Origin of the sequence: Peribacillus sp. V2I11, assembly GCF_030817135.1 — a bacterium.
Classification (GTDB): domain Bacteria; phylum Bacillota; class Bacilli; order Bacillales; family DSM-1321; genus Peribacillus; species Peribacillus simplex.
The window spans coordinates 2370172-2831544 of record NZ_JAUSYW010000001.1 but is presented as its reverse complement, the minus strand read 5'-3'; the positions used below and the strand labels follow the sequence as shown (position 1 = coordinate 2831544).

Sequence of the window (461373 nt, the reverse complement as noted above, 5' to 3'; positions counted from 1 at the left end):
TCTGCTTCTATCCATTTCTAAAATGGCACGGAGTACGTACTATTATTGGGTAAACGCCTTCGGGCGTGAGGATAAATACACAGAAATTAAATCCCTTATCAAAGAGATATTCCATACGCATAAAGGGCGTTATGGGTATCGGCGTATCACCCTAGAATTACGTAACCGAGGTGCTCGCATCAATCATAAAACAGTTCTCCGATTGATGAATGAACTAGGATTGAAGTCATTAGTTCGCATGAAGAAATACCGTTCGTACAAAGGGAACATCGGCAAGATTGCGCCCAACATTCTAGCACGTGATTTCAAGGCGGCAAAGTCCAATGAAAAATGGGTGACAGACGTCACAGAATTCCATCTAGCTGGGGAGAAACTATACTTATCGGCCATTCACCTGTTTAATGGAGAAATCATCGCCTATAATATCGAATCTCGTCCTGTTTATCCGCTCGTTTCCAAAATGCTGAATAAAGCCTTTGATCGCTTGGAATCGAAAGATTCACCCATTCTCCATTCAGATCAGGGCTGGCATTATCAGATGAAACAATACTCGCATGATTTAAAAAAACATAACATTACACAAAGCATGTCCCGCAAAGGAAATTGTCTCGATAATGCGGTCATTGAAAACTTCTTTGGCTTATTAAAATCCGAATTACTCTATCTTCAAGAATTTGAAAGCATGGAGCATTTCAAACAAGAACTAGAAGAATATATCCATTACTACAATCATCAACGAATCAAAGTAAAATTAAAAGGCATGAGCCCGGTAGATTACCGGGTTCATGCCCTCAAGGCTGCCTAAGTAAATAAAGTGTCTAACTTTTTGGGTTCACTTCAGTAGTATCCTGGTTCTTTTTTTCATTCTTTCTCTTCATCCACATAAGGATCATGCTCATATCGAGGCAAATCCCCAAACGAGGTTTGAATATTTTCTTCAAAAAGTTCTTCCTTCAACTCTTCATATTGGGAGTTCGGATAAACCGTTATCTCTTTACCGTACATATCCACACCAACGAAATTTTCATAATCTTCGACATATCCGATATTTTCTTCGGACTCGACATACATATCTTCATAATCGTTTGGTGGATTTACAAAATCGGAAGGTGATTCAGATGTTCCATAGCTGGCAACATCCTGCCAAGAATCTTCCGCATCGTATGCAACCGATTCGTGCCGATCATCATAATCAAACCTTCCAAACGGCGGTCCCAGCACTTCCTCTTCGACCGGTCGATTGCCGGAAGTTTCCTGTGATGGGGTATGCTCGACACAATAAGTCGTGGTAGGGACGGCTTTCAAACGTTCAAGAGGTATTTCCTTTGAACAAACCTCGCACTTTCCATACTCACCTGCCTCGATGGCAGAAAGCGCTCGTTCAATATCCCTTATTTCATCCCGATCATGCTCGGATAGGGCCAAATCCTTTTCCCGTTCATATAACTCGGTTCCTTCATCTCCGGGATGATTATCGTAACTCGATAACTCACCTGTCGAATCCTCCAAGCTTCTTCTTAAATCGTAGCTGCCTGAATCATTTAATCGCTCTTCCAACTCTTGCTTCGTTTGCTGCAATTGCTGTTGAAATTCTTTTAGCTGCTGATTGGATAGCATGTGCAACATCCTTTCAAAATCGTTCTTCCCTCTAGTATTTCTCTCTTCCCGCCATTCCATAAAGGTACTTTTTACCTTAGGAATAAATTAATTCAGATAACAGAAGCTAACTTAGAAATTTCATTTAAGGAGGGCTTCCATTTGTATTTCTATAAAGAAGACTTAATCAATATGATCGTTCCCGATAAGCCTGATTCGAGTGCGGCAAAAGTACTTCAAGAAACGCTTGGAGGGTAATTCGGTGAAATGCGGACGATGATGCAGTATTCTTTCCAAAGCGCCAACTTCCGCGGCAAGGCTAAACAATATCGTGATTTACTCCGTGGTGTTTTCTTGGAAGAAATTAGCCACGTTGAACTTGTCCAATCAACCATCAACCAGCTGCTGAATGGTGCTGGAGGGGATTTGCCTGGAGATTCCGCTAACGATGGTGCCCCGTTGGATGAAGTCATCAAAGGCGGCGCCAACCCCCATCACTTCATCATCGGTGCGAAAGCATCCCTGCCCGTCGATGCCGGCGGCAATCCATGGAATGGATCATGGGTTTATGATCACGGTAATCTTGTAGCCAACCTTTTGAACAATGTCATGCTTGAATCTACGGGAGTCCTGCAAAAGTCCAGGATTTATGAAATGAGTTCCAATAAATCAATGCGCGAAACACTTGCATTTTTAATGGTTCGCGACAATGCCCACCAAAATGCATTTGCCAAGGCATTAGAAACTCATGGGGTTGACTGGGGGAAAATCTTCCCTGTACCAAACTATGATTTGAACAAATATCCTGAATGCCGCAAATATGTGGATTTAAGCTACCATAATGCCCAATTCAATTTCAGGTTGGATCAAACTCAAATCGGCGAAATTTTCCAAGGGGAGACACCGAGCCGAAATGGCGGAAACCTCGCTGTTACCGATCCGCCAAAAGGATTTCCTGTCCCTGAAATGCCGGATATGCCAAATGAACATAGCCCTGGCTTGAGTGATTTGAACAATTAAAAAAGAAGGCGAACACATCATTCGGTGTTCGCCTCCTTTTTTAATTATTGATATATTTCTCAAAAACATAGCCAAAATCTTTAACATGGTACTTTTTCCGGCTGTCCATCAACCATTCGAAAGCTGCCGAATTAATTTCCTTGAAACTTGCAGCCATTTGGCTTCCGTCAGTGCGAACCTGGTTCAAAGTAGAAGAAGCAAGGTTTACGCTTTGCTGGGCATATTGAAGGGCATACTCATTCTCATGGCAAATTTCCGATATTTTTACGAGTGATTTGAACAAGTCCTTTAATTCTTCAATGAATTTCTTATGGACATCAATGGAGAAAGTCTTTGCACCGATCGAAAATTTAATTTCCGCATCCAAATCCACGGTCCCCGCGGTTTCTAGCGTGGCGTTGGAAATAGTATACTGGCTGTAGCTATATCTTGTAAGTGTACGCTTTTTACTTATGGCACTTGCACCGTCCAAATGTATGAATGCTTGATTCGTGAAACAGTACTCATCGGTTTTCGATTTAATCAGGAAATAAATTTTTTCCCCATCCTCATGCATGATATAGTCATCTGCATCCACCTTGTCATAATCGGCAGGACTAATCACACTTCCAATATCACTAAGACCAAGGGCATCAGCCGCAATTTTCTTGAACATCCCTATTCCCCCTAAAATTAAGGTGAATTACACCTTATTATAAGTATTTATCCAATATTATCTCGTCTCGGATCGGAATTCCATCAAAACTGTAAAATGGTATTTCAGGCTTGATTTTCCGTGATTCTTCCACGGCGTTTTTAACGATTTCCGAAATGGCATAACCACGCTTTTGAAAAAATTTCATTGCCTGTAAATTATCGTTCGTTGTAATCGCTTTAATAGTATGGCAATTTTTTTCCTTAGCGATATTTTCCATCACATAAAGCAATGATGAGCCCACCCCTTGATTCTCATGCTCACTATTCAAAGAGATGATCTGACATACATGGTCGGATATTTTGTATGTTCCCAGCCCCGTGATTTTTTCATTCTCGTCCATCACCCCAAAACCTTCAAGTTCCGCATAATGAAACAAGCCTCTTGAAAAAACGACTTGAGTCGTCTCCCAGTGCTGAATGAAAAACTCCTTAACCGTATCTGCCGCAATCATTCTTTTCGCTACGATTTGCATAACCAATTACGCCCCCAAAGTTTCTATCTCTATGCCTATAGTATAAAATGCTTATGCTGATAAGGGAACATTTTATTCTTTACGACCTTCTAACAAAACATAATACCATTCATATTCAGATAATCAATATCAAAAAACGGGGTCTCGCGATGCTCGGCATCTTCCGGGATCAAGAAATAGTATCATCCTTAATGCGCTGGTTCCTTTTGGTGACCTCATCTTCGAATTGCTTGGTTTTCATTTCTTCCTTCTTTGAATATCTTATAATTGCCCTCATCGTAAAAATGGCTGCCACTAAAAAAATGAAGCAAGTTATACCAGCCGAGATATATTCAGTCTTGTCTTCTGGAAAGTAAAGAAACAAACCAAGTAAAGCATGATTGAGAAAGTCCATCCGATACATCCTTCCTGATAGGGAATTAAACTGCATTATCCCATTATATCAATTACCAGAACAATCCACTAGTGGGCCTAATCGACTAAAACCTAAAAAAACGAGAGGCACTGAGCCCCTCGATTCTCTTTTATTTATAAAATGGTGATCCCTTTAATGACCACGTCCACTGCAGGTTTGTCCCCCGCAACTGTCTCTACGTTAGCAATCGTATCGACAACGTCCATGCCTTCGACCACTTGTCCAAAAACAGAGTGTTTATGATCCAGCCATGGTGTGCCTCCTTGTTCCATATAAGCACTGATGATTTCTTCCGGATAACCTGCTTGCTTCATTTGCTCACCCATCCTGCTGTCCACATGCTGGGCTTGTACGACGAAGAATTGGCTCCCGTTTGTTCCCGGGCCTGCATTTGCCATGGAAAGAGCTCCGCGCAAATTGAATAATTGCATGGAGAACTCGTCCTCAAATGGAGTTCCCCAGATACTTTCTCCACCCATTCCAGTCCCTGTCGGATCACCGCCTTGAAGCATGAAATCCTTGATGACACGGTGGAAAATGATTCCTTCGTAGTAACCGTTTTCAGCATGTGTCAAGAAATTTTCCACTGTCTTTGGAGCCAATTCAGGGAATAGTTTAATTTTAATATCGCCCATCGTCGTTTGCATGATGACCGCTTTTTCATTTTCCAAAACTTCACTTGTTAATTGTGGAAAGTTTGTCATTGTACATAACCTCTTTCTTTTTAAAATAAAATGGCATGAAACACCATTTTTCATCTTCATTTGTACACTTTACACGATTTTCTTAAAAAAAGCATCTTTACGAAATTGAACAAATTCGCTGTGAAAAATCGTTGTTGTTATGTATCATGAAGGAAGTTAAAAGAAAGGTGGTAGGGAAATGTCAGAACAGGATTTTAAAATCGGCGATAAGGTTACCGCCATATATAAAACTGGAAAATATATCGGGGAAGTCACCGATATCAGACCTGCTGCATATCTTGTTAAAGTGTTGGCTGTCTTGAAGCATCCCATGCAGGGAGATCTTCATAACCCGAAACAAACGGAAGTGTCCATGTTCCATCAGCGGCGTGCTCTTGCTTTCAGGGAGCAAACCAATGTACCAAAGAATATGGTAAGGACCTTTGATGAGGAGATTCCTGAGTATCAGGAATCCTTAAGAGAAGCAGTTGAGAAAATGAAAGGCACTTTAAGCGAAGCCCAAACAGAGTGGAATGATAAAAGCTTACGGTTGCTTGAAGATCTAGCGGCGGATTATTTCAAATAAGCATGATAAAAGCCAAATCAGTAGTATATGATTTGGCTTTTATAACGCTAAATGATTCAATACCTTTGATAAATCAATGCGATCGCCAATTGTCGTCGGTTCATGGTTTTTCATATAACTTTTATCTTTCTCTACTAACATAAAGATATTATATGTCGTAATCGCATCATCCAGTGCCCTGTGATGCTTGCCTGTCCCTTCTTTGCCATAGGCCTGTACAGCTTTCCAAAGCCCGGTTTGATTTTGATCCCCGAAAAAGCGTTTATACTCCAGGCAAAGATCAATTTGTTTCCCTGAAAAAGGGAAATCCAATCCTGCTTTCTGACAGTTCTGGCGAAGCACCTTCATGTCCATATTTCCCCAGGTAACAATCGTCGTAGGGTGCTGCTCATCTATTTTCTTCAATAAACTAACCAGCTCCTCAAATGAAATCCCCCGGTCCACCTGATCCTGGGTAATGTTCAAGAACTTCTTGCATCTTCCCGTTAAATCTGGAAATTTCAATGGGTTAACAAAAGATGAGAATTGTTCCTGAATGGTCTCATTAATGACGGTGACTAAACCAACCTCAATGATTTCCGGATAAAACCCTACTGGATTGGCCTTTCCTTCCGGCATCGTAAATTCAAAATCAATGAATACATATTGCTGTTGTTCCTCCATTTTTATGACCCCCTTCATATTCCTGACATCAACATATAAACAAAAAATGGTTTTTTTCTCACGGGAATATTATAACAGAAGATTTAGAAAGTTTTTTCTTAGGATCGTAACACACCATTCGGATACGGCTCCTGCCGTCATACCTAATTTACCCAAAACTATTTATCGTCTACCTTACTTGGATTATGATGGATGAACGAACCAAAAGTACCATTTTTTCATCCCTTCATTCCAAGGACATACTAAAAATATATTAGTTAGGAAGTTGAACTATGCGCACGTATCTTGGTTATATCACGATTTTCCTCTTACTTCCCGTATTGATCCTTTTCATTTTCCTTTCCCATCAGGAGTGGTCCTTAGCGCAATCTCCCTATCATGTACTTGACGAGCGAATTCCCATTGAATCGATAGAATTGGCTCAGAATAGTTACATGAAAGCCGCAAATGGAAAGGTCATCAGTGAAATTTACACTGGTGAGAAACGGACTTACCTAAAACTTGAAGACATCCCCCTTTTCCTTGAAAATCTGTTCATCGTTACAGAGGATCAGAAATTTTATGGTCATGCAGGCGTTGACCTATCCGGCATAAGCAGGGCGCTTCTTATCAATTCACAAAATAATAACATAGAACAAGGCGGCAGTACCATAACCCAGCAACTGGCCAGGAATGTTTATCTTTCACATGATAGAACGTATAACCGAAAACTCAGTGAACTCATTTACACCTATCAGATAGAGCGAAAAAAATCAAAACCGGAAATCATGGAGCTGTATTTGAATGCCATATATTTCAGTAATGGAGCTTATGGTATCGAAGCTGCTTCCCAATATTATTTCAGTAAACCGACTGGAGAGTTTACCAAGGCTGAACTTGCCTTCCTGGCCGCAATCCCTAATAATCCGGAAAACTATAATCCTCTTAAACATTTCGATGCGACGAAAAAGCGTCAGGAGAGATTACTGAAACAAATAGTGGCCCAAGGTGATTTAGAACAGCCTAGTACGAAAAGCTTATCAAAAGTACGATTAAATTAGACTTGTCCACCCCGGTCGACTTATATCCTGATTTCGTGACGTATGTTCATCAGGAATTGAAAAATCTGGTGGCATCCTCCGAGGGTTTCGACAAATCTCTGCAAAGCCCTGATGTCGCTATACGTAAGCAGGAGGAAGCTGAGCTGGATAAAAAGGTCGAAAAGCTTTTGAATTCCGGGGTAACCATCCATACCGCACTCGATACTAAGCTGCAAACACAGTCAAAGACTGCTGTGCAATCAAAAATCGGTGTCAATGATATCGCGGGAGCTTTAGTGGTTATACAGCATCATACGCACGAGCTTGTCTCTTTGATTGGGGGAAAAGATTATAAAAAAAATTCTTTCAGTCGGACATACCAAAGCTATAGGCAGCCAGGGTCAGCCATTAAGCCACTTCTCGATTATGCTCCCTATTTAGAAGAAACGGATGCTGACATCAATCAGCTCGTTATCGGAGCAAGCTATTGCAGCAATAGCTATTGTCCAAAGAGTTATAGCGGCGACAGCTACGGAATGGTCACACTAAGAACTGCCTTCTCTCAGTCCTATAACACACCCGCCATAAGGCTTTTTGAAAAAACGGGGGTGGAAACGAGTTTCAAGTACCTGGATGCTTTCGACTTTAAAAAGGTGAGCAAGAAAGACCACCATACAAGTTCGGCCATGGGCGGATTCGAATATGGCATGAGTCCCCTTGAACTGACGAATGCCTATACTTCCTTCAATGACGGAAACTATCAGCCAGCGCGCGCCATTATTAAAGTTATCAAGAAGGTAAAGTCCTTTATAAATGGAAAGACCGCTCCAAGGAGATATGGAACAAAAGCACCGTAGCTAAGATGCGGCAGCTGTTCCATGAAACAACCCTTTCCGGGACAGCCCGTAAAGCCTACTTTCCTACAGATTATATCGGCGGTAAAACCGGTACGACCAATGTTGTGAAAGACATGTGGTTTGTCGGTCTGACAGCAAACTATACAACGGGGGTTTGGATTGGAAGGGACAAGCCATCCAAACTACAATCCATTTATTCACATACACCACATGTATTGATTTGGAAAGATATCAGCCAGACTGCCGAGTGAAAAAAGAAGGTGCCGAGATGGCACCTTCTTTTTTGCTATATGAGCAGACTTGCAATGACGCTGTTATAGAGCTTCAATCCCGCATAAGCGACTATTGAAATCAGTGCGGTCCAAACGAAGATTGGAAAGAAAACCATTCCCACTAGACTCGACAAATTCAGGCTCGGGCTTAACTTATTGACAAAATAAATTAAAGCCACAATATTCGTTGCAATAAAGATGGACCTAAGCCCGATGATGAATTGAACACTGAACAATGAACAGGTACGCCAATCACATATATGACAGATCCCTTTCTTACACTGTTCAGGGCTTTACCCTCCGAATCCTTGGAAAAGAATAATAAAGACAGCTCCAATACCGTATCGGAGATCAGCTTCAATGCGGCAAAAACCATGAAGAATAATAGGAGCAATACGATCAGCAGCGCCAGCTTAATGCCGGTTTCAGAAAAAAACTCCTGCATCCCTTGGTAGATTCCCAAATTTCCAAATAACTTGAGCATTTGCATTTCCCCATAAATGGCAAAGGAGAGGCTGAATAATAGAATTGAAATGATTGGTAAATAGCTAAGTAAATATGTGTTTTTCATGATTTCACAATCCATGTGTGTTTTATCCTATATTATGCAAGATAATCCACCATTCCACAATGGAAACTCTACTAATTCACCCTTGAAAAACTTTTTTCAATAAATTTTTCAGGACGGTTCCCCCTCCTTTTCTACCTATATATAAAACATCATTTAAGTTGGCCTTCACTGTTTTTAAAGCCATGCAAACCCACATAAATTGCGTTATACTTTTAAGCGAGACAAGTATTCGATAAAAAAATACATATTCAACGAAGATTTCCTAACGTCTAGGATTGCGCGAAAAAAGCATAATAAGACGACTGACTTCGTAAAAGGGGGGAGTTTATGTCTTTACTTCATTGGGCGGTATTATCACCGTTTCTATTAGCACTTATTGTACCAGTATTATACAAACTATTTCGACAAATACATACAGGATGGTTTGTATTGATTTTACCGATTCTCCTTTTCACCTATTTTTCAAGGTTCATTTCCTTGACCAAACAAGGGGATATCATCATGGAAGGGGCAACATGGATTCCTTCTCTCGGAATTCATGTTGATTTCTATGTAGATGGTCTAGGGCTTTTGTTCGCCTTGCTCATTACAGGTATAGGTTCACTCGTCGTTCTGTATTCAATTTTCTATTTATCGAAGGAGAAAGAAAAGCTGAACCAATTTTACGTCTTCCTTTTGCTTTTCATGGGAGCGATGCTTGGCGTCGTCCTATCCGATAATCTAATTGTCCTTTATTCGTTTTGGGAATTCACGAGTTTATCATCTTTTCTATTGATAGGATATTGGAATGAAAGGGAGCGTTCACGTTATGGAGCGCAGAAATCCCTGCTGATCACTGTGCTTGGCGGTTTAAGCATGCTTGGAGGCATCATTCTCCTTTCCATTATGGGGAACACATTCAGCATACGTGAATTGATTGCCCAAAGCGGGGAACTTATGGACCACTCGCTCTTCATTCCTGCACTTTTGCTTGTGCTGCTTGGCGCGTTCACTAAATCCGCACAGTTCCCGTTCCATATCTGGCTTCCTGACGCGATGGAAGCCCCAACCCCGGTCAGCGCTTACCTTCATTCGGCCACAATGGTCAAGGCCGGAATTTATTTGGTTGCCCGATTAAGCCCTGTTTTTGCAGAATCGGGATTATGGTTCTGGCTCGTTTCGATCGCCGGATTGATCACCTTGTTCTGGGGCTCATTCTCTGCAATCAAGCAGACTGATTTAAAGGGGATTCTCGCTTTTTCCACCATCAGTCAGCTCGGATTGATCATGTCGCTTTTGGGACTTGGTGCGGCGGCACTCCACTATGATTCTTGGGGGGGAAATATATACTTGGCAGCCACGGTTGCAGCAACATTCCACTTGATTAATCATGCGACTTTTAAAGGCAGCCTTTTCATGGTTGCAGGCATCATTGATCATGAAACCGGTACGCGTGATATCAGAAAGCTTGGCGGATTGATGCAGTTGATGCCGATCACTTTCTCCGTCGCTGTCATAGGTGCTTTTTCAATGGCTGGACTTCCGCCCTTCAATGGTTTTTTGAGCAAGGAAATGTTCTTGGCCAGCATGGTGAATGTATTGGAACTGAATATCTTCAATATGGAGACATGGGGGATCTTGTTCCCTGTGGTGGCATGGGTAGCCAGTGTATTCACTTTTATTTATAGCATGATCGTCGTGCTCAAGCCCTTTACAGGCAAACTTCAGTTACAACTATTGGAAAAGAAGCCCCACGAGGCACCGATCGGGATGCTGCTATCCCCGATCATCCTTGCTTCGTTGGTCATCGTTTTCGGCATTTTTCCAAACTTGCTATCTTCGTCGATCATTAAACCTGCGGTAGCCGGCATACAGCCAAGCTTGGTGGGTCCGGATTTCCAAGTCCATATCGCCTTCTGGCATGGATTCAATACTGAAGTATGGATGACCGTCGGCATCATAGCATTTGGAATTCTTTTATACAAAACGCTTCCGAAGTGGCAGAAGATCACTCAGTGGATTCCTGAACGCATATCCCTGAATGCTTTGTATGATAACGGGGTAAGAGGGCTCGAACGCTCAGCTTCCTCCGTCATGAAAGTATTAATGACAGGTTCGATTCGGACGTATCTACTTTCAATCTTCCTTTTCTTCATTCTTTCCTTGGGCTTTACGCTCTATTGGAAGGATGCATATAAATTGGATACAGTGAATTTTGCCCCGATCGGCATATATGAATTGGTATTGGCTGTGATCATCGTGATTGGTTCGATCGCCATTCTGTTTGCAAGATCCCGTTTAACTTCCATTATCATCTTAGGAGCCGTCGGTTATACGATTTCCTTATTTTTCGTTTTACTGCGGGCACCGGATTTAGCCCTGACTCAACTAGTCATCGAAACGATTTCGGTAGCGCTGTTCTTGCTCTGTTTCTTCCACCTTCCGTTAATGGCAAGCCGAAAGGAAGAACGAATGAAATTCAAGTTGAATAATGCCCTGGTATCCATTGGTGTAGGAGTCATCGTGACATTGATTGCCTTATCGGCTCATAGCAATAAACTATTTGATTCCATATCCAATTACTATCTTGAAAATGCTTATAAAGAAGCAGGCGGGAAAAACGTCGTAAATGTCATTCTCGTTGACTTCCGCGGACTTGATACGATGTTTGAAATCAGTGTCCTTTCCATCGCTGCACTCGGAATATTCGCGATGATCAAATTGCGTTTGACAGGGGGGAAAGATAAATCATGAAGCAAAATGACCTGATTCTCCAAACGGTTACGAAAGTCGCCGCCTTTGTTATCTTGCTGTTTGCGGTAGCCATTTTTTTAGGGGGGCATTATTCGCCAGGAGGCGGGTTTGTCGGCGGTTTAATGACTTCAGCCGCCATAGTCCTGCTGTTGCTTGCTTTCGACATTAAAACCGTCACCGGCATCTTGCCCATTGACTATAAGTTAATGATCGGTTCAGGCTTGTTCATATCAAGCCTGACCGTAGCCGGTGGGCTCGTGTTCGGTGTGCCCCTCATGACACATGTTTATCATTATGTTGATTTACCGCTTCTTGGGCACATCTCGCTTCATACCGCGGTACTTTTTGATCTGGGTGTTTATCTTGTGGTTGTTGGTGTAACGATGACCATTATTCAAACGATAGGGGAGAGTGAATAATGGAACTTTTAATGGCCATTGTCATTGGAATACTATTTATGTGTGCGACCTATTTAATGCTTTCCAAAAGCATTTTAAGAATCATAATCGGTACTGGGCTGCTCAGTCACGGCGCCCACCTTTTGATTTTGACGATGGGCGGTTTGAAAGGCGGTTCCGTTCCATTGCTAAGTGATGAAGCTGCATCCTATGTCGATCCGCTTCCGCAAGCGCTTATCTTGACGGCGATCGTCATCAGTTTCGGAGTCACATCATTTCTGCTGGTACTTGCTTATCGGACCTACCAGGAACTCGGTACGGATGACATGGAAGAAATGAGAGGTACGGAAGCGAATGAATAATCTTACTTTCATGCCTGTTCTATGGCCGCTTTTCACAGGCATCCTTCTCATTTTCTTTGCAAAAAAAATCAAGCTGCAAAGAGGGATATCCCTTTATTCCTCTCTTTTCGGCATTGCGATTTCCCTTTATCTAGTGTTTACGGTCCATACTCAAGGGATCTTGACTTTAGGTGTCGGCAGCTGGGATGCGCCATTCGGGATCGTGATCGTCGCAGATATGCTATCTTCGCTGCTGGTACTGACCACGAATATCATTGGATTGGCTATACTGCTATACTCGTTTTACTCCATAGGGGAGGAACGTGAAAGACATTATTATTATCCTGTATTTCAATTTTTGCTGATTGGTGTAAACGGTGCCTTCCTTACGGGGGATCTTTTCAATCTATTCGTTTTCTTCGAAGTCATGCTGATGGCTTCCTACGTGCTGCTTGTACTGGGAGGGACGAAAATCCAACTGAGGGAATCATTGAAGTATATTATCGTCAATGTACTTTCCTCTTCCTTTTTCGTCATCATGGTGGCGTATCTTTATTCAGTTCTAGGAACATTGAACATGGCGGACATCAGCCAGAGAATAACGGAAGTCAGCCAACCTGGAATCATCTCGGTGATAGCGATTGGCTTTCTGATCGTATTCGGTTTGAAGGGTGCCATTTTCCCGCTCTTCCAATGGCTGCCTGGATCCTATTATGCTCCACCCATTCCAGTGATGGCTCTATTCGGGGCATTGCTGACAAAGGTCGGGATATATTCCATTTTCAGGACCTATACACTCATGTTTTACCATGACCAGGATTTCACCCATACTTTCCTTGCGATACTTGCAATCTTGACCATCATCATCGGTGTCATTGGTGCGATAGCTTATTGGGATGTAAAAAAAATCATCATTTACAATATCATCATCGCTGTCGGGGTTATCCTATTCGGCATCTCCGTCATGAATGAACAGGCCTTATCGGGCTCCATTCTATATATCATTCATGACATGCTGATCAAGGCCACTCTCTTCCTGCTGGTTGGCATCATGATCAAAATCAGCGGATCGGATGATTTACGGGAAATGGGGGGCTTGATCAAGCAATATCCGGCCGTTGCATGGACCTTCTTCATAGCTGCCATTTCATTGGCCGGAATTCCGCCGTTCAGCGGTTTTGCCGGCAAGCTCCTGATTCTTCAGGGAGCTGCAGAAAAAGGGGCCTACTTTGGAATGGCCGTTGTCTTGCTTTCAAGCTTGATGGTCCTTTATTCCGTCATGAAAATATTCATGAATGGCTTTTGGGGAACTCCAAAAGCTGATTATGCCTTAACTAATGAAACGGTTAATAAAATGCTGGTTCCTGCCGTCCTCCTTGTCATCATTTCCGTTTTATTCGGAGTAGGAACAGAATCGATTTACCCATTCATTACACAAGCTGTAGATTCATTAATGAATCCCGAAATCTATAACAAAGCGGTTTTAAAGGAGTAGTGCCTGATGTCATTCCAAATTTTACTGAATGTGTTCCTTGCGGTTATCTGGATGTTTTTAAAAAATGAGTTTAACGGGAGCACTTTTATCATCGGATATTTATTGGGGCTCGGCATCATGTTCGTCTTCCGTCATTTTTTCAATGATCGTTTTTACTTGAAAAGGGTGAATGCCGTCGTTCTATTGCTGCTCATATTCGCAAGGGAACTCATACTTTCCAACATTAGCGTCCTTAAGGCCGTGCTTAAACCGAGCCTGGATATGAGACCTGGCATATTCGCATTTGAAACCGTGCTGACTAAGGATTGGGAAATTACGATACTATCGAATTTGATTACACTGACACCAGGAACACTTGTCGTTGAAGTATCGGAAGATAATCGGATTCTTTATATCCACGCGATGGATATTGCCGACAAAGATGAGGCCGTGGACAGCATTAAAAATACATTTGAAAAGGCGATTATGGAGGTGAGCAAATAATGTTCGATCTAATGCTTAAAATCGCGTTGCTCGGTGTTTCGCTTTCCATGATTGGATTCTTATACCGTTTAATCAAAGGGCCTTCCGTACCGGATCGGGTCATCGCACTCGATGCGATGGGAATAAATCTTATCGCAATCGTTGCACTTGCCTCCATTGTCATGGATACAAGCGCATATCTGGAAGCCATTCTTCTGCTCGGAATCCTATCATTCATCGGAACGGTCGCTTTCGCCAAATTCCTTGAGAAAGGGGAGATAATCGAAGATGACCGCAATCGTTGAAATCCTATCCGCCCTATTCCTATTAATGGGGGTCTTTCTCTTTTTAGTCTCGGCTTTCGGCATCATCCGGCTGCCCGACGTCTATACAAGAAATCATGCTGCCTCAAAAAGCTCGACACTTGGGATCATGTTCATCCTGATCGGCACCTTGTTATATTTTTATTATAAACATAGCCATTTCGATTTCCGGGTCGTGCTCGCGATCATCTTTATCTTCATGACCAGCCCTGTTGCCGGACACTTAATCATTCGCTCGGCTTATCATACTGGCGTAAAAATGTGGGATCGGAGTGTCCAGGATGATTTAAAGAAAACCCGGTGATCCCTGCCATTGCAAAAGAGCTGCCCTGATTACAGGTGCAGCTCTTTTCTGTCTCAATCCTTTAAAAATACCTGGTCGCCCACTCTGATTTCACCTGTTTGCATGACCGAGGCATATACGCCAAAATGATTTTCCCTTTCCTTGACGACAGTTTTCAGGAGTGATGGATCTCTATGGGAATCGCTTGGATCGACAGTTATGATCATACAACGCTCACAATACCTTTTGATCTCCAATTCCACTTCATTTCCGATCAGAATCCTTTTTCCGAACCATTGCTCTTCTAAAAAGGGCGTTTTATCCACTAAGGATAGCACCAAATTTTGCCTGAATCTCCTGCCATCCAGTTCTTTTCCCCAAAGCTTTGTCAATTCTCCAATCGAGGCATCACTGACAAGCAGGATGTTTTCTTCTTCAATCGCACCTAAAGGAATATGTGCAGGGTGATAAACAACCGGTGCTGCCTCCTGTTTTAACAACCGTTCCATTTCATCCCGAAAGGCTTCCTCTCCCCAAGTCAGCACGTTTCCTGAAGGGGTCTTCACTTTGATTTCCGGATATTGGTCAAGGGTTTCCTCACCAGAAAAAGCAGCTTGATAACGGACCATTTCCGGGACTTGGGTTATCGTCAGGAACTTCCCATTTTTTCCTTTAAAGGCATGGCTGCGATCTCCATATAGTCCATAGTCCATCACCTTCGTTTTCTGAACCTGTTCACCAGTGAATGACTTTACAGGATGACGGGTGATTTCTTGTATATGACCCACCAGCATAAAAAAACCTCTTTTCATACAATAGTCTACTGCCATATTATACTTAAACCGGACACTGTAGAATCATTACGCCACTTTATTGCATTTGTTCTTTTGACTCACTTTGACTTTGGTAAGTCGATAATGGCCAATGTACAGCGCGAAATGCAGATAAGATGATCCTCTTCATCACGGATTTTCACGTCCCACACCATCGTCGTCTTCCCGCGATGGATGATGTTCCCTTCAGCGGTAACAAAACCGGAACGGACGCCCCTTACATGATTGGCATTGATTTCAAGGCCGACGACAGCTTGTTTTGTGCTATCTACCAGCTGCATTCCGCCAAAGCTTGCAACGGATTCCGCAAGGGCAACGGACGCCCCCCCATGCAATAAACCATACGGCTGCCTTGTTCGTTCATCCACCGGCATCGTCGCAATGACTTTCCCATCACCGACTTCTTTCATTTCTATCCCAAGCGTGCCTATCAATGACTTTTCAATATTTCTCTCCATCCCATTACCCCCAACTCTCATGTGTTTTTCACCAAAAAATGAACCACTATTCATAATAGTATACATAAAAAGGATGACCCAAGTCTATCAAGTCATCCATCATTATGTGAATTCGATTATTTGGAGAGGATTTCTTTTAATTCAAACCAGCTGGTCAGTCTTGGAATATCCAATTCCCTGTTATAGGAGTTATCCATTGCATACACTTTCGTTGGAATATCCAATAAGGTTTCCAGCACTGCCGGTTTATCATCAAAATAATAATCCAATTCCAATTTGCGGATCGTATCAATTTTTTCATGATCCTTCATCCCGCAGTAAAAATGGTCATCCTTAACCGGAAAGCCGTTTTCAATCAGCCATTTTTTCGTCCGTTCACCATGCTCCGCTTTTCTGGCTGTGATGTAATAGATTTCATGACCATCGCGTTCAAGCTCCTTCAGCGTTTCCACTGCGCCCTCGAAAGCTGGACAGGATGAATAATACACTTCATCGGCAAGGCTGTTCCACATCTTGCCCCCAGCCTCTTTATCAAGCCCGAAAGCTTCATGGATCTCCAACGTCTTTAAAGCTCTGAATTTCGTTAACTCTATGTTCGTATTAAGCTTTTCATTATAAAGATGGAACGCGAACTCCCTCAAGTTAATAAGGGTATCGTCAATATCAAAACCGAATTTCATACCTTTCACTCCTATTCAAACATAAGCGGCGGCAAACTGTGATGCAAAGGAAATTTCCTTGTCCACCTGAATGGCCTGTAATCTTTCAATCTCGGCTTTTCTTTTTGGCTCAGCCATCTTAAGTCCAAGGAAGCCAGTATCCTCCTGCAGGATGCATCCAGAAATAAGCTCGGCCAATATATCGGCATCCTTCATGGCACAATTGAGTCCGAACGCACCTGTAGGCGTCATCGTATGGGCTGCATCACCCAATAAAGCAACGCCATTCCTTGTCCACGTTTCACAATAGCTGCTGTAAACATCCAATAAAATGAAGTCCTGCCAAGAACGGATATTTTCACACACAACCTTTTTTAATTCAGGAAAGGCAAAAAGCAAATCTTCAATGAACGGATCAAAATGCTGTTTTCGCAATTGGGGAAATGAACCATGTTCTATATTCCAGCCAATTTGGATGAAACCTCCAGCCTGAGTGAAGAGGGCAACCTGTGAGCCATTGACCAATGCCATCTTGATCGAAGGCTCCCACCCCTCAGGAGCAGGAATTTTTGCCCACAGTAAATCATAGCCATGTTCTTTAATCACGGCCGGTATTCCCGCTTTTTTTCGAACGATGGAAAATCTGCCGTCCGCTCCGATTATCAATGAACTTTGCACTTCCAGGTCATCTCCGCCATTTTGAGCCTTGACACCTGTAAACCGGCCCCATGTCATTCTGTATCAAGTCCGTAACCCTCGTATTCATCATCAATTGAAAAGAGTCCAGCTTTTCGGCTTCATGCAATATAGCTGTAAGCAGATGATTTTGAGGGACATGTATCCCAACATGATCGACAGGCCATTCTGGGAGTATCCTTTTAAATATGTGGCCCTCATGCCAATATTCAATTTGTTCCATCCTTAGCAAGCCAAGTCTTTCCACACTCTCGAATAAACCGTGCCTTTTAAGAATGCCCTCTCCTTCATCGTTCAAGAACTCGCCCCTGAACTCTCTTGAAACCTCAGGATGCCTTTCAAGCAATACGACTGAAATGTCCTGCTTGGCCAATAGGTAAGCAAGCAGGGCTCCTCCAGGTCCTGATCCGACTATGCATACATCTGATTTAACCACCATGCCTCTTCACCTGTTGTCTATTATTATTTAGGATAAGCCGTGATGCGCATGTCCTCACCAAACGTTTCCACGCCAGAGAAGGAAACATCCATCGCTTCATCCATCGTATCCACATCCATTCCAGTATACGGTGTTAGTGAGTTTCTCCCGCCCAATAGTTTAGGAGCTACATAAATCAAGTATTTATCGATGAGCCCTTCCCTAAGGAAAGAGGCATTCACTTCGCTTCCGCCTTCCAGCAAGACATCCGTAATCCCCTTTTTATACAGCTCTTCCATCAAATCCCTTAGATTCAGTCCTGTCTCGTTTTTGGGGACGAAAATGAATTCGATCCCTTTTTCACGTAAAATGCCCAATTTATCAGCAGATGCATTTTCCTGCGTTACGATCAAGGTTTTCGCATCTGTTACTTGTACAACATTGGCATCCAAGGGAACACGTAATTCACTGTCTAAAATGATCCGGATCGGATTTTTCCCTCCGCCCTCCGGAAGTCTGGTCGTCAGTGATGGATCATCGGCCAATACAGTCCCGATACCAACAAGAATGGCATCCACCTCATCACGCAGCAAATGAACGGAATGACGTGATTCTTCTCCTGTTATCCATTTTGAATGGCCCGTGTGGGTAGCAAGTTTTCCATCGAGCGTCATCGCATACTTCGATATGACAAATGGACGATTCGTCAGCATATTGTGAATAAAACGCTCATTCAGCCTTTGAGCTTCCTTTTCCAGGACGCCAACTTCCACTTCAATGCCCGCATCCTTTAGGATCGATATCCCTCTGCCGGCTACTTCCGGATTCGGATCTTGAGTAGCCACCACAACTCGCCGGACACCCGATTCTTTCACCAAATTGGCACAAGGAGGTGTCTTTCCATAATGGGAACAGGGCTCAAGAGTCACATATAGCGTTGCACCTTCTGCATACTCACCCGCCATTTTGAAAGCATGCACTTCCGCATGCGGTTCACCTGCTTTACGGTGGATTCCTGTCCCGGCTATCACGCCGTCTTTGACTATGACTGCCCCGACCACTGGATTCGGATTCGTCTTTCCTTTAGCACTGGCCGCCAGATCCAGTGCCAGCTTCATGTAATATTGATCATCATTCATACTATAGCTCTCCTTATACAATCAAAGTTGGCTTCTTTTGGGGAATATGTCCAGACTTCTTAACCTTTGTATCCAGATAGAAACTATTATCTTCCGTCAAACCGCCCCAAAGCGGAATATGGTCCTTTGCAGCCAGTCCATGCTTCATTAGGGCGTCCAGCTTTTTGGGGTTGTTCGTGATTAAAGTCACCGGATCCTCGCGCAGTTCCCTCAACACTCGAATGGCTCCCTCGTAAGATCGCGTATCATCTTCGAATCCTAAAGCCTCATTCGCCTCGACCGTGTCATAACCTTCCTGCTGAAGCAAATAGGCAAGAGATTTGGAAAACAAGCCGATTCCTCTTCCTTCATGGTCCGCAAGGTAAAAAATGGCCCCGCACCCATGCTCGGCTATCATCTTCATCGATTGGTGGAGCTGGTAGCCGCAATCACAGCGTTTACTTCCGAAGATATCACCTGTGTGACAGATGCTATGCATCCGGACAAGTGCATCCTCCGACTTTTTAAAATCACCGTACACCAATACGGAGGATTGCTGTCCAAAAGCGAGGTTGGCTTCCGAAAGCGAATCAAGCACCGCTTCCTTGTCATTATCCGCGCCGTCAAGCTGAAGCCATGTATACCATTGGAAAACCGTTGAGAAATCTCCTTGTTCAACAGGCAGGTTCACAGGCCCCACAAGGCATATATCAGCTTTTCCCGGGGTTTTGATGATATTCATTTTATCTATTAAAAGGTTTTTTGTTTCCTGGGTTATTTTCATGTTAACATCACCTATTTTATAATTTATAGTGTGCCTTCTCCTTACTTTAGGTAAGTAAGTATATTACTATACACTATACCTGTCAATGAAGCAGTTTACAAATAATAGTGTGTCTTTGATCGTAATTTTCAAGAAGTTTTTTCGCAAAAGCAAGTCATTCACAAACCGCTATCATATCGGCTGGCCTTTATACATATTTTAACGTATAACGAAAACGTGTCTATAGACAGACTTAAGGAAAGGAAGGTAACCTTTTGGAGGATTTCCCTTATTTTTTATATGACCCTATCCTATTTCCGCCTCACGCCGGGGCAATGAATAGGAATCGGGAACGGGAAGGAACATTGCGTCCCTACTCGGCAACCAATCCAGATCTGCTAGTTAAATCGGCAAAGACATCACAATCTTTAATGCTTGATGTAAAAAAAGTCATGGATACTTTAGCCACATCCAAGCCCTTCTCGAACCGGTTGATGACTGCTGCCCAAGCATCGAAAATGAGTGTCGTTATCGATATGATCCGAAAGATAGGAATTAAGAACGAACCTGATATCACGTATAACCCCGATGGGATCCGTTTTGATTTCTATCCTAAATCAGAGGAAGAGAATTGTCATATCATCGTCAGCTTGAAATGGAGGGATGTATAACGTCCAACACCTTTTTGGTAAAAAAACCGAAGCCTTTTTTCGGCTTCGGATATTGGGTTCATCTCGTTTTCGTTTCAAAGGTTTCAACCAATAGTGCAAGCGTTCGTGCCATGGCACCGGTAGCCCCCGCCGTGCACAATTCGGAGCTGCTCGAGGTTGTGGATGTTCCGGCAATATCCAGATGGACCCACGGAGTGTCTTCGGCAAATTCGCCGATGAAGGCCCCGCCCATGATCGCATGCCCTGCCCCTCCAGGTGAATTATTCAAATCCGCTATTTTACTATTGCGTACCCGCTCTTTATCCTTTTCGGTAATCGGCAATCTCCAAATGGGCTCCCCGGCCTCCTCTGAAGCTTTGACCACTTGTTCATAGAATTCCGTGTCATTTGTCATTGCACCCGTCATATCCATGCCCAGCGCCGTTATGACACCACCCGTTAAAGTGGCAACGTCAATAAGATAATCAGCACCATGATGTTTAGCGTAAGTCATGGCATCCGCCAAAACCAGCCGGCCTTCCGCATCCGTATTCAATACCTCTATCGTCTTGCCGCTCATGGCAGTGATCACATCATCCGGTTTGAATGCATCACCGCTGATCATGTTATCAGTGGAAGGAATGACAGCCACGACATTTTGATCCGGTCCTAATTCGCCGATAATTTCCATTGCACCTAAAACAGCTGCCGCACCGCCCATATCCGTCTTCATTCCAACGATTCCAGCCTTCGTTTTCAAGGAGTATCCACCCGTATCGAATGTGATGCCTTTACCGACCAACCCGATAACATCCTTCCATTCATCCTTACCTTGATACTTCAGGACGATCATTTTCGGAGGCTCGACCGAACCTTTATTGACAGCAAGGAGTGCGCCCATTCCCAACTTGAGCATATCTTCCTTCTCGAGGATCTCCACTTCAAAACCATAACGTTCGCCCAAGGCAGATGAATAATCCGCCAAATCCGTGGAAGTCAACAAATTGCCTGGTGTGTTGACCAATGTTCTGGCTGAGTTCGTCGCCCTTCCGAAGACTCTCCCTACATGAAGCGCGGCACCGACTTCTTCTTGGTCATATTCACTGTAAACCGTAATCGATTCAAGGCTTTTTTCGACCTGGTTCGATTTTTGCTTATATCCGTCAAATTTATAGGAAGCAAGTTCGAAAGCCTCGGAACAAGCATGCGCTGCGTCCAATGCATCCAGATTTTCAGTCGTGAATGTATCCAAAGCGATCGAAAGTGTCGTAATCTTGGATTCTTTAATCGTCTTACGAGCTTTTCCCAACGCTTCGCGGAGCGTTTCAAAGGATAGCTCCTTTTCCTTGCCCAACCCTACAAAAATCAATCTCTTTATGCTTAATTTACCTAATGTATGTATTTTGACCACTGATTTTTTCTTGGAAGAGATTTCTCCCGCTTTCACTAACTCCGTTAGCTGGCCGTCCAATCGTTCGTCCGCTTGTTTCCCTATGCCTGTGAATTTTACGGGTCTGTCAAATACGCCTAGAATCAGGCATTCGTCAATCAAATCTATATTCAAGGAATCTTTTACTGTAAACATTCTGCTACCTCCTCCATTCGATTACATTCATTATAACTAAATCTTCAAAAATTTTCGAATAAGGGCCGCGAAAATAATAATAACAAGGGATATTGTTTAGAATGAGTGACTTTAGAGTAATAGTATAAGAAAGATCATATTTATACTTATACCAGCAGGTAATAGACAGGACTGAATGGAACTAATAATAAGGGCCTTATTCCAAGCAGGATGTATTTACCCATATAAGGATTTCATCTTTACTTATAACTAGAAAGAAGGCTGATACTCTTGGAATTATTACTCAACTTCCCTTTAATCGCAGCATTGATTGCCATTTTCTTTGCACAATTCATTAAAGTGCCCATCCACTTCATAGCATTTCGTAAAGTGAACTGGTCACTCATTAACTCCACAGGCGGTATGCCAAGCTCCCACTCTGCGGCCGTGTCAGCCCTAACCGTGGCTGTAGGGATCGAAACCGGGATGGATTCCCCTGTATTTGCCGTTGCCGCGATCTTTGCAATCATCACGATGTTCGATGCAACAGGAGTGAGACGGCAGGCAGGAGAACAGGCAGCCGTCTTGAACCAGCTCGTTACCGACTTCAATACATTTGTCGAGCAAGCAAAGAACTGGCAGAAAAAAGCAGATAAACAGAAACAGCAACAATTAAAGGAACTGTTGGGCCATAAGCCAATCGAGGTATTTTTCGGAGCCTTGACCGGAGTATTCATTGCGCTGGCACTTCACTTTTTCATCTTTCAAGGGTAGGTGTTCAATTTGAAAATAATCTCTCTTTGCCCCAGCAATACGGAACTTTGCACATATCTAGGGGTTGAAGATCAGCTGATCGCCATCGATGACTACTCTGATTGGCCTGAAACCATACAGCACCTTCCTAAGGTGGGGCCCGACTTATCGATTGATATCGATCATGTAGAATCACTAAAACCCGATTTGGTGCTGGCTTCACTGAGTGTACCAGGCATGGAAAAAAACATTGAAGGGTTAAAAGGACGGAACATCCCTCATATCATCTTCAACCCGCAATCACTTGAAGATATCGCAAAAGATTTACTGACCTTGGGCGAGGCCGTGAATCTTAAGGAAAAAGCAGAGGAACAGGCTGCCCAATTCCGTAATGCCATCCTTCAATATAAACACGTCGCCGACAAAATCGAAACAAAGCCGTCCCTGTATTGGGAATGGTGGCCTAATCCCTTATTCAGCCCAGGGGGAGTCAATTGGTTATCCGAGATCAGCACACTTGCGGGAGGATATAACCTTTTCGAAGATGTCGACATGGCAAGCATACAAGTCACTTCCGAAGAGGTCCAAAAAAAGGATCCCGACCATATTTGCTTAGCTTGGGTCGGTGTCCCTTTACGAAAAGTAAACCCAGAACTGGTCAAGAAACGGAAAGGGTGGACCGATATGAAGGCAGTCCTGAATAACAATATACACATCATGGAAGAACCTTTATTCTGCCGGCCTTCCCCGCGTTTACTGGATGGACTGTCCAAATTGGCAAAGACTCTGCATCCTGAAGCCTACAAAAGCATGGCCTAAGGGTGTCCCAAATGAACATGACATCAAAAAGGCTGCCTCAATCGAGGCAGCCTTTCACTTTCCTTTTTGCCCATCATTAAAAAGCAAAGGAAGCTACATTCGCATTCAATGTTTTCTCAGCGATTTTCGGCTTGAATACTTGCCTGATCTTGGTTTCATTCAGCTTGCTTAACTGTTCTTCAGATAACTCGCCGCTCCCTTTTTGCACAACATATACTTCAAGGGTTTTCTTTCCCCAGTTCTCGTATACATCTTGTACCGTTTCGTAGTATAGGTCCAGGTGGTTTCCTTTGATCGCACCACCCTTGTCCGCTACAACCCCATATCCATAGCCCGGAATCCAAAGGATGGTTCCGAGAGGGAATACGGCAAGATCGGCGGCAATGGTGGAAAACAGATCCCGTTTCACCTTCACCCCTGAATAAGTGATTCCATAGGATGGGCTTTCCGGGTACTTTCCGGTTGATTCATAACCTGCTGTATATCCTGTAGCCAAAACTTCATGCTTCGGGTATTTCGAGAGCTCGATTGCCTCCGCTATCGTCGTTGGACCATTGCTCGTGGATGCCGATGCCATTAGCGTTGCCACTTGACCTCCACTATGGATGGCTTTATATTCGAGACCAAGCATTCGATGTCGTCTCATTTCCTCTTCAAAAGGATGATCTTCAGGCACGGCCCCAAAAACATGATTTAAGGTTGAATCGATGGCCAAGATAAATAATATGATAATAGCAACCCTCAAAAATAATGCCTTTACAATCTTCATATGTATTAGTTACACTCCTCTCACAAGGATATTTGTTCCCTTTCCAGAGTGAAAGTATTCATAAAGCATGAAAAGATCCAATTTTTCTTACAAAAAAAGGACCGTCCATAAATGACGGTCCTCCATTTCAAAACATTTGATATCCTTTATTCCTTAGAATCCTGATGACCACACCAGCTAAAACCGCACCAAGCAGCCCGCTTGATAAAATGATGATGTCTGCCGTATGCAAGGATGTAAGGTTCGTTCCAAGATTAGAAAAAGAGATTCCCGGATTTCTAAAATATTCTATAAGCTTTGTTTCATTGACAATGATGATGAAGACGATTGGAAATAAGATGACCATGATCCACGAAGAACGAAAGAGCATATTCAGCAAAAAGCCAATTCCGAAAAACAATATGAAAAATAAGAGTATTGAGATAATTAAAACAGGCAATGGCATGTTATTCTTGACCCTCCTTAAAAGCGACACCTTTAGTTTACTGAAAAAATAATTGCTGCGTCAACGCCTTATTCCAAATAATACCGAAGAAAAGATAATTACCCAAATCACATGAATAATTTATATGATGTATATCCAAATTGATCTCCTGGGTTCAACCCATCAAGCATCGTCTGCATTCTTTCCTTTTTAAAAGCTAAAAGCTGTTCCAATAGTAATGATTGCTTCCCCTCCTGCATGAGTAAATCAGGGTCATAAAATTTAGCTTCATATAATTCATCCAATTGAGCGGTTACTTCAAAACTGATCGGTTTAAGTAAAAATATCACCATATTATCACTTATATCCCCTTTGATGACTCCGCTTCTCACTCCTACAATGCCTTCGATTTCTGTATGAATACCCGTCTCCTCCAACACTTCCCTTACGACAGCTTCATCGACGGTTTCATCATTTTTGACAAAACCTGCCGGAAGCGACCATTGCCCTTTCAATCCGCCATACCTTTTGTTCACGACCAGCCACTCACCTTTATTAGATATCACAAGGCCGGACACTGCCAGCCAAACATTTTTGCATCGTTCCACAAAACCCACTTCCCCTAAATTCATTATAATTTGTGTAAACTCCAACCAGCAGAAAAACATAAGATGATGCCAAAGATAACTTCCTTGATTAAGCTTAGTATCCCCATTATATTCCACATGAGAAAAGTGCATACTCCTCTATGACACACTCATTGATGGATGAGATGCCAATGAAAAAGCCATTCAGGGACAACCCCCAAATGGCCATTATTGATCTATCGAAAAAATTAAAGGACGTTGAATTTACCTTTTTTAGCAACAAGGGAAGCTCCGCCAATCATTAACAATGCTCTGTTATCAACCATTTTCTTCATGAATGATGCAGTCTTACCTGTAACTTTCTTGCCGAATACAACACCAATCGCGTTGTCTTCACCAAGTGAACATACCGTTCCTTTGTTTTCGAAAGTGAACGTTTCAAGGTCGCTTTCGTTACGAACCAATTTAGTCAGGTTCTTCGCAATGACCTCTCCTTGCTGCATCGCGATTTGTGCAGTAGGTGGATATGGACGATTAATTTCCTCGTTGATGATCAAAGCGCAATCCCCTACGATGAAAATATCGTCATGACCCGGTGCCCGCATGTCCAGGTTCACTTTTATACGTCCGCGCATAGCCTCAAAACCGGAAGCCTCTATCACGGAGTTACCACGTACGCCAGCTGCCCATACAACGGTGCCCGCTTTGATTTCTTCCACTTCATCTTCGCCTTTTGCCACGATGATGCCTTCAGGAGTCGCCCCCTTGATCGGTGTACCGATTTTGAATTCCACACCTTTTTTCTCAAGGTAAGATACTGCATAATCCACCAATTCCGGATCAAAGCCAGGGAGGACGGCTGGTGCTGCCTCTACACAGTACATACGAACCTTTTGGAAATCGATGTCGTATTCTTTACAAAGTTCAGGGACACGGTTAGCCAATTCGCCAAGGAATTCGATACCCGTAAATCCTGCTCCTCCAACAACGATCGTCAAGCGGTCTTCATTCTTCTCGGCCTCAGTACTGTACGTAGCGAATTGCAATTGGATATGGTCACGGATTTTACGTGCAGTGTTCACATTAGAGATAGAGAAAGCATATTCTTTCAGCCCTTGGATTCCGAATGTTTCCGATTCAGGTCCAAGGCCAATCACTAAGTAATCATAAGAAATTTCGCCGTTTTCAAGGATGACTTTTTTGTTCGCTGTTTTCACTTCCAAAACAGAATCCTGGATGAATTTAACTTTGCTGTTAATAACACTTTTGATTGGATAGCGCACACGATCATGATGAAGCGTTCCAGCGGATGCTTCATGCAGCCATGTTGTTTCATAGTGGTAATCATTTTTGTTAACTAATACGATTTCTGCTTCATTTTGACCTAATGCCTTCTGTAAGCGTGTAACAGTCATCAATCCACCATAACCTGCTCCTAAAACAACGATTGTTGGCTTTTTCAAAAGTATTCGTCCACCTTTACGATATTTTCTTTTGATGCTTTCCATAACTAAAATATATTGTCTATCTTATTAATTTCCATTATAAAAAGCACTCTTATACATTTGTGACATATTTCACGTAACACTTCATAATTGTCATTAAAAATTCATAAAAATTTTACCAAATGATGTCTAAGTAAATATTAGTCTTTTTCCATACCTTTTTCAAGTAACAAACCGAACTTTTTCGGGTTAAAAACAAAGCCGGAAAACGTTACTTTTCATCCAGTTCCGAATCATATTTATACGATATGATTAACATTGGTAAAGAGTAATTTTACCCACTTATGAAAAAGGATAAAGAACATTCATCATGCAACCGCCCATATATAGTCAAAACTTTCTCACTTTTCTAACTTTCTCCGTTTTTTAAAAGATCATCTATGTTAAAATAAGAGAATAAATTTCAGCAAACCTAGTATATCGGAGGGATAACGTTGGAAGTTAATGAAAAAGTTTATGATATTACCATCATTGGCGGAGGCCCAGTTGGATTATTCACTGCATTTTATGGGGGAATGAGACAGGCATCCGTAAAAATCATCGAAAGCCTACCACAATTAGGCGGACAATTGTCGGCCCTTTACCCTGAGAAATACATCTATGATATCGCTGGTTTCCCCAAGGTGCGAGCTCAGGAGCTAGTGAATAATTTGAAAGAACAAATGGCAAAGTTCGAACAGGATGTTGTCCTTGAGCAAGCCGTTCAAGAAGTGGAAAAGCAAGCCGATGGAGTTTTCAAGTTAACGACTGATAAAGAAATCCATTACTCCAAAACGATTATCATCACAGCTGGAAATGGGGCTTTCCAACCCCGCCGCATCGAAATTGAAGATGCAAAAAAATATGAAAGCTGCAACCTTCACTATTTCATCGACGACCTCAATCATTTTGCCGGCAAAAAAGTGGTGGTCTTCGGAGGTGGGGATTCAGCAGTGGACTGGGCCCTGATGCTGGAGCCGATCGCCGAGAAAGTGAGCATCATTCACAGAAGAGATAAATTCCGTGCCCACGAACATAGTGTAGAAACACTTAAAAATTCAAAAGTTGAAATAAAGACTCCTTACATACCTTCAGAGTTGATTGGTACAGACGGACGGATCCATACAATTGTCATCAAGGATACAAATGGTGAAGATACAGAGACGATGGAGGTGGATGCAGTCATCGTCAATTACGGCTTCGTTTCTTCTCTTGGTCCCATCAAGGAATGGGGACTTGATATCCAAAAGAACAGTATTTTGGTGAATTCCAGAATGGAAACGAATATCCCTGGAATTTACGCAGCAGGTGATATTGCAACATATGATGGCAAAGTAAAATTAATTGCAAGTGGTTTTGGTGAGGCACCCACTGCCGTCAATCACGCCAAACAATATATTGACCCAAAAGCAAAAGTTCAGCCGATGCACAGTTCTTCCATGTTTTAAAATCACGCAAAAACCCGGCTTTCATAGCCGGGTTTTTTGTTGTCCCCAATTCCATGCTGTGGATAACTTTTTTACATAAGTTATCCACAGTGCTTACCCCTGTCATTCTAAGGGTAAAGAGCAGGAGAAGCCATGAAAGGGGAATGACCTATATGAATATTTTAATTGCAGGGCCAATGGAACGACCGGAAAGCAGATCATTGGGGATTTATCAAAAAATCCGTAAATGAATGTATACGGAATGATCCGGAAAGAGGAACAGGCTTAAACGATAAAAGAACTCGGCGGACATCCAATCCTTGCAGATTTAGAGGGAAATGTGGATAAAGCAGTGGATAACATGGAGGCAATCATTTTTGCCGCCGGATCTGGACCGAAAACAGGGCCGGATAAAACGACAGCTGTGGATAAGAATGGAGCCATTAAACTGGTTGATGCCGCCAAGAAGAAGGGTATCGAACGTTTTGTCATGTTAAGTTCTGCCGGTTCTGATAATCCGGAATAATCCCAAGAAGGAAAGCGCCATTATCTCGAAGCAAAGCATGATGCCGATGAACATTTAAAAGCAAGCGGGCTGACTTACACGATTGTCCGGCCGGTTGCTTTGACAAATGAACAAGCCAGCGGAAAAATCTTTGCGGATGAGAAGGTGTTTCATACTGATAAGTCCATTCCAAGAGCCGATGTCGCCGCCGTTCTTGCCCAATCAGTCACAGAGGAAATAACCTTCAATAAAACATTTAAGATTTTCAGCGGCACCCTCCCAATAAAGGAGTCCCTGAACAATATTTAAGCAGGCAGCCAAATAAGCATGAAAAAGGGGGGCACTTGTTAAAGTGCCCCCCTTTTCCAAAGTATTAGAGTTTCTTAGCAGTTCTCCGGCGTACCGGCGTTTTTTGCCGTTTTGAAAGAAGACCCGCAACCGCATGAAGCGATGGCATTTGGGTTTTCGATCGTAAAGCCTCCACCCATCATCGTTTGTTTATAATCAATTACCGTTCCATTCAATATATCTGCATCCTCGCCATCAACAAGGATCTTAATTTCAAACTGTTCCAGCTGGCTATCTTTTTCTCCGGGCTCTTGTTCAAAACCCATTCCGTAGGATAATCCACTGCAGCCTCCGCCTTTAACGGCCACTCTTAAAAAGGAACCCTCTTCACCATTTTGTTTCATCATTTCTTTTATCTGAAAAGCGGCAGCTTCCGTTATTTGAACAACTTCACTCACAATAAACCCCTCCTTCTTCTGATATGTGAGATAGAACTATTTCTCTTTATAGTATATACCAAAGAAAATCCCACGCTCAATTTTCCAGCTTGAAAAATTCATATTCCCGTACCTATTTTACCAACAAAAATTAGTTTACATTAAGAGATATAGGTATAACGGATTGATCTATTGGACCCAATCCTAAATTACAATAAGGAGGAAATCTTCATCGAAGGTATACATCCTCTATATACAAAAGCATGGAATGCCTTTCATGCAAACAAAAATCAACCACTAAAAAGGTACGGGCGCGTTTTGTAAAAGCAGCTAAATATGATACGGACTTTTGCTCCGTTTATGCTAATACAGCCGTTAACGCACTTTACTATAATATTTTTGTTTGCCCTCACTGCGGCTTTTCTTATTCCGGGGATTTCTCCCGGTACTTCCCCCTACTACGATGGAAATCATTATGGAAAAAGTCAGCTCCCAGTGGATTCCCCATCATTTTAGCAAGGAGAGATCCATTAAAGACGCGATCAATACATACAAGCTGGCGAGTTATTGCGGAGCTTTAAAAAAGGAAAAGCATATAATCCTTGCTGGAATCCGTTTACGGATAGCCTGGTTATATAGAATCAACCAAACCAAGGAACAAGAAGAAAGATTATGAAGTTCGCCCTAAAGGAATATGAAGCATCCCATTCAACAGGGGACTTCAGAGGAACCCAGGTATCCGAAGCCAGAATCACTTATCTCGCTGGCAACATCTCAAGAAGGATAGGAAATGAAAAGGCAGCCATCAAGTATTTTTCATTAGTGTTCGAAAGACAAAAAATGCCCGGGAAGCCTCCATCATCCAGATGCCCAGGGTCCGCTTTCATGAACTCAAGCAGAAACATGAAACATCCCACCCATTGCTGCTGCACTGATAATAAAAAGGGCTGTTCCTTCAGGAACAGCTATTTTATTTCACGTTGATGATTAAAACATTTCAAATTCATCAATGTACTTATATATTTTATCTACCAATTCATCCGTAGTGTCACCAAAAACCACTTCACCGTTTACAAGCGCATATAAGTTACTGGAGCATCTACCGCAATATCCCAGACAACCATATTCTATGATATCTAAATTCGGATCCCGCTCCAATCTTTCCAGGGCCTCCTGAGCGCCGCTGGCCAGATTGCTTACACAAAATTCAATAATCGGGTACATCGTTTCACCTCACAGTTACTAACAAACCATCTTATTACTTTTCCCAATTGCAGTCAATATTTACGCATAAAAAATCAGCCGATTTCAAGATATCGGTTGTGATTTCCTTTTATATTCGTTATACTTTTGTCGGGGTACGTAAAAGAAAAAAATGATCTAATTTTTTATTCTTACTACTAATTGGGGTATATATATTTAATTAAACTTTAAAGGGGACCATTTGGGGGAATCCTATAGTTAAATGCTAGTCAAATTTTTTCAAGAGATTAAATAAAGGGGAAAATCATATGAAGAATCTAGTCATACTTGGTGGCGGGTATGGTGGTATGCGCATGTTGCAAAGATTGCTGCCTAATCAGCTTCCTGAAAATGTGAGCATCACGCTTATCGACCGTAATCCTTATCACTGCTTAAAAACGGAATATTATGCTTTAGCAGCAGGTACCATTCCAGATCAGCACATCCGTGTTGCATTTCCTGAACACCCTCGCTTGAAGAACGTATACGGAGAAGTACTTTCCATCGATATGGAAAATAAACAAGTCATTATAGAAAATCAAGATCCTGTCGTTTATGATGATTTAGTCATTGGCCTTGGCTGCGAAGATAAATACCACGATATTCCTGGTGCAGACACACACACTTACAGTATCCAAACTATTGATAAATCACGCAGCACATATTCAGCTTTGAATAATTTAGGTGCCGGTGCAACCGTTTCTATCGTTGGCGGCGGACTGAGTGGTGTTGAGCTTGCAAGTGAATTGATTGAAAGCCGTTCAGATTTAAACGTTAAGCTATTCGACCGCGGACCGCATATTCTATCTGCTTTCCCAGAAAGATTAAGTACCTTTGTTGAATCATGGTTCGATAAACATACAATCGAAATCGTCCATCATTCAAATATAACGAAAGTTGAGCCAAACCTTCTTTATAATGGCGACGAAGCCGTTCAAAGCGACGTCATCGTATGGACAGCTGGAATTCAGCCAAGTAAGATCATCCGCGATATGGATATTGAAAAAGACCGTCAAGGAAGAGCTGTTCTGACTCCTCAGCATTTCCTTCCTAATGATGACAGCATCTTTGTGGTCGGCGACTGTGCGAGCCTGCCCCATGCACCTAGTGCTCAATTAGCGGAGTCCCAAGCTGAGCAAATCGTCCAAGTTCTTGTAAAGAAATGGGCAAATGAACCACTACCGGAAAGCTTCCCTACAATGAAATTAAAAGGAACATTAGGTTCCCTTGGGAAGAAACAAGGTTTTGGTCTTGTTGCTAATCGCCCAATCACCGGTAGAGTGGCACGCCTGATGAAATCAGGCATTCTCTGGATGTATAAATACCATAACGGTTGATTGCTACATTTCATAAACTGGCCCAATGAGCTGCATGTAGCTCATTCATGGGTCAGTTTTTCTTACTTCTTCCATTATATATCACACTTGCATCGTATATCCGTATTTTTCCATCGTTTCCACCACTTTTTTGAGACGCACATTTCCTTCTGCAATGATTTCACCTTCGATGAGGACCAGTGGATAAAATAAATCTTCTTCGATCATCTTCGCGGAAAAGTTCTTTTGCTTCAGCGTTTCTGGGGGATTATACATATCTATATAGGATATTTTGAATTTCTGCTCAGGAAACTTTCTCGTTAAAGCGGCTTCAAGCCACTCACAGGTATCTTTTGAAGAGGGGAGATTCACACAACTCGCGCAAATTTGCTCCGCTCCATACACTTCAATCTCAATTTCTTTCATTACCATACTCTTCCTCCTTCATTTTAGTATATTTGCTTCATTTTGAATAATGTTTAAAAACTTCACCTGTTTCCATCATACCAGAATAATATAGATTATATTTCCGCAAAGTTACAGTTGGATTTTTTACTACCTTCGCTTTATAATATGATTAGGAAAGGAGTCGATTGCAATGTCTGAACAAACAATGGAAGTTCAAGTTCAAGAAGTCCTAGATAAGCTTCGTCCGTTTCTTCTTCGTGATGGCGGTGACTGTGAACTAGTTGACGTAGAAGATGGAATTGTAAAATTACGATTACTAGGAGCCTGCGGAAGCTGTCCTAGTTCGACCATTACGCTAAAAGCTGGGATTGAGCGTGCCCTTCTTGAAGAAGTCCCTGGTGTAGTGGAAGTTGAACAAGTTTTCTAATAGCCCCTTAAATAACATGCAGCGTATGGATGAAGGATCACTTCATCTATACACGTTCAACCTTTTTCATGCAGTCCGGAACTTTTCCTGAACTGTAATAAAAATAAAGCTGACTCGGCTTTTGCCCTATCAAATGAATTGATACGGCTTGACGCGGGTCAGCTTTTTTATATGGACAGTAAATGAAGTGCGGCTCACGATTTCAAAAATTTCAATTCCTTTTTTTCCTGTTCTGAAAGGATTGCCGTATAACTGCCATCATTATCTATTTCCAATTCTTTCACAAGATATTCCGGAAATTCCCTCTTCAATCCAGTGAGCAAACTTTCGCTTTCTTCTGCGGATGCCAAGCATAATACAGTTGGACCTGCTCCGCTTAGGGCTGCACCAAATCCGCCTTCATTGAGGACAACTTCCTCAATAAGCGCTAAATGAGGGACCAACTCCGCTCTATATGGTTGATGGAAACGATCACTTTGCATCATTTCACCGACAAGCTTCCAATCTTTAGATAGAACTCCTGCCAGCAAAACATTTGCGGCTGCACTTCCGCTTATAGCATCTTTATAAGAAAGCGAATTCGGAAGGACATTTCTTGAATCCTCGGTAAGCAATTCAAAATCGGGAATGACAGCAATCACCTTAACTCCCTCGATCGGAAACGACACGACATCCGTTCTTTCCTCCGTATGAAGGCCCACAACCAATCCACCATACACAGAAGCCCCCGCATTATCCGGATGCCCTTCAAAGAGGGAAGCATGCCTATTCTTCTCCTCATCGGATAAATGAAGTTCACCAACGATGTTCGCCAATTCAATCCCCGCCACAATGGCAGAGGCACTGCTTCCAAGACCCCGTGCCAGTGGAATTTCGCTAGAGACGAAAAGCCGGCATGGGGAAAGTTCCTTTCCATAGGAAGCCGCCGTTTCCTTGGCAATTTGGACGATATAGTTACGGTCATCCCTTGGAAAACCAGACATTTCCTCTGAAAGTGGAACGACTTCCCAATGATCTGATGTAGATCCGTGTATTTCCAAGTAAAGTCCTAGCGCCAAGCCGATGGAATCGAATCCTGGTCCTAAGTTGGCCGTACTTGCTGGTACACGGATCAAGAACATCTCTGATTCCGCACTCATGCCTGTTTCATACCCTGCAGATGTTCTAAAATGACTTCTTCATCCATTGGCAGCAATGTCGGTTGAATCGTGCTTGTATCGACTGCCACATTCGGATCTTTCAAACCATTTCCAGTCAATACAGCAACAATCTTACTTCCTTTTTTGATTTCACCGCTTTTTAATTGTTTATAGATGCCTGCAATGGAAGCACATGATGCCGGCTCTGCAAATACCCCTTCTTTTTTAGCAAGGAAATGATAGGCTTCCAGAATTTCTTCGTCTGTCACCTCATCAATTTTGCCTTTGGATTCATTTGCTGCTTCCACAGCAAAGTTCCAACTGGCAGGATTTCCTATCCGGATGGCCGTTGCAATCGTTTCTGGATTTTCAATAATGCTATCCCGGACAATTGCAGCCGCACCTTCAGCTTCGAACCCTCTCATTTCAGGAAGGCCCGTTTGTTTCGATTCGTTATATTCTTTAAACCCTTTCCAGTAAGCAGTTATATTACCCGCATTCCCGACTGGAAGCGCCAAAATATCCGGTGCGGAGCCGAGAGCATCAACAATTTCGAAAGCCGCTGTCTTCTGCCCTTCAATCCGGTATGGGTTGACCGAATTCACAAGAGTTATCGGTGAGCTCTCACTAAGTGAACGGACGATTTTTAAAGCCTGGTCGAAGTTCCCTTCGATCGAGATGATTTCCGCTCCATACATAACGGCTTGGGCAAGCTTGCCCATGGCTATTTTACCTTCCGGGATGACAACGATACAGCGCAGGTTGGCACGGGCCGCATAAGCGGCTGCAGCTGCTGATGTATTCCCAGTGGAAGCACAGATGATCGTGTCGCTGCCCTCTTCTATCGCTTTGGCGACGGCCATGACCATTCCGCGGTCTTTAAACGATCCAGTTGGATTTGCCCCTTCATATTTTACATGTAAGTCGATTCCCCACTCTTCGGATAATCGATTCAGTCTGATTAAAGGTGTATTACCCTCCAAAAGGGTTAGTGCGGGTGTGTTTTCATTTACGGGTAAAAAATCTTTATACGTGCTTATAAGTCCTTGCCAGCTCATTTGATGTCCTCTCCTTCAACTCTGTATGTGCTCTTCACTTCTCTTACCATATTGTAATCATGTAATTTCTGTATTATTTGCTCAAATGCAGCCTTTGTGGCAGTATGCGTAACTAATACGATTTCGGAAGATTCCTTTTCATCCAGAGGCAATTGAAGGATTTTATCGAATCCTACCCCATGCTCGGCAAATAAATTCGTGATTTTGGCTAAAACGCCAACTTCATCTTGAACATGTAATCGAATGAAGAACTTAGCGAAAATCTCAGTGGCATCTTTTAATTGTTTCGGGTACTGAGGTGAAACGGCACTGCGGCCATTTACGCCCAGCCTCATATTCTTGATGACCGTCACCATATCCGAAACGACTGCAGTCGCAGTAGGAAGACTGCCAGCCCCCGGTCCGTAAAACATCGTTTCCCCTACGGCTTCCCCATAAACGTATACAGCATTATACTCATTATTTACCGATGCTAACGGATGTGCTTCCGGAAGAAGTGCAGGCTGGACACTTACTTCGACCCTATCCCCTGCCCTGGATGCGACGCCGATCAATTTCATTGTATAACCAAGCTTCTTACTATATCTCAAATCCTCTTCGGATATCTCGGTAATGCCCTGTACCTCAACATCATTCAAGCCAATGTTCATTGAGAACCCGAGTGTTGATAGGATCGCCATTTTACGTGCCGCATCCAATCCGCCTACATCGGCTGTCGGATCGGCTTCAGCAAATCCCAGCTCCTGAGCTTCCTTCAATACGTCATCATAAGCTCTGCCTTCCTTGCTCATTTTCGTTAAAATGAAGTTTGTCGTTCCATTGACGATTCCCATCATTTTCGTGATGCGGTCAGAGGATAATCCATCAACAAGACCGCGTAAAATCGGAATTCCCCCTGCAACACTTGCTTCATAGAATAAATCACATTGATTCTCGGTGGCCAATTCCAGCAGTTCCGGTCCATATAAAGCCATTAGGTCTTTATTGGCCGTAACGATATGCTTTTTATTTTTGATCGCTTCTATCAGATAACCGCGTGTTTCTTCGATTCCACCCATCACTTCTATTACAACATCAATCTCGGGATTCGAAAGGATATCCTCAGGATTGTCAGTTAACACTCCTTTATCGACCTCGACAAGCCGCTCCTTCGTCGTGTCTTTGACTAGTATCTTCTTAATGGATATGGAACAGCCCACTTGATGCATGAGCTTGTCCTGATGACTTTCAATGATTTGTACGACTCCTGATCCGACTGTACCTAACCCCAATAAACCGATCGAGATGGCTTTCATATTTTGGTTCCCCCTTAAAAACTGTTTGCCTGAAGAAAACATTTGTATTTGTATAGTAGACATTATAAGTTTAATTCATATAATTATCAATAGTTAGAAAAGATTGATGCACGAACTTTTTTCGTCCATCCCTTGAACGAGTAAGAACGGGTAAAGCAAATTTTTTTATGGGAAACCATTTTAATGATTATTATTTAACGCTCTTCAATGAATCATTTGTACCCATTACAATATGCGGCTTTTGCACGGGATCCATCCATTTCAGTAAACTGAGGACATTCTTTTCGGCTGTGGCTGTACATCCCGCCGTCGGCTTTGCAGCCCCTCTCCATATATGAAGAAAGATTGCACTGCCTTTTCCTTTTATGATGGGATTCGTATTATAATTGATGACCGCGCCATACCTATAGAGTTCATGATTCATCCTTTCAAAAGACTTCCATTTAACTGCAGGATTTCCTTTATAGGTCTTCCACTTGTTATAATCCTTGGATATCTGATCATCAATCCAATAGTCATATTTGGTCGCTTTCTTATAACTTATTTTCATTCCGGCCGGATTCGTTTCGCTTCCAAAGGCCGTACCAAATGGATAAATTCCAACCGGGGATTTCCCATCACCCTCTTTTTTGCTCTTCGTGAAGCCGTTCTTTCTAATGACACCCTCCATCTTATTCAATGCCCTGCGCCATTCCCCTTGTTTCTTCTCAAAAGTTTGGATCGTTACCTTTGTATCACTCATCGATTTACCTGTCACCGATACAACTTGGTTAACGCCTTTTCTCCTATCGAATTTCTTCAGAAGAGCTTTTTCATCGGTACTGAAAACCTCTTTTACATCTGCCATATTGATATATGCGATCTTTTTTGAGTGACAGACTTTATACCAGTTTCCAGTTCTCCCGCTTGCCGATAATTCTTTATTTTTCTTATAAGTTTTTAATGTTTTGCTTGCGGCCGACGCCTTTTCTTTCACATCCGCAGCAGACTTCATGACAATCTTGAATTGAGTCGCTTCGCAACTTGTTTTCGTTTCAGCTTTCGCAAGATTCGCTATTTGGATGATTAAAAGGGCTAAAAGGGCGGCCATCAACAATCTTTTCATGATCCCATCCTTCCGTAGTGATTAAATATCTAATTATTCTAAAAAATCTTGTTATCATCATAACATAGTAAATAAGGATGAATCATATTTCTTTCCCGTTTTTATCTAAATCCAGTCAATTTTAGGCAAATCATATTGCTTGGCCGGGACCTCAGCCAATTCATAAAAATGTTTGAGGAAGGACTCATATTGTTGGGAGGATTTCGTGATGGCAGATATTTTATCCTCCAATTCATTCGTCCTTGATTCCGACGTTTTTGAAAAGTACTCTTCCACCGTTTCAAAATAATGAATGGGAAACAGCACCCTCGAATATAACAACCGGGCTGAAAAGCTGGAGAACGGTTCTATGGATTGATATTCGTGAAAGAAATGGCCAATACCCCGCTGATGTGTATGCACATTTTGAAAATAGTATTCCCTCACCCATTCCGCAACATCCCTGGTTCCGTGGTCAAATACCCAATCGAATGGATTTTTGATCCACTTATTGCTTTTCCAGGTATCATGTAAAAAACGTTCATAACATACGGTTCCACTATCGACAATTTGCGGGGTATCATCAATTTCCGTGTCGACTAAATATTGAATCGCATTTTCACCTAGGACCATATAATAGGGAAAGGTTTCTATAAATAATTTTTCAAACTGGTTATCAGGATGGGCGTTGAGCTTATCCCGCCAAATCTTTTCTAACTGATCGATCCTTCGTTCCCAGAGTTCTTTCCATTTACCGATCCTTGAACATGTTCGAATCGTTTCATTAATATTTCTCCCACGCTGATGAAATCTTGCCAAACGTCTTCCAGGGTTGAAGTTTTTCGGACCTTCCAATGCCTGATTGGCAAGAAGGATGAATAATTGTTCATCCGCTTCCGAAACATAACTTCCATGATTGGCAAGGACAAAGGCGGATACGTGACGATCTCCTTGTGAAATCAGATGTTGAGACATTATATGCCGTTCAACTAATTCCTCCTGCTCCATATTTTCAATGGGAACGATGCTGTAAACCATATTTCCTGAACGGAAGCTTGGAAACCTGCTATTGGTTTCTTCAAGCTCCACCTGTATGCCATAATTATTAAAAATGATTTCTTCTATCATAGAATGGCCCCCTTCATCAAATGGATATAATAGAAATATTGGACATCATATACTTATATATATGTGGAATAACCCGTTTTCTGAATGATTATCGAAACCTTATTAGAAATTCGAATCAAAACATCCTTCATGGGTTTTCATTTTAATCAAATCAAACTACCTGCATTAGAACTATCACTTTAAATTATAGAGAAATGGGTGATGACATGGCTAATATTGAACAATCAATGTCTGAAAAAACGGCTCGAAGATGGCTAATTGAACGAGGAGTGAAATTGGAGGATATCGCTGAGCTTGTCATGTATTTACAATCTGGCTACCATGAAAATCTCCAAATGTCCGATTGCCTTCACAATGTCGAACGGGTCCTTTCAAAACGCGAGGTCCAAAATGCCATCCTTACCGGCATTCAGTTGGATATTCTAGCTGAGAAAAAACTGCTCGAGGAGCCTCTGCTGAGCATCATTGAAATAGATGAAGGCCTATATGGGGTCGATGAAATATTGGCTTTTTCAATTGTGAATGTTTATGGATCCATCGGCTTTACCAATTATGGTTTCATCGATAAACAAAAGCCGGGTATCTTAAAATATTTAAACGATAAAAGCACAGGTAAGGTGAACACCTTTTTAGATGATATCGTTGGGGCAATTGCAGCTGCCGCTTCAAGCCGGCTTGCCCATAGAACCGAAAATGCGGAATAGTGAACTTATGAAATTCACGACATAAAAAAACCAGGGCTGCATTCGCAGGCCTGGTTTTTTTCATTCGAAACGCCATAAGTCGAGGGTGTCCACCACATACGTCGGCTGCTCCTTATATTGCTTTAAGCGTTCTTTTGTCGTTACGCCAGTATGTACAAGCAATGTATCGATTCCTGCATTAATGCCGGCAAGGATATCCGTATCGTAGTTATCGCCAACCATGATTGTCTCCTCTTTAGGAACCCCTAATACTCTTAGTGCTTGCTCCACTATTACGGATTCAGGTTTTCCAATGAAAATCGGCTGTACCTGCGTCGAAACGGAAACAACGGAGGTCAAGGCACCATTCCCGGGCAAAAGGCCTTGCTCAGTGGGAATGGCAATATCACCATTGGTCGAAATGAAAACAGCGCCATTTCTTACAGCAAGACAGGCTTTTGACAACTTTTCATAATTGACGCCGCGGTCGATGCCCATTACCAGAAAGTCTGGATGCTCTTCCACAAGCTTCATTCCTTTTTCCTTAAGAGCCTCGATGATGCCTTCTTCACCCACCACATAGACCGATGCATCTTTCTTTTGTTCAGCTATGTAATTGGCAGTGGCCATGCTTGTCGTGAAAACCTGGTCATCCTCCGTCGATATGCCGATGCTTCTCAATTTATCCGCTACCTGTGCCGGAGTCCTGGATGAATTATTGGTGACGAATAAATAAGGGATACCCCTTTTCCTTAGGTCATTAATAAACCCTGCCGCTTCCGCAATTTGTTCAGTTCCGCGATACATGGTGCCATCCAAGTCAATTAAATATCCTTTATACGACTTCATTTGAATTCGCCTTCCTAACGCTTCTAGTTTTTAAAAGCTGAAACAGGTCCCAATTCATTTGTTAAATAGTTCCTCACCAAATCAGGGAATTTCTTGAATGCCTCGATATTTTCCGAAAATACGGCATGCAGTTCATTGTGATTCACTTCAATGAAGTCTTGAACCAGCATTTTCCTTAATGGCAAAACCTTTTTGAATTGTATCGCTTTTTCTTCTGAAATCACTTTTTCATCTTGAAGGATATCGATGATATCTTCATAACTTCCTGGATCACGCATAATAAAACCATCAATTACCGCATTTCCTACATCCAACACGGAATCGATGGAAGTTTGTATGAGCCTTTCAGCGATAAGTTCCGAAAGGTCTCCATCCCAATTATCATGCCCTTCAAAAAGTCCAAGCTGCTTTTCAAGAAAACCTAATATTTGTTCAATCTTTTGGCGGTCTACAAAGTACATTTTTTCCAGATCCTTTCTGATCTAAGATGATATAGGGAATCATTGGTTGAATGAGCGGCATAATTAAAACCCTGTGCCGAACCAACCTTATTCCTTGATAATACCATAGCTTCTCCCTTACTCTCAATTCCTTCAACCACAACCTTTGTACCATCCAATTACTAACAGGAGCAGATTCACTCCAACAAAACCAATTCACGATCCGATTTATATTCTTAACCATTTTCATTTAATCGATGAACACCATGATTGCGGGCGGCTCCTTAGGCATAATGAAGAGCGACGAAGTTCTCAGCCGAAAGCCCGAAAATGCCTGTTCCCCTATTGAAGTCACTTTGTTATGATGTAACTACAAATGTGAAGATAAGAAGGGAATGATACTATGGAAGATCGTTTTTATTTATACAATGACGTCGTCGATTCAAAAACCCGGTTCATAAGTTTCATGGGAGAGGAATCAAGATTCGATCTGGCCATTACGACAACCGATCGTTTTTATGGGAAGAAGCTTGTTCTAAATATGCAGAGTAACCGTTTCGCGATTATTGGACCTGATGATTTAGAAGAGGAAGGCTATCTTGAGCATGCCTTTCAGTTGTCAGAAGCGGAAGCCGAAGAACTAAGTCACTTTTTAATGGAAATCGTCTGAAAGCCGAAGTTTTTTTTCTTAAAAGGGAAACCTACTGAATGTACGATTACATGAGGGGGGATTACCTTGGGCAAAGAAGAATACCACGATTTTTCCAATGTCGAAAAACAGAGGGATTATTTAATTCCTGAAGAATTTCCCGAAGGACCTTTTGGATCATCCATAGCAAAAGATGCACCAGTTCAAAATAAAAGCACCCCATGGCAGGAAGGGCAACGATATCAAAGTGCCTTTAATTATGAAAATAAATCGTTACATGAAGGTATACCTCGAAATTATCCTGGTGCTCATCCGACACATGATGATTCAGAAAAAGATGAACAACCTCCATATAAAGGATATGGAAACTCTTAACATGGAAGGCCAGAGTGAATTCTGGCCTTATTTCTTTATTTTCTTCACGACGAAATATGGACAGCCAAAATTGCAGTATTCATATAAATATTCACTAAGCGTGCTTATTTTCGTATCGAAGGTCGCTTTCTGATTAGAATCATCAAAAAATCCACGCAGCCTCAATTGCCCGTAACCCCAATCCCCTACTATATAATCATACTTAGTCAAAATCTCACTGTATCTGGCTTTAAAAGCTTCTTCGTTATAGCCTTCCCTTTCATCCTCGATTATTTCATAGGTCATGTTATTGATGTTAATCATTGTTTTCACCTCTCATATATACATTCCTTCTTTAAATTATAACTGATTCCCCATCAATTACTAAGCGAAAAATAGAGAAATATGTTCATCCTAAAGTTACGGGGGTGTTATTGATGAAAAAAACGATAATAACGATAGGTTTAAGCTCGATTATTGCACTAACCGGATGTGCTGACAAAGAGAAAGATCAGGGGCTCGGTGCAAAAAACAATGCCGGTAACCCAACAAACGTGAATAATCCAACTCAATATTATGACGAGGATTATCGAAATAATGACAATAAAAGTGATGATTTCGGTTTTACCCGCACCAATAGTGCAACCATTGACGGCCGTAACATTTCCAACAAAGCTGCTTCCATTGACCGTGAACAACTTTCTGATGTCATTTCTAAACTGAGTGTTCAGATTCCAAATGTCAATGATGCCGCTACCCTCGTTACTGATGAGGAAGTGCTTGTCGTATATGATACCAATACCAAGGATCGGACGGAAACCGCAGACCAAGTTAAACGTACTGCCATGTCCATCGTGCCTCGCTACTATCATGTCTACGTCAGTGATGATTATCAAGCCCTTGCCCAAGATGTCGAGAATTTCTCTACATTGAAATCCGGCAGCAAAGGGATCGACTATACGATCGAACAAACCATCAAAAGAATGCTGAAATCGCCTCAAGGATATAAAATGAGTGACGAAGAAAATGAAAACGGAGAAATGGTTAACGATAAAAGGGATCATCACGATAACATCCATCAAAAAATGGATAACCGCTGAATAAAAAAGGACCGAATTTTTTTCGGTCCTTTATTTCACTCTATTTCAATAATTCTTCACCTTTGTCTTGCTTATGTTTTGCCGCAGCATTAACCTGTTCGTCCGCATGGTAGGAAGAACGGACAAGCGGACCGGATTCACAATGGCTGAAGCCTTTTTCCAATGCACGTTCTTTCAGTTCGGCAAATTCCTCAGGCGTGTAGTATTTCAGCACCTTTAAATGCTTTTTAGTCGGCTGCAAATACTGGCCGATCGTCATGATATCCACATTATTAGCCCTTAGGTCATCCATGGTCTCGAGGATTTCCTCCCGCGTTTCACCCAGACCTACCATTAAACTGGACTTTGTCGGGATGTCCGGATACAGTTCCTTGGCTCTTCTTAAAAGCTCCAATGAACGTTCGTACTTGGCCTGAGCCCGTACACGGTCGGATAAACTTCTGACAGTTTCTATATTATGATTCAGGATATCCGGTTTAGCATCCATCAAAGTCTTGATATTTTCAAACACCCCGCCCATATCAGACGGTAATACTTCAATTGATGTAAATGGATTTTTGCGTCGGATGGCACGGACCGTTTCAGCGAAAACTTCAGCGCCCCCATCCTTTAAATCATCACGGGCAACAGCTGTAATGACGACATGCTTTAAATTCATCAAAACCACGGAATCGGCAACACGCTCCGGTTCAGCCCAGTCCAATTCATTCGGACGTCCGGTTGTAACAGCACAAAAACGGCAAGCCCTTGTACAGATTTCACCTAAGATCATGAAAGTAGCCGTTCTTCTCACTGCCCAGCATTCGTGAATATTCGGACATTTCGCCTCTTCACAGACAGTATGAAGATTTTTCTCGCGCATCATATTTTTTAAACCGAGGTAATTTTCGTTAGTATTAAGCTTTATTTTCAACCAATCTGGTTTACGAAGAATTTCTTTATTTGTAGAAGACATGAAAATGCCACTCCATTCTATAGAAATTAACACACCCTACTTTAACAATAAAAAAGCATTTAGACAAGTTATAGTTGGTTTCCCATTATTTATTTTTCATGTTTATAGCTAAATCAGCAAAACTATAAAAGATGGATGGACTGATGTCTTTAAATATGGAGAATGTCATGAAAGGAGCCTGCCCCGTTGAAAAAATTATTCCTTCTTACCATAACTTGTTTGTTTATTTTGAATGCACCAGGCCAAGTGGCTAATGCTGCCGATACCCCAGATGCTTATGCCGGGAGAATGGAGCTATATAAAAACATGGAGGCCACCCTCCAAATCCCGTGGTATTACCTTGCTGGAGCTGATCAATATGAGCACAGCCTCAGGGCTGCACGAAGGGATTTAGAGCCGGCAAAGGGTTTAATAGGCATCCACATCGAGCCTTCAAAGTGGAGCGGGGCTCTCAATCCTGACTTAAACGACGTGAACCCGCTCACGATCACATTTTTTGATGGGTTGGGTCAGGATGGCAATGGTGATGGAAAAGCAGCTATCACTAATGATACCGATCGATTGTATGCTTTTTCGAAGCATCTCCAATCTTATGGTGCAGATGAAGATAATATCCGGATCGGCTTGTGGGATTATTATAAACGAGATAAAGCCGTCAGCATCATTATCGGCAATGCCGAGATTTATAAGAAATATGGCCGGCTGGATTTACAGGAAAAGGCCTTCCCGGTTCCAGTAAGGACCCATTATACGTATTTAAATACATGGGGAAGCGCTCGTGGATGGGGCGGAAGGAGAATCCATGAGGGCACTGATATTTTTGCGGATTATAGCCTTCCCGTTCGATCCACGAGCTATGGAATCATTGAAATGAAAGGCTGGAATAAATTCGGCGGTTGGAGAATTGGGATACGGGATTTAAATAATACCTATCATTACTTTGCCCATTTAAGCGGCTTTGCCAACGGGTTGAAAGTCGGGCAAATCGTCGAGCCCGGACAAGTCATCGGAGGTGTCGGCAGTACAGGTTACGGTCCTCCGGGAACTTCCGGAAAATTCCCTCCGCATCTTCATTACGGGATGTACAAAGACAACGGAATCACAGAATGGAGCTTTGACCCTTACCCCTATTTAAGATTGTGGGAAAGGAAAGACCTGGCTAAAAGGCAAAAGTGAGCGGCGTGAATTTTACGCTGCTTTTTTTTGATTCGAACATAAACCCCTGAACTTGATGCATAGGTATTAGTAAAGGGGGCTAAAGCGTGTTCCGAAAAAGATTTCGACCGAAGAAATTCAAAAAAAAGGGGCCTCTTCCCACCCGAAAAGTATTTCTCTATTCATTTATCCTGTTTATCATATCGAGCATCATGACTCTTTGGTACGTGGACAAATCAATCGAACCCGTGATCATGAGTGTAGCCGAATATGAAATCAAACGGATTGCAACGGAAACGATTCATGAATCGGTTGATGAGAATATAGCGAAGGTTGATATGAACAAAATCATCACCAACAACAAAGGTGGTAAGGACTCCAGTTCTTCCTATAGCTTCAATCCGGTCATATACAGTGAATTGCGGGCTAACATTACGAAGGATATTCAAAAGAAGCTTGGCATCAAACAGGGAAATCCTTTTAAAACAGGTTCAGCCAAAATAAATGATGAACAATATAATAGTGTGGTCTATTATATACCATTTGGTGTCGTGACCGGGAATAACCTCCTTTCCAATTTCGGACCTGAAATCCCGGTGAAAATGTCAGTCATCGGGAATGTTGAATCGGATTTGAGGACAAAACTGACAAACGCGGGCATCAATAATGTTTATTATGAATTGATTGTGGATTTTGATGTCAATATTCAAATCGTCATACCCTCTTTCACAAAGGAGACCAAAGTTAGTCAGGAAGTGACAGTCGGAAGCCTGCTGATCGAAGGTGATGTTCCAAGTTATTTTAGTAACGGAAACGGTTCGGTGGCACCTGCCATCATGAAGGAAAACAAGGAATGAAAAAACCAGCTTATCCTTGAGGTTAGGCTGGTTCTTGTATATTGAGACATTTCATGATAAGCAAATGCAGGTTTTTATTCAAGTCCACTTCACAGGGCTCTTTTATCTGCTCCCCATCTTCTTCAAGTATCCTTATCATGGGACGGTCTCCCATCCCCTCATTTTGAGCGGATACTACCCCTTCTCTCCCGCCATTCAATTCTACGGATAGGGTCGGCCAATAAAGTCATTAACTCTTTATTCCTTTTCAGTTCGACCATGATGTTTCGGACTATTTGAGTGAACTTGACGTTAGCCTGCTCTATCGTGAATGATCCATCAAGGTTCATTTTGTTTTTCATGCCCAGGAAAGTGGCTTCAATCGTATTAATGGCTTCTCTTCTTAGTTCCCCGGACACTCCCGGGCATTGGAATAATGTCATCCGCCCTGGAATCTTGAATGTAAACAAAGGGAATATTAAGGGACACCAGTCGATTGATCATTTTCTGCGTTAATGCAAGACCCTCGCACAATAGGATATGACCCTGCTCATTATAGATGTTTTTACTGAAGCCTTGTTCCAGGGCTTAGGGACTTTATAATAGCTAGCCTCATACTTGTACTCCATTTCCACATTCAATATTTGTAAATTAAACCGATCCCTTCCTTTATAAGATTATCGGAAAATCTCTTTATAAATGAATCTGTTTGAACATATTTATTGAAAAAATATCAGCACTTTCTTTGATAAAAAAATAAGCCCCCCTTCTGGAAAAAGGAAAGCCCACCTTTTCAAATCATTTTGATTAATGCCTCTTTACCAATCATTCCTGGATGAATTCCCTTTTCCACAGCCTCCCAGGTGACTGATTCAAGCGGCGCTTCCAATAGCTCTTCAATCGATTTAACTCCTGTAGCCCTCCCTGCAAGAATTTTACGATCTTTCAATTTATCATTCAGCAGTCCAACATCTAACGCACCGCACATTATATACCCTTTTTCGGACGCGATAGCAAGTAAATTCGTTTTGGGAAGTCGGACGGAAATGGCTAGGAATGTATGATTATCAAGAATTATTGGTATCATGTTAATCAATTGGTTTCGCCCCTCTCTCCCCCATACTTTATGAAAAAAAGGGCGAAACCGTGATTTAGCGTTAGGCGTTTGTGTATATTTTTTTCAGCTTCCATAAAAGGATATCCCGTAAGAATTCCGGTAATAGGTATTTCTTGCGATTGGAGCGCTGGATACTAGGAAAGAAGTGCCCAAACGTGAACATATCAGGTATGGCCAGTTTATAGGACTTATCCGTCTGCAGTTTCTCCCCTTTTATAAGTATCTCTTTTACGATTCCATTCTCCATTTCATTAAATTCAATTTGATCATAATGCATGACTCCCATGACTTTGCCGCGGAAACCGAAACCTTTCACCTGAATATGAGGCCACTCCTCATTTCTCGATTGTATTAAGATTTCTTTTAATTCATTCCCATTAACTTCAACGACGCAAGGATTGATCGGATGTGGACAAATTCTGTGAATATCCCCTTTTGTGACAGGTCCCTTCGGCAGCCCTTCGAGCAGAAGACCGGCATTCAAAAAGGAACAATCCGCCTGACTCCACTCCCTTAGGGCCTCCCCAAGGATTTCCGTCAAAGGATTTCCTTTGAACCAATCATTATCCAGTGCTTTTGGTAAGTCCACTGCAACCTGTTTTAGCGTTTCCCCTCCGGCCTGGTATATCTCTTCAATCCATGCCCGTTCATTCTCCAATTCCCAAAAGTCATTGGTATCATAAAGAATGGCACTCTTCTGGCTAATTTTCTTTTCCTGATTGACGGTCATTTCCACCTGTCCAACAAAGAAACCATATTTCCCTGCACCGCAAAGGAGTGTATCATTGATCAATTTACCCTGGTGGAGGATGTGGTGGGTATGCGCACCAAGTATGACGTCAATCTCCGGAAAGTCCTCTGCCATCCTCTCATCATCGTGGATGCCCAGGTGGGAAAGGATGATGATTACATCCGCCTCTGTTTTGACCCTTTCGAGCTGTGCCTTTAACTCCACGAATGGTTCTGTTATTTCCCAGCCCATCGCAGAATAAAACTTTTGAAAAAAGGCTGTCAAACCTATCATGGCAATCTTGGTGCCTTTTACCGTTGTATGTATCCAATATGGCAGCGCCCATTCCGGCCTTTCATTATCACCGTAATAAATATTGGCCGCCAAGACCTTGAACCTTGCATGATCATATAAGGAGTCTAACGCATCATGAGGTAAAGTTATCCCCTCATTATTGCCGATGGTCACATATTGGTAGCCTGCTTCATTCAGCAGTTCAATATTTCCTTTACCCAACGTACCTTCTGTATATGGATGCCAGCGGTCCACATGATCGCCTATATCAAGTATGATCGCTTCTTCTCCCGTTTCTTGATGAAGTTGTCTTCTTTCTTTAAGAAACTTATCAATACGAGGCCAATTCTCAAAATGACTATGGAGATCATTGGTGTGATATAAATAAATGATTTCTGACATCATTTCTCCTCCTCGTTTATCCTGTAATACCTTGGTATATAAGACGTAAACCAATGATTATCAGCACTATTTTCAACATATTTTCCAGCGAAGCGCTCTTTAGGCGCGTATTGATGAGTGCCCCCAATTTAGCACCGAACCATGCACCTGGAATCAGGGCAGAAGCATATGGCCAATTTACATTTCCAAGAGAAATATGCGTAATCGAATTAGTGATGGAAGATAGAAATACCATGAACATCGAAGTCGCCACGGCCATATGCGGAGGAAAGAAGAAAAGAAGCATCATGACGGGAACCATTAGGGCTCCACCGCCAATTCCAAATAACCCGGAGCTGAATCCCACGACAAAAGAAATCAATACAGCTATCAAGGGGTGGTAACCATAAGAAAATGAATGTCCATTTTCAGTTTTATACATCTTAACTATTTTCCCTTTTCCAGGCTTGAAAAGCATTGGCTTCAAACGATTTTTCACTAATAACACGATAGCCATGAAAACCATGAAAATTCCAAAGTACAATGAAAAAGCTTCGGCGTTAAGGTTTTTATTCACATAGGCCCCTATTATTCCACCAGGTGCACTGCCAATAAAAAAGATTAAGCCGGCCTTATAATCCACCACTTTGTGTTTTAAATAAGATAAAGTGGAAGATAAGCCGGTAAAAATCATGATTACGGTTGAAACACCTACGGCGACCTGAGGAGTCAGCTCATCGATAATATTTGTAGATGTACCTAAATATAAAAGAGAAGGCACAATGATGATGCCTCCGCCCAGACCGACAAGAGCGCCGATTGATCCCGCTAATAATCCAATACCCACTAATACTAACCATACCATGAAGAAATCCGCCTTTACCTGTTTGTGAGGATATTACCTCTCTAGCTTGTCACATCAGCTCTTTATTAATTATATAATTCCTCTTAAAACAAACCAAGCTGCTTAGGAGCCAGTCCTTCATATTCTATACCAAGCAACTCAATCATTTGTTTGGCATTATCAGCGGCATCTCCGCCTGAGTTATTATTGAACAGGACATATATCTCCTTGGATTCCTTTTCCAATATCCTGATTTTCTCTGCCCATTCAATCAATTCATGCTGATTATATCTATATAAGTACCTGACCTCACGCCAATTATCCCCCGAAGAAGCCCTTTGCCAACCATGCAGGTTACGGCCATGAAAGCGTATCAGGGTTTTATCTTTATCGGTGGCATGGGGAACGACAGGAATGGATCCCTCTCCAGCCTGCGGCTCATCACATACAGTATGGATCCAGCCTTCTTTTTCGATAAAGTCCAAAGTTTGCTGGACTACGCCGGGTCTGTACCAGCTTTGATTCCGAAATTCTATGGCAGCTGGAATATCGCCCATTTCAGCTTTGCACCATCGCAGGTAATTCACATTTTCACGTTTACAATCAAACCATGGCGGAAACTGAAATAAGACCATCGCGAGCTTGCCAGACTTCTGATAAGCTTCCAGAGAGTCGCAAAATGCCTTGAACATTTCCTTCTTACTTTCAAATGGGATTTCCCCACGCTGATGTCCCGTCATCCCTTGATACGCTTTAACGATAAACTGGAATGATGCTGGCGTCTCGGACACCCACTTTTCACTGTTCCTCTTGGGCTGGACTGCATAAAATGAGGCATCCACCTCCACAACGGGAAAATGAGCCCCGTACTCTTTAAGTTTATCACGTTGGGACACACCGCCATGATACAAACTATCATGATCACCCCAACCGGTCACACCAACATAAATCATCTGCATCATCACTCCTTCGGGACTGGCCCCATTTCCTGACTTCTTCTTTTGTCATTTTTTTACCCTTATTGAGCCATATCTAATCTTTGGTATAAGCGTGTTGAATATCAAAACAAAAAGCCTGCCAGACAGACCCGGCAGGCTTTTGTATGAATGTTATCCTTAATCGCCTTACAGGCAGGCCAGTCGGTTATTAGCCGATGGAGCCTTCCATTTCGAACTTGATCAGACGGTTCATTTCAACCGCGTATTCCATTGGAAGTTCTTTTGTAAATGGTTCGATGAAGCCCATTACGATCATTTCCGTTGCTTCTTGCTCAGAAATTCCGCGGCTCATCAAGTAGAACAATTGTTCTTCAGATACTTTGGAAACCTTCGCTTCGTGTTCAAGGGAAATGTTATCATTCAAGATTTCATTGTAAGGGATTGTATCAGATGTAGACTGATTATCCATGATTAATGTATCACATTCAATGTTGGAACGAGCTCCATCCGCTTTACGTCCGAAATGAACGATACCACGGTATGTTACTTTACCGCCCTGTTTAGAAATTGATTTTGATACGATAGTTGAAGATGTATTTGGCGCTAGGTGAATCATTTTTGCTCCAGCGTCTTGGTGCTGGCCTTTGCCGGCAATGGCAATGGACAATGTCATACCGCGGGCACCTTCACCTTTCAAGATGACAGCTGGATATTTCATTGTCAATTTGGAACCGATGTTACCATCGATCCATTCCATTGTTGCGTTAGCGTCACAAACCGCACGTTTCGTAACCAGGTTAAACACGTTGTTTGCCCAGTTTTGGATTGTCGTGTAACGGCAGTAAGCATCTTTCTTGATGACGATTTCAACAACCGCACTATGAAGGGAGTTAGTTGTATAAACAGGAGCTGTACAACCTTCTACATAGTGAACGGATGCGCCTTCATCAACAATGATTAGCGTACGTTCGAATTGCCCCATGTTTTCAGAGTTGATCCGGAAATAGGCTTGAAGCGGAGTATCCACTTTAACGCCTTTTGGTACATAGATGAAAGATCCACCTGACCAAACTGCTGAGTTCAATGCAGAGAATTTATTGTCAGTGGGCGGGATTGTTTTTCCAAAATGCTCACGGAAAATATCTTCATTTTCACGAAGTGCTGAGTCCGTATCTTTAAACACGATACCCAGATCTTCCAATTCCACTTTCATGCTATGGTAAACCACTTCCGATTCATATTGAGCAGATACGCCGGCAAGATATTTTTGTTCGGCTTCTGGAATTCCTAATTTATCAAAAGTCTGTTTGATTTCATCAGGAACTTCATCCCAAGACTTCTCTGATTTCTCCGAAGGCTTAACATAGTATGTGATTTCATCAAAGTTCAGGCTCTGCATGTCGCCGCCCCATTGAGGCATTGGCATGTTGTAAAAATGCTCCAATGATTTCAAACGGAAGTCAAGCATCCATTGCGGTTCATCCTTCATTCGAGAAATTTCTTCCACGATTTCTTTTGTCAGACCACGCTTTGAACGGAAGATGGAAACATCTTTATCCGCAAAGCCATATTTATAATCGCCGATTTCAGGCATTTTCTTTGCCATAGCTCGTATTCCTCCATTTCAAATGGCTGAATTACAACAGCTCATTTTAATTTAATTATTCCTTCAATCCCTTTTCCATGGCTTTCCAAGCTAGGGTCGCACACTTGATTCGGGCTGGGAATTTAGAAACACCTTGAAGGGCTTCAATATCCCCAAGGTCCATCTCATCGTCGTATTCTTTTCCCTGGATCATTAAGGAAAAAGTCTCGGACATCGCTAGAGCAGTATCAACGTCTTTGCCCTTAATGGCCTGAGTCATCATGGAAGCCGAACTCATGGATATCGAACATCCATCACCATCGAATTTAACATCGCTGACCTTGCCATCTTCAATCTTCATCGTTAAACGAATCCGATCGCCGCAGGTTGGATTATTCATATCGATTGTCATGCTTCCATCTTCTAGCATGCCCTTATTACGTGGTTTCTTATAGTGATCCATAATGACTTGACGGTAAAGTGTATCTAGGTTATCAAAAGACATTACTGAAATACTCCTTCGTTTTAACAAGCCCGGACACGAGCTTATCAATATCTTCTTCCGTGTTATATAGATAGAAACTTGCTCTTGCTGTCGATGATACATCAAGCCATTTCATTAATGGCTGTGCGCAATGATGACCGGCACGGACAGCAATTCCATCTGCATCAAGAACGGTAGCGACATCATGTGGATGTACATCATTAATATTAAAGGTTACTACACCCGCACGCTTTTCTGCATCTTTAGGACCGTATATGGTCAGCCCTTCAACTGCTGACATTTTCTCCATTGCATAAGCTGCGAGCTTATGTTCATGCCGTTCAATATTATCCAAGCCGATTTCTTCCAAGAAATCAATTGCAGCTCCAATGCCGATGGCTCCGGCAATGATTGGGGTACCGCCTTCGAATTTCCACGGGAGTTCTTTCCATGTAGACTCATATAAACCTACAAAATCAATCATCTCTCCGCCGAACTCAATCGGCTCCATTTTTTCCAGAAGCTCTTTCTTGCCATATAATACCCCGATACCTGTTGGACCGACCATTTTATGACCTGAGAAGGCAAAGAAATCACAATCCAAATCACGGACATCCACTTTTAGATGCGGCGTGCTTTGTGCCCCGTCCACAACCATTACAGCATTGTGTTCATGGGCAATTTTTGCGATTTCCTTCACAGGATTGATAACACCAAGTACATTCGAAACCTGCATGATGGAAACGATTTTCGTTGCATCCGTAATTGTAGCCCTCACATCATCAAGGGAAATCGTGCCATCCACCTGAAGCGGAATATACTTCAGTACAGCGCCTTTTTCTTTGGCAAGCTGCTGCCACGGAATGATATTACTGTGATGCTCCATGTAAGAGATGACGATTTCGTCACCCTCTTTAACATTTGCTCCACCGTAACTTCTTGCTACAGTATTTAAAGAAGTCGTCGTGCCTCTAGTGAAGATGATTTCTTCTGTAGAAGAAGCATTAATGAATTTACGTACCTTTTCACGTGCACCTTCATACGCATCCGTAGCCTTTGTTCCTAGTGTATGCACCCCGCGGTGAACATTCGAGTTGTAACCGCGGTAATATTGCTCAATCGCTTCAATCACTGCAGCCGGTTTTTGAGAGGTTGCAGCACTATCTAAATAAACTAATGGCTGACCATTGACTTCTTGATCTAATATTGGAAAAAGCTTACGAATTTCGTATGGGTTCATTACTGTACTTTCCTTTCAATGACCGCTACTAATTGTTTTTTAACTCCCTCAATTGGAAGCTGGTTAACAACAGGGGCCAAGAATCCGTGAATGACAAGTCTTTCTGCTTCTTTCTTTGTAATACCACGGCTCATTAAATAATACAGTTGAAGCGGGTCAACACGACCGACGGAAGCAGCATGACCAGCCGTTACATCATCTTCATCAATCAAGAGGATTGGATTGGCATCTCCGCGTGCTTTTTCACTTAACATCAATACGCGTGATTCTTGTTCGGCATTAGCCTTTGTGGCACCATACTCTATTTTCCCAATTCCATTGAAAATGGAGGAGGCGGCGTCTTTCATGACACCGTGCTTAAGGATATAGCCCTCAGAGCGTTTGCCAAAATGAATGATCGCTGTCGTAAAGTTCTGTTTTTGTTCCCCGCGTCCGACTACAACGGTTTTAGTATCACCGTGAGAGCCATCGCCCATTAGATATGTTGTATTATCTGAAATCGTATTTCCATCGTTCATCAGTCCAAGTGCCCACTCAATGCGAGCGTCACGTCCTGCCACTCCACGGCGGTTAACATATGTCGTGAAGCCTTTTGAAAGGGTATCGACCGCCCCGTATTCGACTTTGGCATTCGCATTTGCAATTACTTCCGTTACGATGTTGGCAATCCCTTCGTTAGACTCAACCGTTGAGAAGTAGTTCTCTACATATGTGACAGAGCTATTATCTTCCGCTACGATCAAGACATGGTTGAAAAGTGTAGTATCTGGATTATCCAACAGGAATACCGATTGAATCGGCTCTTTGATTTCTACATTTTTTGGTACATAAAGGAATGCTCCCCCATTAACTAATGCAGCATGAAGTGCTGTTAAACGATGTTCATCTATTTTAACGCCGTCTTTCATGAAATATTTTTGCACGAGCTCAGCATGGTCACGGGCCGCTGTTAAAATATCCGTAAAAATGACGCCTTGTTCTTTCACATTTGCTGACAGATTGATATGTGCCGGCGTATTATTGCGTTGAATGTATAAGTTTTCATTTTCTTCAATGATGGATTTAATTTCTTCCGGAAGCTCCTCTAAAGAGGCAAAAGCTTCACTTTCAACCGTATGGGTCTTGAAAGAAGTAAAATTCCATTTATCGATCTTCGTTTTATCCGGTTTTGGCATCGGGAGCTTTTCTAATTCAGAAAACGCTTGAATCCGAAGCTCGGATAGCCAAGCTGGATCATTATTTTTAGTTGAATAGGAGCTTATATCCTCTTGTTCAAACGGTAATTTCGTTTCTGTAGTCATTGCAAATCCTCCTACTTACGCTTCTTCGCCAACAGTTTCGTCTTCAATGCCCAATTCTTGTTTAATCCAGTCATAACCTTCCGCTTCCAAGCGGGCAGCAAGTTCAGGACCGCCTGATTTTACGACACGTCCTTGCATCATAACATGTACGAAATCAGGAGTGATGTAATTTAATAGACGTTGGTAGTGAGTGATGATCAAGCATCCAAAGTCTTCTCCGCGCATTTCGTTGATTCCTTTTGAAACGACTTTAAGTGCATCGATATCTAGACCTGAATCAATCTCATCCAGGATTGCAATTTTAGGTTGGATCATCATTAATTGAAGAATCTCGTTGCGTTTTTTCTCTCCGCCTGAGAAACCTTCATTCAAATAGCGTTGCGCCATATCTTCATCCATTTCAAGGAATTCCATTTTTTGGTCCATTTGACGGATGAATTTCATCAATGAAATTTCATCGCCTTCTTCACGGCGTGCGTTAATGGAAGAACGTAAGAAGTCAGCATTTGTAACACCGCTGATTTCACTTGGATATTGCATAGCTAGGAATAGACCTACACGAGCGCGCTCGTCTACTTCCATTTCCAATACATCTTCACCATCGAATGTGATGCTTCCGCTAGTTACTTCATATTTAGGGTGACCCATGATCGCTGATGATAAAGTGGATTTACCAGTTCCATTTGGTCCCATGATCGCATGGATTTCTCCACCTTTGACTTCAAGGTTTACCCCTTTTAAAATCTCTTTACCTTCAATTGATACGTGAAGATCTTTAACCGTTAATGTAGAAGCTGACATAATAATACCTCCGTGAACTAATTCCAATTTTATTACCAGAAAGTAAAGATTACTTTCTTAACTATAATTTACGTAAAAGCATTCTCACTTTATTCTCATTCCAATTTTATAACAAATCCAATTTGGAATCAACTAAATAGATAGAGGTTTCCACTTCTTCCATGTTAAAAACCTGTCCTATTCTTACAATACTAACAGATATAGCCTGTTTACTGCATATACATACTTATTTTAGCTTTTGTTAAAATTATCTTATTATTCGGCAAATCTTCGTCCTTATTAATATATGTGCGATGAATTCAATTGCAAGGTATGAATGTTCCGCTTTAAAAAGAAAAAGATCGGACTGTCAGGCATTATGTAAGTTCATCCAATAAGGAAACCCCTTATTTTATGGACCATTTACCATTTTACCTCTACAGACCGATCTTTTAAAGAATTCTTTTATATGCTTAGCCGTGAATTTTGCGTTGTAGGTCCTGGACCATTTTGTTGCACTTTACATGTTCCCTATCCCGTTCTTTCTCAACCTCGATACGGAGGTCTAAGTTTCTACTGTACTCACTGTAGCCAATCCCATGTGAAGACTGCATCGCCTTTTCCATTTCGCTTGTTACATTTAAATCTAGAGTATTGATAGTGAACCATCCTTTCAAATTTGTGTATCATTTTATTACCTTCATCATCTCTATACCCTTCACTTTCATGATTAAACATGAAAAAACGACCTGAATTAAATCAGGTCGCCATTCTTGAATCATTTATCCGCCGGTACAACTGCACCATCGTATTCTTTAAGGATGAAATCTTGAATTTCTTTAGAATGCAATACTTCTACAAGCGCTTTTATTGCTTCTTTATTTTCGTCACCTTTGTTTACTGCAATGACATTCACATATGGTGATTCCGAATCTTCAATTGCAATCGAATCTTCAATCGGATTCAAACCTGCGTCAATTGCATAGTTGGAGTTGATCAAGACAGCATCGCCTTCGCCGCTCTCATAAATTTTAGGAAGCAGTGCCGCTTCATATTCAGCATCGAATTTAAGGTTTTTCTTATTTTCAACGATGTCTTTAGTTGTAGCCGTCGTTTTATCGATGCCTTCTTTCAAAGTGATCAGGCCATTCTTTTCTAAAAGGGATAAAGCGCGTCCATGATCAGCGACAGAGCTGCTCAAAATGATTGTTGCCCCATCAGGAAGTTTATCGATGCTTTTATATTTTTGTGAGTATAGTGCTATTGGCTCGATATGGATTCCGCCAGCATTGACGAAATCATATCCATTTTCTTTAATTTGCGCCTCTAAGTAAGGAATGTGCTGAAAATAGTTAGCATCCAATTCCTTATCATTCAACGCCTTATTCGGTAAAACATAGTCCTGGAATGTTTCGATTTCCAATTCGATTCCTTTTTCTTTAAGAAGCGGCTTAGCTTCCTCGAGGATTTCAGCATGCGGAACATTGGATGCCCCTACAACTAATTTCTTCGATTCTTTCTCCGTATCACTGCCGCTTTTATCCTTTTCACTTCCACAAGCAGCCAAAGCGATAGATAACACTAAAATTAATGCAAATCCTAAAAACTTTTTCATCCTAGTCATCTCCCTTTATCTTTTGTCCAATTTAGATGTAATCACATCTCCAATAATTTGAATTATAAAGACGATAATTAGAATAACGACAGTCGCTACAAGCGTAACGTCATTTTGACTTCTTTGATAGCCTTCCAAATAGGCTAGATTACCAAGCCCGCCAGCGCCGATGACCCCAGCCATTGCGGTATATCCAACCAATGCGATCGATGTTACCGTGATCCCGGAAATAAGGGCAGGCATCGACTCTGGAAGAAGGACCTTCCAAATGATCGTGCTCGTTTTTGCCCCCATCGATTTAGCGGCTTCAATTACACCTTTATCGATTTCACGAAGGCCGATTTCGACCATACGCGCATAAAATGGGGCCGCACCGATAATAAGTGCCGGCAGTGCAGCGTTCTCTCCAATCATGGAACCGACAAGCGCTTTAGTGAAAGGAATGAGCAGCACGATCAAAATAAGAAATGGAATGGAACGGAATATATTAACGACAGCACTCATGACCCCGTTGACTGCCCGGTTTCCCCACATATTCCCCTTCCCTGTCAGGAACAGGATCAATCCTAATATTATGCCTATAAAAAAGGTTGCCACTACAGAGACGCTTGTCATGTAAAGCGTTTCTTTCGTTGCTTCAATAATGTCTTCCCAATCAACATTCGGCAATAATTCTTCAAGCATGAGTAATCACCTCCACGCCTACCTGCTGTGCTTTAATGAATTCGATTGCGCGGAGCATTTCATCCTCTGTGCCATCAAGATGGATAAACAATGTTCCATATGAACCGCTTCTTGTTTGGGATATCTTACCTTGAACGATATTGACATCCAACTCGAAGTTACGTACAAGCTTGGTGATCAACGGGCTTTCTGCATGATCACCTACAAAGGTCAATTGAATCACTTTGCCTGCAGGATAGCGTTCGAGCAAATGGTCCATCGTTTCTTTCGTTTCTTCTGGTTCCGTTACTTGTTGCACGAAACGCTTCGTCATTTGTTCTTTAGGATTCTTGAAAACATCCAGGACAGGACCCTGTTCAACAACTTGCCCGCTTTCCATCACGGCGACGCGATGACAGATTTTACGTATTACATGCATTTCATGTGTTATCAAAACGATCGTCAATCCCAGGCGCTGATTGATGTCAACAAGCAATTCGAGTATTGAGTCGGTAGTCTGTGGATCCAATGCAGAAGTCGCTTCATCACAAAGCAGCACTTTAGGATCATTTGCCAGAGCCCTGGCTATCCCCACCCTTTGCTTTTGCCCTCCGCTTAATTGTGAAGGATAGGCCTTTTCCCTGCCTTCCAGTCCGACTAACTTGATCAATTCGTTCACACGCTTGGTTCGTTCAGTTTTAGAAATTCCTGAAATTTCCAAAGGGAAAGAAATATTCTCCTGAACGGTCCTTGACCATAATAGATTGAAATGTTGGAAAATCATGCTTATTTCTTGACGGGCCTTACGGAGCTGAGCCCCTTTAATTTTTGAAATTTCCTTTTCAGCCACCACAACGGATCCCTCTGTGGGTGTTTCCAATCCATTGAGCATTCTGATCAAAGTACTCTTCCCCGCCCCACTGTAACCGATGATACCGAAAATCTCGCCTTTATTTATTTCAACATTCACATTATTTACAGCCTTGATCGTCTCACTGTTTCCTTTTCCTGTACGGAACAGCTTACTGACTTTCGTCAATGTAATCATTAATCCTCACCTCTTTTTTTATCCAATAAAACCTATGAACTTAGTTGATTTCTCTACATTATTAGTCTGTTTCTCATATCATTTTTCCCCAAAAAAAAGAAAAAACCTTTCTGCATGAGCAGAAAGGCAGGTGAAGAAACAGGCCTTCCTCTCATCTTCCAAAGTGATTAAACTTTGTGTGAATTGGCACCTTTCCAAGGAATTTCTCCTTGTCGGTTGCCGGGTTTCATCGGGCACATCCCTCCACCTCTCTTGATAAGAGCTAATATATAGAATATTTGTACATCATTAAGTTCTTTAGTATGGTGAAATTTTATCATAGATAAAAAAGGAGCGCAATGTATATTATTTCTAGTACAAGAATGAACAGGAACTTTGCTTAAACCGTTTTGGAAGTCAAGGAGACGATATTCGTCGCTTTTTCAATTGCCTGTTCCAAATCTTCTATTAAATCCTCTACATTTTCAATCCCAATGGATAAACGGACTTGATCAGCACGCACACCCGCTTTCGCAAGACCCGCCTCATTCAATTGTTGATGGGTCGTACTGGCTGGGTGGATGATCAAGCTCTTCGCATCCCCAACATTCGCTACATGGGACCATAATTCCACCGAATTGATAAGTTTTGCCCCAGCTTCGCGATTACCTTGTATCCCAAATGTAACGACAGATCCAGCTCCCTTTGGCAAATATTTATCCGCAAGGGCTTTATCGGGATGATCCTCATCACCAGGATGTGAAACCCAAGTCACCGCAGGATGGTTTTTTAAATATTTAATGACAGACTTGGTGTTTGATAGATGCTCTTTCATCCTTACATGCAGCGTTTCAAGTCCAAGCGTAAACTGGAAAGCACTTTGGGCACTTAACGCAGGACCTAAATCACGGAGTAACTGGACTCGGGCTTTCGTTATGAATGCTGCAGGTCCAACTGCCTCGGCGTATACCAGACCGTCGTAACTTGGGTCGGGCTCCGTGAAGCCAGGGTAGTTTGGCGAGTTCCAATCGAACTTCCCTCCATCCACGATGACACCGCCTAGCGTCGTTCCATTTCCCAGAAGCCATTTTGTAGCGGAATGGATCACAATATCCGCTCCAAAGTCAATTGGTCTGCATAGATATGGTGTCGCGAAGGTATTATCAATGATTAAAGGTATGCCTGCATCATGGGCGATTTCCGCTACCGCTTCCATATCGAGCACCCTCAAACTTGGATTTCCGATCGTTTCAGCAAAAATGGCCTTAGTTCTTGGCGTAATCGCCCTTTTGAAATTTTCAGGGTCATCGGGAGAAACGAACTTCACTTTGATTCCATATTTAGGAAGAGTATTTTCAAAAAGGTTATACGTACCGCCATATAATGTAGAGGCTGAAACAATCTCATCCCCTGCAGCCGCAATATTCAGGATTGAAAGTGAGATGGCAGCCATTCCGCTTGATGTTGCCAATCCGCCGATACCGCCTTCCAATAAGGCCATTCTTTCCTCAAAAACGCTGACCGTTGGATTATGGAGTCGTGTATATATATAGCCATTCTCCTTTAGGCCAAATAAATTCGCTGCATGGTCGGTGTCTTTGAACAAGTATGCATTGCTTTGGTAGATAGGAACTGCGCGGGCACCTGTTTCATCAGCTTGCAGACCGCCATGAACACTCAATGTTTCGAAACGCAACTTTTTCTTTGACATTTGATTTCTCCTCTTTTTCTATGGATTTAGTTGGAATTATATGAAATCTGGCCTTTTATAAACAAAAAAACCACTTCAATTAGAAGAGGTTTCAAGAACACACCTCATCTACCAGAGCCAACACTCTGCTGGAATTAGCACCGTATATAAATTTATACCGGTTGCCGGGCTTCGTCGGGCCAGTCCCTCCGCCACTCTTGATAAGAACTATTAAATTCTGCCGTTACTTAATTCAAAATATAGCATTTTGGAATAAATCAGTCAATGAATTGTTAGAATATTCTTTGTTTAATTTCAATCTCTCATTCAAATGTCCGCAACAAAGAAACCAACCACGGTTCTGATTGGTTTCTCAGCTGATTTCCTTAAGCAATCCGTACAAATAAGGAACGGATTGAAAGGCATATATTTTTGTGTGCAGCTGTCCTTCTTTGAAAAGCAATAAACAAGGAACACTTTCGATTTCATATGATTCGGCAATTCCTTGGACATAGTTCATATTCATTTTGCCTGTCTTCAATTCCGGGAAAAGCTCCAAGGATATCGATAGCATCTTGGAGGCAACCTGACAGGTGCCGCATAAAGGCGTATATAAATATAAGCAAAAGGTTTCCCCATTTTCAACAGCAAGCTTACACTCTTCTTCTTTCCATTCCTGCATCAATTAGTCGTTCACCCTTTGACTTAAAAATTTCATTTTCACATTCAAATTGGCAGATAGAAGCACAGTTGCGATATGATGTTCGGGTGAGCTTTCCACTTCTTTGTACATTTTATTAATATACAGGTGGTTCGCTTCCGGCATTTCCCTTCGGAATTGCTTCCGCAGCTTTTCTCCTGATTCATCTGCGTCAAAAAGGAGATAAACATCACGGTCCATCAATTCATCCACTAATTCATCCAGCTTAGTTAATGATATGGTCCCATTCGTACATCTTATTTCCACATCTTCATTTAAAACGGAGGCAACTTTTCTTCTATCGGAACTGCCTTCTACAATGATCACTTTATCGAATTCGCCCCACTCCATGTCATCACTCCATCTCACGAATTATGTGCGCAACTGCCACTGTACAAAATGAAAAAGAGAGCAGGCCTTTTCAGTCCCCCCTCTCCTTCTTTTTAACCGTTGATTAAACTCTCATATTCTTCAGCACTCATCAGATCTTCAATATCACTGCTATTAGATGGTTCAAGCACGACCATCCATGCCTTTTCATAAGGAGACTCATTTACATATTCAGGGTTGTCACTTAAATCTTCGTTTACTTCTACAACCTTGCCACTGATAGGAGCATAAAGCTCAGAAACGGTCTTAACGGATTCAACACTTCCAAATGGTTCGTTCGCTTTCAATTCATCGCCGATTTCCGGAAGCTCAACGAATACGATGTCCCCAAGCTCGGACTGGGCGAAAGCTGTAATTCCAATGCGCACTGTTCCATCTTCCGTTTTGACCCATTCATGTTCTTTAGTGTAACGAAGTTCTTTTGGTGTTGTTGTCATCATTAACCCTCCATATGTACATCTTATTTTATCTATTCCATTATAAGGTAGATTGTTTGTTTAAGTAAGGAATTAACCAAATATTTTGTGAAATTTCAGTTCCAAACCTGTTCGAATTGCTCTTCTTTGAAACCTACCGTCACTTTGGTTCCATCCGTAACAATCGGCCTTTTCAGAAGCATGCCATCTGTGGACAATATATCAAGCATCTCTGCTTCAGAAGCTTCTTTCAGCTTATCCTTTAAGCCCAGCTCCCGATATTTTTGACCGCTAGTATTGAAAAACTTCTTCAATTCCAAATTGCTGATTTTATATAGTTGTTCTATTTCAGTTCGCGAAGGCGGATTTTCAGCTATATGGATCGCTTCATATTGCAGTTCATGATTATCCAGCCACTTCTTCGCGTTACGGCATGTGCCGCATTTTGGGTACCAATATAATGTTAAGCCCATCATTTCACCACCTATCAATAGAATACCCGTTTTCAGCGCGCAATACAACGAAATGTCTTTTGAATTTCCAATGCTATTTCATCAAAGGATTTAAAGGGTTGTACAATTTGAACGCTGCCTCCAGACTCGCTTTCCGCAGGAGTCTCGCACACCGTTCCAATCTACTTTGTTTTAAAATTTAGATAGAACCCCTTTTGTCTACAAACTGAAGGGAATGCCTTTAGGGCATTCCCTTTAAAGATTCTGATTCATTGCTTAAAGAGCATATTTTTCCGTTTCGATTACCTTGACGGAAGCTTCACGTTTTTTCGCAATGACATTGATCGGATTGTGTCTTGTCAGCTTGCGGAGCGACGAAAGCATGATGCGAAGAGTATCGCCTGTTTCCACCGCAATTAACGTTTCCTTTGCATGCTGTTCTATTTCATTGAAAGCTTCCTGAACGAAGATTTCAGTGTAAAGCACTTTTTGCTTGTTCTTCTCCAGACCTGTAGCTGCAATTGCTTTTTCCGTACGTAATACCACGGATTCCGCTGCATAGGCAAGGGATGCGATATCAGCAATGTTGGAGAGGATTTCTTGTTCTTGATCAAGATTTTTGCCGTATTTCTGTGCAGCAAGGCCAGCTGCCAAAATACCGATTTTCTTAGCGTTTCTAACAAGCATTTTTTCTTGCGCCAATGGTTCATCGCCAGGTTCTTCCGGCATCATCATCATTAATTCTTCTTGCAGGCCTTGAGCCTTTTGAAGAAGCGGCAATTCCCCTTTAAGTGCTTTCTTCAGGAAAGTTCCCGGGACAAGCAATCGATTGATTTCATTGGTACCTTCAAAGATCCGGTTAATACGGGAATCACGATATGCTTTTTCAATTTCATACTCCTGCATGAAGCCATAGCCGCCATGAAGCTGTACGCCTTCGTCCGTAACATAATCCAATACTTCGGAAGCGAAGAATTTATTCAATGAACACTCAATGGCATATTCAGCGATTGCAGCCGCCATTGATTTCCCATCTTTCACTTGCTCATCCGTCAATTTGCTTTGTCTTTGATCATAAAGGCCAACGGTACGGTATACAGAGCTTTCTGCTGCATAAATTTTAGATGCCATTGTTGCAAGTTTTTCTTTCGTCAAGTTAAAATTGGAAATTTTCGTTTTGAACTGTTGACGTTGATTCGTATAAGCAGCGGTAATCTCAAGGGCACGTTTAGATCCGCCGACAGCACCGACGCCTAATTTATAACGTCCGATATTCAGGATATTGAAAGCGATGACATGCCCTTTTCCGGCTACACCCAAAAGGTTTTCGACTGGTACATGTACATCTTCGAGGATTAAAGTACGTGTAGATGAGCTTTTGATCCCCATTTTCTTCTCTTCAGCTCCAGTTGATACGCCTTCATAATCACGCTCGACAATGAAGGCGGAGAATTGTTCGCCGTCGATTTTGGCGTATACACAGAAGACATCTGCAAAGCCTGCATTTGTAATCCATTGTTTTTCACCATTTAAAACATAGTGTGTTCCTTCTGCATTCAATTTCGCTGTCGTTTTTGCTCCCAAGGCATCGGAACCTGAGCTTGGTTCCGTTAAGGCATACGCAGCAATCTTCTCACCCGTAGCAAGTAATGGGAGGTATTTTTTCTTTTGTTCTTCATTCCCGAATAAAACGATCGGCAAAGATCCGATACCTACATGTGCACCATGCGTAATTCCGAAGCCGCCTGCAAGTGCCATTTTTTCCGTAATCAATGCCGAACTGATTTTATCAAGACCCAATCCGCTGTATTCCTCAGGAACGTCAGCACCAAGTAAACCGATTTCACCTGCATGCTTCAGTAATTTAACGGAACGGTCAAATTCATGGTTTTCCAAATGTTCAACCTGCGGCAGAATTTCATTCACTACGAAATCCTCGGCAGTTTTGGCAATCATTTTATGCTCATCAGAATAATCTTCCGGTGTAAACACTTGATCATACGTAATATCTTCTACTAAAAAGGCTCCGCCTTTAATGAGGTTATCTGTAGTTTGTTCGGACATGTTATTTCCTCCTAAGTATTTAAGATAGTAAACCCGCCGGAAGCATGACAGCTTCCGGGAGGGGGGATTACGCCAATAATTCAAATACTCCAGCAGCACCCATTCCGCCGCCGATACACATTGTCACGACTCCGAACTGTTGGTTTCTGCGCTTCATTTCATGAAGCAGGCTTAATGTCAATTTTGCTCCTGAACATCCTAGTGGATGGCCTAAGGCAATGGCTCCGCCATTCACATTGACAATCTCTTCATTCAATCCGAGCTCACGAATGATTTGAATGGATTGGGAAGCAAAGGCTTCATTCAATTCAAATAAACCTATATCGGATAACTCAAGGCCCGCTAGCATCAAAGCCTTTGGAATGGCCGCAATCGGTCCGATGCCCATAATTTCAGGCGGCACTCCTGCTACAGCAAAGGAACGGAACTTACCCATCGGTTTCAACCCTAATGAAGAGGCCTTTTCCCCATCCATGACCATGACCGCGGCTGCACCATCACTCGTTTGTGATGAATTCCCTGCTGTTACGGATCCTGTAACAGAGAATGCGGGTCTTAGTTTTTTTAGCACTTCAGCAGTCGTGCCTGGACGAACGCCCTCATCCTGTGTAAAAGTAAATGATTTTTCCTGTAACTTAAGGTCTGGTCCCACTGAACGAAGGGTTACGTCAACCGGTACGATCTCATCCGAAAACTTTCCTTCTGCAATGGCCTTAGCCGCCTTTTGATGACTTCTAACAGAAAATGCATCTTGATCGTCACGGGAAATGCCGTATTTTTTTGCAACGGCTTCGGCAGTGTGACCCATACCCATATAATATTCCGGTGCCGTTTCCGCAAGTCTCGCGTTCGGACGTGTTACATGGCCCATCATTGGCAAAAGGCTCATGGATTCCGCTCCGCCTGCAATGACTGTATCACTTTGGCCGAGCATGATCCTTTCCGCCCCATAAGCGATACTTTGCAGCCCGCTTGAACAGTAACGATTAATCGTTATGGCCGGTACTGTATAAGGCAATCCTGCCAACGCTCCAATGTTACGCGCCATGTTCAATCCTTGCTCCGCTTCAGGCATTGCACAACCGATAATCAGGTCATCTATGGTGCCTTCATAATTCCCTGCACGCTTTAACGTTTCCTTTACAACAAGAGCCCCTAAATCATCAGGACGTACACTGGCAAGAGAACCTTTTTTCGCTCTTCCTACCGGAGTCCTTGCTCCAGCTACTATTACCGCTTCTTTCATGAGGATCCCCCTTACTCATTTTTAAGCTATCGATCTATTAATCTTCCGTTTTGGCTTAACTTCATCTATTCATCAATTACGGAGTGGTTTACCTTTAACAAGCATGTGCTGCATCCTTGCCTGGGATTTCGGAGTCGAAATCAGTTTTAGGAATGCTTGTTTTTCTAGGTTCAAGATATACTCTTCATCTACTTCCGTGCCAAATGGGAGTTTTCCCCCTGCAAGGACGTATGCAAGCTCTTTGGCTATGACAAGGTCATGTTCTGATAGGAATCCTGAAAGGCGCATGGATTCCGCCCCTAATAGAAGTGCGGCATATCCCGTTTCACCTACGACAGGGATCTTTGTGCGGGCTGGAGCGGTATAACCTTGTTCATGCATGGAAAGTACCGCCTGTTTCGCATCATATAGCTGATGATCCGCATTCACGCTTATTCCATCAGCTGAATTAAGGAAATTATTCCCTCTTGCTTCCTCAGCGGAGGTCGAAACTTTTGCCATGGCGACCGTTTCAAATACTTGGTTGGCCACTTTCTGCAAGTCGAAGTCGACACCCTTCGGCATATTCCTCAACGTCTTCACATAAAGTTCTTTAGTCCCGCCGCCGCCTGGGATCAAACCTACACCGGCTTCCACTAGTCCCATATACGTTTCAGTCGTTGCCTGGATGCGCGCAGCCGGAAGGGATACTTCAGCACCCCCGCCAAGTGTCATATTAAACGGGGCAACCACTACAGGAACTGCACTGTACTTAATTTTAAGCATCGCCTTTTGGAATTGGCTGATGACCATATCGAGTTCAAAAATATTGTCATCCTGCGCTTCCATCAACATCATTGCAATATTAGCGCCTACACAGAAATTCTTGCCTTGGTTTCCGATGACCAGGCCTTTGAAATTCGCTTCCGCTTCGTCGACCGCCGCATTGATCATTTGAATGATATCCAGACCGATTGCATTATTCGGTGAAGTGAATTCAAGAAGAGCCACTCCATCGCCGATATCCATCAAGCTTGCACCACTGTTTTTCTTGATTACGCCTTTTTGCTTCTTGATCGCTTTAAGATTGATCACCTTAGGATTTTCGACAAGTTCTTTATAATCACCATTATCATAATAGTGAGCCATGCCATTTTCTTCTTTATAGAAAGAAGTGATGCCTTTAGCGAGCATATCCTTCACCCATTGCGGAACGGTGATGCCTTCAGCTTCCATTCGGGCTACCGATTTTTCTACACCTATCGCATCCCAGGTTTCAAAAGGACCTGTGGACCATCCGAATCCCCATTTCATCGCTTGATCGATCGCCACGATATCATCCGCGATGTCCCCAAGCAGCTGGGCAGAATATACAAGCGCCGGATTCAGAACATTCCAAAGTAATTGTCCGGCACGGTCTTCGCTATAAACAAGCGCTTTCATTTTATTTTCCAAGCCCTTGGCCTGTTTTAGCCATTTCAATGGAAGGCGTTTTTAATCTTTTTCGTGCATCATATTCAAGGGTTTCGGGATTCAGTTCAAGGATTTCCTTGCCTTTTTTCAAGAAAAATCCTTGGCCTGACTTGCTTCCAAGCCACCCATTCTTAAGCATTTCATTCATGAAATCAGGTATTTTGAAAACGTCTTTTTCTTCTCCATCCACCTGGTCATATACGTTTCTGGCAACATGTGCAAAGGTATCCAATCCAACTACATCAAGTGTCCGGAAAGTCGCGCTAGTTGCCCTTCCAATCAACGGACCCGTAACCGAATCGACCTCACCAACACTGTATCCGCCTTTTTGCATTTCCCGCAGTGTGACCAATAAACCATAAGTTCCAATACGGTTAGCAATGAAGTTAGGGGTATCCTTGGCTTCGACGACACCTTTTCCCAGTACATCTTCGCCGAATCGTTTCATGTATTCGAGCACTTCTGGTGAAGTTGCTTTAGTAGGGATGATCTCCAACAATTTAAGATAACGCGGCGGATTGAAGAAGTGTGTTCCCAGGAAGTGCTTTTGAAAGTCCTCCGAACGTCCTTCCGCCATCGCTTCGATTGAAATTCCAGATGTATTCGATGAAACGATGCTTCCTGGTTTACGATGCTGATCAACCTGGGCAAACACACTTTGCTTAACCTCAAGTTTCTCAACGACCACTTCGATGATCCAATCGACATCCTTTAAGCGACTTATATCATCTTCCAGGTTTCCCGCCTCGATCAACGCAATGTTTCCCTTAGCCGAAAGCGGAGCTGGTTTCTGTTTTAAAAGTTTCGTAATCGCAGTTTGGCTGATGCGGTTACGCACTTGTTTATTATCTAATGTCAGTCCCTTTTTCTTTTCATCCTCAGTGAGCTCACGAGGTACAATATCCAATAATAAAGTCGGAATGCCGATGTTAGCAAGGTGTGCAGCAATCCCTGATCCCATAACTCCTGACCCTAGAACAGCAGCCTTTCGTATTTTGTCGAACCAAGTTCATATCCCCCTTACACAATTTATTGAATGAATGCTCATTCATTTTTAATTCAAAAAAATTTTGAATATTTTTTCTTATTACTAATATAGAATATATTTGGAAATTCCGCAATGATTAAAACAGGAAAAAAAATATTTTTTTCTCCGAGTTCTTTTGGTTATTTCTCCTCCGTTCAGTAAAAAATAACCGGGCAGGAGGTGACTTATATAATGAAGCGTAAAGATAATCCTTCTAAAGCAGCAGTAAGCGCAGCAAGCGTTAAAGGCAATGCCGGCCCTGGCGCTGAACGTCAACATGGAATCAATAAAGTGAACAGCCAGAACAATCAGTTCAAAAGATAATCCTTTGAGCAGCCGTTCCGTTTCCGGGGCGGCTCTCGCTTTCTATTTCTTGAATAGTCCTTTTAAAACGAAAGCAATATTGGCCGGTCTCTCCGCGAGGCGGCGCATGAAATATCCATACCAATCCGTACCATAAGGAACATACACCCTTACCTTATATCCTTCTTTAGCAAGTTCCAGCTGCTTTTCATTGCGGATGCCATATAACATTTGAAATTCAAAGCGATCCCGGGGAATTCCGTGTTCTTTGACCAAGTCCCTCGTATAATCAATGATTTTATCATCATGTGTGGCAACAGCTGTGTAATTGCCATTTTGCATATGCTTCTTGATGATTTTCTTAAAATTCTCATCCACATCTTTTTTCTCGGGAAAAGCCACTTCCCTTGGTTCTTTATAAGCCCCTTTAACAAGTCTTAGATTCGGATGGTATGCATCCAGCTCCTCAATATCCTTCTCAGTCCGATACAGATAAGCTTGGATAACAGTCCCCAATTCATTATATTCAGACTTTAGGTTTTTGAATACATCCAAAGTTGGCTGACAGCGCGGAAAATCTTCCATATCAAGCGTAACGAAAACACGATGGGCTTTAGCTTCATCTAAGATCCTCCGCATGTTATTCATTACGACTCGTTCGGACACATCCAAGCCCATCGAAGTCAGCTTCAGGGATAACTGTGAATCCAGTTCATTTCTGCCAATCATGTGGATCGCTTCGATGCACTCATCTGCCATCTTCCTTGCTTCTTGTTCATCTTCAATGAATTCACCTAAATAATCAATGGTGACAGCAAGTCCTTTCCGGTTAAGATCTGCAATCACTTCACATGCCATATCCAAGGATTCCCCTGCCACGAAACGAGACGCTCCAAACCGCAGCCCGTATTTTTTCGCTGCCTTTGTCATGCCTTTGTTCTTTGATAAAAAAAGGAATAGATTTTTCAATATACCTTCCATCTGCATTCCCCTCCAAATCATTTTGGAAAATAGATGCACAAGATTATTTTACCATTTAATTCAATTTTCAGATATTTAGAATCAAGAATAAAAAAAATTCATGAAGGGAAAATTAAGCTCGTTTAAAGAACACTTAAGGAGGTAGAATGATGGAACAGCAAAATTCGTTTACCAGCCAACAGCAGTCCACCGGCTTTATGAAGCAGCCGCCGGAAATGGTTTCTGTGAAAGATAGCTTATACTTGACCGATATGCTTGCATGGAATCTGAACGCGGTCAAAAAAGCGCATTTTTTTGCCACACAATGCAAGGACCCGCAAATCATTGATGCATTAAATCGGTGCGGTCTCATGCATCAACGCCATTACGATACCATTTTGAAACATTTGAACCCGGACCAAATTCAGGGTCAACAACAATACCAGTAAAGGAGGGTTCTTAATGCCCAATGAAAACAAAGTCCAAAATCCAGAATCTCCCGTGGCAAAGACACCGCAAATGAATGACAGGGATTTTATAAATGATATGCTCTCAACTGAAAAGTACTTTTGCAACTCCCTTTCCGTTGCCCTGCATGAAATGAGTAACCAAGCATTATTCCAAGACATTTTCTCCGTTTCCAAAGAAAATCAGGAGATGCAGCGTGAACTCTATAACCTTATGTTCGAAAAAGGCTGGTATAGTTTAGAAAAGGCGCAAGCGACCAGCTTAAGCCAATCGTATCAACAATTTTCCGGTTATAAAAATCAATTTCCATCTGGAACGAACATTCAATAAGCGGGTGGATTCTGCTCCTTTTGTTTTTTTGCTACAAATAAAGCCGGCCCATGTAGGGCCGGCTTTATATTTAGATATCCGTTGAAAACATATACTTCTTATAATGATACCGAATGCTGAATATTAAGCCCATGGCCATCATGTTCCCCATTAGCGAGCTTCCTCCATAACTGACAAATGGAAGCGGAATCCCCGTAATCGGTAAAAGGCCTACAGTCATGCCGATATTTTGAAAAACGTGAAACGTCAACATGCTTATAACGCCAACACAGATATATGTATAGAAGTTATTTTTCGTGTCCATTCCCGTTTTTGTTATGTGGTAAATCAATAAGAAAAACAAGGAAATAATGATGCTTGATCCGATGAAGCCGAATTCTTCACCGATGATGCTGAAAATGAAATCCGAATGACTCTCAGGTAAATACACTTCCCTCGAACCGATTCCCTTGCCTGTGGTTTGGCCGGAGCCGATGGCCAGTAAGGATTTGGTTAAGTGATACCCTTCAGAGCTGGCATAATTATATGGATCCAGCCAGGAATAGATACGGCCGAATTGATAGGATTTTACCCCTAGGTATTTTTCCAGGATCTCCGGCTTCCAAAGAACAAAGTAAAGGACCGTTGTAGCGACGACAATTCCTCCTGAAACGATCGGCAGCAAGATCTTCCATGTTACCCCTGAAATGAAAATCATTCCAAGCATGATTGACATGATGACAAGCGAGGTACCCAAATCCGGCTGTTGCATGATTAACAATAAGGGGGCACCGGTCACAAGACCGATTTTAATAAGCAGCCATATATCCGTTTGAATCGTTTTCAGCGTGTTTTTGAGATGATGGTTCGAGATGACATTTGCTAAAGCTAAAATCAGGAAAACCTTCATGAATTCCGATGGCTGAATCGAACCGATTCCCGGAATGATGTACCAACTTTTCGCACCATTCCGGACAGGAACGATGGAATCTGGCATAATGATCAGCAAAAAAAGCAAAAATAATCCGAAGCCATAGGCATACCAAGAAATTTTTTTCAACTGATCCGAATCCAGGGTGATGAACCCTAATACGATTCCGATTCCTACTATATACCAAAAAATTTGTTTAATTAAGAAGTTTTCAGCGTACTGTCCAGTCGTTTGGGCACTATAGATTGCTAAACAACTTCCAACACATAATAACAGCAATATTGTGACCAAGGAAAAATCTATTCGTGATGAAAATTTATTTTGTTCTACCATACTTAACTCTCCCTTAAAAAGGCTCCTGCGATACTTCTATAAATACACTTATTCATTATACTTTAAACAAATAAAATCACAACTATATAGAAGAATAGTTTACAGGCTTCATGGAGTTATTTCCATGAAGCCTGTAGGCAGGGGGAGCTATGCTTGTGATTCCTTTGATTTTCTCCGTTTCAGCAATCTGCTGACCAATCCATGGCTTGGGGAAAAGAGAAAGGCCAATCCGAATAATATGGCGGCCGCCCCCACCATGCAACCTGATATCGAGGCATCCAAAACGGTGGCTGAATAGTAGCCGATGACGGAACTTAGCAACCCGACCCCGATACTGACCAATATCATGCGGCTTAAACGGTCTGACAGCAGATAAGCCGTTGCAGCAGGTATGATGAGCATTCCAACTACTAAAATGGAACCTACACTATCAAAAGAAGCTACAGTTGTCAGTGAAATGAGGCTCATCAATAAGTAATGAAAGAACAGTACAGGAATTCCCATTGCAGCTGCAAGTGATGGATCAAATGACACGAGTTTAAACTGTTTGAAGAAAAGGAAGATCAGTATGAGGTTCAGGATAAAACAACTGCCAACTATCCAAACGGCTTTTGGTCCAGCTTCGATTCCCGCGATTGTCATCGTGTTCCAGGGAGTATAGGCTATTTCGCCATAAAGGACATGTTCCAGGTCAAAATCTATTTGTTGCGTATATAAGCTCACGAGCACGATCCCCGTTGCAAAAAGGGAAGTGAATACAATCCCGATCGCTGCGTCAGATTGAACGCCCGACGATTGGAAAAGCTGGATCAAGAATACGGTAAGCAAGCCGAGCGCAGCAGCCCCGATCAGCATTGGAACCGAATCGCGGGTCCCCGTTATTAAAAATGCCAATACGATTCCCGGCAAAACGGAATGACTGATGGCATCCCCAATCAACGTCATTTTCCTGACTATCAAAAAGCATCCTAATACACTGCAAGAACCCGCCACTAATGCTCCGACTAAGATAATCCAAAAATCATTCATGATGAGTGGCTCCCTTTCCTTCTATCCTGTTCGAGAGAATATTTCTTTTTCGTCGATACCCTTCTCCATATAGATGAAAGCACTCCGCGTTTAGGTGCAAAAAGCATGGAAAAGAAAAACCATACCGTCGCGGATAAGACAATTAACGGTCCTGTTGGCAAATCATTGACCGATGTACTGATCAACGTTCCAGACACACCGCTCAACATTCCGAATACACCAGACAGGATGACCATGATATGCAGCCGCTCCGTCCAATACCTCGCAGAAACCGCAGGAGTTATCAGTAAAGATGCCATCAATACGACGCCTACTGCCTGGATACCGATCACTACAGCTGCCACGATCAGCATCATGATGAAATAATCCAGAAAAACAACCGGCAATCCCATCCCTTTAGCAAACCCAGGGTCAAAGGACAGTAATTTGAATTCTTTAAAAAATACGGTACAAGTGAAAATGAGAATAAAGGAAACTGTCATCATCATATATACATCGGACATGACCATTGACGCCGTCTGCCCGAATAAAAAGGTATCCAATCCACTCTGGTTTCCGTACTCGCTCTGCTGGATCTGCGTAAGCATGACAATTCCGAAGCCAAAGAAAGAAGATAAGACGATTCCCAAGGCCGCATCCTGCTTGATCTTACTGTATCTCGTAAGCACACTGATCAAGAAGACAGCCACTAAGCCAGCCAGGGCAGCACCTATTAGAAAATAGGAAGTGGATTTCACTCCAGTTAACATAAAGGCGACACAGATACCAGGTAACGCTGCATGTGCGAGCGTGTCGCCAAGCAAAGACTGCTTTCTGAGGTAGGCAAAGCTGCCGATGACCCCGCTGCTTAATCCGAGAAACATCGTGCCAAGCAATATCCACCTTGTATTTGGATCAGTTATAATATCCAGTATGTTCATCGTGTACACCTCATTTTAATAAAAGGCCGGACTTAGTGTCTGGTAGTATTGCTAGGCGGCCTCCATATGTTGCCTGTAAGTATTCGGGAATGAACACTTCCTCTGTCGGACCTATTTTCATCACCTTTTTATTCAATAACATCGTCCAGTCGAAATATTCCTTCACGGTGGATAGGTCATGATGCACAACCAGAACGGTTTTGCCTTTTTCCTTCAATTCCATCAGCAATTGTATGATTGCTTTCTCTGTTGCTGCATCCACCCCTACGAACGGTTCATCCATAAAGTAAATATCCGCTTCCTGTGCCAATGCACGGGCCAGGAATATCCGTTGCTGCTGTCCACCTGATAGCTGGCTGATCTGGCGGTTAGCGTATTCAGCCATCCCCACCTTTTCAAGACACTCCATCCCCTTCTGCCTCTCGGACTTCCCTGGTCGCTTCAGCCATCCGAGATGACCATATCTGCCCATCATTACGACATCGAGTGCGTTGGTTGGAAAATCCCAATCCACTGACTCACGCTGTGGTACATAGCCGATACTCTTCCTCATCGATTTATAAGTCGAACCCTTTATTGTGATTTGCCCCGATATTTTTGGGATCAATTCGAGTATTCCCTTTATCAAAGTGGACTTCCCTGCTCCATTGGGGCCTATGATACCGATTAAATTCCCTTTCGGCACCTCAAATGAGACATCTTCGACAACCGGCTTCTTATGATATGCAATCGTTAAATTCTCGACCTTCAAAGCTGCTTGATTCATAGTTTCTCCCCCTTATTTCAAAGCACGGACGATGGTGTCGGTATTATGACGGACCATCCCGATATACGTTCCTTCTTCCGTCCCTTTTTCACCCATTGCATCCGAGAACAATTCACCGCCGATTTCAACTTTGTGGCCCTGCTTCCCTGCACCTTGAATGACAGCCTCGATAGCCTTCCTTGGTACGCTTGACTCAATGAAAATCGCTTTTATTTTGTTCTCCACAAGATAATTCCGCATATCAGTAACATCTTTTGATCCATATTCCGATAATGTATTGATTCCTTGGAGACCCCTTACGTCCAGGCCATATGACTGACCGTAGTATCCAAAAGCATCATGTGCTGTAACGAGCACCCGTTGATCTTCCGGAATTTTATTAATTTCATCTTGAACATATTTATCAAGTTCCTCCAATTGCAGAACGTACTCTTCATAATTTTCACGAAACTCCGCTTCATGGTCCGGATCATTGGCAATCAACTCTTTCTTGACTGTGTCCGCCGCTACGATCCAAAGCTTTACATCAAACCAAACGTGGGGATCATGTTCCGTAGCACTCACTTTGCGAAGCTGGTTCTCCTTGAAGTCCTCCGTTACGGCAATGGTCGGTTTATCCTTGCTCATCATTTCGAATATATCCGTCATTTTCCCTTCAAGATGCACACCGTTATAAAAAATCATATCAGCCGAATCCAGTGTCTTCACATCACCCTGTGTCGCTTTATATAGATGGGGGTCGACTCCCGGTCCCATTAAACTGGTGACCTCGACATGTTTACCGCCGATATTCTCGACCAAATCCCCAATCATTCCCGTCGTTGTAACGACGTCCAACTTGCCATTGCCGTTATCCTTTTCGGCCGTATCATTGCCGCACCCTGTTAAAATCAGCAATGCAGCAAGCACGCCCCCAATAGATTTTAGAAAACCCATCCATATTCCCTCCCTTTTTCATCTCTCTAAAATAGTTTGCCATGTGCAAAACTAAGTGTAAATTTTTTTACATTGTCGTAAATGCTAAAAAGTTTCCTATACACAACTTAGTTTATACTATACACAAATATACAAAAAAAGTGCAACTATTTTTCAAACATTTCAAAAAGGCCAATGACTTTTACACACAGCAAAAACTGTCTGGAATCTCTACTAGGGAGCTTCCAGACAGTCAGTCATTTCTATGGAACGTAACGATGAAATTATAATTATATTACGGAGTTTTAATGGTGAATATAAACTAGGGGAGCTATTTCGGGACGATGGGAAATTCACGAGTAAATGCACAGATTTCACGAGTAAAGTGGCAAAATTCACGAGTAAATATGTGGATTTCACAAGTAAAGTTCCAAAATTCACGAGTAAACGCGGATTTCACGCGAAATGCCGCGGAATTCTTGACGGGCATCCGGCATTCCATAGGCATTGCCACTCATTTTTCCTGTTTCAAGGAAATTGCCAAGTACGCAAATCCCAATTCGATTCCGCAAAGCACAAACAGGGTGATTAAAGTTTGGAACATCATGATCCCCTCCTCCTCTAAGATTTAAACCAATCTTAAAGGATGAAACCCATACCAGAACAAGACCTTATTTGAAGAATTCTTCAACAGCCTCACCCTGTTCTCTTTCTCTGAAATGGGTTTCATACTGTACAATATAAAAAAAGAAAAAACGGTGATACCATGACAAATATTAAAGAAATTGCTCAAAGTGCTGGTGTATCTGTCTCAACAGTGTCTCGTGTATTGAATGATCATCCTTATGTAAGTCCCGATAAAAGAAAGAGCGTTTTAGAAGCCATCGATCGTTTGAATTATTCGAGAAACATCAACGCCATTCATCTTTCAAAAGGCAAAACTAATCTTATCGGCATCATCATCCCCTTCAACAATCACCCATATTACGGGGCAATCGTTAACGGAATCACTAAACAGGCAAATGCAATTGGCTGTCATATCGTCATCTTTCAAACAAATTATGACAGAGAGAAAGAAATCCAGGCCTTGAATATGCTGCAAATGAAGCAGCTCGATGGCATTATCGTTTGTTCAAGGATTTCGGAAATGAAAATCTTTTTGGATTATCAAAAATACGGACCGATCATCTTATGTGAAGATACAGCCCAGGCTGAATTCTCATCCATCAGCATTGATCATTATGCAGCTTTCTCCTGTGCCCTTGAGTACGTGATCGCTAAAGGATATAAGAAAATTGGATACAGCCTTGGCCGTAAAAAGAGTAGAAATAGTTCTCATCGTACAAAGGCCTTTAACGATATCATGAGTAAACATCAACTGAAAAACAATAAAGAATGGCTATTTGAAGGCAGTTACCACATCAAAGACGGTGAACAATTGTTTCAGGAATGGAATTCAATGTCAGATAAACCTGAAGCCATAATCATCACGAATGATGACACGGCGGCAGGCTTCATTCTTACCGCTAAGAAATCGGGTATAAGGGTACCGGAAGATGTGGCCATTCTCGGCTTCAATAATGATAGCCTTAGTGAAATGCTCGACATCACGACCATTTCCTTACCGCTGGAATGGATCGGGAAAATGGCAGTGGACTTATTTGAGCATCCTGAAGTGGTCAAACATGTAAAACTGGAATACGCCCTAATTAAAAGGAGGACCGTCTAGTTATCAGGATCCTTTATTTTAGTATATCGACGACATTTGAATTCTTCCTTACTGCCATCATTCAATGACTAGGGAAAAATAACCACACAAAATAATCATTGCGATATCCTAGAAGTTATTTTATAATTTTGATATAGTAAAGTATACTCAGTTACTAGCAATCTTCTAGCGATTGCATGAATTTCGAGTACAATCGTCCGACGTCATTTACAAGCTGGCGCAACGATTTTAGAAAATTGAATACTTCCTCATTTACCGATGAGTTAGAGGCTGCAGCTTATAAAAGTAAAACGGACGAGATTCTGGAAAATTAAAGACTCCGTTTGAAAGGATAAGTTGCCGAAGTTAGGGTATATTCCATGTATATTCTTGCTGGCGGTGTTACCGAACAGGAACACCACTGTCACGTTTTTTCAAAAAGCGTGGGGAGCTATCTTCGGAAGGATAAACGGGTTTATTATAAACAGCCGTCGATCTTTTTCGACTGCTGTTTTTTTATTTTTCGTTCCCTTCCAATAAAAAGGAGTGTAACATCAATTGTCAAATTCACAATCAGCATCAAGCCCTACCGAACTTAAAAGGAGCCTGAAAGCGCGTCATTTAATGATGATTTCATTAGGTGGAACGATTGGAACAGGTTTATTTTTAGCAAGTGGCGGTGCCATTCATTCAGCCGGTCCCGGCGGTGCCTTGGTGGCATACGCGATTATCGGCATCATGGTTTATTACTTAATGACAAGTCTTGCAGAAATGGCAGCGTTCATGCCAGTGGCCGGTTCGTTCCGTGTCTATGCATCCAAATTCGTCGATCCGTCTTTCGGTTTTGCGATTGGTTGGAACTACTGGTATAACTGGGCAATCACCATTGCCGCCGAATTGGCAGCCGTTGTCTTAATTATGAAGTTCTGGTTCCCGGATAGCCCTTCATTTATCTGGAGTGCCATTGCGTTAATCACTATGTTTCTTATCAATTACATGTCAGTTAAAGGTTTCGGGGAAACAGAATTCTGGTTTGCCATGATCAAAGTCGTGACAGTCGTCATTTTCTTGATCACGGGTGTTCTGATCATTCTCGGAATCATGGGTGGGAATGACCCAATTGGTTTTTCAAATTTCACAATGGGCGAAGGTCCCTTTAACGGAGGGTTCTTCACGATTCTAGGCGTATTCATGGCTGCCGGCTTTTCATTCCAAGGAACGGAATTGCTTGGAGTGACTGCTGGTGAAAGTGAAGATCCAGAAAAAAATATCCCTAAAGCGATCAGATCCGTTTTCTGGCGCATCCTCTTGTTCTATATCCTTGCAATTTTCGTTATTGGAATGATCATTCCGTTTACGGATTCACGTTTATTGAGTCAAGATGTTGCCGTAAGTCCATTCACGCTTGTATTTGAACGTGCCGGTCTTGCATTTGCTGCATCCATCATGAACGCGATCATTTTATCATCCGTACTCTCTGCCGGTAACTCTGGCATGTACGCTTCAACCCGTATGCTATGGGACTTGGCACGTGATGGGAAAGCACCGAAATTCCTTGGCAAGTTAGATAAAAGAGGAGTACCCGTAAATGCACTAATCGTGACTTCTTTAGTTGGCTGCGTTGCATTCTTAGCTTCGTTTTTCGGAGATGGCGTCGTTTATATCTGGTTATTGAACGCTTCAGGCATGGCGGGGTTCGTCACCTGGGTCGGGATTGCGATTGCCCATTATCGTTTCCGCAAAGCCTACGCAGCTCAAGGCCTTGATATGAATGATTTACCATACCGGGCAAAGGGCTTCCCATTCGGGCCTATATTCGCACTTGTCCTTTGTATAATCATTATCATCGGACAAGGATACCAAGCTTTCAGCAGCGATGGGATCGACTGGAATTCAATGTTTGTTTCCTACATTGGCTTGATTCTATTTTTCGTCCTATGGTTCGGCTATAAAATTAAGCATAAAACGAAAATCATTCCCCTTGAGGAATGTGAACTTAAATCAAAATAATGCGAAAAGGACCTGTTCTTCTCTAATCGGAGAAGAATAGGTCCTTTTTTCATTTCAAATGATAAACACGGCATTCATATGGACGCAGGGTTTTGCTGGAGATGCCTTCTTCCTCTTGATCATAATTACCGATCAGCCTTGTAGCAGAATAAGCATGCAGCTCTTCAGGCAAAGTATAGGAGGCCTGCTCTTCTTTAAAGTTGCATAGTACCAACAGCTTTTCTTCTTCAAACGATCTCGTGTAGGCAAATATTCGTTCATCATCCGGCCAAAGCAGTTCAAAACGGCCATAAACCACGATTTCATGTTCCTTGCGTAATTGGATAAGCTTTTTATAAAAATGAAAAATGGAATTCGGATCATTGTAGGCTATTTCTGCATTAATCTCGGGGAAATTGGGATTAACCTTAATCCAAGGAGTCCCTTTCGTGAATCCTGCGTTCCGGGAGTCATTCCACTGAATCGGTGTCCTCGCATTATCCCTGCTGCGGGCGTGGATGGCTGACATCATCCGCTCTTTTGACCAGCCATGTGAATGGACGAGTTCGTCATATGAATTCAATGTTTCGATATCCCGGTATTCATCAATGCTCTCAAATGCAACATTGGTCATGCCCAGCTCTTCCCCTTGATATATATAGGGTGTCCCTTGAAGCAAATGAAGACAAGCCGCAAGCATCTTTGCGCTTTCAATACGATACTTTCCATCATTACCAAACCTTGAGACAACCCGGGGCTGATCATGGTTGTTCCAGTATAAACTGTTCCAGCCATCCCCCTCCAAACCAGTCTGCCACTTGGAGAGTATTTGCTTTAAATCGGTTAGCTTCCATTTATCGTTACTCCATTTCCCTTCCGGTCCGCACCCCAAATCCATATGTTCGAATTGAAAGACCATATGTAGCTCACCACGATCTTTACCTGTGAACAATTGCGCTTCCTCCGGGGTGACGCCTGGCATCTCCCCAACCGTAATCACGTCATATCCAGAAAGTGCCCGTTGATTGATTTCCTGTAAAAACTCATGTATGCGCGGCCCATTGAGGAAAAAGATGCTTCCATCACCATACAGCTTTTCATGATGAACGGCTCCATCTGCATAGCTTTGATCTTTTGAAAGGAAGTTGATGACATCCATCCGGAAGCCATCGACACCCTTATCCAGCCACCAAGTCATGATGCTGTATATCTCTTCACGGAGCTTAGGGTTCTCCCAGTTTAAATCCGGTTGTTTCCTGCTGAATAAATGTAAATAATATTCATCGGTTCCTTCATCATATTCCCATGCTGAACCTTTAAAAATGGACTCCCAATTATTTGGTTCTTTCCCATTCCTGCCAGGTTTCCAAATATAATAATCACGTTTCGGATTATCTTTTGAGGATCGGGATTCCTTGAACCAAGGATGTTCATCTGAAGAATGGTTGACCACCAGGTCCATCATGACTTTCATTCCACGTTCATGAACCGCCTTCAGCAACCTATCGAAATCAGCCATGGTCCCGAATTCAGTCATGATTGATTTATAATCACTGATATCGTACCCATTGTCATCATTGGGAGATTGATAAACGGGGGATAGCCATATCACGTTCACTCCCAGCTCTTGTAAATAATCGAGCTTCATCAAGATCCCGTTTATATCCCCTATCCCATCGCCATCACTATCCATAAAACTCCTTGGATACACTTGATACACAACTGCCTCTTTCCACCATGCTTTGTCCATGCCTTTCCCCCTCTTTGGCCGCATTGATATAATCATTACACCAATACCCCTATTATAAAGGGGAAAACTTCAGAATATTCTACTTTTATTCAGCTATTCCCGTTTGAATCATTTCAATATCCAGATCCACCTCGATTGGAATATGGGGATATGCCTTCTCCCAATGTTTCTGATCGAAATTTCTTGTTTTACTTTTAGCGTGATCACCGATTGCAAGCGGATCTATATTGTTCTCCTGAAACATGGTTACCATCTCATTTAATTTTTTACCAATGACATGCTCGGCCCTTGCCTCTATTGTGTTCAGGTCGACCGCTTTGCCCAAATCATAGCCTTGGACCTCTAGCAGACTCGCTTTTAATTTCACTCCAATCCTGACCTTGGGGTCTTGATTGGCATTCGAAATATGATAATGGACACGTGACTCCACGTTATTGATATCTGTAAAGTCGTTTTCCTTCCATTTAATTTCATAACTCCCCAACTTAAAGTTTTCACTAAGGACTTTAAATAAAAATCCGTCCTCATAAGGGATATATTTACCGATATAACGATCCTTTTTAAACAAGGCGACCCCTTTTACCCGTATTTGGTCTTCTGCCGTTTCCAATAAGGGCAAGACCGGATCGATTCCTTTACCATGACACGCATATAGATACCTGTGTAAATCTACATCAGGCAAATTAGTCCTTATATTCTGTTCGATCAGCTCTTTCACTTGAACCCCTGGAGTTTTAATCAACTTCGGCTCCATTTTAACTACATCCTCCGCTTTGCCATGAACGACCGCTAAATACAAATCCCTTCCCACCATCGGGTCACGCCTATATGTATCGACATAATCATTTAACCCCATACCAGCCAATTCTGTACCATAGAGAATGACTGTCAGTCTTCCACCGACAATCGGAAATGGTGTTTTTGCATTTTCCTGCTGGCGGGCTGCCTTTATATCATGGGAGATCGCTTCATATACTTCTTTACCTAGATCTGCTTCCTCACCAGGCTGAGGAACGCTGACAACAACCGTACCTTTGATTTGTTTGTCTCCGGCATCATCATAACCTACGACTTCAGCAATTAAAACGTCTTCCAATATTTGCTTTTCCACACCGCACGCCGTCATCAAGTAACAAGCTAATGTAATCAAGAGGAGTTTGATTTTCATGATTTATGCCCCCTAACTTTATAGACGATCGACTGCCATATGAATAAGAGAGGAAGATACAAATAAATGATATAAAAACCTATTTGCGAACTGATTGTGTTAAACCTATCGATTCTATAGCGATTATCCAAAAAAATGCAGGATATTAAGATAATAAACAGAATGAAAACTACCATCTTTTTCTGTCTAAATCCAAATACTCTTTTCGCTGTCCTGCTTGCTGCCCAAACCCCTATGCAAACATTCGGCAGCACCATGAACAGCCAAACGGAAATACCTATGTATTCGAACCTTTCAATGAATGGAAGGTCTGCTATTTTCCATAACGTCAAAGTGGCCCAAATTACATCTTTCAGCTGATCTTGATGATAGTAGGCTAATGAAACAATAATCGATACCATATATACCGACATAGTAAATAACGCCCCTAAGTGAGCCCACTTTTGAGATTTTTCACGATTTTTAATGAATGGGTAATAAATCAGGAGTAATTCAAAACCAAGGTAATTCAGGGTCATTTTCTTACTGGACTTCATGATTTCCAAAAAGGAGTGATCAAGAAAGGGACCCAAATTTTCAAAGTGGGCGTACTTCAATGGAAAATAATGCAAAAGGAATAGTGGTGATCCGATAATAAGCCCGATTATACAAAAACCAGTAATGACCCTGAACCCTCCGCTCACAAAACTATACACAAGAATAAGAATAAAGGTTAATAACATCAGGACATTGACACCAGGGAACATCCAAACCTGAATGACTTCTAAATAAGTCCTGATTAGAATGATGGAGATCATTATAAAGTAGAGGATGAATAAAATATTGAAGGCATTTCCTACCCATTTACCAAACAAATCTTTGTGGATGGCGATCAAATCAAGTGTTTGGGGGCCCCTGCCTAATAGCTTGAAACACATCCAAAGCAGAACATTTATGATTAACCCTGATATAAGGACCGCTATCCATGCGTCTTGACCAGCCTCTTTCGCTATGACCCGTTCAAACCCCAATATCCCTACTCCAATCTGCATGCCGGGCATGAGGAAAAAAACAAAAAATGGGGATATTTGTTTAGTTTCATTTGGTTTTAGTTCCATACCTTCTCACCGCTTTCTACGCCTTATTCATCAATATCGCTGGGGGGGTTTGGAGTTTCCGCCTCCTTCCTTATCCTTAGCGGATTTTCCGTCCGCAGAAATTGCGGGCGCTTTTTCTGCTTTGAAAAAGGGAGGCGAATCAGACTATCTTTAAAGTCATGAATTCTTAACGGGTAAAGAGGGTCTAAATATGGACTGCCAAGCGAAGTCAATTTCAATAAATGACTTAAAATGAATGCACTGCATAAAGCTATTCCAAACAATCCGTATAACTGGGCAGCAATTAGAAATGGGAAGCGGATAAGGCGAATCGTATTACTGATTTGGTAAATCGGCACCGTAAATGAAGCCAGGGCAGCCAAAGCGACAAGCATCAGCAAGACATTACTGACAAATCCCGCTTCCACAGCGGCTGTACCGATGACTATACCGCCAACAATGCCGATGGTGGAGCCAACCTTAGCTGGCAGCCTGACCGCTGCTTCCCTCAGCAATTCGATTGTCCCTTCCAGCACGATCGCTTCCAATATCGGCGGAAAAGGAATCACGCCCCTGGACGATATTAAGATGGGTAGCAAATCCGTTGGAATCACTTGATAATGATACGTTAAAACGGCAACATACAAAGGTGATGACAAAACGGAAAAAAGCACTGCGAAAAGCCGAATCAAACGGAATGAAGTACCGAGATTCCAAATTTGAAAATAATCTTCAAATGACGAAAAGAACGAAATGATGGTATTGGGACCAACTAATGCATGAGGAGACCCATCCAGCATGATCCCTATTTTCCCTTCCGATAATACACTGGCCAGATGATCAGGCCGCTCCGTTTCAATCAGTTGCGGAAACATCGAATTCCGATTATCCGTGATCATCTGGCTTACAAAAGAAATATCGACGATCGTATCATATTCTATATCTTCTATTCTCTGCATGACTGTCTTAATGATCTGTTGATTTACTATCCCATCTATGTAGAGTACCGCTAACCTTGTTTGCGAGATGCTCCCGACCCGAAATTCCCTGGACTGCAATTCAGGAGTGGGCAACCGGTTACGTATCAGATTCAAATTCGAATCAAGCGATTCAACAAAGGCCTCCTTGGACCCAACGACCGTATACTCCGACTCGGGTGTGGAAATTTGCCTTTTCACACTGTGAACACATGGAATCAGCAAACACATTTCATCATCTTTCTTGTATTGAATCATGACCGATCCGGCCAATACCAACCTTTGAATGTCTTTTATATCAGCCGTCAATTTCATATCTTCCATCGGAATATCGCCTTTTAATTGCTTTAGATCTTGCTTAGGTTGATTCGAAATGACAGCCAGTACTTGTTCATGGAGCTGTTGTGCACTAACCAGTGAATTGAAGTAGGAGAGGGTATAGCCATCATCATCCGGGAATCGGAAGGTAAGAAAATCATTAGATGCTTTAAACTTTTTAAGGAGTTCCTGAAAATCCTTCGAATTTACCTGATAGGATGCTGCATCCATTTCCCTCCTGCCCTTAAACAACCTCACCATTCCACCCCCATTACCTATCGAAAATTTTTAGTTCACTCGATTATTGTAACCACCCTATTTAAAGTTAGTCATGACCCACCGATATCCTTAAAATAGGAAAAGACCTATCCGGCATCACCGGATAAGTCTTTTCGTCTTAATTCAATAACGATTACCAATTACCTTGGACTTGGAAAAATCCGGGTTACAAGTTCACGGAACTCTTCAGCAAATCCTGCAACGGGTTTTCCATTCTCGATATCATTCGCATACCCTTTCATTCTTTGAACAAAGTCCGGGTTTGCCGAAACATAAACTTGGTCTACCGATGGATCGGCTCCCCTTACTGCATCAGCAACCTTTTCTTTAAGATCATTCGGGATATCCTTATCCCCACCATCTTTTAATACTGCCCCTACATAGGCAGTATTATCAGTCACGATGACATTTGCATCACTTACTTCCTTCAAGGCTTCGACTCGATTCGAGATATCCTCGGAGACCCTCATATCGTTTATGCCATTATCATCATTATCATCATTAACATTTTGCCTTGTGTCGCTTACATTCATCGGATTATCTAAATTATCCTGATGAGTACGATTCAGTCCAAGATTTTCACTGGCATCTTCTTTATCATTAGGTGAACAACCTGTAATCACTAAAGCCATCATCGCACTTGATACCATCGCTTTATAATTCATTTTCTTCACTCCTCCAAAATAATTTACTATTAATATTTGTGAGGAGACGATAAAATATTCAGAAGAAGTGACCTTCAAGCCGATAATTCCAACCAAAATAAAACCGACGAATACCAAACTCATCGCATCCTTAGGCTAATGGCCCAGGCTGTTTCTTTTACAAAGCTCTATGAAACATTATTGTGGAACAAGATTATTCGGGTGGTGACAGTGGACTCTCTTTATAAAGCTTTACCTGAAGAACCAAATAAGCCTATTTTACCAATAACCGTTTCTTTCACCGCTTCACGACCAAGACTTATATATTTGCTAGCATCGTATACTTCAGAATCTTGATTTAATATGTCTCTAACAGTTTTTGTAAACGCAAGATGATTATCTGCATTCACATTAATTTTTGCAGTTCCTAACGAAATAGATTTTTTTATTTGTTCAGTGGGAAGGCCTGAAGCACCGTGTAAAACTAAGGGTATACCAATTGTTTGACTAATCTCTTTCATTTCTTCAAAACCTAGTTTTGGTTCTCCTTTGTAAAGGCCATGAACAGATCCAAGTGCTGGAGCTAAAAGGTCAATACCAGTGAGTTTAACTAACATCTCACAATCCTTTGGATCTGCATAGATAGAACCTTCTGAGACTGCATCATCTTCTTTCCCACCTATACTTCCTACCTCAGCTTCAACCGATACTCCACGTTCATGAGCGTATTCAACTACCTGCTCGGTTAACTTCACATTTTCTGCAAATGGTAAACGGGATGCGTCTATCATAACTGAAGTAAACCCAGCATCAATGGCAGCTTTACAATTTTCTACACTAGAACCGTGGTCCAAGTGGAGTGCTACTGGAACAGTTATATTCATTTCATTCATAAGTGCTTTTACCATTGCAACAGCTACGGAACAACCACCTAAATAACGAACTGCTCCTTCCGTTACCCCAAGAATGACGGGTGATTTTTCTTCTTCAGCACCTCCTAAAACAGCTTGCGCCCATTCAAGGTTATGTATGTCGAAATGTCCTACTGCATAACCTTCCTTTAAAGCCTTGATTAGCATTTCTTTCACTGTAACTAATTCCATTTTCCCACCTCGAATAAGTGAATGTTTGCCTTTAGAGGTTCATACGAATAAACTTCAGCATCAATGTATTTTTATTTGACATAACATGCAGAACAACTAATAACCAGACTTAATATTAATTACCAAAAAAATCCACTATACCTTGTTTCTATTCATTCTTAATTCAGCTTAGCTAAAATTTCTCTAATAAAAGCTGGCTCATCATTCGGAGTCCTTGAAGTAATTATGTTTTGACTTACGACAACTTCTTCATCAAGGTATTTTGCTCCACTATTTATTACGTCATCACGAATACCTTTATAACATGTAATTTCTTTACCGTTAAGGATATCCGCACTTATCATGACTTGTGGGCCGTGACAGATTCCGGCTATCACTTTCGATTTGTTATGCAGACCCTTAACGAAATCAACTGTATCCTGATTAACTCTTAATTCTTCTGGTGCACTGCCACCAGGTATTATAACAGCATCAAAGTCATTTGCGTCAGCTTCACCAGCTGCTAATTCAGTTTGATAAGAGACTGTATTTTTCTTCCCTTTGCATACAACACCTCTTGCATTACCGATAATTACAGTTTCATGACCCGCTTTCTTAATTTCTTCATAAGGGTTTTTCATTTCGGAATCCTCGAAATCTGATGCTAGTAGAAAAGCTACTTTTGCCATTTTTATAACCTCCAAGAGATAAAGTTATTAGAAAAGAAAGCCTCTACCCTATATATATTGGTAGAAGCTTTATATGAACCTTTAGACTGAACTCTCTTTTTTTAATTAAACTTCCGCACTAAACATTCTTTAGATGTAGGAAAAATTCATAAGCCTCATTTTCTGAGTATCCTTCATGCACGACTTTAGCAACAGCTTGAATCATTTCTTCTGGATACGCAGATTGGAAAATATTTCTCCCCATATCAACTCCTGCAGCGCCACCTTGAATGGAGTTATATGCTAAAGCTAGTGCATCTTTCTCATGAATTTTTTTACCGCCAGCAACTACTAGTGGTACTGGACAAGCTGCGGCTACTTTTTCAAAATCATCACAATAATATGTTTTAACAATTTGAACTCCAAATTCAGCTAGCATTCTTGTAGCCAACAAGAAAAATTGAGGAGTCCGTTCCATTTCCTTTCCAACAGCTACAACACCCATTGTAGGAATGGAATATTTTGAACCTAGGTTAATCGCTTTATTTAATTCTTCAATTGTTTCTTTTTGTCCATCAGCACCAATAAAAGTTTGAATGGCTATTGCGCTTGCATTCATCTTAATTGCATCATCTATATCTACAACCATCGATTCGTGACTTAAATCATCTTGCAAAATGCTCGAACCTGATGATGCTCTTAATGCAATTGATTTATTAAATGTCGGTGGTACACTACTTCTAATTGCACCTCTAGTTCCCATCAGACAATCAGCATAATTTGCTAACTTAGGAATTAGAATATCTAATCTTTCTAGCCCAGATACTGGTCCCATGAAGTAACCATGATCAAATGCCAGCATTACTGTTTTCCCAGTTACTGGGTTGAAGATTCTTGATAATCTATCCTTCATTCCCCAATCATAATTAGCAGCACCCTTTACATGAAAATTACCATTATTGGCAAATGCTATCTCCTCTGAAAAGTCTTTCGCCGCTTTGTTTCCTATATTATCCGCCATTCTGATCTTCCTTTCTTTACTATATTCTAATAATTATTATTAAAAATCGTATTCGTTTGTATTTTCTTTTGTGAATACTATTCTTTCAGGCAATATGATGATACCAGAGTCTTCTGCTTCGTAATCATAGCCTTGAACTGTGTTAGGCTCTACTTTTACTTCTCCAAGCTTAGGGACATCAATAGTACCTCCAACTTTTAATTCATTTCCTTGTGCTAAATGATACGCAATGTAAACGGCTAGTGCACCTTGATCTTTAACATCCCATAAACCATGATTTTCAATTGTTTCATTTTCAATATATTGTCTCATTGAATTAGGAGAAGCAAATCCAGTAATAACCACATCTTCCTTGTTTAAACCTTTATTTTGTGCTGCTTGCGCCATAGCAGGAAGAGCAGTTGAATCAGGACAGATGATTACATCAATATCAGGATAGGTATCTAAGATACTTTCTCCCTTTTGTAGAGATACCTGTTCGTTTCCTTCCCCGAATTGCTTTGTTACAATTTCCCAATTTGGATATTTTTCATCAATATACTTTTCAGCATAATCAACCCATGAATTTTGGTCTGGAACAGTTGGACTTGAGTAGAACCAAGCAACTTGTTGTGGCTCATCAGGATTTTCAAGTTGTTTTGCAGCCATGTCAACAAGCATGGCACCCAAAATGTCAGGTGTTCCTTGATTTATATAGGCTGATCTATATTTTGGATCAACATCTGAATCCCAAGTGACAACTTTAATTCCAGCATCTAATGCTTTTTGTAATGCTTGATTTAATCCATCTGAAGAAACAGACGAAATTGCTATTGCATCAGCACCACTATTAACTGCACTATTAATAATTTGCACTTGATTTGCAACTGTTCCTTCAGGGGCACCATCATACTTAACATTAAAACCAATTTTTTCAGCCATTTCCTGTGCACCGTCATTCCCAGATTCAAAGAAAGCATTCCCTGTCATTTTTGGGATAAAGACTACTTCAATATCACTCGCATCTTTTTCTCCCTTTTCTCCATCAGTACTGCTTCCAGCATCCTCGCTATTACAAGCTGCTAATAACATTGTTGAAATTGCCAGACCAGTGAATACTTTGAAAAATTTTGATTTACGCATTCAGATTACCTCTCTATCTTTCTTAAAATTTAGTAACCTTCTAACATTCAACTTAAATTTTTGACCTCCCATAAATGCTACTGAAATAATCAAGAGCATCCCTGTTGCTAGTCCTATATATTGTGTTTGGACCCCTCCCATTTGCAATCCTAGTTTTAAGAAACCAATGATTATGCTTGCAAGAGCCGTCCCGGTAACACCCCCTTTACCACCTGTTATTAATGTTCCTCCTAATACAACGGCAGTTAAGATTGGCATTAAATATTCAGCGCCAAAATCTGCTCTAGAACTACCCAAATATGAAGTTAAAATAATCCCTGCTATTCCTGCACTTAGCCCTGATAATACATATGTACTAGTAATTATTTTCCTCGTATTGATTCCAGAGTACTCTGCAGAATTTTGGTTAATTCCAGTTAAATAAATATATCTTCCATATCGCGTCCGATGAAGTAGCACGTAAGCAATTAGCAGCATGACAACAAAAATGATAACTGAATGCGGGACTCCCCATAATTCCCCATTCGTTAGGTTGATAAACCCTTGTGAAAATCCGGAAATCCCTTCATAAGTACTTGCTCCGGACATTCCAACCAAAACTAAAGCAATACCGCTATATAAAAGCATCCCGCCAAGCGTTATGACCATCGCTTGAACCCTTGCATAAGCAATTAGAACGCCATTCAGCAAACCACATAATCCACCGGCTAATACTGCAAGAAGAGCTGCACCCCACATATTCATTCCGTAAACTTGAGACAGAAGACCCGTTACCACAGATGTTAATCCGATAATGGATCCACCAGATATATCGATACCTCCAGTAATGATGACAAAAGTAACGAAGAAGGCAATGATTGCGATCCCTACAAAATCGTTAAAGCTATTTAATAGAATTTTTATATTCCAAAATCTCGGGTTAATCAGACCAAAGATCATGATTTCTGCAAGTAAAGTAGTTAATAAGACTAAGTTCCATTTGGGTATTTTTTTTAACATCCTAATCTCACACCTCCTCCTTGTAGTTTAGTATCCTTGCATTTAATCTAACCTTTCTTGTTCTATTGTTAGCTCGGCGTGCAATTAGGACATCAGCAACAACAATGATAATTAATAAAGAACCTGAAATAGCGGAATTCCAGAATGCAGGGACCTTCAAGAATACTAAAGCAGAGTTGATGGAACTCATGATAATCGCTCCAATTGATGCCCCTATAACGGACCCAATACCTCCGCTTAAGGATACTCCCCCAAGAACTGCTGCAGCGATTACAATCATTTCGATTCCCAATCCAGCAGTCGTTGAAATAAAGCCAATTTGGCTGGCAAATATTAGCCCAGCAATGGAAGCTGAAACACCTGAAATGACAAAAGCAATAACTTTGTATCGATCAACAGGTATTCCAATTAATACGGCACCATCCTCATTATCACCAATCGCAGCGAAGTACCTTCCTTTTTTACTCTTGGATAAGTAAAAGTGAACGAGAATAACTGCTAAAATGATAATGATCGTTAATATATTTATTCCGAACACATTCATCTGTGAAATGTGTTTGAAGTTGTCTGGAAGATTCTCAACCCACTTTCCATTTGTAAAAATCACTTGGGTTACCCTGACAATTTCGAGCATGCCAAGGGTCATAATAAATGAAGAGATTTTTAATTTAGTCACTCCTAATCCATTGATCAATCCAATAACAGCGCCTATTGTGATCGCTATTATTACAGCCAGGAAAATACTCCCGCCATCTCTAAGAATAACTCCACTAACTGAAGCACTTAGACCTAATACTGCACCGATAGAGATATCGATTTCGCCAGTCAATAAAACAAATGTCATCCCTACCGCAAGCACGATATAAAGCAAACTATTCTTAGCCGCATTGTGTATGTTTCCTGAAGAAATAAAATCAGAGTTAACTAAACCTACAATCACAAACAGCAAAACTAAGAATACCAGCGTTCTAAATTCTCGATGCTTTGTCATACTTTTGACTTTAGACATGTCTTTCACTTCCTTTATAAGTGCCAAAAGCCGCGCTCATCACATTAGTTGCATTTATCTCATCAAATCCTAAACAAACATTACAGGTTCCCCGATAAATGGCATATATTCGGTCACTAATTCTTTCAATTTCCTCCAAATCTGATGAAATGAGTAATATGGAGTATCCCTGTTCTTTTAATTGAGTAATGATGGAATAAATATCACTTCTGGCAGCTGCGTCAATTCCTCTTGTTGGTTCATCCATGATGATGATTTGTGGATTTGTTGATAAAATTCTTGCTATAACAACCTTTTGCTGATTTCCTCCAGATAAGGATTTAACCTCATCATCCTGGCTGCTGATTTTAATACTCAATTTGTTAACATACTCATCCGTGATATCTTTTTCAAATCTTTTATCAATGAAAAATCGGCGTTTTTTTATTACTTGTGCTGTAACATTACTACTTATAGAACTTATAGAAAAAATCCCGTTCAAAAACCTGTCTTCAGGTATATAAGCTAAACCGCTTTCAATTGTTTCACTAGCAGATAAATCTGTGATATCTTTTCCATTCAAGAAGATTTTTCCGCTTTGGACTTTATTCATTCCATAAATGGCCTCTGCAATCTCAGTTCTTCCAGCTCCAACAAGACCAGCTAGACCAACTACTTCTCCTTTATATACATCAAAGCTAATATCTTTGAAGCCGTCTCCACCTAATTTTTGTACCTTAAGTATGGGTTCTTCCTTACTTCGATCCAAAAATTCCCTTTTAAATGTTTCGTTTCCACTCCGTTCGCTATCCAAAGGTAATAATCCCTTGATTAACATTTCCTTTGTAAAATCATTTACCTTTCCTTTAAGAGTCACTTTTCCATCTCGCAATATAACGGCATGTGTTGAAACTTGAAAAACTTCATCTAATCTATGAGTTATATAAAATATTCCTACACCAGAGGATTTTAATTTTTCGATTAACTTAAACAAAGACTCCGTTTCAGCAAACGTTAATGAAGAAGTTGGTTCATCCAATATGAGAACCTTCGCATCTCTTAGGATTCCCTTAATAATCTCCACTTGTTGCTGCTCTGCTATTGATAAGGAAATGGCAAATCTATTTAAATCTAGATTCCAACCTAATTGTTCAATTAACCTTCTTGCTTGCTCTCTTACTTCAACTTTATTCTTACTAAATCCAATCGTTAGATTTTGCTCGACAGTCATATTTGGAAATAGCAGCGGTTCTTGTGGAACCAAATAAATTCCTTTACTATGGGCGATCGAAGGATTAAAATGAACGACCTTTTCCCCATTAATTTCTATACTTCCTTCATCCGCTTTATAAACTCCCGTAAGGATCTTCATCAACGTACTCTTTCCAGCTCCATTACCGCCTATAATCGAAATCACTTCTGACTCGCTGATTTCTAGAGAAACACCCTTTAACACTTTATTTTGATTAAATGACTTCTGGATATTTTCAAATTTCACTAGCTGTCTTAATACTTCCATAAAAGATCCTCCATACTTTCTCAAAATATGTCTATGTATGTAGTTTAAACAACTTTGATTTGTAACCGTTTTCTTAAGGATACTTCAGTTATAATTTAATACATTTTATTAAGTAAGCATCATTTTATTCACATTTTAACTATTTTGATTATTCAAAAAATACTATTGATTTTTTAAGTGATAATAAATTTCAAAACTGAATATACATAAAAACGGCTTAAAATATACGTTTATTCTTATTCTCCCGCTATGACAAAATCGTTAACATTTTATATTTATCTTGTTATTATTTTTAATTTTTCAAAACAAATATTTATAGATGAATATTTTGTTTAAATCCAAATAATGATAAAAGAGTGATGAAAAATGACATATGAGAATGACTTAATCGTAAAAATTGCTTGGCAGTATTATATTGAAGGATTGACTCAAAATGAAATCTCCAAATCTCTAAACCTATCTAGAATGAAGGTGATTAAATACCTCGAAAAAGCCAAAACAAACAATGTTATACAATTCAAAATTAACTTAGAAGAATTGGATAATCTGACGATCCAAAATAAGATTAAAGAAAAATACAATTTGAAGGATATTTATATTGTCCCAACCTCCCATGACAATACAGTTGACAGTCTTACAATAGCTGCTGCTCAATACATTGAAGATCGAATTACAAGCGATACAATGATAAGTATAGGTTACGGAGAAGCAGTATCGAAAACCCTGGGACACTTACAAATATCCACTAAATATAAAATTACTTTTGTATCTTTGTCTGGCGGCGTAAAGTTCTACATGCCCACAGCAATAGATACAAGTTCCGATTACTATACGAATCCAAAATATAATCACTACATTGTTCCTACTCCCCTACTCGTATCTTCAAAAGATATTGCAGATCATTTGCTAGAGGAAAAACCGGTAAAAAAAATATTGGAAATGATTCCTTATTCGAATATTACCGTAATAGGAATTGGTGCTCTTAATGATCGAGCGACTTTAGTTAAAGAAGGATACCTAAATGCGAATGATTTTGAAATTTTAAAAACAAAGGGCGCCGTTGGCGATTTACTAAGCCAGTTTTACGACATAAATGGTCATGTTCTAGATTTAGATTTTCATAAAAAGCTGATTAGTACTGAAATTGATGTATTAAAATCACTTAATCATGTTGTAGCAGTTGCAGGAGGCCTTGATAAAAAGGATGCAATAATAGGTGCACTTAAGGGGGGATGCATAGATGTACTTATTACTGATGAATTGGTAGCTCAAAGTTTGGTTTAGGGAGAACTTAAATGTTTCAGTAAATCATTGAAAGGAAGGTAATTATGGAAAAATACCTAATGGCTATAGATGCTGGAACCGGCAGTGTTAGAGTAATCTTATTTAATACATTAGGCCAGGAATTGTGTGTCGCTCAATCTGAATGGACGCATAAAGAGGATACGAGATATCCAGGATCAATGGATTTTGATATTAATCAAAATATCAAAATCATTACTGAACTAATAAAGGAAACCATTACAAAAAGCAAAGTAGCTCCAAAAGATATTATCTCTATATCAACCACAAGTATGAGGGAAGCGATTGTCTTATATGACGAAGAAGGAAAAGAATTATGGGCTTGTGCAAACGTAGATTCGCGGTCAAATGATGAAGTTTATAATCTTTATAGCATAAGCGATTCAATAGAATCTGATCTATATAAGGTATCAGGTCAAACATTTTCCTTAGGAGCTATTCCTAGGATCCTTTGGATAAAAAATAATCTGCCTGAGACTTATAAAAAAATGAAGTATGTCACCATGCTCAATGACTGGATTACCTATCGTTTATCAGATGTCATTTCAGTAGAACCTTCAAACGGCTGTACAACCGGGCTATTTGATATTAAAGAAAGAGTTTGGGACTCTGTATTAGCTAACAAAGTAAATCTAAGGGAGGACATTTTTCCAATTGTTCATGAAAGTGGAACAGTTATTGGAAATGTCACCGAAAAAATGGCAACGCTTACAGGTTTAAGTCCAGAAACTTTAGTTGTTGCGGGTGGTGGAGATGCCCAGTTAGGATGCATTGGTGGTGGAGTTGTCAACGAAGGAGATGCAGCCGTTTTTGGGGGGAGTTTTTGGCAATACGAATTTACCACGAATCATGTTGAAATCGATGACGAATGTAGAGTAAGAATTAATTGCCATGCTGTACCCAATACTTGGCAGTATGAAGCAATTGCATTCTTCCCCGGTTTAGTAATGAGATGGTTTAGAGATTCTTTCTGTGAGCTTGAAAGGCATATTCAAAATGAAACAGGAGAAAGTATTTATTCACAAATGGAAAAACGAGCACGTAACATACCAGCTGGCAGCTACGGTATGCTATGTACATTTTCCAATATAATGAACTATAAGGCTTGGAAACATGCAGCCCCAAGCTTTATCAATTACAAACTGGACTCAGAGAAATTTAATAAGGCAAGCTTTTACAGATCTATTATGGAAAATGCCGCCTTTGTAACAAAAGGAAATATTGAATTGGTTAATGAAATAACAAATACATCTCCTGAGTCCATTATTTTTGCTGGTGGTGCATCAAAAAGCGATTTATGGTGTCAAATTGTTTCCGATGTACTTAACAAACGATTAATAGTCCCCGTAGTTAGAGAATCAACTGCTCTTGGTGCTGCTATTTGTGCCGGAGTAGGTGCAAAAGTTTATAACGATTTCGATGATGCGATTTCAAAAGTAATTAAATTCGAAAAAACGTATTATCCAAATCACGAGAATAACGTAGTATATGAAGATTTATATAAAAAGTGGAAAGATATTTACAAAAAACAACTAGAATTAGCAGACAACGATTTAACAGAACATATGTGGATAGCACCTGGATTAAAATAAAGGCTGTTTCGCAACTGTGTTGCTTTTAAATGATATTTACGATGATCAAGGGTTGATTTCCGGTTGCAAGTACTCGCTTTCCGCGGGCGGTCCAGGAGCCTCCTCAGTGATTTGCACTTGCGGGATTCTCCCTCAACACGCTTCTTCCGCAGGAGTCTCGCATATCCGTTACAATCAACATCAGCTCGAATTTGTAACTTGCAAAAACAACAAACTCTACGAAAAGAGCCAAAATAAATATATGGAGTGATTACAATGACAATTGTTAACGAGAATGAAAGAGAATATAGATTTGGAGATAGCGGTCCAAAATATCTTTTAAAAGGACCAAGAATGAATTTTGGAATTGTTGTTTTAAAGCCCCGACAAGATTTCCCTGCCCATTATCATAATATCATGGAAGAAAACTTCTTTATCCTCGAAGGGGAATTAGAAATACATATTGATAATGAAGTTTTCACATGTAAAAAGGGAGATTTTATCCATGTTGAACCAAAAAAAGTTCATTATTTAATAAATAAAGGGAATACAGACTTTAAAGCTGCCTTTATGCTTTCTCCTTACCAAGAAAAAGATAAAGTTGAAGTAGATTATAAACCAACTGTTTGATTTTTGAAGTGGTCAAATGTGCGGGGCAAATGATCTTTCGAAGTCCATCATCACTACTTATGTATAAATGAATAAGGTTATAAAGAATAACTGACACTTAGTGATTGCTCGTTTCAAGAGAACGTAGTGAAAGATTAATTTCCTTTTTTTTCAAATGTCTGAACTAACGCAAATATTGGTTTAGCCATTTTTTCCATAATTTCAAGATATTCTGTCGGGTTTCTTTTAAATTGGTTGATTCCCCCACAATAGATCTTTCGCAGAGCTGGACCTTTTTACTTCTGCTGTAAAAGTGTATAGGCTTCAGACCAATCGGCTGCACTTCCTATACGGTAAGTATAGGATGTATTTGGGGTTAATCCTTCCATGATGGCTTCATGAATTCTCATTTAACCTGCACCAAGAGCCACTATTCCGGTCCAAATTGCATACCAGTTCCCATAGGCAGAGTTTTTATCGCCGATGACAAAAAATAAAAATTAATAACCATACCAGCAATCGTTATGAAAGAAGGTAATAATTTCGGAAAACCCTCGGTATACTTTAAACTTGTCGCCCATACCACTTCAAATAATCCTGCAATCACCAATTGAATCCAAGACAACTTTTTTCCCTCCAATTACAGAAAAAGCCCGAAAGGTCATAAACCATGACCTCCCGGGCTTTTTTCCCTCCGTGTACGCAGATTCCTGCGCGTTTCTCTTGGACCATTCCGGTAAAATTCAACCGAGGAACTCTAGAAACTCCTTATTTCCATACTATATCATGTACATTTCAAATCGGGCAAACGCTTATGAATCACTTCTGTTTCTAAGCTTCCACTTGTCACCTTTAATTGAAAACCAAATATTTTTAAAGGGTTCAGGTATTTCTTTAGCCGCATCAACCGTATATTGTATGGCCTCTTTTTTATATTGAACATCTTCAGTGATTTCATGCTGTGTCATGGTGAGTTGGTCCGTCTCCGATTTAATCTGATCCGTTTTTGCCTGAATGCGTGTAACGGTTTCGGTCACATTATCAATAGTCGGTTTGGAATCCTTAAATGTTTTAAAAGCAAAAAACGCTAAATAGATAATCGATCCGATAAAGAGGGCAAGACTAATATATACAATGACCACCTATGATTCCTCCTTTTATTTTACCTTTACTATACCCGAATAATTGAGCGGAAAACGAATCCCCATGTATTTTCTTTTATGCCTGGTCATATTATTGAAAGAAAAGGGAGGAATGAAAATGAATCAAATGCCTCTGCTTAAAGCCTGTTTTAAAGCTGGAATACACTTCATTAGACATATGACCATTCAGCAGGCTGCCACTATTGCAGGAATCATTTTTTTAATCATTCATCCAGAAGTTTTTAGCCCCATTTGGCTTACATTGGCAACCTCCGTCTTGATTCTGCTCCTGCTTTGAAGATTGTTGTCAACCCCTTGAGTGACCTCCAGCATCTGTTATGGATTTCTTCACTAACATCGGCATCCAGATCAGGAAAACACCAAGAATATGCACCAACATTCTTCTCTTGATCTATAGAAGAATGTTCCTGTACGGATCGGTGGCCATCTTTTGATTGATATAGTCATCAGGTAGGGACCTGTCATGCGTGACTCGATTAATGAACATAAAAAAAACGCGTCGTATAAATTTAATCAAACGATTGATTAAAAAGGCATCTGCCTTGAAACCCTTTGTGTCAGCAGAACTTCCCTCCCCCTTCATTTCATTTACATTTTATCAAACGTAAAACTATTAGAAAATTACAAAGTTTGTGTATAATTAGGCTATATTCATTAATTCTCAAGGAGGAATCATAGTCATGGATACTCTCATTCAACAGTTCAGGAATTTGCCCACCACGGCGATTTCTGATGCAATGGAAGGGTTGAGCAATCTGGAATCGGCGATTAAACCCTTAAAGGAAGAATTTCATATGGCCGGACGAGCTTTGACCGTACAGATGCCCGTCGGTGATAATTCAGCCGTGTTAAAAGCAATCGGCGAAGCAAAGGCTGGGGATATAATAGTCGTTGACAGCAAAGGTGATACATACCGGGCTATAGCAGGAGACTTTGTTGTCGGCATGATGCAGACCATGGAAATTGGCGGCCTCGTTGTCGATGGAGTCATTCGTGATCTTGAAGCCATTAAAGAAATGAATTTCCCTGTTTTCAGCAAAGGGACGACGGTTGCCTCAAGCGGCAAGGCTGGAGTAGGCCAGACCAATATCCCCATTTCCTGCGGAGGTGTCACCGTATTTCCAGGGGACATTATCGTAGGGGACATAGATGGCGTCGTGGTCGTTCCGCAAGCCATGGGTGAGGAAATCCTGATCAAAGCAAAGGATAAAATCATGAAAGATGAGCAGCGTTCTGTAAAATATGCAGGGAAGCCTGAAGAAATAAGGAAGTATATTGCCATGATGACCAATAAAGCATGATTTAACATATATAAAAAACAGGCAGGAAGCGATGGCTTCCTGCCTGTTATTTTCATTTATTTATCGGTCTTATCTTCCTTTGAAGCTTCCTCATCATATGTGTAATCATAATCAGTAGGGTCTATCGGTTTAAAACCATTTGGAGTATAGAAACGGAGTAAGTCGCCGTTCACTACTTGGTCGGATAAATTGAGCATCGTTTCAGCTCTCTTTTTATAATTGAGGATCTCATCATTTTCCTCTACCAATTCCCCTGTTTTCGTATCGTAGTATTTCCCTTTAATGGAAGTGACATCCGGTGTTACAAAATCACCATTCCTGAAAGGTACCACTTCATTATGATCTTTTGACAATAAATCCGAACCGAATTGTACATAATCTTTAGATTCGATTCCTAACAGATGCAATAAAGTCGGGAGAAGGTCAATCTGCCCTCCGTATTGGTGCATATCCCCGCCTTCAACACCTGGAACATGAATCAATAATGGTACACGTTGCAATTGGGCATTCTCAAATGCGCCAACATCCTTGCCAAGCACTTTTGACATGGCTTCTTTATGGTTTTCGGAAATACCATAGTGATCACCATACATAACGATTACCGAGTTATCATATAGACCGGATTCCTTCAGATAATCGAAAAACTCTTTAAGCGCCTCATCTGCATAGCGTGCAGTCTGGAAGTAACTATCAACGGAAGCATCGCCTGTCGTATGCTTACCGATTGTTGCTTTTTCCTGGTCCATGGCATATGGGAAATGATGAGATACCGTTATGAATTTTGTATAGAAAGGCTGTTTAAGCGTTTCTAACATAGGAATCGATTCTTTAAAGAAAGGCTTATCCATTAATCCGTAACTTAGTACTTCTTCTTTATTTTCCATATTATAATGGTTTGCATCGAAGAACTGATTAAAACCAAGGGACTTATACATATTATCCCGGTTCCAGAAAGATTTATAATTACCATGGAACACTGCGGATGTGTATCCTTGCTGTCCTAAAATCGCTGGTGCTGCTTGATACGTATTTTGGGATCTATTAGTGAATGCTGCCCCCTGCGGTAAACCGAACAGGGAATTTTCGAGCATGAACTCGGCATCCGCCGTTTTACCTTGGCCTACTTGATGGAAGAAGTTATCAAAGTGCATGAAATCTGACTTATCTGCTGCAAGTGAGTTCAAAAATGGAGTTACTTCTTCCCCATTCAACTTATAATCGATCAAGAAATTCTGCATGGATTCCAAATGCAAGTAGATGACATTCTTACCTTTAGCTGCACCAAAATACTTAGGGTTCGGTTCAGCGCTTGTTGCCTTCGTATAGTTGACCACTTCTGCGATATCCGTGCTATTTGCAGTCGCACGCTGAGCGTATGTTTTAGTATTCTGGACGGCATCATAAACCGTATAGTTGAACATGCCCAAATATTTGACGATATAGTTCCGGTCAAACGTTCTTGATAATAATTGCGGGCGATCCTTTTCAGCAAGTCCTAAATTGATGGCGAAAATTGCAAGTCCCGCTAGGTAAACCATTCCAATTGTACGGCGTTTGACTTTGAAGTCTTCCACTTTAAAGTCCTTGAATCTGTACAATATGATCAAAAGAACCGTATCAAGGAAATAAAATACATCATGGGTTTTAAATAATTCTAAAATACTCGGTCCTAAATCACTGGCATTTTGCACTTGCGTCAAGGTTGGCAATGTAATGAAATCGGTAAATGAACGGTAGTATACAATATTGAAGAATAACCATAAGGACATCAATAGGTTCAACCTGATGATCCATTTGAACGATTTTTTCCCTTTTGCCAATAGTGCCAGGCCAAAGAATAAAATGGCTGAACTAATCGGATTTATGAACAGTAAGAACTGTTGCAGGCCATTTTCAAGACCTAAGTTAAATTCAATTCGATATCCAATATAAGTTTTTATCCAAAACAAGACTACCGCAATAAAGAAAAAGCCTATTATGTTATCTGCAAATAAATGCCGGCTTTTTTTAAGAAAATTATTCATGCTTTCACCTCTATTAATCTAGTGGTTTATTTATATAAATTTTTACATACTTACAAAAGACGGAAAATCCGAAACCTTATAATAGCATTCTTACACTCGGATAGTCAAGATTGTGAAAACCACTTTTGTCACATCCATGACTCCTATATCCAGAACACTTTTTTAGCTTATGAACAACCTTTGAAAAAATAAACAGAGCTTCGCCCGTCTCGAATGCCCAGCGCACCTATAACAAATATATAGGAACTCCATGTCTTAATCCAATAAATATCACCGTAACTTTTTGGGGTTATTGCGGATGACAGTCACTATTTAATTTCACGTCCTTCAGGCTTTTACCATTATAAACGACTCTTTATAAAAAAACCAGTACATTACAAAATATGTAAAGATATAAATCTTCAATTATTGAAAGCTATTGAAATTACCAGGATTTCTTTCCCGATAATTCGACAGTTTAAAATGGGTTGCCGGTTACATGGATGCCTCTCTCTTCCGCACTTTTGATACCCCATTCAAAGTCGAAGCCTGCAAAAGTTTGCCCCGTTTATTATTGCGTCCTGCTGCTCTGAAATCCCATAAAATAACAAATGTAATTCGCGTAATATCGACATCATTCCCCTCCTGCTTATTTGATTAGCTTTTTTTAAATAATTTTTTTCCAAAAAAATTAATCCACCCAATTCTCCCCTATAATTTGAAGTGATTTGAAGTGATGATCCTATTATTTTTTATTTTTACTTTCCAGGAGAATTTATCATCCATAAAAGATTCAATTTACCAAAGTTCACTTAAATTACAATTTTTAAACCCCTTCTGGAACCGGAAGGATGCAAATGACATTATAATAGGAAGAAACTGAATTTTTCCATATTGGCTGAAGGGTTATATTCTTCCGAAAGGAGCCCATATGAGCCATAGCAGTACAAAAGGTGTGATTATGGGCCTTGTCCTTTTCTTTCCCCTTAATTGGGTTGTAGGGGGGCTTATAAGCTTACCTGTGTTTTGCAAGGATTCTTTTCGTCCCCTTTGTTAGTATATTTGTTTTATCCAGCTTTATTATAAAAAATAAAAAATCCTGCCCTCGATCGAGGACAGGATTTCAGTTTGTAGACAAAAGGGGTTCGGAATTAAAAAATTCTGAACCCCTTTTGAAATTCCCTTTGAATTTTCGCCTAAAGTTAAGAGATTGGGGCTCTACGAGCCCACTATGTTAGGCCATTTTTGGACCTCGCCATGTCCAATTGGCCATCTTCTTTTAAATTAATGGCAGCGAAAGTAAGCATCGCCTGCATCGACAATTTTTTAAGTCCCCTTAAAGTAGTCCAACGCATACCATGCTTTTCTTTTGCATCTGCGAATACACGCTCAATCGTTTCTTTACGTTTTGCATATATAGGTTTTACATCTTGATGATGACGCAGATGATCTGCTTCTTCCACATGTGTTTGCCAGATATGCCGTGTCACCACTTTTTGACAGTCTTTGCTTTCTGTACACCGAGATAAAAATGAGCATGTTGTACAAATTTGTTTTGGCGATTTGTACTCGCGATAGCCCTCTTTATTTGTTGTTGAGTACTTTAAAGTTTCGCCCGAAGGGCAAAGGTAACAATCAAAATGTTCATCGTATACATAGTCCTGTTTGCGGAAAAATCCTTCTTTGGTGCGAGGACGTGTATAAGGTAAAGCCGGTATGATTTCTTTGTTAAATAGGTAGCTTGTAATCGCTGGTGTTTTATAAGCTGCATCTGCGGCAACGGCTTCCGGTTTTCCAACTTTCTCAATCACTTGTTCAACTAGTGGCTCTAAGATCTGACTGTCATGTGTATTTCCAGGTGTTACAATCGTTCCCAATACAAAACCGTTGCGGTCTGCGGCCGCGTGGAATGAATAGGCAAACTGTTTTGTTCGTTCATCTTTCACATAGTAGCCACTCTCAGAATCCGTTGTACTTTCTTTAATCTCTTTGGTCTCTTCTTTATCAAATTTATCTGGTGGAAAAGGCTTTTTTCCATGGTTTTCACGATCTTGATTGATTTCTTCTTGAAGACGTCCTTGATACGCTCGTGTTTCTTTACGAACGATTTTCTTTTCAAATTTCCGTTTATTCGCACTGGCTTTCACATGTGTGGAATCCACGAAAACGTGTTCAGCACTTATTAACTTTTTATTAGCAGCTGTCATTAAAATGCGATAGAAAATCTGTTCAAATAGGTCTGTATCTTTAAAGCGTCGCTCATAATTTTTCCCGAACGTAGAGAAATGAGGTACTTTATCATGGAAACCATAGCCTAAGAACCAACGGTAAGCCATATTGGTTTCAACTTCTTCAATCGTTTTACGCATGGAACGAATACCGAAGGTATATTGAATGAAAGTCAGTTTAACTAAAATAACTGGATCAATACTTGGGCGTCCTACCTCTGAATACATATCTTTCACCAAGTCATAAATGAAAGTGAAGTCAATGGCAGCCTCCATTTTACGAACCAAATGGTTCGGTGGCACCAGTTGATCTAAAGTAATCATTTCAAGTTGATCTCGCTGAATAGAATCATGTTTAGAAAGCATCCTCATCACCTCAAGTTTTAATACTTCTATTTTAAAACAAAAATGACTCCAGGCAAAAGTGTTCTATCTAAAAGGTAAGACAAAGTTGATTGGAACGGAAGGTACGAGACTCCTGCGGGAAAAGCGCGTCTAGGGGAGACCCCGCAGGCGAAAGCCGAGGAGGCTCCCCGACCGCCCGCGGAAAGCGAGTGCCTGGAGTGGAAATCAACGTCCAAATTGTACAAGCCATAAAAATAGACAAACTCGATTTTCATCGAGTTTGTCTACAGTCTGAAATCCTGCCCTCGATCGAGGACAGGATTTCCTTTAACCATATTTATATTACTTAATGCCTTCTGAAACTTCTTTAACCATAGCGTCAACAGATTCTAAACCGCCGCCTGATAAGTACCAGTAGTTAGGGTCTAGATAAATGATGTTACCTTCTTTAAATGCTTTTGTATTTTTCACAATGTCATTTTCAACAGTTTTTTTCGCTGCAGCTCCATCACCCGCAACCGCATCTCTGTCTACAACGAATAGGTAGTCAGGATTCTTTTCAGCAATGTATTCGAAAGAAATACTTTGACCATGTGTCGATACTTCCAATTTATCATCCACTGCAGGTACTCCGAATACATCATGGATGATTCCAAACCTTGAATCCGGTCCGTAAGCACTTACTTTTCCACCGCTGGCAAGAACGATTAAACCAGTTTTGTCAGTTGGAGCTTTTTCTTTCAACGCATTGATGTTTTCTTCAACACTTGCCAATTCTTTAGCTGCTTCGTCTTCTTTATCGAAGATTTTACCCAAAAGTGTTACGTTTTCTTCAAATGATTCCATATACTTTGTTGTATCTACACCCACAAAAACAGTAGGGGCAATTTTGCTTAATTCTTCATATGCTTCAGATTGACGGCCAGAAATAAGGATTAAGTCAGGAGCGATTTCGTTGATTTTTTCGAAGTCAGGTTCTTTTAATCCGCCGGCATTTTCAGTTGTACCTTCATATTTAGAGAGGTATTTTGGAAGGCCATCATGTGGAACGGCTACCACTTCCACACCCAATTTATCAAGAGTATCAAGAGCACCCATATCGAATACAACGACTTTTTCTGGGTTTGTTTTTACTTTCGTTTCTCCTAATTGGTGCTTAACTGTAATTTCTTCGCTTTTAGCACCTTCTTTTTTCGCGTTTGATTCTTCTTTTTCCTTATCTGATCCACAAGCTACAGCCACTACAGCCAGCATTGCAACCAAAAGCAGTAAAGATAATTTCTTAATCATTATGGTCACCTCGAAAAAATTTTTATTAAAAATTACATATTGAATCCTTACCTTCACAGAGTTCACCTTCATCACTTTCCCTGCCATATGAACAGGAGGCGGCTAAAGTCTTCGGCGCCCGCCAACTCTTAACTGCCTAAGAAGCGTACGAGGTGATTCTGGGACGGCTACGAATACTGAAGTAATTTAAAACCAAATGGAATCGTCTTACGTGAAGTACACACAGATCTTATTGTCATTGATATTTTGGATTTCAATATCCATATCATAGATTTCCTTTAATACATTGGAATTGATGACTTGTTCGGTAGGTCCATTATGAACAACCTTGCCATCCTTCAACGCGACAATATAGTCGGAATAACAGGATGCAAAATTAATGTCATGAATGACGATAATGACCGTTTTCCCTAATTCATCGGCCAATCTCCTCAATACCTTCATGATTTGGACGGAATGCTTCATGTCAAGATTGTTCAGGGGTTCATCAAGAAGTACATATTCCGTGTTCTGAGCAATAACCATGGCTATGAAGGCCCGCTGCTGCTGCCCGCCGCTAAGCTGGTCAAGGAACTTATCCTGCATGTCTGCAAGATCCATATATTCAATCGCTTCATCGACATATTTCCAATCCTCTTTAGTCAGCTTGCCTTGTGAATACGGAAAACGGCCAAAGGCGACGAGTTCACGAATCGTTAATCTGATATTGATGTGGTTAGCCTGCTTTAAGATGGCAATCTTCTTCGCAAGTTCATTGCTATTGAATTTCCCCATATCCTTACCCTCGATCAGGACCTCTCCTGAATCCCGGGTAATGAGCCGGCTGATCATCGAAAGGACGGTACTTTTCCCCGCTCCATTGGGACCGATGAAGGATGTGATTTTCCCTTTCATTATTTCAATGGAAACATCCTCGACAACCGTTTTACTATTATATTTTTTGAATAAATTTTTCACTTCTACCATGATTTATTCTCCTTTAATAGAAGATAGATGAAATAGACACCGCCGACAAAGTTGATGATGACACTCAATGTTGTAGTGAACGTGAAGATCCTCTCCACAATGAATTGGCCGCCGACCAGGGCAATCACACTGATCAGCATTGCACCCGGGATGATATGTTTATGCTGATAGGACTTAATGAATTGATAAGCCACATTTGCAACAAGCAATCCAAGGAACGTGATTGGACCGATCAGGGCAATCGAAATGGAGATTAAAACCGTAACGACGATTAAAACCCGCTTCGTGACAAAATCATAATCCACACCCAAGTTTATGGCTTGGTCCCTCCCTAGGGACATGACATCTAAATACTTCAAAAATCTCATGAAATATATCATTGCCGCTATCATGAGGATAATAGCTAATGTTAACAGGTCCGTGTTGACATTATTGAAGCTGGCGAACATTTTATTTTGAATGATTTGAAATTCATTCGGGTCAATCAATACCTGCATGAATGAAGACATGCTGCCGAATAAGGTTCCGAAGATGATACCGATCAGCAATAGGAAGTAAATATTGCGGTTTTTCTTGAACATGAACTTGAACAGCAGGCTGGAAAAAATAAGCATGGCCGCAAGTGTAATCAGGAAATTGAGATTTTTATTCATGATCATGATATGCGTTGAACCGAAGAGGAAAATCACTCCCGTTTGAATCAGCATATACATGGAGTCCAACCCTAAAATGCTTGGTGTCAGGATTTTATTATTCGTGACCGTCTGGAAAATCACTGTTGAAAAAGCTATAGCACAACCAACCACGATGATGGCGATGATTTTTATAACCCTTCTCGGCAGTGCATAATCCCAATTCGGTCCAAGGTCCCAAAAGATATAACCTGCCGTTAAAGCTGCTGCAAGAACAGCCAATATAATGATCCTACTTTTATTATTCATATGCCTTTCTCCTCAGTATCAGATAGATAAATACGGCGCTCCCTATGACACCAACCACGAGTCCGATCGGGATTTCAAATGGATATATGAGGATCCTGCCCAGAATATCGCAGATCAATAGGAATACTGCCCCTAGCAATGCTGTATGAGAAAGACTTTTTTTCAAATTGTCACCAAGGTAAAGGGATACAATATTTGGTACGATCAATCCTATGAAAGGAATCGTTCCCACCGTTAACAAAACGACAGTTGAGGATAATGCCACGATGATCAGCCCAAAATTGACTATAAGCTTATAATTGAGTCCTAGATTGATAGCAAACTCCTCACCCATCCCTGCAACAGTGAATTTATTGGCAAAGAAGTATGCGAGAATGACTAGAGGGATACTTACATATATAAGTTCGTACCTTCCCGACATGATCATCGAGAAATCCCCATTCATCCAAGTGTTGAGGCTTTGAATCAAATCATATTTATAAGCAAAGAAAGTCGAGATGGATCCGACGATATTACCAAACATCAAACCAACCAATGGAATGAAAATCGTATCCTTATATTTCACTTGATCAAGAATTTTCATGAACAAGAATGTACCTGCCAAAGCGAATATGAAAGCGAATGCCATTTTCTCAATAAGTGCCGCCGATGGAAAAATGATAATGGCAAGTAGAAGTCCAAGCCTTGCAGAATCCATGGTTCCGGCAGTCGTCGGGGATACAAATTTATTGCGGCTCAATTGCTGCATGATCAGACCGCTTATACTCATTACAATACCGGCAATGACTATGGTCACCATTCTGGGGAAACGGCTTTGCAGCATGATTTGCACTTTATCATCACTTAGATCCAATAATTCCAGGGGAGTAATATCTTTTACACCAATGAATAATGACGTAAATGATAAAACAATTAACGCCATGACTAAATATCTTATCTTCATCTACATTTCCTACTCTTCCTATCTCAGTTATTACAGCGATAATATTTGTAATTAAATATATTTGAATAAAGACTATCACAAAGTCACCTATTGAAATGGAAATCATGAAGCTGCAATAGTTACAAAGTTCTTCCATTTGTGATAATGAGATTCATTATCAGTCATTCTTATTCTATCATTTCTTAGACATGTGTCAATATATACAAGGGAATTACTTTGATAAACCCCGGCTAGTCATATTGTAATGAATTTGGATGAACCAATCATGCATTTCGTTAAAGGAAGTGATAAAATCAAAATAACAAATATTTACTCTTCCAACGAAAGAAGCGATATGATGAAAAATTTGCTATCCAAAGTGTTCTCAAAAAAGACGAAAATCCAGATTGAGTTTTGCCAAAATAATCTTGACCGCTTCCTTAATGAACAAACAGTTGCCGATTATGGTAAGTTCTTAGCGAATCCAAGGATTCAATATAAGGAATATGAATGTTTGAGTGAGTGTAAACTTTGTAAGAAAACCCCCTATGCGAAAGTGAATGGCCAGATAATGAGTGGCGAAGATTCACAGGATCTTTTAAATCAGTTACATGATGAATTGAAATGATACGTGCCAAGCAAATTGCTTGATCCGTATCATTTTTACTTCCTACCTGTAATTATAAAGAATACAGGTGATGAACATCTATTAAAAGGAATTGCGAAGTGTGCTCTGGAATCATTAATCTAGTCGTTACTTCCTGTTTTTTACTATTTCCTATGTTTTCACTGTATAAATAGCTTAATATATGATAATTTATGGAAAAAGATAGACAGGAGGACGTCCATGAAAAAAATCATTCCTACCATCGTATCAGTCGTAACACTAGGTCTTGTCACTGGATTGCCTGTCCCCATAGCCGAAGCAGAAGAATTCACCCCTTATTATGGAAATGGTCCAAGCTACATTCAACCGGATAACCTCTCCCACCTTTTCCCTGACCCTAATGTATCTTTCAAGACCCCTGCCTTTAAACAAAACAAGATCGCCTTTACGAGCCAGGAAGAAATGTTGGATCATATCAAGTCCCTCTCCCATAAAAACAAGAACATCCAGGTCATGACGATAGGTAAATCCACAGAAGGACGCGACATCCCGATGCTTCTTTTCAGCAAGGATTCAAAAGGACTGAATAAGGGTTCCCATAAACCATTGATTTGGATTCAAGCTCAGATCCATGGCAATGAACCTGCTTCAGGTGAATCAACTTTAGTCCTTGCACAATGGCTGGCTGAAGGCAAGCTTGGTGATGTCCTCGATAAAGTGAATGTTGCCATCGTCCCACGCGTCAATCCTGATGGTTCTTATTATTTCAAACGATATACCGCAAATGACATGGATGCCAATAGGGACTACTTAAAAGTGGAGTATCCTGAAGTACAGATGATTCATCAGTCAATCGATGATTATGAACCGGAAGTCATTCTGGATGTACATGAATATACAGTGAATCCCGTTCCCCTCAAAAAGGTGGGGGCAAATGGATCGATCGCTTCCTATGATTTACTCATCTCCTCAGCCAAGAATTTAAATATTCCCGAACGGCTTCGAAAGGCTTCCGATGAACTGTTTTTACCTAATGTTTTTAAAACATTGGAAAAAGAAAAGCTTTCCTATCACGATTACTATACACTGGCTACTTCCGATGATGGAGTCCTTACCGCCACAGAAGGAAGCACAGAAGCCCGGATTGGCCGAAACGCCCTCGGTTTGAAAAATACAATGACCTATTTAATTGAAACAAGGGGAATCAATATCGGCCGTACGGATTTTAAACGACGTGTTTTTGCACAAGCTACAGCACAGGCAGCATTCATCAAAACGGCAGCCGAACAGGCCAGTGAAGTTAAAAAGGCCGTTAAACAGGCCGAAACTGAAGTCGTGCAAAAAGGGCGAAAAGCAAATGATAACGATAAAATTGTCATCACCAGCGAAAATAAATTGGTTAAGGATCAAAAATTGACAGTAGTCGATTTGGCGAATGCTAAAATGGTCGATGCCTCCATCGATTGGCTGGATTCTACCGATGCCTACCCTACCCTTGTTAGAGATCGTCCGACAGCCTATATCCTGCCACCCGAATATAAAAATATCGCCAAGAAACTTCAGCTATTGGGAGTAGAACTGAAAAAATTAAAAAAACCTATGAAAGTAGCTGTTGAAAGTTATAGGGTCAAGGATTTAAAAGTTTCCGGTGAACTGGAAAGCGGACATTCCACAAGGGAAGTCACTACCACCGTCACTTCAACAACCCGGGATTTCCCAAAAGGAAGCTTTGTTTTCGACATGGCCCAACCTGATGCCAACTTCATCTCCCTTGCCCTCGAACCTGAAGGCATAGACAGCTATGTGACATTCAATTTCATTCCGGCTGACAAGGGAAAAGAACTGCCGATTTACCGCTATATGCTGCCATCTTCCTTACCCGTTAAATGATGCATAGTATCTAAATGACGCTTTGGCAGCTTTCATTGCCAAAGCGTTTTTAATTTCCACCCTCCTTTAATCATGTGGGACGATATGCCTGACATGATTTCTTGAATGCAACGACAAGTTTTGAATATACATATAAACGGAAAAAGTGTTTTTAGAGGAGGAAAGTCTTTGAACCAACATGTACAATTGGAAATCAACCGCCTTGTTCATCGCTTGAAACAAGACCAATCCGCTGATGGTTCGTGGGATTATCCCTTTGAGACCGGGATAACGGCAGATGCCTATATGATTATTTTATTGAAAATTTTAGATATGGAAGATGCTCCTCTTATAGAGGCTTTAGTAAAAAGAATCGAAAGCAAGCAAACGGAAAACGGTTCATGGAAACTTTTCCAAGACGAGAAGGACGGCAATGTTACGGTTACTATCGAGGCTTACTATGGCCTTCTTTTTAGCGGACTCCGCAATAAGCACGATCCCCATATGAGGAAAGCCAAACAATTCATTCTTTCCAAGGGTGGCATCAAACAGGCCAAGATGTTAACGAAAATGATGCTTACTGTCACCGGACAATATCAATGGCCGCGGCTATTTCCCATTCCTCTCGAAGTGGTCTTACTGCCTCCAACCTTTTTCGTCAGCATTTATGATCTTTCCGTATATGGGCGGGTCAACATGATTCCATTGCTATTGCTTGGCCATAAAAAGTTTCAGCTCAAGACCCTGGACACTCCAAGTTTAAAAGATTTATTTCTAATGAGGGAGGACCGTTCCGAAGAGCATAGGTGGGAAGAGTATCGTACCGAAGAATATCGTTCCTTCTTCTCCAAACTTCAAACAGGCGTCAAAACTTTGATTGGTTATCCGGATTATTTGCATTCCTTAGCCTTGGATTCAACGAAAAGGTTCATGCTCGACAGGCTGGAGCCAGACGGGACACTGTACAATTACTTCGGTTCTACCTTTTTCATGATCTTTGCCCTCCTTTCAATTGGATATTCGAAAAAGGATCCAGTGATTCTAAAGGCAATTGCCGGTCTGAAGGGAATGGCCTGCTCCATTGAGGGACACACACATATCCAATTCACAACGCCCCATGTTTGGAATACCTCCTTAATAAGCTACGCCCTTCAAGAAGCGGGCATACCTTCCAAAGACCCAATGGTTAAGGCCGCAAATCAGTACTTACTGTCACGCCAGCATTATATGTATGGAGATTGGCTGATCCATAATCCTAACGCGATTCCAGGCGGCTGGGGGTTCTCGGATTTCAATACCATGAATCCGGATGTCGATGATACGACTGCCTCACTGCGGGCGCTGGCTAAGCAACTGCAAGCAAAACCGGATATTCGGGACAGCTGGCAGCGCGGTGTCTCCTTCACGATATCCATGCAAAATGATGATGGTGGATTTCCAGCCTTCGAACGGAATAACGACCATAAATGGCTGCACCTCCTTCCTATAGAGGGTTCGAAATATCTCCTGACTGACCCTTCTACCGCTGATCTGACAGGAAGAACGCTTGAATTCCTGGGGAACTATACAAATATGAAGAAGCCGGAAGAAGTCAGTAAAAGAGCGGTGGATTGGCTATTGGAAGACCAGAAGCATGACGGATCCTGGTATGGGCGCTGGGGCATCTGCTATCTATATGGCACATGGTCTGCACTGACCGGCATGAAGGCATCAGGGCAAGCCACTGGACATCCATCCATCCAAAAAGCCTTAACTTGGTTGAAGAAAATTCAAAATGAAGATGGTGGCTGGGGTGAATCTTGTTACAGTGATATCAAGCAACGATATATCCCCCTCGGAGCAAGTACACTGACACATACTGCTTGGGCTGTGGATGCGTTGATATCGGCATCCGATAAGCCGACAGCCGAAATCGAAAAAGGCATTGCCTATCTCATCCGTGCAGGTCAACAAGAAAGCTGGACCAATGATTATCCTGCAGGCCAGGGAATGGCAGATTTTTTGTATATCCATTATCATAGCTACCGCTATATTTATCCACTTTTAACCTTAAGTCATTACAATAATAAATTCCTGATGACTTAATCGCCAGTGTTTTTTTATCATATAAAGGTGAATATGTGGATTACCTGTGGAAAAGTAGTGAATAACACCGGAAAGTTATCCACAATCCGAGGTTATCCACATTCATTTATCCGTAAAGTGCTAAATGCAAGAAAAGTTGTTGATTAATTCATTTCGAATATGTAAGAATGACTAGTTTTATACAGGATTTGTGGATAGGTTGGGGATGATCACTATTATGTGAAAACTTTATCAAGTTTATCACTATAAAATTCTATGGCATTCGCATAAGATTGTATTTCTCGATCCTTAGAGGTTTCGGCTATTATCTTCAATAGAGATTCCATTGCAAGATCATGTTGGCCCAGATTATAAAATGACATGGCCCTGAAGACCAATAAAGCCTTATCCTCAGGAAACTTCGCCAGCCCGGATTCCAATGTCTGTCTTGATTTTTCATACTCCCCTATGGTGCGATATGTGCTCCCCAACCCTAGGTAGGCCCCTTTTGCATCCTCCTCCGGCAAACCTAATTTGAGTGCCGCTTCATAATAGGGCACAGCCTTTACCTCGAGCCCGAGAATATCCAAACTCCAGGCACACTGGTACTGGATGACTGCATCCATGGGATTTTCCTTTGCCAGATCCATCAATAACCGATTGGATTTTTCGAATTCTTTCTTCCCTCTTAATGACAGTGCCTCTTCTAAATTTCCCATTGCATTTTCCTCCATTCAATAAGATTCCTTATTGCCCCTATTCGCGATTCCTCTTTTTAATTCCTTCTTAATCATTTATATCTCTAAGCACCCTCTCCAAACACAGGCAGGAACTAAAATGCTGTTACTGGAGGTGATTTAATGGGCGGAATTTCAATTAGTTTATGCATGTTTTTAAGGATGAGGAAACTTCACTCCCTAACTGTCTTGGCAATTTTAAAAAAGGATCTGCCACTTGGCAAATCCTTAACATACACTTAAGGTTAAGATCAAGATCATTCATATATCACAGATTACTATCGACATGTCATATTGATTAATCATCCAACTGGTTTTTCAATATTTTTCCCGTGGTGGCATCTACCACTACATCATATTCCTTTAGTCCTTGTTTTATTTCCAGCTCGTACACAAGGGTGCCATTCTCCGAATCCAGCTCAGCATCCGTCACTTGGCCATCCACCGCTTTCAAGGCAATCTTTTCAGCTTGATCACTGCTGATTTTTGCAGCTTCCACCGCTTGTGTACTCATATCCTCATCGTCACCGTCTTCCATCTCCTGAGAAAGAATCTCTCCTTTTTCAGCATCAACGTCAACGTCTTGATAGCCTTCTTTCGTTTTAACGGTCATCTCATAGGTCATCGGCTGGTCCCAATCCTTTTCAAATTGAGTAACTTCCCCGCCTAGTTTTTCTGAAATCATTTTGACAGCCTCATCCTCGGATAGGTTCCCCTTATTGACTGCATATACCGCCGTTCCAGCAGCACCGCCGAAAAGCAATACGGAAGCCATGGACACCGTCATGATTACCTTTTTCCTTTGAATGATACCTTCTTTTATCGCACTCCACCGTTTTTTCATGAATGAATTCCTCCTTTAAGTTGTTACCTTAATAATAAGCACCCTTCATGAAACGAACATGAGCGTTAGATTAGAATTTGATGAGAAAGAATAAGAGTCACCAACGTTCCCTCTCCCACTTCGCTTTGAATCTCCAATTTACCGTCGAATGACCCGACAAGCGTCCGGGCGATGGAAAGCCCGAGTCCATTGCCTCCCGTTTTCCTTGCCCTCGATGAATCCACGCGATAAAAACGTTCAAATACATGAGGGAGATGTTCTGGTGATATCCCTGCGCCGTGATCTTTCACACCGATGTGAATTTCATCGGCCTGCCGTTTTATCATGATCTGTATACTAGATTCACTGTATTTCATTGCATTGTCCAATAGGATGACAATCACCTGTTCAAGTTTACTGGAAATGGCCATTGCATATATTTCCTTAAACTCTGATTCTATCGTTATTTCACGATTCCCCGTCCTTCTGAATGTTTGGGCAATCCCTTCACAAAACGAAATAAGTTCTATTTTCCCTTCTACGTCTGCTGAAGGTTCCGTTCGGGAAGCTGACTGCAGTAGATGTTCCGTCAGTTTTTTCATTCGGACGGCTTCATGATGGATTGCCTCCACCGCCTCTTCCTGAATCGCCTCATCCTTCATTCCCCAGCGTTTCAATAGAGAGGAGTAGCTTTCAATGACCGTAATAGGTGTTTTCAATTCATGTGAAGCATCTGAAAGGAATTGCTGCTGTTGGTTATAATTCCGCTCCAGCCTTTCTATCATCCTGTTAAATGCCACTCCCATCACCTGCAGCTCGTCCTTTGATTGATCCGATAGCGGTATCCGTTTGAATTCCCCGCTTTTCTCAATATCCTTCATCGTTCCGCTCATGATCGATATGGGTTTGAGAATTAGATTGGCCATCCACTTACCGGCAAGAATGGATAAAAGAATGACAAAAAGGGATGCACCGCCTAAAACGAGGGCAAGCGTCGATAAATTATCAAAGAGGGTATCCTGCGGCTGTGTGACCTCGATCATCCCTAGCTTCTTCCCTTCATCAGGATAAGGGTAACGGTAGGTCAATACATATTCCCCGTCAGCTTTGGTAAAATCATATCCGTTCTCGTTAATGGCTTTAACCGCAAGCCCCTTAAGGTCCTCTTCATCCGTAAATGTTTTTACCAACCTTCCATGAGTGTCGAATATCCTCACCATTCCATCGTCCGGGATATACGGCTCCATTAAATCGGAATCACTGGAAATCAAATCTTTCGTCAGGATATTTTCTTCAATTAATGAAGCTTGGTCTTCAAGCAAATCCCGTTCCCTCTCCACCGATATCCAAAGAAAGGCGATTAAAACGATGATACTCAACAATATAAGCATGACGCTTAAAAAAAGACTGGAATACAATTGGATTTTCGTCCGAATCTTCATACTTGCTCCTTCATGCTGTAACCTACACCGCGATAAGTATGTATGAGCTGCAACTCAAAGGGATAATCTATTTTCTTGCGTAAATAACGGATATACACATCAACCACATTCGTATCCCCTGCAAAATCATATCCCCATACATGGGTCAGGATTTGCTCCCTCGAAAGTACTTGATTTTTATTTTGCAAAAGATAAACCAGCAAATCGAACTCGCGGGAGGTCAGCTCAATCCTTTTGCCTTGCCTGTGAATGTCCCTTGTTCCAAGGTTCAACTTCAGATCATGGATCTTTAGTTCATCCACTTCCCCTTCTGATTGGCTCTCCCGTACATTGGAACGAAAACAAGCACGGATCCGTGCCAGCAGCTCTTCAATTTCAAACGGTTTCGTTACATAATCATTCGCACCATGGTCCAGGCCATTCACCTTGTCTGGCACAGCATCCCTTGCGGTTAGAAGGATGACCGGTGTCGATCCATTCTTTTTCCGGTAACGCCTAAGTACTTCTATGCCATTCAACTCGGGCAGCATCACATCCAATAAGATTAAATCCCACTCTTCGGCTTCTGCCCTTTCCAGCCCTGTCTTTCCGGTAAAAGCCGATTCTGTTTGATAACCCTCATGATTAAGTTCCAGCTGGAGAACCCTCGCAATTTTTTCTTCATCTTCTATTATTAAAATTCTTTTATTCATGATTATCACCACCTACCCCTTAGTGTACTGAAGAAATATGAAAATATCATGAGAAATTGAACACTCCGCATAAAAATCCCATGAAAAAATGACTATATTTTTTCTATATCATGCCTTTAAAAGGTCATAAAAAAGACCCGATGTAAAAAGTCCAAGAGGGTCTTTACAGACACCATACACAGATTCCTCCCAATCATAAAAAATTTCCCCATAGCTAAATAATAAGCATAAGTATCAATGGCTAACCATAATAAAAAGACTATGGAATATTTCCATAGTCTCTACAAAATGGGGTTCGGAACGGTCTCATCCCGAATGAGAATTTTTACCTTGATTTTAAAACGAGACTTAGTCTTACTCCATAGTTTTTACTGTGTCATATGGGATGAAGCCCTCTCTAGTTTGAAGAAATTTGCGACACTCCTGCCGAATAACTGGCTCGCCGGGACCCCACAGCAGCTTGCGGAAAGGGAGCGGATTTTTCTGAAATCAACCGGAACGTTTAATAATGATCCATTTCATTCACCGCTCCAATGCAGGTCAATGAATTCATCGCGTCCCGATTTCGCACGGTCCGCTTTATAATCATCTTTGTTTTTTTTATGATAGCCTTGATGGTATTCTTCGGCAGGATAAAAGGTTTGGGCCGGAAGGATTTCCGTTACGATGGGTCTCTGGAATTTCCCGCTGGCCGCTACATTTCCTTTCGCCTCAAGAGCCAGCTTCTCTTGAGCTTCATCATGATAGAAGATGGCTGTCCGATATTGACTGCCCCTGTCATGGAATTGACCGCCATCGTCGGTTGGATCAATTTGCTGCCAATATAGTTCCAGCAATCTTTCATAAGGAAATAACTGAGGATCGAAAGTGATTTCCACGACTTCATAATGCCCCGTAGTTCCCGTCTTCACTTCCTCGTAAGTCGGGTTTTCAACATGTCCTCCCGTATAACCGGATACGATCCCCCCAATCCCCGGTTGTTCTTCAAATGGTGTCACCATGCACCAAAAACAGCCTCCAGCAAATGTAGCCTTTTGCATAATGATCATCCCCTTCCCTGTATGTAATAAAAATTAATATACCATATTCCTATCCTGACACTGTGCTTTTTTGATTTGCGAAGCCGCCATTACATGCGCCAAAAGGGATTTACCCTTTGATCAATCTTTTGACCAGCCCTTTTCCTTGAATCTTACAATAGCTTCGACGCGGTTGCTTACATCCAATTTATCAAGGATGACCGATATATAATTACGGACCGTTCCGTTAGTCAAATAAAGCTGGCTTGCGATTTCCTTTGTGGTCTTACCATCCGCTATCAATTTGAGCACTTGGCACTCTCGTTCAGTCAAAGGGGTTTTCTTCTTCGAAAGCCATATCCACCAGCTCAGGAGCATAAATGCGCCGACCATCCATGATGACACGGATCGAGTTCGCAAGTTCATCACTTGGGCTATCTTTCAGCAGATATCCACCTACCTCTGCCTTTCTGGCTCTTTCAAAATACCCAGGACGTGCAAAAGTGGTCAAAATGATGACTTTGCATTGGTGGCCCTGATCCTTGATCTCCTCAGCTACATCAAGCCCAGTTTTAACTGGCATTTCAATATCGGTTATACAGATATCCGGCTTTAATTGATTGACGAGATTCATTGCTTCTTCCCCATTGCTCGCTTTTCCTACAACTTCCATATCACTTTCCAAATCAAGGATGGAACCTAATGCGCCAAGCAGCATCCGCTGGTCTTCGGCAATTACGATTCGAATCAATGTTAATCCCTCCTATCCATTATTTTTTATAGCATTCGGAACCCTTATATAAAGTGTCATTCCATCTGTTGATTTAATATCCAGGCTGCCATTAACGAATTCGAGCCTTTCTTTCATTCCTTGAAGCCCATTGCCTTTAAAAAACTCTGATCTATGTGAAAGCCCCACTCCATTATCCTGTACTGTGATCGTCACCCCTGTTTGTAATTCTTCGATGACGATATTACAGCAGTCGGCACCGCTATGTTTGACGATATTGGTGACGGCTTCTTTCAAGCACATGCTTAAAACCGTTTCAACAAGCAAAGGGGTATCTTGCAATTCCGTGGTGCCTTCCAAATTGAATTCTATCTCTGCCGCTTTCAATATTTGCTTGACCCGGATGATTTCATCGCTAAGCTTTGCCCCGCGCATTTCCGACACCATTTCACGTACTTCCTTGAGTGCCGTCCTCGCCGTTTGACGGATATCCTTGATTTCCTTCTTGGCCGAATCCGGATTTAAATCGATCAATTTCCCTGCAAGGTCACTTTTCAAGCCAATCAAAGACAGTTTTTGTCCAAGTGTGTCATGTAAGTCACGGGCAATCCGCTGACGTTCTTCCATTTTGCCAAGCTCTGATATTCTTTTATGTGCGTCCTCCAATTGTTCTTCCAGCCTGCCCCGTTTATTCCGATTATATGTGTTGAATGGGAGCAGGATCACGCCTACCACACAAATGAGCATAAAGGGAAATTGCGAAAAGAAAGTAGGGTCTTTCATGATGAAACCAATATTGACAGACACGATGGTAGCCAATAGCTGGATCGAATATAATACGAAAAAACCAACCTTATTTTGAACATTCCCAATAAAGAATGCTAAAAAAAGCGAAAAGTAAATGTAGCTAAAAAATATGGTCATGGATATGGATATGACTATTTGTATCGCCGTCCATACGTATACGGGCCATCCCTTCGAAACGAATGAGAGACCATATGATATGAAAAACAAAATGATCATGACGATTCCAAAGACAATCTCCAACATCGAAGAAGATTTGAAAATGAAATAAAAAGGTAGGATACAAAAAATGATCCAGACATAAGGGCTCAGCCCTGTGTTCTTCGGAAAGATATGATACCAACTTTGCATGGCGCCGCCTCTATTTCTTTTTACCCTAGTATATACTAAGGAGTTTCATCAAAAAACCACCCAATGGAAATTGAATGGTTTTTTGATGAACTATTTATTTTTCTTGAAGACTTGGACGTTTATTATTGATTTCCACCTTTGATTTTGTTTCATTCAGACGTTCCTTAATCTCTTTAAAACTTACAAACGCCTTGTTTTCTCCATCATAAAGGCGGAAGCGAAGCGATTTTAAACTTGAACTAAGGGTGATTGTCGTTGCCTGCTGCAAAGGCAGGGTGGAATCATGGACTTTTTCCAGATTATAGTTTGGCACTCTTGGACTAAGATGATGCACGTGGTGGAAACCGATATTACCGGTTACCCATTGCAAAACCTTTGGAAGTTTATAATAAGAACTTCCATCAATGGCAGCCTTCACGTAATCCCATTCCGATTCCTCTTCGAAATAAGAATCTTCGAACTGATGCTGTACATAAAACAGCCAGATGCCAAGTGATCCCGTTACAAAAAGCATCGGTACCTGAATCATCAGGAATGCCTGCCATCCAATAGCCAAGCATAAAAGACCATAAATTGCCACGATTGCTGCATTTGTCAAATACGTATTCATCCGTTCTTTCTTTTTAGCGCCTTTTTTATTCAGACGGTTCGATACAAGAAATAGATAAAATGGACCTAATCCAAACATGACGATCGGATTTCTATATAAACGGTAAGCCAGACGCCCCCAGAATGAAGCGGCGATATATTCATCAACGGTCATGATCCAAATATCTCCTGTACCGCGTTTGTTTAAATTACTGCTTGTTGCATGATGTATGGAATGGCTATGCTTCCATTGCTCATACGGAAATAATGTAACGATTCCACTGATTGTACCCAGGATGCCATTCGCTTTCCTGCTTTTGAAAAACGATTGATGACAGCAATCATGGAAAATGATGAAAATCCTGACTACGAATCCTGAAGCCAGGACGGCCAATGCAAGGGTCAGCCAGTATGAAATGGTTAAGCTTTGATAAGCTAAAAACCAAAACATGAAAAATGGCGGAAATGTATTTATAAGCTGTTTCACACTTGATTTAGTATTGGATTTTTCAAAGGGGGCAATATCTTTTCTCAATTGTTTTTGATTATGATTACTCATGATTTCCTCCTCATAATATATAGGAATGGAGTGTTTAAATGGATTGGTTCCATATTTCGAAAAACTTTGGCCGCATCTCTTCTTTAAGTATAGGAACAATAACCGATTTTCTATAGTCATAAACGTCAATTCCCTGCCATGACACTTGTCATATACTTGTCCGCTTCAACACTTTCCACACGTATTTTTTCCTCTTTCGTCATTTTTACACTTCAAAAAAACGATGAATTCCAATCAAACTGTTTCCAAGAAAAATGCCTGACATTTATTCGATCAATAAAAAAAGATCCGCCGTTTTGGCGAACCCATTTATAACTTGATCGCATAAACCCGTTCTGGACGTCCTACCGTGCCATATGTTAAATCGGCATCAATTTTTTCCTCTGACATCAAGTGCTCCAGATAACGCCTTGCCGTTGTCCTGCTCACCCCGATCTCCTTTGCCACTATTTCGGCTGTTAACCCCGGGGAGGATTTCCCCAACACAACCATCACCTTCTCCAAAGTCATCCGATCGATCCCTTTTGGCAGTGAAGTTTGTTCCCTCTCCTTTTCTTTCATTTCCTTTCGCAAAAGCTTATCCACCTGTTGCTGCGTTACTGGAAAATTGCCCTTTTCCAATTCAGACAGTTTAATGTGATACTCTTGATATCGGTGTAAGGACTGCTTGAATCGTTCAAATGCGACAGGCTTGATAATATAATCAAATATGCCGATTTTGATGGCTTCCTGGACTTTTTCGATTTCTTTAGCCGCCGTTATCATAATGACATCCATTTGTTTGCTTTGCTGCTTGATTTCTTTCAGGATATCAAGCCCATTCATATCCGGAAAATACATATCGAGCAGCAATAGATCCGGCTGCATGATTTCAATGAAGCTTTTAGCCTCGTCATAGCCTGACGCGATCCCGATCGTTTGAAACCCCTCAAGCTTTTCGATGAATAGCTTTTGTATCTCGGCAATCCGCAGGTCATCTTCTACGATTAATACTTCTATATCGCGAGTGGCCATCATTTAATCCCCCTCTGTTTTTTGGTATGGCAACAGTAAAAATCGTATATTCTCCTTCTTTCGTCGAAAAAGTGATATATCCACCTAATCCACCAATCGCTTCCTGAACAAGGCTCAAACCTATACCTGAATTGGTTTGATGGCTTTTCGTCGTAAAACCGTTCTGGAAAATCAGTTCGGTAACATCTGAATTCATCCCTTTACCATTATCTTCAACCTCTATGATCAACTCTTTACCCAAGTCCGTGACGAACAACGATACCCTTTTTTCCTCCCTTTCGTTTTCCCTTACTGCCTCGAAGGCATTATTGATGAGGTTGCCGATGATCGTCACTAATAAATCCCGATCTATTTCGGACGGAATATCTTTAAAACTGCTTTCTCTATCAATTGTAAAATCAATTTTCAGCTCGCTGGCTAAACTTACCTTACCTAAGATGAACCCAGCAATGATCGGATCAGGTACTTCCTTCATTAGAAAGTGAATGAAGCCTTGGGTGACATCCACTTCTTTCGATATGAAATCCATTGCTTCTTTATATAAACCGAGTTGAATCAAACCTAGCAGAGTATAGAGCCGATTCGAATATTCATGTGTCTGGGCCCTCAGCCCTTCTGCATATGCCTTTACATGTGACAGTTCTTGAAGGAGATTGGCTAATTCCGATTTATTTCTCAAACTTGCAACTGCACCGATGATTTCACCCTGTCCATTCAAAATGGGGATCCGGCTTGCCAAAAAAACTTCACCATCAATCATGAATTCCTGATCATACTCGGCCCGTGCCGTGCTGACTACATCAAGCAAATGTGTATGCGTTATGACTTCTTCGATTTTTTGCCCGCGAAGCATGACGTCTTTAGGGATATGAAGGATTTTATGCGCCGTTTCATTGACGACCGTGATTTTCCCGTGAACATCAATGGCAATGATGCCTTCATGAATGGATTCCAAAATGGCATGCTTCTCTTGAAACATCCAGGCGATTTCTTTCGGCTCCAGACCCAAAATCGCCTTTTTTATATTGAATGAAATGAAAAAGGCTATCAATAATCCGCCGATTAATATAAAAGAGATGATCCAGACTATCTTTCTTTGTATACTGGACAATTCTTTTTCAATATCATCCTGAAGGTAGCCAACGGAGACTACACCAATGACTTTTTCATTTTCGATTATCGGGGATTTTCCCCTAATGGAAGGTCCCAATGTCCCAGTGGACTCCGTGATGATGGATTTCCCATCCCAAACCTCGGCGTTATCCCCCCCTACCATTTTCTTCCCTATCAAGTTGGGATCTGGATGGGACAGCCGTGTTTCATTCTCATCTCCTATTACTATGAATTCCGCATCGATCTGCCTGCGAATTCTTTCCGCGATGGGCTGAATGATTACAGAAGGATTATCCGTTCGAAAAGCTTGTTTAATTTCAGGCAGCAAAGAAATGGTCTGGGCAACCGACAATGCTTTTTCCCCTGTTTCCTGCTTCAGGTTATTTTCCAGGATATTTATGAAAATAACTTCAAAGATTCCACCCATTAAGATGATTAACGTACAGATGCCCAGCATCAACTTGGTGTGTAAACGCATTCAATCACCTCTACTTACATCATATAAAAAAAAACCCCTTTAAAAAAGGGGTTTTTTCACAACATTCAGAAAATGATGGTTAACCTTCAATATTGATGACAACATCCTTCCCTCTCTTCTTAAGTAAAACCGGAATGAGCAGCCATAATGCCGTTATGATCAGGAATGTCAGGGAAAGCGGCCGAGTGAAAAACAAACTGTAATCACCATCGGATATCGTCAGGGCCCTGCGCATATTATTTTCTATCATCGGTCCTAAAACCAGTCCTAATACCAACGGGGCGATTGGATAATCATTTTTACTTAAGAAATATCCCAAGACCCCGCATCCCAGTAATAGCAATAAATCATAAGTAGATACTTGTACCGCATAAACGCCAAAAATGGAAATCGCGATAATGATCGGAATCAAATATTTCTTTGGCGTTTCTATGATTTTCGCAAATACCTTAACGAGCGGGAGATTAAGGATGAGAAGCATAAGATTCCCGATGAACATACTGGCGATAAGTCCCCAAGCCACCTGAGGATGGTCCTCGAATAATAATGGACCTGGCTGAACATTGTACATCATGAGCGCACCCATTAAAATCGCCGTTGTACCGGAACCCGGAATTCCCAGCGTCAATAATGGAATCATCGCTCCGCCAGAAGCCGCGTTATTGGCCGTTTCAGGACCAGCCACTCCAGCGATCGCCCCTGTACCAAATCTCCCGGGTTTTTTTGAAATCCGTTTTTCCATAAGGTATGAGAAGAAAGACGCAAGAGTAGCCCCTGCACCCGGCAGGATTCCTATAAAGAAACCTAAGAGCGACCCCCTCGCAATGGGCCCCGCAGATTCCTTGAATTCTTCTTTGGAAGGAATCAAATTATTGATCTTTGCAATTTCCCCATCATCCTCGTCTTTTTCCAAGATTGTCTTGAATACTTCTCCAAGGGCGAATAGACCGACTGCGATCGTCAGGAATTCGACCCCTTGATACAGCCAAGGAATGTCGAATGTAAAACGGGCGATCCCGGATACATTATCAATGCCTATCGTCCCGATCAACAAACCGCAAACCGTCATGATCAGTGCCTTGGTTACGGATTTTCCCGCGAGGCCGCTGACTGCCGCCAACCCTAGAAGCATGAGCGAAAAATACTCAGCCGGACCGAATTTAATGGCAATCGTCGATAATGGCTGAGCCAAGGCAATCATGGCGATAAGGGTGACGATCCCTCCGACGAAGGAACCGATTGCCGAAATGGATAATGCACTGCCGGCTCTTCCCTTCTTCGCCATTTGGTAACCATCCAATGTGGTGACGACAGAAGAAGATTCGCCAGGTGTATTCAATAGGATTGAAGTTGTCGATCCTCCGTACATCGCTCCATAATAAACACCTGCAAGTAAAATGATGGCGCTTGTTGCCGCTTGCTCTGGTGGAAGTCCCCCAGTAATCGAAGCGGTTACCGGAATTAAAAGAGCCACACCGCTCATCGGGCCGATCCCCGGCAAAACGCCGACAGCCGTACCGATCAATACTCCGACAAATGCAAAAAGTATGTTATACCAGGTTAGTGCCGTTTCAAACCCATGAATTAAATAATCAAAAGTGCCCACTTCACATCCCCCTTCCTTTTATGAAAACCAGATTGGCCACCCCGGCAGTGTCCCCTTTAAAACATTCACGAATAAATAATAGATGATCCCGGAAAATCCTGCGGAAATGATGAGCGAGGTCACCCACTTATTCCGTTCCATCGTTTGAAAGCAAACAAACAAAAAGAGAAAGGTCGTAATGACATATCCTATCGTTTCCAATGTCAAAATATAAATCAAGGTGGAGAGCAGAATGATGATAAAGGGCTTATATTCAAGCTTTTCCTTACCCGATTCCTGCACCTTGCTCCGAAATGCCTCATAGAATAGGCGAATACTTAAAACAGCAAGAACGAGCCCCAATACAAAAGGGAATATGTCCGGTCCTACCGAACTTCCATAAGAAGAACTGGCCAGTTTCCTGCTTCCTATCATAAACAGCACTCCGACAGCCAGAAAGGCTACAGATGCAAAGCGGTCAAATTTAACATCCATCATAATCCCTCCATTTCAGAAAATAAAAAGAAGGTGAAAGCACCTCCTTCTTCTCGATTATTTTTCCATCCCTAAAGCTTCTAATAATTGCTGCACCTGTTTCTCCTGTTCTTCTAAAAACTTGCTGAATTCTTCACTATTTTTATATTCTTGTTCCCATCCTTGTACTTCCACTTCCTTTTTCCATTCAGAAGTTTCAACTAGCTTTGCAATGGTTCCGTCCCAAAAGGTTTTGGCTTCATCAGACATATTTTGAGGTCCAAAAACGCCTCTCCAAATCGTGAATTCAGCATCAACACCCTGTTCCTTTGCCGTCGGAATGTCCTTTAGATCACCACCCAAACGTTCAGTCGAGGTTACGGCCAATACTCTAATCTTTCCTGCTTTTAAAAATTCCCTGACACTGGATGCATCCGTTCCGATCACATCTGCATTTCCGCCAAGCAATGCCGTAATCGCCTCCCCGCCACCGTCGTATGAAACGTACTTAAGTTCAGTTGGATTCAAGCCATATTCATAGGCTGGCAGAATGGAAATCAAATGATCCATGGATCCCGGAGCCGATCCTCCTGCAAAGGTCAACTTACGCGGGTCTTTCTTCACCGCTTCCAGCACTGATTTCAAATCCTTGAATTCAGAATCCGCCTTTACCACTATCGCCCCATAATCTTTTGTCAGCTGCGCCAAAGGAGTCGTATTTTTATATCCATAAGGACTGTTGCCTTCTTTTTTAAGGTTATTGATGATGACAGGCGGTGAATTCACTAACAGCATGTCATTGTTATCCGCTTGCTGTGTTGCATAATCCGCCATGAAAACAGCGCCCCCGCCACCTGGTTTGTTTTCGACGGTCAATGGCTGGTTCACCAGTTTCGTCTCACCCAAGACCTTTGTAAATGAACGGGCGGTTAAATCCCATCCACCGCCTGCGCCCGAAGGAGCTACGATCGTTATGGCTTTTTTCGGATAACCTGTACTTTCTTTCTTTTCTCCTGATGTATCCGAACTGCTGCATGCACCTAAACTTAAAGCTAACGAACCTGCCAATAGTACCGCTGAAATCTTTTTACGAGAAAACATGATAATCCCCCTTTTGAAAGCGTTTTCTTAATTCTACAAAAATATCTTCGTTTTCTTTGATTGCCCAACTAAAATGCATAAATTCCATAACTTCCATATTGTTCATAAAGTTTTATGGGCGGACATGGGGAAAAGGCCCGCCCATTAAGAGCAGCCCTGCTAGAATAATATTTTTGATAGATATACGACCATCGTTACCGTTATACAGCTGAATAAAGTCGACATCAATACCGCCTGTGCCGCATACTCCGGATGGTTGTCATATTCCAAAGCGAATAATGCGCTGTTTCTTGATGTTGGAAATGAGCTTGCGATAAACAATCCCTGAGCGACAGTCCCTTCCAAGCCCAGCATGAGAATGATCAAGAATGCGATGGATGGTGAAAGTATTAACCGTCCAATCAAGCTAAGGATAAGCGGGAGCGGGAAATGCGTTATTTTCAAATAGGCACTCTGTGCACCCAATGTAATCAATGCAATGGCTATGAAGGCACTCGCGATATTATCAATCGGGGTCCATAAGAACAGAGGAATTTCGAAAGAAGCAGCCTGTAATAGAAAACCGAGTAATAGAGCATAAATGACGGGGTTCTTCAAGAACTCACGAATGGCACCCTTAGCACTTTTTGTATGGACGGAAACGGAATTCATCAATCCATAAGTATAGGTCAACAGGTTTTGAAAAATGATCACGATGACTTGGATCGACAGGCCAAGGGGATTCCCATGAAAAACCATCTGGCTGACCGGTAACCCGAAATTAGCCGAGTTATTCAAGACTACACTATTTTTAAACGTGGCAGAAAGACTTTGATCAAACCTGGCTAGTTTAGCTACCACTGTACTCACGATGATGAGGCTTACTGCTTGAAGAGCAAGGAAGCTGAATATCTGGACGATCATCCCACCACCCATGTTGCTTTGATAGATATTGACAAAACTAATGGCCGGCATGAGCAGGAAGTGATTCAATTTAGACAGTGTATTCATATCCAACTTGAATTTACGATGCAAAATGGCCCCAGCCCCTATAAGGAAAAAGACCGGCACAATGACATTCAATACGATCAGTAACAGGACACTCACTTGACTTCCTCTCCATTCCTTAGGCATATTCCTGATGATTTACATCTCCCATCTATCATAATGCCGGGATAACCATAATTAAAATACCAATAAATTATCGTTAACCATTCAAAAAAGGAATGATAAAAAAGCACAGAGGTTTCTGTGCTTCCTTTTAAATATCACGCATGAAATCAACGTCTTTGACAAATTCGACAAACTCCTTGACCAGTTTTAATTCCAGTGACTTTTCATGATATAACATCCACGTATTCCTGATAAGGGGATTGCCATGCTTATCCTTAAGGTCCATTTGACGGAGACTTTGGTCTTTCTCCAATAAAACACTGGGAAGGATACCATATCCCAGGCCATTCTTGACCATTTCTTTGCATGTATCACCTTTATCCACTTCCATCCCCACCAAAGGAGGCCCAGAAAAATTGTCTCTCCACCAATTATCGATCATGGTTTTCAAAAGAGCATCTGTCCCATAATCGATCCTCGGCAAGAACGGCAGGTTCCGGGCTTCGATTTCTTCCTTGGAAGCAATACAAATCGTTTCCTCAAAAAGATGATGCCTTGATCCTGACCATTGATAGTCCCCCCGAACGATCCCGACATGCACTTCCTCCTTATAAATGAGGTTCAGCACTTCTTTACTCCATCCGGTTGTCACATGGAAATCCACTTTAGGATATCGCTCACGAAATATTTTCAGCAGGCCCGGCAATTTATGCAGCGTAATATAGTTGGAAACACCAAGCCGTAATGTTCCACTGATCTCCTGGCCCATATTGAATGCTGTCTCTTTTATCTGCCGGAGCCTGATCAGCATCTCATCTGCACAGACTGCCAAATATTCCCCTTGAGGGGTGAACTGCACTCCCCTTGTACCACGCTCCACGATCTTTAGATTGAATTCCTTCTCGATTTGTTGAATCCGTTTCGTTAAAGAAGGTTGCGAGATATATAAACTTTGCGCCGTTTTAGTAATATTCTTGTTTTCATGCAACACCTTTAAAATATGCCAATCCCGTTCGTTCATAACCCTTCCCCCGATACGCTTTTCCTTGAATGTTTTATCCAAACTGTACCACAAAAGGCCTGTTGGATATATCCTTTTACAAGTACAAAAAAAGCCCAGGCCATGCCGGCAAGGACTTTCCCACAAGCATCTCTCAAGCGGAGGACGCTCAGTCATTCAATTGAATTCTTTCAGGGCATGTGTAGATATTCAGTGAATCATTACGAATGAACCCGACCGTGGTGATTCCCAATCCTTCAGCCAACTCCAAAGCCAATTCGGTTGGAGCAGATTTCGAGAGTATCAGTTCACAGCCGATTTTCACCACTTTCAAGAGAATTTCTGATGAAATCCGGCCGCTGAACACGATAGCTTTCCCTTCTATCGAAATGCCATTTTTCAAGCAATGGCCGTATATTTTGTCCAAGGCGTTATGCCGCCCGATATCCATCCTGCTTAATACGAGGCCATCGACATCACATAATGCGGCATTGTGGACTCCGCCTGTATTCTGGAAGGTGACAGCGGAATTTTGTAAATCCTTCATCAAGCGAAAGCAGTCATCAGGAGTCAGTCTCACCGAAACATTATCCATTTTCTTGGCAGTCAATGCATCATTCACAAAGACGAACCCTTGTCTGCTCATTCCGCAGCATGATGTAATATACCGCTTATTTTGAAAGTCCTGGAAGTAGGGATTCACTTTATCTGTCTTCACATGAACAAAGCCTTCTTTTTCCTGGACCCAGATTTCTTTTATCTCATCATATTTTTTGATGATGCCTTCCGAAGCCAAATAGCCAATCACCATATCCTCGATGTATTCAGGTGTACAAACCATCGTGACGAATTCCTGGCCATTTATTTTGACAGTAACGGGATACTCCGTTACGATCGTATCCTCCGTCCGCTCGATGTTACCTTTGGTTATCCGGATGATGTCCCTTTTCATTTCAATCGCTTTCATGTTCCCACTCCTTTTAATATCCAGGAGCCAATTGACCAATATGTAAGGACATGGTCAATGCCCGTTGAGTTTGTCAGCTATATTCTTATCAAATACAAATACGGAAATCGCTATGTTCTCTTTGATTTTGATGTCTGAAAACAAATGGACCAGTTTAGCTCCAACCAGTTCTTCCATTCCATCAGGAGGACTCTCCGAATACACATCCTGAACCATTTTGGTTCGCGCTGAATGGACCATATCCCTTCCTTCCTCTGATCTTGATATGAACATTTCCGTAGGAGTCAAATTCCCATATAACGTAGAAACGGCCATATTTTCCACGAATACCGTGTGTATGCGTTCTGGTCCTTTACCGAATAGTTCCTTGCGCAGCTTACGAATCATATCATTGAATTCATGGATAACTTTTGACACCGTTACGTCACTCCAATTCAAGAAAAATAAGTTCTCAATTTTCTTATCATAAATCAAAGTGAAGAAAAACGAAAGGAATTTGGGAATGATAACCTCTTTCCAGGATTGTTTCTTTTCATAATTAAAGGTATAATATCAATGATGAAAGTTGGGAGCACAATAGTGTACTGTTGTGTCCTATCTTTTTTAAAATTATCCATTATGGTATGGATTGGTATATTGGCAAGCTTTGCTATTAAACTATTCCACCATGACCTACATTTCCGTTCAGAGCCGGAGGTGTGATCATGGTGGTTTTTTGCGTGTTTTTGGCTATAAAAGGGGGAAATATAATGAGCGATTCAAACATCACCATCAAAATCAATGGGAAGGATTATACCGCTAATGAAGGAGCGACAATACTGGAGGTCATCAACCAAAATGAGATGGCCCATCCACAGATTTGTTTTGTTCCTGAAGTGGATCCGATCCAAACGTGCGACACATGCATCGTCGAAGTTGATGGGAAACTCGTCCGATCATGTTCAACAAAAGCAGTGAACGGCATGGATATAGCCTTGGACTCAAGCAAGGCAAAAGAAGCCCAAACCGAAGCCATGGATCGGATCCTGGAAAACCATTCTTTATACTGTACTGTATGTGATAATAATAACGGAAATTGCAAACTGCATAACACAGCGGAATTAATGGAAATTGAACATCAAAAATATCCTTACACACCGAAAGTGGAATTGGGTGCCGTCGATATGTCCCATCCATTTTACCGCTATGATGCCAATCAATGCATCGCATGCGGGCAATGTGTCGAAGTCTGCCAAAACCTTCAGGTCAATGAGACGCTGTCCATCGACTGGGAAGCAGAACGTCCTCGGGTAATCTGGGATGAAGGAACGGAAATCAATGACTCATCCTGTGTAGGCTGCGGACAGTGTGTAACCATTTGTCCATGTAATGCATTAATGGAAAAATCGATGCTGGGTGAAGCTGGCTTCATGTCAGGTTTGAAAAACGATATGCTTGAACCAATGATTGACCTTGTCAAAGAAGTGGAACCTGGATACAGCGGAATTTTTGCCATTTCGGAGATTGAAGCGGCAATGCGTGATACACGGACGAAGAAGACAAAAACGGTCTGTACGTTCTGTGGGGTAGGATGCACATTCGAAGTCTGGACAAAAGGCCGTAAAATCCTTAAAGTCCAACCTACTCATGAAGCACCCGTCAATGCGATTTCCACATGTGTGAAGGGAAAATTCGGTTGGGACTTCGTAAACTCGGAAAAACGTTTGACAAAGCCCCTGATTCGGAAAAATGGAAGATTCGTTGAATCAAGCTGGGATGAAGCACTTGATTTGGTCGCATCCAGACTCGGTTCGATCAAACAACAATACGGCGGAAATTCAGTAGGCTTCATTTCCTCATCCAAGATCACGAATGAAGAAAACTATGTGATTCAAAAACTGGCACGGCAAATGTTCAAAACGAATAACGTCGACAATTGCTCGCGTTACTGTCAATCCCCAGCAACAGACGGACTGTTCCGTACAGTCGGCATGGGCGGAGATGCTGGTACGATCAAAGATATCGCCGCAGCAGGTCTTGTCATCATCGTTGGGGCTAACCCGGCAGAAGGACATCCCGTACTGGCAACACGCGTTAAACGGGCACACAAGCTTCACGGACAAAAACTGATCGTAGCTGACATTCGCAAAAACGAAATGGCCGAGCGTTCCGACATCCATATCAGTCCAAAACAAGGAACAGACCAAGTTTGGTTAATGGCGGTTACAAAATATATGATCGACCAAGGCTGGCATGATCAAGAATTCATCAATGACAACGTTAACTTCTTCGACGATTATAAAGAAGTACTTGAAAAATATACCCTGGAATATGCAGAAACACACACAGGTATTTCAAAAGGAACATTGATCCAAATAGCCGAAACCATTCGCGATGCAGACGGAACATGCATTCTCTGGGGAATGGGCGTTACACAAAACACCGGTGCTTCCGATACTTCGGCTGCAATTTCCAACCTGCTATTAGCCACAGGTAACTACCGCCGCCCAGGAGCGGGAGCTTATCCGCTTCGCGGCCATAACAATGTACAGGGCGCTTGCGATATGGGCACCCTGCCAACATGGCTTCCGGGATATCAGCATGTTACCGATGACGTGGCACGTACTAAATTCGAAAAGGCTTATGGAGTGAAAATCGATGGCAAACCAGGCTTGAACAATATTGAAATGCTTAAAGCGATAGAAAAAGGCGACATGAAGGCCATGTATCTTGTAGGTGAAGATATGGCACTTGTTGATGCGGATGCAAACCATGTAGATAAAGTGTTATCCGGATTGGATTTCTTTGTTGTCCAGGATATTTTCCTTTCAAGGACAGCCCAATATGCCGACGTGGTATTGCCCGGAGCTCCATCTCTTGAAAAAGACGGAACGTTCACCAATACGGAGCGCCGTGTACAGCGTTTATATAAAGCCCTTCCCACTATGGGAGATTCTAAAGCGGACTGGGAAATCACTCAAGAGATCGCCAACCGCTTAGGTGCAAATTGGAACTACACTCACCCTAGTGAAATCTATGATGAAATGGCAAGCCTGTCACCGATATTCAGCCAAGCGAATTACGATGTGCTGGAAGGATGGAACAGCTTCCTGTGGGGAAGCCATGATGGATCAAACACGCCGCTTCTATATGTGGATGGCTTCAACTTCCCTGATAAGAAAGCACGATTTGCACTGGCTGACTGGGTAGAACCTCATAAATTCCCAGAAGAATATGACCTTCATATCAATAATGGACGCATGCTGGAGCATTTCCATGAAGGCAATATGACGAACAAATCCAATGGAATCCAATCGAAAGTACCTGATATTTTCGTTGAGGTTTCACCAGAACTTGCAAAAGAACGTAAAGTCAATGATGGCGGACTCGTTCGCTTAGTGTCTCCATTCGGGGCCGTTAAATTAAAAGCCCTGATCACAGACCGTGTTAAAAATAATGAGCTATTTTTACCGATGAACTCCGTCGATAAAGACTCTGCCATTAACTTCCTGACTGGTCCTATCTATGATCAACGCACAAGCACGCCTGCTTATAAACAGACGATGGTCCGCATGGAAGTATTAAGCGCAAGCGGAGACATCCCATTACCGGGTACCAATCCACGGAACAAAAAACGTCATCCTCAAAATGGTGTCGAGGTTGAACGTAAGTGGGCCCGTCCAGGGTATGTTCACTTAACGGATAAATAAACAGGGAGGGTGAAGATCATGGCAGCTCCTATTACGGAAATCCATAATCCCATTACTGAGGAAGAAATGAAGCTACAAAAACTAGAAGAACTGAAAACGCTGATCACCGATAATGAAGATGCATTGAACAATATGTTTAAAATCGTCAATGAACTGAATGATTCGGGAGTATTTGAAGCCGCGACCTCCATGCTTCAAGGAAAAGAACAAATTGCGAAAATCGCTCTTCAACAAATCACTAGGCAACCTGTCACAAACCTGATCAATACCCTCATGGGGGCAACAGGAGCCTTGATGAACGCCGATGCCGCACAATCCACGAAACTGCTTAACAGTGCACTTGCAGGAATCGATGAAGGAAACAAATTCCTTCAGACCGATAAGAAGATCGGTGTAATGGATTTAATGAAAACATTGAATGATCCAGACATAAACCGGGCGATCGGTTTTGGCGTCCACTTCCTAAAGGGAATGGGCAAGGAACTAAAAGAATAGAATCAGGACAAAGACTCAAGAGAAGCATCTTTTGAGTCCTTTTTCTATCTTGTAAGACGAACTTGTCTAAAAAGAGAAGACCTTCTTATTTTATTAATACCTACAACTATTATACTAGGCATGTTTTTTCGTTAAAAATAGGTATTAAAACCTAATATTTTATATTTTTTAAAATAAAAGTAAATTTATATGAATCATTAGCTTGGAAAACAGTACAAGATCAAGTTCGTAATGGCTCGTAATGGCTTAGTTGCTGCAAAAGTAAAACGAACAACTGCTGAAAGTGTAGCGTATTGGATAAGATTAGCATTGGAGTGGATGATTTAATGAATCAAGAAGAAAAAATTAAGGAATTAGAATATGAATTGTTTTTATTGAAGCATGCATTTTTTAAATTACATGATAGTATGGCCCCGAATTTAAAGTCCAGGTATTATGAGTTATTATCACATGGCTTTACAGAGCAAGAGGTTAGTGAGTTAGATAGAATTTTCATGTAGGTTTACGGCACAAAAAATTATCCCTCAAAGGAAGATATGAGAAAAAAATGGCGGATATAAAAAATATGGATATTGAAGAATTACATATTGCCTCAGTAAAAAAAATCTTATTAGCTTATCAAGCTGATGGAGTTTTCCCAGTAATAGATATTATTTTGGAGGATTTTCAAAATGTTGATGTAGATATAGAGAAATAATTTAAGGTCATTCATCAAAATAAAGGCTGTACACCTTCCCCTTATTCACACCACGGCTTGTCAGATTCAAGGACTGTAAGATTCTCGTTGCACTGGATGCAGAGGAAACGCATAAAGAATCCCTCAACTGCCGATTCGTTATATTCGAGCCAATTAGATAAAAATAATCTCGTAAAGCCTGGATATGTGCAGTTTTACTGGATTGTAGGCATTGAGGGCAAAGCCATGTGCCATGTCTTCTAAATAACTGATTTTCCTTGCAACTCTCGCATATCACTCCTTTTATTAGGTCCTTATCGGTAAGATTGTATCGTTCCAGGATGGAAAAGTCCGCATCGATATGGTGTTTATTCTTTAGGCGAACTGCTTTCTTCAAATCTTTTTCACTTAAACTGGAGTCTGTTATGGAATCTTCCATTTGCTTAATTTTAGATGGAAGTGCATCGCGATGGATGACTTTATAGTGGAGTTTATGGTTTTCAGGAGCTGTACGGATGATTGTTTGGGGATTACTGATGACTATTAATGAGAGGATGGGCAGTGAGCGAAAACCGTTTTTCAAGAACCAATTCGTCAACTGTGATTCCTGGCGGCTGACTTGTATGATGGGATCTGGAAATGCCGTCTCTTTTCCTTCTATCGTTCGAATGAGCTGATTGAAATGCGGATCAAAATAGATTGCCCCTGCAATGTTCTTCACTTCAATGATAAGCGCATATTTTTTGGAGACTAATAAGGTATCCAATTGAAAAAATCTTGATTGATCCTGCAGCCTTAAATCGTGGAAGATGAAATAGCTTTCCGGTTCAAGAAAGCTTAATGGAAAATCAATGGAACATTCTCCTTTATAGCCCGCTTCCCTTTTTTTGAGATCGTTCATGATTACGGGGATTTTAGGGTGATTCGGAGGTAACCTGCACGCTAATGCACGTAATTTACGTATGGCAAGAGGAACTTTTCGCTTTTTTACAATCAATTTCATCGCTCCAATCTAGGTTTCTCCCAAAGGATTCTACAGCAGTAGAGAATATTCCTTTAAATGATGGCGATTGTATAATTCATCTGCAAAAGCGGGAAATATATCTTCGAAAATAAAGATATATCATCGAAAACTCCTGATATATCTGTGAATTATTCGATTTATCGATTTTTCGACAAAAACGAATTAATTGAAAAAAAACAAATAAAAAACCACCAATATATGTATTGGTGGAGACGGTGGGAGTCGAACCCACGTCCAGACATAACGGCACTTAAGCTTCTACGAGTGTAGTCGATATATTCGCATTTCGCGAACTCATTAGCCTATCGACAGGCGGCAGAGCAGCTAGTCTGATTGGTCTCTTCCTTCATCCTCAGACGGTGGATTCCGGCGTATCCCACTTAGAGTGAGTCCCTTACCCTACCACGTGGGCCATGGAGGGAGGAACAGCTATCGACTGTTATTAAGCAGCGAAAGCTAGGTTGTTGTTTTGTTTGCCAGTTATAGGCGTTGACGTTTTAACGAGGCCGATCCCCTCGACTCGCAACTTAAGCTCGAACTATCCCTGTCGAATCCGTAACGTCCCCATGATAGAAATGGAGCGTACGAGAGAAGAAATAGTCAGCAAGTTGGCTGATATTCAATTGTCATCGGTACAGGATTAATTATAACAGATTGGTTCAAAAAATCAATTGTAAGGTCTTGGCAGTTCTACATCTTCTGACGATCACGGAAAGCACGTTCAATATCACGCTTCGCTTCCTTCTTCTTCAGGTCATCACGCTTGTCATATTGTTTCTTCCCTTTTCCAAGTCCGATTAAAACTTTGGCAAAGCCATTCTTTAAATACATTTTCAACGGGACGATGGTGTAACCTGTTACTTTTGTTTCACCGATCAGTTTACTGATTTCTTTCTTATGCAAAAGAAGCTTCCGTGTCCGCAAAGGGTCATGGTTAAACTGGTTTCCCTGCTCATAAGGGCTGACATGCATATTATGGAGATACACTTCACCATTTTCTATTTTAGCAAAGGCATCCTTCAAATTCACTCGGGCCGCCCGGATTGCTTTGATTTCGGTCCCTTTCAAAACGATACCCGCTTCAAACGTTTGTTCAATAAAGAAATCATGATAAGCTTTTTTATTTTGTGCTAGTTGTTTACCTGAGCCTTTTGGCATCTAACTCTCCCCTTTTTACATCCAATCGCGGCGAGAGGATGAAATGATCATCCCCCCGCCTCAATCTTTATCTCTTTTTTGGTTTTCTCTTGCGCTTGGCAGCTGGCGCATTTTCAAAGAATTTTTTCTTCTTTTTCGGTTTTCTCTCAGAAGAAGGCTTTTCTCCATTACGGCCGCTGCCTTTTCCTTCGTTACGTCCTGCATTGCCGCCTCGGCCACGTTTACGTTCACCTGAATTGGCTTTGAATATCTTTTTCTCGCCAGATGGACGCGGACGGCTTACCTTCATGCCGATAATTTCAAAATCGATGGCGCGTTCCTCTTTATTGACGTTGGAAACACGGACGTCGATCTCATCGCCAATCCGGAACACATTACCGGTACGTTCCCCGATCATTGCAAGCTGACGCTCATCGAAGCGGTAATAATCATCCGTCATGAAGCTGACATGGACAAGTCCTTCAATGGTATTCGGCAATTCTACGAACATCCCGAAATTCGTTACCGAACCAATGATCCCGGTATATTCTACGCCGATTTTATCAAGCATATATTCCGCTTTCTTCAGATCATCCGTTTCCCGTTCAGCATCGACTGAGCGACGTTCACGTTTCGATGTATGATCGGCAATCTCAGGTAAAATGGCATTCCATTTCTCCTTCGTAGCTTCATCTAGTTTACCCTCCACCAAGTAAGTCCTGATCAACCTGTGCACGATTAAATCCGGGTATCGGCGAATCGGCGATGTGAAATGTGTATAAAATTCAGCTGATAACCCAAAGTGGCCTAAGCTCTCCGGATCATATTTCGCCTGTTGCATGGAACGAAGCATGACGGTGGATATGACCGTTTCTTCCGGTTTGCCGGCAACCGCCTCAATGATTTCCTGTAACGCCTTAGGATGAACGTCATTGGCCGATCCCCGTACAATATATCCGAAATTCGTAATGAATTCGAAGAAACGCTGCAGTTTTTCCGGCTTGGGATCTTCATGAATACGGTAAATGAACGGGACCTTAAGACGGTGGAAGTGCTCAGCAACGGTTTCATTGGCCGCAAGCATGAACTCCTCAATCAGCTTTTCCGCAACCGACCTTTCACGTAAAACAACATCAGTGGGATGGCCCTCTTCATCAACGATAACTTTCGCTTCATTGAAATCAAAATCGATCGCACCGCGGTTCATCCGGTTTTTACGAAGGATGGCCGCTAACTTCTCCATGTCCTGGAACATCGGCACCAGCGCTTCATAACGTTCAAGCTGTTCTTCATCCTTATCCACAAGGATTTTGTTCACATTGCCATATGTCATACGTTCCGTCGTCTTAATGACACTTTCAAAAATCTCATGGTTGACGACTTGGCCATCCGGCGTGATTTCCATTTCACAAGATAGTGTAAAACGATCGACTTGTGGATTCAAGGAACAAATGCCATTCGATAAACGATGGGGAATCATTGGAATGACCCTATCCACCAAATAAACGCTCGTCCCCCTTTCCAAAGCTTCCTTATCGATTAGCGAGCCTTCCGTCACATAATGGCTGACATCAGCAATATGAACACCCAGCTTGTAATTGCCATTTTCAAGTTTAGAAACAGTGACCGCGTCATCCAGGTCCTTTGCATCCGCTCCATCAATCGTGACCAAAACGTCATTGCGCAAATCCCTGCGATTGCCAATTTCACTTTCTTGAATGGTATCCGAAACGGCATTGGCTTGCTCCATTACGTCATCCGGGAACTCCATCGGCAAACCATATTTATGGATCACTGAAAGAATATCTACACCAGGGTCATTTTTATGCCCAAGAATCTCAATGACTTCGCCTTCAGCACTTACGCGTCCTTCAGGATAAGAAGTAAGCTTGACGACAACCTTATGGCCCTCTACGGCTCCATGTGAAGCATTCTGTGGAATGAAGATATCGTTTGCAATCTTTTTATCATCAGGGATGACGAAACCAAAACTTTTACTTTCGGAGTATGTACCGACCACTTGAGTAATTCCGCGTTCAAGTATTCTGATGACCGTGCCTTCTTGCCTAGAGCCAGATGTTTCCGAAGATACCCGTACCATGACGACATCTCCATGCATCGCTGTGCCCGTTTCATTTGGCGGAATGAAAATATCATCCATTCCTGGGTTATCTTCAGGCGTCACAAAAGCGAATCCCTTTGCATGTCCCGTTAATTTACCGCGAAACAAATTCATTTTTTGCGGCAGGCCGTAACGATTGCTCCTCGTTCTGACCACCAATCCCTTTTCTTCCATCTTTACTAAAGCCTTAACGAAATTCTTGAAATCTGCCGAGTCTTCGATTTTCAAAGCCTCTTCCAGTTCTTGTACCGTTAACGGCTTATACGCTTCATCCGTCATATATGTCAGAAGCTTATTAATATGTTCTTGAATGTTATCTTCCATGAAAACCCTCCTATTCAGGGTATGATTAATTTGTTATTCGGACCAATCCAGACTTTCTAAAAATTCCAATACATCTTCATGCAACTGGTTTTTTTCTTTATCAAGAGTTATGACATGACCGGATTCTTCATACCACTTGACTTTTTTGACCGGTGATTCAATGGCATCAATGATAATGTCGGCACTTTTTGGATTGATAACATCATCATGCCGACCCTGCACGACAAATGTCGGCGCGTAAATAAGGTCGACGTGCTCTCTTACATCCGTTATCAATTCCTGAAGGGCTTTCAATGTATTCATGGGTTTATCGGCAAGGAGATCCATTTCAAGCTCTATTTGCTCTTGAGTTTTTCCTTCATACTTCTTAAATTCTCTGGCGTACTCCAATACTCCTTTAAACATCATTTCTTCACTTTTGATATACATAGGCGCACACATTGATACGATACCCTTTATAGGTACAGTGTAACCTAATTTGAGAGAAAATACGCCTCCTAATGAGAGTCCGGCAACAGCAATTTCTTCATGGCCTTTGCTTTTCAGAAAATCGTATGCCATCATGACATCTTTCCACCAATCTTCAGGACCCGTTTTCACCAGCTCTTCTGGCGGAACGCCATGTCCTTTATAGTGCGGGGCATGGCAGGTGTATCCCTGTTTCTCCAAATAACGGCCCAGCATCCGCACATCCGCTGAATTCCCCGTAAATCCATGTAAAAGTAAGACAGCTCTTTTTCCTCCTTCAAAAGTAAAGGGCTGCTGCAGCTTGATTTTCATGACTTTAAACTCCTTTATCACTAAATAGAATTAAAAAAATCCCTATCCTATAATTAAGTACTAAAATCACTATATCTATTCATGCAACTATTGTGCAAAGAAAAAAGCCTAGCTATTTAGCTAGACTCATTTTTGATCCATTACACATCAAAGAATGCAACAAGTAAAGTTAAAGCAAAGAATAAAATCGCCAATACTATCGTTGCACGATGTAAAACCAGGTCCAAACCGCGTGCCTTTTGCTTTCCGAATAGCTGCTCAGCACCACCGGCAATCGCACCCGATAAACCAGCACTCTTACCTGATTGAAGCAATACCGTCACAATGAGGGCGATACTGACAATCACTAAAAGCGTTATGAGAAATGCATGCATGCAATTACACCTCCTGAAGAACCAATAAACAATTACTTTAACTTTACCACACCCAATAAATATCCACAATCTTTGTTATACTATGATGGTAAGAATTCCTAAAAATCCATAGTCATTTATTTCTTTTTGAAACAAAGTTTGAGATAATTTGGATAAATAGAGAAAGAGGTGTCAACATGTTTAAGTCCATACTTCGGATTCTTGATCTCCTGACCATCCTATTCTCGGCGGTTGCCGGCTATTCTTTATGGACAGGCGGAAGCAATCTTATCAGTGTCCTATTAATCATCCTATCACCGCTTTTATTGCTGCTGGCAAAGTATCACGGAAATCGATACCTATTATTTGCTGCATATATCACGACAACCGTTTATTTTACTGCTATTATTTATAATGGACTTTCCAATAGCGGTACCGACTTTTTCCAATCCAGCTTCAATGTCCTCCTGATCGGGGCAGCAGCCGCCTTGCTGAGCATCATAGCAGCGGTCATTGGTTTTGGGACCAATACTCTTACGATTCTTTGGTTATCGCTGCACGCCCTTATCACATTCGAGACAATCAGGATGTCGTCAGGTTTCCTTTCGAACTTTTGGTCTGATCCCGTCGTGGAAACCGCTGTCCGTAATGATTATCCTTTTTTGTTGATGGTCGTCTGGATTGGCTTATTTCTTGATAAATATCAAAGTGAATTAACAAGGGATTACTTATCACGATAATTTTTCAAAACTACTTTTATTGGAAATCTTATATTAAAAGCAAGGGGCCATTAAAATATGTTAAAACCTATATTTGCAGCATCTGCTCTATCATCTTTCATTATATTGTCCGGATGCTCATTCGACCAATCAAACGAGGATAAAAAAGAGCCAAAAGAAGAACAGCCGAGCTCCCAGGATACGGAGACAGAAACTGATAAGAATGATGATTCAAAAGAAACGGCCCAACGCCAGGTGGAAGTTGATGAAACGGCTGAACCCGCACAGGCTGGCCTTCAGACGTTAGCCAACCCGGAAAGCATACCTGTACTTGTCAATAAACAATACAGCCTGCCGGAAGATTACAAACCTGATGACCTTATCTATCCAAAAGTGGATTTCATCTTTCAAGATGAAATTGAAAAAAGAATGATGCGAAAAGAAGCGGGAGAAGCGCTTGAAGAGATGTTCCAAGCTGCCGAAAACGAAAACATGCACTTTGCCGGTGTTTCCGCTTACCGTTCACATCAAACGCAAATCGCCGTCTTTAACAACTATGTGGCTAAGGACGGGGAAGAAAAAGCGAAAACCTACAGTGCAATGCCTGGGACAAGCGAGCATGAAACGGGTCTAGCGATTGACGTCACGACCCATGACGGTGCATGTGCCGCCCAGGACTGCTTCGGTGACACGAATGAAGCGGCCTGGCTTGCTGAGCACGCCCATGAATACGGATTTATCATCCGCTACCCGGAAGGAAAGGAAAACATCACAGGCTATAAATACGAACCATGGCACATCCGCTATGTCGGTGTTGATGCTGCAACTGAAATTTTTGAAACGAAGAGTACATTAGAAGAATACTATAATGCCGTACCAGTTGAAGCTGTGTCGAATAAATAAAAAAAAGGTGCCCGGATGCGGCACCTTTTTTTATGAAACGGTATTAATCAAACGTTTGATTAATACCATTTATCAGCCCTGAACCAAACTCGGAAAATTGACCGGACGAATTCCCGCTGACTTTATAAGCATAAAAAAACTCCCATTCAATGTGGATTGCACATTGAATGGGAGGGGAAAAGAAATTACTATGCAGAATCCATCTTCCCGTCAGAAGCGGAATCCAAAATGATTACTTCTTCAAGTTATAGAAAGATTTCAAGCCGCCATATACAGCCAAGTCACCAAGCTGGTCTTCGATGCGAAGAAGCTGGTTGTATTTAGCGATACGGTCTGTACGGGACATTGAACCCGTTTTGATTTGTCCTGCGTTTGTTGCAACGGCGATATCAGCGATCGTTGCATCTTCCGTTTCACCGGAACGGTGGGAAACGACTGCAGTGTAGCCTGCGCGTTTAGCCATTTCGATTGCATCAAACGTTTCAGTCAGTGTACCAATTTGGTTCACTTTGATCAGGATGGAGTTACCGATGCCTTTTTCGATGCCTTCAGCCAATTTTTTCGTGTTCGTCACGAAAAGATCGTCACCAACAAGTTGAACTTTAGAACCGATGCGTTCCGTTAAAAGTTTGTGGCCTTCCCAGTCATTTTCATCCAGGCCATCTTCGATGGATAGAATAGGGAATTCATTCACTAGCTCTTCATAGAAAGCAACCATTTCTTCGGATGTAACACCATTGCGGCCTTCGCCTGCAAGATCATATTTGCCAGTTTCTTTGTTATAGAATTCAGATGAAGCTACATCCATGCCAAGGTAGATATCTTCGCCAGCTTTGTAGCCAGCTTTTTCAATTGCCTCGATGATGACTTGCAGTGCTTCTCGGTTTGAACCAAGATTTGGCGCAAAGCCGCCTTCATCGCCGACTGCCGTATTCAAGCCTTTGGCAGAAAGGACAGATTTCAATGCATGGAATACTTCAGCACCCATACGAACTGCTTCTTTGAAGCTAGGAGCGCCTACAGGAAGGATCATGAATTCCTGGAAGTCAACATTGTTATCGGCATGTGATCCGCCGTTAATGATGTTCATCATTGGAGTTGGAAGTTGTTTCGCATTGAACCCTCCAAGGTAACGATACAATGGTAAACCTGAAAATTCCGCAGCAGCATGGGCAGCAGCCATTGATACGCCAAGGATTGCATTAGCTCCCAAGTTTCCTTTGTTTTCAGTGCCATCCAATTCAATCATTGTAAGGTCAAGGCCTGCTTGGTTCGTTACATCCAAACCGATGACAGCTTCAGCAATGATATCATTTACATTATCGACTGCTTTTTGTACCCCTTTACCCAGGTAGCGAGATTTATCTCCGTCACGAAGCTCAACAGCTTCGTGTTCTCCTGTTGAAGCACCTGATGGTACGATTGCACGTCCGAAGTATCCGGACTCTGTTTGGATTTCTACTTCTATTGTTGGATTACCACGTGAATCTAGCACTTCGCGTGCATATACATGTTCGATATACGGCATTATAAATCTCTCCTTTTCCTATTCACAATTTTATTTAGATAATAGGGATTTTCCTGTCATTTCAACAGGTTTTTCGACTCCAAGCAAATCAAGCATCGTTGGAGCTAAATCGCCTAGAATACCACCTGTTCTTAATGTTACCTGATTTTTAGTGATAATGACAGGCACGGGATTCGTAGTATGGGCTGTCATAGGGTTGCCTTCAAGCGTTACGACTTCATCAGCGTTCCCATGGTCAGCGGTAATGATTGCTGTACCGCCCTTTGAGACGATTAAATCGACAATCCTGCCTAGGCATTCATCCACTGTTTCAATCGCTTTAATGGTAGGCTCAAGCATCCCTGAATGACCAACCATGTCCGGGTTGGCAAAATTCAAGAGAATGGCATCAAAGCGGTCAGCCTCAATTTGTTCCACCAATGCATCCGTTACTTCATAAGCACTCATTTCCGGTTGTAAATCATATGTAGCGACTTTCGGAGAATTAATTAAAATCCTCTCTTCACCAGGAAACTCCTCTTCACGTCCGCCGCTCATGAAAAACGTCACATGAGGATATTTTTCAGTTTCAGCGATACGAAGCTGGGTAAGCTGGTTTTGGGAAAGTACTTCCCCTAATGTATTATCAAGATTTGTCGGATTAAATGCAACATATCCGTCAACTGTTTCTGAAAAATGTGTCAAGCAGACAAAATGGAGATGCTTAGGATGTCCAGGGCCGCGGTCAAATGAGCGAAAATCCTCATTCGTGAACGTATTGGAAATCTGGATCGCCCGGTCTGGACGGAAGTTATAAAAGATTACGGCATCATCATTTTTAATCGTTGCCACCGGTTTACCGTCTTCCGCCGTTATAACTGAAGGTATCACGAACTCGTCAAAAATACCATGTTCGTACGAATCGTCGACACATTCCATCGCAGAAGAATATGCAGGGCCATCACCATACACCATCGAACGGTAGGATTTCTCCACACGTTCCCAGCGTTTATCACGGTCCATCGAATAATATCTTCCGGATATGGTAGCAAACTGACCAACACCGATTTCCTTCATTTTCGCTTCCGCTTCCTTAATATAACCCTGCGCCGTTTTCGGTCCGACATCTCGACCATCTAAAAATGCATGTACATATACATTTTTAACTCCTTCTTTAGCAGCCAATTTCAGCAAGGCATACATATGATCAATATGACTGTGCACGCCGCCATCTGATAGAAGACCGAAAAGATGAAGGTCCGTGCCTTTTTTCTTGGTATGGCTCATGGCATCGACCAAAGTTGGGTTTTGTGCAAACTCGCCTTCACGGATAGCCAGGTTCACACGGGTCAGACTTTGATAAACGATCCGCCCTGCCCCGATATTCAAATGCCCCACTTCCGAGTTACCCATTTGACCGGCAGGCAAACCGACCGCTTCCCCGCTTGCAGTTAAATGGGAATGAGGATACTGTTCCCAATAACGGTCAAAGTTCGGTTTTTTCGCATGAAAAACAGCATTTCCCTTTTCTTCGTTGCGGCAGCCAAAACCGTCTAAGATGATAAGTGCCACAGGCGACTTACTCATAGTGACCAGCCTCCAGCAATTGTAAAAACGAATCGGTTTTCAAGCTTGCACCGCCAACCAACGCACCATCTATATCAGGTTGTGCCATGTACTCTTTAATATTCTCAGGTTTTACACTGCCACCGTATTGAATGCGGATGGCTGCAGCTGCTTCATTTGAAAATTTATCGGCAACAACGGAGCGGATATGCGCACAAACTTCATTTGCATCTTGAGCAGATGACGATTTTCCTGTTCCAATCGCCCAAATAGGCTCATAAGCAATAACGGCTTGTTTCAATTGATCGTCAGATAATCCTGCCAGGCCCTTTTCAATCTGGCTGCCTACGAAATCATTCGTTTCGCCAGCTTCCCTTTGCTCAAGTGTTTCGCCGCAGCAAACGATTGGAGTCAATTGGCGGGCAAAAGCGGCATGAGCTTTTTTATTAACGGCTTCATCCGTTTCATTGAACATTTCCCGGCGCTCAGAATGACCAAGTATGACGTAGGATACACCAAGGTCAGCCAATGCGGTTGGGCTGATTTCTCCTGTGAAAGCACCGCTTTCTTCAAAGTGCATGTTCTGCGCCCCGATTTTCACATCGGTTCCTTTTGCTGCTTGAACCAGCTGATCCAAAAATAAAGCTGGAGCACATACAACCGTATCGATTACATCTTGCTTCGGAATCAAATTGCTCACTTCTTCTAAAAAGGCAGTCGCTTCAGATAGTGTTTTATTCATTTTCCAGTTTCCTGCAATAATCGGTTTACGCATTTGGTTTCTCATCCCTTCTAAAGTTGAAATATGTAACGGTTTAATCTTATTTATCGTTCAAGGCCACAACGCCAGGCAATTCTTTGCCTTCCATGAACTCAAGAGATGCACCGCCGCCAGTTGAAATATGGGACATCTTTTCTGCCAAGCCAAACTTTTCTGCAGCTGCGGCTGAATCCCCTCCGCCTACAATGCTGTACGTACCTTCTGCTTCCGCCAATGCTTCGGCAACCGTTCTCGTTCCATTCGCAAATTTATCGAACTCGAATACACCCATTGGCCCATTCCAAATGACAAGCTTAGAACTTTTGATTACATCCGCAAATAATTCACTTGTTTTTGGACCGATATCAAGACCCATTTTATCATTAGGAATAGCATCGATATCGACATTCTCTGTCTCTGCATCAGGTGAAAATTCAGCCGTTACGACTGCATCGATAGGCAAATGAAGTTTTACGCCTTTTTCTTTTGCACTTTCGATGAAAGATTTGGCCATTTCTATTTTGTCCTCTTCCAATAAAGAATTACCGATTTCATGACCTTGCGCTTTAATAAATGTATAACCCAGGCCACCACCAATGATCAAGTGATCGACTTTTTCCAAAAGGTTTTCGATAACGCCTATCTTATCCTTTACTTTTGCCCCGCCAATTATAGCTGTAAAAGGACGTTCTGGATTGGATAGGGCTTTTCCTAGTACAGAAAGCTCTTTTTCCATCAGCAATCCGGCAACAGCTGGGAGATGGTGTGCTATTCCTTCAGTTGAAGCATGTGCACGATGCGCAGCTCCGAATGCATCGTTAACATAAACATCAGCCAATGCAGCAAATGACTTCGCCAATTCTTGATCGTTCTTCTCTTCTCCTGGATAGAAACGAACGTTTTCCAACAACAGGATCTCGCCATTTTGCATGTTATCGATGATTGATTGAACGGTCTCGCCGTAAGCTTCTTCTGCCTTTTGCACATCTTTGCCACTAAGTTCGCTTAGTCTTTCCGCAACAGGCGCTAAACGCAATTCTTCAACGACTTGTCCTTTAGGACGGCCAAGGTGGCTGGCTAAGATGACTTTAGCTCCTTGTTCTGTCAGATAGGAAATCGTCGGCAGTGCAGCTTTGATTCTCGTATCATCCGAAATCTTTCCGTCCTGCATCGGCACGTTGAAATCAACACGGCAAAATACGCGTTTCCCCTTTAATTCAATATCTCTAATCGACTTTTTATTCATAATCCAAGAACCTCCTTAGATATTGTTATCATATTTTTGATTCTTTTAGCCAAAAAGGGAGAGGGTAAATTTCCCAACTCCCCTTTTCTCTTTTTCATTATAGTCGGTTTCCAGGAAATTATCCAAAAACAAGAAATGTAAACGCTTGACTGATTAATGACTTACTAATAATATCATCTTCTGCCAAGTTTTTTTAGAGTTATGATAAAAAAAACCTCACCTTGGTGAGGTTTTTTATTATTCTAATTACAATCCTTTTTTAGCCAAATAGTCGATTAGATCAACAACACGGCTAGAATATCCTGTTTCATTATCATACCAAGATAATACTTTAACCATGTTTCCTTCCATTACCATTGTGGAAAGGGCATCAATTGTAGATGATGATGGGTTACCGTTATAGTCAGTTGATACTAGCGGAAGTTCGCTGTACTCAAGAATTCCTTTTAATTCGCCTTCAGAAGCCTTTTTGAATGCTGCATTCACTTCTTCAACTGTTGTTTCTTTTTCAAGCTCTGCAACAAGGTCGACTACAGAAACGTTTGGAGTAGGTACGCGCATTGCCATACCATTCAATTTCCCTTTAAGTTCAGGAAGAACAAGTGCAACAGCTTTTGCTGCCCCAGTTGTTGTAGGAATGATGTTCTCGGCAGCTGCACGTGCACGGCGGTAATCTTTATGAGGCAAATCAAGGATTTGCTGATCATTTGTATATGAGTGAACAGTAGTCATCATACCACGTTTGATTCCGAATTGTTCATGAAGCACTTTAGCAAATGGAGCCAAGCAGTTGGTTGTACAAGAAGCATTAGAGATTACATGGTGGTTTGCTGCATCATATTTGTCTTCGTTTACACCCATGACAATTGTGATATCTTCATCAGATGCAGGAGCAGAGATGATTACTTTTTTCGCGCCAGCTTCTAAATGCTTAGCTGCATCTGCACGTTTTGTGAAACGTCCTGTAGATTCTACAACTACTTCTACTCCTAGTTCACCCCATGCTAATTGTGCAGGATCACGTTCAGCCAATACTTTGACTTTATGACCATCAACTACAAGGTAATCCCCATCAACTGTTACATTTTCATTAAGAGAGCCATGAATTGTATCGTATTGAAGAAGGTGCGCTAACATATTAGCATCCGTTAAGTCGTTAATAGCAACAATCTCCACCCCAGGATTACTCAATGCTGCACGAAATACATTACGACCAATACGTCCAAAACCATTAATACCAACTTTTACTGCCATGAAAAATTCCTCCTTTTAAGTTCGCAAATATATTAAGGGGTGTAATTCCCCTGAATTAACTCTTGTGCCGCCGCTTCATCCGTGATCAAAACGGTTGATGAAGGTGCGCCTTTCATGTAGGAACGGATAGCCTTTGCTTTAGTTTTACCACCTGCCACAGTTATCACTCGCTTTTCAGGGCTAAGATCATCTAACTGGATGCCGACTGTCAAAACTTTATGAACAACTTTGCCGTTTTCATCGTAATAATAACCGAATGCCTCTCCTACAGCATTTCCATCTAACAGCTTCTTTAACATTTCTGGCGAAGAATTTCTTCTCTCTGCCATCGCCATGGCATCACCGATTCCATGAATGATCATATCGGCAGATTTGATTTGGGAAATCACTTCTTTAATTGCAGGTTCCTTCTGAAATGAAGCATAAACCTCACCGCTTAATTGATCGGGTACATATAACACTCTATATGAGGCTTGTGCCTTCTGTGCCATTTTTTCGACAATCGTATTGGCCTGATTCTGCACTGCTTCACCAATTCCCCCGCGGGCCGGGACAAATATCAATTTCTTCGACGCTTCATCAGGTGACAACGAATCAGCCACTTCGGCCATTGTCGATCCGCCAGTAACAGCAATGATATTCTTTGAGTTCCATTCTCGTCTCATACGGTTTGCACAAGCTTTACCCAATTCTTTTTTCACCCATGGGGTCTCATCACAATTTCCTGAGACAATAATGACTTCATCCACTTGTAACAAATCCTGCAATTGCTTTTCCATTATGTCTATACCCATTACTTCACGCATTATTCCTTCTAACTTATCCAGGATTTCAATCCCTTCATCAGTCAGCGTCATGCCAGAGCTGAATATGTTAACCAGGTTCTGACTTTTCAGAAAATCAACCTCGCTCCTAAGCGTCCGCTCTGTCAAATTAAGGCTCACGGACAGACTGCGCCTTCCAACCGGCTGCATCATTTTGATATAACGCAGGATATCATATCTTTTTTGCATAACCATAAGGAAATCCGGTAATAATTTTCTTTGTACCTCGAGTAATGTACGCATATTTTAAAACTCCTAAAAAGTTTAGTTGGACATTTAATGTCCCGCGTAGTCATTTTCTGTCCCACCTAAAACAAAAAAATATTCCTGCTACATATTTTATTCTAGCAGGAACGGAATGTTTCTTCAAATGATTTGAAAAATTATTTTTCCAAAAGACGATTTAGAGCTGATTTATCAACATTTCCGAATTGAACGATATCATCTTTCCATTCTACTACAGGAATCATCAGCCCGAATTTCTCAAGTAAATCATCATCGGAATGGATATCGATTTCCTTATAGCCTATGCCTGACTCCTCTTTCACTTCTTCCAGTACCTGCTTGGCTTTATCACATAACGGGCATTTATCCCTACTATATAAAACAAATGCATTTGATTCCAAACCACTCATCCTTTTCAGTCATACCTTTTTCGTTTAGATGAAGAAGGGATCCCTAATTGTTCCCGGTATTTGGCAACGGTCCGGCGGGCCAGGATAATTCCATGCTCCTCTTTCAACCGTTCTGCCAGGTCTTGATCCGAAAGCGGCTTTTGTTTATTTTCCCCATTGATGGCTGCCTGTAGGCTCTTTTTTGCTTGCATGCCCGACATATCCTCATCAAGGCCGACTGACTGTAAAGAAGCAGTGAAAAATATCCGCATCTCTATCGTGCCAAATGGTGTCTGCACGTATTTCCCTTTTACCGCCCGGCTTACTGTGGACTCATGTATACCAAGTTCGTCAGCGACTTCTTTCATCGTCATCGGCTTCAAAAAGTTCAGGCCATGATGAAAGCACGCCGGCTGTTTCTCGACGATGCACTGAATGACCTTCAATATAGTTTCTTTTCTCTGTTGAATCCCTCTGGAGATCCATTGGTATTCCTGCCACTTATCTTGGATAAACCGTTGAACACCCTGATCCTTATGGCTCTTCATTCGGTTTAAATACCCTTTATCCACATTAAGATTGGGTGTGTTACCATCATAATTCCCGACAAGCAGCATGCCATCCCGAACTTCCACGACCACATCCGGCACTATATAAGAAGGTTTTTCCTGAAAAAAGAGTGAAGCCGGACGCGGGTTCAACGTCTGGACATAATCAAATACTTCTTGAATCTCCTTCATTGTAACACCGATTTTCTTACTTAGGTCTTTCCAGCGCTTTTCAGCAAAACCGAGGAAATGGTTTTCTATGATCGATTCAGCCAGCAGATTCACCCCTTCAGCTTTCACCTGAAGCAAAAGGCACTCTTGAAGATTTCTCGCTCCAATTCCATGCGGCTCGAGTTGCTGTAAAATTGAGAGGCTTTCTTCCAAAACGACCGGGGATATGCTTGGGATACATATATCCTCCAGCTGAGTCCTCAAGTAACCGTTTTCATCAAGGTTATGAATTAATAGCAGCATTGCCTTCTGCTGCTCACCGGAAAGCTGCTGGTGATTCACCTGTGACATGATATGCTGTTCAAGCGATATTGTATCTTCACTGATCTGTTCAATCCAGTAGTTGGCATCATACGTATTCTTAAGAGTCCGTTTACCCTTTTTCCGGTCAAAAGTTGGCTGAAATAAAGCAGATGTTGGCTGATCTATGGACAGTAATGGATTCTCCACCATTTTATTTTCTAAAAAGGCCGATAGCTCCTGCGAGGAGTATTGCAGCAATGTAATAGCTTGCATAAGCTCCTGGGTCATTGCCATCTTTAATGTTTGCTGTTGAAAAAGTCCTGCTTTCATATTCATACTCATCGATTCATCCCTCCCCCACTCCATTTTACATTATCAGGAGAAAATTCTACACAAAAACCCATGAAAACGCTTACGTTTTTTTCTGAATAGTTTATTTGTTTTTAAATACTATATGTTAGAAATGCAAATTTAACAACTACTTTTATTAAAAAATCACCATTTTCCAATAGTGTGGGCGAATATTTTCAAGACAGGACTGACATTCCAGGATTCGATGAAATATTACGGAAAACGAGTAAATTCACCAAAAATCTTAGGGAACAACCTTAAAAATGACCAATAAAAAATCCCCCACTTTATTAAGCAGAAGATTGGTAATGCCCTCGGCAGGAATCGAACCTGCATTTCAAGCTTCGGAGGCTTGCGTTCTATCCGTTGCACTACGAGGGCGTAATAGAAAATATTTTTTCAACAGACTTCATTATATGATAGAATCGCCTCCTTTGCAAGGGTTATCAGGTTTAAAACTTCGTCATTTGGGTATTATGGGTAATGTGGAAATTCATCCCTGTGCGGCATAATATATAAAGTAATCTATCAGGAAGGAGCCTTAGCCAGAAAATTGTCGAACAAATTATCCATTATAGGGTTTGTTTTGTTTGACCTAAATTGACCAAAAAGTGTATCATACATACATAAAGAATTTAAAATGATTCTCTTAATCGAAGGAGGAAATGAACATGAATTTAATTCCTACAGTTATCGAACAAACAAGTCGTGGGGAGCGTGCCTACGATATTTACTCCCGTTTATTAAAAGACCGGATCATTATGCTAGGAAGTGCAATTGACGATAATGTTTCCAACTCCATTGTTGCTCAATTACTTTTTTTAGAAGCGGAAAATCCTGAAAAAGATATCACTCTATACATCAACAGCCCTGGTGGAAGCATCACTTCCGGTATGGCCATTTACGATACTATGCAATATATCAAACCTAATGTATCCACAGTATGCATCGGTATGGCCGCTTCCATGGGTGCTTTCCTATTGGCCGCTGGCGAAAAAGGCAAACGTTATGCGTTGCCAAACAGTGAAGTCATGATTCACCAACCACTTGGAGGAGCTCAAGGTCAAGCTACGGAAATTGAAATTGCTGCCCGCCGTATCCTTCACTTGAAAGATAAACTGAACCAAATTTTAGCAGAACGTACTGGTCAACCTATTGAAGTCCTTCAAAGAGATACGGAACGTGATAACTTCATGACTTCCGAAAGAGCTCTTGAATATGGCTTGATTGACAAAGTCATCACGCGCAGCATCCTTGATGATAAAAAAGACTCTAAATAATCATGCACCAAAAGGCTCCGGAGATCGCCTTAAGCGACTTCCGGAGCCTTTTTTACATCATAAAAGAAAAGGATGCACTTTTAGGCACCCTTTTATTTTAACCCTCTTGCTGAACGAACTCTTCCAATGCCTCTAACGCTTCTTTTTCATCGCGTCCTTCGACGATTAACTTCACGGACACGCCAGAACTGATGGCAAGGCTCATTAACCCCATTATACTTTTTGCATTCACTTTCTTTCCTTCTTTTTCAAGAAAAACATCTGAATGAAAGCGGTTAGCTTCTTGTACAAAAAGAGCCGCCGGCCGCGCTTGCAAACCCGTTTTCAATTTTACCTCAACTTGTTTTTCCACCATCTTGATCTCCCCTGTTAGCTTTATTTTTTCGCAGCAATAGCCTCTCCCCCACGGAGCCTGTCAGCTATTTCATCAATCTTTCGTAATCGGTGATTAATCCCGGACTTACTGATGGTTCCCCCGGACACCATTTCCCCAAGTTCCTTTAAGGTTATATCCTGAAACGCTATCCTAAGCTCCGCAATTTCCCGAAGCTTATCCGGTAAAATGCTTAGTCCTACCGTATCCTCGATATAATGGATATTTTCAACCTGGCGCAATGAGGCCCCGATCGTTTTGTTCAAATTGGCTGTTTCACAATTCACAAGCCGATTCACTGAATTACGCATATCACGGACAATCCGCACATCTTCGAACCTTAATAAAGCTGAATGGGCGCCAACTATGCTTAAAAACTCGGCTATCTTTTCGGCTTCTTTCAAATAAATGATGTACCCTTTCTTGCGTTCAAGCGTCTTGGCCTTCAATCCAAACTTATTCATTAGCTCACAAAGGGCATCATTGTGCTCTTTATAAAGTGAGAAAATCTCAAGGTGATAGGAAGACGTTTCCGGATTATTTACCGACCCTCCCGCAAGAAATGCACCTCTTAGGTATGAACGCTTACAGCATTTCTTCCCAACAATAGTATCGGATATATCATGGAGAATTTCAAAGCCATCGCCTAAAATTTCCAAATCGGTTAAAACCCGCTGCCCTCCGGATGACATCCTGACAATATATACATTATTCTTCTTCAGCTTCATCTTTTTACGGACCAACAGCTCGACCTGGACCTCATAACTTTTTTTCAGCAGCGTATAAATCCTTCTGGCAATCGCAGCATTTTCAGTTTGAATATCCACAACAAGCTTCCGATTAGAAAATGAAAGGGATCCGTTCATCCGGATAAGCGCACACAATTCCGCTTTACCGCAGCAATCCTTTCCCTCTAATGTAGTAAGCTCTTTTTTCGTTTCTGAAGCAAAAGACATCCATTTCACCCCCAATCGAACGCAGGTAATCTATTTTTATCAATCAAAAAACCGCCCCCGCTTATATCTACGGTACTATGTGGCTTTTTGTTTCATTTACAAGCATATTATAAAGCAAATCCGCCACTTTTTTCGTGTCATGGCGTATTACATTCCCTTCATAGCTGAAAATGCGTTCTTGTATGATTTCAAGCCCCATCCGTTTTAAACCTTCCACATCAAACATGACCGGTTTAGCATATTCAGCTTGATAACGTTGCTGAATCTCGGTTGGTATTTCCTCATTATTAACAAGTATCCTGTCAATATATGCATTTCCCATATGGTCATATATCGCTTTTATATGATCGCTCGCGCTATAATCCAGCGTCTCGCCGGCTTGTGTCATCAAATTGCAAATGTACACCTTCTTAGCCTTGGAACGGCCAACCTCTTCTCCTAAACCAGGGACAAGTAAGTTAGGCAGAATGCTGGTATATAGGCTTCCTGGACCTATGACAATAAGATCAGCCTGCTTGATTTCCTGGATAGTTTCACTAAGCGGCTTTATATGATGAGGAGACAGAAATACTTTTTTTATTTTCTTTCCTGAGAAAGGGATCTTGGATTCTCCTGTAACAATCGTTCCGTCATCCATCTCCGCATGGAGAACCACACTTTGGTTGGCAGCCGGAAGCACTTTACCGCGGACATTAAGAAATTTACTCATTTCCTGGATCGCATGGACGAAATCCCCGGTCAACGAGGTCATTGCCGCCAGTATCAAATTCCCCAGCGAATGCCCGGACAACTCATTTTTACTCTGAAAGCGATGTTGAAACATTTGTTCAACAAGGGGCTCTACATCCGATAACGCAGCCAGTACGTTACGAATATCACCCGGAGCGGGAATATCCATATCCTCGCGAAGGCGGCCTGAACTTCCACCATCATCAGCTACCGTTACGATTGCCGTTATATCCACCGGATGCTTCTTTAACCCTCTCAACAAAACGGGAAGGCCGGTTCCCCCTCCAATGATCACAACCTTAGGTTGTTTCTTTTTTACTGACATCTGCTTTCCCCTTACTTTTATCGATATCGCGATGTGATACTTGAACCCTGTAATCCTTTTTGAAGTGGTTTGAAATATACTCCGTCAATGCTACAGAACGGTGCTGCCCGCCTGTACACCCAATCGCAACAACAAGCTGTGCTTTTCCTTCACGCTTATAATATGGAAGCATGAATGCAAGCAGATCGGTCACTTTTTCCAAGAACTTTTGCGTCTCACTCCATTTTAAAACGTAACTTGACACTTCCTGTTCCATACCAGTCCTTTGCCTCATATGGTCAATATAATATGGATTTGGCAGGAAACGTACATCAAACACAAGGTCGGCATCTATGGGCAGGCCATGCTTGAACCCGAAGGACATGACATTGACTGTAAAACCGACACTTTTATCCGCAGAAAATTCCAAAGCGATTTTCTCCCTCAATTCGCGCGGTTTCAGTTGGGAAGTATTAAAGATCAACTGAGCCCTACCCTTCAATTCGTCCAAAAGTTGCCGTTCCATTTTAATGCCTTCCAATGGCCGGCCTAAAGGAGCAAGGGGATGGGTCCTTCTCGTTTCCTTATATCTGCGGACCAAGGAATCATCATCAGCTTCAAGAAAAAGGATTCTTGGTGATACTGCAGCTGTGTCCGTTAAATTATCCAGTGCAAGAAATAAGGAATCAAAAAACTCCCTCCCCCTCAAATCCATGACAAGGGCCACTTTATTCATCTTATTCCCGGAGTCCTTCATTAACTCCAAAAACTTTGGCAATAGCGTGGGCGGCAAATTATCGACGCAAAAAAAGCCGAGGTCTTCAAAACTTTGAACCGCCACTGTCTTACCTGCTCCGGACATTCCGGTAATGATGACCAATTGCGTTTCACTCATCTGCCCTGTACTCATAGTTTCTCCGCCCCCATGTATAGCAATCTTTTTTATATGTGAAAATTAACCTGGATCCAATCGGTAAGAAAGTAGCTTAAACTCAGGTGTATAGGTAAAGGTTCCATAAATGATCCCACTTCCATGAACCATATAGTCCAAGATGTGAAAGTCACCTTCAGCCATCATCAGCTCTTTAACATCTTCAACCGGATGCCAGCTAAGTTCCCCTTCTTCACAAACATCCACATTTATACCATCGGAATCCGTTGCAAAGAAAGTGAACATCATCCATTCCGACAAAACCTTATCTCCGTCCTTCATAATGAAGGTGAAAATACCTTTGATGGAAGGGTTTTTTAAATAAACGCCCGTTTCTTCGCGATATTCCCTAATACAAGCATCGCGTACAGATTCCCCAGGCTCCATCTTGCCGCCTGGAGCTACCCACCATCCGCGTCTAGGTTTTTTCAATAAGAGGATTTGATTATCTTTGATCAATACACAGTTTGTGACACGTTGCACGTTCTTCACCTCAATTGGCTCTGCTCGACTATAGAAACCTTCACCCCCCCGTGTTGAAGAGATTCAGTTTATATCCTTAAACCGCCGCTAGATATCCATTTGGCGATTTACAAATGCTAATAGTTCAAACAAGTTGTATTTTTCATCTTCTTACCATTATGAAAGATATATATATGTTTAGTATATCTTATCATTATACTATTTTTGAAATGAGCTAACAATAAAGTAAACTTCCTGCATTGGGGGAATATTCATTCGCAAGGAAAACGGAGGTAAGTCTTTATCCTGCTTAACTCCTATTCTTCTCCACTTTCGCTGCCTAAATGCAAAGGGTTGGCTTACTTCACATTTAAAACCATTTGAAAACACCCTAAAAATTGGAACTAAAGATATAGTCTCAAAGCAGGAAAACAAAAAAAAGACACAGAAACTTAATCTGTGTCCTTAAACGTTTATAATTAATGGGGGTCAACTTCTACCCATACTATACCCAATCATTATTTCACACGTGTTACAACATCGTTAAAACGGAATTACGATTGTATATTTTTGTGAAATCAAGCCTTTGGCTGCAATTTTTCTTGAAGTTCCTCAACAAAATGCTGAGCGGATTGAGCGGCAATGCTACCATCGCCTGTAGCTGTAACGATTTGGCGCAATGTTTTTTCACGAACGTCACCAGCTGCAAAAATACCAGGGACGCTTGTTTCCATCCGATCATTCGTTTCAATATAGCCTGTGGAATTCAAGATACCCAAGTTCTCAAATGGTTTGGTTAGCGGAAGCATTCCGATATAAATGAATACACCGTCTGCGTCCATCACTGTCTCTTCTCCGTTTTCAGTGGAAACTAGAGTGACACCGCCGACTTTGCCGCCTTTTTCATTGATTTCCTTCAAAGTATGATTCCAAATGAAGTTAATTTTCTCATTGGCAAATGCACGATCTTGAAGAATCTTTTGAGCACGAAGTTCGTCACGTCTGTGAACGATTGTCACTTTTGAAGCAAAGCGGGTTAAGTACACACCCTCTTCAACAGCAGAGTCTCCGCCGCCGATAACGAACAGTTCTTTTTGCTTGAAGAATGCACCATCACAAACAGCACAATATGATACACCGCGGCCGCCCAATTCTTTTTCGCCAGGAACGCCGATTTTCTTGTATTCGGCACCGGATGAAATGATGATTGAACGTGCTTTGAATTCCTTGGAACCGGCTTTGATCGTTTTATACTCTTCACCGTCAATGATTTCCTTAACATCCCCATAGGCATACTCCGCACCGAATTTCTTTGCATGGTCAAACATTTTCGTTGAAAGTTCAGGTCCGAGTATAGTCTCGAATCCAGGATAATTTTCAACTTCCTCAGTATTGGCCATTTGCCCGCCCGGTACTCCGCGTTCTAACATCAAGGTTGAAAGGTTCGCACGTGATGTATAGACAGCCGCCGTCATCCCTGCAGGACCAGCTCCAATAATAACAACGTCATAAATTTTTTCAGACATGTTTTCACTCCTCCATATTCCATTACAAATGGAACCTTCACTACGGTTAGTGTTCCCTACCTATTATCCTATATAACAAATAATTTTTCGTCCAAATATCTGCTCATCCCAGTAAGTTTTGAACCAACTTTACATACTTCGATAAGGTGGAAACCGATATGAAATGTTTGTCTGCGATTGCCTGTTTGCTCGCCTTCTCATTTTTAAGCTGATTCCACACGTATTCCACCGCAGATGCCCAGCCTGCTGGATTATTTAACTTCTGCTCGGATTTCACCGCTTCGATGAAGACGGAAAACCACATTAAATAGAGCCCGGCCTCATTTAACTGTATCGGTTGGAAATGCTGATATAATAACTCAGCTGTGCGATCGGCAAAATCAATCGGTGTTAATTGGCGATCTTTAGCAGGAACTTGAACAAGTTCGGCATAATCACGTTCCAAATCAGTGAAATTCTGATTTAGGTTGAGGACCTGGTTTTTCAATAGCTTCTGTTTATGAACCGAATGTTTCAGAAGGAAAATGGCAAACAGCCTTTCTTCGATGAATTCACTTTCCAGCCTTTTTATAATTGAAGGAAAATGATGTTCAAAACCATCAGAAGTTGCATTCATATCTCCCCAAGGCTCCATGCCTTCCTTTTCCGGGTTCATTTCCACGACCTTTTTCCATGCCTTTTTGGCAGCCTGTTCATGGCCTAAGTGGTAAGCGGAAATGGTAAGCCAATAGTAGAAGGTTCCATCTCCCTCGAACCCTTGCTTTTGGAGGACTTTCAGCCATTTATATGCAGAAGCATAGTTTCCGATCAAAGCGAAGGTCGCTCCAAGCTTGAAACGATGTTCAGATAGCATCGGCCGAATTTTCTCCAGCATCTGTATGAGCTCTTCAACCTTTGCTTCATCCTGTTGATAATGGTGAAAAACAACAAGGTTACAAAGTGCATGCAGGTTTCCCGGACTTTTTTCCAGTACCTCATCAAGTGTTTCAAAAGCTTCATTTACTTGACCGAGATAGAAATAGGCAAGTGCCAGGTTATTATAAGCGGACCAGTAATCCTCGTACTCGGCAATCGTTTCTTTCAACACTTCGATTGCCTTCGGAAAATTGCCTGATTCAAGGTACTCACGGGCTTGTTCCTGTTTGGTAATGAGCCCATCATGCTTAAAGGGATTTTCTTCTGACTCATCCGACTCAAAAGTTATCAGTTCAAGCAGATCCTCTGCGTCATCGCTGAACTCCCCGTCTTCTTCTTTATCAAGATAAGCACTGGCGTGACGATAAGCCTCCTTGAACATGCCTAAGTGGGCATAATTATTCGCCAGGAAGTAATGACATTCCGACATATAGGGATCCATCACATCCAAGATGTTTTCCAAGAGGTTGTTTGAATAATTATATTCACCGATTTCCGAGCAAGTGATTGCCAATTGACAGGCTATCATCGGTTCAGCAGGTTCAAGTTCCAGCGCACGTTCAAGGTATTTTTTTGATTTAGGTAACTCTCGTCTATGATAAGCTTTTAAACCCTTGGTGAAGTAATACTCACCTGTTGGGTGAAAAGTTAGAATTTTTGCCTGTTGGCCAAATTTAGAGTCTTTACTCATGTAATCCTCCATCTACAAGTTGATTAACCATAGTATTATAACATATTGGTGTAAATTTGCCGAACAATTCAAGAAAATGGAAAATGGAATTACCTTGCTTTCTTTAAGAAAAAATTGAAGTATATTCCTAGTCAAATGAGAAGTCAAGATCGCTCTCATAGTCATAAATACACAAAAACGCCCTCCTATTGACGGAGGGTACAGTTAGTAGGCAAAAAATATCTCTTTCATCAATGATGTTCCCGAACAAAGCAACACTTTCAAATCTCAGGTACGGTTTCTACCAAAAGTTTGTAGCAAAAGCTGATTGAAGAGGAAAGTGCGAGACACCTGCGGGGAAAGCGCGTCTAGGGGAGACCCCGCAGGCCAAGCCGCGGGCAGACCGCCCGCGGAAAGCGAGTGCCTGGAGCGGAAATCAACGTCCAAATTGTACAAGCCATAAAAAAACTGAAGACAAACTTGATTTTCATCGAGTTTGTCTTCAGTCTGAGCCCTCCTATTGACGGTGGGCAATCACCATTCATTCGGTTTCTTTCGGTTCATCCTTATCGGCATGTCTAGCCTTCAATACATCAAGCACTGCTTGGAAAGGCAGCTCCTGCTCCTGAAGAAGAACGAATAAGTGATAGAGGAGATCGGCACTTTCCATCGAAAGTTCCTCTGCATCACGGTTCTTGGCAGCAATGATCACTTCTGCCGCTTCTTCACCGACTTTTTTCAGGATCTTATCAACGCCCTTATCGAATAGGTAGGTAGTATATGAACCTTCAGGCATTTCCGATTTTCTTTTTTCAATCAATTTTTCCAATTCCGTCAAGAAAGTCACATTCGCCTTCACGTCTTGTCCGGCTTCACTGTTTTGGTAAATCGTTTCGCTAAAACAGCTTGTTGCCCCTGTATGGCACGCAGGACCTGCAGGAACGACCCGAACGACCAATGCATCTTGATCGCAGTCATACTTCATTTCGATGATTTTCTGGGTATTACCGCTGGTTGCTCCTTTATGCCATAATTCATTGCGCGAACGGCTGAAGAAAACCGTTTCACCTTTTTCAATCGACAATTGCAGTGATTCTCGGTTCATATAAGCAAGTGTCAGCACTTCACCGGTTCCTGCATCTTGAATGATTGCCGGTATCAGACCTTTTTCGTCGTATTTAATAGTTTCAAGATTCATCGTACAACCACTCCTTGTTGTTTGAGAAACGCTTTGACTTCTTTGACGGATGTTTCTTTATAATGAAAAATCGATGCGGCTAATGCTGCGTCGGCTTTACCTTCTTGGAAGGCTTCCTGGAAATGCTCAGCGTTACCTGCCCCTCCTGAGGCGATGACCGGCACTGAAACCGCTTCGGATACTGCTTTTGTCATAGCGATATTAAACCCTTGTTTCTCGCCGTCACAATCCATGCTTGTCAATAAAATTTCACCTGCACCGCGGATTACGGCTTCCCTCGCCCACTCGATCACATCCCATTCAGTCGCTTTCCTACCGCCGTGGGTATATACGCGCCATGAACCAAGCTCTTCTTCATATCGGGCGTCTATGGCGACCACGATACATTGGGAACCAAAATAATCAGCACCTTCATTAATTAAATCAGGGCGCAGAATGGCTGCTGTATTTAAGGATACCTTATCGGCACCAGCCCTTAAGATCTTCTTCATATCCGCCAATGAATTAATACCGCCGCCCACCGTGAACGGGATTGCCAAGCTGCCCGCTACCGCTTGAACGACGTCGACGATCGTTTCCCTGCCTTCATGTGATGCGGAAATATCCAGGAAGACAAGCTCATCGGCACCTTCTTGGTCGTAAAAGGCTGCAAGTTCGACAGGATCTCCAGCATCCCTAAGGGAAACAAATTGTATGCCTTTGACTACGCGCCCATCCTTTACATCGAGACATGGAATAATTCGTTTAGTGAGCATTTAACCACGCACCTTTTCTAGTGCTTCTTTTACAGTGAAACGATTGGTATAAAGTGCCTTGCCAATGATTGCCCCTGCAATGCCATGGGCTTCATACTCCTTGAGGGTGATAAGGTCTTCGAGTGAACTGATGCCTCCCGAAGCAATCACGTTTTTACCAGTTGCCGCCGCCATGGCCAATATCCCTTTCACATTCGGACCTGAAAGCATGCCATCCGTCGCGATATCAGTCACGATAAAGGTCTCTGCACCAGCATCGGCCAGTGATTTACCAAGATCTATCGCAAGGGTCCCAGACGTTTGAAGCCAACCATGAGTGGCAACCCTGCCATCCTTCGCATCGATCCCGATTGCGATTTGGCTTCCATATTTCCTAATCATATCTTTAGTGAAATCAGGATCTGAAACGGCCGTGCTGCCTAGAATGACACGTTCCACTCCATTATCCAGGTAATGGGCTATATCCCGTTCCGTACGGATGCCGCCGCCGATTTGAATGCGGGCCCCTAACTCACTTGCAGCTTTAATTACGTATGAATCATTGATGCGTACTCCCTCTTTAGCTCCGTCAAGGTCGACCATATGTATCCAATCGGCTCCTTGGTCAGCAAAGCTTTTAGCCATATCGAAGGGGGAATCGCCATAAACGGTTTCCTGATCGTAATCTCCCTGGATCAAGCGGACGCATTTGCCTCCGCGCATATCAATCGCCGGGTAAATAGTAAAGTTGCTCATGCTTCTTCCTTCCCTTCCACTAATGACAGATAATTTCTCAAAAGTGACATGCCCATCTTCCCGCTTTTTTCCGGATGGAACTGCATGCCGAATACATTCCCTTTACCGACGATCGCCGGCACTTCCACATCATACGTCGCCGAAGCGGTAACGAATGATTCATCCGTATCGACGTAGTAAGAATGGACGAAATAGACATGTTCCTCTTCCAGCCCATCATTCACTGGTGACGCATGTTTAAATTCAAGGCGATTCCAGCCCATGTGCGGCACTTTATAAACCTGGTCATTCGCATCCACGCCTTTAAAACGAACTACTTTTCCTGGGATGAGGGATAATCCTTTTGCCGGTCCATTTTCCTCACTTTCATCAAAGAGAAGCTGCATACCAAGGCAGATGCCTAATAGATAACCTCCATCGGCTACATATTCCCTCAGGAATTCATCCAGCTTTTGTTTTTCCAAGAGACTCATAGCATCCCTGAAAGAGCCAACGCCGGGAAGTATGATCCCTTTCGACTTTGAAAGTTCTTTTGGGTCATCGGAAATGAAAGAATCGGCACCAAGGCGCTCAAGCCCTTTACTTACAGAAAATAAATTCCCCATGCCATAATCGACGATCCCGATCATTTACAACATTCCTTTCGTCGAAGGGATGCCTTTGACACGTGGATCGATTGTCGTAGCTTCATCCAATGCACGTCCAAGCGCTTTGAATATTGCTTCGATCATATGATGTGTGTTGTGACCGTAATGAACGACTACATGCAGGTTCATCCTGGCTTCAAGAGCGAATTTCCAAAGAAACTCGTGCACCAGTTCAGTATCGAACGTACCGACCTTTTGCGAAGGAAACTCAGCCCGGAACTCCAGATGCGGACGATTGCTTAAATCGATGACAACCTGGGCGAGCGCTTCATCCATAGGTACGAAAGCATTTCCGTAACGCTTTATCCCACGCTTGTCTCCAAGGGCCTCCAATAACGTCTGCCCCAAGCAAATGCCAATATCTTCAGTTGTATGGTGATCATCCACGTCTGTATCCCCATTTGCATCTACTGTCAAATCAAACTTCCCGTGTTTCGTGAACAAATCCAGCATATGCGTCATAAACGGAACGCCCGTCTTAATGGAGGAATTACCTCCCCCATCCACACCAAACTTCAAACTTATTTCCGTTTCATTCGTCTTTCGCTCCACACTAGCAAAACGTTCCATTACAACTCCTCCTCAACGGGGTAAGACCCCTTTTCCCAAGATGTAAAAGCATGTCAAAAGTCTTTATATCATGATTTCACTTATTTAATAATTCAGGACTTTTCCCTGGATTCATTCACACCACGTGATTCAATGGCACGGGCGTGAGCCTCAAGTCCTTCCATTCGGGCAAATGCTGCGATTTTTTCTGCATTTTTGCGGAAGGCCGTTTCACTATACATGATGATGCTCGATTTCTTTTGGAAATCATCCACATTCAGCGGGCTGGAAAAACGGGCGGTTCCATTGGTAGGCAACACATGATTGGGACCTGCAAAGTAATCCCCGACGGGCTCCGAACTAAAGCGGCCAATGAAAATTGCCCCGGCATGGCGGATTTCAGCCATGATTTCAAGTGCATCTTTGGCCACAATTTCCAAATGTTCCGGTGCAAGTTCATTAATCGCTTCAACAGCTTCCGCCATATTCCCGCATACAACGATTCTTCCATAATCCCTTATGGATGCTGCAGCAATATCATGGCGTGGAAGTAACGCCACCTGCTTGGTCACTTCTGTTGCCACTTCTTCTGCAAGAGAAGTTGACGTCGTCACCAAAACACTGCAAGCTCGGGCATCATGCTCCGCCTGTGATAGCAAGTCTGCCGCAACTTCCGAAGCGATGGCTGATTCGTCCGCCAATATCGCTATTTCACTTGGACCTGCTATCATATCAATGGCGACATCTCCGAATACTTCGCGCTTCGCTAACGCCACATATATATTTCCCGGACCCACTATTTTATCCACTTTCTTAATCGTTTCTGTCCCATAAGCGAGAGCAGCTATTGCCTGAGCCCCGCCAACTTTATAGATTTCCTTAACTCCTGCAATTTTGGCAGCTGCCAAAACCGCTGGCGATAATTTCCCATCTTTCCCCGGAGGAGAAACCATAACGATCCGTTCCACCCCCGCGGCCTTCGCAGGCAACGCATTCATCAACACTGACGAAGGATATGCCGCTGTGCCTCCAGGAACATAAACACCTACAGCATCAAGAGGTGTCAATTTTTGTCCTAGCATCGTTCCCGTATCATCAGTCGTAAACCATGAATTTCGAATTTGTTTCTCGTGAAACATTCGAATATTATTCGCAGCTTCTTGAATAATGTCAAGCTGCTCAGCAGTTAAGGCCGCTGTCGCTTCTTCCATTTCCTGTTCCGATACAAGTAATTCCCCTGGGCTGACACCATCGAAACGTTCGGTATAGGTATGTAAAGCGGCGTTTCCGCTTTTCCTGACATCATAAATAATATCCTGAACCGCTTTTCTTTGATCGGCAGTACCTGCGTCAACCGAGCGTTTCAGTGAAATCCCTTCAGCAAACCGTTCTATTTTCATACCTTCACCTCATTAGCGATTCTTTACTATTCAATAATTTCTGCTAGCCGTTCAACGATTTCGGTAATCCTTGCTTCTTTAATTCGATAGCTGACAGGGTTTGCTACCAGCCTCGAAGTCACATTGGCGATTTTTGCATATTCCACAAGACCGTTTTCCTTCAATGTCCGCCCCGTTGAAACGATATCGACGATTCGTTCAGCTAAACCAATTAACGGTGCTAACTCAATAGACCCATTCAACTTTATAATTTCGACTTGCTCCCCCTGCTCGCGAAAATAACTGGAGGCAACATTCGGATATTTACTGGCTATTTTGGGGGCGATGTCACTTATTTTCGTACCAGGAAGTCCAGCTACAGCTAAATAGCAGGCACTGATTTTCAAATCAAGTAACTCATAGACATCACGTTCTTCTTCTAACATGACATCCTTCCCTGCAATTCCAATGTCAGCGACGCCGTGTTCCACATAGGTTACGACATCCATCGGTTTAGCTAAAATGAACCGCAGATTCTCCTCTTCCACTTCAAGGATCAATTTCCGGGAATCATCAAACTCGGGAGGGAGACGAAAATCGGCCCTTCTTAATAGCTCTGCCGCTTCTTCAAATATTCTCCCTTTCGGCATCGCAATCGTTAAAAAGCTATTATTCATCTTTTCCATTCCCCCCATTCCCTACGAATAAATGAACTTCAGAAAATGTCCGTGTAAAAGCATCGACATTTTGGACGACTGTAATATCTTGAATCGTTACCAATTTCCCTTCGGAGCGCTTTATTCTTGCAAATTCAATTGCTTCAAATCTCCGTTCTGGACTGAATAAAATACATTCTGGTGCGACAGGCTGGATCGGCTCCCCAAGAGCTTCTGCTAGACGATCAACCCGGATTGCAAAACCTGTGGCCGAAGCATTCCAGCCGAACTTATCAAGCAGATTATCATACCGGCCGCCATTGCCGATTGGCGAACCCACTTGTCCGGCATACACTTCAAATAAAGTTCCCGTGTAATAACTCATATGACTGACCAATGTTAAGTCGAAGCTCACATATTGTTCAACGCCAAATTCTTTCAGCTGCGCAGACAATTCCTTCAGTTCAGCCAAAGAATCTTGCCCTTTATTATTTTCAACCAACCCTAGCGCCTTTTTCAGGGTTCCTTCACTGCCCCTTAATGAGGTAAATTCGATAAGCCGTTTTTTATCAATGGATGAAAGCGGCAGTGATTTAACATGCTCGCGGTAACCAACATAATTCTTTTCATACAAAAACTTCCTTAATATAGAGGCTCTTTCCTCCGTACCTAGAATGCTCAAGAAAAAGTCTTGCAGAAATCCAATATGTCCAATGGAAATCTTAAACTCCTGAAGCCCGGCAGCCTTTAGAGCATCCGTAAGCAGGGCAATCATTTCAGCATCGGCACTTATGGACTTATTTCCGATACACTCAATACCAATCTGTTCGAATTCTGCCGGCCTGCCTCCTTCACGCTGCTGTGCCCGGTATACATTCGCGGAATAGGCCAGGCGAAGCGGAATTTGCTGTTTTAACAGTTTGGATGCTGCGACCCGTGCAATGGGGGCTGTCATCTCTGGACGGAGTACGAGCGTATGCCCCTGGGAATCAAGAAGCTTAAACAACTGTTGATCCAATATTGCTGAAGCCTCGCCAATTGTTTCATAATATTCCAAAGCAGGCGTTTCAATAAATTGATAGCCCCACTTCTTGATTTCATCACTCATTTTATTTCTGGCCGACACTTTCGTTTCATACAGCACTGGCAATGTATCTCTCATGCCTAACGGTTTTTCAAACATAAATGGCTTTGTCACGACTGCACATCCTTTTGAAATATTGATTACTATCTATATCCAATCGGTACGCCTATAGGCAAAAACCGATGCACCCATTCCTTATTTTGTTTATCTCTTTATCTTTCCAAGGTTTCACGCTTAAATCCAAATTTCGGATAATATTTAATAAAAATAGTACCAAATTAAATGACATAATCATATAAATACTCAAAATAATCTATTAAAACACTTTAGTTCGCTAATATGGTAGCAGGTTGAAGTTATTAATAGTTTACCCCTGCCCCCACCTTACGTCAAGGAAAATATGCCCCTAATCCCATTACTTCAATACCACGGTGGTCTTGGATATTCTTCATGATCGGTTTAAGTCCTATCGGAAGGAGTTATACCTTTTTCCCCTGATAATTCTTCCTATCTTTAGCCATTCATCGTTTTTAATGTATACCTTTTGGTTTAGCTATTTTATAATATTTAGGAGTTTGGTAATATTATAAATTTTTAGGGGTAAATGGGAATGAAGAAATATTTTTCATTTTTTGTGGCACTTATCGTTCTTTTTTCACTGGGTTTAAGCGGAACGAAGGGTTTTGCGGCAACTAAGATCAACCAGGATGAGCTAAATGCATACCTTTCTGAAGTTAGAATGACGCAAGAAGAATTGGAAGAGTATTTATCCTATTACGCCTTAACGTTGAATGAACTGGAATCGGTAGAAGAGTTGCGTGATACATTAGGACAGACCGTCACTCCTGAGACCTTACAGAATCTACTTAAAGAATATGAAATGACAGAAGCTGAACTTACGGAATTATTAATAGAATACGGCGAACTGGAAGAGGGGGATTCCATCATCGATACCTTCCATTTCATTTACGACATTGAGGATATCATCGATTTAGAAATGGGTTATGATGAGGAAGAGATGGAATATGATGAGGAAGAGATCATCGATTTAATGGATGGTCTCTTTACTGAGATCGGCCTTACAGACGAAGAGCTCGACAGATTCATGAACCATCTTTCACCTATCGTCGAAGACCCTTCTTTTGAAGATCGTTTAATGGCGATCTCCGATAGGATGGATCAACTCGAGTATTTTGAAACAATTGATGAATTGTCTGCAGAACAAGTAGCTGAATTGCTTTCTATATATAAAGATCTTCAAAGCTTGCTGCAAATTCAATTCAAATTCGCCTTAATTCAGGATGGTGTCACGACAAACCTATCCCTTGAGGCTTTATTCCAGCTTAAGGAATTGACGAATGCTAGTTTACTAGTTTCCATTTATGATTTAAACGGCAATTTTTTGCTAGATTTCACATTGACAGGTGAAATGATCGGTTCCGATTTAGTGAAAGAAACCGGTAATGACATTAAACAGTCCACTCAGGTCATTTCTAAAGTGGTTGAGGTAAAAAAAGAAAAGAAGAAACCCGCAAAACCTGAACATAAAACGGAAAAAGGCGGAGTGCTTCCTAAAACGGCTGGTAATTACTTATTCGGTGCTTTAATCGGTTTAGTGTTGATGGGTATCGCTTTCGGATTAATTAGAAAAGCGAGACTCACTAATTAAGATGAGCAAAAATAGGCAATCCAGGCATAAGAAAGAATGGTTACTTATCACTGCTGTTTGCTTTTTAACCTTAGGTTTTTATTTTACAACGACAAACGCCTATACGCTGTTAAAAGGCTATGCCCTATATAAATGGAAATCTGACACAACGGAAGCGACGGCTAAACTCCCCGAACCGAAGACGAAAGCAGATGTTCCCGATGGGCTTGAACTATATGAAGATCGACCGGAGACAGGTGATTTGATGGGTGAGCTTTATATTCCAAAAATCGAGGCATCACTCCCAATTTATCACGGAACGGACGAAGATGAACTCGAAAAGGGCGTCGGTCATTATGCGGGGTCCGTCCTCCCCGGTGAAAAGGATAATTCCGTTTTATCCGGTCACCGAGATACAATTTTCAGAGATCTAGGTGAAGTCGGCGAGGGCGACTTGCTGATTGCCAAGACAGAAGCCGGTACGTTTACATATAAGGTGAGGAAGGTTCGTATCGTCGATGCAGATGACCGTACCGTGATCGTTCCCAAGCCTAAAGCCACGCTTACAGTAACAACCTGCTATCCTTTTTCATATATTGGTAGTGCACCGGAAAGGTACGTATTGGTTGCCGATTTATTGAAATCGGAAATAGATAAATGAGATGCGGGGCTGAAGTTGTTCAGCCCCCTCTTCACAAATCTTTAATAGATGATAGGATGACAATCTCAATATGGATAAACAGGCACAGGAAAGGTTTTTTCGAATTTTAAAAGAAACGTATGAAGCGACTGTGAACCAGGAAAATGTATCAATCAATGAAGTGATAGAGCATCTAAAGAATGAACTGACTCCGTTATACCCAAAATGCCATTAAAAAGGACCTGCCGCATATATGGGCAAGTCCCTTTTTTCATAAGGAGGTTTGCTGCTCTCTCTCAAGCATTTCCTCTTTGGTATATATGATTTTCATTGGATTTCCCCCGACGAAAGCTCCCTCCGGAACATCCTTATGGACAAGCGTCCCCGCAGAGACAATCGCCCCATTACCAATTGAAAGTCCTGGAAGAATGGTTGAATTCGCTCCAATCAATACTTCATCACCAATGACTACATCTCCTAAACGATATTCATGAATCAAATATTCATGAGCAAGGATCGTCGTATTATAGCCTATGACAGTATTTATTCCAACCGATATTTTTTCCGGAAACATCACATCCGGCATGACCATCAAGGCAAACGAAGTATGCTTCCCGACTTTCATATGTAAAAACGTCCTGTATAGCCAATTCTTCATGCCCAGAAATGGCGTATAGCGCGCCAGCTGTATCACCACAAAATTCTTTACGACTTTCCAGAATGGAACGGTCTTATATACATGCCATAGTGAATTGGCCCCTTCAACTGGATAGCGGGACGTGCGTCTCATTTTCTTGCCTCCGTGAGCTTTTCAACCTCAACGATATTCAATAAATCTGCCATCTGCTCAAGCATATAATCAGGGTGATAACTTTCCAGGAATTCACGGCCTTTAATGGACCATGAAACCCCTGCCGTTTTTGTACCTGTATTTTTCCCGCCCATAATATCATGATAACTGTCGCCAATCATGATCGCTTCTTCAGGAACCGAACCAAGTTGATTTAAGGCTTTTACCAAAGGCTCTGGGTCCGGCTTTGCCTTTTCCACCTCATCCAGCGTGACCACCACTTCAAAGAATTGATCCAGTTTGCTTAAACGCAGGCCCTTTTCGACGACATCACGCTTCTTTGTCGTAACGACTGCCAATTTATAGCCGCTCTGCTTCAATGTTTGAACGGTTTCGAACACTCCGTCAAATTGTGTCACAAGCAAATCATGGTTCTTCCAATTATGCTCCCGATAGTATGCGATCATTTCATCCACTCGTTTTGGATCAATGGAAGAGAAAGTATCAACCAAAGTCGGTCCGATAAATGGAATGATATCTTCCCGATTGAACTTTCCAGGACAAAAGTGGTTTAAAGTTTCTGTAAAAGAGGCGATGATCAATTCATTTGTATTGATCAACGTCCCATCAAGATCAAATAATAATGTAGTTATGTTATTGTTCATATACAGCTTCCTTTCTCTGTACCCTGTCAGTCCGATTCCATATATACGCAACGGCCATCGTTAAGACAATGGCAGTGAGTACCCGAATAAGTAACAACGGCAAGACCGGAATCCCCAACGGAATAAAAATCAGTGTGTCTTCTACAACAGCATGGCAGGCAACTAAAAAGATGAATGCAATCGTCATATCCTTCTTCGAAACATTATCTTCTTTAGCCGCTTGGATCATTACGCCTGCCCCATATGCCAAACCAAGAGTCAGGCCTGTAACGAAAGGCATGGAAGCATTCGGCTTCATCCCCAGTACCTTCATGAAGGGGGCAAGGGCTTTCGAGAAGGCTTCCAGCCATTTTAAATCTTTCATGATTTGAACCGCCACCATGAGCGGAATAACGATCACCGCCAGCTGGGCGATTCCGGAAAGGGCCTGGATGACCCCATGTAAAAGGATTGCACCCGCTCCGTTAATCTCTGCAACCTCCCCGATAGCCACTCCTTGGGCCATTTCAGATCCGCCCTGCCAAACAAGATTGATGACGACCGCTGACAAAAGCGCAAGCCCTATCCGTACTGTTAGGATGATCCACAGCTTGACACCGGTTTTCATCGCTACACCTGACTCGATCAATAAATTATGTGAAAAAGATAGCATCATAGCGATAATAAAAACTTCTTTAACAGTTAAATCAAGCGTTAATATGCCAGCGATCGCTGCGTATAAATTCAGGAAATTCCCTAACACGAGCGGAATTGCCGCATCCCCCGGAAGACCGATGAGATTCATCAAAGGCGCTATCAAGTTAATGATGAATGGCAAGACAGGCGTATATTGAAGCACAGTGACGATCAGAGTGACTGGGAATATCACTTTTCCCAAAGACCAAGTTGTATTCAAACCTGAAAGAAGTCCCTTTTTAATCGATTCTACCAACACTATGCCCTCTCCCTTTACACATATTCCCTATGCATCTAAATATCTTTTGTCCGCATGCCCGCGTACCCTTCTATAGACCACTAAAGCAATGGCTACAACTACCAACACAATCGAGATCACTTGTGCGATACGCAGCGATTCCGTCAGCATCAAACTATCCGTCCGCAATCCTTCAATGTAAAAACGGCCGATGGAATACCATAATACATAGGTTAAAAATAGTTCCCCCCTGCGCAAGTTCACTTTCCGTAAACTTAAGAGGATAATAACACCGACAATATTCCAAATCGATTCATACAAAAAGGTTGGGTGATAATACGTACCGTTTATGTACATTTGATTAATGATGAATTCAGGCAAATGCATATTTTCCAGGAATGACCTTGTTATTTCTCCCCCATGCGCTTCCTGATTCATGAAATTACCCCAACGGCCAATCGCCTGCCCCAACAATAAGCTCGGTGCAGCAATATCCGCCAACTTCCAGAATGAGACTTTCTTGACCTTGGAAAAGACGATCGCAGTCAGCACCGCTCCAATCAACGCACCATGTATGGCAATTCCGCCATTCCATATTTTTATGATATCCCCCGGGTTTTGTGAATAGTACTCCCATTGGAAGATTACATAATAAATACGGGCACTAATGATCGCGATTGGGACAGCAAACAAAATCATGTCCGTAAATATTTCCTTATCAAGACCTCTTCGCTCTGATTCCCTTAAAGCGATAATAAGACCCAATAACACACCGAAACCGATGATTAGTCCATACCAATGTACCTGGATGGGGCCTAGATCTATTGCTATTGGATTCAGCGGCTGTATTCCTTGTTCCATTTTGTCCCCTCTTTTCCTATAACCTTTTAAAATTCATCATGTTCCGGATCTGCAATGGCATGGTTCAAGCGATCTGAAAACTGTTCTGCAGCATTTACTCCCATTCGTTTCAGGCGGTAATTCATGGCTGCCACTTCAATGATAACGGCTAAATTTCGCCCTGGACGGACAGGCACGGTAATTTTCGTCACTTCCGTATCGATGATTTTCATTTTTTCTTCATCAAGACCAACCCGGTCATACTGCTTGTTTTTTTCCCATAGTTCCAGATTGATGACGATTGAGATCTTTTTATTGCTCCGGACTGCACCAGCTCCAAAAAGTGTCATTACATTAATGATTCCCAATCCTCTTATCTCAAGAAGATGCTCGATTAAATCCGGCGCATTCCCGACTAGCGTATCTTGGTCTTCCTGCCTGATTTCGACGCAGTCATCGGCTACGAGACGATGACCCCGTTTCACTAATTCCAAGGCTGTCTCACTTTTACCGACTCCGCTTTTCCCGGTGATCAACACCCCTAACCCATAGATATCCACCAATACACCATGAACAGCAGTGGTTGGTGCCAACCTGCTTTCAAGGAAATTGGTCAGACGGCTGTATAACCTTGTTGTCTTCATAGTAGATCTCATCACAGGAACGGATTCCCGCTCAGAAGCTTCGATCAATTCTATCGGCACTTCCTGACCACGCGTAATGATGATGCCTGGAGTAAAGTCCCTGCATAACTCTTCCATCCTCTGAATTCGTTCCGGTTCATTCAACCGATTAAAAAAGGACATCTCCGTCATACCTAAAAGCTGTACTCGATCCGCGGGATAATAATCAAAAAAACCGGCTATTTCAAGTCCGGGACGAGATAAATCACTCGTGACTATTGGTCGGTTAATTCCTTCTTCCCCACTGATAAGTTCTAGGCCGAACGCTTCTACTATATCCTTTGTACGGACTTTTGCCATATATCTTTCCTCCTTTTGGAGCGATGCTATTTTTTGAGATACTTTTTCTATTTTAGCATTTTTCTGTTAATAACCAAACAAAGCATTATCGATTTATTGTTTTTTTATTCACTTTAACCGGATGACGGCAGTGGGAAAGTCCCATAAATAGGAAAGAGACGAGAGGAACATACATGGTCCTTAGACCAAAATAAAAGAAAGCCCGCCAGTTTATATTGGCGGGCTTTCAGACTGTAAATAAACTCGATGAAAATCAAGTTTGTCTACAGTTATTAAGGTTTTACACAATTTAACCTTGATTTCCACTCCAGGCACTCGCTTTCCGCGGGCGGTCCGGGAGCCTCCTCGGCGCCTTTTCGCCTGCGGGGTCTCCCCTGACACGCTTTTCCCGCAGGAATCTCGTACCTTACGTTCCAATCAACTTTGTTTTAAAATTTAGATTGAACCCTTTTCTGTTTCTTCAGGAAACCGTTATCGCTGAGGTCTTGGTTTCTGCAAAAACATGAAGCACAGGAATCTCTTCTTTAACCGTCTTAAACTTAAGGATCTTCTGAACCACATCACTTTTCTCTTCGATGATGGTCATCCCTTCCAAAGTAACATTAAAGCTTCCTAAATTTGATTTCAACTCTCCTTCGATTGCCTTACCTGGCGGTAGGGTCAGCTGGACTTTTCCAGTGACTGACTTAGCATGGATCGAATCGCAATCCATCCCTGAATTCGTACAGATGATTTCCCCATTGAAAGTTTGGACATCCAATTTCTTGAAGTAACCACCGGCATTAATCGCTCCATTCAGGGTCTCGGCTTCCAAGTCATTAAATTTGGTATCTGAAATGGTGATCATCCCATTACCTGTTTCAAGCTCACACGAATCACCCGTACACTGCATGATATGAATGGCACCATTCGCCGTTTTCGCTTTAAGGTTCTCTGATTTCAATGATTCAGTCGTGATTGCTCCATTGAACATCCTTACATGAATGTCCTCATATTCCTTCATTGGAATGTACATGATCGTATCAACCTTTATGGATTTTTCACGAACCTTGAACTTCAATTTTCCATTTTCAATCGTAAAATCGACCTCTTCTAAAAAGTTTTTCCTGGCTTCTTCTATATCTTCCGCACGGTATACCTTAGCTTGGCATTCAACCCGGACATCATTATGGTCCCATGCGGCAATTTTTATTTTCCCATTTGCTATATCTACATCAACTTCATTCAGGAAATCCTGGTCATGCTGGAAAATATGACTGACCTCCACAGATTTCCCGAAATTGAAATCAAGGTCCATTTCTTTGATTTTCTTAAAAGCACTTTCAACGAAATCAATAATCTTTTCTTTCGATGACTGGATATTCTTCTTAAACGTATCCTGAGTGCTTTCTTCGCTTTTCTTGTCCACGACTACCGTCGATAATTCATTTTGCAATTTCTGTTCTTTAGCTTCACTTTCCTGACTGGCTTTATCTAATTCTTCCAATAGGCCCATGGCTTCTTCCGCTGATAACTTTCCATCCTGAATCATTTCTAAAATTTTCTTCCTTTCCTCCTGCATGAACATTCCTCGCTTTCTTCTAACATTTTATTCATACATACGCCTAGATATCTAAAAAGTTTCATAAATACCGTTTTTCCCGTCATTCGACAAAGGGAAATGACAATTTCCGAAAAGGAAGATGTATGATTTCCCCGGAAATATCTTGTTTTCCTATTCTTTAATCAAATGATTGATTAAATGCACACCGTCATTTTTCTACAAAAAAACAAGCCTGATGGCTTGTTTTTTTAAGCATGTTCATGCTCAGTTTCTTTTTCTTCAATCCAATTTTCCATGCGGATTTGATCACGGGTAAGTACAGGTTTTAAGTATTTTCCCGTATACGATTCGGAAACTTCACATATATTTTCAGGTGTTCCATAAGTGACAATCGTACCGCCCTTATCTCCGCCTTCCGGTCCCAGGTCAATAATATGGTCCGCCGTCTTGATGACATCCAGATTATGCTCGATCACCAAAACTGTATCCCCATTGTCAACCAGCCGCTGCAGAACCTGGAGCAGCCTTGCTATATCGTGGACATGAAGTCCGGTAGTTGGTTCATCCAAGATATAAAAGGAGCGCCCAGTGGAACGGCGATGCAATTCAGAAGCAAGTTTCACCCTTTGCGCTTCACCGCCAGATAAAGTGGTAGCAGGCTGTCCAAGCTTGATATAACCCAAACCAACGTCAAAAATCGTTTGTAGCTTCCGTTTGATTTTTGGGATATTTTCAAAGAAACTAACGCCTTCCTCGACTGTCATATCGAGAATGTCGGATATGTTTTTCCCTTTATATTTCACTTCAAGAGTTTCCCGGTTATAACGTTTCCCATGACAGATTTCACACGGGACATAGACATCAGGGAGAAAATGCATTTCAATCTTGATAATGCCATCACCACGGCATGCTTCACAGCGGCCGCCCTTCACATTGAAACTGAACCTTCCCTTTTTATAACCGCGGATCTTTGCTTCATTAGTCGAGGCAAATACGTCACGAACATCATCGAATACACCCGTATAGGTAGCTGGATTCGACCGTGGGGTTCTGCCGATCGGTGATTGGTCAATATCAATGACTTTATCTAAATGTTCAATTCCCTTGATCTCACGGAAATCGCCTGGTCTGGCTTTTGCCCGATTCAGCTTTTGAGCCAATGATTTATGGAGGATCTCATTCACTAATGTACTTTTCCCTGATCCAGAGACTCCTGTAACGGCTGTAAAGACCCCAAGTGGGAATTTCACATTAACGTTTTTCAAATTATTTTCCTTGGCACCTTTTATCTCAATGACACGGCCATCATTTTTCCGGCGTTCCAATGGCAATGGAATGAATTTCTTCCCTGCTAAATATTGACCCGTTAAGGATTTAGGATTATTCATGACCTCTTCCGGAGTACCAGCGGCCACGATTTCTCCTCCATGCGCTCCTGCTCCAGGACCAACATCGATCAAATAATCCGCAGCAATCATCGTATCTTCATCGTGCTCGACAACAATCAGGGTGTTGCCGATTTCGCGCATATTCTTCAATGTTTCGATCAATCGATCGTTATCCCTCTGATGCAGCCCTATTGAAGGTTCATCCAATATATAGAGGACTCCCGTCAATCGGGAACCGATCTGCGTCGCCAATCGTATACGCTGCGCTTCACCGCCTGATAATGTTCCCGCCGCCCTGCTCAACGTCAAATATTCCAAACCTACATTAGCCAGGAAACCGAGCCGCTCACGAATTTCACGTAAAATCAATCTCGCAATTGCAGCTTCCTTTTCAGTCAAATCAAGCTCATCGAAAAATACTAACGCATCTTCCACTGATAAAGCTGTCGTTTCGCTTATATGGACTCCTTGAATGAGCACGGAAAGACTCTCTTTCTTCAATCGATGACCCTTACAGGTTGGACAGTGATGTTCTGACATATATTTCTGCATTTGCTCACGAATATAATCTGAACTCGTCTCCTTGAAGCGCCTTTCGATGTTTCTTAAAACTCCTTCAAAAGGAATATATCCTTCTTGCACTCTTCCAAAATCATTTTTATAACGGAAATATATCTTATCTTTACCTGAACCAAGCAAGACCTTATCCATTTTCTCTTCCGGTAAATCTTTAACGGGCACATCCATATCTATCGCATAATGGTTAGCTACCGCTTCAAGGAGCTGTGGATAATATTGGGAACTCGTCGGCTCCCATGGCGCAATCGCATGTTGACGGAGGCTTAAATCCTGATTCGGGATGACCAGATCACGGTCCACCTCAAGCCTCGCCCCCAAGCCATCACAATCCAAGCAGGCCCCAAACGGGCTATTGAAGGAAAACATTCTCGGCTCTAACTCTTCAATCGAAAATCCGCAGTATGGACAAGCATGATGTTCACTGAACAGCAGCTCTTCCTCACCCATGACGTCAATGATGACTTTGCCTTCGCCAAGCTGCAAAGCACTTTCCAAGGAATCTGCAAGCCTAGCCATGATACCCTCTTTAATGACGATCCGGTCTATGATGACTTCAATCGAATGTTTTTTATTTTTTTCGAGAGTGATCTCCTCACTGAGATCATGCATTTCCCCGTTCACACGAATGCGGACATATCCTTGTTTCTTAACTTCCTCCAAAACTTTTGCATGTGTCCCTTTTCTGCCTGAGACAAGCGGTGCCAATACCTGAAGCTTGGTTCGCTCAGGGTAATCAAGAATGCGGTCCACCATTTGCTCAATCGTTTGTGAGGTGATTTCAATATTATGGATCGGACAAGTCGGTCTTCCGACCCGTGCAAATAACAGCCTTAAATAATCATAGATCTCCGTAACAGTCCCTACGGTTGAACGAGGATTTCGACTGGTCGTTTTCTGGTCTATGGAAATGGCTGGTGACAAACCTTCAATCGCATCGACATCCGGTTTATCCACTTGGCCTAAGAATTGACGAGCATAAGCGGACAGTGATTCTACATAACGTCTTTGCCCTTCTGCATAAATCGTATCAAAAGCCAAGGAAGACTTTCCAGATCCGGATAATCCGGTCAGCACAACAAGTTTGTCTCTCGGTATCGTGATATCAATATTCTTTAAATTGTTGGCCCTGGCACCTTTTATCACAATTTTATCCATTGCCATGTTTCGTCACCCTTCCGCTTTTAACTCTAGTAATAAATCACGCAGCTCGGCAGCTCGCTCGAAGTCCAGTGCCTTTGCCGCTTCCTTCATTTCTTTTTCCATGCTTGCCATCACTTTTAAACGCTCTTTTTTAGGAAGCTTCGCGAGGCTTGGTGCAAGGTCTTCCTTATACTCTTCGCTTTCTTCGGCTACATGAGTCGCCCTTATGGAATCACGGATATCCTTTTGAATGGTTTGAGGCATTATTCCATGCTCTTTATTATAATTTTCCTGGATTTCACGGCGCCGTCCCGTTTCATTGATGGCAAGTTCCATCGAATTCGTGATGCGGTCTGCATACATGATGACGTGGCCGTTGGCATTACGGGCTGCACGGCCCATCGTTTGAATAAGCGAACGTTCCGAGCGAAGGAAGCCTTCTTTATCGGCATCCAGAATGGTCACTAACGACACTTCCGGAATATCCAGGCCTTCCCTTAAAAGATTGATTCCAACGAGTACATCATATTTGCCCATTCGCAGTTCCCGGATGATTTCTATCCTTTCCAAGGTCTTCACTTCCGAATGAAGATATTGGACCTTGATGCCGATTTCCTTTAAATAATCAGTTAAATCTTCGGACATCTTTTTCGTCAAGGTCGTAATGAGCACACGCTCGTTCTTTTTGACGCGCTCCTGTATTTCACCGATCAAGTCATCTATCTGGCCTTCAATCGGCCGCACTTCTACCGTCGGATCCAGTAATCCGGTAGGACGGATGATCTGCTGAACCATTTCCGGCGTATGTTCGAGTTCATATGGTCCCGGAGTTGCCGAAACGAATATGGATTGATGGACCTTTTTTTCAAATTCTTCAAATCTTAGCGGTCGGTTATCTTTTGCAGACGGCAGACGGAAGCCATGATCGACGAGCACTTGCTTACGCGCCTGATCTCCATTGAACATTCCGCGGATTTGCGAAAGGGTTACGTGCGATTCATCCACGACCAATAGGAAGTCCTCTGGAAAGTAATCCATTAAAGTGTATGGTGTCGCACCTGAGGGACGAAGGGTTAAATGGCGGGAATAGTTCTCGATCCCTGAACAAAAGCCCATCTCCCGCATCATTTCCAAATCATATCGGGTCCGCTGCTCCAAACGCTGTGCTTCAAGGAGTTTTTCATCTTCCCTTAATTCCTTCAATCGCTCTTCCAGTTCCGTTTCGATATTTTGAATGGCTATCCGCATTTTCTCTTCGCGGGTTACGAAGTGGGAAGCCGGGAAAATGGCGATATGTTCACGTTCACCGGTAATTTCACCAGTCAGGGCATCGACTTCGCGGATACGGTCAATCTCATCCCCGAAAAACTCGACCCGTACGCAATGTTCATCACGTGAGGCCGGGAAAATTTCGACCACGTCGCCGCGAACGCGGAAGGTCCCCCTTTGGAAAGCAATGTCATTCCTCTCATATTGAATATCCACGAGTCTGTGCAGTAAGGCATTCCGGTCTATTTCCATGCCTGTTCTGAGGGAAACGACCATCTCCCGGTACTCTTCAGGAGAACCGAGTCCATATATGCACGAAACACTGGCAATGATGATGACATCTTTCCTTTCGAACAAAGACGAGGTTGCCGAGTGACGCAGTTTATCGATTTCATCATTGATGCTTGCATCTTTTTCGATGAATGTATCCGTGGATGGAACATAAGCCTCTGGCTGGTAATAATCATAATAGCTAACGAAGTATTCAACGGCATTATTAGGGAAGAACTCTTTGAACTCACTGTAAAGCTGCCCTGCCAACGTTTTATTGTGGGCAATGACAAGAGTCGGTTTATTGATTCTTTGAATCACATTGGAAACGGTGAACGTTTTCCCTGTCCCCGTTGCCCCCAATAACGTCTGCATTTCCTTGCCTTCCTTAATCCCTTCGACCAGCATTTCAATTGCTGCCGGCTGATCTCCTTGAGGAGAGTATTTTGAGACTAACTCAAACTTATCCTTCACCAAGCATAGCCTCCTATTGAAATATTTTTATATGAAAACGGGACATGCCTATATCCCTTCTATTTATTCCGGTTTAATAAAGCTTATATACACATTCTACCACAATAGCCTTAAAACAAACCAGCAATAAGCGAACATCCATTCTATTTTTTGTTTTATGGACTTCATGATGTAGTGAGGGGAATGACAAGTTTAAGTACAAAAAAAGCACCTTTGGTGTCAGGCGCTCTTGGATGTACGTTTCATCATTCTTTTTGATAACCAAAATCCCACTGTCAGGGATAAGGCATCGACGATGATCAATAAGTTTGTATGCGTATAACCTTTATATGCGGAAGCTGTAATCAAGGCAACAGTTAAAACAAGGCCCACGACATTGTTATAGGTGACTCTTGAAAATAGCATGACAAGTAGACAAGGAAGGAAAAGGGCAGAAAGAATTTTAATCATTTTTTCATCTCCTTTATAAGAGAAAAATAGAGTAGTTTCAGTTTAAATGATTATGAAGTTTTTTGCCAATCAATTTCCCACTTGATTTTCAAGGCATCATCAGAGGAACATTCCACACATCCAACAATTATGCCCATTAAAAAAAAGAGGCAAACCCCTTTAAAGGAAAGTTTGCTTCTTTTCATTCCAATCAATATGGATCCGCTTCATGTCCTTTTCTAACGGCGTCCTCAGGGTTATCCGTCCCACCCAGAGGTTTTGAGGAGTCCGTATGTTCAGAAGCCGAGGCCAGTCCCTCTTTCAATCTGCGGCCATACTCTTCATCGGCCTCTTCGGCTAGTGCTATCATTTTTTCCTGAATGCGCTTGTCGGCGGGAGCCAATGCCGCCACTAAATTTGAAATTAAATCGTCCTTTTCCCAATCCTCGAATTCACGGAATGTTTCACCAGCCTGTTTCGTATTGTTTTGGCGATCGATTGTCTCACGAACAAGTTTCCCTTCCACCATAGGTGTATACTCCTTGCCCGTCTGCTTGGCTTCTTTCAAGCCGCCGACAGTTGATGGTTCGTAGTTGATGTGGGGGCTTTGGCTGCCTCTGCCAACTTCATATTGCATCTGTCCGCCGGTCTGATTCGTGGCTGTTGGTTTCTTTGGGGCATTAATCGGCAATTGCAGATAATTCGCGCCAACACGGTGACGTTGTGTATCGGAATAAGAGAATGTACGTCCCTGTAACATCTTGTCATCAGAAAAGTCCAGTCCATCCACTAGGACACCCGTGCCGAATGCAGCCTGTTCGACTTCAGTGAAATAGTCTTCAGGGTTTTTATTCAATACCATCGTACCGACATGCAGCCATGGGAACTCATCTTTCGGCCAAATCTTCGTATCATCCAGCGGATCAAAATCCAACTCAGGATGATCATCATCACTCATGATCTGTACGTTGAGATCCCATTCAGGATAGTCCCCGCGTTCGATCGCTTCATATAGATCCTGTGTGGCATGATTGAAATTCGTAGCTTGAATTTCATTTGCCTCTTGCTGTGTCAGGTTCTTAATCCCTTGTTTCGGTTCCCAGTGATACTTGACAAGCACGGCTTTCCCTTCCTCATTCACCCATTTATAAGTATTGACCCCTGATCCTTGCATCATGCGGTAGTTAGCTGGAATGCCCCATGGGGAAAACACAAAGGTAACCATATGGAATGTTTCAGGCGAACTCGAGCAAAAATCGAAAATCCTCCTGCCGTCCTGAATATTCGTGACCGGATCCGGTTTGAAGGCATGAATCAAATCCGGGAATTTCATGGCATCTCGGATAAAGAAAATTTTCAGGTTATTGCCTACAAGATCCCAGTTTCCATCTTCCGTATAAAATTTAACGGCAAATCCCCTGGGATCACGTAACGTTTCCGGGGACGTCCCTCCATGAATAACAGATGAAAATCTCACGAATACCGGAGTTTTTTTACCTTCTTCCTGAAAAACCTTCGCTCGCGTATATTTTGAAATCGGCTCGTCCCCCGCTTTACCGGTCGGAACGAAATAACCATGTGCACCTGCACCACGGGCATGCACAACCCGTTCAGGGATACGCTCCCTATCGAAGTGGCTGATCTTTTCCAGGAAATCATAGTTCTCAAGTGTACTAGGACCTCTGTTCCCTACAGTTCTAAGACTCTGGTTATTCGTTACCGGGTGTCCTTGCCTGTTCGTTAATGTTTCTTTCGGTTCATCATTTGTTTTTTTGGATTTATCAGACAAAAAAATCCCTCCTTTGTTAATAAAAGCCATAATACTACCATACTTTCCCCTATTCCCTATATTTCACTCTTCAATCTTCAAATTTAATAGAAATTAGTTAAATAAGTACTTTTCCCCTATGTATCGATGATCATATTTTCATGCCATTAACAACTTGAATCATTTAGTAGAACTATGGAGTAAGCATACCCATTTTTATATATGTCAACAGCACCCCATTATAATGAACCAAGGATAAATAATTAAAAAAGCGGGGTGCCTTCATTGGACGAATCAATATTAGGCAGACTTGGCAGGATGATGACCGGAAAAACCAGTCGTTGGGTTGTCATTGCTGTATGGATAATTGCAGCAATCGCATTAACCTTCATTATTCTTTCGTATTCCGGGTTGCACTTTGGTTCAATGGGCTCATTACTGCTCTTGGTGTGTTAATGGACACATACATTATGCGCCCTTTCCTTGTTCCTGCAATCACCGCCCTACTTGGCCGCCGTGCTTTTTGGCCGAGTAAAGTGAACAATCAAGAAGAGAAAGAACATGCCAATTAATGAAGGTAGTCAGCTTTACTCTTCTTCATAAGAAAAAACCCTGTGTCCCATAAATGCACAGGGTTTTTCATGTTTTCTAAATTAAGGAAAACTTTTAGTTGACACTATCGCTTCCACCTCATATAATTACATTAAGTTAAGATATCTCAAATTAAAGATATATAAATTCGAGATTAATAATAGGAGGAATTAACATGACAAATACAAAATGGACAGTCGACCCGACTCACAGTGCTATTGAATTTTCCGTAAAACATATGATGATCGCTAAAGTGAAAGGGAGTTTTAATAAGTTCGAAGCAAGCATTCTAGCAAACCCATTGGATCTAACAACTGCAGAAATCGATTTTACCGTTGATGTGGCCAGTATTGACACGCGCAATGCAGACCGGGATAATCACTTACGTTCCGCTGACTTTTTTGATGTAGAAAAAAATCCTACATTAACATTCAAATCAACAAAAATCATGAAAACGAATGAAGATGAATACGATGTAACTGGAAATGTGACTCTTAATGGAATCACACAAGAAGAAACTTTCAGTATAACCTTCGAAGGCCAAGGGAAAGATCCATGGGGAAATGAAAAAGCAGGATTTAGCGGAAAAGGGAAAGTTAAACGCAGTGATTATGGTCTTACATATAACGCGGCATTAGAAACAGGCGGCGTACTGATCGGCGATCAAATCACGCTTACCATTGAAATCGAAGCAGCTAAAGAAGCTTAATGAAAAGAAGAAGCAGCCATCCCTAGGATGGCTGCTTCTTTCTGCATTTACCGGATTTACGAATTCCTCGTTTTATAAAGTAAATAAATGAAGTATGGTGCCCCGATGCTCGCTGTGAAGACACCAGCCGGTATTTCCAAAGGTGAGAATAAGGTCCGCCCAATCAAATCCGCCACCATAACCAGGATGCCGCCAAGCAAAGCTGAAGCGGGCAGTAACACTCCAAAACTCGAACCAACCAGCCTTCTGGCCATGTGGGGTGCCATTAATCCCACAAAGCCAATTCCTCCAGCAAAAGCTGTGGAACCTCCAATCAAGGCCGTACTGATCATTAATAATGTAAACCGTTGTTTTTGTAAATGTCCCCCAAGCCCTGTTGCAAGGTCATCGCCTAGCTCCTGTAAATTAATATTTCTGGCATACAGGAAGGCGATTAACAGGAAGAGAATCGTCCATGGTGCCAGTACAGCGATATTATTCCAGGTGGAGTTGGACACTGACCCCGTGATCCAAAGGTTTGCCTGGCTAGCTTGATAAACTGGGCCAAGAATCATCATCATCGTAGTGAGTGCCTTCATTAAAGCCATCACCCCAATCCCGATCAACACAAGCCTTATCGGGGGAACTCCATTTTTCCAGGCTAAGGAATAAACAAGTAAGGCCACGACTGTCGCCCCAATGAAAGCAGCTAACGGCAGCCAATTGATGCTCACTGTTAAAGAATGATTCTTATCGCTGAAAATGGCCAAGAATCCAACGACCGCTACAGTCGCTCCTCCTGTTATCCCCAAGATATCAGGCGAAGCAAGTGGATTTCGAATCATCCCTTGAAGGATTCCTCCAGCTACAGCAAGGCCCATCCCTACCAACAGGGCAACAATTATTCTAGGCAGGCGGAAAGATTGGATAATAAGCCGATCGCTATCCGTCCCCCCTCCGATAAAGACCTGTAGGACACTTAGCGGATTTATATTCATTTCACCCACTCCAGTACTGATCACAAACACTAGTGAAGTGACTAAAAATAATATGAAAATCACGATCATAGCTTTTTTATCCATCAAGAATGATATTTTTTCATTAAACAAACGAAAGCTCTTATATGACTTCATCGGCCGCTGAACCCCTTTCTAGCTATATAAATAAAGAATGGGGTCCCGATTATGGCTGTCATGACTCCAACAGGAACTTCTCGGGGCATCAGGATATACCTGGATATGACATCGGCTGCAATCAAAAGCACCGCCCCGAAAAGTCCAGAGAAGGGAATCAACCAGCGATGATCGATGCCTACTATAGAACGGGTAAGATGGGGAACGACGATTCCTATAAAGCCAATCGGACCCGCAACAGCTACTGATCCGCCAGCGAGCAGGATGATTGCCAGCCCCATAACCAGTTTAAGGAAAACTATATTCAGTCCAAGACCTTTTGCAACATCTTCACCCATGGATAACACATTCATTTTACCGGACATGATCAAGGCAAGGCCCCAACCTGCGACAAGATAAGGCAGGACGGCAACTAAATTGTCTAGACTTCTGCCGGAAATGGATCCGGCAAGCCAGAATAGGACTTGCTCCAAAAGAGCCTCATTAGAAACAAGAAGACCTTGTGTAAGTGAAGCTACCATGGCCGTCATGGCTGCACCAGCCAATGTCAGCTTCATCGGTGTCAAGCCGCCGCGTCCCATGCTTCCAATCATATATATGCTTATCGCAGCTATGGCGGCCCCTATGAATGACAGCCATGTGAATACTTGAAGATTGCTTATCCCAAAAACTGTGACCCCAGTGACAACCGCCAATCCCGCCCCGGCGTTGACCCCGAATATATCTGGAGAGGCAAGGGGGTTTTTAGTTAGCGTTTGCATCAAAACCCCCGAGATGGCCAAACTTGCACCAATTGCCGAAGCAATCAGGGCACGCGGAAGTCTGACTGATTGAATGACAATGTGTTCATTCGTCCCATTGAAGTGGGTAAAAGCATCGATGGCCAATTTCCAGGTTGTATCTGTATAACCGTATACAATGCTTGAGCACAGTAAAAACAGCAGCAAAAGAATGGTAATGAACATCCCCATCCATTTCTGCCATGAATTTTTTAATAACATATCCAGTTACCTTTCCAATCACGTTTGTATATCATTATTTAATTCAATTGTACTGGCGTTAACAGGATTATGTCAACGGATTTGAGAATCATTTTCAATTATATATTGACAGAAAAGTATATTCATTTTATGATGATGCTGTTAAGTGCGAATGATTATCATTCGCTGAAAAATTGGGAGGGATACATAGATGTTTAGATTTAAGTCATTATTAACGATTTTTACAATACTTGCAGTCTTCCTTTTAGCAGCTTGCGGGAATTCGGATGAGAAAGCCGATGGAAATAAAGCTGAAGACAAGAAAGAAGATAAAAGCTACACAATTGAGCATGCCATGGGTACTGCCGAGTTGAAAGAAACACCTAAAAGAGTGGTCGTTCTAACAAATGAAGGCACTGAAGCATTGCTTGCTTTAGGAATTAAACCTGTTGGCGCCGTTCAATCATGGCTTGGTGACCCTTGGTACGACCATATTAAAGATGATATGGATGGGGTCGAAGTTGTTGGTGTTGAACATGAAGTCAACTTAGAGAAAATCGCATCACTGAAGCCTGACCTGATTATCGGAAGCAAGATACGCCAAGAAGCTGTATATGATAAATTAAATGCAATCGCCCCTACCGTTTTTTCGGAAACGCTAAGAGGAGATTGGAAAGAAAACTTTAAACTATATGCAAAAGCCTTGAACCTTGAAGAAAAAGGTAACGATGTAATTGCAGAATTCGATAAACACACAGAAGATCTTAAAGCTAAATTGGGTGATAAAGTAAATCAAGAAGTTTCCATTGTTCGTTTCATGGCTGGAACTACTCGCATTTATTACACAGATTCATTCTCTGGAGTGATTTTCGATCAATTAGGATTTAAACGTGCAGAACAACAGAAGGAACTGTTCACTGCAGATAATAAATTAGGTAACCTTGCCATTGAGGTAGGGAAAGAAGTCATCCCTAAAATGGATGGAGATATTCTCTTCTACTTCACTTATGCTCCTGAAGGGGACAAACAAGCACTAAGCACAGCGAAAGAAATGACTAATGATCCACTTTGGAAAAACCTTGATGCAGTCAAAAATGGAAATGCCCATGAGGTTAGCGACGCAACATGGAATACAGCTGGCGGAGTAATTGCAGCTAATAAAATGTTGGACGATATAGAAAAGATCATGCTTGAAAAGTAATAATACAGGTTTGAGATCCTGCTGAAAAAAGCCTTTCTCGATATAATTCGAGAAAGGCCTTTTATTTTAATGTGCCATTAACCCACTTGTCCGCTTTCCTTCAATTGATCGTCAACGAATAAGAGGCCCAATTCGTAATGCTCCCCGTCAAATAGAGCTCTTTGTACAAAACGAATCTGTTCATTATTATCGATGACCTCAAGCTTGCAATGTGCCCGGTTTATTTGGAGCGCCCTATATAACTCTTCTTCTTCCCTGACGACGACCCCATTTATTTTCGAAATGACCTCGCCTTTTAGCAACCCCATTTTATCTGCCGGAGATTGAGGGATAACGCCTAAGATCTGGACACCCAGCTTACTTTTCGAAAAATAAAAAGGAAGCTTTTGATCCATTGCCTTTTGGGAATAATGCAGGAATTCACGACCGAGGATTGCTAAAACGGCCGTTATTATTGCCAATGGAGGGTACCAGTAACCAACTGCCGCCAATAGCGTAATCACAATTCCCAATGCCCCTACCTTTTTACCTTGCGCCCTAATGGCCAGTACCGGGAGCGTCCCTTGAACTTTTTGCTTAAAGCCGATTAAAATGGGCAGTACGATCGGCGACAGGGACATGTCCCCGATTGAAAAAACCGGATACCATTCGAAAGGCACCGGAAGTTGTCCTCCCGGAATCATGACGAACATGGGAATTAGCCAGATTCGCTGTGAAACATACACACCTATCGGCTGCCCCCTCTTGGATACCTCCAACTGAGGAGAGACCTTTTTACTCCCATTGCCAACAATCAAAAACCCTTCAGCAATCAGTAATAACCCTATTAAAATGACAAGTGTCGGATATACGGACCGATCCAGCTGATTAAAGGCATCCTGAAATAACGTCAGCTTGATATCTCTATCATATAAAAAGAAAAGGATAAAGAAGGTGAGCCCCACTGTATAAACAGGGGAAACAAACCTCTTCTTCATGGATAGCATGGACAAAACCGTAACCACTAACATGATGAACAGCGCCGCCATAGGAATGGCCAGTCCAGTAGCCAGCGTGAGTAAGGAAAGGATCAATCCCCATACAAATCCTTGAGGTAACATGGAACGCAGCTCCATGGAAAAACTGTAAATCTTCGTATTAAAATCATGGCGTTCCCGTTTAACGCGAAGATAGCCGATGAATAAACAATAGGCAATCGAAACATAAAGCAAAGGATGAAGGAAGAATTTTCCTAATCCCATTAAGCATGCAATCAGCCAATCCGTTGTCAATTTCTTTCCACCATCCTCAAAAGTAATCAAAATTTTGTCAAATTTCGTTCTGGTCAGTTACCTCCTATTCTATCAAAAATGTAACCTTCATGCCTATTAAGATGCAGAAAAAGTAGCTTTCCCTTAAGTTTCTTCTATAACTGCCTTCATGTTCGCAGGCAGGGCTCGATCAAATGCAAAAAAGGCACCGCTCCTGGGGAACGGTGCATCAAGTTATTTCACTAAATAATTCAAAGCCGTGCGTAACTGAATATCATTATCTTCATCCTGGATTTTTTCCAGAATGGCGGATTCCAGATGTGCTGCGGTTTTAGCGTCCAGCTTACCCGTCACTTTCAGGCCAAATTGTTTTTGGAATGCTTTTACTGCGATTTCTGTACTCCAATCATAATACCCATCCTCACGACCCGGTTCAAACCCAAGCCCTTTCAGAATGCTTTGGGCATACTGGATTTGTTCATCATTCATATCCCGCTGCAAGACCTTCTCAATGGCCAGCTGATGGGCACCAAAATAATCCGGCTGTTTAACTTTGATTGTCGGTTCGATCCCTTTTTTATGGATCCAGTTCCCTGAAGGCGTCAGCCACTTATATAACGTAAGTTTAATCTTACTGCCATCACCCATAGGAACAGCTTGCTGTACTGTCCCTTTCCCGAAGGTCTTCTCGCCGACCAATGGATAGCCTCCAGCCTCTTGCATCGCGCCGGCAAGGATTTCCGAAGCTGAGGCGCTGCCTTTATCCGTCAAGACGGCAATGGGATAACTTTTCGCTTTCTTAAGGCTTGTAAAAAACGATTGTGTTTCCCCCGTTCTTTCCGCAATTTGCAAATAGGGCTTGTCTTTTGTGATAAACTCGCCAAGAATCGTTTCCACACTAGAAAGAAGGCCACCTGGGTTGCCGCGTACATCTATGACCAAGCCCTTGATTCCCTTCTTTTCCAGCTCCTTCATCTGCTTTTTGAAATCACTCGCAGTATTTTCCGAGAATGTGGTCAACTCGATATAACCGATTTGTTCTCCGGCGACTTCCTTAATTGATGAAAATACGGTATCCAATGGAATTTCGGCACGCACCATATTGAATTCAAGTGGATTATCCACTCCTGCCCGCTTTATTTCCATTTTGACGGGTGACCCTTTTTTGCCGCGGATTTTCAGGCGTGTTTCATATAGATCCAAACCTTCTACACTCTCGCCATTCACCTTAAGGATCTGATCTTTCGGCTTTAATCCAGCTTTTTCAGCAGGCGAATCTTTGTAGGGAGAAACAATGATGACCTTACCATCTTCCATTCCTATTTCAGTCCCTATCCCTTCAAAAGAGGAGTCCAGGGTTTCGTTGAACTGCTTAGCGGTCTCCTTGTCCATATATACGGAATAAGGATCCTTCAGCGCTGACAGCATGCCTTGGATGGCACCCTCCACCAGGTTGGAACCGTCCACCTGTTCTACATACTGACTTACGATCAAACCGTAAGCTTGTTCCACTTTTGCCCATTCCTTATCCTTCAATATTGTCTGGCTCTCATCCTTTGCTTCATTCTTTGCTGGGAAGCTTGTCCAATATATGCCCCCCACTGCTCCAATGGCTAGTGATATGATGATTGCTAGAGGAAGTACCCATTTTTTGACCATATTTATCCCCATTTCTGACCTGATATGTATTTCACTATATGAGGGGATTGGAAGGAATATGCTTATAGAAAATGATGAGACCACACAAAAAAACAGACCAGGAATTTATCCTGGTCTCAGACTGTAGACAAACTCGATAAAAATCGAGTTTGTCTATTTTTATGGCTTGTACAATTTGGACGTTGATTTCCACTCCAGGCACTCGCTTTCCGCGGGCGGTCGGGAAGCCTCCTCGGCTTTCGCCTGCGGGGTCTCCCCTAGACGCGCTTTTCCCGCAGGAGTCTCGTACCTTCCGTTCCAATCAACTTTGTCTTACCTAGATAGAACACTTTTGCCTGGAGTCATTTTTGTTTTAAAATAGAAGTATTAAAACTTGAGGTGATGAGGATGCTTTCTAAACATGATTCTATTCAGCGAGATCAACTTGAAATGATTACTTTAGATCAACTGGTGCCACCGAACCATTTGGTTCGTAAAATGGAGGCTGCCATTGACTTCACTTTCATTTATGACTTGGTGAAAGATATGTATTCAGAGGTAGGACGCCCAAGTATTGATCCAGTTATTTTAGTTAAACTGACTTTCATTCAATATACCTTCGGTATTCGTTCCATGCGTAAAACGATTGAAGAAGTTGAAACCAATATGGCTTACCGTTGGTTCTTAGGTTATGGTTTCCATGATAAAGTACCTCATTTCTCTACGTTCGGGAAAAATTATGAGCGACGCTTTAAAGATACAGACCTGTTTGAACAGATTTTCTATCGCATTTTAATGACAGCTGCTAATAAAAAGTTAATAAGTGCTGAACACGTTTTCGTGGATTCCACACATGTGAAAGCCAGTGCGAATAAACGGAAATTTGAAAAGAAAATCGTTCGTAAAGAAACACGAGCGTATCAAGGACGTCTTCAAGAAGAAATCAATCAAGATCGTGAAAACCATGAAAAAAAGCCTTTTCCACCAGATAAATTTGATAAAGAAGAGACCAAAGAGATTAAAGAAAGTACAACGGATTCTGAGAGTGGCTACTATGTGAAAGATGAACGAACAAAACAGTTTGCCTATTCATTCCACGCGGCCGCAGACCGCAACGGTTTTGTATTGGGAACGATTGTAACACCTGGAAATACACATGACAGTCAGATCTTAGAGCCACTAGTTGAACAAGTGATTGAGAAAGTTGGAAAACCGGAAGCCGTTGCCGCAGATGCAGCTTATAAAACACCAGCGATTACAAGCTACCTATTTAACAAAGAAATCATACCGGCTTTACCTTATACACGTCCTCGCACCAAAGAAGGATTTTTCCGCAAACAGGACTATGTATACGATGAACATTTTGATTGTTACCTTTGCCCTTCGGGCGAAACTTTAAAGTACTCAACAACAAATAAAGAGGGCTATCGCGAGTACAAATCGCCCAAACAAATTTGTACAACATGCTCATTTTTATCTCGGTGTACAGAAAGCAAAGACTGTCAAAAAGTGGTGACACGGCATATCTGGCAAACACATGTGGAAGAAGCAGATCATCTGCGTCATCATCAAGATGTAAAACCTATATATGCAAAACGTAAAGAAACGATTGAGCGTGTATTCGCAGATGCAAAAGAAAAGCATGGTATGCGTTGGACTACTTTAAGGGGACTTAAAAAATTGTCGATGCAGGCGATGCTTACTTTCGCTGCCATTAATTTAAAGAAGATGGCCAATTGGACATGGCGAGGTCCAAAAATGGCTTAACATAGTGGCTCGAAGAGACCAAATCTCTTAACCTTTGGTCAAAATTTAAAAGGGAATTTCAAAAGGGGTTCGGAATTTTTTAATTCCGAACCCCTTTTGTCTACAAACTGAGACCAGGAATTTATCCTGGTCTGTTTTTCATTTGATATATTGGGTATTAAATATTTATATAGTTTAATGGATTAACAGCATTTGACTTGCTATAATTCCATGGGCCTTTATGTAGCTCAAAGTGTAAATGCTGACCATATGAATGTCCTGTATTACCCATGATGCCAATTTGTTGGCCTTTGGCAACAACAGAACCTTCGCTTGCCTGTCTAGAATTTAAGTGTGCATACACAGTAGTCCATTGCTGACCGCCAATTGAATGGGTAACGAAGATGACGTTACCGTATGTACTTGAGAAGTAAGAACGGCTTACGACTCCGTCCGCTGCCGCTACAACTGGAACCGTTCCACTAGCAGCAATATCGATGCCCGCATGCTGTTTATTCCAACGTACACCCATTGTTGAAGATACATATCCTGCACTAGGTCTAGTGAAAGTACCCGATGATACTGCTGGCGCTTGACTTACATTAGCCGAAATTTGTGAAGATGATGGTGCTGATGATGAACTGTTGCTTTTTGCACTATATCCTGAAGAAGTGGATTGTTTTTTTGTTTCCGATGCTTGTGCTGCCGCTTGTGCCGCTTCTTGTTCTGCACGTTTTTTCGCTTCGGCTGCCGCTTTTTTACGAGCAGCTTCCAATTCGGCAAGACGTTGATGCTCTAAGCTGATGGCTGATTTGATGGCTTTTTCTTGAGCAGCAAGATTCGCTTTTTCTTCCTCTAGGCCCATCTTCTCATGTTCATGCTTTTCAGCTTGTTGCTTTAATTTCTTAACCAATGCATCCTTTTCTTGCTTCTGCTGTTTTTGTTGCTTTTGAATCTCCAATAGTTCAGCTTTTGCCACTTCTAAACTGGCAAGCTTCTTTTCAACTGCGTTTTGCTTTTCTTCCAAATCCTTTTTATCCAGCTCATGCTGTTTTAAAATATCTCGGTCGGCTTCAGCGATTGTCGCTACAGCTCCGACACGGTCAACTAAATCTCCAAAACTGGATGATCCGAATAATACTTCAAGGTAGTTCACGTCCCCGCCAGTCTCCTGGAAAGAAAGTGCCCTTTCCTTCAATACTTCATTACGTTTGGCGATCCGCTCTTTTAATACTTTTATCTCTTCTTTCAATGCCTCGATTTCTTTTTTCGTTTGTGTAATTTCAGCATTTTTAGCATCGATTTTTTTTGCGGACTCTGCAATTTTCGCTTCAATGGCAGCGATTTGGTCTTCTGCTGTCATTTGCTTATCCTGCAGGTTATCGATTTTCTTCTCCGTTTCGGAAATATTCGATTCAATACCCGAACGTTTTTCCTGGATGGATTCTTTCTGTTTTTCTAAATTAGAGATCGACTCGGCATAAACCGAAGGTGCCGCTAAAATGCTTCCCAACCCGATCATAATGGAGGCATTCATGGCAATGATATTTTTTTTCAACGTTTCATTTCCCCTTTCAACCCGTTACATCCTTGCCTTGTAACGTCTCTCTATTTATATCCGGCTTCTTTTGGCTTTCGAGTAAAGATACACTTTTATACTTTCAAGAACTTCCTGACGGACATCAAGCTGCCCCATATCCCGATAACGGCACCAATTACGATGAGGATGGCCGAAACTTGATAAATAAACGGATTTGCAGGCAGGAAATCTATGAATTTGAACGTAATCTGCGGTGCTGCATATTTATAAAGATTGTAGTAGAGTACTGCAATCAGACCTATGGGAATGATGGAACCGAGGACTCCCAACCAGAGTCCCTCCAAGAAGAATGGCCAACGGATGAACGTATTCGTTGCTCCTACCAATCTCATGATCTCGATTTCTTTTCTTCTGGCTACAATGGTAATTTTAATCGTATTCGAAATCAGGAACATTGCAGTAAATAGTAAACCTACAATAAGAACGATCCCTATGTTTCTAGCAATATTAACAAAGCTGAATAGTTTCTCGACGTAGCCTTGTCCATATTTAACACTTTGGATATACTCAAAACCTTCGATTTCTTTTGCCACCTTGATGACATCTTGCGGAGATTTCGTTTTGATAACATAAACGTCCCTTAATGGGTTATCTTGTTCAAATGGTTTAAACGCCTCACCATTATCTCCTAAATCATCTATTAAATTAGTAAGCTCTTCATCTTTTGGAGAGAAAATCACTGATTCAATGCCGTCAATCTCCGTAATTTGCTTACCGATAGCTTTTATATCGTCATCATTCGCCGCATTATCAATATGTGCACGAACTTCGACATCTTTCTCCACATTTCCCGCGATATGATTTAAATTCATCATGAGCACTAAAAAGACGCCAACCAATGTTAGAGTGACCGTTACTGCACTGACTGAAGCAAACGTCATCCATCCATTACGGCCAATATTTTTAAAACTTTCACGGAAGTGACGGAGCAATGTTCTAAATTTCATATCCGTAATCACCTCGATGTTCATCGCGAACTATTTTTCCACTTTCAATGGCAATGACACGTCGTTTAATATTGTTGACGATGTCCCTATTATGAGTGGCCATGACAAGTGTAGTTCCGCGTTTATTAATTTCTTCAAATATGTTCATGATTTCCCATGATGTTTCGGGATCAAGATTACCTGTTGGCTCGTCGGCTATGACTACCTTAGGGTCATTGACGATAGAACGGGCTATTGCAACCCTTTGCTGTTCCCCACCAGATAACTCGGAAGGCAGCATTCTTGCTTTATGTTTAATGCCAACCAGATCAAGGACTTCCATGACTCTCTTTTTGATTTCTTCTGGTTCCTTTTCAATAACTTCCATGGCAAAAGCAACATTTTCATATGCAGTGAATGTTTGAAGGAGTTTAAAATCTTGGAATACCATACCGATATTACGGCGGAATAGAGGAACTTTCGAATTGCGGATACTTGGCAGGCTAAGGCCATTGACCAAGATATTGCCGCTTGTAGGCTTTTCTTCCCTATACATCATTTTGATGAAGGTCGATTTTCCGGCACCGCTCGGACCCACTACATAAACGAACTCGCCTGCCTTTATTTTCACATTGATTCCATTAATGGCAATTACGCCATTTGGATATGTCTTTTTCACATCTATCATTTCTATCATTCTAAAACCACCTAATTTGCTTGGATTATCACTATGTACCTACAGCTTTTTCGACAATTTTCACTGAAATCTGACAGGAATCTCTCTTACTTGAGCACAGGAACATTATAACATCATATTTTGTCAAATTAAGCATAAAAAATATTACAGTTTCATTTCAGTTAGACATATATCAACATCTATGTAATAATTCCAGGATTTGATTGCTTGATAAGGGATTAAATATGAGTTTTTTCGAGGTTTAATGGAGGCTAAATGAAACGTCCTGCTAAGCAGGACGTTTCATTAATCATTACTTATGTCCAGCAAGCCATTCAGCGACCATGCTCGCTTCCTTGCCCTGGATTATTCCTTTTGGCATTCCACCTTGGCCATTAGCAATGACTTTTTCGATGTCTTCTTTCGATAGCTTCGAACCGACCTTCGTTAAATTCGGTCCAACGCCACCTTCAAGATTCACTGCATGGCAACTTGAACATTTGTTTTCATAAATTTTTGCGGCATCACCAGCACTTGCCGTAGTCGTTTCATTATTTTCACTTGCAGGCTCTTTATCTGCAGCATCATCGTTCCCACCGCATGCAGCCAAGGCCAAAGAAGTACCCAAAACTAAGGCTAACCATTTCATTTTCATTGAATTACCCCCTCCGATTTATACTAGAACAAGAACATTATACCAATTTCAATCCAGTTTAAAACCCTCCCCGAGTACCTCCGATGCGTCCATTACAATTACAAACGCTTTAGGATCAACGAGTTTCACCAATTGTTTCAATTTGGTGAATTCCGACTGGTCTATGACGCACATCAAAATTGGACGAGTATCATCCGTATAACCGCCATACCCGGATATGCCTGTGACGCCCCGGTCCAGCTCATGTATGATAGCATCCCTTACTTCCATTTCTTTATTCGTGATAATTAGTGACATCTTGGACCGGTTCAATCCAATCTGGACGAGGTCGATCGTCTTGCTTGTCACATATAATCCTATTAATGCATAAAGCCCCTTTTCAATATCAAAAACAATGGCAGCACTTAAAACGATGATTCCATCAATGACAGCCACACAGGTCCCTAATGACAGATGGGTATACTTATGGAAGATCTGTGCCGCTAAATCGGTCCCCCCTGTGGAACCCTTCCCGCGAAAGACGATCCCCAGCCCAAGCCCGACCATCATCCCCCCGCAAATCGAACCAAGCAATGCATCATTCGTCCAAGCATCCCAATCCTTTGTCAGAAATACCACTAAAGGCAAAAACAAGGTTCCAATCAGGCTTTTGGCTCCGAAATGTCTTCCAAGAATAATAAGCCCTGCGATGAACAAGGGGATATTAAAACCCCAAAGTACATAAGCCGGCTCCCAACCGAGAGTTGAATCGAGAATCGTGCTAATCCCGCTTACCCCGCCAGATGCAACCTGGTTAGGCAGTAAGAATACATTAAAACCAATGGCAATTATGGCCGAACCGACAATCACCAATCCATACTCCATTAACTTTTGAATTAAAGGGTGCTTCTGCTCCCGATATCTTTTCCTCATTTTGCATAAGTCTCCTCGAACCATCATTATTATCTAGTATTGGCCGAACGAGGTAGAGCATCCCTTTTCAATCCTGTAAATGTCAGCCAGAAGATTCGTTAAAAAGGGAATCATAAAAAAAGCCGGACCGGGGGAAAGCGGTCCGACTGGCTGTTCTTATAATTTTGAACGCAAGTAAGCATCAATGAACATATCGATATCCCCATCCATGACTGCTCCCAAGTTTCCGGTCTCCGCACTGGTACGGTGATCTTTAACCATGGAATACGGGTGGAAAACATAAGAACGAATTTGGCTACCCCAGCCAATTTCCTTTTGCTCACCACGGATTTCATCCAAATCCGCTTGTTGCTGTTCAATTTCACGTTGATACAATTTGGCTTTCAGCATATTCATGGCTTGGGCCTTGTTTTTGATTTGAGATCTCTCGTTTTGGCACGTTACCACAGTGTTCGTAGGTATATGGGTGATCCGGACTGCCGAGTCAGTTGTATTGATATGCTGACCACCTGCACCACTTGCCCGGTACGTATCCACTTTCAAATCTTCCGTGCGGATTTCTATATTGATCGTTTCATCGAATTCCGGCATGACTTCACATGAAACGAATGAAGTATGGCGTCTCCCTGAAGAATCGAAAGGAGAAATCCGGACAAGACGGTGTACCCCTTTTTCCGCTTTCAAATAACCATAGGCGTTATGGCCTTTGAAAATTAAAGTGACACTCTTGATTCCAGCTTCATCACCTGGAAGGTAATCAAGGGTTTCCACTTTAAAGCCTCTTTTTTCACCCCATCTTGTATACATACGAAGCAGCATGGAACCCCAATCCTGGGACTCCGTTCCGCCTGCACCAGGATGCAGTTCAAGAATGGCATTTTTCGAGTCATATTCTTCACTTAGTAAAAGTTGAAGTTCAAAGTCATTCATCTTTTGTGAAAGAATCGTGATTTCTTCTTCCAGCTCAGCCAAAAGTTCTTGATCATTCTCCTCTTTCACTAATTCATATGTCAAATCCAGATTTTCATATGATTCATTCAGATCGGACAATTGATTGACTTGTTCCTTCAAAGCATTCGTTTCATTGATGACAGTTTGTGCTTTTTGCTGATCATTCCAAAAATCGGGATGTGTCATCTCATTTTCAAGCTGTGCGATTCGTGCCTCTTTTTCATCTAAGTCAAAGAGACCCCCTAAAGTCCGTTAATCGTTGCGCTGTCCGTTCAAGTTCATTTCTTATTTCTGCTAATTCCATTTCTATTCACCTCATTAAGTATGTTAAAAAAAATCCCTGAAGAAGGATTCGCTTCATTACAAATAAACCTCTTCAAACTATATGCAAATATATTGCTTTATGCAAACTAAACATGAAAAGAGGCGGCAAGCCTTACACTTAACCGTCCCATAATCATTATACACCTAACTTTAGCCTAAATTGCCATGGCAATTCTTATATTTTTTTCCGCTGCCGCATGGGCATAAAGCGTTTCGGCCAACGTCTTCCTTTTTACGGGCAGGGGCTTTTTTCACTTTTCCCCCGTCTTCTTCCTTCGGATTGACCGCTTGTCCTTTTATGACTTCCTTACGCTCCAAATTGTTGCGGATTTCAGCCTTCATGATGTATTTGGCGACTTCATCTTCCATTGAAGCAATCATGGCCTCAAACATTGCGAAACCTTCTGATTGATATTCACGTAACGGATCGATCTGGCCATAAGCACGAAGGTGGATCCCTTGGCGCAATTGCTCCATTGCATCAATATGGTCCATCCACTTACTATCGACTGCACGAAGAACGATTACTTTTTCGAATTCACGCATTTGTTCTTCAGATAGCTCTTCTTCTTTTTGGTCATAGCTTTCTTTCACTTTTGCTAAAATGAACTCAACCAATTCCGATTCATTTTTCCCTTCCAAATCAGCTACAGTGATTGAACCTTCATTGAATAGGTTACCATTCAGGTAATCCACAAGGCCTTGTAAATTCCAGCCTTCCTCATCACCCATTGGTGCAAACGCTAAAACATTTCGCTGGATGGATGCCGTAATCATCGTTTCGACGATTTCACGTAAGTTCTCACTTTCCATGACATCGAAACGCTGTTTATATATAATTTCCCGTTGTTGACGGAGAACATCATCATACTGCAGTAATTGCTTACGTGAATCGAAGTTATTGCCTTCGACCCGTTTCTGTGCGGATTCAACGGCCCTTGTCACCATTTTACTTTGAATTGGCTGGGAATCATCCATTCCAAGGCGTGCCATCATGTTTTTCATGTTATCCGAACCGAAGCGGCGCATCAATTCATCTTCCATTGATAAATAGAATTGAGTGACCCCTGGGTCTCCCTGACGGCCGGACCGACCACGCAGCTGGTTATCTATACGCCTGCTTTCATGACGTTCCGTGCCTATGACAGCAAGGCCCCCAAGCTCCTTGACACCTTCACCAAGCTTGATATCTGTACCTCGCCCTGCCATGTTCGTAGCAATCGTAACCGAGCCTTGATTACCTGCATTCGCAATGATTTCCGCTTCGCGCTCATGGTTCTTGGCATTCAAAACATCGTGAGGGATTCCTTTTTTGGATAAATAGGCAGATATGACTTCAGATGTTTCGATGGCAACCGTACCGACAAGCACAGGCTGCCCCTTTGTATAACGTTCGGCTATGTCTTCCACAACAGCCTTGAATTTCCCATCGGTTGTCGCGTATATAAGATCTGCCCTGTCATCCCTAATGATATTCCTGTTTGTCGGGATCGCAATGACATTCATATTATAAATATTGCGGAATTCCTCTTCTTCCGTTTTGGCTGTACCGGTCATACCTGAAAGTTTTTCATACATCCTGAAATAGTTCTGGAATGTGATCGTCGCAAGAGTCATGCTTTCATTTTGAATTTCAAGTCCTTCTTTCGCTTCGATCGCCTGGTGGAGACCTTCACTGTAACGGCGGCCTTTCATCAAACGGCCAGTGAATTGGTCAACGATGACTATCTCGCCTTCCTGGACCACATAATCCACATCCAGATGCATGGAAACATGCGCCTTTAACGCCTGGTTGATATGATGATTCAAAGTAACGTGATTAATATCGAACAAATTATCGATATTAAACGCTTTTTCTGCTCGATTCATCCCATCTTCCGTCAGCTGAACACCTTTTGTCTTTTCATCATATGTGAAGTCCGTTTCTTTTTTTAAGGTTCTCACAAACGCATTGGCCTGGATATAAAGCTGAGCCGATTTTTGTGCGGAACCGGAAATGATCAATGGCGTTCTCGCCTCATCGATCAAAATCGAATCGACCTCATCAATGACAGCAAAGTGCAGCGGGCGCTGTACCATTTGTTCTTTATATAACACCATATTGTCACGAAGGTAATCAAAACCTAACTCATTATTCGTACTGTACGTAATGTCCGCATTGTATGCGGCTTGTTTTTCTTCTTTGGAATGACTGTTCAAATTCAATCCGACGGTCAAACCAAGGAAATCATACAATACACCCATCTCGGTGGCATCCCGGTGTGCCAAGTATTCATTGACAGTAACGACATGTACACCTTTACCGGTAAGCGCGTTTAAGTAAACCGGCATGGTGGATGTTAAGGTTTTACCTTCCCCTGTTTTCATCTCGGAGATATTTCCATCATGAAGGGATGCCCCACCCATGATTTGAACACGGTAAGGGTATAGGCCCAGAGCACGCTTTGCCCCTTCACGCGCAACTGCAAAAGCCTCGACAAGCAAATCATCAACGGTTTCGCCATTTTGATAACGCTCTTTAAACTCACCCGTTTTGGCACGCAACTGTTCATCCGATAGCGCAGCCGTCTCATCAGCCAGCGCTTCGACCTGATCAGCGATTTTTTCTAAACGTTTGATTTCTCGCTTATTCGGATCAAAAACTTTATTTAATATATTAAGCATTCAATAACGCTCCTCTATTATGGTAATGATCGTTCAATGACAAAATTCATATAAGTAAGAAGAAACACATCTTCTATTATTACTAATGCACGCTTAATTTTACCACTTCTATCCTAGAGGTACAACTTCATGTCACTTCCCTGGTATAGACCTGAATTCAATTCTTGCGAAAAACAATGGATAAATGAGGAGTAAAACTGTTAAAATAGAAGGAAGTATAAAAAATATGTTGCAAAATCCCCCACTATTCCATATGCAAACGAGAATTTTCCATAACCTTCCATCACTAGATGCTGCCTGTGCCCTCTAGCGATAGCATGTCAAGGTAATCCAGCCTTACAGGCGTCATGTTTTGAATGATAAGGTGGGCACTGTAACTTAATAGCGGAATATAAATAGAACATGTTTCGAGGTGGTATTGATGATTGGTGAACGTGTAAAAAAACTGCGAGAAGAAAAAAAAATGTCGATGACTGAACTTGCCGATAAAGCGGGTGTGGCAAAGTCCTATTTAAGTTCGCTCGAGCGGAACTTACAAACGAATCCTTCTATTCAATTTCTAGAAAAAATCTCCGCCGTACTTAACATTCCTGTTGATGCCCTGCTTTATGATGCTCCAAATAAGGAAACCTTGGACACTGACTGGATGAAAATCGTTGAGGAAGCCATGATTTCGGGTGTTTCAAAACAACAATTCAGGGAATTCATCGAGTTTAATAAATGGAGAAAAGATAAAGAAGAGTAGAGTGGTAGTGCACTAGTTTACCTACATAATCCTGAAGAATACAGTTTGAATAAGCTAGACTCACTAGAATCTCAAGGAAGAATGAACCCTATAAGCAGCTACTGAATCGAACCACTGTTTATAGGGATGTTCCCGAACTTGTTCGGAACCTATTTTCCATCGTTCTCCTCTAATGTAACCCCAAGGCTTGCCCGTTTCAAAAAAGCACTGATTTCCTCTTTTTTGAAACCCATGCTCCTTGCTTCTGAAATCAATTTCACCCATTCTTGATCCATTTCCACATTAGCCACCTCTTCTACCTCCTAAAATACTCTTTGTATTTCAGGCAGACCAGCCATCATAGTCACAAGGACCTTAGACCTATGCCTTTGCGCCCTCATCTTTCAATAAGCTTGCCTTAGTCGTGGTATTTATTACCAAATATATTACTTGCAATCATATTATAACGGATACACATTCCATATATTGCTATTTTATGTCGGTAATCCGCATAAATGCAAAAACTTTTATCCGACAAAATATTACAATATTAAGAAAATTAAAAGTTTAGGTGATTTATCATGGACTAATTCAATTTCGTTTTTTGTATAATAGTAAAATATTGCTCTTCTTAATATTTCGTTGGGGTGTATTGATTCTCTCAATTGCAAGTGCATCCAGGGCTTTTTGCGCAGTTAAGTCCTCACCGCAGGTCGGGCAAAGCCACTTTCCATATTCCGCACTGCTAAAAGAGGACCTATGGCATGTATGGCAATTGTTTCGATAAAAGTAATCCAACCCCTCTGCACCTTGATCAAAACGTTTTTTATAAATAACCAGTTGTTCTTTTTAAAGTACCAACAATTCGAGTATAGTGCAAAAGATAAGGGTGATTAAATTGGTAAAACTGACCACTTGTCTTAATAAAGAACTAAAACTGTTCTTTAAAATGGATTTTTAATAAATTTTGTATTCTTTAGAGAACAAAAGATTACTTTTCTAGTAAATTCAACAGCCAATGAATTCTATCAACATACATTAAAAAAGCACAACCCGGGGGCTGTGCTTTTGATCTTAAAATAATAATTAACTAGGTTCAATCAATCCATAGCGTCCATCTTTTCGACGGTACACTACGTTTGTTGTATTAGTATCCGCATTCGTGTAAACGAAGAAACTGTGACCAAGCATATTCATTTGTAAAATCGCTTCTTCACTGTCCATCGGCTTTAAATCAAAGCGCTTATTGCGGACCACTTCAATATCATTATCGTCTTCGAATTCATCCACCACTTCGTCAACTTCCGTATTGAAGGCGAATGCATCGGGTGTAGTCGATAGATTGTTCCGGAACTTACGATTGACCTTCGTTTTATGTTTACGAATTTGGCGTTCAAGCTTATCATTGATCAAGTCAATGGCAGCATACATATCCGCATTTTCCTCTTCAGCGCGAAGAACCAAATTCTGCATAGGAATCGTCACTTCGACCTTTGATGTATTATTGTTCACTTTTAAATTCACTAACACATTTGCATCTGGTGTATTGTTAAAATATCGTTCTAACTTGCCAATTTTCTTTTCGACGTATTCTCGAATTGCTGGAGTTACCTCAATGTTTTCACCGCGTACGTTGTAATTCATAAAGTGAGTCCTCCTTAAATTAAGACTATACAGTTAGATTCTACAATACCCCTCCGGTTCCCTTTAGAAACACATCATGAAATATGTCGAAATAATGAAACAATTGTCGGAAGGTCTGGAAAGGGTTGATGTCTGCCCTAGCTTCATTATATCAAATGCTATGCCATAAAGAAAAAATTAAGCCTATATTATTTACAGAAAATTTAAAAATAATTAACATAAAGACCGTTTGGAATCCAAACGGTTGGGTAATCAATTTCTTTTATCGTAGAACATGCCATCCACTGATGGACTTTCATACGGGTTCGTGTGTTTATTAGATGATCGTTTCTTCTTATTTATTTCCTGGATGTCCCGCTGTATCTCCTGCTTTTGGAGCTTCAGCAAGTGATCGACCTGTTTGTTAAGCAACACTGTTGCACGGCCCAGCTGCTGCTCTTCGACAGTAAAAGGCGGTTTGATTTGAGAAAGAAGACCATCTCGTTGGTCAATCAGCTGTGTGACCCTTCCTATTTTATCATCACGTTCTGTAATCTTGCATTCTTCCAGAACGGCAAGTAATTCAGCAGTCAAATCACGAAAGGCTCGAATCTCCATTACACTTGACCGCTTTGGGAATCCACACCAAGCCGTCAAGAGACATTGATGAATTGAAGTGACTGATAGATCAATTGCTGATTTAAACCGTTCCGCTCCTTTAGCTTTGTCACTTCATAAATCAATTCCGCTATTAGCATTTCAAGGTTTTCCGTTTCTTCAGGTCCTGTCAGTTCCGTTACGGTATGGTATGGATGGAGGCCGGCTGTCCCACCGTACCCTTTCAAGAAATTCCTCGACTGCCCTTTCTCTTTCCTTATCCGTTTGACTGATCGCTTTAATATGCTTTTGTTCCGAAATCAGCAGGGCAGTAATTGCCTCGGTATCATTTGCTTTCAAAATGGCCGTTTTTCTTATCGACAATTGATTGAAGCTTTTATGAAGCCTGATCAATTCCTCAAGCGATCCGATGATGTTCCGTGCAGACATTTTGCTGCCTCCTCCTCTCATAAATGAAGACGGCAAATGGCTCCGTCCCTTCATTCAAGCTTTTTCATTGAAAATTCATTTCCGGTAAAAATCGATGAGACCCTTAGCCGTTGATTGTGCATTCAATTTATAATTCCCTTTTTCAACTTGGATTTTCAGTTCGTCCACTTTTGCTTGTCTTGCAGCAAGAATCGGAGATGATTGCTGCATTTCTTTTGCTGCTGAAGAAATTTCAACTTTATCCAAGTATTTGACCTTGGATTCTTTGATATTCTCCGTTTTATTGGCTTGAAGATTATAAGGGTTAACACCTGTCATACCGACGTTATTGATTTTCATATTCCAGATCCTCTCCTTCGGTCGATTTAATAAATTCCATTATGTTTCGATTCCTTTACACATGAAAATGGCTTAGTACTGTGTTATTCTCCCTATCTTTATTATCGACAAGGAATGGACCTCTTTAATTGTTTCCTGTAATCTTTCCTTCGACATCCATTGTCGAATATTGTTCTCAATATCGAATATTTTAACAAATACCGCATCATGTTTCCATGATTCTTCCTTTTTGATCATCCTTCATGTAGTACGTATTTTTTTTCATTTCCTTGAATTTCAGTCAGGCGTTTTCCTCATTTTCAAATGCCTGCAAATCCGATCGCAGTGAATCGCCGCATTTGCCGCATAACCTTCCGTACTTGATGTTAGCGCCGCACTTCTCACATGGAATTCCTAGATTAGGAAACTGCGCCAGCTTTCCGGTTCTCACAAATTTAATTATTAACGTTTCTTCAACGCCAGTGCCCTTAACCACCTGCATCATGGACACCGTTCTATTTATGAATATATGCATACACTTTATCATATTGGGCTTCTTCTTCTTTATAACAGGCATCGCATACATCACGGAATTTCGTCATAACGAATAACGAATTACAGTTTGGACAGTTGAATACTTCCATCTAGGCCCCCTCCTTCACCATCACAGCGATTATTCTTCAGTACTGTATATATCGAATAATCCCAGCGATACTTTAGGATGTTCATTAAAATAAACTGTTTCACCTAGCCAGGGTGATGGATGATACTTCTTTGGCCCCAGCCGTTATCAATGCTTTGGCTGCATGCCTGAGAGTTGTGCCTGTCGTGTAAATGTCATCGATGATCAAAATAGATTTATGATCCAGCAAATCAGATTGCATGACCTGAAAAACCTGCGGTAATGACATTCTCTCTTGACGTGATTTTTTTGATTGTTTTTCCGAATGGATTCTTGTCAAGGTCTCAACCGTGTGAAGCCCAAGAAGATCTGCCAAAGCCTGACCCTGGTTGAATCCCCGCTCCCTAAGCCGTTCATGACTAAGCGGGATGACCGTTACCAGATCAAACTCCATGTCCTTTAACCTTTCTTTCAAAAAAGGGACGAAAACCCCAGCTAATGCATAGTCCCCACGGTACTTATATTTAGCAATAATATCTTTTAAGTATTCATTATAATGAAATAGTGATATGTTCTTCGACAAATAGCCTCCCCATTCCCTATTCCTGTCCCATCTTGAACAATCCAGACAGAGGTCACCGTTGGTATGATCCCCACCCAGCTCCCTTGAGCACATTGAACATGTTTCTCCGGTTATCCTATTAAGTTTCCCCTCACATCCTGCGCAGATTGCCCTTGCCTCGGCCCGCGCAAAAAGGCTCCTCCATGTCAATGCTTGCTTCATTCCTTCATCACAAACAAGACATCTATTCATCCAGCAGCCCCCTTTTCATGGCATCTTCATTCATCATTTGTATATGGTGTATCGCCTCGACCATCGCTTTACTTTTACCGTAATGAAAAAAGGTGATCGTCCCGGCAGGGTTAGCAAAGCTTCTTCCTACCCTGCCAGCTATCTGAACGAGTGCACTATTAGAAAACACTTCATGTTCAGCACCAATCACGGCTACTTCCAACCGCTCAATTGTCACGCCGCGTTCCAGGATGGTCGTGGTCAGTAATCCTGGAACCCTTCCATTCCTTAGTGCCATTACTTTTTGTTTTCGATCAGGGTGCCGGGAGTGGACAATCGATAATTTAGGGGACAGCTCTTGAAACATCGGAATGACCTGCTCCATCACTTGAATGCTTGGAAAAAACAATAGGAAGGGGATATTCCGCTTAAGGCGTTCACTTACCCATCCGTTGATTGCGGGGGGAATCTTTTTTTGAAGAAATAGTTTTTGCCAATTGCCGCTCCACTTCATTTCAGGGACCGGGATTGGCTGGCGATGATAACGGGCCGGGATAATGACGGCTTTCAAACTGCCGCTTCGATATAGCCGCTGCATCCGTTTCGAAGGTGTGGCGGTCAAGTAAATGGTTGCAGCAGAAACCTTTTTCGATTTATTAACCGCATAATGCAGCGAATCATCAATTGAGTAGGGAAATGCATCGACTTCATCAACGATGATGACATCGAAAGCTTCAATAAAACGGAAAAGCTGATGTGTCGTGGAAACGGTTAATGGCGAAAAGCCATGTCGATCGGCACTGCCTGCATAGAGGGTCGCGACTTCAATGGCAGGAAAAGCCTTTTTTAACCTTGGGGAGAGTTCGAGAACCACATCGGTCCGCGGTGTTGCCAAACAAATCCGTTTCCCGGCATGCAAAGCTGCCTCAATCGCCGGAAATAGGACCTCCGTCTTCCCTGCCCCGCATACAGCCCAGACCAGAAATTCATCTTTTCCCTTTACGGCTTCAACGACACAGTCGGAGGCATTTTGTTGACCTGCCGATAAAGTGCCTGCCCACCTCATCACATTGTCAGGAATCGTAAACTGAATGCCGGGACCGGTCCACCTATAAAGCTTTGCACATTCACTGACCCGTCCCATCATGATGCATGAGCGGCAGTAAGTGCAATCTTGATTGCAAATCTTGCAAGGGAATGTATAAAACAAAGTTTGATCTTTGTTACCGCAGCGTACACAGTGATAACTGCCGTTCCCGGATTGCACGCCGCAGGTTTCCGAGACATACCCATTCTTGAGGTGCTCTGCGAGGAGTTCTTGGGAGAAGGGGATTTCGAAGGCCAAAAGATGTTTGCCGGTGAGATGGTTCTGAAGTTTCGTGGAATAAGGGGGGGAAATGCTCATTTTTTCCAAACTGCAACCTCCATTTCTTAATAAATTACACTCCTCCTTATCATTCGCTTTTTACTCCCGGATTCCTTTTTGCTCCATAAAAAAATGCCTTTCACTTAGGAAAGGCGTCACAGCTTAAATTTTATACCAGCCCATCCCCATTGAGCCTTCACCCAGATGCGTTCCGATTACTGGACCGAAGTAGCTGATGTCAAATTCGACATTTGGGAACCGAGCTTCAAGTTCGGCTTTCCAGTCTTTAGCTTCACTTTCCCGTTTTGCATGAATGATGACGGCTTTATATTTCTCGCCGCTCGCCGCATCTTCTCCAAGTAAATCGGCAATCCGTTTCATCGCTTTTTTTCTAGTACGGATTTTTTCGAATGGGACGATGACTTTATCAACAAAATGGAGGACCGGCTTCACTTGAAGGAGACTGCCAATCAATGCTTGGGCACTGCTTAAGCGGCCGCCGCGCTGCAGATGGGATAGGTCATCTGCCATGAAGTATGCCCTGACCGATGGTTTCATTTCTTCGAGCCTGGCCATGATTTCTTCAGCACCTTTACCATCAAGTGCCATCTTTGCCGCCTCGATCACGTAAAACCCCTGTACCATGCAGCTGATTTCCGAATCAAAGGCATGAACCCTAATTCCCTCGACCATTTCACCTGCAGATACTGCTCCTTGATACGTTCCGCTGATGCCGCTCGATAAATGAATGGAAATAACATCATCATATTCGTTTTGCAGCTCCTCGAACTTCTCGACAAACTTCCCGATTGGAGGCTGTGAAGTGGTCGGCAATTTCTCCTGCCTCTTTACTTCCTCATAAAACTCGTCCGCAGTAATATCAACTTCCTCCCGATAAGCTTCATTGGAAAAAATGACATTAAGCGGCATCATATGTATATGTAAACGATCACGTATTTCCTTAGGTATATATGCAGTGCTATCTGTTACGACTGCGGTTTTCATAATAGTACCATCCTTATAAAAATTTACTCTGTATCATATTCACCATTCTATCTGAAAATGCCTTAATTTGCATTAAGTAGCATTCTGCATTACCAAAAATATGAAACCATAAATTTGAACCGAGTCATCCTTCCAACAAAAAAATCCAGCCCTTCAGCACGCATTGCGGAATCTGAAGAGCCGGACTTATCAAACGCTTTAATTACTTCACTTCCACCCAGCCATTTTTAATAGCTAGGACAACCGCTTGTGTACGGTCATTCACATTCATCTTCTGAAGAATGTTACTCACATGGTTCTTGACTGTTTTTTCACTGATATATAGAGTTTCGCCGATGGCACGGTTACTTTTCCCGTCCGCTAAAAGTTGAAGCACTTCACATTCGCGTCGAGTCAATAGGTGAAGCGGCCTCCTGATTTCTATTGTATGTATGGAATCACGATCAGCACCCTCTTCAGCTGCTAAGCGGCGATATTCTTTAACTAAATTATGGGTCACCTTCGGATGAAGGTATGAGCCTCCTTCAGCAACTACACGCACAGCATCAATCAACGCATCTGCGTCCATTTCTTTCAACAGATAACCTTGTGCTCCTGTTTTCAATGCGTGCTGCACGTAGTTTTCATCATCATGAATGGAAAGGATGATGACTTTTGTTTCAGGGTAACGGTTCACGAGCATTTTTGTTGCTTCGACCCCATTCATGTTCGGCATGTTGATATCCATGATAACAACATCGGGTTTATGTGTTTCAACGAGATCCATAGCTTCGCTTCCGTCATCACCCTCGGCAACAACATCAAAGGATGATTCAAAATCTAATATGCGCTTTACGCCTTCACGGAAAAGCTGATGGTCATCGATAATGATGATACTAGTCTTCAACGGCTTCTTCCTCCTAGTTTCTATTTAATATGTCTATTCTCTATAATTTATAAATGGTAGGGAATTTGTATAAATACCAAAGTGCCTGCCCCCGGTTGTGAATCGATCGTCATTTCACCTTCCAGCAGCTCGACTCTTTCTCTCATTCCTACCAACCCAAATGAACCTTCTTTTTGAATCGAAGAGTCAAACCCCTTTCCATCATCTTTCACGACGACGGTCACCATCTCCTTGGAAATGGACAGTTTAACTTGAATCTGTTTTGGGTCAGCATGCTTTAATGAATTTTGTACAGCCTCTTGAACCAGCCTGAATAAAGCGACCTCCATATCGGAAGGAAGCCTTTTGACCTGTCCAAGGTTGACGAAATTCAGATTCACACCATTATTATAGTCTTCGGTCGTTTGCAGGTACTTTCTGAGGGTTGGAACAAGGCCTAAATCATCAAGCGCCATAGGGCGAAGGTCATAGATGATTCTGCGCACTTCATATAAAGCATTCCTTACCATGACCTTTAAACTCCGGATTTCCACTAACGCTTCATCAGGACCTCTCTCCCGTTGCACTCGTTCTATCAGGTCTGAGCGCATCATGACGTTTGCCAGCATTTGCGCCGGACCATCATGAATTTCCCGTGAGAGCTTTTTACGTTCCTGCTCCTGGGCTTCGATTATTTTCAGGCCGAAGTCCTGTTTGCGTTTCGCTTCTTGAAGGGCTTCCCCCACAAATTTAAGATCCTGTGTCAAATAATTCTGCACTACCGATATTTGCGAGACGAGATGCACCGCTTTATCGATCGTCTGCTGTAAACCCCTTAACCTCAACTCAAGCTCATCCCGGCGATTACGGAGCTCTTTCTCCAATTGCCGGTTAATTTGTAAATCGACTTGCAGCTTATGTGCCCTTTCATAAGCATCGCGCACCTGTTCTTCAGAAAAATGGTTGAAGTGCATACTGACTTCTGAAAGCCTTTTTCGAGCAAACCTGGCTTTTGAATCCAGTGCATCGCTGTCGGTTATCACAATGGCAACCCTGATTTTCACATCATCAAGCTCTTTTGATAATGACTCGAAATCCTTTCGGCATTGTTCGCCGATATCAAAGACTTATCAAAGACTCATCTTACTTTCACTCACAGTGCTCACCATTGTTTCTAAGATCTTGTCCAATGCTTTAGCATCAACCTTTTTTATGGACATTAAGATCCCTCCACTTAAATCAATAGACTTAAACAATTTATTGTCTTAAAGACTATGTATATGGAAAAAAGTTCTTTCCCTTTTTCATGAATGGTTAAATTTCAGGAAACTTTTGTATGAAGTAACCTTCATGAACATATTGTACCAAAAAAAGATTAAAAATACGTTAATTTCCTTTTGTGATTTCCATAAAATGTACATATTTACTATACATCTCATATTCCCGGCCATTAAGTCTGCCTATTAAGGCAGAAAGCCTTTTCTATTATCCTAATGCAAAATATCCTTTTCAACCAAATGGGGATATTCCGCTCCATTGATTATCATATGAAACAGATGCATTTATTAAATGGCAAAATCCTTGAAATGAGAGGACACGTTAAGGTAAAGCCAGGATAATGACACAGAACTCAAGTTTTTCCTACAATGTTATTCTTTTAAGCATAATGACCAGCTAATAACAATAACAGGCAATGAAATTAATTATAACACGTACAGCTTTATCTTATATTAAAGTTTCTTTACACATGCGGTATGTAAATGAATCGTCATTGCCACTTTTTCCGCAAAGCCTTATAATAAATCAACTAATAGGAAGTACGAAGGTGGAATAGTAATGCTCACTCAATATTTAACGGTGGCAGGTCGCGGCGAACATGAAATCGTCATTGAAAAATCCCGTTTTATTTCCCACATCGCCCGGGTTGAAACCGAAGATGCCGCACAGGCCTTTATCCAGGAAATCAAGAAAAAGCATAAAGATGCTACACATAATTGTTCAGCCTATATGATCGGGGAACAAAATCAAATCCAAAAAGCCCTCGACGATGGGGAACCGAGCGGAACGGCAGGCGTCCCTATCCTAGAAGTGCTTAAGAAAAAAGAACTGAAAGACACCGCTGTTGTGGTCACACGGTATTTTGGCGGAATCAAACTTGGTGCTGGCGGTCTCATTCGCGCATACAGCAAAGCGACTTCAGAAGGAATAAATACCACTGGTGTGGTCATCAGAAAACTAATGCGGGTCATTTCGACAACCGTCGACTATACCTGGCTTGGAAAATTGGAAAACGAATTGCGATCTTCCATTTATCAAATAAAGGAAATTCAGTACCTTGATCAGGTCAATATCCTTGTATATGTTGAGGAAACGCAAAAAGAGACATATACCGCTTGGATTACAGAGCTGACAAATGGTCAAGGCCACATCACTGAGGAAGAAATGCTTTATTTGGAAGAGGAATTCGCCTGATATACTCCTGCATATTTTTCCTTTTTTATGCTGTAATATAATTGAAAAGAAATATTTATTTTACGAAATTATTAAATCATTGTAAAATTAGGTGTAATATATGACGAAATATAAACTGCAGGATTCGAAAAATAGCGATATATGTCTGATGTTCGTTATTTAAAAGGAGAAGAAAAAGATGTCTACTACTAGGCGTGTTTATAAAATTAAAAAAACAAAGAAAAAAAGGCGAAACCGGCTTTGGTTATTGCTTGTTCCCCTGCTGGTACTTGGTCTGGGAGCTTCTACGTATGCAGCAACCCTGTATATGAAAGCCCAGAATGTATTCAGTGATTCTTATGACCCTGTGGAAGCATCAGCAAAGCGAAATGCAGCGATCGACCCGCTCGAAGATAATTTCTCGATCCTTTTCATAGGGATCGATGATAGTAAGGACCGTGACTTAAAAGGAAATTCCCGATCGGATGCTTTAATTCTGGCCACATTCAATAAAGATCAAAAATCTATAAAACTATTAAGCATTCCACGTGATTCCTATGTGTACGTGCCAGCCAAAGGCGTAACCACGAAAATCAACGCGGCCCACGCAGCCGGCGGACCAAAGGCGACGATGGACACCGTAGAGGAGTTATTCGATATCCCTGTCGATTATTATGTTCGCATGAACTTTAATGCTTTCATCGATGTCGTAGATTCATTGGATGGTATCGAAGTCGACGTCCCTTATGAAATAAATGAAATCGATTCACATGACAAAAAGAATGCCATCCATCTCGAAGAAGGATTACAGACCGTTGATGGTGAAGAAGCATTAGCGTTTGCACGGACACGTAAAAAGGACAGTGATATCCAACGCGGTGAGCGTCAGCAGGAAGTCCTAAAAGCCATCATTGCCAAAGCGACCTCTGCCGGATCACTGACGAAATATACAGACGTAATGGAAGCTGTCGGTGACAATATGACAACGAACCTTAAATTCTCGCAAATGAGAGGTTTCATAAAATATGTAACTACCGATAAAGGACTCAATCTTGAAACCATCAAACTTGAAGGTCAGGATTCTACCATTAACGGGACCTATTATTATCAGCTGAACGATACATCAGTAGCGAACACTAAGCTATTGCTTCAATCCCACTTGAACCTGGGACCGAATGAAGGCAATCAAACCGAAGCCGCTCAATCACAAACACAAGAATAAAGTGAAACCCCCACTCACTCATGAGTGGGGTTTCCTTTTTTTGAAGCGTTCGCCTGCATATAGCTTAACTTATATGAAATGACATGCTTCGCAGACAGCCTTAAATGATCCACACTCAATACAGCAAAAAAGCCACCAACCGTTTCTTTAAACGGTTGGTGGCTTTTCATTCACTAGCAAAATTAGCTAATCTAGTAATCTATTTCCAAAACATCATGGCTTGTTTTTAAAGTTGAGCATCTTAAGCAACGGCTGGTAGTTTGAATTGACCAAACCAATTTTCTCCACAAAAATCTCTATGATCAGCAGGAGTCCCGTCACAAGGATCAAAGCTCCCCACATCGTTGCAAATGAAAAGATTATCGCCGCTAAGCCAAAGCAAGCAGCTAAAGCGTAAATGAGCAAGACAGTCTGCTTATGAGTGAAGCCCAAGTTTATCAAACAGTGATGTAAATGGGATTTATCAGCAGCCGAGATCGGCTGTTTATTGACGACCCTGCGGATAATCGCGAAAAATGTATCCGAAATGGGAACACCCAAAATGATGATCGGTACGATCAATGAAATCATCGTAACGTTTTTAAACCCTAGCAGGGACAGAACGGCAATGATGTAACCTAAGAATAATGCACCTGTATCTCCCATGAAAATCTTTGCCGGATGAAAGTTATATTTCAAAAAGCCAAGAGTGCTTCCAATCACGATCAATGCGACCATAGCAACAAATAGGTCCCCTTTAATAAGGGCCATTGTAGCAATTGTCACTAAAGCGATCGTTGAGACACCGCCTGCAAGGCCATCCAGTCCGTCTATCAGGTTGATTGCATTAATGATGCTGACGATCCACAAAATTGTGATCGGTATACTTAAAACACCGAATTCAAGTGTATCGGTAAAGAACGGCAAATTGATGAATTCCACTTCAAGACCGCCCCATAATACGATGATGAGGGCCGCCAAAACCTGGCCCAGGAATTTGGGTGCAGCTCTTAATTCAAAAATATCATCAGCCATCCCGATCAAAATGATGACAAGGGCTCCCACCAGAAGGGGCAACTGCCCCCGAAAGTCATTCATGAAAAGTAAGAAGGTAATGAAAAAACTCAAAAATATAGCTAAACCGCCCATGCGCGGCATAATTTTACTATGCACTTTTCGCTCATTCGGTTTATCGGTAGCTCCTAATTTAAAGGCCAGCTTTCCGACAAAAGGAGTCAAAAAAATGGATAATAAAAAGGATACCAACAAGGCCCCTATTAACATCAAGAACCACCTCAATTCCACTAAAAATCTAATACCCGTAACGATCTATTTGAAAACCTATATATAAATGCTTATTTTAATTTTTCATCCTCAAATAAACATTATATACGTTTTCGGCTAAAATCTCTATAGAAAAGTTGTTTTTTGCAAATTTTTGTAAATCCGACCCTATCTTTGTCAGGTCCTCGGATTTTTTTAATTCTATGGCATTGCAGATGGCCAATTTCAGCTGTTCGACATTGCCGATATCCGTAATCCAGCCCTTGCTCCGATCGGGAATCAATTCCTGTACACCGCCGACATCACTTGTGATTGCCGGAAGCCCCGATCTTGCCCCTTCAAGTAAAACCAGTGGAAAACTTTCGCTTAAGGAAGTCAATAATGTGATATCCCCCAACGGGTAGATTCGATCTAAATCTTCACGATACCCTAAAAAGTACACGTGATCGGATAACCCCTTTTTCGAGACCATCTCTTCCAGAGCGGTTCTCCTGCTCCCGTCCCCTGCAAGCAACAGCTTTACATGGGGGAATTCCGATACCACTTCACTTAATGCCGCTAAAGCAAATTCATGACCTTTCACCGGCTCAAGCCTTGCAGGCATGATGACGATGAAATCGTCTTTCCCAAACCCGAAATCTTCTCTTTGAAGCGGGAAAGGCAATTCCTTTTCAAAGTCAATTCCGTTCAGGATCTTTGTTATTTTGGACGAATGGATTCCTTGGTCAATCAAGTCCTGCCTAAAGCGGTCGGAAACTGCCAATATATGATCGGCATATTGAAATGACCTTACATGAAGGCCCGTAAACAATTTTCCTTTTACACCCTGCCCCAAAAAGTCATGATGAGGTGAACTATGAACAGTAAGAAGCCAAGGGCATTTAACGAGGCGCTTTATGAAGGCACCATATATATTCGCCCGCGGACCATGTGTATGGATGATGTCTATATTATTTAGACGGATAAAGTCCCTTAAAGGTTTCAAAATTGAAAGGTCATATTTGGAATGCTGCTTGAAAAGTTCGGTTTGTATCCCGGAGGATATGGCCCGCCGGTAAAGTTCACCATCTTCAAATAAACCAAGCAAACACTCTTCTTTATTCAATTGGTTCAGTAAGGACATAATATGAAACATACCGCCGCCAGTTTCATTACCAGCGTTTAAGTGCAAGATTCTCATCCAGTCCACTCCTTATGTTCAGGAACGCTGTACCGTTTTCCTTAACCGCCTAACCTTTAATACGAATCTTGGCAGAGCAAGCATCCGTTTCCACCGTGAAGGTTGCTGGATCAATCGGTACAACCATTCAAGACGCATCTTTTGCCAGAAAACCGGGGCGCGGTTCACCTTTCCCGCAAGGACATCAAAGCTTCCCCCAACTCCCATGAATAACCCCCTTACTGAATAACGCATAGTGCTTGGAAACCCATTTTTCCTGCCTAGGGAACCCTAATGCAGTCAATATGATGTCAGGTTCAAGTTCCGCTATCGACTTAGGCAGGGTATCATCCTTGATATCGATGTAACCATGGTTGTATCCCACCAACTCGAGTCCAGGGTATGATTCTTTTACCTTCAGGGCCGCTGCTTCAATCACGTTTTCCTCCGCTCCAAGCAGGTATACTTTCAGCGCCTTTTCATCAGCGACCCGAAATAATTCATTCATCAAGTCGAATCCTGTAATCCGCTCTTGTAAAGGTTGATTTAGCCATTTAGAGGCCATAATAATACCAACGCCATCCGGAGTGATGTAATCAGCCGATATAATGATGTCTTTATAATCCTGATGTTCATTTGCATACTCAACTATTTCAGGATTTGCCGTAACGATAAACGTTTTTTCCTGATTCATCAATCTTGGATAGACCATTCCATTCATGAATTCATCCATATTGCTATCAATGAATGGTATGGATAGTATCTCAACAAACTTTTCTGTCATTTCACTTCAGCCTTTCATATGTACTATACATCTAAAGGGTGGGGTATTATTCAAGAAATTTTTTCATACACATCATAGAACGTGATTTTTGATTCAAAGGTGGTTAATCAATTGAAGTTTATAGAAAAACAATCGCTACCCATTCTATTTCTGTGCCTGCTCGTCCCATTGGCAGTGCCTCACCCTATCGCCGGTTACATGGCAACGGCGTTGATGCTCGTTTTTATCGGTATAAATAAAAAAAACCTGTTATTAATTCTATTCATTTATTTCCCTGCCCGTCCCTTATTGATGGAACTGAATAGCGGCTTAACCTATACAGGTGACCTGATCATCCTCACCTTATTCATTTCTTCGCTTATTGAAAGATTCAAAAAGGACGAATGGCAATTGTCGAAATATCATTTTACTGCGCCCTTTTGGTTGTTTTGTTTAATTGGTGCCGGGGCTGCACTCATAAACGGAGTGGGAATCCTCCCCATCCTATTTGAACTCCGTGCATTGCTTATTACATTCTTGCTTCTTTACATTATCGGTGAATTAAATCTAGAAAGAAAGGATATCTTTCGCTTTTTGAAGGTAATCCTAATATTTACAATCTTACTTTGCCTGCATGGCATAGTGGAGAAAATCTTTTCACGTACGATCCTGCTTCCCCAGGCATGGGAAATGTGGAATGTTTCTCCAACAAACCGGATGAGGATTTATGGAGCACCTGCCAATCCCAATGTATTTGCCTTATTCTTAAGCATCCAGTTATTCCTTAGTTTCTTTCTATTTCAGTCGCTGAAAAAATATAAATGGATCGTCTTTCTGGCAGCCATCCTGCTTTCCGGAACGTTACTGCTTACCTATTCTCGGGGCACGATGATTGCATTCGGGTTCGCGGCGCTTGTCTTTATAATATGGACTAGAAATAAACCATTTCTCAAATATGCTGCAGGAGCATTTTGCCTCGGCCTGCTTCTTATTTATTACCCAGTTTTATTTGCATCAAGTAAAGTGGAGGTATCTGCATCGATTCCCATGGAAAATGTGGTAATTGGCAGCACCCCCTCGTCTGAAAACGAAAATGCGCTCTCCAATCGTTTTTCAGAAATGTTCTCTGATAAGACTCTGCACCAGAGTACAGAATGGGGCCGGTTATATGTCCTAATCAAAGGAATTGAAATTTTCAAAGATCACCCAATAATCGGTACAGGGCTAGCGACCTTCGGAGATTCAGCCACACTTTCCTTTTCCTCACCAATTTATCGGGAATACCAAATTGGAGAAAGGATGTATACCGATAATCAATATATCCAGATTCTGGTCCAAACTGGTGTACTGGGCTTTCTTGCCGTTCTTTCATTCATCTTTTTTTCTTGCCGTAAAATCCTTAAATCGGGAAATGGCACTTTGGCAGCGTTCGCCATCTGCCTGATGTTGGCCGCATTATTAGCAGGACTTTTCTACAACATTCTCGAAGATAAAACGTTTACGCTGTTATTTTATAGTTGTTTGGGATTCTGTTTACAGAAGGACATCAATTTAAAGGATTGAAAATATGCCTACTCTTTCACATGTCATTAAATCGGTAGGGCTCGTCACTATTATTGCGGCCATTGGAAAAGTCCTCGGATTCGGGCGGGAATCGATAATAGCCGCCTATTTCGGGGCATCATCAATGGCAGATGTTTTTTTCGTGGCAAGCCTCATACCAACCATTCTTTTTACGGCTCTCGGCAGCGGTCTTCAGGCCGGCGTTATTCCTATTTATTTGGAAAAGAAGGCGGATAACCCGTTGAAAGCTGATGAGTTCATCAGTGTTTTAGGTTCATTTTTTATGCTGGTAGCCGGAGTCATGACCATTGCCTGCATGGTTTTCATAAAGCCGCTCGTCATGTTGACAGCCCCGGGTTTCTCTGATTCAGAGCTTGCCCTGACTGAGTCACTGACCCGGATCATGCTGCCAAGTTTACTATTTTTCACGCTTTCTTACATGGCGACAGGGATCCTCAATGCGAATAAGCGTTTTATTCTGCCGGCACTCACTTCAACTGCACAAAACACGGTCATTATTGCAGCCACCGTATTGTTCGCTGCTCCGTTTGGGATTGAAGGGCTGGCTTGGGGGTTTGTGTTCGGTGCAGCAAGCCAGTTCCTTATCCAATACCCATCACTGAAGAAATACGGAATCCGGCCCATCGTCTCTTTCCTGCCTCATAAACGGCAGATCGTACAAACACTGTTCACCTTTTATCCAATCATTATCGCCGCTTTGGCGATCCAGTTGAATAGTGTCGTCGATCGAATCATTGCGACTTCACTCGAAACCGGAAGCGTATCGGCCCTGAACTATGCTAATCGCCTGCTGTGGCTGCCATTAAGCATTGTCCTCACGCCGCTGATTACCGTATTGTACCCTTCAATCGTCGAGCGTGCGCTTATAGGCTATCAATCTTTCCTTAATTTGACCTTAAAGGGGTTGAAATCGCTATTATTTTTAGCGATTCCGTTCATGGTCGTCATGTTAATCAGCGGAAAAAGCTTAATCACTCTGGCTTTCCAACGCGGGGCTTTCGATGCTTCAGCAACCGAAATGACTTATAGGGCATTCATCTTTTATTCAGCTTGCCTCCCGTTCTTTGCACTGAGGGATTATCTGATGAACTCCTTCTACGCCTTGAAGAAAACGAAAGTGGCCATGTATTCCTGCCTGATTGGCGTATTGCTTAACGTCCTGCTTAGCTGGGTCTTATCACGTTATCTTGGCGTAGGTGGAATCGCTTTAGCATCGGGGATTTCCATGCTCCTGCAATCTCTCTACCTTTTCGTCTATCTATGGCTGAAGACAGCAAGAGAGGACAAGGCCGCTTTCAGGGATGTTTTTCAGGAAAGCAGCAAGCTGGTCATCATCGGAACCATCATTTACGGACTCACTCTCTGGATCCATCCGCTTACTCTAAAATTGCCCATCTTCATGGAATTAGTGATCATCTCGCTGCTGGTATTCGGATTATATCTCGCATTATCCATTCTTTTTAAAGCAAGCAGCCTGCAAGCGATGAAAAGGATCAAATCATCAAAGTAATACATTAGAAGAAGGAGTGCCATTATGGAAATTTTAATCACAACGATTTTCAGCTACCCTCATGAAGGGGGGCTATCGAGCCATATCACTACGTTAAAAAAGGGTTTAATGTCGCGGGGCCATAATGTGGACATATTATCTTTCTCTCAATTACCACCTTTCAAGAGGAAGATGCTCGCCCAGGCTCCAGGATTTTTATTAAATAAAGTAAAACAGGGGAGCGGCCAGCTTTTCAATGACCGACAACGCCAAAAATTATTGGCTTCATCTATTAAAGCCTTGAAAAAGAACTATGATGTCATTAATGCTCAAGACATTTTCGCAACGCTCGCCTCCATCGAATCCGGGATACCAACTGTGCAAACCGTCCATGGGTATTATTCATTCGAGGCAGTCAGCAGGGGTGCCCTTCTTCCGGATAGTGAAGAAGATTTGATCATTCGCGAGCTAGAAAGAAAAGCTTATCAGACTGCTGCAAAAGTTGTGACGGTCGATCAAAGGATCAAAGACTATATAAATCACTTGGCACATATAGAGGCGGATACGATCAAGAACTTCATTGACGTGTCTGCTTTCAAACCGGAAATGGCAAAGCGGGAGCAAACTCGCCGGGACTTTCAAATACCCCTACATAAAAAGATGCTTTTCGTTCCGAGAAGAATGACGGAAAAGAACGGTGTCATCTACCCGCTCCTTGCTCTGCCGGAGGTACTGGAAAACCATCCTGAAACGGTATTGGTATATGCAGGTACAGGAGAACAGCGAAGCCGGCTTGAGGACACCGCAGCCAGGCTCAAAATATCAGATTCCGTGCTTTTCCTTGGTTCAGTGCCCTTCGAGAAAATGCATAACCTCTATGAAGCATCGGACATCGTACTCATCCCAAGCGTTCATTCCCACGGGGTGGAAGAAGCTACTTCCATTTCTGCATTAGAAGCGATGAGTTGCCGCTCACCCGTCATTGCAAGCGCGATTGGAGGTTTAAAGGAGATTCTCATTGATGGTGAAGATGGTCTGTTAGTAGAGGAAAAAAATAAAAAAGCACTTGCACAAGCCATCTCCATTTTGCTTAAAGACACTAAATATGCAACAAAGTTAGCTGCGAAAGCAAGATATAAAATGGAAAGCGAATACTCCCATCTTACCGCTGCCGAACGGTTTGAGAAAGCTTATGATGAAGTGCTTAACTAAAAAAAGCAGACCCGAAGCTTGGGTCTGCTTTTCACTATCATACCAGTGCTGAACTACGCCTTTTCATTTGATCTTCACGGTATTTTTTCTGTTCTTGTTTAGACATGGCGTTATATTCTTTTAAGAATGCTTCATATTGCGGCATTACTTCGTTCATGGCCCCGTATGCCTTTAACTCTCCATATTCAAGCCATAAAGCCTTTTGGCAAAACTTCTTCATCTGACCGATTGAATGGCTGACAAAGAACATCGTTTTGCCCTTCGCCTTAAATTCGTTCATCTTCTCTAAACATTTTTCAGCAAAGTTTTTATCCCCGACAGATAAGGCTTCATCAATAATCAGGATATCTGGATCGATATGCACGGAAATGGAAAAACCAAGCCTGGATTTCATACCGCTTGAGTAGGATTTCACCGGTTGGTCAATGAACTTACCAAGTTCTGAAAACTCAATGATCTCAGGCTCAAGTTCTTTAATCCGATTTTTATCGAATCCAAGCATCAGCATTTTCAGCTCGATGTTTTCCCTGCCCGTCAACTGATTATTCAGACCCGATGAAACGGCAATCAAAGCCGTTTTCCCGTTAGTTTGGACATTTCCGTCCGTAGGCGGGATAATGCCTGCAATAATATTGGACAATGTGGATTTACCAGATCCGTTGACCCCGACAAATCCTATTACATCGCCCTTTTCTGCTTCAAAACTTACATTCCTAAGAGCAAAATACTCTTCCCCATAGCTTTTGGGCAAAAGGAGATCCAATAATTTTTCCGAGTTTTTATTATATAATTTATATTTTTTCGTTATATCTTTGACTATTACCGATTTTTCCAACTTTTCTCACTTCCAGTTTACTTAAAGTCAACAAAGCGATCTCTAAACCTGACATGCAGCGAGGAACCTATCAAAAACAAGATGATAATGGCTGCCCAGAAATAAAGGGTATATTCCCAATGCTCTATCAGATACCATGATTCCCCCAACAATGAAGCTCGATACCCATCCACGATATAATATAGTGGATTCAGCTTCATGATATTGACTATGATAGGGTGCTCCTTAGCATCCAATACCCAAAGGATTGGTGTTAAATAAAACAAGACTTTCATTAAGGACACGATTATATTATGAACGTCACGAATAATGGTTGATAATGTTGAAGAGATTAAGCCAAATGAAAATAACAGCGCAACCGTCGCGGCAACATAATACGGAAGTTGTATGATATAAACGGTTGGGAGGTATCCAGTAAAACTTAATAGGATGATGATGACTCCCAGCAGCATGAGATGCTGATACAACTTAGCAAAGATGACATACGAAGGAATGACACTCATCGGAAAGCTCATCTTGGATACCATATTCAGTCGGGAATAGACGGATTTGGACGTTTGGGTCATTGAAGGATTCACAAAAAACCAGACAACGATCCCTGCCATCAGCCATGGAAGGAAATTTTCACCGCGATTTAAGATTATAAATCCGAATACAAACCAATAAATCGCAATCTGTATCATCGGATTGATGATTTCCCATAGGATTCCCAGGTAGTTATTGCTGTTGGCACTTTTCATCTCATAAACAGATAAACGCCTTACCAAATAAAAATTATTGATTTGTTCTTTTAAAACGGTCAAAGCTGAACTCATAAATTAACAGACCTTCCTAAAAACACTTTTTCTACGACACGGCGTGAAGCCTGGCCATCCTCGAGTGAACAAAACCGCTCGTGAAAATGATTGATATCATTGGTATTTTCATATTTCATCGTCTTGATACTATCAATGACCGCATCTGATGTTTTTACTAACAAACCAGGTGCATTCTTTTCAAAGTCAAAGTAAAACCCGCGAAGCTTGTCCCTGTAATTTTCAATATCATATACATAGAAAAGCATCGGACGCTGTAAATTTGCGTAATCAAAGAATACGGATGAATAATCAGTTATTAATAAATCCGAAATAAGATACAAATGACTGATATCTTCGTAACTGGATAAATCATAGGCGAATCCTTGATACGCCGATAAATCCAAGTTCTCAGAAACCAAATAATGAAGACGGAGCAAAATGACATACTCCTCCCCCAATTCCTGTTTCATGCGATCCAGATCCAATTTTATTTCAAACTTATATTTTCCTTTGCTATAAAACTCATCGTCCCTCCAAGTTGGGGCATATAAAATGATCCTTTTCTCTATTGGTATACCCAACTTCTGTTTCAATGAGTCGATTGTATCACGATTATTCCCATTGTAAAGTATATCATTACGGGGATAACCGGTTTCCAGAATTTTAGAAGTATCGACATTAAAGGCACGGGCAAAAATTTCACTTGAATAAGCGTTCGGTGAAATTAAATAATCCCATTTACTTGATTCGGCATGGAAATTCTCTTTATATTTATCCGTCGTTGTTCCAGGCATATGAACTTCATTCATATCCGCTGCAAGTTTCTTTAATGGAGTACCATGCCACGTTTGCAAATAGATCGTGTGCTTCGGCTTCGGGATCCAAAGCGGGAGCCTGCTGTTCGTTACCCAATAATGGGCTCTTGTCATTTTGAGCAGCCAACTAAATGAAAAACGATTGAGATATGGGATGCCTGCCTCTTCGAAATGAGCTGTATATCTTTTATCTACGCTCCAATACATTTTATATTCAGGATGGTGACTCTGCAAGTATTCATAAATAGCCCGGGGATTGCAGCTATACTGCTTGCCCAAAAAGCTCTCAAAAATAACAAGCTTCCGGTCCACTGGCAATACTGTGCCCGCCAATGCAAAAGCCATTTTATACCCTCTTAAAATAATTGCTTTAGCCTTATTTTTAACTAGCGATAGAAAGGAAGGTCTCTTTGAGGTTTGTATTTTTTCATTTGACATATCCGATCTCCCTTTTTATTGATTATTGATATTGGAACCATGCTAATAAATCGAATTAAAAATAAGCTCGCCCAATAGAAGGGAGAGCTTATTTTTGGTGTACTTCTAACAGCTACTCCAAAGACTTTATTGCCAGTCCCAAATTATTTGCCACTGTTGTATAAAACTCCACATTTTTCTTATTATACGTCATCTTATTTTTCAGGATCCTTTTAATATTCACCAATTGATAATCATTGTAGCGAATGAACACCGTAAATAATGACTTTTCCATTTTATCAATTTCATCTAATGAAACAGTGAAATGGCCTCTATTGCCTTCTATTTGAACTCCGCAATTGATTTCATTGTCAATTCTTGTTCTATCACGTATCAATACAGAATCTATGTTGTTTATATCATCACCATAAATCTCAAAACTTTGGTGGTAGACATTATCCATGATATAAGAATCCAGTGCACGGGCAAGCATCGGTATCCTTACGTAGCGATATTCTTCCTCCAGAAATGGAAGTTCATAATAAGGTAAGCCATCTTTTATATGGTATTTTTTATTGGAATCTCTCTTTAACCATTCAAACAACTTTACGAAATCATCAATACGATCCTCCATGAATAATTCAAGTGCCAATTTATAAATAGGTACTTTAAATTCATTCTTGAAGTCATATGACAAGTTTTTCGCAGTTTCGACAGCTTCCCCTAATATTTCAATAAAATCTTCTTTATTCTTGGATTTCACAAAGGTTTGACTGTCGAACGTTTTTAAAATATCGTACTCATAAACCCGGTTAAGAGCCACCCTTTTGAATTCAATTGCAATATCTTTGGATTGGATATACTTTATTATTTCAACATCCGCTTTTCTTTTGTCCAACACATTCGTAACACGTGTTAAAGAAGCGGAGTTTTCCGACGTTCTATTGACATAATAAATAGGTTTTGTAGTAGTTGATACTGCTCTGACTTTAAAGAAAACATCTGTAAAAAACCATTTATCTTCACCGAATTTCATATTTGGAAAACCAATATCATTTTCTTTAACCATAGGCAGACTCATCATCCTGGCCGTTGGACCCATATGATAAAAAAAGTGCGGAACATCCAAAGGGGTGATGCTTCTTCTTTCTTTAATGGAAGCAAACTCACCGATAACACTCTCTGACTCAGATTCGACTTTTACCGTTTTGCCAACTACATAATCATCACCGGTTTCCTCCAGGATGTTATAGAGGCTTTCCAGTCCATCATGGGCAAGCCAGTCATCCGCGTCTAAAAAAGTTATATATTTGGATGTTCCCAATTCTATTCCAATGTTTCTGGGGGTCCCAGGTGACCCATTATTTTCTTGAAGGGTAACAGAACAGATATTTTTATATTTAGCTGTATACTCTTGAATGATTTTATTGGTGCCATCAGTCGAACAATCATCAATGATGATATATTCAATCTGATCTATGCCCAGGGTTTGATTTATTACTGATTCAATCGTTTTTCTGATGAATTTTTCAGCATTGTATACAGCAGTGACTACAGTGACTTTTTTTCCTTTTCCTAAAAATTTATTTCTTAAGCTTACAGGATTATTTTTTATTGGAATATTACCGCTCTTTAAAAGTTCCCTCGCCTTTTGACGTACCAAGAAATTCATACGATCCCTCTCCTTTTATGACTAGAGGTAACATAGATGTTTCGACCAGGCAGCCAGTTCACCAGTTACTTAAAGGCAACAATACCCTTTATTTAAGAAATCAATCATTAAAAAATTTATCCACGATTCTCTGTGTAGCTTTACCATCCTCTATTCCACAATACTTCTCTCTAAATAAACCATATCTCTCTTTGTATTGCATGTTTATTTCATCGATATTGGTAATAGTATCGATAATCTCCTCAGTTGTTTTTAAAAATGGACCTGGTGCTTCCTTTTCAAAATCCATATAGAATCCACGGATGTTATCTCTGTAATCTTCCAAATCATAAGTGTAGTACAAAATCGGCCGAGCAGTATTAGCAAAATCGAACATCACTGAAGAATAATCCGTAATCAATATATCAGAAATCAAGTAAAGTTCCTGAATATCTGAATAATTGGATACATTTATTACGAAATCCTCAAATTCGCTCGGGATGCTGAGATTATTACTTATAACAACATGCATCCTTAACAACAGGATATATTCATCCCCTAGTTCTTCCTTCATTCTTTCCAAATCAAATTTCAACTCGAAAATAAATTTATTGTTTTTCGAAGTTTGATTATCCCGGAATGTAGGAGCATATAAGATGACTTTTTTCCCTTTTGGTATCTTCAGTTTTTCCATCACTGACTTGGCAATTATTGAAGCATCTTCCCTGTAAAACAAATCATTTCTTGGATATCCCGTTTCTAATATTTCCCCTTCATATTTGAAAGCACTTCTGAAGGCTTTGGATGCGTATGGACTTGGTGATATTAAATAATCCCAAGTTCTCGTTGCACCATGCACTCGATTTAAGTACCCATCGTCTCTTCCTTGAATATTGTCTATATCAAATAGCATTTTTTTCAAAGGGGTACCATGCCAAGTCTGAATATATGTCGTTTCCTTCCTTTTGCTTAAATAGGTAGGGAAGTTTTGATTATTTATCCAATAACCTGCTTTGGCTAAATAATAATAGTATTCCGGACTTAAGCGTTTTATCAACTTCGTATTCTTTCCTTTTATTGGTAAATTACCATTATATACCCAAACTTTTTTATATTTATTATCCCTTTTGACCAGTTCTTCATAAATATACTTGGGGCTATCGGCGAATTGCTTCCCTATCCCACTTTCAAAAAGAATAAGGTTCCGGTCAACCGGGATAAGCATGGACATAATTTTATAAACTTTTTTCATGACAGGGAAATACTTTTCACTTTTCCTAAATCGATTCATAATGAGTTTTGATATCGGATGGTTATATAATTTGATTAGTGAATTCTGATCTTTTTCTGCATTTTGAATCACTTCGAATATCCTTGAATTAGAATGGACATCGCGATATTTAATAAAACGGTTGGCCTTATCCATATACTTTTTCTTCATGACAAAATCAGTGTTGGCATATTCGGCTAATACACCTAACAATTCATCCAATTCATCAACGATTTCACCCGGAAGATCCTTATCCAAATCCAAATGTGACGGTCTTTTCCCTATGAAACGATCTCTATCAAATTGATAGTAAATAACCGGTTTATGCAGGAAACTAAAATCAAAAGCTACACTTGAATAGTCCGTAATCATAATCGCACTTTCCTTAATTAATCTTTGGACATCCACTTCACCCTGACTAATCACCCGAACTGGAGCATCCTTAAAATAAGACGTGAATTTCTGCATATTAGGGTGAAGGCAAAAAATGATTTCAAACCCATTGTTTTTAGATAACTCATGTAAAACCGGGTGATTCACTAATTTCTGATACCTTTCAAAATACTCGCTTTCCAAAAATATTTCATCGGATGTAATCCAATCTCTCCATGTTGGAATGATCAATAATTGCCGCTTTGTTAAAACATCATCCTTAAACAGTGAGTCGAACCTAGAAAGTCCTGTTGTGAATACTTCCTTTTCGTTGTACCCAAAATCAGTTACAATCATATCCTTTTCGAAGTCTGAACTTACTAGAAAAACATCCGTACTAAAACCGGAGACTGCATTTTTCCCGTAGTTTGCCACCATATTTTTAGTGCCCATAACACCATGTTGAAGAAATACCTTAACTCCCTTAACACGATTTTTAAATTCAGATGTTCTTAAAGGATATAAATAATCCGGATGATGTGATGATATAATACGTGTCGATTCCATTGTCTTTTTAATATGGTCCTTTGACTTGAAATAAAGTATATTTCCAAAGGGCTCGACGTTTTTGGCTTCCACGGAATTTTCTTCTATTACATAATACACTTCTTTTTCAGGGTGGTTTTCCCTCATATATTTAAAAAAGTGATATCCGGTATCCTGGGCTTTATAAGTTCTTTCACCAATTAGCCAGACATCCTTTTTCTTTTTAAATAAAGAAAGAAATCGCCTCCACCCCATCATCCTTTTTAAATATCGATAACTTTCTGTGGAAAAGTTAAACACTTCCAAAGATAAATTGGATGCTTTAAACGTATAATATGGATTGACGATAGCAACTCCATTATTCGAACTGACATCGGTCTTTTTAGTAAATAATTTAGATCTGGTGGTTGGTCTTCCGACGCGTACCATTTTCGGCTCTTCCTGATCATTTAAATGTAATTTCATGTAAATATCATATACATCATCTTCCAAATCCGCACTGACTAATTGTTCTAAATCCAATCTCAGATCATATATATAACGATTCAGTCCATATTTCTTAATATTCATTTCCTTATTATGAATAAAAGATATATTTGCCTGATATTCTTTGTCACTTTGCCTTCCTTTTACTAGGCCCTCACCTTTTATGATTGTTGAATGCTTAGTGAAAATTTGACCATTTATTTGCATGGTTTTCGATTTATTTTTGATTTTTTCAATTTGAGACTTAATCGAAACTTTAGGAGTTTTATTGAAGTAAAGAGATAAATTCCCTTTATTCGTTATAGAGAATATGCTTCGTTTATCTTCATAGGTGTAAATACTCAAATTGTTCGTGTACGTTTCCTGGAAACGCCCTAGACGAATTGGGTATTCGATATTAACCTGTTCGTGCACTTCTACATATTCAGCTTTATGTTCGATACTAAGTATTGTTTTTTTGCTCAGCTTTTCAACTGGAACGGAAACCTTTATATAACAGTCATAAACAGTCGGTTCATCATCTGCTAATTTCCGCATTAAATCTTTCAAATCTACTTTAAACTCAAATTTAGATGAACTCACCGATTCAGCTATTTTTATTTTTTGATCTTCGTTTTCCCTAGAATATAGCCATAGTTCTTTTGCGCAATAATGTTCTATTGAAAATTCCCCTTTTATCAACAGCGTATTTTCCTCTTGCACAATGGTCAGAACTTGTTTCAGCTTAATTTTAGGAGCTTTTTTTGCTTTCCCTTTTCCAAGAAGCTTTTTAATCATTTTAGACCACCTATAACAAATTATTATTTAAATTAAAATCAATCATTCCATGTACTTTAAAATCATAAACTTTTTTCGGTTTTTCCTCAATATCATTAAACAGACAGGTAAACTCCCTTATATTCCCTGCAATTCCTCCAATGGACAAAAAATACAATATTGGGTAGTTCAATATTAAACAGGAACCATGCTAAAACTAAAAAAACATTCCGTAAATATCGGACCTCCAAGGAAGGACTGCCGTAAAAATCATTTGCACGTCCTTCCATGTTGCCAGAATGGAAAGGGAATAGCAAAAACATGTCTTTTAATTGTAAAGAAGTCTTCTAGACATCAAAGTGAACGCTTTCAAAACAGGGATTATAGGCTCAATTCAACAAACTGTTATTACTTGCGCTTCATTAATTGGGCTATTAAATGTTAAGCGATAGATTGATGGCCTTTACATGACCCATCCTCTGTCTTCATACGATCCTGCCACTTCACCTTCACTATTTGAAAACAGGGATTTATGAAGCTCTTCTAGTTGTTCTCTCCTAAACGTGGTAAAATTGTGAATGGCTTATTCTGATTGCAGAAAGAATGAAATATTTCTTATAATATCGTTCATCAGCTTACTTTTAAAGTAATGTGATGAAAATTATTTTTAAATACCATACAGTATAAACCATACATTTCTATAGACACTTTATTATGCCCTACAGAGTAATACTAATTAGTCAACGTTTAATTTTAACTTTAAAAATAATATTTACAATAATCATCAATGTAAAAAAATGTGGTTTATTTGTAAAAAAATTGTGGTTTATTTGTAAAGCTATTAAGTTATAATTAGTAAGAGAAAGTCATTGCCTAAAAAATATATGAAAACAACAAGCAGAATTGAAATGCTAGTTGCCTGTTTCATTGTTCCATTTCATATTCTAATAGACCAAATATATATTAATTTGATTGAATAACAGTTTAAGAGTTTTAAAGGAGGAATAAAAATGAAGAAAGTAATCACTTACGGAACCTTTGATTTGCTCCATTGGGGTCATATCAATTTATTAAAACGCGCTAAAGATTTAGGGGATTATTTGATCGTTGCCATTTCCACGGATGAATTCAATGCTTTAAAAGATAAAAAAGCTTATCATAGCTTTGAAAACAGAAAAATGATCCTTGAATCAATTCGCTATGTGGATGAAGTTATACCTGAAGACAATTGGGAACAAAAGAGGGAAGACATCGTTCGTGAGGGTGTAGATATCTTTGTAATGGGTGATGACTGGAAAGGCCAATTCGATGAATTATCCGAAGTTTGTGAAGTGGTCTACCTACCAAGAACAATCGGCATTTCGACTTCCCAAATTAAAGATGACCTTTTACAAGTTACTAATGGCTAAAGAATTCGCGATAGGGATTTATCTTTTTTGTTTCAAAGTTTTATTCTCTATCTTTAAACTTTTCCCTTTATATGACAAAACGACCTTTGTCACATCATTCGGGGACAATTGCCAATATATCGCAGATGAAATGGACAAGCAGGACATTTCCGTTCAAAAAGTATTTTTAATGAAATCGAGCAGCTCTATACAAGTTAAGGACGATGGGGAAACCATCGTCCTTCCGTTTGAATCAAAAAATATCATGGCCATGATCCGATCGATTTATCATCTGGCTACATCAAAATGGATTATCATCGATAATTACTTTGGCTTTCTTTCTGCTATTGCATTCAAAAAGGAAGTGACATGTGTCCAAGTGTGGCATGCGGCCGGTGCCGTTAAGCAATTCGGGGCAAAAGACCCTTCCATTCAAAACCGTTCAGCCGGTGCAAGGAAAAGATTTTTAGATGTATATAATAAATTCGATTATGTTACGGCAGGTTCAGAGAGAATGGCCGAGATTTACCAAGAAAGTTTTCAACTACCGGCATCCCATATCCTAAGGACCGGGATACCTCGGACCGATTTCTTTTTTAATGATGAATCAAAAAGAACTGCCCGTAATGCTTTACTGGCCAAATATCCAGAACTTGAGCATAAGAAAATCATGTTATATGCCCCTACATTTCGTAATGACGGCTTGAACAACGGAGAGATTGCACTTGATTTGGAATTGCTCTACAAGGAACTTCAGGGCGAAAATTATGCGTTATTACTAAAACTGCATCCCGCTGTAAAGGCAGAGCATGATTTACAAGATAAATTTCCGGGATTCATTTACCCTGTCAATAGTGAATTTCACGTTAATCACCTGCTGATCAGTACGGATCTTTTAATAACCGATTACTCTTCGATTCCATTTGAATTCTCTTTTTTGGGAAGACCCATGATATTCTTTGCATATGACTTAGAAAAGTATGTGCAGGAACGGGGATTCTGGGAGGATTACTCTTCTTCCATGCCCGGACCCGTGGTATCTACCACTGAAGATCTTTTAAGGGAAATCCGTACCGCCGATCATTCATTAATGAAGATCGCTTCCTTTAACCAAAAATGGAATGAATACTCCAAGGGAAATTCAAGCGGGAATTTAGTTGATTTCCTTTTTAAATAAAACCACCCACTTCATAAAACGAAGTGGGTTTTCATTTTTTTCAATATCGTCTCAATGAAAAAGCACACCCTAAAAACAGGGACATTTTTACAGAAAATGACAAACGAAAACATGAAACTCCACTATGTGAAAAAAGACTCATAATATAGAAAATATTGTAGATTACAATACTCAACCCCCTCCAATATAAACCAGTAAAATACTACTATTTCCCCCCTGTAACAAAAATGTAATATGTTTAACTTCATTTAATTTGTTAGAATAGGGAAAAAGACATATTAGAGGTGGAAAACCGTGAAAAAAAGTGTTGTCGCATTTTCGACATTAGCCATTTTATCTTCGACTTTTGTTTCTCCTGCCCTTGCCGGTACATATACAGTCAAAAGCGGTGATAACTTAAGTAAAATCGCCCAGAAGCATAATACGACGGTAAAAGACTTAAAACAGCTTAATAACTTAAAATCAGACTTTTTGAGAATCAATCAAAAATTAACTACACCCAACTCCGAAACCACATCAAATGCTTCTTCAGTTTCCGTGAAAAAAACAAACAAAACCACATATACCATTGTTTCAGGTGATACCTTAACCAGGATAGCAAACAAGCATAACCTTACACTTGCTGAATTGATGAATATGAATAACCTAAAATCAGATAGAATTTATGCAGGTGCCAAACTTATCGTATCCAAATCAACCACCACCACTACCATTGATTTACCCGGCAGCTCCAAACCATCCAATGTTACACAGACCCCAGCCAATTCGGCTACATACATTGTGGTAAAAGGTGATACTCTTTCCAGGATTTCAAGAAAAACCAACTTGACTGTAGCACAGCTTAAATCAATCAACTCGTTGAAGTCCGATTTAATCAGAGTGGGTCAAAAACTAAAATTAAGTAAATCGGCAAGCACTGCCCCTGCAGATAAAAACGATGATGGAAAAGTGGAAGCCCCAAGTTCGGGGAACAATGTGGCCAAGCTCGTTTCCGAAGCAAAGAAATTAATTGGTACACCTTATTCGTGGGCGGGTGCCTCCCCATCAGGTTTCGATTGCAGCGGATTTATTTACTATACGTTCAAGAAGGCTGGGTATGAAGTTCCCAGGCTTTCATCTTCCACATATTATGATATGGGTAAAAAAGTTACTTCACCGAAAAGCGGCGACCTTATCTTCTTTGCAACGGGTTCCCATAAATCAGTGGTAAGCCATATGGGAATCTACTTGGGCGACGGGGAATTCATTCATGCCTCATCAAGTAAGGGAGTAACAATCAGTACTACTTCAAACTCTTATTTCAAAAGTAAAATCATCGGTTATAGAAGTTTATAAGATTTACTTGCCAGACTTTCTCTTAGAGTCTGGCAATTTCATGTAAAAGAATCATAGTTTTTTTTGCCGTGGTTATACAATTAAGGAAAAATTAGAATGATGTGCCAACGAAGGAATTCGGTTTCTGAGAATCCTTCGTTTTTTTTGAATGAAAAAAGGAAAATATGCACTCTAACTACAAAAAGAAACTATTCTATTTTTGACAAAAAAAAGGTATAGTTAAAAATACCGACTAGGTACTTTTTCACACCTTCCATTTTGTGGGATGGTTAAGGGAGGAATATTAAATGAGATCCGAACATAAAAAAAAGAAAAAGAAACGCAAAGCGTTTAAAATAATCGGCTTCACCCTTCTTATCCTTTTCATTGGCGCAGGTGTTTATGGCGCTTCAGTTTATAAATCATTAGCAGGTGCGGTTCATACTATGCAGGGTACAGCGCATAAAACGGATAAGCGTGTAGAGGACATCAGGTTCAAAAGCAAAGATCCATTTTCATTACTGATTCTTGGTGTGGATGAACGGGAAAATGACTCAGGTCGATCAGATACGATGATTGTCATGACGGTTAATCCTAAAAAAGAATCGATTGAGTTATTGAGTTTACCGAGAGATACGCGTACAGAGATCATCGGTAAAGGTATCAATGATAAAATGAACCATGCCTATGCATATGGCGGAGTTGCCATGTCGATAAATACAGTGGAAGCGTATTTGGATATTCCAATTGATTATTACGTTAAAATGAATATGGAAGGCTTTCAGGATATTGTGAACGCAGTTGGCGGTGTCACGGTCGATAATGATATGGACCTTGCCTATAAAGGATATACCTTCAACAAAGGTACGATCGACTTAAATGGTAAAGAGGCCTTGATTTATTCCCGAATCCGTAAAGAAGATCCCCGCGGGGATTATGGACGGCAAATGCGGCAACGCCAGGTTATCCAAGCTGTCATGAAAAAAGGGTCAAGCCTATCAACACTTACCAATTATGACGATATATTCGAAGCTCTAGGTAAAAACGTGGAAACCAATTTAAGTTTCAATGAAATGTTGAGTATCCAAAATAACTACAAATCATCCCTCAAAAATATTGAACAATATACACTTGAAGGTGACAATCAACGGGTAAATGGCGTTTGGTACAACATCGTTCCAGAAGATACAAAGCTTGAAGCCCAAAATCGTGTGAAAGCACATCTGGGATTATAATGGATGGAGGATGGCTTTTATCAGTCATCCTCTTTTTTTACCTTTTTCTCAATCCTTCATTTGTTTAAAGTAATCGGAACGTATCACTTGATCACTCAGATCAATCTCCTTTTGGTCTGCTGGTGAAAACCCATCGACCTTGCCTTCCCCATTTATTTTCATTTGAGAACCATAATCCCCTTTTAATATCAAAGCATCGCCCTCTTCGCCATTCAGCATGCTCTCTCCAAAGTATGAAGAACTCTTAATATTGAACAGATCATATAGAGTTGGTAGAATATCGATTTGGCCCGCTACCTTATCAATCGTTCTTCCTTCCATATCCTCCTGATAAATGATCACGGGAATGGGCATATATTTTTCAATCCACTCTTCATCGCTAATTTTACTGCCGTAATACGCTTCAACCTCGTGTTTATCTTTTAAGAATAGCCCATCATGATCTCCGTAAATGACAATCACGCTGTCTTTCAATTTCCCGTCATCCTTCAACTTCTTTACAAAATCCCCGATGGCCGAATCTGTATAATGAATTGCTTCAAAATATTTAGTCAGGTAACTGTTCTCTTTTCCAACTTCAGGCTTCAATGTTATCTGTTCCATCGGTAGTGAAAAAGGTACATGGCTGGTCAAAGTAACGAAAAAAGCGTAATAGGGATTTGGTTTATCTTTTAAGAAATCATAGCTTTGATTGAAGAAACTGCGGTCTCCCAAGCCCATCGAAATCATCTCATCATGCTGCATATCCTCTATGGAAAGATAATCATCAAACCCTAGCGAAGGATATGCATGCTGCCTATTCCAAAAGTCTTCTTCATCTCCGTGGAAAGCCAAACTTTGATAATCCGACTTCTTTAATTCCTTAGCAAGACCCGGAAAATCATTATAAGGGAATCGAAAAAAGGTCGCGCCCTGCTTTAAAGGAAATAGTCCGGTATTCACGATAAGCTCTCCGTCAGATGAATTTCCAAATACCGTCTGTGGATATACATGAGGGAAGTACAAACCCCCTTTCGCCAGTTCATTCATGAATGGCGTGACCTCCTGCCCGGCACTACTTTGGAATAGCGGAAACGCCTGTAAAGATTCCACCTGGATGATAATGAGATTCTTCCCCTCCAACGAGCCTGAATGGGCATTTTCCTTTCTTTTCTTTTTATTGAAGTAATCAGAAACGGCCTTTTTTTCTTCCGAAGTCATTCCATGCCTTCCCGAATCAGTAAAGTAGGCATAAGTATCCAATGCGTGATGACCGATCGGGCCCCAGTTTCGTAAGAAGGTATTCGCTTCATAACGCCGGGTTATATCTACTTTGTCGATAAAGATATTTTTGACCGGCTTTAATCCTGCTATCATCAGGAATATTACGGCCGGTACAAGTGCCATATGCTTGAGGGGGTATTTTTTCTTCACAAATGACTCAGCAATTGGAATGCTTACCAGCAGAAAGATTGCATCCTTCATTTCCATCATACTGAATATACTTTCACCAAGCCCATTCAGATTGCTTTTTTGCATCCACATATAGGAAGTTATAGGTGTCGAATAATAGCGATAAAACCAGATGTCCCCAAGAAAAAAGATCATGATCGAAAGAAGGAAAACTGAAAAAATGAAGCCCTTTACGATCCGATTTGGTATCATTTCCTTCAAATAAACAATAAAACCTGCAACACCGGTGATTATCGTAATTATCCCAATAGAAAGATCGTTACCCATCCTATCATTCGTATAAATGAAAAGTATGGCCACGATTGAAAATGACACTATCTCAAATAGCCTCTCCTTCAATCGTTGATTCAGGTTATTCTTCATGCTCCTGCCACTTTCCTCTTCATTATTTCCAAGCCTTGGTTAAGCCTGATTGCGGAAGATTACTTATAAATATTACTTAGCGTTGCCATTTATGAGAAATTGCACACCGAAAACAGCATAAATATTTGGTACTAATGACTTCCCTTATAAAAAAAGCCTCATCACTAAAAGGATGAGTGCTTTACTTTGGCACTCCGGCAAAAAAGATACCGGTTGCCGCCAGATCATGCCGATGTTTTTCTACTTTCTCTTCCATTCAAAAGCAATCTTCCAACCTTGGTCAGGAATCGATTCCGCCAACATATCTCCTTCCTCGAATAAGAAACGCCATGGCATGCTTGAAAGTGCCGGAATCTCACCAAGCTCTGTAAGATCGAATGCCTTTTTCGCGAGAAATTTTCCATCTCCATCCACTAACAGTAAATCCACGATATCAAACACGACAGCTTTCTCTAATGAATTTCGTAGAAAAGCCACTATGATTACATCATCTTCCACCCTAGTCAGCTTTATTCCGGAAATTGAAATTTGGTTCGGTTTTAATGCAGGCAGCCTTTGATGATGGAATTTAAATACATATTCCTCTTGCTTGGAAGTTTCCCACTCCTTGTGAAACATCAGGGAAGTATGAACGGCGTCATCCTGATCTAGTAACTCATGTACATCTGAAGCTGCATTATCCCTTTTTCCATATAAACTCATCGTTCCTCACCCTCCAAAGCAGCTGCATCTTCCTGATTGCTTTTCATATATTCCATAAAACGGATGCTTATCTCTGACTCAATTTTACTTAATAGAAGGTTGAATTGACTTAGAGCGACTCCTTCAAACACCGTATATGGGTCCTGCTGACCGTATCCGCTTAAACCAATGACTTCCTTCACACTGTTCATTTCATCTAAATGGTTCATCCAATTTGTATCAATATGCTGCAGCATGAAAGCGCGCAGCTGGTTTCCCCATTCCACATCGTCTTGAAAGATCACCAGTCTCGATTCCAATTCACCTAAAGCATTCAACACTTTTCCTTCAACTATATGACCTTCTAAATCCTGCAAATCAATTGCTTGCCAACCCAACGAAAGGAAAACAAGGGAAAGCTCTTCATTAAAGGCAGAGGGATCAGGTTCCGCTATATGTTCAGGGTAATGTTTCACTGTGAGCCGAGTAATGTATTTCTCGATATATCCAAGTAAAATGGTCGACATCCGTCCAGGCTCCATATCAAGAATCCTATCTCTCATTGCATAGATGATTTTACTCTGCTCATTTAATGCATGTTCTAACTTCAATAAATGGTAACGGCTTGATTGATGCATCCGCTCTACCGTTTCCTGAACCATTTTAATGAATTTATCGGGAGCAGGGCCCAGCACCAATCCATTTTCATCCGTTTTGATTTTCTTGATATAACGTTCGATTTCTTCTTCATCATAGTAATCAAACAAATCATCTTCCAAAGAAATGATGAATTGTGTTGAACCAGGATCACCCTGCCGGCCGGAACGTCCTCTTAGCTGCATATCGATCCGACGGCTCTCGTGTCGCTCTGTACCGATAATATGAAGGCCGCCCAATTCCTTGACATCATTCCCAAGTATTATATCCGTTCCTCTCCCAGCCATGTTCGTAGCCAGCATCACTTGATTTTTTTGCCCGGCATTCGCGATGATTTCCGCTTCATCCTCTTCCGTCTTCGCATTAAGGATATGATGTTTAATTCTCCCCTTCTTTAGTTGAACCGAAATTTTTTCAGATTGCTCAATGGAGGTCGTTCCGATCAGAATAGGTCTGCCTCCATCATGAATCCGTTTTACTTCGGTGACGATTTTGTTGATTTTGCTGGTTTCATCTTTATAAATCAAATCAACCTCATCAACTCGAATAATAGGCTCATTCGTTGGAATTTCAATGACAGGGAGCTGATATATTTCCCGGAATTCAGATTTTGACGGCATGGCACTGCCGGTCATCCCAGACATTGAATGATATAATCTAAAATAATTTTGGACGGTAATCATAGCCTGTGTTTCATTCTCTTCGGAAATCTCCAAGCCCTCTTTTGCCTCAATCGCTTGATGAAGCCCATCACTGAAACTTCGCCCTTCCATCACCCTGCCTGTGAATTTATCGATGATTGCAATCTTGCCATCTATGATAATGTAGTCCACATCCAATTTCATGATTGCATGGGCTTTTAGCGCCTGAGTAACATTATGTAATAACTCTTGATGTTCCATTCCATACAGATTATCAATTCCAAAGGCCTCTTCAATCTTGGAAGCCCCTTGATCCGTGAAAAAGGCAGACTTTGACTCGATGAAAACCTCGTAATCATCATTTTCTATAAATGTCTTCATGATTTGTGCCGTGATCTGGTGGAGCTCGGTTCCTTCGCTTGCCCTGCCAGCAATGATTAATGGTGTCCTCGCTTCATCAATCAAGATGCTGTCAATCTCATCGACAATGGCAAATCGGTGTCCTCTTTGAACCTTATCTTCTCTTCGGTAAACCATATTATCACGCAAATAATCAAAACCGAACTCAGTTGCCGTTCCATACGTGATATCTGCCGCATACGCTTCACGTTTTTCGGAAGACCTCATTTGGGAAATGTTCAAACCAACCGTCAATCCTAGAAATTCATGAACTTGTCCCATTAACTCTTTATCACGTCTGGCCAAATATTCATTGGCCGTTATAATATGGACACCATTCCCGTACAGTGCATGTAAATAGCTAGGCAAAGTAGAGACAAGCGTCTTCCCCTCGCCCGTATTCATTTGTGCAATGCCCCCTTCACTCAGGACAAAACCTCCTGCAAGCTGAACATCATGGTGCCTAAGATTCAGCACTCGTTTAGAAGCCTCGCGCACGACCGCAAAGGCATCAGCTTGTATATCCAATATATTATCGCCTGCATCCAATACGCTTTTAAATCTATCCTTCATTCCGCATAATTCTTGATCTGAATATCTTTTATATTTACCCTCTTGCCGATTCACATCTTCTACCAACTTATAAATTCTCTTTAAGTCTTTTGAGCTTTCATTGAAGAACTTTTTCATACTGGATAGCATAGGGTTTTCTCTCCTATTATTTCAATTGAACTTTAATGAAATTATATCAGTTATATATTTACTGTTTATAAATTATCGCCTTCATATTGTAATTATATAGAAATTCTTTCTTTTTTTGAAAGATTAAATTTCGCAAAAATCGACTGGATGCCCGTCCATAAAAGGCTAAAAAGATTAGCATCACCCTTAATATCAGGAAGGGGTTTTTTTATCGATTTAAACAAATAATAGGAAGACTTTCACCCAATGGAGGATTACTGATGAATAAGACATCCAAAAAATTCATTCATAAACTTGCACAACAGCCTCATCAATTAGGATTATTCATTCTTATCTGCCTTATTTGCATGAGCTCCCCTATTCAAGCAGAGACAAAAAACCCCAAGAATGTCATATTGCTGATTGGAGACGGCATGGGGGTAGGGGCAATAGAAATTGCCCGGCAATTTGAATATGGTAAGACAGGTGTTTTACATTTGGAAAAACTGGAGCATGTTGCCCTGATGCGCACGTATTCCGCCAATAATTTCGTCACTGACTCGGCAGCAGGAGGGTCCGCGATTGCCACTGGTATAAAAACCAACAATGAATCAATCGGTGTCGATGCCAATGGTTCCGAGGTGGATAGTATATTGGATGCATTTCAGAACAATGGAAAAAAAGTCGGGATCATCTCGACCAATATGGTAGTCGATGCCACACCAGCTGCCTTTGGTGCAAGTGTGCCTAACCGCTGGACAGGTGGCGCAAATATCGCGAGGCAGCTCTTTGATAACCGGATCGACGTCATTCTCGGCGGAGGTTCCAGCTATTTCGAGGCGGATAAACAGAATGGCGAGGATTTAATCGCTAAATTTAAACAAGCTGGCTATGGAATTACTACCACTAAAGAAGAACTTAGTTCCTTTAATAAATCGGAAAAACTTTTAGGATTATTTCACCCAACCTATATGAATTTTAAACTGGATAAAGAAGTATTACATTCTCAAGAACCATCTCTGCCCGAAATGACATCCAAAGCGATGGATATTTTATCCCGGGGTGATAAGGGATTCTTCTTGATGGCCGAAGGTGCTCGTATTGACCATATGGAGCATGCAGCCGATATCACTGGAATATGGAAAGAAACGATCGAATTTGACCAAACCGTGAAAGAGGTTGTAAACTGGGCAAAAAATCAAAAAGATACGTTGATTGTTGTACTTGCAGACCACGAAACAATGGGGACCTCCGCTTCTGAAACAATGGATATCACTGCATTGAAAAAAATCAAGGTTTCATCTGAATATATGTCCAAACAGTTTACATTCGATAAAAATAATGAAATCAATCCAAAAAGTGTCGTTTCCACATTCAAGAAGTATGCACATATATCCCTTACGGATCAGGAAGTCGATCAATTCATCGATAACGTAAGAAAAAATAGAACGCTTGTCTATCCACAGCATCAAATTGATTGGGAAATCGGAAGCACCATCGCCAGGCATCATAAGGCGGGTGTAGCTGATCGAAGCATACGGGCGGCCAGCTCCACAGGAGGGCATACAGCCAATATGATTCCCGTTTTCGCCTCGGGTCCAGGCAGTGAAGCCTTTGATGGAGTCATTGAAAATACGGATATTTCGAAAATCATCACAAAAGCCGCCGGTGTTCCGTTCACACCAGGTCAGCATAATTCAAAAGAGGAATGAATTCATTCACTCCTCTTTTAAATTCTATCTCATTAACTGGTTTTCGGTATTCAATTTCTATTGAAGCCCGTTAACTCAAGTTTCGGGGCATTTCCCCACGAAATTGTGCGACATCCCTGAGTTTAGTGGTTTTACTCGTGAGTTTGGAGCGTTTACTCGTGAGTTTGGGGCGTTTACTCGTGAATTCGCGCCTTTTACTCGTGAATTCCCGCCATTTACTCGTGAGTTCGCGCCTTTTACTCGTGAATTACGCTTTACTCATGAGTTTATGCCGTTTACTCGTGAGTTTGGTGAAGAACCTTAATACCATTTATACAAAAAGACGTCATAATTGACGTCCACTCACTCATTTTTTTACATGTTTTTTTAAAACATACCCAATTTGGCCTCCCTTTTTCACTTTATACCATTCATCTTGTTGAGCCAGGATCGTTACGGCTTGGTCCCTGTATAGATTCCCGACCGTTTCAGAAGATGCATTTCTATTTTCTTTAATATATAATTCGTTTGCTGTTACTATTCCTGTCGTCTTCCTAATGGAGATTTTCGTTGAAATGGTTTTCTGATTGTCACTCTCATCCTTAGCGGAGATTGTCACCGTAAACATCCCGTTGGACATATTTTTAAAATCCCAGGCTGCGGATTGCCTGCCTTTATTGAGCTGTCTTTCAGAAAGGATGCCCACAACCTTACCTTTACTGTTCTTAATTTCCACTGTTACATTAGCGTTTTCATTAATTGTATACGTTATGTTCGCTTTCTCGGTACTATAATCACCCGATGTATTGACATCGGTGATTTCCGGTGCCGACGTATCTCTACTGATCTTAATCGCCCTTGTTGCCAAACCTTCATTCCCGCTTCGGTCCATTGCTGATATTTCTGCTTCATATGTACCGTTACTTACCGCTTTTGTGTTCCAGATTGCTGAATGGGTACCCTTTTTCATTGTTTGGTCACGGACTGGGGTAGCTAAGGCTTTCCCTTTACTATCTCTAATCGTGAGTGTTACCACAGCATCCTCTTTTAGGGAGTATATGATTCCTACCTCATCATTTAAATGATCCGTCTTCGCTTTCATGTTTACTGAATTCGGTTCCGCCTTTACGACAAGATCCGTTTTAGATCCAGCACCTGGTCCATATTCCTTTTCGATAGTTGTGTCAGGATAATAAAACCCCAAAATATCTTGATATGATTGTCCTGCTTCCGCTCTGTTTTTCGCCCCAAACTGACTTAGCCCGACACCATGCCCATATCCTGACCCTTCAATAGAAATTTTGGAAGGACTGGAGGATGAATGGTCAACCAGATAGCTTTTCATCACCTCTTGCCCCACCATGCCCCTGATTTTGGAAGCTGCTACATTAGTAAGCTTAACCGTTTGCTGCAAAAGTTTCCCCCTGTCATCAACGAGATCCCTTACAAAGAAATTCAGTTGGATGGAGCCTTTCGTAACACGGCCTCCCGTTTTTTCATCTGTAAATGTTAATAAGGGAATCTCCGTTATTATAATATCTTTCTTCGCATATCCATTATTCTTCAGCCAAACCTTCAGCTTCGGCACAACCGTTTTATCTTTTTCCTCTACACTTGTCCACCATTCTTCCGGTTTAGATAAATCTATTTTTGACAGGTCGATTTGCTGCTTATCCAGCGTTATCTCCCAATTGGTTTTCGGATCATAGAAATCTTCTTTTATAGATAAATATGCAAGGGGGTTGCCTCTTGACCAAACATTTGAATTCGATTCGGTCATTCCTCCATTGCTTGAGGAAAAGAACGCTTCGATTATTTCGCCATCATGTTTGATTACCAAGCCCTTTGTCTGTTCAATGGCTGAATTAGTTCGATAGTGACCGGCAGCCCCGCCATATACTTGGTAAGAAACCGTATCATCAATTATTGTGGATTGATGGCGAAGTGCATAAGTTCGGGCGGCGATCGCCTGTGCTTTTAAGGCTTCAGCATGCCATAGTGCGGGCATCTCCAACGGGACAACGCCCTTTAGATAATCTTCCATGTAAACATGATTGATTGGCCGGATGTAACCGTCCTCCGCTGTAAATGAAAATGAGCCTTGATAGGGACGGCCGTTTATGGACAATGAAGCATCAGGTTTAACTGGCATTACCTTAAAGGAAGCATAAGATCCCGTTTTCTTAGAATCTTTGTAAACGGCAAGTTTAGCCGACTCCACTTTCAAAGTCAGATTTTCACCCGCCTTGATGATTATCTCCCCCCCTGAAGTACGGTAGTCCGCGTTTGCCGTTATTTTGACGCTGGTTCTATTCCCCAAATAATTCTTCAGTTTCACTTCCATCGTTGTATTCTCTTCCGCTGCCGTTGCTTCATGAGAAGGAAATGCAAAAAAAATGATAAAGAAAGCGATAAACAAATACTTTAAACTTTTCATTCCTTTTCCTCATTCCTATTCCATTTATCTTACAAAGATTTTTGAATTAATCCTGTTCAATCCATTGTCCATGAGGAAACATAACGGCCTGGATGTTGTCACTGCTGCAGAAATCATGATTTCAGGAGCACATTGGGATCGCGGGCACACTTGTAGGTTACTGAACTCTCTTTTACATTCTGTATGTACGACTCATTATCCTTCAAATCCAGCTTTATTGCCGTAACAAATTGGAATCCACAACGTGTGAAAAAATAAAAGCAGGACATGGAAGAAACCATGTCCTGCTTTTTGATGGTAAATGCTTGCTGCATTTTTACCCATTTCTGATGGGTGACTTTTTTTTCACTTCAAATACTTCTTCAACACCGGTTTCATATGATCGACAACGACATGGCTGCCGCCTCGTTCTTTTACATCTTCAATCATCCATGCCATGAGAAGTTCCGGGTCTTCTGTGTCCATGGCAACGAACCAGCCATTCTCTGTTCCGTCAGCATTTTTGGATGCCTTGATTTCAGCAGTTCCCGTTTTGGCAGCGATTTTGATGCCAAGGTCGTTTATTCCATGTCCGCTTCCCTTAGGATGTTCCACTACTTGTGTCAGCATCTTGGTGACCTGATTTGCTTGGTCTGCTGATATCGCATTTTCTTTCCATATTTTCTTTTCTATTTTATCTCCTGTTATTAACGAAGGTGCCAGGATGTTTCCTTCATTCAAGAAGGCTGAATAGGTCATGGCGAGATGGAGCGTGCTCATTTGGACTTGCGCTTGACCATATCCAGCATCTGCCAAGCGTCCCTCGCTGTCGATCTTACCGATGCTCGATGCTTTGATCGGATAAGCGTAATTCAAAGACTCATCAAATCCGAATGCCTTGAGTCCATTTGTGAATTTTTCCTTTCCAAGCCCCAAAGCTTTTTGGGCAAAGTAAATATTGTCTGAATAAATTAATGCCTTTTCCATATCGATTGGAACACCGGGGTCCGAAACCCTTGTAATGGAATGATCTTTCCATGTCGATTTGGCCCACGTTTTCCCTTGGATTTTAATCGACTCTTTCGGATCCACACCATTCTTCAAAGCGATTGCCGCGGTGATGGCCTTAATGGTTGAACCAGGTGCAAATGTCGAACTGAAGCGGTTTAGAAGTGGTTTTTTCGGGTCTTCTTCAAGCGCTTTTTGTTCCGCCTTTGTTATCCCGAAAATATATTTATTAGGATCGAATGACGGACTTGAAACAAGTGCAAGCGTTTCGCCTGTTTTCGGATCAAGTGCCGCTGACGATCCAGCTTCGTTCTTATATTGCGCGAAGATATCTTTTTGAAGCTCGGCGTCGATGGTCAATGTAATTGTTTCTCCCTCTTCGGCAGGCTTTTCAGCAATCACTTTTTCTTCGCCATCTTCGGTTTTAATAAAAATTTTACCGCCAGGTTCACCTTTAAGCCGCGCTTCCAACACTTCCTCAAGACCTCGCTTGCCAATAACGTCACTTGCGGTATAACCTTTTCCTTTCAATTTCTCCAGATCTTCGGCCGATGCCTCACCGACATATCCAATTAGATGGGCAGTAGCCTCTTTATATGGATATATACGTTCTTCCGTATTATTGATAGATACCCCAGCAATGCTCAATAGCTTTTCCAAGGTTGCGGTATTATCATTTGACATTTTCTTGATGGGCACGAAATAGCTTGGCTTTACCCATGATTGTTTTAATTTCTGATTCACTTCGTCGGTGGACATATTGAGGATTCCAGCGACCTTTTTAACCGTTTCGGATTCGTTGGCCATTTTCTCTGGCACGATTCCCACTTCTGCTACCGTTCCATTCATGGCAAGGCCGCGTTCATTTCGATCGACGATTTCCCCGCGAATGGCTGGATACGATTCAACCGATACCTTCTCGCCAGCTTCCAATTGAGGGAATATATAGCTTTCATCCCACTTGATGTACCAATTTTCTTCATCGCCTTCCCCTTCCTTGACAAGTGTCGCTTTATGGTCAGAGCTGACAGCACCCGCCATAGTGGACATGTCAACGGTATATGAAAGGCTTACCGTTTCTCCATCTTTATGATCTTTTTCTTCTTTTGGCTGTTTATAGTCCACCTTTAATTGGTCGGCTTCTATGCCCGTATAGATTTTTTCATAACGCTTCGCAAATTCATCCGCACTGATTTTCTTCTTTGTCTCAGGTGACAGATACTCGTACATCTTCGCAAAATCCTGTTTATTCCAAAGCTTCGTATATGCCGCAAAGCGATCTTCCGGACTTGGCTCATCCGAGCATCCGGCCAGAAACAATACGCTCATCAACAATAAGCTGGAAACTAAAGCTAGTTTCTTCATGATTTCCTCCTAATGAATAGTTAGAATGATATACCTATAGTTTAGCAAAATATTAGGGGAATGGGGGATTTTGCATGCCGAATTTCTTCATTTTTCTAATTAACCATGTTTTTTCTAAAACAAAAGTCCTGTACATAAGCTGTACAGGACTATAGACTGAAGACTAATTAGAAGAAGAGCCAGTTGATTTCAGAAATCCGCTCCCTTACCGCCTACTATCTGCCAAGCCTCTTCACCGCAAGCATCTAGCGGGGTCTCGGCTAGTCAGTTATTCGCAGGAGTGTCGCAAATTTCTTCAACCTAAAGAGGGTTTTATCTATATAAAAAAACAAGGATAACCAAGTTTGGGTGAGGCCATTCCTAAAACCCCCTTGTCGACAAACTAAAGCATTCTTTTTTTCCGGCTTTTTTTCTCTTGCAGCCATTTTTTCAAGAAGAAAAAGCCCAAGATGCCAGAAATGACTAGACCGCTTGTCGTAACAATGACAGCTATCCACTCGTATAAGGTGTAATTCATATAAGCCTTCCACGGTAACTTCCCTTTCCAATCTTCAATATATAGGTTCATTCCGAATATCCCGGAGACAACCGTATAAATCGTTAGTATTTGCAAGAGATAATTACTGCTTTTACCAGACAGTTTATCCTGATTTTGATAAAGGTAGGAAAGTGTTTCCTTCACTTCATTATAGAGAGGGGTAATCCTGAAGGTTTCATCCGTTTTTTTGAATAGCTCCTTACCGATAGCCGTACTATTGACTTCAGTGAATAAGTACTTTGCAGTAAATTCAGTGATCATGAAAATCAGCTGTTCCGTATCCGATTGATCTTTTTCCACATCTATCTGTGAATGCTCATGAGCCAATTTGAGCAGTACGATCTTATAATAGAAGAAAAGCAACACTGTATAAAAATGCTGGCCATACATTTCGCTTGCCAGCTCCTGTTCCAGTTTACCTGTCGCTTTCGTGACACACGCGAAATGATACATGCTTGTTACATAATAGGTTTCCTTGCCCCACCTGTCATATACCCTTTCTTGATAATACTTTTCTATATAATCAGGGTTTAATGCGCCTATATATGGCTCACCATCATTGTCATACCCGTTCAGCTCACTGATCCGGAATAAGTCATTTTTAGAAATATCACGATTCTCAGGGAATGCAATATAACTGATCACGTACATTCTTTCATCGATGAAGAAAGGCAAACTGCCAAAATATGTCGGATCCGCTTGTTCTTCATCCATATATTCCTCAATTGGCGGCAATAGTTCATTGAAGATGAAATCCTTCACCTGTTCATACTGATTTTCACGACAGCCGACTTTCGTTTTTTCCTCATCATCAGCAATCGGTTCGAGGATTCGGAATGTATCACCAAAATAGAGCACATCATCATGTGAAAGCCCTTCAGGTAAAGTAACACGAAGATTCATCATCCCAATATGAAATGGGCATATGAAGATATCTATAGAGTTAATAATAAATGGGGTATTTAGATAGGGTGATTCGAAGGTACAATCAATATCCAGTTTTTTTGTGAAACGCCGCAAGCCTTCTTTCTGTTTCGCATTACCCGGAAATAAAATCGGCTCGATGTAAGGCATGAAATACTTTTCCAATTTACGGTGCGAAACTTTATGGCCACCGTAAAATTGATTTTGTTGTTCCATATCTTTCAAGTTCAAAAATACGAAATTGTCCTCAATCAACTTCTTCACAAACTTTTCAATCATATTTCCTTCAAGCGTAAATGGAAAAATGTACTGCTGGAAAGTTCGCTTCGTGGGATCACTCTTTACTTTCACTTCCATAAAATATATTCCTCCGATTAAACTGCTAAAAACAGGTTTAATTCATCTGTTTCTTATATTTACCCATGTATATACAAACAAAACGAAACTATTTTAGAAATAAAGTGGACAAATTATCCAAACAAAAAAAAAGATCCCCCAAGCAAGTGCTCGGGGGCCATCGAAAAGAGTTCTTCAACCCTCTTCACTTTAGGGTACTAGAAACTGATGTTTCTAATGAAAAATCCGATATTCGGACCATTTTAGCATTTATTTTAAGTATGATAAAACACGAAATTCCTCCATATTTAGGATTTACCACGTATTATAATCTAATTAATCCTTATATACAGGGATTCACAGATGAAAATATAACTATAGGAATAATTACAAAATTTTTATCATGGAAATCACGTTTTAACTAAAAAAAAGATGGGTAAATAAAAAAAAGCAAAGGAGAGACATCATGAAATCCAATAGCAATAAACAACACTTTAAATTCTTTGAAAGAACAAATAACGCTAAACCAAGTGCACGGAAACAAATGAGCGATTTCATCAAAAGGAAAATGAATGCTCAAAACTCTCATTTAAATGGTAAAAACTCATGACATGTGGGATGTCATGAGTTTTTATCGTTAAAATGCGATTTCATTTCCCTGAAGGTTGTGCTTCACACATTTCTTGATACCGATTACATTCAAAAAATGTTGAATTTTCTTCATCGAGGTTGCCTGATATTCATCTACAATCGAAAACTCTTTAAGATAAGCGATTTTTTCTTGTACATCTGTATCTATATGATCTTGGCTGAATTCTTTTTCATCTGATTTTTGGCATGTGTACACCACAGCTTCACCAATTTTCCTAGTTGCCTTATCAAAATAAAAAGAAAACACAATGGCACATTCATCATCGTAAAAAGAGGGCTGAACTTTCATATTAATATCAATCATTAACCTTACACCTCTCTCCGTTTCGTTATTTACACTATAACAAAATCATTAAAAGGAAATAGGCGTTACAAACTACGTTCACGTTTCTTCCACACCTACCAAATGGACCTTACACTCCCCATTCATAGATAATTATAACTACAGGAATATGCGCAAAAGAATAATCATTTAGAATAATAAAAAAACATCTTCAATTGAAGATGCTTGAATGATTAATAGAAAGCTTCATTACTTATTTATATAAACCTGGAAGTTCTGCGTAAAGGCCTGGTAATTCACTTGGGACAATAACAAAAGCAGCGATGATAAGAAAAGATACGACTAATGCTTTAGTACTTTTTTTCATAGGTCATTCCTCCTTTTCTTTTAAAAAAATATTGGATAAAATAGAAATTAATTCTATAGTTATATTTAACCACACTTCTTAAAACCATATATTTCGACTAAAGAATCTATTTAAACCGTTCAGGACCTGTACATACCGCTTTCACCGATTTTTCATAACAAAATATAACTCTAGGCATATTTTAAGGAGAATCAAAATGGATTTTTTTGCAGTTGGACAAAAGATCAAAGAGCTACGTAAACAAATCGGGCTTTCCCAGGAAGAGTTGGCATCCGGTATTTGTACTCAAGCACAGGTCAGTAAGATCGAAAAGGGCGATGTCTATCCATATGCATCCACTCTCTATTTAATTTCCCAACGTTTAGGCGTTGATGTAAACTATTTTTTCGATATTGGAATGACCCCTAGGCTGGATTACGTGGAAGAAGTGATTTACCAATTAAAAATAGCCAGAAGAACACGAAATTATGAGGAAATGCAGCAAATTGTAAAGGCTGAGGAAAACAGTCCCCTCTTTCTTCAGAATAAAAAGAATCATCAATTGATTCTTTGGCACAAGGGAATATACGAATATGAAAAAAATAAAGATTTAGATAAAGCAATAGAATTCATTAATCAGGCCATCGCCATTACTCATACGACCGACAAAATTTATTCGGAACGGGAGCTTGAAATCTTAAGCAGCCTTGGTGTAATGTATGTTGCCGAAGAACAGTACGAAAATGCATTCGCCTTGTTAAGGAAAGCTTTAGATCACTTGAAAGCCCTGCCCTTTTTGACTGATAAAACGCTAAAGACACGACTATCCTATAATTTTGGCAGAGTGTTAACACGCCTGGTCCGATACGAAGAGTCCATTGCCTGCTGCCAAGATGCCATAAAGTGGTGCCTCGAACATGATCAATTATATGCTTTAGCGGATTTACATTACCATTTAGGTTACAATTTTGAACTCGTGGGTAACTTTGATGAGGCAAAAGAGTACTTGGAAAAGTCAGCGTTTCTATTCAAATTACAAAAAAATCATACCTTTGTTACATTCATCAACAAAAAGTTGGACAGTTGGAAGAACGAAATGAAAATAAACTAATTCTTTAATTTATAGCCATTCCCCACGGGAATGGCTCTTCCAATTCACCAAGAATATGTATAATCTCACACTCATCATTTCCAAAACCTCTATTCTACATTTTAAATTCCAAGCCAAAATGAAGTATAATAAAGAGATGCTTCAAAAACGCACTTTTAAAAAAGTTCCGGACCCTCATCACTTAATTCTGTGAAGAGTGATGAGGATGAAGGATTTGAGGCAAGGTTAACATGAAGGCCAGTTATTCCTGTTTATATCCGAACCGCTTATATTCAAGGGGATTTTTGACGATATTGACTTTTACAGGGTTTTTATGAATATACGGCTAGAAGCAGTGATGGTTTGTTCAATTAAATGGATTAGAACGTAAAGAGAACGGCCATGGAAAAAGTCCGGCATTCGATCTCGGGACTAAATAAATGCACGGCCCACGAGTGTAAAATCGGCTTGACTACGATAAGTTAAAGAACTGATGGTTCATGATCATACAAAAATATAATTTTGGTAAACAGGGCTTGTCCCTGAAGGAGGAGAGTATGGAGCGGGAGTTGTTATTAGTTGGGGAACGGCTGGCGGAATTTTTGGAGGCCGGGAATCCGGAAGATTCGGACGTGGTGAATCAAGGGCTCCAGTTATACCGTCAGGGGCTCGTTGATATTAAAGAAGAAACGGTGGATACGATTGCGGCTGAGGTACAGGATGAGACACGCTTCAAGGCCAGGCTGAATCTGCTTTTCCCTCAGGATGGAAGCTGTACTTGTGATTCAAGGTTCATTTGCCGGCATCAAATGGCCGTTTTCTTTTCTGCGTATTCAGAACACGCCAGTGTTTCCGAATGGCTGAGCGAATGGAAAGCACCAAAAAGCACCTCAACCTCCCAAGCACTGCAGCAAGTGAAACGGGCGAGTGAATTACTGAAACAGGCGGTAGGGAAACCCATCACCTTAGATAAAAGCTATCCATCATGGAAGCAATTCGTGAATGATGCCTTTGCGGAACATGTCGAGCCTCATATAGGCGAGCCTACTTATATGATTGAAAATCATATACAAACTTACTTTAAACGCCTTAGCTCAAAGGCTCCGATGGAAAGGGAATGGAAATTGCTTTATCATTTCGTTACGCAATTTTGCACGATGCAGCAGACACTGAGAATGATTCAGCTGCATAAAAGTGAGACGCAAACGATCAGGGTCTTTTATGCTCTTGCCGTCGACCTGGCAGAAGAGCTGCACGAAACGGTACAGCCGCTTAGCAGGCAAGCGAGGCCCTTCGCCTTTGATCCATTCGTTTTCAGCATCAAGGAAGATGTAGCTAGATTACTGGATGGAGGCGAAGGTCTGGAATACGAAAAGATCGACCTCTATCGGGAGATATGGAACTACTTATTCTCCAACTCCTCATGGCGTAAAGAGGAACTGGAACGAATCAATAAAGAACTTCCCGAGAAGTATATGGGCACCACTGAGAGGACGTCCTATTCCCTCGCAGCCATTCACCTATCCCTTTTGGAGAACCATGATAAACAAGCGGTTGATCTTCTTCATGAATTGAAGAGGGACGCCTGTCCATACATTTTTTATTGGCTGGATCTACTGGCTGAATCAGACAACCGGTCACGGGCCATCCCTTTCATTGAATTCATCAATAATAATGTCCAGGAGTTCCTTGCCGGTTTATCCGATTATTATAAACGGGTGGATTTCGTCAGGACCTTTACGACTTTAATTAACAGTTGCTGTTATAAATTAAAACGGACCGATTTGCTTGAGAAATTTTACAGGGCCACCCTTCCGCACAGCTATTGGAACTATGCAAATTTCCTTTTTGAACAAGGACAATATAAAAAATGGGTGGAGATGCATATTTACTCAGAAATCAGCATTGACTTAATCAGCAGTGAATCCATCAAAGAAGTGGTCTCAAAAGAACCGGAATTAATCCTGCCACTTTATTATCATGCGGTCCAGGAAAAAGTTTCTTTGAAAAATCGGCCTGCTTATAAGCAAGCTGTCCGTTATTTGAAAAGGATGCGCACCATCTATAAAAAGAGCAAAAAGGAAGACGTATTCGAACGTTATATACTTTATGTAGCAGATTCAACCAAACGGCTTCGCGCTTTCCAAGAAGAACTAAAAAGGGGTAAGCTTATCGATGTTTAATCAAGGGAAATTAAAAATCAAAATAGCGGCTCTCGAAAACGGAACTTACGCCCTTGGTGTCGTCAATGAAGAGAATACCTTCCTCACTACGAACTATATACGCAGGCTGTTATTCAACTGGGATGACGCAAGCTTTTATGGTACTAAAATGACTACCGATATTGTGGATGGAAATCAAGTATTCATTCTTGACGCCTGGGGACTTCTCAACTTTTTTGCGAGGGAAAGCTTTAACTCCTTCATAGAATGGGAATGGTCCGAGATATCCTCCCTTTGCCTGTCGGCAGCGCCCGTTCTTCATGAATCCATTGAAGCTGGAATCCCCGTACCGGATTTCACTAATCTTCAATTGGACTCCATCGGCTGGAAGCTGCCGGAAGAAGTGGAAGAGGAATTCGTCCCTTCCTTTTGGGAAGAAGAAATATCTTTGGATCTCCCTTCACCTGAACTGGAAACCAACCGTACTTTTATCGAAAAGTGGTATAACGGTGCCGCTAATATGTATTTAAAAAACTATTCACCCATGCAGCATAAATGGAGTGAAGCGGTCGGGGCATTAAAGGATACACGGCTTTCTCCCGAAGAATTGCAGGCCTTTTTTGACAAAGACAGTTGGCAGGAATGGCTCGGTACCCAGCCCGATCCCAAACCATTCACTATAGGTCTCCGTTTAACCGAGCCTCCTGATGGTAATGGGCCTTGGATACTCGATGTTACCCTTCGCTCCAAAAGGGATGAGAATATCATTGAAACATATACAGGAAAAAAACTGCCGCGCGGCTGGAATAAGTATGCAAGTGAAGTGGTGCGTGCTACGAAGCGCTGGCAACTCGTCGTGCCATGGCTTGGGGAGAATGGCCGTCTGAAAAGGGAGATTTCGGAAACGGATGCATGGGAGTTCTTGACCGACGCAAGCGAAAAACTCCTGTTTCTTGGCGTCGAAATTCTCCTTCCATCGTGGTGGCTTGCCTTGAAGGAGTCCTCATTGAAGGTGAAGGCAAAAGTGAAGAGCCAATCGAACCGCGGCCCTTCTTATGTCGGGTTAAAAGCTTTAATGGACTTTGATTGGCGGTTCTCATTAAATGGCAAAGAGCTCACTGAGGCGGAGTTCGAGGAGCTCGTCAATGAAAAAAGGCGGCTTGTCTTCATCCGCGGCCAATGGGTCAAGCTTGACCCAGCTTTCATTAAACAAATTCAGGAGCTGATGGAAACAGCTAATGAAAAAGGCATCCAACTGACTGACTTGCTGCAGCAGGAACTGTTGAATGGCGTAAATGAAGATGGCGATATCGATTCTGAAAACGACGAAATGCTCCGGATTCAATTTGAATTGAACCAGGAGCTCCGTAAAATGGTGGGAAGACTCCGGGAAACCAAAAACATATCCATCCTGCCCGTCCCTAATGCACTTCAAGGTGATTTACGCCCCTATCAAAAACTTGGCATGAGCTGGCTCCTTTTTTTAAGGGAGCATGGTTTTGGTGCTTGTCTAGCCGACGATATGGGACTAGGAAAAACCGTCCAGATGATTGCCTACCTACTTCATGTGAAGGGCAAAGAAGGATCCGGTAAAGAGCTGCCCATTGCCCACAAGGACGAACAAAAGAGTGAACCGATCATTGTCGAAGAGGATGGCAGCGCAGAAAGCAGTGATGAGGCTGAGGTCATTACCACTGCCCCCGAATCCGTTGCTGTACAATCTGCGCTCATCGTCTGCCCGACATCTGTCCTTGGCAACTGGCAAAAGGAATTGGAAAAATTCGCACCATCACTTAAAGTCCACCTTCACTACGGATCGAATCGTGCTAAAGGTGAAGCATTTACTAAACTGGCAGCCGTTCATGATATTGTCTTAACATCATATGGACTGACCCACCAAGATATGGCTGAACTGGCCTCCATCCATTGGAGCAGCGTAATCCTTGATGAAGCACAAAACATCAAGAATGCCCAAACGAAGCAATCCAAAGCGGTCCGCAAGCTAAATGGCAGACATCATATTGCCTTATCGGGTACGCCGATGGAAAACCGTTTAAGTGAGCTATGGGCGATTTTCGACTTCATCAATAAAGGTTATCTCGGAACGCTAGGCCAGTTTCAGGAAAAATATGTGGCGACCATTGAGCGTGATGAACAGAAGGATAAAATCAAGGAATTGCAGCGTTTGATACAGCCCTTTTTGCTTCGCCGTACAAAACGCGATAAAGAAGTCGCTCTTAACCTTCCGGATAAGCAAGAACAAAAGGAATTCGTACCGCTTACCACCGAGCAAGCTTCGTTGTATGAACAACTGATAAAAGATACATTCACTGATATCGAACAACTGTCTGCCTTTGAAAGAAAAGGCATCATCCTTCAGATGCTGAATAAGCTAAAGCAACTTTGCAATCATCCAGCTCTTTACTTAAAAGAGACGGAAAAGGAAAACATCATGAAGGCGCCTAACCGATCAGGCAAACTCGAGAAGCTGACTGAGCTTATCGATGCTGTCCGCGAACAGGATGAAAGCTGTCTCATTTTCACACAATATATCGGGATGGGCAATATGATTAAAGAATTGCTGGAAAAACGATATGGCTTTGAAGTTCCATTCCTGAACGGGAGTGCGAATAAGAAGCAGCGTGATGAAATGATCACCCGATTCCAAGATGGGGAATTCCCTATTTTCATACTCTCGTTGAAAGCAGGCGGCACTGGGCTTAATCTTACAGAAGCAAACCACGTGATTCACTATGATCGCTGGTGGAACCCAGCTGTTGAAAATCAAGCCACCGACCGTGCTTACCGAATTGGGCAACAGCGTTTCGTTCACGTTCATAAGCTAATATGCACAGGGACCCTGGAAGAAAAAATCGACCAGATGCTTGATAAAAAGCAAGCCCTGAACGATGAGATCATCAGCAGTGACAACTGGATCACCGAACTTTCCACAGAGGAAATCAAGGACTTGGTTGCTCTTCAATAACCCGCTCTACGATATGGTGAATGAGGGCAGGTTGTTAGCTTATCAAGTCAAAAAAAGGGAGAATGCATATCGTATATGCATTCCCCTTTTTTTATACATAAGCGTCCTGTAACTTTTAAACTCTTGAATACCTGGCATGGTCTAGTTCGAATACGTTTATCTGATTCAAAAAAGCGATTTAACCATATAAAGAGCTGTGATCCAAATGATGATTGCAGAAATTTTATTTAATATTACAAGGAGTTTGCCAGATGTATCAACCCTTTTCAGCAATCGGCCCGCAAGACATAATCCATGGAACCAGCACCATGACACAAAGATGCACGTTATGGTGAAAATCATTTTATCTTTTCCTGAATAAACAAGTGAGCTCGAACCGATAACACCTATCGTATCCAAGATTGCATGTGGATTCAGTAGTGAGACGGATAGAGCGAATACAATTTGTTTTTTGGTGGACATCTGCATAGATTGGGCACCTGACTGTGAGTTCGATTTGGCAAACCAAATCTGAAACCCCATATACAATAAAAATATAACTCCGATTATGATTAATGCAAGGCGCAACCAATCATATTGCATGACAATCAACGAAACACCTAAAATGGCTAACAGAATGAGCACTGTATCACAAATGGCAGCTGTGATCGTTGCTGGCAATGCTTTTTTTATGGTAGGTTGGATTGCTCCTTGATTAAAAATGAATACATTTTGCACTCCCAACGGAAGTATAAGCCCTAAAGCCAATAATAATCCATGAAAAAACGGTCCCATACAAATACCCCCTCCCCTCATATTCAGTATAATGAAAAAAACAGAGGATTGACCATCCAATTGGTTGGTTTTCAAACCAACCAATTTATAATGAATATAGAACATGAAAGGAGTGGTTTTCGTATGTTTATCGAATGGAGACCAAACCGGACTTCCGACCAATCACTTCACCTACAAATAGCAGAATGGATCAAACAACAAATTACACGAGGGGAATGGCCAGTTGGTACTAAGCTTCCATCACAACGCTCATTGGCCGATTCTTTTGGCGTAAACCGAAGTACCACCATCACAGCCATAGATGAGTTGATTGCAGACGGATTATTGGAGACTAAGGTTGGGTCCGGCACATTCGTTTCGAACAATACATGGAATGTGCTTGTCTCCAGCAAACAGCCCGACTGGAAAAACTATGTCCGGAATGGCCTTCATGAACCTAATTTAAAAACGATTCAGGACATTAATCAGTATGAAACGGACACCTCCATCATCAGATTAGGTACGGGCGAACTATCTCCATCTCTATTGCCTACAAAACAAATTGAAAAGACGTTGCGATCCACTTCTTTTGATGCCCACTCTTTAGGTTATTCCGAGCCCAAGGGTGATAAGAGGCTTCGCCAATGTATAAGTGTTTATTTAGAAACTAAAGGGATCAACGCAAGTCCTAGCTCCCTCATGATCGTTTCTGGCGGGCTTCAGGCACTCCAGTTGATTTCAGTTGGTTTACTTCAAAAGGGATCGATGATTTTACACGAATCCCCTTCTTATTTAAATTCCGTTCACCCTTTTCAATCTGCGGGCATGCACTTAGTAGGTTTATCAATAGAAGGCCGGGATAGTATCCCGACACAAATAAAGCGCATCAATGGAAGGAAGAAAGCGTCACTGTTTTATACTGTTCCAACGTTTAACAATCCAACAAATACTACATGGACAAAAGAAGAAAGACTAAACCTATTATCACTATGCAAAAAAGAACGGATCCCTATTATTGAAGATGACGTATATAGTGATTTGTGGTTTGAAAAGGAACCACCTCCGCCCTTAAAATCCCTTGATGCAGATGGTGGCCTTGTATTGCACATTGGTAGTATGTCCAAAACATTAAGCCCCGGATTGCGTATCGGATGGATTGCTGGCCCAATAACTGTGATTGAACGATTAGCGGACATTAAAATGCAAATGGATTACGGTTCCAGTGCACTTTCCCAACACCTTGTGGCAGAATGGTTAGCAAATGGTCAATATTCAAAGCATTTAGAGTGGCTAAGGCATGAGTTGCTAGCACGTAGAGATTTTACATTAACTCTTCTCAATCAATATTTTAAGGGACTGGCTGAATGGCAAATACCTCGAGGCGGATTTTATATATGGTTAAAATTATGCAAACCCATCGTGAGTCCAAACCTTTTCAAGCAAGCGATAAAGGAGAACATACTTCTTAATCCAGGGTACATTTACGAACCAAATAACCATACACATATACGGCTTTCATTTTCATACGCCTCGGAGGAACAATTAGCTTATGGCATCCAAACCCTTTCAAATATCATTCGGCAGTTGGTTTGATATCTTGAAGGATTGGAGACGCTCATCATGTTGAAACAGTAATGGAGCTGCCGTGGCAGCTCCATCCTTATTGAGGAAAGTATCTTTTCGAATTACGTTACACTTAACGGAAGTCTCATACCTTACAATGCCCTGCCCAAGAAAGTTTTAGAAGATGATATCACGGAGTAGCAGCTTTCATTTTTACGTTTCGCTCTTTTTGCTGGATGATGAAAAAAGAATGGTGATTGCCATGATTGATCATGATATGATCGAGGAGTGCAGTAAGCGCCTCACCCTTATTCGTCTGATATGTCTCTAAACTTTCCTCAATGATGATTTTTCCTTGGTGGGGGTCATAATTAATAGATGTTTTAGCACCTCTTTCAAAAAAAGAAAGGGTTACCTCCTGACACAGAGGAAAATCCTGATAGGGTGAATCTGAGCGGGGATCCTTTTCAAAGGGAGAATTGACGTGCTGGAGTGCATCAAAGAAACTCGGCTTTGTAAGATATGACCTGTCGCTTCCTCTCCTTTCGAATTTCACTGTAATTCCACGATTAGTTACTTTATTGCTAGATTTCTTCTTATAATTCATAGATACCCTCCTTTTAATGGATTCTTTATACCTAATTCTTTTATCCTACACCATATACCTGCCGGATAATGAAAATACTTCCTCAATAATAGATTTCCATATTAGCACGGTGAAAACTCAGCAAACTACTCCATAATCACCACGAAAGAATTCAAAATCCGGGAATCTTATTACGCAAAAACAGCCCCCTTGGATAAGAGGGCTGCCTTTCGTTATTTTTTTGCTTTATTGATGTTAAAGGATTTCTTCGATTCATTTCCTGCAAGATCGGTCACCTTAAATTCAAACTTATTGTTGCCTGATTTAAGCGGCAGCTCCAAATCCTCTATCTTCTTCTTATAGGCACGCATTTTGTATGGTTCCTTGAATTCATGATAGAATACTTCGCTTCCGTTCAGGTAAAGGCGGATTTCATCGAAATTATCTTCTACCGTCACGTCCACTTTTGGATTTTTGCCTTTGACTCCCACAGTTTCCGGTACACCTTTAACTTTTAAACCTGGCTTGGTTGCATCGATCATAATCGTCCGTTTAAAGGAAACCGTGTTATCCCATTTATCGGTTGCTTTAACCGTGAAGCTTTGGACACCATCTTCAAATTTCTTTTTATATGAGAATTCATATTTATTATTCGTCTTGTTATACGTTGCTGGTACCGTTTTATTGTCGATTTTAAATTCCTTTATTTCCGAGGCTTCTTCAATTTCTCCTGTTATTTTGATTTTATTTTTATTGTTCACGCTCAAGGCTTCAGGACTCTTGATCTTTACAGCCGGTGCATGATTATCGATTGGAGCTGAATCACTGGCTAATTCGGTTTCAGCCGTTTTTTCATTACCTGCAAAGTCAATTGCCACAACCTGAACCTTTTCCCCTTTTACATCAGGTAGGGTGAATTGTTTCGCATTCGCCGGGAGCGGTTCTTCCATGATGGATGCTCCATCGACTTGTACATCGTAATAAGCAAGCCCTGAACCATTCAAATTATCCTTACCTTGGATGGTTAATACATTGCCTTTTTTCGAAATCTTGACTGTCGGCTTTACCGTATCGATTTTGATAGGCATTTTAAACGTCTGCCATTTTGCACCCTCGTAATCTATCATCGCTTTGATCTCAAAATAATAGACCCCATCCTTAACGAGTGCATTATTGATTTTACCGTCCCATTTACGGGCCGGATCCAGGGTGTATGCGGTCCCTTGTCCGCCATCATAATAGTCCTTACGTACATGATTCTCTGTGCGAAGTTTCCGGATTGATATGTTTTCACCATTCAATATATTGTATTCTACCTTTTTCGCATTCCTTAAGAATGATAGGACCGGCACGAAGTCATCCTGTGCACCATCACCATTTGGGGAAATCGCAATATTTTTTCCATTGAATGTTTTTCCGGCGGGGTCATAGCCAAGATAAGTGAAATCTTCGCCAGCTGTCGATACTCCTCCTGCCATGCCATAGAAAGACTCTTTGTCATATTTAGTGCCATCCAGGATCGGGGCTTTGTCCCACTCCCCCTTAAATCCTACATACGGTACATGCAGTTCCGGATTCGTATCTGCCGGATCCTTCAATGAAATGAACCCTTCAACGAAATATCCGTTTGGAAAGACCTTGTCAATGTCTACAAGGGTCTGAAGGTCATCGCCAAGTACCTTTGCATCGGAAATATCCACTTTCACTTCGAATGTAACCGATTTTTTTGCTGGAACGGCAATCTTATTTGTATTTTTATTATTGATTTTAATCGAAGCGTTCTTAATTTCCTGTGCTTCCAGCTCATTAGCGGAATAACCCAGTTGTCCCTGGATTGCATAGTCTGTTTGTATATTTCCTTTTACATCATACTTGACCGCTTTGTTGCTGAAGTTTTCAACCTTTAAAGTAAAGGCGAACTTATTGCCGACCTCCTTCATTGCAACCTTCGCTTCTTTCGTGAATGCCTCGGTCACGACAGCAGGTGTGGACAATGCGGATTGCAGCTGCATGACTCCGGCTCCCTGACTGCGAGGCGAATAAGGGTTTTTCCAGTCAAGGGCCTTATTGACGACACCCTGATCCGTTAATGGTTTTGATGTATTCATCATCAGGTTCTTAGCTAAATTTGCCCGGGCAGCTCCGTCTAATTTAAATTCTTTATCCACTCTTTCAAGAACCAATGCCGAGCCGCCGGAAACATGTGGTGCCGCCATCGAAGTACCGCTCATCATTCCATATTCATCGTTGTTCAGCGTCGAATAAATTTGTCCGCCCGGAGCAGTGATTTCTGGTTTGAAATCCAAGTTCGGTGCCACTCCCCATGAACTGAATGAGCTCATTTTCCCTGCTTCTGGATTTACAGCTTTTGTTTTATCACCATTAAAGGTAATCTTCACCTTTTCTCCATCCGTTAAGGCCGCTTTCAGCTTTGCACCATCCGACTTCAACATGAACAGCTGTGGAATAGTGATGCTTGGATCTGTGGCCATGGAAATATATCCGTCAGCATTATTGTAAATAATGACTCCTGTCGCTCCTGCTGCCTGGGCATTTTGCGCTTTTTCTATAAAAGAAAGCGTGCCGCGTTCGATGAGGGCGAACTTGCCTTTAACATCCACTTTGGAAAGCTCCTCTGGCGTCCCAAGACCTGCAGCCACCAAGTCATGTGTTTTATCCGTTAATACATTGGGATGTACGCTTGAAGCCGACATGAACGGAGCTTTTCCTGCTTGTCCGTTTATATCATAAGTCGCTGCATCCAAATCCATATAGTTATTCTCTACCGATGCCACTTGTACCGAATCATAGGCAAGTCCAGGTGAACCTGAAACGCCAATATCCGGGTTCGAGGCTGATGGGTTTGCAAATCCATTTCCAAAGTGTGCCGAGTTTCCTGCCGAAATCGACATGAGTATCCCATTATCAACAGCTCTGGATACCGCCTGCTGCTCCGGATCTTCTGCCGATACAAAACCTGCAGTGGAGCCAAGGCTCATATTCAGCACATCCGCCCCAAGGATGATGGCATCGTCAATCGCCTTAATATATATATCGCCCCATGTTGTCTGCATGTCGGGATCATTCCCGAAGACCTTTAAAGCAAGCAGCTGGGCTTCAGGAGCAACCCCTTTAATGCCGCCATTCTCTTCATCTCCATTGGCACCAGCCGTACCTGCTACATGCATTCCATGCATGGAAGCCCCTTCACCAAGGTCAAGGATTTCTTCATTTTCATCCATGTAATTGTATCCATAAGGAACCTTCGCCGTATAATAATTGCCTAATAGATGGCTAGATTCCTTCATCCCACTAATTTCACTTTCAGTCAGTTCAGCCTTATTCTCGTCGTTCAGGACCATATCACGGTGAGATGGGTCGATCCCAGTATCAATAATCCCGACGACCATCCCTTCCCCTTTATATCCATATTCCCTCCAAGCTTCCTGGGCTTGGACAAGTTCTTTACTATAAAGCATCTCGGGTTTTTCTACAGGACGTTCATATTCATTCACAATATGTACTTCTGCAACTTCAGGCATGGCTTCCACCTTTTTGATTTCACCATACTGAAGTTCACCACTGAACCCATTGACGACTGTCGTAAAACTTTCAAGTTCCTTGAAAGCTATTCTTTTCTCTTTCACCTTTTTTTTCAATTTCTTCTGATTAGCTAGCTTTTCGGACTTTAATTGTTGTTTCTTATTTTTCGATAGCTGTTTAAAAAGTTTCCCTTCTTTCGAAGCTGTTTCTATTGCCGGGGCTTCCTTCATCTCTACGATGACCCTGACCTTCTCGTTGCTTTTGTATTTCTTCCCCAAATCATTTTTCTTCAGCTTTATAATACTTTCTTGATTCTTCTTCCCAGCTCCATCCGAACCGGTCGGGGGAGCTGGGAGCTTGGTTGCGGAAACGCTTGCAGTAAATACTAATAGAAAGATTGCTAGAATGGACAAGCTACGTTTGATCAATGAACTTTCCTCCTCTAAAATAATCAATTTTTGGAATATTCTTACTGAGTATAAAAGTATCACAACTTTTGGGGTGATTTTAAGAGGTAATAGTCACTATTTTCCTATTTCGAACTAGGATTTTGTTATTATTTTTCATATTTTAATAGTTTTGCAAGCTAAACGACAAAAAGATGGTGATGTTAAACTAACATCACCCCTTTACTTCTAGTTTTTCATTCTTGGATCCAAGGCATCGCGCAGCCCATCCCCCATAAGGTTAAAGCCGAGTACCGTAAGCATGATCGCAAGACCAGGGAAGAGGACCGTCCATGGTGCTTGAATGATGAACGCCCTGGAATCGGCAAGCATTTTTCCCCACTCTGGTGCCGGCGGCTGTGCACCGAGGCCGAGAAAGCCGAGTGCTGCACACTCAATTATGGCAGTTGCAATCGCCAGGGTACCTTGAACGATAATTGGTGCAAGGCTATTCGGAAGGACGTGGTGAAGGAGAATGCGGCCATCCCCCATTCCAATTGCCTTCGCAGCCGTTACATATTCCTCTTCTTTTACCGTTAAGACCCGTGAACGTAAAAGCCGGCCGAATATCGGGACATTGACGATGGCGATGGCAATAAGTGCGTTGCGAAGGGAGGGTCCCAAAACGGCTACTACTGCAATGGCAAGCAAGATACTTGGAAAGGCCAGAATGACGTCAAAGACCCTCGATATGATCGTATCTATCCACCTGCCGTAATAACCGGCAATGATTCCCAAAAACGATCCAACCACGACAGACCCTGCTACAGATAAGAAGCCGACCCCTATTGATATGCGCGAGCCATAAATGACCCGGCTTAAAATATCACGGCCAAATTCATCCGTTCCAAACCAATGCTCCGCAGATGGGGCCAAATGCTTATCACTTAGCTTTTGCCCCTCAAATGAATAGGGTGCTATAAGGGGCGCGAAGATGGCGATTAAGATGAAAAATGTAACAATTCCCAGACCGACAATAGCTACCTTATTTTTCCTGAAGCTTTTCCATCCTTCCTTCCAGGGAGAGATGACTATTTCCTCTGCCTCTTTGGGAGGAAGGTTTGGCGATGTATTCGTTGCTAATCCAGGCATGAGTTTCCCTCCCTATTTATACTTAATCCTAGGATCGATCGCTGCATACAACAAGTCCACAACCAGATTAATCATGACAAACAAAAAGGCGATGACGAGAATTCCGGATTGTATCACCGGATAATCCCGAGATAGTATTGCATCATAAATATATGTACCGATACCCGGCCATCCAAAAATGTTTTCCGTTAAAATGGCTCCGCCTAAAAGTAATCCCGTCTGCAGGCCGATAACCGTAACCACTGGAATCAGGGCATTCTTAAAGGAGTGCTTATAAACAACCCAAAACATTCTCATCCCTTTAGCACGAGCCGTACGAATGAAATCCGATCTCATAACTTCCAGCATGGACGAACGTGTCATCCTTGCAATAATGGCCATCGGAATTGTCGCAAGCGCAATCCCCGGCAAAATGAGATGTTTGATCACTTCGAAAAATTGATCGACCCTGCCCTGCATGAGTGTATCTATCAAATACAGACCGGTTATGGCCTCAACGGGATCCCTGATATTGTCCCGCCCTGTCGTCGGAAGTAAATCCCACTGAATGGAAATGATATATTGCTCCATTAATCCCAGCCAGAATATAGGCATGGACAAACCAATCAAAGCAATCACCATGGCGACATAATCAAACCATGAGTTTTGGAACCAAGCTGATATTATCCCTGCATTCACACCTATGACAACTGCGATGATCATGGCGATCAATGCCAGCTCTATCGTTGCCATTAAGTATGGCCCAATTTCTTCCGAAACCGGACTATTCGTTTTTAACGATACACCCAGATCACCCTTTAACAGGCCTGATAAGTAATCCCAAAATTGAATGAACCAAGGTTTATCCAGACCAAGTTCCTTTGTCATTGCAGCGACTGCCTCTTCTGTTGCTTGCTGCCCTAGAATCACCTGTGCTGGGTTTCCGGGTATCGCCCGAATCATCATGAATACAATAAACGCCATTCCGAGTAACACTGGAATGAGAGATCCTAAACGTCGTACGGTATAGGAAAACAAAACAATCACCCGCCTTTTAAATATGGGTCCTTAGAAGCGCCCTCGATCATTTTGAAATGCATTCCATAACAAAACCGGGAAGCATGCAAGACTCCATACTACCCGGTTCGTACGGTTAATTTTCTAGAGAAACATTAACAAGGGATTGTGAACCAGTTGGATGTGGAACAAACCCTTTGACCGTCTTAGATCCGGCTAGCTGCGGTAAAGAGTGGACAAGAGGTACCCATGGTGCTTCATCATGGATGATTTCCTGGGCTTTTCCATATAACTCATTACGCTTGGCTTCATCTGCCGTTGACTGAGCTTCGATCAATAGGTCATGGACTTCATCGTTTGCATAGCGGGCATAGTTGTTGGAGCCGATATTATCTTTATCCAATAACGTATAAAGGAAGTTATCCGCATCTCCATTATCGCCTGTCCAGCCCATCATGAAGGATTGGGCTTCACCAGCCTGCACTTTCTCTAAATATGCAGCCCATTCGTACGAAACGATATTCGCTTCGATGCCGACTTGCTTTAGGCTTGCTTGAATGGCTTCAGCCACTTTTTGACCATCTGGCATGTATGGGCGCGGTACCGGCATTGCCCATAGGTCCATTTTAAATCCGTCTTCAAGTCCAGCTTTTTTCAGCAGTTCTTTCGCTTTTTCTACATCGTAATCATAGTCTTCGACTTTGTCATTGTAACCAGAAACTGATGGCGGCATAGGATTCTTGGCAGGCTCTGCTGTGCCTTCATAAAAATTATCAATGATTTCCTTTTTGTTGATCAAATGCGAGATGGCTTGACGCACTTCTTTCTTGTCGAAAGGTGCTTTCTCAACATTGAAAGCAAAGTACCCGACATTCATGGATGCACGTTCGAATATTTGCAATTTTTCATCTCCTGTAACTTTACTGATATCACTTGGGTTCAACCCGTCCATCAGGTCGATTTCACCCTTGATTGCAGCATTTAAACGCGCAGAGTTATCTTTAATGACCTTAAACGTGATTCCATCAAGTTTTGGCAGTCCATCTTGCCAATAGTCATCGTTTTTCACCACTTCAATCGTATCGCCAGGTTTCCATGATTTGAATTTGAAAGGACCTGTACCAGATGGATTTTTAGTGAAGCCGTCACCCTCTTTTTCAATTGCAGCCGGACTGGCTATTGCAAATGTAGGCATGGCAAGGTTTTTCAGGAACGGCGCCTGCGGACGGTTCAACGTGAATTCCACCGTGCTGGCATCGATTGCTTTAACTTCTTTAATCACATGGCCTTCATCACCTTCAAATCCTCCGAACATGGACGCATAGTAAGCGAATTTACCCTCATCCTTACTTTGTGCCCAACGTTGAAAGTTTTTTACGACCGCATCTGCATTGAAATCCGTACCATCATGGAACTTGATGCCGGTTTTCAATTTGAATGTGTATGTTTTTGCATCATCGGACACTTCCCATGATTCTGCAAGACCTGGATTGATTTCCGTATTATCTTCCCCATATTTCACGAGCGTTTCAAAGATCTGCTGTGTGACGATGAATGATTCCCCATCGGTTACGATAGCTGGGTCAAGACCGACAGCATCTCCGCCTTTACCGTATATCAATACGCCGCCCTTCGCTTCACTCGAACCCCCTTTACCCTCATCTTTCTCTTTTGATGTAGACGAGGAGCATCCCGCAAGCGCTAGCGAAAGAGCCAGGATACCAGTTAGCAATAATGCCAATGTTTTCTTCATATTCTTCCCCCTTATTATTTGCGAATTTATGTATACGTCGTGTCAATTGTATAAATGACAAGCAACGTAGTGACCAGGTTTATGTTCATTCAGGATTGGCTTTTCCGTTTGGCATTCCGCCATCGCCTTCGGACACCTCGTATGGAATGGACAGCCAGCAGGCGGGTTTGATGGGCTTGGAACATCTCCTTGCAGGATTACCCTATCACCCTTGTATTCCACATCCGGGATCGGCACGGCTGATAATAAAGCCTGCGTATATGGATGAAGCGGCTCTTCATAAAGTCCTTCACTTTCCGTCAATTCAACTATATGCCCAAGATACATGACACCGACACGGTCGGAGATATGCCTTACCACTCCAAGATCATGGGCAATGAATAGGTAGGTCAAATCAAAATCTTCCTGTAAATCCTGCAACAGATTCAAGACCTGGGCCTGAATCGACACATCCAGCGCAGATACCGGCTCATCGGCAATGATCAGTTTCGGGTTGACTGCAAGTGCCCTCGCGATGCCAATACGCTGCCGCTGGCCCCCGCTGAATTGATGCGGATACCTTTTAGCATGGTAACTGCTTAATCCAACAACCTTAAGGAGTTCCTGTACACGGGCCTTTCGCGCCTTTTTATCTTTAACCCCATGAACGATGAGTGGTTCTTCCAATATTTTTTCAATAGTATGCCTGGGATTGAGGGAAGCGAATGGGTCCTGGAAGACCATCTGCATTTCACGGCGCATCTTTCTCATTTCACTGGAAGATAAAGCTGTCAGGTCCTTTCCTTCGAAATAAACATTACCCTCACTCGGCTCAAGCAATCGAAGCAATAATCTTCCCGTCGTCGACTTTCCGCAACCGCTTTCACCGACAAGTCCTAAGGTTTCCCCTTTATAAATGGAAAAAGACAAACCATCCACTGCCTTGACCTCTCCAATGGTCTTTCCTAGAACTCCTCCTTTAATCGGAAAATGCTTCTTTAGGTTTTCTACCTTAACCAATGTTTGATTCATGCAAGGCAACTCCTTTCCCATCCTCATACAGCCAGCAGCGTACATGCTGTCCCTCATCGAATTTCAAAAGAGACGGGGTCTCATTTATACATTGCTCCATGGCATGGGAGCACCGAGGGGCAAACTGGCACCCGAGATTGCTTGTCCCAGGTTTGGGCACATTACCCGGTATCGAGTAAAGACGCTCTTTCTTCATTCGCATATCAGGAATCGACTGAAGTAAACCGACGGTATACGGATGCTTAGGGTTTTGGAAAATCGTTTGCACATTTCCTTCCTCTATTACCTTGCCGGCATACATGACAATGACACGTTCACACATTTGCGCCACTACCCCAAGATCATGGGTAATCATCATGATTGCCGTGTCAGTTTCTTTATTTAAATTCTTCATTAACTCTAGGATTTGTGCCTGGATCGTCACATCCAAGGCCGTTGTCGGTTCATCGGCTATAAGGAGTTTCGGCTCACAAATCATGGCCATTGCTATCATGACCCTTTGTCGCATTCCGCCTGAAAGCTGATGCGGATATTCTTTGAGCAATTCCTCGGCACGGCCAAGTCCAACCAGCTTCAACATTTCCACCGCTCTGTGGCGGGCCTGTTTTTTGTTCCATTTTTTATGTATCCGAAGCGTCTCGACCAACTGCTCGCCAATAGTGAACACAGGATTCAAGCTTGTCATCGGTTCCTGAAATATCATCGCTATATCATTCCCGCGAATTTTTCTCATTTTCGCTTCAGAGGCATTTGCGATGTTCTCTCCTTTAAAAAGGATTTCCCCCTCCACCTTACCAGCCGGTGAAGAAACCAGACCCATGATGGACAGAGAAGTTACGCTTTTTCCGCATCCCGATTCTCCTACAATCCCTAAAACCTCACCAGGATTGACGTGAAAATCGATTGAATTCACGACAGGGATCACCCCATCGTCAGTACGAAAACTGGTTCGCAGCCCATTAACCTTAATAATTGGTTCGTCCATCAAATCACTTCCTATATATAACTTTTTTTCCAATTATATTATTGGGTTTATTATTGCATCAAAATTAAAATATTACAATATATTTTCTAAAAATTCTAATTTAACAGAATTATTTTTTTATTTTTTCTATTTACACACATTTTGGCACAAAAAAAGACTGCTTATTTGCAGTCTTTACAAGGGGGAAATTAGATAACTCGATTTTATTGAGGGTAAATCGGGGTTTCCAGCGGGGAAGAAGCTATATTAGTTTTGGGGAATGAATGGCTGAAAATGAATTATATATACTACTTTAAAGTTTTACTAAATAGTGTTGAAACTCTGTTCATTTATTTTCATTATGGTCATATAAATACTTTTTTTTGTGTTTCCAATTGAGTAAGCATCATTGAATCCGTCCTTATATTCATTATTAGAAGTTTTCACATGGGTCTTCACCACGAATAAATCACTAAGTTTTTTCCACTCTTACATATTCTTAAAAACAATCTTGCTTCCGTCTTTAGGCAAGCTATCATACCCAACCTCCACGTAACACTATAAACCAATATGTTCAAAATCCTTGGGCTTAACATCAGTTTGTTTAGACCCAATGAATTGAACTCTCTCGGCGACCACTTCAGTTACATATACATATTTACCCTCCTGATTTTCGTATCTCCTCGTTTGCATTCTGCCAGTTATGCCGATTATGGCACCTTTTTTACAATATTGAGCAGTATTTTCAGCCGACTTTTTCCATATGATACACTGTACAAAGTCTGCCTCATAGTTACCGACAGTATTACGGAAGTTCCGGTTGACCGCTAACGTGATATTGGAAACAGCCTTGCCATCGGGTGTGTATCTTAATTCGGGATCCTTCGTAAGCCTGCCGACGAGGGTAACTTGGTTAATCATTTTTTCACTCCTTCCTCTTTAATATGCTTTAATCATACTCTTTCTTCCATCGATAAAAAAATGAAGGAAATGGCCTTATTACACCCTTTTTCTTCATAAAAAACCGTTTGAATGGATGCAAAATCATTTTTTATCGATTAAGATCAGTTGAAAAACGAATAGTTAACAAAATTAAATATTTTGCAAATTTTTATTCCATCCTTCATAATTTAGACAAATGTTGGGTTTTCATTTCATTAAGGGACTTTTTTTTAGTATGATATAATTACCTTTAAAAGGATTAATCGATATGTACATTTCAAAAATTACAATTAAGAGAGGTAATTACCGCTCTTCTGGGAAGAAACGGAGGAATTAGATGAAATCATTTAAATTGATCACGTTGCAAATTGTTACTGAGAATTTAAACTTGATTGATATTGCATTAACAGATGGACTGATTATAAATAAAGAAAACGATGCTAGAACATGGTTATTGGAAGCCTTTGTAGAAGAAAGCCATTTCAAGGAGCTTGAACCCTCACTTCCCAATATTGACGGAGAGGTGTATATCCAGGCCGTCATTACCAAAAAGGACAATGAACCGGCTTTGTTTCACACTGTTTTACGCACTATAAGAAAAGTGGGCAACCATTATAGCCTTTTATTCGTTGGTCATATCCAAAAAACACGGAGTAAATATGCAGAACTCCTTCTTGAAGATTTGGTTCAAAAAGGTCTATCCGGCGATGAATTATTAAAAGAGTTCAAGCAAAAAATCCGCTCAAAGCCTAAATTGGCAACTAATAAATAAAAACCCTTCCCTTAATTCCCATTCCCTAATCGAATGCACAGAAAAAAGACTGACTTAGACGAATAAGGATATTAATCCTCTTCTTGCCTAGGCCAGTCTTTCTCATTCTGTGCTAATTACTTATTTTTGTCATCATTTTTATCATCGTCTTTAATCAAGTCATCGGCATCATTATCGATGTTATCATCAACGTCATTGTCGTCGTTATCAAGCACTCCATCATCGTTATCATTCAAGTCGTTATCATCCTTGCCGTTGTTATCATTTACATCATTGTTATCATCATCAATGATGTTGTTATCATCTTCTGGTGCGGGATTGTTGTCATTATCATTAGTTCCACATCCAGCAAGGAACATAATAGATAATAAAGATCCCCCAATTAGTGCAAAAATTTTCTTCATCATTTTTGGCAACCTCCCTTCTTTCTTTATCATTAGCTATTTTGCCCGAATGTGAAAATAACTTGCGCCAAATTTTAAATTTAAAAAAGAAAATCCGCTTAGCTCATATTTATTGGAACTTATTCATTAAAAAATGCCGGACATTTTAAAATGTCCGGCATTCAAAGGGAGAATAGAAAGTTCTAAAAACCGCTCTTGCTTTAAAAAGGAAATGCAGTGCTTTTTATATACACCGCTTCACGCTTCCTTAAACCATTTTTCGAGAAATATAATTAAAATATTCCAATTCCCTTTCGTGGAAAATGAATGCACTTCTTATTTGTCACCAAAAGCAAACATGATATCGGCTTCACATGCTGTTTCTCCATCTACCGTTGCCACTGCTTTCCCTTTACCCATTGACCCTCTCATACGCACTATTTCCACTTCCAAACGCAGCTGATCACCTGGTTTAACTTGCTTTTTAAAGCGGCAATTATCAATCCCTGCGAAAAATGCAAGCCGTCCTTTGTATTCTTCTTGTTTCAAAACGGCTACAGCACCAACTTGCGCTAATGCCTCTACAATTAAAACACCAGGCATAACTGGATAATCGGGGAAATGACCATTAAAGAATTCTTCATTTGCAGAGACATTCTTCAATCCAACCGCTCTTTTCCCTTCATCTATTTCTATGATCCGGTCGACTAATAAGAATGGGTAACGATGTGGGATAATTTCCTTTATTTGTGTGATATCAAGCATACTTGTTCCTCCTATGACTTAAATATTTCAAACATAACGTAAACTCGCCCCTGCTATGAAGACAGAGGCGTAGTTGCCATGTAATATAAATCCGATAACGACAGCAACTACCTCGAAAAACATGGAACTAAGCGCCCTTGTTCACTATATCAATAATATGGGTCCATGTGGATTTTTGGAAAACATCCATTGCATTTCCTCCACCAATCACACTGTATCCTAATAGTGCCCCGGATAATACAGCAATGAAAATCAATCCGATAACAATGAGTAAACGAAGCCAAATTGGCAAAAGACGGACCTTGATTCTGCGATTCGGTTTCGTCTCAACTTCCTTTATCTCTTCTTCAATTTGTTGTCTCATTACACGATTTTGTTCCATATAGAATGTGAAAGCTCCTTTTAAGAAAACTCGCCGACTGATTTTCCCTATAGACCAGAAATTCAGCAGCTATGCAAAATGATCGGCACGGATGATTCTCTTTGTTATGAATTCATTATAACCGATTTGCTCTAATTCCGCAGGGAGACATTTTATTTACCAGATACTTTAACGGATTCCATTGACTAATCCGCTCATTTGATCAGCCATCGTTACCGTCCGGGATTGAAATTGATAAGACCGCTGAACATTGATTAGATCCGTCATTTCTTTGGAAAGATCGACATTCGAGGCCTCCAGAGTGCCTTGACGGACTGCTGCCTGGTTGCGGGAATCTCCTGTTAATGAAGTCATGATATCGTCTTCAGTGACACCCAAGGCATTGAAGTTTTTGGGAAGGCCAGGTAAATTTCCGCCTAGCCGCTCAAGGAACTGCGGTTTCTTTACCGAGACGATTCCGAGCCCAAAACTCTTTTCTCCATATTCTTCCGTATCCACTATCAATAAGCCATTTTCCGAAATCTTAATGTCTTTAATATTTCCCTCAATGAGGATCGGTTCACCATTTCATCAAGGACTTTATTTCCGGCAGAGGTAACGAGCATCATTTGGTCGTTAGCATTAGAAGATAAATAAAAGGCCCCATCCCTTGTAAACCTTGTATTGACCCCATTATCGTCCTGAACGCTTACGGTGAAGAATTGGTCCTCACGGATGAATGCAGCATCAAGGTTGCGGTCCGTCGTCTTTAAGGCTCCCTGAGAAAGCACCAATTGAGATTGGCTTATCATAGCACCGTTCCCTGCCGGATGCCAGATGTGGTCAACCTTCCTTTTTCCTTGGTCTCACTCGGTTGATTATTGAAACTCGTTTGGGTCTTTTTGTAGGCAGTCATGTCCACATTCGCAATTATTACTTAGTTGATCGATTTTACTTTGAAGTTGGTTCAGCGTATTCGTCGCCGTCATCATGGTCCGATTCATGGATTTTCCCCTTCCATGTTCAAATTTCCAAAATCATTTTTCCCCTGCCGTTCAATTAAAGCCTGCCAACTTCATTGACCGCTTTATCCAAACTTTTATCATAGGCTTGAAGAACCTTCTGACTCGATTCAAAAGCATCATTTCCGTCATCGTTCTCGATTGGTCAACATTGGAGCCTTCAAGAAAGCCTTGCTTAGTAGCAAAACCGACATCCTCAGCCGCGTATGCGCTAGGTAAATCCCTATCATTCACAGCCTTATATAGGCCTTCCCCATCCTTCATGAGCTGTAATGATGGATCATCCGAATAACCGATGCCCATACGTGCGGTTTGAACATTTCCTTCCAAAATAACACCGTTTTCCGCTACTGTGAACTGATCGCTATCAAGCTTGATCCTTTCATTATTTTCGTTCAATACATAATGACCGGAAGACGTAGTCAGATAACCTTGCCCATCCAAAGTGAAACTGCCGTTACGCGTATAACGGATAGCACCATCACCATCTTGGACAGTAAAAAACACCGACCCTTGCCGACCCGTTTCTTCATTGATCGGAAGATTTTCATCAACCAAGGAAATATCCGTATTAAGCTGGGTTTCCTCCAATAAAGGATTCGCGTCCTGTACATAAACGCCCGTACTGAGCCCCCCAACCTGGGATAAGTTAGACATGCTCAATTTGTTCTCCGTAGGAACCGTTTTACCACCTATGTTGCTGATAAGCATTTCCGGAAAAGACCTTACACTCATTTGATCCGCTTTTATAACCTGTTGTATTCGCATTGGACATATTGTTTGTGAGCAATTCTGTGCGCCTTTGTTGTGTAAGCATCCCGGAAGCAGCCGTATAAAAACCTCTTAACATCTTCTTCACTCCTCAATCTACATAACTTACCCCGTTCAAGTTCTCATATTTATCTTATCAGTCATGAACATCAGTATCTTAAGGAAAAGGAAAAGCATTAGGCAGAAGAATTTGTCTGTATCGTAGGCTAGGTCAGATTTAAAGGAATGGTGTTAAATTCTCGACAAAAGAAGAGGGCCTATTGCTCATTGTACTAGAACTGCACGCACTTTCACTATGCCTCACGTTTGCCTGAACCTTAGACCCCTATCTTATGATGCGGATTTCCATCCGCTTTTTAGTTGAATTTGTGCCGTGGCAATTTATCCATATTATCAAGCATGATGCCAGTTCCGATTGCTACACAATCCATTGGCTGCTCGGCAACGAGTACTGGGACCTTAAGTTCTTCGGCAAGGAGTAAATCAATCCCGTGAAGCAATGCTCCCCCACCTGTTAAAATGACGCCGCGGTCGATTATATCAGCAGAAAGTTCTGGAGGCGTCCGCTCAAGTACGCTTTTTGCAGCTTGTACAATGATGGAAACCTGCTCGCGAAGAGCTTCCTCAATTTCTTGCGAATTGACCGAAATGGTTCTAGGCAATCCCGATACCATATCGCGTCCACGGATATCGATGACTTCATTACGAGATCCAGGGAAGACGGTTGCAACCTGGATTTTAATGTTTTCCGCTGTACGTTCACCAATCAGGAGCTTATACTTCCGCTTGATATAATGTAAAATTTCATTATCGAATTTGTCACCGGCCATTTTAATGGAAGAAGATGTAACGATATCCCCCATTGAAAGAACGGCAATATCCGTTGTACCCCCGCCAATGTCTACGACCATATTGCCGCTTGGTTGAAAAATATCCATACCGGCACCGATTGCAGCCACTTTTGGTTCTTCTTCAAGAAATACTTTCTTTCCGCCGCTTTTTTCAGCAGCTTCTTTAATCGCCTTTTGTTCGACACTTGTTATGTTGGTCGGGCAGCAGATTAAAATTCTAGGCTTTGAAAGGAAGCCTTTCACATTCAATGTATTGATAAAATGCTTCAGCATCGATTCTGTTACATCAAAATCCGCAATGACACCGTCTTTTAAAGGACGGATTGCGATGATGTTTCCTGGAGTACGGCCTACCATTTTACGAGCTTCTTCCCCGACGGCAAGAACACGGTTCGTATTCTTATCAATCGCAACTACCGAAGGCTCATTTAACACAATTCCTTTACCTTTGACATGTATAAGAACATTGGCTGTTCCAAGATCTATCCCAATATCTCTAGCAAACATTTCTTAAATCCTCCTTGAATATCCTCACATATAACCTACTTCTGTCCTAATTGTTTATTTTACCATATTGCATTGACACAAGTAAGTATGAATTATAAATAAACACTAATATAGACTATTTTTTCCTATTTTGCCAATTTGTAAAAAAAATCGATGCCTTATGTACTATCTTGCCGTATTTTCCCATAAAAAAACCCGGCATGGAACCGCAATCAAGGTTAAGAAAAAAGCTGACACTCACTTTCATGTCCCTTTATTCATTCCCCGATTGCCCGATTCACTTCCAATTGCCGGGATGATTCAAGTATCATTTAACGATTTCTTCTTCTCTTTCAGAACGTTTATATTTTAATTTTGTCGCTTCTCCACCTCTAAGGTGACGAATGGATTTATGATAATCCAATATATCCTTCACTTCGTTAGCCAAATCAGGATTAATTTCTGGCAGCCTCTCAGTTAAGTCTTTATGCACTGTGCTTTTAGAGACTCCGAACTCTTTTGCAATGACGCGGACTGTTTTTCTAGTTTCCACGATATACTTTCCTATCTTGATAGTTCTTTCTTTGATGTAATCGTGCACACCACTCGACCTCCCCAAATTGGATGTGAGAAGTGTGAAATGAGATTCGTATTTTTCGAATCGAATACCGCTGCCCTATAAACAATGAAAGATAGAATTATTCACCTATTAGATAATTTGTAATAAACGATTCCTCACCTCAAACACTCTCTTTGCATGGTTTATAACATCTTATTAGCTTGGTTAAGAATATATGCCTAATGGGACAGGAGGTTTGGATTTATTTCTGATTTTCATCTGTTTATTTTCATAAAGCGCAAATTATTTCCCGAGAAATTTGTCAGAAATTCAAAGATTTCAGCATATTGGCCAATATTTCCCCGAAAGAAAAAAAGGAAGCCGCTCAAAGTGAACGGCTTCCTTTTACCAAATTTTCAGTTGTTGTCATTCGTAACGCTCTAGGTTTTTGTTTTGATTTTATTAAAAATCTTAATCTTAATTAGATTGATTTAACGAATCTTTTAAGGAATCGCTTTCTTCAGTTGTATCTTCACCAGGGATAGAGCCTTCCTCATCAGTGCCACTTTCTAAATCAGTGCTCTCGTCAGTTTCGTCAACTGCAGGCGCTTCTTCCGTGCCAGTTTCAGATTCTTCGACTGCAGGTGTTTCTTCTTTATCAGCTTCAGATCCTTCGACTGCAGGTGTTTCTTCTTTATTAGCTGAATCTTCAAGTTCGCTGCCTTCGGCTTCAGTTGCCGATTGAATCGCAGAAGCTTGTTTATCAACAAAATCAAGTGGGTTTAACGCTATGTTATCTTTTCTGATTTCGAAGTGGACATGTACGCCAGCCTCTTCATTGATTTGGCTTTTTCCAGCAGTAGCAATTGCTTGTCCTTGTTTCACTTTGTCACCAACTGCAACCTTAATGTCTTTAACAGATTGATAACGAGTAACCACGCCATCTTCATGCTCTACTTCAACTAAATTTCCAAGTAATGCATCGTCTTGAACTTTCGTTACATTTCCACTTAGGGAAGCTTTTACATCGAAAGACTTTCCATCTTCCATTGCAATGTCTATACCTTTGTTTTGCTCATATCTATTGTTGTAGAAAACCAATGCTTCTTCTTGTGCCTTTTCATCCGCATTCACATCATAAAACTGTTTCTTGATAACCGATTTGTCTGCATCGGCTACAGGCATCTTGATTGTCTCAAGATTACTATTAACCTCTACAGAAGGCTGATCATAGTTTTTTCCTGTTTCAGCTGATTCCTCTTTGCCATCTTTAGCTGAATCATCAAAACTATTTTGTAATAAGAAGGCCGCGGCTAAGATTATGGCTGCACTTGCGATATAGATTGCTGATAATGCCCAACGTTGTTTTAGTATACGTCGGATTGTGGAAGTTGGTTTCTTTTCTTCCTCTCTCATATTAATCACCTCAGCAATCATTCTGAACATTTTGTTAAGATTATATACATTCAGGAAAAAAAATTTTTAGATTTATTTTGTGGAAATGAAACCGATTTTATTCGTAGAATGGTAAAATGTTTGGTATCTTACTGTTGAAGGATGTTTAAATCATGAAAAAAGCTTTTAAACTTGTGTTAACGTTATTGCCTTTTCTATATATGATTGCCATTTGGATAATGTCGAGCAACCCCGATGATATGATTCTTGATCTTCCCTCATCCTCAATTGACCGATTTATCAAAGAGGCACTTCATCTGGTCGAATTTGCCCTTTTGTATATATTATTAGTTTCAGCCCTTGCTGCAAACCAAAAACTGAAACCTGGTTTAAGCCTGTTGGCGGCCCTTGTAGCTTGCCTTTACGGAGTGATTGATGAATACCACCAATCTTTCGTCCCATACCGATCCTCTACATTAATAGATGTCATTAAAGATATCATTGGGGTAGCTGCAGTCTATTTTCATGTCCAATATCATTATTTCAAGCGTGAACGAGGCTTTTTGACCATTATAGAAAAATTAAACGAAATAAAATGAGAGATGGGAATCCCCATCTCTCATTTTTTTGCCGTCATCGTATTCAGCCACTTACTTGAAGACTGAACTTTGACGCCTTTATAATAATATTTCACGATGTCTTCATAGGTTTTCCCTTCCCTGGCCATGCCATTAGCACCGTATTGACTCATTCCAACTCCGTGTCCGGATCCTTTTGTCGTGATGACAATCTGGTTGCCTTGACGCTCCCAGTCAAAATCGGATGATGTCAGCCCGAGCTTCTCACGAATCTGTTTTCCTGTCATTTTCTTTCCTCCGATTTCCACTACACCTACGCGATTACCTGATGTTCTTTCAATGACAGTTCCTATCGAGGTTCCCGAAGAAAGACTTACACCCAGTTTTTTTTCAAAATCTGCAGTATCGACTACAACTTTATTATAAAATTTTGGTGATTCTTCTTTATCCCACGGACTGGATACACTTTTTAAATAGGGGAAATCAGCTTGCCAATAGTCCTCGGAATTCTCCGTATAGCCATTGCTGGTAGAAAAAAAAGTGGCTGTAATCGGTTTTCCTTCATAGGTTAATATTTGACCCGCCGTTTCTTTTATGGCCTTGTCAATTTTTTGTATCTTCGATTTATAATCAGAGCCCCACTCTTTTTTCAGCTCATCATCATTCTTATAAACTTGATGCATGACCGTATCGCTTACATCGGCACCATCCGGCAAGCCTAATCGACTTTCGCTTATGAGCTGATTGACAATGTAGGTCCTCGCTGTCAATGCTTGTGCCTTCAGCGCTTCTTCTTCAAAATCCGCTGGCATTTCAGCTGCAACCACACCAGTCAGGTACGATTCAATCGGCAGTTTTTCAATCTTTTTTGCAGATGTGCGGTAAACGGCAACTTCTACGGAACTCATATCATTTGCAGCTACTTCTTTACCTTCATTCTTCACTTTCTTTTCTAATTGTTCGGTCAACTGCCCACTTGTCTTATCATTTGAAAATGGAAGCACAAGCACTGCTGGAATCATGATAATTACGAATGCTACTGCTATGAATAGTACGATCATCGGTTTGATTGCTTTCAAATTCCTGAGCCTCCCTACACTTGTTTTCTCTGCCGTATAATCGTATCCAGCAGGTATCTTTACATAACAAATGTATGTCGAAGGACAAGCTTTTATGAATAGAAAAACGACAACTAATTAACTGCAGGCGATGAAACCGGAACAAGACAAAAAAACCATTCACGGTTCAATGACTCGAACGTGAATGGTTTTATAAGCCTTCTTATGCGTTTAAATCTGCAATTTTTTTTGTTTCAGCAGGTACATCTTCGTTAATACGTTCCACATCAGCACCTAGAGATGCCAATTTACCATGGAAATTCACGTATCCTCTGTCAAGATGCTTCAATTCTGTAACACGTGTAATGCCATCTGCAACCAATCCAGTCAGGATGAGCGCTGCCGCGGCACGTAAATCTGTTGCAGCTACTTCAGCACCTTGAATATTAGTTGGTCCATTAACGATAACGGAACGACCTTCTATTTTAATATTGGCATTCATGCGACGGAATTCCTCAACATGCATAAAACGGTTTTCGAAAACGGTCTCCGTAATCATACTTGTTCCTTCAGCACGCAGTAATAATGCCATCATTTGCGATTGCATATCAGTCGGGAAACCAGGATGCGGCATTGTTTTGATATCAATGGCCTTCAAGGTTTTTGGACCGATAACGCGTAATCCATCTTCTTCTTCAAGAATTTCAACGCCCATTTCCTCCATTTTAGCAATAAGGGAAGTAAGGTGTTCAGGTACAGCTCCTTGAACAAGAACATTACCGCCAGTAAGAGCGGCCGCAGTCATGAATGTACCAGCTTCGATACGGTCAGGTATAATCGTATGTTCAGTGCCATATAATTTATCGACACCTTCGATTCTCATCGTACCAGTACCGGCACCTCTGACTTTGGCACCCATTTTATTAAGGAGATTCGCAAGATCTACAATTTCAGGCTCTTTGGCCACATTTTCAAGAATAGTTATACCTTCAGCAAGTGTCGCTGCCATCATGATGTTTTCAGTGGCACCCACACTCGGGAAGTCAAGATACACTCTTGCACCCTTAAGTCTGCCTTCTACTTCGGCATCAATGAAACCATTGCCGACCTTCACTTTTGCTCCCATCGCTTCAAAGCCCTTTAAATGCTGGTCGATAGGACGTGATCCGATGGCACAGCCACCAGGAAGAGCAACGCGGGCCCGGCCATTCCTTGCTAATAATGAGCCCATCACCAAAACGGAAGCTCTCATTTTACGTACATATTCAAATGGTGCTTCTTCTAATAACTCTCTTGATGCATCTACAGTTACTTGATTGTCATGAAAGGCAACATCTGCATTTAAGTTGCGCAATACTTCATTGATTGTATATACATCGGAGAGCGTAGGAACATCTTTAATGATACTTTTCCCATCACTTGCTAATAATGTTGCAGCGATAACTGGCAAAACGGCGTTTTTAGCACCTTCTACTTTAACTGTCCCGCTAAGCCTTTTTCCGCCGCGGACGATGATTTTTTCCAAAAGTATTCCCCTCCGCGTCCATTTTCTCTATATTAATATTCAAACGTTATGATTGGTGTGCCAACTACAAAGTTCGTTCGGTCACCCAATCCTTCTGTCCGTAGCCCAAACTGCAAATTTAATTTTTCTTTTGTCAAAGGTTGTTTAAACAATGTTGAATGTGCAGATATAGATGTAAAGTTTGTTTCATGCACACTCTCAATTTCCCTTGCTTGGAACATATCTAACAGGTCTTCAGCTTTAGAGTTTAAAACCGAATCCATATTATCATTGATAGACCCTTTAATACAAGAAAAAATTGAAGGAGTCCCTATAAATAGGTCATTCACCCTGTTTTGGAACGTAGCAGTAAAAAATGCCGCATTGGCTTTCTTCCACTTTTCCCCCTTCACTTCGTAAATGACATAGGTAACTTTATCAAATTTCTCTTCCGTTGTCATTATTTTGATAGACTCGGTCAGACCTGAATCGACATTGTAAGTTAACGCCTCAGCCTTCCAGCCGGAAGCATCATCTTTCCGGTGCCATTGAAATTGAGGGTATTTTCGTTTTAAAGCTGTAACTTTGCTTTCAAACTCTTGTTTAGTTGTAATCTCTTTATTTATTTCTCTAGCGAGTACAGACCAATCCCCTATGTCTAAATCTTTATCATCTTGTAACAGTCCCACCAATTTAACTATATCTGGTTTACTTTCTGCCACAATCGTACTATTCCCAATTAAAATCACCATCAAACCAAGAAATACTATGTATGTTAACATTTTTTTATTTAAAAAATACATGTTAAATCCCTCCCCTTTTACACATTCTTTCCATAAGGAGAGAGATCATACTTCGAGTTTTCCGACAATTGGTGACACCTTCCCCTTAAACTGGCAGGAAGCAAAAGCGAATACAAGAGTAGAATCATATTTTGCTATAAGAAAAGTCTTACAGCTTATCAGTCATTACTAAACATATACGGGAGTTGGTTTGCAAATCCCAGGTAGTCAAGGAAGAAATTACTTACAGCTGAACCGATGGCAACCGTTAATAAAATATATAAAACCCTGGCCTTGATGACGGAATTGGATCTTAACATTTTATCAAAATGTAATGCCTGTAAAGCCCACCAGGTAACTGCGATGAAAAACAAGTGTGCAATTATTCCCGTTAAAGCCTGCTGTCCCATTGCTGAAAACATGTACATACCTCCTAAAAGACACCCAAATTCTATTCTAACACAAAACCCCTACATATTTGGAATTTAAAAGGAAGAATTACAAAATATCTTTTTAAAACTGTAAATAGAGGCTTGATCCAATGGAACAAGCCTCTGATACAGGCATTATATCATTTACTCGAAATAAAGTCTGTAAATTCGCCAAATTGATCATGAATAAAATCAAAGGCAATATTTGGCGCCACCCCGAAAAGTATGGTGCCTATTACGCAAAAGATCAACACGATGTAAAGACCCGGACGAATTTTAATGACCTTCTCTGAATGAATGGGCCGGAAAAAGACCTGCACCAATAATCCGAAATAATACACATAGGACACAATGGTACCTGCAATCATGATTCCCGCAAGGACAAAATGCCCAGGCTCCGTTATGAATGTTCCAAGAAAAATATTGAGTTTGCCAATGAAACCTGTCGTCCCGGGAATTCCAGCAAGCGACAGAATGAATACGGTCAATACAATGGCAAGATACGGTGATTTCCTCCCCAGTCCTGCAAGAATGCTAATATCTTCTGACCCACTTTGACTGGAGAGCAGCTGAATGACTGTAAATACACCGATATTCATTAATACATAAGCCATTAGGTAAAACCAGACAGTATCCAGCAGGAAATATCCCCCGCCCAATGTTGCCACCGCCACAAGCAGGTAACCCGCATGAGCGATGCTTGAATAGGCGAACAATCGTTTTAAATTTTGCTGCCTTAACGCAACCACATTTCCAATGATGATCGTAAGCCCCGCCAATGAAGCTATATAGATATTATTTTTTTCCAAAAAGTCGAGCGCTCCGAAGGTATCACCGGAAGCTGTTAGGAACAACGAAAGAAAAATGCGCAGGATGATGACGAAACCCGCCATTTTCGAAATTACACTCAAGAAGGCTGCGACCGGTGTCGGTGCCCCCTCATAGACATCCGGCGCCCACATATGAAATGGAGCGGCAGCTATCTTGAAGGATACACCGATAAATACCATGAAGAAAGCGAGGCCCATAATGTATTGCAGCTGGCCGTCCGTCATCCCGGCCATCGTACGGCTCATTTCGCCCAGATTGACGGAACCGGTCACTCCATATAAATAGCTCAGCCCGAATAAAGTGATGGCTGTGGAAATGCCTCCGTTTATCACATACTTCATGGACGCTTCGTTGGACTTCCGATCATGCTTACGTATTCCGACTAATATATAAGATGAAAGTGAAAGAAGTTCCAGTCCAACGAACAGGGTAATCAAATCACCGCTTGAGGACATGACCATCGCTCCCAGCAAAGCGGTCAGGAACAGATAATAAAATTCCCCCCGGTGCTCCCGCAGCCCCTCTTGCGGTTCATATCCTTCAGCCAGAAGGATGATTAGGGCCGCTCCGAATAATAGTAGCAGCTTAAAAGCTTTTGCAAATGAATCTAAACGAAACGTATCGGACAAGATACTGACTGTCTCAAAGGATAGCAGGCTAACCAGTGACAAACATGCCAAAATGATTCCGGTTAGCGCGAGCCATGCCAGTTTTCTCCGATTAAAGTGCTTCGGCCAGAATAAATCCAATAACGAAAGAATCATGGCCGTTCCAAGGATGATGAATTCCGGCATCATCGCTCCCCAATCATAAGAAAGCATCGTGTTCCAATCCATCCTTCATCGCCCCCCTAGAGCAAGTATCATGGCTTCAATCGTTCCTTGAAGAGGACCGCCTAACAAATTTGGGTATACCCCAACAGATATTATCAAACCGAGAAGTACCAATGCCGGCAAGAACTCCCAGCTTCCAAGTTCCCGTTTCTCTTTTTCTATCAAGCTATCATTTTTCCCGAAAGTCATCAGCATGACCGCCCTCAGTACATAGACAGCGGTTAATACCAGCCCGATCACCCCTATTGCCGCAAGCAACGGCTGACTCTTGAATATGCCAAGAAATACCATGAATTCACTGATGAAGCCGGACATTCCAGGCAAACCAAGTGAAGCCATCCCGCAAGCTAACATGAACCCTGAAAAAATCGGCATCGACCTGGCCAATCCCCCAAGCTTAGGAAGCATGGTGGTTCCCGTCCGCTCGTACAACACACCCACCAAGAAAAACAACAAAGCAGCAATTAGCCCATGTGAGATGACTTGAAAAATAGCTCCCTGAATGCCTGCTTCATTCAATGCTCCCAGCCCCATCATGACGATACCCATATGTGAGATTGATGAGTAGGCTAAAACGAGCTTGAAATCCGTTTGTACCAATGCTAGAAATGCACCATATAAAAAACTGAGCACCCCAAACAGGACAACGGTAAAGGCCAAGCTTTTGTATTGTTCAGGAAATATCCCCATTCCAAACCGGATGATTCCGTATGCCCCTATTTTCAATAGTACACCCGCATGTATCATGACTATGGATGGAGGTGCTTCTGCATGGACCCGCACCATCCAGCTGTGAAAGGGAAAGACGGGCAGCTTTATCGCAAATGCAACGAGAAAGGCGAGACATAAACCATATTTCATCGAACCGGATATGGGTGCAAAAAGCGAAACACCGCCCATTGTCATCATCTGTGTCAATGCCGCAATGTTGGTCGTCCCTGTCCTGGCAAACAAAATCAAAATGGCCACCAATAAAACAGCCGAACCAATGCCGTTATAAATCAGAAAGCTATAAGAAGCTTTCTCCCTCTCCAGAAAGCCCCACCTACCAATTAAAAAGAAAGCAGGAATTAAAGTCATTTCAAAAAAGATGAAAAAAAGGATCAAATTTTCTGCCGTGAAGACACCGAGCATTCCAATCTCCAAGATCAAAAATAACAAATAATACCCTTTCCACTCTTTTTTTATATAAATGGATGCGACGGCGGCCAGTGATGAAATGATTGTTGTCAGTAATATGAAGATGAGACTTAATCCATCCAGCCCCAACTCAAAGTCAACCGTGAAAAGCTTGGGATCATACATCTCCAAATTCCCAAACCTGATCCAATTCAACTTAATGTCAAATAAGGACAGGGCCACACCCGAATAATATTGGCTGCATAGAAAGAACGATAGGAAAAGGGGAGGCAGTGTTCCGAAAAAGCCAAATTGTTTAATCGTCCTTTCCTCTTTTTTCGGCATAAGGGCAACCATGATTATGCCCAGCAGCGGTGAAAACACTAAAAGCGAGAGCAAATAGACATTCATCTTAGATACCCCCCAGTTACTGCAAAAATCACCAACAGTACCGCAAGTCCCAGAAAGGCTATCATGCCATATTGCTGTACCTGTCCCGTTTGCAGTTTAGACCCTATTTTCCCCAATCCTTCTATTGAACTTATTACAGTGGAAACCAGACCACCGACAATGAACCTTTCAATATAAGATAGGAATATACTAAAGCCTTTGATTGCATAGCCTGCAGTAAAATGGTAAATCTCATCAATATAATACTTATTTTCCAAAACCCTATATACCTCGGAGTTTTCTTTGACAAGCCATTCCCGAGGTAACTTCTTTTTTGCGTATATCATATAAGCAAGGTATATCCCGGCCAGCGATACAAGCACGGCCAACAACATTATCCAAACGGGCCCCTCACTATGGCTGGCGCCTAGAAGAGTTTCATTTCCCTCCACAAGCCACTCCCCAAGGAAAGTTCCAAACCACGGTGTTTGGATATATCCAACGATTACAGCAAGCAAAGCCAATGTAAGCATGGGAATTAACATGTTGGAAGGTGATTCCTTGACCTGTTTTACTCGACTGCGAGAATCGCCTGCAAAGATCATGAAAAACAGCCTGAACATATAAAACGCAGTTAAGAAGGAGGTAACCACAGCTAGACCAAACAATATATAACTACCATTCTCCCAGGCTGCCATTAGAATTTCATCTTTACTGAAAAAACCCGAGAGCAACGGAAACCCCGATATCGCTAAAGTGCCAGTCAAGAACAGCGGCCCAGTCCAATTCAACTTACCCCATAGGCCGCCCATCTTTTCCATATCCTGTGTATGTATAGCGTGAATAACACTGCCTGCTGCCAAAAACAGCAATGCTTTAAAAAAGGCATGGGTCATTAAATGAAACACCCCGGCCACATATCCCGAAGTACCCAAAGCAAGCATCATAAAACCAAGCTGAGAGATTGTCGAATAGGCCAATACACGCTTAACATCCTTTTGCACGATGGCAATGCTTGCGGCAAATATGGCTGTAATTCCACCTGTTATTGCTACGACCTGCATCGCTGCTTCACTAGCCATGAATAACGGGAACATGGCCGCCACCAGGTAAACCCCTGCAGCAACCATGGTTGCTGCGTGTATCAATGCGGAAACCGGAGTCGGGCCTTCCATTGCATCCGGAAGCCATGTGTGAAGAGGAAATTGTCCAGACTTCCCAACCGCACCGATAAAAATCAATATAGCAATTAAAGTGAGTTTTTCACTTGATATCATGCCCGATTGAACGGCTTGAAAGATCTCTCCATATTCAAAGCTGCCTGTTTCCCAGAATAGAAGAATGATGCCGATTAAGAGCCCTACATCCCCAATCCTGGTCATGATGAATGCCTTCTTCGCTGCAGCCTTAGCTTCCAGTTTATAAAAGTAAAACCCAATGAGCAGGAAAGAACCCACCCCGACCAATTCCCAGAAGATATAAAGTTGTAATAAATTGGGTGCCATGACAAGTCCAAGCATGGCAAAGGTGAAGAAGCCCAGATAAGCATAAAAAATGGAGAATCGCACTTCACCCTTCATATACCCCTTCGAATATATCTGGACAAGCAGGCTGACAAGGGAAACGACCACAAGCATCAAGGCATTAAGCTGATTGATTTCGAATCCAGCTGTAAGTTGCGTCCCTCCGAAGGAAAGCCAATCTATCGATATATTATAAGTAGGTTCTTTAAATCGTTCTATCAGGACAAGCAACGATAAAACACACGAAGCCAATATACATATTATTCCTATAAAAGCCCCTCGTTCCCGCAACCGCCCGCCTGATAGAAGCAGAACCAGAAACGTGACGAGTGGAAAGATCGGTATGAGCCATGCGTGCTCCATCATCGTATCAAATCCCCTTCTTCATTTATATAAACCTTCAATGCTTCATAATTTCCATTTCATCGACATTGACCGTCTTCCGATTGCGATAAAGGGACATTAGTATAGCCAACCCTACAGCTGCCTCAGCCGCAGCGATCGTAATCGTGAATAAGGAAAAAACTTGACCCGTAATGGATGGCGTTACCCCGAATTTACTGAAGGCAACTAAATTGATATTTGCAGCGTTCAGCATCAGCTCGATTGAAATCAAAACAATGACCGCATTTCTTTTCGTCAAGGCCCCATACAGCCCTATACAAAATAAAACGAGTGCCAATACAAGGTAAGCCGACAAGGGAACTCCCGTCATGACCGATCCTCCTCCTCCTCATCATCTTTTTTAGCCAATACGATGGCACCGACTAAAGCAACAAGCAGGAGTACCGACATCACTTCAAATGGAATCACATATTTTGAAAAAAGTTCGATTCCTATTTGCTTCGTATTTTCCTCATGCAAGGCAGTTGGCTGTACAGGTATATCCAGATTATAAATCCCCAGATAAACCGCCACGGCAAACCCAGCAATCGCTGCCAGCAAGGAGAAATTCCCCCAGCCCCCTTTAGCGGGTGCATCATTTTCTTGGTGTTTTGTCAGCATAATCCCGAATAGCATCACGATCGTAATTGCCCCTGAATAAATAAGGATTTGGACAATGGCGACAAACTCGGCCGAAAGCAACATATAAATGCCTGCAATGCCCAAGAAAGTAAAAACAAGTGCAATTACCATGTGCACCACTTTTGTTAAGGTAATCAGCAGCACCCCGCCTACTATCGCGACGAGTGCCAAACCAATAAAGGCAATTAATTCACCCGACAAACTCATACTTTATTCACCTTCCGGATATTTTCATCATTTTCATCCAACCACTCCAGATTTTTAAATAGATGATCACGGCTATACTCGGCCAGCTCGAATTGATTCGTCATCACGATTGCTTCTGTAGGGCAGACCTCCGTACATAAATCACATAAAATGCAAATCTCGAAATTGATGTCATACGTATCGATGATTTTCCCTTTTTTCGACGGGTCCGGATGTTTCTTACCAGTTAATTGAATACAATCCGTTGGACAAATCGTCACGCATTGATTGCATACAATACACTTTTCAGGATAGAATTTTTGGATTCCGCGGAATCGGTCAGGGAGTGGAAGCGGCTCATTCGGGTAGTCATAGGTCACTTTTTTCCTCGTCAAGTTCTTTAAGGTATAGGATAAACCTTTTGCTAAACCAAGCATATAAATCCCTCGCTTTCCGACCAGCTTAAGTTTCTAAAAAAGGTTAATCAATTCTTTTATTAGTGCCGTCAAAAATATATTTGCTAATGCAACAGGAAGCAGCACTTTCCATCCGAATTCCATCAATTGATCGGCCCTTATACGAGGGAAGGTTACACGAATCCAGACCAATACATAGAATACGGCACTGAACTTCAGACCGAACCAGACGGCTGCCGGAATAAAATCCAAAAACGGAATAGAATTCCATCCCCCTAAAAATAATACAGTGGTTAGCGTTGCCATTGCAAACATATACACATATTCGGATAACATAAAGAAGGCCCAGCGAAATCCAGAGTATTCAACATGATAGCCTGCAACAAGTTCGGATTCCGCTTCCGGAAGGTCAAAAGGAACCCTGTTCAACTCGGCAACCGATGCAATAAAAAATACGATAAACGCAATCGGCTGAAGAAAAATGAACCAAACCTTTTCCTGGGCTGCAACTATATCATTCAAGTTTAAACTGCCTGTAATGAGGACGATTCCCACTAGCGACATCACCAAAGGGATCTCATAAGATATCATTTGCGCGGCTGCCCTCATTCCGCCAATCAAAGAATATTTATTATTGGATGCCCAACCCGCAGTGACGATGCCGATGGTCGATATGCCGGAAATCGCAATATAATAAAGCAGTCCGACACCTATATCAGCAAATTGGAAGGCATCGGTGAACGGCAAGGTGGCAAGGACCATGAAAGCCGGAGCAAAAGCAATTACCGGAGCTAAAATATATAACGGCTTATCAGCTTTTTTGGGTATCGTGTCCTCCTTGATCAGGAGTTTCAAAACATCAGCAACGGTCTGCAAGAGACCCCATTTCCCACCAATTTGGTTTGGGCCGACTCGCATCTGCATGAATCCCATGATTTTCCGCTCTGAAAGGATTCCATAGGTCACAAACCCTAATACGACGAACAGGAGCAGGACTGCCAAACCAAAAAAAATGCCAAAATTCAGTAGACTTGGAGCGGAGTGGAGAAGATCCTTGATCATTTATCCATCCACCTCCCCTAAAACGATATCGATTGCACCTAATATCGTTATCAAGTTCGCCATATTTTCCCCTTCCAATAATTTCGGAAGAATTTGCAGATTATAAAACGACGGTCTTCGAAATTTCAAACGGTATGGCTCCTTTTTCCCTTCACTCGCGATATAACAGCCGATTTCCCCTCTTGGTGATTCAATTCGGACAAATGCTTCACCCTTAGGAACCTTTATTATTTTAGGAACCTTAGCAAGGATCGGCCCTTCTGGAAATTGCTCAACAGCCTGCTCGATGATTTTCAGTGATTCTTCGATTTCTTCCATTCTGCAGTGATAGCGTGAAAAGGCATCACCCTCTTCTCTTATAGGAACATCAAATGTGAACCTGTCGTAAATGGAATATGGTTCATTTTTTCGTAAATCCCATTTCACACCTGTACACCTTAAGTTGGCACCGCTAAGCGAATACTGCAAGGCTTCTTCCTTCGTATAGATGCCCACCCCTTTTACCCGATTAACAAAGATTTCATTCCCTGTCACAAGCTCATGGTAACCGACAAGCTGCTCCCTCATATAAGGGACAAACTCGGCGACCTTCGCAATCCAGTCTTCAGGAGCATCCCATTTCACACCTCCGACACGCATATAATTGAATGTAAGGCGTGCCCCTGACAATTCAGTCAATAAATTAACGATCATTTCACGTTCTCGAAAGGCATATAAGAAAGGGCTGGTCGCACCTATATCCAGCAAGTATGTACCCCACCAGACAAGGTGGCTTGCAACTCTGCCCAATTCCATTGCGATAACCCGCAAATATTCTGCCCTATCGGGAATCTCCACCCCCATCATTGTCTCAACAGCATGGCAAAGCACATAATTATTTGTCATTGCCGCTAGATAATCGAGCCGATCGGTATATGGGATTATTTGTGTATATTGCAGATTTTCCGCTAGTTTTTCCGTACCGCGATGCAGATACCCAATGACAGGTGTAGCCTCTTTTATAATTTCACCGTCAATCTTGATGACAAGCCGAAAAACACCATGTGTACTCGGATGCTGCGGCCCGACATTGAGAAGCATTTCTTCCGTCCTTAACATTGGGCTTACACCTCCACATCATAAGGCTGATAATCTTTTCTAAGGGGATACCCTTTCCAATCTTCACCAAGTAAAATCCGCTTTAAATCAGGGTGTTCATAAAAGTTAATACCTAATAAATCATACGCCTCACATTCTGGCCAATTTGCTCCTGACCATAATGGGACCAATGATGGAATAACGGGAGAATCCCTATCAAGCTTCACCTTTAAGGCAACTGATTGGTTCATTTTGAATGAATGTAAGTGTACATAGATTTCCATATGGGATTCAAAATCCGTACCATGAAGTTCCGATAAATACGAAAAGTTAAGCTGTTCATCGTAACGCAGAAATTTTGCTATTGAGAAATATGTATCCGGATTAGCCACTAAAGTGGGTACATCTTTTGATAATCTATTAATATAGTGCTCTAATAATGCCCCTTGTCCTACATGGCTTTCAATAGCAGAAACAATTTGATCGAGTTTCGACTGATTTGGTGAAAGTTCGCTGGGGGTGTTAACTTCCTTGCTTTCCTTTACAGCAGTCCTGTTCTTCGCAGCCGCCGCCGCTTTCGCTTTGGCGGCGGCTGCCGCTGCCTTTTGCTTCGCTGCATCCATTTCGACTTCCGGTTTAACAGTCGCTTCCTCTTTCGACCGTTTTCGGGCCAGTGCGGCTGCTTTTGCCTTGGCCGCTGCCGCCGCCTTTTGTTTCGCTATATCCATTTCGACTTCCGGTTTTTCCTCACTTTTAGCTTTCGACCGTTTTCGGGCCAGTGCCGCTGCTTTCGCCTTGGCCGCTGCCGCCGCCTTTTGTTTCGCTATATCCAATTCGACTTCCGGCTTTTCCGCATCATCTTCTTTAGCCTGTTTTCGGGCCAATGCGGCTGCTTTTGCCTTGGCCGCTGCCGCCGCCTTTTGTTTCGCTATATCCATTTCGACTTCCGGCTTTTCCTCACTTTTAGCTTTCGCCTGTTTTCGGGCCAGTGCCGCTGCTTTTGCCTTGGCCGCTGCCGCCGCCTTTTGTTTCGCTATATCCATTTCGACTTCCGGCTTTTCCGCATCATCTTCTTTAGCCTGTTTTCGGGCCAATGCTACAGCCTTAGCCTTGGCCGCTGCCTCTGCCTTTTGCTTTGCTATATCCGTTTCGACTTCCGGCTTTTCCGCATCATCTTCTTTAGCCTGTTTTCGGGCCAGTGCTACAGCCTTCGCCTTGGCCGCTGCCTTTTGTTTCGCTAAGTCTTCCTTTTCACTCATCTATATCACCCGCTTTCCGGTTTTCGCCTCGTAACGGATTTTTTCTTTTAATTTATTGATCCCATAAATAAGTGCAGCTGGGTTTGGGGGACAACCCGGTATATATACATCGACAGGTACAATTTGATCTACCCCCTTGACCACTGAGTAAGAGTGAACATAAGGCCCACCAGCAGTTGCACAGGATCCCATTGCAATAACCCATTTCGGTTCTGGCATTTGTTCGTATAATCTGCTTATTATTGGAGCCATTTTTTTCGTTACAGTTCCTGAAACAATCATCACATCCGATTGTCTGGGTGATGTCCGAAAAAATGAACCAAATCGGTCCAAATCATAATGAGAGGAGCCGACACCCATCATTTCAATTGCACAACATGCCAAACCGAAAGTCATTGGCCAGAGTGAGTTACTTCTAGCCCATCCTTTTATTTGTTCAAGTGTGGATAAAAAAATACTATGGCGCATTTCTTCCATTTCTTTAGGGGTAAGTTCATCCAACTTCAATTCCACTTTAACACCTTCTTTTTCCAAGCGTAGATTAGCCCTAGCATAAGGATCAGGACAAAAAACAGCATTTCAATCAGTGCAAACAGTCCGAGTTCATCATAGGCTACCGCCCATGGGTAAAGAAAAACCGTTTCTACGTCAAATATGACGAACATCAATCCAAATAGATAATACCTGACATTGAATTGAACCCTTGAATCCTGAAAAGGCTCGATTCCACTTTCATAAGTCGTATATTTCATATCTGTCGGTTTATAAGGCCTTAGCAGTCTACCTAGAAATAAAGCGATCACAGGTAATAAAATGCCGAGACAAAGGAAAACAAATACAATTAAATAATTATTTTGGTAAATATGCAGCTGTCCCATGTTCATCTCCCTTTATGGATAAATCATGTTAAATGGGTACAATTTAAATTTGCTTGTCTTCTTTTTGGATACCGTCTTAAATATTATGCAGGGTAACATTCTTTTAGAAGCAACGTGAAAGGAGGCGGGTATGAAGAAATAATTGTAAGCGTATACATTATAACATTAGGATAAAAGCATGTCGACGAGTTAAGGTTTAAAATGGAAAATACTTTACTCTATAATTCGACGTTTTTTTCCTAATTCCGATATTCAATGTCAATAATCCTCAAAAACCTTTTGGATAAAAAAACACCTGATCTTACCACGAATGGCTTGATCAGGTGTTTTCATCAATTAAAGTTATCGCATTTCTGCAATTTGGATACGGTTGATTGCACGTTTAAGCGCTAAATCAGCCCTTTTGGCATCATTTGATCCATCATTGTTCTGCAATCTTTGTTCAGCACGGGCTTTTGCTGCTTGAGCACGTGCAAGATCGATAGTTTCAGCTCTTTCAGCAGATTGAGCCAAAATGGTTACCACATCAGGGCGGACTTCCAAGAAGCCACCATTTACAGCTACATAGTCTGTGTTGCTTCCATTTTTAAGACGGACAGCACCGATGGTAAGAGGAGCTACAGTTGGAACGTGTCCAGCCATAATTCCCAGCTCACCACTTTTAGCTTTAGTGCTTACCATTTCAACTTCTGCATCATATACTGGGCCATCGGGAGTAACAACATTGACTTTAATGGTCTTCATTTCATTCCCTCCTAGGTCCCTTTAATTAAGCCATTTCTTTTGCTTTAGCAACAACTTCTTCGATGCGGCCAACTAGACGGAAAGCATCTTCAGGAAGTTCGTCATATTTTCCAGCTAGGATATCTTTGAATCCTTGGACTGTTTCTTTAACTGGTACATAAGATCCTTTTTGACCAGTAAATTGTTCAGCCACGTGGAAGTTTTGTGACAAGAAGTTTTGAATTCTACGAGCACGGGCAACGATTACTTTTTCGTCTTCGCTTAACTCGTCCATACCCAAAATCGCAATAATATCTTGAAGTTCTTTATATTTCTGTAAAGTTGATTGAACTTGACGGGCTACTTTATAGTGCTCAGCTCCAACGATTTCTGGGCTAAGAGCACGGGAAGAAGAAGCCAATGGATCAACTGCTGGGTAGATACCCATTTCAGAAAGCTTACGCTCAAGGTTAGTTGTTGCATCTAAGTGGGCGAAAGTTGTAGCTGGAGCCGGATCCGTATAGTCATCGGCAGGTACATAGATCGCTTGAATGGATGTAACAGAACCTTTATTAGTTGAAGTGATACGTTCTTGTAATTGACCCATTTCTGTAGCAAGCGTTGGTTGGTAACCTACCGCTGAAGGCATACGGCCTAGAAGGGCAGAAACCTCTGAACCTGCTTGAGTGAAACGGAAGATGTTATCGATGAAGAAAAGAACGTCTTGTCCTTGTTCGTCACGGAAATATTCAGCCATTGTCAAACCACTTAGAGCTACACGCATACGTGCACCTGGTGGCTCGTTCATTTGTCCGAATACCATCGCTGTTTTCTTAATAACACCAGAATCAGTCATCTCGTAGAAAAGGTCATTTCCTTCACGAGTACGCTCACCTACACCAGCGAATACAGAGATACCGCCGTGCTCTTGTGCGATGTTATTAATAAGTTCTTGGATAAGTACAGTTTTACCAACACCAGCACCACCGAAGAGACCGATTTTACCACCTTTGATGTAAGGTGCAAGTAAATCTACTACTTTAATACCCGTTTCAAGAATTTCAACTGTTGTTGATAAGTCCTCAAAAGTTGGTGCTTGTCTGTGAATTGGATCACGACGCACTTCTGCTGTAAGTGGTTCAAATAGGTCAATGTTTTCCCCTAATACGTTGAAAACGCGGCCTAGAGTTACTTCACCTACAGGAACGGAGATTGGAGCTCCTGTATCAACAGTCTCTGCACCACGAGTCAAACCATCCGTGGAAGACATTGCTACAGTACGAACTGTATTATCACCTAGTTGAAGGGCTACTTCAAGAGTTAGTCCTGTACCAGACGCTGTATTTTCGATTCTTAACGCATTATAGATCTTAGGAAGTTGTCCGTCTTCGAATTTCACGTCAACAACCGGACCCATAACTTGAGTAACGCGTCCTATATTCATCGTTTTCCCTCCTAACGTTGCTTATAACGACAATCAAGTTTATGGAACGGCCAGCATATCGTCCGGGCCGACCGTCCCTTTAATAATTTTATTCTAAAGCTGCTGCGCCGCCAACAATCTCAGTAATTTCTTGAGTAATTGCGGCCTGACGTGCACGGTTATATTGCAATGAAAGTGAATCAATCAATTCTTTCGCATTATCGGTTGCATTTTTCATTGCAGTCATACGTGCAGAGTGCTCACTTGCTTTACCATCTAACAAAGCACCATAAATTAAACTTTCTGCGTACTGAGGTAGTAATACCTCAAGAATTTCTTCTGCATTCGGTTCAAATTCATAAGAAGTCAATGCTGCATTGGAAGTATTAAAGTCAGCTAAAGGAAGGACTTGCGTTTCCGTAACATCCTGCTGGATTGGGCTGACATAATGGTTATAGTACATATAAAGCTCATCACACAGTTCATTTAGATACAAATTCACTGTTGATTTAGCAAAGGAGCTAATGTCAGCGAAAGATGGCTGATCAGGAACACCAATTACTTCAAGCTCTACGTGCATATTACGGCTGACAAAGAAATCACGGCCAACCCTTCCGATTGCGATAATGACGAACTCATCATTGGATTTATGGCGTTCAAGAATAGTTTTATGAACGTGGCGAAGGATACTACTGTTGTATGCTCCTGCCAATCCGCGGTCCGATGTGATTACCAGGTAACCGGTTTTCTTCACTGGACGTGAGACAAGCATTGGATGAGATGCACCCGTACTTCCGTTCGCAATACTTGATACTACTTCTTGAATTTTTTCCATATATGGAACATATGCTTTAGCATTAGCTTCAGCACGGTTCATTTTAGAAGCAGATACCATCTGCATCGCTTTTGTAATTTGACTCGTCTTTTTCGTTGAAGTAATCCGAGACTTAATATCGCGTAAAGAGGCCATTCATTCTCACCACCCTTTATAAATTAGTTAGACCTTATTATTCAGAAATAACGAAGTTCTTTTTGAACTCGTTAATTGCAGCAACGATAGCAGCGTCTTCAGGAAGACCTTTAGTTGTGCGAATGTGATCTAATAATTCTGGATGAGAACGATCTAGGAACACATAGTACTCTTCTTCAAAACGAAGGATATCCGATACTGGAATATCATCTAAATGACCTTTAGTTAATGCATAGAAAATCATGACTTGTTTTTCAACTTTAATTGGTTTATTTAGATCTTGCTTAAGAACTTCAACTGTACGAGCACCACGGTTAAGTTTTGCTTGAGTAGCAGCATCAAGATCAGAACCGAATTGAGAGAATGCTTCCAATTCACGATATGAAGCTAAGTCTAGACGTAATGTACCAGCAACTTTTTTCATCGCTTTAATTTGTGCAGATCCACCAACACGGGATACGGAAAGACCAGCGTTAATCGCAGGACGTACACCTGAGAAGAACAAATCAGATTGTAAGAAGATTTGTCCATCTGTGATGGAAATAACGTTTGTTGGAATGTAAGCAGAGATATCGCCTGCTTGTGTTTCAACAAATGGCAGCGCAGTAATTGAACCGGCACCTAAAGTGTCATTCAATTTAGCTGCACGCTCAAGTAAGCGAGAGTGCAAGTAGAATACATCCCCAGGGAATGCTTCACGACCTGGAGGACGGCGAAGAAGCAAGGAAAGTTCACGGTATGCTGATGCTTGTTTAGAAAGATCATCATATACCACTAAAACGTGCTTGCCAGAGAACATAAACTCTTCACCCATAGTCACACCAGCATATGGAGCTAGGTATAAAAGTGGTGCTGGTTGAGAAGCTGATGCAGATACAACAATTGTGTAATCTAGTGCACCATTTTTACGTAGTGTCTCAACTGTTCCACGAACTGTTGATTCTTTTTGACCAATAGCAACATAAATACAGATCATGTCTTGGTCAGCTTGGTTAAGGATTGTATCGATCGCAACTGATGTTTTACCAGTTTGACGGTCACCAATGATTAACTCACGTTGTCCACGTCCGATTGGCACTAGAGCATCGATTGCTTTAATCCCTGTTTGTAATGGCTCATGAACAGATTTACGGTCCATAACACCTGTAGCAGGGCTTTCGATTGGACGAGTTTTTGTTGTAGCGATCGGACCAAGACCATCCAAAGGTTGTCCTAGCGGATTCACGACACGTCCGATTAATTCTTCTCCAACTGGCACTTCCATGATTCTTCCTGTACGGCGTACTTCACTGCCTTCTTGAATGTCTCTGAATGGTCCAAGAATAACAACACCTACGTTATTTTGCTCAAGGTTTTGTGCCAATCCCATTGAACCATTAGAAAATTCTAAGAGCTCCCCAGCCATTGCATTATCTAAACCATGAACGCGAGCGATACCATCACCAACAGTGATTACTGTACCTACATCGCTTACTTTAATTTCCGACTGATAGTTTTCAATCTGCTTTTTAATCAGCGCACTGATTTCTTCAGCTTTGATGCTCATGAATTTCACCCCTATCTGTGAATATTAACCTAATAGTTGTTTGCTAAGGCGATCAAGCTTCCCTCTTATCGTTCCGTCATAAATACGGTTACCGATTTGAAGTTTGATGCCGCCAAGAATATTGCTATCCGTAACATTAGTGATACGCAAATTTCGTTTGCCGATTTTTGCAGCAAAAGCTGAAGACACAGCTTCCGCTTCAGCTTCAGTTAAAGGATTAACTGTATAAACAGTCGCATCCGCAACTGAATTTTCTTCATTCGCAAGTTCAATGAACTCTTGTGCCATAGCAGTCACTTCATCTGTACGGTGACGCTCTACCATTAACATTACAGTGTTTTGAACGGAAGACGAAAGACTTGCAAATGCATTTGCAAGCAATGTGTTTTTTGCACTGCTAGTCATTTTAGGATGAGCCAAGAAGTTTAATAGCTCTTTATCATTTGTGAAAACTTCATTCACTATGCGAAGCTCTTCTTCAAGTTGGTTAATGAGATTTTGCTCTTTCGCAATTTGGAAAAGAGCTACAGCATAACGTCCTGCTACAGTTATATCGCTCATTTACCTTCTCCTGCCTCTTGAATATATTCATTGATTAGTTTTTCTTGATCAGCTGATGAAAGTTCTTTCTCAATCACCTTAGATGCGATCATAACAGATAAAGAAGCAACTTGCTCACGTAAGGCGGCAACTGCTTTTTCTCTCTCTTGAACGATTTCACGTTTTGCTGATTCTTTAACACGTTCAGCCTCTGCACGCGCTTGATTAATAATATCTTCGCGTTGTGCTTCGCCTTGTTGCTTAGCATTCTCTATAAGTTGTCCCGCTTCAGTGCGAGATTGCTTTACGATTTCACGCTGTTCTTCTAAATACTTCAGTGCTTCTTTTCTACTAACTTCAGCTGCTTCTATTTCATTTGCAACATGCTCTTCACGTTCTTTCATGATGCCCATTAACGGACCCCATGCAAACTTCTTAAGCAACGCTAACAAAATAATAAAGATTACAAGCTGGTATATGATATCCCCACCATTAAAGTGGCCTGCTTGACCAAGAACAAAATTGCTTGTTAACACGCTCGATTCACTCCCTTCATGAGATTCACTATTGAAGTTCTGTATTTTCAATTGACAGTATCACTGTCATAAATGTTCACTTTAACACAGAGCAATGGCGAAGGGTCTCCTTGGATCATCTTCGCCATTATTGAACTTTTTCAAGTTACCTTATTTACCCATAACAATAAACGCGATAACTACAGCGATGATTGGAAGTGCCTCAACTAACGCAATACCAACGAACATTGTAGTTTGAAGCATACCACGAGCTTCTGGCTGACGAGCCATCCCTTCAATTGTACGCCCAACGATAAGACCATTACCAATACCCGCACCTAGTGCACCTAATCCAACTGCGATAGCAGCAGCTATAAGACCTAAAGAACCTGTCATGATAAATTTCCTCCTTGAAATGTTGTTTTATTTTTTCATCAATATAATGTTCAAAATGAACAATATTTATAATTAATGGTCGTCACTTACTTTATGGGAAAGATAAACCATCGTTAACATAGTAAAGATAAAAGCTTGAATGGAGCCGACAAAGATACTAAATCCTTCCCAAGCTAACATTGGTAATGCAGCAGTAGCTGCACCCAAAACACTACTTGTTCCTAGTCCAGCAAGTAAAGTTAATAGTAACTCACCCGCATAAATGTTCCCGTAAAGCCGCAATCCTAGAGTTAACGTATTAGCGAACTCTTCAATGATCTTTAACGGAAACAAGAAACCCATTGGTTGGACATAAGTTTTGGCATAATTTTTCATACCTCTCATCTTGATACCATAATAATGAGATAAACCCATTACCATAACTGCCAAGGTTAAAGTTATTGCCGGATCAGATGTAGGTGATTTCCACCAAAGCTGTTCTCCTATTACAATCGAGAACGGCAATCCTAACATATTTGAAACAAATACGTACAATATTAACGTCATTCCCAACATAAGGAACTGACCACCCGTACGCCAATCCATATTGCTGTTGATGATGTTTTTCACAAAATCCATAACCCATTCGATAAAGTTTTGGATTCCTGTTGGCTTCATCGCAAGTTTACGAGTTGCTGTAACAGCAATTATGAAGACAATGAGACTTGCGATAGTCATCATAAGAACATTAGCCAAGTTGAAATGTATTCCGGTATCCATAAATTCCCACATAGGAGCTTCATGATTCAACAGTATTCACCTCTCTTCTTTACTACCTACGTATGTTTTGCATAAAATAATCTATCATAATGACAAAGTAAACTGTCATTAATCCCACAACCACGCAGACCACTTGAAACTCATCAGGATATCTCAATGCAATAATTGCAGCTAAACCCGCTACAGACATTCTAGTTAAACTACCAAGGGAGCGCGTTTTCTTACCTTCGGCAACCTCTTGAGCGAACTTTTTGTTTTTTTTGACCATTGACCAGAATATAAATAGGCTGAAGGCAGTTCCAAGCAATAATCCTTGGAAGACTGAATCATGTGAAGTGAAGCCCACCCCAAGTACATAAATACCCATTAAATACAACATGTATTTTAGCTGCCTATTGAACATTTTTTCCAATTCTAGCATTTTGTCATGTAATCTCCCTAGAAATATTGTAGTATCTGTGTTTAGCTAGGAGAATTTGCCCGTAACAAGTCCAAATAGAAAGTCAAAAACTCACTTCTATTTGACACGTTATTAACGTATGAAACCCCTCTCATTTTACATCCTTAGTTAGCATACAATAGGCAAGAATCAATGTCAATGAGTGGTTAGTGAAATTTGTCACAGGTTTGTAATTATTAACGAATTGTTCACAAATTATCTTTTTTATACTATTGACATCCTTTTTATTTTACATATTGTCCTCTGTTCACTCAATAAGTAACGTCTTTTCTATCCGATCTTCCCTTCCGCCCCTTCTCGCAAAGATTATCGCTTTATACACTCCTTTGGGCGGCAAGTTCTTTTTCAATACATCTTTTTTGATCAAACCGGCAGGTGCCGATCTCGACCAATCCAAATATCCAGCGAATTTCAAGCTATCTTCCTCATAAAGGGCAATACCGAATTCTTCAGCCCCACGCGGAAGGTACATCTCGTACCGATATGTGCCTTCCTTGTCCCCTTGACCAAAATCAAATCCCATTATCCTTGGATAATCAGGCTCTTCTTTTACATATAAATAAGGAAGGGATATTCTTTTGGTTCCTTCCATTATAATGAGGTATCCATCAAAGACTCCCTTTTTAAGCACGGATGGGTTGACCTGCAGTCCCACTTTTATCCGTTTCTTTTCCTTTGGATTCAAAGTAAGGGATTTTGGTAATTCCCAAGTCAGTCCCGTCTCTTTTAATGGAACCATGAAAGAATACTTCCTCCTTTTCGTTCCGGTATTTTCTATGACTATCGTTTCATGATGCTCTTCAATTCCTTCTTTTTTTGTATACATCCCAAAGGACAATGAGCTTGGATTCAAGAGGGTGTCCGCCTTTAGGGCTTCATCGACCTGGATGCGTCCAGCCCCCTGCTCATATGTGTGGTACAATTGGTTTGCAGATTTCCTCAATGGCTTGGAAGTGCTCATCAATGCAGATTTCACTTGATCAGGAGTCCATTCCGGGTGTTTTTGCAAGATTAAGGCGCATGCTCCTGCAACATGCGGTGCGGACATACTTGTTCCATCCAGGGACATATATCCTTTAGGAATGGTGCTTTCAATTTCCACTCCCGGCGCCAATATGTCAGGCTTTATTCCCCATGATACGGTTACCGGTCCCCTGGAGCTAAAATCTGCGAGCCTATCCTGCTCGTTCTTATAAACAAATTGAACGGTTTTGCTCTGCCCTTGCTCCATGATTTGCTTAAGCTGCAATCCATCTCTTCTATTAATAGAAGCAGCTGGGATGCTCATTTCTTTTTCCAGGCTTCCAGTAAAGGTCCCGCTCGTATTATTATAAACAATTACCCCTTTAGCACCGGCCTTTTCTGCATTGGATACTTTCTGCTGAAAGGTAAGAGTGCCACGTTCCATCAAAACAATCTTATCCCGAACATGTTTCAGTTCCTTTTCATTACCCAGTCCCCCATATATGACATCCTCGGAAAACGTCAGGTTCCATTTTTTAGAGCCTTGAAATAAGGTTAAATGCGATCGGTATTTTTTCGATCCAAGGCCGTACATCATATACGGAACCCTTAAGGGAGGAGTCGATGCCCCAACGGAAATCGCTTTTTCCGCTGTTCCGGGTGAGCCGACAGTCCATACAGCCGGACCGGAATTCCCGTTGGATGTCACGGCAACTATGCCGCTTTCCACAGCCTTATTCAACGCAAGGGAGATAGGTAAATCAGGGCCATTGACGTTATTACCAAGAGAGAGGTTCAATACATCCACCTTGTCCTTCATGGCTGACTCAATAGCTGTCAAGACTTGATCTGTATCTCCTGCACCACCTGGTCCCAAAGCTCTATATGCGTAAATCTCCGCTTCTGGTGCAACGCCTTTCATTTTTCCATTGGCTGCAATGATGCCTGCCACATGAGTACCATGTAATGTATCAAGTTCGCCTTGATTTTTGGTTTCCATCGGATCTTCATCACCATCAACAAGATCCTTCCCTCCTTTATAAGCACGTTGCAAATCTGGATGTGTATAATCGATGCCCGTATCGATTATTCCTACTTTTACCCCTTTCCCGGTGATCCGGTGATTCTCTTTATCAAAGAAACCCCTGACCCTGCCTCCTCCTATGTATGGGACACTTTTATCCAACACGGCTTGATAAACGGATACTTCCGTTACAGCCTGAATTTCATCCTCCTTTTTAAGTTGTTCTATCTCATTCATTTTCCCATGAAGGGAAAATCCATTCAGGGCAACTGAATAAACATTCCGTAATTGAAGGGATGGATACTTTTCAAGCAGTTTTTCGATCCTTTTCCGTTGAAACGCCTTATCCATCGTAACAACAACCGTTACTTCCTTAGATTCAGATAGTTTTGGTAAAGGCGGCAGAATGACGGATGCCAATCCCTTTTCATTTTGATAAATAAATATAAAAATGAAAACAAACACCATGAACGTTTTCTTTCCCAACATAATCATCCCCTTAGCAGTTATCTTTTCTCAACAACCTTGGAGTATGCAAATAAAAAAAGGAAAAGCGCGTGGCTTTTCCCTTTTTATGAGTCAAATCTAGTTGGTGGCATGTTCACTTGCTTAAAATAGTAACGGATGGCTTCAGCTATGCGGACCGAAGCATTTCCGTCCCCATATGGATTTGAAGCTTTGGACATTTTTTCGTGCACCTCTTGATCGGTGAGCAATTCATGTGCCAAATTATATATGGTTTGTTCATCGGTACCAGCCAATCTTAAGGTTCCAGCAGCAATCCCCTCAGGACGTTCGGTCGTATCCCTTAAAACTAGGACAGGTACACCAAGTGACGGTGCTTCTTCCTGGATTCCTCCAGAATCAGTCAAAATCAGAAAGGCTCTTGAAGCGAAGTTATGGAAATCCAATACATCAAGCGGTTCGATCAAATGAACCCGAGGATCGTCCCCGAGAATTTCGTTTGCCAATTCCTGAACAAGCGGATTTAAATGGACTGGATATACCACCTGAACGTCATCATGTTCAGCAATGATTCTCTTTACGGCCCTGAAGATATTCCTCATGGGTTCCCCTAGATTTTCCCTGCGATGGGCGGTAAGCAGAATGAGCCTGTCTTCTCCAAGTCCATTTAATACCGGATGGGAATACGTGGACCGTACAGTCGTTTTTAAAGCATCGGTTGCCGTATTTCCCGTTACGAATATATTATCCTTCTTGTTTTCGTTTAGCAGATTCTCCTCCGCTTTTGATGTCGGCGCAAAATGCAAATCCGCCATCGTACCGGTAAGCTGTCGATTCATCTCTTCCGGATAGGGGGAATACTTATTCCATGTGCGCAGCCCCGCTTCTACATGCCCAATGACAATTTGATTATAAAAAGCTGCCAGACTTGCGACAAACGTTGTGGTTGTATCACCGTGTACAAGAACAATATCAGGTTTAGCTTCCTTCATTACGGAATCAAGACCATTTAATGCTCTTGTTGTAATGTCAGCAAGCGTTTGCCTTTCCTTCATTATGTCCAAGTCATAGTCCGGCTGTATGGAAAATAGTTCGAGAACTTGATCTAACATTTGGCGATGCTGAGCCGTAACAGCAACGATTGGCTTGAAATATTCTGGGTGTTTTTGAAATTCGAGTACTAAGGGAGCCATTTTGACAGCTTCTGGTCTCGTCCCGAAAATGGTCATGACTTTTATCGGTTTGTTCATTCGTGACACCTCAGTTTCTTTCTTATTTTGTGCCGAATAAACGATCTCCTGCGTCTCCAAGGCCTGGAACGATATAACCGTGTTCATTCAGTTTTTCGTCAAGACCTGCAATATAAATATCAACATCAGGATGGGCTTCTTTTAATGCTTCCACACCCTCTGGAGCTGCAATCAAACACATGAATTTAATATTGACTGCACCGCGCTTTTTAATGGAATGGATCGCTTCGATGGCTGAACCGCCAGTGGCTAACATCGGGTCAACGACAATACATTCCCTTTCTGCCAAATCACTTGGCATTTTCGCATAATATTCAACCGGTTTCAATGTTTCAGGATCACGGTAAAGACCAACATGTCCGACCTTTGCGGCAGGAATCAGCTTAATGATTCCGTCCACCATCCCTATGCCTGCACGTAAAATCGGAACGATCCCCACTTTTTTACCAGAAAGCATTTTCACTTTCGCTGTGCTTACAGGCGTTTGGATTTCCACCTCTTCCAACGGCATATCCCTCGTGATTTCAAATGCCATCAATGATGCAACTTCATCCACTAGCTCCCGGAATTCTTTTGTTCCTGTATTTATATCACGTATATAGGCTAATTTGTGTTGAATTAACGGGTGGTCAAAAACATAAACTTTTCCCATTTAGCATCTCTCCAATTCCATTGCTTAGTTTTGCGCTCTTTTATGATTTCCCTAATCGAATAGAAAAATTTTCGTGTCTTTTAAAATTCACTTCAACCTATTTTACAGAAAAATGTTTCAATCTTCAATAAAGGTTTAGATTTCAGACCTATTTTCACTATTCGGATTCTTCTAACACGATGACCTTCATAAGGCACAAAAAAAACCGCTCCCTTTAAAAGGGAGCGGCTCCGATATTACAATGAAGGATATAATTCAAATTTGTTCGCTAATGATTCAACACGCTGTTTTGCTTCTTCAAGTTTAGCTGCATCTTCATTATTTTTCAAAACAAGTCCGATGATTGCAGCTATTTCATCCATGTCTTCCAATCCGAAGCCACGTGAAGTCACTGCCGCAGTCCCAATACGAATACCGCTGGTAACGAATGGTTTTTCCGGGTCATAAGGAATCGCATTTTTGTTCACGGTAATACCGATTTCATCCAAAACATGCTCTGCGATTTTTCCCGTTAATCCAGTAGAGCGCACATCAAGAAGAATCAAGTGATTGTCCGTTCCATCAGAAACAAGGGTGAACCCTTCTTTCTTCAAACCTTCGCCCAAACGTTTAGCATTGTCGATGATTTGTTGTGCATACACTTTAAAGTCAGCTTGAAGCGCTTCGCCGAATGCAACAGCCTTAGCGGATATAACATGCATCAATGGACCGCCTTGAATTCCAGGGAAGATGGATTTATCGATCTTCTTACCGAATTCTTCTTTACAGATGATCATCCCGCCGCGTGGTCCGCGAAGTGTTTTATGAGTAGTAGTCGTTACAAAGTCAGCATAAGGAATTGGACTTTGATGTAATCCAGCCGCAACTAAACCTGCAATATGCGCCATATCGACCATTAAATAAGCCCCGACTTCATCTGCAATTTCACGGAATCGCTTGAAGTCAATTTCCCGTGGATATGCACTTGCACCCGCTACGATCAATTTCGGTTTGTGCTGACGCGCTTTTTCCAATACATCATTGTAATCGATACGGTGATCTTTTTCGTCTACACCATATTCAACAAAATTGTAGTTAACGCCACTGAAGTTAACTGGACTTCCATGTGTTAAGTGACCACCATGCGAAAGGTTCATCCCAAGCACTGTGTCACCAGTTTGAAGCACTGTAAAGTAAACGGCCATATTGGCTTGAGCTCCAGAGTGAGGCTGTACGTTCACATACTCCCCTCCAAAAATTTCTTTCGCACGCTCACGTGCTAGATCTTCAACGATGTCTACATACTCACATCCGCCATAGTAACGTTTTCCAGGGTATCCTTCTGCATACTTATTAGTCAAGACCGACCCTTGCGCTTCCATGACAGCTTCACTCACGAAGTTTTCAGAAGCAATAAGCTCAATTTTACTTCTTTGACGCCCTAATTCCAGTTGAATTGCGTTAAACACTTGCTCATCTTGCTTTGCTAAACGATTCATTCCGTAATTCCTCCTCAAATTGTGCGTGATTCGCTTTTTAGTATTTATGTGCAACATGCTTTCAAAAAAGCATGAAAAAGCCTTACCAATAATTATTACAAAATTCTACTCCATTTTAACATGTCTAATTTAGAAGTGATAGTCTAATTTTATCGAACATTAAATGTTTTTTCATTTAAAAACGTTCGTATTTAACATTGAAATTATGATAAACAGCTCTTTCACCCTATATTTCATGAGCGAAATCACCATTCCATTAGCACTACAAAGTAAAGATTTTTCTTGTGAACCTTATCTTAAGCTTTACGATTTTGCTCGCATTTAATCAAAAAACAGCATTCCCCATCCGAGAAATGCTGTATCACTTACCCATTAAGTACAACCCTTGTTTTCAGAGATGTCCTGATAAACGGCCCGCTCCCCGCCAATCAGTTTCGGGCGGGTCTTTGCCATGGTCACATGTGCATGTCCTATTTCTTTAATGGCAGAGCGAATTGGAACCGCCACATGCTTCAGGTGCATGCCAATGAAGGTGTCCCCAATGTCCATCCCCGCATCCGCTTTGATATGTTCAACGACGACAGCATCTTTCCATTGCCGATAGGCGTAAGTCGCCATCGATCCCCCAGCTGTTCTTACAGGTACAACCGAAACTTCTTCATAATCATATCGAACCGCGGTTTCCCTTTGCAAAACCAGGGCCCTGTTTAGATGCTCACAACATTGATATGCAACCTGAACACCCGTTTTTTCTTGAAAATCCCTAACTACGGAAAAAATCATCCCCGCAACATCGAGCGTCCCTTCAGTACCGATCCTTTTCCCGATCACTTCACTTGTACTGCAGCCGATTACCAGTAGCTGTTTCTCTTTTAAAGCTGTCTGTTCTTGAAACTCATGTAATAGTTCCCGAAACTGGTTTTCCCATATCTCAAGCTCATTTGAAAATGTAGCATCACTTGTCATGAAAACGCATCCTTTCAATAAGAAAACTTGTTATCGGAAAAAAAGAGGGGTCTCTCTAGATCCTTTTCAAAAACCATAAGAATTAGCTGTGCTTACCTTCATACTCCGCGATCTTACCGATCCTGTTCTGATGACGCCCGCCTTCAAATTCCGAAGTCAGCCATGTTTGTGCAATTTCCCTGGCAAGACCCGGGCCAATGACTCGTTCCCCCATCGCTAACATATTGGTATCATTATGCTGGCGGGTCAATTTCGCACTATAGACATCATGAACCAATGCACATCGTATTCCTTTGACCTTATTAGCAGCAATGCTCATTCCGATTCCAGTTCCACAGATTAAGATTCCCCGATCGAACTCACCCCTTGCCACTTTTTCAGCAACCGGCAAGGCATAATCAGGATAATCCACCGATGTACTGCATTCACAGCCAAAGTCCTCAAATGGAATCTGTAACTCATTCAATAAATTCTTTATTTCTTCACGGATATGTATACCACCATGATCCGAAGCAATCGCAACTTTCATCATAATCCTCCTCTAGCTTTTTCATTTGATTTTATTGTGTCACAAAATTATGAAAAGATAAAGGATGTCCACCCTTTTTCCCCGCAAAGAAGCAGGAAACCAACTCGGGTTTCCTGCTGTAAAAATGTCAAATGTGAAAGCGGGTACTGGTCCCGTTCAACTTTTCCGCTTTCACTTTAAGTTCCATTGCCGATTTTTCGACATTTTCCATGACTATGCTTGTTCACTTATCGTAGCCGTCACTTCTTCCGCTCCAGCAGATGTTTTTTCTGCGATAGCAGCCACTTCTTGGGACTGCCTTGATCCTAACACTTTGCATTTGACGGTCAACAAGCTTAGTAATATCTTTTACTGCAGCGACCACATTATGTACCCTGTTTATTCTTTAAGCCTTTTGACTAATTCTTCTATTAATTCCTGCAGCTCCCTGAACGTTTCCCGATAAATGCCTTCAGAACCGCCAAACGGATCTATTATGTCTCTATCATATTTATCGTCAATAATGAATTCTTTTAAAGTAAAAGTCTTATCGATCATTTGAGGGTATGCACGGGTAATGACCGATTTATGCCCTTCCGTCATGGTGAAAATATGAGTCGCCCACTCCATTTCCTTTTCGGATAAAGGCGTTGAATGATGATTATGCACTATGTCATTTTCAACCAATACATTTTTGGCATGCATCGAAGCATCCTGGCCTGATGAAGCATACACGCCTGCGGACTTCACTTCAACACCCGCAATATTTTTATTTTTCAATATCGCTTCTGCCATCGGGCTTCTGCATGTGTTACCTGTACATACAAATAATACTCGGATCATTTTTAACGCCTCCTTTTTTATTCATTATAAGCTATCGCCCGTTTATTATAGATAAAAAAAATCACTCTCATTATATCCGAAGAAAAATAAAAAACCGCCCCGTTAATCGGAACAGTTGAGGAAGGAATATGTATTCAAGTTGATCAAAAATTGAACAATAATTTCAATCCAAACGCACACAGGATGCTTCCGCCAAGAATCTCACTATACACGCCAAGCAAACCCTGCATTTTTCGACCCAGCAAAAGCCCTGCCCACGTTAATAGAGTGGCAGCAAACCCAAAACAAAGAACGGTTAATATCGTTTTTGCACCGTAAATCCCCAATGTTAACCCTACCGAGAAGCTATCCAGGCTTACCCCTAAAGCAAAAATGAATAGACCTTTCCCGACAGGAGCCAGCATCTTATTTTCCATGGCACCAACTCCATCCTTTTTACCAGGGATAAACATCTGTATACCAAGAATGATCAACAATAGACCGCCGGCATATGTAGCAAAGGTCCCGAATTTTTCTGAAATGAAACGGCCTGCCCCCATTCCAAGCAAGGGCATCCAAATATGAAAAATTCCTACTGTCAGCCCTATAAAAAGTATTTGCCTCAACCTTAGCCTAAACATTCCCATTCCAAGGCCGACTGAAAAGGCATCCATTCCCAAAGCGAATGCCATTAGCAATAAGGTGATGATTTCTCCAGCAAATGTATTCATTCCAATCCCCCTCGGACGTGCCTACTACATGTTATGCATGTCCGAAAAGAAATAGAAGGATAAATCAGTCCTTATTACACATGTTCCTTGATGATTTGATGACCTGCAGCCTTCTCAAGCCGGTTCATGACCGCAGCTCCTATTCCATTGTCAGGAAACATTTCACTAAAAATGACATCGACCTTCAGCTCGTCAAACTGTCTTAAAGCATCATATAAGCCTGTCGCAACAGTATGTAAATCCGCTAATGAACCCGGGACAACCACATAATCCGCCTTATAATCCTGTTGATGTTCATAAGCCGTTATGATGCCCACCTTTAACCCGTCACTTCTTTTTTCATCCACAAGCTTCTGAAGGAAAGCTTGATTACCCTTGACTAAATATAGAGGGGCCTTCGGAGCATAGTGGGTATATTTCATGCCCGGGGCTTTTGGCGCCGTTTCCTGATTCTTCAAAGCGACATCTTGTCTGACTTCCCCTATTACCGCTTCCAGCTGTTCCAGGGTCACCCCGCCAGGCCTTAAAATAACAGGGACTTCCACAGTGCAATCAAGTACCGTGGATTCTACGCCCACACCCGTAGTCCCGCCATCGACTATGCCTGCAATCCGGCCCATCAAGTCATCTTCAACATGTTTTGCTGAAGTGGGGCTTGGTTTCCCAGAAGTATTTGCACTTGGAGCCGCAATGGGTAAATCACTTGCACGAATAAGGCCGAGGGCAACCTGATGATCTGGCATCCTGACAGCGACCGTGTCCAATCCAGCTGTCACAAGATTTGATAGTTGGCCCGGTTTTCGTTTCATGATCAAAGTCAAAGGACCCGGCCAAAATTCTGCCATCAACAACCGGGCCTGTTCAGGAATCTCTTCTACTATATCTGACAACTGGTCATCGGAGGCTATATGAACGATTAAAGGATTATCACTCGGACGCCCCTTTGCTTCGAACACTTTTTTGACCGCCTCGTCATTTTTGGCATTCGCACCTAGTCCATAAACGGTCTCTGTAGGAAAAGCAACCACTTGATTAGCCTTTAATAATTCAGCTGATTGTGTAATTTGGGGATAACTTTGTAAATTATCCACATTTTCATCCACTGACCAAATTTTCGTTTTCATCTTGAACACCATCGCCTTTTAACATTTCTTATTTTATATAATCGCTTTATATGAACGATATTTTCAACTTATCGTACTAATTTCACTTAAAAGATACTTTGAAAGTATAAAAGAAGTATACACATAATTCAAGTGTTATCCACAAATTGGGGATAACTATATCGAATCCGTGGATAAGTTTGTGGATATTAATGATTAATGACAGACTTTTTTGATTTTTTGTTAATAACCCTGTGGATATGTTTTCAAAATTGTCTGATTTTAAAAAAAGAGGGCAGCTGCCCCCTTTTTAAAATAGATCATTGAAGATTTCTGCAAACAAGGACTTCACTTCCACCTCAGGCTCCTTTTCCCCTTCATATAATTGTTGACCTTGTTCATTGGATGCCGCAAGTTCAACCTTGTTTTCTTCAACATTCCCTTCAATGACTTCCTCTGTCACTTGTTCCTTATCTTTTACTTCTGTCACTTCTTCTTTTGCCTCTGGCTCTACAACCTCTTCTTTTACCGTTTCTTCCGGTACTTCCTCTTTTACGCTCTCCTCGATTACCTCTTCTTCAACTACTTCCTCTGCAACAGGTTCACTCTCTTCATTCGTTGCAGCATACGCCGTCCTTTCCGAAGTCAAAGATCCTTCACCTTCATCCTCAACAATCGGACTTTGACTTACAGCAGTCCCATTTGAAAAATCCAAGAAACACAATGGGGGAAATAACACACACCACCAATTAGCGCCTTCCCCTTCACCAAGTGTGATAATCACGGCTTCATAATCCCCTGCCGGATATAAATACTGCCCGTAGAGTTTTGTCGGAAATTCCGCTTGTCCAAAATCCACTTTTACTGACTGCTCCAAACCCTGTTCCTTAATAACTGCCTCAGCCGTCGCCTGGATATCCGGTAGATGGGAAGTGATCACATCCCTCGCTTCATCCAAAGAAGTAAGCTCCTCGACCCACTTTGTGATATCTTTATTTACCTCATCCCTAATCAGCCGTTTAACCGCTTGATCCTCTTCTGCATCACTATTAGCGAGTATCCGCAGACGAATCGCCTCATCCGGGATTACCTTCGTATCTTCTGCACCAACCATCTCCGCTTTAGGCATATATATACTTACGATCGTTCCTATAGTTAAGATTAATAGATAAATAATGGCTAAATGTTTAGTTTTCATCGCCTTCGCCCCCTCACATGAATTAGTCTCACCATTTTCCAGCTATCTTAAACTAGTAAAAATAAAAAAAGTTGATAGCTGGAAAAATAGATTTCAGAGAATAATGAGGGTTGTATCCCTTAAAAAATCCGTCTCACATAAGGGAGACGGATCATTTTAATACAGCAAAGACCATTCGATCTTTCTCATTAATGTCATTCACAATGGATACTTCCGCGGCAGGAAAGGTTCGCTTCAATAAATCGGCAACCGCCTTACCCTGTCCAGCGCCCACTTCAAAACCGATCAGCCCAGGCACCTTTATGATCAGAGGTAACTGCTCCATAAAGCGGCGGTAAAAATCCAGCCCATCGATACCGGCAAATAATGCACGATGTGGTTCATGACCCGTTACGACTACTGACATGGATTTATGATCAGCATCTGGTATATATGGCGGATTCGATAAAAGGATGTCCACCTGCTGGTTTATCTTTATGAAAGGCTGAAGCAAGTCACCTTGCATGAACTGCACTTCGGCACCGAGTGATTCGGCATTTTTCCTCGCCACCTCAAGCGAAGGTTCCGCTATATCCGTGGCCGTCACCAACAAGTTTGATTTTTCAAGTTTCATCGTTATGGCGATTGCACCGCTGCCTGTCCCTATATCAGCTAAACGGAGCTTCTGTCCCTCCATAAAGATGGCCGGGAGTTTACGTAATGTATAATAAATCAATTCTTCTGTTTCAGGTCTCGGTATAAGCACTTCTTCATTCACAAAGAAGGTCCGTCCATAAAAATCTTCACTGCCGATTATATATTGGATGGGCGTTCCATCAGCATGCATCTCAATAGCCGCCTTAAATTTCCCAAAATCGGCTTCACTAAGCTCCTCATGAAGGTTGGCCAGCATTTGCGAGCGAGTTTGTTTTAAAAAATGCTGTAACAGGATTTCCCCAGCATTGGCATCACGATCATTTTCCTTTAAAAAAGAAGAAGCCCATTTAAGGGCTTCAAACACTTTCACGGCAGAATTACTCATCGGCATTTTCCAGCCTTGAAGATTGGTCTTCCATGATTAATGCATCAACGACTTCATCCAGTTTACCTTCCATGATTTGATCCAGCTTTTGAATCGTTAAACCAATACGGTGGTCGGTAACGCGGTTTTGCGGGAAGTTATAAGTTCGAATCCTTTCGGATCGATCGCCCGTTCCAACAGCAAGCTTCCTATTTTGATCATATTCCGCCTGTACTTCACGATGGATTTTATCGTACACCCTGGCACGCAAAACCTTCATTGCTTTTTCTTTGTTCTTGATTTGTGATTTTTCATCTTGACAAGATACAACCGTATTAGTCGGGATATGAGTCAAGCGCACCGCTGACATTGTCGTATTGACACTTTGCCCTCCAGGACCGCTTGATGCAAAGGTATCGACACGAACATCCTTATCATGGATTTCAACTTCCACTTCCTCAGCTTCGGGTAAAACGGCAACCGTCGCTGTAGATGTATGAATCCGTCCGCCTGATTCAGTTTCAGGTACTCGTTGAACGCGGTGTGCTCCATTTTCGAACTTCAATTTTGAATATGCGCCATTGCCATTAATCATAAATATGATTTCCTTGTAGCCACCCAGCCCTGTAGGACTTGCTTCAATGACTTCAGTCCGCCAACCCTGCACCTCAGCAAAACGGCTATACATTCGGTATAGACTACCTGCAAATAAGGCCGCCTCATCTCCGCCTGCCGCTCCGCGGATCTCCATGATTACGTTTTTATCATCGTTAGGGTCTTTCGGAATAAGCAATATTTTCAGTTTATCCTCAAGGCCTTGTATGGTCTCATCAAGTTCATTGATCTCTTCTTTTACCATTTCACGCATATCCGCATCAAGTTTCTCCTCCAGCATCGCCTTCGCTTCCTGGAGTTGCTCACGAACCGCTTTATATTCTTTATAAGTCGATGCGGTCTCTTGAATGCTGGATTGCTCCTTAGAATATTCCCTTAGCTTCTTAGAGTCATTAATGATCTCCGGGTCACTTAATAGTTCATTCAATCTTTCATATCTATCTTCTACTGCTTGCAATCGATCAAACAAATTATTCACCTCATAAATTTTCCAAAACATCTGAAACGAATTGGAAGTAATCCATCTTTTCTAACTATAAATAAGTAGTTCAGTGCCCCAGCTCAGTTCACTTCTAGGTTAATTATAGTATAGGTGAATAATCAACGTCAAAGAGGATTCAAAAATGTCGTTATTTCTTTAATTTTACATCTATATTATATTGAGGAACAGCCCTGTTTATAATGCCTTGTATTCGCTGCATTTCCTCATTTCTTTCTTTTTCCGTCTTGATTTTGCCTTTATCATGGACCGTAACATGTATGGTATTTCCATTAAACCAAACGGAGCCCGCCTCATAATCGGTTTCCGATTCTATGGCTCCTCGGATATCATCAATTTGCTGCCCCATGGATGGTGAATTATTGGATGTATGATGCGGTGTATTGAGGATTTGATCCGATGGACGTTCCGCTTCATTGTCCCAATCATTATTGGATACACGTTTTAAACCATTGCCAACAAAATCCCTGCCATCCCGGGATTGATCCCCATATTCCGAATCATTATTTATTGCATTGTCATTTTGACCGCATGCAGTTAGTGCAGCAAGCAAAACGGCCGTCATAATAAGCAGTTTCGATTTCATATTTTTTCCCTCCATTTTGACTGGTTAAGAAGAACATTTCCTCGTTAGCCTACCCAAAATGGGGCGATATTTATCTTTTATTTCCCTTCCATGTATTGGTCATACCACCTGAATAACTCCAGCAGTTTTTCCACCCTTATTATAATTCCCAGCATTTCTTCATAAAAAAGCACCCTACGATCTCATTGGATCATAGGGCACCATCATTCAAATATGTTCTTTAATCCCAACAGCCAGCTTACCCGGAACTTCGTGATGATGGCGACAGCGGGGCTCGTATGATTCCGATGCACCCACAAGGATGATCGGCTCATCATAGGAGGCAGGCTCCCCATCTATCAAGCGCTGTGTCCTGCTCGCAGGTGATCCGCACACTTCACACACAGCCTGCAGCTTGGTCACCGATTCTGCAAGCGATAATAGAACAGGCATAGGACCGAATGGTTCACCTCTGAAATCTTGATCGAGTCCAGCCATAATCACTCGATAACCGCTGTCCGCAAGATGCTGGGCAACCCCGATAATTTCATGATCAAAAAATTGCACCTCATCTATTGCAACGATATCCAGGGGCTTGTCCAAATACTTAAAAATATCCGTTGAATGGGTAATCGGTTTTGCCATCACAGAAGAGCCATTGTGTGATACGACAGCCTCTTCCGCATAGCGATTATCAATAGCTGGTTTAAATACAGCTATTTGCTCTTTAGCAAATTGAGCACGGCTGACTCGTTTAATCAATTCCTCAGATTTACCTGAAAACATGCTTCCGCAAATAAGCTCGATCCAGCCTGTTTGTTTCATTACATACATGGAAACAGCTACTCCCTTCCACCTGTCGATCCCTTGGCCATAATTGAAGTCGACCCGGCTTTATATAAATTCTTACTTGTTTATGGAAAAGAAAAAACAGGCAAGAAGAATACTTGCCTGTTTTTTAAAAAGTCCGGCTTATTTAATACCGTATTTTTTGTTGAAACGATCAACACGTCCGCCAGCTTCAGCGAATTTTTGACGACCAGTATAGAATGGATGGCACTCTGAACAAGTCTCAACTTTGATCTCTTCTTTAACTGAACCAGTTTCAAAAGTGTTTCCGCAAGAGCAAATTACTTTTGAAAGCTTATAATTTGGATGAATTCCAGTTTTCATTCTTTTCAGCTCCTTATGCCCTGAATCATTCGAAACAGAGTTATATACTTCAAGTTGAGGGAAAAACCCTCACATTTATTGTAAAAACACATGAACTCATTATAACAACTTAAGACTAGTTGTGCAACTGTTTGTTTCTTACAGGGTTTAAGAACGTTTTACGCCCGCTGGCCCCTTTTTCATTTCTGACATTTCTTCATCCAGTTTACTGAAAAATTCTTCATTACCTTTTGTCTGTTTTAGACGGCGAAGGAATTTCTCCGAGAAATCAGGTGAATCTGACATCGTTTTCCTAATGGCCCATAGTTTATCCAGGCGATCTTTCGGAATTAACAATTCTTCTTTACGAGTGCCTGAGCGACGAATATCAATTGCCGGGAAGATGCGTCTTTCGGCAAGGGCACGATCTAAATGCAGCTCCATATTGCCCGTACCTTTAAATTCTTCATAAATGACATCGTCCATTCTCGAACCCGTATCTACCAAAGCTGTAGCAAGGATCGTCAGGCTGCCGCCTTCCTCGATATTCCTCGCCGCACCGAAAAAGCGTTTTGGACGGTGGAATGCAGCAGGGTCAATACCCCCTGATAGTGTACGCCCGCTCGGCGGAATGACAAGGTTATAAGCACGGGCAAGTCGAGTGATGCTGTCCATTAAAATGATGACATCCCGTTTATGCTCCACAAGGCGCATGGCTCGTTCTAACACCAGCTCAGCCACCTTGATATGGTTTTCCGGCACTTCATCGAAAGTTGAACTTACCACGTCTCCTGCAACGGAACGTTCAATGTCTGTCACTTCTTCCGGGCGTTCATCGATCAACAGCACAATCAATTCCGATTCGGGATGGTTTGTGGTTATCGCATTGGCAATTTCTTTGATGAGCATCGTTTTACCGGCTTTTGGCGGTGCGACAATCAGACCACGCTGTCCAAAACCGACCGGTGCCAGAACATCCATAATCCTGGTTGATAAGTTCTTCGGTGTCGTTTCCAGTTTAATTTGCCTGTTTGGATACAGCGGTGTTAAACCTGGAAAGTGGACACGTTCTTTAGCTGATTCCGGATTATCGCCATTGACTGCTTCAACATGCAGCAATCCATAATAGCGCTCATTTTCTTTTGGAGGCCTTACCTTACCGGACACTTTATCTCCATTTCGCAAATCGAATCTGCGGATCTGTGAAGCAGAAATATAAATATCCTCCGAGCTTGGAGAATAATTAATTGGACGCAGGAAACCGAAGCCCTCTGAAGGGATGATCTCTAAAACGCCCTCCATGAATAGGAGACCATCCTGCTCAGCTTGTGCTTTCAGGATAGCGAAAATAAGTTCCTTTTTTGAAAGTTTGCTGTAATAGGAAACTTTATATTCACGCGCGTGCTCATAGAGATCCTTTAGTTTCATGTTTTCTAAATTAGAAATAGTTAAATTCATTATGACACCACACTTTTATTAATTAAACGTTTTCACCCATACTGAAAAAGAAATGGTTTGTTAGATGGAAGAAAAACCGCAATCCATGTACCCGACCAGAGTTTTCTTAGAAAGGATGATACATTTTTACATGTAAAGAAGAAAATTATTTGAAGGCTTCTTGAAGTTTGGAGTGAAAGGGCAGATTTTAAATTATTAATAGTAGACCAAGCTTTATTTTACTTTTTTTATTTTAATTATTCAACTTAAATTTTTTAAAAGAGAAAGCGAGCGATGAAACCGCTCGCTTTTTAAAAGTGATTTTTCTAAAAAACGCTATCAGTCGATCAAACCATTCGGTTTAATTTTAAGACTGTGACGCCCATCAATGAATCGAACGGTACCAGATTTAGCACGCATGACTACGGATTGTGTTTCGCCGTAATGCCCTTTAAATTGTACACCGCGTAAAAGTTCTCCATCAGTCACACCTGTTGCAGCAAAAATTGCGTCATCTCCGCGAACAAGATCTTCCATTCTGAGGACTTTTCCTAATTCAAGGCCCATTTTCCCACAGCGTTCCACTTCTTCATCACTATGAGGCACCAGCTTACCTTGAATTTCCCCTCCAAGGCATTTCAAGGCAACGGCTGCAATAACTCCCTCTGGAGCTCCGCCAGATCCGAATAAGATATCAACCCCGGTAAGATCGAAGGCCGTATTTATGGCTCCTGCTACGTCTCCATCGTTGATCAACTTGATACGTGCCCCTGCCTCACGAAGTTCATGAATGATCTTCGAATGACGATCACGGTTCAATACTGTTGCAACCACGTCTTGGATATCTTTATTTTTTGCCTTGGCTACCGCTTTCAGGTTGTCCAACACGGAAGCATTGATATCAATCTGACCAACAGCCTCGGGTCCAACGGCTATTTTATCCATATACATATCCGGGGCATGAAGCAAGTTCCCCTTATCGGCTATCGCCAATACAGCCAATGCATTCCAGCCGCCAGATGCCACAATGTTCGTTCCTTCTAGAGGATCAACCGCAACATCCACTAGTGGCCCAAGACCAGTACCAAGTTTTTCGCCAATATAAAGCATTGGCGCTTCATCCATTTCCCCTTCACCGATTACAACCGTTCCTTGCATGGGAATAGTATTGAAAACATCACGCATTGCAGTTGTTGCTGCATCATCTGCTTCGTCTTTCTTTCCTCTTCCCATCCAACGAGCTGAATTCAGTGCCGCCGCCTCTGTTACGCGGACAAGCTCCATCGATAAACTTCTTTCCATTTCCGGTTCCCCCTCATGTACACTAGCATGATTTATTTATATATTAGTATAACACATTATATCATATATAGTAACACAATGAGGTAACAAGAAAAGGGATCAGCTTTTAAGCTGCTCCACTTCTTCTTGCGTCATTTCTTCACGCCAAATCGTCGCTCCCAAACCTGAAAGTTTTTCAACAAGATGGCTATAACCGCGGTCTATATGTTCAAGCCCGGTCACTTCTGTAATCCCTTCAGCCATTAAACCGGCAATTACCAAAGCTGCTCCGGCACGTAAATCGCTTGCCTTCACTTTTGCCCCATGAAGTTGGACAGGACCATCGACGATGCCTGCTCTGCCCTCGACTTTGATCTTCGCATTCATGCGTCGCAGTTCATCAATATGCTTAAATCGTGCCCCGTATATCGTATCGGTCACCATGCTAGAACCGCTTGCTTTTGTTAAAAGGGAAGTGAAAGGTTGCTGAAGATCTGTTGGGAATCCAGGGTAAACCAACGTCTTGATATCAACGGATTTATATTTTTCTCCCGGTGAGACAAATATCTGGTCATCACCCGTTTCAATATTAATCCCCATTTCCCTTAATTTGGCAGTCAACGACTCCAAATGCTGGGGAATGACATTATCGATCAGAATTCCTTCACCGACAGCAGCGGCTAAAATCATGAAAGTACCGGCTTCAATCCGATCCGGTATGATCGTATGCTTGCACCCATGCAAACTTTCCACACCATCAATACGAATGATATCCGTTCCAGCACCCTTTATTTTCGCTCCCATATTGGTCAACAATGTGGCAACATCGATGATTTCCGGTTCTTTCGCAGCGTTTTCAATCACAGTGCGGCCTTTGGCCAAAACAGCGGCAAGCATGATGTTGATCGTTGCCCCTACACTAACGACATCCAAATATATGCGTGCTCCCCGTAGCTCGTCCGCCCTAAGGTAAATGGCTCCTTGTTCATTCGTCACTTGTGCGCCTAGTGCTTCGAAGCCCTTAATATGCTGATCTATCGGACGGGGCCCTAAATGGCAGCCTCCAGGCAAGCCGATCACTGCCTTTTTGAATTTACCAAGCATTGCCCCCATTAAATAATAAGAGGCACGTAACTTCTTGACCCTTCCATTGGGAAGAGGCATTGAAATCATCCTGCTAGGGTTGACTGTCATTTCTCCTTCATCAAAGGATACCTCACCGCCAATTTCCTCCATTAACTCTTTAAGCATCTGTACATCCGAGATATCAGGCAGGCCTTCAATCGTTACGGGAGAGTCCGCTAAAATTGTTGCTGGAATAAGGGCAACCGCACTATTTTTTGCTCCGCTGACACGAATGCTTCCCTTTAGAGGGTAGCCACCGGCAATTTTAAGTTTTTCCATAATAAACTCCCTTCCACGCTAAGCACTTAGAAGCTACTTTCAAAAAGTAATATTTTACCACAAAGGAAATTGCATAATCCGACAACATTTACTATCTAGTTCTTTAGTTTACACAGAAGTGGAAAATTCATGTAAAAAAAGATGAAAATTTCTAATTTATGTTAATTTTATTAAAAAGGTGCAATCTATAGCGACTTAGCGGCAAGGCATTATGCTTCAGTGCGTGAATTCCAATCGTTCAAGAAAGCTTCAATCCCTTTATCCGTTAATGGGTGGTGGAATAATTGGATTAAAACTTTATAAGGGATCGTTGCAATATGTGCCCCTTTAAGAGCCGCCTCTGTAATATGCATAGGATGGCGGATGGAAGCTGCAATGATCTCAGCGTTGATATCATGGATCGCAAATATGTCAGCAATATCCGAAATTAAATCCAAACCATTTTGGCCGATGTCATCCAAGCGTCCTAAAAATGGAGATACATAAGTTGCTCCTGCCCTAGCTGCCAATAATGCTTGGTTGGCACTGAAAATAAGCGTGACATTTGTTTTGACACCTTGTTTTGTAAGTGCTGATACAGCCTTCAAGCCGTCCGGAGTCATTGGCACTTTAATCGTGATATTAGGTGCAATCGCAACGAGTTCCTTGGCTTCAGCCATCATTCCTTCAAAATCAAGCGCAATGACTTCAGCAGAAACGGATTCCTTAACAAGGCTTGTGATTTCTTTTAGCCGGTCATGGAAAGAAACTCCCTTTTCTCTTGCAACAAGGGACGGGTTAGTCGTAACACCTGCTAAAACGCCAAGTTCGTGCGCTTGTTTGATTTCTTCCATGTTTGCTGTATCTATAAAGAATTTCATAAAATATCCTCCGTATGTAATCGATTTTTTATTTCTCTATATGCCTCTGAATTCTAATTTTTCGAAATATAGATCCTGGATTCAGCCCTGCATCTAAAAGAAACCATTAGGGGGGAACCCCCCAATGGGAATATTGCCTTTATCATTATACGTTTGAAATTATGCTTTGCCGTTTGAACCGAATTCACGTATTTTGCCGATGACAGTTTCTTTAATAGCTTCACGGCCAGGAACCATGTATTTACGAGGATCGTACACTTCAGAATCGTTATTCAGAATTTCACGAACCGCTTTTGTGAACACAATTTGATTTTCCGTATTCACATTGATTTTTGATGTTCCAAGAGAAATCGCTTTTTGGATATCTTTCGTAGGGATGCCTGTACCGCCATGAAGAACAAGAGGTTTGTTCGTTAAGTCCCGTACTTCTTCCATTTCTTTATAGCCTAGGTTAGGTTCACCTTTGTATGGCCCGTGAACGGATCCCAAAGCTGGAGCAAAACAGTCGACATTCGTTTCTTTAACTAACTGTTCACATTCTTGAGGGTCAGCATATACGACTCCATCAGCGATTACATCATCTTCTTGTCCGCCAACCGTGCCCACTTCCGCTTCAACCGAAACATTCCGTGAGTGAGCGAATTCGACAACCTTCTTGGTTGTTTCGATATTTTCTTCGATCGGATGATGTGAAGCATCGATCATTACTGAAGTGAATCCGGCTTCGATAGCTTCCTTACATTTATCAAAACTTGAACCATGGTCAAGGTGAATGGCCACAGGAACAGTGATTTTCATGTCTTCCAACAATCCTTGAACCATCATGACAGTCGTTTTAAAACCACCCATATGACGGGCAGCACCTTCGGAAACACCAAGGATGACTGGAGATTTTTCTTGTTCTGCAGCAGCTAGAATAGCTTGAGTCCATTCAAGGTTATTGATATTGAATTGACCTACCGCATATTTTTCATCAAGGGCTTTATTCAGCATATCTTTCATAGAAACTAAAGGCATTTGATTTCCTCCTACTAGTGGATGTTATAATTTTTTAAGTTATTTCTTTCTAGATATTCCCTAAAACCAACGTAGCATACGCTTATAAATCAGAATATCTCTCCTCTTTTAGCATATCAATACATCAAAAAAACAGCAACAATTACACTATACCAAGCCTCAAATTTAATTCCAAAAAAACACGGCCCATCTAAAAAAAGATAGCCGCGGCAAGTTCTCCGTCAATAATATTAAATTTTCAAGACCGTTAACTTGATTGAATCGGCAAGTATTCACGAACGGCTTTTCTAATATCATCAATATCAAACGGCTTTGCAAAATGTGTCATTGCCCCTAAATCCTTTGCTTCTTGAATCATATCAAGTTCACCATATGCCGTCATGATTATGACCCGGATGTCCGGATCGACGACTTTCATCCTTTTCAAGATCTCAATGCCATCCATTCCCGGAATCTTCATATCCAGCAATACAAGATCAGGTGAATGATTATTTAGCACTTCCAAGGCTTGAATGCCATTAGCGGCTTGAAATGTTTCATACCCTTCTTTATGTAAAACCTCGTTCAATAAAATACGAATCCCGAATTGATCATCAACAATCAATATTTTCCCTGGCATTTTATCACCTCTCCCCTTCCCGATTCATCTATTAAATATATTAGCCTATTCGGCCATAGTACCCGAAAAAGGGTAGTTACATAGAAATTGCGTTAAATTACTTGGGTCTAACGCATTTATACCATTCATGATTTCTATGTTCATATTCGATAATTGTAACAAAATTCCTGCTGTATGGCTAAAAGGAATTTTAATTTTTTTGTTTTTTCGACCGATTTAGTAAATTCAGCCCTTCCGGATCAAAAGCCCTGAAACCTGTCAATGCAAAGGAAAGTCCTTTATAATAAGTATATTATTTTTAAAGGAGTCCCTAATCATGTTAAAAATTTTCTCGACACAGATCAGCGGTTTATTTAAAAAAATGATTGAAAATGAAGCCTTTGAAATGGAAGATGCCGGACGCTTGCTGGCTCAGGCTGCGGTTGGGGATGGTTCCGTTTTCATTCACGGTTTTAGTGAAATGCAAGGCGTCACTGCCGAGGCTTTGGATGGGGCAGAACCCTTTCCTAAGGCAAAAAGATATGAATTAGGAGAAACTATTTCCAGGGAAGATCGATTTCTTATATTCAGCCGCCATTCGGATGATTCAGAAGCAGTGTTGCTGGCAAAACAACTAAAGGAAAAAGATATCCCATTTGTTGCGGTTTCTACCTCCGTCGCTTCTGAGGAAGACTCTCTTTTGGAGTTGGCTGACGTTCATATTGATTTACGCATACAACGGGGATTGATTCCCGATGAAACCGGAAATCGATATGGGTTCCCTACCCTCATTGCCGCACTTTTCGCTTATCATGGGATTAAGTTCACTCTTGAAGAAATCATAAAAGAATATGAAGATGAAGAATGATAAATTCATCTAAAAAAAGGGTTCGGAAAACATCAAATGATGTTCCCGAACCAACTGACCCAACGAAACGCCTTCAACTCCTCAGGTATGATTACTATCTAAATGTCATAACAAAGTTGATTGGAGAGGAAGGTGCGAGACCCCTACGGGAAAAGCACGTCTAAGGGAGACCCTCGCAGGCGCAGGCCGAGGAGGCTCCAAGACCGCCCGCGGAAAGCGAGTGCCTGAAATGGAAATCAACGTCTAAATTGTACAAGTAATAAAAAAACTGTAGGCAAATTCGATTTCATCGAGTTTGCCTACAGTCTGAAACAGCCCATGGGCTGTTTTTTTGTTTATTAAAGATTTTTGCTGCGCTTTAATGACATACCGACAAAGTCACGGAATAGCGGCTGTGGACGGTTTGGACGTGACGTGAATTCCGGATGGAATTGAGACGCCACAAACCAAGGATGATCTTTCAATTCAACGATTTCAACTAGACGACCATCTGGACTTGTACCGGAGAACACGAATCCTGCCTCTTCCATAGCCTGACGGTAGTGGTTATTGAATTCATAACGGTGACGGTGACGTTCATAAACAACCTCGTCATTATACGCTTCGTATGCTTTAGTTCCTTCGATAAGCTTGCATGGATACAGACCCAGACGCAGTGTACCGCCCAAATCTTCTACATCCTTCTGCTCAGGAAGAAGATCGATGATTGGATCTGGAGTATTTTCATTAATTTCAGCTGAATGTGCTTTTGGCAATCCTAGGACGTTGCGTGCATACTCAATGGACGCCAACTGCATGCCTAAGCAGATTCCGAAGAACGGTGTTTTTGTCGTGCGGGCAAATTCGGTCGCTACAATTTTCCCTTCGATTCCACGATCTCCAAAACCGCCAGGGACAAGGATTCCATCTGCATCTTGAAGAAGTTCAGCAACATTTTCCTTTGTTACATCTTCGGAATTCACCCATTCGATTTCAACATCTGCATCAAATGCATAACCTGCATGCTTAAGTGCTTCCACTACGGAAAGATAAGCATCTTGCAATTCAACATATTTTCCGACTAAGGCGATTTTCGTTTTCTTTGATAAAGATGTAACCTTTTTAACTAGTTCCTTCCAATCTTCCATATCCGCATCGCCACAGTCCAATTGCAAGTGATCACAAACGATTTGGTCCATATTTTGTGCTTGAAGCGCAAGAGGGATGGAGTAAAGTGTATCCGCATCAAGACATTCGATAACAGAATTTTTATCGATATCGCAGAATAAAGCGATTTTATCCTTCATATCTTGTGAAATCGGACTTTCTGTACGTGCAACGATTATATTTGGCTGAATTCCAAGACTGCGTAATTCTTTTACACTATGCTGTGTCGGTTTTGTTTTCATTTCACCAGCAGCTTTGATGTAAGGAACCAGTGTACAGTGGATATACATAACATTATTGATGCCGATATCACTCTTGATTTGGCGAATCGCTTCTAGGAATGGTAGAGACTCGATATCCCCTACAGTACCGCCAATTTCAGTGATGACTATATCGGCATTCGTTTCATTACCTGAACGGAAAACCCGTTCTTTAATTTCATTCGTGATATGGGGAATGACTTGAACCGTTCCACCTAGATAATCGCCACGGCGTTCTTTTCTCAGGACGGTTGAATAAATTCTGCCTGTAGTCACATTGCTGTGTTTACCAAGGTTGATATCAATGAAACGCTCATAGTGCCCCAAATCCAAATCCGTTTCCGCACCATCATCCGTTACAAACACTTCACCATGTTGATATGGACTCATCGTACCAGGATCCAAGTTGATATAAGGGTCAAACTTCTGGATCGTAACATTCAATCCCCTATTTTTTAATAATCTACCTAAAGAAGCGGCCGTTATCCCTTTTCCCAAGGAAGAAACTACTCCACCTGTCACAAAAATATATTTTGTCATCTTATATCCTCCTATAGAATGTTTTCTTCCAATTCTGTTCATCACATCATTAAATCGGAACCTGAATCAAATCTTCCGCCACATGAGCGGTTAAAAGCTAAAAACCGTAAACCAGTACAAACCATTAATCACTTAAAGGTCTTTAGTGAGAGTCATGCAGGATACATGAACAAGAATAAATTTCCTTAAATGACAGTAAACATAAATAGGTTCTCTATAGTTTTTACAATTCTACGAGAAATCATTTTTAAAAAATAAAAAAATGATGTCATTTATTCATTCCATCATTAAAAACAAAAACGCTCCGCTTACAATAAAAGTAAGGGAGCGATATAATTTAATCATTGTGTCCTTTTTTAAGGAGCCCAAAAATGATTCTACAAATTTCGCCTCAAAAAGTCAAGGGCGATTATTTATTTCTCATCCTCTTTATCCAAGTCATCCAAGTCATCTGCGTCTTCGTCCTCATCATCTTCCAGGACAAATGCATCATCTTCGATTATTTCTTCTTCCAAATCGTCGTCATCATCCACGTCATCATCCAAAAGCACTTCGTCGATGACTGGAGAACCTAGAATATCATCATCGTCATCATCTTCATCCTCATCCAGATCATCGATATCTTCTTCGAAGTCAAGGTCTTCGTCTTCAAGTTCATCGAAATCGTCGATAACGACAGCAGCCTTTTTAGCTTTCTTTTTCTTTTTAGGTTTTACAACATGTACGACTTCTTCTTCGATTTGGTCAACCGGGTACCATGTTTTCAATCCCCAGCGGTTGTCCCCAAGTGAAGTGAAGCGGCCATCCACATTTAAATCCGTATAGAATTGTGCAATTTTCTTTTCCACTTCCGCTTTAGATAAATGGTGCAGCGAAGCTAATTCACTTATTAAGTCTTTAAATGGAATCGGTTCATTTCTTTCCACCAACAAATCATATGCCATCTCTATTAAGGACATTTCCAATAATTGCTCTTTTGAGTATTGTTTTAAACTCAAATTCCGCACTTCCCTTCTCTATTCAAACACTGAATTCCGTGTTTTTTCACATAAAAAAAATAATCTAAAACAGTAGTTCGGTAAAATAACGACAATTCCTGCTAGACATATACTCCATTATAAACAATCTAAATGGGTTTATGCTAGTTCTATATGATACTTTCACAGATTTACCTCATTGTCTATCATTCACAGGAAACCAAAGGCTAAAGATCATTCCTTTTTCTTTTTGGATTTCTGACGATAGGCTGCCGTAAAAAAGACAACAGTCAGGATAAAAAAAGAAATGGCACCCAATTGATGTTCATACAGCTCAAATAAAAAAATGATGGCAAGAATGTAACCTATGATTAAACCAATCATTTTCAGGTTCATTTTCTCAACTCCAATAGGGCTGATTCTTCATTTTTGCCCCTTTTCCAAATAATTATAAGGTAAAATCTTCACTTTGTTAAAAAAAGACGGAATTTATTAAAAAAGAGGCCCCTAAACGTTCGGAGCCCCCTTCTTGGTTTACATATTTCTTCGATATTGACCGCCTACATCATATAGCGCCCTCGTTATCTGACCCAGACTGGCCACTCTCACGCAGTTCATGAGTTCAGCAAAAATATTTTCCCCATTCATGGCTGCCAATTTCAGTTTAGTCAGCGCCTCATCCGTGAACTCCTTATTTCTTTCCTGGAATGCCCGGAGATTTATGATTTGCCCTTCCTTTTCTTCCTTTGTAGCACGGGCAATTTCCATGCTGTTCACAGCTTCTTCGGAAGGAGGATTTGGGTTCAAATACGTATTGACACCAATGATCGGCAATTCTCCCGTATGCTTTTTCATTTCGTAATGCATCGATTCATCCTGGATTTTCCCGCGCTGATACTGCGTCTCCATTGCACCCAGCACACCGCCCCGATCATTGATGCGATCGAACTCTTGCAATACGGCCTCTTCAACCAGATCCGTCAATTCCTCTACGATGAAGGCACCTTGCATCGGGTTTTCATTTTTTGAGAGACCATGCTCCTTTGTAATGATCATTTGTATGGCCATTGCCCGGCGCACGGATTCTTCAGTAGGCGTCGTGATGGCTTCATCGTACGCATTAGTATGCAAGGAGTTACAGTTATCCTGCAGTGCCATTAAAGCCTGAAGTGTCGTTCTTATATCATTGAAATCAATTTCTTGCGCATGAAGCGAGCGCCCGGAAGTCTGTATATGGTATTTGAGCTTCTGACTACGGTCATTCGCACCATATTTATCCCGCATGACCGTCGCCCAAATCCTTCTTGCCACCCTCCCGATAACCGTATATTCCGGATCGAGCCCATTTGAGAAGAAGAACGACAAATTCGGGGCAAAGTCATCAATATTCATTCCGCGACTTAAATAATATTCGATGTAAGTAAAGCCATTCGCTAATGTAAAAGCCAGCTGTGAAATGGGATTGGCACCCGCTTCTGCAATGTGATAGCCAGAAATGGATACAGAGTAGTAGTTCCTGACTTTCCGATCGATGAAATATGCTTGAATGTCCCCCATTAACCTTAAAGCAAATTCCGTAGAGAAGATGCATGTATTCTGGCCTTGGTCCTCTTTCAGAATATCCGCTTGAACAGTTCCGCGTACCGTTTGAAGGGTATAAGCCTGCACTTCTTCCGCTTCGGCATCCGTAAGGGGACGGCCTAACTCTTCTTCTTTCCGTTGAATCTGCTGATCGACTGCCGTATTCATATACATGGCCAAAATGATTGGCGCCGGTCCATTGATGGTCATGGATACAGAGGTTGAGGGGTGGCAAAGATCAAAGCCTGCATACAGCTTTTTCATGTCATCCAACGTACAGATGCTGACTCCGCTTTCCCCTACCTTTCCATAGATATCAGGCCGGTGATCAGGGTCCTCGCCATATAAAGTTACAGAATCGAAAGCAGTACTTAGCCGTTTAGCAGTATCATCCTTTGACAAATAATGAAAACGCCTGTTGGTTCGGTCGGGCGATCCTTCACCGGCAAATTGCCGCTTCGGGTCTTCCCCTTCACGCTTGAATGGAAAGACTCCCGCTGTGTAAGGAAAGAAGCCCGGAACGTTCTCACGGAATACCCATCCTAAGATCTCTCCATAATCCACATATTTAGGCAGTGATACTCTCGGAATCATTAAACCTGATAAACTTTTAGTTTTCAGCTTTGTGACGATTTCTTTATCCCTGACTTTCGTTACAAACTGCTCCCCTGCATACTTTTCTTTTAAATCCATCCATCCAGTAAGGATTTTTTTAGATTCAGGTGATAAATTCGAAGCGGTTTCCTTTTTCAGTTTTTCTAAAGAAGCCACCATATCGCCGTTGTTGTCATTTTCCTTAATTGCATCAATTGCTCCTTCAAGCTGGAAAAGCCTCCGGGCAATACGTACTTGTTCAGCCGCACGCTTATGATACGATCTGACCGTATCACTGATTTCACGTAAATAATACCGACGGTCAGTAGGAATGATGACATTTTGCTTGTAAACATCCGCTTCTTTTAAAAAGGACGTACTCCAACCCGTCCCTGATTTTTCATTGAGCTTCTCAATCAGTGCAGCGAATAATGCATTGGTGCCTGGGTCATTGAATTGGGAAGCGATTGTACCGTATACTGGCATTTCAGATGGATCTTGGTCAAAAAGTGTACGGCTTCTTTGGTATTGCTTTTGAACTTGGTTTTTTGCATCCTCGGAGCCTTTGCGCTCGTATTTGTTAATGACTATCAAGTCTGCATAATCAATCATATCGATTTTTTCAAGTTGCGAAGGAGCACCGAATTCACTCGTCATTACATACATGGATACATCGCATATCTCGGCAATTTCTGCATCTCCCTGACCAATTCCGCTCGTTTCAACGATGATTAAATCGAAGCCAGCTGCCTTCACGACTGAAATGGCATCTTTTATTGCCAAAGATAACTCACTTTTTGAATGGCGCGTGGCTAGGCTCCGCATATAAACACGCTCAGAAAAGATCGAGTTCATTCGGATCCTGTCACCAAGCAGGGCACCGCCCGTTTTCTGTTTGGTCGGGTCTACAGATAGAATGGCGACTCTTTCGTCTGGAATTTCGTTAATGAACCTTCGTATCAATTCATCAGTCAATGAACTTTTTCCAGCGCCGCCAGTCCCTGTTATTCCCAGAACAGGAACCTTCTTTTCGGAAGTCTTGATCTGCTCAAAGAGACTCTCCACCGCGGCCGCTGATTCCTGTGAAGCATCCAGTCTATTTTCGGCAAAGGTAATAAATTGGGCAATGGCATTTGTTCCCCCAGCAATCAATTCATCAAAACGTTCCTGTAAAGATGGTTTGACTGTCGAGAAATCACACTCTTCCATCAAAACGTTTATCATTCCTTGCAGCCCATATTCCCGCCCTTCATCAGGCGAAAAGATACGGGCAATCCCATAATCATGGAGTTCTTTAATTTCCCTTGGGATGATGACCCCACCACCGCCGGCAAAAATCCGAATGTGCTCGGCTCCCTTTTCCTTCAACAGGTCATACATATATTTGAAATATTCCACATGTCCGCCTTGATAGGATGACATCGCTATCCCTTGGACATCTTCCTGGATGGCCGCATTCACGATTTCTTCCACCGAGCGATTATGTCCCAGGTGAATAACTTCCGCGCCGCTGGACTGAAGGATCCTCCTCATGATGTTGATAGATGCATCATGTCCATCAAATAAACTCGAAGCTGTCACGAATCTGATATGGTTTTTCGGTTTATACACCTCAACTGTACCCATTGAGCTCCTCCTTATTGAAACGAATTTATTTCAGTGTTTTTCTGAAGCGATATATTTTGAATCAATAATTGCGTCTGCAATTCAACATATTCTTGAAGCGTATACTCTTTATGCAATGCCCATCTTCTAAAACTCCACATCTGTCCCTGAACGAAAATGTTATGGGAAACAAGACTTATTTGTTTTGCCGTCAACAGGAGCTCCCCATTCTCAACACATTTCGTTATGACCTTTTCAAACATGCCGACCATCCGAAGTTCTTTATTCAATACATAAGGTAAAGCATCTTTCGTCAGTGCTTTCACCTCTTGATACATGACCAGCACTTCGTCTTGCATATCATCCATCACTTTATAAAAATAGGCGATCGTCAGCTTCAAGCTTTCAAGTGTCCCATCGCTCTGGTCTATTTCTTTCTGAAGCTTTTCCTGGACTTCATCGTAGATAAAGTCACAGACGAGGTATAATATATCTTCCTTGGTTCGGATATACTCGTATAGCGTGCCAATACTAAAGCCAGCCGCTTTGGCTATTTCCCGGGTTGTCGTACGGTGAAATCCCTTTTCCTTAAAAAGGGTCACCGCCCCTTTAATCATTTGTGTACGCCTTTTTTCTACCAACCGCTCATCCTTCACCGACGCAAGAACTTCTCTTTTTTCCATTTTCAAACTCCTTTTTGAATCCCATCATTTCATTTCCAAAGAAATTGAAAAGGGTATTCCGGCAAGGGTGGGTGCCTCATCGGAAAACCTCAATTTCAATCCTATTTAGTAATCATCCGTGAGATGACCAGCTTTTGAATTTCCTGTGTACCTTCGTAGATTTGAGTGATTTTCGCATCACGCATATACCGTTCTACAGGATAATCCTTTGTATATCCATAACCTCCAAAGACCTGCACGGCTTCTGTCGTCACTTTCATGGCTGTATCTCCAGCAAAAAGTTTGGACATGGCCGACTCTTTTCCATATGGAAGGCCCACAGATTCCAACCATGCAGCCTGATAGGTTAATAGTCTAGATGCTTCGACACCGGTTGCCATATCCGCCAATTTAAAACCGATTCCTTGCTGTGCAGAAATTGGCTTGCCGAATTGGACGCGCTCTTTTGCATAATCCACCGCGGCATCCAATGCACCTTGGGCAATCCCAACGGCCTGGGCTGCAATTCCGTTACGTCCGCCATCAAGTGTCATCATCGCTATTTTAAAGCCCTCTCCTTCTTTACCAAGGAGATTTTCTTTAGGCACTCGGCATTCATCAAAAATGATTTCCGTGGTCGGTGATGAACGGATCCCTAGCTTCTTCTCTTTTTTGCCGACACTAAAACCCGGGAAATCTTTTTCAATGATAAAGGCACTCGTTCCTTTTTGTTTCGATTCAGGGTCAGTCAAAGCAAAGACAACATAGGTATCAGCAATCCCGCCGTTCGTAATGAAAATTTTTGAACCGCTGATGATATATTCATCACCTACTAGCTTTGCAGTCGTTCTCATACCGCCTGCGTCAGAGCCTGAGCTGGGTTCAGTCAGGCCGTATGCACCGATTTTTTCACCCTGTGCCATCGGGCGAAGGTATTTTTGTTTTTGTTCTTCAGACCCAAATTTATATATCGGCCATCCTGCAAGGGAAGTATGGGCTGATAAAGTCACTCCAGTAGAAGCGCAAACGCGGGAAAGTTCCTCAATCGCTATGCAATACGCTAAGTAATCACTTCCAATTCCGCCGTATTCCTCTGGCCACGGAATCCCAGTCAATCCAAGTTCAGCCATTTTATCGAAGATCTCACGGTCAAATCGTTCTTCTTCATCCCTCTCGGCAGCAGTCGGAGCCACTTCATTCTGAGCAAAGTCCCGCACCATTTTTCTGATCATTTCATGTTCTTCCGTTAGTTTAAATTGCATGACTATGCCCCCCAAAATTTTTCGTAATTATAGATTCTTACTGATGACCATTCTCTGTATTTCACTGGTACCCTCATAAATTTCAGTTACCTTTGCATCCCTGAAATAGCGTTCGACCGGATATTCCGTCGTATATCCATAGCCTCCGAACACTTGGACTGCTTCTATTGCCACCTCGACAGCCGTCCTCGAAGCGAATAGCTTAGCCATTGCCGCCTCTTTACCACATTTCAATCCCTGCGAGCGTAAATAAGCCGCCTGATAGACCAGTAATCTTGAAGCTTCTATATTCGTTGCCATTTCGGCCAGTTTGAAACCAATCCCTTGCTGTTCCGCAATAGGTTTGCCGAATTGCACCCTGCCTTTTGCATATTGGACAGCATGTTCCATGGCACCCTCAGCAATTCCCAGCGCTTGAGCAGCAATCCCGATCCTTCCAGCATCCAAGTTGGCCATTGCAATCTTAAAGCCTTCACCTTCCTTGCCAAGGAGATTGGCTGCAGGGACTTTCATATCCTCGAACGTTACCTGCACGGTGCTCGAGCCATGAAGGCCCATTTTACGTTCATCTTTACCGATGATTAAGCCTGGGATTCCTTTTTCCACGATAAAAGCGGAAATTCCCTTGCTACCCTTCTGAGGGTCGGTTGAAGCAAAAACAATAAACACATCCGCTTCCCCACCATTGGTGATAAAAACCTTGGACCCATTTATTCGATATTCTCCGTCTTCCTTTACTGCCACTGCCTTCGATTTCAAACTTGCAGCATCGGAGCCTGAGCTTTGCTCAGTCAAGCAAAATGCGCCTAAATATTTACCAGCGGCTAACTTAGGCACATACTTCCGCTTCTGCTCTTCCGTTCCAAAATAAACGATTGGATTTGTTCCAACAGAAGTATGAACGGACAGTATGACACCGAGAGTTGGACTAACTTTGGAAATCTCATTGATGGCGATGATATAAGACATGAAGTCCATACCCGCGCCACCATATTGTTCTGAAATCGGTATTCCCATCAAACCAAGCTCACCCATTTTTTGCAGAATCGTTTTTGGAAACACGCCTGTTTCCATTGCCTCGATATGAGGGGTAATCTCATTCTCCGCAAAAGCGCTTACCATTTTCCGCATCATTTCCTGTTCTTCTGTAAACTTTAAATCCATCCTTCATTCCTCCCTAGCTGCACATCTTTCTATGATTGGTTATATTCGTAAAAGCCCCGTCCTGACTTCTTGCCTAGCCATCCAGCTTTTACATATTTCCTTAACAGGGGACACGGTCGGTATTTATCGTCTCCGAACCCTTGGTGAAGGGTTTCCATTATGTATAAGCATGTGTCGAGCCCAATGAAGTCAGCTAGCGTAAGCGGGCCCATCGGATGGTTCATTCCTAGCTTCATCACATCATCAATCGCCTCTTTAGTGGCAACGCCCTCATAAAGGGTATAAATGGCCTCATTGATCATCGGCATCAAAATCCGATTCGCTACAAAACCCGGGAAATCATTGACTTCCACCGGTACCTTGTTTAAGGTTTCGGCCATATTTTCAACTTTTTTATACACTTCATCCGCTGTAGCAAGTCCGCGGATGATCTCAACAAGCTTCATGACTGGCACTGGGTTCATAAAATGCATGCCAATTACCTTATCCGGTCTTTTCGTGGCAGCTGCTATCTCTGTAATCGGAAGTGAAGAAGTATTGGATGCAAGAATTACATGTTGTGGCGTGATTTCATCCAACTCCGCGAAAATTTTTGTTTTTATCTCCATATTTTCCACAGCTGCTTCAATCACTAAATCAACCTCAGCTGCATTTTTTAAATCCGTCGACGAAGTCAGCCGAGAAAGTGTTGCATCTTTATCCGTTGCTTCCATTTTCCCTTTTTCAACTTGCCGGGATAGGTTCTTGGTAATTGTCCCTAAGCCTTTTTCTACGTATTCATCTTTTAAATCATGTAAAAGAACCTCATAACCGCTCATTGCGCAAACCTGGGCAATGCCAGAACCCATCTGTCCCGCGCCAATGACCATCACTTTTTGAATGCTCATGAAAATCCCTCCTCATTATCTATGAAACTATCATCCTTGCTTTGGCACTTCGATTAGTATGGCATCTCCCTGTCCGCCGCCACTGCAGATCGCTGCGATGCCTAATCCTCCTCCACGGCGTTTCAATTCATGCATCAGTGTGATGATGATGCGTGCCCCGCTAGCCCCGATTGGATGACCTAATGCAACAGCCCCTCCGTTAACATTCACTTTTCCCGGCTCAATGGTGGCAATTTTCCCACTGGCGAGTGCCACAGCTGCAAATGCTTCGTTCACCTCAAATAGATCAATATCCTCTATCGATTTACCTGTCTTCTTCAGGAGTTCATTTATAACCAAACCTGGAGTCTTAGGGAAGTCCTTCGCCTCTACAGCCACTTCAGCATGAGCTAATATATAAGCAAAAGGCGTTTTCCCTTCTTTTTCCGCACGTTCCTCACTCATCAGTACAAGTGCTCCTGCCCCATCATTGACGCCTGGTGCATTTCCTGCCGTTATGGTGCCCTCGTTATTAAAAGCTGGGCCTAATTTAGCTAACTTCCCAGCAGATGTATCTTTTCTTGGGGCTTCATCATGTTCAATGGTGATTGGTTCGCCTTTTCTAACCGGGACGTGTACGGCAACGATTTCTTCTGCAAGAATGCCGCCATCGATGGCTTTTATCGCTTTTTGATGACTTTCATAAGCCCAGCTATCCTGTTCCTCCCGGGAGATTTCAAGATCCTCGGCCGTGCTGTTTCCGTAAGTGCCCATATGAACGCCTGTAAAGCTACAGCTAAGTCCATCCGAAATCATGGTATCCTTCAGCTGTGCATCACCCATCCTTAAGCCCCATCTCGCTTTTGGAAGAATATATGGTGCATTGCTCATCGATTCCATCCCGCCTGCAACAATGATTTCTTCTTCACCTAAGCGGATGATCTGATCAGCCAATGTGACACTACGAAGTCCTGATGCACACACTTTATTGATCGTTTCCGTTTTCACTTCCCAAGGCATGCCGGCATGACGGGCCGCCTGCCGTGACGGTATTTGTCCTTGGCCCGCTTGAAGTACATTTCCCATGATGACCTCGTCTACCTGGCTGCCTTCAATCCCTGCCCGCTCAAGTGCCTCTTTGATTGCTATTCCGCCAAGCTGTGATGCCGTCAAACTGCTAAGACCTCCGCCAAATTTGCCAAAAGGTGTTCTCACACCGCTAATAATCACTGTTTTTGCCATCATTATTTCCCCCTTTAAGTAACATTGATTGAACGCTCGCTCAATATGGAGTTAAAAAAATACTTTTGTAAGCGCTTAATATTATCTTACATAATTTTTACATAAATGAAAATATTTTGTTTGTGAATAATGAAAATATTGCCTGCTTCCATTTGATCCATTCCATTTAGGAGAAGCAGGCAATTCCATTTAAAATTAAGAGGCAATCGATTTGTTTTCACCAATGACCGCTTTTTCGAGTAGTTCGGCTACATCATACGTTTTAACATTTTCCTCAACTTCTTTTGCTTTCGTCCCATCAGAAAAGCATGGTCAGGCAATACGGACATCCTGAACTGATCACTGTTGGGCTGACTGCCAGCGCTTGTTCGGTACGGGCCACATTAATGCGGTTTCCTGTTTCCTCTTCCATCCACATCAAACCGCCCCCAGCTCCACAGCACATACCCTTTTCACGGTTACGCTCCATCTCAATAAGTTTCACACCATCAATGGATTGTAAGATTTCACGCGGCGGGCTGTAAACTTCATTGTACCTTCCCAAGTAACAGGAATCGTGGAATGTAATCGTCTCATTCACCGGATGCTGAGGTACCAACCTGCCTTCACTGACAAGTTTGGCTAACAGTTCAGTATGATGATACACTTCCGCTTCCAAGCCAAAATCCGGATACTCATTCTTGAAGATATTGTATGCATGCGGATCGATCGTTACGATTTTCCTTATATCATTCTTCTGGAATTCTTCTATATTTTTCATTGCAAGTTCCTGGAAAACAAACTCATTACCCAATCGACGGGGGGTATCCCCTGAGTTTTTCTCCTTATTTCCGAGAATTGCAAATTTGACGCCCGCTTCATTTAATAATTTAGCAAAGGAAAGGGCAATCTTCTGGCTACGGTTATCGTACGATCCCATTGAACCTACCCAGAATAAATACTCGAATTCTTCGTCTGCCTTTTGTAATTCCTTCACGGTAGGGACGCTGACATCTTCCCGAAGGGTTCGCCAGTCTTCCCTCTCTTTACGGTTCAGTCCCCACGGGTTTCCTTGACGCTCAATATTCGTCATGGCACGTTGCGCATCAGGATCAAGTCTGCCCTCTGTCAACACTAGATAACGGCGCATATCGATGATTTTGTCGACATGTTCATTCATTACCGGGCATTGATCTTCACAGTTCCGGCATGTGGTACAAGCCCAAAGTTCTTCTTCCGTAATGACTTCACCAATCAGGCTCGGACTGTAGGCTTCGGTTGCTGCAGCAGATTCCTGCGCCCCCTGCGCAGCACCAGCCAAAGCTATCTTATTTCCCTTCGTATTTCCAAAAACAAAAGATGGCACCCATGGCTGCTTCGTTGTAACGGCAGCGCCTGTATTTGTTAAATGGTCACGCATCTTGATTATGATATCCATCGGTGACAGCATTTTACCGGTACCTGTAGCCGGGCACATATTCGTACAGCGCCCGCACTCCACACAGGCATAGAGGTCCACCATTTGATACTGCGTCAAATCTTCGATATATTTGGCACCGTAATATTGATTGCCTTCTTTGTCGAAAACCTCTTCTTCCAAATCAACCGGTTTCAATTTCCCCGGATTGTCCAGGCGATTCAGGAATACATTTATCGGACCGGCAATCAAGTGAGCATGCTTAGATTGCGGGATATAAACAAGGAAAGATAATATGATCAGTAAATGCAGCCACCAAGCTACATAAAAAACGACTGTTGCCGCTGTTGTCCCCATCCAGCCGAATAGGAAAGCGATGCTTGATGCGACTGGCTCTGACCAAGTTGCATCGTGTCCATGCCAGATCATCCCCATTCCATTCCCCAGTAATACGGTAATCATGATACCGGTTATGAAAATGACAACCAAACCTGCTTTGAAATCCCTTTTCAAGCGAACGAGCTTTTCGACATAACGGCGGTATGCCGCCCATAGGATTGCAACAAGAACGGTAAGCGTCACAATTTCCTGGAAGAAAGTAAAGGCCGGATAAACAGGGCCAAATGGTAAATGCCACCCCGGTCTTAAGCCTTTAACGAAAAAGTCAAGTGCACCAAATTGCACTAAGATGAAACCATAAAATAACATGGCATGAATGATCCCGCTCTTTTTATCTTTAAAGAGCTTCTTCTGTCCAAATACATAAACCCCTATTTTAACAAGACGATCTTTCACACGGTTATCGAATTCCACTTTTTTGCCAAGCTTTATATAAGCTATTCGAGTCTTTATCAAATAGACAAACAAACCGGCGGCGTAAGCGGTTACAAGCAGGAACGCAACTAAGTTGATCCACAGTAAACCATTCATTTCCATGCAGTCTTTCCCCCTCTTTGGTAAATTGTAAAATTGGCATTTTTCTGAAATTTGATTAATTCCATTATATAATGAATGAGCATTCAGTCAACTTTTTTCTTTCTAAAACTATTTAATTTTTCTGGACCTTAATTATTAATTCGACAATTCCGTCTATTACCCTTCTGCATTCTAAAAAAATGAGGCCCCTTTCCCCGCTTTTTAATGGTTACTAACAGGGAATTAGAGCAAAACTAAATATAATCATTTAGGGGGGATTTTTTTTGAAGATAATCACTACGATTGCCTCTATAATTTTATTGATCTTCTCTTGGTGCTGGGTTGATCTTAAGGTAGGGCATAAGCGATATTTGAAGCACGCAACCAACATTAAATTTCCGCCTCGGAACAGCGACATGACTGTATTCACATCAGGGAAAATCCTGTTTGATGATTATATGAAGGAAGTCAAGCAAGCTCGGGATTCCATCCATATCCTTTTTTATATTGTAAAAAATGATAAATTCAGCAAGGACTTTTTGAAGTTACTGCAGTCAAAAGCGGAAGAGGGCGTGGAAGTGCGGCTTTTAGTCGATTGGGTAGGAGGTAAAAAGATGTCCCGCCAAACCATTGAGGAGCTAACTAAATGCGGAGTTCATTTTTCTTTCAGCTTTAAACCGAAACTCCCCTTCCTTTTCTATACCATACAAAAAAGAAATCACCGTAAGATCACGGTGATAGACGGAAAAACCGGCTATCTTGGCGGCTTTAATATCGGTAAGGAGTATATAAACCAAGGGGAGAAGCTGAACCCTTGGAGAGATTACCATTTAAAAATGACCGGTGAAGGTGTAAAGGACCTTCAGGAAGTCTTCCTCTCGGATTGGTTCTATGATACAAACGAGGATTACAGGGGAACACCTGCCTATTTCCCGACATTAACTCCCGGGACGCAGGCACATCAGTTTGTCGTCACGAATGGCAGTGATCTTGAACAGTCACTGACACACATGATTAAACAAGCCAATAAAAAAATCATCATCGGGACTCCATACTTCATTCCCAGTGAAACTTTATTTCAGGAATTAAGGGATGCCCTTGCACGCAATGTTTCCGTTACGGTCATCGTACCTGAAATTTCTGACCATGCCCTTGTCAAGGAAGCTTCTTTTCCCTACTTCCGGGTACTATTGAAAGAAGGGGCTGAAATCATGCAATTTCAAAGAGGGTTCTACCATTCTAAAGTGATCCTGATTGATGATATAATGTGTGATATCGGTACGGCTAATTTTGATAAACGCAGTTGTTTTTTAAATAGTGAAATCAATTGCATCGTATATGACCGGACTTTTATAGAAGATGTAGAGAAGGAATTGGCAGTGGACCTGGCCGAATCGAAGCCGCTAAACGATGACGCGCTTTCCAACATGAATGTAGTCCGTTCAGCAAAAGAATCGCTGGCTTCCATCCTTTCACCTTTTCTTTGACATCCCGTGCTCAAGGAGAAAAATATAATGAAAATAAGATTTGGATTTGTATCCAATGCCACCTGTTTATGGGAGGCTTCTCCGGCTAAGACACTTACTTTCAAGCGACATAGCACGCTTGGCACAGAAAAAGGAATGGAAAAACTCCTGGATGTGACAAGGCAGAACATTGAAAATACCCTAAGGGTCCTTCAATATAACACGGCACACCAAATAGAAATATACCGGATGTCCAGTTCCATTGTTCCTTTAGCCACACATCCCGAAATAGAATGGGATTTCGTCACTCCTTTTAAAAAAGAATGGAAACAGCTTGGCGATTGGGCCACTGCACACAAGATGAGGATCAGCTTTCATCCCAATCAGTTTACACTGTTTACCAGCCCTAAGCCCGAGATTACACAAAATGCCGTAAAAGATATGGAATTCCATTATAAAATGCTGGATGCAATGGGCATTGCGAACACCTCTTTCATCAATATCCATGTCGGTGGGGCCTATGGTGATAAAGAGTCCGCCCTTGTAAGGGTTCATGACAACCTTAAATCGCTGCCTATGCACGTCAAGGAAAGAATGACTTTGGAGAATGATGATAAAACCTATACAGCATCTGAAACCTTGAGCGTATGTAAGAGGGAAGGCATCCCACTTGTATTCGATTACCACCATCATCTCGCAAACCCTTCAGATGAGCCGCTTAACGAGCTGCTCACCGAGGTGTTCACCACTTGGAGTCTGGCAGGGGCGGTACCAAAGATTCATATTTCATCCCCAAAATCGGCAGGTGAATTTCGCTCGCATGCAGATTATATCGATTCGGACTTCATCATGCCCCTTTTTAAAGTGCTTAAGGATCTTGGACAGGACGTGGATTTCATGATCGAGGCCAAGATGAAGGACCGGGCAATGTTGCAGCTGATTGAAGATATAGCTAAGGTTCGTGGTGTAAAAAGGGTGAGCGGTGGTGCCGTCAAGTGCTGATTAACCTAAAAAAAAGCGGCTGTTTTGCTAGAAACAACCGCTTTTTCCATTACATTTTTTCCGGTGCAGAAACCCCGATTATAGCTAGTGCATTCTTTAAAGTAATTTGGACGGATTTGACCAGTCCTAGACGTGCCTTGCTTCTTTCCATCTCTTCAACATCCAAAACCTTATCTGCATTGTAGAAACTGTGGAATGTAGAGGCCAGGTCGAATATATAATTCGTCATGCGGTGAGGCATCCGTTTTTCGGCTGCTTCCGCTATTGCCTGCGGGAACTCTCCTACTTTCTTCAAAAGCTCCACTTCTTTTTCAGTAGATAGGGCAGAGAAATCAGTGACTCCTTCATAGCTGATCCCTTGTTCCACACCTTGTCGTAAAATGCTGGAAATACGGGCGTGGGCATACTGTGCATAATAAACCGGGTTTTCATTGGACTGTGATACCGCAAGATCCAAATCGAAGTCCATATGAGTATCCGCACTTCTCATCGCAAAGAAATAACGTGTTGCATCCAGTCCTACTTCATCAATAAGGTCACGCATCGTAACTGCTTTACCTGTACGCTTACTCATCTTCATTTTCTCGCCATCCTTGTACAGATGAACAAGCTGGATGATTTCCACTTCAAGCTGCTCGCGTTTGTACCCTAATGCTTCGATCGCTGCTTTCATACGCGGTATATAGCCGTGGTGGTCTGCACCCCAGATATTGATCAGCGTTTCAAAGCCGCGCTCCAATTTATTACGGTGATAGGCAATATCCGGAGTCAGATATGTGTAAGACCCATCCTGCTTAATGAGCACCCGGTCTTTATCATCGCCTAATTCCGTAGAGCGGAACCATGTTGCCCCATCTTCCTCATAAACATGGCCCCTTTCCCTCAACACTTTGAGTGCTTCATCAATTTTACCGTCTTGATATAGAGAGGTTTCGGAGTACCATACATCAAATCCGACACGGAAATTTTCCAAGTCCGTTTTCAGTTTTTCCATTTCATATTTCAAGCCGTACTCACGGAAAAATTCAAAACGTTCCTTTTCATCGGCATTTACAAATTTATCACCAAATTCACTTGCGAGCGTCTTACCGATGCCAATGATATCTTCGCCATGATAACCGCCCTCCGGCATATCCTTTTCGAGGCCGAGTGCCTGGAAATAGCGGGCTTCTATGGAAATGGCCAAATTATTAATTTGGTTTCCTGCATCATTGATGTAGTATTCACGTGAAACATCATAACCTGCTTTAGAGAGGATATTGCATAACGTATCACCTACTGCTGCACCGCGGGCATGACCAAGATGGAGATCACCGGTCGGGTTCGCGGAAACGAACTCCACTTGGATTTTTCCGCCTTTCCCAAAGTCACTTTCCCCATATGCTCCATCCACTTCCAAAATGACAGGAACCAATTCTGTCAAATAGGAATTATTCATGTAGAAGTTGATGAAACCAGGTCCTGCAATTTCAATTTTTTCGATGGATGCTTTTGAGTTGTCAAAGTTTTCGATGATTGCCTCTGCTATCATCTTTGGCGCTTTCTTTGCAATCTTGGTCAATTGCATGGCCATATTCGTGGAATAATCTCCGTGTGTCTTATCTCTTGGCAGTTCCAATACAACATTTGGAATCTGCTCTTCCGTTGCTAAACCCGCTTTAATGACTGCCGCTTTAATCTCTTCTTTCAGTTTTTCCTGTACCTCTTTTACTATATTCATGCGCTATGCTTCCTCCTTGTAGGAAATCGTCATCTCATATTGACCGGGTTCGCTTCCCTGCATATGTAACGTATATTTAAGGACAAGTTTCCCTTGTTTGGTCTGCTCATCCCATTGATGATGTATTTTCTTCGCTGTCGTCCGTAATGCTAACCTGCCATATATACTTTCATAATGTCCATTTGTCGCTTCCTGCAGGCGGAAAAGCTGCCTCATTTTAATGGCACCATTTCTAAGCAGGATCGTTTCATCCGGTTTGTGCTTGATGGTCGTTTGTGTTTGACCGACTTCATTTTCCTCTTTATATTGCAAATATAAATCTGCACCTTTATACATTTTTGTACCAAATGTGACCAGCTCATACGTTTCCGTTTCTGATCCGTGTTTGATTTTTGTCTGTAAAGTTACTTTAATGGCCTGCTTATCTATATCATGAAGAGTCAAAGCTACACTTCCTTCATCATGTCGTTCTTAACTTTATAAGTATAAATATTCTTCAAGGAAGTTTCAACTTGGAGCGGAAAATAAAGTGTAAATCCAAAATAGTGAGGATAAAATGTCGACATCATGTTGTTGCAATTCATTTGATTTTAACGCAATAATGACTCATTGGGGCGGAATTATTCAAAAAGAGTCTCTCAGATGTAAAATTCTTTTCGGAATGGATAAAAAAAGACCATTCCCGCTAAAAAACAGGAACAGTCAAGTCTTCCATCCATTAACCTTTTTGAACCCAACCTAAAATCATTTCGCGAATCAGCTTGCTCGCCGTGTTCGCAGTTTGCTCGGATGGATCATAAATCGGTGCGACTTCAACTAGATCGCAGCCGACTACATTAATTTCAGACCGTGCTATCTCATGAATCGAAGCTAAAAGCTCTTTGGAAGTGATGCCTCCACAATCTACGGTGCCTGTTCCCGGCGCGTGCGCAGGATCAAGAACATCGATGTCGATCGTCACATATACAGGACGACCAGCTAACTGCGGCAATATTTCTTTCAGAGGTTCAAGAACTTCAAATTTAGAGATGTGCATGCCATTTTCTTTTGCCCATTGGAATTCTTCCTTCAAACCGGAACGAATGCCGAAAGAGTATACATTTTTCGGGCCGATAAGCTCTGCGGATTTACGAATGATGGACGCATGGGAAAGCGGCTCCCCCTCATAGTCCTCACGTAAATCTGTATGGGCATCCATATGGATGATGGCCATATCCGGATACTTTTTGTACATGGCTTTAATGACAGGCCATGTGACAAGGTGTTCCCCTCCCATACCCATTGGGAACTTACCTGCATCCAACACGCTGTCGACAAATTTTTCAATCATATCGATACTGCGCTGCGGATTGCCGAATGGTAATGGAATATCCCCGGCATCAAAGAATTTAACTTCCTCTAATTCACGATCTAAATACGGGCTATACTCTTCCAAACCAATCGAAACTTCACGAATCCGGGTAGGGCCGAAGCGGGAACCAGGACGGAAACTTACCGTCCAGTCCATCGGCATGCCGTATAGCACAGCTTCCGATTCCTCAAAAACAGGGTGGCTTTTAATGAATACATTGCCTGAATAGGCTTCATCGAATTTCATGGTCCATGCCTCCCTTATTTCACTAAATCTTGAACGAATTTAGGCAGAACGAAAGCTGCTTTATGAAGTTCTTTTGTATAATATTTCGTTTCCATTTCATGGAAACGGTCTTCTGTCACTTCTAATGGATTATATTTCTTCGATCCGATCGTGAACGCCCAAAGGCCGCTTGGATACGTCGGGATATTCGCTAAATACAGGCTGGTGATTGGGAATATTTCTTTCACATCACGTTGTACATCGCGAATTAAGTCCGCTTTAAACCAAGGATTGTCGGATTGTGCCACAAAAATCCCGTCTTCTTTCAAAGCTTTGGAAATCCCGGCATAAAAACCTTTTGTGAATAAATTGACAGCAGGTCCGACAGGTTCAGTTGAGTCAACCATGATCACGTCATATTCATTTTCACTTTTGGCGATGTGCATGAAGCCATCCCCAACTTGTACGTCTACACGCGGATCTTCAAGCATACCTGCAATTTCCGGCAGGTATTTCTTTGAGTATTCGATGACTTTCCCATCGATATCCACCAATGTAGCTTTTTTTACGCTTGGGTGTTTAAGGATTTCACGGATAACTCCTCCGTCCCCTCCACCTACAACCAAAACGTTTTCCGGATTAGGATGGGTAAATAAAGGAACATGGGCTACCATTTCATGGTAAACGAATTCATCGCGCTGTGAAGTCATTACCATGTCATCCAGCAATAGCATATTGCCCCACTCTTCCGTTTCAATCATATCAAGCTTTTGAAACTCAGTTTGCTCCGTATGTAAAGTACGATTCACTTTCATCGTAATACCAAAGTTCTCTGTTTGTTTTTCAGTAAACCAAATGCTCATTTATTAACGCTCCTTTTCCATTTCATATTGTCAGTCACCTTATAGGTTCCCCAAAATCGGTATAGTCATTAGCTAGAAAAATTATAGACGAATCTAGCAGAATTGCAAGATAAATTTCTTAAATGCAGTTCTTATGTTTAAAATTTTCTTTTTTTTCCATAATAGTAATAGATGATAGATTCTTACGTGATAAGAGAGGTGAAAGCAATGGAATTGATTCCAAGCGAACGATTTAAAAGGACAACTAAATATGTACGGGCCTTCATTATCCTTGCCACAATCGGGCTCACGATACTCTTTGTATTGCTTCTCTCTTTACTGATTTATGCAAAAATATTAGGTCCTCCTCCTTTGGTCGTGCCGCAGTCCACTCTCTATTATAGTGATGATGGAAATGTGATCGGTGAAACGGATAATGGCCAGAAACGCTATTGGGCCGGAATGGAGTCGATTTCACCACAGCTCATCAAAGCGACTGTCGCCGTTGAGGACCGTCAATTTTACACTCATTATGGATTTGATATAAAGCGGATCGGCGGTGCCATCCTTGCCGATATTAAGGCAATGTCCAAGGTCCAGGGTGCAAGCACCATTACCCAGCAGTATGCCCGGAACCTGTTTCTTGGGCATGACAAAACGTGGTCGCGTAAACTTAATGAGGCCTTTTATACGATACGTTTAGAAATGAACTACTCCAAAAAGGAAATTCTAGAAGGCTATTTAAATACGATTTACTACGGCCATGGTGCATATGGAGCCCAAGCTGCAAGCCAATATTACTTTGGCAAGGATGCCAAGGATTTGACTCTTCCTGAAGCGAGCATGCTGGCCGGAATACCAAAAGGGCCGTCAAACTATTCTCCATTGGATAACTTTGAAAAAGCGAAATCAAGGCAGAAAGTTGTCCTGCAATCCATGAAAAGCAAAAACTACGTTTCAGAAAAGGATATCGCGGAAGCGCTGCGAACATCCCTTACATTAAAAGGGGAACACGGAACGGTCACCAAGAAGACCGCTCCCTATTTCCAGGATGCCGTCAAGCAAGCTTTAAAATCTCAGCTTCATTTAGATGACCGGACGATCGAGCTCGGCGGCCTTAAGGTGTATACGACACTGGACGAAACCCAGCAGGATGCTGCCGAAGAGGTCCTTTCCAATACCATACCCAAGTCTTCAGGCATTCAAGCCTCGATAGTGGCAATGGATCCTGATACCGGGGAGGTCCGTGCGCTGGTCGGCGGTAAAGATTATTCCGAGTCTCCATTCAATCGGGCCACACAGGCCGTTCGCCAGCCTGGTTCAACCATGAAGCCATTGCTATACTATTCAGCGCTGGAGAATGGTTTCACACCATCCACCACCTTGAAAAGCGAGACAACTACATTTTCTTTCGATGATGGTCACTCATCTTACACACCGCATAATTACAACCAACAGTATGCGGAAGGCGAAATCACGATGGCTCAGGCCATTGCTCTTTCCGATAATATCTTCGCCGTAAAAACGCACTTGTTCCTTGGGGAACAGTCATTGGTCGATACGGCGCGTCGATTCGGAATCACGGCAAAGATGGATGCGGTCCCTTCCCTGGCACTCGGTACGTCAGGTGTTAGGGCGATTGAAATGGTGAACGCATACAGCATTCTAGCTAACGGCGGCAAGAAGGTGGAACCCGTGTTTATCAAAAAGGTGGAAAATCAAAAAGGTGAAGTGATTTTTGATGAAAAGGAGAAACCGGAACAGATTCTGGATAAGGACAAGGCATTTGTCATGACCCAGATGCTTACAGGGGTTTTCGATGAAACGTTAAATGGCTATACGAAAGTGACCGGCAGCACCATCAGTTCCCAGCTGACCCGCCCATATGCCGGCAAATCAGGCTCCACCCCGACGGATAGCTGGATGATCGGTTACACACCGGAGCTTGTAGCAGGAGTATGGACTGGATATGATCAAGGCAAAAAGATCGAGAACCCTGCTGAAAAAGGCTATGCAAAGAAAATCTGGGCTTCCTATATGGAAAAGGGCCTACAAGGGAAACCGGCAAAATCGTTTAAGGAAACGGAAAACGTAATCGGGGTAAACGTGAATCCCGTAAGCGGAAAATTGGCCACAAAGGATTGTCCTGTCTCAAGGTTGACTTATTATGTTAAAGGAACCGAACCTGTCGAATACTGTGCCGAGCACTTTAAGGGTGAGAATCCGAAACATGCCCCAAAAGAAGAAAAACATAAAAAGGCCCCGTGGTACAAAAAAGTCTTAAAACCTTGGGGATAACGAAAAACCCCCGAAGCCGGCAGCGGCTTCGGGGGTTTTTCTGTCCTAGTTCCACAGTGACTAAACTGCTGTCTTTAAGTTTACTGATTTTATCGCTTTCCTACAAGTGCATTTTTCACTAAACTTAACATTTCATCCATTAAACGAGATTCAAACCGTCAATGACTCCTTCAGCTGATCTGAAGAACGCTCCCACATTCCCGCATCATGGTTTTTCAGGAAGTCTGCAAGCACACGTTTTGATTTATCGTCCATGTCCTCAACGATGATCTTTCGTTTTAGCGATTTATCCATCCGGTTAACATGCTCCGGGAGCGATTTGTAACCGCGTCTAATTGACCTGTCGACCGTCATTTCACATGCTGTCACACCTGCATAGTGCGGACCATTTTGAGTGGCTTCAATGGTCACCCAAACAAGCCAGTAGGGTTTGGCATTCGGGACTTCCTCTTTAGTCTTTAAAAACTTGATCCCTTTTTCCACTGCACTCCTTGCATGCATCGCACCGATATCGACCTCTGCTTCACCCGCATCCACATCGATGATGACCGGAGAAATATTATCGAGCGTTAATACCCCTGCCCCATATCCGCCATGACCTTCTGTTGGGTCGTTTTTTATAATATTGAAGCCTACCTTTTTCTTTGGTTGTTCTTCCATGTTCATATCCCCCTTTATCGTTTGTCATTCCTTATTATTGGTTAAAAAAACAAAAGTGAAAAAAATTGACTCAAGGTGTCTCCTACAAACTTAGTACCAGTATCCAAAACCGGTCTAATTGTATATTGACTCAGCGGTGTGATGATCAGAATCAAAAAAATAAGGGAACCATATTGTTCATACTGGGTCATTTTTGCCCGCAAGTCTGCGGAAACAAGATCCTGAACGATCCTATAACCATCGAGAGGCGGCAGCGGTAACAGATTAAATACAAATAAAAGGACATTTAAATTTATGAGTATACTTAAGAAAGGCTCGACGAAAAACGGTAAATCAGGTCCAACGCCTGCGGCAAGCAATCCGTAAAAAATTAAAAACCCCAAAATTGCAACAATCAAATTGCTGAACGGACCGGCAAAAGAGACGAGCACTCCTGCCAATTTTGGATTCTTGAAATGGAAACGATTGACCGGTACAGGTCTCGCCCAACCAAATCCGGCTATTAATATCAACAATGTTCCGATCGGATCCAAATGAGAAATCGGATTCAATGTGACTCTTCCTTCATTCTTAGCAGTCGGGTCACCGAACTTATAGGCCACATAAGCATGGGAAAATTCATGAACCGTAAATGCGATCAACAGTGACACAATGACATATGGAAGCTTTTCCAAAGGATAAACCAAAAACCGTTCTATTTGATCAATGAATTCCATCGATAGCTTCTCCCCCAATGTTTATTACCGTTAGTATACATCAAAAGCTCAAGAAGTGAAAAAACTCTGACTTCCATGTCTTGCAATTATTTTTCCATTGTGAAACACTACAAGATAAGAGAGGAAGGGGGGAAAAGAGATGCCATATGTAACAGTCAAAATGCTTGAAGGCCGTACAGACGAACAAAAAAAGGCTTTAGTCGAAAAGGTGACTGCAGCCGTGACGGAAACAACTGGAGCACCAGCTGAAGCCGTGACGATTTTCATTGAAGAAATGTCAAAAAATCATTTAGCAGTAGCCGGTGTCCGTAAAAGCGATCTATAAGATTTACATAATGAGGAAAAGCTAAGCCATCAATTCGGCTTAGCTTTTGTTTTTAACTGCTCAATATATTCATATGCCTCATCAATTTCTTCAAGCGTATATTTTTGTTTGCTTTTCAGCGTGAAAATTTTCTCGGTTACTTCCTCTTTTCCAAGCGTGTCGAAGTATAATACCGTTGAAACCAGCTCCAAAAATCTGGCATTCTGTCCGTTCATATCCTGTAAGCATGCCTCAAGTGCCGGCATCTCCACTTCCTGTATGGATAGGAAATCCTGGCCGGCATCCGTTATCGAATAACAATATTGATAATAACCTGCTTTTTTTTCCCTTACTTCATTCAAGTAACCCATTTCGCAGAGCTCCTCAATCCGTAAGGTCAACTCCTCCGAATACGGTCCATAAAAGTGAAACTGAAACTTTTCATGAAATGGGAAGGACAGCTTCTTTGCGATATAAACGATTTTTTGTAATTTTTTCCGACCCGAGATTTCACCGGCAGTAGAAATTGCATTGATAATGTTTGCATGATCCTTAAACAAGGCTCGTCACTCCTCACCAAAAATGTACCACTTTAATCCGATAGCTCCAAAAGCTTACGAATCTGTTTTTTTATATTTTTCTTCGTAGATTCATCACGCAATACATCCGCTGGATAATACAACTTATGATCCGTTCTTCTTTTCCCGGAAATTGCATCGACAATTTCGGATTCACGTGATAATTCACGAATTTCGCCATTATTTTTAAGCAAGTGAATCGGCAGTCTCTCCTCTTCCTCACCTGGCCGGTAAAAATCATACGGCAGATCTGATGAAGAATCGACGACAAGATAATAATCCGGATCGATGCCTGCCTTCTTGAATAGCGTCCTTAATTCCATCAATCTGTTCATTTGACTGTTCGATGGATGGAATTCCACATATTTAAATAGTTTACGGTTAACGAAGCGAGTGCATAAATCTTTTAAAATCACATCGTTTTCCTCTTCCCATGCTTCGAAATAATAGAGGATCACCGCTTCATCCATTTTCAAATAGTCCGTTAAAGTCACTTCTCCCTTGAACAATGAATAAAAATGGTGCGGTTCTTGAGCAAACTCATAACCGGATTCATATAAATGTTTCGCTCTATGTAGAATCTTGGTAAGTATGACCTCCGCACTTCTCGTAACTGGATGGAAATAAACCTGCCAATACATTTGGTAGCGACTCATGATATAATCCTCAACCGCATGCATCCCGCTTTGCTTTATGACGGCATGTTCTTCCCTTGGCCTCATTACACGCAAAAGCCTTTCCATATCGAAATGTCCATAACTCACGCCAGTGAAATAAGCATCTCGCTGTAAATAGTCCATTCTATCAGCATCGATCTGGCTTGAAATCAGGCTGACTACTAATTTGCCTTTATAGGTTTTCGCAATGACTTCTGCCACTTTTTTAGGAAAATCACGCCCAACTCTAAGGAGGATCTTATTCACTTCCGTATCGCCGACGATTATCTGCTGCGTGAATTGCTCATGATCCAGGTCAAACACTTTTTCAAAAGAATGAGAGAAAGGACCATGACCCAAATCATGCAGAAGGGCTGCGCACAAGGATAGTAACCGTTCCTCAGGTTTCCATTCCGGTCTGCCCTCGAAAACATCATCCACGATTCTCCGGACAATCTCATATACTCCAAGCGAATGGCTAAGCCGACTATGTTCCGCACCATGAAAGGTTAAATAAGTCGTTCCCAGCTGTTTGATCCTTCTAAGACGCTGGAATTCCTTCGTCCCAATTAAATCCCATATAACCCGGTCACGAACATGTATATATCGGTGAACCGGGTCCTTGAATACTTTTTCTTCTTGTAATTTTTCGCCGGAATATTCCATGAACTACCCTCTTTTTCATAATCTCGATGCACTCATTATAGCGTGTTTTGACAAAAAACCCTAACATCCACCTTGCTAGTAAGAGAGGTCATTTTGTAAGAAAACGGAAGTTTCAGTTTGATTTTGTCTCGAAAATAAGGAAATAAAAAATCACCGCAGTGTGTCGAATCTGGGTGATATTACTTGTTCCATTTATCAAAAGCAAACAATCCACTCTAACTATATCTCATGGATCCTACTTTAATTTTTTATTGATTTTATCTAGTAACTCGTCTTCTGTCGGTGCAGCAACTGGACGGTTATTGACAAAGGCAAAAGACTTCTTTCTGCCAGGACCGCAATAGGATTGACAGCCCACTTCAATTTTCGCGTCGGGATCAAGCTTTTCAAGACGCGGGATCAATGTTTTAATGTTTACCGCCAAGCAGTCATCGCACACCCTGAATTCATTGGACATCCTCCGGTCACCATCCTTTCCATGACAAACTATTTTTCATCCATTTATATGACTAAAGGGTATTTTACCGTTTCTAATTATGAATATCAAGAGGGCTGAATGATGTGAAAGGGGAAGGGCAGCCGCTGGAAAAGGATATAATTAGTCAAAAAACTAGTATCCTTTTAACCTTTTTGTATAAAAAATCCAGATTTTGTCCAAAATGCTAGTAGAACACTCCATAAATCACTGCCACACGATATTTTATATAGTTATTTATTTTAAAAGTTACCAGAAAGGGAGTATGTAGAAATGAAGGTTCGTCAAGACGCCTGGACAGAAGAAGATGATTTGCTTTTGGCAGAAACGGTATTGCGCCATGTGCGGGAAGGCAGCACTCAGCTTAATGCTTTTGAAGAGGTAGGAGATAAGTTGAATCGCACCTCTGCGGCATGCGGATTCCGCTGGAATGCTGTTGTCCGCCATAATTATGACAAAGCGCTTTCCCTTGCCAAAAAACAGCGTAAGCAGCGGCAAAGGATCCTTGGAAAAGATCAAGGAGGGAAAAAACGGCTTCTTTATACACCGCCGTCCCCAACGATTTCCGACATAATGGTTCCCCATGTACAAGAAGAGGAACTAGAGTTGAAATCCGAAGTCGATACTACCAATTATGAAGCAGCAGAGGAATTTGTCGTGGCCGAAGCCCTCGCTCCTAAGACACAGCACACACCAGTACCTTTGGAAACGGCCATGAACCTTGACCTTGATACCGTCATCGCCTATTTGGAATCCATGAACGGCCGCATGCTTCAAGGCGAAGTATTAAAAACCGAAAATGAAAGATTGAAGCTCGAAATTAAAGGGCTGAAAAAGCGAAACGAAGAATTGGAAAATAAAATCAGCCACCTAGAACAAAATAGCGGCTTGATGCAGGAAGATTATGAAACTTTGATGAATATCATGAATCGAGCAAGAAAGCTGGTATTGTTAGAGGAAGAAGAACGTCCGGCAACTAAGTTCAAGATGGACCGGAATGGCAATTTGGAAAAAATGGCCGAGTAATAAGATAATGTGGGGTTCAGTTATATGGATCCGCCACATGCCAAAGGCCCTTTCACCCATGTTTATCCGAAAAATGGAGCCGCTAGGCTCTTTTTTTCATTATTTCAAGAAAGAAGGAATAATATCTCCCAGGACGTCGCTGTCTATCATACAGGCCTTTTACAGTTTCAGTGAATGCTAAAGTCGTATTAAATGAAAGAAGCCGTTCCTGAATTACTGGAACAGCTTCTTCTTTCATATCAATCCTTTAATGCATCGAATACTTTATCATTGCGTTCCACCACTCTTGTCAAGTATGCCTCATACATCGGCCATTCCTCAGCGGAAAGAGTATCAGAGAATATCCTTTCGCTATGTTCCTTCAATACATGTAGGAATCTGAGCATAACGTCCTGAACACTCAATTGCACGCCCAACAATTCCGTTAGGGACGCCATTACCGAAGGGACGATATCAGGATAAGCGAATTTGGTTTCTGCATTTCCTTTAGCTGCATCATAAAAACCCTTCACGAGACTGGCACGTTCAGCCCCGCTTCCATTGACACACAAATAGATTTGCACAGCTACACCATTGCGGATCCTGCGTTGGGATATACCAGCGAACTTTTGCCCATTTATACTTAAATCATAACTACCAGGACAATAGGAACCGACGATTTCCCTTGCCTCCATCGTGACCGGGAAATCGGAAAACATCAATTGGACAAGCTCCCACATCGCATCATATCCACGATTGATTTCAATCTTCTGCTCGTTTTCAGGAAAAATGAGCGAAAAATTAAGGACCCCTTCATCCAGCACGACCGCCAGCCCTCCTGAATTCCTCACGATGGCCTGAAAATCATGTTCTTTTAAATGTTCCAAACCTTTTTTAAGAAAAGGCAACTTCGTATCCTGTATACCCATGACGATGGTTCGATGGTGTACCCACGCCCTGGCTACTGCCGCTGATTTACCTGACCCAACGGAAGCGCAAAATGTATCATCCATCGCAAAGGACTCCAGAGCAGGAAACTGAGGTCCAACGGAAGATTGGTCAATAATCCTCCACTCTTGCTGCATTAATAATGAATCTGTCTCACCCATACGAATCTCCCTCTACATTTAATCCTCAAGCTGCCTATTGATACTGCGCCACAAATCCCTGTGCCGCTGTAATGACAGCCAGTTTATATACATCCTCTTCACTGCATCCCCTCGAAAGGTCATTCACCGGACGATTCAGCCCCTGAAGGATCGGACCGACCGCTTCGAAGCCACCCAAGCGCTGTACCATCTTATAGCTAATGTTCCCTGCTTCGAGACTTGGGAAAATAAAAACATTCGCATCCCCCTGAATAAGGGAATCCGGTGCTTTTTTCCTTGCCACAGAAGGAACGAAGGCCGCGTCAAACTGAAATTCCCCATCAAGAATGACTTCAGGGTCCATTTCTTTTGCCAAATCGACGGCATCAACCACTTTTAAGGTCTCGGGGGATGTTGCCGATCCCTTTGTGGAAAAGCTCAGCATCGCCACACGCGGTTCGATATCGAACATTAATGCAGTCTTCGCACTTTCTATAGCAATTTCAGCCAGGTCCTGGGAACTGGGGTTTATATTGATCGCACAATCTGCGAATACATATTTTTCTTCATCCCGGACCATGATGAATACTCCCGATGTTTTTTGGACGCCTGGCTTTGTTTTGATGATCCTTAAGGCGGGACGAACCGTATCGGCAGTCGAATGCGTTGCGCCACTCACCATTCCATGTGCCAGTTTCATATGGACGAGCATGGTTCCAAAATAGTTCTCATCCAATAATATTTCACGAGCTTGTTCATCTGTCGCTTTACCATCACGGACCTTCACGAACGCTTCAACCATTTCATCCATCATGATATAATTCTTCGGATCATATATTTCGATTGCCTCAAGGGAGATTTTCAAATCTTTTGCCCTCTCTTGAATCATCCCGATGTCCCCGATCAATACCGGTGTCACCAGTTTAGCTTCGGCAAGCCTGCCTGCCGCTCCCAAAATCCGTTCATCCAACCCTTCTGGAAAAACGATCTTTAAATTATGCCCCATAACTTTTGATTCCAATATTTCGAATAAATCACTCACTGGCTCATCCTCCTTTTTAGATACGTTTCCCCCATGTTTTCTATGTTTAACCATCCGGTGCTAATCCATTGTCGTCTTCTTTTAAGAATACTCTAGCAGCCAGGTAAATTCCAGCCACTTTGGTCCCCTGCCAATCCGCAAATTTGAAATTTGCAGAAACATTGAAAAACAGTGGTGGTGTTTGCGGGTTGATATAAATTTCCTTATACTGAAACTATGTTATATTAAAGCTATAATAAGACTTAGGAGTGATCGTAATGAGTGAAGCAGCACAAACACTGGACGGCTGGTATTGTTTACATGATTTCCGTCTGATCGACTGGGCTTCTTGGAAAACGTTATCAAGTGACGAACGCCAATTGGCCATCTCAGAATTCCAAGGTTTACTGGATAAATGGAATATGACACAAAGCGACAATGAAGGCAGCCATGCCCTATATTCCATCGTTGGTCAGAAAGCGGACTTCATGCTTATGTTTGCCCGCCCAACCATGGAAGAATTGAATGCAATTGAAAACGAATTCAACAAAACGAAGCTTGCCGAATATACTATTCCCGCTTATTCATACGTTTCCGTCGTGGAATTAAGCAATTACTTAGCTGGTGGAGATGGTGAGGACCCTTACCAGAATCCTCATGTTCGTTCCAGACTTTATCCGATACTTCCAAAAGCGAAACATGTTTGTTTCTATCCAATGGACAAGCGTCGTGATGGTGATGATAACTGGTATATGCTTTCCATGGAAGAGCGCAAAGGCTTAATGCGTTCCCACGGTTTGATTGGCCGCAGTTATGCCGGTAAAGTAAAACAAATCATTTCCGGTTCTGTCGGTTTTGACGATTATGAATGGGGTGTAACTCTATTCGCAGACGATGTCCTTCAATTTAAAAAATTAATCTATGAAATGCGTTTTGATGAAGTGAGTGCACGTTACGCTGCATTTGGTTCTTTCTTTGTAGGCAATATCCTGCCGGAAGAAAACGTACCTTCATTCCTATATGTATAAGACAATGAGCTTCCGGCTTCCGGAAGCCTTTTTTGCGTCCACTCATTTTTATTTTTCCCCGGCTGTGGAATAAATCCAATCCACATCCCATACATTTTCAATAGTGATGAATTTATTTTTTCACAGTCCCATTCAGCTTCAGGAAAATTGATCAAGGCAATTTCTGACTCCAGCGAGGTGAAGGAACGTTACTTCTATTCATTAGCCGGCAAGAGGATATGACTTATCATGAACGGCAGCCGTTATGTATCGCGTAACATTCATTGTGGTTTTTTAAGCCACCCGGGGATTGTCCAGAAAACATATACAATACTACCGGTCGCTATAAATCGCACTGCTTCTCCCAGTCCACACTCTCGGATTGTCCAAATTCCACAGTATCAAATAAACCTTGAATTCAGGAGGGAATGCAATGTCACAAAATAATCCTTATGGTAATTACCCGTACGGAGGAAGCCCTTATTACCCCTATGAGAATAATGAGGCTGACCTGCGGCAGCAGAATCCTAACCAGCAACAAGGTTACCAGCAGCAAGGATACCAACAGCCATCATACCAGCCGCAACAGCCCACTATGGCAGGCACGCCACAACAAGTGCCGATGACGATGGGTCAACCCCCTTCCGGACCACAGGTACCTGGCATGCTTCCGGTCGAAGCGTCGTACATCGAGAACATATTGCGTTTGAATAAAGGGAAATTAGTCACTGTTTACACCACCTTTGAAAACAACAAGGAATGGAATGCAAAGATCTTCAAAGGAATCATTGAGGCTGCAGGACGCGATCATTTAATCATAAGCGACCCTCAAACGGGGAAACGATACTTAATCCCGATGGTATACTTAGATTATATTACGTTTGATGAAGAAATCGAATATGAATATCCATTTGGAGGTGCTGGGCTTACCACCTATTCGCCAAGATAAAAAAAGCCAATAAAGAAGAGCCTCAGAATCTATTTGATTTTGAGGCTCTTCTTATATTGGGATGACTTTTTTCTAAATAAAGCTGACCCAAGAGATCAGCTCCTTCATTACAAGTATTTATATGCAGCAATGATCATTAAGACCCAAGCAACCAAGAAAGAAACTCCGCCAAGCGGTGTGATGGCTCCCAAGACTTTGATTTGCGTAACGCTTAGGACGAATAGACTTCCGGAAAACAGGATAATTCCTATTAGCATAAGCCAGCCGGACCAGTTGATCAGCGGACTTGAAATTTTCCCAGCCAATAAACCGAGAACCAATAAACCCACCGCATGGAACATTTGATATTGAACAGCCGTTTGCCAGGTTTCTAAATATTTATCAGGAATTTTCCCTTCCAGTCCGTGTGCACCGAACGCACCAAGTGCCACAGCAATAAACCCATTCAATGCACCTAAAATGATGAACAGTTTCAATTATTTTGCTCCCCTTCCCTAATTTAAAAATCGAACAAGGACTCCCCATTGGCCTCATCCATTTTAACCGGTTCTACATTCGGTGTAGCCGACATAACGGGCTGGGTCAATGTGATTGGCTTCGATATGCTGATGTTCGCAGCTTTTTCATCAACCATCACTTCACAAAGGGATTTAATGGCAATTACATACCCCTGCACCTTATCCTCTGAATTTGCCTGTTTCGCTTTCAAAACAAGCTCTTCGATTTTATCTAACATTTGTCTTGATGAAATATCCAACTTTACCACCTCGTCTATATACAGGTCAAAACCATCATATCTAGCATAGCAAAAATCAGGGAAGAAAACACCTTGCATATTTCCTACCTTTTAATTGGCTTGGCTTGAAATTTCAAGGATGGCTGTCCTGAAGAATGAAAGACATCATGAGAAGGCTGATTTGATGATTTGAATTGAAAAGCACGGCAGCCCTTTGGAAAACTGGGATCCCAAGTTAAATAGAAATGACGGCAAGCCATACAATTCACCCGGTTCGTTTTCTTGCCCATATCATCGGTTCGAGATTTTCCAATCAATTGGGGATTCCCCCATTTCCATCAGCAATTGATTTGTTTTGGAAAAAGGTTTGGTGCCAAAGAAACCACGGGAAGCCGAAAGCGGACTCGGATGTACGGACTTAATGACTTTATGGCGGGTTTCATCAATCAAAGGGATTTTGGTTTGAGCAGGTTTCCCCCACAGTATGAATACAACCGGCATCGGACGGTCATTCAATAGGCGAATAACTTGATTCGTAAAGATTTCCCATCCTTTTCCGCGGTGTGAGTGTGCCTCTCCCTCACGTACAGTCAAGACGGTATTCAATAGAAGCACTCCCTGTTTTGCCCATTCGACTAGGTAACCATTATCAGGAACCTCATAGCCTAGATCGGTGTGTAACTCTTTAAAGATATTTCTTAAAGAAGGTGGGATGCGAACCTCCGGCTTAACCGAAAAACTAAGGCCATGCGCTTGACCCTGGCCATGGTAAGGGTCCTGTCCAAGGATGACAACCTTTACTTCTTCATAAGGAGTATAGTGAAGCGCATTGAAAATATCGGCCTGATCCGGATGAATGACTTGCTGACCGTACTCTTGCTTTATAAATTCCCATAGCTCCTGGTAATATTCTTTTTTGAATTCCTCTTTCAATAGAGGCCACCAATCATTTGTTAATAACTGCTTTGTCATGTGCCACAAGCCCCTTTCCACTTTTTGAAACTATATTATATCAAACTTAATCGCCTTGCCTTTTTCCATAGATTACGATTTATGTTTCTATATACCCCAAAAGTGGGAAAATAGAAAGTTAGCAAGCAATTTAACCATGTTGGAGGATTCCCTATGAAAAAATGGTACAAAAGAAAACGATTTTATCTGCTTGTCAGCATTTTGATCGTCATTGCAGCCGTAATCGTCTATAACAGCTACAAGCCTCTCCCCGATGGTATTTCCTATGAAGGGAAGGTTCATCATGTCGAGGATATCGATTTCATCTATGACCTTTCCTATCACGATGAACAGGGGAATCTGCAACATGAGCAGCGAATTTTCCAAACCATAAATCAAGCCATAGAAGAGGCTGATTCTTATATCGTAATCGATATGTTTTTGTTTAATGCTTTTTATGATGAAAAGATAAACTTCCCGAAGTTAACCGAGACTCTGAAGGATAATCTGATTGAACAGAAGAAAAGGAAACCTGACCTCCAGATTACATTCATTACTGATGAAGTGAATACTTCCTATAATGCCTACCAGTTAGAGGCATTGGAAACGATGAAGAAAAATGGAATTGAAGTCATTGTTACCAACTTGGACCGCCTCCGGGATCCGAATCCTCTCTATTCAGGTGTGTATCGGACCTTTTTCCAATGGTTCGGTGAAAGCGGGAAAGGCTGGATTGTGAATCCAATGGCTAAAAGCGCACCAAAGGTCACCTTGCGTTCTTATCTTAGACTGATGAATATCAAAGCCAATCACAGAAAAGTGGTCGCCACTGAAAAAACGGCCATTATCTCATCGGCCAATCCTCATGACGCAAGTGGATTCCATTCCAATATTGCGTTCCAGACGGATGGGAATATCATCGGCGATTTTGTTAAAGCCGAAGAAGCCGCTTCGAAATTCTCGGGAGGACCAAAGTCATTTCCTGAGTTCAAAGGGACATCAGCAGATAAAGGACCGATATCGGTACAACTGCTCACGGAAGGAAAAATCAATAAACATGTCCTTAAGGCAATTAAGGGTGCAGAAAAGGGGGACAAGATCCATCTTGCCATGTTCTACATTGCCGACCGCGAGGTTGTCGAGGCATTAACGGATGCCGCTAAACGGGGTGTGAAGATTCAAATGATATTGGATCCGAATCAAAACGCTTTCGGAAGTGAGAAAATCGGAATTCCCAATCTTCCGGTTGCCGCCGAATTCGAAAAACTGGGGGATGAAAACATCTCGATCCGCTGGTACAAAACAGATAAAGAACAGTTCCATACAAAGTTGATGCTGATCCAAAAGGCAAATGAGACGATTATCCTTGGAGGATCGGCTAATTATACCTCACGCAATCTAGATGACTATAATCTTGAAGCGAATGTTGAAATCCATGCTCCAAATGATGCGGACGTTTCCAAGGATGTCGATAGCTATTTTCAAAGACTCTGGACAAATCAAAATGGGACATACACGGTGGATTACAGTGAATATCAGAAGAAACTGCCTGTCTTTAAATACTTGACCTACCGCATCCAGAAGGTGTTCCGCTTCACCACTTACTAAAATTCCCTTCTATATAAATGTTTATCAGTGCCCAAATAAGGTTATATACTACCATAACCAATCAGCAGCTGTAATGAGCAAGATTCCATTTGCCTATATTCAAGAGAATCTTACTATAATTCAAGGAGGAGTTTATATGTATCAAGTACATGTAGTAGAAAACGGTTTACAAGCAAAGGAAAAAATCGATGAATTAGTTACATCAGGTTATACGAAAGACGATGTTTATTTGTTTGCCCATGATAAAACCCGCTCAAAACACCTTACCGAGAATACAAATACAGAAGATGTAGGCATGAAGGAACAAGGTTTCCTTGATACCGTCGGAAACCTCTTCAAATCACGCGGAGATGAACTTCGTAACCGAATGAGCAACCTTGGCCTCAGTGATATGGAGGCAGAACGTTACGAGGAAGTGCTTGACAAAGGAAAAGTTGTCATCGTTGCTTCCAAACAAGATAATAAAGACGGGATTACACACTAATACCCGATAACCATTACCCTATATGAATATAAAAAACGAGGCTCCTTAACCGGCAGCCTCGTTTTTTATATTCATTATCCAAGGATTCTTTGGTATGTGGCCTTTGCATGGACCATGTCCTTCGTACCGTGAATCAACGCCCGGCCATCCTTGAAAATGACTATACGGTCCCCAGCCTTTTCACAAGAGAGAAGAAATGGATTGAATTTCACCAAATAGCCGCTGCCGTCCAGATCTTTGGCTAATTTCTCGAGTTGCAGTTCCAAAGGTTTTGGCGGTCTTACCTGTACAGTATCCCTCCCGCAAAGGACAGCCGTTTTCGTTGCATTTTCCATTGTTAAAAAGGGATATGTCCTTTGCTCTCCACATGAAAGACAATCTTTCTTTTTCGCTTTTGTTAATTTAACGGTTTGGTATTGATTTCTCCACAGATCAAAAGTAACAAGTGCAGGTCGTACCGATTCCCAATCTTCAACAAGGATTTTCAAAGCTTCGGCAGTTTGGTGTGCCACTACCATCGTTACAGCTGGTGATATGATTCCTCCTGTGTCACAGGTCATTCCTTGAATCGGGATTGCTTTAAGCAAACAGTGCAAACATGGAGTCTGTCCGGGAAGGATTGTCAAAGTCATGCCCACACTCCCCACACATGCCCCATAAATCCAGGGTATATGAAGCTTTTGTGATATATCATTAATAATCATCCGTGTCTCAAAGTTATCGGTTGCATCCAATATCAAATCAACATCACCAAGCAGCTGTTCGAGGTTCTGGGCAGTTGCGTCCATGATGATGGCATTCACTTCAACTTCATGATTGATATCAAATAAATGGCGCTTTGCCGCTTCTGCTTTTGGCAGCTTCTCATCGACATCCCATTCCGTATACATTTGTTGGCGCTGTAAATTACTGGTCTCGACATAATCCCTGTCGACAATGGTAAGCTTCCCTACTCCTGCACGAGTTAGGGCCTCGGCATTGGCAGATCCCAAAGCCCCTGCCCCAAGAAGCAAGACATGCTTCTTCATAATTTTCAATTGGCCCCCTTCACCAATGGGGGCGAATAAAGTCTGCCTTGAAAATCGCTCTTTCACCGTGAACCCTCCCTTCCGAACACTTTAGCCTCCACTGACTGGTGGAATGAAAGCAACTGTATCTCCATCAGATAGAACCGTGTCATCATCGGCAAATTCTTCATTGACCGCTGTCATCACGGTTTCAAGACCGTCCAATTGAAAATCCACCTTCATTTTTCCTTTTAGCTGGGCTACACTCATTCCATTTCCTTCTATAGAAAGAGTCTCTTTGCCTAGCTCATCTTTCAATTGGGCAAATAAAAGTACATTAATCATCAATATCCCCCTCTTCCGGTTTCCCCGTTGGATATGAAACGGTTTCCAACTGGTTTCCGACCCATGTCTCCCCATCTTCCCAGTGTTCTTTTTTCCAGATCGGGACGATTTCCTTAATTCTTTCAATCGCATACCTGTTTGCCTCATATGCATCATTTCGATGTGGCGTACTAACGGCAATAACCACTGCGATATCCGTGATTTCAAGTTTACCTACACGATGAGTGATCGCCGTTTCTGCATCAGGCCATCTCTCCTTGATCTCAAATCCGATTTGCTCCAATTTCTTGATGGCCATCGGTTCATACGCTTCGTAAATTAAGAAGAGAGTCTTTTTTCCTTTCGTCATTTCCCTCACTGTACCAATGAAGGTCGTGACGGCACCTGCATTTCGCTTGACTACTTTATCAATCACTTCCTGGATGACAATCGGCTCTTTTGAAATATTATAATTCATGTCTACCATCCTTTATATATAATTCGGTTTGATCAATATAACCTGCCTCTTGATAATCTTCCCTCGTATTCATATTGAAAAAAAGGTATTGAAAATGTTCAGGATTCTCGCAATATAACTTAAAGTCGGTTTCTTTCATGATTTTCACCGAAATCTTTTCCAAAAAAAGACTCATTTTTAATTCTTGTTTTAATAAGCACTCCGTCAGTACAGGAAGACACCTTTTATGGTAAACAGCAAAAAGCGGCTGGAGCCTGCCATTTATTTCTGGAATGACAGCATCGAATTCAGGTTCATAATGGGAAATGATATCCTTGATGGCATCTGCACTCACAAACGGCATATCACAGGCTGCAAGGAACTGAAGCTCCGTTTTCGATGAGGTCAACCCTGCATGCAATCCGCCAAGAGGGCCTTGATCCTTATGTAAATCCGGAATTAGCGGAAGTTGCAGAAAATGATATTCTTCAAATGTATTCGTAATGACCATAATGTTTTCTGACACCTTTTTCAATTCGGATGCCACTCTTGAAACGTTCACAACGCCACCTATGGTCAAGAGGGCCTTATTGACTCCCATCCGGCTTGATTTCCCACCAGCTAAAAGCAACATTGTCCAATCCATAAGAATCACCCTCCCTTTTTTGGGTTTAATCCAGCATCGATCGGTAAAGCTATACTTAAATGTGTCCACTATATTTAAATATTTTAAATCAACTTTGAAAATAATGACACTTTCACAAACTTTGCTTTGTATATCAAAAGATGGAAAATAGGATGCAAAGCTAAAAAACAGGACACCCATCCATCCTATTTCCTGAATTCCAGGTCCGAAAAATGACTTATGCGAGGCCATTCCATTACCTTCTCTAAGGCATTCATATTAGGGTGAAAACTAAGTTTTACATAAAAGAAATTTTGGTATATTCTAAAAATAGCATATTATCTGGTATGCTGATAATATCGATATCTAATTCTCCTGAGGAGGTCACATAATGACTATGAAAAGAGCTATGACAGTTGCCGGGTCGGATTCAAGCGGCGGCGCGGGTCTACAAGCAGATTTAAAGACATTCCAAGAATTCGGCGTTTACGGCATGTCCGCTTTAACGACAATCGTGACGATGGATCCGAAGAATGGCTGGTCCCATAATGTATTCCCTACACCGGTCGAAGTTTTGGAAGCCCAAATCGAAACGATCCTGTCAATCGGCATTGATGCCATGAAAACGGGAATGCTTGGATCAGTGGAAATCATTGAACTTGTCGCCCGTAAAATAGACGAGTTGAAACTGGACAAAGTCGTTATCGATCCAGTTATGGTATGTAAAGGTGAAGATGAAGTATTGCACCCTGAAACGGCTGTAGCTCTGCGTGAATTGCTTGTTCCACGTGCAACTGTAGTCACTCCAAACCTGTTCGAGGCCGCTCAGTTAGCGGGAACTTCGCCTATCAAGACAATTGATGACATGAGGGCTGCAGCTGAAAAGATTCATGCACTTGGTGCAAAATATGTCTTGATCAAAGGCGGTAATAAGCTGGATCATGATAAAGCCATCGACCTTTTATATGATGGAAAAGAATTTGAAATCCTTGAATCAGAGAAAATCGAAACGACCAATACACATGGTGCCGGCTGTTCATCTTCTGCAGCTATTGCAGCTCAATTGGCTGAAGGGAAAAGCCCGCGTGAGGCTATCCTCATTTCTAAAGACTTCATTACCGAGGCGGTTCGCCACTCTTGGAAGATGAATGACTATGTTGGACCTGTCAATCATGGTGCATACCATAAATATGGAATTGCTGAAAAAACTCAAAAATAAAACATCAAGTTTAATGGCCGCTCAAATTCATCGAGCGGCCTTTTTCGCTTTTTTTGTTTTTATTTAGTAAAATAGAAAGAAGGAAAAGCTTATCTAGCCGCCCAGTTAAGGAGGAAATTATAGAATGAAACCTATAGACCGTACAGAGGTGCAAAATGCCATTGATTCTTTCGCCGGACAAGATGTATATCTTCACCTTGAAACGACAAATGGTGCCTATGCCACTCATGTAGATGAAGCTTTCTTTTCGGCAGGTGCTTATATCCGTAATGCATATATAAAGTATGAACATGGGAAGATAGTTGGCGATGGACCCTACCGCATTGGCTTGAAGCTCAATATCGGCTGGGTATATGCAGAAGGCGTTAACCACTTCGAAATGGATGAACAAGGGAGATTGCTATTGGCAGGCCTTGATTTTTCCGGAAAGCTTGCCGTCTCCATGCAGCTCAGTCCTACTCCCTTTGAATGATGACAACTTGCTTGATATATTTCCGATGAAAACTCCCATTCACCGATAACCATACTCACTGTAAGTAGAACGGAAGGAGAAATATACCTTGGAAAAAGAACGCCATGTATTAGTTATATTCCCACATCCCGATGATGAAGCCTTCTCGGTCTCCGGAACGCTTGCCCTTCATAGAGAAGCGGGCACTCCTGTCACCTATTTATGCTTAACTTTAGGAGAAATGGGACGTAATTTAGGAAACCCTCCATTTGCAACAAGGGAATCACTCCCCAAAATTCGTAAAAAGGAATTAATCGATGCAGCAAATGCGATTGGCATCCAAGATTTACGCATGCTTGGATTGCGTGATAAGACAATTGAATTTGAAGATGATGAAAAGCTGACTTCATTATTTACCGATGCCATCAATGAATTGAATCCTTCATTGATCATTACGTTTTACCCAGGATACAGTGTCCATCCAGACCATGAAGCGACAGCACGGGCTGTGGTTCGGGCCGTGGAAAGAATGGAAGAGAAAGAGAGACCTAAACTTCATTGTGTCGCCTTCTCGAATAACTGCATTGACGAATTGGGACAGCCTGACATCATCCATGATATCTCTGCCGTCGAAGAAAAAAAGGTGGCAACATTCACTGCCCACCGTTCGCAAACGCAGGCAATGGTGATCGATTGGAAAGAGAAATTCGAAAATCAGGATGCTGATTTTCTAGACTGGATCCGCAAAGAACGATTATGGACCTATAAATTTTAAAGAAACCGCCAATAAGGCGGTTTTCTTTGTTTATGGCATAAAAAAAACGCCTGTGGATGACAGGCGGAGAAAAGGGGGATACTTTGGAAAATCAATCATAATATAAGCATCCCCAAAATTCTTCATTTTATACAATCATATTCGAAAAATTAGGCAGACAAGCGTTCCTTATGCTGCATTTTCGTTCTTGCCGAGGCTTTTTTTCCATGTGCCAAGTAATAAATGCCAATAAGAACGAATGCAAGGATCGACATTCCTATGAATAACCCTTTGAACCCTGTAAATGGAATAAGGAATCCCAATAGGAATGGGCCAACACCAATACCGAAGTCATACATTGTAAAAAACGTGGATGTGGCTAATCCCATTCGATTTGATGGAGCTTCCTTAATGGAAATCGCTTGACAGCTTGATTGAAACGTACCATACCCCACTCCGATAAAGGCACCGGCAATCAGAAGCGTGATACCATGATGGGATTGGCTGAGGATGACCATACCTACGGCAAATAGGAAGAGCGATGGGTAAATAACTGCATTTTCCCCCTTCACATCAAACATCGATCCTGTAAACGGACGGGACGCCAAAAGGAATACAGCAAATACGACAAAGAAAAAGCTCGCCGCATCCATTAAATCCATTTCCTTTGCAAAAGACGTTAAATAGGACAAGATGCTCGAATAGGTAAATCCGGCAAATCCGATAAAAATGGAAATGGGCAGGGCCCTTTTTTCAAAGTAATCACTGATCTTAAATCCTTTTTGTGGTGAAGCTCCGCCCTTTTCCCCTTCAGGCACATTCATGAATAATGATGCAACTAAAGAAAATCCGGCAAATAAGGAGGCTGCATAGAAAATGATGGAATAACTGAAATGCTGTGTTATCAGCAATCCAATAAACGGACCGAATGCCATTGCCAAGTTTGTACTCATGGCAAAGTAACCTGTACCTTCCCCGCGTCTTTCATTCGGAATGATATCTGCAGCAATCGTTCCAGTTGCCGTAGTGGCAAGGCCAAAAGCAAAACCGTGAATAAGCCGATCGATCAATAAGAGGGATAAACTATCCACCAGGAAATAGCCAATGGATGCAATCAGGAATATAACCAACGAGCCAAGCAACATTTTTCTACGGCCGATCTTGTCGATTTTTTTCCCTGCAATCGGTCTGACAAGCACAGCCCCGAGAACAAAGATACTTGAAGCAAGTCCTGCTAGTGCTTGCGACGCATGAAAGTTATCCATCGTATAAATGGTCAATGTCACCATCAAAACATAGAAAGTTAAAAATAAAAAAAAGTTCGCAGACGAGACAATCAGAAAGTCTTTCGTCCACAATTTCGGTTTGTGATTCATTTCAATCCTTCTTCCTAACTATTGTTTTAATTTTTCTTTCAAGAAAATCAACGTTCGTAACGTTGCCTCTCGATCCTCTTCAGCCAAACCGCTCATTAATTGAAGTTCAAATTCTTCAACTACCTTTTTGGCCTCTTGATAAGTCCTTAAACCTGACTCCGTTAACTGTATTCTCCGTTCCCGCCTATCTTTTCCTGGGATTTGTTCAATCAAATCAAGTTCTTCCAACCGGTTTACCGTCCTGGTTACCGTCGGTTTCTCCACATCTAGATAAGTGCTTATTTCAACAAGCGTAGAACAGCCAAACTGATACAGATAATATACAATCGACCATTGGGAATGAAAAAGATCAACCTTGGCCAATTGTTCATTTAACTTTTTGGTAAATGACCTTGAAAATTGTAAGTTATGATGAAAAAAACCATTTTGAAAGGACAAAGGTATTCCTCCTGTAAAGTAGTTACCTAGGTAACTATACACCTATTCATTAGAAATGTCTAGCCGAAAATGATCGTATTCACTCTGTTTCCTCAGCTTCTCCATTGCTCCCGAGACAAAAAAAATACCCTTTTCAGGAGATTCGGGATTTTACTTGGGAGTGGGGAGGAAATACTGTGTATTTGGAGCAAATACTCGTGAAAATTTGGGCGTTACTCGTGAATTTCACGTTTTTACTCGTGAGTTTAGAGCAAATACTCGTGAATTTCATGCTTTTACTCGTGAATTTGGAGCAAATACTCGTGAGTTTGACCAAATGGTATGGGGCAAATCGGGGCCATGCCATGCTCTTTGTGGTCGATACTTCGAGGCCATATACAAAAGGGAAACCCCGCTATTAAAAACGAGGCTTCCGATATTTGATCTTTGCGTTGCGGAATGATTTCATTCGAAAACTATTTTGAACCACACAAATACCACATTTCCGAACTTCTCCTTAATAACCTCAGGGCATATTTAACCGAGAAAGTGGCAAACGATAAAGTTTATCATCTTTTTCATCAGGATTTCCTCGGCCGTCCGTATTATTGCTTATGAAATAAAGGAATTCTTCATCAACGAATATATCACGTATCCTTCCTGAGCCCGTAATGATATTAGTCAGTTTTCCGCTCTTTACATCATAACTCTTAAGCGCTTCACCCCTTAAGGCTGCAAAATAGAGCTTTCCGTCAAAATAGGCCATGCCAGAAGGAGCCCATGTATTTTCACCGGAATGAATCAATGGCTTTACCATATCAGGTTTTTGCTCATCGCCCTCTACCTCTGGCCAGCCGTAGTTCTTACCTGGATTGATTTTATTTAATTCATCGTGAGCCGAATCTCCGTGCTCACTTTCATACAACTGTCCTGCTTCATCCCAGGCCAGACCTTGTGGATTGCGGTGACCGTATGAATAGACGTACGAATTCCCGAAAGGATTATCTTTCGGAATGGTGCCATCCAGGTTCATGCGCAGAATCTTCCCGCCTAAAGAATCTATGTCCTGTGCGATCTCAGGCTTTCTTGCATCACCTGTTGTTGCGTATAGCTTATCATCCGGTCCAATCTTGATCCTGCCGCCATGGTGGTAGTCCCCGCTTGGTATTCCGTCGATTAAGGTCTCCATCTCCTGCCATTTCTCATCATTTTTTTCTAAAATGACGATTCGATTGATGGAATCCCCGCCTTCTTCATAGGTGTAATAGGCGAAAGCTTGCCCGCTCTTAGAGAAATCGGGAGCTAGCAAAAATCCAAGCAACCCAGCCTCCGCTTTAGCTGACAATGTCTTTTTAAGGTTGACCTTTTGCCGTGTCATCTTATCCTTGTCCCATTCAACGATGGTTCCGGTCCGCTCTGACACATACATTGTGGCCCCATTCTTCTGAATCGACCATGGGGCCTGAAGGTTCGTTACCAGCACATCCGGATCTTCCCCTAAAGTGCCCGTCACTTCTTTGTCAGGATTCGGCTGGGTTTTGCTGTCGTCATCATTCATGTTACAACCAGTTAAAACCAATGTAGCCATAAGGAAAAACACGAGAGATCTTTTCAAAAGCCTTTCCCCCTTCGATTCATGAGTTTAATAGGCTGACTGTTTAAGTACCTTTAAAATGGCCTCCGCTACACCGGATTCATCATTCTTGCCTGTTACTTCATCACACAGTTTTTTAATTTCGAGCGGGGCATTTCCCATTGCGACTGACAAACCTACCCGTTCAAACATGGATACATCATTATAATTATCCCCAATAGCCATCGTTTCCTGCATCGAGCCGGATTTTCCATTCACATATGTTTCAAGTGCCGTTCCTTTTTGAGCTGTTTCACTCATGATTTCCACATTTTCACGTCCCGATGAAGTGACTGTAACTCCCTGTCCTTGCAATTTCGAAGCAATTTGATTCAATAAAGTCAAATCCTTTGAGAAGCTGAGAATTTTATAATATTCCTCATTCGAACGGCTGAATAACTCAGAATAATCGGAAATGGAAGTTACCTGTCCAAGCCGTAAACGCTCCTCCGCATATTTCCGCATGCTCTCAGGGTCAATGTCCGGATTGGCTGTAACGAATACATCAACCAAAACAGATATTGCGTTTTCATAGTCTTTAGAAAAAATTCCCTGACTCGTATATATTTCAAAATAAATCCCTTGTTCTTCGAGGAATCCAGCTACCATTTTAGCAGTGGCAGCTGACATTGGATTGGAAGCGGCAATCTTTCCTTCCTCCGTAAAGAGGGCAGCACCATTTACACAGATGACAGGGCAAACGATGCCTGCTTCATCTAAGGCGAACCTTGCTTCCGAATAAGATCTTCCAGTAGCAATGATCACTTCCACTCCCTCACTTTGCGCCCTCTGGATTGCATGTTTATTTTCCTCACTGACCTTTTGCATTTTGTTTAGCAATGTTCCGTCCATATCAATCGCAATCGTCTTAATCAATTCAACCGGCCCCTTTTTTTCAATATAATTCCTATTTTAACCGAAAGAGCGTGGATAAACACGTTTAACAAACCCATATATATCGGTCATTAAAAAATCCTATTATGTATATAAATAAACTGCACCTAATTAAGATAGGTGCAGTTTGCTTTTTCAATGTAGAATCGTTTTACTATCGACATCTTGTGCCCGTTCAATAATCTGTTCGTGGATGTCTCTGTGAATGTCATCGATGGCTGTAAAGTCCATTGCTTCTACATAAATCTTTTCGAGTTCGTCATGCAGCTCTTTTGCCTTAGCCAGATTTGCTGTCGCTTCATTCATTTTCGTCCGGTACCTGGTTGAAACATCCTTTAACTGATCGGCATATATTTCATCTGTTCCTGGCAGGATGGCCGTTTTATATATATCAATGATTTCATCCCCTCCACAACTCGGGAAATATTCATGCGGTGATGTGCTGTCAAAAATGGCGAACCCTGCCTCCCGGACGATTACCATGTCCAAGCTATGCGGATCGAAACCACAATGATATACTTCCACATCAAAGCCTCTTTGCTCCGCAGCCTTTGCAATCTTCTTCAGCATCGTTGATTTCCCAGAACCTGGACGTCCCTTCAAAAAGTACCGTTTTTGTAATCCCTCAGTAATATTGGGGATGAAATCAACTGCCCCCTTTGGTGTAGCTGCACCTAAGAATCGGTGACGAACATCCGACTTCTTATTAAGGACGATATCTCTATAAAAACCTTCTATCAATTTATTGGTCAACCCATTCAATTTAGCGAAATCAATATTTGCCTTATAAATGTCTTCCCATTCATCATGTATCCTCAATGCTTCAGCGAATAGGGCATATGCCTTCTCGAAACTCTTGCTTCTCGCATTCGTCAATCTTATGATGGCAGCTCTCTCAGAAGCCAGTTGCTGGGAATTCCAGGCAGCCCCTAGATTGACATATTCCTCAATGGCCCCTGGCGCCTTCGGCTCAATCACATGCGGCGCGGTCCCATCCACGATTCCGATTTTCAAAGCCGGTATGATTACTCCATCAATGGAATCATTATCGGATGAACAATGTAAATACTCGATGTCATAGTCTTTATCCAGCCATTCTTGGCCGATTTTTTTCATAATGGTCGATTTACCGGAACCGGGTCCGCCTTTTAATATGAATAGTCTTTCCAGACCTGTTAAATTGGAATCATATAAACTATAAAACCCTTTAGCCGTATTGCCTCCAGCGAAATAATTCATCACTCTTCCTGTCACTTCCACACTCTCCCTCACAATAAAGATGTGATCTTCAAGACAGCGTATGAAGAAAAGACCCAATAGGTGAATACCTAAAGGTAAACGGTTTATTTTATTAGGGCTACAGATTCCGCTTGTGTGACCTCCAGGAATTCTGACGGTTTTAAAACGATCTGTGTACCGATTTTCCCTCCACTTACGATGATTTCAGGCAGGTTTGTTGCACTTTCATCGATAAAGGTCGGGTATTGCCTTTTCATTCCGATAGGGGAACAGCCTCCCCGAATGTACCCTGTGTATTTTTGCAGGTCTTTAACCGCAAGCATTTCAATTTTTTTTGCACCTGCGGCCTTCGCTGCTTTTTTCAGATCCAGTTCAGTTGCTACAGGAATGACAAATACATGAAGCTGCTGTGGTCCGCTATGGGTAACAAGCGTTTTAAAAACGGTTTCTGGCGCTTTTCCAATCTTGTCCGCAACAGTGATCCCGTCGATTTTTCCATCGTGTGCATCATAACTCATCATGCCATACTCTATACTTTTGTTATCAAGAATTCGCATTGCATTCGTTTTACTGGCTCCCATAAGAAAATTCCCCTTATCGTTTTCTACCATTTTACCATTTTAAATACTAGGCAAAAAGAAAAGCACAGTGCTTATGCATCTGTGCTTTCCCTAAAAATCATTCTAAATGACGTCTTTGGAAATCAGCGATTCTCTTGTAGTCGCCTTCCAATTGCCTGCTCACGGATAAATAAATCGACATTAATTCTTCATACACTTTAACGTTCTCTTCGATCGGGACAAGTTCATTCGTTTCACCAACCATACCCTCAACCTCATCAAGGCTTTCAATTTCGCCTAAAGCGTATAATCCAAGAACGGCTGCACCTAAGCTCGAACTCTCAAAGCTTTCAGGAATTGTCACGTTTTGATTGAATATATCAGCCATGATTTGGCGCCAGAGCTTTGAGCGGACAAATCCGCCGCTTGCATGGATCTTCTCGGGAGCACCCGTCAACTCCTTTACAGCAAGAAGGACACTGTACAAGTTATACATCACACCCTCCAGCACTGCCCGGACCATATGGTCACGAGTATGATGAAGCGCCAGTCCGAAGAAGGAGCCCCTTGCATCGGCACTCCATAATGGGGCCCGTTCCCCAGCCATATACGGGTGGAATATCAACCCATCAGAACCAGGTGCAATATTAGAAGCCATATCCGTCAGAATCTCATAGGAGTCCTGTCCTGAAGCCTTCGCTTTTTCGATTTCCACGCGGCCTAATTGATCGCGTGCCCATCGGAAGGTGATTCCCCCATTGTTGACCGGTCCGCCGATTATCCAATGATTCTCAGTAAGGGCATAGCAGAATGTCCTGCCTTTGGGATCGGTAAGCGGCCGGTCACTGACGGTTCTTACCGCACCGCTCGTTCCGATTGTCACTGCCAGAACGCCTGGCTTGATTGCGTTTTGCCCTAAGTTGGCAAGCACACCATCACTCGCTCCAATCACAAACGGGGTACCAGCATGAATGTTCATTTTTGCAGCTAATTCCTCACTTAAGCCTGAAAGGATATGCGTTGTAGGGACAAGCGTCGGCAGCTTGTCAGCCCCAATTCCAGCAATGGTGAGTGCCTTTTCATCCCACTTCAGGTCATTCAAGTTGAACATGCCCGTTGCAGAAGCGAGCGAATAATCCATCACATACTCATTGAAAAACTTATAGATGATGTATTCTTTAATTCCTATAAATTTGTCCGTTTCGTTAAAAATACCGGGATGCTCATTTCTTAACCACATTACTTTCGTGATTGGGGACATTGGGTGAATGGGTGTTCCCGTCCTGTGATACAATTGCCTCCCCTGTTCCGAAGCCTTCAATTTCTCCGCATAGGCAACACTTCGATTATCCGCCCATGTAATGCTATTCGTCAGCGGGTTGCCGTCCTTACCCATGGCGATCAAGCTATGCATCGCCGAACTGAACGATATGAAGCCCAGTTCTTGCTTTTCTATTCCGCTTGCAATCATAACCTCGGCTATTGCAATGATGACCGCTTTATAAATTTCTTCGGGATTTTGTTCCGCTACGGAAGGAGTTGGACTGTGAAGAGGATATCCTTTCGAACAAGATTGGACAACCTCCCCCCCTTTTGAAAAAAGAACAACCTTCGTACTCGTCGTACCAATATCAATCCCCATCATATAACCTGAATGTCCCATATTTAAATCAATCTCCTTTCTCTTAAACAATTGAATTCAATAGTAAGATTAGGATAAGTGAAACGAGTGATATAATCGTTTCCATGACCGTCCAAGACTTTAACGTTTGTGCGACTGTTAAATTAAAGAACTCTTTGATCATCCAAAATCCTGCATCATTCACGTGTGATAGAATTAATGAACCTGAACCGATTGCAAGGACCGGCAATTCAATATTAACACCTGGTACAGAAGAGATGATCTTGCAGCACAATACCTACTGCAGTTGTCATACGACATTTGCACCGAATTCCTGAACGCAATCATCCCTGCTGGATGTGGAGGCATTAAACCATGTACAGTCGATAATCAGCTAACATGGGAATCCCGATTTTCAAAAAGAATAAACCCGTTCTTTTTGCAATCGTATAAACGATTGGAATAGTAAAACGAGCCAACTTCGAAGAATAGGGGACTTCCCTACCATGAAGGCAACAATCAACATCATCGCCCAATGGACTTTCTTTTCACCGAACTTATCCAATAGGGTATTCGCAATCCTGTCTGCACCGCCCGACTCTGCCATCATCTTTCCAAGCATGGTACCTAAACCGACAATGAGTGCTATTTAACCAAGAGTATTACCTACCCCTATCTGAACAGCATCTGCAACATCCTGATTATCCATACCTGCGATAATCCCTAAAATGACGGAAGCAAGAAGTAACGCAATAAATGGGTGCCATTTTGCTTTGGCTTTGATATCCATCAAGAAAATGACGGAAACAAGCGCATAAACCAACAAACTATCGGTATGGCTCAATCCAAATAAATTAGACTACTGCTGCAACTCCTTGTGATGTTGATTAAAAAGATTCATGGACCGTTATGATTGTTTGTCTCTATATCATCCCAACCTTTGGAATCTCTTTAATCTATCTATCTATATAAACTAACTCAGAATAATATTTTACAGTAATAACATAACAATACATTGAAAGGGGTATTCAATAATTCACTCTACATCAGGATAAGGCATCCATAAAGGTAAGATCTCAATGAAAAAAGCATCGAACCAGTTCATTTTGAACTAAACTCGATACCTGATTCAGTCATGACCAATAAAAAGAGGACCGGATCGGTGCTTGATTTCTTCCTCTAATTGTTCAGGATAAGCAATGAGGAAGCAAGTGGATGGTCCTGATGATTTTTCAATATCGACTTTATTACTTATATGCACAGAAACACCTTCACCACTTTGATCCAGATGCTCCCATTCATATGCTATCCCTTTTGAGCCCACTGGAAGTGCCTGAACGCCTTCCATTTCACATAGGCTTTTATATAAAGATAATGGCGCGACCCAATCTTGCTGTTCCATTACTTCTTCTCCAACGAGCGGTCTGCCGATCAGAGCGATTTTCCGTAAAGGATGCTGCTTTTTAACGCATTCATTCACTCGTTTACCAATCACCATAAGACCAATTGCTGATTGAAGAAGCGGCATGTTACTTTCTGTGCTGCCAGTAATGGGAAGGTCCTCCATTCCCAATTCTTTCAGCCCCTTCCTGACACCCCTGGTCAAGTCCTCCCAAGCTTCATCACCGCAGAAATTATTTAGAACGACGGATACTGGACTTCCGCCAACGCCCAAACATTCCATGACCGCAACCCGAAAGGAATAATATCCAACAACCTCATAAGGGACATGGACAAGATCCTTTTCCTTCAGGCCGATTCCGCCGCTATTATCACTTGAAACAATCAATGAATCTGATTCGGAAAATGGTAAAATCAATGAATCACTCATTCTACGAGTCCATCTTTAAAAATCATTTTTTTCAAAACAGGCTCCAAGCGTGGCAGTAAAAGAGCTGCCAATACTACATTTACCGCCGTCGCCACCGTTAATCCCGGGACCAGAAACATGTAAAAACCAGGGCTGACCAGAAATACGAAAGGCAGGGCTAAAATGAAGGCATTACCGATAAAGAAGAGAAAAAATGCGCCTACTTTTTTCCCATGTATATATATAATGCCAAACATCCATGCGAGGACCGCCATTTCGACCATGATCAAAAAGTGGAATGGCCCAAGTGGCATGCCGCCGATGAGTGCCGAAATGATATGACCAAGCCCAGCTACAATAGCCCCCGATACCGGGCCAAATATAATGGCCGCCAAAAGGGCCGGAAAACTATCCAAAGCGATACTCCCGATCGGGGAAGGGATTTTAATCATTGCCCCTACTGCCGATAAGGCAATGAATATGGCAATTGCACTAATTTTTCTTACGTCCATGTTTACTCTTTTTCCTTTCTTTTCCCTCCACGGAACACATTTGCGCTACGGATATATTCAACATCTTTCACACCAAGACGGAAATTGATCACACGTGCAACAGCAAAGAAGTAATCCGACAAACGATTTAAATATTGAAGTGATAATGGTGAAACGGCCGCACCCGACTTGATCAATGAAACGACCAATCGTTCTGCCCTTCTTGTAACGGTACGGGCAATGTGAATGGTTGCAGCCGCTTTTGAGCCGCCAGGCAGGATGAATTTTTCCAGTTCCGGCGCTTCAAGTATGAAGGCATCTATCCGTTCTTCCAAATAGGTAATGGCCTCATCCATCAGCTTTTGTGGGGCCTTCTCGGAAACGGTTGCCAAATCACCGCCGCAGTCAAACAACTCATGCTGGATTTTCTCTAGATCGGCCAGTACATCCGTAAATATCGCAGGATCCAATTCTGTCACCGCAAGACCGATATAGCTATTCACTTCATCCACCGTTCCATAAGATTCAACACGGATGTCATCCTTGTCAAGCCGACCTCCGATTACGCTTGTTTGTCCCTTATCCCCTGTACGTGTATAAATTTTCATCCCAATTACCCCCTCTACTTTATTCGCTGGTTAATTCCATACCAGATGATATCAACGCGCCTTGATATGGATGCTACATCTTGAAAGACCCATCCGCAGGCATCGCGCCATCTGCGGTCTCTTGCTTCCATCGGGACAATGCCCTTGGAAATATCAGAACCGATCACAATGCAGTTGTGTCCATCCCTTTCTTTCTCCCATATTCGCCAATCAGCCATGATTTCCTTCCATCTTTTTCGAATCGAATCTGAATCCATCTTTTCTGCATCTTGTTGAATCCATGCATCCAACCCTTGCAATACAACAGTCTTGCCTTGAAAATCAATCAATTCCGGCTGTTCTTTTAGATAACCGGATAGCCAAAGGACATCATTTTCCAAACCATACAATTGCTTTACCCATTTAGTTTTCCCATTATAGGCGCCTCCTGTAACAAAGTGCAGCGTTCTCCCCTCCTTAAGCTGTTCCGGTCTTCCCATATAAGTTCATATCCCCTGCCATGGGAAATCCCCCAATCAAAAAAATTCTTTTCCTTCGGGGCATAGCGGACCAATAAATCACGAATTACCCCTCCATGCGTCATTAGGGCAAATCGGTTCTCCTTACAGGCAATCAATTGGTTCCAGCCATTATTAACACGCTCGGAAAATGCCGGATAGCTTTCACCCCCAGGCACCAGTGCCTCCATGGGATGTTCCAGCCAATTAAGATAATCTCCATCTGTCTTCAACTCATGATACGTCCGCCCTTCCCAACTGCCGAAGTTCATCTCACGGAACAAAGAGTTTTTGACCGGAACTTCATTTGGAAACAGCAGTTTTGCAGTTTCCACACAGCGGGGCAAATCACTGCTGTGAATTTTTTCATACTTTGGGTAAGAGCCCCTCAAGTCCAGTATTTCCTTTTCTCCTTCGATACTTAATGGAGAATCCGTCCAGCCTAAATAGGCCTTTCGCTCATTTGCTACTGTCCGCCCATGGCGAAGTAGTGTAATAGCCACAATATCAGCCATAACCAAAGCTCAACCCCTTCCACGGATGCCCCCAGTACATCCCCCGTTATCCCACCGAACCAACTGACGATTTTACGTTTTATATAAACCACGAAAAACATCGCAGCCAGACACATGATGAAAAATAAGGTGACAAGCCTAAAATCGATGATCCAGGCAAACACCAGACTTACAAGGAGGTACAGCCAATAAATGGGCAAACTGCTTTTCATTACTGCACTTTGAAAAAAAGCACCGAGCCCCTCTTTTTTAGCCAGCGGCATCCGGATGAGTAAATAACCCATCACACATTTGCTTAAGAGTGGAAGGGCAATGATCAAGAAGTATGTCCATTCATTTACCCTTTCGACAATTTCATAGATAAATATGAAACGGGCGGCCAAAAGGACTATGACGGAGATGACACCGAATGCACCTGTCCTGGAATCCTTCATGATTTCCAATCGCCGCTCTTTATCCTGATAGGAAAAAAAAGCATCACTTGCATCAATCCAGCCATCAAGATGCAAACCTCCCGTTAATGCCATCGTCAAAAACCAAAGGAAAAAGGCAATCGCAAGCGATGACAAGGGGGTCCATTCCACTAGTGCATACAAAACACCGCCCAATATCAAGCCTAGCAAAAGACCTACTAATGGAAAGGTTTGAATGGCACGGTGAATATATTTCTTCTCCATCGGAAGCTGCTTCTTTATTGGAAAAACCGTAAAGAACTGCAGGTTAATTAAAAATCCGATCACTCCGCTCATTCCTGCATGCACCCTTTCTTCCGCAATGGAATTCCCGCTTCTACAAGATAGGCTTCATCCGCCTGCCCGACGATCGTTTGATGAAGCCGGCCCAGTGTTTTTCCGTATATATGGAGGAAATCATCCTGGAAAATCGGTTCCTGCACCAATTCATTGCTCACGACTATTAAACAGCTGGATTGTTTTCTTATCTCATTGATCCCGGTTATTATTTTTGAAAAAATGCTATCTAAAAATTCTTCTTCAAGCGGAATACCAGGGCCAAATAGTTCGTTATCAAGCAGGGTTGTCAGACAATCGAGCAGAATTATAGAATCCTGATCAATATCCTCCCCTATTCTTGTAATATCCGTTGCGTATTCGGAAGTTTTCCAAGCAATCGGGCTGATTTCTCTATCTTTCCGGTGCCTAAGGATGCGTTCACCCATTTCAGCATCACTTACACGGCCACAGGCGAGGTAATGCAAGTTCCCATCCATTTGGAGTGCATACTCCAGGGCTTTTCTTTCTGCGAAGCTGCTTTTTCCGGAACGGACACCCCCGGTTATAAAACAGAGCCTTGCTTTCTCCACTGTCTTACCCCCTCCATCAGCGCTTCGTTATCATGTTCACTCTTCACTGCAAACCGAAGCCATCGTCCATCCAGACCAGGGAAATTATGGGTATGGCGCGGTACAATTCCTTTTTTCAGCAAAAAGGGGAAAAGGGATAAGGATTCATCTTTAACCAAATAAAAATTAACTGTGCTATCGGAGACATTCAAGCCTTGCTCCTCATAAAACCGGAATAGTTTTTGCTTTTGCAATGCAATGTAGTCTCTTGTTTTTTTCATATAGGCTTCTTCTGCAAGACAGATTTTCCCTACTTCAAGTGCCACATGGTTGACGCTCCAATGCGGTTTATAATTTCTTACCCGTTTTATGATGTCAGGTGCCGCAAGCAAATAGCCTAGTCTCAAACCCGGAATTGCAAAGATTTTGGTCATTGATCTTAGAATGAGTATATGTGGAAATACATTGATTAAAGAAGCATAACTAAAGGCATCTTCCGTAAAATCATAAAAAGCCTCATCCAGGACAACCAGGCAATTCGCTTTTTGGCATTCCATGATCAATTCCCTAACTGCATCCCGCTTAAAAGAAACACCCGTCGGATTATTAGGCGTACATAAGAAAATTGCATCATATTCGGGTAATCGGGGAATCAATCGATCCAAGTCCAATTGCCACTCAGGAGCATCAAGCTGGTGAAAATCGACCTTACATCCTGCTGCCAAACAAGCTTCAGCATATTCCGCAAATGCCGGCTGAATGATTAGCACCCTTTGATTGGCTAATCCGTTCGCTACCAACATGATTATTTCAGCACCACCGTTCCCCATCAAAACGGATTGCTCAGGAAGAGCTTCTTTTTTTGCAATTGATTTTGTCAGTTCAATGGCATGCGGATCTGGGTATTGAAGGATTCCTTCGAAAAACCCAGACCACTGTTCCTTTATGCGTAAAGGCGGACCCAATGGGTTGATGTTGGCACTGAAGTCGAGAACCGATTCAGGCATTTTGATTTCCAGTGCTTCGTAAAGATAATGAGGATTAGAGCCATGAGAAGGTAATGTCAAGAATAAGTCCCCCTAGCCATAGCATCAGTAGAAATAGAAAAGATGACCGATGCATGATGGTAATCGTTTGTGGTATATGTTTTGCTTCCAATCGAACAAGTGGAACTCCCATCCTCGCACGGTCGGAAACAATTCCTTTGTACATATTCCGGCCTCCAAGCTGTATACCCAAAATGGCAGCAACGCCTGCTTCGCACCACCCGCTATTCGGGCTTGGATGTTTTTTTGCGTCATTGAATAATATCTTCCATCTGGCACCAAATCCATGATAGCCGGATTTCGAGCTCAGCAACATCAGGAACCCGGTGAGGCGGCTGGGAATCCAGTTGACGATATCATCGAGCTTGGCTGAAGCCCAGCCGAATTGCCCATATTTATCATTTTTGTACCCTACCATGGAATCGCAGGTATTAATCGCCCTGTATACCATCGCGAGCGGCGCACCGCCAATGGCTGCCCAAAACAATGGGGCTGTAATCCCATCACTGGTATTTTCCGCTACGGTTTCCACGGTGCCCCTGACTATTTCGGATTCGTCAAGATCAGCAGTATCGCGACCCACGATATAGGAAAGCTTTAGCCTCGCTTCAGGAAAATCCCTTTCACTCAACGGAAGGCAAACGTCCATCCCAGCTTGCTTCAAGCCCTTCTGAGCAATCGTGGTAGAAATGACAACAGCTTCCCAAAGGATACCTGAAAGCGGATGGATTCGATAAGCTAAATAGACGGTAAGACCAGTAATCAATAACACCACCAATAAGACGATGATCAACATGAAAAGTCCATTCCGTTTCTTATATGTTCCTCTATTGAATGCCAGATCCAACTTGCTTATCATCGTTCCTATCCATTTGACTGGATGCGGCCAATTTGGCGGGTCACCAATTAATAGATCAAGGAAAAACGCCAGCGTAACTGCTAAAAGATGATGGTAAATCATAAATCCTCAATCCGTTTCCGATTATTCTTTAATGCTTCCACCGTACAATCATATACACCTCGGCTGATCAGCTTCCCTAACGGAGTGATGGTGCCTGCATATTGAAGCTTTGCCCCTCTTTGAGTTGCCGCAATCAAAATGCTGTCTGTCGATGTTCCTGTTGCACATGTATTTGTCACCTTATCCAAGACATGCAGATCATGAAGCGCTTTTACTTTTGCCTCGGTCGCAGTAACTATGCTGTGGATGAATGCCTCTTCTGCCAAATGCCCATTTACGAATATCCATGTATTTATCGTTCCTGGAGCGGAACTCCAAGAATGCCGGTCAGCTAAAGAAGCATCGATGGCATTCCCTACTCCAGCAGTCACGATAATAAAAACAGAGAAATCTTCAGCTCTTAATAGTTTGAAGGCAACCGTATCGAGAAAGACAGCTGTCATCATCCCTACCGTTTCCTGAGGTTCAAAACCATGTTTTTTTAAATAGCCGGCCATTTCAACATGATGATCCTCGCAATCATAGCCATGATGGACGTGCCTATTCACAAAATATTTATGCCAGCCCGTCCCCGAACCAGTCACTCCAGAAGACATCGTTCTAAGCGGGATCGGAGAATCCAATTGAATCATCTCGGATCCAACTGTCAGATAAGATTCATCAATTTCCAATGGGATAGTGTCATGGCCATGCTTTTCCGGAACGATGAACATCTGCGGTTTCGGAAGGGCGGGATGTGGATATTTTTCGATCGTCGTATGATAGACACCCTGAATCCGATCCTGTTGGAGCACTTCATTCGGCACATCAACAACCTGAATCTCCCCTTTTTCAAGCAACATAAGCCGATCACAATATAATCCAGCCAAATTCAAATCATGAAAAATTGAAATAACGGTCAACTTCTGCTCTTCTGCCATTTTCCTCATTAGATCAAGAAGGTCTTTTTGATAGGAAAGATCCAAGTGGTTCGTAGGTTCATCCAAAAAAAGGATTTCCGGCTCTTGGGCAAGTGCCTGTGCCAGCAGGACCCGCTGTCTCTCCCCTCCTGATAATCGTTCAAAATGAAGATCCTGAAAATCAGCTACTCCCGTTTGTTCCATAACCCGTTGGACAATCGTTTCATCTTCTGCGGACCAACTATGGAACCAACCTGATTGATGGGCATATCGCCCAAGTGATACCGTCTCTTTTACTGAATAGGAGAAAGCTAATGAGGAATGTTGAGGGAGCACAGCAATGACCTGTGCAAGTTGTTTAGACGAATAATCCTTCAAATCCTTACCTCTTATCCGTATGCTTCCGCCCTTATAATCGAGTACCCCGCTAAGCATATTTAAAAGCGTCGTTTTTCCGCTGCCATTAGGACCAAGAATCCCGAATAATTCCCCTTTATGTACATCAAAAGAGACAGAGTCCAAAACAGCTTTGTTGTCATACCCACCTGTTAACCCTTTAACTTCAAGCATCCGTTTTTACCCTTCTCTCCGTCTCTTTAATAAAATCAGAGCAAATGCAGGTGCCCCGATAAGTGAGGTGATCACCCCGATCGGCAGTTCCGATGGGGCAATGATCGACCGTGCTACAAAATCCGCCAATATTAAGAATCCGCTTCCTACCAGCAAGGACAACGGAAGCAAATGTTTATGGTCAGGTCCCCAAATCTTTCGGACAAAATGAGGAATGACCAAACCCACAAAGCCAATCGTCCCCGAAACGGCAACGGCTGCCCCTGTCAATGTCGAACCGGCTATCAAGATCCACATTTTCCGCCGCTTAACATTCACACCTAAGTGTTTTGCCCGGTCTTCCCCGAAAGTCATCGCATTCAATTCACTTGTATTCATGATCAAGATCAACGAACCAATAATAAAAAATGGCAAAATGATTGCAATATAGTTCCATCCGCGCATTGAAACGCTTCCCATCAGCCAGCCGATGATTTGTCTTAATTCATCACCCGTCAGCGCAATCATCAATGAAATGAAGGCACTTAAAAACGAGCTGATAATGATTCCTGTTAAAATGATCGTTTCCACTTTCATCGATCGATCCATTTTTTTTGCAAAAGTCAGTACGCAGAGCATCGTGAGCACTGAGCATAAGATGCTCAATGCCGGAAGAGTATATAAACCGATGAATGGCAGTGATATATTCAAGAATATTGTCAATACGGCGCCGACTGATGCTCCTGATGAAATACCTAATGTGTAAGGATCAGCGAGCGGGTTCCGGAGCAGTCCCTGAAATGCCGCACCCGCAATCGCAAGGGATGCCCCAACCAAACCCGCAAGCAACACACGCGGCAAGCGGATGTTCATCACGATATTCGTAAGCATGACATCCGGATCAGCAGCAATCGGTAAATGGAAAATCTCCTTGCCGATTATTTGTATAAGTACGGGAATCGGTACTGGCACCGAACCAAAGGAAATGCCTATCGTCATTGCGAATAACAAAAATAACAACGCAAACAAATAAGCAAACGTCCATTTAGTTGTCAAATAGGTTCGGATAGACTGATTTGGCAAGTTCCTCTACTCCCTCTATTAAGCGTGGACCGGAACGGGTCACCAAGTCAGAATGGACATCAAAGACTTGGCCATTCTTAACAGCATTTACGTCTTGCCATCCTTTTCGGCCCGTAACTTCACTTACTGAATCCTTCGTATAATAACCATACGTTGTAATGATGACATCAGGATTTGCAGCAATCATCGATTCTTCATCAATTTTTGCCCAACCGTCCAATTCAGCAGCAGCATTATCAGCTGAAATAATAGTAAGCATTTCATTCATGAAAGTATTTTTTCCAGGTGTGTATATTTCCGGTGATGGCGAAACTTCCACTAAAACGGTCTTCCTATCCTCTTCCTTTTACGGATTTGGCTTTTTCCTGGATATCCTTGAGCTTCGTTTTCATATCCGCAACGATTTCTTTTGCCTTATCATGTTCTCCCGTTGCCTGTCCAATCATTTCAATAGACTCATAGACTTGGTCAAAGCTTTGTGCATCATTGACTACGAGGACATCTATTCCAGCATCCTTAAGCTGCTGTAAACCCTCATTTGAATTATGGGCACTTGATGCATGCGCAATAACAAGGTCAGGTTTCATGGAGACAATCAGCTCCGTGTTCATTTCCATTCCGCCAACTTTTTCAATTTCTTTCGTTTCTTCCGGGTAATTATCATTGTCGGAAACACCAATGACTTTTTCTCCCAAACCAAGTGCAAAGACCACTTCCGTATTACTTGGTATCAACGAAACGATTTTCTTCGGTTTTTGTTCTATCGTTACTTTTTCCCCTGTTGCATCTTTAATCGTAATCGGGAAAGCTTCATGTCGAGCATGATTCGTTTGCTGTTTTTCTTTTCCTTCATCAGTAGCGTCACTGCAGCCGACCATCATGCCTGCAGTAAGCAACATCAACAGTATCAGACCAAAAATTTTCTTCATTTTCATTCCCCACAATCTTTTCATTTAATTTCTTCCCACGGAAGATGCCCCAAAACAAAAAGCACCTCCCGTTAAACGGAAGATGCTTGCATGGCAACAATATCATTACGGACTCTTAGGGTCTGCCACACACCTTCCCATCCGCGCAGGTTACAGGTGTACGAATTCTGGCAGGTCTCCTGGCTCATGGTCATCGTCAACGGCACCTTCCCATATCTCATACAGTGGTACACAGCCGTCAGCTCCCATATACAGTGGCGGGACCGCGCTGGCATTTCACCAACTTCCCTTTTAAGTCATTAAGACACCAAATCGTTCATATGTATATAATTTTCACTGCCTTCATTATACACCATGTAAGAATCGATTATTATATGATTTTTCTGAACAAGTTAGAAATGACCCGTCCACCTTCAATGGATTTGAAGCATTTTCAATCAGTGAAGCAAACCCCTCGACTGATGACCCGGGTGAAATCCGAACTCGATGCATGCATCCCTAGGTCCCTTAAAGCCCCCTCTGCCATCTTGTATCCAGCTTCTTCTGACATGAGACTCTCTTCGTTATACTGGCCAACCGGAGCTCGACCGCGGACTCGGCCGTTATCCAGTCTCCCGTATCGATTTGGCCTTCCAAATCCTGCCCGGTCATATTTTCAGCTGCTTCGACCACTTCAATGTCATCTTCCGCAATCTGTACAGCCGTCTTTGTGCCTATACTCTCTAAAATCCCTTGTGAGCATCCAGGTAGAATCAAAATCCCCAGCAATCCCACCATCCTTAAAACTCTATACACTTTTTCACTATTATTATCCTAATTTTTTTCAGTATAATAGTACCGGAAAATTAGTTAATAGCAAAGCATTCCACTTAATGGATAATGGAGGAATACGAGACCTTAGTGGCCTGCTAAATATTTATGGGGATTTTTTTTCATAAGTATAAGCTATTAGCTTGAAAAGTTTGCCTATAAGAAATATAATAAATAAGTCGTCGACTTTTATATATGTCCCAGTAGCTCAGCAGGATAGAGCGACAGCCTCCTAAGCTGTAGGTCGTAGGTTCGATTCCTATCTGGGACGCTAAAGTTTATAAACCCTGTTATAATGCGGTTCCTCCGTGTTGTAGCAGGGGTTTTTTCTGTTGGTATAAGAACAAGTGATTTATGGGATCGAGGAAAATGCAGGTCTCAAAGCTAAATTAGACAAAGTAACCACTACTTCATCAAGACATTTGGATATCAAAAAATCTGAGCCCTGTAAAACACAGAACTCAGATTTTTCATATCACAAGATAACCAATATTTATACTTACAAATTTCCCTTTAGCTATACTTACTTTTCACTCTAAGCCTATCTCGTTGATTTTTTCTTCAAAAATGGGTCCGAAACTTTCAGAATAAGTATTCGTTAAATGTCTATTGTCCCGGTAAATTATAACATTACCAATAATAGGCTGAAATTTACCGTTTACCTTGAAGTAATCTGTTAAGTCAATTTTATGCAATGATTTATTTTCTTTTTCAAATTGTCTCCAAAAGCTTTCGTCTTTTTGATTATCTGCTGAATTCATTTTTTTTGTAGTTTCTTCTAGTCCATTCGTTTCTAATGATTCCAGTACATTAAAACTATATCTTGGATCATCACGTACCGCTAACACTTCAATACCATATTCATCTTTAACATACTGCAGCTGATCAACCATTTGTTGCTGTATTTTATTATTAGGCGTATCTGAAGCGGTGGCGTGAGAAACGATAAGATCTACATCTGCGTCCTTTAGATAATCCAGAACATTATTGACCCAGATACCTTTCAAATCATCATCCGAATAACCTGTTGAAAAACGTGTACCTGAACGGGTCATATTCAGTACACGATAATTATCATCTTTTGTTGCTTCTAATATGGCACCTAACCAATGTTCTGAATGGGAACTGCCAATCAGAGCAATAGTAGCATCGTAATTTTCAGTTTCGCCATATTCCCCAATTTTTAAGTCACTTTCCTTTAACCCTTGGTTGCTGCCGTCCAAATGCGCTTGTGGTAAATCATCAAAGACTTCAGAATATGATGGTATTGGTTCTTGATCAGGTATATCGTCAGGTTTTTTTACAGCTAACGCCCCTGGATAATTTTTTTCGGTTATATTATTTTCCAGCTTATTTTGATCTATATATACTCCAATCAAAAGAGATCCGATCAAGAGTACATTTACACTGCCCATAATCCCGATTCTCTTGAATGAGAATTTATTTTCCTTTGAGCTTCGGATTGGTTCTTCTATATATTTTGTCATTAAAAAAGAAAGGGCAATTGATGAAATAATAATAAGAGTTCCAACAATGAATCCTGGAGTTTCTTGGACATTATAACGATAGAATTCCAATAATACCCAATGCCACAAGTAGATTCCAAAAGCAATTCCACCTAGCTTCACCATTACAGGTGAACCTAAAAAGCGTTTGACACCATATTTTGTATCGCGTGTACCAGACAAAACAATGAATAATGCGCAGGTCATTGGCCATAAGGCAATATAGCCCGGAAACATTTCAGATACATTGAAGACTATTCCAGTTAAAATTAAACCGATTAATCCAAGCCAACCTATCACTGTAGCAATATATTTATTTACCTTAATGGATGATAAATTGATACAGAGCAAACTGCCTAAAGCAAATTCCCACACACGTGTCATCGTAATGAAATAAGCCCATGGCTGATTGACAGAGGTTAAATATATTGAGTATATAAAAGAAGAAACAAATAATATTCCTAAAACAGTATTGATTAATGCTTTAACTTTAGCTAATTTATATTTTTTTATTAACATTAAAATTAAAGTGAATACTAAAAACCAGATTATATAAAATTGTCCTTGTATAGACAAAGCCCAAAAGTGTTCAACCGGTGTTTTCATTTGGCTGGAATCTAAATAATCCGTGCTCGAAAAAGCCAGTTGCCAGTTTTGATAAAAAAACATTGAGGCAAATACTTCATGTATAGTTTTATCCAAAATTGATTTAGGTAATAAAAACCAACTTAAAGCCAGAACAATTGCAAGAATAAAAAATACAGAAGGAAGTAATCTTTTCATTAACTTTGTGACATATGGCCGAAAACGATATTCCCCTGTTCGATTAATTGTGGAAACAATTGAAGTGGTAATTAGAAATCCTGAAATTACAAAGAATACATCAACCCCACCAGAAACACGATTTAACCATATATGATATACCGCTACCAGCAGTGCGGCAACAACGCGTAACCCCTCGATTTCGGGTCTGAATTTACTCTCAATATTAATTAATGGTTGATTCATTTGATCCTATCTCCTACTTTTAGTCATGCATACAATTTAAAATTATATCACTTTACAATAATGATTTGTCAATATAGTAGAAAAGGTTCTTTAATTTTCATGAGTACGGATTTTTTTCCAACTTATCAACCAGGCCCGCTTACAGAAAATGTACGATACCTGGGTACGATGCCTACTCACTGTTGATCCATTAGAACGTTATTTTATGAAAAAACGTCAGTCACTATGGGACACTTTAGAATTTAGATGGTGAATATAGACAATGATGCTCCAATTGGCCGAGCTTGTTACATCAGAATGTCCTAATTTCGATGAAATTGGATCAGCTGTTGTACATAAGAACATCGCGTGATATTAAAAAAGTTTGATTCATTACTTTTTTCGATTTATATCTACAGGAAAATATTGGGTTTTTGGATATAATCATGTCTTTTTTGAAATATATGTTTTAACCTGTCCCATCCGGGTATACAAATACTGTAAGACATTCTCACCAAAGGAGATGATGTGCATGATGAGTACAATCAGAAGCCAATGGAACAAAGAGAATGACGCAGCGGTGTTTAGTCCCGGTGATCAGCGTTAGAGTCAATTGAAGAGTTAGATGATAATCAAGAAGGAAGTTACTAGTCTTCTCACCCAAAGGAGGAGGATACTGAACATGAGTATTTACAGCCTATGGAATCCAGAGAATGATGAAGCAATTTTCAGTCCGGGTGATCAGAAGCCATTTAGTACGCTCACACGAGTAGATTCGGATAAACACACACACACTGACAAAACACTTGAATATGAATTACATGACACCGTACTGAATGAAGTTTAACAGAAGCATCGATATATGGGGAAAGGGATGGAGCGCTCGCTCCATCCCTTTCTGCCGTCTTTTTCTTTAATATGACTTTTACCTTCATCAAGCGGCAACCCTGTTGTCTGGAAAGATGGGCTCGCCGACAAGGAAATTTGCCCCCGAAAAAAGAGCCCTTTCACCATGGGGCTAAAGTGAAGGACCCTTTTCTTTTATTTATCGAATTTCAGTTTTGCCAAGGCATCCGCCAATGTAGTATTGATCGGCTCCTCTTTATTTTGCTTCTTCATATAATTGGAGACCTCATTTTTGGATACTTTTTGATTTTTATTTTGCCCTCTTCGTTTATTGTAAGAAGAAAGTTTTTCATGAAAACCGCATTTACAGGTGAATGTCTGTGCTTCTCCTTGACCGCGCATTTCCATCTTTTTGTGACATTGTGGGCATCTGGCATTTGTTACACGTGAAACACTTTTTTTGTGGCCACATTCACGATCTTGGCAGACAAGCATTTTTCCCTTCTTACTATTCACTTCAAGCATCAGCTTGCCGCAATCAGGACATTTCGTTCCTGATACGTTATCATGCTTGAATTTTTGGTCACTATTTTTGATTTCATGGACGATATTTTTGGCGTACGCGCGCATATCGCCGATGAAAGCCTGTTTTGGCAGCTTTCCTTTTGCAATCGCAGTTAACTTTTGCTCCCATTGAGCTGTCAAAGCAGGAGATCGCAAGTCTTCAGGTGCCAATTGAAGAAGTTGTTTTCCTTTCGAAGTAACGTGAAGGCCCTTTCCCCTCTTCTCGATCAGGAAGCTATTGAACAGTTTTTCAATAACGTCAGCACGCGTTGCAACAGTACCGATCCCGCCTGTTTCACCCAGAGTCTTGATGAGTTCTTTGCTTTCCCCTGCCATGAAGCGAGCGGGATTCTCCATTGCCGAAAGAAGCGACCCTTCATTGAATGGTTCCGGCGGTTTCGTTTCACCCTCTGTTTGTTTAACAGTCGAAATGGTTAAACTGTCACCTTTTTGAACATTCGGAAGCAGTTGCTCAGCAAGGCCATCTTTAGCTTCTTCCTCATCGAATTGGTGATCATAGACTTCCTTCCATCCTGATTTCAGGACGACCTTCCCTTTTGCCATGAACGTCTCCTGACCCATTTTTACATTGATGGTCGTTTGTTCATATTCAAAAGGCGGCATCAATACAGCAAGGAACCTTTTAACGACCAAATCATAGATTTTTGATTCTTTGTCGCTCAGTTTTCCCGGCAGCGGCGTTTGTTCAGTGGGGATGATTGCATGGTGATCAGAAACCTTGCTATCGTCCACGAACGATTTATTGGTTTTAATCGGGCTGCGCAGAATCCTTGATGCATACTGGGCATATGGTTTAATGCTTACAGCCTGTAATCTTTCTTTTAGCGTATCAACCAAATCCGTTGATAAAAAGCGTGAATCCGTCCTTGGATAAGTCAAGACTTTATGGCTTTCATATAAGCGCTGCATGATCGATAACGTCTCTTTCGCCGAATAGCCGAATTTCTTATTGGCGTCCCGTTGAAGTTCTGTTAAGTCATATAAGGAAGGGGCAAAACTTTTCTTATGGGACTTGTTCACTTCAACCACTTCTGCACTTTTCCCCTTAACGGCTGCAAGAACCTTTTCTGCCTTGTTTTTATCAAATGTGCGGATATCTTTTGTTTGGGCATCTTGCCAGATCAGGCGCAAATTGGATTCTGCAATTGCCGAAACGCCATAATATTTCTTAGGCTGGAATTGTTTTATTTCTTCTTCTTTTTTTGCAATCATCGCGAGTGTCGGCGTTTGAACCCTCCCGCAGGATAACTGGGCATTGTGCTTGGTTGTTAGGGCACGTGTCGCGTTCATCCCAACGATCCAGTCCGCTTCCGCCCTTGCTACAGCAGAGGCAAATAGGTTTTCATACTCCTTGCCATCCTTCAGATTTTTAAATCCATCTTTGATCGCTTTATCCGTTACAGAGGAAATCCAAAGCCGTTTGACTGGCTTCTTCACATTCGCTTTTTCGAGAATCCAGCGTGCAACAAGTTCCCCTTCACGGCCTGCATCCGTTGCAATGATGACATCCTTGACATCATTGCGATTCAATTGTGTTTTAACCGATTGAAATTGTTTGCCTGATTGCTTGATCACGACCAATTTCAAAGTAGGCGGCAACATGGGCAGGTCCTCAAGGCGCCAAGTTTTATATTTTTCATCATAAGATTCCGGATCTGCATGGGTGACCAAATGACCTAGTGCCCAAGTGACGATATACTGTTCGCCTTCAAAAAAGCCATTACCCTTTTTCCCGCAATTCAGGACTTTTGCTATATCTCTGCCGACCGAAGGTTTCTCGGCCAGTACGACTGTTTTACTCATAATAACATCCTTTCGCTTTTAAACTGGTTCCTCTATTATCTCATATAATTTATGACAGGGCGATAATGCACAGCATGGCATTGGATCCATTTGTTCACATTAAGGGTTTCCCTTCGAGGGGCTCCCCGTACCCACATATATGTAAATTAATAGATTAGATAGCAATCCCGTGCAGATTTTAGTATGATGAAACGTAGGGATTTTTTCAAATTAATTGGGAGGTTCAATATAAAATGAGCTTACTTTCTATAGATAAATTAGCACACAGCTTTGGAGACCGTACCTTATTCAAGGATGTATCATTCCGCCTGATGGCCGGTGAACATGTAGGCCTGGTAGGGGCAAATGGTGTCGGGAAGTCAACGATGATGAATATCATTACAGGACAACTCATCCATGATGAAGGCCGGGTCGAATGGACACCTGGTGTCGAATATGGCTATCTTGATCAACATACGATACTATCTAATGGTAAATCGATTCGCGACGTCTTAAGGGATGCATACTTACCTTTATTCGAGCAAGAAAAAGCACTGAATGAAGTTACAGAAAAAATGGGGACGGCCACTCCGGAAGAACTTGAAGAACTCTTGGAACAAATGGGTGAAATCCAGGACAAGCTGGAAGCCGGCGGCTTTTACAATCTGGATATTAAAATTGAAGAAGCGGCACGCGGTTTAGGGTTGGATGCAATCGGATTGGACCGTGATGTCTCTGCCCTAAGCGGCGGACAACGGACAAAGGTTTTATTAGCGAAATTACTATTAGAACAACCGCAAGTCCTGCTGCTCGACGAGCCTACCAACTACTTGGATGTGGAGCATATCCGCTGGCTGAGCAGCTACTTAAAGGAATACCCACATGCATTTCTATTGATTTCGCATGATACCGAGTTCATGAACGGCGTCGTCGACGTCATCTTCCATCTTGAATTTTCCAAACTGACCCGTTACACGGCAACTTATGAAAAATTCCTTGAGCTGGCTGAATTGAATAAAAACCAACATATTAACGCATATGAAAAACAGCGCGAATTCATTAAAAAGCAGGAAGATTTCATTGCAAAAAATAAAGCCCGCTATTCAACGACCGGCCGCGCAAAGAGCCGTCAAAAGCAATTGAATCGCATGGAACGTATAGATCGTCCAGAAACTTCAATGAAACCTACATTCGACTTTAAAGAATCACGTGCGAGCAGCCGTTATGTCTTTGAAGGTGAAGATCTGGAAATCGGATATGACCGCCCATTGCTTCCGAAGCTATCCATGAACATCGAACGAGGAGAAAAAATTGCTGTGGTTGGCTGTAATGGAGTTGGTAAATCCACTCTTTTAAAAACGATTTTAGGTAAAATCGATCCTCTTGGCGGTAAAAGATCACTTGGGGACTTCCTTTTTTCTTCTTATTTTGAACAGGAAGTGAAGGCAGGCAATACAACCCCGATCGATGAAGTATGGAATGCATTTCCGCATCTGGACCAACCGCAGGTACGTGCGATCCTTGCCCGTGTCGGTTTGAAAAACGAGCACATTACACGTCCGATGAGCCATTTAAGCGGTGGAGAACAAGCAAAAGTGCGCCTGTGTAAACTCATGCTTACCGAAAGCAATTGGCTGTTATTCGATGAACCGACCAACCATTTGGATGTAGTTGCAAAAGAAGAACTGAAACGTGCATTGAAAGAGTATAAAGGAACGATTGTCCTCGTATGCCATGAACCTGATTTCTATGAAGATTGGGTAACCAAAGTATGGGATGTAGAAGAATGGTCGGCCCAGAATTAATTTTTTTAGGGGATGTCGCAGAACGCGGCATCCCCTTTATTATGAAATAAATAAAAAGCTGACTGAAAAGGCTCCTTCAGTCAGCTTTCATTTCCTCCACATGCAGCTTAAACTCGTTCCGCCACCAAGGTATATGTTTTCGGAAGCCCAATATCATGGATTTTATGATTCGGTTCTTCCTCGAGTACTTTAATAACAAGCCCTGATTGACCTATTGACGTTATAAGCTCCCCGATTGTCCATTTACGCTGTACAACTCTTGAAAGGCTCCCTTTTTCCTCATCCGGCATATGCTTTGAAAAAGCGACCTCATTGTTTTCGATTGCCGGGGCGAAATAGTTACCTGTGATTTTATGTTTTTTACCATTTGAAGTAATGAGCTTTGTTGAAATCGGGTGAAATTCATGCAGTACGAATCGGCCTCCAGGTTTCAGCATCTTTTTAATTTTTTCAAATAACGGCTGCAGATCTATTAAGTAGTGAAGCACACCGAGCTCCATTAAAACCAAATCCTGATTCCCTGATTCATGCTCGGATGATAGTGAAAGGACATCCGAAACGATATACTCGATGGAGACATTGGCACCACTGGCCAGCTCATTTGCAAACATTGCGTTTTCCTGGGAAAAATCAACAACTTTCACTTCAGCTCCCAATATGGCGAGGGCAACTGCTTTAACACCATTCGATCCCATCAAATGAGTAATTTTTTTACCGGATATATCCCCCATGTATTTATAAAAAGGGTGCAGTCTCCATTTTGGATTTTGCGTGATTTTTGATGCCAATTCCACGGGATTTCCATAACGATTGACAAGCGCTAAATAATTATTCTGGTTCCATGCCTGTTCATTTTCCGCTGTGAACCCCTGCTGCTCGGCAGATAAATAAGCATGAATCTCGGTACTGTACTTTCTCATTTCTTCGTCATATAAATAACTGTATAACGACCTGCACCAAACCTCCATATCCCCCATCTTTATGGACAAACGATAAGGGTCGGTTTTAATGGTCGTGTTAAACCGGCAGTGAACAGTGGCAGAAACCCCCTCGACATCCATTAGAAAGAAGGCAGTCTCAGGACTTCTTTCAGGCTTTGTTGGGGAGTAGTCAGAAAAAAGATTTAATGCCTCATTAAAGACATCCCATTGTACATCAATATCAATGTTCTTATACTGATCAATATTCACTCCTTGCACGAACAAAGCAGAGCGACCTGTATATTGGTATGGAATATTAGCTTGATCCAACATGTTCGCCATTAATGTGATTGAATGATAATAACTTGCCTTCATATGAACCTCCTAAACATCAAAAGAACATGACAATTATTCTTCTATAGCAAATTTCAAACCGGTACTCGTAATGGCAATCAGCTCTTCATCATGGCGGTCTATGCCATAAACGAGTAATGTAACAAGCATATATATGGCTCTGAAACGGGCTAAGCTCTCTGTTTCCTTTTCGATTTCACCATAGATTTCATAAAAGCCTCGGCGCGCCTCTTTTGGGAAATAACTGTATAAAAAGGAGAAATCAATGGCGCGATTCCCGACATGAACATCTCCCCAATCAATGATACCTGCAAGGACGCCTTCGTCATCAAGTAAAACATTCCGGATATGAATGTCTCCGTGAACGAGTGAAATCGGATTCTGAACAACCAATTCTCCTAGCTCTTCAACAAATTCCTTAACCGCATACGCCTGTTCAAAGTATCCTAGCTTTAATAGATTTGAGACATTTTCCATTAGCGATTTCTTTCGATAGGATACATCAAGCCTCATCATCCCATCAGGCTGCACACCTAAACGCATAGCCCTTTCCACAGGGAAACTGTGAAGGACTTTCAAAAAATGGGCAAACCTTTTTGCCGATTCGGCCTTATTTGCCAAAGACCCTTCTACAGGTAAGTGTCCCTTTACCATTTTATAACCGGTAAAATGATAAGGATACAGGGTACTTGGTTTCCCAAAAAAGACAGGTTCAGGTATAGCAAGCGGAAAAGTGCCTGCAATGGATGGTAAAAGCTGATTTTCCACCTGAATCAACGTAACTGCAATAGGGCGGCGGGGAAAACGGAATACAAATTCCCCATTGATTTGTATGACCGTGTTATCGAAGCCCTCCCCAAGTTGCTTGATCCCTTTCAACTCAATTTCCGGAAACTGCAGCATGATCAATTCCCCTGCTAGCTCCAGCGAAACTGGATATTCTGCCAACCAAGGCTTTTCCACTCCCGTTTCCCCCTTTTACCGGTTTCTCCCTCTATTGGGGCTGCTGCCAGATCCACCCCTGCGATTACTTGGCCCTTGTGTACTAGCAGATCTACGGCTATCTCTTTGATCTCCCCGTGGATTGTCACGCTTTGGTCCACGGCTGTCTTCCGAGCGGCCACCCCGTGAATCCTCCCTTTTGGGTCCGCGGCCGTTTTCCATCCGGCCTCCCCGTGGTTTCTCCCTCTCGGCTTCACGATTGTCAGCTTGATTTACAGAACGGTGACTGCCGCGATTCGGTCCTCTCGTATCTATCCGTTCCCGATGTTTCCTTCCCCCCCCCGAACGCGGACGGCGGGTACCCTCATCGGAAGAGTCATCATAACGCTTCCTTTTTTGCCTCACCTCATCGGGTTGGAACATTTTCACTCCTTCAATCGTCCTTCTTTCGATTTTCATGGAGATTCCTTTTTCTATATCGCTTAAAAGCTGAAGATCCTTCGTTGCAATGAAGGTTACAGCCAAGCCATTCTCACCCGCTCGGCCCGTCCGGCCAATTCGGTGGATGTAACTTTCTGCATCCTCTGGAACATCATAATTAAACACATGGGTCACGCCTTCTACATCGAGCCCTCGTGCAGCAACGTCCGTTGCAACTAAATATTGAAGCTTTGCGTCTCTGAAGTTTTTCATGACACGTTCCCGCTTTGCCTGTGAAAGGTCACCATGAAGCTCTTCGGAATTGAATCCGGCTGCCTTCAGAGCATCATTCAAAACCGAAACGCGACGTTTTGTACGGCAAAATATGATCGCAAGGTATGGCTGTTCTTCTTTGATCATGTTGATTAATGAAGACTGTTTGGCACGATCGGTCGTCTCGATGACAACCTGCCTGATTTTCTCGACTGTTACTTGCTCAGCCTTCACAGCGGCAGTTAATGGTTTAGTCATGTAACGTTTAGCCAATTGATGCACCTGTTCAGGCATCGTCGCTGAAAAGAGCAACGTTTGGCGCTCCTCTGGAAGCTGTCCCATGATCTCTTCCACTTCTGGCAAAAATCCAATATGAAGCATTTGATCAGCTTCATCAAGCACGAGTGTTTGAGTTTGTGATAGATCTATGGTGCCTCTTCGTAAATGATCTAATAACCTGCCTGGCGTGGCGACCACCACGGAGATATTTCTTGTCAGCTTTTTCATTTGCTGCTCGACATCCTGTCCTCCATAAACTGCAAGCACTTGAAGTCCTTCGATTTCATTAGCGAATTTTTTCAATTCCGCAGTGATTTGCAAAGCCAATTCCCTGGTTGGCGTGACGATCAGTGATTGTATGTGGGATGCGGCGGGATCGACTTTTTCCAGGATTGGCAGCAAAAATGCCAAAGTCTTCCCCGTCCCAGTCTGCGCCTTCGCGATGACATCCCTTCCAGCAAGGATATCTGGTATCGATTTCTCCTGAATTGGGGTAGGGGCGGATATTCCTATTTGCTTTAATATCATGTTAATCGCCGGGCTGACGCCAAGGTCGATGAATTCTGTCATGTATGGGCCTACTTTCTGAATTTCTTCATTTAATTGACTGGTGAATCCACTTTAATGGTAACAGCTTCCTTCACCTTATGTCATTTTCCTTAGTCTAAGCTATTTGTTAGTATATCATTATCTATTTTCGAGAAAACCTGCACCTTAAAATTTTTCATCCTAATTGTACTTTAGTTATTTTTCTAATATAATTTATAAGCTTTATTATCCATATATCGAGCTACTTACATGAAAAAGGGGAAGCATCTCCTCCTTGTAGATTTTTACAAGGATTTTTTGTATATAAAAAGGGAGTGACCGCATGTTTAAACTAAAAGAACGGAATTCAAATATTAAGACGGAAGTACTTGCGGGGCTTACAACCTTTTTAACACTCGCTTATATCATCGTTGTAAACCCCATGATCCTTTCTGATGCCGGTGTTCCATTCGACCAGGCATTCACAGCAACCATAATCGCAATAATAATCGGTACCCTATGCATGGCCTTTTTAGCCAATTACCCAATTGTCATAGCACCGGCAATGGGATTGAATGCTTATTTTGCATACTCGGTACTGGGAACCCATGATATTACATACACAGTTGCCTTCTCTGCAGTCTTTGTTACCGGTATCATCTTTATCCTTTTATCCCTTACCTCTTTCCGCTCAAAATTGATCGAGGCCATCCCGAAAACTTGAAGCATGCAATCAGTGCCGGAATCGGACTTTTCATAACCTTCATCGGACTTCGTTTGTCAGGTGTCGTAACGCAGCATGAATCCAACCTGGTTACCCTTGGAAGCTTCAGGGACCCTAGTGTGGCACTTACATTGGTTGGTTTGATCATAACGATCGTGCTGATCGTTCGCAATGTGCAAGGAGCGATATTCATCGGAATGATCGTGACTGCCATAATCGCTTTCTTTACAGGCCAATTGGAAATTAACGGTCTAGTTTCCACCCCTTCATTACCTGAAGGGATAATAGTCGCCAATCCAATGACATCTATCGCCGATGTCATTAACTACGGCCTTTATGGCGTCGTCTTCTCCATTTTGCTTGTGATGCTTTTCGATACGACCGGTGCTTTGTTAGGCATTGTCCGCCAAGCTGGTTTGCTGAAGGATAATAAGCTTGAAAGATCTGGCAGTGCCTTTTTCGCAGATTCCATAGGCACTACTATTGGTGCCATGTTCGGTACAAGCCCAACCGCTGCTTCAGTTGAATCATCAGCTGGTGTAGGAGCTGGCGGCAAGACAGGTTTAACACCGCGTTGATCGTGGCCATCCTTTTCTTAATAACCGCCTTCTTCAGCCCACTGATAGGTGCTGTCTCAAATGTAGCGGCAATCACGGCACCTAGCTTGATAATCGTGGGAAGTATGATGATTAAAAGCATTAATGAAATTGACTGGACACACTTTGATGAATCATTCCCAGCCTTTTTGGTCATTGTCGCCATGCCGTTAACATCAAGCATCGCCAACGGGATAGCACTCGGATTCATCGCCTATCCCATTTTAAAAATGGCAAGAGGCAAATTCCGTGAAGTTCATCCGTTCGTGTACATGTTTGCTGTTCTATTTCTTTATCAACTGATTTTCCTAGCTTGATCATTTTAAGATGGACCCCCTGTGGTTCCTCTTTTTTTATAACCTCTCGCCAATAAAAAGAAGGATATCCAACTTGTCGTCAGATATCCTCCTACTATTCACTGGTTCATTTGATCAAGAAAATCACCCAGGAGATTGTCAAGATTTTCCTCTTCCGGTTCGGTTTCTTCCTCTTGTTGTGAGGGTTCATCCAAATTCCAATCAAAGTCATCCAGATCTTTCTTAGGTAAGTCTTCCTTGACCTTCTCCACTTCCTTTTCTTCAAGCTCAACCTGCATATATTCCTCATTCGATCCATTACTGTTCAAAGAGGCAAGCAAGGCGGTAGCACGTAAAGGATCGGATAAAAGGTTGTACATAATCGTTCCGAGCATAGCTTCTGAGTGGGAATGCTTGAGCCAATCACGCTGAGATTTGCTTAGCTTGTTCGGCATGGGCAGGGCAATCATTTCCCGATCCTGATGGGTGGATTGCCCGACTCCATCGAGAACATACTCGGCAATTTTACTGGAAAAATTCCTTCTTTCCGTTTCCTTCAATTTCTGCAGCTGTCTTAACGTATAATCTGATACATCCGAAGGGATACGAAAAGTGATGGCTTGCCCTCTTTTAATTTCAGAAGAAGCTGTTTTTTTCATTCTCTCACCTATTTAATAGAACCCGTTCTTTGTTCTTTCTTCTTTTGCTGGGACTGATTCTGTTCCTTTGAATTCCGGCGGTTAAAATCCGAAATCAATTTATAATAGGCGTTTGCCATCATCCAAACGCTTTCTCGTTCATCTTCGAAAAAGTCTATATTGTAGCCATCGAAATTTTGATTCAATGTTTTCAAGTAATCTTTCAGGACGATCGATCCCCCGCCTACAAAATAGCAGATTTCCGTTTGGGAATTTTTTTGCCATACGTTGCGCAGGTGACGATATTGCTTTTTGGCCAGTTCACCTAAAATGCGGTCGACGATATCATGGACGCTTGTCCTGCTTCCGCGAACCATAATATGATTGCGATCATTTTTCTTCGTGATGATTTCAACGACGTCGCGCCTGCTATCCAGCTCGACACCATGTTTCTTCCTGATTTCTTCACGAATCGATTCAAGAGCTTCAGCTACTCCTAAGTTGAATCCTTGCGCTTTGTCATCGTCAACTTTACGATTTTTAATGACCGCGATATCCGTCGATAATCCACCGATATCCTGAATGAGTATTCTTCTATCTATTAATTCACGGTTAATGATATTCAAATCTTTATCCATGACCAAATTTATGTATGCAGCGAAGCCCTCTGGATAGACTTTCACTTCATCGAATTTGATATTAACCTTCATGCCTTGGTATTTAGGAGTAATTAAGAATTCCACCTGGTGGACTGAACCAAGTAATTTCGAGCGGTATCCGACGTCTTTCCCTTCTTTAACCTCCCGAAGTGGCAACCCTGTTCCAAGCGTATAGTTGGCTTCCACAACGTTATTCACTTTTTTGAATGTATCGTTGTCCCCCAACTTGGCAGCGTCTAATGCAAGAGCCGCAAAAAGCATGACTAATGTTTGATCTTCTTCCGATTTACTGCTTCCTAAATCCAGTTCTGTAGGATTATCACTTTTTGTCGCCAAGTTCCCAACGCGATAAATCGCATTATTGTCTTGAAGGGCCGGTGAATGGACCCTGATATGAATCCCTTCCAATGGGTTTTTTTCATTAAGTTCCTCAATCCCAATGACCGGACGGTCCTCTATGTCTTTTGCAATGACATTTGGTATATATAGTTCAGACTCTAGCTTTCCAAAAATAGCTTTGATAGCATCATTTCCTACGTCTACTGCTGCGATTCTAGAACTCATCTAAAAACATCCCCTTTTTTATAGAAAAAAAATTTAGTGAAGCATTCCCTTTAAGGATAGAAAAAGTTTCCACGATAGTCAATGCTTCATTAGTAATAGCTATATTTGTCGAATTGTTTTCAAATTGTTTACAATAGGAACAAATATGTATACACCTTATATATAGCTATGTGTACGTGTTTGTACACATGTATACGCATTTGTGCACAATGCGACTTTTTTCGTTTACACGTATACGTATTTGTACACAAACCATATATTGTATTTTTAATTGATCTTTCCCCCTACAAAAATAAGCGTTTAAATAGTGAATTGAGTTATGGTAATAAATGGACGATTCACTAATGAACTGTATAGAGGGTATTCAATTGACTGAGAAACTTCTATGGCGGCGATCCTCGCCGCCACCATCTAACACGAAACCCTGCTCATTACCCCAAAATAATGTCTAACCCATTAAACCGTTGACAATAATGGTGATAACAATACAACCAGGGTGAACCTTTTTTGGTGGATCTTAAGGAAGAACCAGTTAGTGTACAAAAATTTTTGTAACAAATCTCCTGTCCCCTTATCGTAAGGAAGTAGAATTATTGGATGGTATACCTAATGTGAACAAAGCTGCCGCAGCTACTTTTGCGGAGATGGGTGTTGATATGTCCGTATTTAAGTCTGCTAAACATCTTGCCTCTTGGGCTGGTGCTGGTGTGAGTCCTGGAAATTACGAAAGTGCTGGTAAAAAAACGAGTAAAACCACACAAGGAAATAAAGCTTTAAAAACGATGGCAGTAGAATGTGTATTAGCGACATCAAGGCAAAATAATCGAATTGCTTCACATCGAAAAAGGATTACCAAACGGCAAGGAAAAATGAAGGGACGAATCGCTTCTGCCCATTTACTATTACCGATTACTTACAACATCTTAAAAACAGGAGAACCTTATCATGAACTAGGCTCAAATTACCTTGAAGGAAAACAAAATAACAAAGAATTAAAAATGGTCGAATACCTAAAAAAGAAAGGCTATACAATCGCTCCATCTGAACAACAAACTGCATAACCAGTTAAATAACGGCATAGTACATTTACCCCCATCAAAAAAAATGAAAATATGGAGGGTTTATTTTAGCATGGCTTTTTTACTGTTGTGTTTTCATACAAAAAATACAGAAACTTCCCAAATTCGTGAACCCTATTGGCGCAGTGCGTTAAATTCCCCCTTCATTTTCTAAACTAGATACAGATATAACCACTCGGAATTACAGGGATTACTCAGCTAAACAAGGTATTAAAGTTACACAAATAGAGGCTTGGCTAAATCCTTTACGGAACAACGGGACACACCACAGCATGGCCTGATTTACGATTTGTTTGTTCACTAAAACATGGTGAAGAGAAAGCCAAACTATATTATGTAGCGCAGAAGGAATGAGCTTATCAAAGACTTGGTAGAAGAACATTCCATTGAATGAAATTTGACTGCAATGGATACCTATATTCACGCGAATACTGATGAATATAAAAGTAAAATTCCAAAAGAACTAAAAGCCTATCGAAAATGCCATTCGCAGGGATTATGCATAAGAAATCCCTTTCTCCTTTCCTTGTAAATATTCCATGATCCAAGCAAAGTTTTACCCCTTTAAAATATTTAACGGCCTTCCTCTCACGATTCTGGAAGCCGAAAAAGTTTCCACGATAGTCAATGCTTCATTAACAGTAGCTATAATTTTCGAATTGTTTACAATAGGAACAAATATGTATACACCTTATATATAGCCATGTGTACGTGATTGTAAACATGCATACGTTTTTGTGTACAATACATCTACTTTTGTTTACATGTATACGTTTTTGTAAACAAACCGGATAATGTATTTTTTAAATGTTTCTTCTTACAAAAATTAGCGTATAAATAGCGGATTTGGGTATGGTAATAAATGGACAATTCACTAACTGAACTGTATGGAGGTATTCAAATGACTGGAAAAAATACAGACCTTCCCCGATTTCCGGAACCCTATTGGCGCAGTGCGTTAACTTTCCCTTCTTTTTCTAAACTAGATACAGATATAACCACTGATGTCTTAATAGTAGGCGGAGGAATTACTGGAATCACATCTGCTTATCTACTAGCTAAACAAGGTGTTAAAGTCACACTGATTGAAGCAGGCAAAATCCTTACTGGAACGACAGGACACACTACAGCAAAAATCACGGCTCAGCATGGCTTGATTTATGACCAGTTGATCACTGACCATGGTGAGGAGAAGGCCAGACTTTATTATGAAGCCAATGCAGATGGAATGAAGCTAATCAAAGAATTGGTGGGAGAACATTCCATTCAATGTAATTTGACTGCACAGGATGCTTATGTCTACGCAAATACGGATGAATATAAAAGCAAAATCCAAAATGAACTGAAAGCCTACCAAAAACTCGGCATTCGGGGGGATTATGCCGAGAATATCCCTTTCTCCATCCCTTGTAAAGCTGCTGTGATAATGAAAGACCAAGCACAGTTTCACCCGTTAAAATACTTAACTGCCCTCATTTCGACAATTCTCGAGAGTGGAGGCACAATTTATGAACGGACAACGGCAATGAAGATTGAGGACGGCGATCCACCGACCGTTCTGACGGATACTGGACATTCAATCAAAAGCAATCAGGTAATCGTTGCCTCCCACTTCCCTTTTAATGATGAAATGGGCTTATACTTTGCCCGTGTTCATGTAAATAGGTCCTATGTGCTTGGTATCAAGACTGAACAGGAATATCCAGGCGGGATGTATTACAGTGCAGACAGCCCTACCCGCTCCCTTCGCTATACGGAATTGGACAATGGGGAAAAACTTATACTTGTTAGCGGAGATGGCCATAAAACAGGCCAGGGAATCTCGATGATCGAGCATTATGAAGCACTGAAGGACTTCAGTTCCCAATATTTCGATGTGAAGGACATTCCCTATCGCTGGTCGGCACAGGATATCGTGACACCGGATAATATCCCCTTCGTCGGTCCAGTGACAGCCAACCATCAAAACGTCCTGATAGCTACCGGCTATGCTAAATGGGGAATGACGAATGGATCGATTGCCGCCAAGATCTTAACTGACCGGATTTTGCAAAGAGATAACCGGTATGCGGAATTATATGACCCTGCCCGTTTAAAAGGCGTGAAAAATATCGTCCAGGATAATGCTGATGTGGCGAAGCATCTGATCAAAGGCAAATTGGCCGTCATTCATAAAACGCCGGAAGACTTAGGAATTGATGAAGGAGCAATCGTGAAGGTGGATGGAGACAAAGCTGGTTGTTACCGTGATCATGATGGCCAGCTTCATATTGTCGACTCCACATGTACACACATGGGATGCGAGGTTGCCTGGAATAGCGGCGACCGTACCTGGGACTGCCCATGCCATGGCTCCCGCTACTCTATCGCTGGTGAAGTTATAAATGGCCCTGCTGTCGAACCATTGAAAAAAATACGCTAATGGTCAATTTTTGATTTTATCTAATAGTCGACTGGGTCCGTTGTTTTCCTTATACTGAAGTTACTGCATGATTGAATGGTTGCAAATAACTCTAAAAGGATTGAATTGAACATGAACGGTAAAAATCGGAAAGATATTATCCCAGGTACCTCTGTGGACATTGTACTTAAAGCAGATCAACGCAGCGGAAAACTGACAAGCGGCACTGTAAAGGATATTTTGACCAACTCCAGCACTCACCCTCATGGAATTAAAGTAAGATTGACTGATGGCCAGGTTGGCAGGGTTCAAGTCATTCATAAGTAATGTGCACTCGGTCCAGGCCGAGTGTTTTTTTGTGATTATTCGATCGAATTAATGAGAATGGGGATATTTCAATCATGTTTCCCGTTCATAACTCGTACAATAGGGTTGAGATTATCTCTTTAAAAAGGCTGGTGTCAAAATGAATCAAGAATACAATGCCCCCAATAAGGATTATTACCGCAACGATGAACATACATTGAAAGTTTCCGGCTCAGAGACGCTTCAGGCTGCTCCGGATCAAGCCACAATCACCCTTGGAGTCATAACAGAGGATGAGGATCCGCAAAAGGCCCAGCAAACCAATTCCCAAGCAATCGCAAATGTCATCGCATCACTTAAATCCGCAGGCATTCCCGAAGAGCAATTGAAAACGAGTGATTATAGAATCGATCCACAATATGATTATATTGACGGAAAGGAATTGTTCAAGAACTATAAAGTCCAGCACATCATCCAGGCCCAAACGGCCGACATCGAGAAAATAGGCAGCATAATCGACACGGCCGTCAGAAGCGGCGCCAATTCAATCACCAGCATCCGCTTCTCGTTATCCAATCCAGATGCATACTATAATCAGGCACTTTCTCTCGCTTTAAAAAAGGCATACGAAAAAGCACTCTCCATGGCTCGAACGCTAGGAATCTCATTGAACCCAGTCCCTAATAAGGTTGAAGAGCTATCTGAAACGGCAACACCGATGCTTTACCAAACAAGTACCTTTTCAAAAATGGCAACTACCCCGATTCAGCCTGGTGAATTGAACATCACCGCCTCAGTAAGAGTGGAATACACGTACTAGCACTCACTCATTTCATCCTAAAAACCCCCCCTTGGCAACCAAAAGGGGGGGTTTTCACTTTAAAAGACTACCGTTTTATTTTCATGAACCAGGACGCGGTCCTCCAAATGCCATTTGACGGCACGTGCCAGCACCCTGCGTTCAGCTGAACGACCGATTTTCTTCATATCCCCAGCAGAATCGCGATGGTCCACACGTTCAATATCCTGCTCGATGATCGGACCTTCATCCAAATCATTCGTCACATAATGGGAAGTCGCCCCAATCAGCTTAACACCTCTGTCATAAGCTCTTTCATAAGGCCGTGCTCCAATGAAGGCAGGTAAAAATGAATGATGTATATTGATGATTTTGTTTGGATGGGCCGCTACGAAATCCGGCGTCAATATCTGCATATACCTAGCTAATACAATAAGGTCCACTTTGAATTCTTCCAGAAGTCCAAGCTGTTTTGTCTCCACTTCCTTACGTATATCCTTATTCGCAGGAATATAATAAAACGGGATGCCCATCGATTCGACAATTTGCCTGGTATCTTCATGATTGCTGATGACTAGTGCAATATCAGCTAATAAATCTCCGCTTTGCCACTCCCATAGCAATTCCAGAAGGCAATGCGGTTCCTTGGAAACGAAGATTGCCGTCCTCTTCAGATCACTCACATGGTTAAATGTCCATTGCATCGAGAATGCTGTCGAAACTTCCTGGAATGCCAGTTGCATACCCGTTGCCTTATCCTTCAATCCTGGACAATCGAATTCGATCCTGGTGAAAAAGGTACCGCCCTCAGGATTCATCGAATACTGACTCAATTCAACAATATTTGCATCATACTCTTTAAGAAAGGCTGTAACTGTCGAAACAATTCCGGGCTGGTCCGGACATTTTATAATTAAACGGCCCCTATCTTGATTCTTTTCGCGAAACTCCTGTAACTGTTCTTGCACAAAGTTGCTTACCATTTTCCCAACTGCCCTTCTTCTATTTTGCTATATTATACTTCAATTCATAGGCAAAATTAAAGTCAGTCAATCAATTCGGGATTTTGTTGGCAGCCACCATGGTCCTTTTTTGAAACCCTCCATAGTTTTATTCCATCCCATTCATTAGATAAGGTTTTCATCAGTTTTTCTCTTTCGATAAATCTAAATCATCACCCTGAAGTGTTTCAAATTCATCTCTAGCGTTGAATCTTGCCGAAATTTCTTACTCAATTAAATAATTATTGTCATTATTTCAGGAAATTACAGGTAATTTGGAGGAAATGAAGGCAAAGGCAGAGAACCTTTTATGAAATGCATAGTGAAGGGGATTCTTGAATGAAATGTCGGCATGATCCGGACCCCCTTTTTTATTTCAGTTTTATTTTCCCTGTTAATGAGGTTATTCACTGCCTCAAAAGGGTATAGACCATTCTATTAGTTTTTTTAAAAGGGGGAAATGAAATTATCATGAAATCATCAGTTACATTCATTCTATCCATTCTGGCTGTTCTTGGTCTTCTATCCGGCTGTGCTGAAAAGGACCAGCTAGAGGATGGGAGTAAGCTGATCAATAAGGACCAGTTTGTATTCGCTGCCTCAGGCGAATTCAAGCCATTCAGTTATGTCAATGATGACATGACCGTAACCGGATTCGATATTGAGGTTGGCGATGCAATTGCAAAGGAACTGGGCCTGGAGCCAGTACCTAAACGGATAAAATTCAAAGGTATCGTGGAAGGTGTCAAAACAGGTCGGGCAGACGCCGCGGTTGCCAGTCATACAATTAATGATCAACGAAGTAAACATGTTGCCTTCTCCACCCCTTATTACTACTCAGGTCCTCAAATTTTCGTCCGCACAGATAGTGATATTAAAACGGTTGAAGATTTAAAGGGAAAGGAAGTTGCAGCTTCTAAAGGCTCCACGTACGCGACCACAGCAGAAAAATATACAACCAATGTAAAAACCTATGACAGTGATATCACCGCCCTGAAAGCATTGAGCGGAGGACGTCATGATGCCGTCATCACAGACTTTGTAACCGGCAAGGAAGCGACCAAGGAAGGTTTCGACATCGAAGGCCGGCAATTGATCGAACGAAGCGAGCAGGCCATCGTACTGCCTAACGACAACCCTCAGCTGCTTGCACGCATCAACGAAGCACTTGAAAACCTCCGGGAAGATGGAACACTTGCGGAAATCAGCAAAAAATACTTTGGTGAGGATATCACAACCAAGCCTGAATAAAGATTGATAGAAAGGGAGTCATTACATTGCCAAGTTTTTCACATTTTTTTGATACATTATTTAGCTCCTCGGACGTATTCATCCGAGCCATGCTCCTCACATTGGAACTGACGGTAGTCTCCATATTGGTAGGAATCGTCATCGGGTTGCTATTTGCACTTTTAAAAATATCCAATATAAAAATCCTTGCATGGATTTCGGATACATATGTATTCCTTGTGCGGGGAACACCGCTAATCGTACAGATATTCATACTCTATTTCGGTATCAGCAATCTCTTCTTACTGCCGGACTTCTGGGCGGCGTCACTTGCCCTGGCCTTCCATAATGGAGCTTATATCTCTGAAATTTTACGTGGTACGATCCAATCCATCGACAAAGGCCAAATGGAAGCCGGACGCTCCCTTGGCATGAGCAATTCGCTCGCATTAAGAAGGATCATCCTACCTCAAGCCTTCCGTCGCGCATTGCCGCCGCTAGGCAACCAATTCATCATCGGGCTGAAGGATTCATCACTTGCCGCTTTCATATCCATGAATGAGCTGTTTAACGTGGCGACTACATTAGGCTCGAATAATTTTGATGAAATGACTTATTTATTGATTGTAGCGGTCTATTACTTGATTCTAGTGGCATTCCTGACCATTATCGTCAATTTATTCGAAAAGAAACTTTCCATTAGTGATCGATAGGGGGAATTGAAATGGAACAAAAAGAAATGATTCGCATTAGGAATTTAAATAAATCGTATGGAGACCTGCATGTACTCAAAGATATTGATATGAAGGTACTGGATAGCGATGTAGTCTGTCTGATCGGACCAAGCGGTTCCGGAAAAAGCACCCTGCTCCGCTGTTTGAATTATTTAGAGAAGAAAGACAGCGGGCAAATCCTCATTGAAGGAACGGAAGTCAATCCGGGTACCCATGATATTAATAAAATCCGTGAGAAAGTCGGAATGGTTTTTCAGCATTTCTACCTCTTCCCGCATATGACCGTACTGGAAAATGTCATCGAAGCACCGACTCACGTCAAAAAGGTCCCTAAGGCCCAGGCGATTGAAGAAGCAAATGCATTGCTTGCCAAAGTCGGCTTATCAGATAAAGCGGATGTCTATCCAAGCAAGCTCTCAGGTGGGCAGAAACAGCGTGTCGCCATAGCCCGTGCCCTTGCCATGAAGCCAGATATCCTACTCTTTGATGAGCCTACCTCGGCTCTGGATCCCGAACTTGTCGGGGAGGTACTTGCCACGATGAAGGAACTTGCCTTGGAAGGGATGACAATGGTAGTCGTTACACATGAGATGAGCTTTGCACGTGAAGTTGGGGATTGGATTGTCTTCATGCATAATGGGAGGGTTGTCGAAAGCGGCCCGCCAAAAGAATTCTTCACCAATCCAAAAGAAGAGCGGACAAAAGAATTTTTGCAAACGACAGTCTTTTGAATTGAATCCTAAATCTGCCTAATCGCGAGAATAATTCGACTGATTCCGGCCTAGAGCCTAATTCATCATTATAAGCAATACAGGCGTGAATTCCTGTATTGCTTATTTGCATGTAAAACGATTTCTTGGTTTCTTTTATCTCCAGTTAGGTAGTTCCCTAATTTACATGATTAAAGTTTCAGGGATATTTTCGCTCTGATTGTACAAACTAAATACTTGATGAATTGTTTCAGATAAACCCTGATTCCGGCTCGAACATGGAAAAATATCTGTATTTATGGTATATATACAGGTAAAATTAAAAGAAGTATATAAATGAAAGAGGTCGAATTCAGTTGGAAAATAACTCTTCGAATTTTATTAAAAATATTATAAAAGATGATCTAGAGTCCGGAAAACATGATCATGTCATCACACGCTTCCCTCCTGAGCCGAACGGATATTTACATATCGGGCATGCCAAATCAATCATTTTGAATTTTGGGGTGGCTGATGATTTCAATGGGAAAACTAACCTTCGTTTCGATGATACGAATCCATTGAAAGAGGATATTGAATTTGTAAACTCCATTAAGGAAGATGTAAAATGGCTCGGTTACGACTGGGATAACCTTTTCTTCGCTTCCGACTATTTTGATGAAATGTATAAAAGAGCTGTGCTGCTCATCAATAAAGGACTGGCATATGTGGACGACCTTAATGCCGACCAAATCCGTGAATATCGCGGAACGCTGACTGAGCCGGGGAAAGATAGCCCCTACCGCAATAGAACCGTCGAGGAAAATCTTGAACTATTTGAAAAGATGCGCAGCGGCGAATTCGGGAACGGCGCAAAAGTATTGCGTGCAAAAATCGATATGAGCTCACCTAACATTAATTTGCGTGATCCCGTCATGTACCGTATCTCCCATACTGAACACCATAATACCGGCAACAAATGGTGCATCTACCCAATGTATGCATTTGCCCATCCAATTGAAGATGCCATCGAGGGAGTCACACACTCCATTTGTACGCTTGAGTTCGAAGATCAACGCCCTCTTTATGACTGGATCGTTGAAAATTGTGAAATGGAAAGCAAACCAAAACAATATGAATTTGGCCGTCTTAACCTGACAAATACAGTAATGAGCAAGCGAAAACTGAAGCAGCTTGTCGATGAGGGCTTCGTGGACGGCTGGGACGACCCACGGATGCCTACTGTTTCAGGCTTGCGGAGACGCGGGTATACACCCGAAGCGATCCGTGCATTCTGCCAAGAGATAGGTGTCGCAAAAACAAGCGGTGTCGTAGACTCTCAAATGCTTGATCATTTCGTGCGGGAAGACTTAAAGCTGAAGGCTCCACGGACTATGGCTATCCTGAACCCGCTTAAAGTGGTCATCACCAACTATCCGGAAGGCGAGATAGAATGGCTGGATGCTGAGGTCAATCCGGAAGTTCCGGAAATGGGCACACGCCAAATCCCGTTTTCACGTGAAATATATATCGAACAGGACGATTTCATGGAAAACCCGCCGAAAAAGTATTTCCGACTTTTCCCGGGCAATGAAGTCCGTTTGAAACATGCTTATTTCATTAAATGTGAAGAAGTGATAAAAGACGAAGCCGGTAACGTCATTGAACTTCGCTGCACATACGACATTGAAACGAAAAGCGGATCGGGCTTCACTGGCCGTAAGGTAAAAGGTACCTTGCACTGGGTCGAAGCTTCACAAGCCGTTTCAGCAGAATTCCGTAACTACCAGCCTTTAATCTTGGATAAGGAAAATGATGAAGAGGAAGAAAAATCATTCTTGGACCTGGTAAACCCTGATTCTGTAGAAATTTTACAAGGATTTGTCGAGCCTAACATGAAAGATGTTAAGCCTCAGGATAAATTCCAATTCTTCAGGCATGGCTATTACAATGTTGATTCAAAACTCACTGCAGCCGATCACTTGGTCTTCAACCAAATCGTTGGGTTGAAAAGTTCATTCAAGTTATAGAATCACGAAAAAGAACCAGATTCCTAGCGGGATCTGGTTCTTTTTCATTCTCTGCACCCTTATATCATTTTTTCTCGTAAAGTTTGATTCCTTGCTTGGAAAGGGCCTGTTTAAGAGTACTATGTGTCGAAACCTGACTAAAATCAAGACCTAACTGAATCGATGTCTGGGCCACTTCAGGACGAATCCCGGAAATGGTCGATTGAATGCCTAACAGGTTCAGGGTACTTATCAATTGATAGATCTGTTGGACTACCATCGTATCTAAAAGGGAGACTCCCGATAAATCGATGAATAAGTGAGTGACATTTTTGCTAATGCATTTGCTTGGAGTCGCATTCAAAATTTCCTTTGCCCGGTAGGTATCGATTTCACCGATTAACGGCAATACCGCAATGGCATCAACAATGGGAATGACAGGTGCGCCCAGTTCATTAATCAGGTCCTGTTGAGCTAGTAAACGTTCTTTTGTCAAAAGGTAATACTGCTCAGTGAACTCACGGTTCAATTGATCGAATGCACGATTAATAAGCCGGCTCCACCGGATGATTGTATCCTTCGTTATCCCCGTATCCTTTAGCATATAATCAGTGATGAAGGCCCAATATGTTTCCCGAACCTTACTAAGCGCTTCCAGCACTTCGTAAATGGGGGTGTCCGATTCAACCCTGCTCTTCGCGACAAGTGTGGCCCACTGCTCCATCGTTTCAATAAAAGCCGTTTTATCTTCAAGTAAAGCACTGGTCACTGTCTTGATGGTCAATGTATTCTGTTCTCTGAGAAGCTTTTCGATTTCCTCATTAGAATCTATTGAATAGATGGATCCAGACTGCTTTTCCCTTAAAGCCAGCCAGTTTTCCGTAATCTTGGATGAATTATCAAGGATATATCGATATAAATTTTCATCTATTTTATCCATTTGTGTTCCCCTATCTCACTAGTTATTTCATTTTAAAAAGTAATAATAAGTCTCCATATCCCTCTCTCCCCATTTCATTTCTAGGAATGAATCGAAGGGCAGAAGAGTTTATGCAATATCTCGTGCCTTTAGGACTTGGGCCATCGGGAAAAACATGTCCAAGATGTGAATCGGCGTCCCTGCTGCGCACCTCGGTCCGGGTCATTCGGTGGCTGAGATCCATTTTCTCACTGACACTTGCCGACATGATGGGCTTCGTGAAGCTTGGCCACCCACAACCGCTATCATACTTATCCCGCGAACTGAATAGAGGCTCCCCAGAAACGACATCCACATAGATGCCTTCTTCAAAGTGATCCCAATAAACATTATCGAAAGGCGGCTCCGTGCCATTTTCCTGGGTGACATGAAACTGACTCTCCGTTAAGGTTTTTCTAAGGTGTGCATTATCCTTAGGCCAATTTTCTTTAATGAATGCATCCCGTCCTGAGCCTTTACGATACAATGCATAGCGAAATTGATTCTTCCGATGGAATTCTTGATGATATTCCTCTGCCTCGTAAAATTTCCCCGAGGGTAGAATACCCGTAACAATAGGTTTCTTAAACCGCCCGCTCATCATTAAATCTTCCTTCGATTGTTCCGCCTCCCGTTTCTGACATTCATTAAGATAGAAAATGGCTGCCTTGTATTGCTTTCCCCTATCCGAGAACTGTCCATCGTCATCCGTAGGATCGATTTGGCGCCAGAATATCTCTAATAACTTTTTATAGGAAATGATTGATCGATCGAATACCACTTGCACCGCTTCAACATGACCGGTCGACCCGGTAATCACTTGTTTATAACTAGGTGCGGCAAAATTACCGCCTGTATAACCTGATGTCACTGAAATAATACCATCCATTTCATCAAAGGGAGCAACCATGCACCAAAAACAGCCTCCTGCAAAGATAGCCGTTTCTTTTCCAGCCATCGTCATCCTAAAACTCCCCTTTCACGCTTGTCATTTTATGTATTATATACCAGCAAGCCAAACACCTTCAAATTCAAAAACAATTGTTTTCTATCTTTGCAGCACAAATATAAAAGAGGCACTTAGGAGTATGCCCAAGTGCCTTTTTGTATTAGATCCATTAATTAAAGTATCACACTAACGATGATCGCTGATAGGATGCTGACAAGAGTCGCACCATATAGCAGCTTCAAGCCGAAACGGGCCACAACATTTCCCTGTTTTTCATGAAGTCCTTTGACTGCACCGGCAATGATTCCAATAGATGAGAAATTCGCGAATGAAACCAAGAAAACCGAAACGATTCCTATCGTCCTATCGCTCAAGGCTGCTGATGCGTCCCCTAAGCTCAGCATGGCAACGAATTCATTGGTTACTAGCTTCGTCGCCATGATTCCGCCTGCAGTCACGGTTTCTGAAATCGGTATCCCCATGATAAAGGCAAACGGGGCAAAAATATACCCCAAGATGTCTTGGAAACTGATGCCGATGATCATGTCGAATAAGCTGTTGATTCCTGCAATTAGTGCAACGAAACCAATTAACATCGCGGCTACAGTGATAGCAACCTTAAATCCATCCATGATATATTCCCCAAGCATTTCGAAAAACGACTGCTTCTCTGCCCCTTCTTCAACAGGGAGAATATCATCTTCATCCGTTACCGTATAAGGGTTAATAATGGATGCAATGATAAATCCACCGAACATGTTAATAACAATAGCCGTCACAACATACTTTGGTTCAATCATCGTCATATAAGCACCGACGATCGACATCGATACGGTTGACATGGCTGACGCACAAAGCGTATACATGCGAGATGGCGGAATGGCACCGAGTTGTTTTTTCAAGGTTATGAAAACCTCGGATTGGCCCACTATTGCTGATGCTACCGCATTGTAAGATTCCAATTTACCCATCCCATTCACCTTACTTAGCAGGAATCCAATCCACTTCATGATGAACGGAAGGATCTTGAAGTGCTGTAAAATCCCGATTAATGCCGAGATGAAGACAATGGGAAGAAGGACATTTAAAAAGAAGGGCGATGCTCCTTCGTTTACAATCCCGCCAAATACAAAGGTGATCCCTTCATTTGCCCATTCTAAAAGTTTTCCGAACCCCTCGGCAATCGAATTGATGATCACTAAACCGAACTTCGTATTTAATAATAAATAAGTTAAAATAAGCTGCATGACCACCATGAGGATGATCGGTTTAATTTTAACTTTCTTCCGGTCACTGCTGACTAATAAAGCTAGTCCAAAAACAATAAGCAGTCCTAAAATTGCAATCAGAAATTTCATATATTCTGCCTCCACTAAGGGTGAATTTAATGATCGTGCATTAATAGTAGGTTACCCTCAAAAAAATTTATGCAAACGTTTTCTCTTTCATCCAAAATACATGTACGTACCTCTCCAGAAGTCTATATTAAACTAATATTTTTTTAAGTGCAATTATTATTTCCCTTTTTAAAATAACAATTAGTGACAATAATGGGTTTCGTAAATTAAAAAAGAAGGTTCCCCTTCGAAAGGAACCTTCTTTTCAGTTTGTAGACAAAAGGGGTTCGGAATTAAAAAATTCTGAACCCCTTTTGAAATTCCCTTTGAATTTTCGCCTAAAGTTAAGAGATTGGGGCTCTACGAGCCCACTATGTTAGGCCATTTTTGGACCTCGCCATGTCCAATTGGCCATCTTCTTTAAATTAATGGCAGCGAAAGTAAGCATCGCCTGCATCGACAATTTTTTAAGTCCCCTTAAAGTAGTCCAACGCATACCATGCTTTTCTTTTGCATCTGCGAATACACGCTCAATCGTTTCTTTACGTTTTGCATATATAGGTTTTACATCTTGATGATGACGCAGATGATCTGCTTCTTCCACATGTGTTTGCCAGATATGCCGTGTCACCACTTTTTGACAGTCTTTGCTTTCTGTACACCGAGATAAAAATGAGCATGTTGTACAAATTTGTTTTGGCGATTTGTACTCGCGATAGCCCTCTTTATTTGTTGTTGAGTACTTTAAAGTTTCGCCCGAAGGGCAAAGGTAACAATCAAAATGTTCATCGTATACATAGTCCTGTTTGCGGAAAAATCCTTCTTTGGTGCGAGGACGTGTATAAGGTAAAGCCGGTATGATTTCTTTGTTAAATAGGTAGCTTGTAATCGCTGGTGTTTTATAAGCTGCATCTGCGGCAACGGCTTCCGGTTTTCCAACTTTCTCAATCACTTGTTCAACTAGTGGCTCTAAGATCTGACTGTCATGTGTATTTCCAGGTGTTACAATCGTTCCCAATACAAAACCGTTGCGGTCTGCGGCCGCGTGGAATGAATAGGCAAACTGTTTTGTTCGTTCATCTTTCACATAGTAGCCACTCTCAGAATCCGTTGTACTTTCTTTAATCTCTTTGGTCTCTTCTTTATCAAATTTATCTGGTGGAAAAGGCTTTTTTCCATGGTTTTCACGATCTTGATTGATTTCTTCTTGAAGACGTCCTTGATACGCTCGTGTTTCTTTACGAACGATTTTCTTTTCAAATTTCCGTTTATTCGCACTGGCTTTCACATGTGTGGAATCCACGAAAACGTGTTCAGCACTTATTAACTTTTTATTAGCAGCTGTCATTAAAATGCGATAGAAAATCTGTTCAAACAGGTCTGTATCTTTAAAGCGTCGCTCATAATTTTTCCCCGAACGTAGAGAAATGAGGTACTTTATCATGGAAACCATAGCCTAAGAACCAACGGTAAGCCATATTGGTTTCAACTTCTTCAATCGTTTTACGCATGGAACGAATACCGAAGGTATATTGAATGAAAGTCAGTTTAACTAAAATAACTGGATCAATACTTGGGCGTCCTACCTCTGAATACATATCTTTCACCAAGTCATAAATGAAAGTGAAGTCAATGGCAGCCTCCATTTTACGAACCAAATGGTTCGGTGGCACCAGTTGATCTAAAGTTATCATTTCAAGTTGATCTCGCTGAATAGAATCATGTTTAGAAAGCATCCTCATCACCTCAAGTTTTAATACTTCTATTTTAAAACAAAAATGACTCCAGGCAAAAGTGTTCTATCTAAAAGGTAAGACAAAGTTGATTGGAACGGAAGGTACGAGACTCCTGCGGGAAAAGCGCGTCTAGGGGAGACCCCGCAGGCGAAAGCCGAGGAGGCTCCCCGACCGCCCGCGGAAAGCGAGTGCCTAGAGTGGAAATCAACGTCCAAATTGTACAAGCCATAAAAATAGACAAACTCGATTTTCATCGAGTTTGTCTACAGTCTGAAAAGAAGGTTCCCCTTCGAAAGGAACCTTCTTTTTCCTCAAATAGTATCGATTTTTTAGGCTGCTGTTTTTCTGGTTATCACCGATGTCACTAATCCAACGCCTCCGATTACAAAGATGATGATGGATGCAGCCAAGCCACCTGCCCCTTGATAAAAGCCGATAAATTTCCCTGCAAAAGAGTCTCTGCCTCGGAAAGCGCCACCGCTTGGCATCTCCCCTGGAGTTTCAGAACCATTAGGCCCGATCCCCATATTGCCCAGCGTATCATTAGATGCCGTTTCCGTAGTTGAATCATTGGTCGCCGTACTGCTATTAGCCGATTCTTCCGTATCATCCGATTCTGTTGTGTTACGGTCGGCAGGCTGCCCCATCATCGCCTGTCCATTCATGGGTTCATTGCCGCTGCCGTCCACATACATCATGATCCCGATGACTGCTTGAGCCATTAAAAGGACCGAAGCCAATATTCCAACCAAAAAGTGTAACTTACCAAGTCTTTTCATCATTGATTCTCCTCCGAAAATAAAATGCATTTATAAGATGATTATCTAAAAAGACCCTTAATTTTTCCTTAAGCAACAAGGATAAAAATAAGGGTCTTTTTACTATTGGACGGTATCTTAAGGTGGATTATTTTTTCCTTTGATTTCTCGGAAAAGTGATTTCAAAACGGGTGCGTTCATTCTGTTCACTCGTAACCTTGATGTTCCCTTGATGTGTGTTTACAATCCATTTGGCAATGGATAAACCTAAACCGGAGCCTTCATTTGCTGAACGGGATTGCTCCACTTGATAAAAACGGTTAAAAATCAAGGGGAGATCTTCCTGCGGAATGCCTTTTCCATTATCTTCCACTGTAAGAATGATGGATGAAGCATTTTTGATGCAGGATAGCGAAATCTCCCCGCCTTCCTCAGTAAATTTCATGGCATTATCCACCAAGATCACCAATAGCTGATGAATTCTCTCTTTATCCCCATGAAACACCACCTGTTCGGGGGCATGGCTAATGATTGATTTCTCTTGAAACGAAGCTATATCCGTATACTGTTCTACGATATCCATAAGTAAGTCATCAAGGAAAAAGTTCGATTTCTTGACCTCCATTTGATTCGAATCCGTTCTGGTCAAGGTCAAAAGTCCGTTAACAAGCTTATTCAATCTGCGGACCTCTTTCGAAATGATGGATATATCAACGGCTTTTTCCTCGATTGTCGCGGACGGTGATTGAAATAGCAAATCAGTTCGCGATTGAATGACAGCAAGCGGCGTTCGAATTTCATGCGAAGCATCCGAGACAAACTGCTGCTGCTGATCCCAGGATTTCTTGACCGGAATCAGGGCCCGTCCTGCCAGAAGATAGCCTGCGCCTACCGCCACCAAACTTCCAATTCCTCCACCTACAAATAATATGAGCAGCAAGCGATCGAGCATATCTTTTTCTGTATCCACATTCCTGATGAATTGTACGGCCATCTCTCCATACCCCGTACCGACCTTAGTGGAAAGGGCCCGATACGTGTATCCATTCACCGATATTTCTTCAATCTCATCAAAAGTTTTAGGGAAAAATTTTTGTTCATTGATCTTAAAAAAATGGTCTACACTCAATCTTGGCTCAATGATCGTATCATCCGGTCCCCAAACGATGACACTCGGTCCCGGTCCTAAAAGAAACTCACCTTGCGGACGTCCGCCTGGCATGCCCCCATTATTGAAATCCCTGTAATCCTTTTTAAGTGAATCATTGACATCCATATAGATCTGATTTTCCGTATAGAAATAAATCGTTCTGCTTAATATGGCTATTAAGACAATAAAGACGATAGAATTCAATAATGTTAGTTGAAGCCGTGTTTTTTGGAACATAATGATCCCCTTATGGTCGTTTTAGCATATAACCAATACCCCGAACGGTTTGAATATCTTTATGATAATTGAAAGGTTCCAATTTTTTTCTAAGGTGATGGATGAACACTTCCACAATGGCAATCGTCGTATCTGAATCAAACCCCCAAATGCGGTCGAAAATCTGCTCACGGGTCAATATTTTTCCATTATTTCGAATTAAATACTCCAGTAACTCAAACTGTTTCAAGGTCATTTTAATGACCTTTCCATCAACCAAAATATCCTTTTCTTTTTCCAACAGTTCAATATCACGGTATTTCACATGCTGCTCAAGCGATATAATGCCACTCCTTCGAAGCAGGGCACGAATCCTGGCCTTAAGTTCCGGTGCCTGAAACGGCTTGACCAAATAATCATCTCCACCCATTTCCAATCCTCTGACACGATCCTCAAGCGCATCTTTTGCCGTCAAAAACAAGACACTTGTGTCGATTTTTGCTTCCCTGATTTTCCGTACGATTTCAAATCCATCGATTCCCGGAAGCATTACATCCAAAATGATGATATCGTATATACTTTGCTGAGCCATGAATAGCCCATCTTCCCCATTATCTGCTGTATCGACTACATATTCATCCGTCAGAATTTGTCGGATCGATTCTAATAATGAAACATTATCTTCTACCACCAAAACCTTCATGCAGGGCACCTCCCAACAGCCTCAATTGTGATATATGTTGATTTTATCCTTTTTCATATGCAAAAGAAAGCGGGCTTTTAATCGCCTGCTTTCTCTCAAATTGAATGTTCATTCGTGACGAAGTGCTTGGATTGGATTTAACCTGGATGCCTTATTGGCAGGAAATACGCCAAAGATTATCCCGATTAAAATGGAGAATATGAAGGCAAACAATGTAACCGACCATGAATAACTAATCGTTAAACTTGAAAAAGCTGCAATCAATTTTGCGATTCCCAATCCAATTCCAACTCCCAACAATCCCCCAAAGCAGCTCAAGACCATCGCTTCAATTAAAAACTGGAGAAGAATCGATTTCCGATTGGCCCCAATTGCTTTTCTAATGCCGATTTCCTTCGTCCTCTCTGTTACGGAAACCAACATGATATTCATGATTCCAATTCCGCCTACCAGTAACGAAATACTGGCAATACCGCCAAGCATAAGTGTGAACGTATCCGACACAGAGCCCATTGTATCCATCAGATCTTCTTGATTGGACACCGAATAGTTATCACTCTGTTCTGGGAATGATGTGGTCATCATACCTTGTACTTGGTACATCGCCCTATCTATGATATTCTCGTTCTCCGCTTTTAAATATACGGTTCCGATTGTCGTGCTGCCTGTAGCCCTTTCGGCAGTGGTGATCGGTGCAATGATTACATCATCCCCGCTCGATCCCATTGAGGTGCCTACTGATTTCAGGACACCGATCACTCTATAGGAAACACCGCCGATAAGAACGTTCTGGTCCACCGCTTTTTGATTTTCAAAAAGCGTGTTGGCTGTATCTGACCCCAGGACAACGACCTTAGAGCGTAATTCTGTTTCCATATCCGTCAAAAACCGGCCCTGACTGAGCTCTAGATCCCTAACTGATAAGTAGGATGAAGTTGCACCGGTCATTGAAACCTGTGCCGAAGCTTCCCCATTTTTTACATAAACGCGTCCAGTGACCACTGGCGCCACTTCCGATATCCCGTTCAGGTCTTTAAACTGTTCAATTGTATCATCCGTCAGCTCCACGGAATCGGTATCCGTGACACTAACCGTTATCAGGTTCGTTCCCAGGCTATTGATCTCATCCTGAACGGACTGTGAGGAACCCTGTCCAATCGAAACCAGAACGATTACGGAAGCAACTCCAATAATGATCCCGAGCATGGTTAAAAATGCCCTGACTTTATTGGTTTTGATACTGCGTATAGCCATTTTCATTGATTCGTTCAGGTTCAATCCAATCACCTCCGTTTTCAAATAGCTGACCATCCTGTATCCGAACGACACGAGTTGCTTCTTTTGCCACTTCCAAGTCATGGGTTATAAGAATGATTGTTTGTCCCTTTTCGTTCAATTCTTTCAGCATCTGCAGCACTTCTTTACTCGTTTTACTATCCAGAGCCCCCGTCGGCTCATCAGCCAATAAAACGGGAGGATTACCTGCAAGTGCCCTTGCAATCGCAACTCTTTGCTGCTGTCCACCCGACAGTTGGGTCGGCAGATGATTTTTCCGGTCACTCAGGCCTACCATATCTAGGCACGCATTGGCCACTTCTCTTCTTTCCTTCACGCTTGCCCCTCTATAAACAAGGGGAAGTTCGACATTCTCCAACGCTGTCAGTTTTGCCAACAGGTTGAAATTTTGAAAGATAAATCCTATTTTAATATTACGAATTGCGGCTAACTCATTATCCTTCATCTTTTCCACTTCTTTTCCATCAAGAAGATATTCACCTATGTCAGGCTTGTCTAGGCAGCCAATCATATTCATGAACGTCGATTTCCCTGATCCAGAAGGTCCGATGATGGAAATGAAATCGCCTTTATCGATTGTAAGACAGACATCCTGAAGTGCCTTAACCGTTTCACCGCCTAATTCATATGATTTAGACATGTTCTTAATTTTTATGATGGGTTTCGCCATTTTATTGACCTCCCTTGCCGCTTGGCATCCCGCCACTGTTTGGCATCCCGCCGCTCGGCATTCCGCTGCCACTCTGCATTCTTATTTCGCCTACTTGGCCTCCCTTCATTCCATCGCCGCCACTGCCAGTGGAGCTTTCATTGATGGTAATAGGCAAGGAAACAAACTGGCCCTCTTCAAGACCCGAAGTTATTTCAATATATTTATCGTTGCTGATCCCAGTCTCAACCGGCGTCTTTGTACTAGCAGTTCCTTCAGTTGTACCGGATTGTTGTATATTCACATATTTCTCTTCACCGTCAATTTGGACTGCTTCAATCGGAACATATAAAGCATCTTTTACACTATTCGTCAAAATGCTCACTTCAGTCGACATCCCAATTTTTATATCGCCGGGTTTGTCAATTTTGATTGTGACATCGAACGAAGAAACGCCATTCTCATATGTACCTTCCTTTGCTACACTAGTCACTTTCCCCGTAAACGTTTCATCTTCAAAAGCACTGGCTTTAATTTCAACTGTTTGTCCTTTTTTAACACTTGGAACATCCAATTCATCAACACTGATCGTGGTTTTCAATTTTTTATAATCGGTAACATGTGCCACCACTTCACTGCTTGATACACGATCCCCTTCTTCTACATCCAATGTTGTCACGGTACCATCGAATGGGGCCGTTATCGGATCACTTCCATCCGTGAAGGTAATGAGTTCATCACCTTTCTCAACCAATTCATTCTTCGCTACAAGGACTTCATCCACTTCATCCGTTACAGAGGAAGTGACGTCCTCACTATTGATTGCGGCGACCGATCCGGAACCGCTTATTTGAACTTCAAGGTCTCCCTTTTCAACTGTAGCCGTCACCGACTTTGCAATTACAGGCTCAGCATTGTCCTTCATGAAAAACCAAACGCATCCCCCAATCGCCAGCACTAAAACCGTACCTATCATTATCAACTTTTTCATCATTTTTCTCCTTTCAGATTTCCTTCGTTGAAACCAGTATCGTGAAAGAAGCTTAACTTTTCCTTAATGGTCGTCGGTTTTGATTTCATAGTCGTTCGTTGATGTCTCCCTTTACTTTTGCTTTTCACCCATTTCTCTCTTAAATAATTAACACTATATCGAGCGAAAAAAGTTTTATTTTAGGTTTTTGAATTTACAATATATTCTGAAAAATATATACTGATACTGTTATCAGAAAAATTGGTAATGAAAACCAAACCAATAGTAATGAAGGGGGAACCAACTTGGCATCAAACGATTCAATCGCTAAGGAAACCAAGGTAAGCGCTTCCACGGACTACACCAAGATCGTCCAATCACAATCATTTCAAGAACTCCTAAGGAAAAAACGCAATTTCATCGTCCCGCTTTCCATCTTTTTCATGGTCTTTTATTTCACCTTACCCATACTAACTTCCTATTCTAAAGTTCTTAACTCCTATGCTTTCGGGGCAATCAGCTGGGCCTGGGTTTTTGCCTTCGCTCAATTTATCATGACCTGGACATTATGCATCCTCTATTCCAAAAAAGCTGCAAAATTTGACCGGTTAGTTGAAAAAATCGTTAAAGAAGCGAAAGGATAAAGGTGAATTTACCATGAATATACTTGCTTTTATATTATTTCTAATCATTGTCGGGCTAACTTTGGTCATTACCTACTTTGCTTCACGGCGCACCAAAACGACCGCGGACTTTTATACCGCGGACAGCAGCCTGACCGGCTGGCAGAATGGCTGGGCCATTGCGGGTGATTATATGTCTGCCGCCTCTTTTTTGGGGATTGCCGGCATGGTCGCACTCTCTGGATTTGATGGTTTTTTCTATAGCATAGGTTTTCTGGTTGCTTATCTGGTCGTTCTTTATATCGTGGCCGAACCGCTCCGTAACCTTGGCAAGTATACATTGGCGGACATGATCGCTGCCCGTTTTAATGAAAAGAAAGTACGCGGGGTCGCTGCCCTTAACACCATTTCCATTTCAACCTTTTACATGATTGCCCAATTAGTCGGTGCAGGTGCCCTTATAAAACTCTTACTTGGAATTGATTATCTATACTCCGTCATCATTGTAGGTATTTTAATGACCGTCTACGTCGTATTCGGCGGTATGACGGCCACCAGTTGGGTCCAAATCGTAAAAGCCATTTTATTGATGGCAGGTACATTCATCATCTCCATCATCGTATTGTCGAAATTCGACTTTAGCGTGATCGAGATGTTCAAGCAGATGAAAACAGCCACTCCTTTGGGCGGGGATTTCCTGAACCCAGGTAACAAATTCAAGGATCCTTTGGATACTTTATCCCTTAATTTAGCGCTTGTACTCGGTACAGCTGGACTTCCTCACATTCTCATCCGTTTCTTTACGGTGAAAGACGCCATCACGGCCCGAAAGTCCGTTGTATATGCCACTTGGATCATTGGCATCTTTTATATAATGACCATTTTCCTCGGATTTGGAGCGGCAGCCTTTGTTGGATACGACAAAATCATAGCCGCGAATGCGGCCGGCAATATGGCTGCTCCGCTGCTTGCCGAAGCCATTGGCGGTGACTTCCTGTTCGCCTTTGTCTCTGCAGTTGCTTTCGCTACCATTTTAGCGGTTGTAGCAGGTCTCGTTCTATCGGCAGCATCTGCTTTTGCCCATGACTTCTATGGCCACATCATCCGGAAAGGTCAAGCCACTGACAAGGAACAAGTCGTCGCTGCTCGTTGGGCATCCATCGGAGTATCCGTCCTCTCCATCATCCTTGCCTTATTTGCCCAAAACATGAATGTCGCCTTCCTTGTTTCACTTGCCTTTGCCGTCGCTGCCAGTGCCAATCTGCCCATCATTGTCTTCACGGTATTCTGGAAACGCTTTAACACGGCTGGGGCTGTCACGGGCATGATAGTTGGACTGGTCAGTTCTTTATTGCTTGTGTTCCTAAGTCCCAATGTCTGGTCACCGGTAGAGGGAGCGGCAATATTCGTTGGGGAGCCATTATTCCCGCTTGCCAATCCAGGCATCATCTCCATCCCGATTGGTTTTATCGCAGCCATCGTCGGAACACTTCTATCAAGCAAGAAAGCTGATGCCAAAAAATTCGACGAAATTTTGGTTACTGCTAACACTGGAATGAAAGATCCCATATAAGCTGGATTCATTATCATTTTAAAATATAAAAAGAGAAAGGAGATTGCACATAACCCTGTCAAGTAGACAATAAAAAAAGAGTATTTTAAGCTGCGGCCTTTTCTCGATATTCAATCGGGGAAAGGCCGTTAAATTTTTCTTGGAAGCGATCAGTATTATAGAATTCTATATACTCCTGATTAACTACATAAGCTTCCTCTGCTGTTTTTGGGCGTTCCAAATATAACTTCTCTGTTTTTATATGCGAGAAGAAACTTTCTATACACGCGTTATCATGACAATTGCCACGACGAGAGTGGCTTCCTTGAATACCGAGTTCTTTTACCTGCTTTTCGTATGATTTCGTCGTATATTGGAATCCTTGATCAGAGTGAAGAAGGGCACCCTTTTCAAATGACTTGTCCCTTAACTGATTTAACGTATTATGAACCAATTCAAGATCGTTTCGCGTAGAAACTTCCCATGCCACAATTTCATTATTATACAAATCTAAAACGGCAGATAGGTAGAAAAACGTGTCTCCAATCCGTACATAGGTTATATCTGTTACTAACTTTTGTAACATGGACTCTGCATAGAACTCACGGTTTAAAACATTTTTAAATACAACGGATCCTCTTCGACCATAGAAAGGGCGTTTCTTTCGAATAATAGATGTAACCCCCAATTCTCTCATCAATCGGCGAACACGCTTATGATTGACAACGATTCCCTCTCTGAATAAAGCTCGGGTCATCCGTTTATATCCGTAGTATGGATGTATCTTATGGATGGCTAATATATGTTCTTTTATCCATAGGTTTTTCTCAAGTCTCAGAGAACGTCTAGACTGAGTCTTTCCTCCATTTGTAGTAACCAGCTCTTGAAACTTCACCGATTTTTAATAGCCACGCGAGTGGGTGTGTTTTCCTCAATCCATCAATCACTTTTAACCTTTCGGCTTTCAGGACCATTCCTTCCCATGTAGATTTGGATTGCGCTTTTTTAAATAGTCCACCTGCGCTTTCAGATAAGCATTTTCTTCTTCTACACTAGAAAAATTCTTACGGTTCCATACACCACGTTGGTCTTCAAAAGGCTCATTATTTTGCACTTTCTTTACCCAATTCGCTATTTGCGCATCACTTTTGATATCAAATCGCTCACGAAGCTGACGATATGACCAGCCTTCCTCCAACTTCAAACGAACAACTTCTCGCTTTAATTCTTCTGTATATGTTTGAAAGGTTTGCCCCTTTTTTGCCATAGAAAAATCCCCTCCAAGATAGACTGTTTAAGAGCATTTTATCATGCTCTCTTTTTACTCTGTCTACCTGTAGGGGATAATACCAGATCAGGGTTCGGCCTGCTCTCCTTTCTCTTTATTTAGAAACATAGATATCAGGAAGATTGAAAATAATCCCGCTAACTTCTCAATCTTAACTTCCTTCTATTGTATTTATTTACTAACTGGTTCATGACTTCTGCAAAGATCAGCCCCATCGCAATGGCACCAGCCAGCATGAAGACCTTGGCGGCCAATTGAACGGCGACATAAAAATCATTTCCGACAAAATGCTTCATCGCATCATACGACAAACCTCCAGGCACGAGAGGGATGATTCCCGATACATTGAAAATCGTGATCGGCGTTTTATACCTTTTGGCAAAATACTGGCTGATAACCGCTACGATAAATGCAGCCGCTAATGTTGCAATGATGCTGTTTACCTCATTTTCAACCAGAAAAAAGTATAAGATCCACCCCAACATCCCTACGAAACCACATTGAAATAATGAATTTTTTGGTATATTGAAGATGACTCCAAAGGCGGCTGAGGCAATGAAACTTGTAATAAGATGTGCAATCATCATTCTTCCTCCCCTAAAATCATAAGAAAACAAACGCAGCCGATATTCCTGCCCCAATGGCTAAAGCAGTCAAACCTGCATCCGCACCCTTGGATAGACCCGAAACCAAATGTCCTGCAATTAAATCCCTGGCAGCATTCGTAATTAACAGCCCTGGCACAAGCGGCATCACCGCTCCAATGATTATCGTGTCCAAATGACTTCCAACTCCAATCTGGACAAAGAACATAGCTACTAAACCTACGACTAAAGAGGCGATGAATTCAGCAAAAAAACGAACTTCCAGTAACCAGTGCAAATAAAGAAGGCAAGTGAATCCCATTCCTCCAGCTATACAGGACCAGATGAAATCATTCCACTGTCCTTGGAACATGATTAAAAAGCAGCCGCCTTGCTATAAAAGCAGCAAAGACCTGTACCCACATGGGATACCCCATCCCGGCCTTTTCGATTTGTTTTAACCGTAAATATGCTTCCTCCGGTGTCATTTCCTTGCTGGAAATGCTTCGGGATATACTGTTAACCAGCGTCACCTTATGTAAATCTGTAGATCGTTGGGAAACTCGAATCAATTTTGAAGCTGGGTGCATACCATCCAGCGAAAAAATAATTCCTGTAGGGGTCGAAAAACTGTGTGATTCACCGCACCCAAACGCTGCAGCGATTCTACCCATCGTATCTTCCACCCGCGAAGTTTCCGCTCCGTTCTGAAGCATGATTTTTCCCGCAAGTAAACATACATCTATAATTTCATTGTATGGTAACTGATCATCCATTTTATCCTCTCCATCACTTTCTGCATGAGTTTCTCTCAATAACAGATAACGATCCTACCAATTTAAATCCACCTCATAATAGCCCAATTCCCGTGAAAAGGATATAAAAATATTACCTATTTAATTTATCGATTCCATTAACCTGCACGACTGACTTCCATAGTACCAGTATTCCCTTTATTTCTTGCCGAAACCGTTTAGTTAGTAGAAAAATTCATTTATAACCATAAAGAAAAGGAGTGCGGGCACGAACCCTGCATCCCCTTTTTCATATCCTGTACGGCTATACTCCCTTTTGAATAAAGCCATCCACTGTTTCATTAAACAAATCGCTTTCTTCCATAAATGGACAATGGCAACTATCTTCAAAGATTACTAGTTTGGAATTCGGAATGTTTTTATGCAAATGTTCCCCTGCAGCTACAGGAATGACTTTTTCATGCCTTCCAAAACAGAGAAGTGTCGGGATATTGATTTCTGGCAAGAATTCACGATAGTCCACAATCGATTGGTCAAATAGAATACTGCTAGCAATGGATTCCGGCATTTTGGTCACTTCCCCAAACATCCAGCTTGCATCCTCTGCAGACAATTCATTGTTGAACATGGAAGCAAGGAAGCTTTCCAAAAATGGGGCTCGATTCGTTTGAATTTCAGTCATGAAGTCAATCAAGGTGTCCATATCAAATGCACCGATATTAAAATCGGGCCACTTAAAATCAGAGGCCAATTCATCCACAATCACAGTTGAATGAATATTTCCCTCACCGAATTGCTTAAGATAATCCCAGACGACAAATGCCCCCATCGACCAACCTACAAGTATGACATCCCTTAATCCCAGTTCACCTATGAATGCATGAAGATCTTTTGCATAAACGGAGACCGTGTTTCCGTAATGTACATGATTTGACTGGCCATGGCTTCTTAAATCAAGTAAGATCGTTCTATATTTTTCTGAAAAGTATGGAAGCTGCCTTCTAAAGAACCGGCTGCTCATCCACACACCATGGATAAAAATAATCGGTCTCCCCTGGCCCTTTTCTTCATAAAACAACCGAACGCCTTCTTCCACCTCAACAAATGCCATTCTACCCCTCCTTCACGATATCTTCACAACCCATTCCCTATTATTATTTATTGCATTTCTTCTTCTAACATTCCTTACTATAAATAAATATTGTCAAACCTCATTTTAGAGTTGATAATGAAGTATATTTTCTTCATCCTGAAAGGACGGAATTTTAATGAAGAGCTTTATCAAAAACTATCGATCCTCTTTAATACTGCTCACTGCCATTATTATCGGTGGGATAGCGGGCGTGGTTTTCGGGGAGAAAACCTCGGTCATACAGCCGCTAGGGGACTTATTCTTAAATCTGATGTTTATGATCATCGTGCCATTGGTATTTTTCAGCATTGCTTCAGCGATTGCCAATATGAGCGGAATGAAGCGTTTCGGAAAAATCATGGGAAGTATCGTTCTCGTTTTCCTGATAACAGCCGCTTTAGCTGCCGTCATTGGATTTATTGGGACAACCATCGTCAATCCCTTGGAAGGCACAGATACGACAGCCATTAAAGAACTGATGGAAAACAGTTCCTCTGAAGAGACCATCGAAGAAGTTTCTTTCTTCAGTCAACTGGTCAACACAGTAACCGTGTCCGACTTTCCAGAACTGTTCTCCAAAAGCAATATGCTTCAGCTTATCGTTTTCTCAGTATTAATCGGACTTTCCACTGCGCTGGTCGGTGATAAAGCAAGACCGATTACTGAGTTTTTGACAGCGGGTACAGCTGTCATGATGAAGGTCATCAAAATCGTCATGTACTATGCCCCAATTGGACTTGGTGCTTATTTCGCGGCGATTATCGGGCAGCTTGGGCCACAGATTTTAGAAGGCTATGCTCGCACTTTCATCCTTTATCTAATCTTGGCATTGATTTATTATTTCGGCTTCTTCACTTTGTATGCCTTTATCGCAGGCGGGAAAGATGGAGTTAAAGTATTTTGGAAAAATGCCCTGACACCATCCATTACAGCCATCGCAACTTGTTCCAGTGCCGCATCCATTCCGGTCAATCTGGAATCAGTCAAGAAAATGGGCGTGCCTAAAGATATAGCGGAGACTGTCATCCCACTCGGAGCCAACACTCATAAAGATGGTTCGGTATTCGGCGGGGTATTGAAAATCGTTTTCCTATTCAGTTTATTTGGAAAGGATATGACAAGCATTTCAAGCATTTTAAGTATACTTGCTGTTGCCTTTTTGGTTGGAGCTGTTATGGGTGCCATTCCTGGAGGCGGCATGATTGGGGAAATGTTGATTCTTAGTGTATTCGGCTTCCCTGTTGAAGTCCTGCCGATCATTGCCGTTATATCCACGATCATCGATGCTCCCGCTACACTGCTTAACTCAACAGGAAACACGGTTTGTGCCATGCTTGTCACAAGGCTTGTTGAGGGAAAAAACTGGTTAAAACAAGTATTCGTTAAAGAAGATTCGGCCGTATGATTCTATAACATGAACTGGCTCCTGGTTAAAACAGGAGCCAGTTCAGTTTGTAGACAAAAGGAGTTCTATCTAAATTTTAAACAAAGTTGATTGGAACGGAAGGTGCGAGACTCCTGCGGGAAAAGCGCGTCCAAGGGAGACCCCGCAGGCGCATGGGCGCCGAGGAGGCTCCCGGACCGCCCGCGGAAAGCGAGTGCCTGGAGTGGAAATCAACGTTCAAATCGTATAAACGCTAAAAAAAATGTAGTAAAACAAGAGTCAGTTTTTTCATTTTCGCGACTTTCTTTCAAACAGTTCTTTAATTGACAAGGGGTTCCTTCCCCTTACATAGAATTAAAGATTGAAGGAGGGAATTGAATGTTAATGAAATGCTTACCTGCTGCGATCCTTTATGGCCGGTCTGTTTCACATAGTTGATGACTTGCTGCGTTTTTTCAGTGTTCGGGTGCGAGTTTAAAAATACTTCTGGAAACACGATTACTTTCAGTTCCAGAAAATTCTCAGTTACTTTTGGAGCTTTTGGCTCTTTTCTTTGGCTTTTCTGCTGCTTGGATCTTCACAGGCTTGGATGTATCCTCTTTTTCAGATTTTTCAGGGAGAATCGACACTTGAAAACAGATTAATCCGATTTCCCCTGGACAATCTTCCACACAAAAGCACCTATAACTACCTCATAATTTAATTCTATTTTAAAATCACATTTCAACAGACTCGATTTAAAAAAAAGAGTGTGTCAATCTCATTATTAGATTAACAACACCCTGTTACTCATAAATAATATATTTTTAACCAATTACAAAAATGCTAAATCTTTAACACTTATCTATCAGGAATATATGTTGTGACAACACCAGTACTATGAGTCGCTCCATAACTTGCATGAAGTGAATGACTAGTTTTAATTGCTAAATTTCCTGATGTATTAGTTACACGCAAACCTGGCTTTGTTACGAATGGATTCTGCATATAACTCGAAGTATGTGTCCATGTCCATTTACCATACTTATTAGCAATAGATGATACATTATTTGTAATTACTGCACCTACTGAAAATGTCCAAGCATTACCTGAAACTAGTCCAGAAAGATCTACTCCTACAGTATAGCCTGCATCATCATAAGGTCCATAAGATATAATCTTTTGAGCAGCATAATTAACATCATTACGTGTTATTAATTGATTAATTCTGTAATATTTTACTTCGAATTGATTAAATGAAGCGATATCCCATACAGAAGCTTTCTTTCCATCAACATTTGCTGAAGAAGATTTTCTATCAAAATGTAATGTAGAGGTATATGTACCTGCTTGAAGACCAGTAACTGGGTGATAGAATTTCCAAGAATATGTTCTGTAATATCCTCCAGATGGTTCAGCTACTACTGCCATTGTTTCAATGAATCATAGGGATCTGCTGACTGTGCTGTATTATCTTCTACTAATTTCTTAATAAAACCTTTAGAATCAGCTTTAATTTTCTTTGTGTTTTCTAACACATCTTCTTTTATATCAGCAAGTTCCTCATTGTTGAGAATATGATCTCCACCAATATCTGTAAAATAGTATTTTTCATAAACTTTCCCATCTAACTCAGTTTGATAGACAGCATACAAGTGATTATTACCTGCATCTTCTAATAAGTTATTGTTAAGTGGCTTTCCATTATTATGAATAAGTTTTGACTGAACTTTTGTGTGACCTTCTGTCTGAGCTTTTAATTTAGAATTTGCATTTTGATTATTTTTATCATTTTGTTGTACCCATTCTGTCTTAACCTCTGAATTAACAGCTTCATTAGATAATTCTTGATCTAAAACAACTAGATCATTTACTTCTCCATAGGCTTTCGATAAATCTAAAAAGCCAAACAAAGCTAAGGTAACTACAATAACAATTAACCTTTTATAAATTGTACTGTTAAACTTCATAAAATTCATTTCCCCTTTAATTTCTAATAAAATCCAAAAATAACCTTTACTACCATAATAATGTAAAATAATACATAGTTCCACATATTTCTTTATTCTTATAGAAATACTAACAATAAAATACATATAAAAAAGTTAGCCAATGTTTGGCTAACTAAAAGAGTAAATCAAGTCTTTATTTATTTACTAATAATACTAATATATCGATAATATCATCAATTCTGTACGCTATTATTGCCGTACTTACTGCCATAATTAATAAAGACAATAATTTTATAGTCTCCACTAAATCTTTAGATTTCATAAAGTCCACTCCTTTTTAAAATAGTTCTACTTTATAAGTATTTTTCCTTTTCTTCCTCTTTTTATTATTTTTATAAACTTATAATATAACAAATTATCCCACATATTACACGTTTGTTTTTACTCTTTGAAGTTTTCAATTCTTCAATGCAAAACCCAATTTTTCTTGTTCTAATTAATGTAATAAAACAAAAAGTAATAACGATCATGCTTTTTCATTCTATCACGAAGCAAATTTTTACTTTTTAACTTATCGGGTAATTCGGTCAAAGAATTAAGCAATGAATATGGTGTATCAGAAGTTACCATTTATAAATGGGTTAATGAATTTACTCCTATCGGTTTAGAGGAAGATTCCATGACTTCAAAGGAATTAGCAGCCATACAGTCTTAAAAAAGGCTATGGCCATATTCGCGTAAAAGTAACCGAGACAGATCTTACCGAATTTATTGAGGAACACAAGAAACAATATCCCGTACAGAAGATGTGTGAAATATTAGAAATCCCAAGAAGCAGCCATTATCAGTCCCTTCAAATAGTGGTATCAAATCGCGAACAGGAAAATAAAGAACTAACGAAGGAAATTCATCTCATTTACTTGGAAAGCAAGGGACGGTATGGGGCTCCAAAGATTCATGAAAGCTTATTAACCAAAGGTTTCCCCAAAGTCTAAGCGTGTTCAACGTTTAATGAGCAAGGCAAGAATTCGTTCCATTACTAAGTTAAAATTTATTTTTAGTATAATTTTCAGGGGGAATAGAAATTTTTGGAAAATCACTACTATATTTTCCACAAGTTTTGAAAAGCAGGATTAGACTGGTCTATAGCCTTTGAGGCTATTTTATAGTCAGGAAATATGTATTAGTTTTATTATGGTTATGATGTAGGTTTTTAAATTGTTATAATAATACTTCTTTAATGGGGAAAGATTTGATTTTTGTAGAATATTTCTTATTTAATTCTTACGGGCTTCGTTGGTCGTCGTTTTAAGGGAGGAAATTCAAAGTTCAAACCTATAGAAAAAGAACGAACCTTTTGGTATTAAAGAGTTCGTTCTTTTTTACATATATTCTAAGGTGAGAACTTATATCTTACGTTTAGAAAGGGTTACATGTCCTATAGTAGCTAGAATGATACCTATCACAATATTTTGTATAGATAAGCTAGTTATTTGGGAAGATACTTTCAAATTAAAGGAGAAAGACATGACATTATATACTGGGAATAGATTACTTCCCATTGTCCAATACTTCATTGCTATATACCCTACTATAAGTAGTAAAGGGAAAATGATATTTCTAGACAACACCATAAGAGTGAAACCTAAGTAACTATATAATATAGTTTGGGGTATATATATAATGGATATATCCATTATAGAAATATCTGGATGCTTTAATGTAATAGTAACGAGAAGTATAAAGAACCCTATTAGAAAGAAAATAAAAAAGCTTGTTACTCTTATGATCCCGTGAAAGAACGATGATAGTGGATAGCTAAAGAGTACCTCAGATGCTCGATCTTCATAATAATCGAAGAATAAATACATAGACCACCATGCTGCAAAGGGACAAATAACAAATTCAATTATATTTGACGTGTGTCTAATCACATCTACACTTGAAGAGAAGTTAACGTAGATAATCCCCAATAAGATAACAAATAAAGGCGCATAAAAAGATACACCCATAGATTTAATTTCAAACTGCAAATCTAACTTTTTAGCAGAGTTCACTGTTATTCCCCTCTCCTAGTGAGATACAAGTAAGCATCTTCAATAGTAGGGGAAACTTCCATTTGTTCCTCCTGTTCTTCTATAAAGTAGCGTACAAGGCACTTATCCTCTTGTTGCTTAAGAGAAATTACTTGATTCTGAATAGAATCTGCCTCTTCCATAGTTAGAAGATCTTCCCTAATTTTTCCTTTAACTATTGCCTTTAAGTCTTCTTTTTTTCCTGTAAAGATGATTTCTCCCTGTTTTAAGATTCCGATATAGTCACATGTCATTTCTACATCTTCAACTATATGAGTAGAGATTAATATAGTTCGATTTCTCCCTAATTTTCTTAATAAATTTCGAAAACGCACACGTTCTTCGATGTCTAGTCCTACAGTAGGCTCATCAACAATTAATAGGCGAGGATTTCCAAGTAAAGCTTGAGCAATTCCGACACGTCTAAGCATTCCTCCGGAGAGTTGCTTAATTTTCTTTTTCTTATGCTCTTGTAGATTCACTTCTTTAAGGAGTGAATCTATCTCTTTTTTTGCTTTTGATTTTTCAATACCCTTTAGGACAGCTAAGTGGAGTAAGCACTCCACTACTGTTACATTTTTATATAAAGAGAAATGTTGAGGTAAATAACCGATATAAGAACGAACTACATTTTGATCATTCCACGAAAGTTCGTCATTCATCTTAATTTCTCCACCATCAGCTGGCACTAAAGTTGTCAAAATTCTCATTAATGTAGTTTTACCGGCACCATTTGGTCCTAGTAGTCCAAATGAACCTTGGATATCAAATGTTAGGTTTTTCAGAATCTGTTTATTTTGATAAGATTTATTGACTTCTTTTAAGCAAATGCGTTCCATAATGTTCTCCTCAGTTTGAATTTTCTTCTAGAATGTCGTATAATTCATTCCATTTTTGAGTAGTTGGATGTTGAATTAAAGAATACCATTCTTTATATACTGAGCTTTCAGGATTTAATGAATCCTTGTTTTTTAGCCATACGTTGACTTGCTCTTTTACTTTTTGTTTAGTTTGATTTCCTACTATTGCATTACTAATATGATCTAAATAAGACTCTACGCCCTCATTAGGAAGTTGAAGGGTATTATTTAGAGCTCTCCCATATACATTTGAGAATAAAATATTAAATTCAAAATCTTCTTTATGAGATGATACTTTAGTTTTTGCTAATACTAACTGAGGAGTAAAGTCTCCTAAATGATTCACTGTAAAGAATGGATCAAAAGGATATTCTATATGACTGAATCCCCAAATTAAATGGTCATTATTCCACCAAGTTCCTTCTCCTGGCATACCATCACTTATGTTTTGATTTGGAACAAAATAAATGGTGCGAGGAACAGTGAGATGATCATCCTTTAATGTAGTTTTCATCACCTTTGTAACATCGTTTAGATAGTTGTAAATGCTATCTGTATGCTCAAATTGTGATTCCCAAGTATTAGGGAAGATATATGTCACATTATTATCAATCTTAGATGATAATTGCCCAGATAATAAAGAGATACCATCGGTGGAAGTTCCCTCCCAAGTTCCTTCTTCTGTTTTTGTTAAATTTGTATATAATTCTTTTGCACCTTTTACCTTAAGATGATATTCTTTCTTGTCGTTAGGTTGATGAGGTACTCGGTGTATGAAATGGTATTTCGTTATAATCTCAAAAGCTGGAAGGGAATTTTCGCTTGGTAACCAAGGCATATAATTTGGTAGATAAACAGCTTGAGAATTTCCAAAGTAGAGATTAGATCGTAATCCTTCATAGTTAAATTCTAGTATTCTATTGTCATTAGGTTTCCAAGTATTGTCTTCAAAATATAAAGTGACCGAGTCATTTTTTTGTTTAAATTTAATCTCTTTCCCATCCATCTTTACTTGATGAATATGTAACTCATGGAATAAGCCAAGTTTAATTTGTTTAATATCTTTTGTAGCTGTGCTAATTGCTTGTATTTTAACTGAAACATTGAGATTAGCTTTAGTACTTAACTCAATATCGTATTTTTTTAAACTAATAGGATTCCCAAATGAATCATTTACTGATATCTTATGTTCTCTATAATATCGATTTGTTGCATCGTCATCATCGGAAAGAACCTGAAGTGGCTGTAGTACATACGCAACGGAACCTACTAAGATAACTAGCATAGGTATTATAGAATATTTCAATTGTGATTTAGATATTATCTTTCTCTTCTTCCATGTTAATAAGAATAGAATTGCTAACAATGAAATGATTAACAGCTTCTTATCCCAATGAATGGTATCTAATGAGAAACCGTATAAACTGTTATATCCTCTTGTTATGTTAGGTTCTCCTAAGTTTAGAATTTTATCAATTCTAAATTTGGAAGGGACCTCTCCTTCTGTATTAAACACAACGTAATTCAAAGGCATCGTGAAAACGTAGATAGTAAGTGCTACCAAATAAACGAACTTTCCTCTTATCCAAAGAGATAATAAATTTCCTAACAAGAACATTATGAAAGAGGACAATCCCCAATATAACCAAATATATTTTAACACCGATAAGAAATACGTTTTATTGTTAAAATCTTTTGTGAAAAATAAGTACAGATAAACACCAAAGAACAATACCGTAATTAACACTACTGAACTAAGAATGAGTAACCATTTTGCAAGTGTCTTATATAAGACTGCATTCTTTATAATGCTAAAAGTTTCATAAATTTCTTCTTTTTCATCAATTTTAGCTAAATATATACCAATAAATAAATAGCAAATCATGAGAGCTAAAATGAGAGGATTAGCACTTAATATGTAAGGATCATTTAATGAGCTATAAACGAAAAATGTAAATGATCCGTAAATAAGAATACCTAAGAATAATATAGGAACAACCCCTGTACGGGCTAATATTCTAAGATAAAATGTATAACAATTTATAAGTTTCAATGTCTTTCACCCTTTCAAACTAGTTAAACAAAGAGACAATGTACAATTAAAACATATATTGAAAAATAAGTAAATGAAATGTATATATTTGGTACTTTTTTTGATATAAAGTATAGTTTGGAGGTGTGACGCCCAAGTATTGATCCAGTTATTTTAGTTAAACTGACTTTCATTCAATATACCTTCGGTATTCGTTCCATGCGTAAAACGATTGAAGAAGTTGAAACCAATATGGCTTACCGTTGGTTCTTAGGCTATGGTTTCCATGATAAAGTACCTCATTTCTCTACGTTCGGGAAAAATTATGAGCGACGCTTTAAAGATACAGACCTGTTTGAACAGATTTTCTATCGCATTTTAATGACAGCTGCTAATAAAAAGTTAATAAGTGCTGAACACGTTTTCGTGGATTCCACACATGTGAAAGCCAGTGCGAATAAACGGAAATTTGAAAAGAAAATCGTTCGTAAAGAAACACGAGCGTATCAAGGACGTCTTCAAGAAGAAATCAATCAAGATCGTGAAAACCATGGAAAAAAGCCTTTTCCACCAGATAAATTTGATAAAGAAGAGACCAAAGAGATTAAAGAAAGTACAACGGATTCTGAGAGTGGCTACTATGTGAAAGATGAACGAACAAAACAGTTTGCCTATTCATTCCACGCGGCCGCAGACCGCAACGGTTTTGTATTGGGAACGATTGTAACACCTGGAAATACACATGACAGTCAGATCTTAGAGCCACTAGTTGAACAAGTGATTGAGAAAGTTGGAAAACCGGAAGCCGTTGCCGCAGATGCAGCTTATAAAACACCAGCGATTACAAGCTACCTATTTAACAAAGAAATCATACCGGCTTTACCTTATACACGTCCTCGCACCAAAGAAGGATTTTTCCGCAAAGAGGACTATGTATACGATGAACATTTTGATTGTTACCTTTGCCCTTCGGGCGAAACTTTAAAGTACTCAACAACAAATAAAGAGGGCTATCGCGAGTACAAATCGCCAAAACAAATTTGTACAACATGCTCATTTTTATCTCGGTGTACAGAAAGCAAAGACTGTCAAAAAGTGGTGACACGGCATATCTGGCAAACACATGTGGAAGAAGCAGATCATCTGCGTCATCATCAAGATGTAAAACCTATATATGCAAAACGTAAAGAAACGATTGAGCGTGTATTCGCAGATGCAAAAGAAAAGCATGGTATGCGTTGGACTACTTTAAGGGGACTTAAAAAATTGTCGATGCAGGCGATGCTTACTTTCGCTGCCATTAATTTAAAGAAGATGGCCAATTGGACATGGCGAGGTCCAAAAATGGCCTAACATAGTGGGCTCGTAGAGCCCCAATCTCTTAACTTTAGGCGAAAATTCAAAGGGAATTTCAAAAGGGGTTCAGAATTTTTTAATTCCGAACCCCTTTTGTCTACAAACTGAAATGAAAGCTACCATTCTAGGTAGCTTTCATTTTTTTATTAACATGACCTTGGTATTTGGGTTAAATTTTTTTTGAAAAATTCTACTGCAAAATTCACTTCGCGGTACAAAATTTATATTCAAGGTAAAATAGCCATAAAAAAAGATATATGTTCCTCTCTACTTGTAGCATGGCTTTTCCTATTCGTTCTGATGTAATGACACCATTCCATAGGAATGGTGCCACCTGATTGAAACATAGTGTAGAGTTAGCCTTCTGCCTTGAGAAGCTCTCCCTATTTTTTCTTATCTTAAATTATAAAAATTTGAACAGCATTATTTTCTTCTTCTCCAACTGATCCACTTACTACAACTACATCTTCACGCTATCTTTCTAATTCCTATTGTTATTTTCTTCTTTTGGGTTTCTGTTGCTGACGATTTTGACATTGTTGGTCCATCTGCATGTTCCCTTCTGCCTGTTCAATGTCCTTCATAATGGCCTCTAATAGGACGAGACCTTTTTCTTGGGATTGAATCTTGTCTTTAAATTCAGGAACTCCGGCTTCCATTTTTAAAAAACTAAAGTATTGAACTGTTTTTCAAGGTCTGTTCTTCTGGAAACGCCTTTATTTTTCTTCGAATCTTGGTAGTTTTCATGTTTAGAAATAGCCTGTTCATACTCTTGTTAGCCGATTTTGAAACAAGCATTTTTCCTTTCAAGAAAGGATTATTCTCGATTTTTTCAAACCGTGATCGGTGCTGATATACACGATCCAAATTCACAATGGAGCCTTTTGAATTTCTTCTTTACAGTTATTCAGCGTTATCTGGATTGTTTCAAGAGGGGACCACTTTATTTCCGTTCTCTTTATTAATTCACACAAGTCTTATAGCTGTTGGGAAGCTTACGTCGCGCATTTCAGGTTGCGCTGGATAGAAAGAAGGCCGCTTGACGTACAAAAGCGTTTTAATGGTCGATTTCAGATTTCCACAATTTCTGATGGATTTGCCCACGTGCCTCTGATTTTTCTCCAGGATTTCTGGATATGTGGAGTGATGTCGATACTGCATTTATTGAAACTCTTTTCCGTATGGAAACCAAGTATTTCCCGGTAGCCATGGAGCGTTTTTTCTCGTGCAGTGATTTGTTCGTTTCTTAGCCCTCGACATTTCAAGCTCGGCTTTTTCCTTTAAAATTCGATTCCCCTTAAGTTTAAAGGGGTTCGTGATTTCCGACTCCATTTTATCTTGGAACAAATTTATCGATGATGTTGCCTTTTCCGGTCCACTGATCATGCTTACCTACTATGCAGCCCAGTTTTGCATCGCTAACAGCATTGGCATGAAACCTTCTTTTCATTTATCGAAAGGTTTGAAAAGTGAACGGCCTATCCAGTGAATCTGAATGTCCAATCGTTTCACATGAAACATGTTCATTATAAAAAAGGCATTCACAGCTCTGCTTGAACTGTGAACGCCTTTATTTATCCTTTAATTTTCTTAATGAAGACTACTTTTAAATAATTCCCTTCCTTATATTCAGGAATTGTTTTAAAATCAGCCGGCAATGAGAATTGTTCCATGATCTCATATTTTCCATTCATTTCCTTGAAGGCAACATCAATGAAGTTTTTGAATTTTTTCATGTCAAACGTACTGCAATTAGTCGAGGCGATAATGATCCCATTGTCTTCCGTAATGGAAATGGTATCCTTCAATAGATTCGTATAGTCTTTTCCGGCACTGAAAGTAAACTTCTTCGATTTGGCAAAGCTGGGCGGATCAAGGATGACCATTTCAAATTTCAAAGCCTTCTTCACTGCATATTTAAAATACTTAAAAACATCCATCACTACGATATTGTGAGCTTCAGGATCTATTCCATTCACACTGAACTGCTCGATCGTCTTTGGTAAACTGCGATTCGCCAAGTCGACACTCGTTGTTTTAACAGCACCGCCTAAAGCGGCAAATACCGAGAATGCCCCCGTATAGGAGAACATATTCAACACCGTTTTCCCTTTTGCGTATTCATCCCGGATTTTCCTTCTGACATCGCGTTGATCAAGGAAGACACCGACCATTGCCCCATCATTCAGATAAACAGCGAAATGGACTCCATTCTCCTTGACAAGAAGCGGAAATGCCGGCTGTTCACCCATGACAAAATCGTCTTCATCCACGTACTGCCCCTTTGTATCAAAGCGTTTCTTCTGATAAATCGATTTGACCTCAACCGTTTCCTGTAATGCCTTAATGATGTAGTCTTTAAAGGAATATATCCCTTTGCTATACCAGCTAATGACATAGTGGCCATCATAATGATCAATGATTAAACCGCCAATTCCATCACCTTCCCCATTAAACAAGCGGAAAGCTGTAGTCTCCCCATCTTCAAAAAAAGACTTTCGGGATTCATATGCTGCCTGGATTTTGCCGTTAAAGAAGGATTGATCGATCTTTTCATTTTCTCTTCGGGTCAATATCCAGCCATAGCCCTTGTTCTGTTTACCATAATATCCTTTTGCCAGAAAGCGGTTGTTTTCATCCACCAAACGCACCAAGGACCCCTCTTCCTTAAGGTCTTTAAGGTTGGCTATCGATTCTTTAACAATCAAGGGGAAACCCTTGCCGATTTTACTTACGAACTTAGCTTTCACTTTTATATCTATTTCTTTTCCCATATATATCATCCCATCTATGCAAATGCTTTCCTCCCCATTTTACCCTAATCCCTTTATAAATAAAAACCAGCCCGGTTCCTTAACCAGGCTGGTTTCCGAAAACTTTGATTATGAAACTTCCAAATGAAGATCGCCTGGCTTAACTTTACCCATCATCTTCAATACCCGATGTAAGGCAAGTGTGATCACAGCTGGCAATACCATACCCACTGCCACATAAACCAAGAACGTGTACAACCCCTGACCAGTTATGATGGCAATCGGGGCAATCATTGAACTCAACCCCATACCTCCAAGCTCATACGGCACTTGAAAATCGAATGCCAAGGTAGCGATAGGCGCACAGATGATTGCCGCCACAAAAGGCGGAATTACATATAATGGTTTTTTGATTAAGTTAGGAAATTGCACTTTTGGCGTAACGACCATCTGTGCCAGGAACCCGCCCATATCATTATCTTTATAAGACATGACAGTGAACCCCACAAACTGAACGGTACATCCGATTAGAGCTGCAGCACTGGAAACGGGATCTAATTGCAGGGCGATCGCCAGTGCAGCGGAAGACGCCGGTGTCATCAATAAAATGCTCCATACCAAGGCTATGACCATGGAACCGATTAAGGGAGAACCCTCGACCGCAGCGGTGGTTTGACTGCTTATCCATGTTAGGAGCGGAGTGGTGACAAGAGCCAGGCCATATCCCGAAACTCCACCGACAAGAACTGCTCCCATTGGGATGGCCATGATGTCCAACTTCGTTTTGCCGATTAGGCGCTTACCTATATATGTTGCAATTACCGCTGCCAAAACAGCACTTAGTGGCTGACCCGTAACAATCGTGAAGGCACCCTCAGCAGTTCTGTGAATGGCAGCACCTCCAACAGCACTTGAAGCCATGGCGCTAAAGATAATTAATGAATTTCCTCCTAGCTGATATGCGATACCTGCTCCTAAAGCTGGTGCTAGCAAGACCTTTGCGGCACCGCCTATTGCCAGGAAGACCTCCCAACCTAAATATCCCCCTATGGATTCAAACAATAACCCGATCCCTAACGTAACCAAGACAGCGTTTGCTATCCCTGTTGATGCCTTGTACATTCGATCGCTGATGTATTCTTTCCTGCTCACTTTATCTCCACTCCTTGTTAATTATCAGAATATTCAATTTCAAAAATCCAAAAAAAATATAGGTCTTCATTTTAAAAGCCTATTAAGTATATGGCACCTCTACCTATAATGTCTGCCCGTATAATAACATGAATTTTCTGATAATGTAAGTATTATTTTTATTCTAATAAAATAAAAGCGTTTTCAAAAAATAAAGGTTTAACACATTCTTATACAAGAAAAACAAATATAGTATTATTTCAAAATAAATTATCCCTTTTGAGGATGTGCTAAATGGAGATATTTCGATACATTTGCGACAAAAAAAAGAACCCGATTCAAGGATTCTCTCACTAGCTGGATTTATGACTTTTCTAATAGATACCCATCTCATTTCTATTGAAAACCTTCCAATTTTGCAAAAGTGTCCCTCAAAAATTGGTAAAATAATTTCTCCGTTGGCATCAGTTCCCTATCAGTCGGAACGATGACCCCTACAGCCCTGGTTACAGATGGATCGTCCAGCGGCAATTTAACCGTAAAACGAGGCAAGCTATCAATCAAGGAAATCTCAGGTATCAGGGTTATACCCAAACCTGCTGCCACCAGGCCTTTTATAGCATCTGTATCCTTTCCTTCGAATGCCACTTCCGGTTCAAAGCCATGCAGTTTGCAAGCTTTCATTACGAGATCCCTTAAAACATATCCCTTTGGATATACGATGAACGGGTTTCCTTGAAGCTCATTTAAGGATAATGATTTCTTCAATGACAAAGGATGGCTTTCTGGTAAAAGGGCAACTAAGTTTTCAATAAATAGCGTTTCACCTTTGACTTTCTTTTCATTCACCGGCAGAGGACCAATCAAGGCCATGTTTATGTTACCTTTCATTACAGAATCTATCAGGTAGCGATATGAACCTTGTTTCAATGTGAATTTTGCCTGCGGATAACTTTCCCTGAAGTCGGAAATGACCCTTGGCAATATATAAGAAGCTAAACTGCTGGGAAAGCCAATGCGGATTGTCCCTTTTTCTGGATCCAGGCTTTCAGCCATCTCACGCTTGGCACGATCGATTATATTCATGGCTTGTTCCATATGAGATAAAAATGTATGTCCTATAGGTGTCAATCTAATCTTTCGGCCTTCCCTGATAAATAAGGGCACGCCCAGCTCTTCTTCTAAATTGTAAATTTGGCGACTGACAGCAGACTGGGCAACATGCAAGTCCACTGCCGCTTCCGTCATATGTTCACGCTTTGCCACTTCAATGAAATATTCGATTTGCCTTAATTCCAATCTAAGCTCCCTCTTTCATATCAAAACAACATGTTATTTATCTAATATTCAGATTGTTCGTTTCACTTTTAAATTATATCATGAAAGTATCATATAAAAACCGATAGACTTACCCTATTTAAGATTTTATGACTTTATCTAAAGGAGAGAGAACAATGACAACTTCACAGGAAGTCGAGCATGAGGAATTACAAGATGCCAGAGAGTTCGTGAGTCAAGTATACGCACAGGTAAAGGAGCGTAATCCCCACGAAAGTGAATTCCACCAAGCCGTAAAGGAGATATTCCTTTCATTGGTCCCCGTTTTTGCGAAACATCCTGAATATATGAAAAGCGGGATATTGGAAAGGCTGGTTGAACCCGAAAGAATGATCACCTTCCGTGTCTCTTGGGTTGATGACCTGGGAAATGTTCGCGTCAACCGTGGTTTCCGTGTACAATTCAACAGTGCAATCGGGCCATTCAAAGGCGGTCTTCGATTCCATCCCACTGTAAATTCCAGCATCATAAAGTTTCTTGGTTTCGAGCAAATCTTTAAAAATTCTCTTACAGGCCAGCCGATTGGTGGGGGAAAAGGCGGATCGGACTTCGATCCAAAAGGAAAATCGGACGCGGAAATCATGCGTTTTTGCCAAAGTTTCATGGCAGAACTAGCTCGCTATATCGGACCTGATACAGATGTGCCGGCTGGTGATATCGGAGTCGGTGCAAGGGAGATCGGTTACCTGTTCGGTCAGTATAAAAAGATGCAGGGCAGCTACCAAGCCGGTGTTCTAACTGGTAAAGGCATAAGTTACGGCGGAAGCTTGGCCCGTACGGAAGCGACTGGATATGGAACCGTTTACTTTGTCGAAGAAATGCTAAAAGACAAAGGGTTACAATTCCATGGCAGCACTGTCGTTATCTCCGGATCTGGCAATGTATCCATTTATGCCATTGAAAAAGCTACACAGCTAGGCGCAAAAGTTGTTGCATGCAGCGACTCCAATGGCTACATATACGATGAAAATGGCCTGAACCTTGATACAGTACGACGTCTAAAAGAAGTGGAACGAAAACGATTGAGCGAGTATATCGATGCGCACCCGGAAGCTGTATACCATGAAGGAAGCTACGGCATTTGGTCTGTACCATGTGACATCGCACTTCCTTGTGCCACGCAAAATGAAATCGATGAAGAAGCGGCAAAATTACTGGTCAAAAATAATGTGAAGGCAGTCGGTGAGGGTGCTAATATGCCTTCAACCCTTGAGGCCATTGATGTATTCCTTAATAACGGCATCCTTTTTGGACCAGCAAAAGCGGCCAATGCAGGCGGCGTAGCCGTGTCTGCACTCGAAATGGCCCAAAACAGTGCCAGAATGCCTTGGACTTTTGAAGATGTCGATGCAAAGCTGCATGAGATCATGAAAAACATCTATAAAAACAGTGTAGAGGCTGCAGAAGCATATGGTGCGCCTGGCAACTTAGTTGTTGGGGCCAATATTGCCGGATTCCTTAAAGTGGCGGATGCTATGCTGACTCAAGGTATACTCTAGCAATCAGTTGATTTAAGAGGCGGTTCCGACACGGGCCGCCTTACTTTTGTAAAAGAGTGATTTCACTTCTTATACCCTCTTATTCATATCAATTCAAGTTGAATATCCACATTCAGATAGCATCAATGGGATTAAAAACATTTCTTTCTTACTACAAAAAAAGAGTACCGGAACTATTCCGGCACTCTCATTGTTTGGAAGACAATCATTCTTTGGTGACCAATTTCAATGGAACGGATATTGTGTCATCCACTTTGTCGCCTTTTAAGACTTTTTCAGCCGCATTAACCGCCTTTTCACCGATAAGTGCCGGTTGTTGGGCGATTGTAGCTTTTAGTTCACCTTTTTCAACTGCTTTCAATGCATCATCATTTCCGTCAAAACCAATCACGATGATGTCTTTTCCTGCCGCCTTGATTGCTTCAATGGCCCCAAGTGCCATTTCATCATTATGGGCGAATACCGCTTGGACGTCATTATTGCCCTGCAGGATATTTTCCATGACGTTAAGCCCTTTTGTCCGGTCGAATTCCGCCGTTTGGCTTGTCAGGACATCTAACTGCTTGTCCGCAATATTGTGGAAACCTTTCCCGCGTTCACGAGTTGCGGATGCTCCGGATACCCCTTCAAGTTCCACTACTTTCGCTTTTTCGCCAAGCTCTTTAACTAGATATTCTGCAGCCATTTCACCACCAGCCACATTGTCGGAAGCTATGAACGTTTCAATGTCACCTTCGTCTGAAGAGCGGTCAATCGTGATAACGGGAATGCCCGCATCATTTGCATCTTTAACGGCTGAAGTTATTGCCGCAGAGTCAGTTGGATTCACAAGAAGGACATCAACCTCTTGAAGGATTAAATCTTCAATTCCGCTAATTTGTTTTGCTGTATCATCCTGGGCGTCAACAACTGTAACTTTCATGCCTTTTTCTTTTGCTTCTTTTTCAATACCATCTTTTAAGGAAACGAAGAATGGATTGTTTAAAGTTGAGATGCTGACTCCGACTTTCACGTCTTTCATGGAGTCTTTCTTTTCTTTTTTATCATCTTTTAGACCAGAATCCATTGAACAGGCAGCTAAGACCATTAAAGAAAGAACCATGATGATCGATACTATTTTTTTCATTGATTACACCTCTTCTTATGATTTTTTACGGTCAAGAAGGACCGCGATTAATATAACTGCACCTTTTACCACTTGCTGGTAAAAAGAGGATACACCAAGTAAATTCATGCCGTTATTCAAGGTACCGATGATCAGGACACCCACCAGCGTTCCGAACAACCGCCCTTTACCGCCTGAAAGGCTCGTTCCACCCAGCACTACAGCTGCGATGGCATCCATTTCATAGGATTGACCTGCTGTCGGCTGAGCCGAATTCAGACGGGATGTTAAAATGGCACCGGCAATTGCCGCCATCGTACCGGCCAGACCATATATGGCCACCTTGACTCGGTCAACTTTAATCCCCGAAATGCGGGAAGCCCTTTCATTTCCGCCAATGGCATATGTTTTACGGCCAAAGGATGTTTTATGAAGCAGGAACCATAGGATTAAGAAAGCGATGACCATCACAACGGCCGGTACTGGCACTCCCAGGAAGTAACCTCTCCCCAGCATCTGGAACATTACAGAATCGCCAATTCCAGTAATCGGCTTTCCATCCGTATACACAAGCGTTAATCCCCGGAAAATCGTCATGGTGGCCAGTGTCACGATGAAAGGGGCCATTTTTCCTTTTGAAACGAGAATCCCATTGATTACACCCATTATTGCACCTAGTAGAATGCCTACTAATATTGCTAAAATCGGATCTAATCCCGAGACCATCATACCAGCCATAAGTGCGCTGGATAGGGCTAAAATGGAACCAACGGACAAGTCGATGCCGCCTGTCAATATGATAAAGGTCATTCCAAATGCAATAAGTGCATTGATGGAGGTTTGACGCAATAAATTCAAAATATTATTCGGTTCCATGAATGATGGATTTAAAACGGTTATTACGATAAATAAAAGTACCAGGGCCAGTAAAGGACCAAATTTCTGCCAAATCCCGCTTTTCCCTGTAGCCTCAAGTTTCATCCTAGTTCCCTCCTGTCGCCAATGCCATAATTTTTTCTTGCGTCGCTTCCTGCTTTAACAATTCCCCAGCAATCTCACCTTCGTGAACCACAAGGATTCTATCACTCATTCCAATGATTTCCGGAAGTTCTGACGAAACCATGATGATGGCGATGCCTCGCTCCGTCAATTCATTCATCAGCTCATAAATTTCACGTTTTGCACCAACATCTATGCCCCGGGTCGGTTCATCCATAATTAAAACTTTAGGGGAAGTGCCGATCCATTTGGCTATTACCACCTTTTGTTGATTTCCTCCGGATAGATTGCCGATGACCGTTTCAGCAGAAGAAGTCTTTACGTGAAGTCGCTTAATCATCATTTCGGCAAAGTTCATCTCATCTTCCATTTTTACGATTCCGTTAGGAGCAAAACTCTTGAGATTCGGCAAACCGATATTTTCCCTTACAGAAAAGTCTAGGATCAACCCTTCTTCTTTACGATTTTCCGTAATGAAAGCCAGACCGTGCCGAACTGCATCCGTTGGTTTTCGTATGGAAACTTTCTTCCCTTCAATGGTAATTTCACCGCTGTCTATTTGGTCGACACCAAAAAGGGTGCGCATTATTTCTGTTCTGCCTGCTCCCATCAATCCGGCCACACCGACAATCTCACCTTGCCGAACCGCGAAATGGATATCCTCAAAAAGCCCCTTTTTAGTTAAACCTTTTACATCAAGGACTATGTCGCCAGGATTCGCTTCACGATGAGGAAAACGATCCTCCAGCTCCCGTCCGACCATTTTTTGAACGACTTCATCGAAATTTGTATCTGCAATTCTTTTCGTATCGACTGTTTTTCCGTCACGCATTACGGTGATCCTGTCACAAATGGCGAATATTTCTTCCATTCGGTGAGAAATATAAACAAGCGATACACCCTTTTTGGTAAGTCCCTTCATCACTTCAAAGAGCTTCTCTATTTCCCTATCAGTTAAAGCGGCTGTGGGCTCGTCCATGATGATGACTTCGGCATCCGTCATGAGCGCCTTGGCAATTTCAATCATTTGCTGTTCCCCGACAGAACAAGATCCGGCTTCCTTATCAAAAGGAAGGGAAATATTAAGTGTTTTAAAAATCTCGTTTGCACGCGCTTTCATTTGTTTCGTCTTCAGGACACCGAAGGCATTCACCATTTCCCTGCCGATAAATAGATTCTCCAGCACGGTCATTTCTGGCCAAATATTCAATTCCTGGCGGATAAAGGCCATTCCCGCCTCTTCCGCTTCCTTTGAATCCTTGAATGAGGTTTCTTTACCGTTAATCTCAATCGTTCCTTGATCTTGTTTATGCAGCCCGGTTAAAATGTTCATCAAGGTTGATTTCCCCGCACCATTTTCCCCCATTAGTGCATGTACTTCCCCAGCCTCTAAAGAAAAATGAACACCTTCCAATACCTTGTTTTGACCAAATGCTTTATAAATATTGTGCATTTCGATATGCATGCTCATCATCTCATTTCTTTAAAAGAATACTCCAGACTGCAATATGCAATTTGAATATGGCGTCGTCTCCCCGGTCCGGATTATTGCTTTCGCGTTACTTGTCAGCCTTTTAAAATCCTCATGGGAAACATATTCAATCGCTGCTCCGAATTGTTGCTCCATATATTGATGCTGTTCCGGGTTTTTAACCTTCACTTCTGTGGCAGCGATAACTTTTTCAACAACCATATCTTCGTGAACCGCCCGAACGACATCTTGAAATGATGGTGTTCCAGGTGTCAATGCTAAATCAATCTTGCAAACTCCCGGTGGCACCGGCAGCCCGGCATCACCTACGACAATATAATCTGTATGACCAAGGTCAACCAGGACCTTGGCTATTGAACTATTGATGATTCCTTGACGTTTCATGCTTCAAAGCCCCTCTCGACCTCTAACCTTTGCGGCATGCCGCCTTGGGCTCCTAACTTCGTCACGGAAATGGAGGCTGCCCGGTTCGCGAATAACAAACATTCGTCAAAACTTTTTCCTTCTGCAACAGCCACGGCAAAGGCAGCATTGAATGTATCCCCTGCGCCTGTTGTATCAACCGCTTCCACTTCAAAGCTTGGAACAACCTTTTCTTCATGTCCGTCAAAAAAACGGACGCCATTTTTTCCTTCGGTGATGAATAATTTATTTGGATACTCAGTCAAGACTTCCGTTCTATCTCTCCCATTGAATAGTATCTCGAATTCATGTTCATTCGGAGTAAGGAATGATGCCTGTTGAATGACAGCCTCGCTTAGCTTGCGGGCGGGAGCTGGGTTCAAAAGTAATCTCTTTTGAAGCGTGTTGCACAATTCAGCCAGATATTCCACTGTTTCCTCAGGTATTTCCTGCTGAACCATCACGATATCCGATTCCTCTATCACCTTTTTGGCCTTTTGTACATATTCAGGAGTAATGAAATCATTTGCACCTTTTACGACAATAATGCTGTTATCACCTTCCGAAAGGGTAATGTGTGCTGTTCCGGAAGCGGAACCTGTAACCGGTTCCACACACTCCGTGTTTACATGATTTTTTTTCAGGTTTTCTAAGATGATCTCTCCATAGACATCATCTCCTACACATCCAACCATCGACACTTGTGCACCAAGACGTGCCGCTGCAACTGCCTGATTAGCTCCCTTTCCTCCAGGAACCGTGATAAAGGACTCTCCTAAAACCGTTTCACCAGCCATTGGCCGCTTGGCTGATGTCACCACTAAGTCCATTGAAGAACTTCCCACTACTGCAATTCTAATCATGTCTTCTCCGCCTTCCTTCTCGTTGTTTGTCTCTCCACAAAAGAAACAGGGAGCTTTTTATGTGTTACATCCAATTTTTCTTGATTGATCCTTTTAATTAGCATTTCCGCCGCTTGTGCCCCCATCTCATAGGCTGGCTGCCGAATTGTCGATAAGGGCGGGTGCAATAACGCTGTGAAGGCAATATCATCATAGCCGATCAATTGTATGTCTTCCGGTATCCGTATTCCCCGTTTTAAGATCTCTTGAAGTGCGGCGGCTGCAACAATATCATTACAAGCGATGATTCCATCCGTTTCCGGATATTGCTCGAACAGCTGCTTCACGCAAGTTTGGCCGCCCTGAAGAGTCAGGGATGAATCCATGACTTGCACGTTCACTTTTGCTTGTTTCAATTCTTCCAATGCTGCCATGTACCGTTCATATACAGGCTTTATTTCGACTGGCCCCCTAATGAGGACGATATTCGTACTGCCTCTATCCAGTAATACGCGTGCTGCCAGCTTACCCCCTGTCTTTTGATCGGAATAAACAGCTGGTAATTTCTCCGCTGTACGGTCGAGAAGGACAACTGGAATATCCAGATTATCGAAATTTTCATTGGCTTCTTCACTAGTTGAAGCAATCATGCCCACTACATTATTTTGCAGAAAAGTGTCAATATATTCTATTTCTTTATCTCTCTTTTCATCACTATTTCCAAAAATTAACCGATATCCAAATTGCTGCAGATAATCCTCGACACCTCTTGCCATTTCTGGGAAGAAGGGATTCGTAATGTCCGGCAAGATCAAACCAACCAATTTGGATTTACGTTTGTAGAGGGACCTTGCCACTTCATTCGGTTTATAATTTAATTTTTCAACAGCTGCCATGACCACCTTTTTTGTATCCTCATGTGCATAACCACTGCCATTCATAACTCTGGAAACCGTTGCCACAGAAACCCCAGCTTCCTTTGCCACATCCCGAATAGTTGCCAATATATCACCCTCAATAATTTTGTGTAACCGTTTACACAATAGCTTATCACCAATTTATATGAACGGCAAGCCCCATTCCAAAGAATATTTTTTGGGAATTTGAACCAAAGAGGATAACATAATCCTTTTTATGCGTACATTTAATAATTATCGCACTCTATCGTCTCTTTGGTTTCGCATATATAGGTTTTACATCCTCATTACCTCAAGATTCAATCTTCTATTTAAAACAAAAAAGGCTATAGGCAACAGGAGTTCTGCCTAACTGTTAAAAAAACAAAGTTGATTGAAGCGGGTGTTTCGAGACTCCTGCGGGAATACGCGTCCAAGGAGACCCCGCAGGCGCAAAGTGCAGGCGCAAAGTGCACCGAGGGCGGACCGCCCGCGGAAAGCGAGTGCCTGGAGCGGAAATCAGCGGTCAAATTTTAAAAATCCAAAAAAACTGTAGATGAACTTAATTCTTATCGAGTTTGTCTACAGTCTGAAACTGGCTCAAAAGTCTGAGCCAGTTCAACTTTATAGAGTTTTTGCAGGTAACTTTTCATAAAGGGCATTATTCACATACCCAAACTCGGATGCATGCGGACGGTCTTCACCATCGCTATAACCGTATTGAAGCATGCGATTTCTATTCAGGCAGAGTTTTGTCAATTTTGGCGCAAAGAAATTGAATGTATCGAAACGATCCTGTAATACAGGGAATTTTTTCTGATGCGTTAGGATAGTTTGAGCGACGCCTTCCCAAAAAGCATCCTCATCCAAAAGGGACCTCTTCATCAGAAGTGTTGACAAGTATCGGAAATGACAGATGAATAGTCCTGTGAAAATGAATTGAACCAGTCCCTCGGGAGTCTCACTTCTTAGTACTTTCCTTAAATCATCAGGAAGGCTACTTAATTCAGGAAGCGGCTGATCACTGACGTTTACATCATCTACAAAATCCTTGATGGCCAAACGGTGAGGCCTGTAATCCTTCAAAACTAAAATGGTATTTTGACCATGCGGCGAGAAGACCAATCCATATTGATAGATAAAATGTAGTAATGGTGATAGAATGACGTCGAATAATTGAGCTGTCCAGGCTTCTGCAGTCAATCCCGATTTTTCAATAAGGCTTTCCACATATGGTTTCCCTTTGCTGTCCACATGTAAAAGGGACGCAAGCGTAATGGGCTTTTCACCTTCTTCCATATAACTGTAAATACTTTCTCTCCAAATGCCACCCAGCATCTCTAAATATTGATAGGGTACATTCTCTAGCTTGGAATAATACGGGTGATCAACATTTAAACTGGCCACTTCACCAGGAAGCACTACTTTGCATTGTTCTTTCAAGAATGAATCTTTTTCATAAATGTTCTTTATATACGTTGTGATTTTTGGGGCAATGACCGTGCGCTCCGCTGGTAATCCACGGTAGACTAGCGTATTTAAAATGCTCATCGGCAGCTTGACGTGGTGTTTATCCTTATTCGATACATTAACAAATGTACGAATGGATTGTTGCGGCAAATACTCATCAGGACCATTTCCCAAAGCCACGATCAGCCCTTTGGCCAAGTCATCGGTAAAGTTCTGGATGATTACATTCTTCCACTGCCATTCATGGACCGGGAGGTAGTAATAGTTTTCTGCGTTCAGCCCTTTTTCCGTCAATCTTTTTGCAAATGATTTTTGGGTTTCCCCATCCAGTTCATTCTCCATCAATTGCTTATAGGATAACGTTTCGATTGAATTGAACTCACCCCTCGTTTTATGGACGGCAATCCAAGATAACTGAACTTCCTTCTGGTTTTCTGGAGCGAATTTCAAATAATCATCATAACCGAATCCGATTCTTCCCTTGTTATAAGCAATCCAAGGGTGACCGCTCATTTCTCCTTCAAGTAATGCATAATCCAGTTCGACTAAATCATCCGCATCTTGTTCAGGTTTGGATAGCAATTGGAGATCCGCAAGCAGCGTATGATGGAATTCTTTGATTAAATGTCCTGTTGTTTCTGCAGTCATCCCAATTAACGGCTGGATGTCTAGAATGAATTGAATGGCATCATTGGCTTGTGTAAAACCTTCCATTTCACATACCTGGATCGACTCGGGTTGTACTTCATAGCTGTCAAAAAGACGGGGCGACGCCAAAAATCGATAAGATTTCCCCTCATTTATCTTTAACTCATATAGGTTTCCCGCTGCATTTTCGTTCAGAACAGCTGGATGGATCATATCTTCATACATATACTCAGAAATCATCTTGGCCAGCAGGTTTTGGTTTACTATCGACCAATTTTTTTCTGAAACCGCCTGTTCCACTTCATTTATGAACTGCATATAATTCTCCCTTTCCCTTCTCTTAGTAAGCCATGACGGGTGATTTTACACGGAATGACTGAAATGCACCCTTTGGCTCGGATGGATAAACTTCTTTACCTGCCAATTGATTGATGATAATCGAATTTCGGAATGCCCCTAAGCCTAGATCCGGAGCACCCACACCATGCGTATGCATCTCTCCATTTTGAATAAAAAGGTGATTCGGTGTAGAGATGGCCGTTCCTACCCGATAGTCTTTCGTTATTGCAAGACGCCCCAAGTCATCGCGGACTAAATGGTCTTCCATGGTTTCAAGGAATGCCGGAAGGGTTGATTTATACCCCGTTCCAAAAACAATCGCCTCTGTGTCCACATCAAATTCGCTATCTTCTACCCACTGTCGGCATTTCAATCTCCAGCCATTTTCAGCGGGGGTAACTGCCGCAACTTCCGTCATGGCCCGAAGTTCAATGGAAAGTTCGGCATTTCCAATCGTTTTTTCATACATCTTGTCAAAAATTGCAGCAATTGTCGTAGCGCTGATCCCTTTATACAATAAATCCTGTTTCGGCAAAATTTCATCCTTCTTTTCCTGTGGCAGCCGATAAAAGAAATCAAGGTAATCTGGAGTGAAGTATTCTAACCCGAGTTTTGAATATTCCATAGGGAAAAATCCCTTGGATCTTGTATACCAGTTTAGCTGGTAGCCATACTCCTCCTGCTCATTAAGCAAATCCAGAAAGACCTCGGCTGCACTTTGTCCAGATCCGACAACCGTTACAGATTTTTTCTTTAAGACATTTTCTTTATTCCGTAAATAATCGGCGGAATGCAGGATGCTCTCTCCCATATATGGATGAAAGGCCGATGGAACGGTCGGGGCGCTGCCAATTCCCATGACTACATGACGGCTATAATAGACATCGATCTTTTGTGTTTGAGCATCCCTTACACTGATTTGATAACAGGGTTCACCTTGATCCCCTATATATTCAACCGCCTCCACCGCTTTTCCAAAACGGCAGCTATCAAGTTGATGGGCAGCCCAGCGGCAATAGTCGTTATATTCTTTTCGTGGAATCAAGAATTTTTCAAGGAAGTAGAAATGATAAAGCCGATCATGCTGCTGTAAATAATTCAGGTAACTATATGGGCTTGTCACATCTGCCATGCTAACCAGATCGGCAAAGAACGGCACCTGCAGAGTTGTCCCTTCCAACAGCATCCCTTCATGCCAATTAAATTCCCGCTTTTTCTCAAAAAAGACGGCATTCAACTCCGGGGTTTTCTCCAAAAGGGCCGCAAGTCCAAGGTTGAAGGGACCTATCCCTATCCCTACCAGGTCATAGATAGATTGTTGCTTCTCCATACTTCCACTTCCTCTCGAAATTCTCCCGTGTACATGACATTAGCAATGCAGCTTTATCAGGGAGCTCAATTTCTTTAATTGGGGTAAACCCGCACTTTTCAAATAAGTAAATCATCTTTGCAATTTCGAATATCCGGTTCAGCCATCACTTTTTTTGTTTTTGCAGAAAGTAGTTGGTATTTCACCATTGCACGTAAAAATGGCAAAGCCAGTCCTTTTCCTAGATAATCCGGATCACCAATGAGTAAATGAATGCCTTGGTCCCCCTCTTCGGATTCATAATAATCTTCGATGATATCGCCTTTTACCCAATACGATTCCCAATAGCTCATGGGAATTGAGTCCAGGCAGCCTAAATAGAGTGTTTGGTGTGTATCAGCCAATGCCTTTTTTAAATGAACAGCGAATTTTTCTTTTGTGAAATTCAAATTCCAGTAGGGTATCACATGATCTTCATGCATCCATTTATGCAGTGTATCTATATCCCTCTCAAATTCAACTTTGACAAATGAAAGCAGTTGATTACAGTCCTTCAGCAATTCTTCATAACTATTTTTCATGGACGGCCATAACCCCCTGCGCGAACGGATTATCAATCGTTGCATAAACGGACTGTGTCTCAAGTGAACCAACAAGCTCATCCATATCATGAAATCTCGTCAGTAAATTAGCCTTACAAGATAATTCCCGGGCATGAAGCAACCTTGAAACAACTCGATTCAACCCTTCATCTTCGCTTTCCCTGCTGCTTGTTTCAAGTTGTTCCTGAACGAGCTGCAACAGTGCTTTTTCTGATACTAATCCTTCCGTACCGAAATTATTGATTAAGCCTAATAAGTGATTAAAAAAGAAATAGTATTGCAGTCTTTCTTCAGCGACTTCATCAGAACAAATCGTGAAGCTTTTTTCACTTAGTTCAGGCAAGATCTTCAGCAGCCTGTCCACTTTGGACTCACAATAGTAATACCCTTGATTATCACGATAATAAAAAGTGGCTGGATACCCATCTTGAAGTTGAATGATGGAATTTTGTTGATGGGCTTCTAACACAATTCCATACTCTTCAAATAGCCAGAGCATCGGTTTCAATGTCATTGACAGATAAGTTTTGAACCAATCCTTACTTACTTCTTCGGTACTGCGGTTTTCATCAGCTGATAATTTACGGATGATCGCTCCAAGTCTTGATGGTGCACCATAGGCATTATCCTGACATAAGCCGGCAATCAGGCTCGCTTGTTTATCGTTTTCATAAAAAGGGTTTTCCCGAATATCAACATCGAATCCTGATTCTTGCTCGGTTGTTTTGATCGTTAAGTAAGCAGGGTCCTTGATGATACGGAAGGAGGGGTGCCGTTCTTTTAGGTCGTCGCCCACTTTAGAATCTATTAATTTTGCAATTTCCACACCACGATCTAGTTCTTTTTGCAGATTTGCACGTAAAGAATTCGTGATTTTAACCGGAACGGAAAATTTGTACATATATCTCGATGTGGCACTATATACCGTTCTAAATGAAGAGGTAGCCGTGAATTTTTTCCCAAGCGCTCCTGCATAAACTAGTGTCCCTTGCTCGATTAGCCTCTTGACCTCTTCTTTTTCGATAAGCACTTTTGCCTGGAGCGGATGTGCCGGGATGATGAAATATCGGCTTTCCTTTTGGCAATACGTTCCTCTGAATTCACTGGAAATCTCCAAGTCGCCGGCTAATTCCTGTTTAATGATCTCACTTGCCGATCGGACTTCACTGGAATCCTGGATGACAATCGAAGGTTCTGCCAGGAAGTAGTGCAGCTGAAACTCCCCTTTTAATTCGGGTGAATAGATCCATTCATCTTTTTCTGAAATGCCCTGCTTGCTTTTCGGTGTCGGGTGGAACAGGTGCCCGAATAAAAGCGACTGCTCCGCTTCGATGTAGGTGAAATCAGGACTTTGAAGTGCATCAATGTCTTCCGTCCTGGCTTCAACATACCGTTGAATATTTTGGCTGCTTAGAATGACACGCAGCATCAATTCATCTTCACTATCCGTCCGGCCCTGCTCATTCAATAATTCTTTAGAAACAATCGAGACCATTGTCACGTAATCTAATTCATGCACTTGTTTGGATGCCGTTTGATAGTAAATCGGGAAGTTGAAAATATGACGCCCCGTTTCCGACCAATATTTAAGCGGAACAAGCAATGCAATATCTTGGGATATGAGATTACTGACTAATAATGAACCCGGAATGGAACCCTCCAAATCAGGCCAGTTCTTCGTTTCTTCCAAACTGCAATTCCCGGTTTCCCGGAAATAACAATTCAGAAAGCTTTGCATCGTCGCCCTTTCAGCTATCTGCTTACCATTCATCTTCATTCCTCCATCATCTTGAACATTTCACCCAATACTTGAATTTCGTCTAAAATTCCCTCTATATGTTCAAGCTTTGTCATTGGATTCAATAGTGTCATTTTTAAATACACCTGTCCGTCAAAACGCGTTTTCGCTAAAAATGCCCGTCCGCTTTTCAGTAATTCTTGCTGAATCTGTTTATTTAATAGATTTATTAGCTGATCACTTTCTCCCTCGGGATTATAACGGAATACAACCGCATTCAATTCAGGATCTTTATTTAATACAGTGAACCCTTCCTCTTTATCGATCTTCATAGCCACTTCACGTGCAAGATGACAAGTATAGTCGATCATTTCAGCAAAGGTATCCAGTCCAACGACCTTCAATGACATCCAGAGTTTCAGTGCGTCGAACCTTCTCGTCGTTTGAACCGATTTATTGACTAAATGAACCATGCCCTCCGCTTCATCTTCCTGTGGATTCAAGTAATCGGCATGATGCTGGATATATTGAAATGAGTTGCTGTCAGAGACAAGAAAAGCACCACAACTGATGGGTTGATAGAATAATTTGTGAAAATCAACCGTAATCGAGTCGGCCCGTTCAATTCCGCTGATTAACTCTTTGTAATCCTTGCTTAGAATCATTGCGCCGCCATATGCAGCGTCCACATGGAGCCATATCCCATTCTTCCTTGCAGCTTCGGACAATTCATATAATGGATCGATTGAACCAAAATCCGTCGTTCCACAAGTTGCAACGATAGCAAATGGATGTAAATCCTGTTCCTCCAAAAGCAGCAACTGATGATTTAATTCATCCATGGACAGACGATGGTTTGCATCCGTTTTAATCGTGATAACCGCCTGTTCACCAAGCCCTAGCTGTGCCGCTGATTTACGAACCGTAAAGTGGGCAGCCTCGGAGCATAAGATCCGCAATTTTTTCGCCTCGACTGGCAAGCCATGCTGTTGAACGTCCACATCCCAGAAACGCTTACAATAAGCGTCCCTCGCCAATAGAAGTCCCATATAATTAGATTGGGTACCACCGCTCGTGAAAATCCCATCCGCTTGTTCCGGTAATCCAACCTGACTGCACAGCCAATCTATTAAACGCTCTTCAACGAAGGTCGCCGTCGAGCTTTGGTCCCATGAATCCATGGATTGATTCAGCGTACCGATAATCATTTCGGCAGCAACGGCAGGAATTAGTGTAGGGCAATGCAAATGCCCGATACAAGCTGGGCTGTGTACATTGATGCTGTCATTAATAACAAACTCCGCCAGCTCAGCCGCTACTGCTTCCATTGCCTCCCCTTTTAGAGAAGCGAGGGTCAACTCGTTTAATCTTGCTTCTATTTCATGCGGATTTTTCCCAGAGTATGGTGAATCGTTCCCTTTTAAAAAGGCCGTCAGCTTCTTTTCAATGATTTTTAATGACTGGCTATAGTTATTGAAGCCTTCTTCGTTATTCAAGAACAATTGAGAATAAGCAAAATCAGTTTTATTTATCATTTCGATCATTGATCATTCACCCTCTTGCAACAGCTGCACGAACAGCTTGTTCAAAAATTGCAGTGGCTTCGCGAAGCTGGGATTCCGTTACGATCAATGGAGGCAAGAACCTCACTACACTTCCATGTCTGCCGCCAACTTCCAGTATCAACCCTCTTTGAAAACACTCCTGTTGAATGGCACTGGCAAGTTGCGAATCAGCAGGATGGCTTCCATTCGCATTTTGCGGTTCTTCATGATTGATCATTTCTACACCGACCATCAATCCCCGGCCTCTGACATCACCGATCTGCTTAATATCTTTTTGCAAATCTTTAAGAATATCCTTTAAGATTTCACCCATTTTAGCGGCATGCTCCACAAGATTCGTCTCTTTCATGTATTTTAAAGTTGCTGTTCCTGCTGCCATCGCCATTTGATTTCCGCGGAACGTACCGATATGTGCACCCGGTGACCATAGGTCCAGCTCTTTGTTATAAATCACCACCGATAATGGAAGACTTCCGCCTATTGCTTTGGATAGTACAAGAACATCCGGAACGATTCCTGCATGTTCAAAGGCAAACATTTTCCCTGTACGGCCGATACCTGATTGAACTTCGTCGATAATTAGCGGAATGCCCTTCTCTTTTGTTATTCTTCTGATTTCCTTAAGCCATGGAATTGGAGCTGGAATGGAACCTCCCTCGCCTTGTACTGCCTCCAAAATCATTCCTGCAGGTGCCAATAATCCTGATTCGGGATCATTCAATAGATTTTCGATATACTGGCTGCTGATTTTATGGCTTTCTTCTCCGCCTATTCCAAAGGGACAGCGATATTGATAGGGATACGGCAGGAATTGTACATCTGGCATTAACCCTTGTATTTTTTCCTTTGGTTTTGTATTGCCGCTGATTGACATGGTTGCATGCGTTGCCCCGTGGTAAGCTCCTTGGAAGGATAAAATGCTTCTATTGCCTGTCGCTGTCTTAACCAGTTTAAGTGCTGCCTCAATGGCATCTCCGCCAGTAGGACCACAGAATTGAATTTTTGCATTTTTCCTGAATTCCTCTGGCAGGCATTCAAAAATTTCATCAACGAACTGCTCCTTGATCGGCGTCGTAAAGTCCAATGTATGTAAAGGACGTTTATCCTTAAGAACTTTTTCCATTGCTTCAAGCACTGCCGGATGATTGTGTCCGAGCGCTAATGTTCCAGCCCCGGCAAGAAAATCAATATATCGTTTTCCATCCATGTCTGTTAGGTAAATTCCCTCCGCTTGATCGATCGCCATGGGTAATCTTCTAGGATAAGATCGGGCATTTGATTCCCTTGTATTTTGTTGTTCCAGTAGTTGATCATTTTTTGTAAGCATGTTCGTTACCATAGTGAACCTCCATGTATTGAATTAATTGAGAATAATTATCATTGTCATGAATCTCATTTTACTGATAATGATAATTATTCTCAATGAGTAAATCCGCTCATTTTTCTTCTAGTAAATTCCAATAAAATTAAGAAAAGGTTAAAACTGGGGCCTATTCTCTATTTATCTATTGAATATAAAAATGTTTGTGGAAGCCGAGACAGAAAGCGGTATGGGCGGCGGCGAGAATGGGGCTGCCATGGACCGTGGCGGGAATAGTGCACCTCCTGGTATAAACGGGAACATGGGCCAAAAGGGGGCAGGTAACAGCAGCTCCTCCAAAGATATGATCATTCTATCTTCCGTGCTCCTAATCTTATTATTAGGTGCAATGGCTTTCTCCCACTTCTTTAAACGAAGAGGTAAAAAAGGATATTAGACTATCCCCCTCCAATAGGTTAGGAATGGTCCCATTCCGAAACATGATTAAGATTAGGGTATACTAATGGTTTTTACTGTTTTTTGAAACCCTCACTGGATTTGAAGAAATTTGCGGCACTCCTGCCGAATAACTGGCTAGCCATGACACCAAAGGCGCTTGCGGCGAGGAGGCTTGGCAGACAGTCGGCGGAAAAGGAGCGAATTTCTGAAAACACCTGGAACGTTTTTTAAAGAAACTGTAGGCAAACTGCTTTCCTCGAATCATCTACATTCTGAGGTATCCCAAAATATTCGGGATACCTTTTTTATTGAATTGGTGTATAGCCTTTTCCGGGCTACTCCTCAACATTTGAATAATTTTTAGCTGCCAATCAATATAAAATACCCTTTTTTGGTATAAAATAGTAAAATAGAGAGGTGAATGAACCTCAATCAAGAGGGTTGTTCACTTGTTTATCATTTGAATTTTCGGGGTAAAGATTTCCATTATTACTTCATCCGATCGTACGGTTTCACTTTTGTTAAAAACGGGTCGGTGTCAGGGGGGGAACGGATGAAAAGAAATCATACGATGATGCAATTTTTTGAGTGGCATCTAGAGGCAGATGGTTCTCATTGGGACAGATTGAAAAATGCAGCCTCCAAGTTGAAGGATATAGGTATTGACTGCGTTTGGCTTCCGCCAGTTACCAAAGGGCAATCCGTTGGGGATAATGGATATGGAATATATGACGGTTACGATTTGGGGGAATTTGACCAAAAAGGAACAGTTCGTACCAAATACGGGACCAAAGATGAACTGCTGCAAGCAATAGCCACCTGTCATAACTACGGACTTTGTGTTTATATCGATTTAGTCATGAACCATAAAGCGGGAGCTGACGGAACCGAAAAATTTGAAGTCATTGAAGTCAATCCAGACAACCGTATGGAAGATATCTCAGAACCATTTGAAATGGAAGGCTGGACAAAATTCGATTTTCCAGGCCGTAAAAATAAATACTCGGATTTTAAGTGGAACCATACTCATTTTAATGGTACGGACTATGATGCCGAAAACGACAAAATGGGTGTATATCGAATCACAGGCGAAAATAAGCACTGGAATCAGCATGTCATCGATGAATTCGGAAACTATGATTATTTGATGTTTGCCAACATCGATTACAGCCTGCCAGAAGTTCGTCAGGAAATGATTAGTTGGGGAAAATGGATGGTTGATACGTTAAAGTGTGATGGTTTTCGTTTGGACGCCGTTAAACATATCGATTATGAATTCATCAATGAATTTCTCCAAGAACTCATTCCTTATACAAAGGAACATTTCTTCATGGTCGGCGAATTTTGGAAGGCGGATGTTAAAGCTTGTCAAACTTACTTAGAGCAAACCAATCATGACCTCAACTTGTTCGATGTTTCCCTGCATTATAAATTTCATGAGGCCTCAAAAGCAGGAACAGACTTCGACCTCTCAACCATCTTTGATGATACCCTCGTCAAAACCAATCCGGCACAGGCCGTCACCTTTGTCGACAACCATGACTCCCAGCCTCATGAATCACTGGAATCTTGGGTAAAGGACTGGTTTAAACCATCGGCATATGCCCTTACCTTGCTGAGACTTTGCGGTTATCCGTGTGTCTTTTACGGGGACTATTATGGAATCGGTGGACCTTCTCCGGTGCCTGGGAAAAAGGATATTCTAGATCGCCTATTATATGCTAGGTATGAAAAAGCTTACGGAGAACAGACGGACTACTTTGATGATCCAAATACGATAGGCTGGGTCCGGCACGGAGTTGAAGAGCTAGAAGGCTCGGGGTGTGCCGTCATTATCTCGAATGGAGATCACAACAGTGAAAAAAAGATGTTCGTCGGTGAACATCGGGCTGGTGAAATCTGGAGTGATTTAACTTGTCATAGAGATGACCACATTACCATTGAAGAAGATGGTTTCGCGACCTTTCCCGTTCATGGGAAAAGCGTATCCGTATGGGCCTTGAATAAGCCACTCTAAAAAGAGATAGCAAAGAACGCCATGTCTTTTGCAGATATGCTGTTCTTTGCTGATGACACCTCCCTTGAAAATTTGGAGGTATATCTGTACGTCGCCTAGAGCAAGATAATTTTTCCATTTCAATCAATCATGGTAAGATAAGGGAATAAGGAGTTGAAGGAAGAGTGAAAAATGAAATCATTGAAAGATTCACTTCTTATGTGAAAGTGGATACCCAATCGAATGAGGAAAATCCCTCATGCCCCTCTACGCCCGGACAGTTGACCTTGGCAAATGCATTGGTCCAGGAACTTCAATCCATTGGGATGAAGGAAGTGACAATTGATCGGAACGGCTATGTCATGGCAACCTTGCCAGCCAATTCAAATAAGGATGTCCCGACAATCGGTTTCTTGGCCCATGTCGATACAGCAACGGATTTCACTGGAAAAGATGTAAAACCGAAAATCGTTGACAACTATGATGGCAAAGATCTTACTTTACATGAAAAATTGGAGATCATTCTTTCACCTGATGATTTTCCTTCGCTTAAGGACTATAAAGGGCATACCTTGATTACAACGGATGGTACAACCCTTTTGGGAGCAGATAATAAGGCTGGAATTGCCGAAATCATGACTGCGATGGATTATTTGATCCAGCATCCGGAAATCAAGCATGGAAAAATCCGTGTTGCTTTTACTCCCGATGAGGAAATCGGCAGGGGACCCCATAAGTTTGATGTAGTTGCTTTTGATGCCCAATTTGCCTACACCGTGGACGGTGGCCCACTGGGAGAACTTGAATATGAGAGCTTCAATGCGGCATCGGCCAAAATCCTGATCAAAGGGACGAATATTCACCCTGGTACGGCTAAAGGAAAAATGGTGAACTCGGCGAAAATCGCCATGGAATTCCATGATACGCTCCCAGTGGCAGAAGCACCGGAATATACGGAGGGTTACGAAGGATTTTATCATCTGCTTTCATTTCACGGTGATGTGGAAGAGACCAAGCTTTCATACATCATCAGGGATTTCGACCGCCAGAAATTTAATGAGCGCAAGGGATATATAACAAAAGTGATCGAAGATTTAAAAGAAAAATATGGGCGCAACCGTATCCAGCTTGAATTACAGGACCAATACTTCAACATGAAGGAAAAAATTGAGCCCGTGAAGGAAATCGTGGATATTGCCCATGAAGTAATGGAGAAACTCGATATAAAACCGAAAATCTCGCCAATACGCGGTGGTACGGACGGTTCTCAATTATCGTATATGGGCCTGCCAACACCCAACATCTTTACGGGCGGGGAGAACTTTCATGGCAAATATGAATTTATTTCCGTCGATAACATGATCCTGGCCACTAAGGTGATCGTTGGCATTGCATCGCTTTTTGAAGAAAAAGCAAAGTAGCTTGATACGAAATGTCTTTATTGACCCCCCCCCCCGAATCCAAGTCTGGGGGGTTTTCATCCAATATTAAGTGCGCTTCCAGTGACGGTGCTTGGCAATTGCCTCGATAAAGGCAGAACCACTATTTTTATCCGTAACAGCTACAATGCCTGCGGCTGGATCATTGGAAACGAATCCTGCCTTCGATAAGATCTCGGCTCCTTCTTTTCCCGCACCAATCGCTTTGAAATGATTGTAGGCTTCATCAATAAAGTAAATTGGTTCCTTGGATGCCTTTAGGGCATCGACACTATCCTGGCCTCCTGCCACATATACAGCATCGAAAAGTACCGAATCAGCTGTCAGGAATGTCTGATCCGCCTCAACCTGCTGTCCTTCGGAACTTGTAATCACTCCACGATTTTTACTGATGATTTCAGCCGTTATACCAGCCGATTTAAATGATCCCAAAATTTGATTAACCTCTGACCCGTTGAAACCATCTGCAGCCAAGATTGCCACTTTTCTTGTTGCCGCCGTTTTCACTTTCATTCGTTCCTGGCTTAAGGCCGGAGAAGCCAAATCCATTTTGACCTCACTCTTGTTGGCTGGGGGATTCACGCCCACTCCAATAGCGATTGTTTTAGCCAGTTCGACATCTACATGGCTGAACATCTCGACAATTTGCTGCTGAACGTCCTTACTTTTCACTTTTCCCACTTCAAAGTGGAAAGCCTGAATAATATGCTCCTTCTCCACTTCCGTCATGCTATTCCAAAATAGTTTAGCTTGGCTATAATGGGGAAAAAACATATAAAAAAGAAGCGAAAAGACCACTTTTCGGTCTTCCCGCTTCTTTTTATTCAACACCTTTAGTTCTTAAAGGCCTCTGAAACCTTCAAAAGTTTGCCTTTTACCTTCGTATTTTTCATCACTTTCAAGACAAGCGGTCCTTTTTCATTCAATATTTCCACATAAGAAACATTATCCTGGATCGTAATGATCCCGATGTCCTCTGCATTCACTCCATCAATCTTTGCGATGGTTCCGACAAAATCCACAGCCCTGATTTTCTTTTTCTTGCCGCCATTAAAATACAGCTTCATGATTTGTTTATTCAATTGTTCACTTTTATCTTTTTTGATCTTTGGACGAGCTCCCAGTTTCTCTTCGAACTCCATTTTTTTATTGGAGACTTCCTCTTTTGAAGGAACAGTCATCTTAGGGATTTCAAAACCGATATAGCCTTGAATCTCATTAAGGAATTTGTCTTCGTACGGCGTCACAAAAGTAATGGCTTTTCCTTTTTTGCCGGCACGGCCCGTTCTTCCAGTCCGATGTACATAACTTTCCTTTTCCAATGGCAGGTCATAGTTAATCACATGGGTTATATTGTCGATGTCAATTCCACGTGCAGCAACATCTGTCGCAACCAAATAACGGAATTCACCTCTTCTGAATTCATTCATCACTGCAAGGCGATCTTCCTGAAGCATGCCGCCGTGAATCATATCACACGGATATTCCAGTTCCAGCAGCTGTTCGCATACTTGGTCTACCCTATCTTTCGTTCGGCAGAAAATGATGCAGCTATCGGGGTTTTCCGTGATGGTGACGTCTCTAAGCAGGGAAAACTTATCATCTTCTTTCACTTCAATAAGAGCGTGTTCAATTTTCTCCGTCGTTAAACCCTTTGCTTTTATTTCAATATCCAAAGGATCTTTCATATATTGCTTGCATAGCTTTTTTATACTCTCAGGTAACGTAGCAGAGAACAGCATGGTTACTCTATCTTTCGGAAGCTCTTTAATAATGGCTTCCACTTGTTCAATGAAGCCCATATTCAGCATTTCATCCGCTTCATCAATAACTAAATGAGTCAAGCGTTCCAAGGCGAATGTCCCTTTCTCGATATGATCCAGAACACGCCCCGGAGTTCCAACGACTACATGGCTTTTTTGTTTCAATTCCGCTTTTTGCAGTGCGAATGGATGTTTTCCATAAACCGCAGTAGCCTTAATCCTTTTAAATCTGCCTATATTCGTAATATCCTCTTTTACCTGTACAGCAAGCTCACGTGTCGGTGTTAAAATAAGCGCCTGTGGCTTATTCTCCTCCCAATCGACCATTTCGCATATCGGTATGCCGAATGAAGCGGTCTTGCCACTTCCTGTTTGGGATTTAACGACAAGATCCCTCTTTTTTAGCGCCACTGGAATCACTTCACGCTGTACTTCGGTCGGACGTTGATATCCCAAGCTTTCTAATGCCCTTACAATTTCATCGCTTAATGTATAATCAGTAAAACTTAATTCATTCATATAACAGCCTCTTTTGTTGTTTAGTATGTTGCTTTATTGTTTCCATAATCGTAATTTCCTTATACAAGGTTCTATTATACGCGATATGCATCGATAAACCTTGTAATAACCAAATTCAATTGTCTTATTTCAATATAATGAAACTTCTGTCTTCATTAAAACAACGGTCATCAGGATATCATGATCTGAGTTAATCAAAATGGACCCTGATTCTTTCAATATGCTAAAATATGTATGATATAAAAGCCGAAATAGGGTGTAGCTTCTAAACGATGTCCAAAAGGAGTGCTGATTTATGATAATCGTAACGAATAGAATCAGAGTCAAAAAAGGGATGGGTGCAGTCATGGCCCCAGGATTTACTGCACCAGGTCCACTTGATACCACGGAGGGCTTCGTAAAAGTTGAAGTATTATTAACGCAGAATTTGTCGGATCACGATGAACTGAGCGTTAATATGTACTGGGAAAACCTTGATAACTTTACTGCTTGGAGAAATAGCGATGCATTCAAAGCTGCACATAAACGGCCTGAACCAGGTTCCGGTGAAGCAAAAAAAGAATCTCCAATTCTAGGCAGCGAGCTTACAACGTATGAAGTCGCCTCGGTAAAGGAAATAGCTAAATAATAAAATCACGCCAAAAGAGGCCGCGAAATATGCGACCTCTTTTTGTTGGTTTCTCTTAGTGAATTACTGGGCTTCAGCTTTCTTGATTTGTTTGCTTCTAAGCTGGCCGCAAGCCGCATCAATATCCGTTCCATGTTTCTTGGCGGATTTTACAATTTACGCCTCTCTTTTTCAGCGTATCATAAAACGAGAGAACGGACTCTTTTTCACTTCTTTGGTATTGACTATGCTCATCTACAGGATTATATGGAATCAGGTTGACATAGAGCCGATGTTTTTTGTCATCAAGAAGGTTGGCGAGTTGCTCGGCTTCTTCTTGATGGTCATTGACATCTTTCAATAGGATATATTCAATCGTAATTCTCCTATTCGTTTTCTCTAAATAATAATCAAGAGATTTCATCAATTTTTCTATCGGAATACCTCGGTTTATTTTCATGATTCGTGTCCTGAGTTCATTATTCGGCGCATGTAATGAGATGGCCAGATTCACCTGTAATTGGGTATCGGTGAATTCATAAATCTTATTGGCAAGACCGCTCGTCGAAACAGTAATCCGCCTAGCAGCGATAGCAAGACCCTTATGGTCCATGAGCACCTTCAAAAAGTCTATCATATTTTCAAAGTTATCGAACGGCTCACCAATACCCATTACTACAACATGGCTTACAACATCCTCTTGTTCCAATTTATCCAGATGCAGTTGAACGTTCATGATTTGTTCCACTATTTCCCCGCTGGATAAATCACGGCTTTTGGCCAATAATCCACTGGCACAGAAACTGCAGCCAATATTGCAGCCCACTTGGGTGGTGACACAAACCGAAATTCCGTATTTATGTCTCATCATAACCGTTTCGATAAGATTTCCATCCTGTAATTTAAACAAGAATTTGATCGTACCATCTGCTGATTCCTGCTTAACGTGCTCAGTCAAAGTCTGGATGACAAAGTGCTCTTCAAGTAATTTTATGCACTCTTTATTAACATCTGTCATTTCAGAGAAATTCGTCACACGTGTTCTATAAAGCCACTCCCAGACTTGGGAAGCCCTGAATTTTTTATGGCCATGGTCCAAAAGCCATGCTGTCAATTGTTCGAATGTTAAACCATAAATGGACTCTTTATTCATTCGTTACCCTCTTTTCATTACATTAAGATTTAATATTTTAATCCATTAACCTTACGGGGAATTCCCCCTGGAATTAGTTCATTCATTTATGATATGGTTCATTTCTATTTATCCGAAAAGCCCGATATATTTGCTCCACTAGAACCAGTTTCATTAATTGATGCGGAAAGGTCATTTTCGAGAAGGAAAGGGCATAATCACTTCTTGATAACACTTCAGTGCCAAGCCCAAGCGACCCGCCAATAATAAAGGCAATTTTGCTCTTTCCATAAGTGGCGAGCTGATCCATATGACTGGCCAGCTGCTCTGAAGTAAGCTGTTTTCCATTGATCTCAAGCGTTATTACGTAGGTGTCCGGGCTGACTTTCGCCAGGATTCGTTCACCCTCCTTTTGCTTTACAATGTCCATGTCCGCTGCACTCAGGTTCTCCGGAGCTTTTTCATCCGGTACTTCGACAAGTTCTATATTAGCATAGGCGCTTAACCTTTTTGTATATTCAGCAATTCCTTGCTTTAAGTATTTTTCCTTTAGCTTGCCAACAGTAATAATCGTTATTTTCATATATATCCTCTAGCTTTCTTTATGTTTTTACTATCAATTGTTGGATTTGCCTACCTATTATCATACCTTACAGTGACCTATAAGCAAAACAAGCATATCCTTTCCAATTTTTAATGCTTATAAAATGAAAACCGCTGCCCCTGAAAGCGGCAACGGTAACTTTCATTATTTTTTAATGTTTATTGAAGAAATTAGGCTGGACATAGTTCAGATCCGATAAAAAAACATGATTGATTATTCGTACATCCAAAAGCTTGAATCTAAACCATTCCAACCTCCGCTTTATTCTTCTGAAAATGTTAAGAACAGGTTACGAACATGTTATCCACAAAAGTTATCCACATATCCACAAAAACTATCCACATCTTGTATGGGAATATTAGTTCCCTACTAGATATATTGCCACGTTTCGACAATATTCACAGGTTGTTGATAACTGATTTTCTTCGGGAACCAGCGTTAAAACCGGATAGGTTTCACATTCGTATACCACTTCATCCAGCGCCATGTCCACGTGTTCCTGACAGCAATATAATTTCATCTTTCATATCTCCTTTCCCTCATTATTCCCAGTACTTCTATTCCCAATTATCCACAAGTCACTTGAAATCTTAATTTCTGTATATATCCACAGGTAATCGTAACAAAAAATAAGAAAATCGCAAGGAAATAGAAAGGACAGGAAGCATTTTCTGCCCCCTGTCCTTTTGTGTTTTAAATTTCGCTGCTTGAAAGTGTGACTTCCGTAGTTTCCTTCTTACCGTCACGGTAATAAATGATTTTTACTTTATCACCGATTTTCTTTTCATTGTAAAGGTATTTTCGTAATTCCACGACGTCATGGATTTTTTCATTATCCATTCCAACAACGACGTCAAATTCCTTCAATCCTGCTTTGGATGCTGGAGAGTTGCTTTGAACGCCTGTTATTGCAACCCCAGAAGTAACTTTCCTTGGCAACTTTAATGTATTTTTTTGATGATATTGGGAAATTTCTTCTACAGATGCCAAGTTCACACCCAAGAAAGCACGTTTCACTTCACCAAATTCTTCTATATCATTAATAATCGGTATAACTGAATCGATTGGGATGGAAAGACCGATTCCTTCCACTGCATTTTCTGCAATCTTCATCGAATTTATTCCGATGACCTGCCCTGACATATTAACGAGTGCCCCCCCGCTGTTACCTGGGTTAATCGCCGCATCGGTCTGGATGACCTCCGCATTCCAATCCACTTGCCCGTCCTCATTGATATCCACCTCTATCGTACGCTCCAAACCAGAGATGATCCCTTGTGTAATCGATCCAGAGAATTGAAGTCCTAATGGATTACCTATGGCAATTACGGGCTCCCCAGGTTTCAATTTGCCGGATTTTCCGAATTCAGCAATGGTTTTGATTTTATCACCATTAACGACAATGACGGCTAAATCTGTCCATGGGTCACTACCTTGCAGTTCAGCTGGCAATTTAGTGCCATCACTTAATGTCACTTCCAGTTCATTAGCGCCTTCAATGACGTGATTATTCGTGACGATATAGGCCTTGCCGCCATCTTTTTTGTAGACGACTCCAGAGCCAGTGCCGGCTTCTGCCGAACTGTCCTCTGCGTTGCTCCCTTGACCCCAGAAGTTCGTTTCCTGAATGTTAGTGATGCCGACCACTGCGTCGCTGGCTTTATCGACGGCATTGGTGACGGCACTTGTTACATCAACTGTAAGGTTTTGCTGGGCATGCTCCGTGGACTCACTCCCCGTTGATTTTTCCGTTGTAGTTTCGTTATCATCGTTATTTAACAGCCCGCTTCCCGGTAACATAAGTAAGGCCCCGATGATGACGCCCCCCAAGCCTGCTAGAAAATAGCTCGTATGGCTTTTTTTCCGTTTATTTTGGTTCTCATCATTTTGATCATAATAACCCAAGACCGCCCCATCCTCTCATTTTAGGAATGAATTATAGCAATTCTATTGTTTGGTATCCTCCCTCAATTATACTCAATTACCGGATTTTTTCTAAAAAAATGCATGTTTTTATTTAAGGGAAAACTTAAAATTGACTGGTATACAGCCATTTTCCTTTTACCTATACAGTTCTAACCAAACGATACCCCTTTTAATCCGATTCGTAACTTACGAATCGAAATTTTAAAAAATAAAAAGGAATGAACAAGGTATCCCTCATCCATTCCTTTTATTTATAACGTAACAAGTTCCGTTGGTCTTTTCGGGTCGGTATCATATAAGGAAAATTGTTCACCAACGATGATCCCCTTTGTCTTTAACGTCTGCTCCACCGACATTCTTGCTAGATCCTTCATATTATTATCAAGGCTTAAGTGGGCCAAGTAAATCCGCTTGGTCTTATCACCGGCCACTTCACTCATTGCAAGGGCAGCGTCTTCATTACAAACATGTCCGACATCACTTAAAATCCGGCGCTTGATGCTCCATGGATATTTTCCCATCCTCAGCATGGACACATCATGGTTACTTTCAAATACATAAGCATCGGCATTCGAGATGATTCCTTTCATCCGATCACTTACGTACCCTGTATCGGTAATGACCACAAGTTTCTTATCTTCATGATGAAAGACGTAAAACATCGGCTCTGCCGCATCATGTGAAACGCCAAAAGATTCTATATCAAGACTGCCGAACGTTTTGACCTGTTCCATTTCAAATGTGAATTTTTGTTCGCTTGCAATTTCACCGATTGATCGATCCATGGCATTCCATGTTTTTGCATTCGCATATATCGGGAGCTTATGTTTTCTGGCAACCACGCCAAGACCTTTAATATGGTCGCTGTGTTCATGGGTAACAAGGATACCGGATAGCTTCGACATATCACGGCCTATATCCTGAAACAATGCTTCCAGGGCTTTACCGCTTAAGCCGGCATCGACAAGGAATGATTGATCCTCCGTTTCCACGAAAAAGGCATTTCCTGTACTCCCGCTTGCGAGAACACTAAAATGCATTGTCATCTATACTCACTCCAATATTTTTTCTTCTGTATTCAATTCAATGACCACTCCATCAAAAGCATTCACGAAGAGATCCGTTTCGTCATCAATGACCACCCACCATGTTGGCACAAGTAAATGTGACACAGATGTCGTCTGCAGCGAATTATAAAAACCCAGTTTTACATTCGTGACCTTGCTTTTGGGATCAATATCACCATTCTGATATAATGCTCCAATAGCCTTTAAGGCAGATTTCAATTCTTTAGGTTTA

Annotated in this window: 424 protein-coding genes, 2 tRNA genes, 1 other RNA gene, 21 pseudogenes and 6 riboswitches (2 of these 454 cut by a window edge); of the genes and pseudogenes, 109 read left to right on the top strand and 339 right to left on the bottom strand. The window is 41.7% G+C overall.

The features are described 5' to 3' along the window. Window positions 1–805 (top strand): IS3 family transposase gene (locus QFZ73_RS13700; protein ID WP_307266945.1) (it extends 541 nt beyond the left edge of the window). Within the gene, window positions 1–805 belong to an annotated coding region that runs on past the window's edge; the region does not span the whole gene. 56 nt (window positions 806–861) lie between these two features. Here the strand turns inward: QFZ73_RS13700 and QFZ73_RS13695 are convergent. Continuing rightward, window positions 862–1617 (bottom strand): TraR/DksA C4-type zinc finger protein, encoded by a 756-nt coding sequence (locus tag QFZ73_RS13695; RefSeq protein ID WP_307266942.1) that lies wholly within the window; start codon window positions 1615–1617, stop codon window positions 862–864. Window positions 1618–1758: 141 nt separating this feature from the next. On the opposite strand from QFZ73_RS13695, the pseudogene QFZ73_RS13690 reads away from it, so the two are divergent. Then, window positions 1759–2616, top strand: a pseudogene (locus QFZ73_RS13690) (manganese catalase family protein). Between the two features lie 40 nt (window positions 2617–2656). Here QFZ73_RS13690 and QFZ73_RS13685 read toward each other — a convergent pair. From QFZ73_RS13685 to QFZ73_RS13670, 4 genes are all read right to left on the bottom strand, one after another. After that, window positions 2657–3271, bottom strand: a complete 615-nt coding sequence (locus tag QFZ73_RS13685) for a PH domain-containing protein (protein WP_307266938.1) — start codon at window positions 3269–3271, stop codon at window positions 2657–2659. A gap of 37 nt (window positions 3272–3308) precedes the next feature. Continuing rightward, window positions 3309–3785, bottom strand: coding sequence for a GNAT family N-acetyltransferase (locus QFZ73_RS13680; RefSeq protein WP_307266935.1), 477 nt, complete (start codon window positions 3783–3785; stop codon window positions 3309–3311). 169 nt (window positions 3786–3954) lie between these two features. Then, the gene (locus QFZ73_RS13675) at window positions 3955–4179 is read right to left on the bottom strand and encodes a hypothetical protein (RefSeq protein ID WP_251426500.1); all 225 of its coding nucleotides are present in this window, start codon (window positions 4177–4179) and stop codon (window positions 3955–3957) included. Window positions 4180–4313: 134 nt separating this feature from the next. Continuing rightward, on the bottom strand, window positions 4314–4904 hold the full coding sequence (locus QFZ73_RS13670; protein ID WP_098371439.1) for a peptidylprolyl isomerase: 591 nt from the start codon (window positions 4902–4904) through the stop codon (window positions 4314–4316). Window positions 4905–5082: 178 nt separating this feature from the next. On the opposite strand from QFZ73_RS13670, the gene kapB reads away from it, so the two are divergent. Beyond that, window positions 5083–5469, top strand: coding sequence for a kinase-associated lipoprotein KapB (gene kapB, locus QFZ73_RS13665; RefSeq protein ID WP_251426503.1), 387 nt, complete (start codon window positions 5083–5085; stop codon window positions 5467–5469). Window positions 5470–5508: 39 nt separating this feature from the next. Here kapB and kapD read toward each other — a convergent pair whose 3' ends face one another. Then, window positions 5509–6132, bottom strand: a complete 624-nt coding sequence (gene kapD, locus QFZ73_RS13660) for a 3'-5' exonuclease KapD (RefSeq protein WP_251426505.1) — start codon at window positions 6130–6132, stop codon at window positions 5509–5511. 272 nt (window positions 6133–6404) lie between these two features. On the opposite strand from kapD, the gene QFZ73_RS13655 reads away from it, so the two are divergent. From QFZ73_RS13655 to QFZ73_RS13645, 3 genes are all read left to right on the top strand, one after another. Next, a complete protein-coding gene (locus tag QFZ73_RS13655; protein ID WP_307266927.1) occupies window positions 6405–7172 on the top strand; it encodes a transglycosylase domain-containing protein in 768 nt (255 codons plus the stop codon). A 68-nt stretch (window positions 7173–7240) separates the two neighbouring features. After that, window positions 7241–8008 (top strand): penicillin-binding transpeptidase domain-containing protein, encoded by a 768-nt coding sequence (locus tag QFZ73_RS13650; RefSeq protein WP_307266925.1) that lies wholly within the window; start codon window positions 7241–7243, stop codon window positions 8006–8008. Between the two features lie 5 nt (window positions 8009–8013). Then, the gene (locus tag QFZ73_RS13645; protein ID WP_307266922.1) at window positions 8014–8259 is read left to right on the top strand and encodes a hypothetical protein; all 246 of its coding nucleotides are present in this window, start codon (window positions 8014–8016) and stop codon (window positions 8257–8259) included. Between the two features lie 35 nt (window positions 8260–8294). Here QFZ73_RS13645 and QFZ73_RS13640 read toward each other — a convergent pair. Beyond that, window positions 8295–8725, bottom strand: a pseudogene (locus tag QFZ73_RS13640) (DUF5366 family protein). A 453-nt stretch (window positions 8726–9178) separates the two neighbouring features. Here QFZ73_RS13640 and QFZ73_RS13635 point away from each other — a divergent pair. The 7 genes from QFZ73_RS13635 to mnhG are packed head-to-tail and all read left to right on the top strand — an operon-like array spanning window position 9179 to window position 14907. Further along, a complete protein-coding gene (locus QFZ73_RS13635; protein ID WP_307266919.1) occupies window positions 9179–11584 on the top strand; it encodes a Na+/H+ antiporter subunit A in 2406 nt (801 codons plus the stop codon). Further along, window positions 11581–12003 (top strand): Na(+)/H(+) antiporter subunit B, encoded by a 423-nt coding sequence (locus QFZ73_RS13630; protein ID WP_098371445.1) that lies wholly within the window; start codon window positions 11581–11583, stop codon window positions 12001–12003. The genes QFZ73_RS13635 and QFZ73_RS13630 overlap by 4 nt, the downstream gene beginning before the upstream one ends. Then, window positions 12003–12344 (top strand): Na(+)/H(+) antiporter subunit C, encoded by a 342-nt coding sequence (locus tag QFZ73_RS13625; RefSeq protein WP_076368129.1) that lies wholly within the window; start codon window positions 12003–12005, stop codon window positions 12342–12344. Before QFZ73_RS13630 ends, QFZ73_RS13625 begins: the two co-directional genes overlap by 1 nt. Then, window positions 12337–13818 carry a Na+/H+ antiporter subunit D gene (locus tag QFZ73_RS13620; protein WP_307266914.1) on the top strand — a complete coding sequence of 494 codons (1482 nt, stop codon included), beginning with the start codon at window positions 12337–12339 and terminating at the stop codon, window positions 13816–13818. The genes QFZ73_RS13625 and QFZ73_RS13620 overlap by 8 nt, the downstream gene beginning before the upstream one ends. A gap of 6 nt (window positions 13819–13824) precedes the next feature. Continuing rightward, on the top strand, window positions 13825–14301 hold the full coding sequence (locus QFZ73_RS13615) for a Na+/H+ antiporter subunit E (RefSeq protein ID WP_251426517.1): 477 nt from the start codon (window positions 13825–13827) through the stop codon (window positions 14299–14301). An 11-nt stretch (window positions 14302–14312) separates the two neighbouring features. Continuing rightward, the gene (locus QFZ73_RS13610; RefSeq protein ID WP_370023645.1) at window positions 14313–14585 is read left to right on the top strand and encodes a Na(+)/H(+) antiporter subunit F1; all 273 of its coding nucleotides are present in this window, start codon (window positions 14313–14315) and stop codon (window positions 14583–14585) included. Then, entirely contained in the window at window positions 14569–14907 is a 339-nt protein-coding gene (mnhG, locus tag QFZ73_RS13605) for a monovalent cation/H(+) antiporter subunit G (RefSeq protein ID WP_063234064.1), read from the top strand. Before QFZ73_RS13610 ends, mnhG begins: the two co-directional genes overlap by 17 nt. A 53-nt stretch (window positions 14908–14960) precedes the next feature. Here the strand turns inward: mnhG and QFZ73_RS13600 are convergent, their stop codons facing one another. The 7 genes from QFZ73_RS13600 to QFZ73_RS13570 form a co-directional block, all read right to left on the bottom strand. Then, on the bottom strand, window positions 14961–15680 hold the full coding sequence (locus tag QFZ73_RS13600; protein ID WP_307266907.1) for an MOSC domain-containing protein: 720 nt from the start codon (window positions 15678–15680) through the stop codon (window positions 14961–14963). A gap of 98 nt (window positions 15681–15778) precedes the next feature. Beyond that, entirely contained in the window at window positions 15779–16177 is a 399-nt protein-coding gene (locus QFZ73_RS13595) for a hotdog fold thioesterase (RefSeq protein ID WP_251426521.1), read from the bottom strand. A 116-nt stretch (window positions 16178–16293) separates the two neighbouring features. Beyond that, a complete protein-coding gene (locus QFZ73_RS13590) occupies window positions 16294–16857 on the bottom strand; it encodes a 5' nucleotidase, NT5C type (protein WP_207438809.1) in 564 nt (187 codons plus the stop codon). A gap of 15 nt (window positions 16858–16872) precedes the next feature. After that, window positions 16873–17514 carry an FAD-dependent monooxygenase gene (locus QFZ73_RS13585; RefSeq protein WP_307266900.1) on the bottom strand — a complete coding sequence of 214 codons (642 nt, stop codon included), beginning with the start codon at window positions 17512–17514 and terminating at the stop codon, window positions 16873–16875. A 7-nt stretch (window positions 17515–17521) separates the two neighbouring features. Next, the gene (locus tag QFZ73_RS13580) at window positions 17522–17971 is read right to left on the bottom strand and encodes an FAD-dependent monooxygenase (protein ID WP_307266897.1); all 450 of its coding nucleotides are present in this window, start codon (window positions 17969–17971) and stop codon (window positions 17522–17524) included. A gap of 23 nt (window positions 17972–17994) precedes the next feature. Further along, on the bottom strand, window positions 17995–19089 hold the full coding sequence (ribD, locus tag QFZ73_RS13575; RefSeq protein ID WP_307266893.1) for a bifunctional diaminohydroxyphosphoribosylaminopyrimidine deaminase/5-amino-6-(5-phosphoribosylamino)uracil reductase RibD: 1095 nt from the start codon (window positions 19087–19089) through the stop codon (window positions 17995–17997). Window positions 19090–19102: 13 nt separating this feature from the next. Further along, complete coding sequence (locus QFZ73_RS13570; RefSeq protein ID WP_307266889.1) at window positions 19103–19852, bottom strand: GTP cyclohydrolase II; 750 nt, start codon at window positions 19850–19852, stop codon at window positions 19103–19105. Window positions 19853–20106: 254 nt separating this feature from the next. On the opposite strand from QFZ73_RS13570, the gene QFZ73_RS13565 reads away from it, so the two are divergent. Continuing rightward, complete coding sequence (locus tag QFZ73_RS13565) at window positions 20107–20502, top strand: YuzC family spore coat inner layer protein (protein ID WP_251426530.1); 396 nt, start codon at window positions 20107–20109, stop codon at window positions 20500–20502. A gap of 58 nt (window positions 20503–20560) precedes the next feature. On the opposite strand, the gene QFZ73_RS13560 is transcribed toward QFZ73_RS13565, so the two are convergent. Then, on the bottom strand, window positions 20561–22066 hold the full coding sequence (locus tag QFZ73_RS13560; RefSeq protein WP_307266881.1) for a leucyl aminopeptidase: 1506 nt from the start codon (window positions 22064–22066) through the stop codon (window positions 20561–20563). 270 nt (window positions 22067–22336) lie between these two features. Here QFZ73_RS13560 and QFZ73_RS13555 point away from each other — a divergent pair, with 270 nt between their 5' ends. Both QFZ73_RS13555 and QFZ73_RS13550 read left to right on the top strand, forming a co-directional pair. Beyond that, window positions 22337–22819 (top strand): divergent PAP2 family protein, encoded by a 483-nt coding sequence (locus tag QFZ73_RS13555; protein WP_034310222.1) that lies wholly within the window; start codon window positions 22337–22339, stop codon window positions 22817–22819. 9 nt (window positions 22820–22828) lie between these two features. Next, window positions 22829–23617 (top strand): cobalamin-binding protein, encoded by a 789-nt coding sequence (locus tag QFZ73_RS13550; RefSeq protein ID WP_307266871.1) that lies wholly within the window; start codon window positions 22829–22831, stop codon window positions 23615–23617. A gap of 76 nt (window positions 23618–23693) precedes the next feature. Here the strand turns inward: QFZ73_RS13550 and QFZ73_RS13545 are convergent, their stop codons facing one another. The 4 genes from QFZ73_RS13545 to QFZ73_RS13530 all read right to left on the bottom strand — a co-directional run bounded on the left by QFZ73_RS13545 (window position 23694) and on the right by QFZ73_RS13530 (window position 26860). Further along, on the bottom strand, window positions 23694–24386 hold the full coding sequence (locus QFZ73_RS13545; RefSeq protein ID WP_307266867.1) for a 3D domain-containing protein: 693 nt from the start codon (window positions 24384–24386) through the stop codon (window positions 23694–23696). 127 nt (window positions 24387–24513) lie between these two features. Beyond that, window positions 24514–24831, bottom strand: coding sequence for a YuiB family protein (locus QFZ73_RS13540; RefSeq protein ID WP_063234052.1), 318 nt, complete (start codon window positions 24829–24831; stop codon window positions 24514–24516). 107 nt (window positions 24832–24938) lie between these two features. Next, complete coding sequence (locus tag QFZ73_RS13535) at window positions 24939–25418, bottom strand: NUDIX domain-containing protein (RefSeq protein WP_251426537.1); 480 nt, start codon at window positions 25416–25418, stop codon at window positions 24939–24941. A 227-nt stretch (window positions 25419–25645) separates the two neighbouring features. Then, a complete protein-coding gene (locus QFZ73_RS13530; protein WP_251426539.1) occupies window positions 25646–26860 on the bottom strand; it encodes an NAD(P)/FAD-dependent oxidoreductase in 1215 nt (404 codons plus the stop codon). 476 nt (window positions 26861–27336) lie between these two features. Between QFZ73_RS13530 and QFZ73_RS13525 the strand changes: the two genes are divergently transcribed. The 3 genes from QFZ73_RS13525 to QFZ73_RS13515 all read left to right on the top strand — a co-directional run bounded on the left by QFZ73_RS13525 (window position 27337) and on the right by QFZ73_RS13515 (window position 29122). Next, the gene (locus QFZ73_RS13525; protein ID WP_148358279.1) at window positions 27337–28329 is read left to right on the top strand and encodes an NAD(P)/FAD-dependent oxidoreductase; all 993 of its coding nucleotides are present in this window, start codon (window positions 27337–27339) and stop codon (window positions 28327–28329) included. Between the two features lie 319 nt (window positions 28330–28648). Then, entirely contained in the window at window positions 28649–28834 is a 186-nt protein-coding gene (locus tag QFZ73_RS13520) for an NAD(P)H-binding protein (protein ID WP_307266859.1), read from the top strand. Window positions 28835–28903: 69 nt separating this feature from the next. Then, the gene (locus tag QFZ73_RS13515) at window positions 28904–29122 is read left to right on the top strand and encodes an NAD(P)H-binding protein (RefSeq protein WP_307272766.1); all 219 of its coding nucleotides are present in this window, start codon (window positions 28904–28906) and stop codon (window positions 29120–29122) included. Window positions 29123–29196: 74 nt separating this feature from the next. Here QFZ73_RS13515 and QFZ73_RS13510 read toward each other — a convergent pair whose 3' ends face one another. Beyond that, window positions 29197–29559: a HesB/IscA family protein gene (locus tag QFZ73_RS13510; RefSeq protein ID WP_251426541.1), complete on the bottom strand. Its 363-nt coding sequence runs from the start codon at window positions 29557–29559 to the stop codon at window positions 29197–29199. A gap of 242 nt (window positions 29560–29801) precedes the next feature. Here QFZ73_RS13510 and QFZ73_RS28930 point away from each other — a divergent pair, with 242 nt between their 5' ends. Both QFZ73_RS28930 and QFZ73_RS28925 read left to right on the top strand, forming a co-directional pair. After that, entirely contained in the window at window positions 29802–30119 is a 318-nt protein-coding gene (locus QFZ73_RS28930; RefSeq protein WP_373458932.1) for a DUF2225 domain-containing protein, read from the top strand. Beyond that, window positions 30002–30522, top strand: a pseudogene (locus tag QFZ73_RS28925) (DUF2225 domain-containing protein). Before QFZ73_RS28930 ends, QFZ73_RS28925 begins: the two are co-directional and overlap by 118 nt. A gap of 3 nt (window positions 30523–30525) precedes the next feature. Here the strand turns inward: QFZ73_RS28925 and QFZ73_RS13490 are convergent. After that, window positions 30526–30762 (bottom strand): YuzB family protein, encoded by a 237-nt coding sequence (locus QFZ73_RS13490; RefSeq protein ID WP_063234046.1) that lies wholly within the window; start codon window positions 30760–30762, stop codon window positions 30526–30528. A gap of 287 nt (window positions 30763–31049) precedes the next feature. On the opposite strand from QFZ73_RS13490, the gene QFZ73_RS13485 reads away from it, so the two are divergent. Further along, a complete protein-coding gene (locus tag QFZ73_RS13485; protein ID WP_098371650.1) occupies window positions 31050–32117 on the top strand; it encodes an NAD(P)/FAD-dependent oxidoreductase in 1068 nt (355 codons plus the stop codon). 81 nt (window positions 32118–32198) lie between these two features. On the opposite strand, the gene QFZ73_RS13480 is transcribed toward QFZ73_RS13485, so the two are convergent. After that, on the bottom strand, window positions 32199–32528 hold the full coding sequence (locus QFZ73_RS13480; RefSeq protein WP_251426544.1) for a YuzD family protein: 330 nt from the start codon (window positions 32526–32528) through the stop codon (window positions 32199–32201). 166 nt (window positions 32529–32694) lie between these two features. Between QFZ73_RS13480 and QFZ73_RS13475 the strand changes: the two genes are divergently transcribed. Further along, on the top strand, window positions 32695–32931 hold the full coding sequence (locus QFZ73_RS13475) for a NifU family protein (protein ID WP_034310199.1): 237 nt from the start codon (window positions 32695–32697) through the stop codon (window positions 32929–32931). Between the two features lie 194 nt (window positions 32932–33125). Here the strand turns inward: QFZ73_RS13475 and thrB are convergent, their stop codons facing one another. From thrB to yutH, 5 genes are all read right to left on the bottom strand, one after another. Further along, on the bottom strand, window positions 33126–34070 hold the full coding sequence (gene thrB, locus QFZ73_RS13470) for a homoserine kinase (RefSeq protein ID WP_307266838.1): 945 nt from the start codon (window positions 34068–34070) through the stop codon (window positions 33126–33128). After that, window positions 34067–35128: a threonine synthase gene (thrC, locus tag QFZ73_RS13465; RefSeq protein WP_307266835.1), complete on the bottom strand. Its 1062-nt coding sequence runs from the start codon at window positions 35126–35128 to the stop codon at window positions 34067–34069. The genes thrB and thrC overlap by 4 nt, the downstream gene beginning before the upstream one ends. Continuing rightward, window positions 35125–36423 carry a homoserine dehydrogenase gene (locus QFZ73_RS13460; RefSeq protein WP_307266832.1) on the bottom strand — a complete coding sequence of 433 codons (1299 nt, stop codon included), beginning with the start codon at window positions 36421–36423 and terminating at the stop codon, window positions 35125–35127. The genes thrC and QFZ73_RS13460 overlap by 4 nt, the downstream gene beginning before the upstream one ends. Before the next feature lie 190 nt (window positions 36424–36613). Further along, window positions 36614–37528 carry a L,D-transpeptidase family protein gene (locus QFZ73_RS13455; RefSeq protein WP_307266829.1) on the bottom strand — a complete coding sequence of 305 codons (915 nt, stop codon included), beginning with the start codon at window positions 37526–37528 and terminating at the stop codon, window positions 36614–36616. Window positions 37529–37633: 105 nt separating this feature from the next. Next, complete coding sequence (yutH, locus tag QFZ73_RS13450; RefSeq protein ID WP_307266826.1) at window positions 37634–38635, bottom strand: spore coat putative kinase YutH; 1002 nt, start codon at window positions 38633–38635, stop codon at window positions 37634–37636. Window positions 38636–38841: 206 nt separating this feature from the next. Here yutH and QFZ73_RS13445 point away from each other — a divergent pair, with 206 nt between their 5' ends. Next, window positions 38842–39339, top strand: a complete 498-nt coding sequence (locus QFZ73_RS13445) for a phosphatidylglycerophosphatase A family protein (RefSeq protein ID WP_063234039.1) — start codon at window positions 38842–38844, stop codon at window positions 39337–39339. A gap of 60 nt (window positions 39340–39399) precedes the next feature. On the opposite strand, the gene QFZ73_RS13440 is transcribed toward QFZ73_RS13445, so the two are convergent. Together QFZ73_RS13440 and QFZ73_RS13435 are read right to left on the bottom strand one after the other, a co-directional pair. Next, window positions 39400–40167 (bottom strand): TIGR01457 family HAD-type hydrolase, encoded by a 768-nt coding sequence (locus QFZ73_RS13440; protein WP_251426557.1) that lies wholly within the window; start codon window positions 40165–40167, stop codon window positions 39400–39402. A gap of 23 nt (window positions 40168–40190) precedes the next feature. After that, window positions 40191–40628, bottom strand: a complete 438-nt coding sequence (locus QFZ73_RS13435; protein ID WP_251426558.1) for a DUF86 domain-containing protein — start codon at window positions 40626–40628, stop codon at window positions 40191–40193. Between the two features lie 382 nt (window positions 40629–41010). Here QFZ73_RS13435 and QFZ73_RS13430 point away from each other — a divergent pair, with 382 nt between their 5' ends. Continuing rightward, entirely contained in the window at window positions 41011–41277 is a 267-nt protein-coding gene (locus QFZ73_RS13430; RefSeq protein WP_061465473.1) for a DUF3055 domain-containing protein, read from the top strand. 66 nt (window positions 41278–41343) lie between these two features. Beyond that, window positions 41344–41631 carry a cytosolic protein gene (locus QFZ73_RS13425; RefSeq protein ID WP_251426560.1) on the top strand — a complete coding sequence of 96 codons (288 nt, stop codon included), beginning with the start codon at window positions 41344–41346 and terminating at the stop codon, window positions 41629–41631. Between the two features lie 27 nt (window positions 41632–41658). Here the strand turns inward: QFZ73_RS13425 and QFZ73_RS13420 are convergent, their stop codons facing one another. After that, the gene (locus tag QFZ73_RS13420) at window positions 41659–41934 is read right to left on the bottom strand and encodes a YutD family protein (RefSeq protein WP_034310177.1); all 276 of its coding nucleotides are present in this window, start codon (window positions 41932–41934) and stop codon (window positions 41659–41661) included. A 113-nt stretch (window positions 41935–42047) separates the two neighbouring features. Here QFZ73_RS13420 and QFZ73_RS13415 point away from each other — a divergent pair, with 113 nt between their 5' ends. Further along, the gene (locus tag QFZ73_RS13415) at window positions 42048–42710 is read left to right on the top strand and encodes a YhcN/YlaJ family sporulation lipoprotein (RefSeq protein ID WP_251426562.1); all 663 of its coding nucleotides are present in this window, start codon (window positions 42048–42050) and stop codon (window positions 42708–42710) included. Between the two features lie 40 nt (window positions 42711–42750). Here the strand turns inward: QFZ73_RS13415 and lipA are convergent, their stop codons facing one another. Beyond that, window positions 42751–43665, bottom strand: coding sequence for a lipoyl synthase (lipA, locus tag QFZ73_RS13410; protein WP_251426564.1), 915 nt, complete (start codon window positions 43663–43665; stop codon window positions 42751–42753). Between the two features lie 186 nt (window positions 43666–43851). Between lipA and QFZ73_RS13405 the strand changes: the two genes are divergently transcribed. Next, complete coding sequence (locus QFZ73_RS13405; protein ID WP_373458931.1) at window positions 43852–44841, top strand: M23 family metallopeptidase; 990 nt, start codon at window positions 43852–43854, stop codon at window positions 44839–44841. An 86-nt stretch (window positions 44842–44927) separates the two neighbouring features. Next, window positions 44928–45677, top strand: a complete 750-nt coding sequence (gene yunB / locus QFZ73_RS13400) for a sporulation protein YunB (RefSeq protein ID WP_063234032.1) — start codon at window positions 44928–44930, stop codon at window positions 45675–45677. Between the two features lie 158 nt (window positions 45678–45835). Here yunB and QFZ73_RS13395 read toward each other — a convergent pair whose 3' ends face one another. The 22 genes and pseudogenes from QFZ73_RS13395 to QFZ73_RS13295 all read right to left on the bottom strand — a co-directional run bounded on the left by QFZ73_RS13395 (window position 45836) and on the right by QFZ73_RS13295 (window position 68026). Further along, window positions 45836–46099 (bottom strand): hypothetical protein, encoded by a 264-nt coding sequence (locus QFZ73_RS13395; protein ID WP_307266800.1) that lies wholly within the window; start codon window positions 46097–46099, stop codon window positions 45836–45838. A 350-nt stretch (window positions 46100–46449) separates the two neighbouring features. Beyond that, complete coding sequence (locus QFZ73_RS13390; RefSeq protein ID WP_251426568.1) at window positions 46450–46752, bottom strand: YunC family protein; 303 nt, start codon at window positions 46750–46752, stop codon at window positions 46450–46452. A 61-nt stretch (window positions 46753–46813) separates the two neighbouring features. Further along, window positions 46814–48199, bottom strand: a complete 1386-nt coding sequence (locus QFZ73_RS13385) for a bifunctional metallophosphatase/5'-nucleotidase (protein WP_307266797.1) — start codon at window positions 48197–48199, stop codon at window positions 46814–46816. A gap of 16 nt (window positions 48200–48215) precedes the next feature. Next, entirely contained in the window at window positions 48216–49043 is an 828-nt protein-coding gene (locus QFZ73_RS13380) for a sulfite exporter TauE/SafE family protein (RefSeq protein WP_251426572.1), read from the bottom strand. Between the two features lie 83 nt (window positions 49044–49126). After that, window positions 49127–49975: a DUF72 domain-containing protein gene (locus tag QFZ73_RS13375; protein ID WP_307266793.1), complete on the bottom strand. Its 849-nt coding sequence runs from the start codon at window positions 49973–49975 to the stop codon at window positions 49127–49129. A 193-nt stretch (window positions 49976–50168) separates the two neighbouring features. After that, complete coding sequence (sufB, locus tag QFZ73_RS13370; protein WP_144478059.1) at window positions 50169–51566, bottom strand: Fe-S cluster assembly protein SufB; 1398 nt, start codon at window positions 51564–51566, stop codon at window positions 50169–50171. A 55-nt stretch (window positions 51567–51621) separates the two neighbouring features. Continuing rightward, complete coding sequence (gene sufU, locus QFZ73_RS13365) at window positions 51622–52050, bottom strand: Fe-S cluster assembly sulfur transfer protein SufU (RefSeq protein WP_034310148.1); 429 nt, start codon at window positions 52048–52050, stop codon at window positions 51622–51624. Beyond that, window positions 52040–53269, bottom strand: a complete 1230-nt coding sequence (locus tag QFZ73_RS13360; protein ID WP_307266787.1) for a cysteine desulfurase — start codon at window positions 53267–53269, stop codon at window positions 52040–52042. Before QFZ73_RS13360 ends, sufU begins: the two co-directional genes overlap by 11 nt. Continuing rightward, window positions 53269–54570, bottom strand: coding sequence for a Fe-S cluster assembly protein SufD (gene sufD / locus QFZ73_RS13355; RefSeq protein ID WP_251426577.1), 1302 nt, complete (start codon window positions 54568–54570; stop codon window positions 53269–53271). Before sufD ends, QFZ73_RS13360 begins: the two co-directional genes overlap by 1 nt. A gap of 15 nt (window positions 54571–54585) precedes the next feature. After that, window positions 54586–55371 (bottom strand): Fe-S cluster assembly ATPase SufC, encoded by a 786-nt coding sequence (gene sufC, locus QFZ73_RS13350; protein WP_034310141.1) that lies wholly within the window; start codon window positions 55369–55371, stop codon window positions 54586–54588. Window positions 55372–55823: 452 nt separating this feature from the next. Then, window positions 55824–55964 carry a YuzK family famiily protein gene (locus tag QFZ73_RS29150; protein ID WP_472673127.1) on the bottom strand — a complete coding sequence of 47 codons (141 nt, stop codon included), beginning with the start codon at window positions 55962–55964 and terminating at the stop codon, window positions 55824–55826. A 164-nt stretch (window positions 55965–56128) separates the two neighbouring features. Continuing rightward, window positions 56129–56965, bottom strand: a complete 837-nt coding sequence (locus QFZ73_RS13345) for a MetQ/NlpA family ABC transporter substrate-binding protein (RefSeq protein ID WP_307266778.1) — start codon at window positions 56963–56965, stop codon at window positions 56129–56131. Between the two features lie 15 nt (window positions 56966–56980). Then, a complete protein-coding gene (locus QFZ73_RS13340) occupies window positions 56981–57649 on the bottom strand; it encodes a methionine ABC transporter permease (RefSeq protein ID WP_251426581.1) in 669 nt (222 codons plus the stop codon). Next, window positions 57642–58676 carry a methionine ABC transporter ATP-binding protein gene (locus QFZ73_RS13335; protein ID WP_305158574.1) on the bottom strand — a complete coding sequence of 345 codons (1035 nt, stop codon included), beginning with the start codon at window positions 58674–58676 and terminating at the stop codon, window positions 57642–57644. The genes QFZ73_RS13340 and QFZ73_RS13335 overlap by 8 nt, the downstream gene beginning before the upstream one ends. 148 nt (window positions 58677–58824) lie before the next feature. Then, window positions 58825–58938, bottom strand: a riboswitch (SAM riboswitch). A 117-nt stretch (window positions 58939–59055) separates the two neighbouring features. Further along, on the bottom strand, window positions 59056–60366 hold the full coding sequence (locus QFZ73_RS13330; protein ID WP_307266768.1) for an O-acetylhomoserine aminocarboxypropyltransferase/cysteine synthase family protein: 1311 nt from the start codon (window positions 60364–60366) through the stop codon (window positions 59056–59058). Between the two features lie 101 nt (window positions 60367–60467). Next, a riboswitch (SAM riboswitch) is annotated at window positions 60468–60573 on the bottom strand. Between the two features lie 145 nt (window positions 60574–60718). Beyond that, window positions 60719–61027 carry a thioredoxin family protein gene (locus QFZ73_RS13325; RefSeq protein ID WP_251427358.1) on the bottom strand — a complete coding sequence of 103 codons (309 nt, stop codon included), beginning with the start codon at window positions 61025–61027 and terminating at the stop codon, window positions 60719–60721. A 3-nt stretch (window positions 61028–61030) separates the two neighbouring features. Beyond that, entirely contained in the window at window positions 61031–61396 is a 366-nt protein-coding gene (locus QFZ73_RS13320) for a toprim domain-containing protein (RefSeq protein WP_251426587.1), read from the bottom strand. A gap of 92 nt (window positions 61397–61488) precedes the next feature. Continuing rightward, a complete protein-coding gene (gene gcvH, locus QFZ73_RS13315) occupies window positions 61489–61872 on the bottom strand; it encodes a glycine cleavage system protein GcvH (RefSeq protein WP_251426588.1) in 384 nt (127 codons plus the stop codon). 95 nt (window positions 61873–61967) lie between these two features. After that, window positions 61968–62324 (bottom strand): arsenate reductase family protein, encoded by a 357-nt coding sequence (locus tag QFZ73_RS13310; RefSeq protein ID WP_063234020.1) that lies wholly within the window; start codon window positions 62322–62324, stop codon window positions 61968–61970. A gap of 255 nt (window positions 62325–62579) precedes the next feature. Further along, the gene (locus QFZ73_RS13305; protein ID WP_251426591.1) at window positions 62580–64367 is read right to left on the bottom strand and encodes an acyl-CoA dehydrogenase family protein; all 1788 of its coding nucleotides are present in this window, start codon (window positions 64365–64367) and stop codon (window positions 62580–62582) included. A 67-nt stretch (window positions 64368–64434) separates the two neighbouring features. Then, window positions 64435–65613 carry an acetyl-CoA C-acetyltransferase gene (locus tag QFZ73_RS13300; protein WP_307266759.1) on the bottom strand — a complete coding sequence of 393 codons (1179 nt, stop codon included), beginning with the start codon at window positions 65611–65613 and terminating at the stop codon, window positions 64435–64437. Between the two features lie 72 nt (window positions 65614–65685). Next, a pseudogene (locus QFZ73_RS13295) lies at window positions 65686–68026 on the bottom strand (3-hydroxyacyl-CoA dehydrogenase/enoyl-CoA hydratase family protein). 255 nt (window positions 68027–68281) lie between these two features. On the opposite strand from QFZ73_RS13295, the gene QFZ73_RS13290 reads away from it, so the two are divergent. Beyond that, window positions 68282–68416, top strand: a complete 135-nt coding sequence (locus tag QFZ73_RS13290) for a YuzL family protein (protein WP_072273724.1) — start codon at window positions 68282–68284, stop codon at window positions 68414–68416. 42 nt (window positions 68417–68458) lie between these two features. Here QFZ73_RS13290 and QFZ73_RS13285 read toward each other — a convergent pair whose 3' ends face one another. After that, window positions 68459–69376 (bottom strand): proline dehydrogenase, encoded by a 918-nt coding sequence (locus QFZ73_RS13285; RefSeq protein WP_307266756.1) that lies wholly within the window; start codon window positions 69374–69376, stop codon window positions 68459–68461. A 149-nt stretch (window positions 69377–69525) separates the two neighbouring features. On the opposite strand from QFZ73_RS13285, the gene QFZ73_RS13280 reads away from it, so the two are divergent. Continuing rightward, on the top strand, window positions 69526–69804 hold the full coding sequence (locus tag QFZ73_RS13280) for a hypothetical protein (protein ID WP_307266753.1): 279 nt from the start codon (window positions 69526–69528) through the stop codon (window positions 69802–69804). A 13-nt stretch (window positions 69805–69817) separates the two neighbouring features. Continuing rightward, window positions 69818–70153: a spore coat protein gene (locus QFZ73_RS13275; RefSeq protein WP_251426596.1), complete on the top strand. Its 336-nt coding sequence runs from the start codon at window positions 69818–69820 to the stop codon at window positions 70151–70153. Window positions 70154–70223: 70 nt separating this feature from the next. Here the strand turns inward: QFZ73_RS13275 and QFZ73_RS13270 are convergent, their stop codons facing one another. From QFZ73_RS13270 to QFZ73_RS13250, 5 genes are all read right to left on the bottom strand, one after another. Beyond that, window positions 70224–71396 (bottom strand): FtsW/RodA/SpoVE family cell cycle protein, encoded by a 1173-nt coding sequence (locus QFZ73_RS13270; RefSeq protein WP_307266748.1) that lies wholly within the window; start codon window positions 71394–71396, stop codon window positions 70224–70226. Between the two features lie 147 nt (window positions 71397–71543). Next, the gene (locus QFZ73_RS13265; RefSeq protein ID WP_307266745.1) at window positions 71544–72425 is read right to left on the bottom strand and encodes a metal ABC transporter permease; all 882 of its coding nucleotides are present in this window, start codon (window positions 72423–72425) and stop codon (window positions 71544–71546) included. Next, window positions 72422–73345 carry a metal ABC transporter permease gene (locus QFZ73_RS13260; RefSeq protein ID WP_307266742.1) on the bottom strand — a complete coding sequence of 308 codons (924 nt, stop codon included), beginning with the start codon at window positions 73343–73345 and terminating at the stop codon, window positions 72422–72424. Before QFZ73_RS13260 ends, QFZ73_RS13265 begins: the two co-directional genes overlap by 4 nt. A gap of 10 nt (window positions 73346–73355) precedes the next feature. Further along, window positions 73356–74111 carry a metal ABC transporter ATP-binding protein gene (locus tag QFZ73_RS13255; RefSeq protein WP_307266739.1) on the bottom strand — a complete coding sequence of 252 codons (756 nt, stop codon included), beginning with the start codon at window positions 74109–74111 and terminating at the stop codon, window positions 73356–73358. Between the two features lie 12 nt (window positions 74112–74123). Then, window positions 74124–75047: a metal ABC transporter solute-binding protein, Zn/Mn family gene (locus tag QFZ73_RS13250; protein WP_251426604.1), complete on the bottom strand. Its 924-nt coding sequence runs from the start codon at window positions 75045–75047 to the stop codon at window positions 74124–74126. Window positions 75048–75792: 745 nt separating this feature from the next. Between QFZ73_RS13250 and QFZ73_RS13245 the strand changes: the two genes are divergently transcribed. Beyond that, entirely contained in the window at window positions 75793–76755 is a 963-nt protein-coding gene (locus QFZ73_RS13245) for a LacI family DNA-binding transcriptional regulator (RefSeq protein WP_307266734.1), read from the top strand. A 256-nt stretch (window positions 76756–77011) separates the two neighbouring features. Further along, a riboswitch (Lysine riboswitch) is annotated at window positions 77012–77196 on the top strand. 96 nt (window positions 77197–77292) lie between these two features. Then, window positions 77293–78744, top strand: a complete 1452-nt coding sequence (locus QFZ73_RS13240) for an amino acid permease (protein WP_251426608.1) — start codon at window positions 77293–77295, stop codon at window positions 78742–78744. Window positions 78745–78793: 49 nt separating this feature from the next. On the opposite strand, the gene QFZ73_RS13235 is transcribed toward QFZ73_RS13240, so the two are convergent. The 12 genes from QFZ73_RS13235 to QFZ73_RS13180 all read right to left on the bottom strand — a co-directional run bounded on the left by QFZ73_RS13235 (window position 78794) and on the right by QFZ73_RS13180 (window position 92334). Then, a complete protein-coding gene (locus QFZ73_RS13235) occupies window positions 78794–80473 on the bottom strand; it encodes a glycoside hydrolase family 13 protein (protein ID WP_307266730.1) in 1680 nt (559 codons plus the stop codon). A gap of 85 nt (window positions 80474–80558) precedes the next feature. After that, window positions 80559–81641 carry a Ger(x)C family spore germination protein gene (locus QFZ73_RS13230; protein WP_307266727.1) on the bottom strand — a complete coding sequence of 361 codons (1083 nt, stop codon included), beginning with the start codon at window positions 81639–81641 and terminating at the stop codon, window positions 80559–80561. After that, window positions 81638–82738, bottom strand: coding sequence for a GerAB/ArcD/ProY family transporter (locus tag QFZ73_RS13225; RefSeq protein ID WP_251426613.1), 1101 nt, complete (start codon window positions 82736–82738; stop codon window positions 81638–81640). Before QFZ73_RS13225 ends, QFZ73_RS13230 begins: the two co-directional genes overlap by 4 nt. 23 nt (window positions 82739–82761) lie before the next feature. Continuing rightward, window positions 82762–84270: a spore germination protein gene (locus QFZ73_RS13220; protein WP_251426615.1), complete on the bottom strand. Its 1509-nt coding sequence runs from the start codon at window positions 84268–84270 to the stop codon at window positions 82762–82764. Window positions 84271–84431: 161 nt separating this feature from the next. After that, window positions 84432–85079: a YhcN/YlaJ family sporulation lipoprotein gene (locus tag QFZ73_RS13215; RefSeq protein ID WP_307266718.1), complete on the bottom strand. Its 648-nt coding sequence runs from the start codon at window positions 85077–85079 to the stop codon at window positions 84432–84434. Window positions 85080–85177: 98 nt separating this feature from the next. Continuing rightward, window positions 85178–86038: a class II fructose-1,6-bisphosphate aldolase gene (gene fba, locus QFZ73_RS13210; RefSeq protein ID WP_251426619.1), complete on the bottom strand. Its 861-nt coding sequence runs from the start codon at window positions 86036–86038 to the stop codon at window positions 85178–85180. Window positions 86039–86196: 158 nt separating this feature from the next. Continuing rightward, on the bottom strand, window positions 86197–86706 hold the full coding sequence (locus tag QFZ73_RS13205; protein WP_307266713.1) for a type 1 glutamine amidotransferase domain-containing protein: 510 nt from the start codon (window positions 86704–86706) through the stop codon (window positions 86197–86199). 118 nt (window positions 86707–86824) lie between these two features. Continuing rightward, entirely contained in the window at window positions 86825–87706 is an 882-nt protein-coding gene (gene lsrF, locus QFZ73_RS13200; protein ID WP_307266711.1) for a 3-hydroxy-5-phosphonooxypentane-2,4-dione thiolase, read from the bottom strand. A gap of 39 nt (window positions 87707–87745) precedes the next feature. Beyond that, window positions 87746–88828, bottom strand: coding sequence for an autoinducer 2 ABC transporter substrate-binding protein LsrB (gene lsrB, locus QFZ73_RS13195; protein ID WP_307266708.1), 1083 nt, complete (start codon window positions 88826–88828; stop codon window positions 87746–87748). Further along, window positions 88829–89827: an ABC transporter permease gene (locus QFZ73_RS13190; RefSeq protein ID WP_251426625.1), complete on the bottom strand. Its 999-nt coding sequence runs from the start codon at window positions 89825–89827 to the stop codon at window positions 88829–88831. It lies immediately after the preceding gene. A gap of 7 nt (window positions 89828–89834) precedes the next feature. Beyond that, the gene (locus QFZ73_RS13185) at window positions 89835–90836 is read right to left on the bottom strand and encodes an ABC transporter permease (RefSeq protein WP_307266704.1); all 1002 of its coding nucleotides are present in this window, start codon (window positions 90834–90836) and stop codon (window positions 89835–89837) included. Beyond that, window positions 90829–92334, bottom strand: a complete 1506-nt coding sequence (locus tag QFZ73_RS13180) for a sugar ABC transporter ATP-binding protein (protein ID WP_307266701.1) — start codon at window positions 92332–92334, stop codon at window positions 90829–90831. The genes QFZ73_RS13185 and QFZ73_RS13180 overlap by 8 nt, the downstream gene beginning before the upstream one ends. 366 nt (window positions 92335–92700) lie before the next feature. On the opposite strand from QFZ73_RS13180, the gene QFZ73_RS13175 reads away from it, so the two are divergent. From QFZ73_RS13175 to QFZ73_RS13165, 3 genes are all read left to right on the top strand, one after another. After that, window positions 92701–93618 (top strand): sugar-binding transcriptional regulator, encoded by a 918-nt coding sequence (locus QFZ73_RS13175; protein ID WP_251426628.1) that lies wholly within the window; start codon window positions 92701–92703, stop codon window positions 93616–93618. A gap of 44 nt (window positions 93619–93662) precedes the next feature. Next, complete coding sequence (lsrK, locus tag QFZ73_RS13170) at window positions 93663–95228, top strand: autoinducer-2 kinase (protein WP_307266697.1); 1566 nt, start codon at window positions 93663–93665, stop codon at window positions 95226–95228. Window positions 95229–95483: 255 nt separating this feature from the next. Then, entirely contained in the window at window positions 95484–95837 is a 354-nt protein-coding gene (locus tag QFZ73_RS13165; protein ID WP_251426630.1) for a cupin domain-containing protein, read from the top strand. Between the two features lie 275 nt (window positions 95838–96112). Here the strand turns inward: QFZ73_RS13165 and QFZ73_RS13160 are convergent, their stop codons facing one another. The 3 genes and pseudogenes from QFZ73_RS13160 to QFZ73_RS13150 all read right to left on the bottom strand — a co-directional run bounded on the left by QFZ73_RS13160 (window position 96113) and on the right by QFZ73_RS13150 (window position 96958). Continuing rightward, window positions 96113–96226 (bottom strand): fibronectin type III domain-containing protein, encoded by a 114-nt coding sequence (locus tag QFZ73_RS13160; RefSeq protein WP_251426631.1) that lies wholly within the window; start codon window positions 96224–96226, stop codon window positions 96113–96115. 6 nt (window positions 96227–96232) lie between these two features. Then, window positions 96233–96441, bottom strand: a pseudogene (locus QFZ73_RS13155) (DMT family transporter); the annotation flags it as partial. Between the two features lie 48 nt (window positions 96442–96489). Further along, a riboswitch (guanidine-I (ykkC/yxkD leader) is annotated at window positions 96490–96588 on the bottom strand. 40 nt (window positions 96589–96628) lie between these two features. Beyond that, on the bottom strand, window positions 96629–96958 hold the full coding sequence (locus QFZ73_RS13150; protein ID WP_251426633.1) for a DUF948 domain-containing protein: 330 nt from the start codon (window positions 96956–96958) through the stop codon (window positions 96629–96631). A gap of 118 nt (window positions 96959–97076) precedes the next feature. Between QFZ73_RS13150 and QFZ73_RS13145 the strand changes: the two genes are divergently transcribed. Then, window positions 97077–97256 (top strand): hypothetical protein, encoded by a 180-nt coding sequence (locus QFZ73_RS13145; protein ID WP_063233999.1) that lies wholly within the window; start codon window positions 97077–97079, stop codon window positions 97254–97256. Window positions 97257–97659: 403 nt separating this feature from the next. Further along, window positions 97660–98280 (top strand): RraA family protein, encoded by a 621-nt coding sequence (locus QFZ73_RS13140; protein ID WP_251426634.1) that lies wholly within the window; start codon window positions 97660–97662, stop codon window positions 98278–98280. Window positions 98281–98336: 56 nt separating this feature from the next. Here QFZ73_RS13140 and ltaS read toward each other — a convergent pair whose 3' ends face one another. The 6 genes and pseudogenes from ltaS to QFZ73_RS13110 form a co-directional block, all read right to left on the bottom strand. After that, the gene (ltaS, locus tag QFZ73_RS13135) at window positions 98337–100304 is read right to left on the bottom strand and encodes a lipoteichoic acid synthase (RefSeq protein ID WP_251426635.1); all 1968 of its coding nucleotides are present in this window, start codon (window positions 100302–100304) and stop codon (window positions 98337–98339) included. 1213 nt (window positions 100305–101517) lie between these two features. Next, window positions 101518–102877 (bottom strand): annotated as a pseudogene (locus tag QFZ73_RS13130) (IS1182 family transposase). Between the two features lie 321 nt (window positions 102878–103198). Continuing rightward, entirely contained in the window at window positions 103199–104143 is a 945-nt protein-coding gene (locus tag QFZ73_RS13125) for a siderophore ABC transporter substrate-binding protein (protein ID WP_307272755.1), read from the bottom strand. A gap of 210 nt (window positions 104144–104353) precedes the next feature. Continuing rightward, entirely contained in the window at window positions 104354–105112 is a 759-nt protein-coding gene (locus QFZ73_RS13120; protein WP_307266686.1) for an iron ABC transporter ATP-binding protein, read from the bottom strand. After that, entirely contained in the window at window positions 105106–106053 is a 948-nt protein-coding gene (locus tag QFZ73_RS13115) for an iron chelate uptake ABC transporter family permease subunit (protein ID WP_307266683.1), read from the bottom strand. Before QFZ73_RS13115 ends, QFZ73_RS13120 begins: the two co-directional genes overlap by 7 nt. Beyond that, window positions 106046–106996, bottom strand: a complete 951-nt coding sequence (locus QFZ73_RS13110; protein ID WP_307266680.1) for an ABC transporter permease — start codon at window positions 106994–106996, stop codon at window positions 106046–106048. Before QFZ73_RS13110 ends, QFZ73_RS13115 begins: the two co-directional genes overlap by 8 nt. 265 nt (window positions 106997–107261) lie before the next feature. Here QFZ73_RS13110 and QFZ73_RS13105 point away from each other — a divergent pair, with 265 nt between their 5' ends. The 3 genes from QFZ73_RS13105 to shc all read left to right on the top strand — a co-directional run bounded on the left by QFZ73_RS13105 (window position 107262) and on the right by shc (window position 111536). Then, window positions 107262–107603 carry a DUF1450 domain-containing protein gene (locus QFZ73_RS13105; RefSeq protein ID WP_251426636.1) on the top strand — a complete coding sequence of 114 codons (342 nt, stop codon included), beginning with the start codon at window positions 107262–107264 and terminating at the stop codon, window positions 107601–107603. 219 nt (window positions 107604–107822) lie between these two features. After that, window positions 107823–109472, top strand: a complete 1650-nt coding sequence (locus tag QFZ73_RS13100; protein ID WP_307266674.1) for a M14 family metallopeptidase — start codon at window positions 107823–107825, stop codon at window positions 109470–109472. 168 nt (window positions 109473–109640) lie between these two features. Further along, entirely contained in the window at window positions 109641–111536 is a 1896-nt protein-coding gene (shc, locus tag QFZ73_RS13095; protein ID WP_307266671.1) for a squalene--hopene cyclase, read from the top strand. A 215-nt stretch (window positions 111537–111751) separates the two neighbouring features. On the opposite strand, the gene QFZ73_RS13090 is transcribed toward shc, so the two are convergent. From QFZ73_RS13090 to QFZ73_RS13010, 17 genes and pseudogenes are all read right to left on the bottom strand, one after another. Beyond that, window positions 111752–112234 carry a tetratricopeptide repeat protein gene (locus tag QFZ73_RS13090; RefSeq protein WP_251426639.1) on the bottom strand — a complete coding sequence of 161 codons (483 nt, stop codon included), beginning with the start codon at window positions 112232–112234 and terminating at the stop codon, window positions 111752–111754. A gap of 316 nt (window positions 112235–112550) precedes the next feature. Next, a complete protein-coding gene (locus QFZ73_RS13085; RefSeq protein WP_307266668.1) occupies window positions 112551–113096 on the bottom strand; it encodes a PepSY domain-containing protein in 546 nt (181 codons plus the stop codon). A 65-nt stretch (window positions 113097–113161) separates the two neighbouring features. Next, on the bottom strand, window positions 113162–114517 hold the full coding sequence (locus QFZ73_RS13080) for a sensor histidine kinase (protein ID WP_307266666.1): 1356 nt from the start codon (window positions 114515–114517) through the stop codon (window positions 113162–113164). After that, window positions 114514–115209 (bottom strand): response regulator transcription factor, encoded by a 696-nt coding sequence (locus tag QFZ73_RS13075; protein WP_251426642.1) that lies wholly within the window; start codon window positions 115207–115209, stop codon window positions 114514–114516. Before QFZ73_RS13075 ends, QFZ73_RS13080 begins: the two co-directional genes overlap by 4 nt. A gap of 518 nt (window positions 115210–115727) precedes the next feature. Continuing rightward, window positions 115728–116249, bottom strand: coding sequence for a peptide-methionine (S)-S-oxide reductase MsrA (gene msrA / locus QFZ73_RS13070; RefSeq protein ID WP_251426644.1), 522 nt, complete (start codon window positions 116247–116249; stop codon window positions 115728–115730). A gap of 120 nt (window positions 116250–116369) precedes the next feature. Further along, window positions 116370–116979: pseudogene (locus QFZ73_RS13065) on the bottom strand (response regulator). A gap of 12 nt (window positions 116980–116991) precedes the next feature. Beyond that, complete coding sequence (locus tag QFZ73_RS13060; RefSeq protein WP_251426646.1) at window positions 116992–118113, bottom strand: sensor histidine kinase; 1122 nt, start codon at window positions 118111–118113, stop codon at window positions 116992–116994. A gap of 94 nt (window positions 118114–118207) precedes the next feature. Beyond that, entirely contained in the window at window positions 118208–119260 is a 1053-nt protein-coding gene (gene desA, locus QFZ73_RS13055) for a Delta(5) desaturase DesA (protein WP_307266663.1), read from the bottom strand. Between the two features lie 309 nt (window positions 119261–119569). Next, window positions 119570–120277, bottom strand: a complete 708-nt coding sequence (locus tag QFZ73_RS13050) for a response regulator (RefSeq protein ID WP_251426649.1) — start codon at window positions 120275–120277, stop codon at window positions 119570–119572. After that, window positions 120234–121865 (bottom strand): ATP-binding protein, encoded by a 1632-nt coding sequence (locus QFZ73_RS13045; RefSeq protein ID WP_251426651.1) that lies wholly within the window; start codon window positions 121863–121865, stop codon window positions 120234–120236. The genes QFZ73_RS13050 and QFZ73_RS13045 overlap by 44 nt, the downstream gene beginning before the upstream one ends. Before the next feature lie 79 nt (window positions 121866–121944). Beyond that, entirely contained in the window at window positions 121945–123471 is a 1527-nt protein-coding gene (locus QFZ73_RS13040) for a tripartite tricarboxylate transporter permease (protein WP_251426653.1), read from the bottom strand. 18 nt (window positions 123472–123489) lie between these two features. Next, a complete protein-coding gene (locus tag QFZ73_RS13035) occupies window positions 123490–123945 on the bottom strand; it encodes a tripartite tricarboxylate transporter TctB family protein (RefSeq protein ID WP_251426655.1) in 456 nt (151 codons plus the stop codon). A 57-nt stretch (window positions 123946–124002) separates the two neighbouring features. Beyond that, the gene (locus tag QFZ73_RS13030; protein WP_307266658.1) at window positions 124003–125025 is read right to left on the bottom strand and encodes a tripartite tricarboxylate transporter substrate binding protein; all 1023 of its coding nucleotides are present in this window, start codon (window positions 125023–125025) and stop codon (window positions 124003–124005) included. Window positions 125026–125184: 159 nt separating this feature from the next. Further along, a complete protein-coding gene (locus QFZ73_RS13025) occupies window positions 125185–126111 on the bottom strand; it encodes an AEC family transporter (protein ID WP_307266656.1) in 927 nt (308 codons plus the stop codon). Between the two features lie 154 nt (window positions 126112–126265). Then, the gene (locus QFZ73_RS13020) at window positions 126266–127138 is read right to left on the bottom strand and encodes a LysR family transcriptional regulator (protein ID WP_307266654.1); all 873 of its coding nucleotides are present in this window, start codon (window positions 127136–127138) and stop codon (window positions 126266–126268) included. Window positions 127139–127286: 148 nt separating this feature from the next. Next, entirely contained in the window at window positions 127287–128069 is a 783-nt protein-coding gene (fdhD, locus tag QFZ73_RS13015; RefSeq protein WP_373459007.1) for a formate dehydrogenase accessory sulfurtransferase FdhD, read from the bottom strand. A gap of 69 nt (window positions 128070–128138) precedes the next feature. Then, a complete protein-coding gene (locus QFZ73_RS13010) occupies window positions 128139–128501 on the bottom strand; it encodes a Na-translocating system protein MpsC family protein (protein WP_063234138.1) in 363 nt (120 codons plus the stop codon). Between the two features lie 332 nt (window positions 128502–128833). On the opposite strand from QFZ73_RS13010, the gene fdhF reads away from it, so the two are divergent. The 4 genes from fdhF (at window position 128834) to QFZ73_RS12990 (ending at window position 132965) form a co-directional block, all read left to right on the top strand. After that, window positions 128834–131773: a formate dehydrogenase subunit alpha gene (fdhF, locus tag QFZ73_RS13005; protein WP_307266649.1), complete on the top strand. Its 2940-nt coding sequence runs from the start codon at window positions 128834–128836 to the stop codon at window positions 131771–131773. 18 nt (window positions 131774–131791) lie between these two features. Then, a complete protein-coding gene (locus tag QFZ73_RS13000; protein WP_307266647.1) occupies window positions 131792–132268 on the top strand; it encodes a helical membrane plugin domain-containing protein in 477 nt (158 codons plus the stop codon). Window positions 132269–132561: 293 nt separating this feature from the next. Next, window positions 132562–132768 (top strand): hypothetical protein, encoded by a 207-nt coding sequence (locus tag QFZ73_RS12995; protein ID WP_307266645.1) that lies wholly within the window; start codon window positions 132562–132564, stop codon window positions 132766–132768. A 47-nt stretch (window positions 132769–132815) separates the two neighbouring features. After that, window positions 132816–132965, top strand: a complete 150-nt coding sequence (locus tag QFZ73_RS12990; protein ID WP_307266643.1) for a hypothetical protein — start codon at window positions 132816–132818, stop codon at window positions 132963–132965. A gap of 7 nt (window positions 132966–132972) precedes the next feature. Here the strand turns inward: QFZ73_RS12990 and QFZ73_RS12985 are convergent, their stop codons facing one another. From QFZ73_RS12985 to secG, 6 genes are all read right to left on the bottom strand, one after another. Beyond that, complete coding sequence (locus tag QFZ73_RS12985) at window positions 132973–133941, bottom strand: nuclease-related domain-containing protein (protein WP_307266641.1); 969 nt, start codon at window positions 133939–133941, stop codon at window positions 132973–132975. A gap of 231 nt (window positions 133942–134172) precedes the next feature. Further along, window positions 134173–134534, bottom strand: a transfer-messenger RNA (tmRNA) gene (gene ssrA, locus QFZ73_RS12980). A gap of 124 nt (window positions 134535–134658) precedes the next feature. Continuing rightward, the gene (smpB, locus tag QFZ73_RS12975) at window positions 134659–135126 is read right to left on the bottom strand and encodes an SsrA-binding protein SmpB (RefSeq protein ID WP_034310006.1); all 468 of its coding nucleotides are present in this window, start codon (window positions 135124–135126) and stop codon (window positions 134659–134661) included. A gap of 67 nt (window positions 135127–135193) precedes the next feature. Beyond that, complete coding sequence (gene rnr, locus QFZ73_RS12970; RefSeq protein WP_307266637.1) at window positions 135194–137551, bottom strand: ribonuclease R; 2358 nt, start codon at window positions 137549–137551, stop codon at window positions 135194–135196. Window positions 137552–137584: 33 nt separating this feature from the next. Continuing rightward, window positions 137585–138331: an alpha/beta hydrolase gene (locus QFZ73_RS12965; protein WP_251426680.1), complete on the bottom strand. Its 747-nt coding sequence runs from the start codon at window positions 138329–138331 to the stop codon at window positions 137585–137587. Window positions 138332–138471: 140 nt separating this feature from the next. Beyond that, window positions 138472–138705, bottom strand: a complete 234-nt coding sequence (gene secG, locus QFZ73_RS12960; RefSeq protein WP_063233970.1) for a preprotein translocase subunit SecG — start codon at window positions 138703–138705, stop codon at window positions 138472–138474. Between the two features lie 176 nt (window positions 138706–138881). Here secG and QFZ73_RS12955 point away from each other — a divergent pair, with 176 nt between their 5' ends. After that, window positions 138882–139424, top strand: a complete 543-nt coding sequence (locus QFZ73_RS12955) for a hypothetical protein (protein ID WP_251426682.1) — start codon at window positions 138882–138884, stop codon at window positions 139422–139424. 57 nt (window positions 139425–139481) lie between these two features. Further along, window positions 139482–140306 (top strand): M15 family metallopeptidase, encoded by an 825-nt coding sequence (locus QFZ73_RS12950; protein ID WP_307266632.1) that lies wholly within the window; start codon window positions 139482–139484, stop codon window positions 140304–140306. 232 nt (window positions 140307–140538) lie between these two features. Here QFZ73_RS12950 and eno read toward each other — a convergent pair whose 3' ends face one another. From eno to QFZ73_RS12905, 9 genes are all read right to left on the bottom strand, one after another. Further along, the gene (gene eno, locus QFZ73_RS12945) at window positions 140539–141834 is read right to left on the bottom strand and encodes a phosphopyruvate hydratase (RefSeq protein WP_098371542.1); all 1296 of its coding nucleotides are present in this window, start codon (window positions 141832–141834) and stop codon (window positions 140539–140541) included. Window positions 141835–141864: 30 nt separating this feature from the next. Continuing rightward, on the bottom strand, window positions 141865–143400 hold the full coding sequence (gpmI, locus tag QFZ73_RS12940; RefSeq protein ID WP_251426685.1) for a 2,3-bisphosphoglycerate-independent phosphoglycerate mutase: 1536 nt from the start codon (window positions 143398–143400) through the stop codon (window positions 141865–141867). After that, window positions 143393–144154: a triose-phosphate isomerase gene (tpiA, locus tag QFZ73_RS12935; RefSeq protein ID WP_251426687.1), complete on the bottom strand. Its 762-nt coding sequence runs from the start codon at window positions 144152–144154 to the stop codon at window positions 143393–143395. The genes gpmI and tpiA overlap by 8 nt, the downstream gene beginning before the upstream one ends. 46 nt (window positions 144155–144200) lie before the next feature. After that, window positions 144201–145385 (bottom strand): phosphoglycerate kinase, encoded by a 1185-nt coding sequence (locus tag QFZ73_RS12930; RefSeq protein WP_307266625.1) that lies wholly within the window; start codon window positions 145383–145385, stop codon window positions 144201–144203. Between the two features lie 246 nt (window positions 145386–145631). Then, window positions 145632–146639 (bottom strand): type I glyceraldehyde-3-phosphate dehydrogenase, encoded by a 1008-nt coding sequence (gap, locus tag QFZ73_RS12925; protein ID WP_251426691.1) that lies wholly within the window; start codon window positions 146637–146639, stop codon window positions 145632–145634. Window positions 146640–146671: 32 nt separating this feature from the next. Next, a complete protein-coding gene (locus QFZ73_RS12920) occupies window positions 146672–147706 on the bottom strand; it encodes a sugar-binding transcriptional regulator (RefSeq protein ID WP_251426693.1) in 1035 nt (344 codons plus the stop codon). A 140-nt stretch (window positions 147707–147846) separates the two neighbouring features. Then, window positions 147847–148089 (bottom strand): glutaredoxin family protein, encoded by a 243-nt coding sequence (locus QFZ73_RS12915; protein ID WP_307266622.1) that lies wholly within the window; start codon window positions 148087–148089, stop codon window positions 147847–147849. 14 nt (window positions 148090–148103) lie between these two features. Next, on the bottom strand, window positions 148104–149441 hold the full coding sequence (rpoN, locus tag QFZ73_RS12910; RefSeq protein ID WP_307266620.1) for an RNA polymerase factor sigma-54: 1338 nt from the start codon (window positions 149439–149441) through the stop codon (window positions 148104–148106). Between the two features lie 318 nt (window positions 149442–149759). Then, window positions 149760–149831: transfer RNA gene (locus QFZ73_RS12905), tRNA-Arg, on the bottom strand. 290 nt (window positions 149832–150121) lie between these two features. Between QFZ73_RS12905 and clpP the strand changes: the two genes are divergently transcribed. Next, a complete protein-coding gene (gene clpP / locus QFZ73_RS12900) occupies window positions 150122–150730 on the top strand; it encodes an ATP-dependent Clp endopeptidase proteolytic subunit ClpP (RefSeq protein ID WP_063233960.1) in 609 nt (202 codons plus the stop codon). 97 nt (window positions 150731–150827) lie between these two features. On the opposite strand, the gene QFZ73_RS12895 is transcribed toward clpP, so the two are convergent. The 15 genes from QFZ73_RS12895 to QFZ73_RS12825 all read right to left on the bottom strand — a co-directional run bounded on the left by QFZ73_RS12895 (window position 150828) and on the right by QFZ73_RS12825 (window position 164713). After that, a complete protein-coding gene (locus tag QFZ73_RS12895; RefSeq protein ID WP_048688029.1) occupies window positions 150828–151085 on the bottom strand; it encodes an HPr family phosphocarrier protein in 258 nt (85 codons plus the stop codon). A 20-nt stretch (window positions 151086–151105) separates the two neighbouring features. Beyond that, entirely contained in the window at window positions 151106–152059 is a 954-nt protein-coding gene (gene whiA, locus QFZ73_RS12890; RefSeq protein WP_034309971.1) for a DNA-binding protein WhiA, read from the bottom strand. 67 nt (window positions 152060–152126) lie between these two features. Further along, entirely contained in the window at window positions 152127–153113 is a 987-nt protein-coding gene (locus tag QFZ73_RS12885; protein ID WP_307266617.1) for a gluconeogenesis factor YvcK family protein, read from the bottom strand. Beyond that, window positions 153088–154002: an RNase adapter RapZ gene (gene rapZ, locus QFZ73_RS12880; protein WP_251426700.1), complete on the bottom strand. Its 915-nt coding sequence runs from the start codon at window positions 154000–154002 to the stop codon at window positions 153088–153090. Before rapZ ends, QFZ73_RS12885 begins: the two co-directional genes overlap by 26 nt. A 45-nt stretch (window positions 154003–154047) precedes the next feature. Next, on the bottom strand, window positions 154048–154506 hold the full coding sequence (locus QFZ73_RS12875) for an NUDIX hydrolase (protein ID WP_307266614.1): 459 nt from the start codon (window positions 154504–154506) through the stop codon (window positions 154048–154050). Window positions 154507–155063: 557 nt separating this feature from the next. Further along, window positions 155064–156011 (bottom strand): thioredoxin-disulfide reductase, encoded by a 948-nt coding sequence (gene trxB, locus QFZ73_RS12870; RefSeq protein ID WP_307266611.1) that lies wholly within the window; start codon window positions 156009–156011, stop codon window positions 155064–155066. 103 nt (window positions 156012–156114) lie between these two features. Then, window positions 156115–157617 carry a tetratricopeptide repeat protein gene (locus QFZ73_RS12865; protein WP_251426705.1) on the bottom strand — a complete coding sequence of 501 codons (1503 nt, stop codon included), beginning with the start codon at window positions 157615–157617 and terminating at the stop codon, window positions 156115–156117. Between the two features lie 520 nt (window positions 157618–158137). Further along, on the bottom strand, window positions 158138–158794 hold the full coding sequence (gene hisIE, locus QFZ73_RS12860) for a bifunctional phosphoribosyl-AMP cyclohydrolase/phosphoribosyl-ATP diphosphatase HisIE (RefSeq protein WP_251426706.1): 657 nt from the start codon (window positions 158792–158794) through the stop codon (window positions 158138–158140). After that, window positions 158791–159549, bottom strand: coding sequence for an imidazole glycerol phosphate synthase subunit HisF (hisF, locus tag QFZ73_RS12855; RefSeq protein WP_251426708.1), 759 nt, complete (start codon window positions 159547–159549; stop codon window positions 158791–158793). Before hisF ends, hisIE begins: the two co-directional genes overlap by 4 nt. Next, window positions 159550–160284, bottom strand: a complete 735-nt coding sequence (gene hisA, locus QFZ73_RS12850; RefSeq protein ID WP_251426710.1) for a 1-(5-phosphoribosyl)-5-[(5-phosphoribosylamino)methylideneamino]imidazole-4-carboxamide isomerase — start codon at window positions 160282–160284, stop codon at window positions 159550–159552. Beyond that, window positions 160281–160913, bottom strand: a complete 633-nt coding sequence (gene hisH / locus QFZ73_RS12845; RefSeq protein ID WP_251426712.1) for an imidazole glycerol phosphate synthase subunit HisH — start codon at window positions 160911–160913, stop codon at window positions 160281–160283. The genes hisA and hisH overlap by 4 nt, the downstream gene beginning before the upstream one ends. After that, window positions 160914–161501: an imidazoleglycerol-phosphate dehydratase HisB gene (gene hisB / locus QFZ73_RS12840; RefSeq protein WP_251426714.1), complete on the bottom strand. Its 588-nt coding sequence runs from the start codon at window positions 161499–161501 to the stop codon at window positions 160914–160916. Between the two features lie 92 nt (window positions 161502–161593). Then, entirely contained in the window at window positions 161594–162880 is a 1287-nt protein-coding gene (gene hisD, locus QFZ73_RS12835; protein WP_251426716.1) for a histidinol dehydrogenase, read from the bottom strand. Window positions 162881–162906: 26 nt separating this feature from the next. After that, window positions 162907–163536, bottom strand: a complete 630-nt coding sequence (gene hisG / locus QFZ73_RS12830) for an ATP phosphoribosyltransferase (protein WP_063233948.1) — start codon at window positions 163534–163536, stop codon at window positions 162907–162909. Next, window positions 163529–164713, bottom strand: a complete 1185-nt coding sequence (locus QFZ73_RS12825) for an ATP phosphoribosyltransferase regulatory subunit (protein WP_307266604.1) — start codon at window positions 164711–164713, stop codon at window positions 163529–163531. The genes hisG and QFZ73_RS12825 overlap by 8 nt, the downstream gene beginning before the upstream one ends. 496 nt (window positions 164714–165209) lie before the next feature. Between QFZ73_RS12825 and QFZ73_RS12820 the strand changes: the two genes are divergently transcribed. The 3 genes from QFZ73_RS12820 to QFZ73_RS12810 all read left to right on the top strand — a co-directional run bounded on the left by QFZ73_RS12820 (window position 165210) and on the right by QFZ73_RS12810 (window position 167122). Further along, on the top strand, window positions 165210–166268 hold the full coding sequence (locus tag QFZ73_RS12820; protein WP_307266603.1) for a processed acidic surface protein: 1059 nt from the start codon (window positions 165210–165212) through the stop codon (window positions 166266–166268). A 1-nt stretch (window position 166269) separates the two neighbouring features. Continuing rightward, window positions 166270–166908, top strand: coding sequence for a class D sortase (locus QFZ73_RS12815; protein ID WP_307266602.1), 639 nt, complete (start codon window positions 166270–166272; stop codon window positions 166906–166908). 70 nt (window positions 166909–166978) lie between these two features. Continuing rightward, on the top strand, window positions 166979–167122 hold the full coding sequence (locus QFZ73_RS12810) for a YwzD family small protein (protein WP_251426724.1): 144 nt from the start codon (window positions 166979–166981) through the stop codon (window positions 167120–167122). Between the two features lie 36 nt (window positions 167123–167158). Here the strand turns inward: QFZ73_RS12810 and QFZ73_RS12805 are convergent, their stop codons facing one another. The 10 genes from QFZ73_RS12805 to QFZ73_RS12760 all read right to left on the bottom strand — a co-directional run bounded on the left by QFZ73_RS12805 (window position 167159) and on the right by QFZ73_RS12760 (window position 179959). Further along, window positions 167159–167677, bottom strand: a complete 519-nt coding sequence (locus tag QFZ73_RS12805; RefSeq protein WP_063233944.1) for an acyltransferase — start codon at window positions 167675–167677, stop codon at window positions 167159–167161. Continuing rightward, window positions 167674–168342, bottom strand: a complete 669-nt coding sequence (ppaX, locus tag QFZ73_RS12800) for a pyrophosphatase PpaX (RefSeq protein WP_307266600.1) — start codon at window positions 168340–168342, stop codon at window positions 167674–167676. Before ppaX ends, QFZ73_RS12805 begins: the two co-directional genes overlap by 4 nt. Further along, window positions 168332–169276, bottom strand: a complete 945-nt coding sequence (locus QFZ73_RS12795; protein ID WP_251426728.1) for a nucleoside recognition domain-containing protein — start codon at window positions 169274–169276, stop codon at window positions 168332–168334. Before QFZ73_RS12795 ends, ppaX begins: the two co-directional genes overlap by 11 nt. Before the next feature lie 27 nt (window positions 169277–169303). Next, window positions 169304–170116 carry a prolipoprotein diacylglyceryl transferase gene (gene lgt, locus QFZ73_RS12790; RefSeq protein WP_251426729.1) on the bottom strand — a complete coding sequence of 271 codons (813 nt, stop codon included), beginning with the start codon at window positions 170114–170116 and terminating at the stop codon, window positions 169304–169306. A 26-nt stretch (window positions 170117–170142) separates the two neighbouring features. Then, window positions 170143–171078 carry an HPr(Ser) kinase/phosphatase gene (gene hprK, locus QFZ73_RS12785; RefSeq protein ID WP_251426732.1) on the bottom strand — a complete coding sequence of 312 codons (936 nt, stop codon included), beginning with the start codon at window positions 171076–171078 and terminating at the stop codon, window positions 170143–170145. Window positions 171079–171538: 460 nt separating this feature from the next. Next, window positions 171539–172639: a DUF4097 family beta strand repeat-containing protein gene (locus QFZ73_RS12780; protein WP_307266596.1), complete on the bottom strand. Its 1101-nt coding sequence runs from the start codon at window positions 172637–172639 to the stop codon at window positions 171539–171541. 230 nt (window positions 172640–172869) lie between these two features. Continuing rightward, window positions 172870–175749, bottom strand: coding sequence for an excinuclease ABC subunit UvrA (gene uvrA, locus QFZ73_RS12775; protein WP_251426735.1), 2880 nt, complete (start codon window positions 175747–175749; stop codon window positions 172870–172872). 6 nt (window positions 175750–175755) lie between these two features. After that, on the bottom strand, window positions 175756–177741 hold the full coding sequence (uvrB, locus tag QFZ73_RS12770; RefSeq protein WP_307266594.1) for an excinuclease ABC subunit UvrB: 1986 nt from the start codon (window positions 177739–177741) through the stop codon (window positions 175756–175758). A 219-nt stretch (window positions 177742–177960) separates the two neighbouring features. After that, window positions 177961–178191, bottom strand: coding sequence for a CsbA family protein (locus QFZ73_RS12765; protein WP_034309928.1), 231 nt, complete (start codon window positions 178189–178191; stop codon window positions 177961–177963). Between the two features lie 190 nt (window positions 178192–178381). Beyond that, complete coding sequence (locus tag QFZ73_RS12760) at window positions 178382–179959, bottom strand: catalase (RefSeq protein ID WP_251426737.1); 1578 nt, start codon at window positions 179957–179959, stop codon at window positions 178382–178384. 338 nt (window positions 179960–180297) lie between these two features. On the opposite strand from QFZ73_RS12760, the gene QFZ73_RS12755 reads away from it, so the two are divergent. Both QFZ73_RS12755 and QFZ73_RS12750 read left to right on the top strand, forming a co-directional pair. After that, a complete protein-coding gene (locus tag QFZ73_RS12755; protein WP_307266590.1) occupies window positions 180298–180510 on the top strand; it encodes an MMPL family transporter in 213 nt (70 codons plus the stop codon). A 194-nt stretch (window positions 180511–180704) separates the two neighbouring features. Continuing rightward, on the top strand, window positions 180705–181238 hold the full coding sequence (locus QFZ73_RS12750; protein ID WP_251426739.1) for a YceI family protein: 534 nt from the start codon (window positions 180705–180707) through the stop codon (window positions 181236–181238). A gap of 56 nt (window positions 181239–181294) precedes the next feature. Here QFZ73_RS12750 and QFZ73_RS12745 read toward each other — a convergent pair whose 3' ends face one another. Together QFZ73_RS12745 and QFZ73_RS12740 are read right to left on the bottom strand one after the other, a co-directional pair. Continuing rightward, on the bottom strand, window positions 181295–182350 hold the full coding sequence (locus QFZ73_RS12745) for a FecCD family ABC transporter permease (protein WP_251426740.1): 1056 nt from the start codon (window positions 182348–182350) through the stop codon (window positions 181295–181297). Next, entirely contained in the window at window positions 182347–183351 is a 1005-nt protein-coding gene (locus tag QFZ73_RS12740; RefSeq protein ID WP_307266585.1) for a FecCD family ABC transporter permease, read from the bottom strand. The genes QFZ73_RS12745 and QFZ73_RS12740 overlap by 4 nt, the downstream gene beginning before the upstream one ends. A gap of 190 nt (window positions 183352–183541) precedes the next feature. Between QFZ73_RS12740 and QFZ73_RS12735 the strand changes: the two genes are divergently transcribed. Further along, window positions 183542–184531 (top strand): ABC transporter substrate-binding protein, encoded by a 990-nt coding sequence (locus QFZ73_RS12735; RefSeq protein ID WP_251426744.1) that lies wholly within the window; start codon window positions 183542–183544, stop codon window positions 184529–184531. Window positions 184532–184608: 77 nt separating this feature from the next. Here QFZ73_RS12735 and QFZ73_RS12730 read toward each other — a convergent pair whose 3' ends face one another. Both QFZ73_RS12730 and QFZ73_RS12725 read right to left on the bottom strand, forming a co-directional pair. Next, window positions 184609–185802, bottom strand: a complete 1194-nt coding sequence (locus QFZ73_RS12730; protein ID WP_307266582.1) for a PDZ domain-containing protein — start codon at window positions 185800–185802, stop codon at window positions 184609–184611. Window positions 185803–186015: 213 nt separating this feature from the next. After that, on the bottom strand, window positions 186016–187440 hold the full coding sequence (locus tag QFZ73_RS12725) for a S41 family peptidase (RefSeq protein ID WP_251426748.1): 1425 nt from the start codon (window positions 187438–187440) through the stop codon (window positions 186016–186018). A gap of 387 nt (window positions 187441–187827) precedes the next feature. On the opposite strand from QFZ73_RS12725, the gene QFZ73_RS12720 reads away from it, so the two are divergent. Then, a complete protein-coding gene (locus QFZ73_RS12720) occupies window positions 187828–189186 on the top strand; it encodes an IS1182 family transposase (protein ID WP_307266579.1) in 1359 nt (452 codons plus the stop codon). 157 nt (window positions 189187–189343) lie between these two features. Here the strand turns inward: QFZ73_RS12720 and QFZ73_RS12715 are convergent, their stop codons facing one another. The 7 genes from QFZ73_RS12715 to secA (QFZ73_RS12685) form a co-directional block, all read right to left on the bottom strand. Next, on the bottom strand, window positions 189344–190723 hold the full coding sequence (locus tag QFZ73_RS12715) for a murein hydrolase activator EnvC family protein (RefSeq protein WP_251426749.1): 1380 nt from the start codon (window positions 190721–190723) through the stop codon (window positions 189344–189346). Between the two features lie 95 nt (window positions 190724–190818). Continuing rightward, window positions 190819–191712, bottom strand: coding sequence for a permease-like cell division protein FtsX (ftsX, locus tag QFZ73_RS12710; RefSeq protein WP_251426751.1), 894 nt, complete (start codon window positions 191710–191712; stop codon window positions 190819–190821). Then, window positions 191702–192388: a cell division ATP-binding protein FtsE gene (gene ftsE / locus QFZ73_RS12705; protein WP_076368273.1), complete on the bottom strand. Its 687-nt coding sequence runs from the start codon at window positions 192386–192388 to the stop codon at window positions 191702–191704. The genes ftsX and ftsE overlap by 11 nt, the downstream gene beginning before the upstream one ends. A gap of 292 nt (window positions 192389–192680) precedes the next feature. Beyond that, on the bottom strand, window positions 192681–193022 hold the full coding sequence (gene cccB / locus QFZ73_RS12700; RefSeq protein ID WP_307266575.1) for a cytochrome c551: 342 nt from the start codon (window positions 193020–193022) through the stop codon (window positions 192681–192683). A 48-nt stretch (window positions 193023–193070) separates the two neighbouring features. Next, a complete protein-coding gene (locus QFZ73_RS12695) occupies window positions 193071–193886 on the bottom strand; it encodes a YitT family protein (protein WP_373459006.1) in 816 nt (271 codons plus the stop codon). Window positions 193887–194090: 204 nt separating this feature from the next. Next, window positions 194091–195189 (bottom strand): peptide chain release factor 2 gene (gene prfB, locus QFZ73_RS12690; protein WP_251426756.1). Its coding sequence is split into 2 segments (ribosomal slippage): window positions 194091–195125 and window positions 195127–195189, totalling 1098 coding nucleotides; the frame shifts between segments, so codons are not numbered across the junction. A gap of 170 nt (window positions 195190–195359) precedes the next feature. Further along, a complete protein-coding gene (secA, locus tag QFZ73_RS12685; RefSeq protein WP_307266570.1) occupies window positions 195360–197873 on the bottom strand; it encodes a preprotein translocase subunit SecA in 2514 nt (837 codons plus the stop codon). Between the two features lie 421 nt (window positions 197874–198294). Between secA (QFZ73_RS12685) and QFZ73_RS12680 the strand changes: the two genes are divergently transcribed. After that, entirely contained in the window at window positions 198295–198618 is a 324-nt protein-coding gene (locus QFZ73_RS12680) for a helix-turn-helix domain-containing protein (RefSeq protein ID WP_307266567.1), read from the top strand. Between the two features lie 149 nt (window positions 198619–198767). On the opposite strand, the gene QFZ73_RS12675 is transcribed toward QFZ73_RS12680, so the two are convergent. From QFZ73_RS12675 to QFZ73_RS12625, 11 genes and pseudogenes are all read right to left on the bottom strand, one after another. Further along, on the bottom strand, window positions 198768–198908 hold the full coding sequence (locus tag QFZ73_RS12675; protein ID WP_307266564.1) for an anti-repressor SinI family protein: 141 nt from the start codon (window positions 198906–198908) through the stop codon (window positions 198768–198770). 31 nt (window positions 198909–198939) lie between these two features. Then, window positions 198940–199025: riboswitch (cyclic di-GMP riboswitch) on the bottom strand. Between the two features lie 658 nt (window positions 199026–199683). Further along, a complete protein-coding gene (hpf, locus tag QFZ73_RS12670; RefSeq protein ID WP_063233921.1) occupies window positions 199684–200241 on the bottom strand; it encodes a ribosome hibernation-promoting factor, HPF/YfiA family in 558 nt (185 codons plus the stop codon). Window positions 200242–200493: 252 nt separating this feature from the next. Further along, window positions 200494–200838, bottom strand: coding sequence for a flagellar protein FliT (fliT, locus tag QFZ73_RS12665; RefSeq protein ID WP_307266558.1), 345 nt, complete (start codon window positions 200836–200838; stop codon window positions 200494–200496). A gap of 159 nt (window positions 200839–200997) precedes the next feature. Continuing rightward, window positions 200998–201267, bottom strand: a complete 270-nt coding sequence (flgN, locus tag QFZ73_RS12660) for a flagellar export chaperone FlgN (RefSeq protein WP_307266555.1) — start codon at window positions 201265–201267, stop codon at window positions 200998–201000. A 75-nt stretch (window positions 201268–201342) separates the two neighbouring features. After that, the gene (gene flgM / locus QFZ73_RS12655) at window positions 201343–201606 is read right to left on the bottom strand and encodes a flagellar biosynthesis anti-sigma factor FlgM (RefSeq protein WP_307266553.1); all 264 of its coding nucleotides are present in this window, start codon (window positions 201604–201606) and stop codon (window positions 201343–201345) included. A gap of 494 nt (window positions 201607–202100) precedes the next feature. Then, window positions 202101–202229 (bottom strand): hypothetical protein, encoded by a 129-nt coding sequence (locus QFZ73_RS28920; protein WP_373458930.1) that lies wholly within the window; start codon window positions 202227–202229, stop codon window positions 202101–202103. Between the two features lie 99 nt (window positions 202230–202328). Continuing rightward, a complete protein-coding gene (locus tag QFZ73_RS12645) occupies window positions 202329–203021 on the bottom strand; it encodes a ComFC family protein (RefSeq protein WP_251426770.1) in 693 nt (230 codons plus the stop codon). Next, window positions 203014–204405: an ATP-dependent helicase ComFA gene (locus QFZ73_RS12640; RefSeq protein WP_307272752.1), complete on the bottom strand. Its 1392-nt coding sequence runs from the start codon at window positions 204403–204405 to the stop codon at window positions 203014–203016. Before QFZ73_RS12640 ends, QFZ73_RS12645 begins: the two co-directional genes overlap by 8 nt. Before the next feature lie 123 nt (window positions 204406–204528). Continuing rightward, entirely contained in the window at window positions 204529–205371 is an 843-nt protein-coding gene (locus QFZ73_RS12635) for a DegV family protein (protein ID WP_307266548.1), read from the bottom strand. Window positions 205372–205573: 202 nt separating this feature from the next. Then, entirely contained in the window at window positions 205574–206257 is a 684-nt protein-coding gene (locus QFZ73_RS12630; protein WP_251426774.1) for a response regulator, read from the bottom strand. Between the two features lie 47 nt (window positions 206258–206304). Then, window positions 206305–207456 (bottom strand): annotated as a pseudogene (locus QFZ73_RS12625) (sensor histidine kinase). Window positions 207457–208072: 616 nt separating this feature from the next. Between QFZ73_RS12625 and QFZ73_RS12620 the strand changes: the two are divergent. Together QFZ73_RS12620 and QFZ73_RS12615 are read left to right on the top strand one after the other, a co-directional pair. Continuing rightward, window positions 208073–208708: a YigZ family protein gene (locus QFZ73_RS12620; RefSeq protein ID WP_063235703.1), complete on the top strand. Its 636-nt coding sequence runs from the start codon at window positions 208073–208075 to the stop codon at window positions 208706–208708. A 178-nt stretch (window positions 208709–208886) separates the two neighbouring features. Beyond that, window positions 208887–209909, top strand: coding sequence for an LCP family protein (locus tag QFZ73_RS12615; protein ID WP_251426780.1), 1023 nt, complete (start codon window positions 208887–208889; stop codon window positions 209907–209909). 213 nt (window positions 209910–210122) lie between these two features. Here the strand turns inward: QFZ73_RS12615 and QFZ73_RS12610 are convergent, their stop codons facing one another. From QFZ73_RS12610 to QFZ73_RS12600, 3 genes and pseudogenes are all read right to left on the bottom strand, one after another. After that, the gene (locus QFZ73_RS12610; protein WP_251426783.1) at window positions 210123–211172 is read right to left on the bottom strand and encodes a glycosyltransferase family 4 protein; all 1050 of its coding nucleotides are present in this window, start codon (window positions 211170–211172) and stop codon (window positions 210123–210125) included. A 76-nt stretch (window positions 211173–211248) separates the two neighbouring features. Beyond that, window positions 211249–212352 (bottom strand): glycosyltransferase family 4 protein, encoded by a 1104-nt coding sequence (locus tag QFZ73_RS12605; RefSeq protein ID WP_307266534.1) that lies wholly within the window; start codon window positions 212350–212352, stop codon window positions 211249–211251. Window positions 212353–212475: 123 nt separating this feature from the next. Then, a pseudogene (locus QFZ73_RS12600) lies at window positions 212476–212896 on the bottom strand (WecB/TagA/CpsF family glycosyltransferase); the annotation flags it as partial. A 330-nt stretch (window positions 212897–213226) separates the two neighbouring features. Between QFZ73_RS12600 and QFZ73_RS12595 the strand changes: the two are divergent. From QFZ73_RS12595 to QFZ73_RS12585, 3 genes are read left to right on the top strand one after another with little or no spacing between them, the layout of a single operon-like run. Further along, entirely contained in the window at window positions 213227–214657 is a 1431-nt protein-coding gene (locus QFZ73_RS12595; protein ID WP_307266531.1) for an O-antigen ligase family protein, read from the top strand. A 4-nt stretch (window positions 214658–214661) separates the two neighbouring features. Further along, complete coding sequence (gene murJ / locus QFZ73_RS12590; RefSeq protein WP_307266528.1) at window positions 214662–216188, top strand: murein biosynthesis integral membrane protein MurJ; 1527 nt, start codon at window positions 214662–214664, stop codon at window positions 216186–216188. 24 nt (window positions 216189–216212) lie between these two features. After that, the gene (locus QFZ73_RS12585) at window positions 216213–217379 is read left to right on the top strand and encodes a glycosyltransferase family 4 protein (RefSeq protein ID WP_251426797.1); all 1167 of its coding nucleotides are present in this window, start codon (window positions 216213–216215) and stop codon (window positions 217377–217379) included. A 37-nt stretch (window positions 217380–217416) separates the two neighbouring features. On the opposite strand, the gene tagH is transcribed toward QFZ73_RS12585, so the two are convergent. From tagH to QFZ73_RS12560, 5 genes and pseudogenes are all read right to left on the bottom strand, one after another. Then, window positions 217417–218214 carry a teichoic acids export ABC transporter ATP-binding subunit TagH gene (gene tagH, locus QFZ73_RS12580; RefSeq protein ID WP_251426800.1) on the bottom strand — a complete coding sequence of 266 codons (798 nt, stop codon included), beginning with the start codon at window positions 218212–218214 and terminating at the stop codon, window positions 217417–217419. A gap of 17 nt (window positions 218215–218231) precedes the next feature. Further along, a complete protein-coding gene (locus QFZ73_RS12575) occupies window positions 218232–219029 on the bottom strand; it encodes an ABC transporter permease (RefSeq protein WP_251426803.1) in 798 nt (265 codons plus the stop codon). Then, window positions 219026–220237: pseudogene (locus QFZ73_RS12570) on the bottom strand (CDP-glycerol glycerophosphotransferase family protein); the annotation flags it as partial. The gene QFZ73_RS12575 and the pseudogene QFZ73_RS12570, both read right to left, overlap by 4 nt. 139 nt (window positions 220238–220376) lie before the next feature. Continuing rightward, window positions 220377–221915, bottom strand: a complete 1539-nt coding sequence (locus tag QFZ73_RS12565; protein ID WP_307266521.1) for a glycosyltransferase family 2 protein — start codon at window positions 221913–221915, stop codon at window positions 220377–220379. Between the two features lie 100 nt (window positions 221916–222015). Further along, complete coding sequence (locus tag QFZ73_RS12560) at window positions 222016–225345, bottom strand: CDP-glycerol glycerophosphotransferase family protein (RefSeq protein WP_307266518.1); 3330 nt, start codon at window positions 225343–225345, stop codon at window positions 222016–222018. 989 nt (window positions 225346–226334) lie between these two features. On the opposite strand from QFZ73_RS12560, the gene tagD reads away from it, so the two are divergent. The 4 genes from tagD (at window position 226335) to QFZ73_RS12540 (ending at window position 230438) form a co-directional block, all read left to right on the top strand. Then, on the top strand, window positions 226335–226733 hold the full coding sequence (tagD, locus tag QFZ73_RS12555; protein WP_057278149.1) for a glycerol-3-phosphate cytidylyltransferase: 399 nt from the start codon (window positions 226335–226337) through the stop codon (window positions 226731–226733). After that, entirely contained in the window at window positions 226726–227889 is a 1164-nt protein-coding gene (locus QFZ73_RS12550) for a CDP-glycerol glycerophosphotransferase family protein (RefSeq protein WP_251426812.1), read from the top strand. The genes tagD and QFZ73_RS12550 overlap by 8 nt, the downstream gene beginning before the upstream one ends. Window positions 227890–228183: 294 nt before the next feature. Next, on the top strand, window positions 228184–229224 hold the full coding sequence (locus tag QFZ73_RS12545) for a C40 family peptidase (RefSeq protein ID WP_251426814.1): 1041 nt from the start codon (window positions 228184–228186) through the stop codon (window positions 229222–229224). Window positions 229225–229511: 287 nt separating this feature from the next. Further along, complete coding sequence (locus QFZ73_RS12540) at window positions 229512–230438, top strand: LCP family glycopolymer transferase (RefSeq protein ID WP_251426816.1); 927 nt, start codon at window positions 229512–229514, stop codon at window positions 230436–230438. A gap of 48 nt (window positions 230439–230486) precedes the next feature. Here the strand turns inward: QFZ73_RS12540 and QFZ73_RS12535 are convergent, their stop codons facing one another. The 3 genes from QFZ73_RS12535 to secA (QFZ73_RS12525) all read right to left on the bottom strand — a co-directional run bounded on the left by QFZ73_RS12535 (window position 230487) and on the right by secA (QFZ73_RS12525) (window position 235333). After that, window positions 230487–232253 (bottom strand): LTA synthase family protein, encoded by a 1767-nt coding sequence (locus tag QFZ73_RS12535; protein ID WP_307266507.1) that lies wholly within the window; start codon window positions 232251–232253, stop codon window positions 230487–230489. A gap of 240 nt (window positions 232254–232493) precedes the next feature. Further along, on the bottom strand, window positions 232494–232955 hold the full coding sequence (locus QFZ73_RS12530) for an SLAP domain-containing protein (RefSeq protein WP_251426820.1): 462 nt from the start codon (window positions 232953–232955) through the stop codon (window positions 232494–232496). Then, window positions 232952–235333 carry a preprotein translocase subunit SecA gene (secA, locus tag QFZ73_RS12525; protein WP_307266502.1) on the bottom strand — a complete coding sequence of 794 codons (2382 nt, stop codon included), beginning with the start codon at window positions 235331–235333 and terminating at the stop codon, window positions 232952–232954. Before secA (QFZ73_RS12525) ends, QFZ73_RS12530 begins: the two co-directional genes overlap by 4 nt. Window positions 235334–235593: 260 nt before the next feature. Between secA (QFZ73_RS12525) and QFZ73_RS12520 the strand changes: the two genes are divergently transcribed. Continuing rightward, window positions 235594–237024: an alkaline phosphatase gene (locus tag QFZ73_RS12520; RefSeq protein WP_307266498.1), complete on the top strand. Its 1431-nt coding sequence runs from the start codon at window positions 235594–235596 to the stop codon at window positions 237022–237024. Window positions 237025–237370: 346 nt separating this feature from the next. On the opposite strand, the gene QFZ73_RS12515 is transcribed toward QFZ73_RS12520, so the two are convergent. From QFZ73_RS12515 to QFZ73_RS12500, 4 genes are all read right to left on the bottom strand, one after another. After that, a complete protein-coding gene (locus tag QFZ73_RS12515) occupies window positions 237371–239440 on the bottom strand; it encodes a SpoIID/LytB domain-containing protein (RefSeq protein WP_307266494.1) in 2070 nt (689 codons plus the stop codon). Window positions 239441–239785: 345 nt separating this feature from the next. Further along, a complete protein-coding gene (locus QFZ73_RS12510; RefSeq protein WP_307266491.1) occupies window positions 239786–241792 on the bottom strand; it encodes a penicillin-binding transpeptidase domain-containing protein in 2007 nt (668 codons plus the stop codon). 382 nt (window positions 241793–242174) lie between these two features. Continuing rightward, entirely contained in the window at window positions 242175–243611 is a 1437-nt protein-coding gene (locus QFZ73_RS12505) for a hypothetical protein (protein ID WP_307266488.1), read from the bottom strand. 616 nt (window positions 243612–244227) lie between these two features. Next, window positions 244228–244545, bottom strand: a complete 318-nt coding sequence (locus QFZ73_RS12500; protein WP_251426844.1) for a hypothetical protein — start codon at window positions 244543–244545, stop codon at window positions 244228–244230. A gap of 542 nt (window positions 244546–245087) precedes the next feature. On the opposite strand from QFZ73_RS12500, the gene QFZ73_RS12495 reads away from it, so the two are divergent. From QFZ73_RS12495 to QFZ73_RS12485, 3 genes are all read left to right on the top strand, one after another. Then, on the top strand, window positions 245088–245981 hold the full coding sequence (locus QFZ73_RS12495; RefSeq protein ID WP_307266482.1) for a helix-turn-helix domain-containing protein: 894 nt from the start codon (window positions 245088–245090) through the stop codon (window positions 245979–245981). A 536-nt stretch (window positions 245982–246517) separates the two neighbouring features. Then, a complete protein-coding gene (locus tag QFZ73_RS12490) occupies window positions 246518–248143 on the top strand; it encodes a hypothetical protein (RefSeq protein ID WP_307266479.1) in 1626 nt (541 codons plus the stop codon). Beyond that, window positions 248136–251108 (top strand): DEAD/DEAH box helicase, encoded by a 2973-nt coding sequence (locus QFZ73_RS12485; RefSeq protein WP_307266475.1) that lies wholly within the window; start codon window positions 248136–248138, stop codon window positions 251106–251108. Before QFZ73_RS12490 ends, QFZ73_RS12485 begins: the two co-directional genes overlap by 8 nt. Window positions 251109–251273: 165 nt before the next feature. Here the strand turns inward: QFZ73_RS12485 and QFZ73_RS12480 are convergent, their stop codons facing one another. Then, a complete protein-coding gene (locus QFZ73_RS12480; RefSeq protein ID WP_307266472.1) occupies window positions 251274–251882 on the bottom strand; it encodes a LysE/ArgO family amino acid transporter in 609 nt (202 codons plus the stop codon). Window positions 251883–252005: 123 nt separating this feature from the next. On the opposite strand from QFZ73_RS12480, the gene QFZ73_RS12475 reads away from it, so the two are divergent. Beyond that, entirely contained in the window at window positions 252006–253454 is a 1449-nt protein-coding gene (locus QFZ73_RS12475) for an aminotransferase-like domain-containing protein (RefSeq protein WP_307266469.1), read from the top strand. Window positions 253455–253614: 160 nt separating this feature from the next. Here the strand turns inward: QFZ73_RS12475 and QFZ73_RS12470 are convergent, their stop codons facing one another. The 8 genes from QFZ73_RS12470 to ssb all read right to left on the bottom strand — a co-directional run bounded on the left by QFZ73_RS12470 (window position 253615) and on the right by ssb (window position 264736). Then, complete coding sequence (locus tag QFZ73_RS12470; RefSeq protein WP_251426858.1) at window positions 253615–254031, bottom strand: hypothetical protein; 417 nt, start codon at window positions 254029–254031, stop codon at window positions 253615–253617. 212 nt (window positions 254032–254243) lie between these two features. Further along, on the bottom strand, window positions 254244–257981 hold the full coding sequence (locus QFZ73_RS12465) for a S8 family serine peptidase (RefSeq protein ID WP_307266460.1): 3738 nt from the start codon (window positions 257979–257981) through the stop codon (window positions 254244–254246). Between the two features lie 207 nt (window positions 257982–258188). Then, window positions 258189–259091 (bottom strand): ABC transporter permease, encoded by a 903-nt coding sequence (locus QFZ73_RS12460; protein ID WP_251426864.1) that lies wholly within the window; start codon window positions 259089–259091, stop codon window positions 258189–258191. A 12-nt stretch (window positions 259092–259103) separates the two neighbouring features. Next, window positions 259104–260108, bottom strand: a complete 1005-nt coding sequence (locus QFZ73_RS12455) for an ABC transporter permease (protein ID WP_148358361.1) — start codon at window positions 260106–260108, stop codon at window positions 259104–259106. Window positions 260109–260223: 115 nt separating this feature from the next. After that, complete coding sequence (locus tag QFZ73_RS12450; RefSeq protein WP_251426867.1) at window positions 260224–261840, bottom strand: ABC transporter substrate-binding protein; 1617 nt, start codon at window positions 261838–261840, stop codon at window positions 260224–260226. 42 nt (window positions 261841–261882) lie between these two features. Next, the gene (locus tag QFZ73_RS12445; protein WP_251426870.1) at window positions 261883–262851 is read right to left on the bottom strand and encodes an ABC transporter ATP-binding protein; all 969 of its coding nucleotides are present in this window, start codon (window positions 262849–262851) and stop codon (window positions 261883–261885) included. After that, window positions 262832–263836: an ABC transporter ATP-binding protein gene (locus tag QFZ73_RS12440; RefSeq protein ID WP_251426872.1), complete on the bottom strand. Its 1005-nt coding sequence runs from the start codon at window positions 263834–263836 to the stop codon at window positions 262832–262834. The genes QFZ73_RS12445 and QFZ73_RS12440 overlap by 20 nt, the downstream gene beginning before the upstream one ends. Window positions 263837–264373: 537 nt before the next feature. Further along, window positions 264374–264736 (bottom strand): single-stranded DNA-binding protein, encoded by a 363-nt coding sequence (gene ssb / locus QFZ73_RS12435; protein WP_251426875.1) that lies wholly within the window; start codon window positions 264734–264736, stop codon window positions 264374–264376. A 358-nt stretch (window positions 264737–265094) separates the two neighbouring features. Here ssb and QFZ73_RS12430 point away from each other — a divergent pair, with 358 nt between their 5' ends. Beyond that, the gene (locus tag QFZ73_RS12430; protein ID WP_251426879.1) at window positions 265095–265529 is read left to right on the top strand and encodes a YwpF family protein; all 435 of its coding nucleotides are present in this window, start codon (window positions 265095–265097) and stop codon (window positions 265527–265529) included. A gap of 116 nt (window positions 265530–265645) precedes the next feature. Here QFZ73_RS12430 and QFZ73_RS12425 read toward each other — a convergent pair whose 3' ends face one another. The 10 genes and pseudogenes from QFZ73_RS12425 to spoIIQ form a co-directional block, all read right to left on the bottom strand. Next, window positions 265646–265936: a hypothetical protein gene (locus QFZ73_RS12425; protein ID WP_307266446.1), complete on the bottom strand. Its 291-nt coding sequence runs from the start codon at window positions 265934–265936 to the stop codon at window positions 265646–265648. A 312-nt stretch (window positions 265937–266248) separates the two neighbouring features. Further along, a complete protein-coding gene (fabZ, locus tag QFZ73_RS12420) occupies window positions 266249–266677 on the bottom strand; it encodes a 3-hydroxyacyl-ACP dehydratase FabZ (protein WP_034315755.1) in 429 nt (142 codons plus the stop codon). A gap of 127 nt (window positions 266678–266804) precedes the next feature. Next, on the bottom strand, window positions 266805–267059 hold the full coding sequence (locus tag QFZ73_RS12415) for a DNA-directed RNA polymerase subunit beta (protein WP_063235663.1): 255 nt from the start codon (window positions 267057–267059) through the stop codon (window positions 266805–266807). Between the two features lie 168 nt (window positions 267060–267227). Continuing rightward, window positions 267228–267557 (bottom strand): flagellar basal body rod C-terminal domain-containing protein, encoded by a 330-nt coding sequence (locus QFZ73_RS12410; protein WP_307272744.1) that lies wholly within the window; start codon window positions 267555–267557, stop codon window positions 267228–267230. Between the two features lie 2 nt (window positions 267558–267559). Continuing rightward, on the bottom strand, window positions 267560–267850 hold the full coding sequence (locus tag QFZ73_RS12405) for a flagellar hook-basal body protein (protein WP_307266441.1): 291 nt from the start codon (window positions 267848–267850) through the stop codon (window positions 267560–267562). Between the two features lie 66 nt (window positions 267851–267916). Further along, entirely contained in the window at window positions 267917–268042 is a 126-nt protein-coding gene (locus QFZ73_RS12400) for a hypothetical protein (protein WP_307266438.1), read from the bottom strand. A 55-nt stretch (window positions 268043–268097) separates the two neighbouring features. Next, window positions 268098–268910: pseudogene (locus tag QFZ73_RS12395) on the bottom strand (flagellar hook-basal body protein). A 277-nt stretch (window positions 268911–269187) separates the two neighbouring features. Continuing rightward, a complete protein-coding gene (gene mreB / locus QFZ73_RS12390; RefSeq protein WP_251426891.1) occupies window positions 269188–270189 on the bottom strand; it encodes a rod shape-determining protein in 1002 nt (333 codons plus the stop codon). A 307-nt stretch (window positions 270190–270496) separates the two neighbouring features. Beyond that, the gene (spoIIID, locus tag QFZ73_RS12385; protein ID WP_034315767.1) at window positions 270497–270769 is read right to left on the bottom strand and encodes a sporulation transcriptional regulator SpoIIID; all 273 of its coding nucleotides are present in this window, start codon (window positions 270767–270769) and stop codon (window positions 270497–270499) included. 435 nt (window positions 270770–271204) lie between these two features. Beyond that, window positions 271205–272143, bottom strand: a complete 939-nt coding sequence (spoIIQ, locus tag QFZ73_RS12380; RefSeq protein ID WP_307266434.1) for a stage II sporulation protein SpoIIQ — start codon at window positions 272141–272143, stop codon at window positions 271205–271207. Between the two features lie 152 nt (window positions 272144–272295). Here spoIIQ and QFZ73_RS12375 point away from each other — a divergent pair, with 152 nt between their 5' ends. Beyond that, a complete protein-coding gene (locus tag QFZ73_RS12375) occupies window positions 272296–272721 on the top strand; it encodes a VanZ family protein (RefSeq protein ID WP_251426897.1) in 426 nt (141 codons plus the stop codon). 20 nt (window positions 272722–272741) lie between these two features. Here QFZ73_RS12375 and spoIID read toward each other — a convergent pair whose 3' ends face one another. From spoIID to QFZ73_RS12150, 45 genes are all read right to left on the bottom strand, one after another. Continuing rightward, complete coding sequence (gene spoIID / locus QFZ73_RS12370) at window positions 272742–273779, bottom strand: stage II sporulation protein D (RefSeq protein WP_307266428.1); 1038 nt, start codon at window positions 273777–273779, stop codon at window positions 272742–272744. A gap of 202 nt (window positions 273780–273981) precedes the next feature. Further along, window positions 273982–275283 carry a UDP-N-acetylglucosamine 1-carboxyvinyltransferase gene (gene murA, locus QFZ73_RS12365; RefSeq protein WP_098371638.1) on the bottom strand — a complete coding sequence of 434 codons (1302 nt, stop codon included), beginning with the start codon at window positions 275281–275283 and terminating at the stop codon, window positions 273982–273984. Between the two features lie 32 nt (window positions 275284–275315). Then, window positions 275316–276065: a YwmB family TATA-box binding protein gene (locus QFZ73_RS12360; RefSeq protein WP_251426903.1), complete on the bottom strand. Its 750-nt coding sequence runs from the start codon at window positions 276063–276065 to the stop codon at window positions 275316–275318. A 158-nt stretch (window positions 276066–276223) separates the two neighbouring features. Then, window positions 276224–276466 carry a DUF1146 family protein gene (locus QFZ73_RS12355; RefSeq protein ID WP_192207241.1) on the bottom strand — a complete coding sequence of 81 codons (243 nt, stop codon included), beginning with the start codon at window positions 276464–276466 and terminating at the stop codon, window positions 276224–276226. 149 nt (window positions 276467–276615) lie between these two features. Continuing rightward, on the bottom strand, window positions 276616–278142 hold the full coding sequence (gene nuoN / locus QFZ73_RS12350) for an NADH-quinone oxidoreductase subunit NuoN (RefSeq protein WP_307266418.1): 1527 nt from the start codon (window positions 278140–278142) through the stop codon (window positions 276616–276618). A gap of 3 nt (window positions 278143–278145) precedes the next feature. Continuing rightward, window positions 278146–279669: a complex I subunit 4 family protein gene (locus tag QFZ73_RS12345; protein ID WP_307266415.1), complete on the bottom strand. Its 1524-nt coding sequence runs from the start codon at window positions 279667–279669 to the stop codon at window positions 278146–278148. After that, window positions 279666–281537 carry an NADH-quinone oxidoreductase subunit L gene (nuoL, locus tag QFZ73_RS12340; protein ID WP_307266412.1) on the bottom strand — a complete coding sequence of 624 codons (1872 nt, stop codon included), beginning with the start codon at window positions 281535–281537 and terminating at the stop codon, window positions 279666–279668. The genes QFZ73_RS12345 and nuoL overlap by 4 nt, the downstream gene beginning before the upstream one ends. A gap of 34 nt (window positions 281538–281571) precedes the next feature. Then, window positions 281572–281886: an NADH-quinone oxidoreductase subunit NuoK gene (nuoK, locus tag QFZ73_RS12335; protein WP_063236468.1), complete on the bottom strand. Its 315-nt coding sequence runs from the start codon at window positions 281884–281886 to the stop codon at window positions 281572–281574. After that, the gene (locus QFZ73_RS12330; RefSeq protein ID WP_307266408.1) at window positions 281883–282404 is read right to left on the bottom strand and encodes an NADH-quinone oxidoreductase subunit J; all 522 of its coding nucleotides are present in this window, start codon (window positions 282402–282404) and stop codon (window positions 281883–281885) included. Before QFZ73_RS12330 ends, nuoK begins: the two co-directional genes overlap by 4 nt. Next, the gene (gene nuoI, locus QFZ73_RS12325; protein ID WP_057911921.1) at window positions 282401–282820 is read right to left on the bottom strand and encodes an NADH-quinone oxidoreductase subunit NuoI; all 420 of its coding nucleotides are present in this window, start codon (window positions 282818–282820) and stop codon (window positions 282401–282403) included. The genes QFZ73_RS12330 and nuoI overlap by 4 nt, the downstream gene beginning before the upstream one ends. A 33-nt stretch (window positions 282821–282853) precedes the next feature. Further along, window positions 282854–283861, bottom strand: coding sequence for an NADH-quinone oxidoreductase subunit NuoH (nuoH, locus tag QFZ73_RS12320; protein ID WP_251426916.1), 1008 nt, complete (start codon window positions 283859–283861; stop codon window positions 282854–282856). Then, window positions 283862–284959 carry an NADH-quinone oxidoreductase subunit D gene (locus tag QFZ73_RS12315; protein ID WP_251426919.1) on the bottom strand — a complete coding sequence of 366 codons (1098 nt, stop codon included), beginning with the start codon at window positions 284957–284959 and terminating at the stop codon, window positions 283862–283864. It lies immediately after the preceding gene. A 5-nt stretch (window positions 284960–284964) separates the two neighbouring features. Continuing rightward, window positions 284965–286197, bottom strand: coding sequence for an NADH-quinone oxidoreductase subunit C (locus tag QFZ73_RS12310; RefSeq protein ID WP_307266400.1), 1233 nt, complete (start codon window positions 286195–286197; stop codon window positions 284965–284967). Then, window positions 286198–286674, bottom strand: a complete 477-nt coding sequence (locus tag QFZ73_RS12305) for a NuoB/complex I 20 kDa subunit family protein (RefSeq protein WP_170946902.1) — start codon at window positions 286672–286674, stop codon at window positions 286198–286200. Window positions 286675–286700: 26 nt separating this feature from the next. Further along, on the bottom strand, window positions 286701–287075 hold the full coding sequence (locus QFZ73_RS12300) for an NADH-quinone oxidoreductase subunit A (protein ID WP_076368347.1): 375 nt from the start codon (window positions 287073–287075) through the stop codon (window positions 286701–286703). Between the two features lie 342 nt (window positions 287076–287417). Further along, entirely contained in the window at window positions 287418–287819 is a 402-nt protein-coding gene (locus QFZ73_RS12295; protein ID WP_034315803.1) for a F0F1 ATP synthase subunit epsilon, read from the bottom strand. 25 nt (window positions 287820–287844) lie between these two features. Further along, a complete protein-coding gene (atpD, locus tag QFZ73_RS12290) occupies window positions 287845–289242 on the bottom strand; it encodes a F0F1 ATP synthase subunit beta (RefSeq protein WP_251426927.1) in 1398 nt (465 codons plus the stop codon). An 88-nt stretch (window positions 289243–289330) separates the two neighbouring features. Continuing rightward, window positions 289331–290191, bottom strand: a complete 861-nt coding sequence (gene atpG / locus QFZ73_RS12285; protein ID WP_251426930.1) for an ATP synthase F1 subunit gamma — start codon at window positions 290189–290191, stop codon at window positions 289331–289333. Window positions 290192–290228: 37 nt separating this feature from the next. After that, window positions 290229–291737: a F0F1 ATP synthase subunit alpha gene (atpA, locus tag QFZ73_RS12280; protein WP_063234151.1), complete on the bottom strand. Its 1509-nt coding sequence runs from the start codon at window positions 291735–291737 to the stop codon at window positions 290229–290231. A 24-nt stretch (window positions 291738–291761) separates the two neighbouring features. Further along, window positions 291762–292298: a F0F1 ATP synthase subunit delta gene (locus QFZ73_RS12275; protein WP_251426933.1), complete on the bottom strand. Its 537-nt coding sequence runs from the start codon at window positions 292296–292298 to the stop codon at window positions 291762–291764. After that, complete coding sequence (gene atpF / locus QFZ73_RS12270; RefSeq protein ID WP_251426936.1) at window positions 292295–292813, bottom strand: F0F1 ATP synthase subunit B; 519 nt, start codon at window positions 292811–292813, stop codon at window positions 292295–292297. Before atpF ends, QFZ73_RS12275 begins: the two co-directional genes overlap by 4 nt. Before the next feature lie 150 nt (window positions 292814–292963). After that, a complete protein-coding gene (atpE, locus tag QFZ73_RS12265) occupies window positions 292964–293188 on the bottom strand; it encodes a F0F1 ATP synthase subunit C (RefSeq protein ID WP_034315818.1) in 225 nt (74 codons plus the stop codon). A gap of 72 nt (window positions 293189–293260) precedes the next feature. Then, window positions 293261–293977: a F0F1 ATP synthase subunit A gene (gene atpB / locus QFZ73_RS12260; protein ID WP_251426939.1), complete on the bottom strand. Its 717-nt coding sequence runs from the start codon at window positions 293975–293977 to the stop codon at window positions 293261–293263. A gap of 22 nt (window positions 293978–293999) precedes the next feature. Further along, window positions 294000–294368, bottom strand: coding sequence for an ATP synthase subunit I (locus QFZ73_RS12255; protein ID WP_063234155.1), 369 nt, complete (start codon window positions 294366–294368; stop codon window positions 294000–294002). Window positions 294369–294654: 286 nt separating this feature from the next. Next, window positions 294655–296880, bottom strand: coding sequence for a S8 family serine peptidase (locus tag QFZ73_RS12250; protein WP_307266384.1), 2226 nt, complete (start codon window positions 296878–296880; stop codon window positions 294655–294657). Between the two features lie 86 nt (window positions 296881–296966). After that, on the bottom strand, window positions 296967–298109 hold the full coding sequence (gene wecB / locus QFZ73_RS12245) for a non-hydrolyzing UDP-N-acetylglucosamine 2-epimerase (protein WP_251426942.1): 1143 nt from the start codon (window positions 298107–298109) through the stop codon (window positions 296967–296969). Between the two features lie 22 nt (window positions 298110–298131). Then, complete coding sequence (gene upp / locus QFZ73_RS12240; protein ID WP_034315825.1) at window positions 298132–298761, bottom strand: uracil phosphoribosyltransferase; 630 nt, start codon at window positions 298759–298761, stop codon at window positions 298132–298134. 236 nt (window positions 298762–298997) lie between these two features. Further along, window positions 298998–300239: a serine hydroxymethyltransferase gene (locus QFZ73_RS12235; RefSeq protein ID WP_063595710.1), complete on the bottom strand. Its 1242-nt coding sequence runs from the start codon at window positions 300237–300239 to the stop codon at window positions 298998–299000. Between the two features lie 372 nt (window positions 300240–300611). Next, window positions 300612–301205: a TIGR01440 family protein gene (locus tag QFZ73_RS12230; protein ID WP_251426945.1), complete on the bottom strand. Its 594-nt coding sequence runs from the start codon at window positions 301203–301205 to the stop codon at window positions 300612–300614. A gap of 82 nt (window positions 301206–301287) precedes the next feature. Continuing rightward, window positions 301288–301734, bottom strand: coding sequence for a ribose 5-phosphate isomerase B (gene rpiB / locus QFZ73_RS12225; RefSeq protein ID WP_034315832.1), 447 nt, complete (start codon window positions 301732–301734; stop codon window positions 301288–301290). Window positions 301735–302112: 378 nt separating this feature from the next. Next, window positions 302113–302556 (bottom strand): low molecular weight protein arginine phosphatase, encoded by a 444-nt coding sequence (locus QFZ73_RS12220; protein WP_251426947.1) that lies wholly within the window; start codon window positions 302554–302556, stop codon window positions 302113–302115. A gap of 143 nt (window positions 302557–302699) precedes the next feature. Continuing rightward, window positions 302700–303266, bottom strand: coding sequence for a manganese efflux pump MntP (locus tag QFZ73_RS12215; protein ID WP_251426950.1), 567 nt, complete (start codon window positions 303264–303266; stop codon window positions 302700–302702). Between the two features lie 74 nt (window positions 303267–303340). Beyond that, window positions 303341–304390: an L-threonylcarbamoyladenylate synthase gene (locus QFZ73_RS12210; protein WP_307266366.1), complete on the bottom strand. Its 1050-nt coding sequence runs from the start codon at window positions 304388–304390 to the stop codon at window positions 303341–303343. Between the two features lie 289 nt (window positions 304391–304679). Continuing rightward, a complete protein-coding gene (gene spoIIR / locus QFZ73_RS12205; RefSeq protein WP_307266364.1) occupies window positions 304680–305567 on the bottom strand; it encodes a stage II sporulation protein R in 888 nt (295 codons plus the stop codon). Window positions 305568–305718: 151 nt separating this feature from the next. After that, a complete protein-coding gene (gene prmC / locus QFZ73_RS12200) occupies window positions 305719–306588 on the bottom strand; it encodes a peptide chain release factor N(5)-glutamine methyltransferase (protein WP_307266360.1) in 870 nt (289 codons plus the stop codon). Continuing rightward, entirely contained in the window at window positions 306581–307651 is a 1071-nt protein-coding gene (gene prfA, locus QFZ73_RS12195) for a peptide chain release factor 1 (protein WP_207439292.1), read from the bottom strand. The genes prmC and prfA overlap by 8 nt, the downstream gene beginning before the upstream one ends. Window positions 307652–307811: 160 nt before the next feature. Beyond that, the gene (locus QFZ73_RS12190; protein ID WP_307266353.1) at window positions 307812–308267 is read right to left on the bottom strand and encodes a hypothetical protein; all 456 of its coding nucleotides are present in this window, start codon (window positions 308265–308267) and stop codon (window positions 307812–307814) included. 207 nt (window positions 308268–308474) lie between these two features. Next, window positions 308475–309080 (bottom strand): thymidine kinase, encoded by a 606-nt coding sequence (locus QFZ73_RS12185; RefSeq protein ID WP_307266350.1) that lies wholly within the window; start codon window positions 309078–309080, stop codon window positions 308475–308477. Between the two features lie 138 nt (window positions 309081–309218). After that, a complete protein-coding gene (gene rpmE / locus QFZ73_RS12180; RefSeq protein WP_034315847.1) occupies window positions 309219–309419 on the bottom strand; it encodes a 50S ribosomal protein L31 in 201 nt (66 codons plus the stop codon). Between the two features lie 147 nt (window positions 309420–309566). Then, window positions 309567–310856 carry a transcription termination factor Rho gene (rho, locus tag QFZ73_RS12175; RefSeq protein WP_251426964.1) on the bottom strand — a complete coding sequence of 430 codons (1290 nt, stop codon included), beginning with the start codon at window positions 310854–310856 and terminating at the stop codon, window positions 309567–309569. A 318-nt stretch (window positions 310857–311174) separates the two neighbouring features. After that, window positions 311175–312137, bottom strand: a complete 963-nt coding sequence (glpX, locus tag QFZ73_RS12170; protein ID WP_133350945.1) for a class II fructose-bisphosphatase — start codon at window positions 312135–312137, stop codon at window positions 311175–311177. A gap of 99 nt (window positions 312138–312236) precedes the next feature. Beyond that, a complete protein-coding gene (locus QFZ73_RS12165) occupies window positions 312237–313520 on the bottom strand; it encodes a UDP-N-acetylglucosamine 1-carboxyvinyltransferase (RefSeq protein WP_251426967.1) in 1284 nt (427 codons plus the stop codon). A gap of 209 nt (window positions 313521–313729) precedes the next feature. Continuing rightward, window positions 313730–314380, bottom strand: coding sequence for a fructose-6-phosphate aldolase (gene fsa / locus QFZ73_RS12160; protein WP_063234171.1), 651 nt, complete (start codon window positions 314378–314380; stop codon window positions 313730–313732). Window positions 314381–314539: 159 nt separating this feature from the next. Continuing rightward, window positions 314540–315397, bottom strand: a complete 858-nt coding sequence (locus QFZ73_RS12155) for a class II fructose-bisphosphate aldolase (RefSeq protein WP_251426969.1) — start codon at window positions 315395–315397, stop codon at window positions 314540–314542. A 247-nt stretch (window positions 315398–315644) separates the two neighbouring features. Further along, the gene (locus QFZ73_RS12150; RefSeq protein ID WP_034315860.1) at window positions 315645–316016 is read right to left on the bottom strand and encodes a response regulator; all 372 of its coding nucleotides are present in this window, start codon (window positions 316014–316016) and stop codon (window positions 315645–315647) included. Window positions 316017–316332: 316 nt separating this feature from the next. Between QFZ73_RS12150 and QFZ73_RS12145 the strand changes: the two genes are divergently transcribed. Next, the gene (locus QFZ73_RS12145) at window positions 316333–316863 is read left to right on the top strand and encodes a DUF2529 domain-containing protein (protein ID WP_251426972.1); all 531 of its coding nucleotides are present in this window, start codon (window positions 316333–316335) and stop codon (window positions 316861–316863) included. Between the two features lie 338 nt (window positions 316864–317201). On the opposite strand, the gene QFZ73_RS12140 is transcribed toward QFZ73_RS12145, so the two are convergent. The 10 genes and pseudogenes from QFZ73_RS12140 to QFZ73_RS12095 form a co-directional block, all read right to left on the bottom strand. Next, window positions 317202–318809, bottom strand: coding sequence for a CTP synthase (locus QFZ73_RS12140; RefSeq protein ID WP_251426975.1), 1608 nt, complete (start codon window positions 318807–318809; stop codon window positions 317202–317204). Window positions 318810–319222: 413 nt separating this feature from the next. Next, window positions 319223–319807, bottom strand: coding sequence for a DNA-directed RNA polymerase subunit delta (gene rpoE, locus QFZ73_RS12135; protein WP_307266334.1), 585 nt, complete (start codon window positions 319805–319807; stop codon window positions 319223–319225). A 213-nt stretch (window positions 319808–320020) separates the two neighbouring features. Continuing rightward, entirely contained in the window at window positions 320021–320182 is a 162-nt protein-coding gene (locus tag QFZ73_RS12130; RefSeq protein WP_155726484.1) for a hypothetical protein, read from the bottom strand. 138 nt (window positions 320183–320320) lie between these two features. After that, complete coding sequence (icmF, locus tag QFZ73_RS12125; RefSeq protein WP_307266328.1) at window positions 320321–323587, bottom strand: fused isobutyryl-CoA mutase/GTPase IcmF; 3267 nt, start codon at window positions 323585–323587, stop codon at window positions 320321–320323. Window positions 323588–323598: 11 nt separating this feature from the next. Next, window positions 323599–324249, bottom strand: coding sequence for a TetR/AcrR family transcriptional regulator (locus QFZ73_RS12120; RefSeq protein WP_251426983.1), 651 nt, complete (start codon window positions 324247–324249; stop codon window positions 323599–323601). Window positions 324250–324350: 101 nt separating this feature from the next. Next, window positions 324351–325490: an acyl-CoA dehydrogenase gene (locus QFZ73_RS12115; RefSeq protein WP_251426986.1), complete on the bottom strand. Its 1140-nt coding sequence runs from the start codon at window positions 325488–325490 to the stop codon at window positions 324351–324353. Window positions 325491–325517: 27 nt separating this feature from the next. Continuing rightward, on the bottom strand, window positions 325518–326654 hold the full coding sequence (locus QFZ73_RS12110; protein WP_251426989.1) for an acyl-CoA dehydrogenase: 1137 nt from the start codon (window positions 326652–326654) through the stop codon (window positions 325518–325520). A gap of 29 nt (window positions 326655–326683) precedes the next feature. Continuing rightward, window positions 326684–327541 carry a 3-hydroxybutyryl-CoA dehydrogenase gene (locus tag QFZ73_RS12105; protein WP_251426992.1) on the bottom strand — a complete coding sequence of 286 codons (858 nt, stop codon included), beginning with the start codon at window positions 327539–327541 and terminating at the stop codon, window positions 326684–326686. Window positions 327542–327571: 30 nt separating this feature from the next. Then, window positions 327572–328762, bottom strand: coding sequence for an acetyl-CoA C-acetyltransferase (locus QFZ73_RS12100; RefSeq protein ID WP_307266317.1), 1191 nt, complete (start codon window positions 328760–328762; stop codon window positions 327572–327574). A gap of 195 nt (window positions 328763–328957) precedes the next feature. Then, window positions 328958–331088, bottom strand: a pseudogene (locus QFZ73_RS12095) ((Fe-S)-binding protein). A 269-nt stretch (window positions 331089–331357) separates the two neighbouring features. On the opposite strand from QFZ73_RS12095, the gene cls reads away from it, so the two are divergent. Both cls and uvsE read left to right on the top strand, forming a co-directional pair. Next, window positions 331358–332560, top strand: a complete 1203-nt coding sequence (gene cls / locus QFZ73_RS12090; protein ID WP_307266314.1) for a cardiolipin synthase — start codon at window positions 331358–331360, stop codon at window positions 332558–332560. A gap of 27 nt (window positions 332561–332587) precedes the next feature. After that, window positions 332588–333541 (top strand): UV DNA damage repair endonuclease UvsE, encoded by a 954-nt coding sequence (gene uvsE / locus QFZ73_RS12085; protein WP_307266312.1) that lies wholly within the window; start codon window positions 332588–332590, stop codon window positions 333539–333541. A gap of 49 nt (window positions 333542–333590) precedes the next feature. On the opposite strand, the gene argS is transcribed toward uvsE, so the two are convergent. From argS to speE, 4 genes are all read right to left on the bottom strand, one after another. Continuing rightward, a complete protein-coding gene (argS, locus tag QFZ73_RS12080) occupies window positions 333591–335261 on the bottom strand; it encodes an arginine--tRNA ligase (protein WP_307266310.1) in 1671 nt (556 codons plus the stop codon). A 3-nt stretch (window positions 335262–335264) separates the two neighbouring features. Further along, on the bottom strand, window positions 335265–335705 hold the full coding sequence (locus tag QFZ73_RS12075) for a YwiB family protein (RefSeq protein WP_251427003.1): 441 nt from the start codon (window positions 335703–335705) through the stop codon (window positions 335265–335267). A 274-nt stretch (window positions 335706–335979) separates the two neighbouring features. Next, the gene (gene speB, locus QFZ73_RS12070; protein WP_063234186.1) at window positions 335980–336858 is read right to left on the bottom strand and encodes an agmatinase; all 879 of its coding nucleotides are present in this window, start codon (window positions 336856–336858) and stop codon (window positions 335980–335982) included. Window positions 336859–336872: 14 nt separating this feature from the next. After that, window positions 336873–337700 (bottom strand): spermidine synthase, encoded by an 828-nt coding sequence (speE, locus tag QFZ73_RS12065; protein WP_034315891.1) that lies wholly within the window; start codon window positions 337698–337700, stop codon window positions 336873–336875. Window positions 337701–337907: 207 nt separating this feature from the next. Here speE and QFZ73_RS12060 point away from each other — a divergent pair, with 207 nt between their 5' ends. Beyond that, on the top strand, window positions 337908–339977 hold the full coding sequence (locus QFZ73_RS12060) for a transglycosylase domain-containing protein (RefSeq protein ID WP_307266306.1): 2070 nt from the start codon (window positions 337908–337910) through the stop codon (window positions 339975–339977). A 150-nt stretch (window positions 339978–340127) separates the two neighbouring features. Here the strand turns inward: QFZ73_RS12060 and QFZ73_RS12055 are convergent, their stop codons facing one another. Continuing rightward, entirely contained in the window at window positions 340128–340637 is a 510-nt protein-coding gene (locus QFZ73_RS12055) for a YwhD family protein (RefSeq protein WP_054398584.1), read from the bottom strand. A gap of 41 nt (window positions 340638–340678) precedes the next feature. Continuing rightward, on the bottom strand, window positions 340679–341335 hold the full coding sequence (locus tag QFZ73_RS12050; protein ID WP_251427378.1) for a site-2 protease family protein: 657 nt from the start codon (window positions 341333–341335) through the stop codon (window positions 340679–340681). 157 nt (window positions 341336–341492) lie between these two features. Between QFZ73_RS12050 and QFZ73_RS12045 the strand changes: the two genes are divergently transcribed. Then, window positions 341493–341678: a 2-hydroxymuconate tautomerase gene (locus QFZ73_RS12045; protein WP_034315897.1), complete on the top strand. Its 186-nt coding sequence runs from the start codon at window positions 341493–341495 to the stop codon at window positions 341676–341678. Between the two features lie 29 nt (window positions 341679–341707). On the opposite strand, the gene QFZ73_RS12040 is transcribed toward QFZ73_RS12045, so the two are convergent. The 3 genes from QFZ73_RS12040 to QFZ73_RS12030 all read right to left on the bottom strand — a co-directional run bounded on the left by QFZ73_RS12040 (window position 341708) and on the right by QFZ73_RS12030 (window position 344014). Further along, window positions 341708–342217, bottom strand: coding sequence for a YwgA family protein (locus QFZ73_RS12040; protein ID WP_251427013.1), 510 nt, complete (start codon window positions 342215–342217; stop codon window positions 341708–341710). 32 nt (window positions 342218–342249) lie between these two features. Continuing rightward, window positions 342250–343557 carry an HD domain-containing protein gene (locus QFZ73_RS12035; protein WP_307266302.1) on the bottom strand — a complete coding sequence of 436 codons (1308 nt, stop codon included), beginning with the start codon at window positions 343555–343557 and terminating at the stop codon, window positions 342250–342252. 235 nt (window positions 343558–343792) lie between these two features. After that, window positions 343793–344014, bottom strand: coding sequence for a YuzB family protein (locus tag QFZ73_RS12030; protein WP_048683566.1), 222 nt, complete (start codon window positions 344012–344014; stop codon window positions 343793–343795). A gap of 291 nt (window positions 344015–344305) precedes the next feature. Here QFZ73_RS12030 and QFZ73_RS12025 point away from each other — a divergent pair, with 291 nt between their 5' ends. Further along, window positions 344306–345058, top strand: a complete 753-nt coding sequence (locus tag QFZ73_RS12025; protein ID WP_307266294.1) for an RsfA family transcriptional regulator — start codon at window positions 344306–344308, stop codon at window positions 345056–345058. A gap of 239 nt (window positions 345059–345297) precedes the next feature. Here the strand turns inward: QFZ73_RS12025 and lipL are convergent, their stop codons facing one another. Together lipL and pta are read right to left on the bottom strand one after the other, a co-directional pair. After that, window positions 345298–346146, bottom strand: a complete 849-nt coding sequence (lipL, locus tag QFZ73_RS12020; RefSeq protein ID WP_307266291.1) for an octanoyl-[GcvH]:protein N-octanoyltransferase — start codon at window positions 346144–346146, stop codon at window positions 345298–345300. Between the two features lie 34 nt (window positions 346147–346180). Further along, the gene (gene pta / locus QFZ73_RS12015; RefSeq protein ID WP_307266288.1) at window positions 346181–347167 is read right to left on the bottom strand and encodes a phosphate acetyltransferase; all 987 of its coding nucleotides are present in this window, start codon (window positions 347165–347167) and stop codon (window positions 346181–346183) included. A gap of 257 nt (window positions 347168–347424) precedes the next feature. Between pta and hemQ the strand changes: the two genes are divergently transcribed. Together hemQ and gerQ are read left to right on the top strand one after the other, a co-directional pair. Next, window positions 347425–348174, top strand: a complete 750-nt coding sequence (hemQ, locus tag QFZ73_RS12010) for a hydrogen peroxide-dependent heme synthase (protein ID WP_251427029.1) — start codon at window positions 347425–347427, stop codon at window positions 348172–348174. 412 nt (window positions 348175–348586) lie between these two features. Further along, complete coding sequence (gene gerQ / locus QFZ73_RS12005) at window positions 348587–349102, top strand: spore coat protein GerQ (protein WP_251427032.1); 516 nt, start codon at window positions 348587–348589, stop codon at window positions 349100–349102. A 107-nt stretch (window positions 349103–349209) separates the two neighbouring features. Here the strand turns inward: gerQ and QFZ73_RS12000 are convergent, their stop codons facing one another. From QFZ73_RS12000 to QFZ73_RS11990, 3 genes are all read right to left on the bottom strand, one after another. After that, window positions 349210–349578 (bottom strand): DUF423 domain-containing protein, encoded by a 369-nt coding sequence (locus tag QFZ73_RS12000; protein WP_054398573.1) that lies wholly within the window; start codon window positions 349576–349578, stop codon window positions 349210–349212. A gap of 23 nt (window positions 349579–349601) precedes the next feature. Further along, window positions 349602–349859: a YwdI family protein gene (locus QFZ73_RS11995; RefSeq protein WP_251427035.1), complete on the bottom strand. Its 258-nt coding sequence runs from the start codon at window positions 349857–349859 to the stop codon at window positions 349602–349604. 270 nt (window positions 349860–350129) lie between these two features. After that, a complete protein-coding gene (locus tag QFZ73_RS11990) occupies window positions 350130–350810 on the bottom strand; it encodes a uracil-DNA glycosylase (protein WP_307266276.1) in 681 nt (226 codons plus the stop codon). 153 nt (window positions 350811–350963) lie between these two features. Here QFZ73_RS11990 and QFZ73_RS11985 point away from each other — a divergent pair, with 153 nt between their 5' ends. Then, window positions 350964–352397: a phospholipase D family protein gene (locus QFZ73_RS11985; protein ID WP_307266273.1), complete on the top strand. Its 1434-nt coding sequence runs from the start codon at window positions 350964–350966 to the stop codon at window positions 352395–352397. A 136-nt stretch (window positions 352398–352533) separates the two neighbouring features. Continuing rightward, window positions 352534–352881: a YflT domain-containing protein gene (locus QFZ73_RS11980; RefSeq protein ID WP_307266270.1), complete on the top strand. Its 348-nt coding sequence runs from the start codon at window positions 352534–352536 to the stop codon at window positions 352879–352881. A 74-nt stretch (window positions 352882–352955) separates the two neighbouring features. Here QFZ73_RS11980 and QFZ73_RS11975 read toward each other — a convergent pair whose 3' ends face one another. Genes QFZ73_RS11975 through mobA form a run of 4 tightly spaced genes read right to left on the bottom strand, consistent with a single transcriptional unit; the run spans window position 352956 to window position 355315 of the window. Beyond that, on the bottom strand, window positions 352956–353975 hold the full coding sequence (locus tag QFZ73_RS11975) for a MoeB/ThiF family adenylyltransferase (protein WP_307266267.1): 1020 nt from the start codon (window positions 353973–353975) through the stop codon (window positions 352956–352958). Window positions 353976–353999: 24 nt separating this feature from the next. Then, a complete protein-coding gene (gene moaD, locus QFZ73_RS11970; protein WP_307266264.1) occupies window positions 354000–354233 on the bottom strand; it encodes a molybdopterin converting factor subunit 1 in 234 nt (77 codons plus the stop codon). Next, entirely contained in the window at window positions 354226–354690 is a 465-nt protein-coding gene (locus QFZ73_RS11965) for a molybdenum cofactor biosynthesis protein MoaE (RefSeq protein WP_307266261.1), read from the bottom strand. The genes moaD and QFZ73_RS11965 overlap by 8 nt, the downstream gene beginning before the upstream one ends. Further along, the gene (gene mobA, locus QFZ73_RS11960; protein WP_307266258.1) at window positions 354680–355315 is read right to left on the bottom strand and encodes a molybdenum cofactor guanylyltransferase; all 636 of its coding nucleotides are present in this window, start codon (window positions 355313–355315) and stop codon (window positions 354680–354682) included. Before mobA ends, QFZ73_RS11965 begins: the two co-directional genes overlap by 11 nt. Before the next feature lie 370 nt (window positions 355316–355685). Between mobA and pdxK the strand changes: the two genes are divergently transcribed. The 3 genes from pdxK (at window position 355686) to bshB2 (ending at window position 357739) form a co-directional block, all read left to right on the top strand. Next, window positions 355686–356513 carry a pyridoxine/pyridoxal/pyridoxamine kinase gene (gene pdxK / locus QFZ73_RS11955; protein WP_307266255.1) on the top strand — a complete coding sequence of 276 codons (828 nt, stop codon included), beginning with the start codon at window positions 355686–355688 and terminating at the stop codon, window positions 356511–356513. Window positions 356514–356637: 124 nt separating this feature from the next. Beyond that, window positions 356638–356985 (top strand): YojF family protein, encoded by a 348-nt coding sequence (locus QFZ73_RS11950; RefSeq protein WP_251427065.1) that lies wholly within the window; start codon window positions 356638–356640, stop codon window positions 356983–356985. An 88-nt stretch (window positions 356986–357073) separates the two neighbouring features. Continuing rightward, window positions 357074–357739 (top strand): bacillithiol biosynthesis deacetylase BshB2, encoded by a 666-nt coding sequence (gene bshB2 / locus QFZ73_RS11945; RefSeq protein WP_214744304.1) that lies wholly within the window; start codon window positions 357074–357076, stop codon window positions 357737–357739. 149 nt (window positions 357740–357888) lie between these two features. Here the strand turns inward: bshB2 and QFZ73_RS11940 are convergent, their stop codons facing one another. Beyond that, window positions 357889–359094, bottom strand: a complete 1206-nt coding sequence (locus QFZ73_RS11940; RefSeq protein WP_307266247.1) for an MFS transporter — start codon at window positions 359092–359094, stop codon at window positions 357889–357891. An 18-nt stretch (window positions 359095–359112) separates the two neighbouring features. After that, entirely contained in the window at window positions 359113–359532 is a 420-nt protein-coding gene (locus QFZ73_RS11935) for a MarR family winged helix-turn-helix transcriptional regulator (protein WP_307266244.1), read from the bottom strand. A 176-nt stretch (window positions 359533–359708) separates the two neighbouring features. Between QFZ73_RS11935 and QFZ73_RS11930 the strand changes: the two genes are divergently transcribed. Continuing rightward, complete coding sequence (locus QFZ73_RS11930) at window positions 359709–359933, top strand: hypothetical protein (RefSeq protein ID WP_307266241.1); 225 nt, start codon at window positions 359709–359711, stop codon at window positions 359931–359933. Window positions 359934–360037: 104 nt separating this feature from the next. Here QFZ73_RS11930 and QFZ73_RS11925 read toward each other — a convergent pair whose 3' ends face one another. The 20 genes and pseudogenes from QFZ73_RS11925 to QFZ73_RS11830 all read right to left on the bottom strand — a co-directional run bounded on the left by QFZ73_RS11925 (window position 360038) and on the right by QFZ73_RS11830 (window position 376914). Further along, window positions 360038–361126: a PQQ-dependent sugar dehydrogenase gene (locus QFZ73_RS11925; RefSeq protein ID WP_307266238.1), complete on the bottom strand. Its 1089-nt coding sequence runs from the start codon at window positions 361124–361126 to the stop codon at window positions 360038–360040. 27 nt (window positions 361127–361153) lie between these two features. After that, window positions 361154–362020, bottom strand: a complete 867-nt coding sequence (locus QFZ73_RS11920) for a Cof-type HAD-IIB family hydrolase (protein WP_251427077.1) — start codon at window positions 362018–362020, stop codon at window positions 361154–361156. A 153-nt stretch (window positions 362021–362173) separates the two neighbouring features. Next, window positions 362174–363292 carry a PRK06851 family protein gene (locus QFZ73_RS11915; RefSeq protein ID WP_307266231.1) on the bottom strand — a complete coding sequence of 373 codons (1119 nt, stop codon included), beginning with the start codon at window positions 363290–363292 and terminating at the stop codon, window positions 362174–362176. An 89-nt stretch (window positions 363293–363381) separates the two neighbouring features. Continuing rightward, the gene (gene ybaK / locus QFZ73_RS11910; RefSeq protein WP_307266228.1) at window positions 363382–363858 is read right to left on the bottom strand and encodes a Cys-tRNA(Pro) deacylase; all 477 of its coding nucleotides are present in this window, start codon (window positions 363856–363858) and stop codon (window positions 363382–363384) included. A gap of 97 nt (window positions 363859–363955) precedes the next feature. Next, complete coding sequence (gene gntK / locus QFZ73_RS11905; protein WP_307266225.1) at window positions 363956–365500, bottom strand: gluconokinase; 1545 nt, start codon at window positions 365498–365500, stop codon at window positions 363956–363958. Window positions 365501–365522: 22 nt separating this feature from the next. Continuing rightward, entirely contained in the window at window positions 365523–365753 is a 231-nt protein-coding gene (locus tag QFZ73_RS11900; RefSeq protein WP_373458928.1) for a GntT/GntP/DsdX family permease, read from the bottom strand. A 120-nt stretch (window positions 365754–365873) separates the two neighbouring features. Continuing rightward, a pseudogene (locus QFZ73_RS11895) lies at window positions 365874–366248 on the bottom strand (GntT/GntP/DsdX family permease). 339 nt (window positions 366249–366587) lie between these two features. Further along, complete coding sequence (locus tag QFZ73_RS11890; RefSeq protein ID WP_251427088.1) at window positions 366588–367289, bottom strand: ATP-binding protein; 702 nt, start codon at window positions 367287–367289, stop codon at window positions 366588–366590. Then, window positions 367286–367780 carry an ECF transporter S component gene (locus tag QFZ73_RS11885; RefSeq protein ID WP_307266218.1) on the bottom strand — a complete coding sequence of 165 codons (495 nt, stop codon included), beginning with the start codon at window positions 367778–367780 and terminating at the stop codon, window positions 367286–367288. Before QFZ73_RS11885 ends, QFZ73_RS11890 begins: the two co-directional genes overlap by 4 nt. 2 nt (window positions 367781–367782) lie before the next feature. Beyond that, a complete protein-coding gene (locus tag QFZ73_RS11880; protein WP_251427094.1) occupies window positions 367783–368367 on the bottom strand; it encodes a cob(I)yrinic acid a,c-diamide adenosyltransferase in 585 nt (194 codons plus the stop codon). Between the two features lie 14 nt (window positions 368368–368381). Further along, entirely contained in the window at window positions 368382–368756 is a 375-nt protein-coding gene (locus tag QFZ73_RS11875; RefSeq protein WP_307266213.1) for a bifunctional adenosylcobinamide kinase/adenosylcobinamide-phosphate guanylyltransferase, read from the bottom strand. Window positions 368757–368761: 5 nt separating this feature from the next. Continuing rightward, a complete protein-coding gene (locus tag QFZ73_RS11870) occupies window positions 368762–369379 on the bottom strand; it encodes a histidine phosphatase family protein (protein WP_307266209.1) in 618 nt (205 codons plus the stop codon). Beyond that, complete coding sequence (gene cobS / locus QFZ73_RS11865; RefSeq protein WP_251427105.1) at window positions 369331–370128, bottom strand: adenosylcobinamide-GDP ribazoletransferase; 798 nt, start codon at window positions 370126–370128, stop codon at window positions 369331–369333. The genes QFZ73_RS11870 and cobS overlap by 49 nt, the downstream gene beginning before the upstream one ends. After that, entirely contained in the window at window positions 370125–370700 is a 576-nt protein-coding gene (locus tag QFZ73_RS11860; RefSeq protein WP_251427108.1) for a bifunctional adenosylcobinamide kinase/adenosylcobinamide-phosphate guanylyltransferase, read from the bottom strand. The genes cobS and QFZ73_RS11860 overlap by 4 nt, the downstream gene beginning before the upstream one ends. Further along, a complete protein-coding gene (gene cobD / locus QFZ73_RS11855) occupies window positions 370673–371746 on the bottom strand; it encodes a threonine-phosphate decarboxylase CobD (protein ID WP_307266204.1) in 1074 nt (357 codons plus the stop codon). Before cobD ends, QFZ73_RS11860 begins: the two co-directional genes overlap by 28 nt. Next, entirely contained in the window at window positions 371721–372686 is a 966-nt protein-coding gene (gene cbiB / locus QFZ73_RS11850) for an adenosylcobinamide-phosphate synthase CbiB (RefSeq protein ID WP_307266200.1), read from the bottom strand. Before cbiB ends, cobD begins: the two co-directional genes overlap by 26 nt. Beyond that, complete coding sequence (locus QFZ73_RS11845) at window positions 372683–374155, bottom strand: heme ABC transporter ATP-binding protein (protein ID WP_307266196.1); 1473 nt, start codon at window positions 374153–374155, stop codon at window positions 372683–372685. The genes cbiB and QFZ73_RS11845 overlap by 4 nt, the downstream gene beginning before the upstream one ends. Before the next feature lie 6 nt (window positions 374156–374161). Next, the gene (locus QFZ73_RS11840) at window positions 374162–375217 is read right to left on the bottom strand and encodes a FecCD family ABC transporter permease (protein WP_307266193.1); all 1056 of its coding nucleotides are present in this window, start codon (window positions 375215–375217) and stop codon (window positions 374162–374164) included. Continuing rightward, a pseudogene (locus tag QFZ73_RS11835) lies at window positions 375180–376146 on the bottom strand (ABC transporter substrate-binding protein). Before QFZ73_RS11835 ends, QFZ73_RS11840 begins: the two are co-directional and overlap by 38 nt. A 152-nt stretch (window positions 376147–376298) precedes the next feature. Continuing rightward, window positions 376299–376473: riboswitch (cobalamin riboswitch) on the bottom strand. Window positions 376474–376653: 180 nt separating this feature from the next. Next, entirely contained in the window at window positions 376654–376914 is a 261-nt protein-coding gene (locus QFZ73_RS11830; protein WP_307266190.1) for a hypothetical protein, read from the bottom strand. A 239-nt stretch (window positions 376915–377153) separates the two neighbouring features. On the opposite strand from QFZ73_RS11830, the gene QFZ73_RS11825 reads away from it, so the two are divergent. After that, window positions 377154–377227 (top strand) — tRNA-Arg (locus tag QFZ73_RS11825). A 259-nt stretch (window positions 377228–377486) separates the two neighbouring features. Here QFZ73_RS11825 and QFZ73_RS11820 read toward each other — a convergent pair. After that, the gene (locus QFZ73_RS11820; RefSeq protein ID WP_307266186.1) at window positions 377487–379469 is read right to left on the bottom strand and encodes an acyltransferase family protein; all 1983 of its coding nucleotides are present in this window, start codon (window positions 379467–379469) and stop codon (window positions 377487–377489) included. Between the two features lie 661 nt (window positions 379470–380130). On the opposite strand from QFZ73_RS11820, the gene QFZ73_RS11815 reads away from it, so the two are divergent. Further along, window positions 380131–380295, top strand: a complete 165-nt coding sequence (locus QFZ73_RS11815) for a hypothetical protein (RefSeq protein WP_307266184.1) — start codon at window positions 380131–380133, stop codon at window positions 380293–380295. Window positions 380296–380489: 194 nt separating this feature from the next. Here QFZ73_RS11815 and QFZ73_RS11810 read toward each other — a convergent pair whose 3' ends face one another. After that, entirely contained in the window at window positions 380490–382682 is a 2193-nt protein-coding gene (locus QFZ73_RS11810) for a DNA topoisomerase III (protein ID WP_307266181.1), read from the bottom strand. Window positions 382683–382915: 233 nt separating this feature from the next. Between QFZ73_RS11810 and QFZ73_RS11805 the strand changes: the two genes are divergently transcribed. Then, window positions 382916–384466, top strand: a complete 1551-nt coding sequence (locus QFZ73_RS11805) for an ABC-F family ATP-binding cassette domain-containing protein (RefSeq protein WP_307266178.1) — start codon at window positions 382916–382918, stop codon at window positions 384464–384466. A 107-nt stretch (window positions 384467–384573) separates the two neighbouring features. Here the strand turns inward: QFZ73_RS11805 and QFZ73_RS11800 are convergent, their stop codons facing one another. From QFZ73_RS11800 to QFZ73_RS11790, 3 genes are read right to left on the bottom strand one after another with little or no spacing between them, the layout of a single operon-like run. Then, a complete protein-coding gene (locus QFZ73_RS11800; RefSeq protein WP_251427135.1) occupies window positions 384574–385761 on the bottom strand; it encodes a class I SAM-dependent methyltransferase in 1188 nt (395 codons plus the stop codon). 33 nt (window positions 385762–385794) lie between these two features. Further along, the gene (locus tag QFZ73_RS11795; protein ID WP_307266173.1) at window positions 385795–386703 is read right to left on the bottom strand and encodes a phosphotransferase; all 909 of its coding nucleotides are present in this window, start codon (window positions 386701–386703) and stop codon (window positions 385795–385797) included. Window positions 386704–386718: 15 nt separating this feature from the next. Next, entirely contained in the window at window positions 386719–388224 is a 1506-nt protein-coding gene (locus QFZ73_RS11790; RefSeq protein WP_307266171.1) for a DEAD/DEAH box helicase, read from the bottom strand. Window positions 388225–388525: 301 nt separating this feature from the next. On the opposite strand from QFZ73_RS11790, the pseudogene QFZ73_RS11785 reads away from it, so the two are divergent. After that, window positions 388526–389819, top strand: a pseudogene (locus QFZ73_RS11785) (NCS2 family permease). A 98-nt stretch (window positions 389820–389917) separates the two neighbouring features. On the opposite strand, the gene QFZ73_RS11780 reads toward QFZ73_RS11785, so the two are convergent. Both QFZ73_RS11780 and QFZ73_RS11775 read right to left on the bottom strand, forming a co-directional pair. Further along, window positions 389918–390457 (bottom strand): hypothetical protein, encoded by a 540-nt coding sequence (locus QFZ73_RS11780; RefSeq protein ID WP_307266167.1) that lies wholly within the window; start codon window positions 390455–390457, stop codon window positions 389918–389920. 8 nt (window positions 390458–390465) lie between these two features. After that, window positions 390466–391659: a ParM/StbA family protein gene (locus QFZ73_RS11775; RefSeq protein WP_251427147.1), complete on the bottom strand. Its 1194-nt coding sequence runs from the start codon at window positions 391657–391659 to the stop codon at window positions 390466–390468. Between the two features lie 593 nt (window positions 391660–392252). Between QFZ73_RS11775 and QFZ73_RS11770 the strand changes: the two genes are divergently transcribed. From QFZ73_RS11770 to QFZ73_RS11755, 4 genes are all read left to right on the top strand, one after another. Then, a complete protein-coding gene (locus tag QFZ73_RS11770; protein ID WP_307266164.1) occupies window positions 392253–392720 on the top strand; it encodes a transposase in 468 nt (155 codons plus the stop codon). A gap of 919 nt (window positions 392721–393639) precedes the next feature. Next, the gene (locus QFZ73_RS11765) at window positions 393640–395160 is read left to right on the top strand and encodes an FAD-dependent oxidoreductase (RefSeq protein ID WP_307266161.1); all 1521 of its coding nucleotides are present in this window, start codon (window positions 393640–393642) and stop codon (window positions 395158–395160) included. A 111-nt stretch (window positions 395161–395271) separates the two neighbouring features. Beyond that, window positions 395272–395466 carry a YwbE family protein gene (locus tag QFZ73_RS11760; protein ID WP_307266158.1) on the top strand — a complete coding sequence of 65 codons (195 nt, stop codon included), beginning with the start codon at window positions 395272–395274 and terminating at the stop codon, window positions 395464–395466. 139 nt (window positions 395467–395605) lie between these two features. Beyond that, window positions 395606–396265, top strand: coding sequence for an SIMPL domain-containing protein (locus QFZ73_RS11755; protein WP_251427156.1), 660 nt, complete (start codon window positions 395606–395608; stop codon window positions 396263–396265). A 59-nt stretch (window positions 396266–396324) separates the two neighbouring features. Here QFZ73_RS11755 and purU read toward each other — a convergent pair whose 3' ends face one another. Continuing rightward, window positions 396325–397227, bottom strand: a complete 903-nt coding sequence (gene purU, locus QFZ73_RS11750; protein ID WP_251427159.1) for a formyltetrahydrofolate deformylase — start codon at window positions 397225–397227, stop codon at window positions 396325–396327. Between the two features lie 489 nt (window positions 397228–397716). Between purU and QFZ73_RS11745 the strand changes: the two genes are divergently transcribed. From QFZ73_RS11745 to QFZ73_RS11730, 4 genes are all read left to right on the top strand, one after another. Next, entirely contained in the window at window positions 397717–398496 is a 780-nt protein-coding gene (locus QFZ73_RS11745; protein ID WP_251427163.1) for a transporter substrate-binding domain-containing protein, read from the top strand. Between the two features lie 26 nt (window positions 398497–398522). Next, window positions 398523–399188 (top strand): amino acid ABC transporter permease, encoded by a 666-nt coding sequence (locus QFZ73_RS11740; RefSeq protein WP_063234250.1) that lies wholly within the window; start codon window positions 398523–398525, stop codon window positions 399186–399188. Between the two features lie 11 nt (window positions 399189–399199). Next, window positions 399200–399940, top strand: a complete 741-nt coding sequence (locus tag QFZ73_RS11735; RefSeq protein WP_063234251.1) for an amino acid ABC transporter ATP-binding protein — start codon at window positions 399200–399202, stop codon at window positions 399938–399940. Between the two features lie 335 nt (window positions 399941–400275). Further along, complete coding sequence (locus QFZ73_RS11730) at window positions 400276–401928, top strand: glutamine--tRNA ligase/YqeY domain fusion protein (protein ID WP_307266146.1); 1653 nt, start codon at window positions 400276–400278, stop codon at window positions 401926–401928. A 64-nt stretch (window positions 401929–401992) separates the two neighbouring features. Here QFZ73_RS11730 and QFZ73_RS11725 read toward each other — a convergent pair whose 3' ends face one another. From QFZ73_RS11725 to QFZ73_RS11680, 10 genes and pseudogenes are all read right to left on the bottom strand, one after another. Continuing rightward, complete coding sequence (locus QFZ73_RS11725) at window positions 401993–402847, bottom strand: STAS domain-containing protein (protein WP_307266143.1); 855 nt, start codon at window positions 402845–402847, stop codon at window positions 401993–401995. Between the two features lie 22 nt (window positions 402848–402869). Continuing rightward, a complete protein-coding gene (gene msrB / locus QFZ73_RS11720; RefSeq protein WP_307266139.1) occupies window positions 402870–403829 on the bottom strand; it encodes a peptide-methionine (R)-S-oxide reductase MsrB in 960 nt (319 codons plus the stop codon). A gap of 158 nt (window positions 403830–403987) precedes the next feature. Continuing rightward, on the bottom strand, window positions 403988–405172 hold the full coding sequence (locus QFZ73_RS11715; RefSeq protein WP_307266136.1) for a NupC/NupG family nucleoside CNT transporter: 1185 nt from the start codon (window positions 405170–405172) through the stop codon (window positions 403988–403990). Between the two features lie 355 nt (window positions 405173–405527). Further along, window positions 405528–406887, bottom strand: a pseudogene (locus tag QFZ73_RS11710) (IS1182 family transposase). A 329-nt stretch (window positions 406888–407216) separates the two neighbouring features. After that, complete coding sequence (locus tag QFZ73_RS11705) at window positions 407217–407666, bottom strand: hypothetical protein (protein WP_307266133.1); 450 nt, start codon at window positions 407664–407666, stop codon at window positions 407217–407219. 127 nt (window positions 407667–407793) lie between these two features. Continuing rightward, window positions 407794–409032: a sensor histidine kinase gene (locus QFZ73_RS11700; protein ID WP_307266130.1), complete on the bottom strand. Its 1239-nt coding sequence runs from the start codon at window positions 409030–409032 to the stop codon at window positions 407794–407796. Between the two features lie 10 nt (window positions 409033–409042). Beyond that, window positions 409043–409714, bottom strand: a complete 672-nt coding sequence (locus QFZ73_RS11695; RefSeq protein ID WP_251427184.1) for a response regulator transcription factor — start codon at window positions 409712–409714, stop codon at window positions 409043–409045. Between the two features lie 108 nt (window positions 409715–409822). Continuing rightward, window positions 409823–411013 carry an ABC transporter permease gene (locus QFZ73_RS11690; protein WP_307266125.1) on the bottom strand — a complete coding sequence of 397 codons (1191 nt, stop codon included), beginning with the start codon at window positions 411011–411013 and terminating at the stop codon, window positions 409823–409825. Continuing rightward, a complete protein-coding gene (locus QFZ73_RS11685; RefSeq protein ID WP_285846905.1) occupies window positions 410940–411680 on the bottom strand; it encodes an ABC transporter ATP-binding protein in 741 nt (246 codons plus the stop codon). The genes QFZ73_RS11690 and QFZ73_RS11685 overlap by 74 nt, the downstream gene beginning before the upstream one ends. Window position 411681: 1 nt before the next feature. Beyond that, a complete protein-coding gene (locus QFZ73_RS11680; protein ID WP_307266121.1) occupies window positions 411682–412650 on the bottom strand; it encodes an efflux RND transporter periplasmic adaptor subunit in 969 nt (322 codons plus the stop codon). Window positions 412651–412934: 284 nt separating this feature from the next. On the opposite strand from QFZ73_RS11680, the gene QFZ73_RS11675 reads away from it, so the two are divergent. Both QFZ73_RS11675 and QFZ73_RS11670 read left to right on the top strand, forming a co-directional pair. After that, on the top strand, window positions 412935–413273 hold the full coding sequence (locus tag QFZ73_RS11675) for a DUF485 domain-containing protein (protein WP_251427192.1): 339 nt from the start codon (window positions 412935–412937) through the stop codon (window positions 413271–413273). Between the two features lie 13 nt (window positions 413274–413286). Further along, window positions 413287–414825, top strand: coding sequence for a solute symporter family protein (locus QFZ73_RS11670; RefSeq protein WP_251427195.1), 1539 nt, complete (start codon window positions 413287–413289; stop codon window positions 414823–414825). A gap of 85 nt (window positions 414826–414910) precedes the next feature. Here QFZ73_RS11670 and QFZ73_RS11665 read toward each other — a convergent pair. The 4 genes and pseudogenes from QFZ73_RS11665 to QFZ73_RS11650 form a co-directional block, all read right to left on the bottom strand. Further along, window positions 414911–416071, bottom strand: a pseudogene (locus tag QFZ73_RS11665) (IS3 family transposase). Window positions 416072–416229: 158 nt separating this feature from the next. Further along, complete coding sequence (locus QFZ73_RS11660; RefSeq protein ID WP_307266112.1) at window positions 416230–416679, bottom strand: threonine/serine exporter family protein; 450 nt, start codon at window positions 416677–416679, stop codon at window positions 416230–416232. A gap of 16 nt (window positions 416680–416695) precedes the next feature. Then, window positions 416696–417452, bottom strand: a pseudogene (locus tag QFZ73_RS11655) (threonine/serine exporter family protein). Between the two features lie 283 nt (window positions 417453–417735). Next, window positions 417736–418542, bottom strand: a complete 807-nt coding sequence (locus tag QFZ73_RS11650; RefSeq protein ID WP_307266107.1) for an alpha/beta fold hydrolase — start codon at window positions 418540–418542, stop codon at window positions 417736–417738. Between the two features lie 157 nt (window positions 418543–418699). Here QFZ73_RS11650 and QFZ73_RS11645 point away from each other — a divergent pair, with 157 nt between their 5' ends. Continuing rightward, window positions 418700–419968, top strand: coding sequence for a dicarboxylate/amino acid:cation symporter (locus tag QFZ73_RS11645; RefSeq protein WP_307266104.1), 1269 nt, complete (start codon window positions 418700–418702; stop codon window positions 419966–419968). A gap of 819 nt (window positions 419969–420787) precedes the next feature. On the opposite strand, the gene QFZ73_RS11640 is transcribed toward QFZ73_RS11645, so the two are convergent. The 6 genes from QFZ73_RS11640 to QFZ73_RS11615 all read right to left on the bottom strand — a co-directional run bounded on the left by QFZ73_RS11640 (window position 420788) and on the right by QFZ73_RS11615 (window position 426866). Beyond that, window positions 420788–421357 (bottom strand): hypothetical protein, encoded by a 570-nt coding sequence (locus QFZ73_RS11640; RefSeq protein WP_307266100.1) that lies wholly within the window; start codon window positions 421355–421357, stop codon window positions 420788–420790. Continuing rightward, entirely contained in the window at window positions 421348–421896 is a 549-nt protein-coding gene (locus tag QFZ73_RS11635) for a hypothetical protein (protein WP_307266097.1), read from the bottom strand. The genes QFZ73_RS11640 and QFZ73_RS11635 overlap by 10 nt, the downstream gene beginning before the upstream one ends. A 175-nt stretch (window positions 421897–422071) precedes the next feature. Continuing rightward, window positions 422072–422200 carry a hypothetical protein gene (locus QFZ73_RS11630; protein ID WP_307266094.1) on the bottom strand — a complete coding sequence of 43 codons (129 nt, stop codon included), beginning with the start codon at window positions 422198–422200 and terminating at the stop codon, window positions 422072–422074. Window positions 422201–423284: 1084 nt separating this feature from the next. Continuing rightward, window positions 423285–423935, bottom strand: coding sequence for a hypothetical protein (locus QFZ73_RS11625; protein ID WP_307266092.1), 651 nt, complete (start codon window positions 423933–423935; stop codon window positions 423285–423287). Between the two features lie 2 nt (window positions 423936–423937). Continuing rightward, the gene (locus tag QFZ73_RS11620) at window positions 423938–424792 is read right to left on the bottom strand and encodes an ABC transporter ATP-binding protein (RefSeq protein WP_307266089.1); all 855 of its coding nucleotides are present in this window, start codon (window positions 424790–424792) and stop codon (window positions 423938–423940) included. Window positions 424793–424802: 10 nt separating this feature from the next. Beyond that, window positions 424803–426866, bottom strand: coding sequence for an MFS transporter (locus QFZ73_RS11615; protein WP_307266086.1), 2064 nt, complete (start codon window positions 426864–426866; stop codon window positions 424803–424805). A 129-nt stretch (window positions 426867–426995) separates the two neighbouring features. On the opposite strand from QFZ73_RS11615, the pseudogene QFZ73_RS11610 reads away from it, so the two are divergent. Continuing rightward, window positions 426996–428198 (top strand): annotated as a pseudogene (locus tag QFZ73_RS11610) (IS1182 family transposase); the annotation flags it as partial. Window positions 428199–429516: 1318 nt separating this feature from the next. Next, window positions 429517–429690, top strand: a complete 174-nt coding sequence (locus QFZ73_RS11605) for a lysoplasmalogenase family protein (protein ID WP_307266083.1) — start codon at window positions 429517–429519, stop codon at window positions 429688–429690. 85 nt (window positions 429691–429775) lie between these two features. Here the strand turns inward: QFZ73_RS11605 and QFZ73_RS11600 are convergent, their stop codons facing one another. The 3 genes from QFZ73_RS11600 to gltC form a co-directional block, all read right to left on the bottom strand. Further along, window positions 429776–430975, bottom strand: coding sequence for a class I SAM-dependent rRNA methyltransferase (locus QFZ73_RS11600; RefSeq protein ID WP_307266080.1), 1200 nt, complete (start codon window positions 430973–430975; stop codon window positions 429776–429778). A 108-nt stretch (window positions 430976–431083) separates the two neighbouring features. Further along, on the bottom strand, window positions 431084–432076 hold the full coding sequence (locus tag QFZ73_RS11595) for a PTS sugar transporter subunit IIC (protein ID WP_251427394.1): 993 nt from the start codon (window positions 432074–432076) through the stop codon (window positions 431084–431086). A gap of 405 nt (window positions 432077–432481) precedes the next feature. Then, the gene (gene gltC / locus QFZ73_RS11590) at window positions 432482–433384 is read right to left on the bottom strand and encodes a glutamate biosynthesis transcriptional regulator GltC (protein WP_307266077.1); all 903 of its coding nucleotides are present in this window, start codon (window positions 433382–433384) and stop codon (window positions 432482–432484) included. Between the two features lie 155 nt (window positions 433385–433539). Here gltC and gdhA point away from each other — a divergent pair, with 155 nt between their 5' ends. Beyond that, window positions 433540–434922, top strand: coding sequence for an NADP-specific glutamate dehydrogenase (gdhA, locus tag QFZ73_RS11585; protein ID WP_307266073.1), 1383 nt, complete (start codon window positions 433540–433542; stop codon window positions 434920–434922). Between the two features lie 205 nt (window positions 434923–435127). On the opposite strand, the gene rbsB is transcribed toward gdhA, so the two are convergent. The 12 genes and pseudogenes from rbsB to QFZ73_RS11525 all read right to left on the bottom strand — a co-directional run bounded on the left by rbsB (window position 435128) and on the right by QFZ73_RS11525 (window position 449668). Continuing rightward, window positions 435128–436048 (bottom strand): ribose ABC transporter substrate-binding protein RbsB, encoded by a 921-nt coding sequence (gene rbsB, locus QFZ73_RS11580; protein WP_251427221.1) that lies wholly within the window; start codon window positions 436046–436048, stop codon window positions 435128–435130. A 15-nt stretch (window positions 436049–436063) separates the two neighbouring features. Next, complete coding sequence (locus tag QFZ73_RS11575) at window positions 436064–437008, bottom strand: ABC transporter permease (protein WP_101223945.1); 945 nt, start codon at window positions 437006–437008, stop codon at window positions 436064–436066. Between the two features lies 1 nt (window position 437009). Then, a complete protein-coding gene (locus QFZ73_RS11570) occupies window positions 437010–438491 on the bottom strand; it encodes a sugar ABC transporter ATP-binding protein (protein WP_251427224.1) in 1482 nt (493 codons plus the stop codon). 18 nt (window positions 438492–438509) lie between these two features. After that, window positions 438510–438902, bottom strand: a complete 393-nt coding sequence (rbsD, locus tag QFZ73_RS11565) for a D-ribose pyranase (protein ID WP_034316088.1) — start codon at window positions 438900–438902, stop codon at window positions 438510–438512. Further along, on the bottom strand, window positions 438899–439783 hold the full coding sequence (gene rbsK / locus QFZ73_RS11560; RefSeq protein WP_307266066.1) for a ribokinase: 885 nt from the start codon (window positions 439781–439783) through the stop codon (window positions 438899–438901). Before rbsK ends, rbsD begins: the two co-directional genes overlap by 4 nt. Next, on the bottom strand, window positions 439780–440766 hold the full coding sequence (locus QFZ73_RS11555; RefSeq protein WP_251427231.1) for a LacI family DNA-binding transcriptional regulator: 987 nt from the start codon (window positions 440764–440766) through the stop codon (window positions 439780–439782). The genes rbsK and QFZ73_RS11555 overlap by 4 nt, the downstream gene beginning before the upstream one ends. Window positions 440767–441282: 516 nt before the next feature. Continuing rightward, the gene (locus QFZ73_RS11550) at window positions 441283–443094 is read right to left on the bottom strand and encodes an IucA/IucC family protein (RefSeq protein ID WP_307266063.1); all 1812 of its coding nucleotides are present in this window, start codon (window positions 443092–443094) and stop codon (window positions 441283–441285) included. Between the two features lie 22 nt (window positions 443095–443116). Next, window positions 443117–444445, bottom strand: coding sequence for a lysine N(6)-hydroxylase/L-ornithine N(5)-oxygenase family protein (locus tag QFZ73_RS11545; protein WP_251427237.1), 1329 nt, complete (start codon window positions 444443–444445; stop codon window positions 443117–443119). Beyond that, a pseudogene (locus tag QFZ73_RS11540) lies at window positions 444420–445005 on the bottom strand (GNAT family N-acetyltransferase). Before QFZ73_RS11540 ends, QFZ73_RS11545 begins: the two are co-directional and overlap by 26 nt. Beyond that, a complete protein-coding gene (locus QFZ73_RS11535; RefSeq protein WP_251427243.1) occupies window positions 444995–446797 on the bottom strand; it encodes an IucA/IucC family protein in 1803 nt (600 codons plus the stop codon). The pseudogene QFZ73_RS11540 and the gene QFZ73_RS11535 overlap by 11 nt, the downstream one beginning before the upstream one ends. Window positions 446798–446799: 2 nt before the next feature. After that, a complete protein-coding gene (locus QFZ73_RS11530) occupies window positions 446800–448308 on the bottom strand; it encodes a pyridoxal phosphate-dependent decarboxylase family protein (RefSeq protein WP_307266060.1) in 1509 nt (502 codons plus the stop codon). Between the two features lie 7 nt (window positions 448309–448315). Beyond that, complete coding sequence (locus QFZ73_RS11525; RefSeq protein ID WP_251427251.1) at window positions 448316–449668, bottom strand: aspartate aminotransferase family protein; 1353 nt, start codon at window positions 449666–449668, stop codon at window positions 448316–448318. Between the two features lie 181 nt (window positions 449669–449849). On the opposite strand from QFZ73_RS11525, the gene QFZ73_RS11520 reads away from it, so the two are divergent. The 3 genes from QFZ73_RS11520 (at window position 449850) to pepT (ending at window position 453505) form a co-directional block, all read left to right on the top strand. Next, entirely contained in the window at window positions 449850–450086 is a 237-nt protein-coding gene (locus QFZ73_RS11520; RefSeq protein ID WP_251427254.1) for a hypothetical protein, read from the top strand. A gap of 555 nt (window positions 450087–450641) precedes the next feature. After that, the gene (locus tag QFZ73_RS11515) at window positions 450642–452105 is read left to right on the top strand and encodes an alpha-amylase (protein WP_307266055.1); all 1464 of its coding nucleotides are present in this window, start codon (window positions 450642–450644) and stop codon (window positions 452103–452105) included. Between the two features lie 164 nt (window positions 452106–452269). Next, window positions 452270–453505: a peptidase T gene (gene pepT, locus QFZ73_RS11510; RefSeq protein ID WP_307266053.1), complete on the top strand. Its 1236-nt coding sequence runs from the start codon at window positions 452270–452272 to the stop codon at window positions 453503–453505. Window positions 453506–453571: 66 nt separating this feature from the next. Here pepT and QFZ73_RS11505 read toward each other — a convergent pair whose 3' ends face one another. Both QFZ73_RS11505 and QFZ73_RS11500 read right to left on the bottom strand, forming a co-directional pair. After that, window positions 453572–454351, bottom strand: a complete 780-nt coding sequence (locus tag QFZ73_RS11505) for a catalase-related domain-containing protein (protein WP_307266051.1) — start codon at window positions 454349–454351, stop codon at window positions 453572–453574. A 5-nt stretch (window positions 454352–454356) separates the two neighbouring features. Continuing rightward, window positions 454357–455805, bottom strand: coding sequence for a DEAD/DEAH box helicase (locus tag QFZ73_RS11500; protein WP_251427266.1), 1449 nt, complete (start codon window positions 455803–455805; stop codon window positions 454357–454359). Window positions 455806–456100: 295 nt separating this feature from the next. On the opposite strand from QFZ73_RS11500, the gene QFZ73_RS11495 reads away from it, so the two are divergent. Continuing rightward, window positions 456101–456433 carry a heme oxygenase gene (locus QFZ73_RS11495; protein ID WP_063234288.1) on the top strand — a complete coding sequence of 111 codons (333 nt, stop codon included), beginning with the start codon at window positions 456101–456103 and terminating at the stop codon, window positions 456431–456433. A gap of 63 nt (window positions 456434–456496) precedes the next feature. Here the strand turns inward: QFZ73_RS11495 and rlmN are convergent. From rlmN to QFZ73_RS11465, 6 genes and pseudogenes are all read right to left on the bottom strand, one after another. Beyond that, window positions 456497–457565: pseudogene (gene rlmN, locus QFZ73_RS11490) on the bottom strand (dual-specificity RNA methyltransferase RlmN). 82 nt (window positions 457566–457647) lie between these two features. After that, window positions 457648–458127 (bottom strand): 23S rRNA (pseudouridine(1915)-N(3))-methyltransferase RlmH, encoded by a 480-nt coding sequence (gene rlmH, locus QFZ73_RS11485; RefSeq protein ID WP_307266048.1) that lies wholly within the window; start codon window positions 458125–458127, stop codon window positions 457648–457650. A 379-nt stretch (window positions 458128–458506) separates the two neighbouring features. Continuing rightward, window positions 458507–458668: a CxxH/CxxC protein gene (locus QFZ73_RS11480; protein ID WP_065310847.1), complete on the bottom strand. Its 162-nt coding sequence runs from the start codon at window positions 458666–458668 to the stop codon at window positions 458507–458509. Between the two features lie 173 nt (window positions 458669–458841). Next, the gene (locus QFZ73_RS11475) at window positions 458842–460053 is read right to left on the bottom strand and encodes a S1C family serine protease (protein WP_307266044.1); all 1212 of its coding nucleotides are present in this window, start codon (window positions 460051–460053) and stop codon (window positions 458842–458844) included. A gap of 272 nt (window positions 460054–460325) precedes the next feature. Further along, the gene (locus tag QFZ73_RS11470; RefSeq protein ID WP_251427274.1) at window positions 460326–461120 is read right to left on the bottom strand and encodes an MBL fold metallo-hydrolase; all 795 of its coding nucleotides are present in this window, start codon (window positions 461118–461120) and stop codon (window positions 460326–460328) included. Window positions 461121–461126: 6 nt separating this feature from the next. Then, window positions 461127–461373: the 3' portion of a two-component system regulatory protein YycI gene (locus QFZ73_RS11465; protein WP_307266041.1), read on the bottom strand. It continues 548 nt past the right edge of the window; the window shows 247 of its 795 coding nt (coding positions 549–795); its start codon lies beyond the right edge, outside the window — the gene reads right to left on this strand; the stop codon is at window positions 461127–461129.

What these genes read in the sequence shown, in the direction of transcription:
- QFZ73_RS13695 (WP_307266942.1), bottom strand. Translation starts at nt 1,617, where the DNA reads ATGCTATCCAATCAGCAGCTAAAAGAATTTCAACAGCAATTGCAGCAA.
- QFZ73_RS13685 (WP_307266938.1), bottom strand. Translation starts at nt 3,271, where the DNA reads ATGTTCAAGAAAATTGCGGCTGATGCCCTTGGTCTTAGTGATATTGGA.
- QFZ73_RS13680 (WP_307266935.1), bottom strand. Translation starts at nt 3,785, where the DNA reads ATGCAAATCGTAGCGAAAAGAATGATTGCGGCAGATACGGTTAAGGAG.
- QFZ73_RS13675 (WP_251426500.1), bottom strand. Translation starts at nt 4,179, where the DNA reads ATGGACTTTCTCAATCATGCTTTACTTGGTTTGTTTCTTTACTTTCCA.
- QFZ73_RS13670 (WP_098371439.1), bottom strand. Translation starts at nt 4,904, where the DNA reads ATGACAAACTTTCCACAATTAACAAGTGAAGTTTTGGAAAATGAAAAA.
- kapB (WP_251426503.1), top strand. Translation starts at nt 5,083, where the DNA reads ATGTCAGAACAGGATTTTAAAATCGGCGATAAGGTTACCGCCATATAT.
- kapD (WP_251426505.1), bottom strand. Translation starts at nt 6,132, where the DNA reads ATGGAGGAACAACAGCAATATGTATTCATTGATTTTGAATTTACGATG.
- QFZ73_RS13655 (WP_307266927.1), top strand. Translation starts at nt 6,405, where the DNA reads ATGCGCACGTATCTTGGTTATATCACGATTTTCCTCTTACTTCCCGTA.
- QFZ73_RS13645 (WP_307266922.1), top strand. Translation starts at nt 8,014, where the DNA reads ATGCGGCAGCTGTTCCATGAAACAACCCTTTCCGGGACAGCCCGTAAA.
- QFZ73_RS13635 (WP_307266919.1), top strand. Translation starts at nt 9,179, where the DNA reads ATGTCTTTACTTCATTGGGCGGTATTATCACCGTTTCTATTAGCACTT.
- QFZ73_RS13630 (WP_098371445.1), top strand. Translation starts at nt 11,581, where the DNA reads ATGAAGCAAAATGACCTGATTCTCCAAACGGTTACGAAAGTCGCCGCC.
- QFZ73_RS13625 (WP_076368129.1), top strand. Translation starts at nt 12,003, where the DNA reads ATGGAACTTTTAATGGCCATTGTCATTGGAATACTATTTATGTGTGCG.
- QFZ73_RS13620 (WP_307266914.1), top strand. Translation starts at nt 12,337, where the DNA reads ATGAATAATCTTACTTTCATGCCTGTTCTATGGCCGCTTTTCACAGGC.
- QFZ73_RS13615 (WP_251426517.1), top strand. Translation starts at nt 13,825, where the DNA reads ATGTCATTCCAAATTTTACTGAATGTGTTCCTTGCGGTTATCTGGATG.
- QFZ73_RS13610 (WP_370023645.1), top strand. Translation starts at nt 14,313, where the DNA reads ATGCTTAAAATCGCGTTGCTCGGTGTTTCGCTTTCCATGATTGGATTC.
- mnhG (WP_063234064.1), top strand. Translation starts at nt 14,569, where the DNA reads ATGACCGCAATCGTTGAAATCCTATCCGCCCTATTCCTATTAATGGGG.
- QFZ73_RS13600 (WP_307266907.1), bottom strand. Translation starts at nt 15,680, where the DNA reads ATGCTGGTGGGTCATATACAAGAAATCACCCGTCATCCTGTAAAGTCA.
- QFZ73_RS13595 (WP_251426521.1), bottom strand. Translation starts at nt 16,177, where the DNA reads ATGGAGAGAAATATTGAAAAGTCATTGATAGGCACGCTTGGGATAGAA.
- QFZ73_RS13590 (WP_207438809.1), bottom strand. Translation starts at nt 16,857, where the DNA reads ATGAAATTCGGTTTTGATATTGACGATACCCTTATTAACTTGAGGGAG.
- QFZ73_RS13580 (WP_307266897.1), bottom strand. Translation starts at nt 17,971, where the DNA reads ATGGTGGTTAAATCAGATGTATGCATAGTCGGATCAGGACCTGGAGGA.
- ribD (WP_307266893.1), bottom strand. Translation starts at nt 19,089, where the DNA reads ATGAATGATGATCAATATTACATGAAGCTGGCACTGGATCTGGCGGCC.
- QFZ73_RS13570 (WP_307266889.1), bottom strand. Translation starts at nt 19,852, where the DNA reads ATGAAAATAACCCAGGAAACAAAAAACCTTTTAATAGATAAAATGAAT.
- QFZ73_RS13560 (WP_307266881.1), bottom strand. Translation starts at nt 22,066, where the DNA reads ATGTTTACAGTAAAAGATTCCTTGAATATAGATTTGATTGACGAATGC.
- QFZ73_RS13545 (WP_307266867.1), bottom strand. Translation starts at nt 24,386, where the DNA reads ATGAAGATTGTAAAGGCATTATTTTTGAGGGTTGCTATTATCATATTA.
- QFZ73_RS13540 (WP_063234052.1), bottom strand. Translation starts at nt 24,831, where the DNA reads ATGCCATTGCCTGTTTTAATTATCTCAATACTCTTATTTTTCATATTG.
- QFZ73_RS28930 (WP_373458932.1), top strand. Translation starts at nt 29,802, where the DNA reads ATGGAATGCCTTTCATGCAAACAAAAATCAACCACTAAAAAGGTACGG.
- QFZ73_RS13490 (WP_063234046.1), bottom strand. Translation starts at nt 30,762, where the DNA reads ATGTACCCGATTATTGAATTTTGTGTAAGCAATCTGGCCAGCGGCGCT.
- QFZ73_RS13485 (WP_098371650.1), top strand. Translation starts at nt 31,050, where the DNA reads ATGAAGAATCTAGTCATACTTGGTGGCGGGTATGGTGGTATGCGCATG.
- QFZ73_RS13480 (WP_251426544.1), bottom strand. Translation starts at nt 32,528, where the DNA reads ATGGTAATGAAAGAAATTGAGATTGAAGTGTATGGAGCGGAGCAAATT.
- QFZ73_RS13475 (WP_034310199.1), top strand. Translation starts at nt 32,695, where the DNA reads ATGTCTGAACAAACAATGGAAGTTCAAGTTCAAGAAGTCCTAGATAAG.
- thrB (WP_307266838.1), bottom strand. Translation starts at nt 34,070, where the DNA reads ATGAGTGCGGAATCAGAGATGTTCTTGATCCGTGTACCAGCAAGTACG.
- thrC (WP_307266835.1), bottom strand. Translation starts at nt 35,128, where the DNA reads ATGAGCTGGCAAGGACTTATAAGCACGTATAAAGATTTTTTACCCGTA.
- QFZ73_RS13460 (WP_307266832.1), bottom strand. Translation starts at nt 36,423, where the DNA reads ATGAAAGCCATCTCGATCGGTTTATTGGGGTTAGGTACAGTCGGATCA.
- QFZ73_RS13455 (WP_307266829.1), bottom strand. Translation starts at nt 37,528, where the DNA reads ATGAAAAGATTGTTGATGGCCGCCCTTTTAGCCCTTTTAATCATCCAA.
- yutH (WP_307266826.1), bottom strand. Translation starts at nt 38,635, where the DNA reads ATGATAGAAGAAATCATTTTTAATAATTATGGCATACAGGTGGAGCTT.
- QFZ73_RS13445 (WP_063234039.1), top strand. Translation starts at nt 38,842, where the DNA reads ATGGCTAATATTGAACAATCAATGTCTGAAAAAACGGCTCGAAGATGG.
- QFZ73_RS13440 (WP_251426557.1), bottom strand. Translation starts at nt 40,167, where the DNA reads ATGAAGTCGTATAAAGGATATTTAATTGACTTGGATGGCACCATGTAT.
- QFZ73_RS13435 (WP_251426558.1), bottom strand. Translation starts at nt 40,628, where the DNA reads ATGTACTTTGTAGACCGCCAAAAGATTGAACAAATATTAGGTTTTCTT.
- QFZ73_RS13430 (WP_061465473.1), top strand. Translation starts at nt 41,011, where the DNA reads ATGGAAGATCGTTTTTATTTATACAATGACGTCGTCGATTCAAAAACC.
- QFZ73_RS13420 (WP_034310177.1), bottom strand. Translation starts at nt 41,934, where the DNA reads ATGATTAACATCAATAACATGACCTATGAAATAATCGAGGATGAAAGG.
- QFZ73_RS13415 (WP_251426562.1), top strand. Translation starts at nt 42,048, where the DNA reads ATGAAAAAAACGATAATAACGATAGGTTTAAGCTCGATTATTGCACTA.
- lipA (WP_251426564.1), bottom strand. Translation starts at nt 43,665, where the DNA reads ATGTCTTCTACAAATAAAGAAATTCTTCGTAAACCAGATTGGTTGAAA.
- QFZ73_RS13395 (WP_307266800.1), bottom strand. Translation starts at nt 46,099, where the DNA reads ATGACATTATTCCAATGCCCGGGAGTGTCCGGGGAACTAAGAAGAGAA.
- QFZ73_RS13385 (WP_307266797.1), bottom strand. Translation starts at nt 48,199, where the DNA reads ATGTCAGAAATCATTTATTTATATCACACCAATGATCTCCATAGTCAT.
- QFZ73_RS13380 (WP_251426572.1), bottom strand. Translation starts at nt 49,043, where the DNA reads ATGGTATGGTTAGTATTAGTGGGTATTGGATTATTAGCGGGATCAATC.
- QFZ73_RS13375 (WP_307266793.1), bottom strand. Translation starts at nt 49,975, where the DNA reads ATGATTTATGTTGGTGTGACCGGTTGGGGTGATCATGATAGTTTGTAT.
- sufB (WP_144478059.1), bottom strand. Translation starts at nt 51,566, where the DNA reads ATGGCAAAGAAAATGCCTGAAATCGGCGATTATAAATATGGCTTTGCG.
- sufU (WP_034310148.1), bottom strand. Translation starts at nt 52,050, where the DNA reads ATGTCTTTTGATAACCTAGATACACTTTACCGTCAAGTCATTATGGAT.
- QFZ73_RS13360 (WP_307266787.1), bottom strand. Translation starts at nt 53,269, where the DNA reads ATGAACCCATACGAAATTCGTAAGCTTTTTCCAATATTAGATCAAGAA.
- sufD (WP_251426577.1), bottom strand. Translation starts at nt 54,570, where the DNA reads ATGACTACAGAAACGAAATTACCGTTTGAACAAGAGGATATAAGCTCC.
- sufC (WP_034310141.1), bottom strand. Translation starts at nt 55,371, where the DNA reads ATGTCAGCTTCTACATTAACGGTTAAAGATCTTCACGTATCAATTGAA.
- QFZ73_RS29150 (WP_472673127.1), bottom strand. Translation starts at nt 55,964, where the DNA reads ATGCAGTCTTCACATGGGATTGGCTACAGTGAGTACAGTAGAAACTTA.
- QFZ73_RS13345 (WP_307266778.1), bottom strand. Translation starts at nt 56,965, where the DNA reads ATGAAAAAGTTTTTAGGATTTGCATTAATTTTAGTGTTATCTATCGCT.
- QFZ73_RS13340 (WP_251426581.1), bottom strand. Translation starts at nt 57,649, where the DNA reads ATGCTTGAAGAATTATTGCCGAATGTTGATTGGGAAGACATTATTGAA.
- QFZ73_RS13335 (WP_305158574.1), bottom strand. Translation starts at nt 58,676, where the DNA reads ATGATTACATTGACGAAAGTCAGTAAGCTGTTCCGTACAGGAAAAGGA.
- QFZ73_RS13330 (WP_307266768.1), bottom strand. Translation starts at nt 60,366, where the DNA reads ATGTCAAAGAAAAAGTTGCGTTTCGAAACATTGAGTGTTCATGGCGGT.
- QFZ73_RS13325 (WP_251427358.1), bottom strand. Translation starts at nt 61,027, where the DNA reads ATGCAGGAATGGAAAGAAGAAGAGTGTAAGCTTGCTGTTGAAAATGGG.
- QFZ73_RS13320 (WP_251426587.1), bottom strand. Translation starts at nt 61,396, where the DNA reads ATGGAGTGGGGCGAATTCGATAAAGTGATCATTGTAGAAGGCAGTTCC.
- gcvH (WP_251426588.1), bottom strand. Translation starts at nt 61,872, where the DNA reads ATGACAACAACACCAAAAGAACTTCGTTACACTAAAGAACATGAATGG.
- QFZ73_RS13310 (WP_063234020.1), bottom strand. Translation starts at nt 62,324, where the DNA reads ATGGGCTTAACATTATATTGGTACCCAAAATGCGGCACATGCCGTAAC.
- QFZ73_RS13305 (WP_251426591.1), bottom strand. Translation starts at nt 64,367, where the DNA reads ATGTCCGAACAAACTACAGATAACCTCATTAAAGGCGGAGCCTTTTTA.
- QFZ73_RS13300 (WP_307266759.1), bottom strand. Translation starts at nt 65,613, where the DNA reads ATGAAAGAAGCGGTAATAGTAGCTGGAGCAAGGACTCCGGTAGGAAGA.
- QFZ73_RS13285 (WP_307266756.1), bottom strand. Translation starts at nt 69,376, where the DNA reads ATGGAAGGTATATTGAAAAATCTATTCCTTTTTTTATCAAAGAACAAA.
- QFZ73_RS13280 (WP_307266753.1), top strand. Translation starts at nt 69,526, where the DNA reads ATGGAACAGCAAAATTCGTTTACCAGCCAACAGCAGTCCACCGGCTTT.
- QFZ73_RS13275 (WP_251426596.1), top strand. Translation starts at nt 69,818, where the DNA reads ATGCCCAATGAAAACAAAGTCCAAAATCCAGAATCTCCCGTGGCAAAG.
- QFZ73_RS13270 (WP_307266748.1), bottom strand. Translation starts at nt 71,396, where the DNA reads ATGGTAGAACAAAATAAATTTTCATCACGAATAGATTTTTCCTTGGTC.
- QFZ73_RS13265 (WP_307266745.1), bottom strand. Translation starts at nt 72,425, where the DNA reads ATGAATGATTTTTGGATTATCTTAGTCGGAGCATTAGTGGCGGGTTCT.
- QFZ73_RS13260 (WP_307266742.1), bottom strand. Translation starts at nt 73,345, where the DNA reads ATGAACATACTGGATATTATAACTGATCCAAATACAAGGTGGATATTG.
- QFZ73_RS13255 (WP_307266739.1), bottom strand. Translation starts at nt 74,111, where the DNA reads ATGAATCAAGCAGCTTTGAAGGTCGAGAATTTAACGATTGCATATCAT.
- QFZ73_RS13250 (WP_251426604.1), bottom strand. Translation starts at nt 75,047, where the DNA reads ATGGGTTTTCTAAAATCTATTGGGGGCGTGCTTGCTGCATTGCTGATT.
- QFZ73_RS13245 (WP_307266734.1), top strand. Translation starts at nt 75,793, where the DNA reads ATGACAAATATTAAAGAAATTGCTCAAAGTGCTGGTGTATCTGTCTCA.
- QFZ73_RS13235 (WP_307266730.1), bottom strand. Translation starts at nt 80,473, where the DNA reads ATGGACAAAGCATGGTGGAAAGAGGCAGTTGTGTATCAAGTGTATCCA.
- QFZ73_RS13230 (WP_307266727.1), bottom strand. Translation starts at nt 81,641, where the DNA reads ATGAAAATCAAACTCCTCTTGATTACATTAGCTTGTTACTTGATGACG.
- QFZ73_RS13225 (WP_251426613.1), bottom strand. Translation starts at nt 82,738, where the DNA reads ATGGAACTAAAACCAAATGAAACTAAACAAATATCCCCATTTTTTGTT.
- QFZ73_RS13215 (WP_307266718.1), bottom strand. Translation starts at nt 85,079, where the DNA reads ATGAGTTTGGTATTCGTCGGTTTTATTTTGGTTGGAATTATCGGCTTG.
- fba (WP_251426619.1), bottom strand. Translation starts at nt 86,038, where the DNA reads ATGGAATTAGTTACAGTGAAAGAAATGCTAATCAAGGCTTTAAAGGAA.
- QFZ73_RS13205 (WP_307266713.1), bottom strand. Translation starts at nt 86,706, where the DNA reads ATGGCAAAAGTAGCTTTTCTACTAGCATCAGATTTCGAGGATTCCGAA.
- lsrF (WP_307266711.1), bottom strand. Translation starts at nt 87,706, where the DNA reads ATGGCGGATAATATAGGAAACAAAGCGGCGAAAGACTTTTCAGAGGAG.
- lsrB (WP_307266708.1), bottom strand. Translation starts at nt 88,828, where the DNA reads ATGCGTAAATCAAAATTTTTCAAAGTATTCACTGGTCTGGCAATTTCA.
- QFZ73_RS13190 (WP_251426625.1), bottom strand. Translation starts at nt 89,827, where the DNA reads ATGTTAAAAAAAATACCCAAATGGAACTTAGTCTTATTAACTACTTTA.
- QFZ73_RS13185 (WP_307266704.1), bottom strand. Translation starts at nt 90,836, where the DNA reads ATGTCTAAAGTCAAAAGTATGACAAAGCATCGAGAATTTAGAACGCTG.
- QFZ73_RS13180 (WP_307266701.1), bottom strand. Translation starts at nt 92,334, where the DNA reads ATGGAAGTATTAAGACAGCTAGTGAAATTTGAAAATATCCAGAAGTCA.
- QFZ73_RS13175 (WP_251426628.1), top strand. Translation starts at nt 92,701, where the DNA reads ATGACATATGAGAATGACTTAATCGTAAAAATTGCTTGGCAGTATTAT.
- lsrK (WP_307266697.1), top strand. Translation starts at nt 93,663, where the DNA reads ATGGAAAAATACCTAATGGCTATAGATGCTGGAACCGGCAGTGTTAGA.
- QFZ73_RS13165 (WP_251426630.1), top strand. Translation starts at nt 95,484, where the DNA reads ATGACAATTGTTAACGAGAATGAAAGAGAATATAGATTTGGAGATAGC.
- QFZ73_RS13160 (WP_251426631.1), bottom strand. Translation starts at nt 96,226, where the DNA reads ATGAGAATTCATGAAGCCATCATGGAAGGATTAACCCCAAATACATCC.
- QFZ73_RS13145 (WP_063233999.1), top strand. Translation starts at nt 97,077, where the DNA reads ATGAATCAAATGCCTCTGCTTAAAGCCTGTTTTAAAGCTGGAATACAC.
- QFZ73_RS13140 (WP_251426634.1), top strand. Translation starts at nt 97,660, where the DNA reads ATGGATACTCTCATTCAACAGTTCAGGAATTTGCCCACCACGGCGATT.
- ltaS (WP_251426635.1), bottom strand. Translation starts at nt 100,304, where the DNA reads ATGAATAATTTTCTTAAAAAAAGCCGGCATTTATTTGCAGATAACATA.
- QFZ73_RS13120 (WP_307266686.1), bottom strand. Translation starts at nt 105,112, where the DNA reads ATGGTAGAAGTGAAAAATTTATTCAAAAAATATAATAGTAAAACGGTT.
- QFZ73_RS13115 (WP_307266683.1), bottom strand. Translation starts at nt 106,053, where the DNA reads ATGAATAATAAAAGTAGGATCATTATATTGGCTGTTCTTGCAGCAGCT.
- QFZ73_RS13110 (WP_307266680.1), bottom strand. Translation starts at nt 106,996, where the DNA reads ATGAAGATAAGATATTTAGTCATGGCGTTAATTGTTTTATCATTTACG.
- QFZ73_RS13105 (WP_251426636.1), top strand. Translation starts at nt 107,262, where the DNA reads ATGCATTTCGTTAAAGGAAGTGATAAAATCAAAATAACAAATATTTAC.
- QFZ73_RS13100 (WP_307266674.1), top strand. Translation starts at nt 107,823, where the DNA reads ATGAAAAAAATCATTCCTACCATCGTATCAGTCGTAACACTAGGTCTT.
- QFZ73_RS13090 (WP_251426639.1), bottom strand. Translation starts at nt 112,234, where the DNA reads ATGGGAAATTTAGAAGAGGCACTGTCATTAAGAGGGAAGAAAGAATTC.
- QFZ73_RS13085 (WP_307266668.1), bottom strand. Translation starts at nt 113,096, where the DNA reads ATGAAAAAACGGTGGAGTGCGATAAAAGAAGGTATCATTCAAAGGAAA.
- QFZ73_RS13080 (WP_307266666.1), bottom strand. Translation starts at nt 114,517, where the DNA reads ATGAAGATTCGGACGAAAATCCAATTGTATTCCAGTCTTTTTTTAAGC.
- QFZ73_RS13075 (WP_251426642.1), bottom strand. Translation starts at nt 115,209, where the DNA reads ATGAATAAAAGAATTTTAATAATAGAAGATGAAGAAAAAATTGCGAGG.
- msrA (WP_251426644.1), bottom strand. Translation starts at nt 116,249, where the DNA reads ATGCAAAAGGCTACATTTGCTGGAGGCTGTTTTTGGTGCATGGTGACA.
- QFZ73_RS13060 (WP_251426646.1), bottom strand. Translation starts at nt 118,113, where the DNA reads ATGCAAAGTTGGTATCATATCTTTCCGAAGAACACAGGGCTGAGCCCT.
- desA (WP_307266663.1), bottom strand. Translation starts at nt 119,260, where the DNA reads ATGAGTAATCATAATCAAAAACAATTGAGAAAAGATATTGCCCCCTTT.
- QFZ73_RS13050 (WP_251426649.1), bottom strand. Translation starts at nt 120,277, where the DNA reads ATGATGGCCACTCGCGATATAGAAGTATTAATCGTAGAAGATGACCTG.
- QFZ73_RS13045 (WP_251426651.1), bottom strand. Translation starts at nt 121,865, where the DNA reads ATGCGTTTACACACCAAGTTGATGCTGGGCATCTGTACGTTAATCATC.
- QFZ73_RS13035 (WP_251426655.1), bottom strand. Translation starts at nt 123,945, where the DNA reads ATGGATGTTAAATTTGACCGCTTTGCATCTGTAGCCTTTCTGGCTGTC.
- QFZ73_RS13030 (WP_307266658.1), bottom strand. Translation starts at nt 125,025, where the DNA reads ATGTTTTCTCGTAAAAAGATTTCAGCGGTACTATTGGCAGGTTCGTTA.
- QFZ73_RS13020 (WP_307266654.1), bottom strand. Translation starts at nt 127,138, where the DNA reads ATGAACGAACGGGATTGGCATATTTTAAAGGTGTTGCATGAAAACAAG.
- fdhD (WP_373459007.1), bottom strand. Translation starts at nt 128,069, where the DNA reads ATGAAAAGGGACATCATCCGGATAACCAAAGGTAACATCGAGCGGACG.
- fdhF (WP_307266649.1), top strand. Translation starts at nt 128,834, where the DNA reads ATGAGCGATTCAAACATCACCATCAAAATCAATGGGAAGGATTATACC.
- QFZ73_RS13000 (WP_307266647.1), top strand. Translation starts at nt 131,792, where the DNA reads ATGGCAGCTCCTATTACGGAAATCCATAATCCCATTACTGAGGAAGAA.
- QFZ73_RS12990 (WP_307266643.1), top strand. Translation starts at nt 132,816, where the DNA reads ATGGCGGATATAAAAAATATGGATATTGAAGAATTACATATTGCCTCA.
- smpB (WP_034310006.1), bottom strand. Translation starts at nt 135,126, where the DNA reads ATGCCAAAAGGCTCAGGTAAACAACTAGCACAAAATAAAAAAGCTTAT.
- rnr (WP_307266637.1), bottom strand. Translation starts at nt 137,551, where the DNA reads ATGGAAGATAACATTCAAGAACATATTAATAAGCTTCTGACATATATG.
- QFZ73_RS12965 (WP_251426680.1), bottom strand. Translation starts at nt 138,331, where the DNA reads ATGAAAATCAAGCTGCAGCAGCCCTTTACTTTTGAAGGAGGAAAAAGA.
- secG (WP_063233970.1), bottom strand. Translation starts at nt 138,705, where the DNA reads ATGCATGCATTTCTCATAACGCTTTTAGTGATTGTCAGTATCGCCCTC.
- QFZ73_RS12955 (WP_251426682.1), top strand. Translation starts at nt 138,882, where the DNA reads ATGTTTAAGTCCATACTTCGGATTCTTGATCTCCTGACCATCCTATTC.
- QFZ73_RS12950 (WP_307266632.1), top strand. Translation starts at nt 139,482, where the DNA reads ATGTTAAAACCTATATTTGCAGCATCTGCTCTATCATCTTTCATTATA.
- eno (WP_098371542.1), bottom strand. Translation starts at nt 141,834, where the DNA reads ATGCCGTATATCGAACATGTATATGCACGCGAAGTGCTAGATTCACGT.
- gpmI (WP_251426685.1), bottom strand. Translation starts at nt 143,400, where the DNA reads ATGAGTAAGTCGCCTGTGGCACTTATCATCTTAGACGGTTTTGGCTGC.
- tpiA (WP_251426687.1), bottom strand. Translation starts at nt 144,154, where the DNA reads ATGCGTAAACCGATTATTGCAGGAAACTGGAAAATGAATAAAACACTA.
- QFZ73_RS12930 (WP_307266625.1), bottom strand. Translation starts at nt 145,385, where the DNA reads ATGAATAAAAAGTCGATTAGAGATATTGAATTAAAGGGGAAACGCGTA.
- gap (WP_251426691.1), bottom strand. Translation starts at nt 146,639, where the DNA reads ATGGCAGTAAAAGTTGGTATTAATGGTTTTGGACGTATTGGTCGTAAT.
- QFZ73_RS12920 (WP_251426693.1), bottom strand. Translation starts at nt 147,706, where the DNA reads ATGCGTACATTACTCGAGGTACAAAGAAAATTATTACCGGATTTCCTT.
- rpoN (WP_307266620.1), bottom strand. Translation starts at nt 149,441, where the DNA reads ATGAGTATGAATATGAAAGCAGGACTTTTTCAACAGCAAACATTAAAG.
- clpP (WP_063233960.1), top strand. Translation starts at nt 150,122, where the DNA reads ATGAATTTAATTCCTACAGTTATCGAACAAACAAGTCGTGGGGAGCGT.
- QFZ73_RS12895 (WP_048688029.1), bottom strand. Translation starts at nt 151,085, where the DNA reads ATGGTGGAAAAACAAGTTGAGGTAAAATTGAAAACGGGTTTGCAAGCG.
- whiA (WP_034309971.1), bottom strand. Translation starts at nt 152,059, where the DNA reads ATGTCTTTTGCTTCAGAAACGAAAAAAGAGCTTACTACATTAGAGGGA.
- QFZ73_RS12885 (WP_307266617.1), bottom strand. Translation starts at nt 153,113, where the DNA reads ATGTCAGTAAAAAAGAAACAACCTAAGGTTGTGATCATTGGAGGGGGA.
- rapZ (WP_251426700.1), bottom strand. Translation starts at nt 154,002, where the DNA reads ATGAGTACAGGGCAGATGAGTGAAACGCAATTGGTCATCATTACCGGA.
- trxB (WP_307266611.1), bottom strand. Translation starts at nt 156,011, where the DNA reads ATGTCTGAAAAAATTTATGACGTTGTTATTATTGGAGCTGGTCCTGCA.
- QFZ73_RS12865 (WP_251426705.1), bottom strand. Translation starts at nt 157,617, where the DNA reads ATGAGTAAAGACTCTAAATTTGGCCAACAGGCAAAAATTCTAACTTTT.
- hisIE (WP_251426706.1), bottom strand. Translation starts at nt 158,794, where the DNA reads ATGAATCTTGAAACTATTAAATACGACGAAAAAGGTCTGATACCGGCA.
- hisF (WP_251426708.1), bottom strand. Translation starts at nt 159,549, where the DNA reads ATGCTCACTAAACGAATTATTCCATGTCTCGATGTAAAGGATGGGCGC.
- hisA (WP_251426710.1), bottom strand. Translation starts at nt 160,284, where the DNA reads ATGAGCAACTTTACTATTTACCCGGCGATTGATATGCGCGGAGGCAAA.
- hisH (WP_251426712.1), bottom strand. Translation starts at nt 160,913, where the DNA reads ATGATCGGGATCGTCGATTATGGCATGGGGAATTTATTTTCTGTAAGT.
- hisB (WP_251426714.1), bottom strand. Translation starts at nt 161,501, where the DNA reads ATGGAACGTTTTGCTAGTGTGGAGCGAAAGACGAATGAAACGGAAATA.
- hisD (WP_251426716.1), bottom strand. Translation starts at nt 162,880, where the DNA reads ATGAAAATAGAACGGTTTGCTGAAGGGATTTCACTGAAACGCTCGGTT.
- hisG (WP_063233948.1), bottom strand. Translation starts at nt 163,536, where the DNA reads ATGAATAATAGCTTTTTAACGATTGCGATGCCGAAAGGGAGAATATTT.
- QFZ73_RS12820 (WP_307266603.1), top strand. Translation starts at nt 165,210, where the DNA reads ATGAAGAAATATTTTTCATTTTTTGTGGCACTTATCGTTCTTTTTTCA.
- QFZ73_RS12815 (WP_307266602.1), top strand. Translation starts at nt 166,270, where the DNA reads ATGAGCAAAAATAGGCAATCCAGGCATAAGAAAGAATGGTTACTTATC.
- QFZ73_RS12810 (WP_251426724.1), top strand. Translation starts at nt 166,979, where the DNA reads ATGGATAAACAGGCACAGGAAAGGTTTTTTCGAATTTTAAAAGAAACG.
- QFZ73_RS12805 (WP_063233944.1), bottom strand. Translation starts at nt 167,677, where the DNA reads ATGAGACGCACGTCCCGCTATCCAGTTGAAGGGGCCAATTCACTATGG.
- ppaX (WP_307266600.1), bottom strand. Translation starts at nt 168,342, where the DNA reads ATGAACAATAACATAACTACATTATTATTTGATCTTGATGGGACGTTG.
- lgt (WP_251426729.1), bottom strand. Translation starts at nt 170,116, where the DNA reads ATGGAACAAGGAATACAGCCGCTGAATCCAATAGCAATAGATCTAGGC.
- hprK (WP_251426732.1), bottom strand. Translation starts at nt 171,078, where the DNA reads ATGGCAAAAGTCCGTACAAAGGATATAGTAGAAGCGTTCGGCCTAGAA.
- QFZ73_RS12780 (WP_307266596.1), bottom strand. Translation starts at nt 172,639, where the DNA reads ATGCAGGAGGAAAGGAAGAAAATTTTAGAAATGATTCAGGATGGAAAG.
- uvrA (WP_251426735.1), bottom strand. Translation starts at nt 175,749, where the DNA reads ATGGCAATGGATAAAATTGTGATAAAAGGTGCCAGGGCCAACAATTTA.
- QFZ73_RS12765 (WP_034309928.1), bottom strand. Translation starts at nt 178,191, where the DNA reads ATGATTAAAATTCTTTCTGCCCTTTTCCTTCCTTGTCTACTTGTCATG.
- QFZ73_RS12755 (WP_307266590.1), top strand. Translation starts at nt 180,298, where the DNA reads ATGGATAATTGCAGCAATCGCATTAACCTTCATTATTCTTTCGTATTC.
- QFZ73_RS12750 (WP_251426739.1), top strand. Translation starts at nt 180,705, where the DNA reads ATGACAAATACAAAATGGACAGTCGACCCGACTCACAGTGCTATTGAA.
- QFZ73_RS12745 (WP_251426740.1), bottom strand. Translation starts at nt 182,350, where the DNA reads ATGAAGTCATATAAGAGCTTTCGTTTGTTTAATGAAAAAATATCATTC.
- QFZ73_RS12740 (WP_307266585.1), bottom strand. Translation starts at nt 183,351, where the DNA reads ATGTTATTAAAAAATTCATGGCAGAAATGGATGGGGATGTTCATTACC.
- QFZ73_RS12735 (WP_251426744.1), top strand. Translation starts at nt 183,542, where the DNA reads ATGTTTAGATTTAAGTCATTATTAACGATTTTTACAATACTTGCAGTC.
- QFZ73_RS12725 (WP_251426748.1), bottom strand. Translation starts at nt 187,440, where the DNA reads ATGGTCAAAAAATGGGTACTTCCTCTAGCAATCATCATATCACTAGCC.
- QFZ73_RS12720 (WP_307266579.1), top strand. Translation starts at nt 187,828, where the DNA reads ATGCTTTCTAAACATGATTCTATTCAGCGAGATCAACTTGAAATGATT.
- ftsX (WP_251426751.1), bottom strand. Translation starts at nt 191,712, where the DNA reads ATGAAATTTAGAACATTGCTCCGTCACTTCCGTGAAAGTTTTAAAAAT.
- ftsE (WP_076368273.1), bottom strand. Translation starts at nt 192,388, where the DNA reads ATGATAGAAATGATAGATGTGAAAAAGACATATCCAAATGGCGTAATT.
- cccB (WP_307266575.1), bottom strand. Translation starts at nt 193,022, where the DNA reads ATGAAAATGAAATGGTTAGCCTTAGTTTTGGGTACTTCTTTGGCCTTG.
- QFZ73_RS12695 (WP_373459006.1), bottom strand. Translation starts at nt 193,886, where the DNA reads ATGGAGTATGGATTGGTGATTGTCGGTTCGGCCATAATTGCCATTGGT.
- secA (WP_307266570.1), bottom strand. Translation starts at nt 197,873, where the DNA reads ATGCTTAATATATTAAATAAAGTTTTTGATCCGAATAAGCGAGAAATC.
- QFZ73_RS12680 (WP_307266567.1), top strand. Translation starts at nt 198,295, where the DNA reads ATGATTGGTGAACGTGTAAAAAAACTGCGAGAAGAAAAAAAAATGTCG.
- hpf (WP_063233921.1), bottom strand. Translation starts at nt 200,241, where the DNA reads ATGAATTACAACGTACGCGGTGAAAACATTGAGGTAACTCCAGCAATT.
- fliT (WP_307266558.1), bottom strand. Translation starts at nt 200,838, where the DNA reads ATGGAGATTCGAGCCTTTCGTGATTTGACTGCTGAATTACTTGCCGTT.
- flgN (WP_307266555.1), bottom strand. Translation starts at nt 201,267, where the DNA reads ATGTCTGCACGGAACATCATCGGATCGCTTGAGGAATTGATCAGGCTT.
- flgM (WP_307266553.1), bottom strand. Translation starts at nt 201,606, where the DNA reads ATGAAAATCAATAACGTCGGTATGACAGGTGTTAACCCTTATAATCTT.
- QFZ73_RS28920 (WP_373458930.1), bottom strand. Translation starts at nt 202,229, where the DNA reads ATGGAAGTATTCAACTGTCCAAACTGTAATTCGTTATTCGTTATGACG.
- QFZ73_RS12645 (WP_251426770.1), bottom strand. Translation starts at nt 203,021, where the DNA reads ATGAATAGATGTCTTGTTTGTGATGAAGGAATGAAGCAAGCATTGACA.
- QFZ73_RS12640 (WP_307272752.1), bottom strand. Translation starts at nt 204,405, where the DNA reads ATGAGCATTTCCCCCCCTTATTCCACGAAACTTCAGAACCATCTCACC.
- QFZ73_RS12635 (WP_307266548.1), bottom strand. Translation starts at nt 205,371, where the DNA reads ATGAAAACCGCAGTCGTAACAGATAGCACTGCATATATACCTAAGGAA.
- QFZ73_RS12620 (WP_063235703.1), top strand. Translation starts at nt 208,073, where the DNA reads ATGCTCACTCAATATTTAACGGTGGCAGGTCGCGGCGAACATGAAATC.
- QFZ73_RS12615 (WP_251426780.1), top strand. Translation starts at nt 208,887, where the DNA reads ATGTCTACTACTAGGCGTGTTTATAAAATTAAAAAAACAAAGAAAAAA.
- QFZ73_RS12610 (WP_251426783.1), bottom strand. Translation starts at nt 211,172, where the DNA reads ATGTTAATAGGGGCCTTGTTGGTATCCTTTTTATTATCCATTTTTTTG.
- QFZ73_RS12605 (WP_307266534.1), bottom strand. Translation starts at nt 212,352, where the DNA reads ATGAGAATCTTGCACTTAAACGCTGGTAATGAAACTGGCGGCGGTATG.
- murJ (WP_307266528.1), top strand. Translation starts at nt 214,662, where the DNA reads ATGCCTACTCTTTCACATGTCATTAAATCGGTAGGGCTCGTCACTATT.
- QFZ73_RS12585 (WP_251426797.1), top strand. Translation starts at nt 216,213, where the DNA reads ATGGAAATTTTAATCACAACGATTTTCAGCTACCCTCATGAAGGGGGG.
- QFZ73_RS12575 (WP_251426803.1), bottom strand. Translation starts at nt 219,029, where the DNA reads ATGAGTTCAGCTTTGACCGTTTTAAAAGAACAAATCAATAATTTTTAT.
- QFZ73_RS12565 (WP_307266521.1), bottom strand. Translation starts at nt 221,915, where the DNA reads ATGAATTTCTTGGTACGTCAAAAGGCGAGGGAACTTTTAAAGAGCGGT.
- QFZ73_RS12560 (WP_307266518.1), bottom strand. Translation starts at nt 225,345, where the DNA reads ATGATTAAAAAGCTTCTTGGAAAAGGGAAAGCAAAAAAAGCTCCTAAA.
- tagD (WP_057278149.1), top strand. Translation starts at nt 226,335, where the DNA reads ATGAAGAAAGTAATCACTTACGGAACCTTTGATTTGCTCCATTGGGGT.
- QFZ73_RS12550 (WP_251426812.1), top strand. Translation starts at nt 226,726, where the DNA reads ATGGCTAAAGAATTCGCGATAGGGATTTATCTTTTTTGTTTCAAAGTT.
- QFZ73_RS12540 (WP_251426816.1), top strand. Translation starts at nt 229,512, where the DNA reads ATGAGATCCGAACATAAAAAAAAGAAAAAGAAACGCAAAGCGTTTAAA.
- QFZ73_RS12535 (WP_307266507.1), bottom strand. Translation starts at nt 232,253, where the DNA reads ATGAAGAATAACCTGAATCAACGATTGAAGGAGAGGCTATTTGAGATA.
- QFZ73_RS12530 (WP_251426820.1), bottom strand. Translation starts at nt 232,955, where the DNA reads ATGAGTTTATATGGAAAAAGGGATAATGCAGCTTCAGATGTACATGAG.
- secA (WP_307266502.1), bottom strand. Translation starts at nt 235,333, where the DNA reads ATGCTATCCAGTATGAAAAAGTTCTTCAATGAAAGCTCAAAAGACTTA.
- QFZ73_RS12520 (WP_307266498.1), top strand. Translation starts at nt 235,594, where the DNA reads ATGAATAAGACATCCAAAAAATTCATTCATAAACTTGCACAACAGCCT.
- QFZ73_RS12515 (WP_307266494.1), bottom strand. Translation starts at nt 239,440, where the DNA reads ATGAAAAGTTTAAAGTATTTGTTTATCGCTTTCTTTATCATTTTTTTT.
- QFZ73_RS12510 (WP_307266491.1), bottom strand. Translation starts at nt 241,792, where the DNA reads ATGAAGAAACTAGCTTTAGTTTCCAGCTTATTGTTGATGAGCGTATTG.
- QFZ73_RS12505 (WP_307266488.1), bottom strand. Translation starts at nt 243,611, where the DNA reads ATGGAAGTGAAAGTAAAGAGTGATCCCACGAAGCGAACTTTCCAGCAG.
- QFZ73_RS12500 (WP_251426844.1), bottom strand. Translation starts at nt 244,545, where the DNA reads ATGATTGATATTAATATGAAAGTTCAGCCCTCTTTTTACGATGATGAA.
- QFZ73_RS12495 (WP_307266482.1), top strand. Translation starts at nt 245,088, where the DNA reads ATGGATTTTTTTGCAGTTGGACAAAAGATCAAAGAGCTACGTAAACAA.
- QFZ73_RS12490 (WP_307266479.1), top strand. Translation starts at nt 246,518, where the DNA reads ATGGAGCGGGAGTTGTTATTAGTTGGGGAACGGCTGGCGGAATTTTTG.
- QFZ73_RS12485 (WP_307266475.1), top strand. Translation starts at nt 248,136, where the DNA reads ATGTTTAATCAAGGGAAATTAAAAATCAAAATAGCGGCTCTCGAAAAC.
- QFZ73_RS12480 (WP_307266472.1), bottom strand. Translation starts at nt 251,882, where the DNA reads ATGGGACCGTTTTTTCATGGATTATTATTGGCTTTAGGGCTTATACTT.
- QFZ73_RS12475 (WP_307266469.1), top strand. Translation starts at nt 252,006, where the DNA reads ATGTTTATCGAATGGAGACCAAACCGGACTTCCGACCAATCACTTCAC.
- QFZ73_RS12470 (WP_251426858.1), bottom strand. Translation starts at nt 254,031, where the DNA reads ATGAATTATAAGAAGAAATCTAGCAATAAAGTAACTAATCGTGGAATT.
- QFZ73_RS12460 (WP_251426864.1), bottom strand. Translation starts at nt 259,091, where the DNA reads ATGCCTGGATTAGCAACGAATACATCGCCAAACCTTCCTCCCAAAGAG.
- QFZ73_RS12450 (WP_251426867.1), bottom strand. Translation starts at nt 261,840, where the DNA reads ATGAAGAAAACATTGGCATTATTGCTAACTGGTATCCTGGCTCTTTCG.
- QFZ73_RS12445 (WP_251426870.1), bottom strand. Translation starts at nt 262,851, where the DNA reads ATGAATCAAACATTGGTTAAGGTAGAAAACCTAAAGAAGCATTTTCCG.
- QFZ73_RS12440 (WP_251426872.1), bottom strand. Translation starts at nt 263,836, where the DNA reads ATGGACGAACCAATTATTAAGGTTAATGGGCTGCGAACCAGTTTTCGT.
- ssb (WP_251426875.1), bottom strand. Translation starts at nt 264,736, where the DNA reads ATGATTAACCAAGTTACCCTCGTCGGCAGGCTTACGAAGGATCCCGAA.
- QFZ73_RS12430 (WP_251426879.1), top strand. Translation starts at nt 265,095, where the DNA reads ATGAAATCATTTAAATTGATCACGTTGCAAATTGTTACTGAGAATTTA.
- QFZ73_RS12425 (WP_307266446.1), bottom strand. Translation starts at nt 265,936, where the DNA reads ATGATGAAGAAAATTTTTGCACTAATTGGGGGATCTTTATTATCTATT.
- fabZ (WP_034315755.1), bottom strand. Translation starts at nt 266,677, where the DNA reads ATGCTTGATATCACACAAATAAAGGAAATTATCCCACATCGTTACCCA.
- QFZ73_RS12415 (WP_063235663.1), bottom strand. Translation starts at nt 267,059, where the DNA reads ATGGAACAAAATCGTGTAATGAGACAACAAATTGAAGAAGAGATAAAG.
- QFZ73_RS12405 (WP_307266441.1), bottom strand. Translation starts at nt 267,850, where the DNA reads ATGATAAGCCAATCTCAATTGGTGCTTTCTCAGGGAGCCTTAAAGACG.
- QFZ73_RS12400 (WP_307266438.1), bottom strand. Translation starts at nt 268,042, where the DNA reads ATGAATCGGACCATGATGACGGCGACGAATACGCTGAACCAACTTCAA.
- mreB (WP_251426891.1), bottom strand. Translation starts at nt 270,189, where the DNA reads ATGTTTGCTAGAGATATTGGGATAGATCTTGGAACAGCCAATGTTCTT.
- spoIIQ (WP_307266434.1), bottom strand. Translation starts at nt 272,143, where the DNA reads ATGAGAGAGGAAGAAAAGAAACCAACTTCCACAATCCGACGTATACTA.
- QFZ73_RS12375 (WP_251426897.1), top strand. Translation starts at nt 272,296, where the DNA reads ATGAAAAAAGCTTTTAAACTTGTGTTAACGTTATTGCCTTTTCTATAT.
- QFZ73_RS12360 (WP_251426903.1), bottom strand. Translation starts at nt 276,065, where the DNA reads ATGTATTTTTTAAATAAAAAAATGTTAACATACATAGTATTTCTTGGT.
- QFZ73_RS12355 (WP_192207241.1), bottom strand. Translation starts at nt 276,466, where the DNA reads ATGTTTTCAGCAATGGGACAGCAGGCTTTAACGGGAATAATTGCACAC.
- nuoN (WP_307266418.1), bottom strand. Translation starts at nt 278,142, where the DNA reads ATGGATTGGAACACGATGCTTTCTTATGATTGGGGAGCGATGATGCCG.
- QFZ73_RS12345 (WP_307266415.1), bottom strand. Translation starts at nt 279,669, where the DNA reads ATGAATGTCTATTTGCTCTCGCTTTTAGTGTTTTCACCGCTGCTGGGC.
- nuoL (WP_307266412.1), bottom strand. Translation starts at nt 281,537, where the DNA reads ATGATGGAGCACGCATGGCTCATACCGATCTTTCCACTCGTCACGTTT.
- nuoK (WP_063236468.1), bottom strand. Translation starts at nt 281,886, where the DNA reads ATGACGGGAGTTCCCTTGTCGGCTTACCTTGTATTGGCACTCGTTTTA.
- QFZ73_RS12330 (WP_307266408.1), bottom strand. Translation starts at nt 282,404, where the DNA reads ATGAGTTTGTCGGGTGAATTAATTGCCTTTATTGGTTTGGCACTCGTC.
- nuoI (WP_057911921.1), bottom strand. Translation starts at nt 282,820, where the DNA reads ATGCTTGGTTTAGCAAAAGGTTTATCCTATACCTTAAAGAACTTGACG.
- nuoH (WP_251426916.1), bottom strand. Translation starts at nt 283,861, where the DNA reads ATGATCAAGGATCTTCTCCACTCCGCTCCAAGTCTACTGAATTTTGGC.
- QFZ73_RS12315 (WP_251426919.1), bottom strand. Translation starts at nt 284,959, where the DNA reads ATGTTAAGGACGGAAGAAATGCTTCTCAATGTCGGGCCGCAGCATCCG.
- QFZ73_RS12310 (WP_307266400.1), bottom strand. Translation starts at nt 286,197, where the DNA reads ATGAGTGAAAAGGAAGACTTAGCGAAACAAAAGGCAGCGGCCAAGGCG.
- QFZ73_RS12305 (WP_170946902.1), bottom strand. Translation starts at nt 286,674, where the DNA reads ATGGAAGAAATGCGCCATAGTATTTTTTTATCCACACTTGAACAAATA.
- QFZ73_RS12300 (WP_076368347.1), bottom strand. Translation starts at nt 287,075, where the DNA reads ATGGGACAGCTGCATATTTACCAAAATAATTATTTAATTGTATTTGTT.
- QFZ73_RS12295 (WP_034315803.1), bottom strand. Translation starts at nt 287,819, where the DNA reads ATGAAGACCATTAAAGTCAATGTTGTTACTCCCGATGGCCCAGTATAT.
- atpD (WP_251426927.1), bottom strand. Translation starts at nt 289,242, where the DNA reads ATGAATATAGGACGCGTTACTCAAGTTATGGGTCCGGTTGTTGACGTG.
- atpG (WP_251426930.1), bottom strand. Translation starts at nt 290,191, where the DNA reads ATGGCCTCTTTACGCGATATTAAGTCTCGGATTACTTCAACGAAAAAG.
- atpA (WP_063234151.1), bottom strand. Translation starts at nt 291,737, where the DNA reads ATGAGCATCAAAGCTGAAGAAATCAGTGCGCTGATTAAAAAGCAGATT.
- QFZ73_RS12275 (WP_251426933.1), bottom strand. Translation starts at nt 292,298, where the DNA reads ATGAGCGATATAACTGTAGCAGGACGTTATGCTGTAGCTCTTTTCCAA.
- atpE (WP_034315818.1), bottom strand. Translation starts at nt 293,188, where the DNA reads ATGACAGGTTCTTTAGGTCTTATAGCTGCTGCTATCGCAGTTGGATTA.
- QFZ73_RS12255 (WP_063234155.1), bottom strand. Translation starts at nt 294,368, where the DNA reads ATGCTAGAATTGGAAAAAATGTTCAATAGGCAGCTAAAATACATGTTG.
- wecB (WP_251426942.1), bottom strand. Translation starts at nt 298,109, where the DNA reads ATGAACAAACCGATAAAAGTCATGACCATTTTCGGGACGAGACCAGAA.
- upp (WP_034315825.1), bottom strand. Translation starts at nt 298,761, where the DNA reads ATGGGAAAAGTTTATGTTTTTGACCACCCGTTAATTCAACACAAATTA.
- QFZ73_RS12235 (WP_063595710.1), bottom strand. Translation starts at nt 300,239, where the DNA reads ATGAATCGTTTAGCAAAGCAAGATGAGCAAGTGTTTAACGCAATTCAA.
- QFZ73_RS12230 (WP_251426945.1), bottom strand. Translation starts at nt 301,205, where the DNA reads ATGACAAGTGATGCTACATTTTCAAATGAGCTTGAGATATGGGAAAAC.
- rpiB (WP_034315832.1), bottom strand. Translation starts at nt 301,734, where the DNA reads ATGAAAGTTGCGATTGCTTCGGATCATGGTGGTATACATATCCGTGAA.
- QFZ73_RS12220 (WP_251426947.1), bottom strand. Translation starts at nt 302,556, where the DNA reads ATGATCCGAGTATTATTTGTATGTACAGGTAACACATGCAGAAGCCCG.
- QFZ73_RS12215 (WP_251426950.1), bottom strand. Translation starts at nt 303,266, where the DNA reads ATGAATACATTTGCTGGAGAAATCATCACCTTATTGCTAATGGCATTC.
- QFZ73_RS12210 (WP_307266366.1), bottom strand. Translation starts at nt 304,390, where the DNA reads ATGAAAACGAAAATTTGGTCAGTGGATGAAAATGTGGATAATTTACAA.
- spoIIR (WP_307266364.1), bottom strand. Translation starts at nt 305,567, where the DNA reads ATGAAAACTAAACATTTAGCCATTATTTATCTATTAATCTTAACTATA.
- prmC (WP_307266360.1), bottom strand. Translation starts at nt 306,588, where the DNA reads ATGAGTAATTCTGCCGTGAAAGTGTTTGAAGCCCTTAAATGGGCTTCT.
- QFZ73_RS12190 (WP_307266353.1), bottom strand. Translation starts at nt 308,267, where the DNA reads ATGAAATCGAAACTGCTTATTATGACGGCCGTTTTGCTTGCTGCACTA.
- QFZ73_RS12185 (WP_307266350.1), bottom strand. Translation starts at nt 309,080, where the DNA reads ATGTATGTAATGAAACAAACAGGCTGGATCGAGCTTATTTGCGGAAGC.
- rpmE (WP_034315847.1), bottom strand. Translation starts at nt 309,419, where the DNA reads ATGAAAACTGGAATTCATCCAAATTATAAGCTTTCAAAAGTAATTTGC.
- rho (WP_251426964.1), bottom strand. Translation starts at nt 310,856, where the DNA reads ATGAATTTAACTATTTCTAATTTAGAAAACATGAAACTAAAGGATCTC.
- glpX (WP_133350945.1), bottom strand. Translation starts at nt 312,137, where the DNA reads ATGGAAAGAAGTTTATCGATGGAGCTTGTCCGCGTAACAGAGGCGGCG.
- QFZ73_RS12165 (WP_251426967.1), bottom strand. Translation starts at nt 313,520, where the DNA reads ATGGAAAAACTTAAAATTGCCGGTGGCTACCCTCTAAAGGGAAGCATT.
- fsa (WP_063234171.1), bottom strand. Translation starts at nt 314,380, where the DNA reads ATGAAATTCTTTATAGATACAGCAAACATGGAAGAAATCAAACAAGCG.
- QFZ73_RS12155 (WP_251426969.1), bottom strand. Translation starts at nt 315,397, where the DNA reads ATGCCTTTAGTTTCTATGAAAGATATGCTGAATAAAGCCCTTGATGAA.
- QFZ73_RS12150 (WP_034315860.1), bottom strand. Translation starts at nt 316,016, where the DNA reads ATGCCAGGGAAAATATTGATTGTTGATGATCAATTCGGGATTCGTATT.
- QFZ73_RS12145 (WP_251426972.1), top strand. Translation starts at nt 316,333, where the DNA reads ATGTTAAAAATTTTCTCGACACAGATCAGCGGTTTATTTAAAAAAATG.
- QFZ73_RS12140 (WP_251426975.1), bottom strand. Translation starts at nt 318,809, where the DNA reads ATGACAAAATATATTTTTGTGACAGGTGGAGTAGTTTCTTCCTTGGGA.
- QFZ73_RS12130 (WP_155726484.1), bottom strand. Translation starts at nt 320,182, where the DNA reads ATGAACCTGAAAATGATTGGTTTAATCATAGGTTACATTCTTGCCATC.
- icmF (WP_307266328.1), bottom strand. Translation starts at nt 323,587, where the DNA reads ATGGGTACAGTTGAGGTGTATAAACCGAAAAACCATATCAGATTCGTG.
- QFZ73_RS12120 (WP_251426983.1), bottom strand. Translation starts at nt 324,249, where the DNA reads ATGGAAAAAAGAGAAGTTCTTGCGTCGGTGAAGGATGAGCGGTTGGTA.
- QFZ73_RS12115 (WP_251426986.1), bottom strand. Translation starts at nt 325,490, where the DNA reads ATGCAATTTAAACTAACGGAAGAACATGAAATGATCAGAAAAATGGTG.
- QFZ73_RS12110 (WP_251426989.1), bottom strand. Translation starts at nt 326,654, where the DNA reads ATGGATTTAAAGTTTACAGAAGAACAGGAAATGATGCGGAAAATGGTA.
- QFZ73_RS12105 (WP_251426992.1), bottom strand. Translation starts at nt 327,541, where the DNA reads ATGAGCATTCAAAAAGTGATGGTCATTGGCGCGGGACAGATGGGTTCT.
- QFZ73_RS12100 (WP_307266317.1), bottom strand. Translation starts at nt 328,762, where the DNA reads ATGGCAAAAACAGTGATTATTAGCGGTGTGAGAACACCTTTTGGCAAA.
- uvsE (WP_307266312.1), top strand. Translation starts at nt 332,588, where the DNA reads ATGAAAATAAGATTTGGATTTGTATCCAATGCCACCTGTTTATGGGAG.
- argS (WP_307266310.1), bottom strand. Translation starts at nt 335,261, where the DNA reads ATGAATATAGTAAAAGAGGTACAGGAAAAACTGAAAGAAGAGATTAAA.
- speB (WP_063234186.1), bottom strand. Translation starts at nt 336,858, where the DNA reads ATGAAATTCGATGAAGCCTATTCAGGCAATGTATTCATTAAAAGCCAC.
- speE (WP_034315891.1), bottom strand. Translation starts at nt 337,700, where the DNA reads ATGAGCATTTGGTTTACTGAAAAACAAACAGAGAACTTTGGTATTACG.
- QFZ73_RS12060 (WP_307266306.1), top strand. Translation starts at nt 337,908, where the DNA reads ATGGAATTGATTCCAAGCGAACGATTTAAAAGGACAACTAAATATGTA.
- QFZ73_RS12055 (WP_054398584.1), bottom strand. Translation starts at nt 340,637, where the DNA reads ATGGAAGAACAACCAAAGAAAAAGGTAGGCTTCAATATTATAAAAAAC.
- QFZ73_RS12045 (WP_034315897.1), top strand. Translation starts at nt 341,493, where the DNA reads ATGCCATATGTAACAGTCAAAATGCTTGAAGGCCGTACAGACGAACAA.
- QFZ73_RS12035 (WP_307266302.1), bottom strand. Translation starts at nt 343,557, where the DNA reads ATGGAATATTCCGGCGAAAAATTACAAGAAGAAAAAGTATTCAAGGAC.
- QFZ73_RS12030 (WP_048683566.1), bottom strand. Translation starts at nt 344,014, where the DNA reads ATGTCCAATGAATTCAGGGTGTGCGATGACTGCTTGGCGGTAAACATT.
- QFZ73_RS12025 (WP_307266294.1), top strand. Translation starts at nt 344,306, where the DNA reads ATGAAGGTTCGTCAAGACGCCTGGACAGAAGAAGATGATTTGCTTTTG.
- lipL (WP_307266291.1), bottom strand. Translation starts at nt 346,146, where the DNA reads ATGGGTGAGACAGATTCATTATTAATGCAGCAAGAGTGGAGGATTATT.
- hemQ (WP_251427029.1), top strand. Translation starts at nt 347,425, where the DNA reads ATGAGTGAAGCAGCACAAACACTGGACGGCTGGTATTGTTTACATGAT.
- gerQ (WP_251427032.1), top strand. Translation starts at nt 348,587, where the DNA reads ATGTCACAAAATAATCCTTATGGTAATTACCCGTACGGAGGAAGCCCT.
- QFZ73_RS11990 (WP_307266276.1), bottom strand. Translation starts at nt 350,810, where the DNA reads ATGACAAAGCAGTTATTAACAAATGATTGGTGGCCTCTATTGAAAGAG.
- QFZ73_RS11985 (WP_307266273.1), top strand. Translation starts at nt 350,964, where the DNA reads ATGAAAAAATGGTACAAAAGAAAACGATTTTATCTGCTTGTCAGCATT.
- QFZ73_RS11980 (WP_307266270.1), top strand. Translation starts at nt 352,534, where the DNA reads ATGTATCAAGTACATGTAGTAGAAAACGGTTTACAAGCAAAGGAAAAA.
- moaD (WP_307266264.1), bottom strand. Translation starts at nt 354,233, where the DNA reads ATGATTAATGTACTTTTATTTGCCCAATTGAAAGATGAGCTAGGCAAA.
- QFZ73_RS11965 (WP_307266261.1), bottom strand. Translation starts at nt 354,690, where the DNA reads ATGAATTATAATATTTCAAAAGAGCCGATTGTCATCCAGGAAGTGATT.
- mobA (WP_307266258.1), bottom strand. Translation starts at nt 355,315, where the DNA reads ATGGATTGGACAATGTTGCTTTTAGCTGGTGGGAAATCAAGCCGGATG.
- pdxK (WP_307266255.1), top strand. Translation starts at nt 355,686, where the DNA reads ATGACTATGAAAAGAGCTATGACAGTTGCCGGGTCGGATTCAAGCGGC.
- QFZ73_RS11950 (WP_251427065.1), top strand. Translation starts at nt 356,638, where the DNA reads ATGAAACCTATAGACCGTACAGAGGTGCAAAATGCCATTGATTCTTTC.
- QFZ73_RS11940 (WP_307266247.1), bottom strand. Translation starts at nt 359,094, where the DNA reads ATGAATCACAAACCGAAATTGTGGACGAAAGACTTTCTGATTGTCTCG.
- ybaK (WP_307266228.1), bottom strand. Translation starts at nt 363,858, where the DNA reads ATGGGAGCCAGTAAAACGAATGCAATGCGAATTCTTGATAACAAAAGT.
- gntK (WP_307266225.1), bottom strand. Translation starts at nt 365,500, where the DNA reads ATGGGACATTCAGGTTATATGATGGGGATTGATATTGGTACGACGAGT.
- QFZ73_RS11890 (WP_251427088.1), bottom strand. Translation starts at nt 367,289, where the DNA reads ATGAGTGATTCATTGATTTTACCATTTTCCGAATCAGATTCATTGATT.
- QFZ73_RS11885 (WP_307266218.1), bottom strand. Translation starts at nt 367,780, where the DNA reads ATGGACGTAAGAAAAATTAGTGCAATTGCCATATTCATTGCCTTATCG.
- QFZ73_RS11880 (WP_251427094.1), bottom strand. Translation starts at nt 368,367, where the DNA reads ATGAAAATTTATACACGTACAGGGGATAAGGGACAAACAAGCGTAATC.
- QFZ73_RS11870 (WP_307266209.1), bottom strand. Translation starts at nt 369,379, where the DNA reads ATGGCTGATATTGTGGCTATTACACTACTTCGCCATGGGCGGACAGTA.
- cobS (WP_251427105.1), bottom strand. Translation starts at nt 370,128, where the DNA reads ATGAGCGGAGTGATCGGATTTTTAATTAACCTGCAGTTCTTTACGGTT.
- cbiB (WP_307266200.1), bottom strand. Translation starts at nt 372,686, where the DNA reads ATGATTTACCATCATCTTTTAGCAGTTACGCTGGCGTTTTTCCTTGAT.
- QFZ73_RS11845 (WP_307266196.1), bottom strand. Translation starts at nt 374,155, where the DNA reads ATGCTTGAAGTTAAAGGGTTAACAGGTGGGTATGACAACAAAGCTGTT.
- QFZ73_RS11820 (WP_307266186.1), bottom strand. Translation starts at nt 379,469, where the DNA reads ATGAATCAACCATTAATTAATATTGAGAGTAAATTCAGACCCGAAATC.
- QFZ73_RS11815 (WP_307266184.1), top strand. Translation starts at nt 380,131, where the DNA reads ATGAGTATTTACAGCCTATGGAATCCAGAGAATGATGAAGCAATTTTC.
- QFZ73_RS11810 (WP_307266181.1), bottom strand. Translation starts at nt 382,682, where the DNA reads ATGAGTAAAACAGTCGTACTGGCCGAGAAACCTTCGGTCGGCAGAGAT.
- QFZ73_RS11805 (WP_307266178.1), top strand. Translation starts at nt 382,916, where the DNA reads ATGAGCTTACTTTCTATAGATAAATTAGCACACAGCTTTGGAGACCGT.
- QFZ73_RS11800 (WP_251427135.1), bottom strand. Translation starts at nt 385,761, where the DNA reads ATGAAGGCAAGTTATTATCATTCAATCACATTAATGGCGAACATGTTG.
- QFZ73_RS11790 (WP_307266171.1), bottom strand. Translation starts at nt 388,224, where the DNA reads ATGACAGAATTCATCGACCTTGGCGTCAGCCCGGCGATTAACATGATA.
- QFZ73_RS11780 (WP_307266167.1), bottom strand. Translation starts at nt 390,457, where the DNA reads ATGAAAAAAACAGCTTCTTCTGAAATTAAAAGAGGGCAAGCCATCACT.
- QFZ73_RS11775 (WP_251427147.1), bottom strand. Translation starts at nt 391,659, where the DNA reads ATGAGTTCTAGAATCGCAGCAGTAGACGTAGGAAATGATGCTATCAAA.
- QFZ73_RS11765 (WP_307266161.1), top strand. Translation starts at nt 393,640, where the DNA reads ATGACTGGAAAAAATACAGACCTTCCCCGATTTCCGGAACCCTATTGG.
- QFZ73_RS11760 (WP_307266158.1), top strand. Translation starts at nt 395,272, where the DNA reads ATGAACGGTAAAAATCGGAAAGATATTATCCCAGGTACCTCTGTGGAC.
- QFZ73_RS11755 (WP_251427156.1), top strand. Translation starts at nt 395,606, where the DNA reads ATGAATCAAGAATACAATGCCCCCAATAAGGATTATTACCGCAACGAT.
- purU (WP_251427159.1), bottom strand. Translation starts at nt 397,227, where the DNA reads ATGGTAAGCAACTTTGTGCAAGAACAGTTACAGGAGTTTCGCGAAAAG.
- QFZ73_RS11745 (WP_251427163.1), top strand. Translation starts at nt 397,717, where the DNA reads ATGAAATCATCAGTTACATTCATTCTATCCATTCTGGCTGTTCTTGGT.
- QFZ73_RS11735 (WP_063234251.1), top strand. Translation starts at nt 399,200, where the DNA reads ATGGAACAAAAAGAAATGATTCGCATTAGGAATTTAAATAAATCGTAT.
- QFZ73_RS11725 (WP_307266143.1), bottom strand. Translation starts at nt 402,847, where the DNA reads ATGGATAAAATAGATGAAAATTTATATCGATATATCCTTGATAATTCA.
- msrB (WP_307266139.1), bottom strand. Translation starts at nt 403,829, where the DNA reads ATGACGATGGCTGGAAAAGAAACGGCTATCTTTGCAGGAGGCTGTTTT.
- QFZ73_RS11715 (WP_307266136.1), bottom strand. Translation starts at nt 405,172, where the DNA reads ATGAAATTTCTGATTGCAATTTTAGGACTGCTTATTGTTTTTGGACTA.
- QFZ73_RS11705 (WP_307266133.1), bottom strand. Translation starts at nt 407,666, where the DNA reads ATGAAAAGACTTGGTAAGTTACACTTTTTGGTTGGAATATTGGCTTCG.
- QFZ73_RS11700 (WP_307266130.1), bottom strand. Translation starts at nt 409,032, where the DNA reads ATGTTCCAAAAAACACGGCTTCAACTAACATTATTGAATTCTATCGTC.
- QFZ73_RS11695 (WP_251427184.1), bottom strand. Translation starts at nt 409,714, where the DNA reads ATGAAGGTTTTGGTGGTAGAAGATAATGTTTCATTATTAGAATCGATC.
- QFZ73_RS11685 (WP_285846905.1), bottom strand. Translation starts at nt 411,680, where the DNA reads ATGGCGAAACCCATCATAAAAATTAAGAACATGTCTAAATCATATGAA.
- QFZ73_RS11680 (WP_307266121.1), bottom strand. Translation starts at nt 412,650, where the DNA reads ATGAAAAAGTTGATAATGATAGGTACGGTTTTAGTGCTGGCGATTGGG.
- QFZ73_RS11670 (WP_251427195.1), top strand. Translation starts at nt 413,287, where the DNA reads ATGAATATACTTGCTTTTATATTATTTCTAATCATTGTCGGGCTAACT.
- QFZ73_RS11660 (WP_307266112.1), bottom strand. Translation starts at nt 416,679, where the DNA reads ATGATGATTGCACATCTTATTACAAGTTTCATTGCCTCAGCCGCCTTT.
- QFZ73_RS11650 (WP_307266107.1), bottom strand. Translation starts at nt 418,542, where the DNA reads ATGGCATTTGTTGAGGTGGAAGAAGGCGTTCGGTTGTTTTATGAAGAA.
- QFZ73_RS11645 (WP_307266104.1), top strand. Translation starts at nt 418,700, where the DNA reads ATGAAGAGCTTTATCAAAAACTATCGATCCTCTTTAATACTGCTCACT.
- QFZ73_RS11640 (WP_307266100.1), bottom strand. Translation starts at nt 421,357, where the DNA reads ATGGCAGTAGTAGCTGAACCATCTGGAGGATATTACAGAACATATTCT.
- QFZ73_RS11635 (WP_307266097.1), bottom strand. Translation starts at nt 421,896, where the DNA reads ATGAAGTTTAACAGTACAATTTATAAAAGGTTAATTGTTATTGTAGTT.
- QFZ73_RS11630 (WP_307266094.1), bottom strand. Translation starts at nt 422,200, where the DNA reads ATGAAATCTAAAGATTTAGTGGAGACTATAAAATTATTGTCTTTATTA.
- QFZ73_RS11620 (WP_307266089.1), bottom strand. Translation starts at nt 424,792, where the DNA reads ATGGAACGCATTTGCTTAAAAGAAGTCAATAAATCTTATCAAAATAAA.
- QFZ73_RS11600 (WP_307266080.1), bottom strand. Translation starts at nt 430,975, where the DNA reads ATGGGAAAAGAAATAGATATAAAAGTGAAAGCTAAGTTCGTAAGTAAA.
- QFZ73_RS11595 (WP_251427394.1), bottom strand. Translation starts at nt 432,076, where the DNA reads ATGTACAAGGCATCAACAGGGATAGCAAACGCTGTCTTGGTTACGTTA.
- gdhA (WP_307266073.1), top strand. Translation starts at nt 433,540, where the DNA reads ATGACAACTTCACAGGAAGTCGAGCATGAGGAATTACAAGATGCCAGA.
- rbsB (WP_251427221.1), bottom strand. Translation starts at nt 436,048, where the DNA reads ATGAAAAAAATAGTATCGATCATCATGGTTCTTTCTTTAATGGTCTTA.
- QFZ73_RS11575 (WP_101223945.1), bottom strand. Translation starts at nt 437,008, where the DNA reads ATGAAACTTGAGGCTACAGGGAAAAGCGGGATTTGGCAGAAATTTGGT.
- QFZ73_RS11570 (WP_251427224.1), bottom strand. Translation starts at nt 438,491, where the DNA reads ATGCATATCGAAATGCACAATATTTATAAAGCATTTGGTCAAAACAAG.
- rbsD (WP_034316088.1), bottom strand. Translation starts at nt 438,902, where the DNA reads ATGAAACGTCAAGGAATCATCAATAGTTCAATAGCCAAGGTCCTGGTT.
- rbsK (WP_307266066.1), bottom strand. Translation starts at nt 439,783, where the DNA reads ATGATTAGAATTGCAGTAGTGGGAAGTTCTTCAATGGACTTAGTGGTG.
- QFZ73_RS11550 (WP_307266063.1), bottom strand. Translation starts at nt 443,094, where the DNA reads ATGCAGTTCATAAATGAAGTGGAACAGGCGGTTTCAGAAAAAAATTGG.
- QFZ73_RS11545 (WP_251427237.1), bottom strand. Translation starts at nt 444,445, where the DNA reads ATGGAGAAGCAACAATCTATCTATGACCTGGTAGGGATAGGGATAGGT.
- QFZ73_RS11535 (WP_251427243.1), bottom strand. Translation starts at nt 446,797, where the DNA reads ATGAATGGTAAGCAGATAGCTGAAAGGGCGACGATGCAAAGCTTTCTG.
- QFZ73_RS11530 (WP_307266060.1), bottom strand. Translation starts at nt 448,308, where the DNA reads ATGATCGAAATGATAAATAAAACTGATTTTGCTTATTCTCAATTGTTC.
- QFZ73_RS11525 (WP_251427251.1), bottom strand. Translation starts at nt 449,668, where the DNA reads ATGGTAACGAACATGCTTACAAAAAATGATCAACTACTGGAACAACAA.
- QFZ73_RS11520 (WP_251427254.1), top strand. Translation starts at nt 449,850, where the DNA reads ATGTTTGTGGAAGCCGAGACAGAAAGCGGTATGGGCGGCGGCGAGAAT.
- QFZ73_RS11515 (WP_307266055.1), top strand. Translation starts at nt 450,642, where the DNA reads ATGAAAAGAAATCATACGATGATGCAATTTTTTGAGTGGCATCTAGAG.
- QFZ73_RS11500 (WP_251427266.1), bottom strand. Translation starts at nt 455,805, where the DNA reads ATGAATGAATTAAGTTTTACTGATTATACATTAAGCGATGAAATTGTA.
- QFZ73_RS11495 (WP_063234288.1), top strand. Translation starts at nt 456,101, where the DNA reads ATGATAATCGTAACGAATAGAATCAGAGTCAAAAAAGGGATGGGTGCA.
- rlmH (WP_307266048.1), bottom strand. Translation starts at nt 458,127, where the DNA reads ATGAAAATAACGATTATTACTGTTGGCAAGCTAAAGGAAAAATACTTA.
- QFZ73_RS11480 (WP_065310847.1), bottom strand. Translation starts at nt 458,668, where the DNA reads ATGAAATTATATTGCTGTCAGGAACACGTGGACATGGCGCTGGATGAA.
- QFZ73_RS11470 (WP_251427274.1), bottom strand. Translation starts at nt 461,120, where the DNA reads ATGACAATGCATTTTAGTGTTCTCGCAAGCGGGAGTACAGGAAATGCC.